Genomic DNA, 461,373 nt, shown 5'->3' on the forward strand with positions numbered 1-461,373 from the left:
ATACGTGCTGCACTGCAGATCCAGTGAGGCGCCCTTGAGCAGGATCACATTGCCCAGCGTCATCGCCCCGCCCGGTCCCCATGGCCAGGCATGGAACACCACGGCCACTTCCTGCCCGGACCAGCGCGGACGCGCGCCGAAACAGCTGCCGGCGGCACCGATGGCAAGGCCAAGCAAGGTATTGGGCAGCGTCCACAACGCGCCCAGCACCTGCACGGACGACCACCGGCGCCGGGCGGGCGTCAGTCGGCCTGATTGGGGATCAGCAGCCACAGGATCAGATAGACCAGGATGCCGGGGAACGCGGCCGAGGCGATCGACACGATTACGAACAGCACCCGCAACAGCGTGGAGCTCCAGCCGAAGCGGCGGGCGATGCCGCCGACCACGCCGGCGATCATGCGGTCGTTGAGGGAACGGGACAATGCGGTGGTCGTGACCATGGAAGGCTCCTTCGAACGTGTCGCCCAGTCTAAAAAGCGCAGCGACTGCGCCTTGTGACGGCTGCGGCTGCTCGCTGCAGGCACAGCGCAACCCGAAGCCGGATCACGCGTTGCCGCCACGCTCCTGCAACCAGCGATGGATCGCCACCGGCACCTCGCGCTGCGCACGTCCGGAGACGTAGATGCCGATATGCCCGCCGCGGAAACTCAGCTCGGTGTAGTCGTCGCTGCCGACCAGGCCGCGCAATGCACGCGAGGCGTCGGGCGGCACCAGATGATCGTGTTCGGCGTAGATGTTGAGCACCGGCATGTCCACCGCCTGCAGGTCGACCGCCTCCCCGCCGATGCGCACCTGCCCGGTCACCAGCCCATTGCGCTGATAGAACTGGGTGACGAACTCGCGGAACGCCTCGCCGGCCAGATCGGGCGAATCGAAGATCCACTTTTCCATGCGCAGGAAATCTTCCAGCGCCTGCTTGTCGTCGAGGATGTCGAGCAAGCCGACGTATTTCTGCAGATTCAGCCGGAACGGTTTGAGCATCAGGTAACTGGCGTTCATCAGATCCGCCGGCACGTTGCCCATGGTGTCCACGAACAGATCCACATCGACCATGCGCGCCCAGTTGGAGAGCATGTTGTCGGGGGTGTGGAAATCCACCGGCGTGACCATGGTGATCAGGTTGCGCACCTTCGGCCGCTGCAGCGCCGCATAGCACAGCGCAAACGTGCCGCCCTGGCAGATGCCGAGCACATCGACTGCCTCCAGCCCCGACTGCGCGCGCAGGTGATCCACCGCGCCATCGATATAGCGCAGCAGATAGTCCTCCAGCGTCAGGTAACGCTCGGAGCGGTCCGGGTAGCCCCAATCCAGCACGTAGACGTCCTGGCCGTGGCCCAGTAGGCCCTTGACCAGCGAGCGGTCGGCCTGCAGATCGACCATGTAGGGGCGGTTGACCAGCGCGTAGACGATCAGCAGCGGCGTCCTGGCCACCGGCGCCTGCTCGCCGACAAAGCGGTACAGCACCACCTTGCCATCGCGCCAGATTTCCTCGCGCTCGGTCACGCCGTAATCCACGTCTTCCACGCCGGGCAACAGCTTGAGCCCCTCGCGCAGCTTGCGCTGCATCGACAGGGTTTCCTGCATCAGGTCTTCGGCGCTGAATCCCAACGGGCCTTTCATGTCTACGCTCCACGTGGCTTGCGTGCGGCCGGCTTACCGGAAGCTGTGCCGGCCGATGGCCTGGCGGCGCTTTTGGCCGCCTTCGTATTCTTGGCTGGGGCGGTTTTCGCTGGTGATTTCTTGGCCGGGCTGGTCGCCGCTGCCGGCTTGGGCGCAGTGTCCGCCCTGGATGCCGGCGCGCGCCTGGCCGTGGCCGGCGCAACCGGGTCAGCCGCCGCTGCAGCCGGCTTGCCGGCCGGGCTGGCCGCGGTGCGCAGCATGCGCCGCACCGCACGTTCCAGCTCGGCGATGCGGCGGTGCGCGGCGTCCATCTCCGAACGCGTCGGCATCCCGAAACGCTCGCTCAACTGCTCCACTTCTTCCTGCAACGCGGCGCGCAGGCGCATATGAGCATTGGCAAAGCCGCCATACACCTCGCGAAACTGGTCGGACAAGGCGACGTCGGCATACGACTCTTCGGCGGCCTCGATCCACAGATCGAACAAGGCACGCGCACTGGTCAGCTGACTGCCGCTGCTTTCGTGCTCCCCCAGCTTGGAGGCGAACCGGCCGAACGCCTGCTCGATGGCCGACTTGAGTTGTTCGCCATAGGCCTGCGATTGCGCCTGGTACTCCTGCTGCGCACGGGCCAGCGTCTGCAGGCGTGCCTGGTGATTGCGGCTCACGCCGAATGCCGGCATGTCCAGCCAGGGCGCGTTTTCCTCCCGCCACTTCGCCAGCGCCTGCGCGGCGTCCTGCAGCCACGGGTCGAAGCCGCCCGGGCTGCCGCCACGCAGCGAGCCCAGCGTCCACTGCATCAGCTGCTCGCCCTGCCCCTGCACGGCGCGCCGCCAGGCTTCGGAGACCTCATTGGCCGAGGTGTCGCGCCCGGCAAACTGCGCGGCCACCTGCTGCATGGTGCCGAACCAGTCGCCGGCCTGATGACGGAAGCGGTCGATGGCCTCCTGCGCCTGCGGTGCGGCCTGGGTGGGCAGCAGTTGCGACCACCAGTCCATCGCCTTGCGCCAATCCTGCGGTGCGTCACTGCCCGGCCCCGCCCCAGGAACGGCACCGGGCTGTGCAGCGGCGCCGGACTGGCCGTGGCGCATGGCATCTCCCCAGGCGCTCCAGTACTGGCGCGCCTTGTCTTCGAAGTTGCCGTTGTCCGAACCGCTGGTTGCCATGATCCCTTCCCGTGACTGTCCACCAGCCATCCTACCGCGTGTGCCCGGCCGTACCGGTCAGGGTTTGGGGATGCGCAGCGTCTTGCTGATCATCAACGAGCCGGACACCGCAAACAGCAGCACCAGCGGGTGGAATTGCCACGGCCCGAGCTGCCACTGGCCCCACCACAAGGTCTGGCCGATATGGCCGCTGCTGGCAGCCACCGCCAGCAGGATCACCAGCAGCAGGCTGGTGGGGATCGGGGTGCCTTCGAAGTACGGCACCTTGTCGGCCTCGCCGGCGATCTCTTCGGCAGTCACGTTGTAGCGCGCCAGCCGGCTCACGCCGCAGCAGACGAAATAGCTCAGCACCAGCCAATCCCAGCCGCCGCGCATGCCGCAGGCATAGCCCAGCGCCGCCGGCGCCACCCCGAACGAGATCACGTCGGCCAGCGAATCCAGCTCGCGGCCCAGGGTCGAGGACGCCTTGCGCCAGCGCGCCACATGCCCGTCCAGCGCATCGAACACGAACGCCAGCGGGATCAGCGCCATGCCCAGCAGCAGGTCGCCGCGATGTCCTTCCTGCAGGAAGCGCATCGACGCGAACACCGCGCCGGTGCCGCAGAAGGCGTTGGCCAGGGTGAACCAGTCCGCGAGTTGGAAATCGCGCAGCATCGAGAAATGGCGTTTCATGCGCAGCCTGAGGTGATCGAGGCGCAAAGGGTAACGCGCGCACGCCATGCAGGCGACCGTTTCGCGCTATCGGCTAGGCTGGCGATCAGCGTGGCCGCTCCGGCCGGGCACGATCGACACCGAGGACAGCATGAAGCGCAGCATCCTGATCACCGGCGCAGGCAGCGGCATCGGCGCCGGCATCGCCACCGAGCTGGCCTCCGGCGGCCACCATCTGATCGTCAGCGATATGGACCTGGCGGCAGCCGAACGCACCGCGCAGCGCCTGCGCGACACCGGCGGCTCGGCCGAAGCACTGGCGCTGGACGTGACCGATGACCACGGCATCGCGCAGGCCTTGGCGCGCGTGACGCGCGCGCCGCAGGTGCTGGTCAACAATGCCGGCCTGCAGCAGGTTGCCACGCTGGAAGACTTTCCGATGCAGCGCTGGGCCTTGCTGGTGGATGTGATGCTGACCGGCGCCGCACGGCTCAGCCGCGCGCTCCTGCCCGGCATGCGCGCGGCCGGCTACGGGCGCATCGTCAACATCGGCAGCATCCACTCGCTGGTCGCCAGCCCGTACAAGAGCGCGTATGTCGCCGCCAAGCACGGCCTGGTCGGCCTGGCCAAGGTCATCGCCCTGGAAACCGCCGACTGCGACATCACCGTCAACACGCTGTGCCCTAGCTATGTGCGCACCCCGCTGGTGGAGCGCCAGATCGCCGACCAGGCGCGCACGCGCGGCATCGCCGAAGACGCAGTGATTCGCGATGTGATGCTCAAGCCGATGCCCAAGGGCGCCTTCATCGACTACGACGAACTCGCCGGCACGGTCGCGTTCCTGATGTCGCATGCCGCACGCAACATCACCGGGCAGGCGATCGCCATCGATGGCGGCTGGACCGCGCAGTAAGCGCGGCTGGCGAAATTTTCACCAGCTTCCGTGGCCGCCTTGCGCCGCAAGGCGCGCGCGCAGTTGTCCACAGACTTGCGCAGACTTCATCCACAACCGGTGTGGAGAAGTGCGTGGAGGCGAATGCGGGCGGCAGGTCGCCACAGCAAGCAGCGCCGGCTTGCGGTTGCGCTCGCCAGGTCAATCGCGTGCGCATTGGCGCCAGCAGATCGAAGTCCATTAAGGACGGCGGACGCTTAACTTCGGCACTGCGTTGACCGCGCCAGCCAGCAGTAACAGCCGCGCTCGCCTGGGCGGCTGCGCACTTCCTCAATCCCGCTCAGATGCGCGAATACGTCCACGACTGCATGCGCCCGTCGCGATACGGCATCACGCCGTGAAACGGACGCGGGTCGCCATCGAAGACCAGTGGCAGGAAATTGCGGTCGCCTTCCCACATGGGCACCTGGTCCATGCGGTCGATCGCCACCCATTCCAGCGTGCCTTCCGGGTTGGAGGCCTGCGGCTCGCCTTCGAAGCTGCGGATCAGGAACACGAAGCCCAGCCAGTCCTCGCCCTGCTTGCCAAAGCCCGGCCAGCTGATGGTGCCGCGCAGCTGCATGTCGCCGCACTCCACGCCGGCCTCTTCGCGGATCTCGCGGCGCATGCCGGCCAGTACGTCCTCGTCCGGCTCCACCTTGCCACCGAGCCCGTTGTATTTGCCCAGGTGCTGATCGCCGGGGCGGGCATTGCGATGGATCATCAACACCTGTGTGCCGTCGGGCGACAACAGGTAGCCGAGCGTGGCGACGATGGGGGTATAGGGCATGGCGGGCGAGCTGGAATCGAGCGCATCAGTATGACCGATGCTGTGCAAGCGGCGTGGCGCAGCCTCAGCCGACCGCAGCCTGCGAGCCCGGGCGCGGTGGCGCAACGTAGTCGGTATCCAGACGCAAGGTAGCCACGCCATGGCCGCGCTCGGCCAGATAGTCCAGCCACTTGCCCAGGAACGTATTCATCCGCATGCGGTGGCTGATCAGCTCGGCCGGCGGCGGGAACATGCCCATCACGTCCTGCCAGCGACGGCCGACGTAGCAATGGGTGGTCTCGGCCTGGCGCGCATCGCGGTACAGGCGCACGTAGGCCGACGGGTCAGGCTCGCCGGTGACGGGATCGCACAGGTCGTAGGTCAGCCGCAGCTCGACCGTGTAGCGGTGGCACTCGATCACGTCCAGACGCAGGTCCAGCCCATCGCCGATCGACGAGACATAGGAGCCGGGAGCGAGGTCGGCCGGTGCGAACAGCCGGGTCAGATGCTGGAAGTTTTCTGCGTACAAGCCCATCAGCCAGCCGAACCGGCTCAACTTGGGGATGCGTTCGAGTTTACTCAGTGCTTGCGCCATGAACCGATCCTACACGCTGCGCTGCCGCACGGGCAGCATTGACGACCGGCCACCGGCAGGCCTACCTTGGCGGAGCCCTGCCCCGCCCGCTTGATTTGCTTGACGCTCGCCGACCGACCGTGACACGTCACGGCAGCTCCGGATCGTGAATACGCTACGCGCGGCCCAATCCCCAATCCCGCCAACCAATTCCCGCCTCAAAACATCTCGCGCTGCAGCCCCAGCGTGGACAACACCTTGCTGGAAATTTCCTCGATCGAGGTATTGGTGGTGCTCAAGGTCGGAATGCGCTCCATCTGGAACATGCGCTCGGCGGTGGCCACCTCGCGCCGGCAGGTCTCTGCCGCGCTGTAGCGTGAATTGGCGCGCCGCTCCTGGCGGATCTGCTGCAACCGCTCCGGGTCGATGGTCAGGCCGAACAACTTGCTGCGGTAATTGCGCAGGCGCGGAGGCAGGCGCTCGTTTTCCAGATCTTCCTCGGTCAACGGGTAGTTGGCGGCACGGATGCCGTAATGCAATGCCAGGTAGATGCAGGTCGGCGTCTTGCCCGCGCGCGACACCGCCACCAGGATCACGTCGGCCTCGTCGTAATTGAGTGCGATACCGTCATCGTGGCTCAGCGCGAAGTTCATCGCGTTGATGCGGCGGTGATAGGTCTCGAAGTCCACCATGCCGTGCGCACGGCCCACGCGCGAATGCCGCGGCGCATTGAGTTCGCGTTCCAGCGGCTCGATGAAGGGCGCGAACACGTCCAGCATCAAGGCGCCGCTTTCGGCCAGGATCATGCTCAGCTGGGGATCGACGCAGGAATTGACCACCACCGGGCGCACCTGGTACCGCTCACCTGCCGCGCGCACCCGCAGCGCCGCATCGCGCGCTTTTTCTGCATCATCAATGAACGACATGCGGTCGGTGACGAAGTTGAATCCACTGAACTGCGTGAGCAGGCTATGCCCAATCGTTTCAGCGGTGATACCGGTTCCATCGGAGACGTAGAACACCGGTCGAATTGTTGACATCAAGACCACCTCTTTGAACTGGTGTCCAAAACTTACGGGTTCATGCTTGTGCAGATTCCGCTGTGCACTGCATCATAGCGGCTTCTTCCTACGGACGCGGCCATCCAGCCCGCTCGGGCGATGGCCATACGGAGCATCGCGCTTGAACGAGAATATCCTGTGGTTGCATGAGCTACGCCTGGCCGATCTGGCCCGCGTAGGTGGTAAGAATTCCTCGCTCGGCGAGATGATCGGCAACCTGGCCGGGCTTGGCGTTTCGGTTCCCGGTGGATATGCGACCACTGCCGAGGCTTTCAAGGACTTCATCGCGCATAACGATCTGTCCAAGCGCATCTTCGACAAGCTGGCGACGCTGGATGTCGAAGACGTGGCTGCCCTCACCGTTGCCGGCAAGGAAATCCGCGGCTGGGTGATCGATGCTCCGCTGCAGCCGGAACTGGACCGCGATATCCGCACCGCGTACGCACAGCTGTGTGCGGAAAACGGCGGTGGCGAAGTGGCCGTGGCGGTGCGTTCGTCGGCCACTGCCGAAGATCTGCCCGATGCCTCGTTCGCCGGCCAGCAAGAGACCTTCCTCAACGTGACCGGTGCCGACGATGTCGTGCACAAGGTCAAGGAAGTGTTCGCCAGCCTCTACAACGATCGCGCAATCGCCTACCGCGTGCATCATGGCTTCAAGCACGAAGACGTGTTCCTGTCGGCCGGCGTGCAGTTGATGGTGCGCTCGGGCGTCGGTGCGGCCGGCGTGCTGTTCACGCTGGACACCGAATCGGGCTTCCGCGACGTGGTGTTCGTCACCTCCAGCTTCGGTCTGGGCGAGATGGTCGTGCAAGGCGCGGTCAACCCGGACGAGTTCTACGTCTACAAGCCCACGCTGACCGCAGGCAAGCCGGCGATCCTGCGCCGCTCGCTCGGCAGCAAGGCGATCCGCATGGTCTACTCGGATGTGCCCGGCGAACGCGTGCGCACCGAAGACACGCCGGTGGAACTGCGCAGCACCTTCTCGATCAGCGATGAAGACGTGCAGGAGCTTTCCAAGCAGGCGCTGGTGATCGAAAAGCATTACGGCCGCCCGATGGACATCGAGTGGGCCAAGGACGGTGTCAGCGGCAAGCTGTTCATCGTGCAGGCGCGTCCGGAAACCGTGAAGTCGCGAAGCCACGCTACCCAGATCGAGCGTTTCTCGCTGGAAGCCAAGGACGCCAAGATCCTGGTAGAAGGCCGTGCGGTGGGCGCCAAGATCGGCAGCGGCGTGGCACGCGTGGTGCGCTCGCTGGACGACATGAATCGCGTGCAGGCCGGCGACGTCTTGATCGCCGACATGACCGATCCCGATTGGGAGCCGGTGATGAAGCGTGCATCGGCCATCGTCACCAACCGCGGCGGCCGCACCTGCCATGCGGCGATCATCGCGCGCGAACTCGGCGTGCCGGCCGTGGTCGGCTCAGGCAACGCTACCGATGTGATCAGCGACGGTCAGGAAGTGACGGTGAGCTGTGCAGAAGGCGACACCGGCTTCATCTACGACGGCCTGCTGCCGTTCGAGCGCACCACCACCGACCTGGGCAACATGCCGCCTGCCCCGCTCAAGATCATGATGAACGTGGCCAACCCGGAGCGCGCGTTCGACTTCGGCCAGTTGCCCAACGCCGGCATCGGCCTGGCGCGTCTGGAAATGATCATTGCCGCGCACATCGGCATCCATCCCAACGCGCTGCTGGAATACGACAAGCAGGACGCTGACGTCCGCAAGAAGATCGACGCCAAGACCGCCGGTTACGGCGATCCGGTGAGCTTCTACGTCAATCGCCTGGCCGAGGGCATCGCAACGCTGACCGCCTCGGTGGCACCGAACACGGTGATCGTGCGCCTGTCGGACTTCAAGTCCAACGAGTATGCCAACCTGATCGGCGGCTCGCGTTACGAACCGCATGAAGAGAACCCGATGATCGGCTTCCGTGGCGCCAGCCGCTACGTCGATCCGTCCTTCACCAAGGCCTTCTCGCTGGAGTGCAAGGCGGTGCTGAAGGTGCGCAACGAGATGGGCCTGGACAACCTCTGGGTAATGATCCCGTTCGTGCGCACGCTGGAAGAAGGCCGCAAGGTGATCGAGGTGCTGGAGCAGAACGGGCTCAAGCAGGGCGAGAACGGCCTGAAGATCATCATGATGTGCGAGCTGCCGTCCAACGCGTTGCTGGCCGACGAGTTCCTGGAGATCTTCGACGGTTTCTCGATCGGCTCCAACGACCTGACCCAGCTGACCCTGGGCCTGGACCGCGACTCGTCGATCGTGGCGCACCTGTTCGACGAGCGGAACCCGGCGGTCAAGAAGCTGCTGTCGATGGCGATCAAGTCGGCGCGCGCCAAGGGCAAGTACGTGGGCATCTGCGGCCAGGGGCCGTCCGATCACCCGGAACTGGCCGAGTGGCTGATGCAGGAAGGGATCGAGTCGGTATCGCTGAATCCTGACACCGTGGTCGACACCTGGCTGCGTCTGGCCAAGTTGAAGAGCGAGAGCTGATGGGTATGTTGGGTGCGGTGTTGGCGGCGGCTGCGGGAGCAGTCGCCGCAAGGCCGGTGGCGGCCAAGACGGCGGAGCCGGCGTTCAACTGGGCCAATATCCCGTGGGCGCAATATGCGCTCAACTGGGGGCTGGCCCTGCTGATCGTGGTGGTCGGCATGTGGCTGGCCAAGCAGCTCAGCCAGTGGCTGCACCGTGCGCTGACCCGCGCGCGCATCGAGATCACGCTGACCAACTTCCTGCGCAACGTGTTGTATGCGTTGCTGCTGGTGCTGGTGTTCGTGAGCGCGCTGAGCAAGATCGGCGTGCCGCCGACCTCGCTGATCGCGGTGCTGGGTGCGGCCGGCCTGGCGGTCGGTCTGGCGTTGAAGGACTCGCTGTCCAATATCGCTGCAGGCGTGATGCTGATCGTGCTGCGGCCGATGCGCGATGGCGACCATGTGGTGATTGCCGGCCAGGAAGGCATCGTCGACGAGATCCGGATCTTCCAGACCCGGATCCGCTCGTTCGACGAGCGCATGATCACCCTGCCCAACAGCACCATCACCACCTCGCCGATCGTCAACTACAGCACCCTGCCCAACCGGCGCCTGGAAGTGACCGTGGGCGTGGGCTACGGCGACGATCTGAAGAAAGCCCAGCAGCTGTTGCTGCAGATCGCCAAGGACAATCCGAACCTCCTGGAGTCGCCGGCACCGTTCGTGCAGGTCACCAATCTGGGCGAAAGCACGGTGGATCTGATGTTGTTCGCGTATGCGACCAACGGCAATTTCGGCGCGGCCAAGAGCACCACGCTGGAACAGATCCGCAACCAGTTGCTGGAAAACGGGCTCAACATCCCGTATCCGCAGCGCGACCTGCACGTGTATCACCACGATGCCGACGGCAAGCCGATCTCCGACCTGCTGCTAAAAGGCATCGCCGACGACGGCGACCTGAGCAAGGGTCCGCCGCTGGCGCGCTGATGCATTGAATCGCTTGATGGAAAAGCAAAAGGCCGCATCGAACGATGCGGCCTTTTTATTGGATGCGTTGCAACTATGTGGCTTTTTGCCTGCCTGACCGGCAGCAAACGTTACCGGACATACACCTGCGCGTGATCCGCAACTGGGCGCCGTCAATCAACACGCCAACAGCACGCAACGCCGCCGTCGCCAGCGCTCAGGCCGGCACGTCGGCCTGGGAATCGCCGCCCAGCGCGCCCATGAACTGGCGGTAGTGGCGTAGCTCGTCGATCGAATCGCGCACATCGCTCAACGCGGTGTGGGCCGAGCTCTTGGCAAAGCCATTGGCCACCGTCGGCGCCCAACGCCGTGCCAGCTCCTTGATGGTGGACACGTCCAGGTTGCGGTAGTGGAAGTAGCGCTCCAGGCGCGACATCTGGCGGTGCAGGAAGCGCCGGTCCTGGCAGATCGAATTGCCGCACATCGGCGAGGCGCCGGCGCGGATCCATTCACTCAGGAAGGCCACCGTCTGCGCCTCGGCCTGGGCATGGGTGACCTGGCTGTCGAGCACGCGCTGCCACAGCCCCGAACGGCGGTGCTGATTGCGGTTCCACTCGTCCATGGCTTCCAGCGTCGCCAGCGGGTGGGCGATGGCCAGCTCCGGCCCTTCGGCAAGCACGTTCAACTGCGCATCGGTCACGATGGTGGCGATCTCGATGATGGAATCGCGATCGGTATCCAGGCCGGTCATTTCCAGATCGATCCAGATCAGTCGGTCGTTGCCTGCAAGGGTGTCTGCCATATCGCCGTCCTGTGGAGGGCCGTCGCCGGCCGGATGCTGAAGGGCGCGCATCATACCGCGGCCGCGCCGCTCAGGGCGCGAGGGGCGGCTTGCCGCGCTTGGCCCTGAAGTAATTGGTCAGGCGCAGGCCGGCCTCGGCGGCCAGCACGCCACCGCTGACCTGCACGCGGTGGTTATGGCGCGGGTCGGCGGGCAGATCGAACACGCTGCCGCAGGCGCCGGTCTTGGGGTCGCTGGCGGCGAATACCACCCGCGCGATGCGCGCGTGGATCATCGCCATCGCGCACATCGCGCACGGCTCCAACGTGACATACAGCGTGCAGCCGATCAGCCGGTGGTTGGCCAGGCGGCGGCCGCCTTCGCGCAGGGCCATGATCTCGGCATGCGCGCTGGGATCGTGGCTGGCGATATTGAAGTTCCAGCCCTCGCCCAGCACGGTGCCCCCGGCATCGATCAGCAGCGCGCCGACCGGGATCTCGTCAAAGTCGCGTTCGGCACGCTCGGCCAGTTGCAGGGCGCGTTGCATCCACTGTTGGTCGATCAGCGTCTGCGCCGCGTCTACCGACGTTTCCACCGGCATGCTCACGCGGCGCTGCCGCCCTGGCGATCCAGGAAGGCGGCGAACGCGGCCACGGTGGCTTCGCTGACATGGTGCTCGATGCCTTCGGCGTCGCGGCGCGCGGTGGCCTCGTCGATGCCCAGGGCGAGCAGGAAACGTTCGACGATCTGATGGCGCTGCCGGCTGGACGCCGCCAGCGCCTCGCCGGCCGGGGTCAGGAACACCCCGCGGTACGGGCGCTGCACCACCCAGCCGTCGCGCACCAGGCGCTTGAGCATCTTGGCCACGGTCGGCTGCGCCACGCCCAGGCGCGCGGCGATATCGACCTGACGCGCTTCGCCACCGTCGACCAGCAGATCGGAGATCAGCTCCACATAGTCCTCGACCAGCTCGGCGCGGCGCGCTTCGCGCACCTGACGGAAGCTTTCCATATGCACCTGCGCGTCGATCAGCGCCGGCGCGGCTGCTTCCAGCTTTTCGCTCTTGCCCACCCTCATCCCCGTCATCACGTCCGGCGCCAGTGCCGGGATGCGTAGTTTGAAGCACGTAGCCGATCATTACGATTTAAATTGCCAATGCTCAATAGCATAGCCCTTGCTATATCATCGGTGTGACTCCCAGCCTGCCTGCTCCGCATGTCCGTCGATCTCCGTCCTCAGCCAGCCTCGCCCCTCCCCCTGCCTGCCGCGGCCAATGGCGGGCTGGGCGATCACCACGCCAGCATCGCCGTACCCAAGGGCGGCCACTGGTGGTTCCGGCTGCTGGCGTTCCTGGGCCCGGGCTACATGGTGTCGGTCGGGTACATGGACCCGGGCAACTGGGCCACCGACCTGGCCGGCGGCTCGCAGTTCGGCTATCTGCTGCTGTCGGTGATCCTGCTGTCCAACCTGATGGCGATCGTGCTGCAGAGCCTGTCGGCGCGGCTGGGCATCGCGACCGGGCTGGACCTGGCGCAGGCCTGCCGGGCGCGTTACCCGCGCGGAGTGAACCTGGCGCTGTGGGGCATCTGCGAACTGGCGATCATCGCCTGCGATCTGGCCGAGGTAATCGGCACCGCCATCGCGTTGAAGCTGTTGTTCGGCATTCCGCTGACCGTGGGCGCCATCATCACTGCGGTGGACGTGGTGCTGGTGCTGTTGCTGATGAACCGCGGTTTCCGTGCGCTGGAAGCGTTCGTGATCGCGCTGCTGTTGATCATCTTCGTCTGCTTCGGCGTCCAGATCGCGCTGGCGGCACCACCGATCGCCGCCGTGCTGGGCGGCTTCATTCCGCGTGCGCAGGTGGTCACCGACCCGCGCGCGCTGTATCTGGCGATCGGCATCATCGGTGCGACGGTGATGCCGCATAACCTGTACCTGCATTCGTCGATCGTGCAGACACGTGCGTATCCGCGCACCGATGCGGGCCGCAAGTCGGCGCTGCGCTGGGCGGTGACCGACAGCACCGTGGCGTTGATGTTCGCGCTGTTCATCAACGCCTCGATCCTGATCCTGGCGGCGGCGGTGTTCCATGCGCAGGGCCGCACCGATGTGCAGGAAATCGAACAGGCTCACGCCCTGCTCGCGCCGATGCTGGGCGTGGGCCTGGCCTCGACGCTATTCGCAGTGGCGCTGCTGGCCTCCGGCGTCAATTCCACCGTCACCGCCACGCTGGCCGGGCAGATCGTGATGGAAGGCTTCCTGCAACTGCGCTTGCCGCCGTGGCTGCGGCGCCTGCTGACGCGTGGCATCGCCATCGTGCCGGTGGTGATCGTGACCTGGTTGTATGGCGAGGCCGGTACCGCGCGGCTATTGGTGCTCAGCCAGGTGGTGCTGTCGATGCAGCTGCCGTTTGCGGTGATCCCGCTGGTGCGCTTCGTGTCGGATCATGAGTTGATGGGCGCGCTGGCGGCACCGCCGTGGCTGGTGCGCATTGCCTGGGTCATTGCGGCGGTGATCGTCGGCTTGAACCTGAAGCTGCTGTGGGATACCGCACTGCAGTGATCCGCCTCGGCGATCTGTCGCAGCCGTCAGCTTGCGGTCGAGGCTGATGCGTTGGCGGCGCCTTGCGCGTCCCGTGTGCAACGACCAGTTCAACGCATGCGCTACCGACCGCATCACGCCAGGCCCGTGATCACGACGTCCGCATTGCATGCCCTCGCCCGCGGCAGCGCCCATATCTCCGTTCGAGACGCGCTCGGTCGACGCAGCTTTCTCATCTCTGCAACGGCCGCTCTGGCAGCGTTAGCGCTGCCGAGCTTGGCCAGTGCTGTCCCGGCGCTACGCGCTCATCCCACCACACCGCCCCACCGACCAATAACGGAGTCAACCCGATGTCCAATTTCGTCACCCGCCCCGACGGCGCCAACATTTTTTACAAGGACTGGGGCAACGGCCAGCCGGTGGTGTTCTCGCACGGCTGGCCGCTCAGCGCTGATGCCTGGGACGCGCAGATGCTGTTCATGGGCCAACACGGCTTCCGCGTGATCGCGCATGACCGTCGCAGTCATGGCCGCTCGTCGCAGACCTGGGACGGCAACGACATGGACACCTACGCCGACGATCTGGCGGCAGTGATCGAGCAGCTGGATCTGCAGGACGCGATCCTGGTCGGCCATTCCACCGGCGGTGGCGAAGTGGCGCATTACATCGGCCGCCATGGCAGCAAGCGCGTGGCCAAGGTGGTGCTGGTTGGCGCAGTGCCGCCGCAGATGGTCAAGAGCCCGACCAATCCCGGTGGACTGCCGATCAGCGTGTTCGACGGCATCCGCGAAGGTGTGGCCAAGGACCGTTCGCAGTTCTATCAGGAGTTGACCACGGCGTTCTTCGGCGCCAACCGCGACGGCCACAAGGTCACCCAGGGCATGCGCGATGCGTTCTGGCTGCAGGGCATGCTGGGCGGCCACAAGGGCCAGTACGACTGCATCAAGCAGTTCTCCGAAGTGGACTACACCCCGGATCTGGAGAAGATCGATGTGCCGGCATTGGTGGTGCATGGCGACGACGACCAGATCGTGCCAATCGATGCATCGGGCAAGCTGTCGGCCAAGATCATCCAGAACGCCGAACTGAAGATCTACCCAGGCGCCCCGCATGGCCTGCCCGTCACCCACGCCGATCAGTTCAACCAGGACCTGTTGGCCTTCGCCAAAGCCTGATCCGGTTCGATCCGGGATACCAAGCCGGCTCGCGAGAGTCGGCTTTTCTATGCGCTTCTCCTTCGCGCCGCCGGCTTCCAGGCGCGCAAAGGCCATCGCGCCGTTCGTCGGCCACGCCCGTCCCGCCGCAAGCCTGTGACGTTCTCGACCGTTCTTGAACGCCACGCCACTTGGCGTAACCGCCGCGCTTCCAAAACGATCGGCTTGAGCTATCGTATGCACCGCCAGCGGCGTGGGGGCCGCTTCAGCATCATGCGCAACAGCCGATAACGGCTAGGTCCGACCGCTGCCGGGGGGCTGCGACGGCGTTCGATCCAATCACTAAACGCGTTCAGGGGAATTGCGATGCTTCGTCACTCTTTGCGGGTGCGCCTGCTGTTGCCGGTGCTGGCCTTGGTGCTGGTCGTGGTGGTGGCACTGACGGTCATCCTGGCCATTACCGAAGCGAACCGGGTCAAGTTCGAGACCGGCGACGCGATCGAGCGCCAGTCGGTGTCCTTGCAGACCCTGTTCTCGGTCACCCGCGCGATGATGCTCGATCGCGTCAATTCCTCCATGCGCCAGCTGCGCAAGGAAGCCAACGCACACGGCGCCGCCAGCGTCGGCAACGAAGTGCGCGTGGGCGAGCGCAGCGCCAACGACCTGCTGCTGGGCCAGAAGGCGCAGGCCAACGTCTTCGACATGCTCGACGAGGTCACCGCCATCCACGAAGGCACCGCCACGCTGTTCTCGCGCACCGGCGATGATTTCGTGCGCATCTCCACCAACGTCAAGAAGGACGACGGCAGCCGCGCCATCGGCACCGTGCTCGATCCCAACGGCCAGGCCGCCGCCAAGCTGCGCAACGGCGAAAGCTTCTACGGCGTGGTCGACATCCTCGGCAATCCGTACGTCACCGGCTACGAGCCGATCTTCGCCAGCAACGACAAGCGCGTGATCGGTGCCTGGTACGTCGGCTACAAGGCCGACACCCAGGCGCTGGAAAACGTGGTCAGCAGCCGTCGCGTGCTCGACTCCGGCTTCATCGCCGTGTTCGACAGCAAGAACAAGCTGCGCTTCCAGTCCACCACCGGTGCCACCACCGACACCGCCACCATCGAGCGGATCGTCAAGGAAACGCCCAACGACTGGGTCGTCACCAAGCAGGAAGTGCCCGATTGGGGCTTCACCCTGGTTTCGGCTTATCCCAAGAGCGACGTCAATGGCGTGATCGTGCGCCAGTCGCTGTGGATCGCCGGCATCGGCCTGCTGGTGTGTGCGCTGTTGCTCGGGCTGCAGTGGGCGTTGATCTGGAGCCGCGTGTTGCGCCCGATCCAGCACCTGACCACCGTGGCCGAAGAGCTGAGCCTGGGCAAGTGGAACCACACCATCGACGAGGTCAACCTCAAGGATGAAATTGGTACCCTGGCGCGCGCCATCTCCCGCCTGTCCAACAGCGTCCGGCTGGCCATGGAGCGGCTCAGCAAACGCTGAGCTGCGCGCACCCATTCCGTACCAGATGATGCAAGGAAGACGCCATGTCCACTGAATTCCGTCCGCTGATCGAGGTCCTGCGCGAGCTCAAGGCGCTGGCACTGAAGAAGGCGTCCGGCTTTCTGTTCATCGTCACCGAGGAGAATCACTCCTGCATCATCCGCCTCAATGCCGGGCAGATCGAGGAAGTGGTGTTCCGCATGCTGCGCAACGACGAGGCGGTGCAACGCCTCACCATGGTCAATGCGGCCAAGGCCCGTTTCCAGGCCGACCCCGGCGCCGGCATGGGCAAGCCCTCGCTGCTGAGCGACGACTCGCGCCAGTGGTTGATGGGCGGCTTCGAACAGGATCTGGGTGGTGCGCCGGCACCACCGCGTGCGGCGGTTGGAGCGGCCCAGGCACAGGCCGCAGCAACGCCGCTCGCCGCACCGAACGCAGCACCTGCAGGCGCTGGCTCCGCACCTGACGAGCGCATCCGTGATGCACTGGAAAAAGTCGCGCTGAATTATCTCGGCCCGATCGCCGGCATGCTCTGCGACGAAGCCTGGGACGCATCGAGCGACATCGAGCAGGTGCTCAATCAGCTGGGCGCCAACCTCTCCACGCCGCAGGAAACGCAGAAGTTCATGGCAGATGCGCGCGTAGCGCTGGCCAAGCTGCGCTGACGCCAGCGTTCAACGCAGCGCCTGCAATAAGCCGCGCAATGCGCAACTTGTTTATTAGATCCATTTGGGCGTGTGCGACGCCTCCGGGCCTGTCTTAGTCTAGCTCAAACACACATCACTCAGAATGTGATTAGCTAGATAAATGCTACCGCTTACACACCCGATTCACCGAAATGTAAAGAAGCAGTCTATTCAATCGAATGATTTCGCTTTACGTTCGAGAGGCCTCATTGCACTCACATCCAAAGCATTAGGCACTTAAAAAATCACCCACCTTCAGGGGACTTTGGATTATCAGAATATCTATGACGCCGAAGACGATCCGCCACTGAATTTATTGCGTCTAGCATCGGCAAAGGATCACTAATATTTGCAAGCGAGATGGTCGTACTCATTGCGAACTGCACTGGAACTTCACCAGACTTAACTCCTTCGTACGCCTTTTTCCTTGTAAAATTTCGAGCCTCCTGCATCGAATCATGAAAATCTACTCTTAGCTCCTTGACTCCATTCAACAATAGCTCATATACCGACGAGCCAAACTCAAAAGCTTCGTTAGGCGAGGGAAAATGACCGTTGTGAATTACACTATTACGGAAGAACGCCTGATCGTTAGAAAGTATCTTGGGCGGGAAGCCTCGCACCGCTGAGTACAACCCAATAAACATTCCCAGCTGCCGCTCAGATTGCTTAGCGACAGATTTCCATATGACATCAACTGCATCCCGACTTACCGACCTCTCGATAAGAAGAGTGCGAATCGCAAATTCGTAGTAGCGCTCTAGCGCTGCCGCAAAGGAGCTTACCGACTCTCTAAAATAAGTGTCTGAAAATGCCTCTAAAGCACTTTCAAATAAAAGTTCGAATTGCTGAAAATCCGCAACCATCACAATGTTATGGCCACGGCGACAAGCAGCACGGTAAAGACCAACCGTTTGCACAGGCACCACTACTGTTTCAATTGGAATCCCGCCATCCGGGATTAATTTAGCTCTAGAAAGCATCTCATCAGCGCATTGGGCGCACACCACCGGCATTAGCATGCAGTCACACCTTAATTGTGATGTTAGGCGGGCCACTTATTCTTAACTTCCTACAGCAGTACGATGCCTCCTAATAATGACCCTTACACGATTACAACCAATTCCATGATGCGACGATAACCGAGCCACACTAAAACAGTCTTTAGTCAATACAAATCTATAAATTACCAACTAAAGACCGGTGAATTTTTTCACTAATTCACTACTGCAGACTCACTCCCACTCGATTGTAAACAAGAACATAAAATCCTTTAGCGACAATAGCTTGCAAGCACGGATGGGCTCAGTGCCACGAAAAATACCATGTGCAGATCATGAGGTTGAACACGGCTTGCACCGTCGGCGTTCACGCTCTTGGTCGGCGATCTCGCCCGGCTCCAATGCTAGCTCGGCATCGGTCATGCGCTCCAGCACGTCGCGTAGGCGGATGGTGCAAGGAATGGGCGGCGGCTCGAACTCGTAGCCGCCGGCGATCATTTCGGCCGCAATTTCCTCGGTGATGAAAAACGGCTCGTCGTCTTGGTGCGGCTTCGTCATGCCCTTTCCTCCTGGCGTTCATCCTGGCCGACAGCGGCCAGCGCATCGGCTTCCGTCAATGCGTCCTCCACGAACGCGCCGTGCTGCTTCGCTTCGGCCTGGCTGACCTCGGCCCATATCCGTTTCACCTGGGCCGCACTGCACCCGGCCAGCTCGGCGGTTTTGTTGATGCTGTGGCCGGACTTGCGCAGCGCGACAACCTGGGCGCGGCGCTTCGGATCAGCACGGCGGCCCTTGTAGCGCCCGGCCTGGCGGGCCAACTCAATGCCTTGGCGCTGGCGTTCGCGCCTGTCCTCGTAGTCGTCGCGGGCCATCTGCAAGGCCAGGCGCAAAAGCATGGTCTGCACGGCTTCCAGCACGATCTTGGCGACGCCCTGGGCCTCGGCCGCCAGGTCGGATAGATCGACCACGCCAGGGACGGCCAGGCGTGCGCCTTTGGCCTGTATCGAGGCCACCAGGCGCTCGGCCTCGGGCAAGGGTAGGCGGCTGATGCGGTCGATCTTCTCGGCAATGACCACCTCACCGGGCTGTAGGTCGCCGATCATGCGCAGCAGCTCGGGCCGGTCGGCGCGTGCGCCGGATGCCTTCTCACGGTAGATGCCGGCGACGTAGTAGCCGGCGGCCTTCGCGGCCGTGATGATCGCCTCTTGGCGTTCCAAGTCCTGCGCGTCGGTGCTGACGCGCAGATAGACCCGCGCCATCATCGGCGCGGCTACTGGCTTCGTCCTGCTCATACTGGCCGGCTCCTTTGGGCATACCTAAATGTGCCTATGTTATCCCGATAGGCTCATTTATGAAACGACGATCTAAACGCGCTGTCGTTTTCAGAAGACGGCTGCACTGAACGTCAGAAGCCGACTGCACTATAGCAGCGGAGGGGTTGGATCCATCAGGCAACGACGGGCTGCTGCCGGCCAATAGCCGACAATGACGACACTGGAAATCCCCGCCTGTGAGCGTCGGCTCAGGGCGGGACAGCGTCATCCAGCTACCTGCGCCACTGACTCAGCCTTGTCCAGCCGGCCGCGCCGCACGAACAGACTGACCAGCCGTTGACGGATCGCCACCTGGAGTTCCGCCAGTTGTTCCGGCGTGATGCGAATTTCACCCGCTCGACGAGCGCAACACCGGCGCCGCCTACGCCAAGAACCGGCGAATCGAACTCAAACTCACGAACCGCTGAGCGCCGCGTCACCGCGCTGCTGCGCCAGCCAGTCGCGCGGGGCGCAGCCCATGCGCACGCGGAAGGCGCGCGCCAGAGCGTTCGGGCTGCCGTAGCCGACGCGGTCGGCCACCACCGCCACCGGCCGCCCCTGCTTGAGCAGGGTGCAACTGACGTTCATCCGCCAGTCGGCCAGATAGTCGCCCGGCGTGACGCCCACCGCGTCCTTGAACGCGGCGGCGAAGCGCGCGCGTGACATGCCCGCCTTCGCCGCCAGCGCCTCGAGCGACCACGCGGTCTGCGGCGCATCGTGCATGGCGGTTATGGCGCGCGCGAGTTTCGGGTCGGCCAGGCCCGCCAGCAGTCCGGTGGCGCCAAGCCGCCCATCCATCAGATAACGCAGCAACTGGATCAGTAGCAACTCGCACAAGCGGTCGATGGCGGCCTGCCGACCGCACTGGTCGCGCTCGGCTTCGGCAAACAGCAACTCTAGCGTCGGCCCGAGGCCGGGCAAGTCCGCCAACGGAATCAGCAGCATCGACGGCAAGGCCATGGCCAACGGATTGCCCGTCGAAGCGCCCAGGTCGACCTCCGCACACAACTGCTCAGCGGTATCGCCGGGGGCGGCGACAAAACGATGCGACGCCACGCGCGGATAAAACAGCAGGCTCGGCTCGGTAACCAGCAGATCTTCATGCACGGGCGAACGCGCCGTAATCGGGCCGCGCCGCACCAGATGGATATAGCCATGCGGCGCCGCGTAATGATGCTGCCCACAGAAGGCGCCGCTGTGAAAAACGCGCGCCGAAAGCGAGTAGTGCCGGAGCAAGCCGGCCAGTCGATCCGCCATTCCACTCTCCATATAAGACGATAGGTTACGTATTTGATACTTTACGTGCCATATCGTACCAAACAAAGGGCGATCATGCCCACGTGCTCTTGCACCTCACCCACTACGGAGATAGACATGACCCAAATCGCCCCCCTGACCATCGACACCGCTGACGCCGCTACCGCTGCCACACTCAAGGCCGTCAAAGCCAAGCTTGGCATGGTGCCGAACCTGTTCGCCACGCTGGCCCACGCGCCGGCGGCGCTCAATGGCTACCTCGGCTTGTCCGAAACGCTGGGCACCGGCCGCCTGAATGCCTCCCAGCGCGAGATCGTTGCGCTCGCTGCCGGTCAAGCCAATCGCTGCCAGTATTGCCTGAGCGCACACACCCTGATCGGCAAAGGTGCCGGACTGTCGGCAGAGGCCATCGCCGCGGCCCGCACCGGCCAGGCGGCCAACGCACTTGACGATGCAATCGCCGGCTTTGCCCGCGCGCTGGTCGAGCAACGCGGCGTGGTGTCGGCCGACGCCATGGCCAACTACCGCCGCGCGGGGCTCGACGACGGCCTGATACTGGAAGTGATCGCCAACGTCGCGCTGAACACGCTCACCAACTACACCAACCACATCGCCGACCCCACGGTGGATTTCCCCGTGGTCGCCGTCTGATCTCCATAGGCATATAAGGAGAACACGATGAAAATCGCACTCACCGGCGCTCTGCTCGCCAGCGCCCTCGTCCTGCCACTGGCCGTCACGGCCGGCGACTAAAGGCCTCGGCCGAGCACTACCGCAAGACCGGCAAGTTCTTGGACGGCGCCACGCTGGTGAAAGAGATCCGCAAGCTCGAAACCAGCGCCATGACCACTGGCAACCCTGTGGTCTGGGGTTCCGATGCGGCCGTGTGGTTCGTGATGGTCAAGGACGCCAAAGGCCGTTTCGCCAGCAACCCCTTGTGGGGCGACGGCTGGGGCTGGGCGCTGTTCAAGGCCGACGCCCCCGCCAAGAATGTCGCCGTCAGCTACGAAGCCGACTGCATGGGCTGCCATGTGCCGGCGGCCAAGACCGACCGCGTATTCATCCAGGGCTATCCGACACTGACCCAGCACTGACTTGCTGCCGGGTTACGCTTCGCGCAGGATGGCACCTCCGTCCTGCGCGAGCCACCCTTTCCGGAAGCGCGCCATGCCGACACTCGACGCCTTTCTGACCGACGTCCGCGCCTGCACGCGCTGCGCACCGCATCTGCCACACGGCGTGCAGCCGGTCTTCCAGTTTCACCCGAGTGCGCCCATCCTCATCGCCGGCCAAGCACCGGGGGCCCGGGTCCATGCCTCAGGCGTGCCCTTCGACGACGCCAGCGGCGCGCGTCTGCGCGCCTGGCTGGGCGTGGACCGCGACACCTTCTACGACCCTACCCGCATCGCCATTCTGCCCATGGGCTTCTGTTATCCGGGCACCGGCAAAAGCGGTGACCTGCCGCTACGCCCGGAGTGCGCCCCCCGCCTGGCGCGAAGCCTTCATGCAGCGTTTCGAGCGCCTGTCGCTGGTCATCGTGCTGGGCAGCTACGCCATGGACTACCACCTCGGTACTGGCAAGACGCCGCTCACCCGGGTGGTCGAAGCCTGGCGCGAGCACTGGCCGCAAGCGTTCCCCCTGCCTCACCCTAGCCCGCGCAACAATCGCTGGCTGGTGCGCAACCCCTGGTTCCAACAAGACGTGCTGCCCGCGCTGCAAGCACGCGTCCAGGCAGTCCTCACCGCCAACCCCAAGGAAACCCCATGACCGACGACACCGCCGCCATTACCGAGCTGCTGCACAAGTACTACGACACCCTGGCCTGGGCGAACGGAGACAGGCACCGGCTTTGGAGCGATGAACGACGGCTTCAGGTGCGGTAGCTGACGCCTGGGACCTCAATCACCGTATGACCGGGTCGAAAGCGGTCCTTTCTCTGACAACATCGCCCTAGCCCGCACTCAACCCCCACAACACATCCAGCACATGTTGCGTAGGCCGCTCGACGTCCCCACCACGGTGGGCAATACCAAGTTGACGCCACAATAAGGGCTGTAATGGCCGCATGACGATCCTGGTATCGGGCAATGGCGTGGAGGCTTCATGCGGCAACAACGTCGCACCATAACCGGCCGCCACTAGGCTTTTGATCGCATCGTTGTAGTTCAGTTGAATACGCGGCGTGGGCTGCCGTCCATCACTGGCGAACCACTCCGAGGTCAAGCGCGAAAGCCGAGTAGTTTTGTCATTCAGAATTAATGGCTGGGCGGCCAGCCAACCGGGGGTCACAACATCCGGGCATTCCCAGCGAGCCGGCAAGAAGGCCATGACCGGGTCCCGCCGCCATGGCTCGATCCGCAATTCCTTCACCGGGGTCTGTGGCAGCGCGACCAGACCGATCTCCAAAGAGCCCTCGGCAAGCTTCTTCAAAGTTTCCTGCGACGTGAGCACCGCGACCTGCACATCGATAGCGGGATGGCGTTGGCCCAACGTCTCCAAAGCTTGCGGCATCAACTGTGCGATGGCCCCTGTGGAGGCACCCAGCCGCACACGCCCGGCCAAGCCCTGCACCTGACGCTCCACGTCCTCAAGCGCCTGCTCCGCATCCGCCAACAGGCGCCGCGCGCGCTCCACCAGCGTTTCTCCAATCGCCGAAGGCTGAATGCGCCCACGTGTGCGCGACAACAGCTTTCCGCCAACCCGCGACTCCAGGTCGGCAATATGCAAACTGACCGTGGGTGGCGCGAGGTGCAGCACACGGGCCGCCTCGGCAAACGAACCCAGGTCGGCAATGGCCACCAACGTGCGCAGACGGTCCAGGCTGATTTCGCGCATGAGTCACTCCTTGTTCAGAAAAGCTGAATTTCATCGTTTAGAAATTCAACTTTTCCTATCTTAGCCCCTCACTGAAGATTGGAACTCCTGATTTCCTATGTCCGAGAGCATTCCATGGCAAGTCCTCTTATATTCATCGACGGCGACCACTCCTCGATCTGATCGAACGGTTTGGCCGGCGGCAGGTTGTCTGCCTGCGGGTCAGCCATGTCCACATCCGGCGGTATGGGCTTGGCCGGTGGCTCCGACGTCTTGAGGTGCTGGCGGCGATCAGCGTCGCGCCGCGCCTTGCGCGTGGCCTTCTGGGCGGTGGTCACGATCTCGCGCATCTGCCCGATCATGCGGAACAGCGCCGACTCGTCCACCTGCTCGCGCCCGAGCTGACGCAATTTGGCCAGCGCCTGGCGTTGTTCCCAGAGGGTGACGGCCGGATGGGACAAGGTGCGGTAGTGGATCTCCAGATAGTGCTGACCTTCCGGTTCCAGTACCCAGATGCGGCTGATGTCGCGCGGATCGCGCCGGATCAGGAAGGCGGGCAAGCGCTCGCGCCGGGCAATCCACGGCTTGAGGGCGTCGGCGTAGTAGTGGATGTGGTCGATGACAAAGCCGGTGCGGGTCAGGGTGCGGCGGATCACCGGCAGGAAATCGGCTCTGTTGCAAAGATTGGCGGCAGTCAGAGGTAGGCTGTCGCTCTGCGCCGATCAGGCGGCTGCTGCGAAATGGTGGTTGAGCATGCCCATGGCCTCCGTCAGCGCCGAGGGCCCAATGCCAAAAGCTCTCTCCACAAGGCGCACCTCGCCCCTGATGCCGGGCTGCAGGCACCAGGGGCGAGCCTGTCCTTTGCGCAGGGCTCGCATGACTTCGAATCCCTTGATCGTGGCATAGGCCGTGGGGATCGATTTGAAACCGCGCACCGGCTTGATCAGTATCTTGAGCTTTCCGTGATCGGCCTCGATCACGTTATTGAGATACTTCACCTGCCGGTGGGCCGTCTCCCGGTCCAGCTTTCCTTCGCGCTTCAATTCGGTGATCGCTGCACCATAGCTCGGCGCTTTGTCGGTATTGAGCGTGGCAGGCTTTTCCCAGTGCTTCAGGCCTCGCAGGGCCTTGCCCAGGAACCGCTTCGCTGCCTTGGCGCTGCGGGTCGGCGACAGGTAGAAATCGATCGTGTCGCCCCGCTTGTCGACTGCCCGGTACAGGTAGGTCCACTTGCCCCGCACCTTGACGTAGGTTTCATCCAGGCGCCAGCTCGGATCAAAGCCACGCCGCCAGAACCAGCGCAGCCGCTTCTCCATCTCCGGGGCGTAGCACTGGACCCAGCGATAGATCGTCGTATGGTCGACCGAAATGCCGCGTTCCGCCAGCATTTCCTCAAGGTCGCGATAGCTGATCGGATAGCGACAATACCAGCGCACCGCCCACAGGATCACATCACCCTGGAAATGGCGCCACTTGAAATCCGTCATCGTTCCGTCCGTCCAATCTCCGCCAAGCATGCTCAAGCTTCACGATTTTTGCAACAGAGCCTGTCGCTGCGAGTTGAGGGACCGGCGCTGCGGGGGGGAATCGCTAACCCGTCTTATTCATCGGACAATGGCGGACGGTGGGTTCTGGGCTGACGGCGAGCGGGATCGCGCGTCTGCCTGACGCGTGTGGATCGGGGTCGTTTTGTTGGCGCTGGAGGGACGGGCGTGGGTTCGTCGGGGCGTCTCTGCCCCATGGGTCAGGCCGGTGCCGGGGCGAGCGCGATCGCCAAGTGGCGCAGCAGGTCGGCCTCGGGGCTGGCTGCGGCAAAGGCGAGACGGACGCGGGCCGCGGTCTCGCGGACGCGGGCCCCGAGTTTGAGCAGGCGCAACCGGATCGTGGCGAACTCGGCCTTGGCCAAGCGATGGGTGATCGGGATGGCCTCGCGCACGGTCAGCATCAGCCAATAGGCAGCGGTGTGCAGCACGAGGCGCATCTGGTTGGCGGCGGGGTTCCGGCACGAGGTACGGTCGGAGGCGAGCTGGCCCTTGTGGAGCTTGATCAGGTTCTCGGCCTGGCCGCGGGCGCAGTAGAGCTCGGCATAGAGCCATTCGGGCGTGCCGGTTTCGATGTTGGTGACCACGTAGCGGATGTCGAGGCCGAGCCGCGTGGCTTCGATGCGAGCCGCGACGCGACGTTCCTGCCGCCAGGACTTGGCTGCGTGCGTGGTCTCGGCAAAGCCGCGCACCGCATCCTTGTCGCCGATGGCCCGCACCACCCGGATGGTATCGGCGATATCCTCGACCTTGGCGGCCAGCGCCTTGGTGCCGGTCAGGCCGAAGACGTAGGCGACGCCGTTGTCTTCGCACCAGTCCATGACCTCGGGCCGGCCGTAATGGCCGTCGCCCCGGATCGTGATCGCGGTCGTCGGCCAATGGCGGCGGATGGCCCTGAGGAGGCGGCGCAGATGGCCCCGCACCTCGCGGCCGGACGGCGTCTTGCCCGGCCGCAGGATCATCGCCACCGGGCGCGCGGTGGCGGTGTCGTAGACGTGGATGGGCAGAAAGCAGCGCGCATCGTGGTGGGCGTTGAACAACGACAACTGCTGCTGGCCGTGGACCACGTCGCAGGTGTCGTCGATGTCCAGGGTGACGGCGGCTGGAGGCACGGCGTAGCTGGCGCAGTACAGGTCGACCAGCACGCGCCCGAGCCGGATCAGGTCGCGCAGGTCCGGCGTGTTCTCCAGCCGCGAGACGGTGGGCTGGCTCATCAGGTCCGCGCCGCTCTCGGGCAGGCGCCCGCAGGCGAGCTTGAAGGCGGGGTCGGCGCGCAGGTGGTCGAGGTCGTCCGCGTCCTCATACCCGCAGGCGATGGCCAGGATGCGCGCCAGGAGGATCTCGGGCAGCGGGTGCACGATCCGGCTCGGATCGCGCCGGTCCGGGATCACCGCGGCGAGCTTGTCGGCAATCCGCATCCGCCGGGCCGCCTGAGCCAGCAGCAGGACGCCGCCGTCCGAGGTCAGGCGCCCGCCGTCGAAGGCGGCTGTGAGCTTCTTGGCTCTCACGGATGGAAACGCGAACGGAAGTGCGTCAAGATCGGACATGGCGGGCGTGGCGGGCTCGATGGGGTGAAGAAGGTTGGTGTGAGCACCCAATCCCTAAGCCAGATCAATGCTTTACGCTACGCTCGCCAGCTTCGATCCACCGCCCTCATGAATAAGACGGGCTAATTTCGTTCACGATGATCATCACCTTCCTTGACTGCACTGCACTGTGCAATGTATGTTTTGGAGACTGCACGGTGCAGTGCAAACGAGGAGATAGGGTATGTCAGTCGTAAATTCCAGCGTCGCTTTGCCTGCTGAGGTCTCAAAGGACCGTTTCGCCAGGGGATCTGCTACATTCGCCGCAGTCACCGGCATTCCCACGGAGGCATACCTTGATGGATTCAAGGATAGCTCGCCTGATTTTGGTCGCTATGTGATTGAGTGGGTCTTCGGCGATGTATACAGCCGCACCGATTTGGATTTGAAAACCCGGGAACTCGTTATCATCGCAGCCGGCGCGGCGTTGGGCGCAACGGGAATTGATGTCATCAAATTTCATGTCCCCACTGCGGTACGCGCGGGTGCAACCCGAGACCAGATTTTCGGCGTTCTTACCCAGGTAGCGATTGTTGCAGGTGTTCCCACAGCACTCGCCGCAATTTCGGCGGCGGCACAAGTCTTGGGGCCACACTCTCAGGTCGCTGATGGTGCCAAGGCATGAATATCAGGTCCGAGGATCAGCTCAGCGGATTAGCGATAAGCCTAATGGCTGTCGCGTCCGCATTGACTGTGGCAAACGTGTACTTCAACCAGTCCATGTTGCCCGCCATAGCGGCAGAATTTGGAACCAGTCCTGGCTCTGTTGCAAAGATTGGCGGCAGTCAGAGGTAGGCTGTCGCTCTGCGCCGATCAGGCGGCTGCTGCGAAATGGTGGTTGAGCATGCCCATGGCCTCCGTCAGCGCCGAGGGCCCAATGCCAAAAGCTCTCTCCACAAGGCGCACCTCGCCCCTGATGCCGGGCTGCAGGCACCAGGGGCGAGCCTGTCCTTTGCGCAGGGCTCGCATGACTTCGAATCCCTTGATCGTGGCATAGGCCGTGGGGATCGATTTGAAACCGCGCACCGGCTTGATCAGTATCTTGAGCTTTCCGTGATCGGCCTCGATCACGTTATTGAGATACTTCACCTGCCGGTGGGCCGTCTCCCGGTCCAGCTTTCCTTCGCGCTTCAATTCGGTGATCGCTGCACCATAGCTCGGCGCTTTGTCGGTATTGAGCGTGGCAGGCTTTTCCCAGTGCTTCAGGCCTCGCAGGGCCTTGCCCAGGAACCGCTTCGCTGCCTTGGCGCTGCGGGTCGGCGACAGGTAGAAATCGATCGTGTCGCCCCGCTTGTCGACTGCCCGGTACAGGTAGGTCCACTTGCCCCGCACCTTGACGTAGGTTTCATCCAGGCGCCAGCTCGGATCAAAGCCACGCCGCCAGAACCAGCGCAGCCGCTTCTCCATCTCCGGGGCGTAGCACTGGACCCAGCGATAGATCGTCGTATGGTCGACCGAAATGCCGCGTTCCGCCAGCATTTCCTCAAGGTCGCGATAGCTGATCGGATAGCGACAATACCAGCGCACCGCCCACAGGATCACATCACCCTGGAAATGGCGCCACTTGAAATCCGTCATCGTTCCGTCCGTCCAATCTCCGCCAAGCATGCTCAAGCTTCACGATTTTTGCAACAGAGCCGGAAATCGACCAAAAACGCGGTGGGGCGGGTAACGACGGCCGGGACGCCAACGCGCTCCACGGCCTCGGCCCAGCGCGCGGCCGGCGGCTGGAGCAGGCCGTTGTGCACGGAGCCGTGATAGGTGCCTACCGCCAACGCGAGCCAGCGCTCCAGCTCGCGCAGCGTCAGGGTGGCCATCTTCTCGGAATCGTACTCGCCGCGCTGGCCGGGATTGGAGAAGGTCGTCCCCGGTAATTCGTCGTGGATCATCTGCATCGCCGTGCCGATGATCCGTTCCACGATGCCGCCGTAGTGCGGCTGGCCTGGTGGGCGATAGTCCAGCCGGATGCCATGCTGTTCGCAGCCACGGCGCAGCGCTTCGCTTTTGAACTCGGCCGCGTTGTCCAGATAGAGCAGCCTGGGCTTGCCGCTCATCGGCCAGTCCATTTCCACATTCAGCCCTTCCAGCCAGGGCCGCTTGTCGCAGGCGGCATGCGCGAGGCATAGGCCGACCGAGACGGCGGACGGCGCTTCCAGCGTGACCACCATGCCGAGTACGCAGCGCGTGAACACGTCGATGGCGAGGGTCAAATATGGGCGGCCAATCGGTTGCCGGTCGCGCTCGTCGACCACGATCAGGTCGATGACGGTGTGGTCGATCTGCACCTGTTCCAGCGGCATGGTGACTTCTGGCGGAATGCCACCCGCGCCTTGCAAGGGACGGGCAGCGTCCTGCCCGCCCCGGCTGCGGGCTATTTTCGCCGGGTGTAGTCCGGCAATCCGCTGGGCCACGGTGTTGCGCGCCGGCACCGGCAGCTTCTGGGTTTTGCACGCCTGCGCGACTTCGCGGTGGAACGCCGCCAGGCTGCGTTTCTGCTTGGTCAGGAAGCGCTTTTGCAGCAGCTCGCGGATGATGCGCTCGACCGGTTCCGGCAAGCGCCCCTTGCCTTTGCCGCCGCCGGATCGGCCGGGCGTCAGGTCTGTTACCAGGCCAGTACCCTGCCGGGCGCGACGGATCAGGACATATACCTGTCGCCGGGACAGGCCCAGCGCTTGGGCTGCCTCATCGGCGGCTTCATGCCCGACCACCTCAAGCGCTGCCAGTGGCCCGATGATTTCCGTCCGGTGCCGGGCTTGCGCCCATGCCTCGTCGGGCAGGGTGGCCACGCCTTGCGCGGCAATCGGTGGAGTGTCTGATGTCATGCCCAAACCTCGCTTTGGTGCACACGAGTATTGAGCATAGTCGAGATTGGTGCAGACGACTCCTGATATTGGGCTGTCAGGAGCCGTATGCACACCAGGCGTTACATCCAGTCAGATGGTGCGGTCGTCTTCTGAAAACGACATAAACGCGCCTAGCTCAATTCGACGACTCAAGTGCGCCGTTGACCTCTCTCAATATTTCGATTATTATTGAAATATGGAAACGTTAAACGCTGTAGCCGCCCTGGCGGCCCTCGCCCAAGAATCGCGCCTCGCGGTGTTCCGGCTGCTCATCCAGGCCGGCCCCGCCGGCATGGCCGCCGGGAAGATCAGCGAAGCGGCCGGCATCCCGCCGTCCTCGCTGTCCTTCCACCTGAAAGAGCTGGCCCACGCCGGCATGGTCACGTCGCGGCAGGAAGGCCGCTTTGTGATCTACGAGGCGAATTTCTCGACGGCCGCCGATCTGGTGGCCTTCCTCACCGAGAACTGCTGCGGGGGCAACCCTTGCATGCCTATCTGCAACCCGGCCTGTGCCACTACCGAAGAGAGGTCATCATGAAACGCCTGCACGTGCATGTGTCAGTCGAAAACCTGGCGGACAGCATCCGCTTCTACTCGGCCCTGTTCGCAGCCGAGCCGAGCATCACCAAGAACGATTACGCCAAATGGATGCTGGACGATCCGCGCGTGAACTTCGCCATCTCGGAGCGCGGCCAAGCCAAGGGCCTCGACCACCTGGGCATCCAGGCCGAGAACGCCGACGAGCTGGCCGAGCTGGGCCAGCGCCTGAAAGCGGCCGACCTGCCGCACCTGGCGCAGCCAGATAGCAACTGCTGCTACGCCAAGTCGGACAAGCATTGGAGCCTCGATCCCAGCGGCATCGCCTGGGAGGCGTTCCACACCCTCGACAGCATCCCGACCTACGGCGAGCACGGCCGTACCGCGACCGAAGCGGCGGCCTCGGGCTGCTGTAGCCCTGTTCAACAACTCACTTCCACCGTGGCCCCGAAAGCCTCGACGTGCTGCTGATTGGAGCCACACATGACCGAAAGAACCTACAACGTCCTCATCCTCTGCACCGGCAATTCGGCCCGCAGCATCATGGCCGAAGCCCTCATCAACACGATGGGGCAAGGCCGCTTCCGCGCCTACAGCGCCGGCAGTCACCCGACCGGCAAGGTCAATCCCTTCGCCATCGAAAAGGTGGAGTCGGTGAAGTACCCGACCGAGAACCTGCGCAGCAAGAGCTGGGACGAGTACGCCACGCCCGACGCGCCGAAGATGGACTTCATCATCACCGTCTGCGACAACGCCGCCGGCGAAGTCTGCCCGGTGTGGCCAGGTCAGCCGATCTCGGCGCATTGGGGATTTGAAGACCCGGCCGCCGTCGAAGGCACTGACGACGAGAAGCGCCGGGCCTTCGATCAAACCTTCCGGCACATGATGAACCGCGTCCGCCTGTTCGTGAATCTGCCGCTGACGATGCTCGACCACACGGCCATCAAGCGCGAGCTGTCGAACATCGGCAAGACCGAGCAAGAAGCATGAGCGCCGGCGCGCAGGCCGTCGCCGTGAAGCCGCGCCAAGCACCGATGAGCGGCTTCGAGCGTTACCTGACGCTGTGGGTGGCCCTGTGCATCGTCGCCGGCGTTGCGCTCGGCCAGGGCCTGCCTGGCGTGTTCCAGGCCATCGGCCGCATGGAGGTGGCCCAGGTCAATTTGCCGGTCGGCCTGCTGATTTGGGTGATGATCGTCCCGATGCTGGTCAAGATCGACTTCGGGGCGCTGCACCAGGTCAAAGAGCATTGGCGCGGCATCGGCGTCACGCTGTTCGTGAATTGGGCCGTCAAGCCGTTTTCGATGGCTCTGCTCGGGTGGCTGTTCATCCGGCAAGTCTTCGCCCCGTTTCTGCCGGCCGATCAACTGGACAGCTACATCGCGGGCTTGATCTTGCTGGCCGCCGCACCCTGCACGGCTATGGTGTTCGTGTGGAGCCGGCTAACCAATGGCGACCCACTTTTCACGCTCTCGCAAGTGGCCTTGAACGACGCCATCATGATCGTGGCCTTCGCGCCCATCGTCGGCTTGCTCCTGGGCATGTCCTCGATCACGGTGCCCTGGGACACGCTGCTGATTTCGGTCGTGCTCTACATCGTCGTGCCGGTGATCTTGGCGCAGCTCTGGCGGCGTCATCTGCTCAAGCGAGGGCAGGCCGCCTTTGACCGGGCTATGCAGAAGATCGGGCCGTGGTCGATGGCCGCGTTGCTGCTAACGCTGGTTCTGCTGTTCGCCTTCCAAGGCGAGGCCATCATCCGGCAGCCGCTGGTGATCGCCATGCTGGCCGTGCCGATCTTGATTCAAGTGTTCTTCAATTCCGGGTTAGCCTATTGGCTGAACAAGCGGGCCGGGGAAAAGCACTCCATCGCCTGCCCTTCGGCCCTGATCGGTGCCAGCAACTTCTTCGAGCTGGCCGTGGCGGCCGCCATCAGTTTGTTCGGCCTGCACTCCGGCGCGGCCCTGGCAACCGTGGTCGGCGTCCTGGTCGAAGTGCCGGTAATGCTCTTGGTTGTGCGTGTAGTGAATCGCTCGAAGGGCTGGTACGAACGAGGTTGAACATGGGCAAGAAAGAAACTGAGGAAGCGATTGCAGACAGCCGCGCCGGCCGCGTTGCCGGGCGGTTCGGCTCGGTCGATGAGCTGCTGGCTGATCTGAAAGCCGACGACACGCCGGAGAACCTGGAAAACTGGTTGCACGAGAAAGCCGGCCCGACCCATGACGCATTGAAGGCCGACCCGGCCCGCGCCGTCTCGGCTGACCTGGTGCGCCACACGCTCGATGAGCTGCCGGCCCAATGCGACTCTTCGGCCGAGCTAGCCGCACAGGAACGGGAATGGCTGGATGCGCCGGCTGTGGGCCGCGAGCTGCTGACGCCCTACGGCCCCGCCGAGGCGCTGACCACGGCCGAAGCCGTGGCCGCGTTCCTGGCCGACGCCGAAGCTACTGCCGACCCGGCCTACATCGAGCACGCCCGCGAAGTTGCGGCACGTGCGCGGGCCATGCACGGCATCAAATAGCGAAGCTGGCCAGCATCGCCATTTCTGGCGGTGCTGCAGGTGGATCTCATCGCCGGAAATGACGATGCGAGATCCACGCCAAGGGAGAAGTACAGGGCGGCCGTCATCGCCCGATCTGGCGATGCTCGAGCACGCAGTCGCGCATCGTCGCTTCTGACGATGCAGGCCCGGAAACGACAAGGGCGGCCAGTGGCCGCCCTTGCTGTTCTTGGTGCGCGTCTATGCGGCGAGAGACAGCCGCACGGCATCCAGGGCCTCGCGGAAATCGTCCCGCGTCGCCTGGCCCGTCTCGGCCTGGTAGTACAGCACCATGAACATATTGGCGACGGCCTCAGCCATCGGTGAGAGCTGCCGCGCCGCGTCCTGGTCGAGCCAGTCAAGGGACGCGAGCTGCATAGCTGCGTGCTGCACTGCCTGCGTTGCATGGGTAGGATTCAAGGTTGCCATGATTCACCTCTGTGGTAGGTGGGTTGTGGAAGTGTCGGCCGGCCCCACGCCGGCCGGCGCGCTTTATCGCTGTCCGCTGCTGTAGATGCCGGCGGCCTCGGCCAGCGGCGTGTTCCTGTTGCTGCCGCTGTAGCTGTTGCTCGATGGCCTGGCGGCCGGCCTGGTGATCTCGAAGGCAGACGGGGCAGGACGATCAACGAAGGCCGTCACTTCCGCCGCTGCATCAAGCTCGGTTGATTGATCGCCAGGCTGTTCAAATTCCACCGCGGGCTGCTGCGCCTGGTCGAGCGTCAGGCAGTCGAAAAAGCCACTACGTTTCATAGTCACGCCTCCGATTTACCGTGATCGCGGTTGGCGAACGCGGTCACTTCATCATCAGGATCGGCAGCGGCCGAATCGGCCCCTGCAAGGTTGTTTCCGCCGAATGTCGGCACCGACTCGACAGCGGCGGCCTGGTCGCTCTCCGCGCTCGCCCTGATAGCCGCCGCGATCTTCCCGCCGGTGGTGTCTGCGATGCGTTCGACAGCGGCATCGCGGATGCTGGCGGCCTTGGCCTTGGCAACCTCGCCAACGCCTTGCACCAGGTTCGCGCCAGCGTCGGCCGTGACCCGGCCAGCCGTACCGAGCGCCGCAGCGGCCGATGCCAACAAGCCGGGGCCGGTGCTGCCTGGTGCGGCCTGCTGGCCGCCTTGCTGGGCTTTCGTGCTACCGGCTTCGTTACCACCCTTCGAGCTGGAACCTCCATCCGATTTACCGGATTGCTGCCCATTGCGACCACCCGAGCCGCTGGCACCGCTGCCCGAGCTACTGCCGAAACCGGCGGCCTGTGCAAGTGGTGTAGTGGTGCCGGCACCTGAGCTTGAACCACCATCAAAGCCGGCAGCCTGCGCAAACGAGCCGGCATCACTGCCGGAGTCGGAGCCGCCGCCGAGCATGGGCATTCCGCCCGACTCGCCGCCGGCGCTCGACCCCGCATTCTCGAACGCTGCCTTGATCGCCGACATGCCGCCAGCGGCCGAAGCCGCGCCACCCATCACGGCCGCACCGGCCACGCTTGCCGCACCGGCGGCCATGCTCGCCGCACCCATAGCTGCACCGATGGCAGCGCCTGCGCCGAAGTTGCCGATGCCACCCGCGCCACCAATACCCGAGCCGGTAATGATGCCGGCGACCAGAGGGGGAACACGATTGACCAGCATGAGCAGCGCCACGCAGAAAACCAGCATCACGCCCAGCTCTTCAAAGTTCAGCGTACCGGTGTTCATCCTCGCGTAGAAACTGGAAAGCAGGTCGTTCCCGATGCCGACCAGGAGCACCATCGTCATGATCTGCACGGCCACGCCCAGCACGGTCTTGTAGTAGTTGATCGCCATGTCGGACGTCCAACGCGAGCCACCGAAGCCGAGGAAGAAGATGCCGGCGTACATCAACAGCCAGCCCGAGACGAGCAGCAGCAGCATATTCACGGCGACAACTGCCAGCAGGATCAGGATGCCGACGCTCAAGGCCACACCGATGAAGCTATCCACGGGCGACCAGATCGACGAGTTTGTGAATGCCTGCTTCAAGATCATGAAGCCGATATCCACGATGCCCGAGGGTGTCACCGACGCCACCCCGGACGCCTGCTCACCGATCCGGGCCAGTGACTGAATGATCGAGTTGGCGAAGGCCGGGCCGTTGCGCAGCAACCAGAGGAAGAAGCCGAAGAACAGAATGAAGCGGATGAACTCGGCGAAGAACTCGCCAATGTCCGCCTTGCGCAGCGCCATGAAGCCGAACGTGAAAACCAGCGAGATCGTGCCCAACGTCCAGAACAGGAACATGGCGGCATTCATCACCACCGTCTGCCAGGATGTGGCCCGCGTGGCGAACTCCGTCACCACCTGGTCAAGCATCCCCTGGTTGGTGAGCTGGGCCGATGCGGCGGTGGAGTAAAGCGCTAGGGCGACGCCGATCAGCGCCGCCTTGTGCAGTGCTTTCATGGCTTCGCCTCCTTCTGGTCTTTCGGGTCGGCCAGTTCGAGCCAGTTCATGGGCTTCTCGGTCGGCGCGATGCCGCCGGCGGCCGGCGACCGGCGCGAGCACAGCCCGGCGAATTTCTCGCGCGTGCCCCTGTCCTCGATCTTTTTGATCGCCTCGATCTGGCAATTGGTGTCATTGACCTCGGGCATGGGCGGGATGGCCGGCTTGTTATCGCAGCCAGCCACCAGCACCACCACGAGGCCGGCAAGCAGCATCGTTTTCTTCATGGTGCAGAGCCTCCGTCAGCGGGTCAGTTCGAGCCAGTTTCTCGGGCTGGCCGTGCGCTCGATCCTGGATTCCCTGGAAGTCGCGCCGGCGGCCTGCTGTTGCGCCTCAAGGTCGGCCTGGGCCTGCATCCTGGCCGTCGCGGCGTTCTGCTGCGCGATCAGCAAGCCACGGATTTGCAGAAGCTGGTTTGCCTGGTTGGCTGCGAGCTGGTTGGCGAAACCGATGGCCTGCATCTGGCCGGTCGCGCCCTGCGCGGCCGACTGGAGCCGTTCGAGCTGGCGAGCGTCGGCGGTAAGGTTGCGCTGCTGGTGCTCCAGGCCCTTGAAAAGCGCGTCGTTCGCCTTCTTCTGGCTCTCGCTCGCCAGGCGGCGATTTTGCTCCATCGCGGCGCGCTCGGCATCCGAGCACCCGGCGGCCGAGAAGCACGGCGAGCTGCGGTAGTAGCTCACGTCCTGGAACTTGCCCAGGTAGGCGTCGAGGCTGCCGAGCTGGTTCCTGTAGTAGTCCAGCGTGTTGACGGCATTCATCAGGCCGTTGATCGTGGACTGCGCCTGATCCCAGATATAGGCCGCCGGGGCCATCGTGTTTTGCAGCATGTTCTCGTACTGCTGCAATTGGGTCTGGTACTGCTCAATCTGCTTGAGCGTCTGCGCCACCGACTCGATGGCCGTCATGACGTTCTGCACCAGGTTCCCGCCGTCGATGACGGGAATGCCGGCCTGCGCGGGCGTGATGATGATGCTGCCGGCCAGGACGGCGGCGAGTGCGGTTTTAGCCGCTAAAAAGCGATGCTTCTTCATGTCGATAACCCTTTCTGAAAGTGGCTTTCAGGGTCATCGAATAGCTGCGCCACGTAGCTAATCGGTACTTGACCAGGGCGACACCGATGCCCGGCCTTTTGGGTTCATGTCACGGTGTCATTGCATGTCGATGCTTCTATACCCCCTATCGTTGATGATGGCACTGCCCATCAAATTTTTAGCCGCTAAAACGCTCAAGGCTTAGCCCTCGGCTGCACCACCGACTTCATAAGCTGGCTCATTTCGTCCTGGGTGGCCTCAATCCGCCCCAGCAGGGCAAGGATCGTGGCATCGCCGAATCGGGCCGTGCGCGGGTCATCGGTGAGCCATAGCTTGAGCAAGCCGCCCAGCCGGCCAAGGTCGCCGTTCACGCGCACCAGCTCGCGCACGTAGTGGTAGTCCATGACTCCCTTGACCTGGTAGCCCTGCCCTACGTCGCGCAGGTAGCGCGCCACGCTGATTCCCGCCATCTTGGCGTTCGCCTCGATCAGTTCGCGCTCTTCTGGAAGGCAATACACCTTGATCGGCGGGCTGCCCTTCCTGGTAATTTGTTTCTCGTCGCCCATGTGTCCTCCAACCGGCGGCAGCCGGTAGCCTCGCAGAGCAGGATGCCCCGTTGAGCGCCCCCGGCGCGAATAAGGGGAAGTGAAGAAGGACAACCCGCTTGCGGGTGGGCCTACTTCACACATCCTGCCCGCCTTACGGCGTTGTTTTTGCCTCGCATGACTCATCGAATTTCGCGCTGTAAGCGCACCGTCGGTTCGCAACAGCGCGCCAGCAGCGCGAGAATCGACGGAAATGCCCCGTTTCCGCGCGCTTGCAGCGATCCAACAACCAACAACCGTGTTTCAGCCACGCGCTTGCAGCGATTGAGCACGGGTCTTTCCTCACTTCGTGCTGCTCTGATTCATGGAGCCAGGTGGCGCATTGGTGATGTGCTGGCGAACGTATTTCAGGAACGTCTCATATCGAAAAGGGATACGGCCGGTTTCGCGCATGTACTCCCAGATGATCTTGAGCGCGTAGCCGGCCTCCATCGCTTCCTTCACGTCCGCGCGTGCCGCCATGAAAGCGGCCAGGTAGTCCCTGCGCTTGATCTGCGAGGTCTGCTGCTGAAGAGCGAGCCGTGCGGCCAACTCGGCGGGGTAACTGCTTTCTGTCGTCGCCATGTCCGTAAACCTCCGTTATCAACTGAACTACTCCGAAGGTTACGGAGTGCCGGCCTGCACAACATTCCAATAATTGTCCGAAATGGTTGACATGGAGCCGTTGACACGGGCACGCCTATAGAAACAGGGATGGCAACCCATTCAGCACGGAAGGTTGGACGCCAAGAGGGAGAGGCCGAGAGAATCTACCGCCGCTCGGCCCCTCAAGTGTCAATGAGTGGATCGCGTCGTCAGAGCTGGCGATGGGGCCCTCGGCGCATGGTCGGATGTGGCGATGGTCGACCGTGAGCCGATCTTGGCCAGCCTCGCCGGAAATGGCGATGCTGCAGCTCGATGTGTGCGCGAAAGCAGGTTTGGCCTCATGTCGCTGTCGCGGCCGGGCACCGAATGGCACTGTTGTATGTTGTAGCGCGCTACAACATACAACATACAACGCCAGTCATTGACACTTGAGGGGCACAGCGTTTTAGCCGCTAAAAAGACCAACCGGAGCTGACCACCCTTCTGGCGTAAAACTCAACGGCCGAAGGCCGATGATCGGCAAGGGCTTGGCGTCGCCCAAGGGCGGCGGCAAGTGCCGCGCCTAGTGGATGATCTTGGAAGATCATGGATGGAATTCACGGACTAGCCGCAAGACCGCACCGTTGCTGTGTTTTTCAGCTTTGGCCGGGGAACGTTGCTACGGGTGAAGGGGAGCGTTGCTACGGAGGTTGGGGAACGTTACTACGGGCTTTGGCCTGCCGATTTCCCACTTCCCTGCCGCATACTCGCTCACCTTCCAGCCCACGGCGGCCAGCTCGGCCAGAGCCTTGCGAGCCTTCTGGCGGCGCTTCTTCATGGCCTCGGCGTTCGCCTCGTCCGGCCAGACGTAACCAGAAAGAGTATCCAGCTCCACGCGCCCAGCTTTCCCCGGGTCGATCCAGCCGCATAGACGCTGGTGAATCAAGCGGGCCGGGTCGGTTTGTAACGACCGCACCTCGGCCATGTCGATGCGGGTATGCGGGCGCCTTCCAAGAATCGCCTCCGTAATCTGAGGGTTCAGCGCGACGAATAGCCGCCCATCTTCCTCATCGAAGTCATGGCTCATCAGGTGAAAAGACTTGTGCTTGAGCCCCTTGGTAACCATCACGGTCACGTTTGTCATGCGCAGCAAGCACGCCTTGATCGCCCTGATGTTGTCGCCGCCATCGGTCAAACCGATCTCGCCTAGCAGACTGGTCATGCTCTCGCGCACGACAAGCGCATCCTGCCTTACCGCATCGAACTTCGGTTCAAGAAGTAGACGGAGCTGCTTAGGCAAGTCCCCTGATGGCTCTGGCGTCAAGATGATGCCCTTCGGCCCTCCAAGAGCCACAAGACCTTGCAGCAGGCGCATGTCATCAGCACCAAGGGGCTCGAAGCCGACGAACCGCGCTTGTGCATTCTCGGCGTAGTGATACGTCACATCCAGCTTGAGCTTCTTCCGTTCACCGCGCTTGAGACTGCGAAACAAGCCGGGAACCAAGCAGTGCATTGGATCGTGCCTGGCATGGGTGAGGTCAAAAGCCATCGCCTCGCCTCCGGCCATCACGTCCCTTTTCTTCATTCCTGCTGGCCTCATTCAGCTCCACCGGCACCAGAACGCCGCCCGCGTGCCGCATGTACCAGCGATCAAGCGGCGTAGCGTCGTAGTTCTGCTTGCTAACGCCGAAACGCACGAAGTAGCCGCGCCGCTCATTGCCGATGGGCTGCCGATCATGAGCGCGGTCGCTGAGGCGCTTGGCCTCGTCCTCAGTCATGCGGGCGACGTAGCCGCACCATCTGGCGTTGTCGATCAGCGCGGACGCGCCGCGCGCGGCCTGCTGCTGGTCGGTCTGCCCTTCGCGGGCGCTTCCCTTGCTGACGTGGTGCAAGTAGAGCACGGATGCGCCTGTGGTAGCCGCTACCTGCTCCAGCACGGCCACGAGGTGGGCCATGTTGCCGTTGCTGTTCTCATCGAGGGCGTGAATGCGGCTCAGGGTGTCCAGCACGATCAGCCGCGCCCCGGCGCTGTACTCGATGACGCGGCGCAAGTGGGCATCGTCCATGATGTTCAGACGCTTGCCCATGATCGGCTCAACCGCAAGGTTCTCTGCGATGGCTTGGCGTGCTGCGGGTCCGAGGTGCTGACCGATAGCGTGAATGCGCCGTACGAGCGCGGGCGGCGGGTCTTCCCCGGCCAGATAGACTACGCGCCCGGCGTGCGCGGGGGCGAGGCCAACGAGATCGCCACCGGCAACGCTGCATGCGATGCTCATGGCCGCTTCCAGCGCCCAGAAGCTCTTGCCCGTGGCTCCCGGAGCGACGAGCGCACCGACTGTTCCCGCGAGGAAGCCCGGCCATATGAAGTCCAGCACCGGCGGTTCGCACTCGAACGCCGCCAGTACGTCAATCGCCACGACTCAGTTCCCCGTTCCGTATAGGGACTCGTCGCTCAACACCTCGGCGATCTGCGAGGTTCGGAAGTAGACGCGCCGGCCGATTTTCAAGCGAGCCTTGTTGATTCGCCCCGCCCATTCGCTCGCCGTGCGCAAGCTGACCCGCAGGCCATCCGGTGATCGATCCAGGACAGAGGCGAGCTGCGCCATGCTCAGTAGTGGGCCGAAGCGTTGCAGCAGCGTGTCTTCTATCGTCATTGCGTAAACCTCCGTTATCAACTGAATTGCTACGAAGGTTAGGCGTCATTAGAGTTGCCAACATCCCTTTTGTTGTCCAAAATGGTTGACATGAAAAATGTGTCAACCACCATCATTTCCAAGGGCTGCGATCCCACTGTCGCGGAAGCTATCAAGCAGTTCCATGATCGGTGGCAGCCCTACTCCGCATCGTCGCGGCAACACCCCATCGTTCGGCTGATAGAAGAACTGATCGACCCCGCCGTGGTCACGTATACGGAAAAGCTTCCACTGCGCTACGTGGGCCACATCCCCGGAGCAGGGACAGGGGTGGGCCTGAGCGGGATCATTCGATTGATCGGGTTTGATGCGATGGTTCGCTTGCAACGGGAGCTGCTACGGAAGTTCATCCGCCAGGAGGACTGCGCAAGCACAAGGGACAAACGATTTACAGCAACTCTCGAATCGCTGTTTGAGCTGATATGGGCCTGCGCCTGCAAGCAACCGGTGGAATCTCCAATACGAGGCTCGGATGGCAAACCACGCGGCTTGAATGGAAGACGCCGGCAAGGATTTTGTCGGTTTTGCGGAGAGCTTACCGCCCTAGCTTCGTTTGCAGGCGATGAATCTCAATTGCGCGGAGCCGCTGACACACTTCGCTTGAGCAGCCTGTACTGTGCGGCGCATCAGCCCAAGTTGCTGAACGGCGCGGGAAACCCTACCTATAGACAAGCAAAACGATCTATCGCTCAGTTTGATCTCGAATTGGCCCGACTTAGTCAGCAATGCGCGAAGCGATCCAACCCCCATGCGGCGGCATCCGGCGACAAACTGGTTGATAACTACTTCTTTCACTACATGCTAGGTCAAACCTTGCAGCCTGCCGACATGGCTGAGCTACGCAACCTGGCACGATTGATGGTGGACTCGAAGCTGTCAGACACCAAGAAGAAGATTTTGATGCTCCAGTATTCCGGGCTAAATCAGTCAGAGATTGCAGAGCAGCTTTCGAGCAACGATCAACGGCCGCTGACGCGCCAAGCAGTATCTAAAACCCTTAAGGCACTGGCATCCATCCCTGCAACGTTTCACCTGAAGAAGCAATAGAGACGCCCATTTCCTGCCCCGCCACATGTCAACCAAAGTGGGCAATCATTAGGCCGACCTGATCCGAATTACCGGGCACCATCAGGCACGTGTTCGCAAGTGACTGAAAGAGGCTAGGGGATGCAGGCAACGACAAGTAAGACGCTCATCAATCGCAAGAAGCTGCTGGCGATGATCCCACTATCTGAGCGCACGATTTTCAACATGGAGCAGCGCGGGGAGTTCCCGCGCCGGATCGCACTCACTAGCCGAAACGTCGCCTGGGACTTGGCAGAGGTCGAGGAATGGATCGAGGCGCGCAAGTCATCGGGCACTCAGGCCGTGCGTCCCGGCTTCACCCAGTCGGTCGCAGCCGCCGCTTTTTAGCCGCTAAAACGCCGCGCCCCTCAAAGGTCAAAACACCCGAGGCCATGCCTCAATGCTCGGGCGGCGCTATCTAATCTGCCCTCGCCTGACTTACGCCTTCGGCCGTTTCAGTGTCCATTCGTCGATCATGTCCGCCCAGTCCTGCAACATCGCCGTGCGCTGCTCGCGGTACTCGGCTTTGTTGTAGACGGCCCTGACGCCCTTCTGCTCGTGTGCTAGGCACTTCTCGATCCAGTCCGTGTTGTAGCCGGCCTCATGCAGCAACGTGCTGGCCGTTCGCCGCAAGTCATGTGGGCCGAACTTGGCGAGCGACTTCCCTTCCTTCTGCGCCAGTCGATACGTCAAAGTCAGCACCTGGTTAAGCGTGGCGCTGCTCATGGGCAAGTCCGAGTCATACCGTGACGGCAGCACATAGTCCGATCCGCCGGCAAAGGTTTTCAAGGCAATGAAGATGTCCAACGCCTGGCGGGACAGAAACACCAGGTGGGGATTGCGCCGCTTCATCCGCTCTTTCGGGATCGTCCAAAGCGCGTCGCTAAAATTGATCTCGCTCCAGGTAGCGTTGGTCAGCTCACTCTTGCGCACCATCGTCAGCAGCAACAGCTTGGCCGCCGCCCGGATGGATGGCGTCGTGCCGATGCGCTCCATGTACTGATACATCAGGCCGATCTCGTCGGGCGTCAGCGCACGGTCGCGCGGCTCGAACCTGGCGATGCTCGTCGGGCGCACCAGCTCTGCCGGGTTCTCGACCTTCTGGCCGCGCTCGATGGCCCAGCGAAAAACCTGTAACACCACCTCGCGGACATGCACTGCGGTTGCCGGTGCGCCGCGCTCCACGATGGCATCGGTCAGCGCGCGCAAGTCCTCGTGGGTGATCTCCGCCAGCTTCTGATTGCCGAATTTCGGCTTCAGCTCGCGCTCGTAAACGGAGCGGCGCATGTCACGGGTGGAATCGGCCATCTGGTAGCCACGCAGCCACTTTTCCGCCCAGGCCCCGAACGTCTCCGCGTCCTTGACGCGGGCCTTGTCACGCGCCTTTTCCTTGGCCGGCGACTTTCCGGCCGCGATCATCTTCTTGGCCTCGCCCAGCCGCTCACGGGCTTCCGCAAGGGTGATGCCGCCGACACCGTAGCGGCCGAAGGTGATGGTCTCCTGTCGGCCGTGGATCGAGTAGTTGTAGCGGAACGAGATCGCCCCGGCAGGCGTGACGGCCACATAGAGGCCGTCGCGGTCGTTTTCCTTGTAGAGCTTGTCCCTCGGCTTGAGGTTACGCAGCTTGGTATCGGTCAGCATGGTTCTCGCCCTGGTTCGGCTCAAATACCATGACCTAGAGTCAGCCCATCCTGTCGTAAAAACTCAATGAAATCATTGAATTACGTCAGATCAATACCATGACAACTAGAAAGACGGCTGCATGGTATTGATGGAACATCATGGCATCGAAGCATTCAATGCCATCCATCATGCCATGAAAAAGTAGTGCTTGGCGATGCCAAAGATTGCCAGTCGGTGCCGGACGAAATCACAAAAAAATCCGCATTTACGCGGGCTTAGGTGTGTTCTGGTGCTACTCGGTGCCAGTCGATGCCAGACGCCCAATCACTCCCACTCGATCGTCGCCGGCGGCTTGCCGGAGATGTCGTAGACCACGCGCGAGACGCCGCGCAGTTCGTTGATGATGCGGTTGCTCACCGTGCCGAGGAAATCGTACGGCAGGTGCGCCCAGTGCGCGGTCATGAAGTCGATGGTTTCCACTGCGCGCAGTGCGATCACCCATTCGTAGGCGCGTGCATCGCCGACCACACCGACCGACTTGACCGGCAGGAACACCGCAAACGCCTGGCTGGTCTTGTCGTACAGATCGGCCTTGCGCAGTTCGTCGATGAAGATCGCATCGGCCTTGGCCAGCAGTTCGGCGTATTCGCGCTTCACTTCGCCCAGGATGCGCACGCCCAGGCCCGGGCCCGGGAACGGATGGCGGTACACCATCGTGCGCGGCAGGCCGAGTTCGACACCGAGGCGGCGCACTTCGTCCTTGAACAATTCGCGCAACGGCTCGACCAGGCCCAGCTTCATGTGCTCGGGCAGGCCGCCGACGTTGTGGTGGCTCTTGATCACGTGCGCCTTGCCGGTCTTGCTGCCGGCCGACTCGATCACGTCCGGATAGATCGTGCCCTGCGCCAGCCACTTGGCATTGGCCAGCTTGTTGGATTCCTCGTCGAAGATATCCACGAATAGGTTGCCGATGATCTTGCGCTTGGCTTCCGGGTCGCTGACGCCTTCGAGCTTGGCAAAGTAACGATCGGCCGCGTTGACGCGGATCACCTTCACGCCCATGTGCTCGGCGAACATCGCCATCACCTGGTCGCCTTCCTGCCAGCGCAGCAGGCCGGTATCGACGAACACGCAGGTCAGCTTGTCGCCGATCGCCTTGTGCAGCAGCGCGGCGACCACCGACGAATCGACGCCACCGGACAGGCCCAGGATCACTTCGTCATCGCCCACCTGCTCGCGCACGCGCGCGATCTGGTCGTCGATGATGTTGGCCGCCGTCCACAGCGTCTGGCAGCCGCAGACATCGACCACGAAGCGGCGCAGCAAGGTCTGGCCCTGCAGCGTGTGGGTGACCTCGGGATGGAACTGCACGCCGTACCAGCGCTTGTCCTCGTTGGACATCGCCGCCACCGGGATGCGGTCGGTCACCGCGGTGACGGTAAAGCCCGGCGGCACCTGCGACACGTGGTCGCCGTGGCTCATCCACACATTGAGACGCGACGCGCCGGCATGATCGGTCAGCCCTGCGAACAAGGCATCGGCGGCCACCACATCGACTTCGGCATGACCGAATTCGCGCTGGTCCGCCGCCTCGGTCGCGCCACCCAGCTGCGCTGCCAGCGTCTGCATGCCGTAGCAGATACCGAACACCGGCAAGCCGCTGTCGAACACTTCCTGCGGCGCGACCGGCGCACCCGGCAAGGTGGTCGACTCCGGACCACCGGACAGGATGATGCCCTTGGCGCCGAAACCGGCGATCTCCGCCGGGTCATGATCCCAGGCCCAGATCTCGCAATACACCCCGATCTCGCGGATGCGCCGCGCAATCAGCTGGGTGTACTGCGCGCCGAAATCGAGGATGAGGATCTTGTCGCTGTGGATGTTGGTCATTGGCGCCGGGAATCGGGAACGGGGAATCGGGAATGGGCAAAGCGGCGCAGACGCTGGTTCATCGATTCCCGACTCCCGATTCCCCATTCACGCACGGGCATTAGCCCATGCGGTAATTCGGCGGTTCCTTGGTGATCTGCACGTCGTGGACATGGCTTTCGCGCTGGCCGGCACCGGTGATGGTGACGAACTTCGGCTTGGTGCGCATTTCCTCGATGGTCGCGCAGCCCACGTAGCCCATCGTGGCGCGCAGACCGCCGATCAGCTGATGGACGATGCCACCGACCGGGCCGCGATACGGCACGCGCCCTTCGATGCCTTCCGGCACCAGCTTGTCGGCATCACTGGAATCCTGGAAATAGCGGTCCTTGGACCCCTTTTCCATCGCGCCCAGGCTGCCCATGCCGCGGTAGCTCTTGTAGCTGCGGCCCTGGAACAGCTCGACCTCGCCCGGGGCTTCCTCGGTGCCGGCGAACAGGCCGCCGACCATCACCGTGGAGGCGCCGGCGACCAGCGCCTTGCCGATGTCGCCCGAGTAGCGGATGCCGCCATCGGCGATCAGCGGAATACGGTCCTGCAGCGCCTCGGCGACCATGTCCACCGCGGTGATCTGCGGCACGCCGACACCGGCGACCACGCGCGTGGTGCAGATCGACCCGGGGCCCACGCCGACCTTGACCGCATCGGCGCCGGCGTCCATCAATGCCAGCGCGGCATCGCCGGTGACGATGTTGCCGCCGATCACCTGCAGCTGCGGATACGCCTTCTTGACCCAGGCCACGCGATCGATCACGCCTTGCGAGTGGCCGTGCGCGGTATCGACGATGACCACGTCCACGCCGGCCGCAGCCAGCAGTTCGATGCGCTGTTCGGTGTCGCCGCCCACGCCGACCGCCGCGCCGACCAGCAGGCGCGTAGACCCGTCCTTGGCCGCGTTGGGGTTGTCGGTCTTTTTCTGGATGTCCTTGACCGTGATCAGGCCGCGCAGCTCGAAGCTGTCGTTGACCACCAGGATCTTTTCGATGCGGTTGCGGTGCAGCAGCTCCAGCACTTCCTCGTCACTGGCGCCTTCGCGCACGGTGATCAGGCGATCCTTCTTGGTCATGATGTGGCGGACCGGATCGTCGAGCTTCTTCTCGAAGCGCATGTCGCGGCTGGTGACGATGCCGACCAGTTCGCTGCCATCCACCACCGGCACGCCGGAGATGTTGCGCGCGCGGGTCAGCTTGAGCACCTCGCCGATGGTCGTGTCCGGGCTCACCGTAAACGGCTCGGTGATCACGCCGGATTCGAATTTCTTGACCCGAGCAACTTCGCCGGCCTGCTGCGCAGGGGTCAGATTCTTGTGGATGATGCCGATGCCGCCCAGCTGGGCCATGGCCACCGCCAGGCGGTGCTCGGTCACTGTGTCCATCGCGGCCGAGAGAATCGGCAGTTTCAGGCGCAGATCGCGGGTCAGCCGGGTTTCCAGGCTGACGTCCTTGGGCAGGACGATCGAATGAGCGGGGACGAGGGAAACGTCGTCGTAGGTGAGAGCTTCAGCCTGGATGCGGAGCATCGGCGGACCCGAGTTTGGGGAAGCGCGGCATTTTACCCTGAAAGCCTTCACGAAGACACAACGCGACTGCAATGCAGCGTTACGCGCGCCTCAGCCAGCCGCGTCGGCCGCTTCCAGCGTGTTCTGCATCAGCGTGGCGACCGTCATCGGGCCGACTCCACCCGGCACCGGCGTGATCCAGGCCGCACGTTGCACCGCTGCGTCGAAACCGACATCGCCGACCAGGCGACCGTCGTCCAGCCGATTGATGCCGACATCGATCACCACTGCGCCTGGCTTGACCCATTCGCCCGGAATCAGGCCCGGACGACCGACTGCCACCACCAGGATGTCGGCATTGCGCACGCTGGCTTCCAGCACCTCGGGCGGGGTGAACTTGTGGCAGCTGGTGACCGTGCAACCGGCGATCAGCAGCTCCAGACCCATCGGCCGGCCGACGTGATTGCTCACGCCCACGATGGTCGCGTTGCGGCCGCGCACCGGCTGATCGGTGTGCCCCAGCAAGGTCACGATGCCGCGCGGCGTGCACGGACGCAGGCCGAACTCGCGCAGCGCCAGGTGCCCGACATTCTGCGGATGGAAGCCGTCGACGTCCTTGCGCGGATCGATGCGCTGGATCAGGCGATTGGCATCGGGGATGCCCGGCAGCGGCAGCTGGATCAGGATGCCGTGGATCTTGGAATCGGCATTGAGCTGGTCGATCAGCCGCGCCAACTCCGCCTCGCTGGTGCCCTGCGGCAAGTCGTAATCGAAGGCCTCGATGCCGACCTTCTCCGCCGCACGCCGCTTGTTGCGCACATACACCGACGAGGCCGGGTCGCCGCCGACCAGCACCACCGCCAGCCCTGGGCGCGTCTTGCCGGCGGCCAGGCGCGCATCCACGCGCAGCTTCAGCCCGTCGAGCAGTTCCTCGGCGATGCGGCGACCATCGAGAAGGCGGGCCGGAGCAGAGGCAGCTGGCGCGGAAACGGTCATGGGGCGTCAGGTGTAGAGTCGAAGGCCGTCTATTGTCCCCGATTCCGTCATGACCGACACCACCTCGACACCCGATTCCATCACCACGTCCATCGAAGCGGCCGCATTTCGCCGTCTGTTGCAGCATCTCAACCAGCAGCGCCCGGATGTGCAGAACATCGATCTGATGATCCTGGCCGGCTTCTGCCGCAACTGCCTGGGCGACTGGTACCGCGAAGCCGCCGAAGCGCACGGCCAGCCGATGAGCAAGGAGCAGGCACGCGAAGCGGTCTACGGCATGCCGTTTGCCGACTGGAAACGGCAGCACCAGAAAGACGCCACGCCCGAGCAACTGGAAGCCTTCGCGGCCGCTCAACGCCGGCACGGCTGAGTCGGTCGACTTGTCAGCTCAGGCCGGCAGCTTGGTGCCGGCCGCTCTATCACCCCAGGTTTTTTCTCGACCAGCCGAGGCAACCGCAGCACCGACCCTGCTTCGGCTCACGCCGCACACGACTCAGTCGCGGGTCACGGCTTCGGGCTGATTGGCCTGCGGTACCGCATCGGGATTGAGCGTGCGGCTCTCCCGCCGCGGCGGGGTGAACGGCGTGGGCTTGGGCACGGTCGGCGTGAGATTGCCGTACATCAGCCCTGCCACGGCGCCGGCACGCGTGTTGCCGGCCGCAATCTCCAGTTCGAACCGCTCGGCATCGCGACGCCGGATCTCGCGCGCGATGGTGACCGCCTCGTCCTCGTCCACGCCCAGCTCGACCAGGGCCGCCTGCCCGAACGCCACTGCCGACTCGAAGGTCTCGCGAATCTGGTAGTCCACCCCGGCAGCGACCAACTGCAATGAATGCTCACGGTCGAACGAGCGCACCAGCAACCTGGCGTGCGGGAACTCGCGCGTTGCCAGCTCGACGATGCGATTGGCCGCCTCGCGGTTGTCGATGCACACCGCGATCGCGCGTGCGCTGTGCGCACCGGAGGCATGCAGCACATCGAGCCGGGTGCCGTCGCCATAGTAGATCTTGAAACCGAACTGTTCTGCGCTCTGGATCATCTCGATGTCGTTATCGATGATGGTCACATCCACATCGCGCGCCAGCAGCGACTGGCTGGCAACCTGACCGAAGCGCCCGAACCCGATGATCAGCACGCTGCCGGTCTGGCCACTGACGGCTTCCACGCCTTCCAGCGACGGCTGGGCGGCCGGCGTCAGCCGTCGCTGCAACAGCACGAACAGCGGCGTCAGCGCCATCGACAACACCACGATCGCCGTCAGGCTGGCGTTGACCTGTGCGTCGATGACGCCAGAGGCCGATGCCGCCGCGAACAGCACGAAGGCAAACTCGCCGCCCTGCGCCATCAGCACGCCACGATCCAGCGCCTGGCGATGGTCGCTGCGCATCAGTCGCGCCACGGCGTAGATGCACGCGCCCTTGCCGAGCATCAGGGCCAGCACACCGGCCACGATCAGCCGCCAGTCGGCCGCAACCACATGCAGGTCCAGGCTCATGCCGACGCCCAGGAAGAACAGCCCCAGCAGGATGCCGCGGAACGGCTCGATATCCGCCTCGATCTGATGCCGGAAGGTGGATTCGGACAGCAGCACACCGGCCAGAAACGCGCCCATCGCCATCGACAGCCCACCGACCTGCATCAACAGCGCCGCGCCCAGCACCACCAGCAAGGCCGCCGCCGTCATCACCTCGCGCGCCTTGGACGCGGCCAGGATGCGGAACAAGGGATTGAGCAGCCAGCGCCCCGCCACCACCAGGCCGACGATGCAGGCCAGACCGATGCCGATGTCCTGCCAGCGTTGCGTCGCCGCCTGCGGGTCGCCGTTGGCGCCCATCCAGGCCACGATCGCCAGCAGCGGCACGATCAACAGGTCCTCGAACAACAGGATCGCCACGATCTTCTGGCCCGGCGGCAAGGCGACATCGCCCCGCTCTGCCAGCAACTGCATCACCACCGCCGTGGAGGTCAGCACGAAGCCGGATGCAGCCACGAATGCCACCGGCGGCGCGAAGCCGAGCAACAGGCCGATGCCGGTCAGCACCAGCGCGCACACTGCGATCTGCAGCGTCCCCAGGCCGAAGATCTCCTTGCGCAGGCTCCACAGGTGGGACGGCCGCATTTCCAGCCCGATCACGAACAGGAACATCACCACGCCCAACTCGGCCACGTGCAGGATCGCCTGCGGGTCATCGAATAGGCCCAGGCCGAACGGACCGATCGCCAGACCCGCGGCCAGATAACCCAGTACCGAACCCAGGCCCAGACGTCGGAACACCGGGATGGCGACCACGGCAGCGCCCAGCAAGGCCACCACGTTGATCAGTTCGCTGGATTCGGCAGGCTGGCTCATGCCGAGGATTCTAGCCGCAGGCGCGTACCACGGACTTGCACCAGCGTGCCACGCTAGCAAAGCCGCCTGACGTGTCGATCAGCCAGCGGTACGGCGTTCTCGCCCAGCGAGGCCCCAAACGACGAACGACGCCGGATGGCGTCGTTCGTGGATGCAGGCGATGGCCAGGCAATCAGCCGCGCGCGTCGGCCTCGGCCAATGCGGTGCGCAGGATTTCCTTGGCCGGCCCGCCATGCTTCTCGTGCTCAAGCGCGAAATGCACGGTGGCCTCGATCAGGCCGATATGCGCGCCGCAATCGAAACGACGGCCCTCGAAGCGGTAGGCGTCGACGGTTTCCTGCTGCAGCAGTCCGGCAATCGCATCGGTCAGCTGGATTTCGCCACCGGCACCGGCGCCGGTCTCTTCGAGCAGTTCGAAGATCTTCGGGTTGAGCACATACCGGCCGACCACGGCCAGATTGCTCGGTGCCACTTCCGGCTTGGGCTTTTCGACGATGGCGTTGATGCGCCCCTTGCGACCATCGAACGCATCGGTGGCCACGATGCCGTAGCTGGCGGTCTTGTCGTGCGGCACATCCTCCACGGCGATGACGCTGCCGCCCGAGGCTTCGGCCACATCGGCCATCTGGGTCAGCGCACCGGCACCCCGGTTCCAGATCAGATCGTCCGGCAGCAACACCGCAAACGGCTCGTCACCGACCACGGCCTTGGCGCACAGCACGGCGTGCCCCAGGCCGAGCGCTTCGGCCTGCGTCACGAAAATGGCGCGCACGCCTTCCGGCAAGGCATGCCGCACCAGCTCCAGCTGTTCGAGCTTGCCGGCGCGCTCGAGCTTTTGCTCCAGCTCGTAGGCCTTGTCGAAGTAGTCGGCGATCGAGTGCTTGTAGCGATTGGTCACGAAGATCAGCGTGTCGCAACCGGCCTGGATGGCCTCGTCGACGGCGTACTGGATCAAAGGTTTGTCGATGATTGGCAGCATTTCCTTCGGCACCGTCTTGGTTGCCGGAAGAAAGCGGGTCCCAAGACCTGCGACGGGGAATACGGCCTTGCGAATACGCTTGCTCATTAAAGTCTTCTGACCTCACGTGCGGGGAATGGAACGACCGTATCAGATCGCGCGTCGACTTTCCGTCGAGCAGCCGCAAAATCCGGCATCAGACTGCCCAGCACAGTCTCCATCGCCTTGATGTCGTAACGGTTAACCGCCTCACGCAAGCGCGTCACCAGCTGCAACACCTGCTCGTGCGAGAACTCGCGCACACCGGCTTCCAGAATCTTGGGATGCGCGGTTGGGCGATAGTCTTCGTCGGAATAGAACAGGGTTTCGTGCAGCTTCTCGCCCGGACGCAGGCCGGTGTAGAGGATCGCCACATCCTTGCCAGGTTGCTTGCCGGCAAGACGGATCATCTGCTCGGCGAGCAGGCGGATCGGCACCGGCTCACCCATGTCCAGCGTATAGATCGCGCCATGCGAGGCAGAGGCCGCGGCCTGCACCACCAGCTGGCAGGCTTCCGGAATGGTCATGAAGTAACGCGTCACATCCGGATGGGTCACCGTGACCGGGCCGCCCTGGCGGATCTGCTCACGGAACAACGGCACCACGCTGCCGGCCGAATCCAGCACGTTGCCGAAACGCACGGTGATGAAGCGCGTTGGCGCATCGCGCGCGTCCAGGCTCTGGCAGATCATCTCCGCGTAACGCTTGCTCGCGCCCAGCACGTTGACCGGCTCGACCGCCTTGTCGGTGGAGATGAAGACGAAGGTCTCGATGCGTGCGCGCTGGCAGGCGCGCGCCACGTTTTCGGTGGCCAGCACGTTGTTGCGTACCGCCTCGCGCAACTGCTCTTCCAGCAGCGGTACCTGCTTGTAGGCGGCGGCATGAAAGACGGCATCCGGCAACGCGGTGTTCAAGGCATGCGCGACCACCGCCGGGTCGCCGCAATCGCCAAGCACGCGCACCACCTCGATATCGGGGAACAACCGACGCAGGTCCGAATCGACGGTCAGCAACGCCAGTTCATCGATCTCCAGCAGCACGATGCGGCGCGCACCGTGCCGGGCGCACTGGCGGCAGACTTCTGACCCGATCGAACCACCCGCGCCGGTCACCATCACCGTCTTGTTGGTCAACCAGTCGCGAATCAGGCGCCAATCCGGGGTAACCGGCTTGCGGTTGAGCAGGTCCTCGATCGCGACCTCCTTTAACTCGCCGGGCAGCGAGCGCCCTTCCAGCACGTTGATCAGCTTGGGCACCATGCGGAACGGCAGCCCGGTACTTTCGCAGATGGCCACCACACGCTGCATGCCCGAGGCATCCAGCGACGGGATCGCGATGACCAGCAGTTTGGCCGCCGTCTCCTTGGCGATGGCTGCAGCCTGGTCCAGGTTGCCCAGCACATTCAGGCCCTGGATCTTGGCGCCATGCAGATTGTTGGCATCGTCCAGATAGCCGACCGGCACAAATGCGCCGGTGCGGCGCAGATCACGGACAAGACCCTCGGCGGCGCGACCTGCGCCAAGGATCAAGACGCGTTGCGCAGCATCGCCGGAGTGCGCGATCTGGTAATCCTTCCAGGCGCGATACAGCAGCCGCGGCGTGCCCAGCAGCGCCGACAGGGCAAAGGGATAGACGACCAGCACCGACAGCGGCACTCCGTCCAGGCGGTCATAGGACAGCGCCAGCACGATCGCGACCAAGCCGAGAAAACTCGACTTGAAGATGTTCCACAGGTCCGGCACCGAGGCGAATCGCCACAGCCCGCGATACAGGCCCATCTTCCAGAACACCAGGCCTTGCGCGACCAGGACCACCGCGGTGCGCCAATCCCATAACGGCAGATCGGGAGCCTCGCGCAGCATGGAGTAGCGGCCTGCATGCAGCAACTGCCAGCACACCCACACCATCAACAGGTCATGCAGCACCACCGCTGCTTGCGGCAGGGCCTTGGTCAAACGGTCACGCCAGGAAATCATAAAAGTCCGTTACTCAGGAATTGCGCAATCCATCGCGCAGGAAGTGCCAGATTGCGGTGGCACCCAGTCCCCATACCAGGGCTCCGGATACCTGCAGCCAAGTTGCATCATGACGAAGTAACACATACAAGCAGACGACGGCGACGCTGAAAGCGAAATAAATACCGGTTACCGGAACGTGCGTCTCAAGCCTGCGTGCCAGACGCTGATAGAGATGTTGGGCGTGTGGCTCCCACCACCGTTGCCCGGCGAGCATGCGAGACAGCAGCGTGAAGCCGGCGTCTACAAGCAATGCTGTCAATGGCAACCAACTGATCCACCAGCTCACCTGGCCGCTGGCCACCGTCAGCGCCAGCAGCGCAGCCAGCACATATCCCAACGCACCACTGCCGCCGTCACCTAGAAAGATGCGCGCACGCGGAAAGTTGAACGGCAAAAATCCCAGGCAGGACGCGGCGACCGCAAGACCGGCCCAGGCCCAGGCGCCAGGCACGACGGCAGCAAACGCCAGCGCGGCCAGGGCCGCTTGGCTGCTGGCCAGGCCGTTGATGCCGTCCATGAAGTTCCAAACATTGATCAACACCACCGACGCCATGGCGGTGAGCACACCATCCCAGAGATTGCCGGTGTAATGGCTGACCAGCCAGCCCAGCATGACCGACGCCAACAGGTGGATCGCAAAACGCAGCCCGGCCGAGAGCGGACGATGGTCGTCCCACCAACCCACCCCGGCCACCAGCACCAGCCCGGCCGCGAACCAACCGAGAATCTGGCCTGCAGCCGGCCAGATCACGCCAGCTGCCACGCACCCGGATAGCAGCGCCGCCACGATTGCCATGCCACCGCCACGTGGGGTCGCGACCACATGGCTGCGGCGTTCACCCGGATGATCGAGCAGCCGCCGATGCAGCGCGTAACGTCGCAACAACCAGGTTCCCAGTGCCGCGACCGTCAGGTGCAACAGACACCACCACAGCCAGGCCTGCGGCATCAGACCACCGCGTAGTTCAACAGCGGCTTGACCGTGCCCCATTCCTTGCAACTCGGGCATTGCCAGTGATGGGTCTTGGCGCCGAAGCCGCAGCGGGTGCAGCGGTAACTCGGGTTGCGCACCAGCAACTGGTCGGTAATGTGCTTGAGGTCCTGCAAGGTGCCGACCGGGTCGCTGCCTTCGGCCAGGGTCAGGTCGATCAACGCCGATTCGCCGCGGACCGAGGGCCGGTCCTTGAGCTGGCGGCCCAGGTAGGCCAACGCAGGTGCCACACCGTCCTGGGCTTCCATCAACTGCGTCAATGCCAGCACCGGGGCGATGCCGCGATAGTGCTCGGTCATCTCGGACAGGAAATTACGTGCGCCGGCGATATCGCCGACCCGGCGATAGGCCGCCATCAATGCGGGAATGATCTCCGGCAGGTATTCCGGATCGTGCCGCGCAGCGCGCTCGAATGCGCGCACTGCCGCTTCGTCGTGTCCGCGCTCGGCTTCGATGCGTCCTTCCAGAATGCCGGCGCGCACCGAGGTGCCATCGGCCTGGTAGGCACGCGCGATCGCCTGCAATGCTTCGTCGGGCTTGCTCAGGCCACGATAGCGGTCGGCCAGCTCGCACTCGAATTGCGAAATCAGCTTGCCCATCGGCTCGCCGGTGACTTCTTCGTAACGGGTGGCGTTGTCGATCGCCTTTTCCCAGTCGCGCTCGGCCTGATAGATGCCGATCAGGTGACGCAGCGCCTGCGGCGCACGCTGATCCAGTTGCGCCAGTTCGGTGAACACGGTCTCGGCACGATCCAGCAGGCCGGACTTCATGTAGTCCTCGCCCAGCGCCAGCAAGGCCTGCACGCGCTGCTGATCGGTCAGGTCGGCGCGTTGCACCAGGCCCTGATGCAGCCGGATCGCGCGGTCGACCTCACCGCGGCGACGGAACAAATGCCCCAACGCGACCTGGGTCTCGAAGGTTTCCTTGTCCAGTTCGGCGATATGCAGAAACAGCTCGATCGCCTTGTCCGGCTGCTCGTTGAGCAGATAGTTCAGGCCACGAAAGTAGGTGCTGGACAGGCGACTGACCTGGGTATCGCCGTGGCGTTGACCACCGCGGCGGCCAACCACCCAGCCCCCCAGCGCTGCCAACGGCACGAACAGGAAGAACCAGATCCACTCGGTCAGAAAGTCCATACGCGCTTACAGTCCATCAAAGGGGCGCGGCTCGACTGCGGCAGGCGCAATGGGCCTGGCGTCGGCGCGACTGACTGCAACCGCCTTGTTGGCCTGGCGCAGTTTGGAATAGAGGGGAATGACCACACTGACCAGCACCATGCCGGCGCCGATCAACACACCGACCAGCAGCGCGACGATGATCGCGATTCCGGAGGTCGTGTGCACACTAGAGAAAAGGAAGTCGAGAGTGACGTCCTGGGAATTGACCGCACCGATGATCAGACCGACCAGCAGGAAGGCCAACATCACCAGCAAGCGAAACACCTTCATGGCCAGACTCCGTCGAAAGAGGCTTAGCTTAACCGAGCCGACATAAACGCAGCGGCAGAATGACCTCAGTCAGCCGCATCCAGCAGATCGACCGGGACCACGGAGCTGACACGCTCGCGCAATTCCTTGCCAGGCTTGAAATGCGGAACATGCTTGCCCGGCAACGCGACCGACTCGCCGGTCTTCGGATTACGGCCAAGACGTGGCGGGCGGTAATGCAGCGAGAAGCTGCCGAACCCGCGGATTTCGATCCGATCACCATCGGAGAGCGCCTGCCCCATCATTTCCAGCAGCGATTTGACTGCCAGATCCACGTCGTCCGCCTTCAGATGCGCTTGACGTCGCGCCAGGATTTCAATCAATTCGGACTTGGTCATGGGAAGACTTGCTTTTTTCGACTGACACATCGGAATCGGCCCGGGCAAGCCCGGGCCGATCCATCACGCTCTTGCGAGCGCTACGCGCTTACTCGGACTTGTTGCTGTTCAACTGTGCACGCAGCAGCGCGCCCAGCTGGGTCATGCCACCGGATGCGGCCGAAGACTGGTATTCCTCCAGCGTTTCGCGCATTTCGGCGTCGTCCTTGGCCTTGATCGACAGCTGCAGGGTGCGGCCCTTGCGGTCCATGCCCACGAACTTGGCTTCGATCTTGTCGCCGACCTTCAGGTGCTGGGTCGCGTCGTCCACACGCTCGTTGGCGATGTCGCGTGCAGCGACGTAGCCTTCGATGCCGTCGGCCAGGTCGATCGTGGCGCCCTTGGCATCCACTTCACGCACCACGCCTTCGACCTTCGAACCCTTCGGGTTGGACGCCATGTACTGGCCGAACGGATCCTGCTCCAGCTGCTTGACGCCCAGGCTGATGCGCTCACGTTCCGGATCGACTGCCAGCACAACGGCTTCCAGCGTGTCGCCCTTCTTGTAGTTGCGCACGACATCTTCGCCGGTGGTGTTCCAGCTGATGTCGGACAGGTGGACCAGGCCGTCGATGCCGCCGTCCAGACCGATGAAGATACCGAAGTCGGTGATCGACTTGATCTGGCCGGACACCTTGTCGTTCTTCTTGTGGGTGGCAGCGAAGGTTTCCCACGGATTGGCGGCAACCTGCTTCATGCCCAGCGAGATGCGGCGACGCTCCTCGTCGACATCCAGCACCATCACTTCGACTTCGTCACCCACCTGCACAACCTTGGACGGGTTGACGTTCTTGTTGGTCCAATCCATCTCGGAGACGTGCACCAGACCTTCGACGCCCGGCTCGATCTCGACGAATGCGCCGTAATCGGTGACGTTGGAGACCTTGCCGAACACGCGGCTGTTGGCCGGGTAACGACGTGCGATGTTGTCCCACGGATCTTCGCCCAGCTGCTTCAGGCCGAGGCTGACGCGGTTACGCTCGCGATCGAACTTCAGCACGCGCACGTCCAGCTCGTCGCCGACGTTGACGACTTCGGACGGATGGCGCACGCGCTTCCAGGCCATGTCGGTGATGTGCAGCAGGCCGTCGATACCGCCCAGGTCCACGAACGCGCCGTAATCGGTCAGGTTCTTGACGACACCCTTCAGGATCGCGCCTTCCTGCAGCTTGTCCATCAGCTGCTCGCGCTCTTCCGAGTGCTCGCTCTCGACCACGGCACGACGCGAGACCACCACGTTGTTGCGCTTGCGGTCCAGCTTGATCAGCTTGAACTCGAGTTCCTTGCCTTCCAGGTAGGCCGGGTCGCGCACCGGGCGCACATCCACCAGCGAACCAGGCAGGAACGCGCGGACATCCTTGATGTCCACGGTGAAACCACCCTTGACCTTGCCACTGATGCGGCCGGTGATGGTTTCGTTCTTTTCCAACGCCTCTTCCAGCTCGTCCCACACCATTGCGCGCTTGGCCTTCTCGCGCGACAGCACGGTCTCACCGAAGCCGTTCTCGATGGAATCGAGGGCAACCTTGACCTGGTCGCCTACGCCGACATCGATCTCGCCAGCGTCATTACGGAACTGCTCGATCGGCACGATGCCTTCGGACTTCAGGCCAGCGTTGATCACCACCACGTCGCCGCGCACTTCCACGACGGTACCGGTGACAATGGAGCCCGGCTTCAGCTTCGCCAGATTGGCTTGACTGGCTTCGAACAGTTCAGCAAAAGATTCTGTCATTTGAATTTTACTCAGTTGAACACACGGGCGTTGATCGTCGAATGCGACAGATGCCAAGCGCCCAGCCTGTTGGTCGACTCCGGACAGCGAGTCGGTTAAGTAGTAGTAGAACCGCCACACGGGATGTGCGACGGAGCCTTGGAACGCCTTACGGTCGGCGGGACATGCCCGCTTGCGGAACGCTTACGACGACGTGCGAACGGTCAACAACCCGACCACACGTTGGACGACATCCTCGATCCCCATTCCGCTGGTATCGATCAGCACGGCGTCTTCGGCCGGCCGCAATGGCGCCACCACCCGCTGCGCATCACGGGCATCTCGAGCCATGATCTCGCGCAGCAGGTCGTCAAAGATAACCGAAACACCCTTTTCCATCAACTGTTTATGGCGACGGCCCGCACGTTCTTCGGCACTGGCGGTCAGAAACACCTTGAAGGCGGCATCGGGGAAGATCACCGTGCCCATGTCGCGCCCGTCCGCGACCAGGCCGGGGGCCTGCCTGAATGCGCGTTGGCGTTCCTTCAACGCGCTGCGCACCTCGGGAATGGCCGCAATCGCCGAGGCCAGCGCGCCGGTGGTCTCCAGGCGCAGTTCGCCGGTGGCGTCCACGCCATTGACCAGCACCCGCAGCCCTGCCTCGCCGGCATCGTCGAACTCCACCCTGGTGTCGAAGGTGCAGCGCACCAGCGCAGCCGGATCGGAGACATCCAGATCGGCCCAGCTCGCTGCCACGCCCACCGCGCGATACAGTGCGCCCGAATCGAGGTAATGCCAGCCCAGCCGGGCGGCCACGATCCGGCTCACGGTGCCCTTGCCGGCGCCGGAGGGACCATCGATGGTAAGGACGGGCGAAAGGTCGGTCATTCAGGTTTCCGGAAGGTCATCAGGCGGTAGTGTAGCGCCGCTCGCGGGGATTGCGATGCAACCACTTGAAAGCACGACGAAAAGCCGGTTAGAATTGCCGGCTTAATTCCGGGTGCACCCTCGATAGCGGGCACTCTCCCATCGAATCCAACCGTTTACGCCGAGGTGTGCCATGAAAGTCCTGTCCTCCCTGAAGTCTGCGAAGACCCGTCACCGCGACTGCAAGGTGGTCCGCCGCCGCGGCAAGGTCTTCGTGATCTGCAAGTCGAACCCGCGTTTCAAGGCGCGTCAGCGCTAAGCTTTCGCCGCGCGTGCAAGACCCGAGAAAGCCGCCTCCGGGCGGCTTTTTCTTGGCCGATCCTTCACGCCGACGATTGCCTGATGCAGGCTGGACTACACGGATGCCCGCCCAGCTCCGCGTAACGGTTGCGCTGGCAGGCAATACGCCGCGGCGTTGTGTACCACCGATCGGCAAGCACGCTGGCCCTGGTTTTGCTGTAATCACCATCCGAATCTTGTCCACTGGGGAGTAGATGACATGCGCAACCGTTTGTTTGTCCTGCCGCTGATCGCGCTGATGGGGATCAGTGCCGCTGCGTCGGCCGATACGCTGCTGATCGACCGCGCACAGCAGAAGCCTGCCGCTGCCCTGCCCTTGCGCGGCGACAGCATGAGCCAGGTCGAAGGCCGTTATGGCGCGCCGCAGGAAAAGCTGGCGCCGCGCGGTGGCCAGAAGCGCCAGTGGCCGACGATCCATCGCTGGGTATATCCGGCCTTCACCGTGTACTTCGAAAAGAGCCGGGTGATCGACGTGGTGGCCAACCAGGCCGATGCCAACGAGATCGGGCCCAAGCCGCCGATCAAGTGATCGCGGGTTGTTCGGGTTCCATCGGAGGGTGACTGCAACAGTGATTTGATCCAATGGTGTGCGGGAAGCGATCGCTGCGAGTCGGTAAGGCGAGTCCTTCGCAAGGGGCGATTCGACGCGAATTCCTCGCAAGAGCCGACTTAAGGCGAGTCCCTCGCAAGAGCCAACTTAAGGCGAGTCCCTCGCAAGAGCCCGCACATCCATGTGCGGGGATTGAATTAACAGCCTGGCTTCGGTTGGGCATTGATAGGTGTTTGTTAGGTTATGACCGATAGCGTTCGCTTTCCTGCCGAGTGGGAATCTCAGTCCGCCGTGTTGATTGCGTGGCCGCATGCGGGTACCGATTGGGCCGAGCGTCTTGCCGAGGTGGAAGAGACCTATATCGCGCTGGTCACGGCGATTTCCCGCTTCGAGCCGGTGATCGTGTGCGTGGCCGATGACGACCTGCAGATTTATGCGGAAGCGCGGCTGCGCTCGGCGCGGGTGGACATGGCGCAGGTGCGCTTCGTGGTTGCGGCCTACAACGACACCTGGCTGCGCGATTCGGGCCCGATCACACTGCGCCAGGACGGCGGTTTCCGCCTGATGGATTTCCGCTTCACCGGCTGGGGCGGCAAATTCGAGGCCAGCCTGGACGATCAGCTGGTCACCTCGCTGGATGCGGCGCAGGTATTCGTGCCCTCGCAGGTGCAGACGGTGGACTTCGCGCTGGAAGGCGGCGCGATCGAGACCGATGGTGCGGGCACCTTGCTGACCACCTGGAAGTGCCTGCACGAGCGGCATCCGCAGCGCACACGCGATTCGCTGAGTGCCGATCTTGCCGCGTGGCTGGCGCAGGACCGCGTGCTGTGGCTGGATCACGGCTATCTGGAAGGCGACGACACCGACGCGCATATCGATACGCTGGCACGCTTCGCCGGCCCGGATGCGATCGTCTACCAGGGCTGCGATGTGGCCAGCGATTCGCATTACACCGAACTGCAGGCGATGGGCGCCGAACTGGCTGCGTTGCGCAAGGCCGATGGGCAGCCGTATCGGCTGTTCGTGTTGCCGTGGGCCGAGCCTATCCTGGACCAGGGCCGGCGTCTGGCCGCCTCGTACGCCAACTTCCTGATCGTCAACGGGGCGGTGCTGATGCCGGCTTACGGCGACAAGGCCGATGCGCGCGCGCAGGCAGTGCTGGCCGAGGCGTTTCCGCAGCACGTCATCGTGCCGGTGCCGTGCCGCCCATTGATCTGGCAGAACGGCAGCCTGCATTGTCTGACCATGCAGCTGCCCGCCGGTCTGCTGGCTGCCTGAGTCACTCCTGTTCCGGCCGGCAGGCCGGTGTTACACCATCGCGCGCTACCTTAGTGCGCCACTTCGCTGGACGAATCGCCATGACCCGTCATCTCCTTCCCGTCGCGCTGATCCAGGAGCGCAACCACGGCGACGCCGCGGCCAATCTGGCCATCATCGAATCGCGCGTGGCCGAAGCCGCCGCACAGGGCGCCAAGCTGGTGCTGCTGCAGGAACTGCACAACGGTGCGTATTTCTGCCAGCACGAGTCGGTGGACGAATTCGACCTGGCCGAGCCGATCCCCGGCCCCAGTACCGAGCGGCTGGGCGCGCTAGCCAAGCAGCACGGCGTGGTGCTGGTGGCCTCGTTGTTCGAGCGCCGCGCGGCCGGGCTGTATCACAACACCGCGGTCGTGTTCGAAAAGGACGGCCGCCTGCTCGGCAAGTACCGCAAGATGCATATCCCGGACGATCCGGGCTTCTATGAAAAATTCTATTTCACCCCGGGCGATCTGGGCTTTGCGCCGATCGATACCTCGGTCGGCCGGCTCGGCGTGCTGGTGTGCTGGGACCAGTGGTACCCCGAAGCGGCGCGCCTGATGGCGCTGGCCGGCGCGGAACTGCTGCTCTACCCCACCGCGATCGGCTGGGATCCGGATGACCAGCAACCGGAGCAGGAGCGCCAGCGCGATGCCTGGGTGCTCAGCCATCGCGGCCATGCGGTCGCCAACGGGGTGCCGGTGCTGTCGTGCAACCGCGTCGGCCATGAGCCCTCGCCGTTGGGCGCCTCGGGCATCCAGTTTTGGGGCAACAGCCATGTGCTGGGGCCGCAGGGCGAATTCATCGCCGAAGCTGGACAGGACCCGACGGTGCTGGTCTGCGACGTCGACCTGCAGCGCAGCGAACACGTGCGCCGCATCTGGCCGTTCCTGCGCGATCGCCGTATCGATGCGTATGGCGACCTGCTCAAGCGCTACATCGACTGACCGCATGCCAGTGGAGTTGCGCGAAGTCCGCGACGCGGACATCCCGGCCATCACCGCGATCTATGCGGAGCAGATTGCCGGGATCAACAGCTACGAATACAGCGCACCATCGCGCGATGAGATGGCTGCACGGGTGCGCGCGAGCGTGGATGCCGGCTACCCCTATCTTGTTGCCGAGCGCGATGGCGTGGTGGTGGGCTATGCCTACGTCGGCGCCTATCGCGCACGCGCCGGCTACCGCTGGACCGTTGAGAATTCGATCTATCTCGCCAGCGCCGCACAGGGCCACGGCATCGGCAAGGCCTTGCTCGGCGAGCTGATCGCACGCTGCCAACAGCGCGGCTATCGACAGATGATTGCGGTGATCGGCGATGCCGACAACCTGGCATCGCGACGGCTGCATGAACGTTTTGGTTTTCGCACGGTCGGAGTGTTCACCGGTATCGGCCGCAAGCATGGTCGCTGGCTGGACGGCGTGCAGATGCAACGCGCGCTCGGCTCCGGTGACACCGCCCCTCCTTCTGATGAATGACCCCATGACTGAGCAAACCACCCACGTTCTGGACGATGCGCTGTCCGGCCAGCCGCATCGCATCGTCGAACGCGATGGCGTGCGCTATACCCTGCTCGGCACCGCGCATGTCTCGCTGGCCAGCGTGGCTGCGGTGCAGCGGGCGATCGGCAGCGGCCGCTACGATGCGGTGGCGGTGGAACTGGACGCGCAGCGCCTGCAGGCGCTCAGCGACCCGGATGCCCTCGCCCGCCTGGACCTGGTGCAGGTGATTCGCAAGGGCCGGGTGGCCTTGTTTGCGGCCAACCTCGCCCTGGCCGCCTACCAGCGCCGCCTGGCCAAGCAGCTCGGTATCGAGCCGGGCGCGGAATTGAAGGAAGCGGTGAACCTGGCGCGCGCGCAAGGCCTGCCGGTGCACCTGATCGATCGCGAGGTCGGCCTGACCTTCAAGCGCGCGTCCGGGCGGCTGGGATTCTTCGGCAAGATGAAACTGGCCGGCGGCCTGCTCGGCGGTCTGTTCGCGGCTGACGAGGTGGGCGAAGAGGAAATCGAAAAGCTCAAGCAGGGCGACATGCTGGAGGCGAGCTTCGGCGACTTTGCCAGCGAAAGCCCGGAGCTGTACGAGACCGTGATTGCCGAGCGCGACCAGTACATGGCCACGCGCCTGCGCGAGGAAGCCACCACCGATCAGCGCGAGATCCTGGCGGTGGTCGGTGCAGGACATCTGGCCGGTCTTGCACGCCACCTGGAGCATGACACCGCCGCACCCGGCCCGTTGCGCGAGTCGCTGGAATACGTGCAGCAGCGCAAGCGCATTCCGTGGATCACGCTGGGCATCCTGGCGGTCATCATCACCGGCATCGGCATCGGCTTCTGGCGCGGCGGCCTGAGCATGGGCGCGGACCTGTTGTTGCAGTGGGCGATGTATACCGGCGGACTGGCCGCGCTGGGCTGCCTGCTGGCGGGCAGCCACCCGTTGAGCATCCTCACCGCGGCGGTGGTGGCGCCGTTCAAGCCGTTCCGCCTGAGCGTGCCGACCGGTGCGTTCGCCGCCCTGGTCGAAGTGCATATGCGCAAGCCGGCCTATGGCGACTTCCTGTCGCTGCGCGACGATGCGCAGACCTTGCGCGGCTGGTACCGCAATCGCGTCTCGCGCGTGGTGCTGACCTTCCTGCTGACCAACGTCGGCAGCATGGCCGGCGTGTGGCTGGCCGGTGTGCAGATCTTCAATCGCCTGCATGGGTGAGCGTGGCGGCGCTGCAATCTGCTGCTGCTCGTAGGAGCGCACCTGGGCGCGATGGGGCGTTATCGGTAAAGCCCATCGCGCCCGGGTGCGCTCCTACGTGGTTGATGTAGGGGTCGAGTTACGGCTGATCGGGCGCGAGCTGCAGGCGCACCCAGACGCCGTAGTGATCCGAGGCCCAGCGCCCTTCGGCGTACGGGGTGTCGAACAGGATGCGCGCTTCGCGGGCCAGCAGGCGGTTCTGCTGGAAGAACACGTGGTCGATCCGCGCCGGCGTGTCGAACACATGCAGGTTCAAGGTGCTGACGGTGGCGTCGCTGTTGCGGTGCACGCTGCCGTAGCTGTCGCCGTAGCCCTTGCGTAGCGCTTCCAGATCCAGGGCGTCGGCGGCGGTGTTGAAATCGCCGGCGATCACGACCGGGGCCTGCTCGCTGTTTGAAGCAATGAAATCCAGCAGGTCGGCGACCTGACGCGTGCGTGTGGCCGTGCCACGCGCATCGGCACGTTCGTTGAGATGGGTGACGTAGACGTTGATCGGCTGGCCGTCGACATCGACCTGCAGATGCGCAGCAACACGGTAATCGTCCAGCGGCTGCAGCAGGCGCTGATGCCGGGCCAGCACCGTGCGCCGACTCAACAAGGCATTGCCGTAGCGCTTGGGCGCACCGACCGGATCGGCCGAGGCGAAGGTGTAGTCGTAATCCAGCTTGCGCGCCAGCCAGGCGGCCTGGTTATCCACGCTGCCGCGGCGCTCGATCACTTCCTGCAGTGCGATCACATCCGGCGCCAGTTGCTTGAGCTGTCTGGCGATATAGGCGCGACGCGCCGGCCAGTCTTCGCGGTCGTGATGCAGGTTGAGCGTGACCAGGGTCATCTCGCGCTGCGCCGCGCCCGGCGACTGCACTGCCGGGGATGCGTGTGCTACCTGATCGGTCTGGTTGAGCTGTGCGGGTTGCGCGGCCTGCACGGCCTGCGTGGCGTATGCAGCGACAGCGCACAGCAGCAGCGCCACCCACGCGACCGGCCACCCGCCGCCGCGCCGCGCCGGGGCTGCCCGGGTCGGTCGAGCTGCGTGGGTCATTGCGAGGCGCGCTCGGCCCGCCGCACCGCGCTGGGCACATCGATCTGCACATTGGCCGGCAGCTGTTGAATCCGCAATTCGCCGTTCTGCCATTCGGCAGATTCACCGTTGATGCTGGCCTTGCCCGGCGTGCCCTGGTACGGCCACGGCAACACCACCCCGCCCGGCGGCAGGATCAGGCCCGGCTGCAGTTGCAGCACCAGCTGCTTGTCGGTGCGCTGCAAGGTGTAATTGAGGCGCCCGTAGGGCGTGCGCAGTTCGGCAATGCCGATGCCCTTGCCCTCGAACCAGCGCGTTGGCGTGCCGGCAGCGATGACCAGACTGGCGTCGGATTCGCGTCCGTAGGCGAACATGTCCAGCACCGAGCGCACGAAATCCGAGGCGACCCAGGCATGCGGCAGGTCGCCGACGAAGAACGGCGTGCGCGGCGTGCGCGAGACCACTTCGGCCCATTGGTTCCAGGGTTGCGGCGCACGGTCCTTGAAGAAGAACGCGGTGGCGTCCCAGGCGCGGTCGCGCCAGCCCAGACGCACGAACGCGGCCACGTTGCGCCATTCGTAGGGCGTGTAGTCCTTCCATGCGCGCTTGCCGTCGCGGCGATCGGAAAACTCCTTCCAGTAGCGCTCGAAGGTATTGGTCAACAGGTCCTGCGGCAGGCGTTGCTGCTCGCCGCCCGGGGCCAGCGCGATGGTGGTCGAGGTCGCATCGAAGTCGCCCAGCTCGGCCGAGCCGGGCAGGAAATCGAGACTGTGCTGGCGCACCGCCGCCCCCAGCGAGGCGACCAGGTCGCCACTGAATTCGTCGCGTGCGGCGCTGAAGCGGGCGACCTCGTCGGGCTTGTCGAGTGCGCCGGCCAGCATCGCCGCATCCTTGTAGCCGCGCAGCGCCCAGAAGTTGTCCCAGTACGAATGCACCGGCTTGGCCGAATAGCCTTCGTGGCTGATCGACACCGGCATCATTCCGTAGAAGGCCGGATTGCGCATGAAGTTGTCTTCGGTGCGTTCGCTGGCGCGCAGCTTTTCCATGTAGTCGTAGGCGCCGGTCACGTGCGGCCACATTTTTTCCAGGAACGCCTTGTCGCCGGTGTAACGGTAGTACTCGGCGATGTTGAAGATCAGCTCGCCATGGCTGTCGTTCTCGGGAACCGGGTCGCTGCCGCGGTCGTCCACGCAGCACGGCACCATGCCGTCGGCGAACTGATACGGGGCGAACCAGTCGACGTACTCGCGCACCACGTCTTCGCGGCCGAGCCGCAGCAGGCCTTCGGAAATCATCGCGCCGTCGCGGATCCAGCTGCGCGAATACGAGCGCGTGCCCGGCTGCAGGCGCGGGCCGATGCGCGAGATCAACATATGCGCCAACGCGGTGCGCAGGGTGTCGACCACCGGCTTGCCTTCGGCCGGCACGCTGATGCGCACGCGATCGAGCTTGCTGCGCCACTGCTGGGCCACCTGCTGCTGCGCCTTGTCGGCATCGAAGCCGGCCGGCAGTTGCGCGGTGCCGGTCTGCGGAATCACCAGCGCCACCTCGCGCTGTTGGCCGGGCTCCAGCTTCCAGCGGTACAGCAGCACGCCCGAAGCCAGGCCGGTGTCGTCCTTGACCTGGGTGATCGTCGGCGGCGTGGCGGCGGTGAGATGGCTGACATCCATGCCGCTGTCGAAGGCGCTGGCAAAGCCGGCATCCGGACGTTGTGCGGCGAATACCCGCGGCTTGCCGTTGACGCTGACCTGCGCGCCCTCCACCGCCAGTTGTTCGATCCGGCTGACGCCGCCCAGGGTGTTGAGGAACTGCGCCGGCGGGTTGACCTGGAACGGCCGCACCGCCAACGCCAGCGTGAAGTCGCGCGCCTCCTTGCCGGTGTTGTGCAGCTGATAGCGTGCGACCAGTTGCGCCTGATCCGGGGTGCCCTGCACGAACGCGGTCACGCGCAGGTTCATCAGGTCGTGGTGCCAGTCGACGCTGGGAATCGGCAGGTAATCGTCCTGCAGGCTCTGTTCGCTGCTGACATCGGACCAGTGCAGCAGCTTGCCGCCGGTGACCACGAACGGCTCGATGCTGAAGCCGCCCTTGCCCACTTCCACCGCGCCGTCCTCGCCGATCAGGCCCTGCTCGGTGCCGCCGTCCAACCCCAGGATGGTCCAGTACGGCTGCTCGCCGGAGAAACCGCGCGGATAGCTGCCACGCGGCATCTGCGCGGCCAGCGACTTGATGAAGTCGTTCGGGGTCGCCGCAAACGCCAGCGGCTGCAGCTGCACTTCCTTGATGCCGTAGCGCCAGTTGGGGCCGTCCTTGAGATCGAAGCGCAGGTAACGCGCCTCGGTGTCCGGCAGTGCCAGCCAATCGGTGCCGCCGGCACCGGCCGTAACGGTGCGCAGGTCGCGCCAGCCGCGCCCATCGCTGGACGCGCGCACCACGTATTGCGAGGCCTGCAGGCCGGGGACCCACTGCACCACCGCGCCGCCGAATTCGCGCACCTTGCCCAGGTCCAGCGTGACGGTCTGTTGCTTGACCGCGCCGCTGAGCCAGAAGGTCTCCGGCTTGCCGTCGGCCAGGCGTTGTTCCAGTGCGGGCGCGGTATCGGTGATGGCCTCGGCCTTCAGCGGCGAGGTGTCTTCCGGCGGCAGCGGCGTGAGCGTCAGGCGGTCGAAGCACACCGTGCCCTTGCCGCCAACCTTGTTGTAGATGGTGAACTCGACATCCGCGCTGCTGCGCAGCTGCTTGTCCTGGCCCGGGCCCCAGGCCTTTTCGATGTTGCGCTTGCGATAGCCGACGGTGGTCCAGTTCTTCGGGAAGTTGAAGCCGGGCCGGTTGACCCACCACACGTTGTCGCCGCTGGCATCGATCAGCTTGACCTGCAGATCGTTGGACGGCGAGTCGCCGCGCAGCGCAAAACCGATGCGGTAATTGTCCGGATAGTCGATCGGCAGGTTGCGACGGATGCCGACATAGCCGGACACGCCGTTGAAGTTGTAGTCCAGGCACAGCGCATGCCCGCCGGCACTGGTGGCGACCGGCCGCAGCGAGCCGCTGACCTGGTTGGACACCACCAGGCGCCAGGCGCCGATGTCGTTGAAGCCGTCGAGCACGCGTTCCTGCGCCTGCGCCGTGACCGCAGAGGTGGCAACAGCGGTCATGGCAAACAATCGCAGGAACATTGGCTTCACCCCTTCACACTCCCCAGCAGAAGACCTTGGATGTAGTAGCGCTGCAGCGCGACGAACAATAGCAGCACCGGAATCACCGTCACCACTGCGCCGGCCATCATCAGCTCCACGTCCATGATGTGCTCGCGCGACAGTGCGGCCAGCGCCACCGGCAAGGTGTACTGCTCCTGGTCGGTCAGCACGATTAGCGGCCACATGAAATCGTTCCACGAGCCCATGAAGGTGAAGATGGTCAGGGTGACCAGCACCGGCTTGAGCATCGGCAGCACGATCTGGAAGAAGATCCGCATTTCGCTGGCGCCGTCGATGCGCGCGGCCTCGATCAGTTCATCGGGAATGCTGCGCGCGTACTGGCGCACCAGGAAGATGCCGAACACCGTCGCCAGCGCCGGCACCACTACCCCGCCGATGTTGTTGACCAGATGCAGCTGCTTCATCAACAGGAACAGCGGCAGCATCGCCACCTGCGCCGGGATCACCAGCGCCGCCATCAGGATCTTGAAGATGCGCTCGCGGCCGACGAACTGCAGCTTGGCGAACGCATAGCCGGCCATGGTGTTGATCAGCAGCGAGCCGAGCGTGATCAGCCCGGACACCATCAGGCTGTTGGCGAAGTTGCGCGCCATGCCGGTGCGCGCGAACAGCTCGTGGTAGTTGGCGGTGGTGAACGCCGAGGGCAGCATCGGCGGCGGGAAGCGGCTGGCCTCGCCGGTGGGCATGAACGACACCGACAGCATCCACAACAGCGGCGCCAGGCTGACCAGCGCCAGCACCAGCAGGCCACCGTTGATCAGCACGCCATTCCAGCGCGATTGGCCGACATCACGACTCATATCAAATCCCTCTTGCGGCCGAAGCGCAGCATCACGGTGGTCACCGCCAGGATGATCAGGAACAGCAGGAACGCCACCGCCGACGCGCGGCCGAGGTTCCACCACTTGAAGCCTTCCTCGAACATGAAATACAGCACGCTCACGGTGCTTTGCAGTGGGTCGCCGCGGGTCATCACGTAAGGCTCGGCGAACAGCTGGAAATAGCCGGAGATGGTGATCACCCCGACCACCATCAGCACCGGGCCGAGCATCGGCAGGGTGATATGCAGGAACTGCTTCCAGCGCGAGGCGCCATCGATGCGCGCGGCCTCATACAGGTCCTGCGGGATCGCCTGCAGCCCGGCCAGGAAGATCACCATGTTGTAGCCGAAGTTCTTCCACACCGCGAACAGCATGATGGTCGGCATCGCCCAGCGCGGGTCGCCCAGCCAGTCGATCGGGGCGATGCCCAGATGGCTCAGGCCGAAGTTCACCAGGCCGTACTTGATGTGGAACAGATAGCGCCAGATCACCGCCACCGCCACCAGCGTGGTCACCACCGGGGCGAACAAGGCGGTACGGAACAACGCCTTGAAGCGCGAGGCCTTGGCATTGAGCAGCAATGCGGCGCCCAGCGACACCCCGATCGACATCGGCACGCCCAGCAGCACGAAATACGTGGTGTTCCACAACGACTTCCAGAACAGCGGCGTCTGCAGCAGGTCGATGTAGTTGCCCAGGCCGACGAAGCGCAGATGGCCGCTGTCGGCCAGTGCGTACAGATCGAAGTCGGTGACGCTGAGCACCAGCGCGGCAAACACCGGCACGCCGAAGAACATGCCCAGCACCAGGATCGACGGCGCGGCGAACACCCAGCCGGCGACGGAATTACGCTTCATCATCGTGCCGCCCCCTCGCCCGCTGCAGGCGCTGCGGCAGGTGTCGCCGCAGGCGTTGCCGGTTCACCGGCCGGACCGACATGCCCGCCCTCCTGTTCGAAGATCCAGCGGCGCTTGGCCAGGATCTCGTCCACGCGTTTATCCAGTTCCTGCACGGCGGCCTCATGTGATTGGCCGCCACGCACCACGCGCTCGGTCACCAGGCGCATTTCCTGCACGATGCGCTCCCACTCCAGCACCTTGGGCGTGGCCTTGACCCGCTCCAGCTGGTCGCCGAAGGCATGCGCCAGTTCGTCGTTGGCCAGCGAGGGCAACTTCCAGGTGCTGCGACGCGGCGGCAGGTCGCCGATGATGGCGTGGAAGCGCGCCTGCACCTGCGGCTGCGACAGGTATTCGATCAGCTTCCAGCTGGCGTCCTTGTGCTGCGACGACTTGAAGATCACCAGGCTGGAACCGCCGGCAATGCCCGCGCCCAGGCCGTTGGGCCCCGGCAGCGGCGCAGTGCCCCACTTGCCTTCCATGCCCGGCGGCTGGCGCAGCTTGAACTCGCGCACGTTCCACGGGCCGGACAGATAGAACGCGTAATAGCCGTTGAAGAACTCGTACCAGACGTTGGAGACCTGGGTCTCGGAGACCTTCGGCGCCCAGCCTTTCTGATACATGGTGTCGTAGAAGCCCAGCGCCTTGCGGAAGCCTTCGCCGCGGAAGTTGCCGTAGTTGTCGTGGTCGCGCAGCAGGCGGTCGTCCTGCTGCAGCGCGAACGACAGTTGCTGCTCGAATTCGTTGAGCGGCATCAGGATGGCGTAGCGGTCCGGGCCGACCTTGCGCTTGATCGCCGCCATCACCTGTTCCATCTCGGCCCAGGTCTTGGGCATCTCGCTATAGCCGGCCTCGCGCAGCAGGTCCTTGCGATAGAACAGCAGCCGGGTGTCCACATACCACGGCACGCCATACAGGGTGCCGTCGACCAGGTTGGTGTCCCACACGCCGGGAAAATAATCCTGCGGGTCGACGATCCTGGAACGCGCCACATACGGCTGCATCGGTTCCAGCGTGTCCAGCAGGGCGAACTCCGGCAGCCAGGTGTTGCCGAGCTGGCACACGTCCGGCAAGCCATCGGCGGCAAAGGCGGTCAGCAGTTTTTCGTGCGCCGCCGTCATCGGGATGTTCTGCACATCCACGTGGATATCGGGGTTCTGCTTCTCGAAGTCGGTCACCAGCTCGGCGACCACTTCGGCCTCCTTGCCCATGGCCCAGAAGCGCACGGTGGTCTTGCCGGGGTCGGAGCGTTCGCATCCCGCCACACCCAGACACAGTGCGGCGGAGATCATCAACAGTTTCAAAAGGCGCACGGATTACTCGGGTTTTTGGCGTTGCGAGGGGTCTTGCTGGGCCTGGGCGGCGGCGGCACGCGACTCGGCCATGCCCAGCGCACGGGCGGCGGCCTTCTGCTCGTCCTTCTGCGGCGCCGGCTGCGGCTCGCCTTCGGGGGTGAGCCAGCCGCCGGTGAAGCCGGCGCGTTCCAGACCGGCCCGGATGTACGGGTTCTTCTTCATCACGGTCCAGACGAATTCGTTCTGGTAGTTGGCGATCATCGCCAGGATCGGGCCCTGGTCGATGGCGATGTAGTCGCTGGCCACCCAGCCACGGTCCGGCACCATGCGCCCGGTCTTGAGCGGGATGTCGTAGTTGAAGCTGGGATTGAACGAGTCCAGAAAGCCGTAGCTGGAATACAGGAAGTCGCCGTAGCGCTTGTGCATTTCCTCGGTGGCCGGGATCACCACTTCCGGGGCGAACACGATCGAGGAGATCGCCGCCGACGGCACGATGGTGCCGTCGTCGAAGTTCTCGCGCAGGCCGGCGCCGCGCGAGGAGTAGTGGCGGAACTGGCGCTGCTCGCCACGGTATTCCTGGCTGGTGTTCTGCGGGCCGTCGCCCGCGGTCAGGCCCCAGACGTTCTCGCCGTAGTCCTTCCACTTCATCGGGTTGTCGATGGCGTAGTCGCGCTGGGCCAGGGTGGCGCGGCGGCTGTTGAGGAAATAGTCGATGCCGCGTTCGCGCATGTACTGGTCCTGGATATCGCGGAAGTCGATCCAGACATGGCTGTACTGGTGACCGAACAGCGGACCGAAGGACAGGTATTCCTGGCCCTGGTAGACGCCCCAGTCGTTGTTGTAGGTGCGGGTCCAGCTGGTCCAGGCATCCACGTCCACGCCGTGGGTCGGCGAGCCGAGCGCGAGGATGTACAGCATCATCGCCTCGTTGTAGCCCATCCAGTCGTGGTCGATGAAGCCGCTCTCGGGGAACCAGCCCATCGAGATCAGCGGCGCGCGCTGCTGCAGCCAGCGCCAGTCCACGCGCTTGTACAGCGCATCGGCGATCTGCCGGATCTCCTTTTCGCGCGGGTCGTCGCCGTCGTAATACGACTGGGTGAACAACACGCCCATCATCAGCAGCGCGGTATCCACGCTCGACAGCTCGACCCAGCTGTCGTAACGGTTGCCCTGCTGCATGTCCAGAAAGTGATAGTAGAAGCCCTTATACCCGGCCCTACCGGTCCGCTGCGGCCCCATTGGCGCATCGCGGAAGAATTTGAGTGTGGTCAGGGTGCGGTCGATCGCCTGATTGCGACTGACCCAGCCGTTCTCGATGCCGATCGGGTACGCGGTCAGCGCGAACCCCACCGAGGCGATGCTGGCGAACGGACGTGACGGAAACCGGTCCGGCGACAGCCCATTGAGTTCGTTGGTGGTGTCCCAAAAAAACTGGAAAGTGCGGCGCTCGATGTCCGAGAACAGCGGTGGCAGCGCGGGTTTGACCGGCTTGGGTGGCAGCTGCGCTTCCACCAGGATGACTTTCACCGGCGCCTTCTTTTCAGCCACTTTTGGCTCCTCGGCCTGCTTGCAGGACGCCAGCACCAGCGCGCCCAGCAATAGTGGAATCGTCAACCAATACGAAGTCCTGCCCCTGTTCATCCGCCCCCCACTTGTGTAATCGATTACATCTCGCACGCCAACCTACCCTATCCAAGCGCCGAGTTCGACCGCCCCGGAAACTGCCGGGGCGGTCGAGTACCTCACCAGTTCAGGCCGAAGGCCAGACGGAAGGTACGCATCGGCGACGCCAGCACACCGGTCGGGGTGCCGTAAGCCGTGTTCAAGTCTCCGAGTGTCCCGGTCTCGCCGTTAAAGTTGGCGTAGTTCACCCAATTGAACACGTTGAGGATATCCGCACGCACGTTGAATTTGACACCTGCGCCGGTATCCCACTCTTTATTGGCGGCGATGCTGAACTCCTTGTAGCCCAGCGTGCCGTCCGGCTTGAACTGCACGATGTAGCACTGGTCGTTGCCGGCCAGGCAGTTCTGCCCGTAACGCGCGGTCTGGCTGGCCAGCGACAGCTTGCCGGACAGCTTGATCTCGTACGGCAGCTCGTAGATGCCGGTGACCACCAGGCGATTCTTCGGAATGCCGCCGGCCTCGCGCCAGCCGTAGTCCTCGATGCGTTCGCGATCCAGGGCGTAATGCTCGCCAAACTGGCGGTTCTCCTTGGCATCGGAATAGGTGTAGGCCACCGTCAGGCCCCAGCCGGACTCCTCGTCGAACGGCTTTTCGACCTGCAGGGCGAGCTGGTTGTTGCGGGTTTCCACGCCGTTGGTCCCCAGCACGATGGCGCTGTAGCCATCAGGGCCGTCGGTCGGCGAGCCGGAAGTGGTGCCCGGCTGGAAGAACGACCCGTCCGGCAGGCGGTTGCCGCGCACGAACGCGAAACCGTCATGGCTTTCGATGCGGCTCAGGGTCACGTCGGTGAACCAGTCCTGGCCCCACAGCGGCACCATGTTGCGCATGCCGATGCTGAATTGATCGGAGTACGGGGTCTTGATGTTGTTGTCGATCAGGTAGACCTCGCGACCGCCGCCGCCACCGCTGCTGGCTGTCAGCGTGTTCAGGCCCTCCTGGGTGTTGTAGGCCGGATTCCATGCGGTACACGGGTCGCCCAGGCAGGCCGGGTTATTGGCGCTGGTGAAGTAGTAGCTATAGGAGTTGAACGAGTTGTTGAGCTGCTCGAGCGCCAGGTAGTCGAAGATGTTGCGGTCGTAGGCACGGCCGGCACCGCCATAGATCACATGCGCCTGATCGCCGAACAGGTCATAGGAGGCGCCCAGGCGCGGCTGCCAGGCATTCTTGAATGCCTTGCGATTGTTGCCGGTGCTGATGAAGTTGTTGATGTCGTAGTTGGCGTTGCGCAGGTTGGTCCAGTTCTGCAGCGCACCAGCGACGTCGGACGGGGTCACGAAGTCCAGGAACGCCGGGGTTTCTTCGTAGTCGTAGCGCACGCCCAGGTTCAGGGTCCAGTGCTCGTTGACCTCCCAGTCGTCCTGCAGGTAGATGCCGTACTGCTTGTTCTCGGACACCACCGAACCGCCACCGTCGACCAGCGGCGCACCGAAGCGCACCCGGTACGGCGTTTCGACATCGCTGAGGATGTTGTAGTAGTACTGCGGGTTGGCCGGATTGAACTGGGTGGAATCCAGATCGATGCTCTTGAACTTCACGCCCATCTTGACGGTGTGCGCGCCGTGCCATTCCAGGCTGTTCAGGGTCAAATCGTCCTGGAAGGTCCAGCCCTTCTGGCCCTTGCGCTGGAAGCTGCTGCCGGCGCCGGCGGCAAGCACGTCGGTCTCGTTACCGCGGTTGGGCGTATAGCTGAGGATGTAGCCGTTGCCGTTGTTGATCGGCGCCTGGTTCCAGAACGCGCTCTCGTAGCTGAGGTTGGCTTCGTTGAGGAAGTTGGCACCGCTGTACTGCCAACGCAGGTTGGCGCGCTTTTCTTCCTGGCCGTTGATGCTGCCGTGCTCGAGGGTCGAGGTGCCGCCGACGTCGTTGAGCTCGTCTTCCTTGCGGTACTTTCCGCTCAGCTCGAACAGGCTGTTGTCGCCGATGGTCCAGTCGATCTTGGCGAAGTACAGGTCTTCCTTGAACGGCGTGCTGTAGGTGGCGACCAGCGGCTGCAACTGCGTGGGCAGCTGATCGACGCGGTCCGAATAGATCGAACCGGGGATCACCACGTTCGGGGTGGTGTATTCCTTGGCTTCATAGGCGACGAAGAAATGCGCCTTGTCCTTGAGGATCGGGCCGCTGAAGGTGGCGCCGTACTGGGTTTCCTCGAAGTCGTCACGCACGCCGGCGCGCTTTTCCAGCGGGCTTTCTTCGCGCCAGCTGTCGTTGCTGGTATCCCAGAAAAAGCTGCCGTGGAAATCGTTGGTACCGGACTTGGACGAGGCCACGATGGCCGCGCCGCTGACCTGGTCGAACTCGGCCTTGTAGTTGGAGGTGATGACCTTGTACTCGCCGATTGCCGACTGCGGGAACGGATTGCCGCGGCTGGAATCCTGGCCGCTGACGCCGCCGGTCAGCACGTAGTTCTTCTGGCTCACGCCGTCGATGTAGACGTTGGTGCCTTCGGCCGAGGTGGCACCCGAGCGCACCTTGGTGGTGCCGTTGGCCTCGCGGGTGAACTGCACGTTCGGCACGGTGTCGGCCAGTTCCAGGAAGTTGCGCGTGGCACGCGGCAGGTTCTGGATCTGCACGTTGGAGATATAGGTGGCGTTTTCGGAGGTACGGGTTTCCACCAGTACCGGCGGGGCCTTGACCTGCACCGCGTCCAGCGTGGTGGCGTTACCACCGTCAGCCGTGGCCGGTTCGCCGCCGACGCCCAGGTTCAGGGTCGCGGTCTGGCCGACCTGCACGGTGACGTTCTGCGAGGTGGTCTGGCCGTTGGCGGTGACGTCCAGGCGGTACGAACCCGGCGGCAGGCCGCCGAGCGAGTAGCCGCCGTTGCTGACCTGCACGGTGCGGGTCAGGCCGGTGGCGAGATTGGTCGCGGTGACCTGGGCCTGGCTGGCAGGCGCCGAGTCGACGGTGACCTGGCCGCGGATGGTCGCCGCAGCACTCTGCGCAAAGGCCGGTGCGGCACCAAGCAGCAGGCAACTGGCCAGGGCGCAGCTGAGCAGCTTGCGCGCCGGACTGGCGGAATGGGGGTAGTGGTGGCGCATTGGTCCCTCCAGGGATCGGTACAGATTGTTGTTGTGGCGTTGCGACTTGCAGGAACGACCGCTGCGGGGGGCAGCGGGAGCGGACAGAACGTCCGCGAAAAGGGTCAGCGGGCAGGAAACCTCAGGGGCCGGGCTCGCCGGCGCCGCAGGAGGCGCGGATCACCAGCTCGGGTGTGAGCAATTGGCGGATGCCGTCGTCGCGGCCGGGCTGGTCCACCAGCCGCATCAGCCGGGACATCGCCTGCTCGCCCAGGCGCGCGATGCTGACCCGCATCGTGGTCAGCGCCGGATGGACGAAACGGGCCAGCGGAATATCGTCGAAACCGGCCAGTGCCACATCGCCGGGCACCGAGACATCGGCCTGGACAAACGCGTACAGGCAGCCCAGCGCGGTCATGTCGTTGGCGGCGAAGACCGCGTCGGGCAGCGTGCCGCCGGCCAGCATCGCCTGGCCGGCGCGGTGGCCGGAGGCCTCGTCGAAGTCGCCGGGGAATTCGATGCCCTGCGCGGTATCGCCGTAGGCGGCGATCGCATCGCGGAAGCCACGCAGGCGTTCGCGCGCATCGAAATTCAGCGCTGGCCCGCCGATGAAGGCGATGCGCCGATGTCCGGCCGACAACAGATGTTCGGTCATCGCCATCGCGCCGGCATGGTCGTCGATGCTCAGCACCGGATAGGCGTCGCCGGGGAGATGCGCGTTGATCAATACCGTGGGCAGCGCCTGCGGCAGGTTGTCGGTGAGGAACCCGGGCTGCTCGGCATACGGCGACAGCACCAGCAGACCATCCACGCGCCCGCGCATGGACTGCAGTGCCCTGCCCTGCGCTTCCGGGTCGCCGTGGTAACTGGACACCAGCAGATGCTGGCCGGCGGCACGCGCCGCACCATCGATCCCGCGGATCAGCTCGGAAAAGAATTCGCCATACAGGTCCGGCAGCACCACGCCCAGGGTCTGGGTGCGTCGACTGCTGAGGCTGCGGGCTGCCGCATGCGGGCTGTAGCGCAGGCGCGCGGCCACGTCCTGCACCAGCTGGCGCACCGGCCCGGCGACGTTGTCATGCCCATTGAGCGCACGCGACACCGTTGCAACGGAGACCTGTGCTTCCCTGGCGACATCTTTGATTGTGACCGCACCCTTGGCCATTCGTGTCGCCCTCCGCGACCGAGTTCCCAAAACTGGCGCGGACTGTAAGCGTTTTCATACAAGGGCGTAAACCCCTGTCTTCACGCCCGTGAAAACGCTTACAGATCAAGCATCTGCAAGTGATGAATACGTGAAGCGATGTGTTGCGACGCAACAAATATCGCCCATATGTCCACGGATGAAGGTCGACGGCGATCACGGTTGGGGCGGTTTGGCTCTCTGCAGGGAACGGTCCCTCGCGTAGGAGCGCACCCGGGCGCGACAGGCCTTACCGATAAATCCGTCGCGCCCGGGTGCGCTCCTACGACGGCGGCTTGATTGGCCTGTTAGCCCGCCTCGCCGGGCGCGATCGCCTCGATCGACAGCGCGTGGATATCGGTCTGCATCATCTCCCCGACCGCGGCATAGACCGCGCGGTGCCGCGCCAGCGGCGGCTTGCCGGCGAAGGCGGCGCTGACCACGCGCACATTGAAATGCCCACGGCCGTCGCGCGCGCCGGCATGCCCAGCATGGCGATGGCTGTCGTCCACCACGTCCAGTTCGGTCGGCGCCAGCGCCGCCTGCAGCGCGGTGCGGATCCGCTCGACCCGGCTCATGGCAGCACCCGGCGGAACGGACGCACCTCGGTGCGCACGTACACGCCCACCTCGACATACGGATCGGCATCGGCCCAGGCGCGGGCGTCATCCAGCGCGTCGAATTCGGCGATGACCACGCTGCCACTGAAACCGGCCGGGCCCGGATCCTCCGCATCGATCGCCGGACATGGCCCGGCCACCAGCAGGCGCCCTGCCGCCGCCAGCGCCTGCAAACGGGCCAGATGCGCCGGTCGCGCCTGCTGCCGGGCCGCCAGTGCGTCGGCCCGGTCATACCCTTCGATTACGTACCACATAGGCCACCTCGCCCAAGACGTGAAGAACAGCCCCGGGATTCTAGCCGCCTCGGCGCTGGACACCGCCCCCGCGCACGCATTACCCTTGCCACCACTGCACACGCAATCGGACGCAGCGGCCCGTCGGCCCAGGCCCCACGCCTCCTCGACGACCGATTCGCTGCCCACCGCCGACCCGCGTAGACGACCTCCTCGCTGTTCCGTCGCCGCATGCCACGCGGCGCACGTTGTATGTGGATTTGTAGGATCGTGCCGGCACGGGCACGACATTGATCGCAATAACTCAAGGCAAAGCCCTGCAGGCGCGGCTCCGACCGTGGCCGGCGACCGTAAGACCCGATGTCGACCTGATGAATTCCGAACTCGCGCACGACGCGAATCCGCCAGCCACGAGCGCGCCGCCACAGCAGCAGGAAATGCGGCTGGCGGTGGTGCATGGGCAAGCGGTGCTGCAGATCCCGCAGGATCTGTATATTCCGCCGGACGCGCTGGAAGTCATCCTGGATGCCTTCGAAGGTCCGCTGGACCTGCTGCTGTATCTGATCCGCCGGCAGAATCTGGACATCCTGGATATCCCCGTCGCCGAGATCACCCGGCAGTACGTGGATTACATCAACGTAATGCAGGAGCTGCGCTTCGAACTGGCGGCCGAATATCTGGTGATGGCCGCGATCCTGGCCGAGATCAAGTCGCGCATGCTGTTGCCGCGCCCGCCCAGCGAGGAAGGCGAAGAAAACGATCCGCGCGCCGAGCTGGTGCGCCGGCTGCAGGAATACGAACGCTTCAAGCAGGCTGCCGAGGATCTGGACACCCTGCCGCGCATGGGCCGCGACAGCGCGCCGGTGCAGGCGCATCTACCCGAGCGCGCCGCGGTCAAGCTGCCGCCGCCGGTGGAACTGAAAGAAATGCTGATGGCGCTGTACGACGTGCTCAAACGCGCCGAACTGTTTACCGGCCATGCGATCAAGCGCGAGGCGTTGAGCGTGCGCCAGCGCATGGGCGATGTGCTGAGCCGCCTGGACGATGGCAGGTTCTACCGTTTCGAATCGCTGTTCACGGCCGAAGAAGGCAAGCTCGGCGTGCTGGTCACCTTCCTGGCGCTGCTCGAACTGGCCAAGGAGCAGTTGCTGGACATCGTGCAGGAGGCGCCGCTGGCGCCGATCTACGTGAAGTCGCTGGCCTTGGGCAATACCAATGCGCCGCTGCAATTCTCCAGCGAATTCGACGACAGCGATGCCGCCAACGAACCCCTCTGAAGCCGATCACCGAATGGATCAAGCGTTGATCACCCGCATCATCGAAGCCGCCCTGCTGGCGAGCAGCCAGCCGCTGACGCTGGCGCAGCTGCAGGGCGTGTTTCCGGAAGAAGAACCGGCGCCGCCCGGCAGCGTCGAGCGCGCGCTGGAACTGCTGCGCGACGGCTGCGCCGAGCGCGGCGTGGAGCTGGTCGAGGTGGCCTCCGGGTTCCGCTTCCAGGTCAAGGCGGACGTGCATGGCTGGGTCGCCCGGCTGTGGACCGAGCGCCGCACCAAGTACACCCGCGCCACGCTGGAAACCCTGGCGCTGATCGCCTACCGCCAGCCGATCACCCGCGGCGAGATCGAGCAGGTGCGCGGCGTGGCGGTCAGCAGCAACATCATCCAGGCGCTGGAAGAACGCGAGTGGATCCGCGTGGTCGGCCACCGCGACGTGCCCGGCAAGCCGGCCCTGTTCGGCACTACCAAGGGCTTCCTGGATTACTTCGGGCTCAAGCGATTGGACGAGCTGCCGCCATTGTCTGAGTTGAAGGACATTGCCGAGCTGGAACCGCAGCTGCCGCTGGACCGCGACGGCCAACTGGACGGCGCGGTGCCGGCGTCGGCGGCGATGGGTGCGGAGCATGCTGAAGCGGGTCCGGATACGGATCCACACCCGGATAGGGCGGATGCAGATGGCGCCGGCGCCGATGCGGCGATTGCCGCCCGGACTGACGCGGCGTCGGATGCAGGTGCTGACGTGGATGCCGACCCGGGCGACGCCGCGCCAGAGCACCGCGATGCCGAGGAGGTGCTGCCGGCATCGGACAGCGCCACCGACGCAACCAGCGACAGCGACTACGCAACGCACGCCGATGTCGATGCCGATACCGAGATGGCCGTTGATGCCGATGGCGATGCCGATAGTGATGTAGACGACAGCGACCAGACTGCCAGCCCAGGCACTGCAGTCGACGACGAACACGAACACCACGCCGACGCGGTCGATGACCACGCCAGCGCCAATGAATCGAGTAACGACACACCGCAACACCCCGAGCATGCCTCGGCGCAGGACCCAAAACCGTTGAACCCAGATGACGCCCGTGAGGGCGACCCCGACACCGCGCCGGGAACGCGCGCGGACGCAGTGAACGAAGACGAAGACAACGCCGTCGCGACGACGACCGTGGCTGTTGACGAAGCCGATTCCGAACCAGAGGCCGACCCAGAACGCGTCGGCCGGAGCCAGACACATGAGTGACACCCCCCGCAAGCTGTCGTTGAACAAGCTTTCCCTCAAGCGCGACAGCGCGCCCGAAGCGCCCAAGCTGGAAGAGCGCCTGCACAAGGTGCTGGCCCAAGCCGGACTGGGGTCGCGCCGCGCGCTGGAACAGCGCATTGCCGATGGCCTGATCAAGGTCAATGGCGCCGTCGCGCAGACCGGCATGTCGGTGCGCAGCGGCGACAAGATCGAGCTGGATGGCCGCAGTTTCGTGGCCAGCGCGCTGACCGAGCCCTCGCGCGTGCTGATCTACAACAAGCCCGAAGGCGAAGTGACCACCCGCGAAGACCCCGAAGGCCGCCCGACCGTGTTCGAGTCGCTGCCGGCATTGAAGGGCTCGCGCTGGATCGCCATCGGCCGCCTGGACATCAACACCACCGGCCTGCTGCTGCTGACCACCGACGGTGAGCTGGCCAACGCGATGATGCATCCCTCCTACGAGGTCGAGCGCGAATACGTGGTGCGCGTACGCGCCCCGGAAGGCGAGGACAAGGTCTCCGACGCCATCATCGAGCGCCTGTCGCGCGGCGTGCTGCTGGAAGACGGCGGCGCCAAGTTCGACGAGATCGAACGCATCGGCGGCACCGACTCGCACGACTGGTTCCGCGTGGTGGTCAAGGAAGGCCGCAACCGCGAAGTGCGTCGCCTGTGGGAGTCGCAGGGCTGCCAGGTCAGTCGCCTCAAGCGCAGCCGCTACGGCAAGATCTCGCTGCCGCGCGAACTGCTGCGTGGGCAGTCCATCGAAGTGGCGCAGGACAAGGTCGACAGCCTGCGTGCCGAACTCAAGCTGGAAGAAGGCGCGCCGTCGGCGCTGACGCTGCAGCCGGTGATCGGCCAGCGCCGCGCCGCCAAGTCCACCGTGCACGTCTCGCGCGATGGCCGCAGCAATGCCTACGTCAACGGCCAGACCTCAGGCGCCGACGAAGGACGCGAACTGCGCCGCTTCGACAACCCGCGCGAGGATCGCGGCGGCCGTGGCCGTGGCAAGCCGGGCGGTTTCCGCGGCGGCCTCACCGTCAGCGGCGAAGCGGCAGCCAAGCAGTCGCAGCAGCGCCCATTCAAGCAACGCGCCCCCGCCAAGGGCGACCGCGGCCTTCCGGACGGCAACCCGGCCGCGTTCCGCAGCTGGTACGTGCCCGATGGCGTGAGCACCGGCCCGAGCGGCCACCGCAATGCCGGCCCCGGTGGCCCTGGCACCGGCCAGGCGCGCCCGTACGCGAAGAAGGGTCCGGGCGGTGCACGCCCAGGTGGCGGCGCGGGCAATGCACGCCCTGGCGCAGGCGGCGCGGGACGTGGCGGCGCCGGTAGCGGACAGGGCCAGTCGCAGGGCCAGGGTCAGCGCAAGCACCCGTACGGTCATCCGGGCAATGCGCCGAGCTTTCCGTCCGATCACGCCAACCCGGGTTTCAGCCCGTATGGCGCGGCACGTCCGGCGGCCGGTCGCCCGACCGGCGCACGCGCGGGTGGCCCCGGTGGCAACCGTGGTCCGGGCGGCAATCGCGGTCCGGGTGGTCCGGGCGGCGCGCCGCGTGGACCGGGTGGTCGCCCGCCGGGTGGCGGCAATCGTCGTCCGCCAGGCGGTGGTAATCGCGGTCGCTAAGCTGCGGCACGCGCAATAAAAAACGGCCCTGCAAAGGGCCGTTTTTTATTGGTGTTTCTGTTCGCGCCCGGCATCGCAGTTGCTGGAAACAGCAGCGACACCGAGTTCGTACAGCAACAGCGCAGAGCCCACTGTTTGGGGGCGCTGCGCGTTCACGCAGGCGTCGACCATTGGCGACGCTTGCGCTGCATGCACAGCGTCTTACTTGCGACGCTCGATGACGAAGTTGCCCACCGCCACGCCCAGATCGACGCCCTCGCCCGTGCCGGCCAGGGCCAGCGAAATGTCGCCCTTGGTGACCACCTGTGCCGTGCTGGACTTGACCACGCCGGCATGCGCTTCGGCCGCCGCGTAGGTGCCGAACAGATCATTGAGGCTGTAGGCGCCGGAGAAGGTGCCGCGGCCGCCGACAATCTTGGACTTGCCGACGGTCAGGCCGCCGCCCTTGCTGGAGATCTTGACCGGGATCACCGCGCCGTTGTCGCACTTGATGGTGCCGGTGCCGCTGGCGGTCTTGTAGAACACCGACCAGCCCGACAGGTTGAACGACAGCTGGCAGTCGATGTTGCCGGCGGCCTGCGCCTGCGGTGCAAGCGTTGCGGCGCCCAGCAGCGCGAAGAGGGAAAGGGACTTGATCATGCGGGCATTCCGGTTGGTGAACGTGGCGCCGAGCCTAGCAGCGCCGATGTGGCAACCGCGACAACATGCCGGCACCGCGCATGCGACCGTTCAGCGAATCATTATTTCGCCGGCCGGCGGCCTGCGCAGCCATAGTCTGCGATGGCGGCATGGGATGATTGCGGCATGCCACGCACCGCCTACAGCCTGCTCTTCGCCGCCCTGCTGCTGCCCACCCTCGCCCACTGCGGCGAGACCATCCCGACCCAGGGCTATACCGTCGTGCGCACCTATCCGCACGACACCGCCGCCTTTACCGAAGGCCTGTTCTATCTCGACGGCTACCTGTACGAGAGCACCGGCGAACTGGGCCAGTCCAGCGTGCGCAAGGTCGAGCTGGAGACCGGCCGCGTCCTGCAGCAGGCCTCGACACCGGCGCCGTTTTTCGGCGAAGGCATCGTGGCCTGGCACGACTGCCTGATCCAGCTGACATGGCGCAACCAGCGCGGGTTTGTCTACGACCTGGCCACGCTGACGCCGCGCACGCAGTTCAGTTATTCCGGCGAGGGCTGGGCGCTGACCCGCGACGACAGCAGCCTGTACATGAGTGATGGCACCGCCCACATTCGACGGCTGGATCCGCAGACGCTGCAGCAGGTCGGCAGCATCAAGGTCACTGCCCGCGGCAAGGCGCTGGACAATCTCAACGAGCTGGAATGGCTCAACGGCGAGCTGTTGGCGAACGTCTGGCTGACCACCCGCATCGCACGCATCGACCCGGCCAGCGGCAAGGTCATCGCCTGGATCGACTTGAAGGCGCTGGTGCCGGACGCCGACACCCTGAGCGACCCAAGCAACGATGTACTCAACGGCATCGCCTACGACGCCGAGCACGATCGTCTGTTCGTCACCGGCAAGCGGTGGCCGAAGATCTACGAGATCAAGTTGGGTGAGTAGCCGGGATTGGGGATTCGGGATTGGGGATTCGCAACGGCGGGCAAGCAAAGAGCTGTGCCTTGCCTGCTTGCACCAATCCCTAATCCCTAATCACAAATTCATCCGCATCCAGCATCGCCGGGAAGCGTGCGCGGTGTTCGGCCAGGGCGGCAGCGCTGAGGGTGGTGGTGACCACCTGTGGCTGCTCGCGGATTTCCACCTGCGGCTGGCCGAGGAAATCGATCACGGCGCTGTCGCCGGCGTAGTGCAGCTGATTGCCGTCGACGCCGACGCGGTTGACCGCTGCCACAAAGCACAGGTTCTCGATCGCGCGTGCGCGCAGCAACGTCTTCCAGGCATAGGCGCGCGCGGACGGCCAGTTGGCGACGAACAGTTGCAGATCGAAATCCAGCGCGCCCGGCCGCTCGACATCGAAGCGATTGCGGCAAAACACCGGAAAGCGCAGGTCGTAGCAGACCTGCGGATTGATCCGCCAGCCCTTCCACTCCACCGTCAGGCGATCGCGCCCGGCCGCGTAGCGCAGGTGCTCGTTGCCGAAGCGGAACAGATGGCGCTTGTCGTAATACTGCAGCGCTCCGTCCGGCGTGGCCCACAGCAGCCGGTTGAACACGCCTTCGGGCGTGCGCAATTGCACGCTACCGGTGACGGCCGCACCCAACCGCGCCGCCTGCGCACGCACCCAGGCCACGGTCGGCCCGTGCATGTCCTCGGCCTTGTCGATGGCGTCGTTGGAGAACCCGCTGGTGAAGGTCTCCGGCAGGATCACCAGATCGGTCTGCCCGGCCAACGGCTCCAGCAACGCACCGTAATAGTCGCGATTGCCGGCCGGGTCATGCCAGCGGGTGTCGCCTTGGATCAGGGAGATGCGCAGGTCGTGCATTGGAGGCTCGGGAATGGGGAATGGGGAATCGGGAATGGGTAGAGCGGGTGTGGTGGTGTCTGTGCGCTATGTGGGTGACAAAGTCGGAGGGCAGGAAGAACACCAGCGACGCGCTCACGATTGCCTGTCCCGGGCCGGCAGAAATCGAGAAGGAGTCCAGTAACGCTCTTACGATTCCCGAATCCCGATTCCCCATTCCCAGCTCTTCAGAGCTGCTGCAACCGCGCGATCGCCGCATCCAGGGTTCCATCGTTCTTGGCGAAACACAGCCGCGCCAGTCGTTGCCCTTGTGGCGCGGTCTCGTAGAACGGCGACAGCGGAATCGCGGCCACGCCCTTTTCCACCGTCAGCCACTTCACGAACTCGGTGTCGGGCAGGTCGCTGATCGCCGAATAGTCGACCAGCTGGAAATAGCCGCCGGGCACCGGCAACGGCTTCAGGCGCGTGGTCAGCAACTGTTCGCGGAAACGGTCGCGCTTGGCCTGGTAGAACGCGCCGAGGTGTTCGTCGTGTTCGGGTTCGTCGCGAATCATCGCGGCGAACGCGTGCTGGGCCGGGCCGAAGCTGGTGAAGGTGTTGTACTGGTGCACCTTGCGGAACTCGGCGCTCAGTGCCGGCGGCGCGATGGCGTAGCCGATCTTCCATCCGGTGCAGTGATAGGTCTTGCCGAAGCTGGAAATCACGAACGCGCGCTCGCGCAGTTCCGGCCAGCGCAACACCGATTCGTGGCGGCGGCCGTCGAACACGATGTGTTCGTACACCTCGTCCGAGAGCAGGAAGATGTCGCTGCCGCGCAGCAGCTCGGTCAAGCGCTGCATGTCATCGGCAGACAGCATCGCGCCGGACGGATTGTGCGGCGAGTTGATCATCAGCAGGCGCGTCTTCGGCGTGATCGCCGCGCGCAGCGCCGGCCAATCGATGGCGAAGGTCTGCGGGTCCAGCGCCACGTGCACGGCGCGCGCGCCGGCCAGGTCGATCGCCGGCTCGTAGCAGTCGTAGGCCGGGTCCAGCACGATGACCTCCTCGCCTGCGCGCACCACCGCGTGGATGGCGTTGAAGATCGCCTCGGTGGCACCGCTGGTGACGGTGATCTCGCTGTCGGCATCGACCTGCGCGCCGTAACAGCGCTGCGCCTTGCCGGCGATGGCCTGGCGCAAGGCCGCAACGCCGGTCATCGGCGGGTACTGGTTGTGGCCGGCCGCCATGGCCTTGGCCAGTTCATCGACCAGCCGCTGCGGCACCGCGAAATCGGGAAAACCCTGGCCCAGATTCACCGCGCCGTGTTCGGCCGCCAGCTGCGACATGACAGTGAAGATGGTGGTGCCCACCTTGGGCAGCTTGGTCGTGAGGGGCATCGGGCCTGTCCGGGCAACAAACGGGGGGACCGCGAGTGTACGCAAAGCCGCCAGGCGGTTGCGCCCGGGCGATGCAAAACAGCGTTCCCGGACACATCACGCCGCCGAACGCGCCCCCGGCAGCGCGCCATCGTCGCTACAATGCGCGCCCTGCCTCGCCCACCCCATGCCGTCCTGCGACGGGAGCCCGCTGCGCCGATGATCGAACCGCTGCACACTGCGCCACCGCTGCTGGCGGCGCGCGCGCTGGCTTTCAGCCGCAACGAGGAGCCGGTGTTCGGCCCGCTGGATTTCCATGTCGATGCCGGCGAGGCGCTGCTGGTGCAAGGCGACAACGGCGCCGGCAAGACCACGCTGCTGCGGGTGCTGGCCGGGCTGCTGCATGTGGAGCGCGGGCAGATCGAGATCGACGGCAAGACCGCGCGGCGCGGCGACCGCAGCCGCTTCATGGCCTATCTGGGCCATTTGCCGGGGCTGAAGGCCGATCTCAGCACGCTGGAGAACCTGCACTTCCTGTGCGGCCTGCATGGCCGCCGCGCCAAACAGATGCCCGGCAGCGCGCTGGCCATCGTCGGCCTGGCCGGCTACGAGGATGCGCTGGTGCGGCAGCTGTCGGCCGGCCAGCGCAAGCGCCTGGCGCTGGCGCGGCTGTGGTTGTCGCCGGCCCCGCTGTGGCTGCTGGACGAGCCCTATGCCAACCTGGACCTGGACGGCATCACCCTGGTCAACCGGATGATCTCCGCGCACCTGCGCGGCGGTGGCGCGGCGCTGGTCACCACCCACGGCGCCTATGCGGCGCCGCCGGTGCGCACGCGCATGCTCACGCTGGAGGCGGCAGCATGAGCCTGCATTCGCCACAACCCTCGCTGTGGCAGGCCGCGCGCGCGCTGCTCAGCCGCGACCTGCAACTGCTGTGGCGCCGCCGCAGCGATGCCTTGCAGCCGGCGCTGTTCGCGCTGCTGATCGTGGTGTTGTTCGCGCTGGGCCTGGGCGGTCGCCCGGACCTGCTGGCGCAGGCCGCACCGGCGGTGCTGTGGCTGTCGGTGCTGCTGGCCGGCCTGCTGTCGCTGGATGCGCTGTTCCGCAGCGATGTGGAAGACGGCTCGATGGAGCAATGGTTGCTGGCGCCGGTGCCGTTGGCGTGGCTGATCGCGGTGCGCGTGCTGCTGCACTGGGCGACCAGCGCACTGCCGTTGATCGCGGTGACGCCGCTGCTGGGCGAATTGCTGCACCTGCCACATGACCAACTACCGGTGCTGCTGGCATCGTTGGCGCTGGGCACACCGCTTCTGAGTCTGCTTGGTGCCGTCGTTGCGGCGCTGACGGTGACGATGAAACGCTCTGGTATTCTCGTGGCGTTGCTGGCGTTGCCGTTGTACGTGCCGGTGCTGGTGTTCGGTGCCGGCAGTGTCGCGGCCAGCGGACAAGGGCAGGATGCGGTGGGTGCGTTGTTGTTGCTGGGCGCCGGATTGGTGATCGGCGTGGTGCTGGCACCGCTGGCTGCGGCTGCCGCGATCCGGATTTCCTTGAGTTGAGCCCTGCGGTCGATGCGCTGTCGACAAGACGCTCCACTCATTGCGTTGTTGCTGTTTCGAGAGCCAATGCCATTCCAAAGGCTGCTGCCATCGCATGAACGTCGTCGCCCGCTGGTTCCACCAACTCGCCTCGCCTCCGATCTTCGACCGTTTCACTGCGCGCTGGGCGCCGTGGTGCTACGCGCTGGCCGCGGTGTTGCTGGGCGTGGGCATCTGGCAGGCCTTGTTTGCGGTCCCGGCCGACTACCAGCAGGGCGATAGCTTCCGCATTCTGTATATCCATGTGCCGAGCGCGTGGATGAGCCTGTTCGTGTTCGGGCTGATGGCGGTGTACGCGGCGATCGCGCTGATCTGGCGCATCAAGATCTGCGAAATCCTGGCCATGGCCTGCGCGCCGATCGGCGCGGCGTTCACCGTGATCACCCTGCTGACCGGCAGCATCTGGGGCAAGCCGATGTGGGGCGCCTGGTGGGATTGGGACCCGCGCCTGACCACCGAGCTGATCCTGCTGTTCCTGTATCTGGGCGTGATCGGTCTGTACCAGGCCATCGACGATCGCCGTCAGGCCGCGCGCGCGGCCGCCTTGCTGGCGATCGTCGGCGTGGCGCTGCTGCCGGTGATCCGCTATTCGGTGGTGTGGTGGAATTCGCTGCATCAGGGCCAGAGCATCCGCCTGCTCGGCCCCTCCAGCATCGATGCCAGCATGCTGCTGCCGCTGTGGCTGATGGTGATCGGCACCAAGTTCTGGTTCGCCGGTTCGCTGCTGACGCGTGCGCGCGCCGACAACCTGCGCCGCGAGGCTGGCAAGGCCTGGATCGTGCACGATGCGCCGGAGGGCGCGGCATGAGCTACCTGCCCTACGTCATCGCCGCCTACGCGGTATTCGTGCTGGTGCTGCTGTGGGACCTGATCGCCGGCCGCTGGCAGCTGCGCCGCGCGTTGAAGATCGCGCAGGCGCGGCGTTTGCGCGAGCGCAAGCGCGCGGTGCCCAGCGATGCGGAGCTGATCCGGTGAACCCGCAACGGCGCCGCCGGATCTGGCTGGTGATCGCGCTGGTGCTGGCCGGTGGCCTGGCGACCGCGCTGGTGGCGATGGCACTGCAGCGCAATGTGGCTTATCTGTACACACCGTCGGAAGTGCTGCGCGGCGACGCCGGCGAGCATGCGCGCTTCCGGCTCGGCGGCATGGTGGAGAAAGGCTCGTTCCAACGTGCGTCCGGTTCGCTGGAAGCGCAGTTCCGCGTCACCGATGGCGATGCACAGTTGCCGGTGCGCTACGACCGCATCCTGCCGGACCTGTTTCGCGAAGGCCAGGCCGTGGTGGCGACCGGGCGCATGCAGAACGGCGTCTTCGTTGCCGAAGATGTGCTGGCCAAGCACGACGAGACCTACATGCCGAAGGAAGTCGCCGACAAGATGGGCAGCGCGCACCGCAAGCACGATGTGCCGGCGGCCGCAGACCAGGCCGGAGCGCTGCGTTGATGGCAGGGGTCAAAACGTTCGCCTTGCTGCGCTGTGATCGCTTGCAGCTTGCCTGCGTGGCCGACGATGTCGCGATGCCTGGGCAGGCGCCTGCAGACGCTGCCCGGATGACGCCCCTGCATTGCGCCGGCAAGCGTCGCACCACTGCATGCCCGCCAACGCGCCAACCCGATGCTGCCTGAGCTCGGTACCTTCCTGCTGATTCTGGCCTTGCTGGTGGCCCTGGTGCAGGCCGCGCTACCGCTGGCCGGTGCGCAGCGTGGGCGCAGCAGCTGGATGGCGGTCGCGCGGCCGGCCGCGTTGCTGCAGCTGGGCCTGATCGCAGCGGCCTTCGCGCTGCTGACGCATGCCTTCCTGGTGCAGGATTTTTCGGTGCGCTATGTCGCCGAGAATTCCAACAGCCTGCTGCCGGTGATGTATCGCTACTCGGCGGTATGGGGTGCGCACGAAGGCTCATTATTGCTGTGGACGCTGGTGCTGGCGCTGTGGACCGGTGCGGTGGCGCTGTGGTCGCGGCAGTTGCCCGCGCAGGTGGTGGCGCGCGTGCTGGGGGTGATGGCGCTGGTCAGCATCGGCTTCCTGGCGTTCCTGCTGTTCACCTCCAATCCGTTCGCGCGCTTGTTGCCGGTGCCGCTGGAAGGCGCCGACCTGAATCCGCTATTGCAGGACCCGGGGCTGATCATCCATCCGCCGATGCTGTATTGCGGCTATGTCGGCTTTGCGGTGCCGTTCGCCTTCGCCATCGCTGCGTTGCTGGAAGGTCGCATGGATGCGCGCTGGCTGCGCTGGACGCGGCCGTGGACCAATGTGGCCTGGGCCATGCTCACCGTCGGCATCGCACTCGGCAGCTGGTGGGCGTATTACGAGCTGGGCTGGGGCGGCTGGTGGTTCTGGGACCCGGTGGAAAACGCCAGTTTCATGCCGTGGCTGGTGGGCACCGCCTTGCTGCATTCGCAGGCGGTCACCGAAAAGCGCGGCAGCTTCGCCAGCTGGACCTTGCTGCTGGCGATCGCCGCCTTTTCGCTGTCGTTGCTGGGCACCTTCCTGGTGCGCTCGGGCGTGCTGACCAGCGTGCATGCGTTTGCGGCCGACCCGTCGCGCGGCCTGTTCATCCTGGTGTTCCTGCTGGCGGTGGTCGGTGGTTCGCTGCTGCTGTACGCACTGCGTGCGCCGCGCCTGTCGCTGGTCGATGACCCGCGCCGCGCGTTCGCCGGCAGCTCGCGCGAAACCTTGCTGCTGTTGAATAACCTGCTGCTCGCCTGCGCCTGCGCGATGGTGTTGCTGGGCACGCTGTATCCGCTGCTGGCCGACGCCTTGGGCCTGGGCAAGCTGTCGGTGGGGCCGCCCTACTTCGGCACCTTGTTCCTGGTGCTGATGGCGCCGCTGGTGGCGCTGTTGCCGTTCGGCCCGCTGACCCGCTGGCAGCGCGAGCAGGCCTCGCGTCCGCTGGCGATGCTCGCACCGTGGGCAGGTCTGGCGGTTGCCGCAGGCGTGCTGGCCTGGTTCGCCGCGCCGCAGGGCCAGTGGAAGGCGGCACTCGGCGTGGCCGGCGCGGCCTGGGTGCTACTGGGCACGCTGCGCTTCCTGTGGACGCGGCGCGCAGCCAAGGGCCGAAAGCTCACCGCCGAAATGCTGGGCATGCTGCTGGCGCACCTGGGCGTGGCGGTGTTCCTGGCCGGTGCGTTGCTGGTGGAATCACTGAGCCTGCAGCGCGAGGTCGCACTGGCGCCCGGGCAGCAGATGCAGATCGGCCGCTACGCGCTGCACTTCGATAATGTCGAAGAGCTGCGCGGGCCCAATTACGTCTCCGACCGTGCCAATCTGCAGGTGCTCAAGGACGATGCGCCGGTCGGCCTGCTGCATGCGGAAAAACGCCGCTACGCCAGCGGCGGGCAGACCTTGACCGAGGCGGCGATCCGTCCCGGCCCGTTCGGCGACCTGTATGTCGCGCTTGGCGAACCCCTGGGCAATCAGGCCTGGGCGGTCCGCGTCCACCTCAAACCGTTCGTCCGCTGGATCTGGCTGGGAGCGCTGCTGATGGCGCTTGGCGGCCTGGTCACCGCGGCCGACCGGCGTTTTCGTCGTTCTCCGGAGATCCAAGATGGTTGAGTCACGTTCACCCCGCCTGCCTACTGCGGTTCTGGTGGGTGCCATCGTGCTGCTGCTCGCGCTGGCAGCGCTGCTGGTCTATGCGGTGGTGCGCTCCGGTCAGGACGATCGCGATGCCCTGCCCTCTGCGCTGATCGGCAAGCCGGCGCCGGAGTTCGCGCTGCCGCTGCTGCACGACCCCAGCATCGTGGTGCATGCGCGCGAACTGCGCGGCGCGCCGTACATCATCAACGTGTGGGGTAGCTGGTGCCCGGCCTGCCGCGAGGAGCACCCGGTGCTGAGCCGCTTTGCGCTGACCAAGCGCGTGCGCGTGATCGGCTACAACTGGAAGGACGAGCGCAACGATGCGCTGCGCTGGCTCGAACAGCTGGGCAACCCCTACCTGCTGGTGGTCGCCGACAAAGACGGCCGTACCGCGATCGACTTCGGCATCGCTGCGGCACCGGAGACCTTTCTGGTCGACGGGCGCGGCGTGGTGCGCTGGAAGTACAGCGGCATGCTCACCCAATCCATCATCGACACGCAGCTGATTCCGATACTGAGCAAGATCGAGCGCTCGCCCAGTGCCGCTCCGGACCTGCACGCCAAGCAATGATGCGCGCCTGGCTGCTGACGCTGCTGCTGTTGCCCTGGCTGGCGCTGGCCCAGCCGGTCGGCGACCCGGCGCCGCTGCGCTACGCCTCGGCCGAAGAAGAAGCGCGCTTCCATGCGCTCACCGCCGAGCTGCGCTGCGTGCAGTGCCAGAACCAGTCGCTGGCCGATTCCAATGCGCAGATCGCCCAGGACCTGCGCCGCGAAGTACTGGCGCTGATGCACGCAGGCCGCAGCGATGCGCAGATCCGCCAGTTCCTGGTCGCGCGCTATGGCGAGTTCGTGCTGTACCGCCCGCGCGTGGAATCGCGCACCTGGCTGCTGTGGTTCGGCCCGCTGCTGGTGTTGTTGCTGGGCGCTGGCGCCATTGTGCTGCTGGTGCGCCGACGCAGCGTGGCTGCGCCTGCCCTGCCCGCCGATGAGCAGGAGTGGTGATGGTCGGCTTCGTCAGTGCGGTGGTGGTGCTGACCCTGCTCGTCTTCGGCGTGGCGCTGCGGCCGCTGTGGCGCGAGGCGCGCGGGCTGACCGCCAGCATCGCGGTGTTGCTGCTGACGGCGAGCGCAGCGCTGTACTGGCTGGTCGGCACGCCGAGCGCGATTCAGGCGCCGGCCGAGCGGCCGGCCACGCCACGCTCGCTGGATGAGGCCATCGTGCAACTGCGCGCCGCACTGGCGCGCAATCCCGATCAGGCCGAAGGCTGGGTATTGCTGGGGCGCTCGCTGTCCAGCCAACAGAAATTCGCCGAAGCGCGCGATGCGTTTGCGCGCGCGGTTGCGCTGCGTCCGGACGAGCCGGATGTGCTGGTGGCTGCCGCGCAGTCGCGCATGCTCGCCGACGACAGCGGGCGCCCGGATCCGCAGGCCATGCGCCTGCTGGAACATGCGCTGGCGGTGCAACCGGACCATCAACGCGCACGCTGGTTCCTGGGCGTGGTGCAGCGCCAGGCCGGTGAACCGGCCAAGGCCAGCGAGACCTGGGAGCCGTTGTTGCGCGTGGTCGATGCCTCTACCCGCCCCGGCCTGCTGGAACAGATCAACGCCGCGCGCCAGGAAGCCAGGCTGGCGCCGATCCAGGCACCGGCTACGCCTGCCGCCGATGCAGCCAGCGGCAAACGCATCCAGGTACGCGTGACGCTGGATGCCGAGTTCGCCAAACGCGCCGGGTTGCCGGGCGACACCAGCGTCTTCGTGATTGCGCGCGCCGCCGACACGCCGATGCCGGTGGCGGTGGAAAAACACGCGCTGCGCGAGCTGCCGTTGACCATCACCCTGGACGACGGCGACAGCCCGATGCCGACGCGCCGGCTGTCGTCGCTGGACACCGTGCAGGTGCTGGCACGGCTGTCGCGCAGCGGCAATGCGATGCGCCAAGCCGATGACGTCGAGAGCGTGCCGGTGATGGTGGAACTGCCCACTGCCGCGCCGGTGGAGCTGGTAATCGGTCGCTGATTGCCCGCCACGTTTGGTGACTACGCTTGAGGCCAATGGACCAAAAGCGGTTAACAAAAAACGCAGGCGCGCCATCACGTTGTCAGCTGCCGTCAGCGTCATCTGGATAATCCAAGCCGCGTTGGTCGAACGCGCGATGCCCTCGCCGCGCCAGAGAGTGAATCGGTTGCGTTGTTGAAACCATGCACCCCGACAATCTCCACTGGTCCTTGCCCGCCCACCGTCGCGGGACCTTACGCGGCATGGATGCCGCGTAAGAGCCTACAAAGACGTACTTGCGGCGTGTCCTGCGACGGTGGGCGGGCAAGGGCCCTGCAACCAAACAGCAGATCCGCCGCTCTGCAGAGTGGCATCACACAGAGCAACGACTCAAACCGATTCCCCATTCCCGATTCCCCATTCCCATCCTGCCCCCCGGCACCTGCCATGGCAGATAGAATTGCCGCATGACCGAATTCATTCCCCCCGGCACGCTGTTCCACGCGCTGCCCTCGCCGTTTCCGATGAAGCGCGGTGGTGTGCTGCTGCAGGCGCGTGTCGCCTACGAAACCTGGGGCACGCTGGCAGCCGATCGCAGCAATGCGGTGTTGATCGTCACCGGTCTGTCGCCGAATGCGCATGCCGCGGCAAATCCGGCCAATCCAGAGCCGGGCTGGTGGGAAGCAATGCTCGGGCCTGGCAAGCCGATCGATACCGAACGCTGGTTCGTTGTCTGCGTCAATTCGTTGGGCAGCTGCAAGGGCTCGACCGGCCCGGCGTCGATCGACCCTGCCACCGGCACGCGGTATCGCCTGGGTTTCCCGGAACTGTCGATCGAAGATGTGGCCGATGCCGCAGCCGACGTGGTGCGCGCGTTGGGCATCGAACAACTGGCCTGCCTGATCGGCAACTCGATGGGCGGCATGACCGCACTGGCGTTGTTGCTGCGCCACCCCGGCATCGCGCGCAGCCATATCAATATCTCCGGCAGTGCGCAGGCGCTGCCGTTCTCGATCGCGATCCGCTCGCTGCAGCGCGAAGCCATCCGCCTGGACCCGCACTGGAACGGCGGCCATTACGACGACACGCATTACCCGGAATCGGGCATGCGCATGGCGCGCAAACTCGGCGTGATCACCTACCGCTCGGCACTGGAATGGGATGGCCGTTTCGGCCGCGTGCGGCTGGATTCCGAACAGGCCGCCGACGATCCGTTCGGCCTGGAATTCCAGGTCGAAAGTTATCTGGAAGGCCATGCGCGCCGCTTCGTGCGCTTCTTCGATCCCAACTGCTACCTGTATCTGAGCCGCTCGATGGATTGGTTCGATCTGGCCGAGTATGTCGACAACAGCCCGGCCATCGACGCGCATGTCGATGGCACGCAAGCCGACAACGCCGCTGTCGCCGCCAGGCCGGATACAGGCATCTCGACCGACGCCACGGTGCTGGCCGGACTGGCGCAGATCCGTATCGCGCGGGCGCTGGCGATCGGTGCCAACACCGACATCCTGTTCCCGGTGCAGCAACAGGAACAGATCGCCGAAGGCCTGCGCGCCGGCGGTGCCGAGGCACACTTCATCGGGCTGGATTCGCCACAAGGCCACGATGCCTTCCTGGTCGATTTTGCGCGCTTCGGGCCAGCGGTACGCAACTTCCTGGATGCTTGCTGATTTCCAGACCTGCGCAACGGCGTCGCGGCACGTCCCAGCAGCAGAGCCTGCCGCGCAAGACGCTCGCCCTGCTGTTCCTGATCGGCATGACTGCCATGGTGGTTGCAGGCCACCTGCCGGCGCTGCTGGCGCTGTGGTACGCGGCTACAAGCTTGCTGGCGATGCTGATCTACCGGCTCGACAAGAGCGCAGCCCAACGCGGCCGGCAACGCACACCGGAAGCCACCCTGCACCTCATCGCACTGCTCGGCGGCTGGCCGGGCGCGTTGCTGGCGCAGGCGCTGTTCCGGCATAAATCCAGCAAGGCAGCCTTCCAGCTGCGGTTCTGGATCACTGTCGTAGCGAACGTCGCCGCCTTGTATTGGGCATGCCGCCAACCTGCGCTGATGGCTGCGTTGGACGCACTGCCTGATTAAAAGCAACACACGCGACAAACCATAACCGAGCGTTGCCCGCATTCATCAGCATTGCCTCGCTCGGTTGGCCACGACTAGCCCCTGGGCAGAAGCTTTACCGGCGAGTCCACTACCACGGTCTGGTCTGCGGTGTCTCCAAGCGCCTGGAGGCATTCCGGCGACAACGCCTGCCGCGTCAGCTCCAACGAGCGCTGGTTGTTGAGATCGCGCGGAGTGGTCGGGCCGCCAGACAAGGTGATATTCGTCTGCATGCGGGTGGACACCGGCACATTGTTCAACTGCTCGGGTTTGAAACGCTGCGCCCTGACCCATTGCGCCGCCATTCCCTCCAACCAGCGCGCCCCGCGTGCGTCGGTCGGACTGCTGATGTGAACCTGCTCGAACGTTGCGCGCCCGTTCGCCAGCACGTTGTAGTCAATTGTCAGCTGCAACGCCGTGGCGGACAGCAGGCCCGGTGGTGGAGCTGATCTGGGCTGGAACTGCACAAGTGTCGGCCGGTAAGGACCATTGCCTGCATTGGCGATCGCCAGATTGACTGCATCTTGTTTCGGCACCAGACATGCTGCGACCTGCACATAAGTGACCGCTGAGACTGGCTTGCCTTGCTCGGTTGGCGGTGCGAATGTCCACGCGCCGACTCGACGCTCAATGGAGTCCCGCAATTTTTCGTGCAGGCCCTTATCGGCCTGCGCCGAAACGATGGAACCATCGGGGCCGACCTCGACCCTGACCTGTGTCATGAACGCCGAAGGCTTGCCGACCTCGGCCACTGCGGCCTGCGACAGGCAAGCAGCCACACAGAGCACTCCCTTCATCCATCCTTGCATGTGCTGCATCATCGATTCCTGTCGAAGTGGTTACACGATCCTCGCTGATGGCAGCCGCCCAGGCAAGGCCATCTAGGCCAACGGCTCCAGCGCACCGGCCCGCAGGCGATAACGTCGCTGCACCACGCCATCGGGCACGCTGTCGTGGGTGATCATCACAAGGCTGCGCTCGCCCAGCGCGGCAGCTAGATCCAGCAGCAAGGCGTGTGCGGTATCCACATCCAGGCCGTCGGTGGGTTCGTCCAGCAGCAGGATCGGCGCCTCGCGCAGCAAGGCGCGCGCCAGCGCCAGCCGGCGCGCCTGGCCGGCCGAGAGCGTGGCGCCGTTTTCGCCGACCCAGGTGTCCAGACCGTTTTGCGCGGTGGCCCAGGCGCGCAGACGCACCTGGTCCAGCGCGTTCCACATGGCCGCATCGCCTGCGCCGGCATCGCCGATGCGCAGGTTGTCGCGCACCGTGCCGGCAAACACCGGGGCATTCTGCGGCAGCCAGGCGATGCGTTGATGCCATTGCGCCTGCGCGAAATGGCGCAGGTTGATATCGGCGTAGCTCACCTGCCCGGCCTGCGGGTCCCACAGCCGCAACAGCACTGCGGACAAGCTGCTCTTGCCGCTGCCGCTGTCGCCGCTGATGGCGATGCGCTCGCCAGGCGCCAGGCTCAGATCGAGCGCCTGCAGCAGCGGGCGTCCACTGCCCGGCCACGCAAAACTGACCTGTTGCAGGCGCAGCGTGCCGCTGCGTGGCGCATCCACTGGCTGCGACGGATCGACGACCGACGGCGCCTGATCGACGATGGACTGCAGGCGCCTGGCCGCAACGCGCGCGCTCTGCAGCGCCTGCAAGGCGAGCCCGGCGCCGGCCCAGACCTCCAGCAATGCCATGGTCAGGAACACCAGCCCAGCCGCCATTTCCGCAGCAATCAATCCACGTTCTGCCGCGCTCAACCCAAGCCACAACATGCCGGCCAGACCGATACCGCCGCAGACCGCATGCAGCAGATTGCCGCCGATCAGGCGACGGCGCTGCAGGCGATCGCCATCGACCACCGCCGCCGCCGTTGCATCGACCTGATGCAGCCAGGCACCTTGCGCATCCACCGCAGCGAGATCGGCCGCACCTTCCAGGCCCTCGAACGCCTGCGTGCGCAAGGCGGTGCGTTGCCGGGCGCGCAGCTGTTCGCGCTGCGCACCGCCGCGCGCCACCTGCCACGGCACCATGCCGCCGATGACCACGCCCAGCACCACCAGCAACACGCCAGCCGGCGGATAGATCAGCGCCGCTGCCACCACGCCGGCCACCCAGATGCCGAGCAATGCGCTCAACGGCGCCAACGCGCGCACGCTCACGCCATCGACCTCGCCGATGTCGGACATCAGCCGCGCCAGCAGATCGCCGGTGCGCGTGGCCGACAGGCGGCCCGGCGCCAGCGGCAACGCGCGGCGGAAGAACCACACGCGCAGGTCGCGGGCGATGCGCAGCGTGGCGTCGTGGCCGATCAATTTTTCGCCATAACGCGAGACGATACGCGCGAAGGTCAGCGCGCGAATGCCTGCCGAGGGCGAAAAGAAATTGAAGCCGCTGCCCATGCCGGCGACACCGGCCAAAGCAGCGGCGGTCAGGAAACTGCCGGACAGGCCGAGCAAGCCCACGCCGGCCAGCATGGTGACAAGCACCAACAGCGCCGACAGCAGCAGGCGCCAGGCATGCCGGCGAAACACATCGCGCAGACGGTCGGGCTGTGTGCCGTTCATGGCAGCTCCGCTGTGACGGTGGCGCCGCGCAGGTCGATCACCGTGTCGGCCCAGCGCATCACCGCGGCGCTGTGCGTGGCCAGCACCACCGCGCGGCCGCGTGCGAACACACCCAAGGTGCGAAGCAACTCCGCTTCGGTGTCCGGATCGAGGAAGGCAGTGGGTTCGTCCAGCAGCAACAGGTCCGGCTCGCGCAGCAACAGCCGCGCCAGGGCCACGCGCCGCGCTTCGCCACCAGACAGCCCGAAGCCGCGTTCGCCGATCTGCGTGTCCAGGCCTGCAGGCAGCTGCGCGGCAAAGCGCAGCACCTGTGCGGCGTCGGCCACTGCATGCAGGCGCGCAGCGCCGGCCTGCGGATCGGCCAGGCGCAGGTTGTCGGCAATGCTGCCGTGAAACAGATACGGCCGCTGCGTGGCATAGCCGATGCGGGTTCCCGGCCGCAGCACCACGCTGCCGGCCTCCGGCGCCAGCCAGCCGGCCAGGCCCTCCAGCAAGGTGCTCTTGCCGCTGCCGCTGGCACCGATCACCGCCACGCGCTGCCCGGGCTGCAAGGTCAGCGAAAAATGCGCGACCACCGTGTGCGGCGCGCCCGGCGGCCGTAGCGCAAGATCGCGCGCCTGCAGCAGCGGGGCGTGTGCCTGGGCCGGTTCCAGTGCGCGCAAGGGCGGCACCGTCACCGCTGGCGTTGCCGATGCCGGCGCGAATCCTTCCAGCAGGCGCTCGGCTTCGGCCACCGCCGCCAGCGCATTGGCACGGTCGTGGTAATGCGCCGCCAGCCGCCGCAACGGCGCAAAGAATTCCGGCGCCAGCAGCAGGCAGAACATGCCCGCGCCCAGCGTCGGCAAGCCGTGCAGATCCAGCATGCCCAGATAGGTCAGGCCGAAGTACAGCGCCACGATCGCCACGCTCACCGAGGCGAAGAATTCCAGCACCGTGGACGACAGGAAGGCGATGCGCAGCACCTTGAGTGAGCGCTCGCGCACGCCTTCGGCCGCGGCGGCAATGCCGCTCAACTCGGCCTCGCCGCGGCCATACACGCGCAGCAGGCCCAGGCCCTTGAGGCGATCGGCAAAGTGCCCGCCCATGCGTGCCAGTTCGCTCAGCTGGTCGCGCCCGGCGGCTTCGGCGCCCCAACCCACCAGCATCATGAAGAACGGAATCAGCGGTGCGGTCAGCAGCAGCACCAGGCCCACCACCCAGTCGACCGAAAACACCGCGACCAGGATCAGCGGCGGCACCAGCAGCATCTCGGTGCGTGCGAGCTGGTAGCCGACGAAGTAGCCCTCCAGCGCATCGGTGTGCGCCAGGCTCAATTCGCCCAGTTCGCCGCTGCGCTGCCGGCGCAGCCACACCGGCCCGTGCTGCACCAGGCGGCGCGCAATGCGGGCACGCAGTTCGCGCCTGGCCATATCGGCCACCTCGCCGGTCAGCGACTGCGCCCAGGCATTGAGCAGCGCGCGCCCTACCAGCGCACAGACCAGCCCCGCCCCCACGTCGCGCAATTGCGCCAGCGCCAGATGCTGCACCAGCACCGCCTGCAGCAACCACGCGATCGCCGCCGCCTGCGCCAGCAGCAGTACCCCAGACACCGCCACCGCCACGCCGGCCAGGCGCCGCGCACGCGTGGCCGGGGCCGCCAGTGCATCCAGCCATTGGCCGCGTTGACGGCGCTGGGCTGGCGTTTCGCTGGCTCGCACGCTGGGCTGGCTCACATCGCTCTCAAGGAAGACATCGTGTTGCAAGCGATTGTAAGTCGCCACTTCCCGCTACGGGCTGCGCATTGTGCCGCACCCGCCCACCTCGGCATTGATCTGGATCAACGCGCGTGTCGCGGCAAGCGCAGATGATCGGCTGCATTCCTTCATCGACACCCAACCAGGCCCACCCGCCATGATCGACTCGACAGTTGTTGAACTGTCGCGGCTGCAGTTCGCAGTCACCGCGATGTACCACTTCATCTTTCCGCCGCTGACCATGGGCCTGTCGTTCCTGCTCGGCATCATCGAAAGCGTCTATGTGATGACCGGCAAGGACATCTGGCGGCGCATGACCATGTTCTGGGGCGTGCTGTTCGGCATCAACTTCGCCATGGGCGTGGGCACCGGCATCGTGATGGAATTCGAGTTCGGCATGAACTGGTCGTACTACAGCCATTACGTCGGCGACATCTTCGGTGCGCCGCTGGCGATCGAAGGCCTGATGGCGTTCTTTCTGGAGGCGACCTTCCTGGGCCTGTTCTTTCTCGGCTGGAACCGGCTGAGCAAGGTGCAGCACCTGGCCACCACCTGGCTGGTGGCGCTGGGCAGCAACTTCTCGGCACTGTGGATCCTGATCGCCAACGGCTGGATGCAGAACCCGACCGGCGCGGTGTTCAACCCGGACACCATGCGCATGGAAGTGGTCGATTTCATGGCGGTGCTGTTCAACCCGGTGGCACAGGCCAAGTTCGTGCACACCGTCAGCGCCGGCTACGTGCTCGGCGCGGTGTTCGTGATGGCGATCAGCGCGTTCTATCTGCTACGCGGCACCCATGTGGAGATGGCGCGGCGCTCGTTCGCAGTGGCTGCCGCGTTCGGCCTGTTGTCCTCGCTGTCGGTGGTGGTGCTCGGCGACGAGAGCGGCTACGCCGCCAACGAACACCAGAAGATGAAGCTGGCGGCGATCGAGGCGATGTGGGAAACCGAAGCCGCCCCGGCCGACTTCACCGCATTCGGCATTCCCAACCAGCAGACCCATCGCAACGACTACGCGGTCAAGATCCCGTACCTGATGGGCTTGATCGCCACACGTTCGCTGGACCAGCCGATCCCCGGCATCCTGGAACTGGTCGGCCGTGCCGAGCATCGCATCCGCGGCGGCCAGATCGCCTACGGCGCGCTGCAACGCATCCGCGCCAACAAGGACGATGCCGAAGCACGCAAGGTCTTCGAGGCGCATTGGCAGGATCTGGGCCATGGCCTGCTGCTCAAGCGTTATCGCGACAATATCGGCAATGCCACGCCGCAGCAGATCGCCCAGGCCGCGATGGACACCGTGCCGCGGGTGCTGCCGCTGTTCTGGACCTTCCGCATCATGGCCGCCATCGGCATCTACCTGATCGCCTTCTTCGCCATCGCGTTCTGGTTCGCCTGCAAGCACAACTTCCAGGAAAAACGCTGGTTCCTGACCCTGGCGCTGTGGAGCCTGCCGCTGCCGTGGATCGCGATCGAGTGCGGTTGGTTCGTGGCCGAGTACGGCCGCCAGCCATGGGCGGTGGAAGGCGTACTGCCCACCTTCTACGCCGCCTCGGGACTGGATCTGTACGAAATCGTGTTGACCCTGGTCGGCTTCACCGCGCTGTACACCACGCTGTTGGTGATCGCGATCAAGCTGTCGCTGAAGACCATCCGCAAGGGCCCGGATGCGCTATTTCCACCGAGCCAACGCACCCCGTCGCCGCACGGCAGCTCTCCCCACGCGTCCTCACCCGACGCCCCATTGAGCACCGGCGCGCTGGCCGGCGGCGCACCGTAAGCCAGGAGAGACAACCATGGATTTCATCTTGCTCGACTACACCACATTGCGCGTGATCTGGTGGCTGTTGCTCGGCGTATTGCTGTCCGGCTACGCGGTGATGGGCGGCTTCGATCTGGGCGTCAGCACCCTGCTGCCGCTGGTGGCCCGCAACGATGCCGAACGCCGGCTGGTGATCAACACCATCGGCCCGGTCTGGGAAGGCAGCCAGGTCTGGTTGATCCTGGGCGGCGGCGCGATCTTCGCCGCATTCCCGCCGTTGTATGCGGTGAGTTTTTCCGGGTTCTATCTGGCGATGTTCCTGATCCTGTTCGCACTGATCCTGCGCCCGGTCGGGTTCAAGTTCCGCGGCAAGCTGGCCGACCAGCGCTGGCGCAGCAACTGGGACTGGGCGTTGTTCGTCGGCGGCTGCATTCCGGCGCTGATCATGGGCGTGGCGGTCGGCAATGTGCTGCTCGGCGTGCCGTTCCACTTCGACGACAGCATGCGCACGTTCTACACCGGCAATCTGTTCGGGCTGCTGACGCCGTTCGCGCTGCTCGCCGGCCTGCTCAGCGTGGCGATGTTGATGGCGCACGGCGCGGCGATGCTGGTACTGAAGACCGACGGACCGGTGGCCGAGCGTGCGGCGCGTTTCGGCAGCATCGCCGCGCTCTGCGCGGTGGCGTTGTTTGCCGCCGCCGGTGCATGGGTGGCGCTGGGTCTGCCGGGCTATGCAGTGACTTCGCTCCTGGCCACCGATGCGCCGACCAATCCGCTCGGCAAGACCGCCGCACTCACCGCAGCCGGCGGCTGGCTGCACAACTACAGCAGCATGCCGGCCACATTGATGGCACCGCTGATCGGCCTGGTCGGGCTGGCCATGAATGCGCTGCTGTTGCGTGTGCGTCGCGGCGGCCTGGCGTTCATCGCCTCGGGTTGCGCCATCGTCGGCATCGTCTTTACCGTCGGCTTTGCGTTGTTCCCGTTCCTGTTGCCCTCGTCCACCGCACCGAGCGCAAGCCTGACGCTGTGGGATGCTTCCAGCAGCCGCCTGACGCTGTGGATCATGCTGCTGGCGACCACGCTGTTCATGCCGATCGTGCTGGCCTACACAAGCTGGGTCTATCGCGTGCTCAAGGGCAAGGTCACCGCCGACGAACTCTCGGCCAATCCAAACGCCTATTGAGCATGCCCGCTGCGCGTTGCGATGCACAGCTGCATCGCGCTCGCAGCAGGCCTCAACCTCGCACCTGCTTCAACGACTCAAGGAGAACGACAATGTGGTACTTCGCCTGGATCCTCGGCACCGGTCTGGCCGCACTGGCTGCCGTGCTCAACGGCATGTGGTTCGAAGCACGCGAGCCGGAGCGTGGCCAACCGCATCAGTAAAATTATTTTCGCTAGATGCTTGCCGATTCCGCATTCCCTATGTAATATACGCGGCTCCTTCGGGGTGTAGCTCAGTCTGGTAGAGCGCTACGTTCGGGACGTAGAGGTCGCAGGTTCGAATCCTGTCTCCCCGACCAGTTTCAAAACACAAAACCGGCCTCGTGCCGGTTTTGTGTTTTCAGGCGCTGGCGCATGCATGCGCGCAGTGCGGATGGTCTGTCATGTCTGTTGTCATTGCCGCTGCCTCCCCTTCCGCCCGGTTGCGTGGTCGCGGCTTGGTGCTGGCTGCCATTTTGTTGTCCGCCTTCAACTTGCGTACCGCGGTGACGTCGCTGACGCCGCTGCTGGAACGCATTGCCGACGAGTACGCATTCGGCGCGCCCACCATGGGTGCGCTCGGCATGTTGCCGACGGCTGCATTCGCACTGACCGGTGTGGCCACGCCGGCCTTGCTGCGCCGCTTCGGCCTGCTGCGCACCGCGCTGCTGTCGATGGCATTGGCCACTGTCGGCCTGGTGTTGCGCCCGCTGCTGCCGGGCACTGCCGGACTGCTGATCGGTTCGCTGGTGGCACTCGCCGGCATGGGCATGGGCAACGTGGTGTTGCCGCCGCTGGTGAAGCGCTATTTCGGCGATCGCGTCGGCGGCGTCAGCACGCTCTACATCACCGTGCTGCAGGTCGGCACCCTGCTGCCGGCACTGCTGGCGGTACCGGTGGCCGATGCGCTGGGCTGGCGCAGCTCGATGGTGGTGTGGGTGTTGCCGGCACTGCTGGCATTGGCGGCCTGGGCCATGGTGCACACCAGCCACCGCCGCATTCACGCGACCGGGCCGGCACCGGTCACACCCACGCCCGAGGCCGAGGGCCGCGTGGCACGCACCGCCCTGGGCTGGAGCATGGCGGTGACCTTCGGCATGACCTCGCTGGTCACCTATTCGATGTTCACCTGGTTGCCGACGCTGCTGCGCGAAGCCGGCGCCTCGCCCGCGTTCGGCGGCACCATGGTGGCGCTGTTCGCGGCACTGGGCATGGTCGGCGCCTTGACCATGCCGGCGCTGGCGGTGCGCATGCGCAACCCGTTTCCGATCGTGCTGCTGTGCGCGGCCTGCCACCTGGTCGCGTTTGCCGGGCTGTGGTGGGCGCCGCTGGCTGCGCCGATCCTGTGGGTGACCCTGCTCGGCCTGGGGCCGAGCACGTTCCCGCTGGCATTGGTGCTGGTCAATCAACGCAGCCGCACCGCAGCCGGTTCGGCGGCCCTGTCCGGGTTCTCGCAGGGCATGGGCTATGCGGTGAGCTGCCTCGGGCCATTCCTGTTCGGCTGGCTGCATGCGCACCACGGCGGCTGGACCTCGCCGTTCGTCTTCCTGGTGATCTGCATCCTGGTGCAGCTGGCCGCCGCCTGGGTGGCCTGCCGTCCGCAGTTGCTGGAAGACGTCTGGGCGCCGCCGCCACGCGGCGCCCGCGCGGTCAACGTACCGGCAGACTGATGTAGCTGGGTTGCTCGGGGCTCACATAGACGCGCTGGGTGGCCTTTCGATAATCGCCGGGCTTGGCGAAGAAGATGTTGTCCACGTAGGTCTGCGGATTGCGGTCGTACAGCGGAAACAGGCTGGACTGCACCTGCACCATCACCCGGTGGCCCGGCTGGAAGGTGTGGTTGGCGGTCGGCAGGCCGAACTGGAACGCCAGCGGCTGATTGGATGCCAGCGGCTTGGGCGTGCTGAAACTCTCGCGATAGCGGCCGCGGAAGATCGCCAGCGACACCGGCAACTCGTAGCCGCCCATCTTGGGACTGGACGCCATCTCGTCCGGATACACGTCGATCAGTTTCACCACCCAGTCGCTGTCGCTGCCGCTGGTGGAGGCCTGCAGATGCACTTCCGGTGCGCCGGCGATCTGCAGGGGTTCGGTCAGCGGCTCGGTGACGAAGGTCAGCACGTCCGGGCGGCCGTCGACGAAGCGCTGGTCCTGCACCAGCCAGGTGGTCCACATGCTGCGATCGCCGAAGTCCACCGGGCGCGGCACGAACGGTACCGGCTTGGCCGGGTCGGCCACGTACTCCTCGAAACCCGGCTGCCCCGCCGCCGGCCGCTGGAACGACAGCTTGCCGCCGGCCTGCAGGTACAGCGGCTTGCTGCTCGACGCACAGCCCTTGGCGCAGCTGCGCGGCCAGGCCTGCAGACGGTCCCAATGATTCTCTCCGGTGTTGTAGATGAACACCGGTGGCGTGCTCGCCTTGGGCGCGCCATCGACCAGGTATTGATCGAAGAACGGGCGCAGCACGTCGTGGCGGAACTGGCGCGCGGTATCACCGTCGAAATTCAATGCGCCCAACGCGCTGCCGTCGTAGTTGACCTGGCTGTGCCGCCACGGCCCCATCACCAGGTAGTTGAGCGTATTGCTGCGGTCACGTGGCTCCATCGCCGCGTAGCTATGGATGGCACCCCACATGTCCTCCTGGTCCCACAGCCCCTGCAACCACATGGTCGGCACCTTGAGCGGGGTGCGCGCCATCACCTTGTCCAGCGCCTGCTCCTGCCAGAACGTATCGTAGGCGGCGTGTTCGGTGAGCTTGTGCCACCACGGCAGCTGCTCCAGGCCGGCGGCCCTGGCGAAATCGCCGGCCGAGCCGGCGCGCAGCAGGTTGCTGTAGTCGTCATGGCCCTGGCGCGCGATGCCGCTGCCCTTGCCGCGCTGGGTGAGCTGGCCGGTGAAATAGTCGAAGTTGACCTGGCGGAACGCGCCGTAGTTGAACCAGTCGTCGCCCATCCAGCCGTCGATCATCGGGCTTTCCGGTACCGCGACCTTGAGCGCCGGGTGCGGGTTGGTCAACGCCATCACCACGGTGAAGCCTTCGTAGGACGAGCCGATCATGCCGACCTTGCCGTTGGATTCCTTGACGTTTTTCACCAGCCAGTCGATGGTGTCCCAGGCATCGGTGGCATGGTCGACCTCGCTGGGATTGAGCGCACCGCGCAACGGCCGGGTCATCACGTAATCGCCTTCGGAGCCGTACTTGCCGCGCACGTCCTGGATCACGCGGATATAGCCGCCTTCGACGAACACGTCGTCGCCCTGTGCGAGCAGGTCCTTCATATGCGGCGAGGCCATGCGCTCGGTGCGGCCGCTGGCGTTGTACGGCGTGCGCGTCAGCACCATCGGCGCATTGCGCGCGCCCTTGGGCAGCACGATCACCGTATGCAGCTTGACCCCGTCGCGCATCGGGATCATCACCTCGCGCTTGATGTAGTCGTTGGCGGCATCACCTGCCACGAACGGCTTGCCGGTGATGTCCGGCGTCATCGGCGAGGTTTGCGCCAGCGCGCTGCCGGTGGCGGCGGCAATGGCGGTGGCGAGCAGGCAGGCGGCAAAACGGCGCATCGACGACTCCGGAACGTGCGGGGGCAGTCGTCGACTGTAGGCAGAGCGCGGCCTGCCGGGGGAGTGTCAAAGGTCGTGGTTGCCGGGTAGGTCGTGGTGGCCGGGTGGCTGGCCTGCGTATCGCCGATCAGTGCCGTATCTGGCCCTGGCCCCGCACCACGAAGCGCTCCACGGTCAGCGCCTCCAGGCCCATCGGGCCGTAGGAATGCAGGCGCGTGGTGGAGATGCCGATCTCCGCACCCAGGCCAAGCTCGCCGCCATCGGAGAAACGCGAGGAGGCGTTGACCATCACCACCGCCGAGCGCAGCGACTGCACGAAGTTCTCCGCATTGGCGGCATCCTGCGTGGCGATCACCTCGGTGTGGTCCGAGCCGTACTGGCGGATATGCGCCAGCGCGGTGTCCAGATCCGGCACTACGCGGATGGCCAGGATCAGGTCGAGGAATTCGGCGGCGTAGTCGTCGTCGCTGGCAGCTGCGACGTCGGGCAACAGTGCGCGCGTGGCCGCATCGCCACGCAGCTCCACCTCGCGCTCACGCAGGGCCTGCGCGGCCAGCGGCAGAAAGCGCGCCGCGATGTCGGCATGCACCAGCAAGGTCTCCAGCGCATTGCAGGCCGAGGGCCGGCTGGCCTTGCCATCGACCAATAGACGCACGGCCAGATTCACGTCCGCCGACGCATCCACGAACAGATGGCACACGCCCTTGTAATGCTTGATCACCGGCACACGCGCATGCTCGGCGACGAAGCGGATCAGCCCTTCGCCACCACGCGGAATCGCCAGATCGACGATATCGCTAAGTTGCAGCAGCTCCAGCATGGTCTCGCGGCGCAGATCCTCGACGAGGGTCAACGCCGCCTCCGGCACGCCGGCCTCGCGCAGGGCGCGCTGCAGGGCGCGCGCGATCGCGGTGTTGGAATGTATCGCTTCCGAGCCGCCACGCAGGATCACGCCATTGCCGGCCTTGATGCACAGTGCTGCGGCATCGGCGGTCACATTCGGGCGCGCCTCGTAGATCATCGCGATCACCCCCAGCGGCACCCGCACCTTCTGCACGACGATGCCGTTGGGGCGAACATCCTCGCGCGTGACCTGCCCGACCGGATCGGGCAGTTGCGCCACCTCGCGCAGCGCGGCTGCGATGCCGTCCAGGCGCTTTGTGTCCAGCGCCAGACGATCGAGCATCGCAGCACCAACCCCCTTCTCACGCGCCGCCTCCAGATCGCGCGCATTCGCCGCCAGGATCACCGCCGCATCCTGTTCCAGCGCGGCCGCCATCGCCTCCAGCAAGGCCTGCTTGGCAGACGCGGACAGTTGCGACAGCACTTGCGCGGCATCACGGCATTGCAGGGCTAGGGTTTTGATGGTCATTGTGGAATCGGGAGTGGGGAATCGGGAATGGTAAAAGCGCGCGCCATCACTTTACTGCGATGGAATCGGCAGCGGGAAAGTTGGCTGGAAGCGCTCTTGCGATTCCCCATTCCCGATTCTCGATTCCCCGCTACAAAAGCACCAAATCATCGCGATGCACCACATTCTCGCCGTAGCTGTAACCGAGCACGGGCTCGATCTCACGCGAGTGGCGGCGGGCGATGCGGCGGATATCCACCGCCGAATACTGGCTGACGCCGCGTGCCAGGCAGCGCTCGCCGGCGTCGTCACGCAGGTGGATCTCCACCATGTCGCCACGCCGGAAGTCGCCCTGCGCACCGGCCACGCCGCCCGGCAGCAGCGAGGCGCCCTTGTCGGTCAGTGCGGCGGCGGCGCCGGCATCGATCAGGATCGCGCCCGCTTCCACCGGCGCGTGCCGCAGCCAGTACTTGCGGGCGGCGATGCGCGTGCGTGCGGCATGGATACGCGTGCCGTGCAGGCGATCCTGCGCCAGGGCACGCACCACATCGCCATTGCGGCCGTTGAACAGATAGGTTTCGATGCCGGCCGCGCCGGCCTTTGCGGCGGCTTCCAGCTTGGTGCGCATGCCGCCGGTGCCCACGCTGCTGCCGCTGCCGCCGGCCATCGCCAGCACCTCGGCGGTGAGTTCGGTCACCTCGTCGAGCGGCCGCGCCAGCGGATTGCTGCGCGGGTCGGCGCTGTACAGCCCGTCGATATCGGTGGCGATGAACAAGGCATCGGCATCGACCAAGGCGGCGACGATCGCGGCCAGGTTGTCGTTGTCGCCCAGCTTGAGCTCGTCCACCGACACGGTGTCGTTTTCGTTGATCACCGGCAACGCGCCCAGCCGCAACAACTCGCCCAGGGTGGCGCGTGCGTTGAGATAGCGGCGGCGGTTACGCAGGTCGTCGTGGGTGAGCAACACCTGCGCCACCGGGCGCTCGAAAAAGCGCTGCCAGAGCGCGATCAACTGTGCCTGCCCCAGCGCAGCCAGCGCCTGGCGCGCGGCGATCGGCGCACCGGCCTCGGCAGCCTTCGGCAGGATCGCGCGGCCGGCGGCCACCGCGCCCGACGACACGATCACCAGCTCGCGCCCGGCCATCAGGTTGGCCGAGACGAACTGCGCCAGCCCCAGCGCAAAGCGGGGCGACAGGCCACCGCCATCGGCGGCGAGCAGGCTGCTGCCGACCTTGAGCACTGCGCGTCGCCACGGCGGCAGCGCCTGCTCGGTAAATGACGCAGCAGTGGCGATGGGCGTGCTCATGGCGACAACCTGCTCAGTGCGTGTTCCACTCATGGACGGTCAGCGTGGAGGCATCGCGCAGCGCCAATGGGTCGCGCGCGACGATCTGCTGTGCGTCTTCCAGGCTGGGGACGTTGATCAATACGTATGCGCCACCGCGGCCATCGCTGAAGCTGCCGGTCAGTTCCAGCTGCCCGGCCGCCCGCAGCGTGTCGAGAAATGCACGGTGCGGCTGCACCACATCGGCCGGAAAATCCGGCTTGCGCATCGCCAGCACCAGATAGCGTGTCGCCATCAGCCTGCCTCCTTGTCGGGTGTTGCCTCGCTACGGCCGAACGGCGCGGAAATCACCAGAAAGCGCGCTTCCATCTCGGACAGGTTGTGCATCTGATGGGTGGAACCGGGCGGCACATGCAGGCCCTGCCCGACCCCGAGCACATGCTGCTCGCCATCCAGCTGCAGCATCACCTCGCCGGCCAGCACATAGAAAAAATGCCGCGCGCGGCTGTGCCGGTGACGCAGCTCGGCCGCGCCGGGCGGCATGTGCTCTTCGAGCACGCTCAGGTTGGGGTCGCGCAACAGGTGCCAGCCGTCGCTGGCTTCGCCCCAGGGGTAATGCTCGGCGGTGTCGGTGCTGATCGCGGCCATCAGACCAGCGCCTGCCAGCGGGCACGCAGGACGTCCAGCTGCAGATCTGCGGCGGCGCCTGGCGAGACGCGGGCGGCCAGGCTGCCTTCCGGCGTGCGCCCCTGCCCTGCGGTGTCGGCCGATTCCGCGGCCGCCTTGTAGGCCTCGCGGAACGGCACGCCGGCAACCGCCGCTTCCACCGCCACGTCGGTGGCGTACATGCCCGAATCGATCGCCGCACGCAGCTTGTCCGGACGCCATTCCAGATTGGCCAGCAGGGCCGGCAGCAGTTCCAGTGCCGCCAGGCCACGCCCGAAGCCGTGCACGATGGCGCCCTTGCTGCTCTGCAGGTCGCGGTGATAGCCCGATGGCAGCGACAGCAGCTGTTCGATCTCGGTCCGCGCGGCGGCCACGCTGGCGTGGGTGGCACGCATCAGTTCGATCACGTCGGGGTTGCGCTTGTTCGGCATGATCGAGCTGCCGGTGGTGTATTGCGCCGGCAACGCGACGAAGGCGAACTCGCCGCTGGTGAACAACGACAGATCCCAGGCGATCCGGCGCAGGTCCAGCGTTGCGCTGCCAAGCGCCTCGAGCGCGGCCAGTTCGTACTTGCCACGCGAGAGCTGCGCATAGATCGGCGACACCTGCAGGCGTGCAAAGCCCAGCTCGGCAGTGGTATGCGTACGGTCCAGCGGCAGGTTGACGCCATAACCGGCGGCGGTGCCGAGCGGATTGCTGTCCACCAGGCGCAAGGTATCGGCCGCACGCACCGCGTCGTCGATAAAGGCCTCGGCCCAGCCCGCCCACCACATGCCGGCCGAGGACACCACCGCACGCTGGATATGCGTATAGCCCGGCACCGGCAACGCGGCTTCTGCCTGCGCGCGGTCCAGCGCCACCTTGGCGATCTCCGCGCCAAGCTCGGCCACGCGTTGCAGCTTGTCCTTCAACCACAGGCGGGTGGCGACCAGGATCTGGTCGTTACGGCTGCGCCCGGTGTGGATCTTGCGGCCGGCATCGCCCAGCCGTTCGGTCAGGCGCGCCTCGATCGCCGAGTGGCAATCCTCGTAGCGCTCGTCCAGCACGAACGCGCCACTGCGGAAATCGGCCGCCAGCAGGTCGAGCTGCTCGCTCAGTCCGCCCAGCTCCTGCAGCGACAGGATGCCGATGTGCTGCAGTCCCTGCGCATGCGCCTTGCTGGCAGCGATGTCGTACAGGAAGAACTCGCGGTCCAGGATGACGTCGTCGCCGGCCAGGAAGCTCTGGATCTTGGCGTCCACCGCCACGCCGGGTTTTTGCCACAACAGATTGGTCATCGGAAAGCGTCTCGAAATAAATTGTCAGCTTAAATCCCCGCACACGGAGGTGCGGGCTGTCGCGAGGGACTCGCACCTTTGAATCCCCGCACAAGGATGTGCGGGCTCCTGCGAGGGACTCGCATCTTTGAATCCCCGCACAAGGATGTGTGGGCTCTTGCGAGGGACTCGCATCATCAGCCAATCGCAGTCAATTCGTCCCAGCCCAACGCCAGGTTGAGATTCTGCATCGCCTGCGTCGCCGCGCCCTTGAGCAGGTTGTCCAGCGTTGCCACCACCACCACGCGCTTGTTGCCCGGCGCCAGCGTCACGCCGCCGATCTGTACGCCATGCCTGCCGGCGATGCGGCTGACCCACGGCGCTTCATCGACGATCTCGATCAACGGCTCGTCGGCGTAACGCTGCGTGTAGCGCGCCTGGACCTGCTCGCGCGTCAGCGCTTGCTGCAGCCACAGGTTGACGGTCATGGTGATGCCACGGAAATGCGGCGCGACATGCGGCATGAACTCTACCGGCACCCCGAGCTGCGCCGACACTTCGCGCTCGTGCATGTGGTTGGTCAGCGCATACGGCATCAGGTTATCGGCCAGCAGCTCGGGGTTGTTCTTGTCCGACGGCGTCGTCCCCGCGCCGGAATAGCCGGACACGCCGAAACACTGCGGCGGGCCGGCCAGTTGGTCGAGCAAGGGCGCGATCGTCAGCTGCATCGCGGTGGCATAGCAGCCTGGGTTGCTGATGCGCTTCTGCCCGGCGTAGCTGCCGCGCGTCAGCTCCGGCAGCCCGTAATACCAAGCCGGGTCGAAGCGGTAATCGGCCGACAGATCGATCAGCAGCGTCTGCGGCCTGGCCGAATCGATCGCCGCGACGAAGGGCTCGGCCTTGCCGTTGGGCAATGCCAGAATCACCACGTCGGCGGCCTTGGCGGCCACCGCATCGGCGTCCAGGCTTTCGAACCGCAGATCGCCGCGATAGCCCTCGTTGTGGTCGGCCACGGCCTGCCCGTCCAGTTCGCGCGATGACACGAACACCAACTGCAGGTGCGGATGCGCCGCCACCAGCTTGATCAATTCCGAACCGGTATGCCCGCGGGCGCCAACGATACCGATGGTTGTAGCTTGAGCACTCATGCGTTTGCTTCCAGGCGGAACTGCAGGTGGCGTTTGACCCCGGCCCATTCCGTATCGATGATGGAGAACACCACGGTATCGCGCGGCGTACCGTCGGCGTGGCGGGTGTGATTGCGCAGCACGCCGTCCTGCTTTGCGCCCAGCCGCGCAATCGCCGCGCGCGAGGTGTGATTGAACCAGCTGGTTTCGAACACCACGCTCAGGCAGCCCAGCGTCTCGAAGGCGTGCTGCAGCAGCATCCGCTTGGTGTCGGTATTGATGCCGCTGCGCTGCACGCGCGGCGCGTACCAGGTGTAGCCGATCGACAGCTTGGGCACTGTCGCATCCAGCCCGTAATAGCGTGTGCAGCCGACGACCTCGCCGGCCGCATCGCATACCACGTAAGGCAGCACCCGCCCGTCGGCTTGCGCATCCAAGGCCGCGCCCACGTAGTCGTCCACCTGCGCCGGTGCCGGCACGCCGGTGTACCACAGCCGCGACAAGGCCCCATCGCCCAGCGCAGCGCGCAGACCATCGGCATGCGCAGTCCGTAATGGTTCCAGTGTTGCGTGTTGCCCGCGTAGCGTGGGCAGCTCGCGCCAAAGCGCTGGCAATGCGACGGGCGCCATCGTACTCAGCCCAGCAGCGTCGGCTGACGCGTCGCGCAATGCGCCACGCAGTGCTGGATCTGCTCGAAGTTCTCCAGCCCGTACCAGAACACCTTCCACTTCTCCTGCTTGATGCAGCCGTCGGACTCGGCGTAGTAGAAAATGTTGACCTGGTTGTTGTGACGCGAGCGCCAGAACAGTTGCGGGGTTTCCTCGCGCATCACGTTCCACACCGCACGGCCCAGGCCTTCGCCCTGGGCGTCGTCGAGCACGGCGAACTTGTCCAGGTAGATCAGCGCGCTTGCACCCAGCATGCCTTCGTCGGTAAGGATCACCGCGGCGCGGTAGTTCTCGCTGACATAGGCGCGCAGCAACCTGGTGTTGCTGAAGTAATCGGGCACCAGCGTACGGCCGAAACTGGATTCGATCAGCGTCCTGAGCCGCGGCAGGTCCAGTTCGTCCCAGGAGGTCGCGCGCAGCACGCGCTCGCCGCGCCGCACCAGCGTGCCCGAGCCCTTGTGGGTGAACAGTTCCTTGGCCAGATCGGCCGGCCGGGTGATCGACACCGACGACTCCAGCGGCAGGCGATCGAGCAGATCCTTGATCTGTTCGATCTTCACCCGCATGCCACCGTTGATCCACGGCTGCTGCATCAGATGGTCGAACTCGGTGGACAGGTTGATCGAGTCGATCACCTTGCCATCGGCATCCAGCAGACCGCCGGTGCCGGTGAGGAAGATGATCTTGTACGGCTGCAGCTCCTGCACCAGTTCGTTGGCGGCAAAATCCGCGTTGACGTTGAGGATCTGCCCGCTCGGCGTCTCGCCCAGGCTGGTGATCACCGGAATCGAGCCGGCCTGCAGGCTGGCTTCGATCGGCGCCAGGTTGACCGCCTTGACTTCACCGACCAGGCCGTAGGTGTCGCGGTCCAGATACTGCGCTTCGAACACGCCGCCGGTGATCGAGGTCGCACGCGCGCCGTTCTGCTGCAGCGCCTCGACCAGCTTGAGGTTGGAGGCCTGGAACACCTTGCGCACGATCGCCAGCGCTTCCGGCGAGGTCACCCGCAGGCCGTTGACGGTGCGCTTCTCGATACCGGCCGCCGACAGTTCGGCATCCAGCTGCGGGCCGGCGCCATGCAGCACGATCGGGGTCAGCCCCACTTCCTGCAGGAACGACAGCGACGAGGTCAGCGCGTCCAGGTCGTCGCGCAGCACCGCGCCGCCCACCTTGACCACCGCAAAGCGTTTGGCATCCAGCTGCGAGAAACGCTTGAGGTACTGGCTGATTTCCTTGGCGCTGGCCATGCTCGAAAGCAGGCGCACGATGGTCTGGCGGGTCTGTTTGTGGGGCTGTGCGGAGAGGGACATTGCCGTGATCGAAGAGAGGAATGGCCGCGCCAGGGCGCGGAACGCGGCTTCAGTTTGAGCCGTTGATGATGCGATGTACCGACTCGGCGTAACGCTGCAGCTGCGCAAGCGTTACGAACTCGTCGGCGGTGTGCGCCTGGGCGATGTCGCCGGGGCCATAGACCAGGGCGGTGTAACCGCCGGCCGAAAACAGCGAGGCCTCGGTCCAGAAATCCACTGCATTGCCGATCGGCAGGTCCAGCGCATCGGCCACATCGCGGGCGGCCAGGCGGCGTTCCTCGGCCCGCGCGATATCGCCGGACGGCAGGCTGGGGCCGCGGAAGGTTTCTTCGAAATGCGCCGCGTGTGGATCGGCAAATCCGGCAAACGTCGCCAGCAAACCGTCCACGTCCATCGACGGCAGCGGACGAAAGCCGAAACGCAGCTCGGCCGCCGGCGCGATCATGTTGGCCTTGATGCCGCCCTCGACCCGACCGATGTTGAAGCGCAGGCCGGTCAGGCCGCCGAAACGCGCATGCGCCAGCGACTCGACATGGTCCAGCGCCCTGCCGCCCCAACGCATCGCCTGATGCAATGCACTTGCGGAAGGATCCTGCTTGCCCGAGGCATGCCCGGCACGCCCAGCAAACCGCATCAGCACCGAGCTGATGCCGCGATGCGCCAGCACCGCCTCGCTCATGGTCGGCTCGGCAACCAGCACCGCCTCATACGGCACACCGCGCGCCAGGAACGCGGCGATGCAGCGCGGGTCGTTGGCTTCCTCGTCGGAGGAAAACAGGAAGGCCGCATCGCCCTGCCCGGCATTGGCCGCCGCCACCAGCGCCGCTGCCGCACCCTTGATGTCGCAGACGCCCAGGCCGATCACGCGATCGTCGGTACGCCGCATCACGTGCGGATCGGCGCTCCAGTGCGGCGAATCCGGCACCGTGTCCAGATGCACGTTGAACAGGTAGCTGGGCGTGCCGCGCACCGCATACAGGCTGACCGCACCGGCACCGTGGTCGATCACCTCGACCTGGAAACCGGGCAGCTGCGCGCGCAGATAATCGAAGATGCCGCCCTCGGCAGCGATCGCCCGCGGCGGATTGCGGGTGTCGAAGGACACCAGCTGTTCCAGGTGTTCGAGGGTGGAGGCAAGTAGATCGGTCATGTCGGTTTGATCAATGGTCCGAAGTGGCGGCTAACAAAAGTCACAACTGCACCGTGGTGCGAGGCTGCGCGAACAACGTCTACAGCGCATCCAGGCCACCCTTCTCCCACCGGGAGAAGGTGCCCCGAAGGGGCGGATGAGGGGACGGGCGAAGCCGAGTGCACCGCACCCTGCGGGAGCTTCGCTCGCACCCTCACATCAACCCCCGCTCCGCGCCCCGGCCCGCGCTTGCGGCGCGGGCGCTCCAAGGCACGCGCGCCAGTGGCGCGTCAGCCGTGCCTTCTCGCCCCGGGGGAGAGGGGCTTCGCATACGTGCCCTGAAACTTCAGCGATTCACCTGGGCATACAGCGTCGAGCTCATCCCGAACAGCTTGATGAAGCCTTCCGCTTCCTCCACGCCCCAGTCGGCCGACTGCGCATAGGTCGCGCCCTTGGTGTTGAGCAGGTGCGGCGAACGCACCGCCACCGCATCGACGCGGCCGCCGCGGGTTTCCAGCGTGACCTCGCCATTGACCTTGGCCTGCGACGACTTCAGGAATGCCTCGATGTCGGTCTTGAGCGGGTCGTGATAGAAGCCTTCGTACACCAGCTCCACCCACTTGCGCGCCACATCCGGCTTGAAGCGGTTCTGCTGCTTGGTCAGCACCGCATCTTCCAGCGCGCGGTGCGCGGTCAGCAGCGAGATCAGGCCCGGCGCCTCGAACACGATGCGGCCCTTCAACCCGATCACGGTGTCGCCGGTGTAGACGCCACGGCCCACGCCGTAGGGCGCGAACAACTTGTTGAGCTGGGCCAGGATCTGCTCGCCCGGCAGCGCCTTGCCATTGAGTTCAACGGCCTCGCCTTCGACGAACTTCAGGGTGACGGTCAGCGGCTCGACCGGCCACTCGCTGCGCGGCGCGCACCAGCCACGCGCACCTTCGCCCGGCGCTTCCCAACGGTCGATCTCGCCGCCGGACATGGTCAGCCCGAGCAGGTTCTCGTTGATGGTGTAGGCCTGCTGCTTGGCGCGCACGCCAAAGCCGCGCTCTTCCAGATACTTCTGCTCGTAGGCGCGGGTCTGGGTGTGTTCTTTCTGGATCTCGCGGATCGGCGCCACGATCTGGTAATCGCCCAGTGCCTTCACTGCCAGGTCGAAACGCACCTGGTCGTTGCCCATGCCGGTGCAACCATGCGCGATGCTGCGCGTGCCCAGTTCCTCGGCGCGCTTGAGCGCGGCGTCGACGATCAGGTAACGGTCGGACACCAGCAACGGGTACTGGCCCTGATAGCCCTCGCCCGCCCACACGAACGGCTTGACGAAGCCCTGCCAGATGGCCGGACCGCCATCGACGGTGACATGGCTGGCGGCACCGAGTTCGGCCGCGCGCTTTTCGATGAAATCACGCTCCTCGGCATCCACCCCGCCGGTATCGGCAAACACGGTGTGCACCGCATAGCCCTGCGCCTGCAGATACGGAATGCAGAAGCTGGTATCCAGGCCACCGGAAAACGCCAGGACGATGTCCTTCTTGCTGCCGGGAATCGGGAGTTGGGAATCGGGAATGGTGGACGCAGTGCTCATCATTGTTTCCTTGGTACGTAAAAGTGGGGATCAACGTTCTTGCTGTTGCGATTCTCTATTCCCGATTACCGATTCCCGCTTACGAGGGCAGCCATGATCGCCTTCTGCACATGCAGGCGATTCTCGGCTTCATCGATGGCAATGCAGTTGGGCGAATCCATCACCGCGTCGGTGGCCTTGACGTTGCGACGCAGCGGCAGGCAGTGCGAGAACACGCCGTTGTTGGTCAGCGCCATCTTGCGTTCGTCGACGATGAAGTGCTGGTACTGGTCGCGGATCGGCTTTTCCGGCTCCCAGTTGCCGAAGAACGGCAACGCGCCCCAGCTCTTGGCATACACCACGTCGGCACCGGCGTAGGCACTGTCGATGTCGTGGCTGACCTGCAGCGAGCCGCCGCTTTCGGCCACGTTCTGGGCTGCCCAGTCCATGTAGCGCGGGTCCAGGATGTAGTCCGGCGTCGGGCACAGCAGGGTCACGTCCATGCCCATGCGGGTGGCGATCGTCAGCGCGGAATTGGCCACCGCGGTGTTCAACGGCTTGGGGTGATAGGTCCAGGTCAGCACGTACTTCTTGCCGCGCAGATCCTGGGTGCCGAAGTGTTCCTGCAACGCCATCGCGTGCGCCAGCTCCTGGCACGGGTGGGTGATGGTCTCCATGTTGATCACCGGCACCGGCGAATACTTGGCAAAGCTCCTGAGCACCTGGTCCTCGCGGTCCTTGGACCAGTCGACGAACTTCGGGAACGCGCGCACGCCGATCAGGTCGACATAACGGCCCAGCACCCGCGCCACTTCGGCAATGTGCTCCTCGGTGTCGCCATCCATCACCGTGCCCAGATTGAACTCGATCGGCCAGGCGTCCTTGCCCGGCTGCAGCACCACCGCGTGCCCGCCCAGCTGGAACGCGCCCAGCTCGAAGCTGGTGCGGGTACGCATGGACGGGTTGAAGAACACCAGCGCGATCGACTTGCCCTTCAGCTCGCTTCCCAGCTTGTTGCGTTTGAACAACGCGGCCTGGGTCAACAGCGCGTCCAGTTCGGCCCGGCTCCAGTCCTGGGTGTTCAAGAAGTGCTTCAGTGACATCGATCGATCCTTGTGCTGCGTGCTTCTGCTGCGTGGTCCGCCAGGAGCGGCGGGGTGCGCGACATGCGCGTTTCTTGCGGTTGAAACTTTTGTGACGTCAAAACGAAAAAACCCAGCCTGCGGGCTGGGTTTTCAACGGCGGAACAGCAAAACGCTCCGGTTACCCAGCGAAAATGTGGGATTCCGGTCGGCGGGCACGCGAGGTCATGCCGGAGGCCATCCGGGCGGCGCTGGTGTCGTGCTGAAAGGCGTTTGCGTACATAGGGCGCGAATCCTCGCATGCATGCGGGCACGGCGCAACCGCCACGCGGCTCAGCGCGGCGGCGCGACGATGGCGTCGGGGATGTAGGGAGTGACCGAGACGCGGATGCGCAGCCGGTTGCCTGGGTCTTCAGGCAGTCGCGAACGGTACTTGGTGCCCTTGTAGACGTAATCCACATCGAAGGCGATCGGCCGCCGGAACTCGCGCGGCACTTCCACCACCCGGCAGTTGCGCCGTGTGCTGGTCGGCGGCACCGCCATCGGCACGGACGCCGGCTCGGGGCGACGGGAGAACATCTCCTTGACCGAATCCACCATCCGGTTGATACGGCCTTCGTCCTCGACCGGTGCCGCTGCCACCGGCGCGACCTGCTCGGCCTCGCACTGTTCCTCCATGCGGGTGGCACGCAGGGTCTGATAGACCGGCTCGACATTGAGCACCTGCGCGTAATCCAGCTTCACGTTCTCGATCACCACCACCCGGTTCTTGGGATCGGTTTCCGCCGCGTGCGCTGACGATGCCTGCCAGGCGAACACACAGAGCAGCAGGAAGAACGGGGAAGGTCGCATCAGTACCAGGAGGGCGCAGCCAGGCAATACGTAAGTGTATGGAGCTTGCGATCCCTTGGGCTGAACGCAGCCCATCCGGTCACCGGCGCTGCTGCGCGCGTGCGGTTGGTTCGCCACATCGCCGCGACCGGCTAGAATCGCCCGGTTATCCTTTTTCAGATGCCGATGAGCCTGCGCCTGCACAACAACCTGACGCGGCGGGTCGAGCCGTTCGCACCGCTCGATCCGTCCAGCCCCACTCTGTATGTGTGCGGCCCCACCGTCTACAACTACGCGCATATCGGCAACGCCCGCGGCCCGGTCGTGTTCGATGTGCTGGCCGCCCTGCTGCGCCGGCGCTATGGCGCGCTGCGCTACGCGCGCAACATCACCGACGTGGACGACAAGATCAACGCCGCCGCGCAGGCGCAGGGCGTGCCGATCTCGACCATCACCGACCGCTTCGCCGCGATCTACCGCCAGGACATGGCCGCGCTCGGCGTGCAGCCGCCGGACATCGAACCGGAAGCGACCGCGCATATCCCGCAGATCGTGGCGATGATCGAGCAGCTGATTGCCAACGGACATGCCTATGCCGCCGAAGGCCATGTGCTGTTCGCGGTGGCCAGCTTTGCGCACTACGGCAAGCTCTCGCGCCGCGACCCGGACGAGATGCTGGCCGGCGCACGCGTGGACGTGGCGCCGTACAAGCGCGACCCGGGCGACTTCGTGCTGTGGAAGCCCTCCAGCGACGAGCTGCCCGGCTGGGACTCGCCCTGGGGCCGCGGCCGCCCGGGCTGGCATATCGAATGCTCGGCGATGGCTGCCGCGCACCTGGGCCCGACCATCGACATCCATGCCGGCGGCGTGGACCTGCAGTTCCCGCATCACGAGAACGAGATCGCGCAGAGCGAATGCGCGCATGGCGGGGCGACCTTTGCGCGGTTCTGGCTGCACAACGGCATGCTCAATTTCAGCGGCGCCAAGATGAGCAAGTCGCTGGGCAACATCGAGACCGTGCACGACCTGATCGCCCGCCACCCGCCCGAGGCGCTGCGCTACGCACTGCTGAGCGCGCATTACCGGCAGCCGCTGGACTGGTCCGATGGCCTGATCGACCAGGCCAAGAACACGCTGGACCGGCTGTACGGCACCTTGCGCGACCTGGCCGCGGCCGAACACGCTGCCGGGATCGCCCCCGTGCAGCCGGCCACGATTCCCGACGAGGTGGAAGCCGCGCTCGACGACGACCTCAACACCCCGCTTGCGCTGTCGGTCATCGCCAGCATTGCCTCCGAGGCCCGCGCGCTGCGCACCCAACTCGCACAGGGCAGCGACGCATCGGCAGGTGTTGCCGCGCTGTCCGCCCTGAAGTCGCGGCTGCTCGGCGCAGGCCTGGCGCTGGGATTGCTGCAGCAGGATCCGGCCGCCTGGTTCTCGCGCGGCACCGACGCCGGCGACGATGCACGCATCACGGCGCTGGTCGAAGAACGCAATGCCGCCAAGAAAGCGAGGGACTTCGCCCGCGCCGACGCCATCCGCACGCAGCTGGCCGACGAAGGCATCGTGCTGGAAGACACTCCGCAAGGCGTGCGCTGGAAGCGCGCATGACGCTCCTCCCTTCTCCCTTCGGGGGAAGGTGCCCCGCAGGGGCGGATCAGGGTGCGAGCGCAGCCACATGCACCTTCCTTGCGGTAAGGGCGAAGCCACCCGCATCGAATTCCAGCGAGGCTTCGCCCGTACCCTCCCCGCTCCGCGCCCCGGCCCGCGCTGGCGGCGCGGGCGCTCCAAGGCACGCGCGCCAATGGCGCGCAAACCGCGCCTTCTCGCCCCGGCGGGTGAGGGGCGCCATTGCGGTGTCGCCGGGCAGCGCTACCACCGACCGAATCTGGATTTTTTGATGACCACCACCCCCTTCCCGCTTGAACCCACCGCCGTCGACGCACAGGCCGCCATTGCCGAGGAGTTTTCCTTCTTCGGCGACTGGTCCGAGCGTTACCAATACCTGATCGACCTGGGCCGCAAGCTGCCCAGCTTCCCCGAACAGTGGAAGACCGAAGAACACCGCCTGCATGGCTGCCAGTCGATGGTGTGGATCGTGCCGGAGGGCAATGCCGAGCGGCTGGACTTCCACGCCGTCAGCGACTCGGCGATCGTCTCCGGGCTGATCTATCTGGCCTTGCGCGTGTACTCTGGGCGTAGCGCGCAGGAGATCCTGGCCACCGAGCCGGACTACATCGCCGGCATCGGGCTGGCCAAGCATCTGTCGCCGACCCGCAGCAACGGCGTGGCGGCAATGCTGGCTTTCATCCGCGACACCGCCCGCGCCCAGCAGTGAGCACGCCGACGCCCTCGCCCGCCGCCTCGCTGCATACGCTGCTGGCCCACCCCGGCTTCGGCCTGGTGCTGCTGTATCGCGTGGCGGCGATGCTGTCGTACCAGATCGTCGCGGTCACGGTCGGCTGGCATATCTACGAGATCACCCGCAATCCGCTCTCGCTCGGGCTGATCGGCCTGGCGGAGATCCTGCCGTTCTTCTGCATCGCGCCGTTTGCCGGCTATCTGGTCGATCATCTGCCGCGCCGACGCCTCGGCATGGTCGCGGTGCTGGGCCTGGTCGCCACCGCGTTGCTGCTGTTGGCCATCACCCATGGCTGGCTGCCGGTGCAAGGCGTGTGGCCGATCTACGCGGCCATCGCGCTGACCGGTGCGGCGCGCTCGTTCCTGTCGCCGGTCTACAACGCGCTGTTCGCACGTGCGCTGCCGCGCGAGGCGTTCGCGCGCGGCGCCAGCATCGGCAGCGTCACCTTCCAGGCCGGCATGGTGATCGGCCCGGCGCTGGGCGGCGTGCTGGTCGGCTGGGGCGGCAAGGGCCTGGCCTATGGCGTGGCCGCCGGCGTGGCGCTGGTAGCGATCCTGGCGCTGGCGCTGCTGCGTGTCAGCGAGCCGGTCAATACAGGCCCGCGTGCGCCGATCTTCCGCAGCATCGCCGAAGGCGCGCAGTTCGTACTGTCCAACCAGATCATGCTGGGCGCGATGGCGCTGGACATGTTCTCGGTGCTGCTGGGCGGCGCGGTGTCGATGCTGCCGGCCTTCATCCACGACATCCTGCATTACGGCCCGGAAGGCCTGGGCATCCTGCGCGGCGCCCCGGCACTGGGCTCGATCGTGGTCGGGGTGTGGCTGGCGCGGCACCCGCTGCAGCGCAATGCCGGGCGCATCCTGATGCTGTCGGTGGCCGGCTTCGGGCTGTGCACCATCGCGTTCGGCCTGTCGCGGCATTTCTGGCTGTCGGCGGCGATCCTGCTGGTCTACGGCATGTGCGACGGGGTGTCGGTGGTGGTGCGCCAGACGATCCTGCAGCTGGCCACGCCCGATGCGATGCGCGGCCGGGTGTCGTCGATCAACGGCATCTTCATCGGCTCGTCCAACGAGCTGGGTGCGTTCTACGACGGGGTGATGGCACGCCTGGTCGGCCTGGTGCCGGCGGTGGTGATCGGCGGCTGCGTGACCCTGGGCGTGGTCGCCACCACCGCGTGGAAGGCGCCCAAGCTGCGCAAGCTGGATCTGCGCGACCTGCAGTGAGGTCTGCGGCAGTGAGGTTTGCGACGGTGCCCGCAGGTCTGATCGATATCACCTGATCGATGCCTGCCTGGCCGCATGACACGCGCCAGGCGTGTCGACCACTGCAACGTCCGTTGCGCTGGCACGATGCGCATAAAAAAACCCCGCACATGGCGGGGTCTTTCAGTCGACGGACGAGGCCTGGACCTGGTCGAACGATCAGTCGCCCTGCTGCTTCTGCAGGTGCTCCCAACGCTCCTGGGCGTCGATGGTGCGTTCGGCGGTCAGGCGCGCTTCCAGCCGGTCCAGGCCGATCTCTTCGCCGGTGTCCACGCAGTAACCGTAGTCGCCGTCTTCCAGACGCTTGAGCGTGCTGTCGATCTTGCCGATCAGCTTGCGATGACGGTCGCGGGTGCGCAGCTCCAGCGAGTTCTCGGTCTCGCGCGTTGCACGCTCGGCTTCGTCGCCGATGTCGCGCACTTCTTCGCGCAGGTTTTCGATGGTCTGCTTCGACTCTTCGATCAGGTCGTTGCGCCAGCTCTGCAGACGCTGACGGAAGTACTCCTGCTGCAGCTTGCTCATGTACTCCTCATCGGCTGCAGGCTTGTAGCCCTGCGGCAGGATCGGACGACCGGTTGCCTCATCGGTCTTGTACTCGACCACCTTGTACTTGGTCTTGGGGGTCGGGCTGGACGGCTTGGAGGTCACGGCCACGGCCACCTTGCCGACCGGACGGGTCGCGGCGGGCTTGGCGGGGGCTTCGGTTTTGGTTGGCGTTTTTGCTGAAGATTTCGAAACGGGCACGGGATTCTTGAGTGACGGGGTCGCAGGCTTTGCCGGCTTCGCAGGGGCGGCCTTGGAGGCCGGTGCGGGCGCGGGCTTTTCAGCCTTGACCGGGACTGACTTGGCCGGAGTCGACTTGGTAGCCGGCTTCGGTACGGACTTGGGCGCCACCGGCTTGGCGGCCGGTTTGGCGGCAGCCGGAGCTGCCTTGTTCGCCGCCGGCTTGGCAGCACGCTTGGCGACAGAAGATTTTACAGGTTTGGCGGCCGCGGGTTTGGACGCTGCGGTCTTGGCGACCGGCGCCGGCTTGGCCGCGGTCTTGCTCGCAGCTGCCTTCTTGGCAACCGCTTGCTTGGCAGCCGGCTTGACCTGCTTGGCGGCCGGTTTTGCAGCGGCAGGCGCCGCTGCCTTCTTCGCAACGGGTTTGGCGGACTTCTTGGCGGCCTCTACGGCCTTTTTTGCAGGTTTTTTAGCAGCCACGAAACGCTCATCCTTGGTTCCCCCGGGGCCCGGGAAAGCGGGCCTTTATAGCTTACCCCACGGACCCCCGGCAACCACGTATTAATCCAAGTGGCATATCATTGGCAAGTGATCTCACGCCTGCTCATCGCGCTGCTGCGCTTCTACAAGCGGTTCATCAGCCCCCTGCTGGGGCCGCGCTGCCGTTTCGCGCCCAGTTGCTCGGAATATGCGATGACCGCGATCGGCCGCTTCGGCCCGCTGCGCGGTTGCTGGCTGGCCGCACGCCGGCTTGGCCGCTGCCATCCCTTTCATCCGGGCGGGTTCGATCCCGTCCCCGACGCGCCCGCGTCCTCGCCCGCTTCCCCTTCCTGTAGTTGCAAAGGACCTCATCCATGAGCCGAACCCTCATCGTCAACGCCCGCCTGGTCAATGAAGGCAAGGAATTCGACGCCGATCTGCTGATCGAAGCCGGCCGCATCGCCAAGATCGCCAGCAAGATCGCCCCAGCCGCAGGCGACACCGTGGTGGACGCGGCCGGACGCTGGGTGCTGCCGGGCATGATCGACGACCAGGTGCACTTCCGCGAGCCCGGCCTGACCCACAAGGGCGATATCGCGACCGAATCCGGCGCCGCGGTGGCCGGTGGCCTGACCAGCTTCATGGACATGCCCAACACCAATCCGCCGACCCTGGACGCGGCCGCACTACAGGCCAAGTACGACGCGGCGGCCGGGCGCGCCTGGGCTAACTACGGCTTCTACATGGGCGCCAGCAACGACAATCTGGCCGCGATCCAGACGCTGGACCCGAAGACCGCCCCGGGCATCAAGGTGTTCATGGGCGCCTCCACCGGCAACATGCTGGTCGACAACCCCGAGACGCTGGACGCGATCTTCCGCGACGCGCCGACGCCGATCATCACCCACTGCGAAGACACCCCAACCATCGACGCGACGCTGGCGCAGTACAAGGAAAAGTACGGCGACGCGTTGACCCCGGAGATGCATCCGGACATCCGCTCACGCGAGGCTTGCCTGAAGTCCTCGCGGCTGGCGGTGTCGCTGGCGCGCAAGCACAACACCCGCCTGCACGTACTGCATATCTCCACCGCCGACGAGCTGGCGCTGTTCGAGGCCGGCCCGCTGGTCGATGCCGAGGGCAAGCTGCGCAAGCGCATCACCGCAGAGACCTGCATCCACTTCCTGCGCTTCGACCGCAGCGATTACGCGCGGCTGGGCAACCTGATCAAGTGCAACCCCGCGATCAAGGACGCAGACGACCGCTTGGCACTGATCCAGGCGCTGGCCGAGGACGTCATCGACGTGCTCGCCACCGACCACGCCCCGCATACCTGGGAAGAAAAGCAGAAGCCCTACGCACAGGCGCCCTCCGGCCTGCCGCTGGTGCAGTACGCGCTGGTCGCTGCGCTGGAGCTGGTGCACGAGGGCAAGCTGCCGATCACCCGTATCGTGCAGAAGTTCGCGCATGCGCCGGCACAGTTGTTCGATGTGGAAGAACGCGGCTTCCTGCGCGAAGGCTATTTCGCCGACCTGGTGATGATCGACAACACTCCGTTCACCGTGAAGCGCGAGCAGGTGCTGTCCAAGTGCGGCTGGTCGCCGTTCGAAGGCACCACGTTCCGTTCGCGCATCGCCGCGACCTGGGTCAACGGCCAGCAGGTGTGGGATGGCGAACAATTGATTGGCGCTGCCGCCGGTCAGCGCCTGACCTTCGACCGCTGATGCGCGCAGCCATGGTTGGCGCCTGGCTTGCGCTGGCGCCGCTCTCGCTCGCTGCCGGCAGCGTCGCTGCGCAGTCCGCCGACGCCGCGGAGGTGGTATTTCCGCAAAGCGCTTCGCAGGGTGCGCTGGTGATCGGCAAGGTGCCGGCGGGCAGCCAGGTGCAGTACGCCGGCCGCAGCTTGCGGGTCAGTGGCTATGGCAGCGTGGTGTTCGGCATCGGCCGCGACGCCACCGGACCGTTGCAGGTGCAGATCACCCGCCCCGATGGCAGCAAACAGACCGCCAGCATTGCGGTGACGCCGCGCGACTGGCCGGTGGAGCGCGTCAACGGCGTGCCGCCCAAAACGGTCAATCCGCCTGCGGCGATCGCCGAGCGGATCAAGCGCGAGCAGGCGCAGGTCACCGCCGCGCGCGACCGCGACGATGCCCGCACCGATTTCGCCCAGGCCTTCATCTGGCCGGTGCAGGGCCGCATTAGCGGGCGCTTCGGCAATGCGCGGGTCTACAACGGCCAGCCCGGTGCCGGCCACTCGGGCATGGACATCGCCGTGCCCACCGGCACGCCGGTCAAGGCACCGGCTGCCGGCGTGGTGACCTTTGCCGCGCCGGACCTGTATCTGACCGGCGGCACCGTGTTGCTGGACCATGGCTTCGGGGTAAGTTCGAATTTTCTGCACCTGTCGCGCATCGACGTGAAGGTGGGCGACCGGGTGGAGCAAGGTCAGGTGATTGCCGCAGTCGGTGCCACCGGGCGCGCGACCGGGCCGCATCTGCATTGGGGGATGAACTGGTTCGATGTACGCATCGATCCGCTGCTGGTGCTTGAGCGCAGCAAATAGCTAGCGCGCGCCGTGTGCCGCCACGGCGGCATGGTGTCTGCGACCCACCCGTTGCGCTTGTGTTCGCCGCAGGGCTTTGGGGTATAACCGGGACGACCGTCGATCGTCACCGGGCATCGGTGGACGATCGGTCACTGGCCGTCGGTCCGGTGCCTAGCCGCCGGACCTGCGTCATCTCCCCTCCCCCGACCGCAGGAGATGTGCGACATGCGCAACGAGCAACTCAAACCCACCCTGGGCACCTGGCAACTGTGGGGGATCGCCGTGGGTCTGGTGATTTCCGGCGAGTATTTCGGCTGGAGCTACGGCTGGGGCACCGCCGGCACGCTGGGTTTTCTGGTGACCACGCTGCTGGTCGCGGTGATGTACACCTGCTTCATCTTCAGCTTTACCGAGCTGACCACCGCCATCCCCAATGCGGGCGGGCCGTTCGCCTACAGCCTGCGCGCATTCGGGACCTACGGCGGCATGCTGGCGGGCCTGGCCACGCTGATCGAATTCGTGTTCGCGCCGCCGGCCATTGCCATGGCGATCGGCGCCTATCTCAATGTGCAGTTCCCGACCCTGGACCCGCGCATCGCCGCGATCGGCGCGTATGCGATCTTCATGGGCTTGAACATCGTCGGCGTGGCGATCGCCGCCACCTTCGAGCTGATCGTGACCTTGCTGGCGGTGATCGAGCTGCTGGTGTTCATGGGCGTGGTGGCGCCGGGCTTCAGCGTTGCGCGCTTTGCCGCCAATGGCTGGGCCGGTAACGATGTGTTCGGCCCGGCCGCCATTTCCGGCATCTTTGCCGCGATTCCGTTTGCGATCTGGTTCTTTCTGGCGATCGAGGGCGCGGCGATGGCGGCCGAAGAGGCCAAGGATCCCAAGCGCACGATTCCGCGCGCCTACATCGCCGGCATCCTCACCCTGGTGGTGCTGGCGCTGGGCGTGATGGTGTTTGCGGGCGGGGTCGGCGACTGGCGCCAGCTCTCCAACATCAACGACCCGTTGCCGCAGGCGATGAAGGCGGTGGTCGGCAACAGCTCGACCTGGCTGCATATGCTGGTGTGGATCGGCCTGTTCGGCCTGGTGGCCAGCTTCCACGGCATCATCCTGGGCTATTCGCGGCAGTTCTTCGCGTTGGCGCGTGCCGGGTTCCTGCCGCACGGGCTGGCCAGGCTGTCGCGCTTTCGCACGCCGCATCGCGCGATTCTTGCCGGCGGCGCGATCGGCATCGCAGCGATCTGCAGCGACAGCGTGGTCAAGATCCAGGGCATGTCGCTGACCGCGGCGATGATCACCATGTCGGTGTTCGGCGCGATCGTGATGTATGTGATGAGCATGCTCAGCCTGTTCAAGCTGCGCCGCGCCGAACCCGGGCTGGAGCGCAGCTTTCGCGCGCCGGGCTATCCGGTGGTACCGGCAATCGCGCTGCTGCTGGCGCTGGTGTGTCTGGTGGCGATGGTCTGGTTCAACCCGATCGTGGCGCTGATCTTCGTGGGCCTGCTGCTGTTCGGTGCGCTGTGTTGCGTGCTGAGCTTGCGCAGCCAGGCCACGCCTGCGGCCAGTGCCAGATGAGCGGGTTCGCGTTTACCGCTGGCGGCGAGCGCTTCCAGTTTGCCGATCTCAAGACCTTGCTGGCCAAGGCCACGCCGCCGCGCTCGGGCGACCAACTGGCCGGGCTCGCCGCCGACTCCGGGCTGCAGCGGGTGGCCGCGCAGATGGCGCTGGCGGATCTGCCGCTGCGTCACTTCCTCGATGAAGCGGTGGTGCCGTACGAATCGGACGAGGTCACCCGCCTGATCGTCGACCAGCACGATGCGGCCGCATTTGCCGCGGTGGCGCATCTCACCGTCGGCGGCTTTCGTGATTGGCTGTTGAGTGCGCAGGCCGACGAAGCGGCACTGGCCGCACTGGCGCCCGGACTGACACCGGAGATGGTGGCGGCAGTCTCGAAGTTGATGCGCGTGCAGGACCTGATCCTGGTCGCGCAGAAGACGCGCGTGGTCACGCGCTTTCGCAATACGCTGGGCTTGCGTGGCCGCCTGTCCACGCGCCTGCAGCCCAACCACCCTACCGACGATGCCACCGGCATCGCCGCCAGCGTGCTCGATGGCCTGCTATACGGCAATGGCGATGCGGTGATCGGCATCAATCCTGCCAGCGACAGCCTGGCCGCCACCACCGCGTTGCTGCGCATGCTCGATGCGGTGATCACCGGCTACCAGATCCCCACGCAGTCCTGCGTGCTGGCGCACATCACCACCACCATCGACGCGATCAACCGCGGTGTGCCGGTGGACCTGGTGTTCCAGTCGATCGCCGGCACCGAAGCGGCCAATGCCAGCTTCGGCATCAATCTGGCGCTGCTGCAGGAAGGCCATGACGCCGGGGTGTCGCTGCGGCGCGGCAGCGTCGGCGACAACGTGATGTATTTCGAGACCGGCCAGGGCAGCGCGTTGTCGGCCAATGCGCATCATGGCGTCGATCAGCAGACCTGCGAGGTACGTGCCTATGCCGTGGCGCGGCAGTTCAAGCCGCTGCTGGTCAACACCGTGGTGGGCTTCATCGGCCCGGAATATCTCTACGACGGCAAGCAGATCATCCGTGCCGGGCTGGAGGATCACTTCTGCGGCAAGCTGCTGGGCGTGCCGATGGGCTGCGACATCTGCTACACCAATCATGCCGAAGCCGACCAGGACGACATGGACGTGCTGCTAACCCTGCTCGGCACCGCCGGCATCAACTTCATCATGGGCATTCCCGGCTCCGACGATGTGATGCTCAACTACCAGACCACCTCGTTCCACGATGCGCTGTATGCGCGCCAGGCGCTCGGGCTGCGCGCTGCGCCCGAGTTCGAGCACTGGCTGGAACAGCAGGGCATCCTGCGCCTGCGCGATGGCCGCTTCGAACTCGGTAGCGAGCTTCCCGCACCGTTCCGGCGTGCGCTGGAGCAATTGAACGCCGGCAGCGTGCAATGAGCAGCCCGACCACTCCTCCGCGCGATGCCTGGGCGCAGCTGCGTCAACTCACACCGGCGCGCATTGCGCTGGGGCGCGTCGGCACCAGCCTGCCCACCGCGGCGCACCTGGATTTCCAGCTTGCGCATGCGCAGGCGCGCGATGCGGTGCATCTGGCATTCGACCCACAGCCGCTGCAGGCAGCGCTGCAACAGCGCGGGCGGGACAGCATTCTGCTGCACAGCGCGGCGGTGGACCGGCACACCTATCTGCAACGTCCGGATCTGGGCCGGCGCCTGGGCGAGGATGCGGCCGCGCATCTGCGCGGCCTGACTGCAGTCCACGGCGGCGGGCACGATATCGCGGTGGTGGTCGCCGACGGACTCTCTGCATTGGCGGTGCATCGACACGCAGCGCAGATGCTGGAGCATATCGACGCGCTGGCCGCACACGAAGGCTGGTCGTTGGCGCCGGTGGCGTTGATCGCGCAGGGCCGCGTCGCCATCGGCGACGAAGTCGGCGAACTGCTCAAGGCGCGTCTGGTGATCGTGTTGATCGGCGAGCGGCCAGGGCTGAGCTCGCCCGACAGCCTGGGCCTGTATCTGACCTATACCCCGCGTGTCGGCCTGACCGACGCCGCGCGCAATTGCATCTCCAATATCCGCGCCGAAGGACTGAGTTACGCCGAAGCCACGCACAAGCTTGCGTACCTGCTGCGCGAATCGTTCCGGCGCAAGCTGTCCGGCGTGCAGCTCAAGGACGAGGCAGAGCAACCGGCGCTGCCGTCGGCGGGCGCGTCCGACGCCGCGCCGCGGACGTTTCTGCTTCCTGATGGCGCGCCACCAGACTCTGAAGCTGGGTGCGGCTAGCCGACCTAATTAGGTAAGCGCGCCATCGTGCGGATCGCTGGCCGCATAGGTGCTGGTTGGCAACTCGTTGTCGTGCGGATGGCGCAGGGCATTGCGTACCTCCTCCGGAAGTTGCGCGACATCCAGCATCACCTTGCCGGAATGCACATCACGCACCACCGAAGCAGGCAGCACGAAGTCGCCTCCATTTTCGATATTGATGACCAGCTCGGCGCCATCCTTGCGCACCTCGCGGACGGCACCGACGCCGACTTCGCCATCGCGCAGAAACACCATCTGGCCGATTTCGATCTGTTGCATCTTTTTCTCCTCTGTCAGGCAGCGCGTGAACGCGCAGTGCCATGACCGTCTTGTCTGCAATCCAGGCTGACAGCACCGATCCAACCCCACGACTGGATCGGCGCTTGCGCAAGCGACATGACTGAATTTAGGACCGTGCACCATCGCGACGATTGTGCAGGCGTGCAGCAGGCCTCAGCGCAGCGGAACGTCCGCCACCTTGTCCTGGTAATCCTTTTTCGGATCGACGCCGAACAACACCTTGATACCGGCCAGCAGACTGGAACCGTTGAGCCAGATCTGCGCGTGATCGGTGTCCAGACGCAGCAGCGCCAGCTTGGGATCGTCCTTGCCGCCTTCGTACCAGGCAGCCACATGCGGGTTCCACAGGCGCTCGACCACGGCCGGATCGGTGTCTTCGCGCAACGAGCCGCTGATGCTGGCGAACAGGTCGTGCCCCTTGCTGCTGAAGGCGCCGATGACGCGGCGGCCCTGCCCCAGCATGGCAATCAGCGCATTGTCCTTGGAGGTGAAGAACCAGATCGGACCACCGCTATCGCCTTCGATCTGTGCGGTCATCGGGCGGGCATGCCCGTCTTCCACGCCATCCAGGCCCAGCATCACGGTGCGATCGGATTTCAGGGCTTTCCAGAATTTTTCCTGCAGCTCTTTGGGGTCTGCCATCTCGATGTCTCACATGCGCGTGTCTACGCGGGTGACTCAGTCTGGAAGTCTCCCCGCCCACGGCATGTGACGATGCGCACTCCTGCCTGCACATGGCGGCAACGCGATCGCCTCCGGTGAAATGGTGCACCTGCATAAATCACGCAAGCCAATGGCGCCTGTTTGCGACGCAGTCACGTTGCAGAGCGTGATGCCACCGAAGCTCTTGAACATTGCATCTGAACGCCAGACCGCTGTAGCGACCACGTCAGTAAGATCGCCCCGCCGATTGCTCCGCCATCCAGGAACACCCGGACGCGGTGACCGGCATCCGCTGATCGCATGCTGCGCCATGGTTGCGGCACATGCACGCGACGTGCGGCGGCTGAAGCGTATCCATCAATCGCCTGCGTCCCTTCCGAGAGAGCGCCACTCATGTCTGCATCGCCCTTGCGCACGACCTGTATCGCCGCCGTCCTGCTGAGCCTTGTCAGTGCCGATGCCACCGCCTTGACCGGCACGGCCAGCCGCCCACAACTCACCAGTAGCGAGGCGAGCACGTACACCATCTCCAAGGCCCTGGCCAAGGCCGGCCCGATCACCGCCCTGGTCACCGACAACTGGAATCCCACTGCGGGGGTGGCGCTGCTCAGTGCAGACTTCGCCGTGGCCGCCGATGGCTCCACGCGCTATCGCACCGTGCAGTCGGCAATCGATGCCGCTGTCGCTGCCGGCGGCAGCACCCGTCGCTACATCAGCATCAAGGCCGGCACTTACACCGAACTGGTCTGCGTGCCGACCAACGCGCCACCGCTGACCGTGTTCGGCCTGGGCACCAACACCGCAGACACCGTCATCCGCTTCAACAACGCCAACCCCACGCCCAAGCCGGCCGGCACCGCAAGTCACCCCTGTGCCAGCAATGCAGCGGCAACCACGGTGGGCACCTCCAACAGCGCGACACTGACCGTGCGCGCCGCCGGCTTCCAGGCGCGTCACCTGCGCGTGGACAACAACTATGTCGAAGGCACTTACCAGGACAACAACCAGTCGGCAGTCGCGCTGGCGGTGCGTGGCGACCAGGCCAGCTTCGAAGACGTGCTGGTGACCGGCAATCAGGACACCTTGCTGATCAGTGCGACCAATGCCGCCAATGTGATCCGCGCCTATTTCAAGAACAGCACGATCGAAGGCGATGTCGACTTCATCTTCGGCTCGGGTGTGGGCGTGTTCGACAACGCCACCATCCGCTCGGCCGGCGCGCGCCTGGGCAGCAGCCGTGGCGGCTACATCTTTGCGCCAAGCACACGTCCGGGCAGTGCCTATGGGTTCCTGGCGATCAATAGCCGCTTCGTCGCCGGCTCCGGATCACCGGACAACCAGACCTACCTGGGGCGCGCCTGGGACGAAGGCATCAGCAGCCTGTCCGCCTACGTCAACGGCACCTCACCCAATGGCCAGGTCACGGTGCGCAATTCCAGCCTGGGCAGCCACATCCGCAAGACCGCACCGTGGAATGCCTCCACCGTCAGCCGCCCGTACTGCAGCAGCAACTGCACCAATTCGGCCAACCGGTTCTACGAATACGGCAATAGCGGTGCCGGCAGCGCGGACTGAGGGTTCGCCACGCCAAGTCGTCCTGGAGCACCACGTCGCAACGCGTTAACGTTGCCACCCCCGCCTGTCGGCAAGCCGTGTGATGCGGTACGCCGACAGGCGTTGTCGTTTCCTACGATTGCGGCACCTTCGCCACGTCGTTGGTCGTGCACTGACGGAACCAGATCCGCGCGCTCAGTCCGCGCCGCTGGCAGCACGCCAGCTATGCCACAACTGCTGCACGGGCGGTGGATAGGCGGCCTTGCCGGCAAGCTCGCGCTGCAGGCGCAGGCGTGCCAGCCGCGACCATACCCGGTGCGGGCGCGCCAACGCCGGTTTGCGCGGCCAAGCGCGCAGCAATTGCGTGCACCATGCGGCCAGCGTCATGTCGCCGGGTGCGGCGCTGTCGCCGGCCACACGCTGGCGTGCATCCAGCCATTGCAGCGCCACCGCGGTGGCATCGCCAGGCTGGGTGCGCGCAAACAGCGCGGCTTCCACGCCGACCACGGCCTCGGCGAAGGCACGCAATCTCGCCAACGCCTGCTGCAACGATTGCGGCTGCGCACGGGCGTCCTGCATGGCCGGCAAGGTGTCGGCCAGCTGCGCCCATGGCGCAGGCACCGGCTCCAGCACGCGCCCCAGCGGATGGCGCGAACGCTGCTGCGACCAGTCGCGCAGCTCCTGCTGCCACCATGCCAGCTTGGCGTCGGCCGGCAACGGGTCGCCGGCGATGTTCATGATGTCTTCCCATTCCTGCAGCAGCGCAAACCAGGCCGCCGTGAGGCGTCGCTGCGGCTCGGGAATGAAGGGCTCGGCAACCGACCATTCCGGCCAGCGCGTGCGCCACTTGTCGAGAAAACTGTCGAGAGCACTGGATTGGCTCATGGCGGGTCCAGAAAAAAGCGAAAGAAGATCAGGTCTGCGGCCACGCCACGGCATCCCACAGCGTCTGCGGCTGCGCGACGAGGACGTCGGCCTGCCAGCGCGACGGCTCGTCGTCGTGCAGGCGATAGCCCCACAACACCGCCACCGATGGCATCGCCGCCGCGCGCGCGGCCAGGATGTCGCGCTCGTCGTCGCCGACGTAGACGCAGTGCGCCGGCGCAACCCCGATGCGCTCGGCCGCGGTCAGCAAGGGCAGCGGATGCGGCTTGCGCTCGGCCAGCGTATCGCCGCCGATCAGCACCGCGCAGCGCTGCTCCCAACCCAGTTGCGGCAGGATCAGGCGGGCCAGATATTCAGGCTTGTTGGTGACCACGCCCCAGATGCAACCGGCGCGCTCCAGCCGCAGCAGCAGTTCTTCGACACCGTCGAACAGCTGCGACTGCGTACCGATCAAGGCCTCGTAACGACGCAGGAATTCCGGCACCAAGGCATCGCGCTCGGCCGCATCGAGTTCGGCAAACGCCACCGCCAGCATCGCGCGCGCGCCCTTGGATACTACCGGACGCAACTGCGCCAAGGCGATTGGCGCACGCCCGCGCGCATCCAGCATCGCGTTGACAGTCGCCAGCATGTCCGGCGCGCTATCGAGCAAGGTGCCATCCAGATCGAACAACACCGCACGCGGAAACTTCGACGATGCAACGGCGTCCTTCCGCTGAGCGGCGTCATCTTGAACTCGGAATGGCTCGGACATCACCAGCGCCGGTCTCTGTTGTTGCGATTCCCGAATCCCGATTCCCGATTCGTCACGGCTTCACCGCATAAGCCAGGTAATTGACCTTGGTCCGCGACGACAGGCGCGCACGATTGCGCCACGGCTCGTACACCATGCCGCTGACATCTTCCAGCTGCAGTTCGGCACTGCGCAACCACGCCGCAAGCTCCGCCGGCTTGATGAAATCCTTGTAGTGATGCGTGCCCCTGGGCAGTAGCCGCGCGATGTATTCGGCGCCGACCACCGCCAGCGCGAACGCGGCCGGGGTGCGGTTGAGCGTGGACAAAAACAGCTTGCCGCCCGGCTTGAGCAGGCTGGCGCAGGCGCGGATGATCGCGGTCGGGTCCGGCACGTGTTCCAGCATTTCCATGCAGGTCACCGCATCGAAGCTGCCCGGCTGTTCGGCGGCCAAGTCTTCCACCGACTGCACGCGGTAATCCACCTGCACGCCCGATTCCAGGCTGTGCAGGCGCGCTACCTTGACCAGCTCCGGCGCCAGATCGATAGCGGTGACCTGCGCGCCCAGACGCGCCATCGACTCGCTGAGCAGACCGCCGCCGCAGCCGACATCGAGCACGCGCGCGCCGGCCAGGCCCAGCCGCGCGGACACATAGTCCAGGCGCACCGGATTGAGCGCATGCAGCGGCTTCTGCGGGCCGTCGGCATCCCACCAGCGGTTGGCCAGCGCCGCGAACTTGTCCAGCTCGCTCTGATGGAAGTTGCTGGAATTGGATTGGGGATTCGGATTCATGCGGAGCTCCGTGATGGGGTGACGCGCGCTCAGGCGCGGACGGTGCGGATGCGCTCGCGCCACTGCCGCGCGTTGGCGACCAGGGCAGCGGTGTCCATGTCGATGAGCTCACGCTGCACCAGTTTGGGCTTGCCGGCGATCCACACATCGGTGACCTGGTGACGGCCGGCGGCGTAGATCAGTTGCGACAGCACATGATGCAGCGGCTGGGTCTCCAGTGCGGACAGATCCACGCAGACCAGATCGGCCTGCTTGCCGATTTCGATCGAGCCGATCCTGTCGCCGAAGCCCAACGCGCGCGCGCCGCCCAGTGTGGCCGCACGCAGCGTGGTGGCCGCGTCCAGTGCGGTGGCATCGTTGGCCACTGCCTTGGCCAGGATCGCCGCCGTGCGGTTCTCGCTGAACATGTCCAGGTCGTTGTTGCTGGCGCAGCCGTCGGTGCCGATCGCCAGGTTCACGCCGGCACGTTGCAGCGCGCAGGCCGGGCAAAAGCCCGAAGCGAGCTTGAGGTTGGACTCCGGGCAATGCACCACGCTGACGCCGCGCTCGGCGCACAGGTGGATTTCCGCGTCGGTGAGCTGGGTCATGTGCACGGCGATCAGGCGGTCGTTGACCAGCCCCAGGCGATCCAGCCGCGCCAGCGGGCGCTGCCCGTACTGGGCAACCGAATCGGCCACTTCCTGCGCGGTTTCGTGCGTGTGCAGATGCACCGGCAGATCCAGCTGGTCGGCCAGCATGCGCACACGTTCGAAGTTGGCGTCGTTGACCGTGTACGGCGCGTGCGGCGCAAAGGCGGTGCTGATCAGCGGATCGTCGCGCCACTGGTCGTGCAGCTCGCCGGCCCGTGCGAAATATTCGTCGTCCGACGATGCCCAGGCGGTGGGGAAATCGATGATCACCGCGCCGACCAGCGCACGGAACCCGTGCTGCTTGTACACGGCCGCCTGCACATCGGCGAAGAAGTAGTTCTCGTTGACGCAGGTGGTACCGCCACGCAGCATTTCGGCGATCGCCAGCGTGGTGCCGTCGGCGACGAACTCTGGCCCGATCACCGCCGCTTCCACCGGCCAGATGTGCTGCTGCAGCCACACCATCAGCGGCAAATCGTCGGCAACGCCACGCAGCAACGTCATCGGGTTATGCGTATGCGCATTGACCAGGCCAGGGATCAGGGCCGCCTCCGGGCGCGAGACGGTCTGCGTCGGCGCAAACCGCAGGCGCGCCTCGGCGGTCGGCAGGATCGCCACGATGACGCCGTTGTGCACCGCCACCGCGTGATCGTCGAGCACCACCGCGTGCGGCTCGATCGGCACGACGTAGCCGGCTTCGATCAACAGGTCGCAGACTTCGGGAGGGGCATTGTTCATGAGCGGATCCATAAAAGGTTAGTTGTCGAACGGCCAGCTGTGATCGCCACCGGCCACAGGCACATAGCGCTGGCCGTTGTAGCGCAGTACCTGGCGCACGCGACGGGTGCGTTCGGTATCGGTGTCGCTGCCAGCGGCGCTCTCCACGGTAGACACGTTGGCTGTCAGCACGATGTCCGCATAGCCGGCGTGTACCTGCGGCGCCATGCTCACGCTCAGGTTGGCCACTTCGGTGATCACATCGCCCTTGCCCAGACTGCACGGCTCGCCTTTCACACGTTGCCACGCATAGAGATCGCGTTGCAGCACCGGGCGCAGGCTGCGCCCCTCGCGCACCAGCAGGGTCAATGCCTGATTGCTGTAAAAATCCGGGCAGCTGGGCCCGCGCGCGGCGCTGTGCACCACCACGCCGATCGCACGCACGCCCGTGGCCAGGTCGTAGCGCGCGGTGTCCAGGCGCAGGCTGTCGGCAGCCAGTTCAACGGCGGCGTCCTCGCCCATTGCCTGCGCGTAGAACGCCAGCACCTTGCCGCTGGCGGCATCAAGCATGGCCACGCGCAACTCGAGGTCGCGCTCGCCAGGCACGCTCTCCGCGTCGCCAGCAAATGCGATTGCCGCCAGCCGGATCGCCGCATCGTTCGGCCACGGCTTGCAGCTCTGGGCCACCAGACGGTCGACCGGCACCGCGGCAGCAGCGCCGCCCACGACGCCGGACGTTGCAATGGCCGCAACGGCGGCCACGTCATTGGCATCGCAGGTTGCGGCAGCCGATTGCGCAAACGCCGGGCACGCGAGCAGCGCACCCCACAGCCCCAACACGACACTGGCACTGCGTCCCGCTCGATCAGGCCAGTGTCCCGGACGCATCGTCTTACTTGACGCGCGCGGAGTATTCGCCCGAGCGGGTGTCGACCTTGATGATTTCGTCCTGGTTGACGAACAGCGGCACACGCACCACCGCGCCGGTTTCCAGCGTCGCCGGCTTGCCGCCGCCGCCGGAGGTATCGCCACGCACGCCCGGGTCGGTCTCGGTGATCTTCAGCTCGACGAAGTTCGGCGGCTGCACCCAGATCGGCGTGCCATTCCACAGCGTCACGATGCAGTCTTCCTCGCCCTTGAGCCACTTGTCGGCGCCACCCATGCCGGCCTTGTCGGTCTGCACCTGCTCGAAGGTTTCCGGGTCCATGAAGTGCCAGTACTCGCCATCGCTGTACAGGTAGCGCATGTCGGTATCGACCACGTCGGCCACTTCCACGTCGTCGGTCGCCTTCATGGTCATTTCGACCACGCGGCCGGACTTGATGAAGCGGTACTTCATGCGGGTGAAGGCCTGGCCCTTGCCCGGCTTGACGTATTCGGTCTCGGTGATGACCGCCGGCTCGTTGTTGACCAGGATCTTCATGCCGTTCTTGACGTCGTTCATGCCAACAGTGGCCATGGTGCAGCTCCTCGATAAGACCACGACCTGCCACAGGCCGTGGCAGGTCGGATTAGAATGGGGCGCCCGCCGCAACCGGCGGGCATTGGTTTTGTGACCGCACATGATACCCGCAGCCCCCCTCGCCTTGCAGCCATCTCCGCCGCCCACCCTGCAACCGCCGCGCTGGCAGCAGCAATGGCGCGACGCCGTGCGCGACCCGCGCGCGCTGCTGGCGCTGCTGGGCCTGGAGGCGCAGGCGGCCGGGATCAGCGATGCCGCCGCCGCCCAGTTCCCGCTGCGGGTGCCGCAGGCATTCGTTGCGCGCATGCGCCGTGGCGACCTGCACGACCCGCTGCTGCGCCAGGTGCTGCCGCTGGACGATGAAATGCGGCCGGTACCCGGCTTCGGCCTGGATGCGGTCGGCGATGGCGCCGCCAAGACCGCCGACGGGGTGATCCAGAAATACCGCGGCCGCGCGCTGCTGATCGCCACCGGCAGCTGCGCGGTGCACTGCCGCTACTGCTTCCGCCGCCACTTCCCGTATGCCGAGGAAACCGCCGCGCGCGACGGCTGGCGCGACGCGGTCGCCGCGATCGCGGCCGACCCCGGCATCGACGAAGTGCTGCTGTCCGGCGGCGACCCACTGTCGCTGGCCACCGGCAAGCTGGCCGAACTCACTGACGCGCTGGCTGCCATCGGCCACATCAAGCGCCTACGCATCCACAGCCGGCTGCCGATCGTGCTGCCCGAGCGTGTCGACACGCCGCTGCTGGCCTGGCTGCGCAGCCTGCCGTGGCCGGTGGCCTTCGTGGTGCATGCCAACCATGCCAACGAATTCGATACCGCCGTGGACGATGCCATGCGCGCCCTGCGCGAGGCCGGCGCGCAGTTGCTCAACCAGGCCGTGCTGCTACGCGGCGTCAACGACAGCGTGGACGCGCTGGCGGCCCTGAGCGAACGCAGCTTCGCCGCCGGCGTGCTGCCGTATTACCTGCACCAGCTCGACCGGGTGGCCGGCGTGGCGCATTTCGAAGTGGACGATGCGCGCGCGCGCGCCCTGCACACCGAGCTGGCCGCGCGCCTGTCCGGCTACCTGGTGCCGCGCCTGGTGCGCGAAATTCCCGGCGACACCGGCAAACGGCCGCTGTAACCACCAGCTCGAACACACCGGATCGTAGGAGCGCACCCGGGCGCGACGAAGCATGACCGGTAACACCCGTCGCGCCCGCGTGCGCTCCTACGCTGATCAGCCCGCGGCGATCAGCTTGACCATGTCGGCCGGGCTCAGCGGGCGGCTGAACCAGTAGCCCTGGCCCAGGTCGCAGCCACGCTCGCGCAGCAGGTTGAACTGCGCTTCCTGCTCGATCCCCTCGGCCACCACCGTGATGCCCAGCGAATGCGCCATGCCGATGATGGCTGTGGTCAGCGCCAGATCGTCCGGGTCGCGCTGCAGGTCGGCGATGAAACTCTTGTCGATCTTGACCCCGTCCACCGGCACCTGGCGCAGATGGCTCAAGCCGGAGAAACCGGTGCCGAAGTCGTCCAGCCACACCTTCACGCCGGTGCGGTGCAATTGATCGAGCAGGCTAGCGGCCATCATTTCGTCCCCGATCACCGCCGTTTCGGTCAGCTCCAGGTGCAAGCGCGCGGCCGGCAGGCCGGACTCGGCCAGGCACTCGGCCACGGTGTCGATCAGGTCGCCACTGCGCAGCTGACGCGGCGAGACGTTGACCGAGATGAACAAGCCCTCGCCCACCACCGGCCATTGCGCCGCTTCCAGGCAGGCCGCGCGCAGCACCTTGGGGCCGATCACCTCGATCAGGCCGCTCTGCTCGGCGATGTCGATAAAGGTGGACGGCGCAATCGTGCCCAGCGCCGGGTGCTGCCAGCGCAGCAGCACTTCCACCCCCACCAGCACCCGGTCGCTGGTGCGGTAGATCGGCTGATAGACCAGCCGCAGCTCGTCGCGATCCCAGGCCCCGCGCAGCTCGTGCTCCATGTGCACGCGCCGCTCCACCGCATGATCGGCGGCGCGGCTGTAGAAGCGATGGCAGTTCTTGCCGGCGACCTTGGCCTGGTACATCGCGATGTCGCCGTTCTTCAGCAACGCGGTGGCATTGCTGGCATCGTCCGGGAACAGCGTGATGCCGATCGAGGTGCCCAGGAACACCTCCCGGCCCTGCACATTCAAGGGGCGGCTCAATTCGTGCACCAGCCGGTCCGCCAGCTGGGCGGCAAGCAGGCTGACATCGCCGTTCTGCATCAGGATCACGAACTCGTCGCCGCCAAAGCGCGCCAGGATCGCGTCGTCGCCGCCCAACGCACCGACCGCGCGGCTGATGCGGCTGGCAAACTGCAGCAGCGCCTCGTCGCCGGCTTCGTGCCCCAGCGTGTCGTTGACCCGCTTGAAGTCGTCGATATCGGCGAACAGCAGCGCCAGCTTGCTGTCGGTGCTGCGGGCGGTGTTGAGCAGATGGTCCAGGCCCTCGCGGAACCCCAGCCGGTTGGTCAGCCCGGTCAGCGCGTCGGTGTAGGCCATGTGGCGCACCTCGCGATTGTGCCGGGCGATGCTCTCGCTCATGCGGCCGAAGGCGGAAATCAACTCGCCGATCTCGTCGTTGCGCGGATGCGGTGGCAGCTGCACCGCATAGTCGCCACGCTCGATCTGGCGCGCGGCAGCCGCCAGCAGCCGCACCGGTGCCACCAGGGTGCGCTGCACGTAGATGGCCAACAGCACCCCCAGCGCCACCAGCGCGGCCAGCAGCACCAGCAGCCAGCCCAGATCGCGCTTGCCGATCGCGTTGAGGTTCTGCACCAGGGTCAGGTTGGCGCCGGATTCGACCCTGCGCACCCGCTCGCGCGACATGCCCACCCGCACCCCGCCGATGCGCTGGTCGCCGATCTTGATCGGCATCGTCACGTCCAGCACTTCCGGCGAGGACTGCGACAGCATGGTGCGCGCAGTCACCGCCCTGGCCGCGAGCGGGTCGGTCATGGGCTGGCCGTAATGCTGCAGATCGGGCGAGCCATCGTGCACCAGCCGGCCGCGTCGATCGAACACCAGCACGTAGCTCACCACCTGCTGCCGCGAGGCGTTGCGCACCAGCGCACCCACCGTGCCCAGGTCGGAGTAGTACAGCGGATTGGCCAGGCCGTTCGCCAGTTCGGTGGCCAGGGTCTCGCCACGCGTGCGCAGGCTGCGATCGAACAGCTCGTGCAGGATCTGCGCGCTGAGCCCGCGCACCTCGCGTTGCATCGCGCTCTGGCGCTGCAGCAGCGACGCCAGGATCGCACCGACCAGCAGCAGCGTCAGCGCCATCACCAACAGGAAGCGTGCCTGCAACCCGAAGCGCACCTGAGTCATTCCACTTGGTCCCTGACACGGTGCAAGCCGGCGCTCAGCGCATCCAGGCGCCGACGGCTGGCAGCATCCAGCGGGTGGAAGGCGGTGGTGCCGAAGAAGCGCTTCAGGGCCGGCCCGGCCTTGGGGTCGGAGGCCGCCTGCAGCAACACCACGCGCAGCCGCCGTTCCACCGCCGGATCCATGCCGGTGCGCACCATCTCCACCGCGCGCGGCACCGGCGCACTGCGATGGACGATACGGAAATCACGCTTGAACACCTGCGGCAGGTGGCGTTCGTCATCCCAGTCGGCGTTGCTGAAGGCGCCCGCATCGATCAGGTGCTGATGCACGAAGGCGGAGATATTCAGTTTCGACCCGACCATCAGGTAACCCACCGAGCCCGGTACCTGGCTGTCGTCCGGCGACAGCAGCACATCGCAGGCGATGCCGTTGCGCACCAGCTCCAGCATCGGCAGCAGGTAGCCGCTGGTGGAGGAGGCGTTCTGCAACGCCAGGGTGTGCCCGCGCAACTGCTTGAGCGACTGGATCGGGCTGTCGCGGCGGACGAAGAACACCGTGTGGAACTCGCGCAGGCCGCCGCGCTCGGTCATCACCAGCGGGTGCGCACTGCCGCGCTGTTCCAGCAGCATTGCCGCACCGGTGGTTTCGCTGACCCAGTCGACGCGGCCACGCCGCAGGTAACTGGACATCTGCCGCGCATCCGGCGCCATCAGGATTTCGCCACGGCGGATCCCGACCTCGCGCATGCGCGGCACCACGTAATCCAGCAGGGGCTTGAGTTGCGCGTAATGGGTGGCGGGATCGTCGCTGATCCGTCCAAGCACCAATACCGGGGAAGGCGCCGCTGTCGCCGTCGCGGCCAAGCCTGCCCCGGCCAACAGCCCGCAGGCAATCAGACACCATCGTAGACCGCGCAAAACGGACACTCCCCTAGAGCCGCCGACAGCCTAGCCGAATCTTTCCAGATGTGACAGACGTCAGCTTCCGTTGCGCTTTGCCAGCATGGCCATGCGCTGCGCATCGGACAGAATGCCGCGCAGCAGACGCACTTCCTGCTCGCTCATGTCCGCGCGCAACAGCAGCCGCCGCAGCTTGCGCATCGCCGACTCCGGCGCCCGCCCCTTGTGGAAGTCGATCTCGTCCAGGGTCTGGCCCAACTGGCCGAACATGCCTTCCAGCTGGGCATGGCTGGCCGGGCCCTCGCGCAGCGCGCCGGCCGCCGCGGCGGGCGCAACCTCCGCTTCGCCAGCCGCCAGCTGCGCCAGCCGCACCTCGTACGCCACGACCTGTACCGCCGCCGCTAGGTTGAGCGAGCTGAACGCCGGGTCGGAGGGGATATGCAGCGCCGCATGGCAGAGCTGCAGCTCGTCGTTGGTCAGGCCGGTACGCTCGCGACCGAACACGATCGCCACCTCGGCCGGTTCGCCTGCCTTGGCCCAGGCACGGCGTGCGCCCTCGTCCGGCGGCAGCTCTTCCAGCGCGACCCGGCGCGCACGCGCGGTGCAGCCGATCACCAGGGTGCAATCGGCCACCGCCTCGGCCAGGGTGGCGAAGATCGGCGCCTCGCCGAGCACGTCCTCGGCACCGGCCGAACGCCGATAGGCGTCTTCGTCGAGCGCACGCTCCGGCGCCACCAGCACCAGGCGCGACACGCCCATCGTCTTCATCGCGCGCGCGGCGGCGCCGATGTTGCCTGGATGCTGGGTGCCGACAAGAACGAAACGGATGCGCTGGCTGACGGACATGAACGGAGATTGGGGAGCGATTCGGTCGTAGATGGTAAACTGCGCGGCCGGCTTTGGTGCCGGACCGCTCTTTTACCTTCGCCATTTTCGATTCTGCCTTCACGGGAGCTTTAACCATGCAGAAACCCGCCGTCACCGTCATGGTCAAAGCCGCCCGCCTCGCCGGCAATGTGCTGTTGCGCGGTATCAACAAGCTCGATGCGCTCAACGTGGTGCAGAAAGGCCGCATGGACTACGCCAGCGAAGTCGATGCCGATGCCGAGAAGGTCATCATCAAGGAACTGAAGCGCGGCTACCCCGAGTACGCCGTGTTCGGCGAAGAAGGCGGCGTGCAAGGTGGCAAGAGTGGCCGCTACACCTGGGTCATCGACCCGCTGGACGGCACCAGCAACTATCTGCGCGGCTTCCCGCATTACTGCGTGTCGATCGCGCTGGTGGAAAACGGCGAGCCCACCGACGCGGTGATCTTCGACCCGCTGCGCAACGAGCTGTTCACCGCCAGCCGCGGCGCCGGCGCGGTGCTCAACGACCGCCGCATCCGCATCGCCGAACGCAAGGACCTGGAAGGCGCGATGGTCCACACCGGCTTCCCGCCGCGCGAGCGCGCACGCACCAGTGCGCAGCTGAAGTGCGTCGATGCGTTGCTGGTGCAGGCAGAGGATGTGCGTCGTACCGGTTCTGCCGCGCTGGACCTGGCCTACGTGGCCTGCGGCCGCGCCGATGCGTATTTCGAGGCCGGCGTCAAAGCCTGGGACATCGCGGCCGGCGTGCTGCTGGTGCGCGAAGCCGGTGGCCGCGTCTGCGACTACAAGGGTGCCACCCCGCCGCGCATGGACAACATGGGCCCGGAAACGCAGCAGATCGTGGCCGGCAACATCAAGATCAGCGACGCGCTGCAGAAGGTCATCGTCAACACCGGCTACGCCCGCGAGTTCGACGCCAAGTTCTGATCGCTCCCCGAGCGCAAGTTCTGACCGACGCCCGCACACCGTAGGAGCGCGCCCGAGCGCGACGGGGCTTTCCCGACAAAGCCCTCGCGACCAGGGTCGCTCCTACGACAGCGCGCAACAAAACACACAAGGCCGGGATCACTCCCGGCCTTGTGTGTTTCAGCTCGACGCCAAGCCCATCGGCGCCACACACCGTAGGAGCGCGCCCGAGCGCGACGGGCCTTCCCGGCAAAGCCCTCGCGACCAGGGTCGCTCCTACAACAGCCCGCAAAAAACGCACAAGGCCGGGATCGCTCCCGGCCTTGTGCGTTGGGTGCCGCTGTCACAGCGCTACGTGGAACCTAGCGCTGATGCACGACTTCAGGCGATCGCAGCGTGGTAACGGCGCTCGACTTCTTCCCAGTTCACCGCGTTGTAGAACGCGCCGATGTATTCCGGACGACGGTTCTGGTACTTCAGGTAGTACGCGTGTTCCCACACGTCCAGACCCAGGATCGGGGTGTTGCCTTCGAACAGCGGGCTGTCCTGGTTGGCGGTGCTTTCCACCACCAGCTTCTTGTCCGGGGTCACGCTCAACCAGGCCCAGCCCGAGCCGAAACGGCTAACGGCGGCCTTGGTGAAGGCTTCCTTGAACTTCTCGAAACCACCGATGTCCTTGTCGATCGCCTTGGCGACCTCGCCCTTGGGCTCACCGCCGCCATTGGGCGACAGCACGGTCCAGAACAGCGAATGGTTGGCGTGGCCACCACCGTTGTTGCGCACCGGGCCCTGCAGGTTTTCCGGCAGGCTCTTCAGCTTGGACACCAGCTCTTCCACCGGCAGGTCGGCGTACTCGGTCCCTTCCAGCGCCGCGTTGACGTTGTTGATATAGGTCTGGTGATGCTTGGTGTGATGGATTTCCATCGTCTGCGCATCGATGTTGGGTTCCAGCGCGTCGTAGGCGTAGGGCAACTGCGGGAGGGTGTAAGCCATGCGTGTCTCCTGGACTTGCCGCCCGGCGAAGACCGGGCGTTGCGGGGTAGATGGTAAGGACGGCGGCGGCGCTTACCAAGGGTATTGGCGGGGAAACTTCATCCCATCGCATGCCGCGTCGTGTTCGCTGCATACCTTGCACCATGCCCCGGTTACTCGGGCGTGAACCGTCCCGCCGCCCGGCGCGTTCAAAGTCGACACAGTCGCGCAACGGCATACTTGCTCTGCCGTCCCAACACCCTGTTTCCGGAACCGTCATGCGCAAGCCCGCTTTGCTGATCGTCGCCATCGTGCTGCTCGTCGCCGGGTTATGGGGCATGCGCGCGATGCAGACACCCAAGCCGCACTTCGCGCCGCAGCTCAGCGCGCCGATCGCCGCAGCAGCACCGGTCGAACGCTCACCGCAGCAGCAAGCGTTGCCGGGATTTCTGCCGACCGAGGCCATGGCCATGATCGTGCTGATCCAGCGCGGCGGACCATTCCCGCATCCGCAGGACGGCAGCGTGTTCGGCAATCGTGAGCAGCGCCTGCCCGAGCGTCCGCGCGGCTACTACCACGAATACACCGTGGAAACCCCAGGCAGTCCCGATCGCGGTGCGCGCCGCATCGTCACCGGCGGTACGCCACCGCAGGCGTGGTACTACAGCGACGATCATTACCAGAGTTTCAGATCGTTCCAGGGCCCGGCTCCGGAGCAGGCGCCATGAGCGCAGGCGACTTCGCACTGGACCTGTCCGACCCGCAGCAATCGGGCGTCTACCAAGCCGAGACCGACGATCTGGACACCATGGCCGCACTTGCCCGCGATGCCGGCCTGCACATCCTGCGCGTGGACCTGGCCAGCTGCAGCGACAAGCACAGGCTGCTGATGCGCCTGGCCACCCAACTGGACTTCCCGGCCGGCTTCGGCCGCAACTGGGATGCGCTCTCCGATGCCTTGCGCGATCTGGCATGGCTGCCGGCGTCGCATGGCTATGCGCTGCTGATCGACGGCGCCGATGCGCTGGCCCGCACTGCGCCGAATGACCGCGACACCTTGCTGGACATCCTCGACGAAGCGGCTACCGCCTGGGCCGCGCGCGGGCTCACGTTTGCGGCATTCGTGGCGCCTGCGAGCGCCTGCGACTAGGCGCTGCCTGCAAGACGCATCGCGCACTCGCCGGACACAGCACGATCAACACGGCGTGGTGGTGATCGGTGATCACCGGTGCGTGTCCAGCGCGTGTTTCACGCAACGCGCTGCCCCACGGCTCCCCCCCCCCCTGGAGTGGGAGGTGTGGTGCCAGTTATCGCTCCACACATCCACAAGGCCGGCACGCAGTCGCGCACCGGCCCGACCATCAGCTATCCAGTTCGCTCCAGCGCGCGAACGCCGCATCCAGCCGAGCCTGCGCATCGCCCAATGCGGCCGTATGCGCGGCCATCGCCGCACTGTCGCGCTGGTAGAAGGCCGGGTCGTTCATCGCCTCGGTCAATGCCGCGACCTGCTGCTCCAGGGTTTCGATCAAGGCCGGCAATTGCTCCAGCTCACGCGCGTCCTTGTAGCTGAGCTTGCGCTTGGGCGTGGCATCGGCCGGCAGCGCAGCCGCCACCGGCGTGGTCGCCGCCGCCGTCGCCGATGCCTTGGCGACCGCCATCGCGTTGGGCGCCGGGGTGCGACGCTGACGCAACGAATCGCTGTACCCGCCGACGTAATCGCCGATCAGGCCCTCGCCCTCCATCACCAACGTGGAGGTCACCACGTTGTCGAGGAAGTCGCGGTCATGGCTGACCAGCAACAAGGTGCCGGTGTACTCGCCCAGCAGCTCTTCCAGCAGCTCCAGCGTTTCCACGTCCAGATCGTTGGTCGGTTCGTCCATCACCAGCAGGTTGGACGGCTGCGCGAACAGGCGGGCCAGCAGCAGCCGATTGCGCTCGCCACCGGACAGCCGGGTGATCGGCGCACGTGCGCGCTCGGGGGTGAACAAAAAGTCCTGCAGATACGCATGCACATGCTTGCGCTTGCCGTTGATCTCGATGAAGTCGCGGCCTTCGGCCACGTTCTCGATCGCACTCCAGTCCTCGCGCAGCGTGGAACGGTACTGATCGAAGTAGGCGATCTGCAGATTGGTGCCGATGCGGATCTCGCCCTGCTGCGCCTGCAGATCGCCCAGCAGCAACTTCAGCAAGGTGGTCTTGCCGCTGCCGTTGGGGCCGATCAGACCGATGCGGTCGCCGCGCTGGATGATGGTCGAGAAGTCCTTGACCATCGTGCGCGCGCCGAATGCGAAACCGACTTCCTTGGCCTCGATCACCTTCTTGCCGGAGGACTCGCCCTGCGAGACTTCCATGCGCACGTTGCCGGTCAGGTCGCGGCGCTGCACGCGCTCGTTGCGCATCGATTCCAGACGCCGCACACGGCCTTCGTCGCGGGTACGCCGCGCCTTGATGCCCTGACGGATCCAGATTTCTTCCTGCGCCAGCATCTTGTCGAAGCGCGCGTTTTCCTGCGCCTGCGCATTGAGCCGCTCTTCGCGGCGCCGCTCGTAATTGGCCCAGTCGCCCGGCCAGCTGGTGACCTGGCCACGATCGATCTCGACGATGCGGGTGGCCAACGCACGCAGGAAGCGCCGGTCATGGGTGACGAACAACACGCTGCCGTTCCAGTTCTTCAGGAACGACTCCAGCCAGTCGATGGCTTCGATGTCCAGATGGTTGGTCGGCTCGTCCAGCAGCAGCACATCCGGCGAGGACACCAGCGAGCGCGCCAGCAGCACGCGCCGCTTCATGCCGCCGGACAACCGCGCAAACTCCGCATCGCCGTCCAGTTCCAGCTTGGTCAGCGTCTCGCTGACGCGCTGATCCAGCGCCCAGCCGTCGGCCGCGTCGATCTTGGCCTGCACCTTGCCGAACGCGTCGGCATCGAACACCTCGGCATGACTGAGCTGGTGGAACTCGGCCAGCCAATGACCCAGCTCGCCCAGGCCGTCGGCCACCACATCGAACACGCTGCCGCCGGTGCCCTGCGGCACTTCCTGCTCCAGCCGCGCGATGCGCACGCCCTGTTGCACGCGCACTTCGCCGTCGTCGGGCTTGAGCTCGCCGGCAATCAGTTTCATCAAGGTCGATTTGCCGGCGCCGTTGCGGCCGATCAGGGCGATACGCTCGCCCGGCTCGATCGTGAGGTCGGTTTTTTCCAGCAACAAGGGGCCGCCGACGCTGTAGTCGACGCTTTGCAGAGTGATTAAAGGCATGGCGTGATTGTACGGGATTGGTGATTGGGGATTCGGGATTGGCACAAGCGCACGCTGTCGCGGTGACGAATCCCGAATCCCTACTCCCCAATCCCGGCTAAAATGCGCCATGAACGAATTCTCCGCGCTGCCGCTGTCGCCGGCCCTGGCCCCCGGCATCGACGCCCTTGGCTACACCGTCCTTACACCCATCCAGGCGCAGAGCCTGCCGCCGATCCTGCAGGGGCTGGACGTCATCGCCCAGGCACCGACCGGCAGCGGCAAGACCGCCGCCTTCGGGCTGGGCCTGCTGCAGAAGCTCGACCCGGCCCTGACCCGCGCGCAGGCGCTGGTGCTGTGCCCCACCCGCGAACTGGCCGATCAGGTCGGCAAGCAGTTGCGCAAGCTGGCCACCGGCATCCCCAACATGAAGCTGGTGGTGCTCACCGGCGGCATGCCGCTCGGCCCGCAGCTGGCCTCGCTGGAAGCGCACGACCCGCAAGTGGTGGTCGGCACGCCCGGCCGCATCCAGGAACTGGCCCGCAAGCGCGCCCTGCATCTGGGCGGGGTGCGCACGCTGGTGCTGGACGAGGCCGACCGCATGCTCGACATGGGCTTCGAAGAACCCATCCGCGAGATCGCCAGCCGCTGTGACAAGCACCGCCAGAGCCTGCTGTTCTCGGCCACCTTCCCGGACATCATCCGCACACTGGCGCGCGAGATCCTCAAGGACCCGGTCGAAATCACCGTCGAAGGCGCCGACAACGCGCCGGAAATCGACCAGCAGTTCTTCGAGGTCGACCCGACTTACCGGCAGAAGGCCGTCGCCGGCCTGCTGCTGCGCTTCAATCCCGAATCCAGCGTGGTGTTCTGCAATACCCGCAAGGAAGTGGACGAGGTGGCCGGCTCGCTGCAGGAGTTCGGCTTCTCCGCGCTCGCCCTGCACGGCGACATGGAACAGCGCGACCGCGACGAAGTGCTGGTGCGCTTCGTCAACCGCAGCTGCAACGTGCTGGTGGCCAGCGATGTGGCTGCACGCGGGCTGGACGTGGAAGACCTGTCGGCAGTGGTCAATTACGAGCTGCCCACCGATACCGAAACCTACCGCCACCGCATCGGCCGCACCGCGCGCGCCGGCAAACGCGGATTGGCGCTCAGCCTGGTGGCCCCGCGCGAGACCGGCCGCGCGCAGGCGCTGGAAGCCGAACAGGGCCAGCCGCTGAAGTGGTCGCGCGCGCCCCTGGCCACCGCCCGCCCGGCGCAGCTGCCGCAGGCGGCCATGACCACGCTGCGCATCGACGGCGGCAAGACCGACAAGCTGCGTGCCGGCGACATCCTCGGCGCGCTGACCGGCGAAGCCGGACTGTCGGGCGCGGCGATCGGCAAGATCGCGATCTACCCCACCCGCTCCTATGTCGCCATCGCCCGCGCACAGGTCGCCAAGGCGCTGGCGCATCTGCATGCGGGCAAGATCAAGGGACGCCGGTTCCGGGTCAGCAAGCTGTAATCAACGCGCGGCAGCGACCCTGCCGACCAACCGCTCGGGCGGCGGCGATAGCGCCTGCCGCACGATCCAACGGGATGCGCATGCTTGCGCATTCCCGTTTTCAGAAAGCCTCATCGGCGAGCTGCTCGATCGGCAAGACGCCTGGATCAATAGCTCAAGGTAGCCAGCAGCGGCACGTCATTGGCCCACTTCTCACGGCCCTGCAGCGCCAGCAACTCGACCAGCACCGCCGCGCCGACCACTTCCAGCTCCAGCTGTGCGGCCAGACTCAGGGCCGCGCGCAGCGTACCGCCGGTGGCAAGCACGTCGTCGACGATCAACACGCGCGCGCCGCGTGGCAACGCGTCCTCGTGCATTTCGATGCGGTCGGTACCGTATTCCAGCGCATATTCCTGGACCAGCGTACGCCCGGGCAGTTTGCCGGGCTTGCGCACCGGCACAAAGCCGGTGCGTAGCTCGCGCGCCAGCGCCGACCCCAGGATGAAACCGCGCGCCTCGATGCCCAGTACCGCATCCAGCGGTGTGGTGCGCCAGGGCTGCGCCATTTCATCCAGCGCCGAGGCGAAGTCCGGGCCATCGGACAGCAGCGGTGTGATGTCCTTGAAGACGATGCCCGGCTTGGGAAAATCGGCGATGTCGCGGATTCGCTCGGACCATTGGTTGGGTCCGGAAGAATTGGTGCCGGCGCAGCGGGTGCAGTCAGTCATGGTGGTGGTGGCGTCTAGGCCGGTGGGGACCACCCTATTCTAGGCTGCGCGCGCTCACGACGCCGCGTTTACGACATACCTGCATCTGAGCGCGTCAGGAACTGCAGGACAGCATCGAGCAACCGGCGCGGTCGCGCGCCCAGTCCGGCCGCCGCGCGGCAAACGCCTCGCGGCCCGGCTGCTCGTCGTACGGGTGACGCATGACCTCCAGCAACTCCTGCACGCCGGATGGATCGCCCTGCTCGGCCAGATCGATCGCCTGCTGCGCCAGATAGTTGCGCAGCACATAGCGCGGGTTGGCCAGGCGCATGCGTTCGCGCCGCGCCTCCGGCGACAGCGTGTCCTGCTGCAGCCGCTCAGCGTAGCGCTGCAGCCATTCCTGCAGCTGCGCGGCATGCGCGAGGCGCTTGTCCTGGTCGTAGAACGCCTCACGCAACAGTTCAGGATCCGGATGCTCCGGCGCAAATGCGATCAGGCTGCGGAAGGTCAGCGTCATGTCCATTTCCGCGTTGTGCATTAGCGCGCGCAGCGCATCGATCAGTTGTAGATCCTCGTCGCGGCAGTCAGCCAGACCCAACTTGGCGGCGGTGTCGTGGCGGTCGCAGGCCAGGTAGGTATCGCGGAAGCGGTCCAGTCCCTGCTGCAGCTGCGCCTGGTCGGCGAACAGCGGCGCCAGCGCCTGTGCCAGGCGCCCGAGGTTCCAATACGCGACCTGGGGCTGGGTGCCGAAGCGGTAGCGACGGCCCTGCGCATCGGTGGTGTTCGGCGTCCAATCCGGGTCGTAGTCGTCGACCCAGCCGTACGGGCCGTAGTCGATGGTCAGGCCCAGGATCGACATGTTGTCGGTGTTCATCACCCCATGCACGAAGCCCACCCGCATCCAGTGCGCCACCATCACCGCGGTACGCTCGCAGACCTGTGCGAACCAGGCTGCGTACAGCGCCTCGCCAGCACCTTCCAGCTGCGGGAAGTCGCGCGCGATGGTGAAGTCCACCCATTGCCGCAGCAGCGCCAGATCGCCGCGCGCACCGGGCAGCTCGAAATTGCCGAAGCGGATGAACGAAGGCGCCACCCGGCACACGATCGCGCCCGGCTCGCGCTGCGGCCGGCCGTCGTAGAACATGTCGCGCACCACCGCATCGCCGGTGGTGACCAGGCTCAGCGCACGCGTGGTCGGCACGCCCAGGTGATGCATCGCTTCGCTGCACAGGAATTCGCGGATCGACGAGCGCAGTACTGCCCGGCCATCGGCACCGCGCGAATAAGGTGTCGGGCCGGCACCCTTGAGCTGCAACTCGTAGCGACCGCCATCGACCCCGATTGCCTCGCCCAGCGAAATCGCCCGGCCATCGCCCAACTGGCCGGCCCAATGTCCGAACTGGTGCCCGCCATAGTTGACCGCCCACGGCTGCATGCCCGGGTACAGCGCATTGCCGGCGAATACCTCGGCAAAGTGCGCGCTGCCGATCTCGGCCTCATCCAGCCCCAGCCGTTGGGCGACATCGGTCGAATACGCCAGCAGGCGCGGCGCGGCTACCGGCGTCGGCATCACCGTCGACCATGCGGCGCGTACCTCGCGGCGGCGTGGACCTTGTTCGGAATCACCGGGCAGCTGCTGGCGCAGGCGGTTGTCAAACTGCAGAGTCGTCATGCGTGCCAGCGTAGGCCAACGACAGTGAACTTCGCATGGGCAACCACGCATCCGGCGTTGCGCACGTACCGTATCTTCGAGCAGCTGGCCGCCGGCGAACGGACTCGTCCTGCACACGCAGGCGACAGCCACCGCGTTATTCCTCCCCGCCCCTCACATGACATCGCCCATGCCCTCGCGCACTTCCCGCTGGTTTCGCCCCGCCCTGCTGCTGCTCGGCTCACTGACACTGACCGCCTGCAGCAGCGTGTTCTTTGGTGGCATCAATGCCGCCTCCAGCCGCGACGGCATTGTCGAGCACCGCGACCAGGTGTTCGATCCGGCACATGGTCTGGCCCTGGACGTCTACCAGCCGCGCGGCGCGGTGGATGCACCGGTGGTGGTGTTCTTCTATGGCGGCACCTGGAAGCACGGAACGCGCGCCAATTATCGTTGGGTCGGACGCGCGCTCGCGCGCCAGGGCGTGGTGGCAATGGTGGCCGACTACCGCAAGTATCCGCAGGTCGGCCTGCAGGGCTTCATGTCCGACGCTGCCGGCGCCACCGCCTGGAGCTATCGGCATGCGCACGACTATGGTGGCGACCCGACGCGCCTGGCGGTGATGGGCCACTCTGCAGGCGCGCATATGGCCGCGCTGCTGGGTACCGACGCACGCTGGCTGCAGGTGCAAGGCCTGCAACCCCGGCAACTGTGCGGGGTGGTGGGTCTGGCCGGGCCCTACGACTTCCTGCCGCTGACCGATCCGGAGCTGATCGAGATCTTCGGCAAGGCACCGGCCGCACAGCAACAATCGCAGCCGGTGCACTACGTCGGCGGCGACGAACCGCCAATGCTGCTGCTGCACGGCGATGCCGATCGCGTGGTCGAGCTGCAGAACAGCACCTCGTTGCAGCACGCCCTGCAACGCAAGGGCGGCACGGCCGAGTTGAAGGTCTACCCGGGCATGGGCCATCTCGGCATCGTGCTGGCGCTGCGCAAACCGCCCGAGCGCTCGCCCGTGCTGCGCGACACGCTGCAGTTCCTGCGGCAATGTCGGGCGCCTTGATTGGGCGAAACGGGATTGGGGAGTCGGGATTGGGGATTCGCCAAACCCTGGCAGAACACCGTCAAGGCACGGTGACCTGTAGCTTCCCTGGGCGCATACCGCAACGTCACTCGGCGGGCTTGCGTCCCATCAGCTCGAACGGGCCGCCCTTCTTCAGCGCGGCCTGGTACGCCGGGCGCGCTTCGATGCGCGCAAGAAACGCGCGCAGACGCGGATAGCTGTCCAGCCCGCCGCCACGTGCAGCAGCCGCCTGTACCGGGAAGCTCATCTGGATGTCGGCTGCAGTGAAGCGCTCACCGGCGAACCATTCGCTTGCCTGCAGCGACTGCTCCATCCAGTCCAGATGCAGCTTGAGCTGCGGACCGACGAAGCCGGACATGGCCTTGTCCACGATCGCACGTGCGATCGGCTTGGCGAAGAACGGCATCGGCGCACTGCGAATCCGCCCGAAGATCAGTGTCATCAGCAGCGGCGGCATTGCCGAGCCTTCGGCGTAATGCATCCAGTACCGGAACTTCAGGCGCTCCGGCGACTCCAGCGGACGCGGCGGCGGCGACAGCGCGCATTCGGTGTCGTAGCGTTCGGTCAGGAACTCCAGGATCGCGCCGGACTCGGCCACGGTCAGCTCGCCGTCGACAACCACCGGCGACTTGCCGAGCGGATGGATGGCACGCAATGCCGCCGGCGCCAGCATGGTCTTGGGATCGCGCTCATGCCGCACGATCTGGTACGGCAGCGCCAGTTCCTCCAGCAGCCACAGCACGCGCTGGGAACGGGAATTGTTGAGATGGTGGACAGTGATCATGGAAGAGGCTGCACGCGGAAAACGCACATGCTACCGATTGGCGTGTCGTCGCTGCGCTCACCTGGGCGGTTCGAACCGCCCGCACTCTCTATTGCACTGATCAAACCGCGCCCAATAAAAAACGCCGGTCGCTTGCGCAACCGACGTTTTTGGCAACCTTACGGTTGCAGACGGATTAGACCGCCTGCACCTGGTCAGCCTGCATGCCCTTCTGGCCCTGCACGGCGACGAAGGTCACCTTCTGGCCTTCCTGCAGCGACTTGAAGCCGGTGCCCTGGATGGCACGGAAGTGCACGAACAGGTCCGGGCCGCTTTCCGGGGTGATGAAGCCGAAGCCCTTGGCATCGTTGAACCACTTCACGGTACCGCTCTGACGATCTGACATTTACAAACTCCTGAACTATAGATGGATAAATCGCAGCGTCCGAAAAGCCGGAGCTGAGACTGAGTTGCAGGCGTTGGTAAAGCGGAACGATGAAGCGAGATCTGTAACGATCCGGCTGCATCAGGCCACGATTCACGGTGACCCTTGCAAACACAGTGCGTGCACAGTACTCGCGTTCCCAGCAAAAAGCGACACCTTGCGTCAAATTTTTTACTGTCAAGCCGAATCCGACCACCTGTCAGGCCCCTTCCCTCTCGATTTCAGCACATGAATACGCCTCCCCTGCCGTCCCGCCCGCATATCTGGGTCGATGCCGATGCCTGCTCCGCAGTCATCCGCGACATCCTTTTCCGCGCCGCCGCACGTACCGGCACGGCGGTGACGCTGGTCGCCAATCATTTCCTGCCCACCCCTCGCCTGGCCCACGTGCGAGCGCTGCAGGTGCCTGGAGGCGCGGACGCGGCCGACGATGCCATTGCCGCACGGGTGGCCGCAGGCGACCTGGTCGTCACCCAGGACATTCCGCTGGCCGCTCGCGTACTGGAGGCGGGAGCGGCCGCCGTCAGCCCGCGTGGCGAACCGTTTACCCGCGACAGCATCAACGAGCGCCTGTCGGTCCGCAGCTTTCTGGAGCAACTGCGCGGTGCCGGCGTGGTCACCGGTGGACCGGCGGCCCTGCACCCGCGCGACCGCCAGGCATTTGCCGCCCAGCTGGACCGTTGGCTGGCCGAGATGGCGCGGCGCTGACCGCAACACGCCGGCATTGCAACGGGGGCGTATCATAAGTGCCCTTTGCAACCGGCATCCTGATGGCCCTTACCGCCACCGTCCGCAGGGCGGAACTCCAGATCAGCGACATGGACCGTGGCTACTACGCCAACCATTCGTTGACCCTGGCCCAGCACCCCTCCGAAACCGACGAGCGCCTGATGGTGCGGCTGCTGGCGTTCGCGCTGTTCGCCGACGACCGCCTGGAATTCGGTCGCGGCCTCAGCAACGAGGACGAACCCGACCTGTGGCGGCGCGACTACACCGGCGACCCGGACCTGTGGATCGACCTTGGCCAGCCGGACGAAAGCCGGGTGCGCAAGGCCTGCAATCGGTCGCGCGAGGCGGTGGTGATCGGCTATGGCGGCCAGGCCACCGAAACCTGGTGGAAGAAGCAGGCCAACGCGCTTAGCCGCCAGCGCAACCTGCGCGTGATCGAGCTGGACTCGCAGGCCACCGAGGCGCTGGGCGCGCTGATCCAGCGCGGCATGCGCTTCGACGTGATCATCCAGGACGGCGAGGTGCAGATGCTGGCCGACCACGGCAGCGTCACACTGACCCCGATGGTGCGGCAAGCCCCGGCCGAATGAACATGCGTTGCGACGTGCTGGTCATCGGTGCCGGCGCGGCCGGACTGATGAGTGCCTTCACTGCGGGCCGGCGCGGCCGCCAGGTGCTGGTGATCGACCATGCCAACAAGGTCGGCAAGAAGATCCTGATGTCCGGTGGCGGCCGCTGCAACTTCACCAATACCGGCACCACGCCGGGCAACTTCCTCTCGGCCAACCGCCACTTCTGCAAGTCCGCCCTCGCCCGCTACAGCCCGCTGGATTTCGTGGAGATGGTCGAGCGCCACGGCATCGCTTATCACGAGAAAGAGCTGGGCCAGCTGTTCTGCGACATCTCGTCCAAGCAGATCGTGCGCATGCTGCTGGACGAGTGCGAGGCGGCGGGCGTGCAGGTGCGTACCGACTGCAAGGTGCAATCGGTGCAGCGCGGCAGCGACGGCTTCAGTGTGGAGACCAGCCAGGGACGCGTGCAGGCGCAGTCGCTGATCGTGGCAACCGGCGGGCTGTCGATTCCGAGCATGGGCGCCAGCGGCTTCGGCTACACGCTGGCCCAGCAGTTCGGCCACACGCTGTTGCCGACGCGTGCCGGGCTGGTGCCGCTGACCCTGAGCGGCAAGCACCAGGAACGGCTGCAGGACCTGTCCGGGCTGGCGCTACCGGTCCAGGCGCAGTGCAACGGGGTCAGCTTCCGCAACTTCATGCTGGTCACCCACCGCGGCGTCAGCGGCCCGGCCATCCTGCAGATCTCCTCGTACTGGCAGCCCGGCGACGACCTGCGCCTGGACCTGCTGCCAGGCCAGGATGCCGCGGCCTGGCTGCGCGACCAGAAAAATCAGCGTGGCGCCACCGAACTGCGCAACGTGCTGGCCGACGTGCTGCCGCGGCGGTTTGCCCAGCGCCTGTGCGAAGTGTGGTTGCCGGACAAGCCGGTCCGCCAGCTCGACCCACCGCAGTTGCAGGCCACAGCGGACCTGCTGGCCGCCTTCCCGCTGATCGCCAGTGGAACCGAAGGCTATCGCACCGCTGAAGTAACGCTGGGAGGTGTCGATACCAACCAGGTCTCCAGTGCGAGCATGGAGTCGCGCCTGGTGGCCGGCCTGTACTTCGTCGGCGAGGTGCTGGACGTGACCGGCTGGCTAGGTGGCTACAACTTTCAATGGGCGTGGGCGTCCGGCCATGCCGCCGGAAGCGTCGCCTGAGGTCGGCTTCGACATATGGAAACGTGGCCTGAGTCTCACCCCGGATGCGGCCGTGTCCACAGACATGGACGCAGCCGAGTTCCTTCGTGTATTAAAGCCCGTCGCTAGGGAAACGCGCATGCAAAAAGGCAAAGATCTCACCCTCCGCCTGATGATCGTCGACGACAGTGTCGAAAGCGCGGAGGCGATCGTGACCGCGCTGCGCAACGGCGGCATCGCAGTGCGTCCGTCGCGGCCGCAGACACCGGAAGAGCTCGCCAGCATGCTGTCGGGACAGATCGATCTGGCCCTGCACGGGCAGGCGCTGCAGATCCCGATGAGCGCGTTGCGGCAGCAGATCGCCGGCAGCGGCAAGGATATTCCGATCATCCTGCTGGCCGAGCGGATCGAGGAGAACGCGCTGGTCGAGGCCGCAGCGCATGGCATTCGCGCCATCGCGCTGCGTCATCGCCCCGAACACCTGTTGTCGCTGGTGCGCTCGGAATGGGCCGACTTGCAGGCACGCCGTGGCCTGCGCCGCATCGAGGCACAGATGCGCGAGACCGAGCGGCGCTGCGACGCCCTGATCGCCTCCTCGCGCGACCCGATCGCCTACGTGCACGAAGGCATGCACATCCGCGCCAACGAGGCGTATCTGGACATGTTCGGCTTCGAGTCGTTCGACGATGTCGAGGGCGTGTCGCTGTTGGACATGATTGCCGCCCAGTACGTCGACGATTTCAAGCAGCTGCTCAAAGCCATGTCCAAGGGCGAGCCGCCGCCGGCGCAGTACAAGGTCGACGCGCGCCGGCTCGAAGGCGACACCTTCCCGGCGACGATGGAGTTCGCCACCGCGACCTACGAAGGCGAGCCGTGCATCCAGGTGGTGTTCCGCCGTCGCGAGGAATTCGACCCGGAGCTGGCGCGCGAGGTCGAGGACCTGCGCCAGCGCGACCAGGTCACCGGCCTGCTCAACCGCCCCACCTTCATGGTGGCGCTGGAACAGGCGGTGGCGCGCGCCGGCCGCAGCGAAGGCCAGTCCGGCTTCCTGTTGATCGAGCCCGACCACTATGCGCGCCTGCTGCCCGAGATCGGCCTGGATTCGGCCGATGCGCTGATCGCCGCGCTGGCCGCGCACGTGGCCAGCGTGAGCGATGACAGCGTGGTCGCCGCACGTTTCGGCGAGCACAGCTTTGCGTTGTTGATGGACGGCAATTACGCGCGCACGCATGCACTGGCGGAGCTGGTACGCGACGCCTTTGCGCAGCACGTCTTCAGCATCGGCGCGCGTTCGGCCACGGTGACGGTGAGCATCGGCGGCGTGCAGATCGGCGAGAAGATCGCCAGTATCGGCCAGGTGCTCAACCGTGGCACCGAGGCAGTGCGCACCACCGCCGAGCTCGGCGGCAATGCGGTCAGCATCTACGACCCGGCAGCAGCCGACCGGGCTGAAGAGGAACGCATCGAGCGCTGGGTGCAGCAACTGCGCGAGGCGCTGGTCGGCGACGGCTTCCTGCTGCATTACCAGCCGGTGCTCAACCTGCAGGGCGAGCCGCTGGAGCTGTACCAGGCCTTCCTGCGGCTGGAGCGCAACGGCGAGATGATGTCGCCGAACGCCTTCATGGCGATCGCCGAAGAACACGATCTGATCACCGAGATCGACCGCTGGGTGGTGGCACGCGCGATCCGCCAGCTTGGCGAGCGGCAACGTGCAGGACACAGCACGCACCTGCTGGTACGCATCGGGCCCAACTCGTTCTCCGATCCGCAGATGATCGACATCATCCGCGAGCAGCTGGCCGTGTACGGCGTGCCGGGCGAACGGCTGTGGCTGCAGACGCCGGAATCGAAGGTGTTCACCCATCTGCGCAATGCCCAGCAGTTCCTGGCGGCGGTGTCGGCGATGGGCTGCAAGGTCGGGTTGGAACAGTTCGGCTCGGGCCTGGATTCGTTCCAGCTGCTGGCACACTTCCAGCCGGCCTTCCTCAAGCTCGATCGCGGCATCACCGGCGAAGTGGCCTCGGCGCGCGAAAGCCAGGAAAAGATCCGCGAGATCACCTCGCGCGCGCAGCCGGCCGGCATCCTCACCGTGGCCGAGTTCGTGGCCGATGCGCAGTCGATGAGCACCTTTTTCAGCGCCGGGGTGGACTATGTGCAAGGCGATTTCGTCGCCCCGACCGGGCCGTTGATGAACTACGAGTTCGGCTGAGACCTGCAGCCGTAGCGCATCACTGCCGCCGCGCTCCAGCCAACAAAAAACCCGCAGGACGCGGGTTTTTTGTTGGGCGGCACGCATCGGTTGGCGCTACCGTCTTACATCGCCGCACCGTTGGCGGCGCGCAGCGCGGCGATACGCTCGGCCAGCGGCGGGTGGCTCAGGAACAGCCGGCGCAACCCATCGCCACCGCCGCCAGAAATGCCGAACGCCTGCACCTGCGAAGGCAGGCTGTTCTGGCCATGGTTGAGCGACAGGCGTTCCAATGCGGCGATCATCTTGCCGCGGCCCGCCAGTTGCGCGCCACCGGCATCGGCGCGGAATTCGCGGCGCCGCGAGAACCACATCGCGATCATCGTCGCGAACAGGCCAAACACCATCTCCAGCACGAACACGATGATGTAGTAGGCAAAGCCGCGGCCACCGTCGCGGTTGCCCGACATGGCGCTGTCGATGACGCCGCCGACCACGCGCGCCAGCACGATCACGAAGGTATTGAGCACGCCCTGCAGCAAGGCCATGGTGACCATGTCGCCATTGGCGACATGCGCGATTTCATGGCCCAGCACCGCCTCGGCCTCGTCCTGGCTCATGTTCTGCAGCAGCCCGGTGGACACCGCCACCAGCGCGTTGTTGCGGTTGGCGCCGGTGGCGAAGGCATTGATCTCCGGGCCGTCGTAGACCGCCACTTCCGGCATGCCGATGCCGGCCGCCTCGGCCTGGCGCCGCACCGTCGCCAGCAGCCAGCGCTCGGTTGGCGTGCGCGGCTCGCTGATCACCTGCGCGCCGGTGCTGCGCTTGGCCATGAACTTGGACAGCAGCAACGAGATGAACGAGCCGCCGAACCCGAACACGGCCGCCATCACCAGCAGGCCGCTCATCTGCGCGGGATTGACGCCCAGCACCGACATCACGATGCCGGCCAGCATCAGCACCGCAAAATTGGTCAGCAGGAACAGGAAAATGCGGTTGAACATGGTGCGACGACTCCACGCGAGCAGATGGACTGCAGCGGATCTGCGGTCGTCAGCGCTTGAAATCAAGCGATCACCTGACCGACGATTCAGCCGATCATGCCAGCTCTCCCCTACCGCGGCCGCTTCGCACCCTCCCCGACCGGCCCGCTGCACTTCGGCTCCCTGCTGGCGGCATTCGGCAGCTGGCTGCTGGCGCGGCATGCCGGCGGTCAGTGGTGTGTGCGCATCGAAGACATCGATCCACCGCGTGCCGAACCCGGCGCCTCCGCACGCCAACTGCGCACGCTGGCCGCCTTCGGCCTGCACTCGGACTTGCCGGTGCTGTATCAATCCGGGCGCCACGCACAGTACGACGCCGCCGTCACCACCTTGCTGGAGGCGGGACTGGCGTTCGAATGCAGCTGCAGCCGGGCCGACCTTGCCGGCATGGGCGGCATCCACCACGCCTGCGTGGCGCCGCTGGGCGCCCGCCGCGCGGTGCGCCTGCGCGTGCCGCCACAGCCGCCGGTCGGCTTCGACGACTCGCTGCAGGGCCATGTGGTGCAGGACGTGCATGCCGAGGTCGGCGACGTGGTGCTGCGCCGCGCCGATGGCTACTGGGCTTACCAGCTGGCGGTGGTGGTCGACGATGCCGCGCAGGCCATCACCGATGTCGTGCGCGGCGCCGACCTGCTGGACTCCACCCCGCGCCAGTTGTTGCTGCAGCGCGCGCTGGGCCTGCCGCAACCGCGCTACCTGCACCTGCCGCTGATCCTGGATCACACCGGCCGCAAGCTGTCCAAGTCGCATGCTGCGCCCGCGCTGGACGATGCCGATCCGCAACCGGCCCTGCACGCCGCCTGGGCCGTGCTGGGACAGCAGCCGGCAGCCTTGCCGCGCCGGGCGGCGCTGGACACCTTGCTGCAGCATGCGGTGCAGCATTTTTCGCCACAGCGGTTGCTCCGGCACCTGCATCTGGACGCGGACGGACGCGCATCGCAGCCCCGGCGTGACTAGAATTGCGCCCCGGCACCGGCGTCGGGCCAGGCAGCGCGCCTGTGCCCCGCCCGCCCCAGTCTTACCTGTCCATTGGAGTCGTCATGACATCTCGCGTCGTATTGGTCACCGGCGGCACCGGCGGTATCGGCACCGCCATCTGCAAGCGCCTGGCCGACCAGGGCCACCGGGTGGCCAGCAACTTCCGCAATGCCGAAAAAGCCCAGGCGTGGCAGCAACGCATGCAGACCCAGGGCTACGACATCGCCCTGTTCCGCGGCGATGTGGCGTCCTCCGAACATGCGCGCAGCCTGGTCGAAGACGTCCAGGCAGCGCTGGGGCCGATCGAAATACTGGTCAACAACGCCGGCATCACCCGCGACACCACCTTCCATCGCATGACTGCCGAGCAATGGCACGACGTCATCAACACCAATCTCAACTCGGTGTTCAACGTCACCCGCCCGGTGATCGAAGGCATGCGCCAGCGCGGCTGGGGACGGGTGATCCAGATCAGTTCGATCAATGGCCTGAAGGGCCAGTACGGGCAGGCCAATTACGCGGCCGCCAAGGCTGGCATGCATGGCTTCACCATTTCGCTGGCACGCGAAAATGCCGCGTTCGGAGTGACCGTCAATACCGTGTCGCCGGGGTATGTGGCCACCGACATGGTGATGGCGGTCCCGGAAGAGGTGCGCGCCAAGATCGTTGCCGACATCCCCACCGGCCGCCTGGGCCGGCCGGAAGAAATTGCCTATGCGGTGGCATTCCTGGTTGCGGAAGAGGCCGCCTGGATCACCGGCTCCAACCTGGATATCAACGGCGGCCACCACATGGGCTGGTGAGCTTTGCTGCAACTTTGCGATGCAGCATAAAAACCCTTGAAAATCATGCTGCGCAACATTTTTTATGTGTCTACTTAAGAAAATAAGGCCTTGTGGCGGTTGCAAGGGCTGCTGCGGTGCGCCATCCTGCGCGCACTATCGTTGTGAGTGAACGTTCCATGGCCGGACTTCGCATCATCAAGAAGTATCCCAATCGCCGTCTCTACGACACGGAAATTTCCAGCTACATCACCATCGAGGATGTGCGTCAGCTCATCATCGACGGCGAAGAATTCGAGGTACGCGACGCCAAGAGCGGCGAAGACCTCAGCCGCGCGGTCTTGCTGCAGATCATTGCCGACCGCGAGCAGGACGGCGAGCCGATGCTGTCGACCCAGTTGCTGAGTCAGATCATCCGTTTCTACGGCGACTCGCTGCAGGGCTTCATGGGCAACTACCTGGAGCGCAGCATGCAGGTGTTCCTGGATCAGCAGCAGCAGTTCCGCCAACAGATGGGCAACCTGCTCGGGCAGACCCCGTGGGCGATGATGAACCAGCTGACCGAGCGCAACCTGGAGTTGTGGCAGGAGTTCCAGCGCAACTTTGGCGCCGGCTTCGGCCGTCCTGGCGGCCCCGGCACGCCGCCGACCCCGCCGGGTGCCAGCGGCATGGGCAGCGGCCCGATGGGCACCGGCACGCACGGCACTGCCGGCAGCGCCGGCAAGGCCCGCAACCGCGGGTAACCCACGCGCGGCGCCGGGAGCCGTGACACGCTCCGCGGCGCCACCGATCAGCGGCTTGCCTGCCCCGCGCAGGCCGAGCAGATCCGCTCCACGTGATAGCCCCGTGCGCGCAGACGCTCCACCACGCCATCGCTTCCCAGCAGGTGCAGCGCACCGACCACCACCAGCGTGGTCCCGCTGCCCTTGCCCAGCCGCTGCTCCAGCCGCGGCACCCAGCGCGCATTGCGCTCGACATTGATGTCCTGATACAGCGCCGGGTAGTGCTGCCGCATTTCTTCTGCCATCTGCGTGGACAGGGTGCGCACATCGCCACTGCGCCAGGCCGCGTGCAGCTGACGCAGCTGATCGTTGGCGCCGGCATCGTCCAGCGATTCCCACAGCAGCTGATGCTGTTCGGTGGGCGACATGCCATCGAGCAAGGCAATCTGCTCTTCGGCACGCTCCAGCCCATCGGCTGGTTTGCCGCTCGCCTGTGCCTGCGCCATCAGGTAATGGTCCAGACCGGCGTTCGGGTCCATGCCTTGCCGGCTCATCTCCGCCAGACTGATCGTCAGCGCCACGAACCAGGGTTCCAGGGTCTGCAAGCTGTCCACCGGCATCCCGTGTTTGCGGGCATAGGTGGTCAGCGCCTGCCAGGTCTTCGGATCCAGTGCGTCCTGCAGGCGACGCCCGTCGCTGCGCCGCGCCGCCTGCAGCATGCGGCCGGCCAGTTCGGGCGATTGCGCATCGGAGGGCGGCAGTTCGAACACCAGCCGGTCGGCCTTGGCGAAGGCCTGCATCACATCCGGCGACAACGGGTAATCGCTGGGCTTGAGCACATGGAACGAACCCAGCAGATACAGCGTGCCGCCCTTGCCATCCACCTTCCACAACAGCGGCACCGGCGGACCGGCCGGCGCATCGCTGCCGGCGCGCGCCCAGGTCGGCGCGACCGCTCCGCTCCATAACGCCAGAGCGATCACCGCGCTGCTGCTCCAGGCTGCAAGCCGGGTGCGCATGCTTGCCTTCACCACGTTGGTCTCCACGTCAGTGCGGCACCTTGTAGGTCTTCTCGCCGGCCGACACCGCCAGGTCGATGCGATTTTCCGGCGGCGGCAGCGGACAGGTCGCAAACGGAGTGAACGCGCACGGCGGGTTGTAGGCACGGTTGAAATCGACGACCACATGCCCGGAGGCGTCGGGCACGTCCAGGTCCAGAAAGCGCCCGGCCGGATAGCTGCCGTGCCCACTGGTGCGGTCGGCGAACACCACGAACATCGGCCGCCCGGGCTCGCCGATGGTCTCCAGCCGATACGCCTTGCCATCGCGCTCAAAGGTGATTGCCCCGGCGTTGGGCTGTTCGCTGCTGATGCCGACGATGTCCACGATCGGAATGGTCTTGCCGACATCGTTGGGCACATAGCGCGCGCTGATGCGCCAGGACGGATCGACCGGCCAGTAATCCAGCCCGGCGAAGTGGCTGCGCGATGGCGCGTCGGCATGCTTGACCCGCAGCGCGTTGCGGTCGCCGCGATGGATCAGGCTCAACACGCCCTTGCCGTCATCGAAATGGATGAAGGTCGGCTGCGGGTCGCGATCGGACTGGAAGCGGATCCTGCCGGTCAGCGGCTTGCCGTCGACGGTCAATGCTGCGCCGCGCTCGGGCACGAACCAGACCGTATCGGCCTCGGTCGCGACCATGCCCATCTTGGGTGGCCCGACCGCCAGCCTGATGCCGCTGTCGGCACTGCTGCCGATGTAATGCGCCTTCAGCGACAGCCAGTGCAGGCCGACCAGGCTGGTCCAGCCATCGGGCGCGCGCAACTCGGTCAGGCGCGCTTCGCGCCAGGCCGCGTTGTCGGCCAGGAAGGCCTTGTCGAGTGCGGCCGGCGCTGCCGGTGGCGATGCATCCTTGCCACAGCCGGCCAGCGCCGCACACACCAGCATGCCGAGCAGCCAGCGGTTCCCCATGTGCAATACAGCCATCAGCGCCCCCTCAGGAACCAGCGATCGATTTCGCCCAGCGTAAACCGTGCCCAGGTCGGTCGGCCATGGTTGCATTGGCCCGAGCGCTCGGTGATTTCCATATCGCGCAGCAGTGCGTTCATTTCCGGCACGGTCAGGCGCCGGTTCGCGCGCACCGCGCCATGGCACGCCATCGTGGAGAGTAGTTCGTCGCGCGCACTGGCAATGCGCCGGCTCTGGCCATGCTCGCGCAGATCGCCGAGCACATCGCGCAACAACGCCTCCGGTTCGGCATTGGCAAGCAGCGCGGGAATGCTGCGCACATGCAGCGACTGCGGGCCGGCGCGGGTGATCTCGAAGCCCAGGCTGGCCAGCGTGTCGGCCTCGCGCTCGGCGGTGTCGGCCTCGCGCTCGCCCACCGCCAGCGTCATCGGCACCAGCAGCGGTTGTGCGTGCAGGCCGATGCTGTCGTGCGCGTTCTTGAGCCGCTCGTAGCCGATGCGTTCGTGCGCGGCATGCATGTCCACCACGATCAGGCCTTCGGCGTTCTCGGCCAGGATGTAGATGCCGTGCAACTGCGCGACGGCATACCCCAGCGGCGGCACGCCACTGTCCGCGGCAGTCGCCGGCAAGCCCATCCCGGCACCCTCCGGCAAGGCGGCAGACTGTTGCTGCGCGCCACTGGACGGCGGCGCATACAGCGCGCTGTAGGCCGCACGCGCCTCGTCCACGCGCAGGCCCAGCGGAGTCTGCGATGGCGTCCACTGACCGTAGCCGGCACCGCCACCACTGCCGTTTCCGCCACCGTAGCTTGGTCGGTCGAGCATGCCGCCCGGCGCCGCAACCGCGTCGCTGGCGCCCTCTGTGCCGAGGCTGTTGGGCATCGCACCGGCGCGCGTATGCGCCAGCGCGTCCTGCAAGGTGCGGTAGACGAAGTCGTGGATCAGCCGCGCCTCACGGAAACGCACCTCGTGCTTGGCCGGATGCACGTTGACGTCCACGCGCGCCGGATCCAGTTCCAGGAACAGCACGTAGGCCGGCTGGCGCCCATGGAACAGCACATCGCCATAGGCCATCTTGACCGCGTGCGCGACGCTGCGATCGCGCACCGAGCGGCCATTGACGTAGAGATACTGCTGGTCGGTACTGGCGCGCGAGTAATGCGGCTGTGCAACCCAGCCATGCAGCCGCAGACCGGCGCCACTGTGATCGACACGCAAGGCCTGCCGCGCGAAATCCTCGCCCAGGGTTTCGCCCAGCCGCGCATCCGAATACAGATCGCCCGGCTTGTAGCGACGCGACGGTTTGCCGTTGTGCGAAACCCGCAATTCCACATCCGGGCGCGCCAACGCCAACGAGCGCAGCCATTCTTCGATATGCCCAAGCTCGGTGCGCTCGGCACGCAGGAACTTGCGCCGCGCCGGTACGTTGAAGAACAGCTCGCGTACTTCGACCGTGGTGCCGGGCGCGTGGGCGCGTGGCACCACCTCGCTCAGGCGCCCGCCATCGATCTCCAGTGCGGAGCCATGTTCGGCATCGTGGCGACGCGAGATCAGCATGAAACGGCTGACCGAGGCGATCGACGGCAGGGCTTCGCCGCGGAATCCGAGCGTGGCCACGGTTTCCAGATCATCCAGCGATGCGATCTTGCTGGTGGCATGCCGCGACACCGCCAGCGGCAGTTCGTCGGGAGTGATGCCGCCGCCATTGTCGCGGATACGGATCAGCCGCACACCGCCCTCTTCCAGCTCGATATCCACGCGGGTGGCGCCGGCATCGAGTGCGTTTTCGACCAGTTCCTTGACCACGGACGCAGGCCGCTCGACGACCTCGCCGGCGGCAATCTGGTTGATCAGGATCTCGGGGAGCTGACGGATCGCCATCAGCACAGGCGCTCGCGCTGGACGCAGACTGCGGAGCGCATCGGGGGTGTAACAGACAAGACAGACGTCGGCACGGCAATCCGGCGGCGCGCAGGCGCCGTCATCAAGGAATCAGTGCGGAATGATAGCCGAGCGGCTCAGCGGCTGCCGCCGGCCACTGTGCCAGCGCTGGCATCGGCTTCGGCCTGTGCGCGCGCGGCAAACAGGGTGCCCGGCGGCGGCTGGCGGGTGAAGAAGGTATCGATGCCATCCAGCACGGCCGAGGCGATCTTGCGCTGGTAGGCCGGGTCGATCAGCCGGCGCTCTTCGTCCGGATTGGAAATGAAGGCGGTTTCCACCAGCATCGCCGGCATGTCGGAGGTGCGCAGCACCGCAAAGTTGGCGCGTTCCAGCTGCGGCTTGTGATTGTTGCCGATCCGCTTGAGGCCACCGAGCACGTGCCCTGCCGCATCTTCGGAGGCCTTCATGTGGCCGCTCTGCGCCAGGTCCAGCAGCACATTGGCCAGCGTGCTTTCGGTCTGCTGCAGACGCACGCCGCCGACCAGGTCGGCGGCATTTTCCTTGTCGGCCAGCCAGCGCGCGCGTTGCGAGGAGGCGCCCTTGGTCGACAGCACATAGACCGACGAGCCGGTCGCACTGCGGTTCTCGGCAGCGTCGGCGTGGATGGAGATGAAGATGTCGGCCTTGGCGGCACGGGCCTTCTGCGCGCGCATCGGCAGCGGAATGAACACGTCGGTATCGCGCGTCAGGTAGGCCTTCATGCCGGGCGTGGCATTGATCTGGCGCGCCAGTTCGCGGCCGACCGCCAGGGTGACGTCCTTTTCGCGCTTGCCGGTCGGGCCCATGGCGCCGGGATCCTGGCCGCCGTGTCCCGGATCGATGGCCACGATCAGCGGCCGCATGCCTGGTGCCATCTTGATCCGCGAGGCCTCACTGGGCAGCACCGGACGCGGCGGCAGGTCATCGCTGTCTGCCGAGGCCATACTGCCGGCAGCCGCATTCGGCATGGCAGCCATGGCATTGGCGGATGCAGCACCCAGCGGCGCGTTACCGCCATTAAGGATCGCAGCCGGCGATGCGGCGTTGCCTGGCAGCGCCGAGCCGGGCGCGGCACCGGCGGTGGGGACGGTGACGCGGTTCGGGGTGCCGGCGGTGCTTGCTGGCGTGGCCGTGCTGGTCGTCACTGCGGTCGTGGCGGTGCCTGGACGCGGTGTCGGCACGCCGGTGGCGACCGTGGTTGGTACCGGTGCCGGAGTCACGCTGGGCATGGCCGACGCAGGCACATACGGTGCGGGCGCCGGAGCAGGCGGCACCACCGAGGCACGCTGCGCAGATGCCGCCAACGCAGCGGTTGCACGGGCGGCTTCGGATTGCGCATTGGCCGGGCGCGGCGGCGGCAGCGCGGCAGGTGCTGTGGTGGTGGCCACCGTGCCGGCAGCCGGCGGATCGCCCGGCCACTCGATCACCAGGGTCGATGCGCTGCCCAGCGTCTGCATCTGCGGCTTCAACGGCGTCACCGGCGTTGCCAGCTCGAATACCACCCGGAAGGTGCCAGGCACCGGTTGACCGGTACGCACCGACGTCACCAGGCCGGCAGCCGGCGGCAGCTTCAGGCCACGCACACCCGAGGAATCGGGAAAGTCCACCACCAGCCGATTGGGGTTGGCCAGCGACAACGTCTTGAATCCGCCACTACCGGCGAGCTGGATCTCCGCACGCGTGCCGGTGGCGCCGGTGCTGACGCCAACGCCCTTGATTTCGCCGGCCCACGCAGCAAAAACCGCCAGGCTGAGGCTGGCGGTCAGGGCGGAAACACAGAACTGGCGGAACCCCGGTGTCATGGCGCTGGATTCAATCACCCAAACGTGTGAATTGCAAGGTGATTTCCCTTAATAATCCACAACCTGGCGTTCATTCTTCCTGTGAGCTGACAAAAAGGGACTGCAACTCGGGTAGCTCCGACAGCCGCGCCAGCCAGTCGCGCCCGGTTTCGCTGCGGCCCAGCAACGTCACGCTGCGCCCCTCGCCGTCGACTGCCAGTTCCACGTCCAGATCCACCGGCGGCAATGCACCAGCGCCGCGTTCCGGCCATTCGACCAGCCACAGGCTGGCGCTGCCCTCGTCGAGCCCGAGGAAATCCAGTTCCCCGGCCTGCCCGATGCGGTACAGATCCAGGTGCCAGGCCTCGTCGCCAGTGCCGAGCGGATAGCGCTCCACCAGCGTGTAGGTGGGGCTGCGAATCGGCCCGGTGACGCCGAGCGCGCGCAGCAAGGCGCGCGCCAATGTGGATTTGCCTGCGCCGAGATCGCCATGCAATTGCACCATCGCGCGGGTGGGCCGCACCGCGGCCAGGGCCTGTCCCAGGGTTTCGGTGGCCTGCGCATCGACCAGCTGTGCGCTGAGTTGGCTCATGCAATGGCCCCGGCATTGGCGAGGCGGCGCAGTTCGGGCAGCAGATCGGTCGGCAGCAGGCCGCGCTCGCCCGCGCGCGCCGCGGCATCGCCGGCACAGGCATGCAACAAGGCGCCCAGGCTGGCCGCATCGAACGGCGACCAGCCCTGGGCCAGCAAGGCCGCGATCACGCCGGTCAGCAGGTCGCCCATGCCGCCGACCGCCATGCCCGGATTGCCGGCATCGATGATGCGCGGCACTGCGTGCGGCGCGGCGATCACGCTGCCGGCGCCCTTGAGCACCACCACTGCATCGAAACGTTTGGCCAATGCGTCTGCGGCAGCCAGTCGATCCTGCTGAACCTGCCTGGTCGACATCCCCAGCAGCCGGCCGGCCTCGCCGGGATGCGGGGTCAACACGCGCGGGCCGCGCGCCGGCACCGGGTTGGCGGCCAGCAGATTCAGGCCATCTGCATCGATGACGAGAGCGCTGTCCGAGGCCAGCACCGCGCGCCACAACCGCTGCGCCCAGGCGTCCTGCCCCAGGCCCGGACCCAGCGCGACCACGTCGGCTGCGTCAGCCAACGCGGCGATGTCCTCGTCAGCCTGCACCGCACGCACCATCACTTCCGGGCAACGCGCCAGCAACGGCGCGACATGCTCGGCGCGGGTGGCGACCTGCACCAGCCCTGCCCCGCTGCGCAGGGCCGCTTCGGCGCTCAGCATGATCGCGCCGCCGCTGCCGAGGTTGCCGCCGACACACAGCACGCGGCCGGACTCGCCCTTGTGCGTATTGCGTCGCCGCGGGCGCAACTGCGCGGCCAGGGCGTCGATGTCCCAGCTGTGCGCGGCCGGTGCCAGGCCGTCGAATGCGGCATCCGGCACGTCCAGCGACGCAGTTGCGCGCGTGCCGGCATGCTCCAGCGCATCACCGGTATAGAGCCCCAGGTGCGGCACGATGAACTGCAAAGTAGCCTCTGCGCGCACTGCGGCACCGAAGGCCACGCCATGATCGGCATCGATGCCACTGGGCACATCCAGCGCAAGCACCGGCACACCGGCGGCGTTGATGGCGTCGATCAAGGCGGTAGTCTCGGCGTCGGGCGCGCGGTTGAGGCCGATGCCGAACAGCGCATCGACGATCACATCGGCCTGCGCCAGCGGCGAGAGAAACAGCTCGATCGAACCGCCCACGCCCAGATAGTCGGTACAGGCGCGTTGCGCCAGCGGCGATGCCGGGCCGTGCTCGGGAAGATGCACCACCTGCACCTGGCGCCCGGCCCGCTGCGCCAGGCGTGCCAGCACATAGCCATCGCCGCCGTTGTTGCCGGTGCCGCAGACCACCACGATGCGGCGCGCCTGCGGCCAGCGTTCCAGCAGATGCTGCCAGGCGGCCTGCCCGGCGCGCTGCATCAAGATGTAGCCGTCGCCGCCGAGCAGCGTGGTGGCCTGCGTGTCCAGCCTGCGCGCGGCGGCGGTGTCGTAAAGATCGAGCGGTGCGTACATGCCGAGAATTCTATACTTGTCGCCATGTCTGCCGTCCTTACCCGCCCCGACCCCACCGACGCTGCCGCGCGCATCCGTGCGCTCGCGCGCGAGGCCGGCTTTCAACGCTGCGGCATCACCGGCATCGAGCTCGGCGAAGACGAGGCGCATCTGCGCAGCTGGCTGGAAGAAGGCCTGTACGGGACCATGCACTGGATGGCCCAGCACGGCGACAAGCGTTCGCGCCCGCAGGAGCTGGTGCCGGGCACCTTGCGCGTGCTGTCGGTGGGCATGGACTACGGCCGCAAGGACGACACTGAGGCCTGGAACACCTTGCACGACGGCCGCCGCGCCTACGTGGCGCGCTATGCGCTGGGGCGCGATTACCACAAGCTGATGCGCAACCGGCTGCAGAAACTGGCCGAGCGTATCCAGGGCGAAGTCGGCGCGTTCGGCTATCGGGTCTTCGTGGATTCGGCACCGGTGCTGGAGCGCGCACTGGCGCGCAATGCCGGGCTGGGCTGGATCGGCAAACACACCTGCCTGATCGATCGCAATGGCGGCTCGTGGTTCTTCCTGGGCGAGATCTACCTCGACCTGCCCTTGCCCATCGATACCCCGGCCACCGCGCATTGCGGCACCTGCACGCGCTGCATCGACGTCTGCCCGACCCAGGCCATCATTGCCCCGTACCGGCTGGATGCGCGCCGCTGCATCGCCTATCTCACCATCGAACACGAGGGCGCGATTCCCGAGCAGATGCGCAAGCCGATCGGCAACCGCATCTTCGGTTGCGACGACTGCCAGCTGGTCTGCCCCTGGAACAAGTTCGCCCAGCGCACCGACGAAGCCGATTTCCGCGCCCGCAACGAGCTGGATGTGGCGACGCTGCCGCAGCTGTTCGCCTGGGACGAAGACGAGTTCCTGCGCCGCACCGAAGGTAGCCCGATCCGTCGCAGCACCCATCAACGCTGGCTGCGCAACATCGCGGTCGGCCTGGGCAATGCGCCCGGTACGCCGGAGGTGTTGGCAGCGCTGGAAGCGCGCCGCCACGACGCCTCGGAGCTGGTGCGCGAACACGTGGGCTGGGCGTTGGCACAACACGGCTTGTGAGGTCTCGCCCGATGCGCTCACGCATGCGCATCGCCGCTGCGGGATAATGCGGCGATGGCCGACCGCAACGAACAGATCCTCACCCCCAGCCAGCTCAATACGCTGGCGCGCGACCTGCTGGAAGGCAGCTTTCCGCTGGTCTGGGTGGAGGCAGAGCTGAGCAGCGTCACGCGCCCGTCCTCGGGCCATCTGTACTTCACGCTCAAGGACGCGCGCGCGCAGATCCGTTGCGCGATGTTCAAGCCCAAGAGCACCTGGCTGAAGTTCCAGCCGCGCGAAGGGCTGCGCGTGCTCGCGCGCGGACGTCTCACGCTGTACGAAGCGCGCGGCGACTACCAGCTGGTACTCGACCACATGGAAGAGGCTGGCGAAGGCGCCCTGCGCCGGGCCTTCGACGAACTGCGTGCGCGCCTGGCCGCCGAGGGCCTGTTCGACGCCGAGCGCAAGCAGCCGTTGCCGGCGCATGTGCGGCGGCTGGCAGTGATCACCTCGCCCAGCGGTGCGGCGGTGCGCGACGTGCTCAGCGTCCTGGCGCGCCGCTTTCCGTTGCTGGAAGTGGACCTGCTGCCCTCGCTGGTGCAGGGCGACAGCGCCGCGGCGCAGATCACCTCGTTGCTGCAGCGCGCCGATGCCTCCGGGCGCTACGACGTCATTCTGATCACCCGCGGCGGCGGCTCGCTGGAAGACCTGTGGGCCTTCAACGACGAACGCCTGGCCCGCGCGATTGCCGCCGCGCACACGCCGGTGGTGTCGGCGGTCGGGCACGAGACCGACTTCAGCCTCAGCGATTTCGTGGCCGATGTACGCGCGCCCACGCCCTCGGTGGCGGCGGAGCTGCTGGTGCCCGATCAGCGCGAGCTGGTCGCGCGCGTGCGGCGTGCGCGCGCCCGCATGGCCCAGCTGCAGCAGCACGCGCTGGGCAATGCGATGCAGCGCGCCGACCGGCTCGCCCTGCGCCTGCGTGCGCACAGCCCGCAGGCGCGGCTGCAGTTGCTGCAACGCCGGCAGCAGGACGCCGGCCGCCAGCTGCGCGCGCGCATGACCCAGGTGCTGGAGCGTCTGCAGGCACGCCTGCAACGGACGCAGGCGCGCCTGCACGCGCACAACCCGCAACGCGATCTGGCCACGCTGCAGCAACGACTGCGCGCACTGCATCCGCAGGCAGCGATGCAGCGGCGCCTGCAGCATGACCAACTGCGGCTGCGCAGCCTGGCACGCTCGCTGGAAGCGGTCAGCCCGCTCGCCACGGTGGCGCGTGGCTATGCCATCGTGACCCGCACCGCCGATGGCAGCGTGGTGCGCAGCGCCGCCGAGGTCAGCGCCGGCGAGCGCCTGCGTGCGCAGCTGGCCGATGGCAGCATCGAAGTGCGGGTCGAGCCAGGCAACGAGGACTGAGGGCGGCAACCACGCGTGCTGCCTGGTTGCCGCGGGCAATCGCCAAGGACACACGCATCGCAGTGCCGCGACGACGATGCGCCTACCGAGGTCGCCCGCGCATCGTCGTGGATTGGGACAGAGGGAGCGCCGATACGGCGTCACCCGCTTTACCCGGGCGGGCCATAACTGGGGCGGGCCCTTCGACGCGCCACCGACCGCTCCGCATGCCCGCCGGCAGGCCTCGCACGCTTTTTATCCGTGACTGGGCGTCTGCGCCGCCTGCTGCCAGCCCTGCAGCAGCAGCCCGGCCAGCACCACCGGATCATGGTCGAAGTGATGCCCGCCCGGACGCGCCACCACCTGCACGCCACGCGCGCGCAACTCCGGGCACAGCGTGTCCTTTTCCTGATCGCCGTAGATGCATTGCAGGCGATGCGCGTCCAGCGACTGGATCGCCGGCTCCACATCGCGTTCGGCATCGTTGTGCCAGCCCAGCCAGCCACCGACACGCACCTTGAAATCGGCTTGATGGGCAAGGCCGAGCAGGCTGACAAACTGCACCGATGCGCGCTGCTGCGGCGACAGCTCGGGATAGGCAAAGGGCAGCACATCGGCGCCGAACGAGTAGCCCACCAGCGCGACATGGTGGATATGCCAACGCTGTTGATAGGTCGCAATCACCCGATCCAGGTCCGCCCCGACCTGCTGCGGCGTGCGGCTGGCCCAGAAGTAGCGCAGGCTGTTCCAGCCCACCACCGACACGCCCTGCTGCTGCAGTCGCGCGGCAATGCCCTTATCGAGTTCGCGCCAGCCGCCGTCGCCGGACAGCATGACCACCATACGGTCGCTGCCCGGCGCATGCAGCTCGACCAGCGGCAGATCGCCCACGCCCTGCGCCTGGGCCGTCAGGAAATGGCCCCGGGTGGCCGCAGCGATCTGCATGGGGCTGGCAGCGTCGACCAGGTCGTCAAGGAAGCCTTGATTGGCATCGGGCACGTCGCGCGAGCAGGCCAGGCCGCCATCGCTGGCGTCGCCATCGGCGACAACCGCGCCACCCAGCACGTCGGGCGCGGCCGAGGCCAGCGCCTGCCGCGCCAGCACCGCGCCATCGCCCTGCCCCACCAGCACCGGCGGCAGGAACGCGTCGACATGCTCGGCGCGCAGCAACTTCTTGCCCAATCGCTCGGCATCGTCGGCCAGGGAGCTGCAGGCTGCGTGATGCGCGCGCACCCGTTCGCGATAGCTGGCGGTATCGACCACCGCGACCAGCGCGCCGTCGTTGCTCAGCATCTCGGCAAGCCGCTGGCCGTCCTGCGCATGGCCACTGTCGGGCAACAGCACCACCATGGCCTTCGGCGTGCCTTCCGGACGTAGCACCTCCACCGAGCGGTAATGCCCGGCAGTATTTCCGTCCTGCAGATGACGCGCTACGGCGTAGCCACTGCCGCCGATCAGCAGTGCCGCGATGACCCAACGAAACACCTTGATTCCCCAGTCCATCACCGCAATCCTCGCAAGCGCTGGCGCTTGGACCGCGGCCGAGGCGGCCGGTTCCATGGCGATTGCGGGCAGCGTTCGCTGCGGTTAAGCCTGCGCGTCCTGGTCCTGCGGCGGTAAAGGCTAGGCCCTGCCTAGTGCGTTGCGGCCGACGGGCACTGCGGGGGGCGCAAGCCACCCGGACGGCACGGCGATCGATCTGCGTGCCGGCGCAAAACGCGCATGCGCACTTAATTACTGACTACACCTGCTAGATCCCGCGCGCCACCCGGAAGCCGATCCGTGCGCTGGTGCTGTCCGAGTCCTGCGACTGCCGCCAGGCCGCACGCGTCTGCTGCGGCGAGTTGGCCCAGCTGCCGCCGCGGATCATGCGCTGCCGGCAGCCGGGATTGAACCAGGCGGCACCATCGGCCGGCGCGCGACGGTAACTGGCATGCCAGCAGTCGGCCACCCATTCGCTCAGGTTGCCGCCCATGTCGTGCAGCCCCCAGGCATTGGCGCGAAAGCTGCCGACCGGCGCCGGGCCCCAGAAACCGTCGCCATAGCCGACAAAGCCGTTGTTCCAGTGCCGGCCGCTGCGCGAGACATCGTTGCCGCCGGTAAAGTTGCCCGCATCCAGCGGCGGCGAGCCGGCATTGCCCCAGGGATAGCGCCCGCTGGTGCCGGCGCGCACCGCGTATTCGAACTCGGCCTCGCTGGGCACGTGGTAATGACGGCCGGTCTGTTCCGACAGCCAGCTCGCATAGGCTTCGGCGTCGCGGATGCTGACGTGCATCACCGGGCTGTTGGGCGCGGCCTGCGCACCGTTGTAGTCGGACTGCCAATCCACCCCACTGCGGCGGATGAAGTTGCCGCTGCGCTCGTCGTACACCACCGAGTGCCCGCGCCGGGTGGCACGCGGGCGCGCGCCGGTCGCCTCGACGAACTGGCGGAACTCGGCAACCGTCACTTCGGTGATCGACAACGCAAAGCCGCGCGCGAAACGCACGTAATGCGCCGGGCGCTCGTTGTCGGAGGCGCCGGGCTCGGCATCGCCGGCGCCCATCTGGAACGCGCCATGCGGCACCACGATCATCTGCGGACCGCGCCCGCCGACCTTGAGCCCGTCGGTGAACACCTGCCCGGGGCGGAAGCTGCCGTAATGGGTGGCCAGTTCCAGCCGTCGCCGCAGATCGCCGGCCACCGCATCGCCCGGGTCGGCGATGCGCAGCACCTCGGCCAGTGTTTCGCCAGCCGCCTTGAGGCCGCGGGGCGAGGTGAGATCGTGCAGGCCGGCGTCGTGCAGGGCGGCGATCTGGGTACGACGCATGCGCTCGATGCGCGCACGTGCATCGGCAATGGTCGGTGCGCGCTCACGCACCTGCCCGGCCATCTGCAACCAGTAGCGTGCGCCGATGAAGTCGCTCGCCTCGGCCGCCTGCTCGGCGCGTGCCAGCAGGCCGCTTTCAACTGCAGCCAGCCCCTGGCGCGTGCGCGGGTTGTCCGGATCCAGCTGCGCCGCATCGCGAAAGTTCACCAGCGCCCCATTGCCGTCCTCGCCCAGGCGGCCGCCACGCAGATCCTCCTCGCCGGCACGGTTGAAGCTCAGCACCCGCTGTGCGGTTTCCACTGCGCGCTGCAGTGCACGCACCGTCGGGTCCTGCGGAGCGAGCGCCAGCGCCACGATGGCCAGCTCACGCGCCTGTTCCAGCGCGCTGTCCTGATGGTCGGTCTGCGCGATCAGCGCCTGGCCGCGCTCGATCAACCGGCGCCGCGCCTGCTCCAGTCCGCGCCGGCTGGCCGCGTCCTTGCCGTCGGCGCGTTGCTGGATTGCCAGATACAGCGGAATCGCATCGTCGGCGTCGCGATAGAGCCGATCGTCCTTCAATGCCTGGTCGGCGCGCTTGCGCACCTGCGCCAGCGGCTCATCGCCCAGGTCCACTGGCGGCGGCTGCCATTGCGTCACGGTTTCGGCGGATTCTTCGCCACCGATGGACACATTCGGCTGGCTCGGCACCGCGGCGACGGCGGCAGGTTGCGGCGCAGCGGCAGGCGCCGGCGTCGGTGTCCGCGAACAGGCGCACACGCTTAGCGCAACCAATGCCCACGCTGCGATCCGGTTACCGCACTCACCCACCACCTGCTCCTTCCAGTGCTCTGCCGCACGACAGGCGATCGCGACGTTAGGCTATTCTGCGCGTTCTGCGCAAACCCTTGCTGTCGACGGAAATCACGTGCCCCATTGGATCACCCACCCCTCCGAGCTGAGCGAACGCCTGCAGGCATCGCGTCCGTCCCGCATTGGCCTGGATACCGAATTCATTCGCGAACGCACCTACTGGCCGCAACTGGCGCTGGTGCAGATGGCCATCGGCGAGGAGATCCTGCTGATCGACCCGCTGATCCCGGGCATGAACGAGGCGCTCAGGGAATGGTTGACCGCCACCGACATCGTCAAGGTGATGCATAGCGCCAGCGAGGATCTGGTCACCTTCAAATGTGCGTGCGGGGTATTGCCGCGGCCGTTGTTCGATACCCAGATCGCCGCCGCGCTGGCCGGTGTGGGCGGTGGCATGGGCTATCAGAAACTGGTGCAGGAAGTGACCGGCACCTTGCTGACCAAGGGCGAGACGCGCTCGGACTGGATGCGTCGCCCGCTGTCGCCGGCGCAGCTGGAATACGCTGCCGACGATGTGCGTTACCTGTTCGCCATCCACGACGAACTCACCCGCCGCCTGACCGAGCAGGGTCGCCTGGACTGGCTGGCCGAAGACGCCGAGCGCCTGCTCGCCACGGTGGAGCATGACGATGGCGAGCGCTGGCCGCATGTGAGCCTGCGCACCGCGCAGTTCCTGGAGCCTGCAGCGCAGCGCCGCCTGTTGCGCCTGTTACGCTGGCGCGACCTGCAGGCGCGCCAGAGCGATCGCCCGCGCAGCTGGATCCTGGACAACGAACTGGCCAGCCAGCTGGCGCGCTTTCCGCCCGCCGATCTGGATGCCTTGCTGCGCCAGTTCGACAAGTTTCCCAAGGCGCCGCGCAAGCTCGCCGCCGCAGTGTGGGAAGCGCTCAGCACGCCGTTGCCCGACGAGGACCATGCACCGCTGGCGCAGGCTGCCACCGACGGCAACAAGGCCGTGCTCAAGCGCCTGCAGGACGCGGTGGCCCAGCGCAGCCGCGAGCTGGGATTGCCCGACGGCATCCTGGCCTCGCGCCGGCATCTGGAAACCCTGATCGAACAGCGCAGCTGGCCCGCACCGCTGGGGCAATGGCGCCGCGACGCGCTGGAAGCGCAGCTGACGCCGCTGCTGGAAGACACCACGGCGCAGTGACCTGATGCAGTAGTCGCCAGGCCAGACATCCACGCGGTCGTGGCGACGCGGGCAGACCACTCAGGGCCATTCGCCCGCTGCCTCGCACATCGCCGGCCGTGACAGGACGCCACGATCGGGCAGCATCCTCGTCGATCGCTGCATCCGCCCTTGCATGGCGCGCCTTCGAAACTGGCGCAGTTCATCGGGACACGGTTGGCCATGCTGCAGTCACTATCTGGCCAGCGCTGCACGCAGGTGTCATCCCGTCTGGGCTGCTGCTGTATCGTTATGGTCGGGGTCGCAGCCGGCGCAAGCAGGCTCGCCGGCCTCGCCAGGACCCTGCAAGCGCGTGACCAGACGCTGTGAAAGGCCTGGCCATGCCGCGTGCAGGCACGCGCACGCGCAACGGCCACCCCCGGGCCACATGCCATAATGACGCGCGCCCATTGGGCAACGTCTCCACCCCCTTATTCCGAGGCCATACCTCTGTGAGCAATACCACCTCCAAACTGGATTCCATCGCGCAAGCCAAAGCCAAGCTGCTGGACGAGCTGCAGAAGCTGGAAGAACAGGAAAAGACCGAGCGCGCGAGCGAGGCATCCTCTGCGCATGCCACCATCGTCTCGCTGCTCGAGCAGTTTGCCGGCCATTTCAACACCAAGCAGCGCAACGATATTGCCGCTTACCTGGGCACCACCGCTGCACGCAAGGAAGTGGTCAAGAGCGGCCGTAGCGAAGTCAAGCCGAAGTACGAACTGCCGCACACCGGCGAGACCTGGTCCGGCCGCGGCCGCACGCCCAAGGCCTTCGCCGCCTGGGAAGGCTCGGTGTCGTACAAGGAATGGAAGGCCAAGAACCCGGACCTCAAGTTCCCGCTGGTCCGCGAGTGATTGCCGCAGGATCGCGCCTGCGGGCGGCGATCCAGGTCGCCGGACTGCTTGGCGAATTGCGCGACATGTGGTTAGAATCCAGGCACGTGGGGCGGTAGCTCAGCTGGGAGAGCGTCGCGTTCGCATCGCGAAGGTCGAGGGTTCGATCCCCTTCCGCTCCACCATTGCTTCAATCGTAGAGGCCTCGGAAACGTCGTGTTTCCGGGGCTTTTCCGTTTTGGGCCCCTGCACCGGCAGCGCGTCGGCCTGGTGCATGCCAGGCCCCGGTACGGCCATGTCGCCAGGATCACATCGCGCGCGCTAACGTCCGTTTCATCACCATCCCGGACGTAAGCCATGAGCAACAAGCAGAGCCAGCCCGACAAGGCCGCCGACAATCAGCACGGTGTTTCGGAGAGCCAGCAGGATCGCAAACAGGATGAGGCCGCCAAGCAGCGTCCTGGGCAGAAGGACATGCAGATCCATGACGAACAAACCCGCCGCCCCAAGGGCAACGACGGCCAGGGCGAATGAGGCGCCCGGCAAGGCGGCCCTGCAGCGCGCCAGCGTAACGTCGCTGCCCCGCCCTGCCCGATGTGGCAAGATCGGTGACGGGCGTCATCCGCTGGGGTGGATGAGGTCTGCGCCAACCAACGCGTGCGACGGTCCAAGACACGGTATCGCCATGCGCACATCCATCGCCTGACGGCGCCTTGTTCCGGTGGTCTATCCATGCAGATTCCTGACGCGTCCGCGTTGCACCTCTTCCACGCGACGCTGCTGCCGCGCAACGCCGCCGTTGCGGCGCGACTGCCGGCGAACGAAGACGAACGTCTGGTTGCATTGCAGGACTACCAGCTGCTGGACACTGCACCGGAGCCGGTCTACGACGCCTTCACCTCGAGCGCGGCCGAGCTCTGCGGGACGCCGATGGCCCTGATTTCGCTGATCGACACGCAGCGCCAGTGGTTCAAATCGAAACTGGGCATGGCGCCACGCGAAACCCCGCGCGAACTGTCGTTCTGCGCGCACGCGATCCTCGAACCCGACCAGGTGATGGAGGTGGGCGACACCCACCAGGATGCGCGCTTCGTGGGCAATGCGCTGGTCACCGGCGAGCCACAGATCCGCTTCTATGCCGGCGCCCCGCTGCTGACCTCCGATGGGATCGCGCTGGGCACGCTATGCGTGCTGGATCGCACACCCCGGCGCCTGTCGGCAGCCGAGCGCGACGCACTGCAGGCGCTGGCACGGCAGGTCGTCGACACCATCGAGCTGCGCCGTGCGGCCAAGCTGGTCGAGCTGGACGCGCTGCGCGACGAACTCACCGGCATGTGGAACCGCGCCGGTCTGGAACATGCGCTGCAGACACACGCACAGAGCTCGCCCACTGCCGCCACGCCATCGCTCGCCCTGGCGCTGATCGAGCTGGATGGCTTCAAACGGCTGAGATTGCAGGCGGGCGCCGCGGCGGCGGATGCAACGCTGATCCAGGCTGCCAGGGTGATCGAAGCGCAGTTGCCGGATGCCGCCACGGTGGCACGATTGAGCCGGGATCAACTTTGTATTGCCTTGCCGGAAACAGCGGCAACCACGGCAATGGAGCTGATCGAGGCTGTGCGCAAGGCGATCGAAGCGGCCAGCTGGCCAGCCGGCGCACTGACGATCAGCGCAGGGCTGGTCGAGGTGGCAGCCGGTGCCTCGCTCGACAGCAATGCCTTGCTGGCGCGCGCGCGGCACGCCCTGCAGGGCGCGATCGGCAATGGACGCAACTGCGTGCAGCGCTTCAATGGCTGGCATCGGCAGGACTGAGCGGCAGACCGCGCATGGGCTCGGCGAGGTAGGCCAGCAGGGCGCTGATCGACACGACTGCGCAACCTTGAATCGCTAGATCGATGCCTGTGTACGGCTGCAGGCTTTCCACTTACGACCGCAGTGCACACACACCCGCCAGCGCGCCTGTCTTGCGTGGCTAACGCGTGTAGCGATCAGCTGCCAGGCGGCAGCCGTATCGCCAGCTGCGCTTGGCCAGGCTCAGGCTGCCAGGGCATCGGTGTTGCCGGCGATTTCGTCCACCTGCAGCACCTGCTCCATCTCCAGCAGCACCACGAAGCGCTCGCCCACCTTGCCCATGCCGCGCAGCAAGTCGCGGCGGATATGCGTGCCGAACGATGGCGCCGCTTCGATGTCCTGATCGGCCAGTTCGATCACCGCGTTGACCGCATCGACCAGCACCCCGATCACCTGCGTTCCCTGCGCCTGCTCGGTGGCCAGGATCACGATGCAGCTGCGCTTGCCGATCGCGCTGTCGGCACGCCCCAGCCGCGACTGCAGATCCACCACCGGCACCACCGCACCGCGCAGGTTGATCACCCCGCGCACGCAGGCCGGCATCGACGGCACCGGCGTGGGTGCGCGGTACTGGATGATTTCGCGAATGCCAAGAATGCTGATGGCGAAGGTTTCGCCATCCAGCTGGAAGGTCAGGTACTGGGCCGCCGCATCGGCGTCGCCAGGCATCACATCGGGGGTCTGTGCAGTCATCGATCGGTCTCTCAGAAGCGGGCGAACTGGCCTTCGTCCGGGCCCTCGGACATCGCATAGGCCGGTGCTGCGTCACTGCGCCAGCCGCGCGCACCGGGCGCACGTGCCGGGCGTGCGGCCGCCACCTTGCCGCGCTTGGGCGGCGTGCTCGCCGGCCCCTGCCCGCCCAGGCGGAAGAACGCCATGCTCTGCTGCAACTGCTCGGCCTGCGCGCTCATTTCCTCGGCAGTGGCGGCCAGTTCTTCCGACGCACTGGCGTTCTGCTGGGTGGTCTGGCTCAGCTGCACCACCGCCGAATTGATCTGGCTGACACCGGAGGATTGCTCTTCGGAAGCCGCGGAAATCTCCTGCACCAGGTCCGAGGTGCGCTTGATGCTGGGCACGATGGTGTCGAGCAGACGGCCGGCGCGATCGGCCAGTTCGACGCTGGAACTGGCCACCTCGCCGATCTCCTGCGCGGCCACCTGGCTGCGTTCGGCCAGCTTGCGCACCTCGGCGGCCACCACGGCAAAGCCCTTGCCGTGTTCGCCGGCGCGCGCCGCTTCGATCGCTGCATTGAGCGCGAGCAGATTGGTCTGATACGCGATGTCGTCGATGATGCCGATCTTCTGCGCGATCTGCTTCATCGCCTGGGTGGTGGCGACCACCGCTTCGCCGCCTTCGATGGTCTCCTTCGCGGCCTGCGTGGCCATGCCATCGGTGATGCGGGCGTTTTCGGTGTTCTGGCTGATCGATGCGGTCATCTGCTCCAGCGAAGCGCTGGTTTCCTCCACACCGGCGGCCTGTTCGCTGGCGGCCTGCGACAACGACTGCGCGGTGGCGCTGACTTCCTCCGACGCGCTGGCCAGGGTTTCGGCACTGGTGTTGACCTCGCCGACCACCTGCGACAGCTTCTGCACCATCGTGCGCATCGCTTCGAGCAGCTGCGCGGTTTCGTCGCGGCCATGCACGTCGATGCGCATGGTCAGATCGCCTTCGGACAGCCCGTTGGCCACCGTCACCGCGCGGCGGATCGGGCCGGTGACGCTGCGGCTGATCACCACGCCGAGAACCGCGCCGAGCAGTACGCCGCCGCAGATGATGGCCATCAGCAGCTTGGAGCTGCGCGCATGGATGCTGCCGGCTTCGGCATTGGCCGAGGCAGCGCTGCGCTCGCGCAGGCCGCTCAGATCGGTCATCAAGGTATCGACTTCATCCGAGCTGGCACGCACCGCACGCGAGAGTTCGGCCAGTTCCGGGTTGGCGTCGCGCAAGGCTTCGCGGTTGGCGGCGTCGATGAAGCGGCCGCGCTCTTCCAGGTATTTCTGCCAGGCGCGGTCGAACTGCGCCAGCTTGTTCCTGCCTTCCTCGGTCTGGAAGCTGGAACGCGCGCGCGTCATGTAATCGACCACCTTGGCGGTGTACTTGTCGATGTTCTGCACATGCGACTGGCGCTCTTCGGCGCTGCTGGCCAGCAACAGGTTGGCGCGTGCGCGGCCGGCGTAAATCAGGTTGATATTGGCCTCCTTGACGTTCGACAAGCCGAGCAGCTCGCGCTCGTAAAGCGAGGTCGACAGGTCGCTGATCCGACCGGAGTTGGAATAACCCACCCACCCGATGCATGCGCCGATCGCCGAGACGATCAGGAACGCCACGATCAGCCTGGTTCCGATTCTGAAGTTGCCTAACATTGGGGAGTTCTCTTGAAGGTAGTGCATGCGCGACCTGCGTCGCAGGGTCGCCCGATGGCCTGGTGCGGGTGCCGCTCACTGTGTGCGGCTTGTCTAACCAATCGCTAATGGCTATCGGCGAGGGCAAAACGCGCTTGAGACGCAAACGGCACTTAACCGCGTATTCACACCATCGGATATGCGCTTTTGTGACCGGTCACGCGCTCGTACGGTCCGCGTTCGGAAAATTCCTACCCCTGGTTTCTGCTGTGTCCGGAACAGTCCGCTGGGACATCACGACTGCGCGGTTAGGCTGGGCGCATGTCGTCACAAGCACTTCCACGCAGCTTCTATGCGCACGATGCCCGCCAGGTCGCGCCGCGCTTGCTCAATAAGGTATTGGTCAGCGCAGACGGACGCCGCGGCCGCATCACCGAGGTCGAGGCGTATTGCGGCAGCGAAGATCCGGCCGCGCATTCGTTTCGCGGCATGACCCCGCGCACGCAGGTGATGTTCGGCGCACCGGGGCATCTGTATGTGTATTTCATCTACGGCATGCACTGGGCGATCAACGCGGTGTGCGGTGGTGCGCCCGGGCACGCGGTGCTGATCCGCGCACTCGAACCGCTGGCCGGGATCGCCACCATGCAGGCCGCGCGCAACGCTGCTCCACTCAAGAGCTTGACCACCGGTCCCGGTCGCCTGGCCCAGGCATTCGCGGTGAGCGCGACGGACAACGGGCTGGATCTGACCGACGCAGCCGCACGTCTGTGGATCGAGGACGATGGCCTGCCGCCGCCCTCCGCAGCGCTGGCGACACCGCGCATCGGCATCCGCAAGGCGGTGGATGCGCCGTGGCGCTGGGTGGTCCCGGACAACCCCTATCTGTCGCGTCCGCTGCCGCGCGCGAGCGGCGCACGCGCGGTGCTGCCGGGCGACTGAGCCAGCCATTGCTCCATCGGCGTCTGCTCGGCGGAGCCCGGTCCACGCTGCAGCATGCGCAGGGCCTGCTCGGCCTGTTCGTCGCTCAAGTCCTGCAGCGGCTGGAAGCGATCTGCCACCCACACCGCCATCGGCAGGCCATCGAGATACGCCACACGGTTGCCCGGCACGCGCGCCACGCGCTCGCCCGGCAGGACGCTGCCCAACAGATTGCTCGGGTCGCTCGCACTGACGCATACCCACTGCTGCGGCAAGGCCTGCGCACGCACGCGGCGCAGCGCCGCGATCGCATCCGGCAACGCGAACTGCTCGCCGGACAGCCCGGCGATGAAACGCCCGCCCCGGATCTCGCCACGCGCTTCCAGCCGCTGATACATGCGCAGCAGCTCGCGCCACGGCGGCAGCCACGCCGCCTCGCGCTCCAGCAGCCGCCAGCAGACCACGCCGTAGCGCCGCAACAAGGTATGCGCCACATGTTCGAGCATGTCCTGGTGGCGCTCGTCCGCTTCGGCCAGCGGCAGCTCCGGCAGCGCGCGTACCGGCGCCCAGCGGCCGGCATCGCGAATGCCCAGCGCGCTGGCGCGGCGTCGGTGGCGCGACAGCGCCGAGGGCCGCTTGGAGGCCGGCACCAGCAGCGCGCGCAGCCCGGCATAGCTGTCGCAATGCGCACGCCCGCGCATCACCAGTTCGCTCAGGGCATCTTCCAGCTCGGTGCTCATCAGGCGGGCCGCATCGGCAATCTCGTCGAAGAACAAGGCGCCTTGCTGCTGCAGCACCTCCGCCACCCGCTGCGCGCGCGAGCCCAGCGGCGCGTCGTCGGCATCGCGTGCCAGGCCGCTCCAGCGCTGCGCCTCGCGACGCGGCAGCAACACGATCGGCGTGCTGCGCAGCGCGGCACCGCTGCGGCCACCACCGGGCCGCAGTCGCGCCCACACGGTGCGCCCGGCGGTGCACAGCTCGTCCAGCCAGGCCGGTTGATAGTCGCGCACGCGTGCCGGCAGCAGCTCGCTCTCCCACAGCACTGCAGGTGCCTCGAAACCTTCCAGCTGGCCGACCACGCCGGCCAATGCGTCCGGCCCCGCCACCCGGCTGGCGCTATCGAGGTGCTGCCACTCGAACAGGAACCGCGCGTAATCGCGTTGTGCCACCGGCTCGATCTCGCGGCGCAACCGTCCCAGGGTATAGCGATGGATGCGCGCCAGCAGATGGCGTTCGCACCACTCTTCCGCCTGCGCCTGCGCGTTGAAATGGCCGGCCATGACATAGCCCTCGCGCTGCAGGGCGGCCAGGGCAAGCACGATCTCGGACTCGGGCAAACGCAAGGCGCCGGCCAGGGCCGACACCTGCGCCGGGCCGACCGCAGACAGGCGGCCGCGCAGCAGCTCGCGCACGGCCCAGTCGCGCTGCCAGTCGGCAACGCGGCAATCTGCCGGCGCCTGTAGCGGCGGTAGCGCAACGGCATGCGCATACAGTGGCGCAAACCAGTCGATGCGCTCGGCACTGATCCACAGCGCGGGCACACCGTCGAACGCAAGGCAGCTGGCACGCCCATCGCCTGCAAGTGCAGCCAACCAGGCCTGCCAGTGCGCATCGCCCGCTTCATCGACCGGAAGCACGCCCAGCCCGACCAACGCTTCGTGCATTTCTTCACCATCGCGCGGCTGCGGCCAGGCCTGTTCGCGCACCGAGGCGATCGCCTCGGGATCGAGCTGCCCCAGGTCGTCGCTGCTCTGCGGGGTGTAGCGACGGCTTTGTACGGCCTGGGTGCGGCGTTCTTCCAGCGGTGCATCGTCCAGGAATGCGTACGGACGCGCATTTAAGGCTTCTGCCGCCAGCGGCGACGGTGCCGCCAGATCGCGCGCCACCAACGTGATCGCCCCCGACTCCAGCCCGCGCAGCACCTGCAACCAGCCCTCGCTGTCCATGGACTGATGCAGGCAGTCTTCCAGTGTCTGCGCCACCAACGGATGATCCGGCACCTCGCGCTCGCCGACCAGATTCTCCGCGCAGGCGACCTGATCGGGGAACACCGTCGCCAGCAGATCTTCCGACTTCATCCGTTGCAGTTGCGGCGCGACCTTGTTGCCACCGGCAAAGCGCGGCAGCGCCATCGCATTGGTCGCATTCCAGCGCCAGCGCACGCCGAACAGCGGCGCATCCAGCAAGGCCTGGATCAACACATGCTCTGCCGATGACGAATGCAGGTAGCGCGCCACCTCCTCCAGGACAAAACTATGACTGGTGGACAGCGACAACACGATCGCATCCTCGGTCGCGGCGGCCTGCAGTTCGAAGTTGAAGGTGCGGCAGAAGCGCTTGCGCAACGCCAGCCCCCAGGCACGATTGATGCGGCTGCCGTACGGCGAGTGGATCACCAGCTGGGTGCCGCCGCTGGCATCGAAGAAGCGCTCCATCACCAGGCACTGCTGGGTGGGCATCGCGCCCAGCGCGGTGCAGGCATGGGCGAGATAGTCGACCAGCTGGCGTGCCGCTTCCACCGAGAGATCCAGCACGGTGTGCAGCCAGTCGCAGGCGGCCTGATGTGGCGGGCTATCCAGCCGCAGCGCAATCTCGCCACGCAGACGTGACACCGCCGCCGACAATTCGTCGCTGCGGCCGGGCGCCTCGCCCAGCCAGAACGGGATGTTCGGTGGCGCGCCCTTGGCGTCCTCCACACGTACGCGCCCGGCATCCACGCGCAGGATGCGGTAGCTGGCATTGCCGAGCTGGAACACGTCGCCGGTAAGACTTTCGACCGCAAAATCCTCGTTCACCGTGCCGATCTTTTCGGCCTGCGGTTCCAGCACCACGCTGTAGTCGCCGGTTTCTGGGATGGTGCCGCCGGAGGTCAGCGCAGTCATGCGTGCGCCGCGGCGCGCATGCAGGCGCCGATGCACCGCATCGCGATGCAGGTAGCCTGCATGCGGCCCGAGCCGTGTGCTGAAGCCGTCGCACAGCATCCGCACCACGTCATCGAAGCGCGCGCGGCTCAACTGCGCGAACGGCCAGGCGCGGCGCACCAAGGCGAACAGCGCATCTTCGTCCCAATCCTCGCACGCGGCCTCGGCCACGATCTGTTGTGCAAGCACATCGATCGGCGCCAGCGGAATGCGCAAGGCGTCCAGCTCACCGCGGCGCACGCTGTCCAGCAATGCAGCACATTCGACCAGTTCGTCGCGGGTCTGCGGAAACAGGCGCGCCTTCGGCGTGCCGCCAACCGCATGCCCGGAGCGTCCGGCACGCTGCAGGAAGGTGGCGATCGAGCGCGGCGAACCGAGCTGGCAGACCAGGTCCACATCGCCGATATCCAGGCCGAGTTCCAGCGATGCGGTGGCCACCAGCACGGTAAGGTCGCCGGCCTTGAGTCGCTGCTCCGCCAGCAGACGCGTTTCGCGCGACAGGCTGCCGTGGTGCGCGGCGACGCGCTGCTTGCCGAGCAGATCGCCAAGATGGCGCGCAGCGCGCTCGGCCATGCGCCGCGTGTTGACGAACACCAGCGTGGTGCGATGCTGCTGCGCGAGCGTGGCGACATCGGCATACACCTGCAGCCACTGATGGTTGGACATCACCACACTCAGCGGCGTCGGCGGCAGGGCCAGGGCCAGATCGCGCCTGCGGGTGTAGCCGATATCGACGATCTCGCACTGCGGCGGCCGGCCGGCATCGCCCGCCCCGACCAGGAACTGCGCCACCGTCTCGATCGGCTTCTGCGTGGCCGACAGCCCGACGCGGGTGATCGGGCGCTCGGCCAGCCGCTGCAATCGCTCCAGGGTCAGCGCCAAGTGACTACCGCGCTTGTCCGCCGCCACCGCATGGATCTCATCGACGATGACGGTGCGCACATGCCGCAACGCAGTGCGCCCGGAGGCCGAGCCCAACAGCACATACAGCGACTCCGGCGTGGTCACCAGGATATGCGGCGGCGTGCGGCGCGCCTGTGCGCGCTCGCGTTGCGGGGTGTCGCCGGTACGCACCGCCGTGCGCACCGCGACATCCGGCAGACCGCTCGCGACCAGCGCCGTGCGGATGCCCTGTAACGGCGCATCCAGATTGAGGTGGATGTCGTTGGACAACGCCTTCAGCGGTGAGACGTAGACCACGCGGGTTTCGTCCGGCAGCGCGCCGCCGTTGGCCAGGCCATCGCGGATCAACGCGTCGATGGCCGCGAAGAACGCGGTCAGCGTCTTGCCCGAGCCGGTCGGCGCGGCCACCAGCGTGTGGCGTCCGGCCTGGATCGCCGGCCACGCGGCAATCTGCGCCGGCGTGGGCGCAGCGAAGGTCTGCGCGAACCACGCAGCCACGACAGGATGGAATTGCTGCAGGACAGGATGCATAGGCAATGCCGCAGGCCGCGATGCCAGGCCAGACGCGGCGTGTGGATTCAACGGGGCGAAGTCCAATGGATGGGGTTGCGCTGCGCCCGACACAAGCCGACCACGGGAATGGCGGTGAATGGTTAAAGCGGCTGTCGACCTGACTGCGCAGCGGCCAAGCCCGGTGCGTCCGCTGCACCGATTCGACCTGCTGCAGCCTTCCCGTCAACTCCAGTTCGACCGGGCGCGATGCCGAGCACTCGCGCGACGTGACGACAGCCGTTGCTGGTGCAGCGAAGGGATGCCTGCACAAGCGGCGGATGCCGGCCGGCACATCGGGTCGCTAGCCACCAGCCATCAACGCAACGCTGCGGCCCGGCGCGACGATTGTCGATCGGGCGCAGGCCATGGCACATTGACGCCATGCCCAGCCTTATCCTCTTCATGATTGCCGGCGCCGCGCTGTACGCGTTCTGGAACTCCTCGCGTGCGGCGGCCGAACGTGCCGATATCCTCGGCCGCAATGCCTGCCGCGCCGCCGATGTGCAATGGCTGGACCAGAGCGTGCATTCCACCAACATCCGCATCTGCCGCAAGCCCAATGGCTGGCTGGGCTTCGAGCGGACGTTCCGGTTCGAGTATTCCTACGACGGCATCGACCGTCATAGCGGCCGCCTGGTGCTGCGCGGCGATCAATTGATCGCCTTCACCGGACCGCAGGTGGCCACGGTGACGCCGTTGAGCCCGGACCATCAGCGCCTGAACTGACCGCAATTCGATTACTGGGTGCATTTGCAGGCACCTGGCCTGCATGCAGCGCCGTACGACCGAAGATCCGCGTTGCTGCCGCCGATCCGCAACGCCGATGCACACATGCAACGGCGTGTCCTGGGTTCTGTTGGAAAAATGCGCGTGCGATGCAAACCGCACGCGTACATGGCGCAACAACGCACGAACGCGCGATGCGCGTCCGTGCGTGCAGTTACTTGACCACGCGCAGATGCGGACGCTTGCCCGCGCTCGGCGGCTCGTCCGGCGTGGGCGCGCTTGGCGGCGGTGCACCCGGATCCGGCGGCTCGGTACTGGTGCCTGGGATATCGTCCGGCAAGGCCATGCCCTGCCCGGTCTCGCGTGCATACACCGCCAGGACCGCGGCCATCGGCACCATCACCGGATAACTGACGCCGCCAAAGCGCGCGGTGAACTGCACGCTTTCGTTGTCGACCTGCAGCCCGACCACGGCGCGCTCGGCGATGTTCAGCACCACGCGGCCGTCCTTGACGGCACTGGCAGGCACCTGCACGCCGGGCAGCCCGGCGTCCACCAGGACGTGCGGGGTCATGCCGTTGTCGTTGATCCATTCGACCAAGGCCCGCAGCAGGTACGGGCGATGGCTGGTCATGCGGGGGAAATCTTCGCTCATGGCGTCATTTTACCCGCACACGGCCCGCAGCGGCGGCTGCGCGTTGGGGCGTCGGTCTGTTGGCATACAGCCGTCGCATCAGCCCGGCAGGTCGCGCAGTTTCTTTTCCTGATCGGTCAGGCTGCGGATGAAGCCGGGATTGCGGAAGATCCGGTTGCCGTAGTCTTCGATCGCCTTGCCGTCCTTGGGCAGACCGATCTCCAACGCGTCCAGTCGCCAGATGATCGGCGCCATCGCGCAATCGGCCAGACTCATTTCCGGATTGAGGAAGAACTTGCTGGCCTTGAACAGCGGCACCGAGGCGGTGAGCAGTTCCTTCAGGCGCTTGCGGCCGGCCTCGGCCTGGGTCTTGTTGCCGAGCTGGATGGCCTGTACCTGCGGCACCCAGTCGTGCTCGATCCGCAGCATCGCCAGACGCAAACGTGCGCGCGAGAGCGGATCGACCGGCATCAACGGCGGATGCGGGTAGCGCTCGTCCAGGTATTCGCTGACCACCGATGCCGCGTACAGCACCAGATCGCGTTCGACCAGGGTCGGGACCGAATGGTAGGGATTGAGATCGATCAGATCTTCCGGGGGATTTTGCGGGTCGACCGGCACCAGGTCGTAGGTCACCCCTTTCGCCGCCAGGACCAGACGGACCCGGTGGCACAACACGTCGTCGTTTGACGAAAACAAAGTCAAGGTATTCCGCATACGCACACTCGTCGCCATTCAAGGCTCTCCGACGACCGGAATCCGCCGGCCGCATCGGCGCGGCCGGCCCAACGCCGACCGTCACCACGGTCCTTCGAGTGTGCAATCACGTCACGCAAAAGCCAAGAGTGATAGGGCCGATTAATGCCCGGACAGGCCGCTTGTTGCGCCGAGATGCAGCTTCCGGTCACGTGCGCGTGCGGTGACGGCGCGACTGCTAGTGCACGACATTGGATGCGGCAGAGGCGATTTGTCGTCCACCGAAGCAGTGATTGCTTGCCGACCCTCACCGCACCCCTCTCCCGCGGGGAGAGGGGCTCAGCGGTCGGTTTGCTGCAGCCGTTGCATGGTTTGCGCATGCATGGCCGATGCGCTCTGCATCCGATGACCGGCCTGCAGACCGGTCAGTGCACGTCCTTCCAGTATTCCTTCTTCAGCAGGTAGGCCATGAAGGTGAGCAAGGCCAGGAACAGGATCACCCACACGCCCATGCTCTGCCGCTTCAAGGCCGCCGGTTCGCCGGCGTATTCGAGGAAGTTGGCGATATCGCGCACGGTCTGATCAAACTCGACCGGCGTCTGTCGCCCTGGCTGACCGAGTTTGAGCGCCTGCACCGGCTTGTCGCCGGTCGCCTTGTCGGGCGGGCCGAACTGCGCCTGCTGCAGACCCTGCAGCTCCCACAGCGGGTTGGGCATGGAGGCATTCGGAAACAGCTGGTTGTTCCAGCCCAGGGGGCGGGTCTGATCCAGGTAGAACGACTTGAGATAGGTATAGACCCAGTCGGTGCCACGCACGCGGGCGATCAAGGTCAGATCCGGCGGCGCCTTGCCGAACCACTTGGTGGCCGCATCGTGCGGCATGGTGCCTTCGATGTGTTCGCCGATCTTGGCGCCGGTGAAGTTGAGGTTGGTCATGACCTCTTCTTCGCTCAGTCCCAGATCGCTGGCCATGCGCGAATAGCGCAGGTACTTCAGCGAGTGGCAGCCGGAGCAGTAGTTCATGAACAACTGCGCGCCACGCTGCAGCGAGGCTCGGTCGCTCAGGTCGTTGCCGGCCTGCTGCACCTTTCCGCCTTCGGCTGCCAGCGCCCCTGCGGCCAGGGTCAGCCCGCACAACAGGGCGACCACGCGCGACATCCATGACCTCACGTTGGAATTAGTCATGGGTGGTCACCCGCTCCGGCACCGGCTTGGTCTTGTCCAGCCGCGTCCACACCGGCATGGTGATGAAGAAGGCAAAGTATAGGAAGGTCAGCACGCGCCCGACGTAGGTTTCGTGTGCGTCGGTGCCAGGACCGGAGCCGATCACGCCCAGCCACACGAAGCACACCACCAGCACGCCGAGCGCGACCTTGGAGATCCAGCCGCGGTAGCGGATCGAGCGCACCTTGGCCCTATCCAGCCATGGCACCAGGAACAGGATCGCGATCGCCGAGAACATCACCAGCACGCCGCCGAGCTTGTTGGGGACCACCCGCAACATCGCGTAGTACGGCGTGTAGTACCAGACCGGCTTGATGTGCTCCGGGGTCACCAGGCGATTGGCCTCGGTGAAGTTGTCGTGCTCCAGGAACAAACCGCCGAACGCCGGCGCGAAGAAGATGATGAAGGCCGCGATCAGCAGCAAAAAGCCGACCCCGACCAGATCCTTGACCGTGTAATACGGATGGAACGGGATGCCGTCGGCCGGCTTGTGCGCGTCCCAGCGGTTGCCCTTGGGTCCCTTCTTGATCTCCACACCATCGGGATTGTTGGAGCCCACTTCGTGCAGCGCGCCGATGTGCAGCACGATCAGCAGCAACAGCACCAGCGGCAGTGCGATCACGTGCAGCGCAAAGAAGCGGTTGAGCGTGGCATCGCCGGGCAGATAGTCGCCCATGATCCATTCGGTCAGCCCGTTGCCGATCACCGGGATGGCGCCGAATAGCGAGATGATCACCTTCGCGCCCCAGAACGACATCTGCCCCCACGGCAGCACGTAGCCCATGAAGGCTTCGGCCATCAGCACCAGGTAGATCAGCATGCCGAGAATCCACACCAGCTCGCGCGGCTTCTGGTAACTGCCGTACATCAGCCCACGGAACATGTGCAGATACACCACGATGAAGAACAGCGAGGCGCCGGTGCTGTGCATGTAGCGGATCAGCCAGCCCCACTCCACGTCGCGCATGATGTATTCGATCGAGGCGAACGCATCGGCCGCGCTGGTCTTGTAGTGCATCGTCAGGAAGATGCCGGTGACGATCTGGTTGACCAGTACCACGATGGCCAGCGAGCCGAAGTAGTACCAGAGGTTGAAGTTCTTCGGCGCGTAGTATTCGCTGACGTGCTTGCGGTACATGGGCATCAGCCCGGGCGCGCGTTCGTTGACCCAATCGAACACACCGTTGGCGGTACGGACCAGGATATTGCTCATCAGGCAGCCCCCGTGCTGTTGGCCGACGTCCCGGCAGCGTCGGGATCGACGCCGATCACCAGGGTGTTGTCGTCCACGTAGTGGTGTGGGGGCACCAGCAGATTGATCGGTGCCGGCACGCCGTCGAAGACGCGGCCGGACATGTCGAAGCGCGACTTGTGGCAGGGGCAGAAGTAGCCGCCCTTCCATTGCGGGTCGTAGGGCTCGGGGCGGATCTCGGCGACCATTTCCGGCGAGCAGCCCAGATGCGTGCACAGCCCGACCAGCACCGAGATGTCGGACTTGATCGAGCGGTATTCGGGGTTCTTCAGCACGTAGTCGGGCTGCTGGTCCTTGTTCTCGGACTTGGGATCCTTGAGCCGGTCATCCAGCGATGGCAGTGCGTCGAGCATCGCCTTGGAGCGCTTGACGATCCAGATGGGCTGACCGCGCCATTCCAGAACCAGCCGTTGCCCTTCCTGCAAGGCGCTGATGTCGGCGGTCACCGGGGCACCGGCCAACTTGGCGCGTGCGCTGGGATTCCACGACTTCACGAACGGAACTGCGACAAATCCTGCTCCGACCGCACCGACCACGGCCGTTGTCGCGGTCAAGAACCGACGACGCCCGATATCAGCAGGTGCGTTAACCCCATCGTTGGCCATCCGGCTCTCCGATCTTGATTAGGTAGCGTGAGGCTGCCAACGGCTGGCGGGGGGTCCAGCCGCGATGAATCGACCGCAGTGTAGCGGAACGCTTAATGCACAGACAACGCAATGTACGCAGTCGAACCGGCGCAGTGCAAACACTGGATGCAGGCACGCGTCGACCGCATCACGCGCCAGCCCTGCGCAAGGCGGACAGCTGTGACGCAGTACTGACAAAAAGATCGCGCCAGTTGCAGACATGCTGCGCGTTGGCTGCACTATCGCGCCGGTGCGATGGTGACCTGCGCGGCCTGGTGACCGCATGACGTCCGTCTCGGCGCGCGACTGTCAAAGCAGGCCGCAGCGCGCGCAGATGCGTGCAAAGCACACGGCTCAGTTGGCCGCCGTGGTCTGCCCACGATAGCGCCCGGCCAGCACGCCGACGCGTTGGACGTAGCGCTGGGTCTCGCTGTAAGGCGGCACGCCGCCGTAGCGATCCACCGCGCCCTCGCCGGCGTTGTAGCCGGCAGCGGCGAGCGTGAGATCGCCATTGAAGCGCTTCAGCAACCACGAAAGATATTGCACGCCACCGCGAATATTTTGCGTTGCATCATAGGCATCGCTGACACCGAAGCGGCGCGCGGTGCCGGGCATCAACTGCATCAGCCCCTGCGCGCCGGCCCGGCTCAGTGCCAGCGGGTTGTAGGCCGACTCGGCATGGATGATCGCGCGCACGATCGCTTCCTCGACCCCGAACTCGCGCGCGGCTGCGGTGATTTCCTGCTGATAGGCATTGGTGTTGAGCCGGATCGCGCCGAAATTGACGCCGGGCTTGGCCGCGCAGGCGTAACAGGTCTCGATGAAGCTGTAATGGATGGTGCGCAGGCCTTCGATGCTGGCGACCTGACGCGGGCGCGCACTGGTGTAATGACGCACGCCGTCCTTCATATACGAGTAGACCTGCCCGCTGACCACCCGGCGCGGATTGACCGCGGCGGCGGGTGCCTGCACGACCGAGGTCTCCGCCACCGGCAGCGCGCGCGGCGTCACCGCCGAGGCGACCTCGGCAGCGCGGCGTGGCGCCTGGCCAACCGGCTGACTGATGATGGTGGCCGGCGCGCCGCTGTCGATCGAGGTACTGGCGCGCGCAGGGCCAGCGACCATACCCTGCGCCGGGCGAGCCATGGCCGGCGGCGCGCGGCGCGCGGATCGCTCGAGGGTATAGCTGCTGATGACACTGCAGGTCGCGCCACTCTGGCGCTTGCTCAGGTAGCTGGTGATTCCGTCGCCGCTGACACACTTGTACAAGGTGCCCGCGCAGACCGGCGCTGCCGGCAACGTGACGAGTAACAGCCCCAGCAATCTTGACATCCCCTTCATGCGGCGGAGTGTCCCAGCTTGGCCCGGGCTTGCCAAGTGGCCCAAACGGTTATCCGGGGAGTGGCTCCAGCCGCGCCCGCAACGCGTTCAGCGCCTCGGCCAGCGGCACGCGCACGGCGTCCGGGCAGATCGTATCGAACGGCAGGTCGAGCAGCAGCAGGTTGGCCGCCAGCGCCGGCATGCTCGGCGCGCCCAGGCCCAGCCAGCAATGCGCCGGCCCGTCGGCTTCCAGCGCGCCCAGCCAGGGCGGGATGCGCGCTGCCAGTGCCTCCAGCGTGCCGTGCAGGCGTACCCGGGCCCGGCACGGAAACGGCGACTCGCCGATCGCCTTGCGCAGGAGTTGCAGTGGTTCTTCCGGCAGTGCGCGAGCGGCGAATTGCGCGCCGGTCGTCTCGGCCCGGTCGATGCGGTCGGCGCGCAAGGTGCGCCAGTCCTGGCGCTCGCAGTCCCAGGCCAGCAGATACCAGCGCCGCCCGTAATTCACCAGCAGGGCCGGCTCGATGCAACGCGTGATCGGGGCACCGGAGTGGCGGCGATAGTCCAGCCGCAGCGTGACCCGGTCGCGGCAGGCGCTGGCCAGTTGCGCCAGCAGCGCCGCATCCACCAGGGCACCCACCTCCCCGGTGACCGGCAGACTGGCGGTGACCGCGTGCGCGGCACTGGCACGCTGGCCGCTGCGCCGCGGCAACAGCGGATCGAGCTTGCGCAGCACCCGCGCCGCTGCGGCATCCATGCCGCGTATCGCCGGGGCCGCTGCGCGCAGCGCGATCGCCACCGTCAACGCCTCGTCTTCTTCGAACAACAGCGGCAGGGCGGCCGCACCCTGCCCCAGCCGGTAGCCGCCACCGGCGCCGGGCACGGCATGCACCGGGTAACCCAACTCGCGCAGGCGCTCGATCGCGCGCCGCACGCTGCGCGGATGCAGTTCCAGCCGCTCGGCCAGCGCCACGCCGGACCAGCTGCGGCCGCCCTGCAGCAGCGCAAGCAGACGCAACAAGCGGGCAGTGGTCGAGGCCATCGCGTTACCGTATTGCGGACAGAAACTGTCCGCAATAGCTGCGTAGGATTGCCTGGCACCTCGTCTCTATGCCTTCCGCATCCACCAAGGAAACCGCAATGTCCGACCAGCGCCACATCACCCTGTTCCACAATCCCCGTTCGCGTTCGCGCGGCGTGCTGGTGCTGCTGGAAGAGCTCGGCGCCAGTTACGACCTGCAGATCGTCAATCTGGAAAAGGGCGAGCAACTCGCGCCCGCGTACCTGGCGATCAACCCCATGGGCAAGATTCCGGCGATCCGGCATGGCGACAGCGTGGTCACCGAACAGGGCGCGATCTACCAGTATCTTGCCGAGCTGTATCCGGAAGCCGGGCTGTCGCCGGCGCCGGGCGATGCCGATCGCGGCGCCTACCTGCGCTGGCTGGCCTTCTACGGCTCGGCGTTCGAGCCGGCGATCATCGACCGCGCGATGAAGCGCGATGCGCCGCCGCGCTCGATCTCGCCCTACGCCGACTGCGCCACGGTGCTGCAAGTGATCGATGCGCAGCTGGCCAAGGGCGACTATCTCCTGGGCCAGCGCTGCAGCGCGGCCGATGTGCTGTGGGGCGGCGCGCTGGGCTGGATGGTCGATTTCGGCCTGATCGACCCGCCTGCCAGCACCCGCGCCTACATCGCCCGCATGGCCGACCGGCCGGCGTTCGCGCGCGCCGAGGCCACCAACGCCAAGGCCTGACCAAGCGGACGGGCCCGGCGCAAGCGGGTAAACTGTGCGGCTATCTTCTACCCGCCTGGAATAAGCGCCATGCCCGGGACATCCGTTTCCGACCTGTCCGCGGCCACCGCCGTGGACGCACCTGCCCTGTTGCCGCTGCCGGTGGCCCGCCCGTCGGCGCCTGCCGTGGTGCGCGGCAAGCTCTACATCAAGACCCACGGGTGCCAGATGAACGAGTACGACTCGGCCAAGATGGCCGACGTGCTCGCCGCCTCCGAAGGCCTGGAGCTGACCGACAACCCCGAAGACGCCGACGTGGTGCTGGTCAACACCTGCTCCATCCGCGAGAAGGCGCAGGAAAAGGTGTTCAGCCAGCTGGGCCGCTGGAAGGCGCTGAAGGCCGGCGGCAAGCCGGTGATCATCGGCGTGGGCGGCTGCGTGGCCTCGCAGGAAGGCGAGGCCATCGTCAAGCGCGCGCCCTACGTGGATCTGGTGTTCGGCCCGCAGACCCTGCATCGCCTGCCGGAGCTGATCCGCGCGCGGCGCGAGTCGGGCAAGTCGCAGGTGGACATCAGCTTTCCGGAAATCGAGAAGTTCGATCGCCTGCCTGAGCCGCGCGCCGAGGGTCCGTCGGCGTTCGTGTCGATCATGGAAGGCTGCTCCAAGTACTGCTCGTTCTGCGTGGTGCCCTACACCCGTGGCGAAGAAGTCAGCCGGCCGTTCGAGGACGTGCTGGTGGAGGTGGCGCAGCTGGCCGCGCAAGGCGTGCGCGAGATCAATCTGCTCGGCCAGAACGTCAACGCGTATCGCGGTGCGTACGGCGCCGATGCCGGCGACGCGGCGCAATACGCGGATCTGGGCCTGTTGATCCGCACCATCGCGCAGATCGAGGGCATCGGCCGTATCCGTTTCACCACTTCGCACCCGCTGGAATTTTCCGACTCGCTGGTGGATGCGTACCGCGATGTGCCGCAGCTGGCCAATTATCTGCATCTGCCGGTGCAGGCCGGCAGCGACCGCATCCTGTCGGCGATGAAGCGTGGCTACACCGCGCTGGAATTCAAGTCCAAGATCCGCAAGCTGCGCGCGGTGCGTCCGGATATCTCGATCAGCTCGGACTTCATCGTCGGTTTCCCCGGCGAGACCGAAGCGGATTTCGAAAAGACCATGAAGCTGATCGAGGACGTGGGCTTCGACCAGAGTTTCTCGTTCGTGTATTCGCGGCGTCCCGGCACGCCGGCTTCGGACCTGCAGGACGACACGCCGGAAGCCGTCAAACAGGCACGGCTTGCGCGTTTGCAGGCGCAGATCAACGCGCACGCCACGCGCATTTCGCAGTCCATGGTCGGCAGCGTGCAACGGGTACTGGTGGAAGGCCCGTCGCGGCGCGATCCGAACGAATTGACCGGCAAGAGCGAGAATATGCGCCCGGTGAATTTCCCCGGCAATCCGCGCCTGATCGGGCAGTTCGTCGATGTCCTGATCACCGAGGCGATGAGCAATTCGCTGCGCGGTCTTATCCAGGTGGACGACAGCGAAAGCTGATACCGCATAGGTGCCGGGGCGCGTGGCGCCACGGCATGCATCGCGTCTTGCTGACTGGAAGGTACGCGCTAGTTGGTCACTGGTCTCGTATCCAGCGGCCGGACACGCGATGCTGCGTCTGCCTGCCATCGTTGTTGCGTTGCTTTGCGTAGCTGCGTGCGTGTAACACGCTGGCAATTGCGTTGAGGTCACGCGCGTCGTGCCTCGCACCTCGATCTTCGGCAAGCACGCAGCTGCGTGCTTGCCGCACTGCATTCGCCGATCGGCGCTCCAGCATCTGCGCGCTACGAAGCCGTGGTCGGTCTAGGTCAACAACGGCGCGCATTGCTCGCATACGCCAGGCATGGTCGTGATCGCGCACAGCAACGACGCCGACGTCCCTGGTCACACGGCACGCAAGGCAAGTGATCAAAATTTCACCACTTGTCTGCAACACCTTGCGGCATAAGGCGTGCGAGCACTTACCCACAGGCTTTGCCGAATTCGATCCACACCGCTTGTGGACAACCGCCATCGCAGTGGTGATTTTTTCACCATGTCCCTGCCGGACCTTGTGCGAGTAGGCACCACGATTTTTATCCACAGGTTAGTGATGCGTGACTCCACAGCGATTGTGGAAAACCCGCGCGCACCGCCGGGGATCGGCCAGACCGTGCGCTTGCAGTGGCCTGGCGTGTTGGTGGGATCACACGCTGCGCGCTACCCTCGTCTGCCGCCCAACCGACCAGCGCATGCGTGCGCGGTCCGATCCGACCATGAACTCACCTGCACATCGCGACTTCACCCTGGACCCCGACGACACCGAGCGCCTGGCCAACCTGGCCGGCCCGTTCGACGCGCACCTGCGCCAGATCGAACTCAAGCTCGGCGTGGAGATCGCAAACCGCGGCAACGTCTTCCGCGTCACTGGCCCGGAGCCGGCGATCACCGCCGCGCAGACGCTGCTGACCGCCCTGTACGAGGAAGCCGCCTCCACCACCTTCGACAACCACGCCATCCACCTGCGCCTGAACGATGCCAACGTCGAGCAGGTGGTCGATCGTTCCTACGTGGCCCAGGACGTGGCGATCAAGGTCAAACGCGGCACCGTGCGTGGCCGCGGCGCCAACCAGGCCAAGTACCTGCATGCGATCGCCACGCACGACATCAACTTCGGCATCGGCCCGGCCGGCACCGGCAAGACCTTCCTGGCCGTGGCCAGCGCGGTGGAAGCCTTGAACGAATCGCGCGTACAGCGGCTGATCCTGGTGCGCCCGGCGGTGGAAGCCGGCGAGAAGCTGGGCTTCCTGCCCGGCGATCTCAGCCAGAAGGTGGACCCGTACCTGCGCCCGCTCTACGACGCGCTCTACGAAATGCTGGGCGTGGAAAAAGTGGTCAAGCTGCTGGAAAAGAACGTCATCGAGATCGCGCCGCTGGCCTATATGCGCGGCCGCACGCTCAACGATGCCTACGTGATCCTGGACGAGGCACAGAACACCACCATCGAGCAGATGAAGATGTTCCTGACCCGGCTGGGCTTCGGCTCCACCGCGGTGGTCACCGGCGACCTGACCCAGATCGACCTGCCCAAGCACGTCAAGTCCGGCCTGCGCGACGCAATCGAGGTGCTGCGCGAGGTGGACGGCGCCAGCTTCACCTTCTTCGAAGCACGCGACGTGGTGCGCCACCCGCTGGTGCAGCGCATCGTCACGGCCTATGAAAAGCGCGATCAGCAGGACGCTGCCGCCAAGCAACAGCCCGAGTGAGTTCGCGCCCTGTCAGCCTGGTGCTGACAGACGCAGTCGTCGCCGTCGCCGGGCATCCCGATCGCGTGCGGTCTGGCTGCATGACCAGCCAGGATTCGTTTCAAGCTTGCGGGTGCGGGATTACAATCGCGGCTGCGGGCGGGGCCCGATCGGCAGTTCGAGCTACCGCGTGGCCAACGGGCCTGCGGTGATTCTGCTGATCACCTGCACGCGCTGACCCTCTGCCCAGGAAACTCTCGCCATGACCCGTGGACCTGTCCGCCTCGACGTCGCTGTCAGTTATGCGCTGCCGCGCGCCGGTCTGCCGTCGGCGGTGAGTTTTCGCAAGTGGGTGGCCGCTGCGCTGAAGGGACGCATCCGCGAGGCCGACCTGGCGGTGCGGATTGTCGACGAGAAGGAAGGCTGCTCGCTCAACCATCATTACCGGGGCAAGGATTACGCCACCAATGTGCTGAGCTTCCCGGCCGATTTACCCGAAGGCCTGCCCAAGGGCGTCAAGATGCCGCTGCTCGGCGATCTGGTGATCTGCGCGCCGGTGGTGGCGCGCGAGGCGGCCGAACAAGGCAAGTCGCTGGCCGCGCATTACGCCCATCTGACCGTGCACGGCACGCTGCATCTGCTCGGCTGGGACCACGAAGACGACAAGGAAGCCGATGCGATGGAGCAACTCGAACGCGAGATCCTGGCCGATCTCGGCATCGACGACCCGTATGCGGGAGAGCGCTGATGCGAGCCTGCCTCGCCACCGCGTCGCTGTTGCTGGCCTGCTCCAGCGCCTGGGCGCAGGCCGCGCCGGCACGCCCCGACCTGCCGGCCCTGATCGAATGCCGCCAGCGCATTGGCGACTTCAACGCGCTGGCACCGGTGCTGGCCGACCCGCTCAAGGCGGTGGCGCTGGGCTGGACGCCGCTGGACCAGGCCAACCTGTTCATGACCGAGTACACGCTCAACACGCCGATCAGCGTGTTCGGCCACAGCACCACCCACATCGCGTTCTCCGGGGCCAGCGTCATGGCGCTGCTGGACCTGCCCGACCCGCGCCCGCTGGCCAGACAGCTGAACCTGGAACTGGGCGTGGATAACGCCGACAAGGTCATGTACGGCCGTGAGCTGGTCAGCGAAGACACCACCAACCCCAAGACCGGCGAGGCGATGATTGAATCGATCGTGCTCAGCGTCTCCAACGTGAAGTCGCATCCGGGCAAGACCGTGGTCGGCTGCGGCTACAGCCTGGACCTGCCCTGACGCGCAGCGCCCACCCCGGCCCCGTCCACAGCGCCTTAGCGGCTTCCTGTTAGACTGACGGCTATCGCCTGGTTTGCCGGGTGCCGTCCCACGTCACGATGTCCGAAGACGACAGTAGCCAATCCCAAGAAACACCCGAAAAACGCCGTAGCTGGCTTGAGCGCCTGAGCGCTGCCTTCTCTGGCGAACCCCATACCCGCGACGAACTGGTCGCGCTGCTGCGGACCGCCGAACAGGACGGTCTCATCGCTGCAGACACCTTGCGCATGATGGAAGGCGCAATCTCCGTGTCAGAGCTCACCGTGGGCGACGTGATGATCTCGCGCTCGCAGATGGTCTCGCTGCCGGTAGAGGCGCGCTTCATCGACCTGATGAAGCAGGTGGTGGAATCCGGCCATTCGCGCTTCCCGGTGCACGGCGAGAACAAGGACGAAGTGCTCGGCATCCTGCTGGCCAAGGACTTGTTGCGCGGCGTGGTCGCCGACAACGGCCCCGGCAACGTGCGCGAACTGCTGCGCCCGGCGGTGCTGATCCCCGAGTCCAAGAAGCTCAACGTGCTGCTCAAGGAATTCCGGCTGTCGCGCAACCACATGGCGATCGTGGTTGACGAGTACGGCGGCGTCGCCGGGTTGGTCACCATCGAAGACGTGTTGGAGCAGATCGTCGGCCAGATTGACGATGAGCACGACGATGCCGAAGACGAGAATTCGCTGATCGCGATCCAGGCCGACGGCCGCTATGTGGTCGATGCGCTGACGCCGATCGAAGACTTCAACGAGCGCTTTGGTGCCGACTTCCCGGACGACGAGTACGACACCGTCGGCGGCCTGGTCACCGATGCGATCGGCCACCTGCCGGAAACCGGCGAAGAGCTGACGCTGGGGCGCTTTGCCTTCCGTGTGGCCAAGGCTGATGCGCGGCGCGTGCACGCCTTCCACGTGACCATTCTGCCGCCAGACCCGCAGGACGACGCTTGAACCGTTGGTACCGCGTGAGTGCTGCAGCGCCAGGCCGCGGCAGCATCCGGCGCTGCGCGGCAGCGTGTCTGCTGCTGTTGCTGGCGTGGTTGGCGGTACCTGCCGCCATGGCCCAGGCCACCGGGCAGGCGCTCGCCCAGCCCAATGTTCCGGCACCGCGGGTCGGCGTGGTCACCATGCAGCCGGGCGAGGTGTTCTTCGAGCGCTTCGGCCACGATGCCATCGTGGTGGTCGATCCCGTCACCGGGCAGGCCACCTCGTACAACTTTGGCTTCTTCGACCCCGGCGAGCCGGATTTCGTCCCCCGCTTTGCGCGCGGCGAGATGATGTATTACCTGGTCGCGTTGCCGCTGGAAGAAGACCTGCAGCAATACCGTGCGGTCGGCCGCGGCGTCAGCATCCAGTGGCTGGACCTGCCACCGGACCAGGCGCGCGCGTTGGCTGACGGGCTGGCCATCCGCAGCCAGCCCGAGAACGCGCGCTACCACTACGATTACTTCGTGGCCAACTGCGCCACCATGGTCCGCGACACGCTGGACCGCGCCATGGGTGGCGCGTTGAAATCGCAACTGGCCGGGCGCTCGCGTGGCAACACCTTCCGCAGCGAAGCGGTGCGCCTGGCCTCGCCTGCCCCGTGGATGTGGCTGGGCTTCGACCTGGGCCTGGGGCCGTATGCGGACCGCCCGCTGTCGCGCTGGGAAGAAGCCTTCGTGCCGATGCGCCTGGCCGACAGCCTGACCCAGGTGCACAACAGCGCCGGCCGCCCGTTGGTGCAGTCCACCCAGGTCCTGCTGCCGCATCGCATCGCACCGGAGCCGGCCGAACAGCAGCGCCACTGGTGGCCATGGCTGCTGACCGGGCTGATCGTCGCTGCCGGCGTGCTGGCATTCGGTCGCCGGCAACGCGTGCTGGCCGCCCTGGCCCTGCCGTACTGGTTGCTGTGCGCGATCGGCGGCGGCTTGCTGGTGTATCTGTGGGGTTTCACCGCGCATCAGTCGGCCTGGGCCAATCGCAACCTGTTGCTGGTCAACCCGCTGTGCGTGCTGCTGTTGATCGGCGGTATCGCCATGCTGCGCGGGCGCCGGCCCGGGCGCTGGTTCGATGTGCTGCGCTGGGTGGTGGCCGCCGCGGCACTGCTTGCGCTGCTGATCCACTGGCTGTCGTTCCAGGCGCAGGACAACCTGCAGTGGGTGCTGCTGCTGTTGCCGATCCATGCCGCGCTCGCCATCGCGTTGCGGCGGCGTGACTTGTCCGTCCGCACGCGCTGATCCAGGATGCGCCCATGAACCACCACGGCCGCCATCCGGACAACCCCTCCTGCGTCATCACCTGCGCCTATTACGACGGCCAGGGCGAGCGCCACGACATCAGCCTGGAGCAGATCAGCGACGTGCTGCAGCGCCCGGATGGCTTTGTCTGGGTCGGCCTGTACGAGCCGCAGGAGTCGGTGCTGCACAAGCTGCAGGATGAGTTCGGCCTGCACGATCTGGCCATCGAGGATGCGCTCAAGGCGCACCAACGTCCCAAGGCCGAGAGCTACGGCAATTCCTTGTTCGTGGTGGTCAACACCGCACAACTGGTCAACGAGCGCATCCGCTACGGCGAGACGCACGCGTTTCTGGGCGCGCGCTTTCTGTTGACGGTGCGCCATGGCGCATCGCTGTCGTACACGCCGGTGCGGCACCGGGTCGAACGCGAACCGGCGATGCTGCGCATGGGCGCCTCGTTCTGCCTGTATGGCGTGCTCGACTTCGTGGTCGACAACTACCTGCCGATCATGGACGAGTTCCGCGACACGCTGGAAGGCCTGGAAAAGGACATCTTCGCCGACAACTACAAGCGCGAAACCGTGGTGCACCTGTACGAGCTCAAGCGCGAACTCAACAAGATGCGGTTGGTCGTGGCGCCATTGCAGGACGTGCTCTCGCACCTCAAGCGCAACCCCGGCTCGCTGATCCACGACGAGGTCGGCATCTACCTGCGCGACGTACTCGACCATGCCGTGCGCATCAACGACGCCATCGACACCTTGCGCGAAATGCTGGGCACCGCGCTGAGCGTCAACTTGTCGATGGTGACCCTGGCCCAGGGCGAAACCGTCAAACGCCTGGGCGCCTGGGCCGCGCTGCTGGCCGCGCCCACCCTGATCACCAGCTGGTACGGCATGAATTTCACCCACATGCCAGAACTCGACAAACCTTATGCCTACCCGCTGCTGGTAGCCGGCGTGGTCGCCTCGTGCCTGGTGTTGTATCGCCTGTTCAAGCGAGCGCGGTGGCTTTAGGCCGCTTTGCGGCCGGGGAATGGGGAATCGGGATTGGAGAATCGGTAGTGCGAGCTAATGAGATGTTAGCGGTGCCCGCTTGAGCACAGGCGCGAATGCGCGTAGTCCGCTTTCTTCCAACGAAAGAATGAATGTCACCACTCTTCCGATTCCCGATTCCCGATTCCCGATTCCTGATTCCCGATTCCCGATTCCCGATTCCCGATTCTCAGCACTCAAGCCACATAGATCGTCTTGATGTTCATGAACTCGTGGATGCCGTGCTCGGCCAGCTCGCGGCCGAAGCCAGAGCGCTTGATGCCGCCGAACGGTAGACGCACGTCGCTCTTGACCACCGAATTGACGAACGCCGCGCCGCACTGCAATTGCTGCGCGACGCGTTCGCCGCGCTTGGCATCGGAGGTCCACACGCTGCCGCCCAGGCCGAAGCTGGTGTCGTTGGCCACGCGTACTGCTTCTGCTTCATCCCGCACGCGAATGACCGATGCGACCGGGCCGAAAAACTCCTCCTCGTAAGCCGGCATGCCCGGGGCGACATGATCGAGGATGGTGGCCGGATAGCCTGCATGCGAACCGGGTACCGGTTCGCCGCCCAGCAGCACCTTGGCACCCTTTTCCACACTGTGTTGCACCTGCTTGTGCAGCTCGTCGCGCAGATCCTCGCGGGCCATGGGTGCCAGCGTGGTGCCCTCCTGTTGCGGGTCGCCGAGCACGCGCTGGGAGGCAGCGGCAACGAAGCGTTCGATGAATTGATCGACGATGGCGTCCACCACGATGAAGCGCTTGGCGGCGATGCAGGTCTGCCCGCTGTTGTCGAACCGCGACTGCACGGCGGAGGCGACGGTGTGCTCCAGGTCGGCGTCTTCCAGCACCACGAACGCATCGCTGCCGCCGAGTTCCATCACGCACTTCTTCAGCTGATCGCCCGCATTTGCAGCCAGCGAACGTCCGGCGCGCTCGCTGCCGGTCAGCGTCACTGCGGCAATGCGATCATCACGCAACACGTCTGCAGCCTGGTCGTTGTCGATATGCAGCACATCGAACACGCCGGGCGGAATACCGGCGGCATCCAGCACCTCCTTCATCGCATCGGCGCAGCGCGGCACATTGCTGGCGTGCTTGAGCAGCGCCACATTGCCGGCCATCAGACCCGGGGCGAGGAAACGGAACGCCTGCCACAGCGGAAAGTTCCATGGCATCACCGCAAACACGCAGCCCAGTGGCTCGTAGCGCACATAGCTGGACTGCGCCTCGGTCGGGATATCGCGCGGTGCCAGGTAGTCGGCTGCATGTTCGGCGTAATAGGCGCAGCCCTGCGCGCACTTGTCCACCTCGGCCAGCGCCTCGTGGCGCAGCTTGCCCATCTCGGCGGTCATGATGCGCTGCAGGTCGTCGCGCCGCCGGGTCAGCTCTTCGCCGACCCGGCGCAGCAGCGCGCCGCGCTCGGCCAGCGGCAGCGCCGCCCACTGCGGAAATGCCTTGGCGGAAGCAGCCAGACGCGCCTCGATGGCGGCGGCGTCCAGGGTGTGCTGGGTATGTTCGACCTGGCCAGTGGCCGGGTTGACGGTGTCGTAGGACATGACGGTCTCCTGTTACAGGCCCGCCATGCTAGTCGCCGGCAAGTTGCAGCCGCGTCACAACCGCAGCAAATCGCTGCAACGCTGTGTTTACCCACGCCGCGACGCAATGCCGCACCTCCATCGCACCGCTCGCGGATCACTGGCAGCTGGGATAACGCTCCCAGCCACGCTAAGGAAAGCGGCCCTGCCCTGTCCCGACCGTCCCACCGCACAAAAATGCTCTAGCATTCGGCACTTGGCAGCTTCATCCATTCACGGAAGACCACCACGATGCGCCGGGATCTGATTGTTCTAGTTGTACTTGGCATCGGCGCCTGCCTGCCGGGATGCGCCGTCCTGCAGGACATGCTGCACGGCCCGCGCCCCGGCCCAAACGGATTTGTCACCGTGAGCTGCACCAACACGCTGCCCAATCCCAGCCAACCCTGCGAAGAAGAGGCACTGCGTGCCTGCTCGGATACTGCCATCCGCCAATTCGTCACCGCGCACTCGTCGCCGAACATGGTCACGATCTATCCGAGCAAGCAGAAATCCAAGGACGACGGCGACAAGAACGGCAAGAACAGGGACAAGGATCGCGCCGACGAACAACCCAAGGTCGAGCAACAGGGCTACGACATCAGCGCCGAGTATCAGTGCTACCTGACCAAGCCGCAGCCCTGGGATAGCGGGTACACGCCTCCGGCCAGGTAACAGCGGCCCAACCAACTGCCGTGCCCGGCGTCCGGTGGCCGCATCAGGCGTCCGCAATCGGCGCGCAGCCATCGTGGATGTCGGTGGCGTCGGCGTTCGCAGCCGTCTGGCCGCCGCTGGTGGCGATGCATTCGCCACACCCATGTTGGTGCCTGCTCAGGAAGCAGCTTGCAGCGCCAGTTGCGCATCGCGCTGGCGGCGTCTTTCGCCGCGCGCCAGCAGCCACCAGCCGATCACTGCGGCGATCGACACCGCCAGCACCATCAGCGTGGCCAACGCGTTGATCTTGGGGCTGATGCCCAGCCGCACCGACGCAAACACCTTGATCGGCAAGGTGGTCGAACTGGGCCCGGCCAGAAAGCTGGCGATCACCACGTCGTCCAGCGACAGCGTGAATGCGAGCAGCCAGCCCGATACCAATGCTGGAGCGATGATCGGCAAGGTGATCAGGAAGAACACCTTCAGCGGTGTCGCGCCCAGATCCATCGCCGCCTCTTCCAGCGAGCGATCCAGTTCCTGCAGGCGCGAGGAAATCACCACCGTGACGAACGAGACGGTGAAGGTGACATGCGCCGCCCAGATTGCCACCGCGCCACGCGGTGCGATCCCGAGTACACCGCCCATCGAGACCAGCAACAACAGGATCGACAGGCCGATGATCACTTCCGGCATCACCAGCGGTGCGGTGATCAATGCACCGAACAGGGTCTTGCCGGGAAAACGCCGCATGCGCACCATCGCCAGCGCCGCCATCGTCCCCAGCACCGTCGATGCACAGGCGGTCCAGAACGCGACTTGCAGGCTGACCCAGGCCGCCTCCAGCAACTGGCGATCGCGCAGCAATTCGCCGTACCAACGCGTGGAAAAGCCGCCCCACACCATCGCCAGCCGCGAGGCGTTGAACGAGTAGACCATCAGCAACAGGATCGGCAGATACAGAAAGCCGAAGCCCAGCGCGAGCACGCCAGCGCCCAGCAGGCGCGTGCCGGGAGAGGCGCGCATCATGTCAGCCGCCCTTCCAGCTCGCGCTGCTGATAACGGTGGAACAGCACGATCGGCACCAGCAACAACAGCAACATCACCGTAGCCACCGCCGCGGCCACCGGCCAGTCGCGATTATTGAAGAACTCGCCCCACAGCACACGGCCGATCATCAAGGTGTCCGGCCCGCCCAGCATTTCCGGAATCACGAATTCGCCCACCGCCGGGATCATCACCAGCATGCAGCCGGCAACGATCCCGTTGCGCGACAGCGGCAAGGTGATGCGCACGAAGGCCTGCCACGGCCGCGCGCCCAGGTCGTAGGCGGCTTCGAGCAATCGCTGGTCGTGCTTGACCAGATTGGCGTACAACGGCAACACCATGAACGGCAGATAGCAGTACACGATGCCGATGTAGGCGGCGAGCGGCGTGTACAGCAACTGCAAGGGCTGGCGGATCACTCCCAGCGCCAGCAGCGCCTGATTGAGCAGGCCGTTGCCGTCGAGGATGCCGATCCAGGCGTAGACGCGGATCAGGAACGAGGTCCATGACGGCAGCACCACCAGCATCATCGCCACATTGCGCGTGGCCAGCGGCAGACGCGCAATGACATAGGCCATCGGGTAGCCGATCAACAGCGCAAACACGGTCGACAGCGCGGCGATCCTGATCGAACTCGCATACGCCGCCACGTACTGGCTGTCGCGCAGCATGACCAGATAATTGCCCAGATGCAGCTTGAGGCTCACCGCCCCATCGGCCGCAACGGCGAACAGCGGCGTGTACGGCGGCATCGCGGTGGCACGCTCGGCGAAGGAGATCTTCAGCACGATCAGGAACGGGATCGCAAAGAACACCAGCAGCCACAGATACGGTGCGGCGATCACACCCCAGCGCGCGCCCGGCAATGCGCGGATCAGGCGACTCATGCGGTGAGTACCACGCCGTCGTCCTCGCCCCAGCTCAGCCAGACGGTGTCGCCCCAGGTCAGCGCTTCGCTGGCCCAACGCTGACGGTTGGCGAAGTTGGCCATCAGCTTGAAACCGCCAGGCAGGCGCACGTGATAGACCGAATGGCTGCCGAAATAGGCGATGTCCTCGATCACGCCCTGCGCCTTGTTGCAGGCCTGGGCCGGTTCGTCCTTGCCGATGAGGAGTTTTTCCGGGCGCAGCGCGAACGCCACCGCCTGCCCTTCGGAACCGGTGATGCCGTGGCCGATCCGGATATTGGCGTCGAAGGCCGGCGCCTTCAGGCCGACGTAGTCGGGTTTGTCCTCGACGATCACCGCGTCGATCAGATTGACCGAGCCGATGAAGTCGGCAGCGAACCGGTTGGCCGGTTGTTCGTAGATTTCGTCCGGGGTGCCGACCTGCTGGATCCAGCCCTGGTCCATCAACGCGATACGGGTGGCCATGCTCATGGCCTCTTCCTGATCATGGGTGACCATGACGCAGGTGACGCCAGAGGTCTCGATGATGTTGACCAGTTCCAGCTGCATCTGCGCGCGCAGCTTCTTGTCCAGCGCGCCCATCGGTTCGTCCAGCAGCAGCAGCTTGGGCCGCTTGGCCAGCGAGCGCGCCAACGCCACGCGTTGCTGCTGCCCGCCGGACAATTGATGCGGCTTGCGCCTGGCCAGGTTGCCAAGCTGCACCAGCTCCAGCATTTCGCCCACGCGCGCCGCGATCGCCGGCTTGGAAAGCGCCTCCTGCTTCAGCCCAAAGGCGATGTTCTGCTCCACGCTCATGTGCGGAAACAGCGCATACGACTGGAACATCATGTTGATCGGGCGCTCGTACGGCGGCAACCCGTCGATCGGCTGGCCATCGAGCACGATGCGGCCTTTGGTCGGCCGCTCGAAGCCGGCCAGGCAGCGCAGCAGGGTGGACTTGCCGCTGCCCGAGCCGCCCAGCAGCGCGAAGATCTCGCCCTTGCGGATCTGCAGGCTGACATCATCGACCGCGACGACGCCATCGAATTCCTTGCGGACCTCGTTGATGCTCAGATAAGCGTTGTCGCCAGGGGAAAGCGGCGCCACTGCGGCCTCGGTAACTGCCATGGATCCTCTCGATTGCGAAGCGTGGCCCGGCGACGACTGTGCACCTCAGAACGCCGGCGCCGCCAGTGCTTGGTGCGACATCAGCGCTCGTCCATTTGCGTCCAGGCGTCTCGCCTGCAGCGAGCCGACGACGACCTGCTACATCGGGTGACCGCCTGCCGGCGCGGGCGCTGCAGCAACACAGTGTCTGCGATGGCGGAGCGACACCCTAGCGCGACCGGAGCGCCGACGCCCGCCGCGACGGCTATCGATCAGCGTGGCTCCGGCACCGGCGCGCTCCAGCCCAGACCCAGGCTCTTCTGCAGCGCGACATAGTTCACCAGCAACTGCACCTGTGCCTGTGCGGCGGCGTCCTGCGCGGACAGCTGCTGGCGCTGCACGTCGAGCAGATCGATCGACGAGGTGGCACCGGCATCGCGCCGTTGCTGCATCAAGCCGGCCGAACGCGTGGCCGAGGCTTCGGCCTGCCGCGCCACCACCAGCTGCTTGCGCGCCGAGCCGAAGCGCGCCAATGCCGAGTTGGCATCCTGCAACGCAGCAAGCACCGCGCCCTCGTACGCCGCCTCGCGGCCGGCGTTGCCGGCACGCGCCTGCTCCACCTGTGCCTTGGTGCGGCCGAAGTCGAAGATCGACCAGCGCAGCATCGGCACCGCCAGCGTGGTCAAGGCGTCGGAATTGAAATCGCTGGGCGAGCCGGCGACCCAGCTCAGGCCGCCCAGCAGGCTCACCTGCGGAAAATACCCATTCAACGCCTCGCCGATCTGCGCGCTGGAGGCAGCCAGTTCGCGCTCGGCCTTGCGCACATCGGGGCGGCGACGGATCAGGGCGCCGGCATCGTCCACGCGCACCTGGGTGGGCAGCATCGGCAATGGCTGCGGCGCGCTCAACTGCGCGTCCAGCGCGCCGGGCTCGCGCCCCACCATCAGCGCCAGCTGGTCCAGCGCTTCCTGCGATTGCATTTCCAGCGGCAGGCGCTGCGCCTGTTGCTGCTGCACTTGCGTGGCGATCTGTTCGACCTGCAGGTCCGAGGCCGCGCCGCGCTCGCGGCGCTGCTGGGTCAGGCGCAGGGTCTGCCCGATCTTGTCCAGGTTCGCATCGGCGATCGCCAGCCGCGCCTGCAAGCCGCGGTAGTTGAGGTACACCTGCCCCACTTCGGCTGCCAGCTGCACCTGCGCATCGGCCAGCTCGGCCTCCGAGGCCTGCGCCTGTGCCAGCGCGCCTTCGGCGGCGCGACGGCGGCGGCCGAAGAAATCCAGTTCCCAGCTGGCGTCGAAACCGGCGCTGTAGATCTGGGTCTTTTCCAGATCCAGCGCCTCGCTGCCCTGTGCCGGTGGCTGGCCGTTCTGGCCGTTCTGCAAGCCGCCCAGCGTATCGACGATGGTCTGCGGCGGCTCGGCATACGCATACACCGCGCTGGCGTTGAGCTTGGGCAGACGTTCGGCACGGCGCTGGCTGGCCAGTGCACGGTTGGCACGCAGCCGCGCCTGCGCCGCACGCAGGTTGGGACTGTCGGCCAGGGCCTGGGTGACCAGTTGGGTGAGGGTCGGGTCCTGCAGCTGCTCCCACCAATGATTCAACGGCGCGGCAGCGACCACGTCGGCGCCAGCGGCGCGATGCAGGGCCGGCGCCTGCACCGCCGTGTCGGCCACTGCCGGGGGCTTGGTGTAGTTGGGGCCAAGCATGCAGCCGCCGAGCAAAACCACGCTCAACGCCGCAGCCAGGGGCATGCGGATCAGGCGCATGGAATCAGTGCATTGCAAGGTGCGCCCCCTTGGGTAACGGCTTGAGCAAAAAGGCCAGCGGAATCGTGCAGACCACGATCACGCCGAAGATCCAGAACAGATCGCTATAGGTCATCACCAGGGCCTGCTGCTGCACCAGGCGCGCCAGCTGCGCGACCGAGCGAATGGCCGCCTCGCCGCCGGCACTGCCCTGCATCTGCGCAGTCAGCCCGGAAAGAAAGTCCTGCGCGCGCGAGGAATTGGCGGTGATCGCGCTGCCGATGGTTTCGGTATGGAAGGTCATGCGGCGCTCCTGGAAGGTGGAGATCAGCGCAAGCCCCACCGAGCCGCCCAGGTTGCGGCCGGCGTTGAACAGGCCCGACGCATCGCCGGCCAGTTCGGGCGGCACAGACGAAATGGCCGCCTGGTTCAACGACATCATCGCCAGCGCCAGGCCGCAGCCCTGCAGCAACTGGCCGGCGACAAAATGCATGCCCACGGTGTCGGCGGTCAGCGACAGATTGGCGAAGCAGGCCGCGGCAAAGCAGATCAGCCCGGCGATCACCAGGATGCGCACGTCCACCACCTCCAGCAGCTTGGGCATCATCGGCATCAACAGCACGGTCGGCAGGCCTGACAGCAGCAGCACGTAGCCAGCCTGCTCGGTGTTGTAGCCGGAAATCACCGCCAGGAACTGCGGAATCATGTACATGACGCCGAACAGGATCATGCCCACCGCCATGATCATGACGAACACCGCGCCGAAACTGCGGTGCAGCAGCAGCGACAGGTGGATCACCGGCGGCCGCTTGCGGAACTGGCCCACGACCAGTGCAGCGAATCCGCTGAGCGCGATCACGCTCAGCGCGTTGATCTCGCTGGATTCGAACCAGCGCTCGCGCTGGCCCTCTTCCAGCACCACGGTGAGCCCGCCAAGGCCGGCGGTCAGGCCGTAGATGCCCAGCCAGTCGGCATTGAGCAGGCCGGCCCAGTCGCCTTTCTCATGCTTGAGGCCAAGCAGCAGCAAGGCCACCAGGCCGACGCAGATCGGCACGTTGATGAAGAAGGCGTAGTGCCAGCTGACGTTCTCGGTGAGCCAGCCGCCCAGCAGCGGGCCGATCACCGGGCCCATGATCACGGTCATGCCGAACAGCGCGGTGCCCATCGTTTGTTGGCTCGGCGGCAGCCGCGTCGCAACGATGGTCAGCGCGGTCGGAATCAGCGCACCACCGGCCAGGCCCTGCCCCACGCGGCCGATGATCATCATCGTCAACGAGGTCGACAGCCCGCACACCACCGAAAACGCGGTGAACATCAGCGCGCAGATCAGCAGGAAGTTGCGCAGGCCCAGCGTGCGCACGAACCAGCCGGTCAGCGGGATCATGATGATCTCGGCAACCAGGTACGCGGTGGAGATCCAGGTGCCTTCGGTGCCGCTGGCGCCGACCTCGCCCTGGATGGTGGGCAGCGCCGCGTTGACGATGGAGATGTCCAGCGTCGCCATGAACGAGCCGATGGTGCCGGCCAGCACCGCCAGCCAGGCGCCCGGCTCGGCCTTCTCGCGTTGCGCGCTGCCGCCGGCACGCGGGCCGGTGGCTGCCGTTGCATTCATCGCGCGCGCTCCTGCGCCTGCACGCGATCGGATTCCTCCTCGGCCCGTTGCTTGGCGTCCTTGGCCGAGCGCGTGTCCACGGTGACCTCGACCGACATGCCCGGCACCAGCACCTTGCGCGCCTCGTCGCCGGCCAGCACGCGGATGCGCACCGGCACGCGCTGCACCACCTTGGTGAAGTTGCCGGTGGCATTTTCCGGCGGCAGCAGTGCGAACTGCGAGCCGGTGCCCGGCGACAGGCTCTCGACCTTGCCGTGCAGCTTGACGCCCGACAAGGCATCGACCTCGATCTCGGCCGGCTGGCCGGGACGCATCAGTCCGACCTGGGTTTCCTTGAAATTGGCGATCAGGTACAGCGATTCCTGCGGCACGATGGTCATGGTGCGGGTGCCGGCCCCGAGGAACTGGCCGACCTGCACGGTCTTGTCGCCGACGCGGCCGTGGATGGGGCTGGTCAGCAAGGTGTCTTCCACCGCCACGCGGGCCTGGTCGGCATCGGCGCTGGCCTGCTTGAGGCCGGCCTGGGCCTGCTCCAGCTGCGCGTTGCTGGCCAGGATCTGGCTCTGCGCGCCCTTGGCCTGCGCCTGCGCGGCCTGGTACTGGGCGCGTGCACGTTGCAGCTCGTGCTGCAGGCTTTCCTGGTGCTCGTGGGTGTCGGCGCCGGAGGCGGCCAACGGGGCGAAGCGCTTCACTTCGGCCTGGGCGAAGGTCAGGCTTGCCGCTGCCGAGGTGACCTGGCTACGCGCCTGTACCAGCGCTGACTCCTGCCCGGACACGTTGGCGGTGGCTGCGGCGATATCGGCCTGGCGCGCGGCGATCGCGGCTTCGGCCTGCTGCAGGGTCGCCTGGTAGGTGCGGTCGTCGATCTGCAGCAGCGGCTGGCCGGCTTCCACGATCTGGTTGTCGCCCACCATCACCTTGGTCACGTAGCCGCTGACCCGCGGCGCCACGGCCACCGAGTCGGCCTGCAGGTAGGCATTGTTGGTGTCCTGCATGTAGCGGCCCTTGATCAGGTAATAGGCCAGCCAGATCACCAGCAGCACCACCACCAGCACCCCGACCACGATCAGCGTCCATTTGACCTTGGGATTCTTCAACGGCGAGGGCTTGGGCGGCTCCTGCTCGTTGTGCGCGCCGGTGCCTTGCGCTTCCGTGCCCGAAGGCTGGCCGTCGTTGGACTGCTGGTCGTGGTTGCTCAAGGTGAGGCGTCCTGTGTCGTGGGCGAGGCGCGCGCGACGACGTACCGCATCAGCGGCCCGGCGAAGGCGGCGCAACCATACAATTATTTGAACCGCCCGGTACAGATTGCGTGACGACCGCAGTCAGCGCGCGCTCGGACTTGCAGGCGCACGCCTGGCAAGCGCTCTTACAAAACTGGAGGAGCGACTGCGGCGGTCAGCGACCGGTCTTGATCTCGGTCCACAGCCGCGTATACAGCCGGTCCACCTCGGGCGGATTGATCGCATAGGTGAACATCTTGGCGGTCACCTCCGGCGGCGGGTAGATGGTGGGGTCGTTGCGGATCGCCGCGTCCACCAGCGGCGTGGCGGTGCGCACCGGGTTGGCGTAGTGGATGAAGTTGCTGTTGGCCGCGGCCACGTCGGGCTTCAACAGATAATTGATGAAGGCGTGGGCGTTGTCGGGGTGCTTGGCGTCCTTTGGAATGGCCAGCATGTCGAACCACTGCGGCGCGCCTTCCTTAGGGATCGCATAGGCCACCTTGATGCCGTTGCCGGCTTCCACCGCGCGGTCGCGCGCCTGGATGATGTCGCCCGACCAGCCCACCGCCAGGCAGGTGTTGCCGTTGGCCAGCGAGCTCACGTACTGGCTGGAATGAAAGTTCTGCACGTACGGGCGGATCGTCTTGATCAGCGCGGCAGCCTGCTCGATCTCGGCCGGCACGCTGCTGTGCGGATCCAGGCCCAGATAATTGAGCGCGATCGGAATCAGGTCCGAGGGCGTGTCCAGCAGGGTCACGCCGCAGTCCTTCAACCTGGACAGGTTTTCCGGCTTGAACACCAGGTCCCAGCTGTTGGCGACCTCGGTGTTGCCGAAGATCGCCTTGAGCTTGTCCACGTTGTAGCCGATGCCGGTGGTGCCGATCATGTACGGCACGCCATAGGCATTGCCCGGGTCCTGCGCGGCAATGCGCCGCATGATGTCCGGGTCCAGATTGGCCAGATTGGGGATCTTGGCCTTGTCCAGCGGCAGGAACACGCCGGCCTGGATCTGCCGGCCGAAGAAGTTCAGCGTGGGCACCACCACGTCGTAATCGCTGCCACCGGCGAGCAGCTTGGTTTCCACCATCTCGTCGCTGTCGAACACGTCGTAAGTGACCTTGATGCCGGTGCTCTTCTCGAACGCGGGAATGGTGTCTTCGGCGATGTAGTCCGAGTAGTTGTAGACGTTGAGCACCTTGGCCCGCGCCTCGGCACCGCCGGGTGCATTGCTGCCACCGCAGGCGGCCAGCAAGGTGGTGGACAGCGTCAGGGCGAGCAGTCGCAGCGTCATGCGGGTCTCCAGGGCAGCGCGATCAGGGCGGGCCGGGATGCGGCCGGTCGAAGGGCCAGCCTACCCATGGTGGTTGTGTTTGCACAGCGCGGCGTGGCGGAAACCAACCGTGCGCACCCGCTGGCCGGCGCGGCAGGTGCCGCAAGCGCGTCTGCCGGCCGCCCTGGCGGGTGTGCGCGACCGGCAAAGCTTGACGCGCGCAGGCTTACGCCGCACCGATGCCCAGCGCCTGCGCAGTATCGTCCAGCGCCGCCCAGGCCTTGTCGAACAGCTCATCGACCTGTTCGCAGGTGATGATCAACGGCGGCGACAACAGCATTGCGTCGTAGGTGGCACGCAGGATCAGCCCGCGCCGCAGCGCGAAATCGCGGCACAGCGCACCGACCCGACCGCGTTCGGGGAAATAGACCCCGCACCGGCGTTTGTCCGGCACCAGTTCCAGTGCCCCGACCAGGCCGGCAATACGCGCCTCGCCGACCAGCCGGTGCTCGCCCAGCTCGGCCCAGCGTTGCGCCAGGTACGGCGCGATCCGGGTACGCGCAGTGTCCACGATGCCTTCGTCCTGCAGCAGGCGCAGATTCTCCAGCGCCACCGCCGCGCAGACCGGATGCCCCGCATAGGTGCCGCCGTGCGCGAGCTCACCGCCCTGCGCCTTGAGCACGCCGGCCACGCGATCGTTGAACATCGCCGCCGCCAACGGGATATAGCCGGAGGTGATGCCCTTGGCCAGCGTCATCACGTCGGGCTGGAAGCCGAAATAATCCGCACCGAACCAGGCGCCGGTACGCCCGAACCCGCAGATCACCTCGTCGGCCACCAGCAGCACGTCGTAGTGCTTGCAGATGCGCTCGATTTCCGGCCAGTAGCTGCGCGGCGGGATGTACACCCCGATCGCACCCATGATCGGCTCGCCGATGAAGGCCGCCACGTTCTCTGGGCCGAGTTGCAGAATCTTGTCTTCCAGGCGCTTGGCCGCCAGCAAGCCATACTCCTCTGGATCCATCTCCCCGCCATCGCCGAAGTGATACGGCGGCGCGATGTGGTGGATATCCGGAATCGGCAGGCCACCCTGCCTGTGCATGCCGCGCATGCCGCCCAGGCTGGCGCCGGCCATGGTGGTGCCGTGATAGCCGTCATGACGGCCGATGAAGATGCGTTTTTCCGGCTGCCCCTGCACCGCCCAGAAATGCCGCACCAGCCGCAGGATGGTGTCGTTGGCCTCCGACCCGGAGTTGGCGAAGAACGCATGGTTCAGATCGCCCGGTGTCAGCTCCGCCAGCTTGGCAGCCAGATGGATGGTGGGCTCGGTGGTGCACTGGAAGAAGCTGTTGTAGTACGCCAGCTGTTCCATCTGCCGCGCCGCCGCCTGTGCCAGCTCCTTGCGCCCGTAGCCGACATTCACGCACCACAAGCCGCCGAACGCATCCAGCAACTTGTTGCCCTGCGCGTCCCAGACGTACACGCCCTCGCCACGGGTCAGGATGCGCGTGCCCTTTTCGGCCAATGCCGCGTTGTCGTTGAACGGATGCAGGTGATGGGCGGCATCGAGTTGCTGCAAGGTTTCCAACACAGTGGGGTGCACGGCTTGCTCCGGAAGGTGGCTCACGCCAGTGGCGCGAACGCAGTGGCGTTATAAAAAGCAGCTGGCGCAAAACGCATTGGACGCCTGCAGTAAACGTGGGCCTGGACCATGGCCAGACGACCTGCCCTCATCCGCCCTTCGGGCACCCTCTCCCGAGGGGAGACGGGAGCGGCGCGGCACGCTGCGCCGAGCGCAGACGCCTCACACATTCAACAACAGGAACTCTCGCTCCCACGAACTGATCACGCGGAAGAACGTCTCGTACTCCTTGCGCTTGACCGAGATATAGGCGCGCACGAAGCGCCGCCCCAGCATCTCCTGCAAGGCCTCGCAGCCCTCCAGTCCGTCCAGCGCCTCGCCCAGCGAGCGCGGCAGATCGTAGCCCTGCTCCTTGCCGTTGCTGCTGATCGGCGCGGTCGGTTCGAGCTTCTCGCGGATGCCGAGCAACCCGCAGGCCAGGGTCGCGGCCATCGCCAGGTACGGATTGGCGTCGGAGCCGGCAAAGCGGCTTTCCACCCGCATGTTCTGCGGCACATCGATCGGCACCCGCAGCCCGCAGGTGCGATTGTCGAAACCCCACAGCACATTGCTCGGCGACACCTCGCCGAACATCAGCCGCCGGTAGGAATTGACGTTGGGCGCCAGCAGCCCCATCGCCATCGGAATGTATTTCTGCAGGCCACCAAGATAGTGCGCAAAGGTGTCGCTGAAGCCGCCGTCGCGTTTGCCGCTGAACACGTTCTTGCCGGTGCCGGCATGCAGCAGGCTCTGATGGATATGCATCGCACTGCCCGGCTCGGTCTCCATCGGCTTGGCCAGAAACGTCGCATACACGCCATGCCGCAGCGCCGCTTCGCGCATGGTGCGCTTGAACAGGAACACCTGATCGGCGCGCGAGAGCGCATCGGCGTGGGTGAAGTTGACCTCCAGCTGCGCGGCGCCGGATTCGTGGATCAGCGTATCCACATCCAGTTCCATCGCATCGCAGTAGTCGTACATCAGGTCCAGGATGGGGTCGAACTCGTTGACTGCATCGATCGAATACGACTGCCGCGCGGTCTCCGGCCGACCCGAGCGCCCGGCCGGCGGCAACAGCGGAAAGTCCGGGTCGGTGTTCTTCTGCACCAGGAAGAATTCCAGCTCCGGCGCCACCACCGGTTGCAGCTTGGCTTCGGCATAGGCGTCCAGCACGCGCCGCAGCACATTGCGCGGGGCAAGCTCATGCGGCTGGCCGTCCTTGGTATAGCAATCGTGGATGACCTGCGCGGTGGGATCGGCCGCCCACGGCACCATGCGCACGGTGGATGCATCCGGGCGCAGATGCATGTCCGAATCCGATGGCGAGGTCAGCTCGTAGTAATCGTCCGGGAAATCGCCGGTGACGGTGGTGGCGAAGATGCCTTCCGGCAGCCGGGTGCCGTAGTCGTGCGAAAACTTGTCCGCCGGAATGATCTTGCCGCGTGCGTTGCCGGTGATGTCCGGCACCAGGCACTCGACCTCGGTGATGTGGCGGTCCTTGAGCCAGCGGCGCAGCGCGCTCTCGGGCTGCTTGGGCGTGGATGTGCGCGAACGGGTGCGGATCGACATGCAACCTCACTGACCGCGTCGAGCGGCGTATTGGCGACAGGCCTCGCCGAAGGCCCGGAAGATGGCACGGTAGAACGGATGCTGTGTGACACGCCACTCCGGATGCCACTGCACCGCGAGCAGAAAGCCCGGCCCGGTGCCGCGAAAGGCTTCGATCAGGCCATCCGGCGCGGTCGCCTCGATCAGCAGGCCGTCGGCCAGGCGTGCAATGCCCTGCCCGTGCAGCGAGTTCACCGCGACCTGCGCGCTGCCGCTCATGCCGGCCAGCAGGCCGCCGGGATGCAGCTGCACCGGATGCGCCGGGCCGTACTGCGTGTCCAGCGGCATGGCGCGATCTTCGCGGTGATCAAGCAGGCCGGGCACGTCATGCACGCGTTGATGCAGGCGCCCGCCCAGCGCCACGTTGACCTCCTGCAGCCCGCGGCAGATCGCCAGCACCGGCAGGCCACGCGCCAGTGCCTGCGGGATCAGTCCCAGGCTGGTGGCATCGCGCGCCGGGTCGTGCGGATTGCCCTCCCAGCTCGGCTCGTCGCTGTAGTGATGCGGCTCGACATTGCTCACCGCACCGGTCAGCAACAGGCCATCCAGGCGATCCAGCCACGCGCGCGCATCCAGCGTGGGCTGCAGGCTCGGCAACAGCACCGGCATGGCTCCGGCTGCGTCCACCACCGCGCGGATGTACTTCTCGCCGGTGGCCAGAAACGGATGCGGCCCTTGCTGGATGCGATCGGTCGGCAACCCGACCAGTGGAACGACAGCCATGCGGATCTCCCGGTTGAACGCGGCTGCATCACGCGTGCGCTTGCCATCGGGCAGGCGCTGGCACTGTACAGGGCACAGGTGGCGCGCAGCTGGCGGCTTGCGCATCACCTGCATCGCTCAGACTGCGACGACTTGTCAGCGCGTGGTCGCCACGGGTTGATCGGGTGCGTTGCCGATGCCTGCGAACTTACCGTGCGGCCACCTGCATTGCCAGGGTTCCACACGCGCACAGTTGCGAACGATCACATGCGCTTTGCTAGTCTGAGCGGCGACCTTGCAGGTGGTGCCCATGGTTTCCGAGAACTCCGTCGCGTACTTGCCCGCCACCGATGCCGCCACGCTGGCGCGGATCGATGGCTACGAAGCGGTCGACCTGCTGCTGCCCGACACCAACGGCGTGCTGCGTGGCAAACGTGTGACAGCCGAGGTCATTAGCAAGGTCTATCGCGATGGCGTGTGCCTGCCGATGTCGCTGATCGCCACCGACATCACCGGCAATACCGTCGAGGAAACCGGGCTGGGCTATGCCATCGGCGATGCCGATCGCATCTGCCGGCCGATTGCCGGCTCGCTGCGTCCGGTGCCGTGGGCACCGCGGCCGATGGCGCAGCTGCTGCTGGCAATGCATCAGCCGGACGGCAGCGTGTTCGAGGTCGCGCCGCGCGCGGTCTTGCAGCGCGTGCTGCACGGTTTTGCTGCGCTCGGCCTGACCCCGGTCATTGCGGTGGAACTGGAGTTCTACCTGTTCGATGCGGTGCCCGATGCGCAGGGACGCCCGCAGACGCCACGCGACCCGCAGACCGGTGCACGCAGCGACAGCACCCAGGTGTATTCCTTGCAGGACCTGGACGACCAGCGCAGCTTCACCGACGCGGTGACTGACGCCTGTCGCCAGCAAGGCATCCCGGCCGACACCGCCGTGGCCGAGTACGCACCCGGCCAGTTCGAAATCAACCTGCAGCATCGCGCCGATGCGGTGGCCGCCTGCGACGAGGCGATCCTGCTCAAGCGCACCATCAAGGCGATTGCGCAACAGCAGGGCAAGCTCGCCAGCTTTATGGCCAAGCCGTTTCCCGGCCAGGCCGGCAGCGGCCTGCACCTGCATGTGAGCCTGCTCGATGCCGACGGGCACAACGTGTTTGCCGGCAGCGTCGATGTACCCGCCGACCGCCTGCGCCATGCCATCGCCGGCCTGCAGCGGCACGCCGATGCCTCGCTGCTGATGTTCGCGCCGCACGCCAACAGTTACCGCAGGTTCGTCAGCAATGCCTTCGTGCCGCTGGATGCGAGCTGGGGCTTCAACAACCGCACCGTGGCGCTGCGCATCCCGCATAGCGATGCACGCAACACCCGCATCGAGCATCGCATCGCCGGCGCCGATGCCAACCCGTACCTGGCTGCCGCCGCCGTGCTGGCCGCCATGCTGGACGGCCTGCAACATCCCGGCGAGCCCAGCGCGGCAGTCACCGGCAATGCCTATGCGCAAGCGGTCTTTCGGCCGCGCACCTGGCAAGCCGCGGTGGATGCATTCGGCGCCAGCGACTTTGTCGGCGCGCAGTTCGGCAGCCAGTTCCAGCACGTGTTCGGCCAGCAGAAACAGCGCGAGCTGCTCGACTACCAGGCGCAGGTGCCGGATCTGGATTACGCCCGGTACCTGCGGATCGTCTGATGGACGGCCCGGCCACAACGCTGCCGCCTGCCGATCCGCCGGGTAACGGCTATCCCGACAGCTGGTACGCCCGCAGCGCGCCGGTCTTGCCGGAGCAGCCATGCCTGCAGGGCGTGCAACGTGCCGATGTCTGCATCCTCGGCGCCGGCTACACCGGCCTCACCGCCGCGCTCGCCCTGGCCGAAGCCGGCTACAAGGTCATCGTGCTGGAAGCCAGGCGCATCGGCTGGGGCGCCTCCGGGCGCAACGGCGGCCAGGCCATCGTCGGCTACGGCTGCGAGCAGGAAACCCTGGAAGCGCTGGTCGGCGATGCCGACGCGCGGCTGCTGTTCGATTTCTCGCGCGACGGCATGCGCCTGCTGCGCGCGCGCATCGACCGCCACGCCATCGCCTGCGACTGGCGCGACGGCCACGCCCATGTGCCGCTGAAGCCGCGCCAAGTGCAGGCCTTGCAGCACGGCATCGTGCGCATGGCCGAACGCTACGACTACCCGCTGGAATGGTGGGACCGCGCGCGTACGCGGCAGGTGCTGGACAGCCCGCTCTACCTGGGCGCGATGTTCGACCCGGCCAGCGGTCATCTGCATCCGCTGGCCTATGCGCTGGGCCTGGCGCGCGCAGCGCTGGCGGCCGGCGTGCGCATCCACGAGGCCTCGCCGGTCTCCCGGCTGGAGCACGGCACGCGCGTGACCATGCAGACCGACCAGGGCAGCGTCAGCGCCGAGTTCGGCGTAATCGCCGGCAATGCCCTGCTGCAGGGCATTTCCACGGCGCTGGAGCGCCGCATCATGCCGGTGGGCACCTATGTCGGTGCGACGCCGCCGCTGGGCCAGGCCCGTGCACGCGCCCTGATCGCCAACGACATGGCGGTCGCCGACACCAACTGGGCGCTGGACTACTACCGGCTCAGTGCCGACCACCGGCTGCTGTTCGGCGGACGCGCCAGCTACTCCTCGCGCCCGCCGCACGGCCTGGATCGGTTGATGACCCGGCGCATGCACACGGTCTTCCCGCAACTGCGCGACGTGCCGCTGCAGACGCTGTGGGGCGGCTACGTGGACATCTCGCGCAATCGCGCCCCGCACTGGGGCCGGCTGGGGCCCAACGTGTATTTCGCCCAGGGATTCTCCGGGCATGGCGTCGCCGCCACCGGCCTGGCCGGCCAGGTCATCGCCGAGGCCATCGCCGGCCAGAGCCGACGGCTGGACGTGTTCGCACGCATTCCGCATCGGCCCTTCCCCGGTGGGCGCCTGCTGCGCACGCCGCTGCTGGTGGCGGCGATGAGTTGGTACCGGCTACGCGATGCGTTGTGGTGAACAGGGCGCCGTCTTGGGCACTTTGAGACGCGGCGCTCAAGTTTTGGCGAGCAGGGCCGTTAGCTGGTATGACGGTTCGATCCGCACGGCCAGCCGATGTCCCCAGGTACCCTACATCGCAATAGTGAAAGCGCAGTCCTGCCGCAACGCGTGTTGCTGGTGGAGAACTCGCGCACTTTCACCAGCATGCTGCGCGAGGCCATCGAGCAACGTGTGGAGCTGCCGGTCACGGTCGTATCGACGCTGGCGGAAGCCGCCCGTGTATTGGACGAAGAAGACGGCTGGTTTCTGGTCCTGACCGGCCTGGTGTTGGTGGATGGCGACCGCGACAAGGTCGTGGAATTCTTCCTCTCGCGCAAGCTGCCCACCGTGGTGGTCAGCGGCGTCTACGACGAGGATCTGCGCCAGCGCGTGCTGCAGCAGCAGATCATCGACTACGTGCTCAAGAACGCGCCCGGCAGCATCGAATATCTGGCCTGGCTGGTGCAACGCCTGGAGCGCAATCGCCGCATCGCCGCGCTGGTGGTGGACGATTCCCTGTCCGCACGGACCTATGCGGCCGCGTTGCTGTCGATGTACGGCTACCGCGTGGTGCTGGCGGCCGACGGTGCGGCCGGCCTGCAGGCGATCGAGCGCGACCCTGGCATCCGCCTGACCATCGTCGACCAGGAAATGCCCGGCATGGAAGGGGTGGAATTCACCCGCCGGCTGCGTGCGATCCGTTCGCGCGACAAGGTCGCGGTGATCGGCATCTCCGGCAATAACGACTCGTCGCTGATCCCGCGTTTCCTCAAGAACGGTGCCAACGATTTCCTGCGCAAGCCGTTCTCGCGCGAAGAGTTCTTCTGCCGCGTGTCGCAGAACGTGGACCAGCTGGAACTGATCGGCACGCTGCAGGACCTGGCCACCCGTGACTTCCTCACCGGCCTGCCCAACCGGCGCTATTTCCTGGAACAAAGCCAGCGGGTAATCCCCACCCTGCTGTCGCAGGAGCAGACGGTCACCGCGGCGATGCTGGACATCGACCACTTCAAGCACATCAACGACACCTGGGGCCACGAAGCCGGTGACCAGGCGCTACGCGCGGTGGCCGCGTCGGTCTCCAGTCATGCGCGGCCGCAGGATCTGGTGGCGCGTTTCGGCGGCGAAGAATTCTGCCTGCTGGTACCGGGGCTGGATGCCGCCAACGCCACCAGCTACTTCGAAACCCTGCGCGAACGCATCAGCGCACTGCGCGTGCGGATCGGCGACGAAACCCTCAGCATGACGGTGAGCATCGGTGTCTGCATCGCCACCGAAGACGGCCAGTCGCTGCACCATCTGCTGGGCGAGGCGGACAAGTATCTGTACCTGGCCAAGGCCGGCGGCCGCAACCAGGTGCGTCTGGCCAGCTGAGCGGGGGCAGCCTCGTGCGCCGCACGGCCGGCGGCGCGCCCGATCCGGCGGTATCGCCGGCAACACGGAATCGCCCCGCAGCACGCACGCCGCCCGCGCGCCGTAGCCGGATTTGATCCAGATCAACGCGTTGGCGATCAAGCACGCCTATCGTGCCCTCATCGTATGGAACAAGGGCGAACGATGGCTTTGCTGGTCTGGCAGGACGACCTCAACACCGGGATCGAGGTCATCGATCACCAACACCGGCGCATCGTGGAAATGATCAATCAGTTGCATGCCGCGCACGCCAGCCTGCAACGCCTGGCAGTGGCCGAGGTGATCGACGAATTGATCGACTACACGCTGTCGCACTTTGCCTTCGAGGAAGAACTGATGGAGGAAGCGGGCTACCCCTTCAGCCTGGCGCACAAGCGCGTGCACGAGGTCTTCGGCAAACGTGTCGGCGAGTACCGGCTGCGTTTCCAGGCCGGCGAAGACGTCTGCGACGAACTCCGCAGCATGCTCTCGCGCTGGTTGTTCAACCATATCCGCGGCGACGATCAGGCCTATGCGCCGCAGGTGATCGCACATCTGGACCAGTTCGCGCGCAGCCACCAGCACGGCAACTGGCTGGGACGCACGCTCAAGCGCCTGTTCCGCTAGCGACCACTCTGCACCTGGGCGCAATCCACCTCAACGATGACGCCGACTCGCGTACGCCTTCAAACGCCAACCGGGCGACGCGATCTGCGGGCCACGACCAACGCCAGCAGGCTCAACACCGCCGCGGCGCCCAGATACTGCCCGACCGCCTGCACGCCATAGCGTGCGGCCAGTTGCGTGGCCACGTACGGCGCCGGTGCCGCCCCCAGGATGCTGGCCAGATTGAACGACAGCGAGGCTCCGGTGTAGCGCACCTCGGTGGGATACAGCTCGGCCAGCAGCGTGCCGCAGGGGCCGTAGGTCAGGCCCATGAAGAAGAAGCCCAGTGCAAGGAACGCGAGTACCTGCAACGGGTGATTGGCCTGGAACAGTGGCGCGAACGCCAACCCGAACGCGATGATCGCCACACTGGCCAGCATCATCGCCAGCGGCGCGCCATGCCGGTCGCCGAACCTGGCCGACAGCGGGATGCCGATCGCGAAAAACACGATACCGGCCATCTGCAACAGCAGGAATTGCTCCTTGTCGTAGCCCAGGGTCTTGGTCCCGTAGCCCAGCGCGAACACCGTCATCAGATAGAACAGCACGAAGGTGGCGAATGCGCCCAGCGTGCCGATGATCAGCGCCGGCCAGTGCTGCGAGATCACCGTCCCCAAGGGCAGGCGCACGCGGGTCTTGCGGTCCAGGGCCTTCTGGAAGTCCGGCGTCTCGGTGATGCTCAGGCGCACCCACAGGCCGGTCAGCACCAGCAATGCGCTGGCCAGAAACGGCACCCGCCAGCCCCATTGCATGAACTGCGCATCGTCGAGCAACGCGCCCATGCCGAGAAAGGTGCCGGTGGACAGCAGAAAGCCCAGCGGCGCACCCAGCTGCGGAAACATGCCGTACCACACGCGCTTGCCGGGCGGCGCATTTTCGGTGGCAAGCAGCACGGCCCCGCCCCACTCGCCGCCCAGACCCAGACCCTGGCCAAAGCGGCACAGCGCCAGCAACGCAGGTGCGAACACGCCGATCTGCGCGTAGCTGGGCAGCAAGCCGATCGCCACGGTGGACAGGCCCATCGTCAGCAGCGCCGCCACCAACGTGGCCTTGCGCCCGATCCGGTCGCCGAAATGGCCGAACACTGCCGAGCCCACCGGCCGTGCGATAAAGGCCACCGCAAACGTCGCCAGCGACTGCAGCATCGCCGCACTGCCATCGCCCGCCGGAAAGAACAGCGTCGGAAACACCAGCACCGCAGCGGTGGCGTAGATATAGAAATCGAAAAACTCGATGGTGGTGCCGATCAGACTGGCGAACAGCACGCGCGCAGGCGAATTGATGGGAGCGGCAAGCGGCGCAGCAGCAGTCATCGTTGATCGGCATCCAGACAAGACAAGTCAGCCGATTCTGGCAGATTGCAGCAACGGTTTGCGCAGACCAACCTGCTTGCAAAAAGTTACAGCCGTGACTGCTTGCATTTGCGGGCAGTGGCAGCCTGATGTCTTTCGGAATCTCGGTTGCGTTGGAGTCGCCGGGCAGCGTTGATAGATTATTTGTAGAGCAGATGATCTGCAGCTTGGTTGCAGGGCCCTTGCCCGCCCACCATCGCAGGACACGCCGCAAGTACATCCGTGTAGGCTCTTACGCGGCATCCATGCCGCGTAAGGTCCCGCGACGGTGAGCGGACAAGGACCTGTCGAGGTGGTCGGTGTGCGCGGTAAGAGCAGTGTTTGATGCGCGTTGTTCGGATCGCGTTGCACCCGATCAGCTCCCGATGCAGCCCGAGCAACAGGCTTTCAACACGCGACTTACAAACGTCTCATCTTCCCACCGCAAGCCGAGAAATAAGCTTTGAGGAAAGCAGCCGACCAACTCTCTGGTGCGGTGTCCTTGCCGGTTGCGGGACCCTCGGCGGCATGGATGCCGCCGAGGAGCCTCCACGGACGGATTCACGGCGTGTCCCGCAAGCGGTGAGGACACCGCGCGCTCGATCAACCAGGCTTTTGACCCAAGCCTTTGACTGCCTGCATAACGGCGCCACCATTGAAGAGCTCGGTGGGTCTTGGAGTGGTCGGATAGTGCTGATAGATCGCTTGCAGAGCATCGGGTCTGCAACTTTGCTGCAGGGCCCTTGCCCGCCCACCATCGCGGGACACGCCGCAAGTACGTCCCTGTAGGCTCGTACGCGGCATCCATGCCGCGTAAGGTCCCGCAACGGTGAGCGGACAAGGACCTGTCGAGGTGGTCGGTGTGTTTGGTTGCAAGCAAAGCATGGCCTGCGTTTTTTGGATCACGGTGCGTCAGACCAGCTTCCGGTGCGAGTGAAGCAGCCGGGAAGAACCAGCAAGTTGCTCAGTCGCCCTGCTGCGTTTGCGTCATTGCACGTTGCGCATGCGCTGCCAGCCCGAGATCCGTCAGCACTGCGAACTGGCGCTCGCCGCGGTCTTCCAGCTGGATCCAGCCCGGACCGGGCTGACCATCCAGACTGGCGTTACCCAACCACGCCAGAGTGCGCAGCAGCACGCTCATGCGCACGCCCAGTTGCTTGCACAGGCGCGCCAGCGACACGCCCTCGGGCGTGTCGGCCAATACGGCAAGCAGCAGCGCGGTGAGCTGCGGATCAGCGGACAAGCACCGCTCCGATGTCGCGCGGCGCCGCATCGGCGGTTTCGGCGCGGTGCGGCAGCACGATCACCGGAATCGACTTGGAAGTGGGCGTGCGCGCTTCGTCGGCGAAGCTGGACAGCGGCACCAGCGCGTTGGTTTCCGGGTAATACGCCGCCAGGCAGCCGCGCGGAATGTTGTAGTCCACCAACAGGAAGCGACGCGCCTCGCGGTGCACGCCGTCCTCGCACAGGCTCTCCAGGTCCACCCAGTCACCGGCCTTCATGTTCAACGCGGCGATGTCCGCGCCATTGATGAAGAGCACGCGACGCTCGCCGAACACGCCGCGGTAGCGATCGTCCAGCCCGTAGATGGTGGTGTTGTATTGATCGTGCGAGCGCGTGGTGGCCAGCGTAAACACCATCTGCTCGGTGTGGCTGCGGCGTGCGCGATGAATCGGGTTGTCGGTCGGCACCGCGTGCGGCTTGAACACCGCGCGCTTCTCGGGCGTCACCCACTGGCGATCGCGCGCGGTGTTGGACAGGCGGAAGCCGCCCGGCACCCGCACGCGCTGGTTGAAGTCGGCAAAATCGGGGAACACCTGGGCAATCAGGTCGCGAATGCGGTCGTAGTCGCCCACCAGCCACCGCCAGCGGATCGCGCTGCGCGTACCCAGCGTCGCCTCGGCCAGCCGCGCCACGATCGCCGGCTCGGACAACAGCTCCGGCGAGGCCGGCGGATTGATGCCGGCCGACAGGTGCACCATGCTCATCGAATCTTCCACCGTCACGCCTTGCGAGCCAGCGTCCTGGATGTCGATTTCAGTACGGCCCAGGCATGGCAGGATCAGCGCATCGCGCCCATGCACCAAGTGGCTGCGATTGAGCTTGGTGGTGACATGCACGGTCAATTCGCAATTGCGCAGCGCGCGATGCGTGGCGTCGGTATCCGGCGTGGCGGCGGCAAAATTGCCGCCCATCGCGAAGAACACCTTGCCGCGCCCGTCCAGCATCGCCTCGATCGCACCGACGGTGTCGAAACCGTCTTCGCGCGGCGGCGCGAACCCGAACAGCGTCTGCAACTTGTCCAGAAACGCGGCCGGCGGTTTTTCGTAGATCATCATCGTGCGGTCGCCCTGCACGTTGCTGTGTCCGCGCACCGGGCACACGCCCGCGCCCGGCCGGCCCAGATGGCCGCGCAGCAACAGCAGGTTGGTGATCATGTGGATGGTGGCCACCGAATGCTTGTGCTGGGTGATGCCCATGCCCCAGCAGGCGATCACGCGCTCGGCATTGAGATAGAGTTCGCCGGCCTTGCGCAGCGCCGCTTCGTCCAGCCCGGACTCTTCGACAATGGTGTCCCAAGATTCGCCGTGCACCTCGGCAGCGAAAGCGTCGAAGTTGGCGGTGTGGGCGTCGATGAATTCCAGATCCAGCAGCCGTGGCGTGCCCTCGCGCTGGGCCTGTGCGTCGCGCTCGAGCACGTGCTTGATGATGCCCTTGACCGCGGCCAGATCGCCGCCGATCTTGAGCTGGAAATAATCCGAGGCGATGCGGGTGGAGCCGTTGTGCAGCATCTCCAGCTTGTCCTGCGGGTCGGCGAACTTCTCCAGCCCGCGCTCGCGCAGCGGATTGAATGCCGCAATCGCCGCGCCGCGCTTGGAGGCCTGACGCAACTCGCCAAGCATGCGCGGGTGATTGGTGCCCGGGTTCTGGCCGAAGATGAAGATCGCATCGGCCAGTTCGAAATCGTGCAGCGACACCGTGCCCTTGCCCACGCCGATCTGCGAACGCAGCGCGGTGCCGGACGGCTCGTGGCACATGTTGGAGCAGTCGGGGAAATTGTTGGTGCCGAATTCGCGCACGAACAACTGATACAGGAAGGCCGCTTCGTTGCTGGTGCGCCCGGAGGTGTAGAAGATCGCCTCGTCCGGCGATGCCAGCCCGTTGAGGTGCCCGGCGATCTGCGCGAAGGCCTCGTCCCAGCTCACCGGCACGTAGTGGTCGGTGGCCGCGTCGTAACGCATCGGCTGGGTCAGCCGGCCCTGCCCTTCCAGCCAGTAGTCGCTGTACTGCGACAGCAGGCTGACGCTGTGCGAGGCGAACAGCTCCGGCCCGGCGCGGCGCGCCGTGGACTCGGCCGCAACGGCCTTGGCGCCGTTCTCGCAGAACTCGAAGGTGGAGGTGTGATCGCGGTCGGGCCAGGCGCAGCCGGGGCAGTCGAAACCGTCCGGCTGGTTGGCGTGCAGCAGCGTCTTGGCGCCCTGCACCGCGATGTCCTGTTCCATTAGGTGCTTGGCAACCGAGCGCAATGCGCCCCAGCCGCCGGCGGGATTGTCGTATTGCTGGATGGTCTTCTTGCTCATGCGGGCTCTCCCACGCCAACGCCCAGATTCAGGCGCTGCGGATGGCTGTAAACGACACAATCGTGATCGCGGGCAAACCCGATCAGGGTCAGTCCCGCACTGTCGGCCAGGCTGATCGCCAGCGCGGTCGGCGCCGAAATCGCTGCGAGCAGCGGGATCCGGGCCTGCGCGGCTTTCATGGCCATTTCGTAACTGGCGCGGCTGGTGACCACCGCAAATCCTTGCGATGCATCGACGCGCTCCCGCGCCAGCGCACCGACCAACTTGTCGAGCGCGTTATGCCGGCCGACGTCTTCGCGCACGTAGCGCACCACACCGTGCACATCGGCCCAACCGGCGGCATGCACCGCGCCGGTCTGTGCGGCGATCGGCTGCTGCGCGTGCAGCGCTTCCAGCGCACGCGCCAAGGCCTGCGCATCGATCTGCAACGCCGATTGCAGCAGCGGCGGCACACGCAGCACCGCCTCGATCGATTCGTTGCCGCACACCCCGCAACCGCTGCGGCCATCCAGATTGCGCCGTCGCCGGTCCAGCGCAGCGGCACGTTCGGGCGGGATCTCGATCTGCAGCGAGGCGCCTTCCAGAAACGTCTCCACCGCCACCACCCGCAGATCCTGCGGCTGGTCGACGATGCCTTCGCTCAGCGAGAACCCGAATGCAAAATCCTCCAGGTCTTCCGGCGTGGCCATCATCACCGCGAACGGCACGCCGTTGTAGTGGAAGGCGACCGGCATTTCGGCCGCCACCATGTCCTGCACCGTGGCGTTGCGGCCGCCACGGTGGCGGACAACCGTGCGCACCACACTGCCGGCGCGCACGGAACGGGAAGACGAAAGTGTCATCTCATCTCAATGAAACAGCACGAAGGCTTTCTGCAGCGTGACCCAAATGCCCCAGGACATCGGCACGCCCACCGCCAGCCAGGCCAGCGCGACCAGGGCGGGGTTGCCGCCATGCCCGATGCGCGCCATCTGCTCCGGCGGCAGCACCGCCTTGCCGCTGCGGTCCACCTTCTCATGCGCCAGCTGCTTCTCGCGCGCCAGTTCTTCGGGCGTCATGAAATGACGCGCGGCCACCGGGCGCACCAACAGGTTGCAGATCAGACCGAGCACCAACATGCCGGCGAGGATGTACATGGTGGTGTTGTAGACCTGTGACGGCGGGCTGCCGTGGGCCAGCTGGTACTCGCGCATGTAGCCGACCACCACCGGACCGAGGATGCCGGCGGTGGCCCAGGCGGTCAGCAGGCGGCCGTGGATGGCGCCCACCATCTGGGTGCCGAACAGGTCGGCCAAATATGCCGGGATGGTGGCAAAGCCGCCGCCGTACATCGACAGGATGATGCAGAAGATGCCCGCGAACAGCGCGATGCCGCCCACGCCGCCGGCCGACGGCGCAGCCGCGTACAGGCAGATGCCCAGCACGAAGAACAGCGTATAGGTGTTCTTGCGGCCGAGCTTGTCGGACATGCTGGCCCAGAAGAAGCGGCCGCCGATGTTGAACAGGCTGAGCAGGCCGGTGAAGCCGGCTGCGATGGCCGCGATGCTGGCCAGCTGCGCCGTATCCAGGCTGCCGAAGCCGACATCCACCCCGATCAACCGGCCGCCGAACACTTCCTGCAGCATCGGCGAGGACATGCCAATCACGCCGATGCCGGCCGACACGTTCAGGCACAGCACGCCCCACAGCAGCCAGAACTGCGGGATGCCCCAGACCTTGCTCACGTGCACGTGGTTGGCGGTGATCATGGCGTTGTTGCTGGCCACCGGCGCGGTCCAGCCGGCGGGGGTCCAGCCGCTCGGCGGCACGCGGTAGCCGAACGCGCCGGCCATCATGAAGACGAAGTACAGCGCCGCCATCACCAGGAAGGTTTCCAGTACGCCCACCGAGGTCGGCGTGGCGAAGTGACGCATCAGCGCATCGGCCAGCGGGCTGCCGATCATCGCGCCTCCACCGAAGCCCATGATCGCCATGCCGGTCGCCATGCCGCGGCGGTCCGGGAACCACTTGATCAGCGTCGACACCGGCGAGATATAACCCAGGCCCAGACCAATGCCGCCGATCACGCCCGAGCCCAGCCACAGCATCCAGATCTGATGGAAGTGGATGCCGGCCGCCGAAATCACCAGGCCACCGCACCAGCACAGCGCCGAGACCACACCGGCCTTGCGCGGGCCGGCACGTTCCAGCCAGCCGCCCCAGATCGCCGCCGAGCAGCCCAGCAGCACGAAGAACAGCGTGTACATCCACTGCAGCTCGCTGATCTTCCAGTCGCAGGTGGTGGCGACCATGCGCGCGAACAGGCCCATGTCGACCGGGCACGCGATCGCCTCGGTGATGCCCAGCGCCTTGGACAGCGGCAACCAGAACACGCTGAAGCCATAGGCCATGCCGATACACAGGTGGATCGCCAATGCCGCCGGTGGTACCAACCAACGATTGAAGCCCGGACGCGCAACAATGCGCTCCTTGGACAGCAGGCCGGCGTCTGCGCCGTTGGCGCTCGCCACGGTGGACCCTTGTGTCATTCCCGTTCCCCTAAAAAAGTGCGATGAAAGTGTGTCCGGAGCGCCCGACAGGATGGCTGCATGCAGGCGGTGTCAGTGGTTCCGAAAACGATTGATGGCTGCGATCGATTGACGTGTTGCGATAAGGGCAGCGGCGACTACCAGGCCCAACTGGCACTCGTCTGGCGCATCATCGGCGATCGTTGAATCTTTGCAATGCTTCGGCACGCCCCGCAGCCAGTCAAAAACCCGTCATGGCCTGCGCCACAAGGCGTTCCCACAGCTTAGCGGCCGACGCTGCGACTAATTGACTAGTCCATGCGGATCGGCGCATGCGGGTCCGCAAATCGTGCTCGCCGTCGCGCTCGGCCGGGGTGACGGCCGACGCGCGGTGGCCGTACAGTCGGACGCTTCCCAGCGACGGAGTCCGCCATGCACGACCACCCTCTGCGCGATGGCGCGCACGCGCTGCAGGCACCGGCGCACCTGGACGCGTTCTGGATGCCGTTCACCGCCAACCGCCAGTTCAAGGCGCGCCCGCGCCTGCTGGCCTCCGCTGCCGGCATGTACTACCGCGATATCGACGGCCGCCAGATCCTGGACGGCACCGCCGGGCTGTGGTGCTGCAATGCCGGCCACGCCCGCGAGCGCATCGTGGCGGCGATCCGTGAGCAGGCCGGCACGCTGGATTTCGCGCCGACCTTCCAGATGGGTTCACCGCTGCCGTTCGTGCTGGCGCAGCGGCTGGCCGCGATCGCACCGCCCGGCCTGGGCCATGTGTTCTTCACCAACTCCGGCTCGGAGGCGGTCGATAGCGCGATGAAGATCGTGCTGGCCTACCACCGCCTGCGCGGCGAGGGCCAGCGCACCCGCTTCATCGGGCGCGAGAAGGCCTATCACGGGGTCGGCTTCGGCGGCATGTCGATCGGCGGGCTGCCCAACAACCGCAAATGGTTCGGCCCCCTGCTGGCCGGCACCGACCATCTGCGGCATACGCTGGATCTGCAACGCAATGCCTACGCGCGCGGGCTGCCGGCGCACGGCGCCGAACTGGCCGACGATCTGGAACGCCTGATCACCCTGCACGATGCCTCCACCATTGCGGCGGTCTTCGTCGAGCCGGTGTCCGGCTCGGCCGGGGTGATCCTGCCGCCGGAAGGCTATCTGCAGCGGCTGCGCGCCATCTGCGACCGCCACGGCATCGTGCTGGTGTTCGACGAGGTCATCACCGGCTTCGGCCGGGTCGGCGAGGCGTTCGCGGCGCAACGCTTCGGCGTCACGCCGGACCTGATCACCGCCGCCAAGGGGCTGACCAGCGGCAGCGTGCCGATGGGCGCGGTCCTGGTGGCCGATGCGATCCACGCGGCCTTCATGCAGGGGCCGCAGAACGCGATCGAGCTCTTCCACGGCTACACCTATTCCGGCCATCCGCTGGCCTGCGCCGCGGCCATCGCCGCGCTGGACACCTACGCCGAAGAACACCTGTTCGACCGCGCGATCACGCTGGGCCCGCAATGGGAAGACGCACTGCACAGCCTGCGCGGGCTGCCGCACGTCATCGACATCCGCAACATCGGCCTGATTGGCGCGATCGAGCTGGCGCCACGCGACGGCGCGCCCGGCGCACGCGGCTACGAGGTGTTCGAACGCTGCTTCCACGACGGCGGCCTGCTGGTGCGCGTCACCGGCGATGTCATCGCGCTGTCACCACCGCTGATCGTCACCCCCGAGCAGATCGGGCAGATGGTCGAAACGCTGGGGAATATCCTGCTCAGCACTGCCTGACGACCAGGGCACAGGCGCCCGCGCGTAACGCCGGCACGCGGCGCGGTCAAGCGCGCAAAGCCGGGGCAGGCTCACTACAATGCCGGCCCCGCACTTCCCCGCAGTTGCCGCATGAACATCGTTGTCAAAGAAGAACTCAAGGCCTACATCGACCCGCTGACGCCCGACGAGCACGAGGCGCTGGAACGCAGCCTGCTGGCCGAGGGCTGCCGCGATGCGCTGGTGCTGTGGGGCGACGTGCTGGTGGATGGCCACAACCGCTACGGCATCTGCCAGAAGCACGACCTGCCGTTCCAGACCGTGCAGAACCCGCGCTTCCAGTCGATGCAGGACGTGCAGCTGTGGATGATCGAGCAGCACCTGGGCCGGCGCAGCGTATCGGACTTCCAGCGCGGCGTGCTGGCACTGCGCAAGCGCGAGATCCTGGCCGCGCGCCAGCGCAGCCAACGCAACGCCGACGCCGCTGCCGAAGCGCCGGCGGTTGCCGACATTGAGCAGTCGGCCACCGGCATCGACCACGACGCCACGCCGGCGGCCACGGACAACGACAGCCCGCCGTGGGAAGAGACCTCCACCCCGGTCAGCCGCGCCGAGCTGGCGCGCGAGGCCCGCCTGAGCAACAACCAGGTGGTGATGATCGAGCGCATCCACAAGCAGGCCGCCCCGGAAGTGGTGCAGGCGGTCAAGGCCGGCGAGATTTCGATCAGCGCCGCCGCTGCCGTGGCCACCTTGTCCGAGGACGAACAGCGCGCCGCCGCGCAGGCCGGCAAGGCCGAACTCAAACAGGCCGCCAAGCGCGTACGCGACGCCAAGCGCAAACCCAAGCCCGACGAGGCCGAAGGCGGCGAAGCCGAACGCCGCGACATGAAAGCCCTGCAACGCCGTGTCACCGAACTGGAAAACGAAAACGCCGCGCTGCAGGCCAAGGTGACCGCGCTGCAATCACAGCTGGAGCGCCTGCGCGGCTAAGTGCCGGACGGTGCATCGCCGTAGGAGCGCACCCGGGCGCGACATGGCGTTCCCAGTAACCCCATCGCGCTCAGGCGCGCTCCTACAAACCGATCGGCTACTACCGCGATCGCCGCAAACACCCTTAGGAGCGCACCCGGGCGCGACATGGCCTTCCCGGTAATCCCATCGCGCTCAGGCGCGCTCCTACAAACCGATCGGCTACTACCGCGATCGCCGCAAACACCCGTAGGAGCGCACCCGGGCGCGACATGGCATTCCCGGTAACCCCATCGCGCTCAGGCGCGCTCCTACAGGACCGATCGGCTACTACCGCGATCGCTGCAATTACCCGTAGGAGCGCACCCGGGCGCGACATGGCGTTCCCGGTAACGCCGTCGCGCTCAGGCGCGCTCCTACCGCACCGTCACGCCCGGCTGTGGACATGCCGTGCTCCGGCGACTGGGTACACTGCGCAGATGGAACCAAGCGTTAGCACTCCCCGCCCCGTCGATCCCCGTCGTGCCCAGCTGCAGCGCATGAAGCTGTTGGCGGTGGCCCTGCTGCTGGCCATGTTCGCCGGCTTCGTCGTCAGCCACCTGATGGGCGAACAAGGCGTCTGGGCCTGGGTCTCGGCCTTCTGCGAAGCGGCCACGGTCGGCGCACTGGCCGACTGGTTCGCGGTAGTGGCCTTGTTCCGCCGCCCGATGGGCCTGCCGATTCCGCACACCGCCATCCTGCCGCGCGGCAAGGACCGTCTGGCCGACGGCCTGGCGGTGTTCGTGCGCGACCAGTTCCTCGCCCCCGAGGCGTTGATGGACAAACTGCGCGTGTTCGACCCGGCCAGCCGCCTCGGCGAATGGCTGGCCAAACCCGAACAGGCGCGCATGCTCGCGCAGATGGCGCGCAGCTGGATGCTGCAGGCGCTGGAACTGCTGGACGAGGCCGCGGTGCGCCGCGCGATCCAGCGCTTCGTGGTCGACCGTCTGCGCAAATGGAATGCCGCCGCCACCGTCGGCGATGTGATGGCACTGCTCACCACCGACGGCCGGCATCAGAAATTGCTGGACGAGGTGCTGCTGCGCCTGGGCGAGTGGCTGGATCAGGAGCAGGTCAAGACGCGCGCCTCGGCCTTGATCGTGCGCTACGCGCGGCGCGAGTGGCCCAAGCTGGTCGGCACGGTGAACTGGGTCAAGCCGATCGAGGAGATCGGCGACAGCTTGGCCGACCGCATGGCGCGGGCGGCGATCGAGGAGTTGCAGGACATCCTGAAGACCCCCGAGCACCCGATCAGGCTCGACTACGAAGCGTGGCTGCAACGCTACATCGCGCGCCTGCGCGACGAGCCGGCAATGGCCGAGCGCGTGGAGGAGCTCAAGCAACGCGTGATCGAACATCCGGCCTTGCAGGACTACGTGCAAGGCCTGTGGGGCGAGATCCGCGATGCACTGCGCAACGACCTGGCGCGTGAAGAATCGTCGATGGCCGCGCACATGGAGCGCTCCATGCAATCGCTCGGCCAGGCCCTGTCGCAGGATCCCTCGCTGCGCGAAGCGCTCAACCAGCACATGTTGCAGGCCGCCGACAAACTCACCACGCGTCTGCGCGCATCGGTGACCGACCATATCGCGTCGACGATGAAAAGTTGGGACGAACGTCACCTCGTCGAACAATTGGAATTGGGTGTCGGACGCGATCTGCAATACATTCGGTTCAATGGAACGTTGGTGGGCGGACTGATCGGGCTTGCCCTTCACGCATTATCGATCTGGCTGGCGTTCTGATGCATTGGCAATGACGTTGGTCGCCCACCGGAAGCACGTGCGGACGCCGGGGAGTTTGCACGGGTTCTGATGATCGTCAGGCGCCACCACGAGACCGACCTCGCCGTCGGCCAGCACACCGGGCACGCAACAGGCAAGGCAAAGGAACAGAAATGCCGAATGGCCGCTGGGATCTGCGCAGAAAATACGGGCGCCGCGCATCGATCGGTGCCCTGCTGATTCTCGCCACAGGTCTGATTGCCGCCATTCTCGCCGGCCTGTCGCTACAGCGACATAACGAGCTCGAGCGCGAGCAGCGTTTCAACTACGTCGTGCGCACGCTGACACGCAACATCAGCGAGCGCATGTATACCTTCGAACACGGGTTGCGCGGCGCACGCGGTGCCTTGATCGGCGCCGGCAAGGATGTCATCAGTCGCGACCGCTTCACCTTGTACAGCCGCTCGCGCGATTACACGCGCGAGTTCCCCGGCGTACTGGGTTACGGCTACATCCATCGCGTTGCGCCCGCCGACGAAGAGGCCTTCCTGCAGGCCGCGCGCGCGGACGGTGCACCGGACATCAAGCGCCGGCCGTTGGCGCCCTGGGACGGCGAGCGTTACATCGTGCTGTATTTCGAACCGGAGTCCTCGGGCAACCGTCCGATCGGTCTGGACATCGCCTCCGATCCGCGTCGACGCGCGGCGGCACTGCAGGCCGCACGCAGCGGCGTGCCGATCATGACCTCGCCGATCTCGCTATCCGGTTATCGCATTCCCAGCGAGAGCGGATTCCTGGTGCTGCTGGCGGTCTATCGCGAGGGCATGCCGCTGCAGACGCCGCAACAGCGCATGGCCGCGACCAGCGGCTGGGTCTACGCGCCCTTCAGCGTCGAACAGATGGTGGAAAGCACCCTGGGCGAGCGTGACGACGTGGCGCTGGATCTGTCCGACCGCAACGAGCCGACCCACAACTTCTTCCGCAGCGGCACGCCGTCCAGCGACAGCGCGCGTCGCCCGCCGGTGATCCAGCAGCTGCAGATCTATGGCCGCACCTGGATCATCACCGCCCACCCCACCGCCAGCTTCCTGGCCTCGCTCAACCAGACCTCGCCATGGCTGACCGGCGGCCTGGTGCTGGGCGTGTCGGTGCTGCTGGCGGCATTGCTGGTGCTGTATTTCAGCAACGGCCTGCGGCGCGAGGAAGTGCTGCGCAAACAGATGGAGCTGGCGGCACTGGTCAGCCATTCCAGCGAGGCCATCGTTGCCGAAACTCCGGACGGACACATCACCCACTGGAATCCCGCTGCCGAAGCGATGTTCGGCTACAGCGCGGACGAGGCGATCGGCCAGAACCTGACGATGCTGCTGTCGCCGCAGCCATATGCGATCCCCGACATCGAGCACGCCGACGAGCACCATTCGGTCGATACCTCGGCGGCGCTGAGCATGCGCCATCGCGATGGGCATCTGGTCCATGTGCTGGCCAGCAAGGCCCCGATCATCGAACGCGATGCCACCCTGAGCGGGCACTCGCATTTCTTCCGCGACATCTCCGAGCGGGTGCGTTCGCATCAGCGCATCGTCGACCTGAATGCATCGCTCGAACACCAGGTCGCCGAACGCACCAGCGAATTGATGAAGTTCTCCGCGCTGCACCGGGCGATCCTGGCACACGCCGGCTTTGCCATCATCGCCACCGACTCCGGCGGCTTTGTCACGCTGTTCAATCGCGCCGCGGAAAAACTGCTGGGCTACAACGCCGACGAGGTGATCGGCCGCCGCAAGGCCGGCCAGTTCATCGAGCAGGAAGAACTGCAGCAGCGCGCGCACCTGCTCTCCGAGCAGACCGGCGCGCCGGTGGCGCATACGCTGGAGGCAATCGCCGCGCTGACCAGCCTGGGCCGCAGCGACACCAGCGAATGGACCTACGTCAGCCACGAAGGCCGCCGCCTGCCGGTGCTGCTGACCCTGAGCACCCTGCGCGACGATAACGACCAGGTGATCGGTTACCTGGGCATGGCGGTGGACCTGACCGAGCAGAAACTGCACGAGAAACAACTGCGCCTGGCGATGGATGCGGCCAAGAGCGCCAACCAGTCCAAGTCCGATTTCCTGGCCAACATGAGCCACGAGATCCGAACCCCGATGAACGCGATCCTGGGCATGCTGTACCTGCTCCAGCGCAGCGAACTGCCCGGTGCGGCGCAGGACATGGTGACCAAGATCGACCGCTCCGCGCGCTCGCTGCTGGAGATCATCAACGACATCCTGGACTTCTCCAAGATCGAGGCCGGGCGCATCGATCTGGAACGCGCACCGTTCGACCTCAATCAACTGTTCGACAACATCGCCGACCTGATGCGTTCCTCGCTCAGCACCAAACCGGTGGAGATGATCGTCGAGCCACTGCCGCGCGACTGCCGCTGGTTGCTCGGCGATGCGCTGCGCATCAACCAGGTGCTGGTCAACCTGGTCGGCAACGCGATCAAGTTCACCGAGCAGGGCGAAGTGGTGCTGTCGGTGCGGCGCTTCCCCAGCGGCGATCCGAACAAGCTCAAGCTGCTGTTCTCGGTGCGCGACACCGGCATCGGCATTTCCAAGGAAAAGCAGAGCCTGATCTTCTCGCCGTTCCTGCAGGCCGACACCTCCACCAGCCGGCGCTACGGCGGCAGCGGCCTGGGCCTGACCATCAGCCGGCGCCTGATCGAATTGATGGGCGGCGAGCTGGAAGTGGAAAGCGTGCCCGGCCGCGGCAGCGAGTTCTACTTCGTGGTGACGCTGGAAAAATCCGCCCCGCCGCTGGCGCAGCGCGACCTGCCGGCGCTGCCGCCGGAAGCGATGCCGCGGGTGTTGATCGCCGACGACCACGATGCGGCGCTCAACAACCTGGTGCGCATCGCCAGCGAACTCGGCTGGCGCGTGGATGCGGTCGCCAGCGGCCAGGCCGCCCTACAGGCGATCGAGCAGGCCAGCGAGCCCTACGACATCTTCCTGCTCGACTGGCGCATGCCCGATATCGACGGCGTGGCGATCGCGCGGCAGATCCGCGCACGCGCCGTGCCCGGCCCGCATCCGGTGATCGTCATGGTCACCGCCTACGAGCGCCGGCTGCTGGAGCAGCATCCCGAGCAACAGGACCTGGATGCGGTGATGACCAAGCCGGTGACCAGCGCGGCGCTGCACCGGCTGGTGGAGCAACTGGTCCACGAACGCCCCGGCGCGCGGCCGGTGGCGCCCACCTTCGTGGCGCGTCGGCTGGAAGGCGCGCATCTGCTGCTGGTGGACGACAGCGAAATCAACTGCGAAGTGGCGCAGCGCATTCTCGAAGGCGAAGGCGCCATGGTCACGGTCGCCCACGACGGCGAACAGGCCATCAACACGCTGCGGCGTGCGCCGGAGCTGTTCCAGCTGGTGTTGATGGACGTGCAGATGCCGGTGGTCGATGGCTATGAAGCCACGCGGCGGCTGCGGCAGATCCCCGCGCTGGCCAGCCTGCCGGTGATCGCACTGACTGCCGGCGCCTTTCGCCCGCAACAGGAGAAAGCGCTGGAAGCGGGCATGAACGGTTTCATCGCCAAGCCGTTCAATGTGGAGGAACTGGTCACCGCCATCCGCCACTTCCTGCAGCCGGGTGTACGGCGCATCCCGTCGCTGCCGCACGAGGCCGCTGTGCAGCGCGGCCCCGAGTGGGAACACGCCGACCCGGAGGTGCTGGATGCGGCGCGTGCACGCAGCCTGTGGCGCGAGCGCGAACCGTACGAGCGCTATCTGCTCAAACTGCTGCGCGACAACCCCGACCCGGCCGAGGCCGCAGCCGAGCATCTGCGCTGCAACGAGCTGCCGGCGATCGGTGCGCTGGCGCACAAGCTGCGCGGCGCGGCCGGGTCGCTGGCATTGCCGGCCCTGGCCGGTGCCGCCAGCGACCTGGAAACCCGCATCGAGCAGGGCCACGACATCACCTCGGCACTGCTCGCACTCAAGGACACCATGCAGCGTACCGCCGCGGCGATCCATGCGTTCCTGCAACACGGCGACAGCGACGCGGAAGCAGGCGATGACCATGCCGCGCTGGACGCGGACAGCGTGCAGATCCTGGAAGCGGCCCTGGGCAGCGACGATGCCGACAGGATCGACCACGCGCTGCTGATCTGCGCGCCGCATCTGCCGCGCAACCTGCAGGAAGCACTGCAGCGTGCGGTGGAAGATTTCGACTTCCGTCGCGCCGAGGCCACCTTGCGCGACTGGCAAGCCACTCACCTGCGCTGACCGCTCACCACGCCGGTGGCAAGGAGCCTCCATGCCGCATCGTCCCCTGCTGTGTGTCGACGATGAATCCAGCAACCTGGCCACCCTGCGCCAGCTGCTGCGCAACGATTTTCCGCTGGTGTTCGCCAAGTCCGGCGGCGAAGCGCTGGAGGCGGTGCTCCGCCACACGCCGGCGTTGATCCTGCTGGATGTCGAGCTGCCCGACATGGACGGCTATGCGGTGGCGCGCACGCTCAAGCAGCAGCCCGCCAGCACGGCCATCCCGATCCTGTTCGTGACCTCGCGCAGCAGCGAGCACGACGAACGTACCGGACTGGAAGCGGGCGCGGCCGATTACGTCAGCAAGCCCTACTCGCCCGCCCTGCTCAAGGCACGCATCGCCACCCAGTTGCAGCTGGCCGAAAGCGCGCGCCTGGCGCAGCACTATCGCGATGCGATCCATCTGCTCGGTACCGCCGGGCAAGGTCAGGATGCCGACACCGGCGCGCATATCTGGCGCATGGCCGCCTATGCGCAGGTGCTGGCCGAGCAGGTCGGCTGGCCGGCGCAACGGGCGCAGCTGCTGCAGGATGCCGCGCCCCTGCACGACGCCGGCAAGATCGCGGTGCCCGGCAACATCCTGCACAAGCCCGGTGCATTGGACGAACACGAACGCACCGTGGTGCGCCAGCACCCGCAGGTCGGCCACGACCTGCTGCGGCACGGGCGCGGGCCGGTGTTTCAGCTGGCTGCGGAAATCGCGCTGCATCACCACGAATGCTGGGACGGCAGCGGCTATCCCAACGGCCTGGCCGGCGAGGCCATTCCCGAATCGGCGCGCATCGTGGCGGTGGCCGACGTATTCGACGCGCTGTGCGGGCGGCGCGCCTACAAGGCGCCGTGGACGGTGGACGATGCGATGCGCAAGCTCGACAGCATGGCAGGCAAGCAGCTGGAACCGCGCCTGGTGCAGCAATTTCGCGAGGCGTTGCCGCAGGTCCTGCAGATCATGGATGCCTGGGATAGCGCGGCGCCGGGGACCTGAAGAGCGGGGATTGGGGAATCGGGATTGGGGAATCGGGGAGCGGGGAGCGCGAGGGCTGGACGGGCTGAGCAGTTTGTGGGCCGATCGGGCGAGGTTGGCACAAGGCATTCGCGCCCGTCTTTCGGGGCGTACGGCTCTCTCAGGTGGGCTGGTGGTGTTATCGGCCCTGTGATGCGTACGCAGTGTTGCCTGGCGCGTGCTTGAACACGGCTTCGCACGGGCGGACAATAGCCATGTTGCGCCGCACAACACCGTGCGACGCGGGCCGGTCCGATCGCCATCTGCGCGCCACCGATGCGGCCCCGCAACCGAGAGTCCGATGTCCTCCAGCGTGTCCGAGGCCGGCGTCACGCCGCCGCGTTATCCCGATTACCGCATCATCTCGCTGATCCTGGCCTGCGCCATCTTCATGGAGCAGATGGACGCCACCGTGCTGGCGACCGCGCTGCCGACCCTGGCGCGCGATTTCGGCGTTGCCGCGCCGGCGATGAGCATCGCCATGACCAGCTACCTGCTGGCGCTGGCGGTGCTGATCCCGGCCAGCGGCGCGATTGCCGACCGATTCGGCCTGCGCCGCGTGTTCGGCGCATCGATCTGGGTGTTCGTCGGCGGCTCGATCCTGTGTTCGCTGGCTGACAGCCTGCCCACCATGGTCGCCGCGCGCGTACTGCAAGGCGCCGGCGGCGCGATGATGGCCCCGCTCGGCCGGCTGATCCTGCTGCGCACGGTGGAGCGCCGTCACCTGGTGTCGGCCATGGCCTGGACGCTGGTGCCGGCCTTCATCGGCCCGATGCTGGGCCCGCCGCTGGGCGGATTTTTCGTCTCGTATCTGGACTGGCGCTGGATCTTCTACATCAACGTGCCGATCGGCATTGCCGGCTTTTTGCTGGTGCGCCGTTTCATCCCGGAAATTCCCACCGAATCGGCGCCGGCACGTTTCGACCTGCGCGGTTTTGTGCTGTGCGGCACCGCGTTGGGCTGCCTGTTGTTCGGCCTGGAAATGGTCAGCCAGCAGGACGGCATCGGTACCGCGAGCTGGCTGCTGGCCATCGGCGGCAGCGCTGCGCTGGGGTATCTGTGGCATGCACGCCACCACCCCGCTCCGCTGCTGGAGCTGAGCCTGCTGCGGATCGATTCGTTCCGCTTGTCGGTGATCGGCGGTGCGCTGATGCGCATCACCCAGGGCGCGCATCCATTCCTGCTGCCGCTGCTGTTCCAGATCGGCTTCGGCATGAGTGCTGCACACAGCGGGCGCCTGATCCTGGCCACCGCGCTCGGTGCACTGCTGATGCGCAGCATCACCCCGCAGTTGCTGCGCCGCTTCGGCTATCGCAACAGCCTGATCGGCAACGGTGTGCTCGCCAGCCTGGGCTACATGGTCTGCGCGTTGTTCCGGCCCGACTGGCCGCCGGCGCTGATGTTCGGCCTGCTGCTGTGCTGCGGCGCCTTCATGTCGTTCCAGTTCGCCGCCTACAACACCATCGCCTATGAAAACGTGCCCGCATCGCGCATGAGCCGCGCCAGCAGCCTGTACACCACCTTGCAGCAACTGATGCTTTCGGTCGGCGTATGCGCCGGCGCAATGATCCTCAAGCTGGCGATGCTGGCCGGCGATCACACCCAGCCTGCGCAACGCGATTTTTCGCTGGCGTTCTGCGTGGTCAGCCTGATTTCGCTCAGCGCCACCTGGTGGCATGTGCGTTTCGACAAGGATGCCGGGCAGGAAATGAGCGGGCACCGGGCTTCGAGCGGCTGACAGCACGGCTGCGTAGCCGGCGCAGCTACATAGCCGTGACTGGAATCGGCGTGCACCGCCCCGGCAACTGCGGTTTCCATGCGACACCCACATCAATTGCCAACTGCTCGCACCGCTTGGTTGGCCAGTCTTGCAGCGTGTCATGTCCGCCAACTCGCATGACAGCACCCCACAGGTGCCGTCATGCCTGCCATCATCGCGCCTTGTCGTTTTGCAGCGACGCGGCCTCGGCACGCGTCACCAGCAGGAACGCCAGCGGAAAGCCGATCTCGATCGCGACTGCCGCGAAGATGCCGGCGTTGACATGCCCGGCCACCCACTCCGCCACGCCCAGCACTGCCAACAACAGGCACGCGGTGACAAAGCCCGCAACCACCGCACGGCGCCCTGGCGACGGTGGCGCCGTTCGCACCAGCAGCAGCATGACGCCGATGGCCGCATACAGCGGTGCGGCGCGTCGGCCGAGCACGCCCAGCGCGTCGCTGTCGAAGGCCACGCCCCAATTGGCCAGCATGGCCGCAGGCGCCAGCAGCCAGGCAGCGCCCAACGCGAAGAACGACAACGCCGACAGCGTGGCCAGGTAGCGAAATGCGCGCGATGCAGTCAGCGCGCTCATGCGTTCACCTCCACGACCGTGCGCCCCTGCACCTTCCGCGCGTTGCCGCTAAAGTGGGGCTGATGCAATCCCCGGCCGCTGGTCAGCACCCGGTCTGCAACCGCACTGCCGGCATCGCGGGACGCTTCGACCACACCGGCAAGATCGACGCCAGCAATCAGCGGAAGATGGCGAATGGTCGGGCCACCTCCGCTCACCATCATCGCGTGGTGGTCGTTGCCGGTCGAATACTCGACAGCAACCCTCACCTCGCCCGGCATCAACGCGTCTTCGTTGAACCGGACCAGCCTGGTAACCACCGGCTCGCTGGTCTGAGCGGCAAGCACTGCATCGAAGGTCATTGCCTTCTCCTGTTGGGGTCAAGACCGCGAGCGACCGCGTCACCACCGAAGCATCGGTAACGGCATGCACACTGCAGTCGCTGCGGCTCGTTTGTGCAGCGGTGCAACCCGGCGTGGCGCAGCTGAAACCTGTTGCGCTCACCGCCAGGGCCGGCACTTGCAGTGGTTTGTCGGCCGGGCTTATCCGGCGTGGGATGGCGTCGTCGTCTCGGACGGCGTCTTCGCATCGAGCTGCAGGTTCTTGCGAATCAACGCCTGGAACACACCCGCCGGCGCAAACCGCCGCAGGAACTGCAGCTGTCCGGCGATCTTGCCCGCGGTGTAGCGCACCTTGGGCTGCTGCGCGCGCGCCGCCTTCACCACCACGTCGGCCACGACAGAGGGCTCGTCTGCGCTTGCCATTGCCTGCGCCACCACTTGGCCGACCTGGGTACGCACCTGACGGTAGTTTTCCAGCGGCGCATCCGGGGTGAGAGTGTTCGCCTCGAACTGGGTCCTGGTATAGGCCGGCTCGATGACCGTGACCCGGATTCCGTAGCTGCGCAGCTCGTGGTCCACCGCTTCGGAGTAACCCTCCACCGCGTGCTTGCTGGCCGCGTACAGCGCCGCATACGGCGTGGGCACCAGCCCGATGATCGAGCCGATGTTGATGATGCGGCCACTGCTCTGGCGGCGCATGTGCGGCACCACTGCGCGCGTCATGCGCACGACACCGAGGAAGTTGGTGTCGAGGATGGCCTTGGCCTGCTCGATCGAGCTTTCCTCCGCAGCGGCGGGAGACACACCGAAACCGGCGTTATTGACCAGCAGGTCGATGCGCCCTTCCCGTCGCAGCAGCTCCTGGATCGCGGCGCCCACCGATCCGTCGCTGGTCACATCCAGCGCCAGCAGCGTGAAGGCGCGCTGCCCGGACTGCGCGCCGCGACGGCTGGTGCCGTACACCGTATAGCCGGCGGCAGCCAGCGCGTTGGCAGTTGCTTCGCCGATGCCGGAGGAGGCGCCGGTCACCAGCGCAACAGGGGGTTTGCTTGTCATTGGAATTCCTTGAGTGCAGTGAGTGACAGGGCGGCAGTCGATTGACGATCACGCCGCGACTGGGAAGCGATGGCTTGGCTAAAAACGCAGTCCTACCGGTGAAAGCTCGACCACGTGTGTGGCGGATGCACGCCTGTCGGTTAGTTGGATGCCTGCAACGACGACAGGATCTGGTCGCGACACACCGCGATGATTTCGTCGGCCAGCGGCGAATCGTTCGGGCACGACCGCGACAGCACGATGGCGCCGATGGCGTGCGCCATCATGTCCAGGTTGCTGGCGCGCTCCGCTGCTGCCTCGGCGGTGCCGGGCGCAGCGCCGCTGCGGTCGAGCGAGGCCAACAGGTTTTCGACCCCGGTGGCGAACGCCTCGCGCACTTCCTCCGGCTGGCGCGCGGCATCGGCGCCCAGCGCAGCCATCGTGCAGCCGGTGGCAAGGCTGTCGCGATGTCCGCGCGACAGATAGAAGTTCACGAAATCCGCCTTGTCCACGTGCTCGGTCTGCGCGGCGATGTTGGCCAGGCCGCAGGCCGCCGATTCGGCCATCAGATCCGCCTTGGAGCGGAACTGCTTGTAGAAGCCGCCGTGGGTAAACCCTGCAGCGGCCATCAGATCGGCGATGCCGATCCCTTCGTAACCACGCTCGCGAAACAGCACCGAGGCGGTCTCGACGACGCGCGCCCGGTTTGCCTGCGCCTGTGCCTTGGTCACTTTCATCGTTGGGACACTCCGTGCTGGTGCGGGACTGGGGAGAGCGACAGCTTACTTTGATGTCATTCGTCATCAAAGTGTTGACACTTTAGATTTTGATCGTAATCTTTGTCAACCACTGATTCCGAGCACCGCCAATGACCCACCCTTCGCTGTTCGAACCCTATGCACTGGGCGCGCTGACGCTGGCCAACCGCATCGTGATGGCCCCGCTGACCCGCAACCGTGCGGGCGCCGGCCTGGTGCCGAGCGCACTGGCGGCCACCTACTACGCCCAGCGCGCCTCGGCCGGCCTGCTGATCACCGAGGCCACCCAGGTCTCGCCGCAGGCCCAGGGCTATCAGGACACCCCCGGCCTGTACACGCCCGAGCAGATCGCCGGCTGGCGTGCGGTCACCGACGCCGTGCATGCCAAGGGTGGGCGCATCTTCGTGCAGCTGTGGCATGTGGGCCGGGTGTCGCATGTCGACCTGCAGCCGGGCGGCGCCGCACCGGTTGCGCCGTCAGCGATCCGCGCGGCGACCAAGGTGTTCGTCAACAACGGTTTTGCCGATGTCTCCGAACCACGCGCCCTTGCGCTGCACGAACTGCCGGGCATCGTCGACGACTTCCGCCAGGCAGCGGCCAATGCGATTGCCGCCGGCTTCGATGGCGTCGAAATCCATGGCGCCAACGGCTACCTGCTGGAGCAGTTCATCAAGGACGGCGCCAACCAGCGCACCGATGCCTACGGCGGCTCGATCGAAAACCGCGCGCGCCTGTTGCTGGAGGTGGTCGCTGCAGTGAGCAAGCAGATCGGCGCCGATCGCACCGGCGTGCGCATCTCGCCGGTGTCGCCGGCAAGCGGCATTTCCGGCAGCGATCCGCAGCCGCACTACGACTACATCGCCGAGCAGCTCGATGCGCTGGGCATCGTCTACCTGCACGTGGTCGAAGGTGCGACCGGCGGCCCGCGTGACGCGGCCCCGTTCGACTATGCCGCGCTGCGCAGCAAGTTCACCCGTACCTATCTGGCCAACAACGGCTACGACCTGGAACTGGCCAACGCCCAGTTGCGCGCAGGCAACGTCGACCTGGTGGCCTTCGGCCGCCCGTTCATCAGCAACCCCGATCTTGTCGAACGTCTGCACACCGGCGCAGCGCTGGCGCCGTTGAATCCGGCCACGCTCTACGGCGGTGGCGCCGAAGGTTATATCGACTACCCGTCCCTCGCCGGCTGAGGCTGTCTCGCCTGGCGTCTTTCATCCACTGTCATCAAGGAATCCTGCATGTCCACACTTCCCGCTGTCCTCATCACTGGCGCCTCCACCGGTATCGGCGCCGTCTACGCCGAGCGCTTTGCGCAACGTGGCCACCATCTGGTGCTGGTCGCACGCGACAAGGCCCGCCTGGATGCGCTGGCGGCGCGTCTGCACGCTGCGCATGGCGTCAGCGTCGACGTGCTGCAGGCCGACCTGACCCAGCCCGCCGACCTGACCGCAGTGGAAGCCCGCCTGCGCGACGACGCGCAGATCGGCATCCTGATCAACAACGCAGGCATGGCGCAGTCCGGCGGCATCCTGCAGCAGAACGCCGAGGCAATCGACCGCCTGCTGGCGCTCAATGTCACCGCGTTGACGCGCCTATCTGCCGCGGTTGCGCCGCGCTTTGCGCAGTCCGGCAGCGGCGCGATCGTCAACCTCGGCTCGGTGGTGGGCTTCGCTCCCGAATTCGGCATGAGCGTCTACGGCGCCACCAAGGCCTTCGTGCTGTTCCTGTCGCAGGGGCTGCACCTGGAGCTGGGCCCCAAGGGCGTCTATGTGCAAGCCGTGCTGCCGGCCGGTACGCGCACCGAGATCTGGGGGCGTGCCGGTATCGACGTCAACACGCTCAGCGATCTGATGGACGTGGGCGAACTGGTCGATGCCGCGCTGGTTGGTTTTGATCGCCGCGAACTGGTCACCATCCCGCCGCTGCACGTGGCCGCACGTTGGGACGCACTGGATGGCGCGCGCCAGGGGCTGCTGTCTGACATCCGCCAGGCCACCGCAGCCGAGCGCTATCAGCCGGCGGCCTGACCGGCCCGGCGGCGCAACCGCCCGCAGCGCTTGCCACGGTGAGCGCTGCGGGCCTGGGGTGATGCGTCGCGCATTCGCGCTGCTGCATGAATGCGTCGATGCAAACCGCCCACATGGCGATCAGGCGGCAGGCACGCAGTTGCCAGCGCAAAGGTGAAGGCGGCCGGGGATCGCATCGCGCCCGGCCACGCATCCAGACAACGACAGCAGTGGACCCGAACCAGATGAAAGCACTCACCTTCAAACGCTATGGCAAATCTCCCGATATTGGCTTCAGCGAGCGCGCCCGCCCGACGCTGCAGCCCGACGAACTGCTGGTCGAGGTGCATGCCGCTGGCGTGAATCCGATCGACAACATGATTCCCACCGGCATCTTCAAACCCGTGGTGAAGTTCGAGCTGCCCGCCACGCTGGGCAGCGACGTGGCCGGGATCGTCATCGATGTCGGCAGCCGCGTCACCCGCTTCAAGCGGGGCGATGCGATTTTTGCCAGCGTGTTCGATCTTGGCCGTGGCACCATCGCCGAGTATGTCGCGGTACCGGAAAGCGCCGCAGCGCTGAAGCCTGCCAATCTGGATTTTGTGCAGGCGGCATCGCTGCCGATGGTCGCGCTCACGTCCTGGCAGGCCCTGAAGGAACGTGCCGACCTGCAGCCTGACGAGAAGGTGTTCATTCCTGCCGGTTCCGGCGGTATCGGCACCATCGCGATCCAGCTGGCAAAACACCTCGGCGCCACCGTCGGCACCACCACCAGCACCGGCAATGTCGCGCTGGTGAACAGCCTTGGCGCAGACGAGGTGGTCGACTACAGGCAACAGGACTTCGAGACCGTGCTGCGCGGCTACGACATCGCGCTTGGAACGATGCGGGGCGATACGATCGAAAAATCGCTCGCCATCCTCAAGCCCGGCGGCAGGATCGTGTCGCTGGTCGGGCCGCTGGATGCCGCCTTTGCCCGCGCACGCCGGTTGAATGTCGTGCTGCAATTCGTCTTCGCCATGATGAGCCGCAAGATCATCCGTCTGGCGAACAAGCACAACGTCGCCTACTCGTTCCTGTTCGTACGCCCCAATGGCACGCAACTGGCCAAAATCGGCGAACTGCTCGAAGCCGAACGCATTCGCCCAGTCATCGACAAGGTGTTTGCGTTCGAGCAAGCCAAGGAAGCGCTCGAGTATCTTGCGCAGGGCCGTGCCAAGGGCAAGGTAGTGGTGAAGATCAATAAATAATAAAGCGTACACCCGAGAAAAATGCGACAGAAAATCGAAACGGCGACAGAAAATCTGAAAAACAGAAATCAACTTCTTTGCATCGCTTTAAGCCAAAAATAATCCACCTTCGGTGGATTATTTTTAAACGTCACCAGTCAACCGTCGACCTCAAGCTCCACCTACGCCACAACTTCTTGTTCGATTGTACGTGTAGGAGGTCAGTACCCAGCCGCCACCGCTGCCATTAGGACCCGACTGCCACGTATATGTCCATGTTCTAGCAATACCGCCCCCGCAGCTCGACACTCCGAATGTTTGACCACTAGAACCGCCTGCCGGAAGTGGGACAGGTGGAGCCTCTTGAAGTGGGCGAATTGCGCCGCTATCGATGCTTGAAAGGCGTACTGTGATGTTTCCGGAAAACGTAACATTCGAATCAAACAACGTCCCCGCCCCCGGTGCTGCTGATAGCCACTGCGCAATCTGTTTTGCTTCACGCGAACCTGCTGCATAAGTAGTTTCGCTGGTTATCGATGTTCGGGCACGATTTTCCTGACCGAAACCTACTAGTGGGAAAGCAATAGACGTGAGAAATAACAACTTAGCAGCGAATGCGGATATACATTGCATAAATTCTCCATGAATGTCTTTTGCCGCTACTCAAGTATTGCCCGGATAAATTAACAGGACATGAACAATGCTTTTCTACATTACCATATATTAAAATATTGTTTTTTACATTTTAAATGTATTTACAGGCGATGCATATCACTTATAAAACAATCTTACGCCAACGCTTTTCTAATGGTGGATTGGTGAACGTTGAAACACGATAAAAAGGCCGCCCACGGGCATAATTCTGTTCACTTAAGCGCTTGATCGAGCGTTTTGCGGCTGAATAACGTCGCCAAATCCAATAAGAACAGCGATTCCCTGAGAGACGAAAGCGCCGTTTTTCTTAAAGTGAACAGCATTACGCCCACGGGCAGACTATTTGCTGGAAGCAATTGCAATTAGTAGAGAAGCACGATGACGGTTCTCAGCTCCGCCATCGCGCTTCGGCACGTCCTTACAAGCCGTGTGCCGCCAGCTGCCCGAGACGCTGCACTGCGACCGACACGGTCGGGTAGTCCAGGGTCTTCTGCTCGGCCACATCGGCGAGCATGGCCAGGGTGAAGCGCAGGCTGGAATCGTCGCGTGCCAGCCAGTTGGCCACCTTGTCCTCGGCCGTGCTGCCTGACATCGTCAGCACCTGACCGACCAATGCGCGTTGATGCGCGGCCAGCTCGTCGCGCAGTACACCACGTGCCACCGCGTGCCAGCGGCCGTTGACCTCCAGCGCGTCGATCTGCTCGAACAACCACGGCAAACGCAGCGCTTCGCCCAGGCGGAAATGCACCTTGGACACGTCCACCGGCTTGAGCTTGCGGGTGCGTGCGGTTTCGATGATGTCGAAGGCCGGTTCCAGATAGCGTAGCTCGGACAACTGCTGCGCCAGCTGCGGCGGTAGGCCCTTGTCCTGCCATTCCTGCACGCTGGCTTCATACTGCGGGCGCTGCGTATCGGAGAGCACACCGGAGGCGACACGGATGTCGTTGAACGGGCCGTGGTAACGCTCCACCGCCGCGGTGATGCCCGGCATCTGGCCCGGACGCAACAGCAGCCAACGCACGAACGAGCGCTGCAGGCGCCAGATCACTTCCAGCGCATCGATCTGCACCGACTCGGGTACCTTGCCGTCCAATGCGTCGATCTGCGTCCACAGCGCGCGTGCATCCAGCGTCTCGCGGCTGATGGTGTAGGCCTTGGCGACCTCGGCGATGCTGCGGCCGGTGTCTTCCTGCATGCGCATCAGGAAGGTGGCGCCCATGCGGTTGATGGTGGTGTTGGTCACCGCGGTGGCGATGATCTCGCGCTTGAGGCGGTGACGCTCCATCGCATCGGCGTACTTTTTCTGCAGCGGCTGCGGGAAGTAGCGCTGCAATTCCTTAGACAGATACGGGTCTTCGGGAATATCCGATTCCAGCAGCTGCTGGAACGCCACCAGCTTGGAATACGACAACAGCACCGACAGCTCCGGGCGCGACAAGCCCTGCCCGCGTGCCTTGCGTGCGGACAGTTCGGCATCGGAGGGCAGGAACTCGATCTGGCGATCGAGCAGGCCCTGCAATTCCAGCGTGCGGATGAAGTGCTGCTTGGAGCCGAGACGCTTGACGCTCATCCGCTCCATCAGGCTGATCGCCTGGTTCTGGCGGTAGTTGTCCCACAACACCAGGTCGGCCACTTCGTCGGTCATCGAGGCGAGCAATGTGTTGCGCGCGTCGTAGGTAAGCTTCTTGGCCTGCACCATGTCGTTGAGCAGGATCTTGATATTCACCTCGTGATCGGAGGTGTCCACGCCAGCCGAGTTGTCGATGAAGTCAGTGTTGAGCAACACCCCGGCCTGCGCGGCCTCGATGCGGCCGAGCTGGGTCAGGCCCAGGTTGCCGCCCTCGCCCACCACCTTGCAGCGCAACTCGCCGCCGTTGACGCGCAGGCCGTTGTTGGCGCGGTCGCCCACATCGGCATGCGACTCGCTGGACGCCTTGACGTAGGTGCCGATACCGCCATTCCAGAACAGGTCCACCGGGGCCTTGAGGATGGCGTTCATCAGTTCGTTGGGCGAGAGCTGCTTGACGCTGGATTCCAAGCCCAGGACCTCACGCACCGGCGCGCTGATGTCGATGGATTTGAGCGTGCGCGGATAGATGCCGCCACCGGCGCTGATCAGCTTGGCCTCGTAGTCGGCCCAGCTGGAACGCGGCAGCTTGAACAGGCGCTCGCGCTCGGCGAACGAGGCAGCGGCATCCGGATTGGGATCCAAGAAGATATGCCGGTGATCGAACGCGGCCAACAGGCGGATATGCCGCGACAACAGCATGCCGTTGCCGAACACGTCGCCGGACATGTCACCGATGCCGACCACGCTGAAATCCTGGCTCTGGCAGTCGCGCCCCATCGCACGGAAGTGGCGCTTGACGGACTCCCACGCACCGCGCGCGGTGATGCCCATGCCCTTGTGGTCGTAACCGACCGAACCGCCGGAAGCGAACGCATCGCCCAGCCAGAAGCCGTGGTCCAGCGCCAGCCCGTTGGCGATGTCGGAGAACGTGGCGGTGCCCTTGTCGGCCGCGACCACCAGGTACGGATCATCCTGGTCGTGACGCACCACCTGCGGCGGCGGCACGATCTTGCCGCCGACGATGTTGTCGGTGATGTCGAGCAGGCTCTGGATGAACAGCTTGTAGCAGGCGATGCCTTCGGCCTGGATCGCATCGCGGTCGCCGCCGACCGGCGAGCGCTTGACGTAGAAACCGCCCTTGGCCCCGACCGGCACGATGACGGTGTTCTTGACCATCTGCGCCTTGACCAGGCCCAGCACCTCGGTGCGGAAATCCTCGCGCCGGTCCGACCAGCGCAGGCCGCCACGCGCCACCGCGCCAAAGCGCAGGTGCACGCCTTCCACTCGCGGGCTGTAGACGAAGATCTCGCGGTACGGGCGCGGCTTGGGCAGGTCCGGCACGATCGAAGAATCCAGCTTGAAGCTGATGCAGTGGCCGTGCTTGCCGCTCTTGTCGGTCTGGTAATAGTTGGTGCGCAGCGTGGCGTCGATCACACCGATGAAGCTGCGCAGGATGCGGTCCTCGTCCAGGCTGGAGACGCGATCCATCAACTTCAGCAGCGTGGCGCGGGTGGCTTCCTGCTGTGCATCGCGGTCGCTTCCGCGCGCCTGCAACACCGGCTCCAGTGCCTTGAGCGTGGCCTCGTCGTCACCGGCCAGCACCGACAGTTCCTCGCGCAGGCGTTCCTGCCCGGCGAAGATCTGCGCCTTGGTCTCGCTGCCGGTGGCCGGATCGAAGCGCGCTTCGAACAGTTCCACCAGCAGGCGCGCCAGCAGCGGGTAACGGGTGAACGTCGCCTCGACATAGGCCTGCGAGAACGGCACCGCAGTCTGCAGCAGATACTTGCAATAGCCGCGCAGCAGCGCGACCTGGCGCCAGTGCAGGCCGGCGGCCAGGATCAGGCGGTTGAAGCCGTCGTTTTCGGCATCGCCGCTCCAGATCCGCTCGAAGGCTTCGCCGAAACCGGCGTCGGCATTGGCTGCGTTGATCTTGCCGGAGGTCGATTCGACCTCGAAATCCTGAATGTAGACCGGCGTCTCGCCGACCTGCAGCCGGTACGGCCGCTCGGAGATCACCCGCAGGCCCATGTTCTCCATCATCGGCATCGCGTCGGACAACGGGATGTCGTCGAGCTGGCGATACAGCTTCAGGCGCAGGCCCTCGCCGGCGTCCAGCCGCACGCCGTCGTCGCGACGGATCTCCTGCAGGCTCAGGTGCAGATCGTCCGGGCCGTCCAGTGCGGCCAGATGCTCGACGTCGGACACCGCCGATTCGATCGACGAGTCCTCGATGTAGCCGGCCGGCAGCGCACGCCCGAAGTTGGCGGCCATGCGCAGGCCATTGACCTCGCCATGCCGCGCCACCAGCGCCTCGCGCAGGGCATCGCGCCAGTTGCGCAGCAGATGCGCAAGCCGGGCCTCGAGTTCGGTGGTGTTGAATTCCAGCGCCTCGCCACTCTTGGGCCGCACGATCAGGTGCAGCTGCGCCAGCGGCGACTCGCCCAGCACCACGCTGGAATCGATGTATTCGCCGTGCAGCGCGTCCTTGAGCAAGGCCTCGATGCGCAGCCGCACATCGGTGTTGAAGCGTTCGCGCGGGATGTACACCAGCGCGGAGATGAAGCGGCTGTACTTGTCGCGGCGCAGGAACATGCGGCTGCGCACGCGCTCCTGCAGGCCGAGGATGCCGATCGCGGTGCGATACAGCTCTTCCTCGTTGGACTGGAACAGCTCCTCGCGCGGCAGCGTCTCGAGGATGTGCCGCAGCGCCTTGCCGCTGTGGCTGCTCGGGGTCAGCCCCGACTTGCTCATCACGTATTCGTGGCGCTGGCGCACCAGCGGGATTTCCCACGGGCGGCGGTTGTAGGCGCTGGAGGTGAACAGGCCCAGGAAGCGCTGCTCGCCGACGATGCGGCCCTTGGCGTCGAATTCCAGAATCCCGATGTAATCCATGTAGCCGACCCGATGCACGCGCGAGCGCGCATTGGTCTTGGTCAGGATCAGCGCATCCTTGAGCTTGGCCGAGGTGTTCAGGCCGTGCGCCGCCAGCGTGGTCACCGGGCGCGCCGGTGAGGTGTCGCGGCCGCGCATCAGGCCCAGGCCGGTTTCTTCCACCGGCGCCAGCACGTCCTGGCCGTCCTGCTTCTCCACGCGGTACTCGCGATAGCCGAAGAAGGTGAAATGGTCGGCCGCCGCCCAGCGCAGGAACTCCTGCGCCTCGTGGCGGCTGATGTCGTCCATCGGCAGGCGGCGGGTGGCCAGGTCGTCGGCCAGCATCACCATCTTTTCGCGCATCGACGCCCAGTCGTGCACGATCGCGCGCACCTCGCCCAGCACCTTGCGCACCGCCGCTTCCACCTTGGGCATGTCCTCGGCGGGCTGGCGGTCGATCTCCAGCACCATCAGCGATTCGCTCTTGCCCTCGCCCACCGCAGTCAGCTTGCCGGCCTTGTCGCGCGCAATGCGCAAGACCGGGTGGCCGAGCACGTGCACGCCGATGCCCAGGTCCGACAGCGTCATGCTCACCGAGTCCACCAGGAACGGCATGTCGTCGTTGACGATCTGCAGCAGCGTGTGCGGCGATTCGTAACCGTGGCTCTTCAGGGTCGGGTTGAACACCCGCACGTTGACCGTGCCGGCCTTGCGCGTGCGCGCAAATTCCAGCATGTCCGCCGCCAGGGCCGCCCACTGTTCGGCCGGGTGGTTGGGGAACTCGTCCTCTTCCATGCGCCGGTAGAAGTCGGCTGCGAACAGCTGCACCTCGGACTGGCGGGCGGCCGGGTAGCGCTTGCGCAACGCGGCAAACACCGGCTCCAGGGTGACCGCCTGCGGCGCGGTGGCAAGCACGGGGACGGCATGGTCGGCGACCGGTTTGACCGACGTCGTGGACGATTTCGAAGCAGCTTTCTTGGCTGTCATGAGAGCGCTGGGATGCTCGGTGGAAAACCTGAATTGTACCGGCGCCGGATGAAGACGCCTTGCTGCATAGCGCAAAATCCTGGTCGGGCGCTCTCCCTCGGTTCGGCGCAAAAGCACTACCCGACTGTCATTCCTGCAGCGGCGCCGGATTGGCGCCTGCATGGCCAGCCGCCAGACCGCCACAACCGGCAAAGTCCGGCCGGGCGCTTGGGCCACAAGGCGTTGCGCAGACGGAACTGCGACCGTCAAGCCTGTTTAAAAACTAAACTGGACGGTATAGTCTACCGCCATGACCCCCCATTCCCACCGTGCTGCCCGGCGCTCGGACTGCGATCGCCGTATCCATGCGGCTGTGCATGCGCTGCTTGCCGAGCGCGGCATGCGGCTGAGCATGGACGCGGTGGCCGAGCGCGCCGGCTGCTCCAAGCAGACGCTCTATAGTTATTACGGTTGTAAAGAAAACCTGCTGCGCGATGTCCTCCAGGACCATGTGCACCTGGCCACGGTGCCGCTAGGCACCGCCTCGGGCGAGTTGCGCGAGGATCTGCTGGCCTTCGCACTGGCCCACCTTGACCGCCTGAACCGCCCGGATGTGTTACAGACCTGCCGGTTGGTGGAAGCCGAATCGCACCGGTTCCCCGATCAGTCGCAGCAGATCTTCCAGGACGGGGTCGTCGGCATGCAGCAGCGCCTGGCGCAGCGCTTCGAGCAGGCGATGCAGGCCGGCCAGCTGCGCCATGACGATCCGCACTGTATGGCCGAACTGCTGTTGAGCATGATCGTCGGTCTGGATTTCGACCGGCAACGCTTTCAGGTTCCCCACCGCGCCGGCCTTCCCGCCAGGCAGCAGTGGGCGCAATTCGCTGTCGACACCTTCCTGCGCGCATTTGCCGCGGTCGCTGCCACGCCTTCGCTGTCCCCGCTTTCCTTTCTCACTTCAAGACCCTAACGGAGTTCCTCCTGATGATCGCCCCGCTCCGCACATTCGGCCTGGCCTGTGCCATCACCCTGGCGCTGGCTGCCTGCAGCAAGCCCGAACAACAGCAGGCGCCGCCGCCGCCGGAAGTGTCGGTGCTGGAAATGAAGCCGCAGACCCTGCCGCTGGAACGCGACCTGGTCGGCCGGCTGTCGGCATTCCGCTCGGCCGACGTGCGCGCGCGCGTGGACGGCGTGCTGCTCAAGCGCCTGTACACCGAAGGTACCGACGTCAAGGAAGGCCAGCCGCTGTTCGAGATCGACCCGGCGCCGCTGAAGGCCACGCTGCTGCAGGCGCAAGGCCAGCTGGCCGCCGCCGAGGCGACCTACGCCAATGCCCAGGTCGCCGCCAAGCGCGCGCGCAGCCTGGCCCCGCAGCAATATGTGTCGCGTGCCGACATCGACAACGCCGAAGCCACCGAGCGCTCCTCCGGCGCCAACGTGCAGCAGGCACGCGGCCAGGTCCAGTCCGCCCGCATCCAGCTCGGCTTTGCCAGCGTCACCTCGCCGATCACCGGCCGCGCCGGCATCCAGCGCGTGACCGAAGGTGCGCTGGTGGGCGCCGGTGAGGCGACCCTGCTGACCACGGTCGACCAGATCGACCCGCTGTACGTGAACTTCGCGATGAGCAGCGAAGAACTGGCCGCCCTGCGCCAGGCCCAGAGCAGCGGCAACGTGCAGCTCAGCGGCGATGGCAAGTCCACCATCAATGTGGAACTGGGCAACGGCACGCAGTACCCGCACCCGGGTACGCTGGATGTGTCGGCGGTGACGGTGGACCCGAGCACCGGTGCGGTGTCGCTGCGCGCGACCCTGCCCAATCCGGAGCAGGCGCTGCTGCCGGGCGCGTTCGTGACCTTCAAGGCCAGCCTTGGCCAGCGCAACAACGCCTACCTGGTGCCGCAGCAGGCCGTGCAGCGCGATGCCACCGGCGCCTACGCGCTGGTGCTGGGCAAGGACGGCAAGGTGGTGCGCAAGAATCTCACCGTCGATGGCCAGCAGAAGGGCCAGTGGATCGTGACCGCGGGCGTGACCCCGGGCGACCAGGTGATCGTCGACGGCGTGCAGAAGGCGAAGGAAGGCCAGCCGGCCAAGGGCGTGCCGTGGGATCCGAACAAGCCGGCGCAGGGTGGCCAGCCCGGCGCGCCGGGCGCGGCTCCCGCCGCTGCCCAGGGCGGCGGCGCGCAGGCCGCACCGGCGGCCGACAAGGCCGATGCAGCGGCACCGGCCGCGCAGGAACAGTCCAAGCCGGACGCTGCGGCGCAGCCGGCCGACTCCCAGTCCAAGCAGCAGTAACGGAACCCGGACATGCCTAAGTTTTTCATCGAACACCCTGTCTTTGCCTGGGTGGTGGCGATCCTGATCTCGCTTGCGGGCGTGATCTCGATCCTGAATCTGGGTATCGAGTCGTACCCCACGATCGCCCCGCCGCAGGTCACCGTTACCGCCAACTTCCCCGGCGCCAGCGCCGATACCGCCGAAAAAGCGGTGACCCAGGTCATCGAGCAGCAGCTCACCGGTATCGACCACCTGCTGTACTTCAACTCGTCCTCGGCCGCCAACGGCCGCGTGACCATCACGCTGACCTTCGAAACCGGCACCGACGCGGATATCGCGCAGGTGCAGGTGCAGAACAAGGTGTCGCTGGCCACGCCGCGCCTGCCCTCGGAAGTCACCCAGCAGGGTGTGGTGGTGGCCAAGGCCAACGCCGGCTTCCTGATGGTGGCCGCGTTGCGCTCGGACAACCCGTCGATCAACCGCGACGCGCTCAACGACATCGTCGGCTCGCGCGTGCTCGAACAGATCTCGCGCGTGCCCGGCGTGGGCAGCACCAACCAGTTCGGCGCCGAGTACGCGATGAACATCTGGTTGAACCCGGAGAAGCTGCAGGGCTACAACCTGTCGGCCACCCAGGTGCTGACCGCGGTGCGCAACCAGAACGTGCAGTTCGCGGCCGGTTCGGTGGGCGCCGACCCGACCCCGGAAGGCATCAGCTTCACCGCCACGGTCTCGGCCGAGGGCCGCTTCAGCTCGCCCGAGCAGTTCGAGAACATCATCCTGCGCACCGACAACAACGGCGCCACGGTGCGGTTGAAGGACGTCGCACGGGTCACCGTGGGGCCGAGCAACTACGGCTTCGACACCCAGTACAACGGCAAGCCCACCGGCGCCTTCGGTATCCAGCTGTTGCCGGGTGCCAACGCCCTGAACGTGTCCGAGGCGGTCGGCGCCAAGCTCGACGAGCTGCAGCCGACCTTCCCGCAGGGGGTGACCTGGTTTGCGCCGTACGAATCGACCACCTTCGTGCGCATCTCCATCGAGGAAGTGATCCACACGCTGGTGGAAGCCATCGTGCTGGTGTTTCTGGTGATGCTGCTGTTCCTGCAGAACTTCCGCGCCACCGTGATCCCCACGCTGGTGATTCCGGTCGCGCTGCTGGGCACGTTCTTCGGCATGTACATGATCGGCTTCACCATCAACCAGCTGACGCTGTTTGCGATGGTGCTGGCGATCGGCATCGTGGTCGACGACGCGATCGTGGTGATCGAGAACGTCGAACGCATCATGAGCGAGGAACACCTGGAGCCGAAGGCGGCCACGCAGAAGGCGATGACCCAGATCACCGGCGCGGTGGTGGCCATCACCGTGGTGCTGGCGGCGGTGTTCATCCCCTCCTCGCTGCAACCCGGCGCTTCGGGCGCGATCTACAAGCAGTTCGCACTGACCATCGCCATGTCGATGGGGTTCTCCGCGTTCCTGGCGTTGAGCTTCACCCCGGCGCTGTGCGGCGCGTTCCTCAAGTCGACCCATTCGACCAAGAAGAACTGGATCTACCGCACCTTCGACAAGTACTACGACAAGCTGGCGCATCGCTATGTCGGCGTGGTCGGCCACACCCTCAAGCGCTCGCCGCCGTGGATGATCGTGTTCGTGGTGCTGGTGGTGCTGTGCGGCTTCCTGTTCACCCGCATGCCGGGCAGCTTCCTGCCGGAAGAAGACCAGGGCTTTGCGGTGGCCATCGTGCAGCTGCCGCCGGGCGCGACCAAGATCCGCACCAACGAGGCCTTCGCGCAGATGCGTGCGGTGCTGGAGAAGCAGCCGGCCGTGGAAGGCATGCTGCAGATCGCCGGCTTCAGCTTCCTGGGTTCGGGCGAAAACGTCGGCATGGGCTTCATCCGGCTCAAGCCGTGGGAAGAGCGTGACGTTACTGCCGAGCAGTTGATCCAGCAGCTCAACGGCGCCTTCTACGGCATCAAGGGCGCGCAGATCTTCGTGGTCAACCTGCCCACCGTGCAGGGCCTGGGCCAGTTCGGCGGCTTCGACATGTGGCTGCAGGACCGCTCCGGCGCAGGCCAGCAAGCCCTAACCCAGGCGCGCAACATTGTGCTGGGCAAGGCGGCGGAAAAGCAGGACACCATGGTGGGCGTACGCCCGAACGGCCTGGAAGACGCGCCGCAGCTGCAACTGCACGTGGACCGCGTGCAGGCGCAGTCGATGGGCCTGGACGTCAGCGACGTCTACAGCTCGATCCAGCTGATGCTGGCGCCTGTCTACATCAACGACTACTTTTCCGAAGGCCGCATCAAGCGCGTCAACATCCGTGCCGACGACCAGTTCCGTACCGGCCCGGAGTCGCTGCGCAGCTTCTTCAGCCCCAGCGCCACGGCCACCGGTGCCGATGGTCAGCCGGGGATGATTCCGCTGAGCAATGTGGTCAAGGCCGACTGGACCTACGCCTCGCCGGCACTGAACCGCTATAACGGCTATTCGGCGGTGAATATCGTCGGCAACCCGGCGCCGGGCGGCAGCTCCGGCCAGGCGATGACCGCGATGGAGGAGATCGTCAACAACGACCTGCCGCCGGGCTTCGGTTTCGACTGGAGCGGCATGTCGTACCAGGAAATCATTGCCGGTAATGCGGCCACGCTGTTGCTGGCGTTGTCGGTGGTGGTGGTGTTCCTGTGCCTGGCCGCGCTCTACGAGAGCTGGTCGATTCCGGTGGCGGTGCTGATGGTGGTGCCGATCGGCGTGCTGGGTGCGATCACCTTCTCGATGCTGCGCGGCCTGCCGAACGATCTGTACTTCAAGATCGGCATGATCACCGTGATCGGCCTGGCGGCCAAGAACGCGATCCTGATCGTGGAGTTCGCAGTGGAGCAGCGTGCGGCAGGCAAGACGCTGCGCGAGGCGACGCTGGAAGCGGCGCATCTGCGCTTCCGCCCGATTCTGATGACTTCGTTCGCCTTCATCCTGGGCGTGCTGCCGCTGGCCATCTCCACCGGTGCCGGCGCAAACTCGCGTCACTCCATCGGTACTGGCGTGATCGGCGGCATGGTGTTCGCCACCGTGCTCGGCGTGATCTTCATTCCGCTGTTCTTCGTGGTGGTGCGCCGCATGCTGGGCGACAAGCTGGACGAGCAGTCCAAGGAATACCTGCTCGCGCAGAACGACTCGGGCCCGCATCGTCCGGATCGCTGATCCCGGACATGGCGTAGAACGAAAAGCCCCGGCAGTGCCGGGGCTTTTTTTTGGCTGCGCTGCAGTCATGTCTCGTAGGAGCGCACCTGGGCGCGATGGGCTGTACCGGTAACGCCCCTCGCGCCCGGGTGCGCTCCTACGGAGTTGCGGGGATTGGTGACATGGCGTGCTTCGACAGGACCCGCACAGCGCGATCCGCGACAACCGCCATGCCGTCGTAGGAGCGCACCTGGGCGTGATAGGCCTCACCGGTAACGCCCGTCGCGCCCGGGTGCGCTCCTACGGGGTGGCGGGGATTGGTGACATGGCGTGCTTCGACAGGACCCGCACAGCGCGATCCGCGACAACCGCCACGCCGTCGTAGGAGCGCACCTGGGCGCGATGGGCCTCACCGGTAACGCCCGTCGCGCCCGGGTGCGCTCCTACGGAGTGGCGGGGATTGGTGACATGGCGTGCTTCGACAGGACCCACACAGCGCGATCCGCGACAACCGCCATGCCGTCGTAGGAGCGCACCCGGGCGCGATGAGCCTCACCGGTAACGCCCGTCGCGCCCGGGTGCGCTCCTACGACGCCGGCGGCTAGGTGCGCGGGCGTGTGCCGGTAGAGCCGCGGACCACGCAGCGGCCGGTCATCACCATGCGGCGGATCGGCAGCTGCGGATTGCTCAAACGCTCGAGCAGCAGCGACATCGCCGCGCGGCCCATGTCCTCGACCGGTTGCTCGACCACGGTGATGCCCGGCTCGACCAGGTCGGTCCAGCGCTCGTTGTCGAAGCCGGCCAGGGCCAGGTCGTCGGGGATGCGCAGCCGGGCGGTGCGGGCGGCCTTGAGCGCGCCCATCAACAGCAGGCTGTTACTGGTCACGATGGCGTCGGGGCAGTCAGCGCCGGCCAGCCATTGGCCGACTTCGGCGATCGCCGCTTCGGCGGTGGGCGCCACTTCGCGGTAAGCCGGCGTCAACCCCGGCACCGCCATCGCGGCCAGATAGCCGTTGCGGCGCTCGGTCGCGGTGGTACTGGTGCCAAACAGCCCGCCGATGCGCCGATACCCCTGTGTCTGCAGATGCGCGACCAGCTCGCCCATGGCCGCGGCGTTGTCCAGCACCACGCTGTCGTAGCGGCTGCCGGGGCCGGCGCGGTCCACCAGCACGGTCGGGTAGTCCAGCACCAGCTCGTGCATGCGCCCGACCGTGCTGCGGGTCGGCGCGAAGATCAGCCCGGTGATGCGTTCTTCCTGCATCAATTGCAGGTACAGCGCCTCGCGCTCGGGGTCTTCGTCGGTATTGCACAGGGTCACGCGCATGCCGGCGCGGTAGGCCACTTCCTCCACCGCACGGATCAGCGCGGTGAAGTACGGGTTGCGGATGTCGGCGACGATCACCCCGAGGATGCCGGACTGCTGGGACCGCAGGCGCCGCGCCATCAGGTTGGGCCGGTAGCCGGTCTGGCGCACCGCCGCCTCGACCTTGGCCCGCACCTCCTCGCTGACCGGGCCGGTGCCCAGCGCGCGCGAGACCGTCGATTTGGAAACCCCGGCCACCCGGGCCACGTCATTGATGCTGATACTCACTGGGACCGTTCCCGCTCCATTTGCGCACCTAGGGCCAGGCGCCGTCTCTGATTCGATGCTAACCCGAAAGCACTACAACGTTTTTGTGCAGCGCACATTGACCTGGAACATGGGAACGTTCCCACTATACTGCCCAGCCCGTCCCCACCCCCGGAGTCCGTCTTGTCCTCTCCGTCGCCAGCCGCCCCCGTCACCCCCGAACTCGTGCGCCTGCGTGCGCATGCCCGCGACAAGGACGACGCCATCGCGCAGGCCGCCCAGTTGCTGGTCGCCGCCGGCTGCGTGGCGCCGGGCTACGACGCCAGCATGCGGCGCCGCGAAGGCCTGGCGAACACCTTCCTCGGCCACGGCCTGGCGATCCCGCACGGCGTCGGCGAAGACCGCCACCTGGTCCGCCGCGACGGCATCGCGGTGCTGCAGTTGCCCGAGGGCGTGGAGTGGAACCCGGGCCAGACCACCCGGCTGGTGGTCGGCATCGCCGCCCAGTCCGACACCCACATCACCCTGCTGCGCCGGCTGACCCGCCTGATCCAGGACCCGGCCCAGCTGGAAGCGCTGTTCACCACCGATGACCCCGGCGTGATCGTGGCGGCCTTGACCGGCGACCGCGCACCCGACAGCAGCGCCGCGCCGGCCACCGATCTGGCCGAATCCTTCGAATGGACCATCGCCTACCCCAGCGGCCTGCACGCCCGCCCGGCCACGCGTTGGGCCGAGACCGCGCGTGGTTTTTCGGCGCGCGCCCAGGTGCGCGCCGGCGACCAGGCCGCCGATGCCAAGAGCCTGGTCGGCCTGCTGCAGCTGGGCCTGCGTGCCGGCGACAGCATCACCGTTTCGGCCGAAGGCACTGATGCGGGTGCGCTGCTCAAGCGCCTGCGCGCAGTGATGGACAGCCTGACCGCGCAGGAAAAGGCCGATGCCGAGCGTGCCGCGCAACGCCGCGCCGCCCCGGTGGCCGGCTGGACGCCGCCGCAGGCGCAGCCGGCCATCGTCGGCATCGGCGCCAGCCCGGGCGTGGCGATCGGCATCGTGCACCGGCTGCGCGCGGCACAGACCGAGGTGGCCGATCAACCGGTCGGCCTGGGCGATGGCGGCGCGCTGCTGCACGACGCGCTGACCCGCACCCGCCAGCAGCTGGCGGCGATCCAGGACGATACCCAGCGCCGGCTCGGCGCCTCGGACGCGGCGATCTTCAAGGCCCAGGCCGAACTGCTCAACGACACCGACCTGATCACCCGCACCTGCCAGCTGATGGTCGAAGGCCACGGCGTGGCGTGGTCGTGGCATCAGGCGGTGGAACAGATCGCCTCGGGCCTGGCCGCACTCGGCAACCCGGTGCTGGCCGGCCGCGCGGCCGACCTGCGCGACGTCGGCCGCCGCGTGCTGGCCCAGCTCGACCCGGCCGCCGCCGGCGCCGGCCTGACCGACCTGCCGGAGCAGCCCTGCATCCTGCTGGCCGGTGATCTGTCACCGTCGGACACCGCCAACCTGGACACCGCACGCGTGCTCGGCCTGGCCACCGCGCAAGGCGGGCCGACCTCGCATACCGCGATCCTGTCACGCACGCTCGGCCTGCCGGCGCTGGTCGCGGCCGGCGGCCAACTCATGGATATCGAAGACGGCGTCACCGCCATCATCGACGGCAGCAGTGGGCGGCTGTACATCACCCCGTCCGAGCTGGACCTGGATGCGGCGCGCACGCATATCGCCGAGCAGCAGGCGATCCGCGAGCGCGAGGCCGCGCAGCGCGCATTGCCAGCCGAAACCAGCGACGGCCACCACATCGACATCGGCGCCAACGTCAACCTGCCCGACCAGGTTGCGATGGCGCTGACCCAGGGCGCCGAAGGCGTCGGCCTGATGCGGACCGAATTCCTGTTCCTGGAAAGCGGCAGCACGCCCAGCGAGGACGAGCAGCACGCGACCTACCTGGCGATGGCGCAGGCGCTGGATGGCCGCCCGCTGATCGTGCGCGCGCTGGACATCGGCGGCGACAAGCAGGTGGCGCATCTGGAGCTGCCGCACGAGGAAAACCCGTTCCTGGGCGTCCGCGGCGCACGCCTGCTGCTGCGTCGCCCGGACCTGCTCGAACCGCAGCTGCGTGCGCTGTACCGCGCCGCCAAGGACGGGGCGCGGCTGTCGATCATGTTCCCGATGATCACCTCGGTGCCGGAGCTGATCACCCTGCGCGCCATCTGCGCGCGCATCCGCGCCGAACTCGACGCGCCGGAAGTGCCGATCGGCATCATGATCGAGGTACCCGCCGCCGCCGCGCAGGCCGACGTGCTGGCGCGCCATGCGGACTTCTTCTCGATCGGCACCAACGACCTGACCCAATACGTGCTGGCGATCGACCGCCAGAACCCGGAGCTGGCCGCCGAAGCCGACAGCCTGCACCCGGCGGTGCTGCGCATGATCCGCAGCACGATCGAAGGTGCGCGCAAACACGACCGCTGGGTCGGCGTGTGCGGTGGCCTGGCCGGCGATCCGTTCGGCGCCAGCCTGCTGGCCGGCCTGGGCGTGCAGGAACTGTCGATGACGCCCAACGACATTCCGGCGGTGAAGGCACGCCTGCGCGGCACCGCGCTGAGCACGCTGCAACAGCTCGCCGAGCAGGCGCTGAACTGCGAAACCGCAGAGCAGGTGCGCGCCCTGGAAGCGCAGCGCGAGGGCCAGGCATGAACCTGCACGCCATCACGGTGACGCTGAACCCGGCGATCGACCAGACCATCCAGCTTGACAGCCTGCAGCCGGGCGCGGTGCATCGCGCCAGCAGCGTGCGCAACGATGCCGGCGGCAAGGGCATCAACGTGGCCGCCTGTCTGGCCGACTGGGGCAGCCAGGTCGCCGCGCTCGGCGTGCTCGGGGTCGGCAATGCCGGCGTGTTCGAGGCGCTGTTCCGCGAGCGCGGCATTGCCGATCACTGCCAGCGCGTGGCCGGCGAGACACGCACCAACCTCAAGCTGGTCGAAGCGCGCAGCAACGACACCACCGACATCAACCTGCCCGGCCTGCGCCTGGGCCAGCCGCACCTGCAGGGCGTGGCCGATCACCTTGCCCCGCTGCTGCGCCCCGGCCTGCCGGTGGTGCTGTCGGGCAGCCTGCCGGCCGGCCTGCCGGACGACAGCTGGGCGCAGCTGCAGGCCCAGGCCAGCGCCGCCGGTGCGCGCGTGCTGCTGGACACCAGTGGCGCGCCACTGGTGGCCGCACTCGGTGCCGCGCGCCAGGCGCTGCCGTACGCGGTCAAGCCGAACCGGCACGAGCTGGAAGCCTGGACCGGTCGCCCGCTGAGCGACCGTGCCGCCCTCAGCGCCGCCGCGCACGAACTGATCGCGCGCGGCATCCAGCTGGTGGTCATTTCGATGGGGACCGAAGGCGCGCTGTTCGTGCAGCGCGACCAGCGTCTGATCGCGCGTCCGCCGCGCCTGGCGCAGGGCAGCAGCGTGGGCGCCGGTGACGCGATGGTGGCCGGCCTGGCCGCCGCGCTGCTCGGCGAGTCCACCGATCTGGAAAGTTGCGCACGGCTGGCGACCGCGTTCTCGGTCAGCCGGCTGGAAAGCGGCGATGCGCGCCGGCTGAACCCGCAGCAGGTGCGCAAGCTCGCCGGCGAGATCGTCATCGACCCGCTCTCGTAGCAAACGCCCGCGCGAACGCTGGCCGCACCAGCGCAGCGCGCCGGTGTTTTGCGCAAGACACCACGTATCCCGCCGGCGCTTGCCGGCGACCGAACAACGCAGGAGATTTGCATGTCCTCTTCCATCGTGGTCATCGCCGCTGGCGACCGCAGCACCGAAGCCGTCCTGGCGGCCGAAGCGCTGCGCCGGGCGGCCACCGCCGCCGGGCGCAGCGTGACGATCGAAATCCGCAGCGACCAGGGCGTGCTCGGCGCATTGCCGGACGAACTGGCCAGCGCCGCCAGCCAGGTGCTGGTGATCGGCGACGCCGATGCCGACACCGCCCGCTTCGGCGACGCGCAGCTGCTGCGCCTGAGCCTGGGCGCAGTACTGGACGACCCGGCCGCCGCAGTGAACCAGCTCGCCGCACCGGCTGCCACCAATGCATCGGCTGCCGCAGGCAGCGCGGGCGCCGGCAGCAAGCGCATCGTTGCGATCACCTCCTGCCCCACCGGCATCGCGCACACCTTCATGGCCGCCGAAGGCCTGCAGCAGGCCGCGAAGAAACTCGGCTACCAGATCCGCGTGGAAACGCAGGGTTCGGTCGGCGCGCAGGACGCCCTGACCGACGCGGAAATCCGCGATGCCGATCTGGTGCTGATCGCCGCCGATCGCGAGGTCGACCTGGCCCGCTTCGGCGGCAAGCGCCTGTTCAAGAGCGGCACCAAGCCGGCGATCAACGATGGCCCGGCCTTGATCCAGAAAGCGCTGGCCGAAGCCGGCGTGCACGGCGGCGCGGCGCCGGTCGCAGGCGCCGCCAAGGCCGAAAACACCGGCAACGGCCGCACCGGCGCCTACAAGCACCTGATGACCGGCGTGTCGTTCATGCTGCCCTTCGTCACCGCCGGCGGCCTGTTGATCGCGCTGGCATTCGCGCTCGGCGGCATCTATGCCGGCGACGATGCGCACCAGGGCACGCTGGCCTGGTCGCTGTTCCAGATCGGCGCCAAGGCCGGCTTCACCCTGATGGTGCCCGCGCTGGCCGGCTATATCGCCTACTCCATCGCCGACCGCCCCGGTATCGCGCCCGGCATGATCGGCGGGCTGGTCGCAGCCAACCTCAATGCCGGCTTCCTCGGCGGCATCATCGCCGGCTTCATCGCCGGCTACGGCGTGGCCGCGCTCAACCGCTACATCCGCCTGCCGCGCAACCTGGAAGGGCTCAAGCCGGTGCTGATCCTGCCGGTGCTGGGCACCCTGCTGGTCGGCCTGGCGATGATGTACGTGTTCGGTCAGCCGGTGGCGGACCTGCTGGCCTGGCTCACCGCCTGGCTGCGCGGCATGCAGGGCAGCAGCGCGTTGCTGCTGGGCCTGTTGCTCGGCGGCATGATGGCCTTCGACATGGGCGGGCCGGTCAACAAGGCCGCCTATGCGTTCTCCACCGGCCTGATCGCCAGCCAGGTCTACACCCCGATGGCCGCCGCCATGGTCGCCGGCATGACCCCGCCGCTGGGCATCGCACTGGCCACCTGGGTGTTCCGCAACCGCTTCACCGTGGAAGAGCGCGGCTCGGCCACGGCCGCCGGCGTGCTCGGGCTGGCCTTCGTCACCGAAGGCGCCATCCCGTATGCCGCGCGCGACCCGCTGCGCACCATCCCGGCACTGGTGATCGGCTCGGCCGTGGCCGGCGCGATCTCGATGACCGCCGGCGCCGAGTTGAAGGCACCGCATGGCGGCATCTTCGTGCTGCTGATCCCCAACGCGGTGACCCACCTGCTCAATTACGTGCTGGCCCTGGTGGTCGGCGTGGTGGTCACCGCGGTGGCACTGCGCCTGCTCAAGAAGCCGGTGGCCGACGTGGTCGCCTGACCTTCGGCCACCCCGCCACTGGCGCTCGCAGCCCGCGCATGCGCCACGCCTGATCGCCGCCCCGCTCCACCCCTGACTGGTTTCACCGCTGCGCTGCGCACCCTCGTGCGCGGCCAGCGGCTTGCCCATCCCCTAGCTGTCGCGTTCGCCACCCGGCCACGCCTTCCTTCGTTCGGAGTCCTGCCATGACCGTCCTCGCCCCCCGCCATGCCCGTCCCCGCCTGCTGTGCCTGTCGCTGGCACTGGCGCTGACCCCGCTCGCCCAAGCGCAGGATGCCGCCGATGCCTTCAAGCTCAAGCTGGGTTACACCGGCGAAGCCGCCTCGATGATCGATGGCGGCCGCAAGAACGGCGACGCCTATGCCGGCCAGCTGATGGTCGGTACCGACGTCGACATGGACCGCCTGTTCGGCTGGGGCGGCGCCACCGTCAAGCTGTACGTCACCAACCGCCACGGCACCAACCTGGCCAACAGCAGCATCGGCAACAGCACCTCGGTGCAGGAGATCTACGGCGGCCAGGGCACGCGGCTGGCCAACTTCACCCTGCTGCAGAAACTGTTCGACGACCGCCTGGAACTGGAAGCCGGCCGCAGCGTGGCCAACATCCACTTCCTCGGCTCGGACCTGTGCCAGTACTTCCAGGGCAACTCGGCCTGCGGCAACCCCACCTTCGTGTTCCGCACCAGCAATTTCACCTACTGGCCGGTGTCCAGCTGGGCCGCGCATGCCACCGCCTGGGTCACGCCCAAGGTCTACGTGCATGTGGGCGCCTACGAGGTGAACCCGGTGCAGGCCCAGGACGGCCAGCACGGGCTGAAGTGGAGCACCGACGACACCACCGGCGTGGTGGTGCCTTACGCGGTCGGCTACAAGAACAAGGGCGGCGACGGCAGCATGGCCGCGATGTACGAACTGGGCGGCTGGCAGGACAACTCCGACTACACCGACCCGCTGCGCGACCGCAACGGCAACCCGGCCGTGCTCAGCGGCCTGGGCTACGAGAACAAGCAGGGCCGCTCGGGCATGTTCGCCCGCTTCGAACAACAGGTCACCAATCCGGATCCGTCCGGCAGCCGCGGCCTGACCGTGTTCGGCGCCATCCTCAAGAGCACCGGCGGCCAGGCGATCGAGGACCACTTCGTGCAACTGGGCCTGGTGCAGAAAGGCACCTTCGCCAGCCGCCCGCAGGACAACATCGCCTTTGTGATCACCCAGCAGAAGTACAGCGACGAGGCGATCGAAAACCTGCGCCTGGCGCGCGCCTCAGCCGGCGGCACCGGCACCCCGGCCGACAACCAGATCATGATGGAGCTGAGCTACGGCATCCAGGTCACCAAGCGCCTGCGCATCGCACCGAACCTGCATTACGTGATCAACCCCGACCAGTTCAACGAACCGACGCGCACCAACGATCTGAAGAACGCGTTGATTGCGGGCATGCGGATCGACTGGAATCTGTAAGTCCGCGAGGATCGGTGCGTGCGTTGCAGGACGTTGCAGCGCACTCACCTAGCTCGGTAGGAGCGCGCCTGAGCGCGATGAGGCATTCCCGATAAAGCCCGGTCGCGCTCTGGCGCGCTCCTACGACGCATTACACTGCATGGGGCGACCTGGGTCCGGCGGATTTAGCCAGCGCGCTCGCTTGGCCCGGTAGGAGCGCACCCGGGCGCGATGAGGCATTCCCAATAAAACCCGATCGCGCGCAAGCGCGCTCCTACGACGCATTGCACTGCATGGCTGACCTGGTTTCGGCGGGTTTAGCCAGCCCGCTCGCCCGGCCCGGTAGGAGCGCACCTGGGCGCGATGAGGCGTTACCGATAAAGCCTCGTCGCGCTCAGGCGCGCTCCTACGATACGTCGCGTTGCCCTGCTCGATGCGCCAAAACGAAAAAACCGCGCAGCGCGCGGTTTTTTCGTGATCGAAGATCGATGACCAATCAGGGACGACGCGCCAGCGCCTCCACGTCCTTTGCCTTGGGCAGCAGATCCTGCTTGGTGACGGCGAACGGCCCGATGCTCAGCATTGGCACTGCCACGATCACCGAGGAGATCACCACGATCACCGCGCCGATCATGTGCGTTTCGGCCAGGCCTTCCATCGACTCACCGCCGTAGATGTACAGCGCCAGCGCCGACAGGAAGAACATCACCGCGGTGATCACCGTGCGCGACAGCGTCTGGTTGATCGATCGGTTCAGTACTTCCAGCGGCTCCACCCGCAGCGCGCGGAAATTTTCGCGCACGCGGTCGAACACCACGATGATGTCGTTGATCGCAAAGCCCATCACCGACAACAGGCCGGCCAGCACGGTCAGGTCGAACTCGCGGCCGGTCAGCGACACGAAGGCCACGGTGACCAGCAGGTCGAACAGAGCGGTCAGGCTGGCGACCACGGCGAACTTCCACTCGAAGCGGAAGGCGATGTAGATCAGAAAACCCACCAGCATGAACACGGTGGCGTACACGCCGTTCAAGGCCAGGTCCTTGCCGACCTGCGGGCCGACGAACTCGCCCGGCTGTACGGTGGCGGGATTCTGCGCGGTGCTGACCGCCTTGCGCACTTCTTCGGCGACGGTGGTTGCGGCATCGTCGCGGTTGTTGTGCTGCTCGCGCGCCTGCAGGCGGATCATCACTTCGTTGCCGCCGCGCGCGTTCTGCACCTGGGCGTTCTCGAAGCCGGCCTTGGCCAGTTGCTCGCGCACCTGGTCCACGTCCACGGTCTTCTGGAACGAGGTCTGCACCAGCGTGCCGCCGGTGAATTCCAGTGCGTAGTTGAAGCCCTTGCCGACGATGACGCCGACCGAGGCCACCGCGATCACCAGCATCAGGATCAGCACCGGCTTGCGCAGGCGCATGAAGTCGATCTTGGTGTCGTTGGGAATGAGATGGAGCGGGAACAATTTCATGGAAAAGATCTTCCGTTTAGACGTTACGCACCGTCACGATGCGCAACGCTTGCGAAGGGATTCATCCCCCGCCCCCAGCAGCGCACTGCAGGGACAAGGCCGGACTCGCATCTCAGATGGCGACGGTCTTCAGCTTCTTGCGGCGGCCGTAGATCAGCACCGCCAGCGCACGCGACACGGTGATCGCGGTAAACATCGAGGCGAAGATACCGATCATCATGGTCAGCGCGAAGCCCTTCAGCGGGCCGGTGCCGAACGCGTACAAGGCGACCGCCACGATCAGACCGGTGAGGTTGGCGTCCAGGATGGTGCCGCCGGCCTTTTCATAACCGGCGGCAATCGCCGATTTGGCCGGCACGCCCAGTCGCAGCTCCTCGCGGATACGCTCGTTGATCAGCACGTTGGCGTCCACCGACAGGCCCACCGACAACGCCAGGCCGGCAAACCCGGGCAGCGTCATGGTCGCGCCGAACAGCGACATCACCGCCACCACGATCAGCAGGTTGAACAGCAGCGCCACCGAGGTGATCGCGCCGAACACGCGGTAATAGACGGTAAAGAACACCAGTGTGAACAGGAACGAGTAGACCACCGCAGTGACGCCGCGCTCCACGTTCTCTGCGCCCAGGCTCGGGCCGATCACGTATTCCTCAACGAAATCCATCGGTGCGGCCAGCGAGCCGGATTTCAACAACTTGGCCAGGTTCTCCGCTTCGGTCTTTTCCAGACCGGTGGTCTGGAAGTTCTTGCCGAACACGCCGGCGATACGGGTCGGCGACAGCGCCTCTTCCTTGACCCGCACGCTGCGCACTTCCTTGCCGTCGACCATGCTGACGGTGGGAATGCGCTCGATGTAGACCACCGACATCAGCTTGCCGACGTTGGCGCTGGTGTAGTCGAGCATGCGCTGGCCGGCGACGTTGTTGAGCGTCACTGCCACCGCCGGCATGCCGTTCTGGTCGGTGCTGACGCTGGCGCTGACCATCTGGTCGCCGGTCACCAGCGCGCGCTTGTTGAGCAGCACCGGCGCGCCGGTATCGCGCACGCGGTAGACCTTGGCTTCGGGCGGGATGCTGCCGCTGCGCACTGCGTCTTCGGCATTGCCTTCGACCACCGCGCGGAATTCCAGCGAGGCGGTGGCGCCGATCAGGCGCTTGGCCTCGGCGGTGTCCTGCAGGCCGGGCAGTTCGACCACGATGCGGTCCTCGCCCTGGCGCTGGATGGTCGGTTCGGACACGCCCAGCGCGTTGACGCGGTTACGCAAGGTGGTGAGGTTCTGCTCGATCGCGCCGCTGGCGATCTGCTTGAGTTCGGCCTCCGGCACCTTGACCGAGATGTTCTGGCCGCTGACGTCGTAGGTCAGGGTCGGCTGCGACTTGGCCAGCGCGGTACGCGCTGCGTCGACGCTGGCGCCCTCGCTCAGGCTGACCTGGATGCTGTTGTCGCCGCGGCGCTCGACCGAGCGATAGGCGATACGGCCGTCACGCAGCGTGGTGCGGATGTCTTCGGCAAAGCCGTCCAGGCGCTTTTCCAGCGCGGCCTTCTGGTCCACCTGCATGGCGAAGTGCACGCCGCCGACCAGGTCCAGGCCCAGCACCATCGGCCGGCCGCCCAGCTTGGCCAGCCAGTCGGGCACGGTCGAGGCCAGATTCAGCGCCACCGTGTAGTTCTCGCCCAGTTGCTGGCGCAGCACGTCGTTGGCGCGGGTCTGTGCCTGCAGGTTTGGCAGGCGCACCATCAGGCTGTCGCCTTCCCGGGTGACGGCCTTCGGCGTGATGCCGGCGGCCTTGAGGTCGGCGTCGATGCGGCTGCGCAAGGCGTCGTCGAGCTGGGCACCGCGGCTGGCGGTGATCTGCACGGACGGGTCCTTCTGGTAGATGTTGGGCAGCGCGTACAACGCGCTGACCGCCAGCACCAGCAGGATCAGGAAATACTTCCAGCGAGGAAATTCAAGCATTGCGACAGTCCCGCGCGACACCATCCCGGCGACGCGCCTAGCAGTGAGAACGACTTCAGGCGGCCAATACAACGTCGCCAGCGGTCGTCAGGTGGATGCGGCGGTGCCGCGGAGCAGCGCGCTCAGCGCCGGTTCGCGGCACCGACTGCGCCCACCTGACAGTGGGCGCAGCGGGTTGGTTGCCGCTTAGTTGGCAGACTTCAGCGTGCCCTTGGGCAGCACGTGGCCCACGGCACTCTTCTGCACGCGGATGCGCACGTTGTCGGCCACTTCCACGGTGATGAAGTTGTCGCCGATATCGGTGATCACGCCCGCCACGCCGCCGGAGGTGATGACCTCGTCGCCGCGCGCCAGCTTGTCCAGCAGCGACTTGTGCTCCTTCTGGCGCTTCATCTGCGGGCGGATCATCAGGAAGTACATGACCGCGATCAGGATGATCGGCAGCGCGAAGGTGGACAGGCCGCCCATCGGGCCGGGCGCCGGCGCGCCGCCAGTGGCCTGCGCCTGGGCGACGGGGATCAGGAAATCGAGCAGATTCATTCAGTGCATCCTAGTTTGGGTGCCAGCGCGCCAACCGGCCGCTCGCTATTCAGGTACCGCCGGAGCGGAACAGCCGGGAATTATGCCATGCAGGTTCCAAACCGTCCGCGCAAGGGCGCGGACGGCCGGTCTCAGCTGGTTTCCCCCGGCAACGGCGGCGTGATGGCGCCGCGTGCCGCATAGAAGGACCGCCGGAACTCGGCAAAGGTTCCCGAGGCGATCGCCGCACGCAGGTCGGCCATCAACTTCTCGTAGTACCAGAGGTTGTGCAGGGTGCCCAGCATCGGCGCCAGCATCTCGTTGCAGCGGTCCAGATGGCGCAGGTAGGAGCGCGTGTAGCCGCTGCTGCAGGCATGGCAGCCGCAGCCCGGCTCGATGGTGTCCAGGTCGCGCTCGTACTTGGCGTTGCGGATGCGCACGGTGCCGAAGGAGGTGAAGTAATGCCCGTTGCGCGCATTGCGTGTGGGCATCACGCAGTCGAACATATCCACGCCCCGTGCCACGCCTTCGACCAGGTCCTCCGGCCGGCCCACCCCCATCAGGTAACGCGGGCGGTCGGCTGGCAGGCGCGGATGCAGGTGTTCCAGCATCGCGTTGCGCTCATGCTCCGGCTCGCCCACCGCCAGCCCGCCGATGGCGTAGCCGTCGAACCCGATGCCCTGCAGCCCGTCCAGCGAGCGGCTGCGCAGGTCCGGATGCACCCCGCCCTGCACGATGCCGAACAGCGCCGCGTCGTTGCCCAGCCCGTCATGCGCCTGCCGCGAGCGCTGCGCCCAGCGCAGGCTCAGCTCCATCGAGCGCCGCGCCACCTCTTCGGTGGCCGGGTACGGCGTGCATTCGTCGAAGATCATCACGATGTCCGAATCGAGCACCTTCTGGATCTGCATGCTCTCTTCCGGGCCCAGGAACACCCGCGCACCATCGGTGGGCGAGGCGAAGGTCACGCCCTGCTCGGTGATCTTGCGGCGATGCGCCAGCGAAAACACCTGGAACCCGCCCGAATCGGTGAGGATCGGCCCGTCCCAGCGCGCAAACCCGTGCAACCCGCCGTGATCGCCGATCACATCCAGGCCCGGGCGCAGATACAGGTGGAAGGTATTGCCCAGGATGATCTCCGCACCCAGCGCGCGGATCTGCTCGGGCAGGATGCCCTTGACCGAGCCATAGGTACCCACCGGCATGAACGCCGGCGTCTCGACGGTGCCACGCGGAAAGGTCAGACGCCCACGCCGGGCATGGCCGTCGGTGGCTTGAAGCTGGAACTGGAGTCGGGACATTGAAAGGCCGGGAATGGGGAATCGGGATTTGGGAATCGGAAGAGCGGTTGGCAGGTGGCTGATCGTTCGGCGGATGCCGCTCTACGATTCCCCATTCCCGATTCCCGATTCCCTGCTCCACAGCAACATCGCATCGCCGTAGGAAAAGAAGCGATAGCGCTGTTCGATGGCGTGTTGATAGGCGGCGAAGATGCGCTCGCGGCCGGCGAAGGCCGAGACCATCATCAGCAGCGTGCTTTCGGGCAGATGGAAGTTGGTGACCATCGCGTCGACGCTGCGGATGCGGTAGCCGGGCAGGATGAAGATCTGGGTTTCGCCGGCAAATGGCAGCAGTTCGCCCTCGGGCGCGGCATCGCTGGTGCGCCAGGCACTTTCCAGCGAGCGCACCACCGTGGTTCCCACCGCGATGACGCGGCCGCCGCGGGCCCGGGTACGGCGCACCTGCTCGACCAGCGCGGCGCCGACGTTGAGCCACTCGGTGTGCATCACGTGCTGGTCGAGCGCATCCACGCGTACCGGCTGGAAGGTGCCGGCGCCCACATGCAAGGTGACATGGCCGAACTCCACCCCGCGCTCGCGCAACCGCGCCAGCAACGCCTCGTCGAAATGCAGGCCGGCGGTGGGGGCAGCCACCGCACCGACCTCGCGCGCGAACACGGTCTGGTAGCGCTCGCGGTCTTCCACCCCCGGCTCGCGGCGGATGTACGGCGGCAGCGGCAGGCGCCCGGCTTCCAGCAGCCAGTGCTCCAGCGGCGTGGGGATCTCGAAGCGCAGCAGATAAAACTCGCCGTCGCGGCCCAGCACCTCGGCCTGGCCGCCGGCGTCCAGCGCGATCCAGCTGCCGGCCTTGGGCGACTTGCTGGCGCCGATCTGCACCCGCGCCTCGCGCTCGCCGAGCAGGCGCTCGATCAGGATTTCCACCCGCCCGCCACTGGCCTTTTGCCCGAACAACCGCGCCGGGATCACCCGGGTATCGTTGAAGATCAGCAGATCGCCCGGCTGCAGCAGCTCGGGCAGATCCCGCACCTGCCGGTCGACCAGCGCCTGCGGCGACGGCGGCACCACCAGCAAGCGGCTGGCCGCCCGCTCGGCCAACGGCGCCTGGGCAATCAGCTCGTCGGGCAGCGAATAGTTGAAATCGGACTTCTTCAAGGCCGCAGGATTGGATGGCTGAGGAGCCGGATATTGTAACTGCGGCCGGGAATGGAGAATCGGGAATCGGGAATCGTAAAAGCGGGCCGCTTTGCGCAGTAAGGGCTCCGGTCACCGGATCATGCTCTCCCGATTCCCGATTCCCGATTCCCCACTCCCGATTCCCCGCCCCTCACCGCTCAAACTTCGTTGACAAAATGATCGACGTCGTCGTGCGCTCGACGCCGTCGATCGCGCCGATGGCGTCGGTGAGTACGTCCATCTCGTTGACGCCGCCGACCACGCCCAGGGCGATCAGGTCGTAGGCGCCGCTGACCGAGTGCAGCAGGCGCACCTGCGGGATGTCGCGCAGCGCCTTGACCACGGCCGGCATCTTCTTGGGCAGTACGGTGATCAGGATATGCGCGCGGATGCGGCCCTGTTCGTAGGCGTCGTGGGTGCGCACGGTATAGCCGCTGATCACGCCGTCGCGTTCGAGTTTTTCGATCCGGCTCTGCACGGTGGTACGCGACAGCCCGAGCCGGCGCGCAATCTGCGCGGTGGAGGCGCGCGCGTCCTCGCGCAGCAGCGACAGCAGGCGTTCGTCGGAGGGAGTGATTTTCACTTTTGCCCAATTGGTTCGTCGATCCGACGAAAATACCCGACTTCCTGCCCGGATTCACGCTGCCAAACGCCGATCTTCTGCCGATAATAGGAAGGGAACGCCACCTTGCAGGAGATGCGCCATGTCCGTCCTCGCCCCGCTCGCCCCGCTGCGTGCCCACGCCGGCCGCCGCCTGACCGATGGCCTGGACGATGCCAGCATCGTGCGTCTGGCCGCCAACCACCCGGATCTTGCACGTGCCATCGACGCCGCGGCCGCCGAGTACGCGCAGGTGCGCGCGGAGGCCGCCGACCTGCTGGACCTGGACGAAGACGCCCAGATCGGTGCGGTGCAGGACGGCTTCATCAATTTCTATGCCGACGATGCGGTAACCCCCTACGTGGCGCTGGCCGCGCGCGGGCCCTGGGTGATCACGCTCAAGGGCGCGGTGCTGTACGACGCCGGCGGCTACGGCATGCTCGGCTTCGGCCACACCCCCGCGCCGGTGCTCGAGGCGATGGCGCGTCCGCAGGTGATGGCCAACGTGATGACCCCCAGCCTGGCGCAGCGCCGGCTCGACCGCGCCCTGCGCGCCGAGATCGGCCATACCCGCGGCGGCTGTCCGTTCGCACGCTTCATGTGTCTCAACTCCGGCTCCGAAGCGGTCGGTCTGGCCGCGCGCATCGTCGATACCAACGCCAAGCTGCACACCGACCCGGGCGCGCGCCACGCTGGTGCCAGCATCAAGCGCGTGGTGGTCAAGGGCAGCTTCCATGGCCGTACCGACCGCCCCGGCCTGTATTCCGATTCCAGCCGCAAGACCTACACCAAGTACCTGGCCAGCTACCGCGACGAAGACTCGGTGATCGCGATCGCGCCGTACGACGTGGCGGCGCTGCAGCGCACCTTCGACGAGGCCGCGCGCAATCACTGGTTCATCGAGGCAGTGTTCCTGGAGCCGGTGATGGGCGAAGGCGACCCTGGCCGCGCATTGCCGGCCGCGTTCTATGCCGCAGCGCGCGAACTGACCCGCCTGCATGGCAGCCTGCTGCTGGTGGATTCGATCCAGGCCGGTCTGCGCGCGCACGGCGTGCTGTCGGTGGTGGATTACCCCGGCTTCGAGCAGCTCGACCCGCCGGACCTGGAGACCTATTCCAAGGCGCTCAACGCTGCGCAATACCCGCTGTCGGTACTGGCAGTGACCGAACACGCCGCGCAGGTGTACCGCAAGGGCACCTACGGCAACACCATGACCACCAATCCGCGTGCGCTGGATGTCGCCTGCGCCACGCTGGCGTTGTTCACCCCGCAGGTGCGCGAGAACATCCGCACCCGCGGCGCGCAGGCGATCGCCAAGCTGGAAGCACTGCAGTCCGAGCTGGGCGGTTTGATCACCAAGGTGCAGGGAACCGGCTTGCTGTTCTCCTGCGAGCTGGCGCCGCAATTCAAGTGCTATGGCGCCGGTTCCACCGAAGAGTGGTTGCGCCATCATGGCGTCAACGTCATCCATGGCGGCGAGAATTCGCTGCGCTTCACCCCGCACTTTGCGATGGACGAAGACGAACTCGATCTGCTGGTCGGCTTGATCGCGCGTGCGCTGAAGGAAGGTCCGCGCCAGACCCAGGCCGAGGCCGCCTGAGAGCCAGCGACAGGACGTGGCGAGCCGTCCTCATGTGGTAGCGGACGGTGCGCAGTAACTTCGGTATCCGAGCGGTAAACGCTGAATCCCAGCACCGGCCGCGCCCACCTGTAGGTGAGCGCCATGGTTTTGCGAGCCGCTTTAAGCCAAGGCGACGCAGGCGGTACTTGCGCGCCTCGGACAGGTGCGCGGCCGCCCCGAAGCTCACCGCGCGCCCTTGCTGTCGCGGCGATGTGCTGCCCGGCCGGTCAGATCGGCACGGCGCTCAGCTTGCGGCGCAGGTAATTGGTCACGGCCCGGCGTGGCGACTTGCCGCGCCAGGACGCCCAGCACAGGTGCGAGCCCACCGCGACGGTGCCGCCACGGTGACCGAGCCCGAACCAGGTGCGATCCGGATGGAACGCATCGCGCGCCGGGAACACGATGCCGGCAAACTCGCCGGCGTGCGCGTTGTAGAAACGCGTCAGCCCGCGCGGGCCGGAGATCATCGGAATCTGCCGGTGGTCTTCCAGCGTCTCAGGCGCATGCGTGGTGAAGATGTGCTCGATGAAGGCGCGCCAGAACGGATGCCCTGCCTCCGAGCCGAACACGGCGTTGCCGATCTTGAACTGCTCGTTGCCGGGCGCGCCCTCTTCGATCGGCAGCACGCATTGCTGTGCCAGTACGTCAGCGCCAAGCGTGCGCAGCAGCTTGTAGTCGGTGTCGAAATAGAACCCACCGTAGCTGTGCATATAGGCGCAGCGCGCGATGTCGGCCTTCATCACGCCGAAGCGTATCGCCTCGTAGCGGTCGGCGAATTCCGGGAACGCGCGCCGCATCAGTGCGGAGTTGTCGGCGTCGTCCCAGACATGGCAGGTCCAGCCCGGCAACAGCCGCTGCAGGCGGGCCTGGATCTTGCGCTCTTCCCAAAGCAGGTGCTTGGTCGGCGCAGTGAGATGGAACACGTGGGGGATCATGGGGGCTTCTCGGGGCTGGGGGAACCAGACCTCCATCGAAGCACCGCACCAAAAAGCGGCTACCCGGATGGAGCTCCGGCTAGCCACAACAGTAGTCCCATTATTAGTGTGACGTAATTCACAATTTTAAATGGTTACGCCTACCGCCGATTTGCACGATCAATCCACAACCGAAGTTCGCTCACAGCCTCCTTATCCCGCACGGCTGGCCTCGCCACGCTGCTGTCATCTCAGCTCACTCCCAGCACCGGTCCGCGCGTCCCTTCAGGGTTGCGCTGCGCGGGCAATCGCGCGGTGCGATGCGCTCGGCTTCCTGCTCTACCAGCCGCTTGCCGCCATCGCTGCCGCGCTCCAGCTCGAATGCATCGTAGAGACGTCCGGTGGCGGTGCGCGACTCGTAACGCAACTTCTGGTTGTCGATGCGAAGCACCTGATAGAGCTGGGTGTCTTCGCCGACCGGACGCATGGTCTTGCGCGCCATGTCCGAGAGACGGTACTGCTTGGGCCCGGCCACCGAGACCACGAACACCGGCGTCGCCTGCCCTGCGTCATCGCCGCGCCGGCCGTAGGTGTGGTCGTGGCCCTGCAGCACCAGATCGACCTTGTGGCGGCGGATCACCGGCAGCACCTGCTCGACCAGCTTCTGGTTCTCGCGATCGGCGCGCGGGGAAAAGAACGGCTGGTGGATCAGCACGATCGACCACGGATGCGGGTTGTCGGCCAGCACCGTGTCCAGCCACTGCGCCTGTGCCGGGCCGGTGCCCAGATCCAGCACCGAGGTGCCGTCCAGCACGGCGATGCGCACGCCCTGATAGTCGAACCAGTAGCTGGTGCGCGCCGTGGCCGACGGCCCGTTGCGCGGCAGGGCGAAGGCCACCGGCCAGTGGTTGCCGAGCGTGCGCGTGGCCTGCGGGGTGTCCTCGCCCTCTTCGTGATATTCGTGATTGCCCGGCGCCGGTGCCACTGCGGTGCCTTCCAGCAACCAGCGCCCGGCTTCGAACCACTCGGCCCACTCGTTGTCGTCCTGGCCGTCCTTGCCGCTGACCAGGTCGCCGGCGAACAGGGCCAGCCGCGCGTCCGGTGCGCTGCGCCAGGCCTGGCGGATCACCCGCGAGACCAGGCTGAGGTTCTTGTTCTGGGTGTCGCCGAAGTACAGCAGCGTCAGCGGTGTGTCGGCGCTGGCGGCGGTGCGGAAATGATTCCACGCGCCCCAGGTGCGGTTGCCCTGCACGCGGTAGGCGTACAGCGTGTCCGGCTTCAGCCCGTCGATGTCGGCGCGGTGGTGGTGCGAGCTGCCGTTTTCGCTGGCCAGCGTGGCGGTGCTGGCACGGATGCGGCGCGGCGTACCCACGTCGGGCGAGTCGCCGGCAACCACCAGTTCCAGCCACGGCTGGTCGACGCTGGCATCGGTACGCCAGGCCACTGCGAAACCGGTCGCCGCCGCCTGCGCGGGCGTGGCGACGATGCGGTCCGGGAAGCCATCGGCAACATAGTGGGTGGAACCCGCCGGCACCTGGGTATTCGGTTCGGCGGCGCGCTCGGCGGCAAACGCCCGCGTGCCTGCCATCGCCCCCAGCAACAGCGCTGCAGACAGCGCCGCACGTGCCGCGCTCATGGCGCGCACTCTTTCAGGCGCAGCGTGCGCGCGATATCGCGCCAGTCGAATGCCGCCACCGCCTGGTCGTCATGCAAGGCGTAGAACACCCCGCCCGGAAAGCGCGCATCGCCGCGTTGATCCAGCCACACGCCGTCGGTATTGGCAGTCACCCGGCCAGCGAAGGCACCGACATGCGCCAGGCTCTGGCGATCGAATACCTGGAACACGCTGCGGTCCTTGAACTGATCGGTGGCGATCCAGTAGCCGCTGCCGTCCTTGCACGCAAACAGCGTCATGCCTTCGGCCTGCGCCTTGAACAGGCCGCTGCCAACATTGCGGCCGCGGTAGCGTCCGTCCATGCCGTATTCGCGCAACTGCGTGCCCACGGCGACGTCTTCTTCGGCAATCATCAGGCGCGCATGCGCTTCATCGCCGAACACCGACTCGGCAATGCGCACTGCGCCCGCGTCGCTGGTATCGCCGAAGCTCTGCGTCAGCCGCGATTGCCAGCCCTGCCCTGCGTTGTTCAATTGATAGCGACGAAAGCGTTGACCGAGTTCGGCCAGCGGCGGTGGCACATCCTTGTTGGCCGGCGACATGTAGTTGTCGCTGACCACCACCTCGTAGCCGCCATCGTGCTTGCGCACCCACAGGCCGTAGGGTTCGCGCAATTCGTCCTGGCCGAAGCTGGTCAGCGGCTTGAAGTCGGGCAGCGAGAACACCTGCACACGGCGGTTGTCGCGCTCGACCACGAACACCAGATCGTCGACCACCGAAATCCCGTTCGGGCGATCCAGCTTGCCCAGCGCCTTGCCCTTGCCGCCGACCACGCGCAGGCGCTTGCCGCTATCGCCATCGAACACCACCAGCGCATGCGTGGCCTTGGCGGTGGCGATCAACCAGCGGCTGCCATCGGGCGCACTCCAGCTGGCCGGCGAATCCAGATTGTCGGCCGGGGTCAGCGCGGTGATAAAGGCCTCCGGCACCACCTGGTGCGCCACCTTGGCCTCGCTGAGCAAGGGGTCTTTCAGCAATGCCTCGTCGGCCTCGCGGTCGACCGGTGCGCTGGCGCAGGCGGTCAGCGCCAGCGCGCTGGCGAGCAGCGTGGTGTGGAGTAACGTTGTGTGGAGCCGCGTGCGCGTTGCGATCACAGTGCCACCTTCAGGCCGAGCGCATAGGTGCGGCCGTATTCTTCGTTCTGCAGCGTGCGCGAGGGCACGCCCTGGTACAGCTCCAGCGGTTCGTCCAGCAGGTTCTGCGCTTCCAGATACAGGCTGACATGGCTGTTGAATTGATAGTTCATGCTGAAATCCAGCTGGGTATGCGGGGCGACATAGATATCGTACGCGCGGCTTTCGCCGATGGTGTCCAGGTACTCGCTGCGGTACACCGCCGCAACCCGCGCACTGAAGCCGTATTTTTCGTAGCCCAGGTGGCCGCTGTAGATGCGCTTGGACGAGCGCGGCAAGGTGAAGTCCTCGCCGGCGCGATCGCTCAGGCCGGGATCGAAGTCGCTGTCCAGCACGGTGGCGCTGGCGCCGACCAGCAGTCCGTTCCAGCCTTCGGGCAGGAAGTCCAGCGCCTGCTGCCAGTTGAATTCGGCGCCGCGCACCTTGGCGGTGTCGCCGTTGATCGAGCGCGTGACCTGCAGGTCGGGGAACTCGGCATCGTTGGTGCTGATGGTCTGCACGATGTAGTCGTCGATCGACTTGTTGAACACGCCCAGCGAGATCAGGCCGGTGCTGCCGATGTATTTTTCGAACGACAGGTCCAGGTTGGTGGAGCGATACGGATCGAGATCGGGGTTGCCGACGTTCACCTCGTTGTCGCCACGATTGATGCTCACGCGCGGGGAGACATCGCCGAACGCAGGCCGCGACAAGGTCTTGTTGGCGGCAAACCGCAGCACCCAGTCGTTGCCGGTGTCGTAGCGCAGATGCAGGCCAGGCAGCACGTTGGTGTAGCTGCTGGAGGCTTCGCGCGGCGTCACCGTGGCAGTGCGGCCGTTCTCGGCCACGTCGACCTGATTGCCGGTGGCGTCGAACTGGGTGTTTTCCACACGTACACCGGCAATCGCGCGCAGCGCGCCGATGTCCCAGGTGCCCATCACATAGGTGGCGAACACGTCTTCGGTGGCCTTGTAGTCGTCCTGCAGCGAGGTCTGCAGATTGCCGCCGACATCCTGCGGGCGTGCGCTGTACAGATTGCCGGAGGTGTTCCAGTAACGGCGCATGCCGTCCGAGCCGATGCTTTCGCCCAGGGTGCCGCCGCGGTGTTCCGGCGCGGCGGTGGTCCAGTCGCTCAGATCGATCGCCGGCCCGCGACGCAGCTCGCTTTCGTCCACATTGACATCGCGCTCGCGCCAGCGGCCGAGCACACCCATCTTCAGGCTGGAATGCTCGCCGTCGAAGCGCACGTTGATCTGCGCGCTGCGCTCGCTGTCGTCCACCCGCTTGGGCGCAAGCACGAAGCGGTCGAACACGAAATCGTCGTTGCTCTGCCAGCCGTTGTCGGAAAAGCCAAGGCGCGGAATGCCGCTGTTCTGGTCGACCGTGGCCGACAGGTCGTCGCCGTCATAGTTGAAGCGCGCTTCCATCTCGTCGTTCACGCGCTCGGTGGTCTTGGTGTAGCCCAGCTTGTAATCCACCGTGGCCGCGCTCAGACGGTTTTCACCGCCCACGCTCAAGGCCATGGTGTCCTCCTTCTTGGTGCGATAGCGCACGCGCTTGGAGATGGAATCGGCCGGCAGGTCGGCCACCTCGTAGGTGCCATCGCCATTGGCGCTGACCTGCCCATCGGCCAGGCCGAAGATGGTGCGCTGGCGCGTTTCGGCATCGTCGAAGCGGCTGTACAGCGTGCGCAGGTAATAGCGGTTGTCCGCGTCCGGGCGCCAGTCCAGATTGAGGTTGGCGCCCATGCGGGTGCGCTCGATGAAGTACTTGCGGCGCTGCACCTCGCCGGCGAACAGATCGTCGGCCGCACCGCCGTCGAAGCTGTCGTAGGCCACCTCGGTATTGTCGGATTCGAATTCGCGGTCCTGGTAGTTCACGCCCACTGCGACGCCGAAGGTGCCGTCGAAGATATCGCTGTAGTTGAACGCGCCCTTCGGGCTGGTCTTGCCCGACAGCGACTGGTGGCTGCCTTCGACCGAGCCGCGCAGCGTGCGGCCATCGCGATCGAACGCGGAGGTGGACTCGACCTGGATCGCACCGCCGATGGAATCGCCCGGCATGTCCGGGGTCGGCGACTTGACCACCTTCAGGCGTTCGGTGGAGTCGGACGGAATCACGTCCAGCGGTGCCGAGCGCGTGCCGTCTTCCGGCGTGCCCATGGTCATGCCGTCGATGGTGACGCTGTTGAGCGCCGAATCCAGGCCGCGGATCACCACGAAGCGGCCCTCACCCTGATCGCGGGTGACGCTGACGCCGGGCAGGCGCTGCAAGGATTCTGCAACATTCTTGTCGGGGTAACGGCCCATCGCATCGGAGGCCACGGCATCCTGGATCGCATCGGAGCCACGCTTGAGATCGACTGCGCGCACCTGCGATTCCACCTGCGGGCGTACTTCCAGACGCTCCAGATCGATGGCCGCCGCGCCGGACGCACCGGTGGCAGCTGCCGCACCCTCGGCCGCCTGTGCAAGCGGGCTCCACGCGGCCGCCGCCAACGTCAGCGTGATCGCCAGGCACAGCGGAGTCTTGTTCAACACGGGTGCTTCCCCAATCGGTTAAGAATGGGTGGGCACACTATGTCTACGACGTTTCACTGACATGACATATGCAAGCGCGATCACGCGCAATGTGTGGCGACGCTGCCGCCGGCTGCGGCACACTGTGGGTCTCTCCCGCCTGTCGCTGCCCATGAAAATCGTCGAAGTGCGTCACCCCCTCGTCCAGCACAAGATCGGTCTGCTGCGCGATGCCGCCTTGAGCACCAAGGGCTTCCGCGAACTGGTCACCGAGCTGGGCACCCTGCTGGCCTACGAGGCCACCGCCAATCTGGACACCGAATCGCACGTGCAACCCGGCTGGGCCGGCCCGGTGACCGTGCAGCGGATTGCCGGCGCAAAAATCACCCTGGTACCGATCCTGCGCGCAGGGTTGGGCATGCTGCCCGGCGTGCTGGCGCTGATCCCGGCCGCGCGCGTGAGCGTGGTCGGCCTGCAGCGCGACGAAGAAACCCTGCAGCCGGTGCCCTACTTCGAACGCCTCACCGGCCGCCTGGAAGAGCGCGATGCACTGATCCTGGACCCGATGCTGGCCACCGGCGGCACGCTGATCGCCACCATCGACATGCTCAAGCGCGCCGGTGCGCGGCGGATCAAGGGCATCTTCCTGGTCGCCGCACCGGAAGGCCTCAAGGCACTGGAAGCCGTGCATCCGGACGTGGAGGTCTACACCGCCGCGATCGACGACCACCTCAACGACAAGGGCTACATCCTGCCCGGCCTGGGCGATGCAGGCGACCGCATCTTCGGGACGCGGGTGGAGTGAGCTGCAGTGGCTTCAAGCCCCTCTGCCTGCGGGGCGAGAAGACACCGCTTGCGCGCCGTTGGCGCGCGTGCCTTGAAGCGCCCGCGCCGCAAGCGCGGGCCGGGGGCGCGCAGTGGGGGTTGGGGTGAAGGTCCGTCGAGCGAAGCAGTCGGGGAGTCACTTCTGACGGCGCGTGGCGACGCGTTTGTCATTGCCGGCATTGGTCGCTCCCCTGAGGCGCACCCTCATCCGGCACTGCGCGCCACCTTCTCCCGGTGGGAGGAGGAACAGCCGCGGCATCGGGCATTGCGTTGAAAAACGCACGCCCTACCGCGTCGACGCCTCGATCGCCGCACTCACATACACCAGCGGCGCATTCCAGTTGATCGCCACCTCGTTGCTGGCGTAACTGCAGGTGTTGTCCAGGTACGACAGTGCCGGCAGCCTGGAGGGATACGCCACCTTGCAGTCCTTGGCGTCCTGCTGGCCCGGTTGCGGACCACCGGCCAGCCAGCCCGGCACCGGGGCGTCGATGCCGTCGGCCTCGGAGGGGCGGTGGTGGATATGCATCGGGCTGCGTAGCCCCACACCCGTGACGAACGACAGGCCCAACGGATTGCGCCCCAGGATGTAATCCAGCTGCGACTGCGCGGCATCCAGATACGGCCGCTGCCGGGTCAGCCGATAGCCCTGCATCAGCATCATCGCGCGGTTGAGCACCACCGCATTGCTGCCCCACACGAAGTCGGTGTCGGTCATCGCCAGACGCCAGGGCGAGGCCTGCCACTCATCGGCAAGACGCTGCGCCAGGCCGGTGATCTCACGGGTGATGCGTGCGCGATCGGCATGCGGGGTGAGCGTGTCGCGATGTTCGGCCAGCGACATCCAGGCCAGGCCGCCGACGTTGCTCCAGCCCGGCACGCTCGCCGGTACGTTGCGCGCAATCATTGCGTCGTAGAAGCCGTCCTCGCGCGTGCTCACGTACAGCTCGGCCGCAGCCCAGGCGAATTCGTCGTCTACCTGCGCATCGTCATAGCCGCCGGTGCGTACGTCGTCGGGCTGGCGATAGATCACATCCGGGTGTTGCTGCGCCCACGCCCAGGCACTGCGCGCGGCGTTCAACATGCGCGCCGATGCGCCCGGATACTGCTTGTCGAACGGCGCATAGACGCGGCTGGCTGCCGCCATCACTGCGGCGAAATCCAGCGTGGCGGCGGTGGCCTTCATCACCACATAGCGTTGTTGCGTGGCCTGCGCGGGCATCACCAGTCCGTCGAACTGCTTGTCGGTGAGCTTGTGGTACACGCCACCGTCGGCCGGTTCCTGCATGGCCAGCATCCATTCCAGATTCCACCAGGTCTCCTGCAGGATGCCGGGCACGCCGGGCGCGTCGTCGGGGATGGTCAGGGCCTGCGCCTTGAACAGCGCCGGGTACTGCTCATAGGCGGCCAGCAAGGTGTAGGTGCTGATGCCAGAATTGACGATGTACTTGTTGTAGTCGCCGGCGTCGTACCAGCCCTTGGGCGCACTGATCACGCTGTCGGCCGGGCGCGTGGCCGATGCCGCCGAAGGATGGATGCGCACCTGCGTATCCGGATGCCCGGCCGCGCGCGCATACGGCCCGGCGAACTGCGCCGGCAGCGCGGTGCTGGCGCGATTGAAATAGAACGCCTTCAGCGATGCGTCGAGCACGGGCCGATACGCGCTGGCCGCGATCGGGAACGGATCCGATGCCTGCAGCCCATCGACCTTCAACCGATACGTGCCGGCTGTACGCACGCTGGAAAAATCCGCCACCCGCGCCTGCTGCCCGGCCGGCGCCCACAGCGCGGCGGCCTGCAGCCTGCCCTCCAGCACCTGGCGGCCCTGCGCATCCTCGACCGTGAAACGGTCCGCAGTGGGCGCCGCGCCTTGCGGCAATCCGAGCACCGCAAGCTTGGCGGAACCCGGCAGATAGCCGAGCTGATTGACGTGGATGGCAGCGCCCGTTGCCGCTGCGGTCTTGTCGCCGGTGGTGTCGGCCGCGCAGGCGGCGATGGGCGATGCGATCACCATGCCGGTGAGCAGAGTCTGGAAAATGTTCATGTCGCGATGGTCGCTGCATTGGCGCAGGGCGACAAGTCCAATCCAGGCATAGGCAACCGCGTGGAAATGCATCGCTGCAGCCGCGTGCCTGCATCGATGGAGGCGAGCACCTGCGGCCAACCGCGGCATCGCGCAGGCCATGCCATGGCACGGCGCGGCAGATGCGACAGGCAACACCCGCTGCCTTCCGACCATGCCTGCCCTCGCCGACGAGGACAGGCACATCTCGATCAGTTAGCCGTCAGCGCGCCGCCGCATCCAGTTGCACCTGCGCCTTGCCCACCGGGTTGCGCGGGTCGCTCCCGCCGGTGAGCACGTTGCTGCGCTTGTCCCATTCCACCGTCTGCAGGTTGCCCCAGACGTGGCTGGAACCGCGGCCGCCCTCGGCGGTGTCGCCCGGCAGCTTGAGCGCGTGACCCATCGCCTGCAGCGCCTTGGCGGTCTGTGGCGAGAACGCGTTGCTCTCGGCCTCGATCACGTCCGGCAGCCACTGGTGGTGATAGCGCGGCAAGGCGCTGACCTGCTGCGCATCCAGGCCGGCGTCGTAGCCCAGGATGCCGAGCAGCACCATGGTGATGATGCGGCTGCCACCCGGTGTGCCGATCACCGCGACCTTGTCGGCCGATTCCATGAAGGTCGGCGTCATCGAGCTGAGCATGCGCTTGCCCGGCTTGGGGGCGTTGGCCGCGTAGCCCATTACGCCGAAGGCATTGGGCGTGCCCGGCTTGAGCGCGAAGTCGTCCATCTCGTCGTTGAGCAGCACGCCGGTGCCCTTGGGGATCAGGCCCGAGCCGTACAGCAGGTTGACGGTCTGGGTGGCGCCGACGCGGTTGCCCTCGCCGTCGATGATGGAAAAGTGCGTGGTCTCGTCGTCTTCCAGCGGGGTCGGGTTGCCCGACAGCAGGTCGCTGGGCGTGGCCTTGTCCGGGTTGATCGTGGCGCGCAGGCCTTGTGCGTAATCCTTGCTGGTCAGCACGCGCTGCGGCACGGCGACAAAGTCCGGGTCGCCCAGGAAGAAGGTGCGGTCGCGGTAGGCGCGGCGCATCGCTTCCACCACCAGATGGGTACGGTGCGCATCGTCGAGCGTGTCCAGTTCCCAGCCTTCCAGGATCTGCAGCATGGCGGCGAGTGCGATACCGCCGGAGGATGGTGGCGGCGCGGTGGTGATCTTCCAGCCGCGGTAATCGAACTGGATCGGCGTGCGCTGCTTGACCCGGTACCCGGACAGCTCGGCGGCCTTCCACTGCCCGCCGGCCTGCTTGACGCCGGCCAGCAGTTTCTTGGCAGTTTCGCCCTTGTAGAAACCATCGAAGCCCTTCTCACCGAGCAGCTGCAGGGTATGCGCCAGCTCGGGCTGCTTGAAGAGGTCGCCTTCGGCAATCGGCTTGCCGCCGCGCAGATACACCTCACGCGTGCCGGGGTAACGCTCCATCACCTCGCGCCGCGAGGCATAGCCCTTGGCCATGCGCGCATACACCGGGAAGCCTTCGCTGGCGATGCGGATCGACGGCGCCAGCGACTGCTTCAGCGGCAGCCGGCCGTGCTTGGTGGCCAGCTCCACCAATGCTGCCGGCAGCCCGGGAATACCGGCCGACCAGGGGCCGTTGACCGAGCGGTCGCGGTCCAGCGCGCCCTGTTTGTCCAGGAATTGCGCCTCGCTGGCCGACTCGGGCGCGGTCTCGCGCGCGTCCAGCATCACGTCCTTGCCGGTCTTGGCATCGTGCAGCAGGAAGAAGCCGCCGCCACCCAGCCCCGAGCTGATCGGCTCGACCACCGCCAGTGTGGACGACACCGCGATCGCCGCATCGAACGCATTGCCGCCCTCGCGCAGGATCTGCAGGCCGGCGTCGGTGGCCAGCGCATGACCGCTGGCAATCGCCGCACCGGGCGGGTGCCCCGCCACCGGCGAGGTCGTGGCTGCTGCAGGCTTGGCGCCATCGGCAGCCCAGGCCGGCGGTGCCAGCACCAGGGCCAGCAGCAACAAGCCGCGCGAAGAGAAACGTCGGGAAAAGATGCTCACGGGGCGGGAGGCTCCTGTTCGTACAGTTCGGGGTGGTCGCGCTGCAGCTGCATGAGCTTGGCGAGCAGTTGATCGTGGGTTTCCGGTATCGCCGGATCCGGGTCGATGCATTCGACCGGGCACACCACCACGCATTGCGCTTCGTCGAAATGGCCCACGCACTCGGTGCAACGTGCCGGGTCGATCACGTAGATGGTTTCGCCCATCGAGATGGCCTGGTTCGGGCACGCCGGCTCGCAGACATCGCAGTTGACGCAGAGCTCGTTGATTTTCAGCGACATATCGGCACCACCATGCGATGCGGCGCGGCGCGATGCAACGCCAGGCGCTGGAACGCAACGTACTGCCGGAAGCGGACGCACGGGGCGTAGCGCGATGCACGGACAACGCCATGCGTGTGGCCGGCAACCGGTCCGAGCGGACCGGCCCCGACGGCGCGCGGGATCAGCAGCATGCTGCGATCCCGCACGGCGGCCGGACGCGCCCTCCCGCGCCTCCGGCCTGGTACGGCATTACTTGGCTTCAACGAAGGTGTATTCCACGCCCTTGGGCTGGACGATGCTCTGCACCCGCGCATTCTCGGCCGCATTGCCGATGAACAGCACGCGCACGCCCTTCATCGAATCGGCCGGCACGTCCTTGAACGCGGCGTCGATCAGGTCGGCCATCTTGGTCGAGGCGGACGAACCGAAGGCCAGCATGTTGCCCGGCTGCACGCCACGCGCGAGTGCGGTCTTGACGCTTTCCAGCTGACGCTCGTAGCTGCCGGCGAACTCGGCATCGGACTCCGGCGGCAAGTAATACAGGAACGGGCTGTTGGTGGTGGTGCCCAGGTTCTGGCCGACCACTTCCTGCAGGTACTTCTTCCAGCCGGCGTTGTCGTCCTTGGCCGGCGCGGTCAGCGCAGCCGGAGCGGCGGCGGCGGTCGGTGCCGGCTCTTCCTTCTTGCAGGCGGTGACGGCCAGAGCAGCGACCGAAGCGAGCACCAGCGCGCGCATTGTGTGTTTCATGAAACTCCTCCCTTTGAAAAGCATGTGGTGATGTGACTGCTAGAGAATCAGGCCTGCGCGCGGGACTCGCGCACCTGCCGCAAGGCTTCGACGACCGAAGCCGGAACGAAACCGGACACGTCCCCGCCCAGCCGCGCGATTTCGCGCACCAGCGAGGACGAGATGAAGCTGTACTGCTCGGCCGGGGTGAGGAACAGCGTCTCCACCTCCGGGATCAGATGGCGGTTCATGCTGGCCATCTGGAACTCGTATTCGAAGTCGGACACCGCGCGCAGGCCGCGCAACAGCACCCCGGCGCCCATGTCGCGCACGAAGTGGGCCAGCAGCGTGTCGAAGCCGCGCACTTCCACATTGGCGTGCGCGGCCAGTGCTTCCTGGGCCAGCTCCACGCGGCGCTCGAGCGGCAGGGCCGGGCCCTTGGAGGGGCTGTAGGCCACGCCGACCACCACGCGCTCGAACAACGGCGCGGCGCGGTTCACCAGATCGATATGCCCGTTGGTGATCGGGTCGAAGGTACCGGGATAGACGGCGGTGCGGCTATTGGCCACGCTCATACGGAAACTACCGGGGTCGGATCGCCGTTCAGTGTAGCAGCGGCCCGGCGGTACAGCGCATAGCGCACCTGCTGGGTGGCGCCTTCGCGGTGCAGATGCCAGCCGGCCGGCACCTGCGGCGGGACCTCGGCCGGGCCTTCCAGGTACAGCCAGGCGTCGGTGCTCAGGTGCGCGGGCAGGCGTTCCAGCACGCTGGGCCACAGCCCGGCGGCAAACGGCGGGTCGACGAACGCGATGCTGGCCTGCGCCACCGGCGCACGCTCCAGCCAGCGCAAGGCATCCTCCTGCAGCACCTGCACCTGATCGGCCGCATCCAGCCTGGTCACGTGCTGGCGCAAGCGCTGCACCAGGCCAGGGTCGCGTTCGATCAGGGTCGCGTGCGCGGCGCCGCGCGACACCGCCTCCAGGCCCAGCGCGCCCGACCCGGCAAACAGGTCCAGCACACGCGCGCCGGGCAGGCGCGGCATCAGCCAGTTGAATACCGTCTCGCGGACGCGGTCGCTGCTCGGGCGCAGGCCGGGCAGGTCCGGCACCGCCAGCTTGGTATTGCGCCAGCGCCCGCCGACGATGCGCACCTGCCCTTCCGCGGCGCGTGGCGCCGGCCGTGCGGGGCGCCTCATCGCCACGCGCCGGGTGCGGGCGAACGGATGCAGGACGGCGGCAGCGCAAATGGCGACATGGCTCAAGGCAGGACGGTTGGCCGGCCATGATACCGCCGCGATCGCCGCAACCACCCTCCCCGACCGGCACGGACGCAGACGATCTGGTGCACCCCCGCCTTGAAAAATCCCCACACGGCCTCATCCCCCAGGCCATCGGCCGCGTTGCGGCCTGGGCCACCATGGAGCACGACCCCAATGACCGTTGATACCGACAAGCAGACGCTTGGCTTCCAGACCGAGGTCAAGCAGCTGCTGCAGCTGATGATCCACTCGTTGTACTCGAACAAGGAAATCTTCCTGCGCGAGCTGGTCTCCAATGCCGCCGACGCCGCCGACAAGCTGCGTTTCGAGGCACTGGTGAAGCCGGAGCTGCTGGAAGGCGGCGGCGAGCTGCGCATCCGCGTGGACTACGACAAGGACGCGCGCACCGTTACCATCGACGACAACGGCATCGGCATGAGCCGCGAGGATGCGGTCTCGCATCTGGGCACCATCGCCAAGTCCGGCACCGCCGACTTCCTCAAGCACCTCAGCGGCGACCAGAAGAAGGACGCCAACCTGATCGGCCAGTTCGGTGTGGGCTTCTACAGCGCCTTCATCGTCGCCGACCAGGTCGACGTGTACTCGCGTCGCGCCGGCCTGCCCGCCAACGAGGGCGTGCACTGGTCTTCGCGTGGCGAAGGCGAGTTCGAGGTCGCCAGCGTCGACAAGCCCGAGCGCGGCACCCGCATCGTGCTGCACCTGAAGGACGGCGAAGACAGCTTTGCCGACGGCTGGACGCTGCGCGGCATCCTCAAGAAATACTCCGACCACATCGGCCTGCCGATCGAGATGCGCAAGGAGCACCACGGCGAACAGGCCGACGCGCCCGCCGAGCCGGAGTGGGAAGCGGTCAACCGCGCCAGCGCGCTGTGGACGCGGCCCAAGTCCGAGATCAAGGACGAGGAATACCAGGAGTTCTACAAGCACGTCGCGCATGATGCCGGCAACCCGCTGGCGTGGAGCCACAACAAGGTCGAAGGCAAGCTGGAATACACCTCGCTGCTGTTCGTGCCCGGCCGCGCCCCGTTCGACCTGTATCACCGGGATTCGGCCAAGGGCCTGAAGCTGTACGTGCAGCGCGTTTTCATCATGGACCAGGCCGAGCAGTTCCTGCCGCTGTACCTGCGTTTCATCAAGGGCGTGGTGGATTCGTCCGACCTGTCGCTCAATGTGTCGCGCGAGATCCTGCAGTCCGGCCCGGTGGTCGACTCGATGAAGTCGGCGCTGACCAAGCGCTCGCTGGACATGCTGGAGAAGCTGGCCAAGGACAAGCCGGACGACTATGCAACGTTCTGGCGCAACTTCGGCCAGGCGCTGAAGGAAGGCCCGGCCGAGGATTATGCCAACCGCGAAAAGATCGCCGGCCTGCTGCGCTTCTCCTCCACGCATGACACCACCGGCGCGCAGAGCGTGGGCCTGGCCGATTACGTGGGTCGTCTGGCCGAGGGCCAGGACAAGCTGTACTACCTCACCGGCGAGAGCTACGCGCAGATCAAGGACAGCCCGCACCTGGAAGTCTTCCGCAAGAAGGGCATCGAAGTGCTGCTGCTCACCGACCGCATCGACGAGTGGCTGATGAGCTATCTCACCGAGTTCGACGGCAAGTCGTTCGTGGATGTGGCACGCGGCGACCTGGACCTGGGCAAGCTGGATTCGGAAGAAGACAAGAAGGCGCAGGAAGAAGTCGCCAAATCCAAGGAAGGCCTGGCCTCGCGCATCAAGGCCGCCCTGGGCGACGACGTGGCCGAAGTGCGCGTCTCGCACCGCCTGACCGATTCCCCGGCAATCCTGGCCATCGGCCAGGGCGACCTGGGCCTGCAGATGCGTCAGCTGCTGGAAGCCAGCGGCCAGGCCGTGCCGGAGTCCAAGCCTGTGTTCGAATTCAACCCGGCCCACCCGCTGATCGAAAAGCTGGATGCGGAAGCCGACATGGACCGCTTCGGCGATCTGAGCCGGGTGCTGTTCGACCAGGCCGCGCTGGCCGCGGGCGACAGCCTCAAGGACCCGGCCGGGTATGTGAAGCGGTTGAATAAGTTGTTGTTGGAGTTGTCGGCGTAAGGCTTGCGACACCTTTGGTGACACACCAAGACCGGCGCATGCGCCGGTCTTTTTTTGCGTCTCTCTTCTGTCGAGCACGCCCGGTGCCTGCGCGCATCGTGCGCGCTGCGATCAGGGCGCGGGCAACGTCATCGACGATCTATTGCGACAGCACTCACGCCGACTCCAGCACCCAGCACCCGAACGCCGGCCCTGCCGAATAGCCGGTTTCCGGCTCGATGCGGATCTGCAAGGTGGCGCGGCCTGCCACTGCTGCAGGCAAGGCGTAATCCACATCGACGAAGTCCAGGCCGCGGTTGCCGTCCAGGCGTTCGTTGGCGATGAGCTCGCCGTCGGCGAGGATGCGGAAGCGGCGGCGGGTTTCGTCGCCCCAGTAGCGTAGGCGCAGGATGCGGGCCTTCGCGGTGTTGCGCAGGGTGAAGGCGATGAAGCCGCCGGTGCGGGCGTCGCGGCCGGCACGGCGGCGGTAGCTCAGTGCGTAGGAGCTTTCGCTGTGCAGGCCGTGGGCTTTTTCAGAGGCTTCATCGCCCAGGGCAATGCGGTCCAGTGCGCGCGTGTCCAATGCCTGTTGTTTCGCGTCTGCTGCGGCCTGCTCGGCTTGATGCTGCTGCCATGCAGCGGCGTCGCGATGCTCCAGGTAGGGCGCGCTGCGGCGATCGAACTGCGCGTAGAACGGCGAGAAGCGCCAGTGCTGGCTGCCGTCGCTGTAGTCGAACGCGGTCTGGCCCACCACCGGCTGCAGGCGCTGCAAGACCTCATCGCCGCCGATCAACGCCGGGGTCTTGCCCGACCAGGGTTTTGCCGCAGCGCCCAGGTCGGCCGCCAGCACCAGCGGCCCGCGCAGCACCGAGACCCAGGCCGGGTCGTCCGGCGTGGCTTCCAGGCGCAGCGGCATCTCGAACAACAGCGTGAGCGTGTCGCCGGCGCGCCAGACGCGGGCGATGCGCAGGTAGCCCTCGTTGACTATGGCATCGACCGGCTGGCCGTTAAGCTGCAGCCTCGGCGACTGCGCCCAACCAGGCACGCGCAGTGCGAGCGTGCGTTGCTCGGCCGGCGCGGCGTCGATGCGTAGCGAGGCGCTGCCCTGCTCCGGCATCGTGCTGTGCAGGGTCATGTCCAGCCCGGCAGCATCGCGCACGCTGGAGGGCACATACAGATTGACGTAAACGCCCTGCCCGTCGTGCCAGTAGATGGAATCGCCGAACTGGGCATGCGCCTCCATGCCGCTGCCGACGCAGCACCAGAAATCGTCGAACGGCGACGACCAGGCGCGCGCTTCGCCGGCCAGCATCGGTGTCATGTAGGTGAACATGCCGGTGCGCGGATGCTGCTGCGCCAACACGTGGTTGAGCAGCGTGCGCTCGTAATAATCGAAGAACTCGGCCTGCGGGCCCCACTGGTACAGATGCCGGGTGAGCTTGAGCATGTTGTAGCTGGCGCAGTGCTCGCAGGTCTGCTCGGTGACAAACTTCGAAATGCTGTCCGGCTGCTGGAAATACTCGCGGTCGCCATTGCCGCCGATCACGTAGGTATGGTGGTCGGTGACGGTGTGCCAGAAGAAACGCGCTGCCGCGCCCGAGGCGGCATCGCCAGTGACCTCGTACTCGCGTGCCAGGCCGATCAGCTTGGGGATATTGGTATTGGAATGCTGGTGCACCAGTTCGTCGCGCTGGGCGACCAAGGGATCGAGCACGGCGTGATGGTGCAGGCGCTGCGCCAGTGCCAGCCATTGCGCATCGCCGGTCCGCACATGCAGCTCGACGAAGGATTCGTTGAGACCACCGAATTCGCACGACAGCACCTTCTGCAGCTGCGCGTCGTCGAGTGCGGCGAAGATGCCTTGCAGATAGCCGGCCAGACTTACCGCCACCTGCAGCGCCTGCGCATTGTCGCAATGCGCGTGCACGTCGAGCAGGCCGGCAAACAACTTGTGCCAGGTGTACAGCGGTGCCCAGCTGCCGTTGAGGTAGAACGGCGCCGGGTCGATCTTGCCGCGCCTGAGTTCATCGAACACCGCGCGGCCGCTTTCGATCTTCCCTGCTGCATTCTTTCGGGTGAAGCCAGCCACATAGCCATCGCCTGCATGCGCCTGGCAGCGTGCCAGCTCTGCGACCAGATACCCGGCGCGCGTGCGGCATTGCGCATCGCCGGTCTGCGCATGCATCAGTGCCAATGCGCTGAGATAGTGACCGAGCGTATGCCCGGCGATGGTGTCCGCCTCCCAGCCACCGTATGCAGGCGCCTTGGGATCGAGGCCGGCGTACAGCACGAAGTTGTGCAACAGCCGGTCGGGCTCCAGCCGCATCAGATAACGTCGATTGGTGTGCAGCGCGTCCAGGAACAACGACGGCGTGAGCCGCACCTGCGCCAGCGGCACTGCACGGACGCTGCCGGGTTGTGCGGCGCTGGCCTGGGCCGGGAAGCGCAGGAAACCCGCCGCAACCGCCAGGCTGCTCCAGGCCAGAAAACGGCGCCGCGACAGGCTCGGCGCATGGTCGTTGGGCAACTCGCTCGGGTACGTCTCGGTCATGGGCTCAGCTTAGCTCCTGTCGGCGCGTGCAGACCGCGCGCGCCGTTGCAACAACCGCCTATGCAATCGCGACAACACGCGCGTGCATACGCATGACGCCCACGACCGATGGCATCTGGCCGCACGCCACCGCGACACACCGGCCCGATCAGAACTTCACCGTGGCACGCGCCCAATAGAACCGACCGAGCAGATCGTAGGTGGCCACATCGGTATTGGCGTTGCCGACATTGTTGGAGTAATACAGCGGCGGCTGCTTGTTGGCGATATTGTCCACGCCCACTTCGAAGCGCGTGTGCCACGGTTCGACGTTGTAGCCGAGCTGCAGGTTGTTGTAGACGTAGGCGCCGATCTTGCGCACCACCATCGGCTCGCTGGAATCGGCCGACAGGCTCTGGTCCGGATCCGAATTGCCGATGGCGGTATGGCCCACATACCGGATGCGCCAGGTGGCGCTCCAGTCGTCCAACGCCCAGTTCACCGTGCCCAGCGCACGCCAGCGCGGGAAATTGCCGTAGGCCTGGGTGTAGCGGCCGACGTTGTGGATGGTGACCGAGCTGGGGTCGGTGGTATCGGGCAGCACGTCGTAACGGGTGAGATAGGTGCCGTTGAGCCCGGCGCTGAGATTGCCCCATGCGGTGGGCGGCGCGCGGTAGGTCAGGTTGAAGTCCATGCCCTTGGCCCACAGCTTGCCCAGGTTGACGGTGGGTTCGGCAATGTAATTGATGGTGCCGTTGCCGTTGCGATGGATCAACGCGCAGAAGGAGCTGGCCGGGTTGGCGAAGCATTGATTAAGCACGGTCTGCGCCGACACCGTGGTGATGGTGTCTTCCAGATCGATGCGCCACCAGTCCGCGCTCAGCGACAGCCCATCGATCCACTGCGGGTCGTACACCAGTCCCACGTCGTAGGACTTGCCGGTTTCCGGCTTGAGCTGGTACCCGGCCACTGCTGCGCCTGACACCTTGCCCGACACCTGGCCATCGGATTGCTGGTAGCTGCCATCGGTGGGCACATTGGCGCAGGCCACGCTATTGCCACCGGTGTAGCCATTGCATGGGTCGTTGACGGTGGCCGCATCGCCGGCCACGCCGGCGTACAGCTCGTTGATGTTGGGCGCGCGAAACACCTCCGACACCGTGCCACGGATCAGCAGGTTCTCGATCGGGCGATATTCCAGCGACATCTTGCTGTTGGTCTTGCTGCCGACCGAGCTGAAGTCGGAAAAGCGCGTGCCCAGCGTGACGTTCAAGGCGTTGATGCCGGGCAGGTCCTTCAGCAGCGGAAACAGCGCTTCGGCATAGGCCTCCTTGACGTCGAAACTGCCGGCCAACGTGGACGAACAGAATTCGATCACCCCGCACAGGCCGTCTTCATCGCCGGTCCATAGCGGGTCGGAGGCGGTGGTCGAACGCTCCTTGCGATAGGAGACGCCGGTCGCCAGGCTGACCGTGCCGGCCGGCAGTTCGAACAGCGAACCGTTGGCATTGGCCTCGAATTGCTTGACCGTGTAGACGCTGGTCACGATCGGGTTGACCACCATGCCCTGCAGCGCGGACAGGTTGGCGCTGTCATTGAGGTTGAAGAAGTTCAGCGGTGTGCAGCCGGCGATCGCCGCGCCCGCGCTGCCGCACTTGACCACGCCATCGCTGTCCAGGAACGAGGGGCCAATGGCCTGATTGAACGCGGCATAGTCCAGAAAGCCGTTGTTGATCGACTTCTGTTTGACCTTGCCGTAGTTGAAGGTGGCATCCCACTGCCAGGAACTGTCGCCGAAGCGGCCGCGCAAACCGGGGCTGATCTGGAAGTTGTAGGTGTTGTATTGATAGCTGCGATTGCCCAGCACGGTGGCGCGCGTGTTGAGGTCGTTGTAGGAGGTGCCGGTGCTGCGATCGGTGCCGAAGTTCACCCCGAACGGGTTGTAGTAACTCTGCGACGACACCAGGATGTTGTCGCCGTTGGCGAAGATCGGAATCGGCGCAATGATCGAGGCGGATTCGGTTTTACTGAACCAGGTATTGACGTAGCCCTCGACGTTGTCGGTGAAGCGATAGGTGCCCAGCAAAAACGCATTGGTGCGCTTCTGCGGGGTCTGCAACAGATTGAACGGCTGGTAGTTGTAGGAGTCGGCGCTGGCGTTGTAACAGTGGAAATCGCCCGCGCCGGCGCGACCGCTCACGCCGCTATTGAGGGTGACGCGCCCGCAGCCGTTGGCTTGCGCAAGCTGCGTGGACTGACCCGAGCCATCGTTGAAATTCACGGTGCCGGTGGGCGTTGCGGACGAACCCTGCTTCACCGGTTGCCCGTTGGTCAACGCAAGCGCGTCCTTGGAATAGTCGCGCGCCGCTGCCGAGACCGGATCGATGTTGTGGTACGACAGGCCGCCGATCAGGCTGCCACGCTCCCAGGTCTTGCCGGTGGTCAGGGTGAAGTTGCGCCGGTTGCCGTCGCCTTCGCTGCTGGTGCCGAAGTCGCTGCTGAACTGCACACCGTCGAACTGGCTGCGCAGGATGAAATTGACCACACCGCCGATGGCATCGGAGCCATACACCGCGGAGGCACCGTCGCTGAGCACTTCGATGCGCTCGATCATGCTGGACGGAATGGCGTTGACGTCGTTGTAGGCCAGTCGAATACCGTTGACCAGCACCAAGGTGCGCTTGTCGCCCAGACCGCGCAGCGAAATGGCCGACGCACCGGTGCCGCCGCCGTTGTTGGTATACGGATTGGTGGCGTTGCCAGCGATCGACGGCAACTCCTGCAGCAGATCGCCCACCGTGGCCTTGCCGGTCGCGGCGATCTGTTCCTGGCTGACCGTGACCACCGGGTTGGCGGTTTCGGTATCCACGCGACGCAGGCGCGAGCCGGTGACGACCACGCTGTCCAGCGTTTGCGGCGCATCACCGCTGCTGCCGGTCTGCTGCGCAGACACCGGTGCGCTGACGCCTGCAGACAGCGCCAGCAGCAACGCGGCGCTGAGCATGCTCGGCACCGGGCGCGTGGGCGTGCCGGAGGTCCGGGAGAAAGGCAACAGCGGCATCGGCATGCAAGGCTCCTAATTCGTATGGCAGACAAACGATGGGCAACACACACCCGTGCCGGCAGACGCCAGCGCAGGGCAAGATGGATGGCAGACGCGCACGCAGCGAAACTTCTCGCCAGCGCTGTGCTGCAGACATGCAGACAACCTGCGACGCGCACGACCACACAGGGTCACGCAGCAGCGCGTGTTGTCAAAAAGGGTGTTGGTTCCGCACCGGAGGCGCCCATGCGCTCCAGTTTCATCAGCTGGTCACAATGTGCCTGTGCGCACGCGCCACGTCTTGTCGCATTTGACGACAGCGCATGCGGAAAACTGCATGGTTCGCAAATGAACCAGCCTGCCTTGACGTTGCACTCTGCAGCAACCTCTGCAGCTGGACACCACGCCTAAAGCGATGGACGGGACACCCGAGGCGATGTATCGCCTGCAGCCATGTGCGATGACAGTCGATCTAAAAGATGACAGTCGATCTAGAAATCGAGCACTGCGCATGCATGCAGCAGCGCGATGACGGCAATCAGCATGCACTGCACTGCCCGCCCTGCTTCAGTGGCCGTGGTCTAGGCACTGCAGTCAAGCGGTCGGCCGGCAGACCTGGCCTCACGGATCACGGCGCCTGCGTCGTCGCAGGCTGGTCGTGGTTCCAGTCCGGCGTTGGCGCCTGCTGCATCCAGCGCAGGAAGAAATCCAGCAGGCGGCGCTTGCCGTAGTCGCCACCGGCGCCATGATCGCCGCCGGGCACCACCAGCAGATCGAAATCCTTGCCCGCCTTGATCAGCCGATCGGCCACCTGGAAGGTGCTGGCCGGATCGACATTCATGTCCATGTCGCCAGTGACCAGCAGCAGATGTCCTTGCAGGCGCGCGGCGTTTTCCACGTTCGACGATTCGGCGTACCACGGCCCGACCGGCCAGCCCATCCATTGCTCGTTCCACCAGATCTTGTCCATGCGGTTGTCGTGACAACCGGAATTGGCCACGCCTGCCACATAGAATTCCGGATGGAACAGCAGCGCACCCAATGCGTTCTGGCCACCGGCCGAGGTGCCGTACACGCCGACGCCGCCTTCGATGGCGTACCACGGGTACTGTGCGGCAGCGGCCTTGTGCCAGGCGATGCGATCCGGCAGGCCCGCATCCTTGAGGTTGCGCCAGGCCACATCGTGGAAGGCGCGCGAGCGATTGTTGGTGCCCATGCCATCGATCTGCGCGACCGCAAATCCCAGTGCGGTCAGCGCTGACATGCGGGTGGTGAACGTCTTGGGCACGAAGGACCCCTGCGGGCCGGCGTAGATGTATTCGATCACGCGGTAACGCTGCTGTGGCTGCATCTGCGTGGGGCGCTGGATCACGCCCCAGATCTCGGTCTTGCCGTCGCGGCCGGTGGTGTGGAACGGCAACGGTGGCTGCCAGCCGGCAGCCTGCAGACGGCTCAGGTCGGTGCGCTCCACCGTGCGTGCCAGGCTGCCGTCGGCGCTGCGCCGCAGCTCCAGCACCGGGCCCAGGTCCACGCGCGAGTACAGGTCCAGATACCATTTGCCGTCCGGCGAATAACTCACTTGGTGATCGGCGGCTGCCGGCGTCAATGCAGTGAGCCCGGTGCCGTCCAGACCGATGCGATAGGCATGGCGGTAATACGGGTCCTCGCCGGGCTGCATGCCGGAGGCGGTGAAATACAGCTGGCCTGCGCCCTCGTCGAGGTAGTCGAGCTTGCGCACCACCCAGTCGCCCTGCGTGACCTGGCGGATCACCGCACCGCTGTGGCCGTCGTACAGATACACGTGCTCCCAGCCATCGCGCTCGGAGGCCCACAGGATCTGCGCGCCGTCGGCCAGATCGCGCCGCGCATGCTTGCCGCCGTCCTCGTGCGTTCCGCTGAGTTCGGAGTATTCGATGAAAGTGGGCGAGGTCTCTTCGATCAGGGTGCGCGCGTCAGCCGTGCGTGCGTCCACTTCGATGACCCGATACAGCTGGTGCCCGCGCGCGTTGTATTCGAAGGTGAGCCCGCGGCTGTCCTTCCACCAGACCATCTCGCTCAAGCTGAAGGCATTGGGCAGCAGCGTCATCGCCACCGGATGCGCGGCGCGCGTGGCGATGTCGAACAGCACCGGCTGCATCACCGGCAAGGCATCGCCGGGCTTTGGATAGACCTGCTGGTGCAACTTCGGCTGCAGCTGATCGGCCGGCGCCGATTCGATGTAATAGACCATGCGTGGCGGCGGTGCCTTGACCCGATACGCAGCCAGATGCTGCGAGTCCGGCGACCACTCCACGCTGTCGAGTGCGTAGTAATCATCGGCACTGCCATCGCGGCTGAGCACGCTGCGCTCGCCACCATCGACCGGCGCGATCACCAGGTTGGCCTGCTCCACCCAGGCGCGCCAGCGGCCATCCGGCGATAGCTTGGCCTGCCGCTCGCCCTGCTTGAGCGGCAGGCGCATGTCCATCGACTCGGCCTGCACGTCGCGTTCGGGCACATGCGCGCAGCGATAGCGGGCCAGATCGCACTGCCAGCCCAGCTTCGCCAGCTGGAAGCCCAGGCGCTGCCGGTCCAGGGTGAGTTCCTCCAGCTGCAGTTGCGTGGCGTCGATGGCTTGCGCACCGGCCTGGGTCAGGGCCGCCGCCAGCCGCGCATGATCGAAGGCCAGCGTGTTGCGGCCGCTGGCCGCATCCACCAGGCGGTACTCGATGGCCGGCGCCTGATCGGCACGTGCCACGCCACGCCGATACAGGAAATGCCCTGCATCTATCCATACCGGCGCCGTCGGCTGCCTGTCGACCAGCGACGCATAGTGATCGGCCAGACCGATCGCCTGCGCGTACTGCGCCGGTGTGGGCGTGGGCACGGGCGTGGTTGCTACGGGTGCAACGGATGCAGCCGCTGCGCTTGCCGAGAGCGTCCAGAGTGCGATGCTCAGGCAGCATGCTGCGACGCTATGCCGCCTGGAGGTCTGGGTGTGATGCAGCAGTGGCTTCATGCGTTTATCCGCGGAGATGGTGTGGTCGTGGTCGGCACGGTCATCGCGCCAATGGGCCATCACCCGTACCAGGCCTGCACCTTCACCGCCGCTGTGCTGCCGGGCAATGCCACACGATCGGCATGCGGGCCCTGCGCACGTGCCGGTTTGCCGTCGACGAGCACGCGGGTGAGCGTTGTGCCCTTGGGCACCCGCAAGCTCAGCCAGGTGTGCCTGGGTGACCGTTCCGGCAGTTGCACCTCGGCATCGATGCGGCGTGCCTCCACATCGGTGCGCAGTGTCAGCGTGAGCTTGCCCCAGCGTGTGGGCGCTGCGGTGATGCCGATCGCAGCGCCACTGCCCAGCCATGCGCGCGGCAGCGCACGCGCAAGGAACAACTGCTCGCCTGCGCTGTCGTCGCTGACCAGCATCCAGCGCAGCAGCAACGGGATGGTCATCTGCGCGGGGATGCAGAACAGCGGCATGCCACCGGTGATGCCGCTGACCTCGCCGGCGGTCCAGCTGCCGCGGGTATGCACCTGGTAGCGGTGCGCATAGACGAACAACAGATACTCTTCGATACGATCCAGCCGCAGCAGCTGTTGCGCATAGCCGTAGGAAATGAAGCCGAGCAGATCGCGGCTGCCCGGCTCCGGCGGCGCGATGTTGGCCACCACGCCGATGCTGGTGCCGCCATGGCCGCGCAGGCAATCGATCACCAGGTTGGCCAGGTCGTCGGGCAGCACATCGGCCTGCAGCAATTCCGCATACGCGCGGTGCGGCCATTGCTGCTCGCTGGGCTTTTCCTGCAGCAGCGATTGGCGAAACGTGAGTTTAGTGCCCGGCAACGGGCCGATATACGGCGGCGACAGATCGCGGCGCACGTTGGCACGCAGGCTGGCCTCCAGCCGTGCGCGCAACTGCGTGGCGCGATGCTGCCATTGCGTGGCCAGACCGGCATCGCCACCGAGCGTGCTCCAGACCTGGGCGATGTCTTCCCAGCCGCGTATCGTCAGCGCGCTATTGGCGTAATACGGTTTCCACCACAGCGACGGATCCGGAAACAGGCAGGCATCGGATTCGTTCCAGCCGTGCAGCAGGCCATGGCCATGCGCATTGCGCGGCAATGCCAGCGCCTGGTCGTGCAGCTCGCACAGCAGCTGCGCGGTGGCGGCGATCTTGGGCAGCAGGCGGCGCAGCCGCGCCGCATCGCCGGTGTAGCGTAGATAGCGCGCCAGCAGCGACAGGGTCAGCCCGAACTGCCCGACCTCCGGCCCGCGCATGTTCGGCAGGCCATCGTCCTGCACGAAGTCGTCGAAGTAGTTGTCCAGTACCGCAGCGGCCTGCGCGAAGCGGCCCCATTCCAGGTTGGCGTAGAACGAGCTGGTAAAGGTGTCCTGGAAACCGTCGTACTCGTTGCCGTAGTAGTCGCGCTCCACCGCACCGTACTTCGGATAATCGCCACCGGGCCGCACCACCAGCTCGCGCGCGAACGCGAACTGCGCCATGTCGTTCCAGCTGGCATCGGGCAGCTGCGCCTGCACCGTGCCATCCAGGGCCTGCTGCCAATACGCGGCGAAATCGATCAACGCCGCGTAGAACTGCTCAGCGGTGGCCGGCTTGCGCGACGGCGCAAACGCGGGATAGCTGTGGGTGTAATGCACGCCGACGATCTCGCCGCCGCGCACCTGCATCGTGCGATGCCAGGTCTGCACCACGAAGCGATCGCTGGCACGCACATCGGCGAACACCAGCACGTCGTACCAGCTATCGGCCTCGCCTTCGCGCCGCATCACCTTGCGCACCGCCGGCATCCAGCCACCCAGCAGGCCTTCCTCGCGCCGTTTGATCAACGCCTCTTCGCCCAATTCGGCGAAGGCGTGTTCCGGCCGCGAGGTGCGGCTACGGCCGTTGGGCAGGATCGGCATGGTGTCCAGGCTTTCGCGCGTGCCGACGAAGGTGGTCCACGGCCAGCGCCCGCCATTGTCCTTGGGGTCGAGCAGCGAGGCCGGCGGCGGCGCGACATCGCGCACCTGCGCCTCGTCCGGGTCGCCATCACGCAGCAGGCGGTCGGCGAGCAGATCTGCCTCGGCCATCGCCACCTCGGCCAGCGACATCCCGAAATACGGCTTGCCCTCGGCCGGGTAGGCCGGCTCGGTGCGTTTGTCCAGGCGCAGCATGCCGCTGTCGGTCCACAGCGTCAGCTGGCCCTGCGGGTTGTCGAGATGCTCGTAGACGGTCCACTGCTGCTGCAGGTGTTCAAAACTGCACAGCTTGCTGCCCACATGCGCGGCCGATGGCAGCGCCTCAAGACGAGGCAGCGCCGGTGGTGCCAACGTCGCCGGGGTGTGCGGCATGCCCGGCAGCGCGAGCGCGGCACCCGCGCCCACCGCCGCGGTTGCCGCCATGCCCTGACGCAAAAAGCTTCTGCGGTCCATCGTCGCGCCCTCGGTTGATCTCATCCACATCCTGCGCGACAGCGCGGCTTGCGTCTTGTGGCAGCTGTCTGGCACGTATGCGGAAATCCGCACACAAGCAGCTGTTGCTGCGCTGCCATCGCAGCAACGGCGCAGCGCCCAGTCACCGCCCCCCTGCCATTTAGCCACGTGACTTTCTGGCCACGCCGGCATCTGCGGTGACAGCCACACTGGCTGCACAGACGCAGGCAGCACTGTCGCCAGACCGCCACGCAACCCAAGCCCACCCACAAGGACCGTCATGCAGCCATCCCTACCGCGCGTCGCGCACAGTGCCCGCGCCGCAGCGCGATTTTTCGATGTCGGCAGCGCGTCTGCCAGGCGGTTGCAACGTCCGGCGCATCGCTGGCTGTGGCTGGCCTTGATCGCGCCCTGCATCGCGCAGGCGCAGGTGGACCTGTCGCAGCTGGATGCCGAGATGGCCGCGCCACGCACCCAGGTGCTGGTGCTCGGCAGCGTGCATCTGTCGCAGTTGCCCAAGGGCAGCGATATCGGTGCAGCACGGCTGCAACCGTTGATGGACCGGCTGGCCGCGTACGCGCCGACCATCATCACCACAGAGGACCTGTCGGGCGAAACCTGCGACTTGATGCGGCGCCATCCGGCGGTGTATCTGCCTGAGGACACCACGACCTATTGCCCCGACACCGGCGAGGCAGCGCGTGCGACCGGGCTGGATGTTCCCACCGCTCTCGGCCAGGTCCGTGCAGCGCTCCGCAGCTTGCCCAGTGCGCCCACACCGGCACAGCGTCGGCACCTGGCTGCGCTGTTTCTGGCCTCGGGCGAATCACCATCTGCGCTGGTGCAATGGCTGCAGCTTGCGCCAGCCGAACAGCGCAGCGGCGATGGCCTGGATGCGGCGCTGGTGGCGCGACTGCGCAGCATGGAACAGCGCCCCAACGAGAGTTACCAGATCGCCGCACAGTTGGCGGCACGCCTTGGCCTGCAACGCGTCCACCCGACCGACGATCACACCGGCGACAACGTGGACCTGGCCGACCCGGCGGCGTACGGCAAGGCGATCCAGGCCGCCTGGGACAAGGCCGCGCCGCGGGCGCGCGCCATGCGTGAGCGTGAGGACCAGCTGGCAAGTCAAGGCAAGCTGCTGGAGCTCTATCGCGCGATCAACCTGCCGGCCAGCCAGCAGCTGGCCATCGCGGTGGATTTTCGCGCCGCACTGAGCGAGGGTTCGCCGCAGCGCTACGGCTATCGCTACGTGTCCGGCTGGGAGATCCGCAACCTGCGCATGGTGTCCAGTGTGCGCGCCAGCTTTGCCGACCAACCCGGTGCGAAGGTGCTGGCAGTGGTCGGTGCCATGCACAAGCCCTGGTTCGACAACTGGTTGGGACAGCTGCAGGGTGTGGATATCGTGGATGCGGCGCAGGTGCTGGGTGCCGACGGAAAGTGAGCGACAGTGAGTACAACGGCTTCAGCGTGACGCTCTCAGTCAAAAGCCTGATTGGTCGAGCGCGCGGTGCACTCGCCGCTCGTGGGACACGCCGCAAGCCCTTCCCTGGGGGATCGGTCTCGGCATCCATGCCGCCATACGGTCCCGCAACCGGATAGGACACCGCATTAGAGAGTTGGTCGGTGATTCGGCAAAAAATCTGCTTGTTGCTCGGGCTGCATTGGAAGGCTGATCGGAGGCGACGCTATCCAAGCAACACACGTCATGGTTTGCTCGCGACCTTGCACACCGACCATCTCGACTGGTCCTTGCCCGCCGACCGTCGCGGGACCTTACGCGGCATGGATGCCGCGTAAGAGCCTCCATGGAAGGATTCACGGCGTGTCCCGCGACGGTGGGCAGGCAAGGGCCCTGCAGCCAGGTAACAGATCAGCCGCTCTACGCTTGCGGGCTGCCCGCACGGTCCCAACACCCGCAGACAAAACAACTGCAGTTATCGATACCAGCATAAGCAGCAGCCATCAATTCGCTGACTCAGACACGCAGAACGTGCATCTGCCCGTCGTGTCAACAGGTGGGACTAGCGCGCCGGCCATGCATCTAGTGCACTAGGTCGACAACCGGCCTCCGTCCAATCCAGGCTCTCAGCTCAACACGTCCAACAAGCTACCCAGCATCTCGTCGGAGCGCCGCAGCGCAGTGGCGTTGGCCTGGAAGTCGTTGCGTGCCGAGAGCCCTTCGACCAGATCGGTGGCCGGTGCCGATGGATCGGCGTTGGCGTCGACCACGCTGGCTGCCACTCCACCATTGAGCTGCGTGCTGGCTGCAACGGCCTGACGCGGACTGCCGTCCACCGGCTGACGCGCCACATTGCTGGCGGCCACCTGCTGGCGCAGTGCGGCGACCTGCATTCCGGAACTGGCGATGCTACTGATGCTCATGATGGCTCCGGTGCAGAACAGAGAAATAACCAATGACGTTTGTTTACCAACCAATCAACACAATCGTTGCCGGCGATCGCGCCGCACTGCTGTTGTTCCTACGCCCACCGAGGCGCGTGGCGAGCGTGTCTCACGGGTTGGAATCAGCTCACAGGAACCGCAATGACGTGTCCCACCCACCGATTCCGATCACGCCCACCTCACGGCTGCCCAGCCGCCTCACGCAGGCTCAATAGGTGCCTACCCGCACACGCAAGACCACTGGAACCTCTCCCGCCGCATCCACACGACCGAAGTTGAGCCCGTAGTCGGTCTGGTCGCCGTTGAGCTGTCTTTCGACCTGCCAGCGCCCGTCCACGTACCGCCCCTGCTCCACCCGCAACAGTTGTCCATGACGGGTATCGGCCGCCTCGCGGAAAAATTCAATCCGCGCGGCCATTCCGGTGACCAGGAACTCCTCCGGCCCCAGCTGCGCCACCAGCAGCCGGCCGGCGTGGTCGTCGTTGCCGGGCAGGATCGCCGGCGCGTCGCCCCACATCGGCGCACCGAACGACACCTTGGCCTGCCAATCGCCGAAGCGCAGCGTGCGTTGCGGCGCGCCGGGCTGTTCGGCCACCGCCTGCAGCCGGCCGTCGAAGGCGGCCTGGGCGATCACGCGCTGCAGCGGCGCCAGCAGCTTGAAGTTGGCGGCGTGTGCAGCGATCGCGTCGCGGTTGGCCTGGCTGTCCTGGTTGCCATCCATGCCGAACACCGAAAAGCCGATCCCGCCCTGCCCCAGCACATGGAACAGATACGGCGCGGTGGCCGCCTCGAAGCCGGTCTCCGAAACCCAGGCCGGGTTGTCCGGTCGCGCGTACTGGCCGATGACCTTGGTGTACTCGTTGTAGTCGCTGGTGTAGATATCGGTGCCGATGAAGTCGACCGACGGCGTGGCCGCGCGCCAAAGCGCGAACACATTCACCGTCGCACCGCCGGACGGATAATCCATGCCCGGGTAACGCTTGCCCTTGTAGCGCAGCCAGGTGTTGACGTAGAGCGGCAGCGGATAGGCGCGCTTGCCGGCCGCGGCCACCTGTTCGATGTACGCCGCCGTCGCATGCGCATTGAAGGCTTCGGCCGCTTCGGCACCGAACAGCTGCTGCCAGCTGCCCTGCGGTTTGCCCAGTTTTTGCGCGATCGCGGCGGGCACCGGTTGCGCGAACGCCGCCTCGCCTGCCGGGCCATGGTCGCGCACCGTGCCGATCGCGCCGGGCTCGTTTTCCACCTGTACCAGGATCACCGTGTGGCGGTCGCCATCGACCTTGCGCAGGTGCTGCATCAATGCGGTGAACGCACGCACATCTGCCTGCACGTTGGTGGCCACATGCGGCGACAGCACATCCACCGGCTCGCCATTGGCATCGCGCATGCGCGGGTAGGTGGCGTCGTCGCGCTTGATCCACTCCGGCACGTAATGCATCTGGCCGTTCTTCCAGCTGCCGAACCACAGCAGGGCCACGCGCAGGCCACGCTTGCGCGCGCCGGCAATCAAGGCATCCACGTTGGTGGTATCAAAGCGCCCGGGCGCCGGCTCGAACTGCTCCCAGTACACCGGCGCTTCCACCGTGTTGGCGTGCAGCGCGACCACCTCGTCCAGCGCCTTGGGCAGCACCGCCGGCCAGGCGCTGGAATTGTGCAACTGCGCGGCCAGCACGGTGTATGGCGCGCCATCGACGAACAGCGCATGGCGGCCATTCTGGGTAACGAAGCGCGGCAGTTCTTCCGCGCTGGCCAGCGATGGCACGCAACCGGCCAACATCGCCAGCGACCACAGCAGGGCTGCGATGCGGCCGCGCGGCCGCGGCATCTTCAGGGCAAGCAAACGCATCATCGCGCCTCCGACGGTAGTGAATTCCAATGCGGCGTGGGTTCGTCGCGCAGATGGCGCACGAAGAAGTCGTACTGGCGACGCTGCACATAGTCGATCGGCCCACTGGAACGGCCTACCGAATGCTCGCCACCAGGCACGTTGAGCAGCTCGAAGTCCTTGCCGGCCTTGATCAGCGCATCGACCACCTGCGCGGTGGAGGCCGGGTCCACATTGCTGTCCTGCTCGCCGACGATCAGCAGCAGGTCGCCCTGCAACTTGGCCGCATTGACCACGCCCGAGGCCTGCGCATAACCGGCATCCACCGGCCAGCCCATCCACTGCTCGTTCCAGCTGATCTTGTCCATGCGGTTGTCGTAGCAACCGGCGAACGCCACGCCCACCTTGTAGAAGTCCGGATGGCGTTCGAGCGCGCCCAGCGTGCTCTGCCCGCCGGCCGAGGCGCCATAGATGCCGACCCGGCCGATGTCGTAGGAAGGGTCCCTGGCGGCCAACGCACGGTGCCAGGCGATGCGATCGGCAAAGCCGGAATCGCCCAGGTTCTTCCACGCCACATCATGGAAGGCCTTGGAGCGGTTGGCGGTACCCATGCCGTCGATCATCACCACGATAAAGCCCAGATCCGCCTGCGCCTGCATGCCGATCTGCTTGTCGCCACCGGAGTGATAGCCAAACGGCCAGAACGTCTTCGGCACGAAGGAATCGTGCGGGCCGGCGTAGATGTTCTCGATCACCGGATACTTCTTGTGCGGGTCGTAATCGCGTGGGCGCACCACCATGCCCCAGATGTCGGTGCGGCCATCGCGGCCCTTGGCCACGAAGGTCTCCGGCGCGCGCCAGCCGGCGGCCAGCAATTTGTCGATCTTGCCCTGTTCCACCTGCTGCAGCAGCCGGCCATCGATGGCGTGCAGCTCCATCACCGGCGGCAGATCCGGGCGCGAGTAGACATCGACGTAATGCCGGCCGTCGTCTGCGATCGCCACATCGTGATCGGCATCGCTGTGGGTCAGCCGGGTCAACTGGCGGCCGTCGAAATCCACGCTGTACAGCTGCCGGTAGTACGGGTCCTTGCCCGCATCCATGCCGCTGGCGGTGAACCAGATGCGCCGCTGCGCGTCGTCCACGCGCAGCACATCGCGCACGATCCACGGCCCGCGCGTGAGCTGCCGCTTGAACCTGCCGCTGCGGCCATCGACCAGGTACAGGTGCCGCCAGCCGTCGCGCTCGGAGATCCACAGCAAATCATCGCCGCGCCCATCCACGTCATGGCGGAAACTGCGGTCGGCGTAGACGAAGGTGCGCGCATCTTCACCGACCGCCACGTGCGCGCGACCGCTCTGCGCATCCACCGCGATCACCCGCATGCGCTGAAAGCCGCGCTGCACGTAGTCGAAACTCACGCTGCGGCCATCGCTGCGCCACTGCAGCGGCGACAGCGCATACGGATTGGCGAACAAGGCGGTGTCCACCTCGCGGCGCCTGCCATCCACGGCGAAGAGCACCGGCCGCTCCACATCCACCGCATCGCCAGGCTTGGGATATAACTGGGCATGCACGCGCGGCTGGCCGCCGCCTGCAGGCGCTGCTTCCACGCGGGTGACGCGGCGGGGCAACCCGGGACGCACGCGATACACCGCCAGCCGCTGCGAGTCCGGCGACCAGGCGATGCTCTCCGGGTCGAAATAATCGTCTGCGCGGCCATCGTCGCTGAGCCGGGTCAGCTGCCCATCGGCGACGCGACGCAGCAGCAGGTTCCAGCCATCGGCGAGCGCTTCCCAGCGGCCATCGGGAGAACGGCGCGGCGTGGTGTCGGCTGGCACCGCAGGGTCGCGTACCACACCGAAGCCGCGTGGACGCTGCTGTGCAGCGGCGTCATCGCGGGCGCAGCGGTCGTCCGTCAGGCTGCAACGCCAGGGCGCTTCGCCAAGCGCGAAGCGAATCGCCCCGTCGCTGCGCTCGCCGTCCGGCGCATAGGCAAAGCGCTCGAATGGCAACTGCAACGCGGTGTAGGGTGTGCCGGTCGCGGCACTCAATGCCTGCGCCACGCGCAGCTGGTCGAACGCCGGCGTTTTCTGCAGCGTGGCGACATCCATACGGACGAAGGCGAATCCGCCCGGCACCGTCTTGCGGTAATGGAAGCTGCCGGCGGTTTGCCATTGCGCCGGCCAGGCCACGTTCTCGGTCAGCGTGCTCCAGTGCGCGCGCAAGCCCAGCGCGCGTTGGTAGTCGGCCACACTGGGCGCGGCCTGTGCCGCCGTCGACAGCAACACGATGCACGCAGCCACCCCGTTCAAGCAGCCACGCAACCAACGCGATGCACCCGCGCTGCGGCGCAGCTCACTCGCCATCGTCCTCCTCCAACGCCAGCTCATCGCTGCGCAAGCCGCTACGCGCGCCCCAGTGATAGATGAAGAATGCAATCACCGCCACGCCCAAGGTGTCGAACGGATGCGCGATCCAGCCGTGACCGCCGAACGTGCCGGCCCAGGACACCGCCATCACCAGCACGAAGAACACGATCAACCACAGCGACGCGCGCACCTGGCGCAGCAGGCGTGCCCTGCCCTGGCGCGATGGCAGGCGATACAGCACATACAGCACGAACGCGACCACCTGCAGGCCGAGCAACCACGACAAGGTGGGCCAGGTCGACCAGTAGACGATCAAGGCGGCGACGATGAACGACAGCGGCCCCAGCACGGCAAGGCCACGGACGCGGAACGGCCGCGGCAAGTCCGGCGCACTGCGGCGTAATGCGGCTACGGTGACCGGTGCCACTGCGTAACTCAGCACCAGGGCGGCCGACACCACGCCGATCAGGGTCTCCCACGAGGGGAACGGCAGCGTCCAGAAGATCGACAAGCCCAGGCTCAACCACAATGCCGGACGCGGAATGCCCGATTGCGGATCCACCCGCGTCAGCACCACCAAGAACCCGCCGCTGCGCGCCCAGCCGTACACCACACGCGGGGTGGCATTCATGTAGATGTTGCCGGTGCCGCTGGGCGAGACCATCGCATCGCAGATCACCAGCGCAGCCAGCCACGCCATCCCCAACGCCAGCGCGATGTCGTGGTACGGCAGCGCAAACACCTTGTCGATGCCACTCCAGCCCGGCGCCAGTTGCGCGGCCGGAATGCTGCCCAGGAATGCAAGCTGCAGCAGCACGTAGATCACCGTGGACAAGGCCACCGACAGGATCAGGGCGATCGGGATATTGCGCTGCGGGTCGCGCACCTCGCTGGCCACCGACACGATCGGGGTCAGGCCCAGATAGGCAAAGATGATGCCGCCGGCAGAAATCGCCGCTTCCACCCCGGCCATGCCCGAGGGCGCAAACCCGTGCACGCTCAGGTTGCCCGGATTGAAGTGCTTCATCAGCAACACGATCACCAGGATCGGCACCAGGAACTTGAAAATGCTGACGATGTTGTTGGCCAGCGCGAAGGTCTTGACGCTGAAATAGTTGAGCAGGAAGAACAGCACCAGCAGGGCCAGTTGTACCAACCAACCCCACACGCTGGGATGGCTGCCGCCGGGTTGGTTGAGCAGCGGAAACCACGCCGCCGCATACTGGCGCGCAGCCTCCACCTCGATCGCGATCAGGCTGGAAAATGCGATCAGGGTGATGAAGCCGGTCAACGAGCCCAGCAAGGCGCCATGCGAATACTCCGGGTAGCGCACCACGCCACCGGCACGCGGCAGCGCGGCGCCGAGTTCGCAATACACCAGGCCGAGCAGCAACACCGCGATGCCGCCAAGGATCCACGACAGGATGCCGGCCGGCCCGGCAATGGCAGAGACATGGCTGGCCGAGAACAACCAGCCCGAGCCGAAGATCGAACCCAGCCCGATAAAGGTCAGGTCGGTCAGGCTGAGTCGCTTGTGGAACTTGCCTTGCGTGGTCGCACCGTGTGTGGTCATTGGTCGCCCCGAAGCGTGAATAGCGCGGTTGGTGTTGCGAGGAACGTCGGCTGGTGATGTTCCGGATCAGTCGCTGGCAGCGGCCTTGGCCGCTGCTGCCGCCGAACCGGCAGCATCTTCGGCGGCATACGGCGAGACACCACCGTCGGCGATGAAGCGGTCGATGCGCGCCTCCAGTACTGGCAGTGGCACCGAGCCGGTCTGCAGCACCGCATCATGGAAATGGCGCAGGTCGAATTTTTCGCCCAGGGCGGCTTCGGCCTTGCGCCGCAGCTCCAGGATCTTCAGTTCGCCCAGGTAATACGACAACGCCTGCCCCGGCCAGGCGATGTAGCGGTCCACCTCGGTGGTGACTTCGTGCTCGCTCAAGGCGGTGTTGTCGCGCAGATAGGCCTGCGCCTGCGCGCGCGTCCAGCCCTTGTGGTGGATGCCGGTATCGATCACCAGGCGGCAGGCGCGCCACATCTGGTAGGTGAGATAGCCGAAGCGGTCATAGGGCGTGTCGTACATGCCCATTTCCTGGCCCAGGTACTCCGAATACAGCGCCCAGCCTTCGCCATAGGCAGAAATGTAGGCGTAGCGGCGAAACTCCGGCAGCCCCTGCGCCTCTGCCGCCAGCGGCATCTGCAGCGCGTGGCCGGGCGAGGACTCGTGCAGCGTCAGTGCGGTCAGGTTGTACAGCGGCCGCGACGGCAGGTTGTAGGTGTTGACCAGATAGATGCCCGGGCCACCGCGCCCGCCGGTGTAGAACGGCGCCAGCTCCGGCGGCACCGGTTCGATCGCGAAGCGTCGGCGCGGCAGCCGGCCGATGTAATCGCCCACCTTGGCGTCCACGCGCTTGGCGATCCAGGCGGCCTGCTTGAGCAACTGTTCCGGCGTCTTGGCATAGAACTGCGGGTCGCTGCGCAGGAACTGCAGGAAGGCCGGAAACACCGCCTGCCCGGCCGGTGCCTTGAAGCCGCTGTCGGCGATGGTCTGATCCATCTGCGTGCGCAGCTTGGCCACTTCCTGCAGCCCGATCTGGTGGATCTGCTCCGGGCTCAACTCCAGCGTGGTGAATTCGCGGATCTGCGCGCGGTAATACGCCTGCCCGTCCGGCAAGGCTTCGCCGGCCAGCGTGGTGCGCGCGCGCGGCTGGTACTCGTTGCGGATGAAGTCCAGCAGCTTCGCGTAGGCCGGCAGCACCTGCGTATCGATGGTCTGCACTGCCTGCTGGCGCAATTGCGCCTGCACATCGGCAGGCAGCGTCGCCGGCATCTGCTTGAACGGTGCATAGAACGGATTGGCCTCGCCCTTGGCCTGCACCACGTCGGCGATGGACTGGTCGCGCCCGGTCAGGGTCACCCGGGGCTGGCTGAAACCGCGCGCCAGGCCGGCACGCATATTGTCGGTGTGCTCGGCGAAATAGCGCGGGATATCGGCCAGCATCTTGAGATAGCGCTGGTAGTCCTCGCGCGTGCGCAGCTTGGCCTCGGCGCTGAAGCCCAGGTCGCTCCAGAACGCCGAGTCGCTGTTGAACGGCATTTCCCAGGCGCGAAAATGCTGCTGGTCCAGCAGCACCAGCAGCTGCTGCCGGTACACCTGGTAGCTCACCTGATCTTCGGCCGGCAACTGCGCTGCCGGAATCGCATCCAGCTCCTTCAACGTCTGTTGCCAGTAGGCGGTGCGCAGGTTTTGCGTGGCCACATCGACCTTGGGCAGATGGTCGGACTGCCTGTCCTGCGTGGCCTGGTTGTCTTCATCCACCGCACCGGACAGCTGCGCCTGGCGCCAGCGCCATTCGCGCGTGTACAGCGCCTTGAAGCGTGCCGCTGCACTGTCTTGCGTGCTTGCTGCGGGTGCAGGTGCTGCGGCCTGTGCTTGCGACACCGTGCCGCCCAGGCTGGCAACAATCAGCACGCTCAATGCGCTCGCGCGCCAGACACTGCTGGTCTTCATCCGCGTGCCTCCGGCGCCGCCTTGGCCTGTGCAATCCACTGGCGCACGCGCTGCTGCAGCATCGCCAGCGGCATTGCGCCGCCGCCGAGCACCGCATCGTGGAAGGCGCGCACATCGAAGCGATCGCCGAGTTCTTTTTCCGCCTCCGCACGCAGCGCAAGAATCTGCAGCTGCCCCAACTTGTAGCCCAACGCCTGGCCCGGCCAGACGATGTAGCGATCGGTTTCGGACTGGATGCTGGGCTCGTCATCGGACGGATGCGCATGGAAGAAATCCACCATCTGCTGGCGGTTCCAGCGCTTGTAATGCACGCCGGTGTCGAGCACCAGGCGATTGGCGCGCAACAGCTCGCCGGACAGCCGGCCGTAGTCGTTGTACGGGTCCTTGAAGAAACCGATCTCCTTGCCCAGGCGCTCGGCGTACAGCGCCCAGCCTTCGATATAGGCGTTGTAGCCGGCCTGCTGGCGGAACGGCGGCAATGGCAACGTCTGCGCAAGCGAGATCTGCAGGTGATGGCCCGGCACGCCCTCGTGATAGGCGGTGGTTTCGATATTGACCAGCGTGCGGCTGGCGAAGTCACTGGTGTTGACCTTGACGATGGCCGGCTTGGTGCCTTCCGGATTGCTCTGCCAGTATTCGGCGCCGGGCGCGCTGCGCCGGAATGCGGGCATCGCCTGCACTTCCAGCGGCGTCTTCGGCAAATGACCGAACAGCTTGGGCAACTCGGGTTCCATCGCGGCGATGTAATCGCGGTACTGCTGCAGGATCTGCTCGCCGGAGCTGGCGAAGTGGCGCTTGTCGGTATCCACCGCCTTGCGGAAGCTGGCCAGGTCGGCAAAGCCCTGCGCCTTGGCGATCACCGTCATCTCGCCTTCGATGCGCGCCACTTCCTTCAGGCCGATCTGATGGATCTCCTCCGGCGCCATGTCGGTGGTGGTCTGGGTGTGGATGGCGTAGCGATAGCGGCGTTCGCCATCGGGCAGCGACCACAGGCCTTCCTGCGCACGCCCTTGCGCGGCGTACTCGTCACGCACGAACGCCGCCAGCTTGGTGTAGGCCGGGCGCACCTGTTGCTCGATCGCGGCCAGCAACTGCGTGCGCAGCGCAGCGCGCTGCTCGGCCGGCACCGCGGCATCGAGTTTTTTCAGCGGCGAGGCGAACGGGCTCTGCTCGCCGCTCAGCGCGGCGATCTTGTCGATCTGCTCGGGCAGGCGCTCCAGCAGATAACGCGGCTGCACCAGCCCCTCCTTGGCGCCCTGCCGCGACACCGCGATCACCTGGTCGATCACCGTCGGAATGGTCTGCAGGCGCTTGATGTAGTCCTGATAATCCTTGGCGTTCTCGAACGGAAACGCATCGCCGTAACCGGCCAGCCCCAGCTGGATGCCGCCGATCGGCTCCAGCGGCATCGCATAGGTTTTCAGGTCGATGCCTTCCAGCTTGTCGCGCAACTGGCCAAGCATCATCTGCAGGCTGAGCTGGCGCTGTTCGTCCAGCGTCTTGCTGTCGATCGCTTCGAATTGCGTGAGCAGCTCGGCAGTGGCGGTGCGCTCGGCCTGCACGGCCTGAAGCGAATAGTCGCTCCAACGATCGTTGTACCGCTTGTCGCCGATGATGCTGGCGAACTCCGGGTTGTGCTGCAACTGGTACTGCCATTGCTTGTCCAGCAGCGCATCGAAGGCCTTGGCGGCTTGCTCGCCGGTTGGCGCAGCGGTGGCTGCAGCCGACGTTTCCGCTGCCGGCGGCGCCGGCTTGCAGGCAGTGAACAAGGCGGCGGCCAGCAGGCCGATGGCGACGGGACGCAGGTGGTTCATGCAGTTACTCCAAGAGGCAATGGCGGCTGTAGGAGCGCGCCCGAGCGCGACGGCTTTATCGGGACTGCCCGTTGCGCCCGGGCGCGCTCCTACGCGTGCGTGAGCCTGTAACGGCTCATGCAAACGGTTGGTCGATCGCCGGCGACGGCGGGGTAAACCACTGCGCGCCGGTATCGGTGACGTAAAAGTGGTCTTCCAGGCGCACCCCGAACGCACCGGGCACCACGATCATCGGCTCGTTGCTGGCGCACATGCCCGGCTGCAGCGGCTGCGCATTGCCGCGCACCAGATACGGCGCTTCGTGGATCGCCAGGCCGCAGCCATGGCCGGTGCGGTGCGGCAATCCTGGCAAGCGGTAGTCCGGGCCCAGCCCAGCGGCCTCCAGCACGCTGCGCGCGGCCTGGTCCACCGCTTCGCAGGCGAGCCCGGGGCGGATCGCCGCAAACGCCGCTGCCTGCGCCGCCTGCTCCAGGTCCCAGATGCGCCGTTGCGCGTCGTCGGGCGTGCCGTAGATCCAGGTGCGGGTGATATCGGAGTGGTAGCCCTGCACGGTGCAGCCGGTGTCGATCAGCACCAGCTCGCCTGCACGCAGGTGCTGCACGCCGGGAATGCCGTGCGGAAAGGCGGTGGCATGGCCGAACTGCACGATGCAGAAGGTCGAGCCGTTGTCCGCGCCCAGCGCGCGATGCGCCTCGTCGATGAAGCGCACCAGCTGGTCGGTGCCGATGCCCTCCTGCGCGATGCCGGCGGCCAGCCGCTGCACCAGCAAGGTCATGTCGCAGGCCTGCTGCATCAGCGCCAGCTCGGCCGGCGACTTGCACATGCGGCAGCCGTCGATGATGGCCGCGGCATCGCGGATCGCCGTGCCCAGGTGCGCGCGCAGGCCGGTGTGTACGGCAAAGGCGATGCCCGGATCCAGCGCCAGTGCATGCGCGTGGCGGTCGTCCATCACCTGCACCACCAGTGCGTACGGGTCCTCGTGTTCTTCCCACAGATGTTTGGCGACCGCGATCTTCAGCACCGCATCCAGCGAGCCTTCTTCGAACGCGGGGCAGATCAGCACCGGGTCGCCGTCCAGCGTGAGCAGCAGCGCGACCAGCCGCTCGCTCGCGCCCCAGGGCACGCCGGTGAAATAACGCAGCGACGTGCCAGCGCCGATCAACAGCGCATCCACGCCGTGCGCGCGCATCAGGCGGCGTGCGCGTTCGATACGCTGTGTGTATTCCTGCGCGGCGATCGGCGCGGCGCGCTGCGTCCACGGCGTCAATTGCGCGCGCGCCTGTTCCAGCGACAGCCCGCCGATCTGGCTGCTCATGCGCCGGCTCCAAGGTCGGCGGTGCTCCATTGCCCATCGACCAGGCGCGCCACGCCACCCGGATTGCGCTGGCGCAAGTCGGCCGGCAGCAAGGCGTCCGGCACCGCGTCGTAGCTGTGCAGGGCGGCGAAGCGGCGGATCGAACCGGGCATGCCCACCGCGGTGAAGCCCGGGTGCCCGGTGCTGGGAAACGGCCCGCCATGGTTCTGCGCCGCGCTCACCGCCACGCCGGTCGGCATCTTGCTGTTGATCAAGCGCCCCACCCGCGCCCGCAGCACCGGGGCGATGGCCTGCCAGGCCGCATCGTCGCTGCCATCGGCTGCGCGATACAAGGTGCCGGTGAGGTTGCCTTCGAATGCAGCGGCGATTTGCGCCATCTGCGCCACGTCGCGTGCGCGCACCAGCAGGCTCACCGGGCCGAAGGCCTCGGTCTGCAACGCATACGGGCTGGTGAGGAACGCCTGCGCATCCACGCTCAACAAGGTCGGCGCATGGCGATAGCCGTCTTCGCCGGTATGCCCGCCGGCAAGCAGCGCGGCGCCGGCAGCGCGCAGGGCTGCCACACCGTGTTGCACGCCTTCCACGCCTGCACTGGAAAACAACACCATCGGCATGGCGGCTTCGAAGTGCGCCGTGGTCGCGGCCACGAACGCATCGCCGGCCTCGCCCTGTGGCACCACCACCACCCCGGGATTGGTGCAGAACTGGCCGCTGCCCAGCGTGCACGAGGAGAAGAATTCCTGCGCCAGCGCGGCGCCGCGTTCGGCCAGTGCGCCCGGCAGCAGGAACACCGGGTTGACGCTGGACAGCTCGGCATAGAACGGCACGCCAGCCGCATCGGCGGCGGCCTTCAGCGCCAGCCCGCCCGCACGGCTGCCGGTGAAGCCGATCGCCCCCAGCCGCGCATCGCCGGCCAGCCGCAGGCCGGTGGCGTTGTCGAAGTGATACAGCAACTGCACCGCCGCAGCCGGCAGGCCCGCCGCAAGCAAGGCTGTGTGCGCAAGCTGCGCCATGCGCTGGCTGGTGGCCGGATGCAGCGGATGCGCCTTGGCGATCACCGGGTTGCGCGCGGCAATGGCCGAGGCGAAATCGCTGCCGGCAATCGCATTGAAGGCGAACGGGAAATTGTTCGGGCCAAACACCACCACCGGCTTGCCGAGCGGCGCCAGATGCGAACGCAGATCGGCAGCGGTGTCGATGATGGGCTGGGTCCAGCTATAGCTGCGCACCGCCTGGGCGGCCTGACGCAACTGCCCGCTGGTGCGCGGCAGCTCGTTGCCGCGCAAGCGTGTGGGTGCCGGCAATGCGGTCTCTGCGTGGGCAAGCGCCACCAGGGTGTCGGCATCGGCATCCAGCGCGTCGGCGTAGGCGTCCAGGAATGCGGCAATCCGTTCGACCGGTGCCGCGGCAAGTTCCGCTGCAACCGCTTGCGCTGCCGCAACCGCGGTTTCGACATCCTCCGCACCGCTGACCGGAAACTGCGGCCCGATCGCCTCGCCCGTGCTCGGGTCGGCGGCACGGAAGCTGGCGCTCGCCGCGCTGCTGGGTTGCCACCGGCCGGCCAGCAATACCTCGGCCTGCTGTGCGGGAGGGGATTGGAGCGTCTCGTTCATTGCGGCACCTTCGGTTGCATGAGGACAGACCCTGCGCACTGTGCGGCAGCGGCCGACCAAAAAACGACGAGGATGCCGCGCTGATGCGACATCCTCATCGACCCACCTCGCGCTACGCCGGCCACCGCGTCCGCGCGTGCATCCGTGCGCGGCGCTCATCCGGTGGCGTGCAGCGCGAGCTCATCGTCAGGACAGTGTGGGCGCAGTGGCGATGGCGTGGTCGATGACCTTGAGCGCGGCCTCGCGCTCGGCACCATCGACCACCAGGCGCGGCGCACGCACGCGCTCGCTGCCCAGGCCGACCTTTTCCTGCACCAGTTTGATCAACTGCACGAACTTGGGCACGGTATCCAGGCGCAGCAGCGGCAGGAACCAGTCGTAGAGTTCCTTCGCCGCCGGGTAGCCGCCGTCGCGCGCGAGTTCGAACAGGCGCACCGATTCCTTCGGGTAGGCGTTGACCAGGCCGGCGATCCAGCCCTTGGCGCCCATGCTCAGGCCTTCGACGATGGCATCGTCCATGCCCACCAGCAGCGCCAGACGATCCCCCAGCAGCTCCTGCAGCGCGGCGAAGCGGCGCACGTCGCCCGAGGACTCCTTCACTGCCTGCAGGTTGGGGAATTCGGCGGCCAGCTCGGCGATCTGCGCCGGGCCGAAATCGGTCTTGTAGGCCACCGGGTTGTTGTACAGGATCACCGGCAGGTCGGTGGCGGCAATCACCGCACGCACATGCGCGCCCATCTCGCGCCAGTCGGTGGAGTAGACGTAGGGCGGCAACACCATCAGCCCGCCGCAACCGAGGTCCTTGGCCGCCTTGGCCAGCGCCACTGCCTCACCGGTCGCCAGGCTGGCGATGCCCGGCACCACCGGCACGCGGCCATTCAATGCGCTAACCAGCGTCTTGAGCACGGCGATCTTGTCGTCCACGCTCAAGGTGGCCGCTTCGCCCAGCGAGCCCAGCGGCACGATCGCGGTGCAGCCGGCATCCACCAGTTGATTGGCGTGCTTGGCGAGGAAGTCGTGATCGATCTCGCCGGAGGCGGTGAACGGGGTGGTGATGGCCGGCAGCACGCCATGCCAGAACGCAGCAATACTCATGGATGATTCCCTTGCGAGTCGGAAGTGAACGGGTCGGCCAGCGCCGCGAGGCGGACCGGGAACAACGGCGGCCGGCGGCCGGCGTCGGTGGAAAGCGCGGGCGGGCAGCGCCCAAGCTCGGCGAGCGCGGTGCCGCAGATGCGGCCCTGGCAGGCGCCCATGCCGCAGCGCGAAGCGAGCTTGGCATCGCGTGCATCGTTGAAGTTGTCCAGCGCGCCCAGCGGCACGTCTTCGCAGCGGCACACCAACGTGTCGGGCTGCGCCAGCGCGCGGATGCGTGGATCAAGCGCGAACTGCTGTTGCAGCACCTCGGCGAACGCACGCGCGGCACGTCGCCGCGGCTGCAGGCGCAGCGCAGCGTCCGGCGCGTCGGCAGCCATATGCCCGGCCATCGCGCCTTCGATCAGCGCGCAATCGCGTCCGCCGATGCCGCAGGCCTCGCCCGCAGCAAAGACCTGCCGCACGCTGGTGCGCAGCAGTGCGTCCACATGCACCTGTTGATGCGCGCCGTACGCGTCCAGCCGGCAACCGAGCAACTGTGCGAGCTCGGTGTTCGGCACCAGGCCATAGCCCACCGCCAGTTGATCGCAGGCAACACGGGTGCGACCGGCCGGCCCTTCGATCTCGATTTCACGCAGTTGCGTGTCGCCGTGTGCGGCAACGACAAAGCTGCCGGCGCGATAGGCCACCGCGCGCAATTGCAGGCGCAGCGCCACCGCCTGCGCCGCCTTGCCCGGCCAGCGCCACAGCTGCAATGCGAACTGCCGCAACGCAGTTTGAGAGGTCTGTTCGTGGATGCCAAGCACCTGCGCGCCATGCCGTTGCAAGGTCGCCGCACTGGCCAGCAGCAGCGGGCCGCTGCCGGCGACCACCACACGCTTGCCGGCCAGCGGCCAGCCCTGTTTGGCCAGCGCCTGCGCCGCGCCGGCGCCGGTGACGCCGGGCAAGGTCCAGCCCGGAAACGGCAGCAGCAATTCGCGCGCGCCGGTGGCCAGCACCAGGGCGGCGTAATGCAGTTGCAGGGAACCGTGCGGGCCATCGGCCAGCAGCCAGCCCGGCTGCGCCAGCAGAATCTGCGTTTGCGTCAGCAGCGTGATCGACGCCGCGCCCTGCACCTGCCGCAACAGCGCCCGCGCATCGGCCGGCGCGCCGTGCCGCACATCGTTGCGCCACACCTGCCCGCCGGCACGCGGCTGCAGGTCGACCACGCCCACCCGCACGCCATGACTGGCCGCTGCCTGCGCCGCCGCCAGACCGGCCGGACCGGCGCCGATCACCAGCACATCGAAATGCTGCACGCGCTCAGCCATCGGTGCGTACCTGCATGCCGTCGCGCGCATCCACCAGGCAGGCGCGTTGCTGACCGATGCCGTCGATGCGCACCCGGCATTCGAAACACACGCCCATGCCGCACAACGGGGCGCGCGGCTGGCCGCTGCACGACTGCCGGAACTGCAGCGTCGCCAGCGCCACCGCAGCGGCCACGCTGGCGCCGGCCGGCACCTCGACCGCTTGCGCATCCACGTGCAGGCGCACCGTCGCGCTCATGCGGCTGCACCATGCACGGCGCGCGCCGGAGCGTACGGGCTGGGGTCGATGGCCGGGGTGCGCCCGAGCAGGCTGTCCACGATCACCCGGGCGCTCCCCAGCGCCGTGGTGACGCCCAGCCCCTCATGACCGGCGGCCACCCACACATCGCGCCGGCCGGGCACCGCCCCGAGATACGGGCGCCCGTCCGGCGTGGCCGGGCGCAGCCCGGTCCACACCCGGATCGCCTGCAACTCGCGCAGCACCGGCAGATACGCAAATGCGCGCTGCAGCATCTGCTGCAACACCGGCAGCGACAGCGCGCGGTCGTGCTCACCGAACTGGCGCGAGGAGCCGATCAATATCTGCCCGGTCGGCCGCGGCTGCACATTGAAGGCCACGCTGGTGGCGTCGGCGCCATGCGCCGAATCGGCATAGCCCAGTTCCAGTAGCTGATGCCGGATCAAACCAGGATGGCGGTCGGTGATGACCAGATGGCCCTTGCGCGGGCGTAGCGCCAGCTCAGGCAACAACTGCGGCAAGGCCACCCCGCTGGCCACCAGCACCGGGCCGGCCAACAGCTGGCCATCGTCCAGACGCACCCCATGCGCCTGCAACTGCTCCACCTTGCGGCCGGCAAACAGCTGCGCGCCCGCCTTGCAGGCCAGGCTCACCAGATGCCGCGCCACCCGCGGCGGATACACCACGGCCTCATCTGGCACGCGCATGCCGCCGGCCAGGCCCGCCACCAGTTGCGGCTCCAGTGCATACAACTGGCTGGCATCGATGGCGTCGGCATGCAGGCCGGCCGCCGCCAGCCGCGCGATCTTGGCCGGCACCGCCGCCAGTTCGCGCGCATCGCGGGCCACCCACAGCGTGCCGCAGCGGCTGAATTCGGCCTCGCTCAGTTGTGCGAAGCGCTCCCACAGCCGCAGCGAATACGCCGACAACGCCAGCTCGGCCGGGTCGTCGTCCATCGCCACCAGGTGCCCCATCGCCGCCGCGGTGGAACCGCCGCCGATCGGCCCCGGCTCGACGATCGCCACGCGCAGCCCTTCGCACGCGGCCGCCTCGGCACAGGCCGCGCCGACGATGCCCGCGCCCACCACGATCAGGTCGTAGCTGCGTCGCGTGGACGCTGCCGACGGCGCCGCATCGGCGGCCGGCGCGCTGCCAACTCCCTCCGATGCGGGCCGCACTTCGTCCATCAGGCCACGATGCCCCAGGCGAACGGGTCGGCCGGGTCGATCAGCAGCTGCGCGCGCGCGGTGATGTAGGCGCGCCCGCTGATGCGTGGCGCAATGCCGCGCCCGCTGAGGCGATAGCTGCCTTCGAAGGCGCTGCCCAGAATGCCCTGCTGTACCCAGCGCTCGCCTTCGGCCAGCTTGCCGTCGGCGGCCAGGCAGGCCAGCTTGGCGCTGGTGCCGGTGCCGCACGGCGAACGGTCGTAGGCCAGCCCCGGGCACAGCACGAAGTTGCGCGCCACGCCACTGCCGTCCGGTGCGCTGCCGTTGATTTCGATATGGTCGATCTCGCCACCGGCCTCGCCGGTGATGCCGGCCGCTTCCAGCGCCAGCCGGATCGCCTCGGTATAGGCGGTCAGCTCGCGCTGATGTGCCAGGTCCAGCGCACACGGCGCCTGCCCGGTGATGAAGAACCAGTTGCCGCCCCAGGCCACGTCGCCACGCACCGGCCCGTAACCGGGCACATCCACGTCCACCTCGGTCGCGACGCGATAGCTGTCGACATTGTCGACCGATACCGTGCCGTCTTCGGCCAGTTCCACGCCGACCGTGCCGACCGGCGTCTCGATGCGGTGCTGGCCCGGCGCGATGCGCCCCAGCTCGGCCAACGTGCGCACCACCCCGATGGTGCCGTGCCCGCACATGCCCAGGTAGCCGACGTTGTTGAAGAAGATCACCCCGGTGCAGGCGCTGGGGTCGCGGGCCGGCAGCAGCAAGGCGCCGACCATGGTGTCCGAGCCGCGCGGTTCGCAGGCGATCGCGCTGCGCCACTGGTCGAAATCGCGGCCAAACCGCTCGCGGCATTGCGCCAGATCGCCATCGCCCAGATCGGGGAAGCCGGAGAGGACCACGCGGGTAGGTTCGCCGGCCGTATGGGAGTCGATGACGTCGATGGTGTGCATGGCTCATGCTCCCACTGCCGGCTGGCGGACGACTAGCGTCCAATGCGAGTTGCAAATGCGGAAATCCGCACAATCGACAACCCGCTTCACAGCCCCGCGTTTGCGCTAGGATCAATACAGGGCCGCGCCTTTCGTGCAGCCGTCAATCGTGACCGCCACCATGACGCCGATGGACCTCAATCTTCCCGCGCTGGAAATGCAGACGCTGTTCGATGCGCTGCCGGACGTGGTGTTCTTCATCAAGGACAGCGAGGGCCGCTACACCCATTGCAACCTGACGCTGGTGCGCCGGCTCGGACGCAAATTGCGCAGCGAAATCATCGGCCGCTCGCCACTGGAAGTGTTCCCGCTGCCGCTGGGCGGAAGTTACATGATGCAGGACCGCCGCGTGCTGTGTGGCGAGCTCATCGACAACCAGCTGGAGGTGCATCTGTATCCCAACCGCCTGCCTGGCTGGTGTCTGACATTCAAACGCCCGCTGTGCGAGGCCAATGAGGTGATTGGCGTGGTCGGCATTTCGCGCGATCTGGGCCAGCCCGACAGCCGGCACTCGGCGTACGAGCGCCTGAGCCAGGTGATGGATCACATGCAGGCCAACTTCGGCGACAACCTGCGGGTGCAGAGCCTGGCCGACCTGGCCGGCCTGTCGGTGGCGCAGCTGGAACGGCACTTCCGCCGCGTGTTCCAGGTGACCCCGCAGCAACTGCTGACCAAGCTGCGGATCGAATCGGCGATGCGGCTGCTGTACGGCGACGACAGCATCGCCAGCATCGGGCAACGCTGCGGCTTTGCCGACCAGAGCGCATTCGCGCGTCAGTTCAAGGCAACCGTCGGCATGACCCCGCGCGATTACCGAGCGCTCAAGGGGCAGTTGTAGGCGCGCAAACACACGCTGACACACCGCCGGCACAAATGCCGAATTCGGCAGCATTGGCGATACCGCAGCGATGCGGTTTGCGCGGGTCGTTGCACCGCTGTCGCGACGCGCAGGAGGTGGCACAGACAGGGCCGCGCTGAAGGTCGCGTCAAGGCGACCCCGGGCCCGGATGGTAGACTTTCTGGTTTCCCCTACCGCGTTGCCAATGGCCAGCTTTTTCCGCCGTAACAAGCCCACCACGCCCGACAGCGCGCGTACCTCGCGCTATAGCCTGGAAGAACTGGCAGCCGCATTCCCCACCGCGCCGTCAGCCGCCACCCCGGCATCGCCGGTCGAGGCAATGCCGACTGCCGAACCCGGCACATCGGCCACACCAGCGCCTGCCACACCAGCGCCTGCTGCACCGGCACGCAGCGATGCGGTAACGCCGACGCCAGCCGTAACGCCGCCGGCCGCGGCACCGGCCGACCAGCTTGCCCAGGACATCGCCGCGCGCACTGGCCAGGCGCAGAGCATTGCCGCAGTCCCCAATGCACCCACGCCGCCGGCCACGCCGGCACCTGCGGCCCTGCAGGCGCTGCCCGATCCGCTTCCGTCTGCCGCGCCGCACGCACCCACGGTAGTGGTGGTGCCGCCACCGGTGGTCGTGCCGCCGCACAGCGCACCCGCGCAGCCGGCAGGCACGCCGGCACCGACGCCTGCGCAAGGCGCCGCGCCCGCAGTCGTACCGTCGACTGCCACGCCTGCTGCCACGCCTGCTGTGGTTACACCCGCTGTCGTGACACCTGCCGCCGCAACAGCTGCGCCCGCAGTGACACCGGCCGTCGCCCCGTTGCCTGCCGCCGCGCCCGGCGTCGTCGCCCCGGCCGTGATCAGCGCCCCAGTGCCGGCCAGTTCCGACAACGACAGCATCGTCGGCCAGCACGATGCGCTACCTGCCGCCCCGGCCGGCAAGCCTGGCTGGCGCGACCGCCTGCGCAACAGCAGCTTCGCGCGCAGCTTCGGCGGTCTGTTCTCGCGCAACCCCAAGCTCGACGACGACCTGCTCGACGAGATCGAGACCGCGCTGATCACCGCCGACGTCGGCATCGGCGCGACCACCGCCCTGGTCGAAGGGCTGCGCAAGCGCATGAAGTCGCGCGAGTTCGCCGATGCGCAGGCGATGTTCAAGGCCTTGCGCGCCGATCTGATCGCGCTGCTGCAGCCGGTCTCCAAACCGCTGGTCATCGACCGCTCGGCCAAGCCCTTCGTGGTGCTCACCGTCGGCGTCAACGGCGTCGGCAAGACCACCACCATCGGCAAGCTGGCCAAGCGCTTCAAGGACGACGGCAACAGCCTGATGCTGGCCGCCGGCGACACCTTCCGCGCCGCCGCCGTGGCGCAATTGCAGGCCTGGGGCGATCGCAACGGCGTGGCCGTGATCGCGCAGGGGCAGAATGCCGATGCCGCCTCGGTGGCGTTCGACGCGCTGCAGGCCGCCAAGGCGCGCGGCACCGAGGTGTTGATCGCCGACACCGCCGGCCGCCTGCACACCCAGACCGGGCTGATGAACGAGCTGGGCAAGATCCGTCGCGTGCTCGGCAAGATCGATGCCGCCGCACCGCACGAGGTGCTGATGGTCATCGACGGCACCACCGGCCAGAACGCCATCTCGCAGCTGCGCCAGTTCCATGCCGCGGTCGGCGTCACCGGCCTGGTCGTGACCAAGCTCGATGGCACCGCCAAGGGCGGCGTGGTGTTCGCACTGGCGCGCGAGTTCAATATCCCGATCCGCTTCGCCGGCATCGGCGAACGCCCGGAAGACCTGCGCGTGTTCGACCCGGTCGCCTTCGTCGATGCCCTGCTGCCGGAAGCCCTGGGCAGCTGAGTGGCAGAGGCCTGCCCGCATCTGCAAGCGCTGTGCGCGCAGGCGCTGCAGTTAGGCTGCACGGTGCGGGACGTTTCCGGCGACTGGTCGCGCGCCAGGCGTGTCCTGGAGTTCGCCCAGCCATTGCCGGCGGCGTTGCGCAAGCAGGCGCGGCGCAACGCAGAGCTGGTTCATTACCACGCACCAGCCGCACCGCACTGGCCTGGCGATGAAGGCTTCTTCTGCGACCAATGCCGGGTTGGACTTGCGTTTCCGCTGCACTGACCGGTCCACCGCCATACGCGCACAGCCGGGCGTCATCCGCCCGCCGTCATCGCCTTCCTTCGCCAGCAGACCCCATGCCAGCCGATCACGCCACTGCCACCGCTGACGCCTTCGTCGACCGCCTGCTGCACTGGTTCGACGGCCACGGTCGCCACGACCTGCCCTGGCAACATCCGCGCGCGCCTTACCGGGTGTGGTTGTCGGAAATCATGCTGCAGCAGACCCAGGTTGCGGTGGTCATTCCGTATTTCCACAAGTTCGTCGCCCGCTTTCCGACCCTGGCCGACCTGGCCGCAGCCGACAACGACACCGTGATGGCGCACTGGGCCGGGTTGGGCTACTACGCACGCGCACGCAACCTGCATGCCGCAGCCCGGCAATGCGTCGCCCTGCACGATGGCGAGCTGCCACGCGACTTCGATGCGTTGCTGGCGTTGCCCGGCATCGGCCGCAGCACCGCCGGCGCGATCCTCAGCCAGGCCTGGAACGACCGCTTCGCGATCATGGACGGCAACGTCAAACGCGTGCTGACGCGCTTCCACGGCATTGCCGGCTACCCCGGCCTGCCGGCGATCGAAAAGCAGTTATGGCAACTGGCGACGACGCATGTGGCGCAGGTGCCGGCCGGCCGCCTGGCCGACTACACCCAGGCGCAGATGGATTTCGGCGCCACGCTATGCACACGCGCCAAACCGGCCTGCGTGCTGTGCCCGCTGCAGGACGATTGCGTGGCGCGCCGCGATGGCCTGGTGGAGGCACTGCCCACGCCCAAGCCCGGCAAGGCGTTGCCCGAGCGCGAGGCCACCGCCTTGCTGCTGGAAAACGCAGACAGGCAGATCCTGCTGCAGCGCCGCCCGCCGACCGGCATCTGGGCCTCGCTGTGGACGCTGCCGCAGGCCGAGACCGACAGCGGCATGCGCGCATGGTTCGACAAACACATCGATGGCAACTACGACCGCGCCGGCGAACTGCCGCTGATCGTGCACACCTTCAGCCATTACCGCCTGCATCTGCAGCCGTTGCGCCTCGGCAAGGTCGCACTGCGCCCGGCGGTACGCGACAATGACGACCTGCGCTGGGTCGCCCGCGCCGATCTCGCATCGCTGGGCTTGCCGGCGCCGATCCGCAAACTGCTCGACGCCCTCTAGGCGCGCACTCAAAGGAATCCGCATGTCCCGCACCGTGTTCTGCCAGTACCAGCAATGCGACACCGAAGGCCTGGATTTTGTGCCGTATCCCGGCGAGCTCGGCCAGCGCGTGTTCGCGCAGATCGGCAAGAGCGCATGGCAGGCCTGGCTGGCGCATCAGACCATGCTGATCAACGAAAACCGGTTGTCGCCACGCGACCCCAAGCACCGCGCGTTTCTCGAAGCCGAGTTGCAGAAGTTCCTGTTCGAACGCAATGCCGACAAGCCGGATGGATATGTCGCGCCGATGAGCGAAGAGTAAGCACGTCGGGATTCAGCGCGGCCAACAGACCACTGCGCTCACTGCCGGACAGGCGCGGCCGGTGACCGGGATCGGCGTGCATCACGCATGCCCTCCAGATCCTGCGCAACATCTCCTTCGGGCTGGGCACTGCTGGCCAAGGTTTCAGTCGTTCTCGGACAGGACAGAACGAGCGCAGCGAAGGATAGGCCTGCAACGCAGCAGCCGCTACACGACCGCAGCGACCATCTGCAGGCGACTTCAGGGCATCGCACCGCCCTGAATCGCACCGCCCGAATGCGTGCGCCTCAACCGACGCCGGTCGGCCCGTCCAGCAGCATGCGGATCCGCTTGAGCAGCTCCTTCTGCGTATACGGTTTGTTGACCACGTCGAACTCCGCGCCGCCCACGTCGGTGCGCTGAATGCTGGCATCGGCATAGCCGGTGGTCAGCAGGACCTTGATCCTGGGCAGCATGCGCCGCGCCTCGCGGGCCAGCACCACGCCATTCATGCCGCCGGGCATGATCAGATCGGTGAACAGCGCATCCACTTCCGGATGCTGCTCGAGTAACTCGATCGCCTCGCGCCCGCTGGCTGCAGAGAGAATGCGGTAACCGGCGTTTTCCAGGAACATCCTGGCCACCACCGCCACGTCCTGCTTGTCTTCCACCACCAGGATGGTTTCGCTGCCGCCCTTGTCGATGGCACGGCTCTTGACGGCCTGCAGGTCGTTCTCGAACTCGTTGGATGCGGGGAAATACAACCGCACCGTGGTGCCTTCGCCCACTTCGCTGTAGATGCGCACGGTGCCGCCGGACTGCTTGACGAAGCCGTACACCATCGACAGACCCAGGCCTGTGCCCTGCCCCTCGTCCTTGGTGGTAAAGAACGGCTCCATGACGCGGCTGGCCACCTCCGGCGGCATGCCCAAGCCCGTGTCGCTGACGGCAATGCTCACATAACGACCCGGCGCCAACTGGTGGTGCATGGCCAGATCGTGGCTGGTGATTTCCACGTTCTGGGTCTGCACGGTCACTTCCTTGCGCTCGGACTGCGCCATCGCATCGCGCGCATTGATCAGCACGTTCAACAGCGCCACTTCGGCCTGGGTGGTGTCGATCTGGCAGTTCCACAGCCCCTCTTCCAGCGACTGCCGCAGGCTGATGCCGCCCCCCAGCGTGCGCTCGGCCATGTTGTTCATGCCCGACACCAGGCCATTGAGATTGACCACCCGCCCCCGCAATTTTTGCTTGCGCGAAAACGCCAGCAATTGCTGGGTCAGGGTGGCCGCCTTGGCCGCGGCCGTTGCGGCATGTTCGGCGCTGAAGGCGATGCGTTCGGCATTCCTGGCGGCATCGCCGGAGACCATCATCTGGATCACTTCCAGATGCCCGGACATCACCTGCAGCAGATTGTTGAAATCGTGCGCGATGCCGCCGGTCAACTGCCCCAGCGCTTCCATCTTCTGCGCCTGGCGCAAGGCGTCCTCGGCATCGCGACGACGACTGACGTCCAGCTGCGAACCGAAGAAGTAGACCAGGTTGCCTTGCTCGTCGAACACCGGCGAGACGAACAGCGCGTTCCAGAACGAGGAGCCATCCTTGCGGTAATTCAGTACCTCGGTGGCGAATTCGCGGCGTTGCTCGATGGACTCGCGCACGTCCTGCACGCTGGCCGGATCGGTTTCCGGGCCCTGCAGGAAACGGCAGTTGTTGCCGATGATCTCCTCGGACGAATACCCGGTCATTTCCAGGAACGCCCGGTTGGCGAACACGATCGGATTGTCGGGCAGGTGCGGGTCGGTGACCGTCATCGGCATCCGCGTGGTTTCCACCGCGGCAAAAAAGATATCCGAGCGATGCTTCTCCACAGGCAGGCTGCGAGATTCGCTGATATGAGGCGCCCGCAGCTTTCCGTTACCAGGATCGTTCAAGTGCATGTTCTCCGCGGGGCCATTCCCGTGGCGATAGTCTAGTTGGGGCCGGTGAGTTGATTCCTCACATCCATGAGCCTATCCCGTACGGCCGCGCCCGCCGATGCAACCCGGCGTGCGGCAGGCAGCACGCGCTAATGTGGCGCCACCTTGGAAAACACGTTGATGACCACCGCACCGGCCACGATCAGGCCCATGCCCAGCAGCGCCGGCGCATCCAGCCGTTGTCCGTGCACGGCCCAGGCCACCAGCGAAATCAACACGATGCCCGCGCCCGACCACATGGCGTAGGCGATGCCGACCGGGATCACGCGCAACGTCAGCGCCAGGAAATAGAACGAAATGCCGTAGCCCAGCACGGTGAGCAGCGATGGCCACATGCGCGTGAAGCCTTCGCTCGATTTGAGCGCCGCCGTGGCGGTGACTTCTGCGCAGATCGCGATTGCCAGGAATATCCAGTTCTTCATCGCCGCACCTTGCCCGTGGAATGCGGCGACCATAGCCGCAGGCACCGGCTTGCTTGCAAGCGCGTCGCTGTGCGCCATTGCCTGCGCCGTCGCTTGCTGAAAGCAGGCTAATGAAGGCACGGCGGGCGAGCATTGGCAGGCAGGTGCATCGGTCGTTTTGCCGTAGCATGCGCAGGCAGCAAGCAGCTCTTGCGCTTCATTCGGCCGTTCTGGCGCCGTTGCGCGCGTCTTTCCAGCCAGCGCAGGCTCTGGCAATCATGCGATGCCACCATGCCGGGCTACCAGACCCAGATTCACGAGTTGACCTTCGGGCAACTGACCTACGTCATCCGCGCACTTGCCGACAAACAGCAATACGCCGATCCGGACGAGAGTGCGGCCGATGCCGGCATCTCCTCGGCGCAGTGGAGCCTGTTCGGGCAGGTCTGGCCTGCCGGCCAGCTACTGGCAGAAGCAATGGCCACGCGCCCGATCGAAGGCCGGCGCATTCTCGAACTCGGCTGCGGCCTGGGGCTGGCCAGCCTGGTGTTGCGCCGGCGCGGCGCCGACGTGGTCGCCAGCGATCATCACCCGCTGGCAGAGGTGTTCCTGGCGTACAACGCCGCACTCAACTCCCTGGACTCGGTGCCGTATCGCCGGCTCGACTGGGACGCCGGCGCGCTGAACATGGGCCAGTTCGACATGATCATCGCCAGCGACGTGCTGTATGAAACCCGCCACGCCACCATGTTGGCCAGCCTCATTCCCGCGCTGGCCAGGCCTTCGTGCGAGATCGTCATCAGCGATCCGGGCCGCGGCAACGCCAACGCGCTCTCGCGCATGCTGGCGGACATCGGGTTTTCGTTGGTCGCCGGCGAACGCCAGGCCGCAGCGCAGGTGGCCAAGGCGCCGCGCCTGTTCGTCTACCGGCGCAACATGGACAACTGGTGGCCCGCAGAGGGTTGAGTGTCCCTGCCGCGTGACTCGGGTGCAGACGTATCGGCAGACAGCGCGATCGGCCTGCACGGATCGGCCTTGCGCTTCTGGCGCCCGCTCATGCGCATCGGCGAGCCTGGCGCTGCAGAGCGGGCGCCAAGTCGTCAGAGCCGGTATTCCTTCGGGTCCAGAAACTCGGCAAGACAGGAACCCACGCGCAGTGCCTGCTCGCGCGCATCGCCGCGGTATTCGCCCTGCCCTGCGCCTTCGATCGTGGCGATCGGCGAAGGATGGTCGCGGTGATACACAAACGCCGTCGACGACCACTGGGTCTGTCCAGGGGCCTGACTTTCCATCGTTTCCACGCGGAACTCACCGCAGTAGCCGTGAATCAACGTGCGTCGAAGTGTTCTGTGCGTCATGCCCGGAAGTATCGCCACGCGCAGTTGAAGACCACGTGGAAAACCACCGCTGCAGGCGCCAGGTCTGCCGGCAAACGCAACAAGTCCATCCGCAGCAATCGCCGCAACGTGGCACCGACAAAACGAAGGAAGAGAGTTTGCACATCCGGCGATTGCCGGGAAGCCTTGCGAACGAAGGCTTGGAAATGGTGGCCGAGGACGGAATCGAACCGCCGACACGGGGATTTTCAATCCCCTGCTCTACCAACTGAGCTACTCGGCCACTATCGCAACATGCTGCCTGCGTTGCGAGGACGCGCATCATAGCGAGCAGGCGCAGTTTGAGCAAGCGTTGCGATGAACTTTGTTGCGGGCCGGCGCGGCGACCGCGCTTTCCTGCATCGGTTCACACCGCGCGGAAGGCGGCATGGCCTAGCCTGCGCAGGTCCCGAGGAGAATGTCATGCGCCTGCCCTGCCTGCTGTTGTCGTTCGCCTTGCTGCTGCCGTTGATGGCCGCGGCCCAACAGCCGGTACGCGCAGTGCCGCAACTGGACATCTCCCGCTACGCCGGGCAGTGGCACGAGATCGCGCATCTTCCGGTGTCGTTCCAGAAGAAGTGCCGCAGCGACATCACCGCCAGCTACACCTTGCGCGACGATGGCTTGATCGGCGTGCGCAACGGCTGCCGCAGCGCCGATGGCGAGCTGACCCAGGCCGAGGGAGTGGCACGGCCGGTCGAGGGCCGGCCCGGGCAGCTGCAGGTGCGCTTTGCGCCGGAGTGGCTGAGCTGGTTGCCGCTGGTGTGGGCCGACTATTGGGTGATCGCGCTCGACCCGGACTACCAATGGGCGGTGGTCGGCGAGCCGGATCGCAAATACCTGTGGATCCTGTCGCGCTCGCCACAGATGCCGCGCGCGCAGCTCGAGCAACTCAAGCGTCAGGCCACGCAGATGGGCTATGACCTGTCGCCGCTGATCGTGGCTGCGCCCTTGCGTTGACGCCAGCAGCCTGAACGCAGGCCGTGCCGCGTGGTGTGCCGCAACGCCTGCGCACGGACACGCCGCAAGGCAGCAAGGCAGCGTCCGTACTGCGTAGTATTCTTGGCGCCGCCTTACACCCGCCAAGGACCTCAGTACATGCGTCGTGCCTACCGTCTCCTGATCGTGTCGCTGGCCTGCGGCCTGCTGCTGAGCGCCTGCGGCGGTGCGATCCGCCGCGTGTCCGAGCCAGCCGCCAGCATCCAGCAACTGACCGTGCGTGCCGATGGCTCCTGGTCGGTCGATCTGCGGCTGCAGAACTACAGCAGCATCCCGATGCAGTTCGAGCGCGTGGCGCTGGAGATTTCCACCGGCGATCAGCTGGCCGGCAAGCTCGACCAGAGCGTCGGCATCTCGATCGGCCCTGAAACCGCCGACGTGGTGACCGTCAGCGTGCAGCCGACCTCGCTGGGCCGACTCACCGTGGCCGATGTGCTCGCCGGCGGCCGCTCGCTGCCTTACTCGCTCAAGGGCACGGTGTGGGCGACGCCGCAGGACAAGAAGCAGCGCGACTTCAGCGTCGAGTCGCGCAACACGCTCAGCCCAGCCCCCGGCCTCAACGGCGTGCTGCGCTAATGCGCACGCCTTCCCGCACTCGTTTGAAGGATCCCGCATGAGCAGCTACACCGCCCCGCTGACCGATTTCCGCTTTGCCCTGCACGACGTGCTCGGCGCGCAGGCCCTGTTCGCCCGGCTCGGCTATGCCGACGCCAGCACCGACATCATCGACGCCGTGCTCGAAGAAGCCGGCCGCTTCACCGCGCAGGTGCTGGCGCCGCTCAACAGCATCGGCGACGAAATCGGCTGTGCCTTCGACAAGAGCACCCATGCGGTGACCACCCCACCCGGCTTCCGTGCGGCCTACGACCAGTTCGTGGCAGGCGGCTGGAACGGCCTGACCGCTGAGCCGGAGTTCGGCGGCCAGGGCATGCCGCACACCCTGGGCGTGCCGCTGAGCGAAATGATCAACTCGGCCAACCTGGCGTGGGGCAATTTCCCGCTGCTCTCGCACGGCGCCAGCGAAGCGCTGCGCCAGCACGGCGAGGCGTGGCAGCAGGAAGCGTTCCTCAAGCCGCTGACCGACGGCCGCTGGACCGGCACCATGTGCCTGACCGAGCCGCATTGCGGCACCGACCTGGGCCTGCTCAAGACCCGCGCCGAGCCCAACGCCGACGGCAGCTATGCCATCACCGGCACCAAGATCTTCATCACCGCCGGCGAGCACGACCTCACCGACAACATCGTGCATCTGGTGCTGGCCAAGTTGCCGGACGCACCGGCCGGCGCCAAGGGCATCTCGCTGTTCGTCACCCCCAAGTTCAAGGTGGACCGCGACGGCAACGTGGGCGAACGCAATGCGCTGCACTGCGGCTCGATCGAGCACAAGATGGGCATCAAGGGCTCGGTGACCTGCGTGATGAACTTCGAAGGCGCGCAAGGCTATCTGGTCGGCCAGCCGCACAAGGGCCTGCAGGCCATGTTTACGATGATGAATACCGCGCGCCTGAGTGTGGGCCTGCAGGGCATCGGCCTGTCCGAGCGTGCGTATCAGAACGCGCTGCGCTACACCCGCGAGCGCCTGCAATCGCGCGCGCTCAGCGGTGCCAAATTCCCCGACAAGCCGGCCGACCCGATCATCGTGCACCCGGACGTGCGCCGCATGCTGCTGACCATCAAGTCGCTGACCGAAGGCAGCCGCCTGCTGGCGCTGCACGCGGCCAGCCTGGTCGATGTGGCCCACCGCGGCACCACCGAGCAGGAACGCGCCGACGCCGAGACCCTGGTGAGCTTCCTCACCCCGATCTCCAAGGCCTGCCAGACCGAGTGGTCGATCGAGAACGCCTACCACGCGCTGCAGTGCTTCGGCGGACACGGCTATATCCGCGAATACGGCATGGAGCAGCTGGCCCGCGACGCACGCATCACCACCATCTACGAAGGCACCACCGGCATCCAGGCGCTGGACCTGATCGGCCGCAAGACCGCTGCCAGCCAGGCGGCAGGACTCAAGCTGTTCCTGGCCGATGTCGAACACTTCGCCAATGCGCAGGAAGGCAATGCCGCGCTGGCCGAGTTCATCAAGCCGCTGCGCGACAAGTGCAGCGAGTGGGCGATGCTGACCCGCGACGTGCTCGATCGCGCCGCCCGCAACCCGGACGAACTCGGTGCCGCCAGCTACGACTACCTGTTCTATTCCGGCTATGTGTTGCTGGCGTACTGGTGGGCGCGTAGCGTGGCCGCTGCCGATGCTTCCGCGCACAGCGAGGAGTTCAAGCGCGCCAAGCGCGAAACCGCCCGCTTCTACTTCGCACGCATGTTGCCGCGCACGCTGACCCATGCCGCCACCATCCGCAGCGGCGCAGCGCCGTTGATGACGCTGGAAGCGGAATTGTTCGGCGAAGCCTAAGCAAGCGTCATCATCGCGGTGGGCTGCCGCGGTCGTAGCAGCGGACATGGCCGCGATGAGGCGGTACCGATCGGCAAGACCTCGCGCCCGGGTGCGCTCCTACGGCAACACCGCAGGATTTCCGCCGCCGTCGTAGGAGCGGACCTGGCCGCGACGAGGCAGTACCGCTCGGCAAGACGTCGCGCCCGGGTGCGCTCCTACGGCAACATTCCAGGATTTCCGCCGCGGTCGTAGCAGCGGACCTGGCCGCGACGAGGCAGTGCCGATCGACGAGACGTCGCGCCCGGGTGCGCTCCTACACGGCTAAGCAAGGCCTGCAAGGCGTCAGAAGATGGTTGCGCAGCGTGGCGGCCGGGGCGTCTGCGCGGAGACGTGCCGACCGATGATTGCAAGACGCGCACCAAAGCCGTTCGCTGCGATACACAAACTGTCAACGATCGGGTATAAGCTGTTTTCCCGATGGAGACAGACACGCACGCAGGTGATGTGATCTTCCCCGGAGGCTCTTCTGCTCCGGTCGCGGGCAGCGCTGTCGCTGCGATCCAGCAACTTCCCACCTTGCGCCTGCTGTCGCTCGATGCGCATGGCCGCGTGCTGGACTGGATCAATTGGCAGGACGCCGCCTGTCTGTACGCACGCGATGCGGTGTCCTGGACGCTGGGCGAGCCCTGCATGCAGATCCATGGCGGCGTCTCGCGCCTGACCGGCGAGCGCAGCGTGCTGGAACTGCATCCCATCATCGCCGCACGCGGGCATGCCCGTTCACGTGCGCTGGACCCGACGCCGACCCTCAGCAACACCGCCCTGTTCGCGCGCGACGCGCAGCTGTGCATGTATTGCGGCCAGCACTTCAGTCGCCCGCAGCTGACCCGCGATCACGTCATGCCGGTCTCCAAGGGCGGCCGCGACAGCTGGGAAAACGTGGTCACCGCCTGCTTCCAGTGCAACTCGCGCAAGGCCAACCGGACGCCACAGCAGGCGCATATGCCGTTGCTGGCCGTGCCGTACCGGCCGAGCTGGATCGAACATCTGATCCTGTCCAACCGCAACATCCTCTCCGACCAGATGGCGTTCCTGCGCGCGCAATTGCCCAAGCGCTCGAAACTGTCGCTGTAGTCCGCCATACCGGCGCGGCGTGATGTTGCAAGCGCCAAATACGACCGTTGGCAATGGCCGATCGAGAGAAAGGCATCGTCGACAGTATCGAGCGATCGGCCCACGACGGCGCATTGCCTCGCATGGCCTCGTACCCGTTATCCCCTGTGCACCGGCTTCATCCGCGAGCCATACGACGGCCAGGCAACCCTGACCTATCCCCAGGCCGCTGACCCAGGTGCGGCAGATTGCCGCAGCCCTGGAAACCCGGCGCGCCCGCCTGCGCTGCCAGCGCGCTCGGCCATCACTTCCCGCTGACAGCTGAACCGGTTTGCTTGCCGGGCCTTCGCATGGGGAGGACAATACGGCTTCAGAACATTGACACGATGATGATCGACTCCACCCGCTATCCGCGCCTGTCCCGCATCCAGACCCCCGACGATCTGCGCACTTTCGACGAGGCCGATCTGACCGCGATCGCCGAAGAGCTGCGCGCCTACCTCATCGAATCGGTGGGCAAGAGCGGCGGGCATTTCGCGGCCGGACTGGGCGTGATCGAGCTCACCGTCGCCCTGCACTACCTGTATCAGACCCCGGTCGATCAGCTGGTGTGGGATGTGGGCCATCAGACCTATCCGCACAAGATCCTCACCGGCCGTCGCGACCAGATCCACACGGTCAAGCAAAAGGACGGCGTGGCGCCGTTCCCCAAGCGCGAAGAGAGCGTCTACGACACCTTCGGCGTCGGGCATTCCTCGACTTCGATCTCGGCCGCGCTGGGCATGGCGATCGCCGCGCAGCGCAGCGGCGACGAGCGCAAGGTGGTGGCGGTGATCGGCGACGGCGCGATGACCGCCGGCATGGTCTACGAGGCGCTCAACCACGCCGGCGGCATGGACCCGGAGCCGAACCTGCTGGTGATCCTCAACGACAACCGCATGTCGATCTCCGAAGCGGTCGGCGGGTTGACCAAGATGCTGGGGCGTGCCAGCGGCAGCCGCACCCTCAACGCCATCCGCGAGGGCGGCAAGAAGATCCTCGGCGACAAGAAGAACAACCCCACCGCGCGCTTCGTGCGGCGCTGGGAAGAACACTGGAAGGGCATGTTCGTGCCGTCCACGCTGTTCGAGGAAATGGGCTTCCACTACACCGGCCCGATCGACGGCCACGACCTGCCCGGCCTGGTCGGCGCGCTGAAGACCCTGAAGACGCTCAAGGGCCCGCAGCTGCTGCACGTGATCACCACCAAGGGCAAGGGCTACGAACTGGCCGAAGGCGACCAGATCGGTTACCACGCCGTGGGCCCGTTCGATCCGAGCAAGGGCCTGGTCGCCAAGGCCGGCGCCAAGAAGCCGACCTATACCGATGTCTTCAGCGACTGGGTCTGCGACATGGCCGCGGCCGAACCCAGGCTGCTGGTGATCACCCCGGCAATGCGCGAGGGCTCGGGCCTGGTGCGTTTCAGCAAGGAATATCCGCAGCGCTATTTCGACGTGGCGATCGCCGAGCAACACGCGGTGACGCTGGCCGCCGGCATGGCGACCCAGGGCGCCAAACCGGTGGTGGCGATCTACTCCACCTTCCTGCAGCGCGGCTACGACCAGCTGGTGCACGACGTCGCGGTGCAGAAGCTCGACGTGCTGTTCGCGATCGACCGCGGCGGCGTGGTCGGCCCGGATGGCGCCACCCACGCCGGCAACCTGGACCTGAGCTTCCTGCGCTGCGTCCCGCACATGGTGGTGATGGCGCCGGCCGACGAGGCCGAGTGCCGGCAGATGCTCACCACCGGCGTGCATTACGAAGGCCCGGCGGCAGTGCGTTACCCGCGCGGCACCGGCCCGGGCAGCGCACTCGACGCATCGCTCACCAGCCTGCCGATCGGCAAGGCGCAGCTGCGTCACAGCGGCACACGCATCGCCCTGCTGGGTTTCGGCGCCAGCGTCGATGCCGCAGAAGCGGTCGGCCGCGAACTCGGCCTGACCGTGGTCAACATGCGCTTTGTCAAACCGCTCGATAAAGCCATGCTGCTGGAGCTGGCCAAGAGCCACGAAGGCTTCGTCACCATCGAAGACAACGTCGTTGCCGGCGGCGCCGGCTCGGGCGTGGCCGAGTTGCTCAACGCAGAAGCGGTCACCATGCCGATGCTGCACCTGGGCCTGCCGGACAGCTTCCAGCACCACGCCAGCCGCGAAGACCTGCTGGCCGAGGCCGGCATCGACCAGGCCGGCATCCGCGCCGCCGTGCTCAAGCGCTGGCCGCAGCTGATGGCAGGCAAGCCGCCCGCGTTGAATGCCGCTGCAGGCTGAGGCCTGCGCGGGTCACACACGGCGGCAGTTGCGGCAGGCGGTTGCAGAATCGCCTGCCCGTGCCGGCAATGACGGATGCCGCATGCTGACGCCGATGTAGTGACCCGCAACACGACCGATCCCGCGCGATAACGCATCACACCTGCGGCACCGCCCCGGTGCGTGCAAACGCCTCCACCAGCCGCAGGATGCGCGCCTGCGCATCGATGCCGTGCAGCTCCGTCTGCAATCTACGCACGCCTACTGGCAGCTCGGTGGCAGCGAGTGCCTCGCGCAACAGCGCAGGCAGGCCGTCCAGCTCGCGCAGCCACCACGACGCACCTGCGCTGTGCAGACGCGCGGCATGGTCGAACTGATCGTAATCCAGCGGGTAGACGATCGACGGCAAGCCCGCGGCCAGGCAGGCATACAGGATGCCGGCACCGCCATGGTGGACCACCAGCTCGTAGCGATGCAGCTGCTGCGCGTAGTCCACGTACGGCAGGCGCTGGTAGTTGCCGTGCGTCTGCGCTGGCGGCGCGGCGGTATCGCCATCGCTGAAGTGGAAGATCACCTGCGGAAACTGCACTGCGACGGCACGCAGCACCTGGTCCATCCGCTGCTTGACCCATTGCAGATGCGTGCCCAGCGTCACCAGCACATGCCGACGACCGGGGACGAACTGCGGCGGCGCAACCGCCGCGGGCGGCGTGCACAGCTGCGGACCGACGAAGCGCACCGCCGCCGGCCAGCGCCGCGCCAACTCGAACGACGGCAGCCCCAGGGCCAGGATGCAGTGCGGCGAATACACCGCCTCGCTGCGATCGCTGCGATAGATCGCCGGCAATCCGGATGCGCGCATCTGACGGCGGTAGCACAGGTGCAGGCTCCGTTTGAAGCCGCGCGTCAGCCGCCGCGCCATCGCCTGCCAGATCCGCTGCGCTGCCGTGGATGGCGGAAGCAGGCCGCCGAAATACGCCGGAGGCCCGTCGCCGGTTTCGATCACGCATGGCGACGGCATGCTGGTCCACCAGGCGATGCCCATCGCCTGCGCTGCCAGCCCCGCGCTGGGCAGGGTGAAATCGGCGATCACCAGGTCCGGCCTCCGCTCGCGCCAGTGCTGCCGTACCGCATCGCCCACCCGCGCCATCAGGCCAAGCGCGCTGTGCAACTGTCGGCGCAGCCGCAAGGGATTGTGGCCTACCGCATGCGGTGGATTGGCGATATCGAGCAACTGCCGGTCGGCTTGTGCATCCAGCACGCTGACCGCGCTCAGTCCGCATGCACGGATGCGCGCCAGTGCCGCCGGCGTGCTGATGACCTGGACATCGTGATGTGGCGCCAGCTGCCGGGCGATCGCCAGGATCGGATGCAGATGCCCGCTATACGGCGGCGCGATCAGATCAATGCGCATGTTCCCTCCCCTGCACTGCCTGCTCGACCTGCGCGATGAAGGCCTGGCACTCGGCCAGCACTGCCGCATCGCGCAGATAGTGCAGATGCCCGCAGGCAGGCATCAGATCGGGCGCACCGGCGAACAGCGCGCGCGAGATCCAGTCGCCGCTGCCCTGGATGACGCACAGCTGCCCGAACGTGGCAGGCGCATTGCATACCGGGCCATAGGCGAACACCGCAAGACGCGTGCGCAGCGCCAGCGGCAGCTGCAACGCTGTCAGCAACTGCAGGCCACAACTGCCGGCCAGCAGCACCGTCGTCGGTGCCTGCTCCAGCAGCGCCACCACGCGCATGCGATCCGCATCGGCAACGCGTGCGGCGCGTGCGGCCAGATACTGGTGCGCGTTGGACACGCTGGCGCGCCACAGCGGCATGTGCCGGTAAGTTGGACTAGCGGAGCGATACGGATAATTGCAGTCGATCAGCCGCCGGCCCGGGCCTTGCAGCTGCTGCAGAAAATGCTGTTGCTGCATGCTCAATGCGCAACTCTCCGGATCGCTTTGCCCGGTGAGGAAGGCGATCTGCAGGCTGGCGCCGTCAGTCCGCACGGAAACGCCCATCCGGCAACACGCGATAACGCCGGGTGCGCCAGCGGATCGTGCGCACCAGCGCCGCATGCAGCAGATGCAGCGGCTGCAGGCACTCCGCGACAACCGACAGCAGCGGACGGTGGCGAACCGCACCGCTCACCCGCCATTGCACCAGGCACAGCAGCAGCGCGCGCAGCAGCACGGTGCCCAGCACCCAGGCCAGCGCCGGCCAGCTCGCCTGCACGCAGGCACAGGCCAGCAAGGCCAGCAGCAGCAACGGCGGCAGCCCCTGCAGCACGCCGATCGCCGAACGCACGCCCACGCTCTGCCGACGCAGCAGGATCAACGCGAACAGCATCCATCGATGCATCTGGCGTGCGTAGCTGGCCAGATCCGGCATCGCGGTGCGCATCGCCACCGGTGCGACGGATTGGCGGAGTCGCCCGCCGCGCTCACGCACCAAGGTGGCAACGGCCAGATCGTCGGTGAGCTGTTGCAGTAACGCGGCAAACCCGCCCCAGGCACGCAGTTGCTCGGTACGCGCGGCATAGCACATGCCGTTGATGGTCAGCGGCGCGGCGAACGGCAGCCAGCCCAGGTAGGTCAGTGCCGCATTGTTGTTGACGAACTGCGACAACAGCCGGCCTGGCAGCGTGGCGCTGTCCTGGTAGTACGGCAACGCGGTGACCATATCGGCGTCGGCCAGATCCTGCAGCAGGCGTGTGAGCGCGCTGGCGCTCAGCTGCGCATCGTCGTCGAGGACCAGGCTGATCGGCGCGCGCACATGCGCCAGCGCGTGCTCGAGCTTCCAGGCCTTGGGGTTGATCCCGGCTGGCGCGGCCGGCACTCGCATGCGCTGGATGCGTGCATGCGGATGCAGCGCGACCAGGGCGTCGGCAACGTTATTTCCCGGGATGTCGTCTGCATCCAGCAACCAGACAAACTGCGCGTCCGGCAGCGCTTGCAGGTTGGCCGCAAGCACCTGCTGCAAATGCGCATCGCCCCCCAGCACCGGCTGCAGGATCGCCACCTCGGCCTGGGTTGCGCTGGCGCCACCCGCTGGCAGTGCGCGTGCACCACGCAGCACCCACAGCACTGCAGCCGTCTTGACCATCAGCACCGCCAGATAGGCAGCTGCCACTATCGGAACGACTACGCCCACTGCGCCGCCTGCCAACGCACGAATGCCTCGATGCCTTGTTCCAGACTGACGCTGGGCGGCCCGAGATCGGCAAGCGTGCGGCGTGGGTCGAAGGTCTTGGAATAGGCGAACGCACCCACGCCGAAGCGCGTGATCGGCGGCTCGCCGCGCAGGCGCAGCACGCGATACGCCGCCTCCACCACGCTGGCCATGCGCAGTGCGGTGGCGATGCGCACCTCGCGTCGCGGCAGCGGCAGCTGCAGGCGCGTGAGCAGGTCCAACAGCAACTGCTGCAGATCCACCGGCTGCGCATTGGTGAGGTTGTAGGACGGCTGCAACTGCGGCGCGGTCGCCGCGCGATAGAGGTAATCGCACAGCGTATCGATGTAGATCAGGTCGCCGATCACCGGCTGCGTCTGGCCGACGAAGCGTGGCAGCGCACCCTTGCGCGCAGCGGCGATCACCCGCGGGAACAGCACCGTGTCTCCCGGCCCGAACACCGCACGCGGGCGCAGCACGGATTTGTCGCCCGGATACTGCTGGAGCAGCGTTTCGCCAAGGTATTTGGTCTGCGCGTAGGTGTTGACGAACGTCGGCCCGATCGGGCTGTCCTCGCTGAGGTCGTATTGATGCTCCTCGCGATAGAACACCGAACTGGACGACACATACAGCAGACGCGGGCAGCCATGGCGCTTGCAGAAGTCGATGACGTTGGCGGTGGCCTGGACGTTGTGCAACTGGAACTGCGCACGCGTGCCCCACGGCGAGGCCAATGCCGCAGCGTGGATCACCACATCCGGCTGCCACTGCAACGAGAACGGCCGGCTCAGATCGATGCGATGGTAGTTGGGCAGATCGCTGGCGCGGCGCCCGATGCCGTGGATCTCCACACCCGGCTGGCCCTGGAAACGTCGCAGGAAGGACCCACCGACAAAGCCGGATGCACCGGTCACGAGAATACGCAGGCTCATCGCCACTCCGGTTGATAACGGTCAAGACTGGGTTGGCAATGCGACGGCAGGATGGCCAACTCCGGGTGTGCATGCGACAGCGCGTGCAGCTGCTGCACGGTGCGCCGGAACGCGCGCCAGTCGTGCATCAACAAACGTGTGGGCCAGGCAGGCCACTGCAGCGCAGACCAGGTCGCCGACGACCACACCGCGTCGGCGCACAGCAATACCTCGCGGTCGTGCTGATCGCGCAACCACAGGCCCATCTGCCCGGGCACGTGCCCGGGCAACGGCACGGCCAGCACGCTGCCGTCTGCGAACAGATCGTAGGCCGCGCCCAGACCTTGCCAGGCGCCGGTCAGCGCACGCAACGGCGCCTGCTCGGCAAACTGCAGGCGTCGATCGAAATCCTCGGGGAGCAGCTGCGGCAACAAGGCACGCCGCAGGCCGCCGAGGCGCGAACAACTGCGCAGCTGTTGATAGTCGGCGCGCAGGCACAGGAAGCGCGCGTTGGGCAGATCGCGCAGACCGCCGACATGATCGGCATGGAAGTGCGAAATCAGGCACCAGGCGATCTCCTCCAGCTGCACGCCACGGCGTGCCAGCTGTGCGCCCAGCGTTTCGTGCGCGGGCAGGTGCACTGGCGTGGTCCAGCGATACAGGCGCTCGGGCCAGGGATCGGTCGCGCGGAAAAAATGCTCGGCATACCCGGTGTCGTACAACAGCGCGCCGCGCTGCGGATGCCGGATCAGCACGCTCAACGCGGGAAATTCCACGGCATGCCAGTGGCCGTCCGCACGCACCATGCGCTCGCAATGGCGGCAGTGGCCGATGCGCAGCAACTCGAGCGACACGCGCGGCGGCATCAGGGCGCGACCTGGTCGGAACATGCGCACACGCCCTAGTACCGCAACACCATGCCGCCGATCGCCAGCCCGGCACCGGTGCCGAGCAGCGCAACCAGATCGCCACGCTGCATGCGCTGTTCGATCCGGGCGTGATGCAAGGCATGCGGCAGCGAGGCGGCGACCTGGTTGCCGGTGGCCTGCAGGATGCGAATCACCTGATCGGGGCGCAGCCCCAGCGCCTGCACCACATGATCCAGGCCGCCCCCGGAGGCCTGGTGCGGGACCAGGCAGCGCAACGCTGCCGTGGTGGTGCCGGCCTCGCCCAGCAACCATTCCCAGAATGCAGGCAGATGGCGCGCCGCGAACCGGTAGGCGCCGCGCCCATCCATGCTGAAGCTGCGCAAGGCTTCGGGCGACTGTTCTTCGCCGCGCGGATAGCGGGTGCCGCCGCCGCGAATGCGGCACAGCTCCGCGCCATCGCCGTAGCTGGACAGGCGGCTGGACAGCAGTGCCGAGCCGTCATCGGCGGCGCTGCGCCCCACGACCACCGCGGCCGCCCCATCGCCAAACAAGCCGGCGGTGGCCGGCGTCGATGCATCCAGCCCGCCCGACGCCACCTCGCTGGAAACGATCAACACGCACCGGTAGCGCCCGAGCGCCAACGCATTCGCGGCCATGTCCAGCGCCACCAGAAAGCTCAGGCAGGTCGCATTGACGTCGAAGGCCGGAATGCCCGAATCGCCCAGCCCGAGCGCGCGCTGGATCAGCACCGCCTGGCAGGGAATCGGCTGCTCCATGACGCTGCAGGCCGAGATCAGGCAATCGATCTGACCGGGGTCGATGCCCGCGCTTGCCAGCGCCTGGGTCGCCGCCGCCGCACCCATCGACGAAGCCGTCTCGCCCTCGCCCACGTAATGGCGCGTGGCCACTCCCGAGCGCGCGAAGGTGGTGCCTGCCGGCAGCTGCCAGCGTTGATCCAGCTGTTGCGAGGTCACCTCCGTGGCGGGGACATGGCGCCCGGTGCCCAGAATGCGCAGCGGCAATGCGTTCAACACGGAGGTCTCGTTGGACAAGGCGCGCAGCATACCGTGGCTGGCGTGGGCCGAGCCGATCGATCGCCGGAGTGCGCCATGCGCATCGCCTGCCTGCGAGGACGGCGATCGGTCAGTCGATCGCCACCGCGTTCCAGACCACAACCGCCGGGCAGTCGTGCCGATGTTTCAAGGCGCTTCCACTGCGTATCCCAGCGCCTGCAAGCGCGCCAGATAGCCATCGGCGGCGGTCAGCCGACTGATCGGCAGCACTGCAAAAGTGCTGCGATTGCGTTGCAGCGCGGTGGTGGCGATGCTCAGCCAGTGCTCGCGCATGCGCCGTTCCAGATCGTCGATGCCGCGCTTCCTGGCGGCGCCGGAACTGGCCATGGCGCTCATGCAGGCGGCCTGGGGATCCTCGCGTGGCAACTGGCGCAGTGCCTCGATATCGCCCACCGACCAGGCGTTGGCGCGCTCGACCATCGTGGGCAGGTCGCGCTCGACGGTGACCAGGATGCTGCGGAAGCACGCGGTGTCGTCCATGCCGCCGGCGCGGAACTCCTTGATGGCCTGGCGCGGGTCAGCGATCTTGTAATCCAGCGCGGTGGGGGTCGGCTTGATCCCGGCGCGCTTGGCGGCACGCTCCACCACCGACCAGATCACCGGCGAGCGCGCCAGGCCGGAGCGCTTGATCGCCGCCTGATACAACTCGCCGGCGGCAAGCATCGGGCGCTTGCGCTCCACCCCACGGTCGCTGCCGAGATAGCGTGCCTTGGCAACCGACCAGCGCGCATACAGATCGGCCGGCAGCAGCTCGCGCAGTTCGCGGCCGTCCTCGTTCTTCATCGCCTTCATCGCCGAGGGCAACAGGGTCAGTTTGCCGAAGAACCCCATGTCCGCATCGATCTGGACGGTCGGGGCCATCAGCACCTGCTGCGACTGACCGATGATCGTCTCCACCTCGGCCGACTGCCACTGCAGCCGCTTCGGCAGCGGCGACACGGTGCCCAGGATCCACAGCACATGATCGCCCTTGCTGACCTTCCACAGGCCCGGGCCGGGCTGCACGCCGCGCACCACCATCGCTTCCAGATCGACCACGGCCGGCGGCGATGGCGCGGCTGGCTGCGGCTTCGTTCCATCGCTGGCCGACGCCAGCAATGACACCAGCATCATTCCCACGCCCCACCCCGCCCGCTGGCCTCGCATCACGTCTCGCCCCCTGTGTGAGAACGCGGACACTACGCCAAGCCGGCCATGGCCGCGTTAGGGAAATGTTCGCCGCCGCAGCCGCAGATGGCTCAGCGTGGATCCAGGCTGGCCAGGTGCGCAGCCAGCGGCGAGGCGCCGTCGAGCAGCGCGAATCCTTCCCAGACGAATCCCGGCGAGACCGTGCAGCCCACCAGGGTGAAATCGCCAAGCGACCGCGCCGCCTGCCAGCACCCTGCCGGCACCACGTGCATCGGCTCACCGCGCTCGGCAGCATCCAGGATCAGGCGTTGCAGCTGTCCGCTGGCCTCGTCGTAGATCGACAGCTCCAGCGCATCGCCCTGCTGCCAATGCCAGCTTTCTTCCGCATCGACGCGATGCCAGGCGCTGCATTCGCCGGCAGCAAGCAGGAAGCGGATGGCGGTCAGCGCCGGGCGCGACTGGCCGCCCTCTGTGACCTGGCGCGCAGACGCATACACGCGACGGAAATGCCCGCCCTCCGGATGCGGGGCGAGTACGAGCGAACGGATCAGGTTGGCGGCGGTTGGATGCATGCCTACATGCTAAGCCAGCCAACGCCGCGCATGCATCACGGCAGGTGCTTTCCCGCACGCAGGCAGGTGCGGAAGAACACCAGCAGATCCCAGCTATAGCGCTTGAGCAGACGACGCGGCTCGTTGAGCAGCCGGTACATCCATTCCATATGCACGCGCCGTACCCAATCCGGCGCACGCTTGGCGGTGCCGGACAGGAAATCCAGCAACGCGCCGACCCCGAACACCAGCGGCACGTTCAAGGCGTGGCTGTGATCCAGGATCCAGCGCTCCTGCAGCGGGTTGCCGAAGGCCACCAGCAGCACATCGGCGCCCGAGCGATTGATGCGCTCGGCCAGGCCCTCGCCGGCGGCGGCAAATTCGCCGTAGCCGTCGCACATGCCGACCACCTGCTGGCCCAGGGTTCCAGTCAAGGTCGCGGCAGCGGTCTTGCCCACGCCCGGACGACCGCCGAGCAGGAAGAACTTGAGCGGCTGCGCGGCCTCGCGACACAGATACGGAATCAGGTCGGTGCCATTGAGGTTGCCGGCAAAGCGGCGGCCATGGATCAGGCGTGCTGCCAGATCCATGCCGATGCCGTCGTTGACGATGCGCACGCTGGGCTCGCGCATCCGCAGACGCAGTGCCTGGCATTGCACGATGAAATTGGTGTTGGCGAAAAACACCCGGCGTGGTTGCCGGGCGGCCAATGCGTGAAACAACTCCAGTGCAAACGCTTCCTGCGTGGTGGAGAGCACCGGAAATCCGCCGAGCGGAATCACCACGCCCTGCGGCATCGCCGTGTTGGCGGTTGCTGTCGTCTCCGTATCCACCTGCCGGCCGTGCATCATCGAATCACCAAAGGTCGTAAGGAAACGCGGCCAGCAGCCCGGCCTGCAGTTTCTCCAGGTCGAAATCGCCGTTACCGCCAAGCTTCAGGCACTCTTCCACGCTGTTGCCCGAGTGCCACTGCATGCGTCCGGTGCCGTTGTAGTAGTCGTCGTACTTGAAGCGATCCTCGCCGTTGCCCCAATCCAGGTACACCGCCGGAATCCCGTACGCCTCGGCAAGAATCAGCCCGTGCAGCGAACTGCTGATCACCAACTCGGCGCCCAGCAACGCACTCATGAAGGTTGCAGGCTTGACGTTGGGAAACACCAGATGGTCCGCGTACGCGCTGTACTTCTCGACCGGCTCGTTGAAATGCGGAACGATGGCGAAGGGACGCTTGTTCGCCGTTCCCAGTGCATCGGCCGGGAAAAACATCGGTGTCAGCAGACCGGGGTCGCCATAGACTTCCGGCACCGCGATCCCGCGATCGAGCAGGAATTGACGCGTCTTCGGACCACGCACTGCACGCACATCGAGCGTGCTGAAGGTATTCCGCTCGGCGGGAATCTTGCCGTTGATGCCGCTGCCCCAGACGGTGTCGCCGTCCTTGGCAAAATGCAGCACCGATCCGATGGCGATCAGCTTCTTGCTGAGATCACGCTTCTCGATCAGCGTCTTGTCCTGCAAGGAGAGCACACAGGACACAATCACCTTGGACAGATGATCGCCCATGTTGACGCCAGCGTTCTTCGGCTGCCACCAGAACAAGGCACGGCGTTCCGCATGTTCGATCCATTTCTGCAGCAAAGCATTGGCCATAACGAGCAGTCTCCTTCTAAAGTTGGGTGCGCCGCATCAGTGCGAGAGCGCGGCCTCCGAAGAAGCACGCACAGCTGCGCCACCTTGCTGCGGGTACAAACGGGTTTCCGGATACGCACCGGGATTCAGTACGCGGTCGGTGGTGTCGGACCAATTCAGGCATTGGCGGTAACGCACGCGCGGTGCTTCCAGCGCGCGACTGATGGCCGCAATGACCGACTCACCGTTGCCGGGAGTGTAGCCGAAACGCGATTGATACGGCCCCACGACGGCATTCGGACACACCGCAGGCAGGCCGAAGAAATCGTATTGCAGCAACTTCATCGAACTATCGGCCAGATACACAGGCACCTGCTCGGATGCATAAGGTGCGATCCCGAAACGGGCGTGCTTGATGTAGCCGATGGTCTCGGCGTGCTTCATCTCGCCATAGACGACCACGTTGTCGCCATAGCCGGGATGCCGGCCCATGCCCGAGCCGATCACATGGAACGTGACCTGCGGGAACGCCTTGCTGGCAACCACGAAGAAGTCCGGATCGAACAACATCGAGCCCACCGCAACCGCATGGATGCCCTCGCCATACGGCGACGGGTCGCCCAGCTGATCCAGGTTGTGATCCACACCGTGACCGACGTGATACACGTTGTCGCGGCTTGCCACTTCCTCCGCCATTGCCGGCGACACCAGTGCGATCACATCCAGCGTCGGTGCAACCCGATCGAACTCACGCTCGATATAGGACGCGACATTGATCGTGCTCAGGCCATCAGAAGCGCGATAGACCAGCTTCGCTGCCGGATTGATGCGCTTGGCCAGCTCGATGAAGGCCACCGCGATACCGCTTTCAAACACGATCACGTCCGCCTCGCGCATCCAGTCCAGCAACTGGCGTGGCGGATGCGCGGCATACCAACGGAACATCGCATCTTCGACAGAACGCAGCCAGGCACGACGCGTGTTGAACGGATGCACCGTCGTGCGCCACAGATAGCACTCCACGCCCTTGTGCAACACCACGGTGTTTGCGGTGTCGTCCAGCGGCAGCCGCATGTCGCCCTTCATGCGCGACAGCCGGCTATAGCGCAGCGAGAAAAACCGCGTGGTGCCGCGCAGCGCGAGTTGATCGGTGATGAAGTGGATATTGGCGCGCCGTGGCGTGCGGTAGTCGTGGGCGGACAAGACCAGATAGCAAGGCCGGCGAATGCCGGAAGCGGCGGCGGGTGTATCGCTCATGGGCCGTGTCCTATGAATGAGTGGGAGAAAGCATGCAGGAACGCAGGCGAAGACGATGTCGATCTCATTGGCGTGCCTTGGCCTGCTTCAGCAACTTGCGGATGTTGAGAATGGCAATGACGTCGCGACGGAACGCCGGCCAGATCGCCAACGCCAGCAGACAGACCGCCGCCATCGTGGCCGCACCAACGGCCAGCTGCTGCCACAGCGGGCCACCGACGGTGATGGATGCGTAATACGCGCACACGCCCGCCACGCCGTACGCGGTCATCGCGCGCACCGCATTGGTGAACAGTGCAGCCACCGGTGCGTCGGAGATCTTGCCAACCCAGACCAGCGACAACGGCCAGGTCACCAGCAGCCCGAATGAATAACCGATCGCCACGCCCATCGCGCCCCAGCGCGAGCCGACGAAGATGCAGCCGATCAGCACGATGCGGCTGACCAGCGAGAACAGCAACTGCGCGCGCATCAGCCCCCTGGCAAGGAACACCCAGTAGGTTGCATAGGACGCAGTCTGGAAAATACCGCCCAGCGTCAGCACCTGGAACAGGGGCACCGCCTCGCGCCACTGCTCGCCGAGCACCAGCACGATCAGCGGCATGGCCAGCGCGCAGGCGAAGGCGAACAGCGCGACGATCAGATGCACCATCACCGTTTGCCCGCGCAGCAGGAAGGCGCTGAAGCGTTCGCGGTCGTCCTGCAGCTGCGACAACACCGGCAACGCCACGCTGGTGGCCGGCGCGTTGATCTGATTCAACGGCATCATCAACAGCTGAAACGCACGGTTGTACAGGCCCAGTGCGTCCGGGCCGGTGCGCCAACCGATGATGACCTGGCCAACGTTGCGGCTGGCATAGCCCAGCAACTGCGCGGCCATCAGGTTCCAGCCGAAGCTCATGAAGTCGCGCATCGGCGCCGAGCGTTGGTACCCGCCCGGCAACCAGCGTGCACAGCTCGCCGCGATGATGAAATTGACCACCGCCTGCACCACCTGCTGCACCACCAGCGCCCAATAGCCCCAGCCCAGCAAGGCGGCAGCGACGGCCGCGCCCAGGCCCAGCACCTGCGATCCCACATCGCTGAGCGCGACCTGGCCAAACCGCAGCCCGCGGCTCAGATGCGCGCGGTACTGCGTGGTCATGCCGTTGATCAGGAAGGTCACCGCCAGCGCCTGGGAGATCGTCACCAGCGCCGGCTCCTTGTAGAAGTTGGCGATCACATGGGCAGAGGCGTACACCATCACCGACAGCGACAAGCCGATGCCGCTGTTGATCCAGAACAGGTTGTCGCGCTGCTCGCGGCTGACATGCTTGGCCTGCACGGCAGCGGCAGACAGGCCGAAATCGCGCAGGATCTCGGCCGCACCGACAATCGCGGTGACCATCGCCATCAGGCCGTAGTCGTAAGGCGTCAGCAGGCGCGCCAGCAGGATGATGCCGCCGAACTGCACGACCATCTTGGCCGACTGGCCGATCATGGTCACCGCTGCCCCACCGGCGGCGCGCGAACCGAGGCTGCGCTGTGGCGGCGGCGTGGGGGAATTCATCGTCGGGATCTCTGCGGTCACAGCGCGGCGTCTCCATCCTTGCCGAGCGCTTCCAGGTAGGTGCGGTAGTGCAGCTGTCCGATCCGTGGCCAGTCGCGTTGCGAGAGATCCGGTGCCGGGCCGCGCGGCGCGGCACGCACCTGGTCCAGCATGCCGGTCAGCAGCGCCGCATCGAATTCGCCGTCATAGAGAAACACCCAGCCCGGCCCCACTTCTTCGGCAATCGCCGCATTGGATTCGCTCCACGGTGCCAGCACCGGGCGCGCCAGCGACAATGCCAGCAACAAGGTGCCGGAGTTGTGCATCTGCCGGTACGGCAGCACCACCAGCTCGGCCTCGCTGACTTCGCGTGCGAGCACCGGTTCTTCAACATAAGCCAGCAAGGCACTCACACGTGGATCCTGCGCGCAGGCCTCCTCCACCAGGCTGCGCATCTGCGGCGTGGCCGGGTTGCCGACGATACGCAGCTTCAGGCGCGGGTCGTCGACCTGACGCATCACCTCCAGCAGCGTTTCCACGCCCTTGTACGGGCGGATCAGACCGAAATGCAGCAGCCGCCCCGGAACCGGCGTGCCTTGCGGCATCTTTGCAAACCACTCGCGATAATGGCCGTGCAGGATGGTGTCGGTGAATGGCGGTCGCGGCGGCGTGGTCGCGTTGATGCGGATCCAGCGACGCGTCAGCCGATCGATCCAGCGCAACAGGCCGCGCTCGCGCCAGCCGCGATCCTCGTGCGGTGCCAGGTTGTGCAAGGTGCGCACCACCGGCGTGCCGGTCAGCTGCAGCTTGAGCAGCAACAGCGCCGCACACATCTGCTTGGCCAGGGTGCCAACCGCACTGGGATGGCGCAGCAGATATTCCGGCCAATGCAGATGCAGCACGTCGTAGCGCGACAACAGCGCATCGCGCATCGAAAAGAAGCGCGGCTGCACTGCAGCGGGCAGCGATGCGTAAAGCTGGGTCAGGTACGGATTGGTGCTGGCATTGGGCTTCTCGGTGGAGAACAGCACGGTGACCTGCGGCTGCGCGGACGCACGCACAGTCGCTGCCGATGCAGGCGCGCTCATCGCACTGCCTCCTGGGTACGGCGGGTGCCCAACGCGGTGTGGTATTCGTCGACGTAGCGCCCGACCACATGTTTCCAGTCATAGCGGCTCACGTACGCCATGGACGCTGCACGACGCGTATCGAAATCGGCATCCGCCTGTAGCGCAAGCGTCTGTACCTGCTCTGCGGCCGCATCGATCCGGTCGCGGTTAACGATCACGCCCTGCCTCGATTCGCTGGCAAGACGCACGAACGGCGGGATGTCGCTGAGGATCGGAATCAGGCCTGCACTCATCGCTTCGACCGCAGCGATGCCGAAGCCTTCATGGCGCGACAGGCAGACGAAGAACTGCGCCTGCTGCATCAGGCTGCGCAATTGCTCCTGCGACGGCGACATGCTGAGCTGCACCTTGTCCTGCAAGCCCCGCTCGGCGATCGCCTTGCGCAGGTCGGCCTCGTTCAAATCGTATTCGCGCCCGGCAATGATCAGGCGCCACTGCGGGTCGCGCTGCAGTACCGCCTGCAGCAGCTCCAGGGTTTCGATCAGGCCCTTGTTCACCGACCAGCGGCCGAAATACATCATGGTCCGTCCCGGCGTCGCTGCGCCCTGCGCTGCGTATTTCTCCACGTCCACGCCGTTTTCGATCACCCGCAAGCGCGCCGGCGACACCACCTTGGCGAACAGCTCGCCGTCGTTCTCGCTGGTGGCGATCACCCGCGCATACGCCAATGCCGAAGTGCGGGTGAGCGTTTGAAACCATAGCTGCTTCATCCGCGAGGCATACGCAGTGTGGAAGAAGCCGCCGTGCGTGGACACCACCATCGGCTTGCCATGCAGCGGCCTGGTCAGCGCCAGATAGTCGTAGAAAAAATCGATGCCGTGCAGGTGCACCAGATCGGCCGAGCGGATCGCGCTCAGCACGGACGGCGCCAACGGGTAACGCGACGAGCCGCGATAACCGATGCGTCGGATCGGCAAGCCCTGATACGTCTCCTGCTGCGCAAGCTGCGCGCCCGGATCGGTAAACACCCGATCCAGCGTCACGACCCCCACCGTATCGGCACTGGTGGCCTGGTGTTGACGGGCCACATTGAGAACGACTTCCTCCATGCCTCCGATCGAAGGATGGAATTGGCGGACGACATGCACCACTTTCATTACGCCAATCTCCTGTGCCAGCGACGCAGACACATCTGCATGCTCGGCTGATCATTCTGGAAGCTCGTCATTTGCGTTTCAATCCCAACATCCATGGTGCAACGCGCACCAGCACCGCGCGCATCGGCACACTGACCGCGACAGCGAACGCGCTCAGGCCCATCGCCCAGGCCGGTGTGCCGATCAGGCTGCGAGCGATCACACCCGTTCGTGCCACCACACTGGTGAGCACCAGAAACACCAATGTGTGCGTGCACAGGATCAGCAAGGTATTGCCACCGATCCACTGCAGCAAACGCCACTGCCGGACGAAATACGCCACGCACAAAGTCATTGCGGTGCCCAGCAGGCTGACCAGCAGGAATACCGCAGCGGAATGCCCGAACTGCAGATTGTTCACATCCACTTGCCCGTTCCATCCGGCCAGCCACCACCACGCTGCTGCCAGCACCGGCAGTGCCAATGCCCATGCCGAGGCGCCAAGCGCGCGCAGTGCATCGGCGTAGCGCGACAGCCATCCGCCCACGGCGATGAAGAACAGCGCGACAGGCAATACATCCAGCGCCAATGGAAGCCGCAGGTGCAACGACGGAAACCAGCCCGCCCATGCCAAGGCGAGCAACAAACTGACTGCCGCCAGGGCCGCCGTCGTCAGGCGCGTGCGCAAGGCGATGTAGGCCAGCGTGGTGACGAACAACGCAGGCAGGAACCACAACGCCGGAAGCACGTACAGACGCGTGCCATTGGCCCAGAACAGGCCCACAAATGGATCCCACCACGGCAGCACATGCGATGGATGCGCCGCGCGGCTGGTCACTCCCATCAGCAGCCAGCAGGCGTAGGCCACCAGGAAAAACGCGACATAGGGAACCAGCAACGTGCGCGCCAACTTCGCAATCGTCGCCACCGTCATTGCGCGGTGGCCGAAGCGCTCGCCGACCCAGCCGGACAGCACGAAAAACAGCGGCACATGAAAACTGTAGGCGAACAACTTGTAGGCGGCCGGCATGCCGTTGGCATGCCCCAGCACCACCAGGACGATCGCCAGCGCCTTTGCTGCATCGATCTGGCAATCGCGGGTCAATGCAGGCGCCGGCGCAGCCTTGGCACCCAGGCCGCCGTGCCGGGCCGCGTTGGAATACGGTGCGGTGGTCATGGCGCAGCGCCGTTCATGCCGCCACCGGGCGGGCACCCAGGGTCCACGGCGCAAAACGCATCAGCAACCAGCGCAGCGGCACGCACGCGAGCAGCGCAAACACCGTCACGAACACTGCCCAGCCCAGGCCCGGGCGCGAGGCAGCGAATCCGCCGGCCAGCGCTGCAACACCGGAGAGCACGAAGAACACCAGCATATGGGTGCATAGGATGAGCAAGGTATTGCGGCCGATCCACTGTATCCAGGCCCAGCCCTGCACCAACCGTGCGGCACAGATCACCATCAGTGAGCCGAGTACTGCGCTGACCACAAACCCGACGTGGTTGCGGCCGAACTCCAGCATGTTGACGTCGATGCGGCCGTTACGATCGGCCAGCCAGGCCACCGGCAACGCCAGCAGCACGGTCGCCAGCGCGCTTACCGGCAAGGAGCTCGGCAGACGTGCGGAGACGTGGATCAGCAAGGCGCCCAGCGCGTAGAAGCACAGCGACACCGGTAGAACGTCCAGGCCAAAAAAAAGCCGGACCTGTTGGCCCGGAAACCAGCGCATCCAGCACCAGGCCAGGATCAACGACGCCACCGCGATCACCACAGGCGACAGCCAGCGGCGCAGCACCACATAGCTCAGCACCGTCACCAGCATCACCGGCAGGAACCATAGCGGGGGCTGCACATACAGATCGGGGCCGATCCCGGTGAACATCGCCACGATCGGCTCCCACCACGGATGGCTGCCCCAGCGCGCCGCCTTCTCGCCGATATTGCGCGTCAGCAACCAGTACGCGTAGCCGAGCAGATAAAACGTCACATACGGCAGCAACAGGCTGCGTGCCTGCTTGCTGATGGTCTGCGGCAAGCCGGTGGTCCGCGACGCATAGCCCGCCGCCAGCCAGCCGGACACCATGAAAAACAGCGGCACGTGGAAGCTGTAGGCAAACAACGTCATCGCATGCGGCACGCCCTTGGCGTGGCAGAACACCACCAACAGGATCGCCAGGGCCTTGGTGGCATCGATACGCGGGTCGCGGCTGCGCCCGCCGGTGGCAACGGACGCACCGACGACCGGTGCCACCGGTTGTGGTGCTTGCGTTGCCGCCACACTCATCGCGTACCTCCCGCGGGCAGTGGCAATCGCGCATCCTCGTCGGCCGGATCCTGTCTGGGCAGCTGCGTAGCACTGGTAGCAGACCAGGTCGGCCGCATGTGCCACAGGCAGCCGCACACAAACCACCACAATGCCGACGTCTTGATCGAGAAGTAGCCGTTGGACACCAGCAGGCTCAGCGCGAACGCAAAGATCGCCAGGTTCTTGAACAACTGCCCTTCCTTGCTCGGCATCAACAACAGGAACGAATACGACAGCAGGAAGGCGAGCACGCCGACGATCGACTGCGATGCGATGAAGTAGGCAATGCCGCTGTCGAAGTAACGGTACGCCTGCGCAAAATCCAGGCCCATCCACGAGTTGAAGGACAGGTTGTTCATCGAATTGACGGTGAAGAAGATCCGGCCCATCGTGTTGTCCTGATAGGCCGTGATCCCGGTGATCCACACCAGCAACCACGCCGTCATGATCACAAGCAGGAAGACCAGGAACGCCAGCCGTTGATCCAGGCGTTTCAACAGCGGCGACAGCAGCACCATCAGCACGCAGGTGCCCGCCGCAAGTCGGCCGTCGGAGGCCACGACCATGAAACCGATCAAACCGACCGACAGGATCAGCATCGCCGGACGCATCCAGCGCCAGAACACCAGCACGATCGCGGTAAAGAAGCAGATGTAATTACCCATCGTCACCGGCTCGATGAACATCGAGGAGGCGCGGGGAAGATTGGAGCCCGGCAGGAAGTTGCGCTCGCCCGGTCGCGTGGCGCTGACGAACAGGTTGCTGTCTTCGTTCCAGAACCCTTCCGCGCTCATGCCGCGCGCGTTGACGAAGAAGCTCTTCGGGTTGACCAGATCGCCATAGGCGCTGGGCATCGCCAGTTCGAAGGCCGCAACCAACGACACGATGATGGTCATGCGCACGAACAGCTTGGGCACCGACCCGGTGTAAGCCGAACCAAGCACCACGAACGCAAACACCACCAGCGCGTCGCGGAAGAACTTCGGATCGATCTGCCAGTTCACCAGGAAGCGCACGAACATCAAGGTGACGATCAGCCCCAGGCCGCTGATGATCAATGCAATGCGCTTGCGGCTCATCGAACCCAGGCCGAGCAGGAAACACGCGGCGTAGACCATGAACTCGACTGCGTAAGTGATCACCGGACGTACGGTGAAAACGTTCGCGTTGATCAGCGCCAGCAGCAGGTTGTAACCAACGCCGACCAGCAGCGTCAGCTCGATCAGCAGGTTGTGCCAGCGAACGCGGGCCTCGTCGCTCATTCGGATCAGCATGCAGACGCCTGCTTGAAAGGGGCGGCTGCGATGCAGCCGCCCGCGGCGCTCGGCGCGCCAGGTCGCACACTCCCCGCCATCATCAGTACGCGGTCTTCTGTCCGAGCACACGCACTGCGGTCAGCACGATGATGCGGATATCCAGCCATAGCGACCAGCGACGGATGTAGTCCAGGTCGTACTGGATGCGCTTCTTCATCGTGCGCAGCTCCGGGGTTTCACCACGGAATCCATTGACCTGCGCCCAACCGGTGATACCCGGCTTGACGTAATGGCGCTGCATGTAGTGATTGATCAGCTTTTCGTAATGGGTGTTGTGCTGCGCGGCATGCGGGCGCGGCCCCACGATCGACATGCTGCCACCAAGCACGTTGAAGATCTGCGGCAACTCGTCCAGGCTGCTGCGGCGCAGGAACGCACCGAAACGGGTGATACGGGTGTCGTTCCTGGTCGCCTGCTGGATGGTGGTGCCATGGTCGTCATGCACACGCATCGAGCGGAACTTGAACATGTAGAACTCGCGCCCACCCAGGCCATGACGACGCTGGCGGAAGAACACCGGGCCCGGCGAACTCATCTTCACACCGACCGCAATCGCAGCCATCAACGGCCACAGGCCCATCAGCGCAACCACGGCCAGGATCTTGTCCTGCAGCGCCTTGGCGACCACGAAGTAGTTGTCGCGGTCCACACCGCCCTGGCGCAGGTTGATCACCGGCACGTTGCCGATCTGCTCGCCGGACTGATTCAACAGACCGAAGTCGAACAGGTCCGGCACCAGCTTCACGTTGATCGGATAGCGATCCAGGCGCTGCAGCAACTGCTTGATGTGATCACGTTCGCCCAGCGGCAGCGAGATCCACACCTGCTCGACCTGGTTGTCCTTCAGGTACTCGATCAGCGCGTCCGGATCGCCCAGGCACGGCAGCGACTGACGCTGCTCGGTCACGGCGATGTCGTACGGTGTGCGGAAATAACCGACCAGGTTCATGCCGACCCAGGGGTTGCGACTGAGGTAGTGATTGATCTTCATCACCGGGTGACGCAGACCGACCACCACCACCCGCTGCACATCCACACCCTGGGTGCGCAGGTGATTCAGGAAGCCGCGCAGCACCGTGCGGGCCGCCACCAGCGAGGCCAGCCCACCGACGAACCACAGGCCGATCCAGCCGCGCGAGACCTGCTCGCCGACCTGCACGATCAGCGCATGCACCGCGAACAGCGCAAACACGCCGCCGAATGCACCGCCCAGCACCATCAGCTCGCTCAACAGCCCGCGACCGCGCCAGCTGCGATACAGCGGGAACAGCGCAAAGCAGATCACCGAGTACAACAGCGTGGTGGCGATGGCGACCCGGTACGGTGCCGCAGGCACCCAGGAACCGAAGACGATGCGATAGGCGATCAGCCCGGAAACCACGACCATGGTGAGGTCGAAGACGCGCAGGACCAGATCGGCCGCAGCCGAATACTTGGACAACAATCGCGGCGAGGATGTGGTGTAAGTCGCGCTACTCAAGTCTGCCAAAAGCATGGGGATGTCCTCCAAACTCGATACGGCGCATGCGGGGGAACATACGAAACGCACGCGAGCTTTCAATCATCTCCGTCGGGCGATCACCGCGGTAATACCTACCGACCCCAGATCGCACGACAGCCCTTTGTTTCAACAGAGACAAACTTTCAAACGAAGGAGCCCGAAACATACGGGATCCAACCTTTTCCACGCTGAATCAGTTGTCACTTCAATTAACCATCGTTGTGCAACACGACGATGTCAGTCCAACCGCGTCTGCGCTGCCGTGCCACGCAGGAAGTAGCGCACCAGTGCCACAGCCACACCCAGGAATACGCCAAAGATGAAGCCCAAAGCGAGGTTCAATTTGAGTTTCGGCGAAGTCTTAGACGTAGGCACGTCTGCGGTATCGATGATGGTCACGTTGTTGGCGCCGACGTTGCTCGCCACACCGATCTCCTTGTAGCGCTGCAGGAGCGCATCGTAGAGCTGGCGGTTGGTATCGACGTCGCGCTTAAGCATGTTGTAGCGGATGCTGCGGCTCTGCAGATCGAGCTCATCGTTACGCAATCCGGCGATGCGCTGGTTGAGCAGCTGCTCCTGATGCACCGACGCGTCGTAGGTCGCCTTCAGCGACTGGCGGATATTGAGGACCTCGCCATTGATCTGGCGACGCGACTCTTCGATCTGCGCCTTCAGACGCTGCATTTCCGGATAGTCCGGCTTGAAGGTCGACAGCTTCTGCTGATATTCGGTGTTCAAGCGGATCTGCTCGCCGCGCAGGCTCTGGATCAGCGGATTGCTCAGCACTTGCGGCAGCGACATCGCGTCACCGCTGCTGACCTGACGCCAGGCTGCCTCGGCCTTGATGCGGGCGTCCTGCGCCGATGCCAGCATCGCATTGAGGTCGCTGAGGTTCTGCGCCGGAAGCGATGGCTTGTCGTCGCCCACCGACACGATCTGCTCGTCGGTGGAATAGGAGACCAGATTCTTCTCCGAGTCCTCCACCTTGTCGCGCAACTGCTCCAGGCGCTCGGCCAGGAACTTGGTCGCGAACGAGGATGCCTTGATGCGGCGTTCCTGCGTGCTGACGATGAAGACCTTGGTATAGGTGTTGGCGATCTTGGCAGCCAGCACCGGGTCCGGCGAATCGTAGTTGACGTAGACCAGGCGCGAATTGAGGATCGGCTCGACCACCAGCCCGGCCAGCAGCGTATCGGTCAGGCTGCGCTCGATGATGGCCTGGCGCGAGTCGACCGACTTGCCGGCTTCCGGATTCTTGGCAGCAGCCTTTTCCAGCGCTTCGTCGACCTGCTGCTTGAACGCCGGCTCCTGATCGAGCTTGGCTTCGCGGATCACCGCACGGGCCAGCGAGCGGCTCTGCAGCAGCTGGTACTGGGTCTGGTAGAAATCGCGATCCTGCGGCGATTCCACCGGCATCAGGTTGTCGACATTCACCACGTTGAGCGAGTCGCGCTCGATCTGCAGCGTGCTGGTGGCGCGGTATTTTTCCGGCATCAGCAGGGTGACGCCAAACGCCAGTGCCACTGCCCCGACGGTGATCAGAATGATCAACCAGCGCTGTGAGACCAGCGCGCGCCAGTAGTCGAGCAAGCCAACGTCGGCCAGCTCGAGATGCCCGTGACGATGAGACGGGGAAGAACGATTGTCTGAATTCATACTCATCGGTAAGCGCGCCACACCATCACAAGGGGGGTCAGTTCCAGCATGGTGCGCAGCCAGACGCGTGCGTCGGAGCGGTACACCACAACGATGTCGCCGCCGTAGATCTCAGGATCCGGGTTGGCCCCCTTCTCGATCTGGGTCAGATCGAATCTGGCGATCATCTTTTGACCGTTGACGGTGCGAAACACGATGACGTTGCCGCGGCTGGCCACGGTGCTGACGCCCTTGGCCTGCGCGATGGCCTGCTGCAGGGTCAGGTTGGCGCCGATCACCGGATAGATGCCCGGCTCGTCGACCGCACCGGTCACCGTGACCCGGCGACCATTGGATTCCTGCACGAACACCGACACCTGCGGCTGCTGCAGATAACCGGCGGCGTAGCGTTCTGCCACCAGCTTTTCCAGCTCGCCGACACCCAGGCCGGCTGCCTTGACGTCGCCGATCAACGGCAGCGAGATGTGGCCGTTCTGATCGATGCGGACCTGCCGCTCCAGATCGTCGACCTGGAACACCTTGAACAACAGCAAGTCGCCTGGGGCAAGTCGATACTCCGGTTGCACGGCGGACATCGCGAGCGGATCCGGAAGCGGCAGCGAATCGGCCATCTTCGGACCGGTGCTGCATGCGCCCAGTGCCATCGAGCAGATCAACGCCAGGCTGAGGCCTTGGCAAAATCGTCCGATCAGTTTTTTCATGCGTGTGGCTGGCTGCCTCGGTTGGGTGGGACAGGACCTCGCGCAGCATTCAACCGGCCAACACGCCAGCAAGAACGTACGACAGAGAAATTCATCCCAAGACGCTTGGGATCACGACAGGTGTGACGTGTTGCAGTGCACTATGGCATAGAACCAACGCATCGCAAGACGCTGCTCGCCATTTTTTTGACGGCGTTGGCCTATTGATTCAAGTTCGTCGTTGCGGCGTTAACAAAACGTGATCCAAGTACGAATCCGCCGCCAATGATTTGGAGCATTTTCGGGGACTTAGCGACATTGCGTGACCCAGGTCCATAGCGAACAGAACCGCAACCAAACGGGCTCGGCCAGGCATTTCATGCTGCTGTGCAGTATGCCGATGGACATATCGTGTCAGGCGTATGACAGACCGCCGATCGCATTGTGCGGCGCAACAAAAAAGCCCATGTCAGTGAAGACATGGGCTCCGTGTTTGGTCGGGGTAGCCGGATTCGAACCGACGACCACTAGTCCCCCAGACTAGTGCGCTACCAGGCTGCGCTATACCCCGAAGATGTTGCGTCCGCCGCGAGGGCGGCCTGCGATTATAGCGGCTTTGTGAAACGTTTTCCTAGCGGCGCAGCAGTTGCAGAACCTCTTCCAGCTCCATGCGCACCTGTTTGATGATCTGGTTGCTCAGCGCCGACTCGCTCTTGGCGCCATCGCCTTCAAGACGCAGGCGTGCGCCGCCGATGGTGTAACCCTGCTCGTACAGCAGGCCACGGATCTGGCGCACCATCAGCACGTCGTGGCGCTGGTAATAGCGCCGGTTGCCGCGCCGCTTGACCGGTTCCAGGCTCGGAAACTCGGTTTCCCAATAGCGCAGCACATGCGGCTTGACGTCGCACAGCTCGCTGACTTCGCCGATGGTGAAGTAGCGCTTGGCCGGGATTGGCGGTAGTTCGCGATTACTGCCCGGATCCAGCATAAGCCTCCACCCGCTCCTTGAGCTTCTGGCCCGGACGGAAGGTCACCACCGTGCGGGCCGAGATCGGAATTTCCTCGCCAGTCTTGGGATTGCGACCGGGCCGTTGATTCTTGCGCCGCAGATCGAAGTTGCCGAAACCGGACAGCTTCACCTGACGGCCCTGCTCCAGCGCATCGCGCAGCACATCGAAGAACGCGTCGACAAATTCCTTTGCCTCGCGCTTGTTCAGACCGACCTCGTCGAACAGACGTTCGGCCATCTCCGCTTTCGTCAATGCCATGCCAATCCCCTGGTTACCGCCTCAACTCCGGATCCGGGCGCGGTGTTCGCGCTCGATCACGGCCACCACATCGGCAACGACTGCGTCGACGTCCCGGTCGGTGAGAGTGCGCGAGTTATCCTGCAAAATCAAGCCCATAGCCAGACTCTTGAAACCTGGCTCGACCCCCTGCCCGACGTAGCGGTCGAACAGCTGCACCTCGCGCAACAACGGTCCGACGGTGGTACGCACGCTGCTCGACAGCGCCGCCCAGCTCACCTCTTCCGGGACCAGGAAGGCCAGATCGCGACGCACCGAGGGGAACCGCGACAGCTCGCCGGCACGCGGCAGCTCACGCTTGACCAACGCCGTCAGCTGCAGTTCGAACGCGATCACATCCACGTCGATGTCCAATGCCTTGGCCAGGCGCGGATGCACCTGCCCGATCCAGCCGATGCACACGCCATCGCGATGGATGTCGGCCGAGCGCCCCGGATGCCCGAAGGGCTGGGCAGAGGGCTGGAACTCCAGCACCGCGCCACTGGCCGCGGCCAGCGCCATCAGGTCGCCTTTCAGATCGTGGAAGTCCACCTTGCGCGCGGGCTCGCCCCACTGCAGCGCCAGGGCATCGCCGCACACGGCCGCGGCGACATGCTGCGACTCCTGCGGGGCGGCGCCGGCATCGGACGCGGCCTCGAACACCTTGCCCAGCTCGAACAGGCGCACCCGCCCGGCCTGGCGGGCGGCATTGCGGCCCAGCGTCGCCACCAGGCCCGGCAACAGGCGCGGACGCATGATCGCCAGCTCGGCGCTGAGCGGATTGGCCAACGGCACCAGGCCGTCGGTCAGCTGCCAGCGCTCCAGCAAAGTGGCGTCGACGAAGGCGTAATTGATGGTTTCCTGCAGCTCGCGCGCCACCAGCTGGCGCCGCACGCTGAGCTCATCGAGCTGGGTTTCGCTCGGCATCGCAATCCGGCTTGCGCCGCCCGGCAGCGTGGTCGGCACGCGATCGTACCCGTGGATACGCGCCAGTTCTTCGATCAGATCCTCTTCGATGGCGATATCGAAGCGACGGCTCGGCGCCATCACCTGCCAGCCTTCGGCAACCGCCTCCAGCTGCATGCCAAGCGCACACAGAATGCGCACGATCTCGGCATCGTCAATCTGGATACCGAGCACGCGCACGATCCGCGCACGCCGCAGCAGGATGCGCGCCGGCTGTGGCAGATGCTCCGGCAATTGCGCATGCACCACCGGGCCCGGCGCACCACCGGCCAGTTCCAGGACCAGCCGCGTCGCCACTTCGATCGCTTGCGGCGGCAATGCCGGATCCACACCACGCTCGAAGCGATGACCGGCATCGGTATGCAGACCGAACTTGCGGCCACGCCCCATGATCGCCGCAGGATCGAAGTACGCCGACTCCAGGAACACGTTGCGCGTGGTGTCGGTGACGCGGGTATCCAGGCCGCCCATCAGGCCGGCCAATGCGACCGGGCGGTCGGCATCGGTGATGGTCAGGAAGCTGTCGTCCAGCGTGACCTGCCGCCCGTCCAGCAATGCCAGCTGCTCGCCGCTGCGCGAATGGCGCACGCCGATCGGGCCTTGCAGGGTGTCCAGATCGAACGCATGCATCGGCTGGCCAAGTTCCAGCATCACGTACTGGGTGATGTCCACCAGCAGCGAGACCGGACGCACGCCGCTGCGACGCAGCCGCTCGGCCAGCCACACCGGCGTTGTTGCGGCCGGGTCGATACCTTCGATCACCCGTCCGCAATAGCGCGGCGCAGCGTTGCCGGCATGCAATTCCACCGCCAGCGTGCGCGTGGACACCGGCGCCACTGCATCGGCTTCAAAGGCCACCACTGTGCTGGCGCAGGCGGCCGCCACATCGAAGGCGATGCCGCGCACGCTGAAGCAGTCGGCGCGATTGGGCGTCAGCTTGATCTCGATGCTGGCATCGGGCAGCCCCAGGTACTCGTCCAGCGCCTGACCCACCGGCGCATCGTCGGGCAGCTCGAACAGGCCGGACGCATCGCTGTCCAGCCCCAGTTCCTTGGCCGAGCACAGCATGCCGTTGGACGCCACCCCGCGCAGCTTGGCCGCAGTGATGGTGAGCGCGCCGATCTGCGCACCGACCAGCGCCAGTGGTGCCACCAGACCGGCACGCGCATTGGGCGCGCCACACACGATCTGCAGCAACTCGCCCTGCCCTGCGTCGACACTGCAGACCTGCAGACGATCGGCTTCCGGATGACGCACCGCCTCGACGATACGCCCCACCACCACCTGCCCCAGCGCCTCGCCCAGTGGCGTGACCTCTTCGACCTCCAGACCGATCGCCGTCAGCGTCGCGGCAAGCTCGTCGCGGCTCGCCTGGATGGGAACGTGGCTGCGCAGCCAATTTTCAGAGAATTTCATGAGGAGCCGGGAATCGGAAATGGAGAGTGGGGAATCGCAAAAGCGGGGACGTCGGGCCTGGGGAACGGAATCCAAAGAGCACGTGGCTCCAGCGATTCCCCATTCCCAATTCCCGATTCCCCGCCGTCAGGCGAACTGCCTGAGAAAACGCACGTCGTTTTCGAAGAATGCGCGCAGGTCGTTGACGCCGTAGCGCAGCATCGCAAAGCGCTCCACGCCCAGGCCGAACGCGAAGCCGGTGTAGCGCTCCGGGTCGATGCCGACGCTGCGCAGCACGTTGGGGTGCACCATGCCGCAGCCGAGCACTTCCAGCCAGCGGGTGCTGCCGTCCGGCTGCTGCCAGGCGATGTCCACTTCCGCGCCCGGTTCCACGAACGGGAAATAGCTGGGGCGGAAGCGCATCTCGAAATCGCGCTCGAAGAACGCCCGCACGAACTCGGACAAGGTGCCCTTGAGATCGGCGAAGTTAGAGTGTTCGTCGACCAGCAGGCCTTCGACCTGATGGAACATCGGCGAATGAGTCTGGTCCGAATCGGAGCGGTACACCTTGCCGGCCGCGATCATGCGCAGCGGCGGTCTGTGCGCATCCATGTAACGCACCTGCACGCCGGAGGTGTGGGTGCGCAACAGGCGGCCATCACCGAAATAGAACGTGTCGTGCATTGCGCGCGCCGGATGGTGCGGCGGAAAGTTCAGGGCTTCGAAGTTGTGCCAGTCGTCCTCGATCTCCGGACCATCGGACAACTCATAGCCCAGGCGCGCAAAGATCTCGACGATGCGCTCGAGCGTGCGCGTAACCGGGTGCAATCCACCGCGTTCGCTGCGACGCCCCGGCAAGGTGACATCGATCCGCTCCCCGGCCAGACGTGCGTCCAGCGCGGCGTTTTCCAGCGTGTGCTTGCGCTCGGACAACGCCGCGGTCAGCGCATCGCGCGACAGATTGATCGCTTCGCCAGCGGCCTTTCGCTGATCGGCCGGCAGCGTGCCGAGCTGCTTGAGCTGGGCGGTGATGCTGCCGCTCTTGCCGAGCAATGCGACGCGCAAGGCTTCCAGTTGGTCCGGCGTCTGCGCGGCGGCGACATCGGCCAGCGCACGCTCGGTCAGGGATTGAATCTCACTCATTGCACTCGCGCCTCAACTGCGTCTACCGAACGGTGTTTCCGGATGCACCGGAACGCATTGCCACTCAAATCTGGTCTAGCCCGGCATCCAGTCAGCGATGCCGGCCATCTAAAAACGCAAAAGGGGAAGGACTCGCGCCCTTCCCCCTGCATATCTGCTTGCCCTCGCCGGAGGCCTGTACACGAATGCGCAAGCTCCCTCGAGAAACTACCCCTCCAAAAGTCCGCACATGGATGTGCGGGCTCTTGCGAGGGACTCGCACCTATGCCGCCAGCGCGCCCTTGGCCTTCTCCGCCAGCGCGGCAAAGCCGGCGGCGTCGTGCACGGCGATATCAGCCAGCACCTTGCGGTCCAGGGTGATGCCAGCCTTGAGCAGGCCATTCATGAAACGGCTGTAGCTCAAGCCGTTGATGCGGGCAGCCGCATTGATGCGGGTGATCCACAACGAACGGAAGTTACGCTTCTTCTGCTTGCGGCCAATGTAGGCGTACTGCTGCGCCTTGATGACTGCCTGCTTGGCAACGCGGAAGACCTTGCGGCGAGCGTTGTAGTAACCCTTCGCCAGGGTCAGAATTTTCTTGTGGCGGCGACGCGCCTGTACGCCACGCTTTACTCGTGCCATGGGTCAGTCCTCAGAGGTAGGGAAGCATACGATCGAGACGGCCAGCGTCCTCGGCACGGACGTGGTTCGTCTGCCGCAGGTTGCGCTTCCGCTTGGTCGCTTTCTTCGTGAGGATATGGCTACGGTTTGCGTGGCCGCACTTGTACTTGCCGGAGGCGGTCTTGCGGAAACGCTTGGCCGCCGCCCGGTTGGTCTTGATCTTGGGCATTGCAATGTCCTTGATGGTGTTTTGTCACTGACCCGGGCGGCAGTCTTGCGACCACGCTTTCCATCCTTGCCCTTGCCTGCTTGTAAGTCCTTGATCGAACACGATCCGGACAGGTCCTGTACCGCTTGCGCGGCGCCCCGGCAAAACCGGGCCGCGCAGTATGCCCGTTGCCGGGAATTCTTGCAAATGGATGCTGTCGCCGGCCAGAGCGGGCCCGTCGGGCCCGCCCTGGCGCGGGATCAGATCTTCTTCTTCGGCGCGATCATCATGACCATCTGGCGCCCTTCCAGGCGCGGACGCGACTCGATGACGATGTCGTCGCCCAGGTCGGCCTCGATCCGGGACGCCATCTCGCGCCCCAGCTCCTGGTGGCTCATTTCACGGCCACGGAAGCGGATATTGACCTTGACCTTGTCGCCCTCTTCCAGGAAGCGGCGCATGTTGCGCAGCTTGATCTGGTAGTCGCCCTCGTCGGTGACCGGACGGAACTTGAGTTCCTTGATCTCGACCTGCTTGGTCTTCTTCTTGGCCTCGTTGGCCTTTTTCTGCTGCTCGAACTTGAACTTGCCGAAATCCATGATCTTGCAGACCGGCGGATCGGCCTGCGGCTGGATTTCGACCAGATCCAGGCCTTCTTCCTCGGCCTTGGCGAGCGCTTCGTCGCGCGACAACACGCCGACCATCTCACCGTCACTGCCGATCACGCGGACGCGCGGCACACGGATTTCTTGGTTCTTGCGGTTCTGTTTGTTGTCAGGGGTACTGATATTGCAATCTCCCAGGGGAATCGAACCGGCGCATCCGGATCATCCAGACCGGCCGGGGTTGGCTCACGCTGCCTGCTCTGCCTGCAGACGTTCGATGAAGGCCGAGACCGTCATGGTCCCGAGGTCCTCTCCCGAGCGTGTCCGCACGGCGACGGCGCCGTTTTCCTTCTCGCGGTCACCGACGACGAGCAGATAAGGCACGCGTTGCAGCGTATGCTCGCGAATCTTATATCCGATCTTCTCGTTACGCAAATCCGCGCTCACACGGAAGCCTTGATTTGCAAGGGTTTTCCGAACCGAGTCGACATAGTCTGCCTGGGCGTCGGTGATATTTGCGACAACGACCTGGACCGGGGCGAGCCAGGCGGGGAAGGCGCCGGCGTGGTGTTCGATCAGGATGCCGATGAAACGCTCCATCGAGCCGACGATCGCCCGGTGCAGCATGACCGGATGCTTCTTCTGGCTGTGCTCGTCCACGTACTCGGCGCCGAGGCGGCCCGGCATCATGAAATCGACCTGCATGGTGCCCAGCTGCCAGGTACGGCCGATCGCGTCCTTGAGGTGGTACTCGATCTTGGGGCCGTAGAAGGCGCCCTCGCCCGGCAGCTCCTGCCACTCCACCCCGCAGACGCCCAGCGCGCTGCGCAGCGCGGCTTCGGCCTTGTCCCAGGTGACGTCGTCGCCCAGGCGCTTTTCCGGACGCAGCGCGATCTTGATCTCGATGTCCTCAAAGCCGAACGCGGTATAGACCGCCAGTGCCTGCTGATGGAACGCGGTGACTTCGGCTTCGATCTGCGATTCCAGGCAGAACACGTGGCCGTCGTCCTGGGTGAAGCCGCGCACGCGCAGGATGCCGTGCAGCGCGCCGGAGGGCTCGTTGCGGTGGCAGGCGCCGAACTCGCCGTAGCGGATCGGCAGGTCGCGGTAGCTGTGCAGGCCCTGATTGAACACCTGCACGTGGCCCGGGCAGTTCATCGGCTTGACCGCATAGGTGCGCTTCTCCGACTCGGTGAAGAACATCGCGTCCTGGTAGTTGTCCCAGTGGCCGGATTTCTGCCACAGCGACACGTCCAGGATCTGCGGGCAGCGCACTTCGCCGTAGCCGCTGTCGCGATAGACCTTGCGCATGTACTGCTCGACCACCTGCCACAGCGACCAGCCCTTGGGATGCCAGAACACCAGGCCCGGCGCCTCCTCCTGCAGATGGAACAGGTCCTGCTGCTTGCCGATACGGCGATGGTCGCGCTTGTCGGCTTCTTCCATGCGCAGGATGTAGGCGTCCAGCTGCTTCTTGTCGGCCCAGGCGGTGCCGTAGATGCGCTGCAGCTGCTCGTTCTTGGCATCGCCGCGCCAGTAGGCGCCGGAAATGCGGGTCAGCTTGAAGGCCTTGAGGAAGCGCGTGTTGGGTACGTGCGGGCCGCGGCACATGTCCACGTATTCCTGGTGGTAGTACAGGCCCATCGCGGTGATGTCGTCGGACATGTCCTCGATCAGGCGCAGCTTGTACTCCTCGCCGCGCTGGGCGAATACCTCGATCACCTCGGCGCGCGGGGTGACCTTCTTGATCACGTCGTAGTCCTGCGCGATCAATTCCTGCATGCGCTGCTCGATCGCGGCCATGTCGTCCGGCGTGAACGGGCGTTCGCTGTAGATGTCGTAGTAGAAGCCTTCGGCGATGACCGGGCCGATCACCATCTTGACCTCCGGGTACAGCTGCTTGACCGCATGCCCGACCAGATGCGCGCAGGAGTGGCGGATGATCTCCACGCCTTCGGCGTCCTTGGCGGTGATGATGCGCAGGCTGGCATCGTGATCGATGACGTCGCTGGCATCGACCAGCTGGCCGTCGACCTGGCCGGCGATGGTGGCCTTGGCCAGGCCGGCGCCGATCGACTGGGCGACCTGCATCACCGAGACGGGGGATTCGAATTCGCGGCGGCTGCCGTCGGGGAGCGTGATGTTGATCATGGGCAAGGATGAGGTCTGTGCTGGCTGCAGCGCGGCGGCTGCAAGGGAGATCTGCCCGTTGCGGGACAGGCTCGGATAAGGGTATGGCGAGAGGTGGGGCGGAACGAACGCCGTGCGGGCGCCCTGCGGACTGGCGCGGCCGGAATCAGCGGTGGGCGGTGGTAGTGCTCATGTCGCACGCTGGGCCGGCGCGGGGCGCGGGCCACCTTCTCGCAAGGGGTCTTGGAAGCGAATGGTAAACCAATCAGCCCGCTGTTGCGCATGCCGGCACGGGGCCGGCGGGCGCGTGGCATGATGCCGGCCACCTGTGCTGCCAGTGCCGACCATGACCATCAAGGGTAAAGCCACCTCGCTGGATATCGCCTACCTGGCCGGCGTGTCGCAGCCGACCGTGTCGCGCGCGCTGCGCGGCAGCCCGATGGTCAACGAAGAGACCCGCAAGCGCATCCTGCGCATCGCCAAGGAATTGAACTACAAGGTCGACAAGAACGCCTCGTCGCTGCGGCTGCGCAATGCCGGCACGCTGGCACTGCTGTTCTTCGAAGACCCCACCGCCGACGATTCGCTGATCAACCCGTTCTTCCATTCGATGCTGGGCTCGATCACCCGCGCCTGCGCGCTGCAGGGTTACGACCTGCTGGTGTCGTTCCAGCAGCTGTCCAAGGACTGGCAGGCAGATTACGAAGACAGCAACAAGGCCGATGGCATCATCCTGCTCGGCTACGGCGATTATCAGCAGTCGCGCCAGCGGCTGCAGTTGCTGGTCGAACAAGGTACCCACTTCGTGCGCTGGGGCGCGGCGCTGCCGGGGCAGCCGGGCATCTCGATCGGCAGCGACAATTACCAGGGCGGGCTGGATATCACCGAGCATCTGCTGGCGCAGGGCTGCCGCCGCATCGCCTTTCTCGGCCACGCGTCCAACCACTATCCCGAGTTCGAAGAGCGCTACCGCGGCTACGTGGCTGCGCTGAAGCAGCAGGGCTTGGTGGCCGATCGCGCGCTGCAGTTCGACGCAATCACCACCGAGTCGTCCGGCCATGCCGCGTGCCTGGCGCTGCTCGACAGCGGCAAGGCATTCGATGCGGTGTGCGCGGCCAGCGACCTGATTGCGATCGGCGCAATGCGCGCCTTGCGCGAGCGCGGCCTGCGGGTGCCGCAGGATGTGGCGGTGAGCGGGTTCGACGATATCGCATTGGCGGCGTCGGTGGCGCCGGCGCTGTCGACGGTGCAGCAGGACACCAAGCAAGCCGGCACGCTCCTGGTGGAAAGCCTGGTGGCGCTGATCCGCGGCGAAGCGGCGCAGAGCCGCACGATTCCGGTGAAGCTGGCGCTGCGTGATTCCTCGCGCAGCAGTGGGCTGCAGCCACCGTTGGGCTGGAGACCGTCCGGCGCGGAGACCGGCGAGGCGGTGCTTGGCCGGGCGGCTGATGGGGCTGTCAGGCGTTGAGTCGGGAATCGGGAATCGGGAATCGTTAGAGCATACGTGGCGGGCTGTGCGGGGTCGGCCGCAGCCATTGACGCCTCGTAGGAGCGCACCCGGGCGCGACGGGGCGTTCCCGGCAACGCCCATCGCGCCCGGATGCGCTCCTACCTGTTACGCGCGGCCCCGTGCTGTCGCGGCCCGCAGCGTGACCAGGATCGAAGTAAGCGTCGGCCGGATTCGGAATTTGGGATTCGTTGGAGCGTGCGCGACAGCCCGCGATGTGATGCCTAGTAGGAGCGCACCCGGGCGCGACGTGGCATTCCCGGCAACGCCCCGTCGCGCCCGGGGGCGCTCCTACCGGTTGCGGGCATCGCGCGCGGCTTGCCCGGCCATCTGCGCGTCGAGCTGTCTGCGCAAGTCCGGGTCGGTGATCGGCGCGTCCAACAGCAGCACCCGCACCCCATGCGCGGGCACCGCCGCCAGCAGCCGACGCTGCACCGGCACCTGCTCGCCACTCATCGCGTCGCGCCAGGTGCCGGGCTGCAGAAAACGCGTCACCTCGATATTCGCCGCCGCATCGCCCTTGTTGAGCAGCACCAACGCCGTCTGGCTGGCGCCCGCATGCTGATAGACCCGCAAAAATGCCGCGTGATCCCCGCGTAGCAGCACATCCACCTGCACGCCGCGCTGCAATGCCGGGGTATCGCGACGCAGCCGCGCGATCTGCTGCAACGGGCCGAAAATCGGGCTATGCGGTGCAGTGCGGATGCGCTCGGCACCGAAGTAATTGCGGTTGCCTGCATGTTCGGCGCGCCCGCGCATGAAGCCGGTTTCCGAGCCGTAATAGATCACCGGGATGCCGCGCGCGGTAAACAGCCAGTTGTGCGCGTCGATGAAGCCGGTGTCGCTGGCATCCAGGCGCGCCATGTCGTGATTGTCGTAGAAACTCATCAGCTCGTACGGGTTGGCATACGGCCCCCGACGCAAAAACAGCGGCGCGGCGAGCTTCTCGAACCCGGCCTGCTCATGGCCGAAGACAGCGGACAGTTGCTGCTTCAACGGGAAATCCAGCACGCTGACGCCGGCATTGCGCGCCCAGGTATGCCCGGCAATCTTGTTGGCGTCGTAATCGAAGGCTTCGCCGAACATGAAGAACCCCGGACGTTTTTCGCGGATGCGTGCAACGAAGGCATGCCAGAAACGGTCGGGCATCCAGCCGATGGTGTCGATGCGGAACGCGTCGGCGCCCTGCTCCATCCACTGCAGATACGCGCCGGCCAGATAATCGAGCACGGCGGGATTGTTTTCGTTGAGATCGGACAGCTCGGCCAGGCCGCCCCCGGTGTTGTAGAACGCGTGCAGCGGAACGTGCTGCGGATCCAGCTGCGCCGGTGGCAGATTCTGGTGATCGGCGACCAGGCGGCCATCGGCGTCGTACAGCTTGCCGAAGCCCGGCTGCGCCACCGGCATGCTGTAGGCCGGCGAGCCGTGATTGCCCACGATATCCAGCACTACCTTCAAGCGGTCGGCATGCATGGCGCGGGTGAAGCCGGCAAAGTCCAGGCCCGGACTGGGCAGATGCTCGTCGAGCTTGTAGAAATTCACGCCCCAGTAGCCGTGATAGCCGGTCTTGCCGTGGTCGCTGAGCGTACTGCCGCAGCTGATCGGCTTGCCGCCGGTGAAGGCCTCATCCGGATTGTCGACAATCGGCGTGATCCATACCGCGCCAAAGCCCATGTCGCGGATGTAGTCGGCATGTTCGACGATGCCCTTGAAGTCGCCCCCCAGGTAACCGATGTTGTCGCCGACTCCATCTGCGCAAGGCGTCGGCACATCGAACGTGCGATGAGCACCGCCCTGGTCGCGCTGGTCGTTGCCGGGGTCGCCATTGACGAAACGGTCGGTCACCACGAAATACACCGCGTCGGCAGCGAACGGTTCCAGCGTGCCGTAGTAATCGCCGGGTGCAGCCGCCGCGCTCGCCGCCCCTGCAGATACGATCAATCCAGCCATCATCACATGCCGCATCACTGCCCTCCCGAGGCCATTGGAACCCTCACCACGCACACACCGGCAATGAGCAAACTGGCGCCACCGATGGCCAGCGCATGGATTGGCTGACCGCCCAGCCAGACGCGCAGCACGAAGCCCAGTGCGCTGGCCGCGACCAGCTGCGGAATCACGATGAAGAAATTGAAGATGCCCATGTACACGCCCATCTTGGCGGCGGGCACGCTGTCGGACAGCAAGGCATAGGGCAGCGACAGGATCGAGGCCCAGGCAAAGCCGACACCCAGCATCGACAGCAGCAGCCACTGCGGGTCGCGGATCACCAGCATCGACAACAGCCCGGCCGCACCCAGCCACAGGTTGCACAGATGACTCCAGCGCAGGCCGATCGCACGCACCAGCAGTGGAATGACCAATGCCGCCAACGCCGCAAATCCGTTGTAGGCGCCAAACAACACGCCCACCCAGTTCGCGCCTTCGTTGTAGGCTGCCGATGCGGTGTCCCTGGCACCGAAGTGCACCTGGGTAACCGCCGCGGTGGTGTAGATCCACATCGCAAACAGCGCGAACCAGGAGAAGAACTGCACCCAGGCCAGGCGTCGCATCGTCAGCGGCATGCTGCGCACGTCCTGCACGATCGCCACCAGCATGCCGGTCGATGGCAGCACGCGCGCCAACGCAAGCAGCGCACCGTAGGCGATGCACAGGCCGGCCAGCACGTAGAGCATGCGGTCGCCGTGCTGCCAGGCGATCGCAGCGGCGAGCAGCACACCGATGCCGCACCAGAGCACGCTCGCACGCTGCGGTGGCAAGGTGCCGGCGACCGCTGCAGCCGCTACAGGCGGATGCGCATCGTCGAAACCGGCCAGCTGCTGCGGGCTGTATTCGCGCGTGCGCAGCACCGTCCAGCTGATCGACAGGAACAGCACCGCGGCACCGAGGTAGAAGGCGTAGCGCACGCTGTCGGGCAACTGCCCCGGCGGCGCGGTATTGGCCACGCCCCAATGCGTGAGCAACCACGGCAGGAAACTCGCCACAATCGCGCCGACCCCGATGAAGAAGCTCTGCATCGCATAGCCGGTGGGCCGCTGCGCCGGTGGCAGTTGATCGCCGACCAGGGCGCGGAATGGCTCCATCGAGATGTTGATCGATGCATCGAGCACCCACAACGTGCCGGCGGCAATCCACAGCATCGGCGCGTTGGGCATCACCAGCAAGGCCAGTGTGGTGAATACCGCGCCGACCATGAAATACGGACGCCGGCGCCCCCATGGCGTCCAGGTGCGGTCGGACAGGTAGCCGATGATGGGCTGCACGATCAGACCGGTGAGCGGTGCGGCGATCCACAGACCGGGCACATCGTCGACCTGCGCCCCCAGGGTCTGAAAGATGCGGCTGGCGTTGGCGTTCTGCAGCGCGAAGCCGAACTGGATACCGAGAAAGCCGAAACACATGTTCCAGATCTGCCAGAAACTCAGGCGTGGCTTGGCGGTCATTGCGCAGCCTCCGTGCTCGCTGCGAGGCCGACCAGCAGCGCACTCACCTGCGCGGTGTTGACCACGCCATCGCGACCACCGCGGCCGCCGTTGTACTGCGCAAAATGCGCGAGTGCGCTCATGTTGAAGCCATCTTCCAGCCGGAACCTGCACTGCTGCCCGGCCACCACAGTGAAGCTGACCTGCGTGGACAGCTGCTCGCCCACGCTATGCGGCATCACCACGACCTGCGACTGCGTCGCCTGCCCCGGGCATTCCAGCAGCAGCCGCTTGACCGCCGCAGTGACGCCGGTATTGATCGGCCCGTTGGGGTTGCGATAACGCAGCGATACGCGATGCTGGCCCGCGCGCGTGGCAGTCCAAACCCAGGCCTCGCTGCCCGGGACTTCCTGCAACGGGCCGAGCGTCAATGCGGGACTGTGCAGCGACTCCAGGCCATCGGCGCGACGGGTCAGGCTGAGCACGTGCAGCCGGCCGTCCTCGCGCAGGTCCCAGTGCTGCGTGGCGTCCAACGCATGCCCATCCATGTACAGCGTCGTCCCAGCCGGAATCACGATGCGATGGCCGTCGCCCTGCCGTTGCGCGACGGGCGCCTCCGGCGTGCTGGGTGCGAACACCTGGCCTGGCTGCGGCGGGGCGGTGGTATCGGCCTTGCGACCGATCAGATGCACCAACGTGGTCTGGCCTTGTTGCTCGACCTTCCCCGCCACCAGCAACTCACCCGCACTCGCCGTCGGCCGCTGCAGCACATAGCGTCGGGCGCCCTGTTCAAGCACGATCTGCTGGCGATCGCCAAACAACAACGGCACCAACGTACGCGGCAGTTTCGGCGTCACACTGCCATCGGCGCCAATGCCGAACACGCCTTCCAGCACCGCGGAGAGATAGCCGGCAACCGACCACAACTGGCGCGGCGAATTCACCACCGGGCCACTGCGGGGCCCCTCCTCCACATGCACTGCCAGGCTCTGCATCTCGTAGTTTTCCATGTTGGAGCCAGCCAGCGCGCTGCCGCGCATCAACGACTGCAGCTCCAGCGCAATGCGCGGCGCGTCGTCCAGCTGGCGTGCGGCGCGTAGCGCGTACGCACTGACGAAGGGCCAGACGGCGCGATTGTGATAAATCGGCTGTTCGGCGTCCTGCGGCCACACCACCGGGCTGCCGCCGGCAACCAGCGGATACCCGCGCAGCGCGGCACGCGCACGCTGCTTCGGAAACACCTCGGCCAGCACGCCAAGCGACACGCCGAGCAGATCGACCTTGGCATAGCGCACCGGATGCGCCGCATTGCCCAGATAGCTCACATACTGATTGCTGGGCGCATCCCAGAAGCGCGTGGCGATGGCCTGACGCAGCGCATCGGCCCACTGGGCGTACCTGGACGCACGCGCATCGCCATGCTGGCGCGCCAGCTGCTCGGCCAGGCGCAGGGCCTGGTAGTGCAGCACGTTGGTGGACAGGGCGAAGGACTCGGCAATGAAGCGCACATCCTGGCGCGTCCACTCCGGATAGGTCTGCTCGCGCCAATCCAGAAACGAGGTTTCGCCGCGGTAGAGGCCGATCTGCGCATCGAAGACCGCGTCACGATCCTGCGCGAGGGTGGCCTGCAACGCCTCCCACACCTCTTCAGCGAATGCCTTGTCATCCAGCAGGCCGCGCGCGGCTAGGAACCACACCACGCGGTCGCTGCTGATCGGCCAGCTGCCACCGGAGCCGGTGTCCTGCGCAACAAATACCCCCGGCGTCTGCCCGTCGCGCGCCGCCGACAGCTTGAAACGCAGCGCATTGCGCGTGCGCTCCGGCTCCAGCCGCGCCAACGCCAGATCGGCGGCGAAGCTGACATCGCGCGTCCATACGTAAGGCCAGCGCTCACCGGTTTCGAAACACGCGCACGGCACCGGCTTGCCGTCGTTGAAGGCCGGATCGCGAATCGCCTCGACACGGTCGTCGGCCATTTCCTGCTGCGCCATGGCGAACAGGGCGTCGAACAACGGACTGGCGGTATGGGTGCGCATCGGCTGCGGCCCGATGCGGCGCTCGCCCTGCGGCCAGCGCAACACGAAACCGCCGTCTTCGAGCGCCTGCGCTTGCGCATGGCGGCCCTGGAATTCCAGCTCATCGGCCAACACCGGCGAGCTTGCCGCAACGCCGAGCGTTGCAGCCATGCAGATCATCTTCAGCATCGAAGCGGCCAGACGGCTTGCACCATCGGCCTCCCTCCCTCGTTGCACGCGTTGTAGTGCGCGGCACTGGCGTGCCACGGGCGCGGACCCTCCCAGGTGCCGTGACGCCATGGTAGACGCGCGTTCAGCGGTTCCGCATCAATGCATACGTATTCATGGCAATGGCCGCAGTGCAGCATGGCCCATCCACGCCACAGCGCTGCATAGTCGCCGCTGACGCAACGGCCGCCTTGGGAGGGGATATGCCGCTGGTTTCACATCGCGTGCGTTCGATAGCGCGCGCCGCACGCAGTGCGCCACTGCTTGTCCTGTTGCTTGGCAGTCTTGCGGGCATCGCGCAGGCCGAGCGCATCGCCATCAGTGCCGATTCGCCCGGCAACGTCCTGCAGGTCACGCTGGAAGTGGACGGCGGCACGCCCTACTACCGCGTGCAACGCCTGGGCCAGCCGGTACTGGAACGCTCGCGCCTGGGTTTCCAGTTGCGCGATGGCCGGCTGGACCGCGGCCTGGTCGTCCTCTCGCAAGCACGCCAAGCCCATGACGATACCTGGGAACAACCCTGGGGCGAGACGCGCCTGGTGCGCAACCACTACAACGAACTAAGCGTCAGCCTGGGCGAGCGCAGCGGCGCGCAACGCCGCTTCGATGTGATCTTGCGCGTGTACGACGATGGCATCGGCCTGCGCTATCACTTCCCCGAGCAAGCGGGATTGCGCGAAGCCATCATCGACGAGGAAGTCACCGAATTCGCCATCGCGCAACCGTCCGAGGCATGGTGGATTCCGGCAGGCGAGCCGATCCACTACGAATACCTGTATCAGCGCACGCCGTTGAACCAGGTCGCGCTGGCACATACGCCGCTCACCTTGCGTACCGAGAGCGGGCTGCATGTCGCGCTGCATGAGGCGGCGCTGGTCGACTACGCCGGCATGTGGCTGCGCCGTACCGAAGGCCAGCGCCTGCGCGCGCAGCTGTCGCCCGCTGCCGAAGGCTGGAAGGTGCGGCGCAAGCTGCCGTTCGATACGCCGTGGCGCACGCTGCAGATCGCCGACCAGGCCACCGGGCTGGTGGAGTCCAACCTGATCCTCAACCTCAACGCGCCCAACGCCTTGGGCGATGTGAGCTGGGTCAAGCCGTCCAAATACGTCGGGGTGTGGTGGTCCATGCATCTCAACCAGCAAACCTGGGCGACCGGGCCGACACACGGCGCCACCACTGCCAACACCAAGCGCTATATCGACTTCGCTGCGGCACACGGCTTTCGTGGCGTGTTGGTGGAAGGCTGGAATCCGGGCTGGGACGGCGAATGGTTCGGCAACGGCGGCAGTTTCGATTTCACCCGGCCGACACCGGATTTCGACCTGCCCGCGCTGAGCAAATACGCCGCCGGCAAGGGCGTGCATCTGATCGGCCATCATGAAACGGGGTGCGCAGTGGATCATTACGAAGACCAGATTGCCGAAGCGATGGACCTGTATGCCCGGTTCGGCGTGGACTCGGTCAAGACCGGCTATGTCTGCGACGACGGCCAGGTGGAACGTCGTAACCCGGCAGGCGGCACACCGCTGCGCGAATGGCACGACGGCCAATGGATGGCACGCCATCATCTGCGCGTGGTGCAGGAAGCTGCCGCGCGCCACCTTGCAGTCAATGCGCACGAACCGATCAAGGACACTGGCCTGCGCCGCACCTATCCCAACTGGATCTCGCGCGAGGGCGCGCGTGGCATGGAATACAACGCCTGGGGCCAGCCACCGAATCCGCCCGAGCACGAGGTCAACCTGGTGTTCACCCGCCTGCTCGCCGGGCCGATGGATTACACGCCCGGCATCCTCAGCCTGAAAGGCCGCAACGGCCAGGCGATTCCCAGCACGCTTGCGCGCCAGCTGGCGCTGTACGTGACGCTTTACAGCCCGATCCAGATGGCTGCCGATCTTCCCGAGCATTATCTGCAGCACCGCGATGCCTTCCGCTTCATCGAGGACGTGGCGGTGGATTGGGATCAGACCCGCGCCTTGAATGGCGAAGTCGGCGACTACGTCACCATCGCGCGCAAGGATCGGCATAGCCGCGACTGGTTCCTGGGCAGCATCACCGACGAGCATGGCCGGTTGCTGCAGGTGCCGCTCGGATTCCTTGAGCCGGGCGTGCGCTACACCGCGCAGATCTATCGCGACGGCGACGGTGCGGACTATGTCAGCAACCCATTCGCCTTTGTCAGCGAACAACGCCAGGTCAGCAGTGCCGATACGCTGGAACTGCGTCTTGCGCCAGGTGGTGGGCAGGCGATTCGCTTCGTGCCGGTGGATGGCAGGCGCTGATTTGGTCGCAGCGGGCTGAAGAGCCCTTCAACGCGACCGAGTGCATCACGCAACGGCACCGCAACCGCTGCAGATTGCGCATTGGCGTTTCCTCACGACAGGCCAGGAGCGTACCGCGCCGCAGCAAAGCCGGCGTGGAATCGATTCCAGCGCAATCAGCCGGAGTGAATACGTATGCAGTGCCCGTTTGCACCCAGGTGCCGTGTCTACCATACGTCGCAGTCGTAACGTCCGTCGTGGCGCGCGATGCAATGCATCCAGGCGTCTGCCGGATCGAAAAATCAAAGAACAACATGTACCTGGGAGGGGAAAATGTTGAAGCACAAGCGCTCTGCGCTGAGTATCGCCCTGGCCGTCGCCATGGCACCGACGTTGGCCGCCGCGCAATCGGCGACACCGGCGCAAGCAACCGACACCGAACAAACCGCTGGCGCGGTGACCGACTTGGACAAGGTCCAGGTCACCGGCCTGCGCCGCGCGATCGAAGGTGCCATCTCGGTCAAGCGGGATTCGACCTCGATCGTGGAAGCCATTTCGGCCGAAGATATCGGCCGGCTGCCCGACGTCAGCATCGCCGAGTCGCTCGCGCGCCTGCCTGGCCTGGCGGCGCAACGTGTGGCCGGTCGCGCACAGGTCATCAGCGTGCGCGGGCTGTCGCCGGACTTCTCCACCACCCTGCTCAACGGCCGCGAAGTGGTCAGCACAGGCGATAACCGCAGCGTGGAATTCGACCAGTACCCGTCCGAACTGGTCAGCGGTGTCACCGTCTACAAGACGCCCGACGCCGGCCTGGTCGGCCAGGGCCTGTCCGGCACCGTCGACATGCAGACTGCACGCCCGCTCAGCTACAACGAGCGCGTGATCGCCATCGGTGGCCGTTACCAACGCAATTCGCTGGGCAAGGCCGCCAACGTCGACCCATACGGCAACCGCTTCAATGTCAGCTACATCGACCAGTTCGCCGACCGCACCATCGGCCTGACCATCGGCTACGCACACACCGACATGCCGATCCAGGAAAATCAGGTCGGCTTGTACGAGCCGTGGCAACCGGTCAACGCACAGCGCCCGCGCCCCGGCGTGGCCGACGGCGTGTATTTTTCCGACGGCATCAAGGCATTGCGCCGCACCGGCAACCAGAAGCGCGACGGCGTCATGGCCACCTTGCAATACCGCCCGTCCAACGCCTGGACCAGCACGCTCGACGCCTTCCACACCAAGGCCGAGCAGATCGACACCGCCAACCAGTTCGAGCTCAACCTGAGCAACTACAACGGTGGCTACACGCCGGGCCTGAACATCAGCAACGTGCGCGTCAACGACAGCAACAGCTTCACCGGCGGCGACGCCAGTGGCGTCTATCCGCTGGTCCGCGGCATGTACAACAAGCGCGAAGACACCATCGATGCGTTCGGCTGGAACAACGAGATCACTGCCGGTGCGGTCAAGATCACTGCTGATCTCAATTACTCCAAGGCCACGCGCGACGAACTGAACCTGGAAAACAATCTCCAGCGTGCGCCCATGCCGCAGCTGGATACCGTCGGCGTAACGGTTGTCGGCAACGGCTTCTCCCAGCTTGCGCCGGGAATGGATTACTCCAATCCCGATCAGCTGTTTCTGACCAACACCATCTACGGCTCCGGCTACGGCAAGGTGCCGAGCGTGGAAGATGTGCTCAAGGGCGCACGCCTGCAGGCCAGCTTCCCGATGCCCGAAGCGCTGAGCTGGTTCTCGGATCTGGATGTCGGCGTCAACTACGCCAATCGTGAAAAACAGAAAACCCAGCCGGAAGGCAACATCACTCTTGGCGCGCAGGGCGAATCCACCATCGCATCGGACCTGCAATATGCGCCGGTCAACCTGGGCTTTGCCGGCATCGGTGCCCTGCCCGCCTGGAACGTCCCGGCGGTGGTCTCGCGTTACATGCTGTTCAATCCCAGCGACGATGCCTCGTTCCTGGTGTCCAAGGCCTGGACCGTCGAAGAGAAGATCACCACCGCCTGGCTGCGCGCCAATCTCGATACCGAATGGGGCGATGTGGGCGTGCGCGGCAATATCGGCGTGCAGCTGCAGAGCGCCGACCAATCCTCGCGCGCAAATTATTGGGACGCATCGCAGCCGGCAGGCAGCGAAGTGCGCCCGATCGACGACGGCAAGACCTATCGCGACTGGCTGCCCAGCCTGAATCTGGCCTTCCAGTTCCCGTACGAACAGACACTGCGCTTCGCGATGGCAAAGCAGGTCGCACGCCCACGCGTGGATCAGCTGCGCGCCTCGCTGGAATTCGGCGTCGACACCTCCACCGGCCGCCCCGGCGCCAGCGGCGGTAACCCGATGCTGGACCCCTGGCGCGCGAACGCCATCGACCTTTCCTACGAAAAGTATTTCGCCGAGCGCGCCTACGTGGCCGCCGCGTTCTTCTACAAGGACCTGAAGAGCTACATCTACACCCAGAGCCGCGACAACTACGACTTCTCCGCGCTGGTGGCCGGCTATGTGCCGCCGCCGGGCTCGGCGCCAGTACTGACCACCGGCACCTTCAGCGCCCCGTTCAACGGCAAGGGCGGCACCCTGCGCGGCGTCGAACTCACCGCTTCGCTGCCGCTGGATCTGGTCTTCGCTCCGTTGGAAGGTTTCGGCATCCAGGCCAGCGCCACCTTCAACGACAGCGACGTCAAGATCCGCGACCCGGAAAGCGCCTCCAGTGTCGGTGACGGCGAAATCAGCCTGCCCGGCCTGTCCGAACGCGTCTACAACCTCACCGCCTACTACGAGCACAAGGGCTTCGAAGCACGCGTCAGCCAGCGCCGCCGCTCGGACTTCATCGGCGAGATCGGCAACTTCAACGGCAACCGCACGCTGCGCTACGTGGTCGGCGAAAACATCACCGATGCGCAGATCAGCTACAGCTTCAACGACAGCAGCGATCTTGCCGGCCTGACCGTGCTGCTGCAGGCCAGCAACCTCAGCAACTCACCCTACCGCATCTATGCCGAAACCAAGGACCGTCCGCTGGAATACATCGAATGGGGCCGCACCTTCGTGCTGGGCGTCAACTACAAGTTCTGATGAGCTGTGAACTGCAAACGATGCGCTGATTGGCGACATCTTTGTCTGTGGCCACATTGCTAACTGTGGCTACGCTACCTACGTGACAACCGGCGCATCATCTGGCTAGCCGGCCCCGGTGCCAGCCCTCTCCACCGGGACACCAAAGCCCCTCTCCCACCGGGAGAGGGGTTGGGGTGAGGGTTCGGCACAAGCGCAACGCGCGCCAATCAAGCAGGGCCAGTTCTGCTCTGTCGGGCTCCATGGGCCGTCATTCAAGATGCGGCCTCTAACTAGAAGAACCGAATGCTCTCCTGATCAAAACGACGACATCGACCAAAGAAAACCCGCCGATGTGACACCGGCGGGTTTTCTTTTGATCCAAGATTTTCAAAATCCAAGCTCGCATTGCCCTTCGCAAAGCGCGCAGGATCGTCCGCCAGTCATGCCCCCCCTGCGCATCAGCACCTCCCTGCGCATAGCATTCGCCTGTCGCACCGGAACGGGGCCAATCTCCCGACACCATCAGCGCCTGCCTGCACCAACACGAATCCAAGCCGTTGCAAGGCCGCCGGCAACGCTGACGTCCTCGCAGTCCATCGCCATCCACGCGCAGCCTTCTGGTCAAACCACCCCGACTGGCATGGAGAACAGCCCCCCCTGTCTCATCCAGAGAGCAAGGACCTGATCGATTGGGAATAGCGGCACAGCTGGCGTAACGCTATAAATGCTTGGCAAACCAAGCAATCGTCACTACAAAAAAAGCGAGGCATTGCCCTAAGGAATGCCTCGCCGCGTTCCAGACAATCACGCACAGACAGCTAGCTGGCGCGACACACCGTCAGCGAACTTCGATCGCACAAACCACTGCATGCCCGGCCAAGCGCAGGCGGTCATGTTCGATGGCTCCGCGCTCCACGCCGGGCACATCGACCTGCTTCCACGCGCCAGCCGGCAGCCCAAGCTCGGCTGCATCGGCCGACAGATTGAATGCCAGCAACATCACCTGGCCGGCGTGCTCGCGCCGGAACATCAGCACAGGTTCGGCGGTGTCGTAGAACGTGATCGCGCCCTCGCGCAACGCAGGCTCGCCTTTGCGCCAAGCCAGGAACTGTCGCACCGCACTGAGCACGGACAACGGATCGTCCTGCTGCACGCTCACCGCAGCCGCACGATGCTCCTCAGCGAGCGGCAACCACGGCTTGCCGCTGCTGAACCCTGCCGACGGCGCATCCGTCCATGGCATCGGCGTGCGGCAGCCATCGCGACCCTTGAAGGTTGGCCAGAAGGTGATGCCATACGGATCGCGCAGATCCTCGAACGCCACATCTGCCTCGCCCAGGCCCAGCTCCTCGCCCTGGTACAGGCAGATCGAGCCACGCAGCGAACACAGCATTGCAACCACCATCCGCGCAAACGTCGGCGATGCATCGGCCCCACCCCAGCGTGTCACCGCGCGCACCACGTCGTGGTTGGAAATTGCCCAGCATGGCCAACCTTCCAACATCGTGGCTTCGAGCCGGCTCACCGTCTCGCGGATATAAGCAGCACTGTAGTCCTGCACCAGCAGCTCGAAGCTGTAGCCCATATGGAGGCGGCCATGAGCGGTGTACTCGGCAGTGGTCGCCAGCGAGTCCTCCGACGAGATCTCGCCAAGGCTCACTGCATTCGGATAAAGATCCAACAGCCCGCGCAAGCGCTCGAGGAACGCTAGATTTTCCGGCTGCGTGTTGTTGAAGTAGTGGTACTGATACGCGTAAGGGTTGTCGGCACTGAACCCACGCCCCACCCGCTTGTCGGCCGGCTTGGCCGGATTGTCACGCAGCTGCGCATCGTGGAAGCAGAAGTTGATCGCATCCAGGCGGAAACCATCCACCCCGCGATCCAGCCAGAAGCGTACGTTATCCAGCGTCGCCTGCTGCACCTCGGCGTTGTGAAAGTTGAGGTCCGGCTGATCCACCAGGAAGTTGTGCAGGTAATACTGCTCACGCCGCGGCTCCCATTGCCACGCCACCCCACCAAACAGCGACAACCAATTGTTCGGCGGGGTCCCGTCCTCACGCGGATCGGCCCATACGTACCAATCCGCCTTTGCGTTGGTCCGGTCCTGCCGGCTCTCCTGGAACCACGCATGCGCGATCGAGGTATGGCTCAGCACCTGGTCGATCATCACCTTCAAACCGAGGCTATGCGCTTTGTCGAGCAGCCGATCGAAGTCATCCAGCGTCCCGAACAGCGGATCCACTGCACGGTAGTCCGCGATGTCGTAGCCGAAATCGGCCATCGGCGACTTGAAGAACGGCGAAATCCAGATCGCATCCACGCCCAACTTGGCGATGTAGTCGAGTTTGGCGATGATGCCGGGCAGATCGCCCACCCCATCGCCATTGGAATCCAGAAAACTACGCGGATAAATCTGATAGATGACGGCCCCGCGCCACCATGGTGTCTGCGACATGTACGCCCCTCCCGGGCCAATGCGGGCGCCAGATAGGCGCTCAGCCAAGGTCGTTAGCGTAGCGGCGTAACAGCCCCAGAGCGTGCCCGTGCATACGTATTCATGGGCAGCCACATGTGTAACGACTCAGCGGCTTTTGCCCAGGTCACGCAGTTAATGAAGCGGCGTATGCGGCATGGAGCATCGTCTGCGCGCCTGAAAATAGACATATTCTGTGCGCTGAACGATATACACGGGCAACCAAGTAATGGTTCACCAACCACAATAAACGGATCGCCTCATAAGGACTCTCAGAGTCACCGTCACCATCACCGTCTGCGTGATCACCGAGCTGATCCCCTCGGTCAGCGTCCAGTACAACTGCGGAGAGCCTTTGGCCATGCTAGTGGCCAATCCGATGATCAGCGCCGCCCGCAGTGCCGTCACCACCAACCCCATCGCCGCTTCGCGCGACTGGCCGGTGACGATGCGGTAGCCCTGGATGAAGATCCACAGCGTCAACACTGTTAGGGACACCATCCCCACCCAAGCCGTCGTTCGCTGCAACAATTCCCACTGGAAGATCGCGATCTCTTCGCGCAGGTCGCAGGAGATAGAGCCAAGGCGGACACTCCTAACCGCCTTGGCGATTTACCAGCTCGCTGAAGTGCAACGACCAATACGCCCGACTTACATGGACATCGAGCGCGAAGCAGTTTCCTGGGTCTGCACCTGGGTGGCCTGACGCTGGCTTTCCTCGGCCGCTTGCCGGCTGCTGTTTTCCAACGGCTGATTCTGCGCTTGGCTGCGATCCACAAAAACCCGCTGCATTGCTGGGTCGGTCATCTCGCCCTGCACTGCGAAGAAGCCGTCGCCGCTCTTATTGGGCACCACATGGTCGATGCGTTGGAGACCGCTGACCTTGGACTCGAACACGATCTGCCCGGCTGCCTGCTCGAGTTCCTTGCGGTTGGCAAAGCCGCCACGTTCACCCAGCGCCTCGAGCTTGCTCACCGCGCCGTTGTACATCGCGTTGTCGGAATGGCGCGGGTCAGACAACAAGAGGCTGGAGGCTGCCTGTGTCGGCGCAGCAGGCGCGGCCGTGTGCTCTGGTTGCTTGGGTGTCGCCGGGGTCAACGCCTTGGATAAAGCGGCCTGAGTCTGCTGACCTGCGACGCCATCTATCTGCAAGCCGTACTCGCGCTGGAATTGCTCGACCGCATATTTTGTGTTGCCGCCGAAATCACCATCCGCGTGCAGCCGTTTGCCATCGCGACCAACGGCGCCAAGCTGAGCAAGCTGGCCTTGGAGATGCTTCACCTGCTCGCCTTGTTCTAGTTTGCCGTCATTGGCTGAAGGCGCACTAAGATGCTTACTTGACGAATGCTGCGTGGGTAGCCGGCCTTCCGCCAATTCAATGAGGTCTTTTTTCTCAGTAAGCGCACGGTTACGCAAAGAGTCCCATTGGGTTGGAGAACTTTTGAAAAGCCTCTCGGTATGTGAGTATTTATAATCCTGCACAGCTTCTACGATTTGCTTATCTGACAACTCGGACAACTTGTAGTCGTCACCAAACTTCTCGGCAAGACCTTTTCTGAATATCGCCGGCGTCAATGCTCTATACTGTACAGACGTACTCCACAGAGCATCTTGAACTGCGGGACCACGACCAGTTAAATCGATACCGCTAGACTTCAAAGAAGAAACCTGCGCACCATAGTGACTTACTTCAATAAAATCGTGCTGATCTCTGGCAAAAGCCGGATCCGAGTTTGCGAGTTTCGTCCATTTTTCATTGAACGCTGGGGTTGCTGGTGTCAGCCCAGAGAATTCAGCCCCATAACGTGATTGACCCAAATACTCACGCAACGTCCCAGAATTCAAAGATAGCTGGTAGACGCCATATGAAACGCCGCCGTGGTTTCCTCTGCCAGTAGAAATGGTTGCAGCCCCGCGCCCGCCGCTTTCATGTTGCGCGGAAGTCATTCCCAAGTGCCATCCATCCATCCATAGTTGCCATTATTGAACCCTCGTAGTTGGCCAATTAATTTCCAACAGCGCCTTGAATCACAGCTTATCGGCTTCAGCGATTCTCCAACTCATCTGCGCGCTTCGCTGTTGCGTTCAACATGCATGAACTATCCTCAAGCTCTTCAGCCTGCCCCCCACCAAGAACTTCATTCGACTGGCAAAGTATGTCTCGCTCTTTAATCCAGTCACGCTCTGCTTGCTTTAGTGCAGCCTTGTCCTGCACAGTCAGTTTAGCCATCAGACGCTGATAAGCCTTATTGAGACGAGCATCCTGATACTGATACTCTTCGCTATTACAGCTCATCATCGAAGGATGGACAGCTTCTGATTTTTCTATGCACTGACCGTAGGACGGTCGAAGCTGGACAGATTTTGCAAGCTCCCCCCGCTTATTTTGAGTATCACTATCGAGCGCATTTTCAAGCAACTTATCTTGTTCGTCAGCGAGTGCTTTCTGTTTACGCTTTACTACGCTTACATCTTCACGACTAGTTCCGTTCGAGGAAATTTGCTGCTGCACGACAGGATTGACACCAGTTTCTAATGCCGACTCCTGTCCACATGAACAGAGAAGAAAAAGTGAAGTATAAAACAAATTTAAAATTCTGCGGGTCCAAAATGTGAAAGCCGGCGCGTTTTGAATAGATTCAAAAATCATATCCCACTCTCGTTTCCCACCAGGGCGATCGCTCGAAAAATTAAAACCTTCAGCATCACTCAAAGTGAAGTCATATCATTATATTTATGATATATACCATAGCCTGATCAGGGACAATGTCAAATAAAGATAATAGGTTAAATAAAAATCTAACCCACACCTGGCCATTTAGTTAATATTTCTTGAAAAACGGATCTGAACATTCTGAAAAAATTACTTTACATGCCCCCCCTCCGCTACGCTCGCATATCCCAACTACTTGAGCAATTGCGGCCTCCTTGCTAGCGGACGCCTGAAAAAAAGTGCTGACTTGCGAGGCAGCTAGAGCGGCGCATTGATTTCGATAGACCAAGGTCACTTTGCAGTCCTTGGCACCATTGTTAGAACATTGTTGAACAGCTGAACTCTTCGCGTCACCTTGAGATAATTTTCCTTTAGTAGTACCTACGTCCCCGGTGGATTTCGACATAGCAATCGCTCCCCAGGTTTTGACCCATTCACCTGTGGGCGCAGGAGTGCCCTCTCCTCCCCGCATCTCAGGCGTGTCGGGAATGCACTGCATACTTCCCATCTGAGTACCAATGGGGCATCGAGTTTGCCCCAAAGCAACATGAGAAAAAGCTAAACCGAGCAGAGCGAGTGAATATATCCAGAAACGAATTATAGCAACCACCTAAAGTGTTAATTACTTCTGTGCAATCCCACGAGCTCCTGCGGCTGTTTCTTGAGGCTGCGAATTTTCGGATTGTATCGACCTAGGGGTTGCATTTACTGTTTGACCCGTGGTGTTAACGGAATCTCTAGCCGGCGGAGGCATCTGGGCATTCGGCCCCTGCCTATTGGCATTAGACGCCGCATCGGACGAACCCAGCGAGCCAATCGCCGAATACGGGGCAAACTGGCCCAGCGTGCCTTGGAAGAACGCCGCCGCCATCGGTGGTGCGGTAAGTATCAAGGTAGTCAACACCAAGCCCACTCCTCCCTGCTGCAACGCTATGCTGCTAATGCCTTCACCATTACCGCCGCTGACCGCCCACTTCGCAAGAAACGCCACACCCACCGCTCCAACCACCTTGGTCGCCAAGCTCACGGTAAAGGTCAGCGCAGACAATGAAAACATGGTGCCTAATCCGTATAGCAGCCATTTGCTGAACAACGACTTCGTGGCCTGGAACAGCAGGCACAGGATGAACAGAGGTCCAAAGCCTACCACCAGCGCCATCGCCAGCTTGTTCAGCAGCAGCATCGAGCCTGCAACCACTCCAGGGCCTGCCATGCCGATGCCGTAACCCAACGTGCGCGATTCTTGGAATCCTGGCTTTCTTCGTCGCCGCCCGTCTTGATCTGATCCAGACCTGCCAACGTCATCTGCATCAACATCAGGTTCTTGTCGATCGCCTCATAGGGACTCTCAGAGTCTCCCGTCACCGTCTGCGTGATCGCCGAACTGATCCCGTCGGTCAGCGTCCAGTACAACTGCGGAGAGCCTTTGGCCATGCTCGTGGCCAATCCTATAATCAATGCTGCCCGCAGTGCCGTCACTACCAGGCCCATCGCCGCCTCGCGCGATTGACCAGTCACGATGCGGTAGCCCTGGATAAAAATCCAAAGCGTCAGCATCACCATACCGAGCCAAGTAGCGGTCCGCTGCAACAACTCCCAATGAAAAATCGCGATCTCGTAGCGCAGGTCGCAGGAAATAGAGCCAAGGCGGACTTCCTGACCGCCTTGGCGATTTACCAGATTACTGAAGCGCAGCGACCAACACGCACGACTTACATGGACATCGAGCGCGAAGCAGTTTCCTGGGTCTGCACTTGGGTGGCCTGACGCTGGCTTTCCTCGGCCGCTTGCCGGCTGCTGTTTTCCAACGGCTGATTCTGCGCTTGGTTGCGATCCACAAAAACCCGCTGCATTGCCGGGTCTGTCATTTCGCCTTGCACTGCGAAGAAGCCGTCGCCGCTCTTATTGGGCACCACATGGTCGATGCGCTGGAGACCGCTGACCTTGGACTCGAACACGATTTGCCCGGCTGCCTGCTCGAGTTCTTTACGGTTGGCAAAACCGCCACGTTCACCCAGCGCTTCAAGCTTGCTCACTGCGCCGTTGTACATCGCGTTGTCGGGATGGCGCGGGTCAGACAACAAGGGGCTGGATGCTGCCTGTGCCGGCGCAGCAGGAGCGGGAGTGTGCTCAGCTTGCTTGGGTGTCGCCTGGGTCAACACCTTGGCCAAAGCGGCCTGAGTCTGTTGACCTGCGACGCCGTCTATCTGCAACCCGTGCTCGCGCTGGAATTGCTCGACCGCGTGCTTGGTGTTGCCGCCGAAGTCGCCGTCAGGCTTCAAGTGTTTGCCATCGCGACCAACGGCACCGAGTTGCGCAAGTTGGCCTTGCAACTGCTTCACTTGCTCGCCGCGCTCGCCTTCTTCGAGCTTGCCATCATTGGACTTCGAAACTTGATGGGATGTCGAACCAGACGTCACGATGTGCTTAAGGTCGACACCATCGCGCTTGACGCTTTCTATCAAATCGGGAACGCGACGTTCCCAATTGCCCGCATACTCCTCGCATTCCTTGGCTGCCTTCACGCTCCAGGGTTTGCTAGGAGTAACTCCGTTGACAACGCGTCGCGCGTTGTAGACGTCGTGGCTATCATTATCGATGTAGCGATCAAGAGGCTTGCCTGTAAACAAGCCGTCACGCATACCTACAACTAGAACCTTTGCAGCGATTTCCGGTTGCTTGGCCATGTCCGGGTTGCGGACCATTTCACCGTTAAGGCCTAGCAACTTATCGAACTTCGCATAGTTGTAGTCGTGGGTAAGATGTACGTAACCACGGCCATAGAACTCCTCGCCGCCGCTATATCCAAGCTTGCGCGCTTGGCTGCGTCCGAAATCTTCTTCAGGCGCCTGAAAATTACGCGTCTCATGTTGAGCCGTCGCCAACATGTACGATATTTGCTTTGGATCTGTCACACCGTTCTCAAGAGCGGTTTTGACGATCAACCTAACAGAAGACTCCCGATCCACACCAAAGCCTTCGGTGCTCCGACCACGTCCATCGCTCATAGTATTCTCCGTACGTGCATATCATTAGAATTTGTTGTTGCATCTATCGGCATTGCCGACCCGAAGATGCGTTGCATGTACTCACTACCAATTACCAATCACTTCCTAATTGGACACCTCCTTCATTTCACCGCCTTGAAGCCGCTCAATCTTTTTCTTCGGATTGGCCGGATCATTCGTGTCTTCGGTTAACCGCTCTATCAGCACTACCTCGTTATTCTTAAGCTCGTAGGTATCGAAGACGTGGATGCAACATCCATCACCAGAAGTAGACGTCAGCATATTTCCTTTCACAGAGAATAAGCCGTTGGCCATTACCGTAATATCGGATAGCGACTGATTGAAAACAAGGCTTTTCTGCGCAGCATCGAAAAGATAGACACTGTAAGAGGGACCACCATAATTACCCTCTTTTCCAGACCACACCACTACATCTTCGTACCCATCGCCATTGATATCGGCCAGAATGATTGAGTGGCGGTTTTTTTTGTAGGTGTCGTCTAGCGGACCATGATAGAACGTGGAATTACTATCCACGTACAATGCCTCAGGCTCCAGTGCAATCGGCTTGGCTCCGAGGAATGTCACCTCCACGACCGGCGAACGGTTACATAGCATGATCCCTGGACTATCTTCGCTACAGCCCTGCGCCTTGATTGAAACAGCAATGCCACTGATATCTGCGTTTATCTCGCCCTGATCGTTGAGCTTGGCATTGACAGTAGATGGCATTTTCAAGTCCTTTTGCGGCGAGGATTCAGGCTTTTTGCCAGTTTGATCTTGGGCGGATAATTTCGCTCCATCAGCCTCTGCAGACGGAGCATTGCCCGCACTGCACGCTGTGATAGAGGCGACGCAAGCTAAATATAGCGCCCTCACCACGACTCTTGCTAGCGCACGCCCCATCATAGAAAACCCCTTCGATGTAAATAAATATTTATTAATTATCGGATCCGAAAAACGAAATGCATTAATTTACAGGAGTTAAACCCACCACCACCTCACCCCACAATAAATTCCATCAGCACAGACCACCAAATAAACAAATAAACAAATAAACAAATAAACAAATAAACAAATAAACAAATAAACAAATAAACAAATAAACTATAAAAATTGAATTTCTAATTTCTTCAGGGATTAATTATTAATAAATATCGGCTTCGTGCACTCGGAATAAACAACTTTACATGAACCGCTATTGCTTGCTTTGCAGCTTTTTTTCGCCAGACTGGTTGCACGAATCTCAGTCGGAGAAGCTTGAAAAAAACTTTCGGAATCTGAAGACACTAGAGCAGAACACTGATTTTTATAAGTCAATTGAACTTTACAATCGCGGGCTCCACCGACAGCACATTGGCGGAGAGCGGCTCTCTCCGCCTCTTCTTCAGACAGTTTACCAACGGCACTCCCAGCCTCTCCAGTACTACTTGAGTTGGCGATCGCCCCCCATGTCTTAATCCATTCGCCTGTTGGTGCCGAACTAGGTGTTTGCGTTCCATTCATTTCAGGGGTGTCCGGAATGCACTGCATGCTGCCCATCTGAGTGCCAATGGGGCATCTAGTCTGTCCAGATGCGACCAGAGGAGCTGCAAGACAGGCTGAAATAGCAATTATCGAAATTAAACGATTCATTGGCATCACCTAAATAGTTAAATCTATTTCTGTGCCAGGCCACGGCTACCAGAGCTTGGTTCTGAAGGTGAAGACGACTCTCTATGCATGGTGGGGGTAGCTCCTTCCTTATTACGAACAGCGGTATCTCCAGAATCTCTAGCCGGCGGAGGCATCTGGGCATTCGGCCCCTGCCTATTGGCATTAGACGCCGCATCAGACGAACCCAGCGAGCCAATCGCCGAATACGGGGCAAACTGGCCCAGCGTGCCTTGGAAGAACGCCGCCGCCATCGGTGGTGCGGTAAGTATCAAGGTAGTCAACACCAAGCCCACTCCTCCCTGCTGCAACGCCATGCTGCTAATGCCTTCACCATTGCCGCCGCTGACAGCCCACTTCGCAAGAAACGCCACACCCACCGCTCCAACCACCTTGGTCGCCAAGCTCACGGTAAAGGTCAGCACAGACAATGAAAACATGGTACCTAATCCATATAGCAGCCATTTGCTGAACAGCGACTTGGTCGCCTGGAACAACAGACACAGAATGAACAGCGGGCCAAACCCCACCACCATCGCCATCGCAAGCTTGTTCAACAGCAGCATTGAGCCTGCCACTACGCCGGGGCCGGCCATGCCGATGCCCGTGAACCAGCGCGCCCGGTTCTTGGCGTCTTCGCTTTCTTTATCGCCGCCGGTCTTGATCTGATCCAACCCGGCCAACGCCATCTGCATCAGCATCAGGTTTTGGTCGATCGACTTGTAGGGGCTATCGGAGTCACCTGTGACTGTCTTAGTAATCGCTGAACTGATGCCGTCGGTCAGGGTCCAATACAGCTGGGGCGAGCCCTTGGCCATGCTCGTTGCCAACCCAATGATCAGCGCGGCGCGCAATGCCGTCACCACCAACCCCATCGCCGCTTCGCGCGACTGGCCGGTGACGATGCGGTAGCCCTGGATGAAGATCCACAGCGTCAACACTGTTAGGGACACCATCCCCACCCAAGCCGTCGTTCGCTGCAACAATTCCCACTGGAAGATGGAAATTTCGTCACGAAGGTAGTCGTTGATGAGACGAAAAAATTCGTAGTTAGCGATGTTCGTTAGGAAATCACTGATATTCATAAGTCACCACATCCACTGAGACGGCTGCGCCGTGGGGCAACTGCTGCCCGATACTGAGTCCATTGCAATACACGCTTCCACCACAGTGTTTGCGTATCAATCCTCATCGATCATCAGGGGCTTGTAGCCATCAGGCTCCTTACTCCTGATGGTCTCAAACGCACCTTTCATCGCCAAACCCGCAACGGCCGTCTTACCAAGGCTCATCAAATCGCCGGTAATCTGAGACCACCAGGAGGACTCGCCCTCGGGATCGGGCGGCTTGGTGCCGCTCATCGCCGCCAATGCCGCTCCCGTCTGTTTGTCCGTCAGATACGCGATGCGCTGGTCGTAGGCGAACATCGCCGACTCCATCTGCTGACGGTCAATATCCATCATCGCCTTCAGGGCGAGCAGCTTGTTGGTGTTGCTCTCTAGCTCGCCGATCTTCTGATCGCCGATCTTCTTGCGTTCTTCCTCGATCGTGCGTAGGCGCTCCAGACGCTTGGCGGTGATCTCATTCATCGCCAGCATGTAGTTGTACTGCGCATTGCGTGTGCGTTGGGTCATCTCGCAGACCTGCTTTTGCACACTTGAGACGGGCGTCCCGGAGGTGGACGAAGAGCACGCGCTCACACCGAAGTCGTCGGCAAGCTTCGGCAGAGTCACCTTTGGCTTCTCGACCTCTTTGCCACTGGATTCCTTACCATCGCCATTTTTGATGGTCTGGTTCTTGCGAATCTGCTCCACCTTCTCATTCAACTTCTTGTCTTCCACTTCCCACTGCGCACTGGCGGCTCCGGCCATGCAGAGCAGCACCAGTCCCGTGAACACGCGAGAAAAATGTCTGAACTTGGTTGCCATGATGTTTTTGCCTCCTGACACAGATGAAGTTGATGCGTGGAAAGTGTGCTGCCGATGATGGTGACTACGCATCTTCGGCCTCCTTGTCTTTGACGGCTTTGCGCTTCCCCGAGCCCTTGCGGTTGGCATAGAAATCGCTTAGCCACTGCTCCGGCGTCAGCTGATCGACGGTGACGCCCAACTTGCTGGCCTTGCCGGCCAGGATTTCATGCATGATCTCGATGTTATCGGTCGAGGACGAAATGACCGACAGTGCATCGTCCATCCCACGCAGGTTGAGCTGGCACACCGCAGAGGCGTGGCCTTGCTTGACCAGGAAGCAGCGCGAGCGCTCGTCGAGCGAGACCACCACCTGATACTCGGCATCGGTCAGCTTGAGGCCTTCGATGTAATCGTCGCGGCTGGCGTTGGGGTTGGGCAGCAGCACCATCGTGGCGGTCTGCTCGATCAGTGCCGCAGCGATGTCGCTGGCCAGGGCGTCTTCTGGGCTTTGCGTGGCGAATATGCCCAGGCCGTTTTGTTTACGGATGGTCTTCTGCTTGTTCTTGGCGAACTCCTTCAGGCCGCCCTTGCCGTCCAGGATCTTCCAGAATTCGTCCATCACGTAGATCAGCGGACGCCCGTCGATCAGCGCCTCCAGGCGGTGCAGCAGATAGTTGATCACCGGCACACGCACTTCAGCGTTGTCGATCACGTCGGTGTAGTCGAAGCCGATGATCGATGCGCGCGTCAGGTCGATGGTGTCCACCGGGTTATCGAACACCCAGCCCAGCGAATTGCCGGCGGTCCAACGACGCAGGCGCGCATACAGCCCGTCGTCGCCCATGTTGGGCAGGCTCTTGCGGAAGTTGCTCATGCTGCGCAGATGCATCGGCGTGTCCAGCATGCCTTCCACCGCGCGGTAGATGTCTTCCTCCTCGCGGGCGCTGTACTCGGCCTTGCCACCGAGCACCTTGATCAGCTCAGCAAGGAATTGAGTATTGGCCTCATTGCGCTCGCACTGGAACGGGTTAAAGCCGGTCGGGGAGCCATTCTCCAGCGCCAAGTAGTTCCCGCCACAGGCACGTACGAAGATCTCCGCTCCGCGATCCTTGTCGAAGAAGAAGATCGTCGGGATCGGATCGAATTTCTGCACCTGACTCAACAGGAAGTTGATCAGCGCCGTCTTGCCGGTACCGGACTTGCCGATGACCATCGTATTGCCGATCGCCTTCTCACCCAGGGAGTTCTCGGCCGGGTGCGTCGCATGGAAATTGAAATAATACGGCTGGCCGTTAGTAGTCTGCAGGGTGGTCACACAATCGCCCCAAGGGTTGTTGTGCTGTTTGCCCTGGGCAAAATTATGCAACGGCGACAGACCGAGGAAGTTGAGCGAACTCAAGTTGGCGATACGCGTGCGGAAGCGCCAGTTACCCGGCAGCTGCGCATAGAACGACGAGGCGATCGCAAGATCTTCCTTAGCCGAGACGAAACCGGCATTGGAGAGCTCTGCGCGCGTCGTCGCGATCTGCCTTGCCAACTTCTCCTGGCTGTCGGCATACACGGCCAGGGTGAAGTGGTACTCGCCCAATACAAAATTGCCGGAGGCCACGTCATCCATCGCCAGGTCCAGGTCGCGAATCTGACTGGAGGATTTGTCGCCCGACGAAATCATCATGCCCTTGGTGCGTTCCAGCACCTTCAGTGCATCGTGGCGACCGACCGGGCTGAAGGAATGCGTCATCACATACTCGAAATCGAGATACTTCAGGCCATTGAGAATGCCGGGATAGGTTCCGTCGGCATACTCCTTGACATTGAGAATCGCACCGAAATGATTGATGCCGTCCGGCGTGCGAATAACGAAATCGCCGGTCTTGTTGGCAAACATGTGCTTGCTGACGGGTAGATACGCTGGCACTGGGGCTTGCAGCACCGGAACAGGCTCGTCGATCCGGTTGAGCAGGTAGCCGAGAAACTCAAGCGTCTCGGAAAACACCACACCATTCTTGGCCTCATACATGCCAAGCCGGTAAGGTGAATAATCCTTCAGTACCGCCTCGACGTTAGTGGCCAACTCGACGATCTTGGAGATGGCCTGCTCTTCCTCCGCACGAATCCTGTCAGGATTTGCAGATTTCTCGACCATGCGCCGCCCCGTCACCACCGGGCGATAGATCATGCTGAAGTACAACTCGTTCTGCATGATTTTTTGCGAGGATAGCGATGCGTAATACTCGTCGGACATGGTCTGATTAAACGGTTGCTTGAAGCGCCCACCGGCGCCGATCTTGCGACGACGGCGAACGTCATGAACCCAGAACGCGATATTGGCGAAGTCCGGTGCACGCAAGGTTTGCAACAACCGATTGAACGTATTGTGCCGCTGCTCAAGTTCAAATTCGTCCCGCCCAACGAAGGGCAAGCCGGCCAGATGCCAGATCAACAGATAGTCGCCACCAGTCGTCTTGACAACGGACGGTGCGACATGTGTCGAGATGGAAACAAATTCGCCGATCGGACTGTCTGGACTGAACATGGGTATTACCAGGTAAGAGGAAAAGCATCACACCAAGAACTAGCTAAAACACCAACCCCATGCGGATTGAGCGCATGGGGTTGGCTGACCTTTTCACGTGCTCATCGCGGCTTGCCCGGGGGCCCCTTGCGGTACTCGTTGGGAGTGAATACCCACATCCCGGAATAGCGCTGAAGGTTTCGGACGCGCATTCGGAAAAGCCAGCGCAATCCAAGCAACCTGAAGATCATTTCGTCCCTCTTTGCCATTTGCTGCATGCCAAAGATGATGACGGGGATGGTGAACAGGTACCAAAGATTGATATACATCCCCAGCAGCAAGCCACCGCCCGCACCGATGAAGAAAGGGATATACGGCACCCCCAGAAACATCGCCGGACGGGTACAGCCGCGGAAGAGAACGTCTTTATGCATAGTGCTGAACGATCTGAATCAACGCGCCAACTCCCTCGCAACTGTTGCCATCACCACCCTCCTTGTTCTGAAGAATCATGTTGGCGATCTGGCCAGCTGCGCCAATCAGAACACCACCGATAAGGATCGGGGAAACCTCGGAGATGCGCTTGTGCGCGAAAGCAATCTGATAGCCCGCCACGATGACGGCGATCGTGACGACAGCAATCGAGCCCATGTTCAACAGCTTCGTCACATTATTGAGAAAGCCGCAAACCCGGGTATCGGTGCCGCCGAGTTCATCTACTGCCCCGGCGCCACCTGCCACCATCAGCAGCGAAATGAACACCAGTGCCTTCAGCGCCTGAGTGCCAACCATCTTGGCATCTGCCATTGTCTTCTTGTCGATTTCAAACTTCATGTCTAACTCCTTGGGAACAGAGGGGGTCCAGCAGCCATATCCTTGGCGATCTTCCATCCTAAAAAACAAATGCGCTATCTACTTGCGAAGCCGTCTGTGGTGCACGCGGCACGGAGACGGGAGTTACGGGTTGGTCGGTCTGCGTCAAGGCTTGCGGTGCGACAGCGGGCAACGCTACCCCACGCCCTTGGCCCGTCGGCTTTATCACATACAACTCGTTCTCCGCTGCTGGAGCCACGGGGGTGGCCCGATTCGGCAGAGAGTAAGGTGCTGAAGGTGCGGATAGCATAGGCCCCGACGGTGAAGCCGCCGTGTGGCCCGTACCGGAAAAATCCTGAATACGCCTTGACACGATCGCATCTGCCAGTTCGGCGGCCGCTTGCCGCAACGGGTTGGCAGGCCGCAACTGCACCTGGCGCGTCGGCACGACCGCAATGGGCTCGGCTCCAGAGGAGGATGCTACCGACTGACGAATGGATGCATAGATCTTTTGGACATAACCGTGCTTGAAGCCGGTCTCGAAGTTGCCGGAGTAGTAACAGCTGAACGACTTGCCCCAATTGGCGCCGGAGCGCGAATGGCACTCCGCCAGAATTCTCGAAGCAGCGACCAGATTGGGGCATTTATCGAATGCCATCTCATAACTGGTGAGTCCGTACTTCTGCAGATTGTAGCGATTGACCTGGCCTAGTCCGAGGGAGAAGTTGTAGCCCTTCTGCTCCAGCATCTTGGCAGTGGCCACTGCCTCGGCCAACCCCCGTGGTTCACGCACCAACCGCCCGCCAACCACGCCGATGGCATACGGATTGCGCGACGACTCGACACGGACAACGTGCTGCATCACCTCGCCAGGAACAGCAAGTCCAGTGCACCCCATCAGTTCCATGCCAGGCAACATGTCATTACTCCTTGCAAAACCGAACCAGCCCCAACCAAAGGATTGACCTTTCAACCACCGCGCAGGGTTCTCAAAGGATCGAAGTCGATGCCCGTGATGAACCGGCGCCCCGCGTGTGCCTTGATATGAACCACGATATCGATGGTCATTCTCAGCAAACGCTTGATCACCTCGAATTCCAAACCGGAGCCTTCGCTCGATGCCTTCACCATCAACGCCAGCTGGTCCCACGTTTGCTCGACACTTCCGGCATGGCAACTGGTAATGGAACCCGGATGCCCGGATGCGCAGTTACGAATGAAGTAGAACGACTCATCACCACGCAACTCGGCCAGGATGATGCGATCCGGCTTCATGCGCAGACAGGCTTCCATGCAGCTTTTAGCCGTTACGTTGCTGGTACTCTGCCCGCCCTTCGAGTACAGCAGATGCACGGAATTGGGCTGACTGATGAACAACTCACGTGCGTCCTCGATCGTCACCAGGCGCTCTTCGCTCGGAATATGATTGACGAGCGCCTTCATGAATGTAGTCTTGCCGCTACCGGTCGCTCCGGCAACGACGACGTTCTTCTTGTAAAGCACGCACTTTTTGAAGAATTCTGCGTAATCGCGCTTTCGGCGCAGTTCCAGCAGTTCCTGATCGTGATCGCTGACATCGGCCGATTGCTCCAGCACCTCATCGAAGAACCCGTCGTGCTTGTATTGCTCGAGCGATTTGGTGTGTTTGGAAGGGAGCCGGATGGTGATGGACACCTTGCCTGCATCGCACGCGGGCGGCATGACAAACTGCGCACGCTGCCCTGTAGGAAACGTCAGCGAGACCACGGGATCTGCATCGGTAATACGCTGCCCGGTGTTGCTTTCGTTCACCACCGCCGTGCAGAACTGGCGGGCGCGGTCATATGTCAAGGATGGCACGTCGACCCGCTGCCACCCATGGATCGTTTCAAGATACAGCTCGCCAGGCCGATTGATGCAGATTTCAGTCACGTCAGGCGAATTCAGGTAGTCCAGGATGCCCAGCACAGAGTACTGGTAATCCAGGAAATCATTCGAAATGCGCGCCGTCGGGGAATCATCGATCGTCATGGCAGGCTTTTCATTCACTTCGGCAGGACCGCCGAGAAATCGACGTCCTTGGCAACATAAACGTTCAACACGGTGCCCTGATTGATCGTCAAGGTTGCCGGACGACGCCCAGACTTTTCCACAGCCTGCTCGGCGAGCTGCTGCATGCTGCGAGCAGTATTACTCTCGAAGGGCTGCTGAGTGACGATTCCGCTGCCAACACCGATTGTGGTCGTTTCTGGACCATATTCAGCAGCCGCATACTTGAATGCATCGCTCAACAAGCTGATGAACAGCGCCGATGCAATCTTGTTGCCCCAATGCGCGTTGTAGTCACCCGGATGGCCGGCGCTACCGAGCGTGTCGATACCAGGGCCGACCAGTGTGACATCCAGTCCGGTCGGCGTGGTGACGCGATCCCACACCACCTGCAAGCGCCTGGTCGTCGGCTCTCCGGCGCCATACTGGCCAAGCATCTTGGAACCCTTCGGCAAGAGCAGGTTGTGGCCATTGATCGAGTACACCGGCTCGGTCACGATGCACGACGTGTAGCCACCGAAGTCGGAAATGATCCGGGTCTCCAGGATGCAACGGATGTAGGTGCCACGTACCAACAGGCCATCCGGGTTGCTGATCGGCTTAGCCAGCGTAACAGGACTTTCTTCTTGGCCAGGTGCGGGCTGAGCGGCCGTTTGCCCGGGCATGCCGGCGCCGTTTGCGGCAGATTCGGCAAGGATACGGCGCTCCAGCAATGTCGGGCCGCGCTGACGCTCCGGCGCTGAGCTGCCCTCTTCGCTGTCATCAGTCGGCATTGGCGGCAGGGGCGGCAAGCTGGGTTGCTGGGCGAGTGGAACTGGCGCCTCATCCACCGGCGCAGTCATGTTCTGCGGCAACGCTGGCGCAACCACCGTCTCCGTACGCTGTTTCGGCGGGGGAGAATCCTCTCCGCTTTGTGTCGCCAGCCAGAAGATGACGAGAATCAACAACGCGGCAATGGCAGCCAGAAACACCAGCGCCTTGCGATTCAGACGCTTGATGTCGCTGGAACGCAACACCGGTTCATTGGCGTCAAGGTCCGGTTCGGCACCTGCCTGCTGACGCGCAAAGTAAGGATTGTTGCGCTCGTTGTACTCACCGTTGCGCAGCTCTTCCCCGCCATTGTTCGGGGAGCGCTCATCAGGGCTGTTTGGAATATTCGAGTTCACTTTTGCTTGTTCCTTCGCAGACCGACGACGTTATCGCCATGGCGAACCACCAGGAAAGGGTAAGTCCCGTGCACGATCAGGGTGTTGCCCTCCACCGTGGTATTGACGAGAAAGTCCTCCGCGTGTTCCTTTTCGCGGGCAAAAACTGCCGGGAAATTCCCAGTCGGAAACCGCGTCAAATCCATATTGATATAGGTGAACTTGCCATCGTCATAGACGCGGCTTGGAATAAGCCAGGACTTCTTGGCACGTGTCGCATAGTCGTAGTCGTAGTAATAACGCCGATCTTTCAAAATCTTGGCATTTAACAACGGGCCTTTCTTCGACGTATCCGCGTCTTCGACATTGTTGAAGCTTGTGTCCTTCGGATAGGTGAACACGACCTTGTATTGAACGCCAGCCTGCTTCGCCTGCTCGAGGCGCTGCCAGTCCGTTGCAACCACCTTGAGCTCAAGAATGTAGGAATGCGTTGCCGTACGAATCATCATGTTCGTATCGACGTCGACATTTTTGGGCTTGAGATAAAAAACATTCGCGCGCCGCGTCAGTTCCCAACCACCAGTGAAGCCTGTGCTGTAATCCAGGATCTTTTCGTTCGGGCTTAGCTCGACCTGAGTGGTAATGCCAAGACCGGTGCGTACCTGGTAAATGCGGTCCGGAGCATACTCATACTCCTGAACCACTTGAGCGGCAGCCGAGAAAGCGCATATTGCAAGTGGCAGTGCTGAAAATAACGCAGCGCTGTACCGATTAAAAAGTTTCATCGACCACTCGCTCCATTGACATTGTTCTGCATCCCCTGGGGTTGAATCGCGGGCTGCGCCGCAGGCTGAGCTGCTGGCTGCATTTGATCGGGAAAGGCGGGCTGCACCTGCTGTTGAGGCACGCCACCCTGCGGAAGTGCTCCCTGCTGCAACGGGACGCCCCCCTGCTGAACTGCACCAGAGGCGTTTGCCGCGCCAGGATCGATCATGCCAGCACCAACCTGCTGTGCCGCTGACTGAGGCTGGGGGTTGATCACGGCCCCACCGGCAGGGGCAGCTGGCAACGAGGAGTAGTCGTTGTCTACCCGGTAATCAGTTACTCGGAAGCCCAGAGGATTTTCGACTCGCAGGCTGTCACTCATCTCCAGATTATCTTGGTAGGCAAAGCCCATTGTCGCGATCTTGTTGTCAAGCAGCGTAGAGACCGTCGAATTCTTGTCGTACACAGTCCGTTGAAAACGTACGGTCGCCCCTTTGTAGGGCTGTCCTTTTCCGCCAATCAACGTAATACTCAGAATATTGATACGGATGGCACGCAGCTTTCCGTACGTATTCAAGGGCCGTAACGGATTACTCGCGGAGTGCAGCGCTCGATATTCATTCACAACATTCGTGGCACCCATTGCCGATACAGTATTCCAGTCGCGCTGACCGATGATGGAAAGATCGAATGATTCACGGGCAATAATGAACCGGGCGATATTGCTGCGCGCTAATGCCTCACTGGTACTGATCGTCCGACCACCAAAATTCGCCTCGAGTTTTGCGATCGTGCTGGTTCCCGAGTAGGCGTCCGCCATTACCAAGTACGGCACCTTCTCTTTCAGCGGCAGCATGTAGTAGTAGCCGCCGGCCGTCATGACGGTAATGATCATGGAAACGGTCGCCACCATCCATGCACGCTTTTCGCTGCGGCGTGCGAGATCGGCGATGCTGACCTCGTAGTTCACCGCTTTCTGGACGGCCGCACCCACTTGGGCAGATCCGTCCTTTTCACTGACCTTCTTACGCAACATGTCTAGATCCGTCACCGTAGGGCCTTGTCAGGCCTGAAACTATCGCCGCGACGTGCGCGGACACATGGGAGGCTTGAGCTGGCTCACCGACCCGAATGCGGGGAGCATCGGATCAGCAGTTCAGCTCTTAGAGCTTGGCTCCAGACGACACCGGCACCGGCTGTACCAGCAGCTTGTTGGCAGAGACCGAGACCGAGACACCTTGCGCTGCGTAAACCGCGCTCAGCTCGGTGGCGGCTTGCTGTACGCTGGTGGTGCTGATATTGGAGACCGGGGCGATCAGGGTGTAGTCCGAAGGCAGGTTGTAGGACAGCTGCATGTTGGAATCCGTGGCCCACCGTTCCAGCATCGTCTTCAACGTGCCGTCCATCGGCGTAGCCTGATACGTGTAGGAGGTGTAGAGCGGAATTTCGGTAGGTGCTTCGTCAAAGTGATTGACGTGCTTCCAACGTCCACCAAAATCGGGAGCGGGCTTGGTCGCGCAGGCCCCGACCAACGCAGCGACCACCAAGACCAGCGACAGCTTGGACACAGACATCGGATTCACTCTGACTTCTCCAACTCATGAGATTTCGGGCTTAAGACGGACAGCACAACAGCTCCGCTCACCTTCGGGTGACGGAGGGGATCTGCCGTTGATGACTCGATCGAGTGTGCGCGGCCGCCCGAACCAGCCCGAACAGGCCAGTCAGCGCCATGCATGCGCACACCCGGTAAAAATGAATACGCCGAAGAACCATCCATAGCCTTACTCCTGTACGACCCCGTCCGGCGCCGCCCCTCTTAACAAAAAATCAACACCGCGCAAATTCTGGGTAACTTTGCCCTTAACGAACACATGAGTCAAGAATTACCGGCGCCCCTTCGCAGCCGTTGTGCGACGACCATCACAACCTGATGGAAAGCGTTTTCACGTCTGTCTTGGGCAGCAGGCGTGCAGTGAAATAGCGGTCTTCGTAGTAGCGGATCTTGTCGCATTTCACCGGATGCGGGATGCCTTCGTACAGGAAGACCTCCTTCTCGTTGCCCATCGCCTTCAGCTCCTGCGGCAACATGAGCGCACGCCGCTCCTCGGAAATACTCCGGGTGGTTTCCCTGCCGCGGGTGACGTTCTTCTTCTTGATGGTGGTGTAGCCCAACATCTCGGAGTAGTCGTTCGCATCCTGCTGCTCGCGCGGCGCGTAGAGGATCTGCAGCGCATGGTTGGTGATGATGGTGCGCGACAGATCCTTGCCATAGGTGGCGTCCAGCTGCGCCATGCTCTGAATGATCGGCAGCAGGCGAATGTTGTAACCCGCCATATAGGCTACCGCGGTGGCAATGATGTCCACTTTGCCGATCGAGGTGAATTCGTCCATCAACAGCAAGCATTGATACTTGAGTTCCGGGTTGGATTTCGGGAGCTCGCGGGTATTGAGGTTGATGATCTGACTGAAGAGCAAGTTGATGATGAGCCGGCTTTCTGCCAGCTTGTTCGGCTGGATGCCGATGTAGATCGTCATCTTCTTCTTGCGCAGGTCGGTGAGCAGGAAGTCGTCCGCGCTTGTTGCCGCATCCAGGACCGGGTTGATCCACGCGTTGAGCGGCTCCTTCAGGGTTCCCATGATGGACGCAAAGGTCTCATCGGCCTGTGACAGCATGTTGGCAAACGCTGAGCGCGCATTGCTGCTGAGGAATCTGCGCTCGGACAGTGACTTGAGGTATTTCTTGAGGTCTGTGCCATCCCCGGACGAGAGGCGATAGATGCCGCCAAGCGTGGGAGCCCCTGCCCCGCCCGGGAAGCCGAGCGACAACTCTTCGTCCTGGTTTTCGAACAGATACAGGGCGAACGCCATGAACGCGTTACGTGCCTGACTGACCCAGAACTTCTGGTCATCCGAGCCGTCGGGATACAGCATCGCGGCGATGCTCATCAGATCCGACACACGGAAGGCGGGGTCGCTGGACACGTAAGTCAGCGGATTCCAGCGATGGGTGCGCCGGTCTTCGGCGAAGGGATTGAAGAGGAAAACCTCATGCCCCTGACTGGCGCGCCAGCCGCTGGTGAGGTCGAAGTTCTCCTGCTTGATGTCCAGGACCACTACCGATTCCTGGTACTCCAGCAGGTTGGGAATGACCACGCCGACGCCCTTGCCGGAGCGCGTTGGCGCGGCGAGGATCACGAACTGTTGCCCGCTCAGCCGTACAAGCTTGCCGTTGAACTTGCCCACCACAATGCCGTTGCCGCTCGGCTTGAACAAACCGTGCTTGGAAAGGTCTGCCGCTCCGGCAAAGCGCGCGTCGCCATGCAGCGCCCGCGCCTTCGGTTTGAGCAGGAGCACGACCGTGATGGCCCAGATGATCCCGGGCAGACCAAAGCCGAGAATGCCGGACATCTTGATCTTGGTTGCGTAAGGCGCCACTTCCGGCAAGCCCAACGCCTTGACGTAGCGGTAGTAGGTATCCCACGCGTACAGCGCGGTATCGAGCCGCAACAACAGAAGCGTCAGATATCCGGACAGGAAATATCCAACAAGCAATGTCACCACGGTGGCGATTGCAATTAGTTTGGCTTTGGACACGCGGCCCTACTCCTTGGCTTACTTCTCGACGGCACTCAGCGACGAACGACGGGTCTGTGATCGAGCAGATCCGACTTGCGTCCGCCACTCTCGCTCTCGACGAGCGAGTCAATCCAGACTCTGGCTTGATCCAGGGAAAGATCCGGCGTGATCCGGGTTCCGGCATCCGTCACCACGGCATAGGCCACCACAGCGTCGGGCGCATAGGTGTCTTCCCGGGTGATTGCCACGACACGGTACCCGCCCCTGGTCAGCACGGTGTGCTGATACTCGTCCATCGCCAGCCTTCCTTTTCGTCAGCGCGGAGGCGATGCTAAAGCAAGACGTGTGATGGAGAAAGCGGTTTCGGTGAAGCCGACACAACCGCGCGAGCATTCGACGCCAGGCGCGGATCGAGATGGGTCAGCGCCGGCGGAATTCCGTCAGCACTTGATGTGCTTTCTTGGCAACACACGCGCCTGGCACTAAAAAACCTGCTCGCCGCTTCGGGGAAAGGGTGACCAGCGCTGCGACGAATGGCACGCTGAGCGGAAGCTTGGCCTGACACCAGGGCCTCGTCCGCAGGGGCGAAAGGGTGCCCTGCTTGCTAGCCAACCGCTCCGCCGCCAGCAATGCCCGACTGCTGCAAGAAATTCGTCCAACACGCCTGGTCAATGCACAGAAGGAAGTGAAAGCGATCGTCGAAGACCAAATACAGGACACGCGGAAGCTGTAAGAACTGCTGCGTAAGTCACTTTCGGATCCGCGGCAGCAGTCGCTGCCGATGTTGAAGCCACTCAAGTGCCGTGCCGTCCGGACTTGGAGTGGTGGGCGGTACAGGGTTCGAACCTGTGACCCCTACCATGTCAAGGTAGTGCTCTACCGCTGAGCTAACCGCCCGTTTCCTGCGTCAGCATTGCGCTGTGCAGGGCGCGCATTCTAGCGCAGGGTTTGGATCACCACAAGCCCTCCCTGCGCTCTAACTTTCGTGCTGTCGCCCTGCCCTACGCCAGGCTGGCAGCTTTGAGTTTCTGGATCTGGTCGCGAATCTGCGCGGCCGCCTCGAACTCCAGGTCCTTGGCGTGCTGGTACATCTGCTGCTCCAGGCTCTTGAGCTTGCCGGCGATCTGGGCAGGCCCCATCGCGCGGTAATCGGGCATTTCCTCCGCCACCTGACGCGACTTCGAGCGCCCCTTGCCGGCCTTCTTCTCGGCGGCATCCTCGCGCGCACCTTCCATGATGTCGGAGATCGGACGCGCCACCGACTTGGGCGTGATGCCATGCTCCAGGTTGTACTCGACCTGCTTCTCGCGGCGACGGTCGGTCTCGTCGATCGCCGCCTGCATCGAACGCGTGATCTTGTCGGCGTACAGAATGGCCTTGCCGCGCAGGTTGCGCGCCGCGCGGCCGATGGTCTGAATCAGCGAGCCGGTCGAACGCAGGAAGCCCTCCTTGTCCGCATCTAGGATCGCCACCAGCGACACTTCCGGCATGTCCAGGCCTTCACGGAGCAGGTTGATGCCGACCAGCACGTCGAACTTGCCCAGGCGCAGGTCGCGGATGATCTCCACGCGCTCCACCGTGTCGATATCCGAATGCAGATAGCGCACCCGGATACCGTGCTCGCCGAGGTACTCGGTGAGGTTCTCGGACATGCGCTTGGTCAGCGTCGTCACCAACACGCGGTCGCCAAGCTTGATGCGCTCCTGGATTTCGGACATCAGGTCGTCCACCTGCGTTCCGACAGGACGAATCTCGACCACCGGATCGATCAGGCCAGTTGGCCGCACCACCAACTCAGTGATTTCGCCCGCAGACTCGCGCAACTCGTAGGGACCCGGTGTGGCCGACACGTAGATGCTACGCGGCGAACGTGCCTCCCATTCCTCGAAACGCAATGGCCGGTTGTCCAGTGCCGATGGCAGCCGAAAACCGAACTCCACCAGCGTTTCCTTACGCGAGCGGTCGCCCTTGTACATCGCGCCGATCTGCGGAATGGTCACATGCGACTCGTCGATGACCAGCAGCGCGTCCGGTGGCAAGTAGTCGAACAGCGTCGGCGGCGGCTCGCCGGGCGCCTTGCCGGTGAGATGCCGCGAGTAGTTTTCGATACCGTTGCAGAAGCCGACCTCGGCCATCATTTCCAGATCGAACTGGGTGCGCTGCGCCAGGCGCTGCGCTTCGACCAGCTTGTTCTGCGAATACAGTTGCTCCAACCGTTCCTTCAATTCTTCCTTGATCGTGTCCACCGCACTCAACGTGCGCTCGCGCGTGGTCGCGTAATGCGTCTTGGGGTACACGGTGTAGCGCTGCAGCTTGCGCAGCGTTTCGCCGGTCAACGGATCGAACAGCGTCAGCCGCTCGATGTCGCCATCGAACAACTCGATCCGCAACGCCTCGGTGTCGGATTCGGCCGGGAACACGTCCAGCACTTCGCCGCGCACGCGGAACGCGCCGCGGGTCAGCTCGAATTCGTTGCGGGTGTACTGCAGATCGGTGAGATGGCGGATCAACTGACGTTGATCGATGTGCTCGCCCACCGACAGGATCAAGCGCAGCGACAGATAGTCTTCCGGCGCGCCCAGGCCGTAGATCGCCGACACTGTGGCCACCACCAGCGAATCACGACGCGATAGCAGGGTCTTGGTCGCCGACAGACGCATCTGCTCGATGTGCTCGTTGATCGAACTGTCCTTCTCGATGAAGGTGTCCGACGAGGGCACGTAGGCCTCGGGCTGGTAGTAGTCGTAGTAGCTGACGAAGTACTCAACCGCGTTGTGCGGAAAGAACGACTTGAACTCACCGTACAGCTGCGCCGCCAGCGTCTTGTTCGGCGCCATCACCAGGGTCGGCTTCTGCACCTGCTGGATCACGTTGGCGATGGTGTAGGTCTTGCCGGAGCCGGTCACGCCCAACAAGGTCTGCTTGGCCAGACCGGCCTCGAAGCTGGCCACCAGCTTCTCGATGGCGGCAGGCTGATCGCCGGCTGGGGAGTACGTGGATACGAGCTGGAAACGGTCGGTCATGAAGCGGATCTCGGGGGAGGACTGCACAAATGGCGGAGGCCACTTTCGGTGAAAGTCTGACACCTCATCACGTGGGAGCCGACCTTACCTGAGCCTTGGACGCCGTAGAGACTGCTTGCTTCGAGCCGAGGAGCAGGACGGTGAAAGCAGTGACTCGTTCGTATTCAAAAGGGTACACGGCGCTACAGCTAGTGATCGTGATGGCGATCGTCGGGATCATGGCGGCCATCGGCCTGCCCAGCTTCAAAGGTCTGGTCGAGTGGCAGCGCACACAGGCACGGGTTCACTTGCTCACCGCACACTTGGCGATGGCGAGGAGCCTGGCCATCACCCATCGCCTGCCAGTTAGCGTCTGTCCATCCGTCGACGGTGCCAGTTGCCGACCTGACAGCGACTGGGGCCAGGGGTGGATTCTTTTCAAAGATCCAGCGCGCAGTGGGCAGCCTGCGGACGCGGGCTCGATCCTGCGCGTCGAGCAGTATGCTGCGAGCGAGGGCATCAGCATCACTGGAACGATTGGCCGATCGCTTGTCCGATTTCTTCCGAACGGCCGCAACAGCGGCACCAACATCACGATCAGCCTCTGCACGCGTGCGCAGCGCCTGGCAGATGTCATCGTCAACAACTCAGGGCGAACGCGGTCTGTCCGCTACAGGCAACCAACCGCCTGCCCTGCACGATGAGCTACAGCAAAAACAAAGAGGCCGCGACTAGTCGCGGCCTCTTCAACATCTTGGCGCCCGAAGTTGGACTCGAACCAACGACCCCCTGATTAACAGTCAAGTGCTCTAACCGGCTGAGCTATTCGGGCGGGGAGGCGAATTGTAGAAGACTACTCGGCCAGACGCAAGCCTCTTGCATGGCAGTTGTCACCAACAATTGTCGCTGCCGCTAGAGGCGGTCCGAGCCCCCTTCTCATCAATCGCCAAAGTACCGCAACTGGTGTCACTTGCCTGCGCGCCCTTAGGCACTGCCTTAATACGAAACGTGCTGGCTGTGGGTGCCGGGTCGTTCGATACGTCGTAGAAAGCCGCAAGGCTAGCGTCACAAATCGAAGGAGCAGGCGCTCCAACGTAGGTCATCTTCGTCGTGTAAAAACGCTCCATCAACTGTGCACGCTCCTGTAGACAAACCGCGGCCGCAGATCTCCTTGACTTGATCACCGAGTTCTTATAGCTAGCCATTGCGATAGCAGCGAGAACGCCCACTATCAAGACGACGATCATGATCTCAATCAGCGTAAATCCACGTTGACGCTGCTGGTTACCCATGCCTCTCATCATTCGCCCCTCACTAGTTCACGCCAGGACACACGCCGCATACTCAAAGCGCTGCTATTTGTCCCTACACTGATCGTACTCGCATTGTCAAGTCCAACCTGCATCACGTTACCAATGAAGATGGGATTATTTGGACTGCTATTGAGCCCGAGTCCGGAGACGGGCTTGCCATCGAGCGTATCACCGGTACTGGAACCTCCACTTCCATCCAAATCGAAGAACGATTGCGGGAGGCGCCCACCACTGAAAGGATTGATAGCCATCACGAATCCCTTGCCGCTGGGACTGCAGACATCCCCTGCATCAGGTATACGTGTTGTACCTATCAAAGCGGTTCCCTGGAAGAAATTGGAGACAACCATCCGTTCTCCCTGCCGACCGGACACAGGCGAAATCAAATCCATGTACCAGCCATTGATCCCTGAGTTCGCTTGATCCTCAATCACTCGTGCAGTGAAGCCACCGACCGTACCTTCGCTAAGAATGTCCACTGCGTTGAGGCCATTGCGCCCTGTGATTGCCGTATTCCGATCAACCAATCCGTACCATGTCTGCACATCTTTATTCGAAAGATCTCCATCTGACAAGTACTTCCCAGTACCAAAAAACACCCACGTTGATCCAGTTGATGGATCTTTAGCAGCTGCAGGCGCCGCAGTGATCGGTTGCACCTGATTGCCAAAAGATGCGGTGAATAGCCTAGTAACAGTAGCGACGGTACCTGCCATAGAAAACCGCCACATATTTCCTTTCAGATCCCCAGCATAAATGCGATCCACAATCGAATTATTCGCTGAGGACCAAGCTAGCAACCCAGACAGGCCGTTTGATCCAGTCGAGCCAGTATTTATCTCTGTCACAGCGCCGCTCAGCAGGCCGATCAGTACCAGCCCAGCTCCATCGCCCGGACTGTTGGGACCATTCCCGATCATTGCGAACCATGCGCCCGACGCAAGTTGACCAACGATTGGCTTGCCCAAATTATTTCCCATAGACGTGATTTCGCCCGACGTCTTGTCCCAAAGTAATGTCACATTACCTGGATCTGTTACGTCCAAAGCAAACGCACCGCGCCCCCCCCCGCCCAAGTGTGCCTACAAGAATCGACCGCCAACGCCCATTGACGGTGTCGTAGATATCGGAAACCGTTAATTCCCCATCAACATAATATCTGTGCTCATAATTTTGGTTCGTATAGGCCAACAAATTATTCATCGCACCCTTGGGTACAAACGCAAACGTTTCCGCTCCCGACCCTGCGTTGAATCCATGCAGCATGCCGTCATTGGCGCCAACATAAATAGTTGGCGTACGACTGGCTTGGACTGCCGCAAAGGCGGGATACGAAGACGCACCTACGAATGTAGCGGCGGCATAAAGCCTGGAATTTGGCGCACCGACGTAGACCGGCTGGGAGTTGACGATGTCCCCCATAATTCCAGTACGCGTTCTTAGAGTTCCAGAATTGGCTCTCTCAGCAACACGACTCCCGCGAAGATAATCAACTTGTACCTGGGTTGCAGAAGAAAGCGGGGTGGTACCAAGATTGCCAAATGCAAAATTTGCCATACCAGATGCGCCTGCAAACTTGATCACACGCTGGTCCCAGGCAGGGAAAGCACCGTTTGCGCTCCATGCTTGCGTCAGCGCACCGGTCGATTGGTTAACGTTGTAGCCCACCACGTCCCCACGCCAGGTACCGCTGTAGAAAAGCGACTGGTACGTCATCGCACCCGCCTCCAACTTTGTGGTATTACTCGCGAGAGAAGACGCCGACCCCTTCATCTCATCAATGATTCGCTCAAACGCACGCTTGAGGCTTGCAACCATCTTACCGGCGTCGGCAGCTATATAATAGTTATCAGGGCGCTGATAGCCTGCAACGTTATTGACGAGCTCGGTCGTCGTCCACCAATCCGAGTTAGAGATCGGAGTAGTCCGCGTAGCAGAGTCATAGCCGGCGGGCACGGTAAATCCGCCGTACTTGGCAGCCAACCAATATTGATTTGTCAGTTTACTCTTGTAATCACCGTTCTCGACGACGTCGACCCAGTGCGTGGAAATACTTTGTTGCCCCTGAAGATCGGGGCGGATATCCGTCGTATGGGCGTGATAGGCCAATGATGCGATATACCCGGAGTTACCATTTCCATTGAAATTTGGAGTAGTTGACCTTGAAAATGCAGTGGCGGCAGCCTGCCCCTCCATTCTCAAGATATTAGTCAGCAATCGAACTACATCAACAGTGTCATCAGAACTTACTTCCGCTGGCAGAGCAGGCGTACCGTCCAGCGCACCGCCATTTGCCGCGACACCGGGAAGATTTTTATCATTATGCGTATTGGTATCACCAATACCTAAAATTACGTTCGTTTGGCACCAATAGGCAACTGGATCCAAGCCCTTTTGGTTCCAACCATTTATTACCGGAAATGCGTCTGCTTGTTGGTATCTACCAGTTGCATTCGTTGCAGTAAAGGCGGAGTAAGCAGGAACGTCCCCCTGCTTTTTAAAATAACGCAACGCAGAATAATAGAGCTCACTGACATCATCGTTACTCTTGGTGTTCTTGCCAGTGTTCATCTGACCAAACTTATTCAAATAATTAATTACCCCGCTATTGGAAATAGTCGTCCCAACAACCAAGGTCGTCGCAGCCGCATCCGCCGAATCGGGGTTTTGGTAAAGTACGCCAGTGACTGGGTCCCACTCCTTAGCCAAATTGTCAGCGGCGCCCTGCTCAGGGTTATAAGTTTTAGGTCCCACGAATTTCTGACGTGCACGCAGCACGCCAGTATCCACACTATTCCCATCGATATTCAGATAACCGAAAATGCTATACTTAATTCTCTGCGAATATTCCTGAATTAGGCCTTCAGGCTTATAGCCTTGTGAATAGCGGACGCAGTTATCCTCCAGACCCGCCATGCTGTCGCAAACCTTCACGCGAACACTCAACTCAAAAATCACGTCCGTGTCGTCGGTGTTACACTGGCCAAATACGTTACGGGCAAGACACTTTCCGTCCAGGCTATGGACAGAAGGGTCATAAACAACTAGAGGCGTAGATGCCGATGACAAATTGACGTCCTGCGTGATCCACATCTTATTTCCAAGACCATCCACCCTGATCATGGCTTTACTCCACTTGGACGCCATGACGCTCTGCACCACATTACTTCCCGAAATTGTGCGGCGCGGAAAATTACCGGCATTGACGCGCTCACCGATTGCTTTTTCCAATATCGTGGTGGTTGGGGTGTCCACGACGCGGTAGCCGCCTGTCATTGCGGAACGAAATGGATCGATGGTCTGTGTCACCGCCCAGTTCAAAAAGTTGCCCGACCACGTAGTCGCATCATTACAACTAAAGTTCGCGTCCGGCGCTGGCGAAGCTACCGGATAGAAATAACGATTCGCCTCGTTAGCGTCATAATTATACTTATAGCACTTTAAAGAATTAAAATATCCAACATATTTTGAGCCGCCGACAAAACCACCAAGGTTAGCCACACTGATGACCGTAGGAAATTCAACGGATGGCACCAATGCCAAGTTCCCTGGCACGTTACTCCCCACATATAATGGAGACTGAGATACATCGACCTCGGCACCCGCACCTCCAGCGAACGCGATGAACATCCCGGCAACGACCAAGAGCAGCCGATCTTTGAGCGTAGATTTTTTCGTTAGATTGCTCATGACGATGCCTTATTTCACAGTAACATTGGTTTGCAGGACGACTATTGCACGCTGCCCAGAGCCGGAGGGGTCAGCACTTCGGGCGGTTACTCGATAGTAATGCTCCAAGGATGTGCCGCCCGATCCACCATATTGATTTTGATTCACGCTAGAGCCCAGACCCAGCTGGTCTTCGCTCGTCCGCTGACCTAAATATTGAATGTAATATTGCGCCTGACCTATTTGAAGATCTTGGACGACCGCTGCATTGATCCAGCACTCTGCGCTTCCCGGGCTACAGCCTGAGGAATTTCCAGTGTAAGTGTTTGCAGGCAATGCATTACAGACAGCTCCCGCAGGACAGGTAAACCCGGCAATCTGACCCGCCGCAGCTGCGGTCTGGATTACTTTCTCGGCATCTCGAAGCGCGCCTTCAGCGACCTGGAACGCCAGGCTACGGTCGTACATATTGGCGGACATACGCTCTTCCAATAGCGTGCTGCGAAGTACCGCAAGGCCAAGCAAGGTCATGACTAAAAGCAAAAGCAGAACAACTACTAATGAAATTCCCGATTGCTGAGGCAAACCAGACGAGTCTCTCATGAATTTCTATTCCTAATACTAATAACCGACGTGACCGTACGAGACAGCGGCTGCCCGTCAGAGCCCACTGAATCCGGAGATTGGACCGTGATGCTCAGCTTTACCGCAAGGACATTCGTCCAATTGGTTATCGCTCCGGCATTCATATATGTCGCGTCTGCCAACGACCCACCCGCTGCTGTCAGATACTCTAGCTCCATATCCGATACACCTTCAGCTATTTCGTTGGTAACGGACGTTCCACCGGAGCCAATGACGTCCTGATACAAAGATCTAGTGCCACGAGAATTGGCTTTCACATACCATCTGACTGCGCGCAAGTTGGTGAGAATGGCATTTCTCTCATATACGTATGCATTAGAACCACTAACGCATACTCCCGGCAGCCGTCCCAGGCGATTACACGCGTTCAAGGAGCCAGATGCGTAGGAGATACTGGTACCTGACACCGTCTGGAGCTGCAAGATTGCCAACTGCTGCCGGTCACACAACAAGGCCAGATTTCCGCTTTGAATTTCTGGTACCGCCGTGGAAATATTTAATTGCTGCGATGCTGCGGAATGGGCACTTAGCGTCGCGCCTCCAGTTGCTGCTGCCAGTATCTGTATTGCATCAGTCCCAGAAGCCGAACCGCTCAATGCCCCATTTTCAAAGCCCTGCAACGGCTGGGCCCAGTTTTTCCACCAAGTTGCTGTGGGGCTGGTCAGAACGTTAGCAACTGGCAATGCTTTGTCGCACGGATTTGCACCCGACTCCCGGATGTCTCGCGCCAGCATTTCAAAGCCGATACGCGCAGTCTCCTGAACTCGACCCAAGCCTTCTGTTGCTGCATAGGTCTTTCGATTCGATAGAAAAATTCCTATCGCGGCGCCAACGACTAGCAGCCCGAGGAGCATGGAAATCATCAGTTCAATTAAGTTGAACCCTCGCTGCCGTGAGGCCGGGGATCGAAGGCGTCCGGTATTCACAACTGGGTCACCGTGGTAAGTTCTTGTGCGGACGCGCCGTTTGCATCCAGATTTTTTGAGCGACTGTCATCCCAACGTACGGTGATCCGACAGTTTCCGTCAGTACAGGCAATTGAGCCACAGGTGGATTCAGCGTCGCCAAGTGCACTCTTCAAACTTGCAATCCATAGTGCTTTATCCCTATCGGGCAGACCTGATCCAGTTGGTGCTGTGCATAACATATTCGCAGTGTTATAGCCGCCAATTAGAGCAACGTCGCGATTGGCTCGCATGGCATCAAGTATCGTGTACGTTTGCATGACCACCTCTGTCCGACGCAACGCGCCCTGATTATTCTTCAGGGCAGTGGTCTGCATGGCGGCGATGCCGAGCATACCGATCCCCATGATCAAGACGGAGATCATCACCTCAATCAAAGTTACACCATGAACATTTTTCGGAGAATTATTTCTCATGCATTTATCTCACGAATCCGTTGGCGCTGAACAAGAGGCCTGAGCCCCCTTCTCCACAGCAATGCGACTGCCGCTAGTAATCACGATATTTCTGTTATTTTCTGCCGGAGATGAAGTCACCAGACAAACTGATAACCTCCCGTTTAACGGGCTGCCGCTGCTGCCGCGAGCCAAACCATCTGGCGAAAAGGCAATACGGTCATTGAGAGAGTTCAAAGCGGGACTTCCCTCTACGATTAGCCCGGCACGCACTTGAGTGACCCGAAGCACCTGGCCGCTTCTGACAACTACTGTGATAACCTGACCCCAGGCGCCACCTGCAGCACACGTGCTGCCATTGTCGCTGCGGCAAACCGCTACCGAGGAGTTCTGACGAACTGCCTCCGAACGGGCAAGCTGAAGCGCTGCCACGAGTTCGTTTGCGTTTGAAGTCAACCTGTTGCTTCGGATCAAGGTGCCGAACGCTGGAACGGCTATCGCCAAGACAATTGCCAGTACTGCAACCGTCACCATTATTTCTATCAAAGTAAAACCCGCACGGCGCCTGACAGACAACACGTGGGTAGCAAGCCTGGTCATTTCCACCCCCAATATCCCCGACGTTGACACTATCGAAAGCGCTTGACGTCGACCACCAGTGGCCGACGGGCGGCAAGGAATGACAGGGCGAACGGCTAGAATCGCCAGATATTTGGTCGCATCATGCCGCATGACCAACCCATTGCTCCCATCAGCCGCCAAACCGGATCGCCTCGACATCCTGGCTCACCCGTCAAGTCTGGTTTGGTTACTGATGGCGGGGGAATGCGTCGCTGCGCTCCTGGCGCTGGCACCTGGTTATGCAGGTAGCCGCTGGGTTTATTTCGGCCTTGCTTCCCTTGGAGTCCAATGGATCCTTCTGCTGACCCTCGCCAGCCTGTTGCTACTTCGTAAATTATTCGTTGGACGCAGTGCAATTTTGGTCGCATGCGTAGCATTGGCGCTTATGCAGCTCGTTACGATCGCGGTCAGCGCGATTATACTTGAATTATTTGGTGAATATTGGCATTTAGGACAAAGCAGCTGCAGAGATTTTATCCTGCAATTCTCAGTCATTGCGCTATTGATCGCAATACTGGGGATGGGAGCGCTTCACAACCATTTGCGCATCCAACAAATTGCAGTAAGAGCAAAGCAAGCTGAAATCGACGCGCTTACGGCAAGGGTTCAACCCCACTTTCTTTTCAACACGCTCAATATGGCCGTTACGCTCCTTCACGCTCAGCCGCGACAAGCCGAGCGGCTTCTACTGGACCTCTCGGAACTATTCAGAGCGGCACTTACAGCCCAGAAAACGGTTCCGTTAGCGGACGAAGTTGAACTAACCAAACGTTACCTCGACATTGAGGCGCTTCGGTTTGGCGACAGGCTAAGGGTGCAGTGGAATTTGCCGCAAAAGCTTCCTGAGATATCTGTCCCCAACCTGACGCTTCAACCACTTGTCGAAAATGCCGTACACCACGGCATCGAAGGTATACGCGGGGGAGGAAAAATCACTATTGCGATCACAAACAGCGACGGCCTTGTCAGAATCCATGTATACAACAGCGTGCCCCAAGTTGCGCGCGCGCATCCGCGTCTCGGGCATGGGATAGGCCTTTCAGCGTTGCGTGGCCGCCTGGAAGGCGGCCACGCAACCTTGTCAATCGAGCGATCAGATGCAGTTTTTCGAGCAACGATAACATTGGCCGATCAGGTCACCACCCGATAACAAGGCCGGTAATCCCCGGAAATCTTCATGCGCCGCTGCTCTACGAAGCCGCGCAGCAGTTCGTCCAGGGCCTGCATGATGTCCGGGTCGCCGTGGATTTCGAAGGGGCCGAATTCCTCGATGCGGCGCATGCCGTCTTCCTTGACGTTGCCGGCGACGATGCCGGAGAAGGCACGCCGCAGGTCGGCGGCCAGCGCGGGCGCTGGGCGGCCGTGGTGCAGGTCGAGGGCGGCCATGGCTTCGTGGCTGGGCTCGAACGGCTGCTGGTACTCGAGCGGGATGTGCACCGACCAGTTGAAGTAGTAAGAATCCTTCTGGTCCTTGCGGTGCGCGCGCACCTTATGGATGCCTTCGGCCATGCGGCGCGCCACCGCGACCGGGTCGCCGACGATGATCTCGTAACGGGACGCGACAGCCTCGCCCAGGGTGAGCCGGATGAAGCGGTCGATCTGCTCGAAATACGGCGCGGCAATGGTCGGGCCGGTCAGGATCAGCGGGAACGGCAGGTCGGCGTTTTCTTCGCGCAGCAGGATGCCGAGCAGGTAGAGGATTTCCTCTGCCGTGCCGACGCCGCCCGGAAACACCAGGATGCCGTGGCCGATGCGGACGAAGGCTTCCAGGCGCTTCTCGATGTCCGGCATGATCACCAGGTGGTTGACGATCGGATTCGGCGACTCGGCGGCGATGATGCCCGGCTCGGTCACACCGATGTAGCGCGTGTGATGCTTGCGCTGCTTGGCGTGCGCGATGGTGGCGCCCTTCATCGGGCCCTTCATGGCGCCCGGTCCGCAGCCGGTGCAGATGTCCAGACCACGCAGGCCCAGCTCGTAGCCCACCTGTTTGGTGTAGAGATATTCGTCGCGCGAGATGGAATGCCCACCCCAGCACACGACTAGGTTCGGGTCCGACGGCTGCAGGATGCGCGCGTTGCGCAACTGGCCGAATACCGCGTTGGTGATGCCTTCGCTGGTGTCCAGATCCCCGCGCTGGGCTTCCAACTCGATTGCCATGTAGGCCAGGTCGCGCACCACGGCGAACAGCAGTTCGGCCACACCCCGGATGATCTCGCCATCCACAAAGGCCATCGCCGGTGCGTTGCTCAGATCGATGCGGATGCCGCGGTCCTGCTGGTTCACCTGGATATCGAAATCCGGATACAGATCGCGCGCGGCGCGCGGGTCGTCCGACGCGCTGCCGCTGGTGAGCACGGCCAGCGCGCAGCGGCGCAACAGCTCGTGCATGCCACCGCTGGAGGCATCACGCAGACGCGCAACTTCCGCCTTGGACAACACGTCCAGGCCACCGCGCGGGTAGATCCGCGCATCCACCACCGGCAGCGCCCGTGCTGCCGTACTGCTGAGTTCCATAGCTTGCTCCTGTCGTATCTCAGAACTTTAGCGTACTCACCCGCACAAAAGAAAACGGCCGGGAGAACCCGGCCGTTTCTGCAAGCTTCGAACCACTAGCCAGCTTTAGAACTGGTAGCGGAAGCCCAGCTGCAGTGCCCAGCGGGAGATGCCCTTGTCGTCGTAGACAGTGGACAAGTCCGGCTCATTGAAGCGGTACACGTATTTGCCGGTTGCAGCATCGATACCGCCGTACTCCACAACACCCTTGAAGCCAGGGAACCCGTACTCATCCACGCGGCCCCACTTCTTATTAAGCAGGTTACCGACATTCATGATGTCGACCCATATCTGCGCCTTATTGCCGTCGAAGAAGCCCGGCAGTTCCTGCTCGATATGCAGATCGAACTGATTTACCCAGGAATTGCGAACGGCGTTGCGGCCAGCCAACTGCCCTTGGTGCGAAGACAGATACTGATTGTTGCTTACGTAGTTCCAGAAAGCATTCTCTTCAGCTGCACTTCCGAACAACACATCGCCACGGCCGTTCGGAATGTAAAGCAGGTCATTGGCACGACCGTCACCATTGGCATCGTTATCGAACGTATAGCTATACGGACGACCGCTGCGGCCCTGATAAATCAGGCCAAGTTTGGTTGCGTAGTCGCCGAAGAAGTTGTGCTTCCACTGCAGAGTGCCGAGGATGCTGTCCTTGATCTCATAAGCGGACGTGGCGTTGACTTCTTCATTAGCCTGGAAGGTCGCTACATTCAACAGCTGAGAGCCCGAGGTAGAGCTGGTCAGACCGCTGACCTCCTTCGCGTTTGAGTAGGTGTAAGCGAGGCTCCACGACCAGTCGCTGTCGTTGAAAGGTTTATTCAAACCGACGGTGAAGCTCTGCGTACCGCCCTGGTCGGTTGGACGCGCAATAATTGCGTCGTTGAAGCCCTGATTACTGTTGGCGCGTGTCAGTGCGTTGCCGGTGAAGCGACCAAGGTTATCCCAGCTCGCCCGGTTACGACCAACCGCGTTCCAGTAGATCTGACGACCATCCTGTCCAACCGCAGTTGGCGTGCCAAGATTGAGTTGCTGGTAGTAGATTGCCTCGTTGACCTTGGTGACCACACCTTCCAACGATCCGATGATGCCGTACCACGGCAACTCGGTGTCGAATGCCAAGTTAGCTTTCCAGACCGATGGCTGCCCGAGATCCTTGTCGACAAAGTCGACCGATTGAGTCGCTCCGCCGGTACCAGTTGGCTGGTTGTTGATATCGGGAGTGAAACGAATACCGCCAGCGGCGATCTCGTTCGCGTTGCGGAAATTGTAATCCGTGTAAGCCAGGCCGGTATTGGAGAACGGATTGGAGAGCCACACCGACGCCGCCGCACCCTGAAACAGGCCCACGCCACCGCGCAACTGGGTCGGCCGCTCGGCATCAAACGTGTAATTGAAGCCAAAGCGCGGCTGCCAGAGGTCGTTACCGTCGAGCGTCGCGTCGTTACGCACGCCGAAGGCATTGAATGCAGCCTGATTGAACTGCGGGCTGTCCGGAACCATCTGCTTGTCGTAGCGCAAGCCAAAGGTCAACGTCAGGTTGTTGTTGACAGCCCAGCTGTCCTGAACGAACAGGCCTAGGTTGCGCAGGCCCCACTTCGCTGCGATGTCATCGATACTGCCGGTGTTCGAGGACGAATAGCGATAAGACACTGGCCGATTGGCGCGGTAAGCAGCAATCGAATCAAAGTTGTAAGAACCGAAAACGCGTGGACCAAACAAGTTGAAAATATCGTTGTCTTCGTAGTCGAAGCCGAATTTGACTGTGTGGTCGTTAAGGAACAGGTTACCAGCAAAGAAGGCGTTCCATGTTTCGGTACGCAACTCGTTCGCCTGCGTATTTGCCTCGGTTCCCAGATTGACTGAGTTTGCGCCCACTCGGACATTGATGGCCGGCAGCTGAGACGCTGCGGTACGTACTGCCGCGTAATCGCGATAAGACACCTTGGCCTCAGTGGAGAAGGTATCGGTCCAGTCGCTGAAAAGCTGTGCCGTGTAGGTTTCCAGCTCGAAGTCACGCACGTAGTGGTACGAATTCAGCGCCAACGAACTCGTGCTGAAACCATTGAGATTGGCAGTGCTCTGCTCGGACTTACCGTAACGGAATGAACCGCGATGCTTATCGCTGATATTCCAATCCAGCTTGAAGCCCTTTTCTTCAGAGTCGGAATCCAATGCCGGCAACGTCAACGTGCCCGGATCAAAACCGTACACATTGCGCGAGATGTCGGCGATCTCGTCGACCTGCGCCTGCGTGATGTTGACCGTGTTGCTCGCACCCGAGCCTGTCGGACCAAAACCGCTGTTACCGGTGAAAACGCCTTTGCCTTTGTACTTTTCGTAGTTCGCAAAAAAGAACAACTTGTCTTTGACCACTGGACCACCCAGCGTCAGGCCGTAAGTCGATTCGCGATCGAACAACTGGGGACGAATATCGTTCTCGTTCTTGCCCGACCAGTCGTTCTCGCGATAGGTTCCGTAGACCGAGCCATGGAACTCGTTGGTGCCCGACTTGGTTACAGCGTTGATCACGCCACCGGTGCCGCCACTGATCGTGACGTCGTAATTGGCCACGTCCACCGAGATTTCGTCGATGACGTCCATCGAGAACGGCTGGCGCGGAGTCGGCAGGCTGTTGGATTCCAGTCCGAAAGCATCGTTGGTGCTGATGCCGTCGACGCGGATCGCGTTGTAGCGCGGGTTCTGGCCGGCGATGGAGATTTCGTTGCGCGCCTTGTCGGTCTGCGCGACGCGCGGATCCAGACGCACGTAGTCCTGCAGGTTGCGGTTGATCGACGGCAGCGACTCGATTTCTTCGCGGGTCACGTTGGTGCCGGTGCCCATCTTGTTGGCGCTAAAGATCGCTGAGCCGTAGTTGCCTGCGATCGCCTGCACGGTACCGAGCGTGGCCAGATCGCCGCCCAGGGCTGCATCAACCTGATTGACCTTATCCAGGTTCAAGTACACGCCTTCACGCGTGGTGTTGCCCGCACCGGAAGCGGTAATGGTGATCGTGTACGGCCCACCCACACGCAGGCCGCGCGCGTTGTAGCGTCCGCTGGCATCGGTGGTGGCGCGGCTGACCGTGCCCGATTCGACGTGGGTGATCGTCACTTCGGCATTCGGCACCGGTTGACCGGCGCTGCTGGTCACCAGGCCAGCGACGCCGGCAGAGGTGCTCTGGGCGAACACGGGGGCGGCGGCGAGTGCGGCAACAAGGCCAAGCGTCAGCTTGGACATGCGGAGACAGCGGGGGTGGGTCATTTCGGTAGCCTCGATACAGGTTGGGCAGTGACAAAAAGGCGCAGTCAGCCCAACCGTTCCCGGGGGTGGGCTGCCGATGATCTGGGGTCCCTTGCCGCGCGGCTGGTTGCTGCCGCAACGGTTAACAACAGATTAACACGCTAAGGCCTGATTGTGACGGCGGCGTGACAAAGTTCGCGCGGTGCAACATGAACTTCGCATGTGAAGGCCTAAACGCCAGCTTGCGCAAAGTCGCGCCGCATTTGCGACTGGCGTCGCGCTATCGAGCTGGCTTGTCGCAAACCGGCAACGTTTGGCCTGAAAACGCAGCGCTGGCTATCGGCCGCCATCCCCGCTGTGGTCGCCAGACACCGCCAGCCGCTCATGCCACGGGTCGGCGACGCGGCTTCAAATGCCCGCCGGGCATTCAACAAGCCGTCCCCATGCACCCTGCCCGCCCATCGCCGACTGGACTCAGATCGACACCGGCAGCTTGAAATAAGTGCCAAGGCCGTCCAGAAACATCTGCACCGAAATGGCCACCAGCAACATGCCCATCAGCCGCTCGATCGCGGTCAATGCGCGATGACCGAGCAGTTTGTACAACAGCGGGGCCGAGGCCAGGATGGTGGATGCACCGATCCAGGCGATCATCAGCGCCAGGCTCCAATCCCATAACCGGGTGGGTTCGTTGCTGCCCATCAGCATCACTGCGGCCATGCCGGACGGGCCGGCCACCAGCGGGATCGCCAGCGGCACGATGAAGGGCTCGCCGTCGGGGATCTCGCCCATCAGGCCTTCCGGGCGCGGGAAGATCATGCGGATGCCGATCAGGAACAGCACGATGCCGCCGGCGATCGCCACCGATTCCTGGCGCAGATGCATCAGCTCCAGCGCGTACTTGCCGCCCCACAGGAACGCCATCAGCACGAACAGGGCGATCAGCAACTCGCGCGCGAGCACGAAGCGCTGGCGCTTGGGCGGCAGCGGCTTGAGCACACTGAGAAACACCGGAATGTTGCCCAGCGGGTCGAGGATCAGGAACAGCAGCAGTGCCGCCGACAGAATGGTCATGCGGAAGGACTCCAGATCGCGCCGCGGTGCGCGCCACCGGCCGTGGACAACAGGGTGACGCAGGCGGCGGCATAGCGCGTGGGGTCCAGCGCTTCGCTGTCTTCCTGATGGGTGAAGGCGCGCGCGCGCAAGGCGGTGCGCATCGGGCCGGGCTGCAATCCGCTGATGCGGACCGGGCCGGCGGCGGTTTCGTGATGCAGGCTGGCGAGCAGGCCACGCTGTGCATGCTGGGCAGCGCCATAGGCACCCCAGTACGCCCGGCCAACACGTGCCGGGTCATCGACGACGAAGACCACCGCCGCATCGCCTTGCTGCCGCAACAGCGGCAGGCAGGCCTGGGTCAACCAGGCGCGCGCGGTGAGGTTGATATGGAGGTTGCGTGCGAAGTCGGCAGGCGCCGCGAGTTCGGCCGGGGTCAAGCCGGCGAAATCGGCGGCGCAGTGCAGCAGGCCGTGCAGGCCACCGAGCTCGGACTGCAGCCGCTGCGCGAGCGTGGCGTAGTCGTCCGGCGTGGCGCCGGCCAGATCCAGCGGATACAGCAACGGCTCCGGACCCAGCTTGGCGACCGCGTCGTAGATGCGTTCCAGCGGGCGCAGCTTGCGGCCGAGCAACACCACGGTCGCACCGGCGGATGCACACGCCTGCGCCGCCGCGCTCCCCAGCCCGCCGGCTGCACCGGTGATCAGCACCACGCGGCCGGCAAGTGCCGCCGCGTCGGGCCGGGCCTGCGCCAGACTCACGGCTGGTAGGCCTCGCTGACGATGCGCTTGAGCTCGCCGGCTTCGAACAGTTCCAGCGTGATGTCGCAACCGCCGATCAGCTCGCCGTGGATGAACAGCTGCGGGAAGGTCGGCCAGTTGGAATAGCGCGGCAGATTGGCGCGCACTTCGGGCTCTTCCAGCACATTGACCGTGCGCAACTGATCGGCGCCGGCAGCCACCAGGGCCTGCACGGCGCGGCTGGAAAAACCGCACATCGGAAATTGCGGGGTGCCTTTCATGAACAGCACGATCGGGTGTTGTTCGACTTCGGCCTGGATCCGTTCCATCACCGGCATTGGACTCTCCTGACTGGGAGCGGCAGGCCCGACCGCCGGGTCGGATAGACTTCCGCAAAGGCGCGCATTGTAAGCCTTCAGCGCGACCTGTCGCCGCACTCCCTTCGCTGCCATTGCCATCATGCCGATCGAACACCTTGCACTGCCCTACTCCCGCGTCGCCCTGGAGCCGCATCTGTCCGCCGCCACACTGGAGGCGCACCACGGCGTCTGTCACCGCAGCGAGGTAGCTCGGCTCAATGCGCGCATCGAAGGCAGCGAGTTCGCCGAGCTGACCCTGGAAGACATCATCGCGCAGGCGCAGGGCACGCTGTTCCATCTGGCTGCGCAGGTGTGGAACCACAATTTCTATTGGCAGTGCCTGCGCCCGCGCGGCGGCGGTGAGCCGCTGGGCCGGTTGGCCGACCGCATCGCCAAATCGTTCGGCGACTTCGTGCATTTCAAGCAGGAATTCAACCGCGTCGCCCTGGGCAGCTTCGGCTCGGGCTGGGTGTGGCTGGTGCAGCGCCCGGATGGCGCACTGGCGATCGTCGCCACGCCGAATGCGTCCACGCCGCTCACCGGGCCGGACACCCCGCTGCTCGCTTGCGACCTCTGGGAGCATGCCTATTACCTGGATTACCGGCAGGACCGCGCGCAGTACCTGGACGCATTCTGGAAGCTGATCAACTGGGAGTTCGTGGCCAGCCGGTTGGGTTAGCCGCTTGCGCCGTTGCAACAGGTCAACGATCAGGTGACCTGTTGCAACAGCGTCCGGCGGCGTCGCGCACTGCGTGCATCTTCGCCACGGACCTGCGCATCGGCGAGGCCAGCAGTGCCACCGATGGCTCTGCGAATCACCCTTCGCTCAAACGCGCGAGCACCGGTCCGACCTGGGCATCACGCTGCAGCACGGCGCCTGCGTCGCTCAGGGCCCGAGCGAGCAGCTGCGGCGTCTCTGCGCGCAGTGTGGCATGGCCGACCTTGCGGCCCTCGCGCGATTGCTTGCCGTAGTCGTGCCAATGCCCACCGGGCACCGCCAAAAATGCAGTCGCGTCCGGCATCGCGCCCAGCCAGTTGAGCATGCAGGCATGCCCGCGCATCGCGGTACTGCCGAGCGGCAGACCGAGCACGGCGCGCACATGATTTTCGAACTGTGAGGTCTCGGCACCTTCGATGGTCCAATGCCCGGAGTTGTGCACGCGCGGCGCCATCTCGTTGGCGAGCAACTGGCCATCGCGTACGAATAGTTCCAGCGCGAACACGCCGACGTAGTCCAGACGCTCGGCGACCGCACGCGCATGCGTCTCTGCCGCAGCCTGCAAGCCGGCATCCACACGCGCCGGCGCAAGACTGGCCGAGAGTACGCCGTCCACATGCCAGTTCTCGGTCAGCGGCCAGGCGCGGAATTCGCCATCACGCCCACGCACTGCCACCACGCTGACCTCGCGCTCGAACGGCACGAAGGCCTCCACGATCAGTCCGACCTTCGCCGCCTGCGCGCCGAGCGCGTCCCACGCGGCATCGGCATCGGCCAGCGTCTTGATGCGGAACTGGCCCTTGCCGTCGTAGCCGAAGCGACGTGTCTTGAGCACACACGGCGTGCCGATACGGGCCAATGCAGCGTCGAGCCCTGCACGGTCGTCGATGGCGGCGAACTCGGGCACCGGAATGCCGAGCTCGCGGAACAGGGTTTTTTCGCTGAGCCGGTCCTGCGCCACCGCCAACGCGGCAGCGCTGGGAAACACCGGCACCTGCGCAGCCAACTGCTGCGCGCCGGCGGCCGGCACGTTTTCGAAATCGAAGGTGATCACATCCACCTGTGCGGCGAATGCGGCAAGCGCGGCGGTGTCGTCAAAGGCGCCCGCCTGCAGCGGCGCCACCTGCCCTGCGCAGGCATCGGTAGCCGGGTCGAACACCGCAAACCGCAAGCCCAACGGCGCACCGGCCAACACCAGCATGCGGGCCAACTGGCCGCCACCCAGAATGCCGACTGTGGTCATTGGCGCGGGTCGTCGCTGGCAATGACATCGTCGGTCTGCCTGGCGCGGAACTGCGCCAGTGCCTGACCGATCTGCGCCTGCTCCGGCGCCAGCATCGCGGCGGCGAACAAGGCCGCATTGGCCGCGCCGGCGTTGCCGATCGCAAACGTCGCCACCGGAATCCCGGCCGGCATCTGCACGATCGACAGCAACGAATCCATGCCGTTGAGCGCCTTGGACTGTACCGGCACACCGAGCACCGGCACCGCCGTCTTGGCCGCCAGCATGCCCGGCAGATGCGCCGCGCCACCGGCGCCGGCAATGATCACGCGCAGACCGCGTTCGCCAGCCTGCTCGGCATAGCTGAACAATACGTCCGGTGTGCGGTGCGCCGAGACCACCTTGACTTCGTAAGGCACGCCCAGCGCATCGAGCTTCTGAGCTGCGTGTTGCATGGTTTCCCAATCGGAACGGGAACCCATCACGATGCCGACCAGCGGCGCGGAGTGGTTGGAGGTCATGGCCCTGCCCTGCGGTAAAGACGTATTCTAGCCATCTTCCACGCAAGACAAGACTTCGATGGATCGCAAACTGCTCGACCTGCTGTGCTCGCCCGACACCCGCCAGCCGCTCTCGCTGCTCGACGGCAAGGGCCTGGAGGCACTCAACACCGCCATCGCCGGCGGAACCCTGCAGCGTGCCGACGGCACCGCGCAGACACAGCCACTGCGCGAGGCGCTGATCACGCGCGACCGCAAGCAGATTTTCCGCGTCGACGACGGCATTCCGGTGCTGCTGGCCGAAGAAGCCATCGGCACTGCGCAGATCGCCGACTTCCCCGAAAAGTGAATCCTTCCATTCGCACCACCGTGCCGGAGGCACCACCGGCCGCGCTGGTGGACGCCGATGTGGCGCGCGCGCTGGCCGAGGACATCGGCAGCGGCGATGTGACCGCGGCGCTGTTGCCCGATCAGCCAGACAGCGCGTACCTGCTGTGCAAGCAGGACGCCGTGATCGCCGGGCGGCCGTGGTTCGACGCCACGCACCGCGCGCTCGATCCGCAGGTGCGGATCGACTGGCAGGTGCACGAAGGCCAGCACGTCGCCGCCGGCACGGTGCTGGCGCTGCTGCATGGCCGCAACCGCAGCCTGGTCAGCGCCGAGCGCACCTCGCTCAACTTCATGCAGACGCTGTCGGCCACCGCGACTGCCACCGCTGCATACGTGGCTGCCGTGGCCGGCACCGGCACGCGCATCCTGGACACGCGCAAGACGCTGCCGGGCCTGCGCGCCGCGCAGAAATATGCCGTGCGCTGTGGCGGTGGCGACAATCACCGCATCGGCCTGTTCGACACGGTGATGCTCAAGGAAAACCATATCCGCGCCGCCGGCTCGCTGAGCGCCGCCGTGCATGCCGCACGTGCGCAGCAACCGCAGTTGCCGCTGGTGGTGGAAGTGGAAACACTGGAGCAGTTGCGCGAGGCCTTGCAGGTCGGTTGCACGCGCATCCTGATTGACGATTTCGACCCGGCGATGCGTCGCGACGCGGTGCGCATCGTTGCCGCCCTGCCGCGCGAACAACGCATCCCTCTGGAAGTCTCCGGCAGCGTGGATCTGGCCGGCATCGCCGCCATTGCAGCCGATGGGGTGGATTGCATCTCCATCGGCGGGCTCACCAAGCACGTGCAGGCGGTCGATCTGTCGCTCAAACTCGGCCCGCCGCCGCGCTGATTTCACGCGTGCCCGCAGCCGGCTCTGTCAGCCTGCTGCGATTGTTCTGTGCAGGATCTGCGATGACTGTAAAACCTTGGCCGTGGCTCTGTCTGGTGTTGGCCGCATGGGGCGGCACCGCGGCCGCCGCGGAAGTCTGCGATGTGCCCCCGCGCTTCGGCACCAGCCCTGCAGCAATCGCCATCGTGCGCAGTGCCTGCAACGAGCACCGCCTGTGGCAGCACCCGTTTATCGATGCCAAGGGCCGTCTGGCAAGCCTGGGCGTGACCGAGGCCGAATCGGGCTATCTGGCCGACCACGGCGTGGTCGCCTGGCAACGCGTGGCCGGCTACTGGCGCGACAGCGGCACGCTGGCATCGATGGGCGGCCGCCCCGGCGCATCGAGTTGCGCGGCACTGGATGGCACGCGCTACACCGCCAGCGATTGCCGCGCGTTCCTGGTCGACAACCCGTGGTCGGCCGCCTTCATCTCCTGGGTGATGACGCAGGCCGGACTGAGCGGTTTCCACCGCTCTGCACGCCATCTGGATTACATCCGCAGCGCCTACAACGATGGCGCAAGCGGCCCGTACCAGTTCACCGACCCGGCGGTGGAAAAACCCGCCCCCGGCGATCTGCTGTGCCTGCTGCGCGGGCGCAGCGCTGCGCTCGGCTACGCCGGCCTCAAGGCCGGGCTTGGCGGCAGCGCGCCGATGCCGTGGCAATCGCATTGCGACGTGGTGATCGCCGCCAACGTCGGTGGCGATCGCACCCTGTACCTGATCGGCGGCAATGTGTTCAACACGGTGATGATGCGCAAGATGCCGCTGGACCGCGCCGGCCGCGTGGTGTTGCCGACGCCCCAATCTGACGGCAGCCAGGACCAGAGCGAGGACGGCATGGGCATCGCCAGCGAGTGCACGCCGGCACACGAAGAACTCTGCGATTTCAATCGACGCGACTGGGCGGCTCTGTTGAAGCTGCGCCCGGATGCGGTGATGACGGCGCCACCACCGGTCGAACCGCTGCCTTCGCCAACCACCTTACCGACCACGATGCCACCGGGTTTCCCGCGCGTGGTGCCGCCGCGTCCGGAAACACAGCCCGCGCCGACACAGCAGCCGGGGTAAGCAAGGCTCAAAACCCCGCTCCCATCCGGAGAGGGGTTGGGGTGAGGGCACGAAGGCGAAGCCCTGGCCAAGGTTCAACCGCGCGAGGCTTCGTCCGTACCCTCATCTGTCCCTGCGGGGCACCTTCTCCCGCAGGAGAAGGATCAAGTCAGGCGCCCTTGCCGAACACCCAACAAAAAAGCGGGCCGAAGCCCGCTTTTTCGTGACGCATCAACCAGCGGCGATTACTCGGCCGACGGCGGAACGCCCTCGCCTTCTTCCACTGCCTTGATCGACAGACGGATACGGCCCTGCTTGTCCACTTCTAGCACCTTGACGCGGACCAGATCGCCTTCCTTCAGCTTGTCGCCGACCTTTTCCACGCGCTCGCTGGAGATCTGCGAGACGTGCACCAGGCCGTCCTTGCCCGGCAGGATGGTGACGAACGCACCGAAGTCCATGATCTTGGCGACCTTGCCTTCGTAGATGCGGCCCGGCTCCACGTCCGAGGTGATCTGCTCGATGCGCGACTTCGCAGCTTGCGCGGCAATCGCATTGACCGAGGCGATGATGATCGTGCCGTCGTCCTGGATGTCGATCTGCGTACCGGTTTCCTTGGTGATGGCCTGGATGGTCGAGCCGCCCTTGCCGATCACTTCGCGGATCTTGTCCGGGTGGATCTTGATGGTCAGCAAGCGCGGCGCGTAGTCGCTCAGTTCCTGACGCGGAGTGGTCAGCGCATGCGCCATTTCGCCGAGGATGTGCAGACGGCCGGCCTTGGCCTGCTGCAATGCCTGCTTCATGATTTCTTCGGTGATGCCTTCGATCTTGATGTCCATCTGCAACGCGGACACGCCTTCGGAAGTGCCGGCCACCTTGAAGTCCATGTCGCCGAGGTGATCTTCGTCACCCAGGATGTCCGATAGCACCACGAAGTCGTTGCCTTCTTTGACCAGGCCCATCGCGATACCGGCGACCGGCGCCTTGATCGGCACGCCGGCGTCCATCAGCGCCAGCGAGCTGCCGCAGACCGATGCCATCGAGGACGAACCGTTGGACTCGGTGATTTCCGAGACCACGCGGATGGTGTACGGGAATTCTTCCAGGCTCGGCATCACCGCCAGCACGCCGCGCTTGGCCAGGCGACCGTGGCCGATCTCGCGACGCTTCGGCGCGCCGAAACGACCGCACTCGCCCACCGAGTACGGAGGGAAGTTGTAATGGAACAGGAAGTTCTCTTTGTACTCGCCCGAGACGGCGTCGATGACCTGACCGTCGCGTGCGGTGCCGAGTGTGGTGATCACGATCGCCTGGGTCTCGCCGCGGGTGAACAGCGCCGAACCGTGGGTACGCGGCAGCACGCCGGCCTTGGCGCTGATCGGACGTACGGTATCCAGTGCACGGCCGTCGATGCGCACCTTGGTGCTCAGCACCGAGCCGCGCATGGTCTGGTATTCCAGCTCGCCGAATTCCTTGGACAGGTCACCGGCAGCCCAGCCTTCGACCGTGGCGCGCGGTGCCAGCGCACCCAGCACGTCCTTCTTGATCGCCGAAATCGCGTCGCGGCGCTGCAGCTTGTCGCGCACCTGGAACGCCGACGCGAGCTGGTCGCCCACCGCTTCCTTCAGCGCAGCGATCATGCTGTCGTTCTTGGCCGGAGCCACCCAGTCGGACGGCTTGGTGCCGGCTTCGACGGTCAGCTCGTTGATGATGTTGATGACCTTCTGCATCTCGCGATGGCCGAACGTCACCGCGCCCAGCATCACTTCTTCCGACAGCAGCTCGGCTTCGGACTCGACCATCAGCACCGCATTGGCGGTACCGGCCACGACCAGCTCCAGCTGCGAATCCTTCAGCTCGGTCACGGTCGGGTTGAGGATGTATTCGCCATTCTTGTAACCGACCTTCGCCGCAGCGATCGGGCCGTTGAACGGGGTGCCGGCCAGCGACAGCGCGGCCGATGCGCCGATCAGCGCGGCGATATCGCCGTCGATGTCCGGGTTCATCGACATCACGGTGGCGATGATCTGCACTTCGTTCTTGTAGTCCTCCGGGAACAGCGGACGGATCGGGCGATCGATCAGGCGCGAGATCAACGTTTCCTTCTCGGTCGCACGTCCTTCGCGCTTGAAGAAGCCGCCCGGGATGCGGCCGCCGGCGTAGAACTTCTCCTGATAATCAACCGTCAGAGGAAAGAAGTCCTGCCCTTCGCGCGCGCTCTTGGCGGCGACGGCGGTGACCAGCAGTACGGTGTCGTCGAACTTGACGATGACGGCGCCGCCTGCCTGGCGAGCGATTTCGCCCGTCTCCAGGGTGACGGTGTGCTTGCCGTACTGGAAGGTTTTGGTGATTTTTGCCACGGAGGTTTTTTCCCTTAGGTGTTGCTGTCTTCGTTGGACCGTCGTCGACCCATGCCGAGAACGGGCGGCCGGGAGGCTCCGGCCCATGAACTGCATGCTGCAGATAACGTGATGCGAATGACCAAAACAAAGCCGCGGCGCATCGCTGCGCCGCGGCGGTGTGACTCGATTAGCGGCGCAGGCCGAGCTTCTCGATCAAGGACTTGTAACGCTCGTTGTCCTTCTTCTTCAGGTAGTCGAGCAGGCTGCGGCGACGGTTGACCATCTGCAGCAGGCCACGACGGCTGTGGTGATCCTTCTTGTGGGTCTTGAAGTGACCGGTCAGCAACTCGATGCGCGCGGTCAGCAGGGCGACCTGCACTTCCGGCGAACCGGTGTCCTGGGCGCTGCGCTTGTTGTCTTCAATAACTTTCTGGGTGTCGACGGACATGGTGTTTACTCGATAGATGCGTGGTCGGCAGGAACGTGCATGACGCACCGCCGGACTCGCCGTTTGCTAGGGATGAGCGCGCTTGGCGCTGGAGGTGCCCCGATCGGGGCCGCAAAATTGTAACGTCGTGCGGGCCCGGGGACAAGTTGACTAAACCTTAACAAGCCCCTGCTTCGTTCAGTCCATTGAACAATCGCTGCGGCGACAAACGCCCCTCCGCGTCCACCAGGCCTAGCCCTGAGGGGATCCCGTCGGGTCCGAACACGGCCACCTGGCCGGTCGGGAAAGCAGGATCGCGCAGACGCTGGCCCATGCGAAAACGCGCCGCATGCGACGCATCGAGCACGATCCGCGCAAAATCGGCCAGTCCGGCCTCGATCGGCAGCAATAGCTCCTGCGCGTCGGTGCCCGCTTCCAGGGCTGCCGACAGCGCTTCCAGTGTGATCATCTGCGGCGCGCGAAACGGCTCCACCCAGAGCCGGCGCAGCGAGGCGATATGCGCACCGCAGCCAAGCACCTCGCCCAGATCGCGCGCCAGGCTGCGGATATAGGTGCCCGAGCCGCAGGTCACACGCAACTGCAGCCGCGGCGCGGCGTAACCGAGCACATCGATCGCATGCACATCGACCTCGCGCACCGGCGCCTCGATCACCTCGCCACGGCGTGCCTTGGCGTACAGCGGCTCGCCACCCTGCTTGAGCGCAGAATAGATCGGCGCCTGTTGGCGGATGCGCCCGATGAAGGGCGTCAGCGCTGCACGCAGCGCGTCTTCGCCCAGTGCCGGCACCGCACGCTCGCGCAACACCTGACCATCGGCATCGTCGGTATCGGTGGTGACACCCAGCACGATCTCGGCGTCGTAGGCCTTGGCCGAACCGAGCAGCAGGCCGGCAATCTTGGTGGCCTCGCCCAGACACAGCGGCAGCAAGCCGGTGGCCAGCGGATCCAGGCTGCCGGTGTGGCCGCCCTTTTCGGCACGCAACAAACGGCGCGCGGACTGCAGGGCCGTGTTGGAGCTGACTCCAGCCGGCTTGTCGAGCAACAGGATGCCGTGCAACGGGCGATAGACGATACGGGGTTTCAACAGATCGGTGCTCGAATCGGCACTGTGCGTGCCCGTTGAAATCGGGGCCGCTGATCGACAGGCGGCGGGCCGGCAGCGCTCAGCGCTGCTCGGCGTCCTCGTCGCTGGATGCGGCCTCGGGGCCGACATCGTCCAGGTCACGCAGCAGGTTGTCGATACGCTCGCCGCGGTCGACCGAATCGTCGTAATGGAAATGCAGCTCGGGCACGTGGCGCAGCTTCATCGCGCGCGCCAGCTGCGTACGCAACTGACCGGCGATTTCCTTGAGCCCCTTGACCGCTTCGGCCGAGCGTTCCTGCTGCAGCGCGGTGACGAACACCTTGGCATGCGCCAGGTCGCGGCTGATTTCGACGTCGGAAACGCTGACCGACGGCAGGCCGTGGTCGCGCACGGCCGCGTGCACGATCGTGCCGAGGTCGCGACGCACCTGCGCCGAAACGCGGTCGGTGCGATGGAATGATTTGGTTGGCATGGTCATGGACCTGGTTGATTCGGAGGGCCAATTGGCACCGAAGCCAAAAACGGACGCGGGCGGCCATGCCGCCCTCGCCTTGCAGAACTTGCCTTGCAACTCCGCCTGGCGGAGTCCGGGGCCCGCAGGCCCCGGCAGCCGTTACAGCGTACGGGCGACTTCGATACGCTCGAAGCACTCGATCTGGTCGCCGGCCTTGACGTCGTTGTAAGCCTTCACGCCGATACCGCACTCGGTACCGTTGCGCACTTCCTCGACGTTTTCCTTGAAGCGACGCAGCGATTCCAGCTCGCCCTCGAACACCACGACGCTGTCGCGGAGCACGCGGATCGGCTTGCTGCGCTTCACCACGCCTTCGATGATCATGCAGCCTGCAACCGCGCCGAACTTGGAGCTGCGGAACACGTCGCGGACCTGCGCGATACCGATGATCTCTTCGCGGATTTCCACGCCGAGCAGACCGGAGGCCACCTGCTTCACCTGGTCGATCACGTCATAGATGATCGAGAAGTAACGCAGATCGATGCCGTTGGACTCGACGATCTTGCGGGCCGAGGCATCGGCACGCACGTTGAAGCCGATCACGGTGGCTTTGGAGGCCGCTGCCGAATTCGCATCGGATTCGGTGATGCCGCCCACGCCGGAGTGGATCACGTTGATGCGGATGTCGTCGTTGGACAACGCCACCAGCGATTGCTTGAGCGCTTCCACCGAGCCCTGCACGTCGGCCTTGATCACCAGGTTCAGCACCTGCTGGCCTTCGCCCTTGCCCATCTGGGCCAGGATGTCTTCCATGCGATTGCTGGCCGAGGCCACCAGACGCGACTCGCGACGCTTGGTTTCGCGCTGCTGCGCCACGTCCTTGGCCAGACGCTCGTCGTCGACGACCACGAAGTCGTCGCCGGCTTCCGGCACGCCGGACAGGCCGAGCACCTGCACCGGGATCGACGGGCCGGCCGAGGCCGGCTGGTGGCCGGTCTCGTCGAACAGCGCACGCACGCGGCCGTACTGGATGCCGCACACCAGGTAATCGCCACGCTTCAGCGCGCCCTGCTGCACCAGCACCGTGGCCACCGGGCCGCGGCCCTTGTCCAGCGAGGATTCGATCACGGTGCCGCTGGCGCGGCCCTCGGCCACTGCCTTGAGCTCGAGTACTTCGGCCTGCAGCGAGATCGCGTCCAGCAGCGTGTCCACACCGGTACCGACCTTGGCCGACACTTCGATGAACTGGGTATCGCCACCGAACTCTTCGGCCACCACGTTTTCAGCCAGCAATTCGTTCTTGACCCGCAGCGGATCGGCGCCGGCCTTGTCGATCTTGTTCACCGCCACGATCAACGGAACGCCTGCCGCCTTGGCATGCGCCACCGCTTCCTTGGTCTGCGGCATCACGCCGTCATCGGCTGCAACCACAAGCACCACGATGTCGGTGATCTTGGCGCCACGGGCACGCATCGAGGTAAACGCGGCATGGCCGGGCGTATCCAGGAAGCTGATGACGCCACGGGCGGTTTCGACGTGGTACGCGCCGATGTGCTGGGTGATGCCGCCGGCTTCGCCGGAGGCGATCTTGGTGCGACGGATGTAATCCAGCAGCGAGGTCTTGCCGTGATCGACGTGACCCATGATGGTCACCACCGGCGGACGCGGCGTGGCATCGCCCTGCGCATCCTCGGCATGTGCCAGCAGCGCATCCTCGAAGTCGGCATTGTCGGCACGCACGGCCTTGTGGCCGAGTTCTTCAGTCACCAGCGCGGCGGTGTCATGGTCGATGCTCTGGGTGATGGTCGCCATGACGCCCATCTTGAACAGCGCCTTGACCACGTCGCCGCCCTTGAGCGCGAGCTTCTGCGCCAGATCGGCCACGGTGATGGTCTCGCCGATCGCCACTTCGCGCACCACCGGTGCGGTCGGACGCTCGAATCCGTGCGGGCCGCTGTTGCCCTGGTTGCCACCACGGCCATTGTCGTTGCCACGACGCGAGGACGACGAGCCCGGACGACCGGTCGGCTTGCCGCGCACGTTGGAACGGCGCGCACGATCTGCCGCGGACAGGTGCAACTGCCCGGCAAAACGCTTGGTCGCATCGTCGTCCTCGACACCGGCCACCATGACGTGCGAACCGCGCGTCTTGTGCTTGGCGGCATTGGAACGGTCGTCCGGGCGCGCCGGCGTGGCCGGGCGCGATGCCGGCGATGCGCCAGCCGGACGGGCCGGACGCGGCGCAGACGACGGCGACGGTGCGCGTGCGGCAGGTGCTGCAGACGGTGCGGGTGCGGCAACCACCGGCGCCGGCGCACTGGCAGCCGCAGCGGCTTCCTCGGCAGCCTTGCGCTCGGCTTCGGCGCGGTCGCGCGCAGCCTGTTCCTCTTCGCGCTTGCGCTGGATCGCTTCATCACGCAGGCGGTCGCTTTCGGCCAGTGCCTGCTGCTCGTCGAGATTGCGCTGACGCGAAGCGGCGAGCTTGGCCAGGATGTCGGCGCGCTCTTCGTCCGGCGTCATCGGCGCAGGACGGCCGCCGCCTTCGTTTTCGGACTTCACATAGGTGCGCTTCTGCCGCACTTCCACGTTGACCGTGGTCTTGGTGCGGCCGGCGCTGACCGTGACTTCCTGCAGCTTGCGCCGGTTGAGCGTGATCTTCTTGGCTGCTTCGCTCGCCGCTTCGGCGGGCGTCTCGGCCTTGCCATGCGTGCGACGCAGGAAGCCAAGCAGTTTCATCTTCTCGGTGCTGGTCACGACCTGGTCGGGACCGCTGAACTTCATTCCGGCCTCGGCCAGTTGAACCAGCAGTTTATCGACCGGCGTATTGACCAGTTCGGCAAGCTTGCGGATGGTGGTTTGCTGCGACATTCGGATCCTATGATCTGGTTGGCGCCCCCTCGCCCAGAGCAAGGGAAACGCTGATTCTAAGCCCTGATGGGGTCAGGGCGCGGTTCATTGCCGGCTCATTCGCCGCGCTCCAAACGGGCGATCTCCTCGGCGCGGGCCGCCAGGATCAGCGCCGCGGCGCGCTCCTGGGTCAGACCCTCGATGCCGAAGTCGACGATCTCGTCCGCTGCCAGGTCGGACAGGTCCTCGCTGGTGCGCACGCCGTGCTCGGCCAGAGCAAAGGCCGTTTCCTCGTCCATCCCCTCCAGCGCCAGCAGGTCCTCGGTGGGCTGAGTTCCTTCCAGGCCTTCTTCCTCTGCCAGCGCAGCGTTGAGCAACGCATCGCGGGCGCGGGCGCGCAACTCTTCGACGATGTCTTCGTCGAAGCCTTCCACCGCCAGCAACTCGCCGACCGGCACGTAGGCGATTTCTTCGACCGTATTGAAGCCTTCGGTCACCAGGATCGCTGCGATTTCCTCGTCCACTTCCAGGCGATCCATGAACAACTGGCGCGCGGAGGTCTGCTCGGCTTCGGACTTGGCGGCCACCTGGTCGGCGGTCATCACGTTGAGCTGCCAACCGGTCAGGCGGCTGGCCAGACGCACGTTCTGGCCGCCCTTGCCGATCGCCTGGGCCAGGCGGTCTTCCGCCACTGCCAGATCCATCGAGTGCTTGTCTTCATCGACGATGATCGACTGCACTTCGGCCGGCGCCATCGCATTGATGACGAAGTTGGCCGGGTTCTCGTTCCACAGCACGATGTCCACGCGCTCGCCATTGAGCTCATTGGATACCGCCTGCACGCGCGAACCACGCATGCCGATGCACGCGCCGATCGGATCGGTGCGGGTGTCGTGCGCGATCACCGCGATCTTGGCGCGGTCGCCCGGATCGCGTGCGCATGCCTTGATCTCGACCAGGCCCTGGCCCACTTCCGGCACTTCGAGCTTGAACAGCTCGATCATGAATTCCGGCGCGGCGCGGCTGATGAACAGCTGCGGGCCACGTGGCTCCGAACGCACTTCGGCCAGATAGCCGCGCACGCGGTCGCCGGGGCGCAGCACGTCACGCGGAATGCCCTTGTCCTTGGGAATGAAGGCTTCGGCATTGCCGCCCAGATCGACAAAGATGTTGCCGCGCTCGGCGCGCTTGACCACACCGGTGATCAACTCGCCGACGCGATCCTTCCAGGCATCGACCACCTGCTGACGCTCGGCCTCGCGCACACGCTGCACGATCACCTGCTTGGCAGCCTGCGCCGCGATACGGCCGAAGTCCGGGTTTTCGATCTGTTCTTCGATGTAGTCGCCCACATCCACGCCGTCGGCTTCGTCGACGGCATCCATCAGACGCACCTGGCGATCCGGGGATTCCATCACGACATCGTCGGCAACCACTTCCCAACGACGATAGGTTTCGTAGTTACCGTCCTTGTGGTCGATGGTCACGCGCGTCAGCACGTCCTGGTCGGGATAGCGCTTCTTCGCTGCGGAAGCCAACGCGGCCTCGATCGCATCGAAGATCACTTCGCGCGGCACGCCCTTTTCGTTGGCCACCGCATCCACTACCAGCAAAAGTTCCTTGCTCATTTCGTCACTCCGCGCGCGGCTTGCCAGCCGCCGACTCGTTGGATGGTTTCTTCTTGTCGTGCCCGGGTTTTTTCGGGCCGGGCTTGTTCGGTTTTTGCGGGGCCAGGCCCAGGGCGACCCAATCCGGCAGGATGCGCGCCTTGTCGATGTTGTCGAAGCCGATCTGCACATCCTTGCCGTCGACGGCGAACACCACCGCGTCCGCCTCGGAGTCGATCCGCACGATCTGGCCCTGGAAGCGGCGCCGGCCATCCTGCGCCAGCTTCAGCACGATCTTGGCGGACTCGCCAACGTGACGGCCGAACTGCTCCAGCGTGAACAACGGACGGTCCACACCCGGCGAGGACACCTCGAGCGTGTAGTTGCCGGTAATGGGGTCCTCGACGTCGAGCTGGGCCGAGACTTCGCGGCTCACGCGCTCGCAGTCGTCGACGTTGATGACACGCTCGGGCTGTTCGGCCAGCGGCACATCGATGTACAGGCGCAATGTGGCGCCACCTGGAGCGGGAAGATATTCCACACCCAGCAGTTCCAAGCCCAAGGACTCAACCGTTGGACTCAGCAGATTCGCGATTTCGGTCGCTTTTTCGCTCACAGACTGCCCTGATCAGATGATTGCCAGTAGAACCCCGGCAACCGGCAGCAAACTTTCCGGTTCCGGAAAAAACAAGGGGCCCGATGGGCCCCTTGCGTGAAAAAAGCCCGACCTCTCAGGGTCGGCGCAAAGACGGGAACATGCGTCTTTGCGATCCAAGAAGCTGAAGTACTGCCCTAAGGCGTCGCATTAAAGCAGTACTTCAAAACTTGGTAGCGGGGGCAGGATTTGAACCTGCGACCTTCGGGTTATGAGCCCGACGAGCTGCCAGACTGCTCCACCCCGCAGCAGAAGCGGAATTATGAAGAACTTGAGCGGCAATTGCAAGCCCTAGTTTTTCATCGATTGAAAACCCTGGGGGTCTTCAACGTCGCGGCAAATGATAACCGCATTGCAACAAAAACGAAACAGCAATCACGACTTTATTTCAGTCCTCCCTCGACGGCGCGCGTAACACACGCGCCGCGAGGTCGTGCAAGGACGCGTGACTCAGGCTAGGCCTGCAAATGCACGCTGGCACCACACCATGATCGGGCTCCAGGCCAGGCCCAGCGCGAGCAACGCAAGCGCGTTGACGCCAAGCACGGTACCCAGCACACGATCGTTGTTGGCCGGCAACGGCTCGCCCACCGGCTCATCGAAGTACATGACCTTGATGACGCGCAGATAGTAGAACGCGCCGATCACTGCGCAGAGCACACCGACCAGGGCCAGCCACAGCATGTCGCCCTTCACCGCTGCACCGAGCACTGCCAGCTTGGTCCAGAAACCCAGGAACGGCGGGATACCTGCAAGCGAGGCCATGATGCACAGCACCAGGCCGGCCATCCACGGATTGCGTGCGTTGAGTCCCTTGAAGTCGTCGATGTTCTCGGCTTCGAAGCCGTTGCGCGACAACGCGATGATCGCGCCGAACGCGGCGGTCGACATGATGGTGTAGCTCACAGCGTAAAACATCGCCGCGGCATAGCCTTCCTCGCCACCGCCGGCCACGCCCATCAGCAGAAAGCCGATGTGCGAGACGGTCGAGTACGCCAGCATGCGCTTGAGGTTGCTCTGCGCAATTGCCATCAGGTTGCCGATCACCAGCGACACCGCAGACAGGCCGCCGATCAACAGATGCCACTGCGGCGAGAGCGGGCCCATGCCAACCTCGAGCAGGCGATACGCCATACCGAAGGCAGCGAGCTTGGGCGCAGAGCTGATGAACAAGGCGATCGGCGCCGGCGCACCCTGGTACACGTCAGGCAACCACATGTGGAACGGGGCAGCACCCAGCTTGAAGGCCACGCCGGCGATCATGAAGATGGTGCCGGTCAGCAGCAGCGTGCGCTCGTTGGAGCCTTCGATCGCGTCGTGGATGCCGCTCAGGCTCAACGTACCGGTGGCGCCGTAGACCAGCGACATGCCATACAGAAGCAGGCCCGAAGCCAGTGAACCGAGCACGAAGTACTTCATCGCCGCTTCGGTGGCCAGGCCGTTGTCGCGATTGGAGGCGACCAATGCGTACGAGCACAGCGCGAGCAGTTCCAGGCCCAGGTACACCATCAGCAGGCTGCCGGCCGAGGTCAGCAGCATCATGCCGGCGGTGGCGAACAACACCAGCACCGGGATCTCGCCCTGGTAGAGATTGCGTTCGCGCAGGTAGGTCCAGCCGTAGACCAGGCTCAGGCCGCTGACCAGCACGATCACCGTCTTCATCACGTCGGCTGCGGTGTCGCGCACGAACATGCCGTGGAAGATCTCGCCCTGCCCGCCCGTACCGGTCGCCAATAGCGCGAACACCACCGCGAGCACGGCGACGGAGAACAGGTGGGTCCAGACCTTGTTCCGCTGGCTCACGAACAGGTCGAGCATCAGCAGTGCAAAGGCGCCGCCGATCAGCACCAGCTCCGGAACAAGCGGAGCCAGGTCAGCGGTGGTCAACGGCGCGAGCGTTGGCGTGGTCATCATCAAATCCTGGAAATCAAAACGTACGGCAAGCTGTTACAGCTTGGACGCGGCAATCTGGGTAGCCAGCTTGGCGATCGATGGTTCCATCAGATCGGTCAGCGGCTTCGGATACAGGCCCAGGGCCAGCACGCCAACGGCGAACACCCCCAGCACGAACGCCTCACGGCCATTGATGTCCTTCAGCTCGGCCACATGGGCATTGGCCACTTCGCCGAAGAACACGCGCTTGTACAGCCACAGCGTATAAGCGGCGGTGATCACCAGCGTGGTGGCGGCGGCGAAAGCGACCAGCGGGTGCTTCTGGAAGCTGGCCAGAATCACCATGAACTCGCCGACGAAACCACTGGTGCCCGGCAGGCCGGCATTGGCCATGAAGAACAGCATGGAGAACGTCGCAAACCACGGCATCACGTTGACCACGCCGCCGTAATCGGCGATGCGGCGGGTATGCATGCGGTCGTACAGCACGCCGATGCAGGAGAACATCGCACCGGACACGAAGCCGTGCGAAATCATCTGCACCATCGCACCCTGCAGGCCCAGACGGGCGGCATCGGTGCTGCCGTACTCACGCACCAGGGTGAAGGCGATGAAGGTGCCGAGGGTGACAAAGCCCATGTGCGCGATGGACGAATATGCCACCAGCTTCTTCATGTCGTCCTGCACCAGGGCGACCAGACCGACGTAGATCACCGCGATCAGCGACAGCGTGATGACCAGCCAGGCGAACTCGTGGCTTGCATCCGGCACGATCGGAAGGTTGAAGCGCAGGAAGCCGTAGCCACCGATCTTCAACGCGATCGCAGCCAGGATCACCGAACCGGCGGTCGGCGCTTCGACGTGCGCGTCCGGCAGCCAGGTGTGCACCGGGAACATCGGCACCTTGACCGCAAACGCGATCAGGAAAGCGAAGAAAATCCAGGTCTGCTCCTTGGCGGTCAGCTGCAGCGCGTAGAGATCGGCCAGCTGGAAGCTGCCGCCCTTCAGGTACAGGTAGACCAGGCCCACCAGCATCAGCACCGAGCCGAGGAAGGTGTACAGGAAGAACTTCATCGCCGCGTAGATGCGCCGCGGGCCGCCCCAGACGCCGATGATCAGGAACATCGGGATCAGCATGGCTTCGAAGAAGACATAGAACAGCATCGCGTCGGTCGCGGCAAAGATGCCCACCGTGACGCCTTCCAGAATCAGGAAAGCGGCGACGTACTGATTGACGCGCTTGTCGATCGAGCGCCAGGCACCGATCAGCGCCAGCACCGTCACCAGCGTGGTCAGCACGATCAACGCGACCGCGATGCCGTCCACGCCCAGGTTGTAGCCGATGTTGTAGGCCGGGATCCAGGCATGCAGTTCGATGAACTGCATGGCGTCATTGGCGGTGTCGTAGCCCAGCAGCGGCAGACTCAGCACAAAGGTCGCCACCGCCACCGCCAACGATGCCCAGCGGGCAGTCTCGGCGTTGCGCAACGCAAGGATCAAGGCGCCACCGATAATCGGCAGCCAGATCAAGATAGACAGTAAAGGCCAGTTCGACACGTTTTCTTATTCCGTACAGGTCAACGCCAGAAATGCATCAGTACCGCCAACAAGGCGATCAAACCGATGATCATTGCGAAGGCGTAGTGATAGAGGAAACCGGATTGCGTGCGACGCAGCAGATTTGCAGCCAGGTCGATCAGTCGGGCAGAACCATTGACGACGACACCGTCGACCACATGGGTATCGATGGCACGTGACGCCTTGCCAAGGACCACGCCGCCACCGGCGAAGCCATTGATCCAGAGCTTGTCGAAGCCGTACTTGTTTTCCAGCAGCCACACCACCGGCGCGAACGCCTTGCGCGACTTGGTGGCCAGTTCCGGCTTCCACAGATAGAACAGCGCAGCCAGCAGCAGACCGGCGACCGTCAGGAAGAACGGTGCCGCCATCATGCCATGCAGTGCGAAGGCGACCGGGCCATGGAACTCTTCGGCCAGTGCGCCGACGGTGTCACGCGCCGGATCGTAGAAATCGACGATGCCGGTGAAGAACGACACTGCCTGCCCCTTGAGCGCATGCGCGGCGTGGTGGCCCTGCCAGTCGGTGCCGAACAGCATCGGACCGATGGTGAAGAAACCGATCGCCACCGACGGGATCGCCAGCAGGATCAACGGCAGCGTCACCACCCACTTGGATTCGTGCGGCTCGTGGGCACCATGGTGGCCATGACCGTGGTCGTCGTGGCCGTGCGTATCGTGTGCATGTACGTCGTGCGCATGACTGTCGTGCGCGTGGACCTGCGCCTCGGCATCGGTATGCGCGCTGTCGTGGTGTGCATGCGCATCGTGCGCATGGGCATCGCGGAAGCGCTCCTTGCCGTGGAAGGTCAGGAACAGCAGGCGGAAGCTGTAGAAGCTGGTCACCAGCACGCCGCCGAGCACTGCCCAGTAGCCATAGGTCGCGATCCAGCTATGCGACTCATGGGCATGGTGTGCGGCTGCCTCGATGATGGTGTCCTTGGAGTAGAAGCCGGAGAAGAACGGCGTACCGACCAGCGCCAAGGTACCGATCACGCTGGTCCAGTAGGTCACCTTCATGTACTTGCGCAGCCCGCCCATCTTGCGCATGTCCTGCTCGTGGTGCATGCCGATGATGACCGAACCGGCCGCCAGGAACAGCAGCGCCTTGAAGAAGGCATGCGTCATCAGGTGGAACACGGCGGCCGAATACGCCGACACGCCCAGCGCCACGGTCATGTAGCCCAGCTGCGACAGCGTGGAATACGCAACCACGCGCTTGATGTCGTTCTGCACGATGCCGATCAGGCCGGTGAAGAAGGCCGTGGTCGCACCGATGAACAGGATGAAGTTCAACGCGGTTTCCGACAGCTCGAACAGCGGCGACATGCGCGCGACCATGAAGATGCCGGCGGTGACCATCGTGGCGGCATGGATCAGGGCCGAAATCGGCGTCGGGCCTTCCATCGAGTCCGGCAGCCATACGTGCAGCGGCACCTGCGCCGACTTGCCCATCGCGCCGATGAACAGACAGATGCAGATCAGCGTCATCACGCTCCACTCATGGCCAGCGAACAGCTGCACCTTGGCACCGGCCATGGTGGTCGCGTTGGCGAACACGGTGGAGTAGTCCAGCGAGCCGAACCACAGCAGCACACCGGCGATGCCGAGAATGAAGCCGAAGTCGCCGACGCGATTGACCAGGAACGCCTTCATGTTGGCGAACACGGCGGTCGGGCGCTTGAACCAGAAACCGATCAACAGGTAGGACACCAGACCCACCGCTTCCCAGCCGAAGAACAGCTGCAGGAAGTTATTGCTCATCACCAGCGTGAGCATGGAGAAGGTGAACAACGAGATGTAGCTGAAGAAGCGCTGGTAACCCGGGTCTTCTTCCATGTAGCCGATGGTGTAGATGTGCACCAGCAGCGACACGAAGGTCACCACCACCATCATCATCGCGGTCAGGCGATCGACCATGAAGCCGACATGCGCCGAGTAGTTACCGACATCGAAGAAGGTGTACAGGTTCTGGTTGAACGGGCTGGCGCCCTGCTCCACCAGTTGATACAGCGTCAGGCACGACAGCACGCAGCTGACCGCCACGCCCAGGATGGTGACGTATTGCGCGCCCTTGCGCCCTACCTGGCGACCGAACAGGCCGGCGATGATGCTGCCGACCAGCGGTGCAAGCACCACCGCGATCAACAGACTCTTGGAGAGAGTGATTTCCATCTACAGGTCAGCCCTTCAACGTATCGACTTCGGCCACATTGATCGTGCGGCGCGTGCGGAACAGAGTCACCAGGATCGCAAGGCCGATTGCAGCCTCCGCGGCGGCAACGGTCAGGATGAAGAACACGAACAGCTGACCGGCGGGGTCGCCAAGCTCGCGCGAGAACGCAATGAAGTTGACGTTGACCGACAGCAGCATCAGCTCGATCGACATCAGCAGCACGATGACGTTCTTGCGGTTGAGGAAGATGCCGGCCAGGGAGATGCAGAACAGCACCGCGCCCAGTCCCAGCAGGTGGCCCAAGGTAATCAAGACTTCGCCTCCTGTCCGTCGGCCGCATCCAGTTTCGGCGCGACCTGTACCGGCTTTTCAACAGCCATTTTGACCATGCGCAGACGATCACCCGCCTTCACCCGCGACTGCTCGCCCGCATTCTGGTGCTTGATGCCGGTGCGCTTGCGCAGGGTCAGCATCACCGCGGCCACCACGGCCACGGTCAGGATCACCGCGGCGAACTCGAACGGCAGCAGGAACTGGGTGTAGAGGGTCTTGGCCAGCCAGGTCAGGTTCGACACGTCGGCGGCCTGCGCAGCGGCGTTATCGGCCGGGAACGGTGCGGCACTGCGCGCCTTGACCCCGATCAGGGTGACCATCTGCGCCAGCATGGCAACCGCCACGATGACACCGACCGGCATGTACTTGACCCACCCTTCGCGCAGCCGGCTGGTGTCGATGTCCAGCATCATCACCACGAACAGGAACAGCACCATCACCGCGCCGACGTAGACCAGCACCAGCGTCACGCCGAGGAACTCGGCGCCGACCAGCAACCAGATACATGCCATCGAGAAGAAGGTGAGGATCAGGCACAACACGGCGTACACCGGGTTGCGCACGCTGATCACCGCACCGGCGGACACGACCGCGACGGCGGAGAAGGCGTAAAAAGCAATAGTGACCCAGTCCATCATGACCTCAACGGAAGGCGGCATCGGCAGCGCGACGCTCGGCGATCTCGGTTTCGAACCGGTCTCCGATCGCCAGCAGCTGCGGCTTGTTGACAATGTTCTCGCCACGCTTCTCGAAGTGGTACTCGAGGATGTGCGTCTCGACGATCGAGTCCACCGGGCAGCTTTCTTCGCAGAAGCCGCAGAAGATGCACTTGAACAGATCGATGTCGTAGCGCGTGGTGCGGCGCGAGCCGTCCTCGCGCTTGGCCGAGTCGATGGTGATTGCCAGCGCCGGGCACACCGCCTCGCACAGCTTGCAGGCGATGCAGCGCTCTTCGCCGTTGGGATAGCGACGCAATGCGTGCAGGCCACGGAAACGCGGCGACTGCGGGAACTTCTCCATCGGATACAGCACGGTGTACTTGGGCTTGAACGTGTATTTCAACGTCAGCCACAGGCCGCCTAGCAGTTCGAGCAGGAGCAGGCTCTTGAAGTAATGGGTGATCTTGTTCATCAATTACACGCCCTTCTGGATCACGCCGTAAAACACCATCAACGCCGTCACTGCGATCCACACGATCGTGAGCGGAATGAACACCTTCCAGCCCAGACGCATGATCTGGTCATAGCGGTAGCGCGGGAAGCTGGCACGGAACCAGATGTAGGCGCTGGCGAAGAAGAACACCTTCATCAGCAGCCACGGCCAACCGCCCTTCCACACCCAGTCGATCCACGGCGAGATATCCGCATTGACCCAACCCTGGATGGGACTCAACCAGCCGCCGAGGAAGAAGATCGAGATCAGGAAGCTGACCAGGATCATGTTGGCGTACTCGGCCAGGAAGAACAGCGCGAACGCACCGCCCGAGTACTCCACCATGTGGCCGGCGACGATTTCCGATTCGCCTTCCACCACGTCGAACGGCGCGCGGTTGGTTTCGGCGACGCCGGACACCCAGTACACGATGAACAACGGGAACAGCGGAATCAGGAACCAGTCGAAGAAGCCGGAGCTGCCCGCCTGCGCGAACACGATCTGGCTCAGGTTGACGCTGCCGGAAGCAATCATCACGCCGACCAGCGCAAAGCCCATCGCGATTTCGTAGCTGACCACCTGCGCGGCCGAGCGCATCGCACCCAGGAACGCGTACTTGGAGTTGGACGCCCAGCCGGCCAGGATGATGCCGTACACGCCCAGCGAGGTCATCGCCAGCAGATACAGCAAACCGACGTTGGCGTTGGACAGCACCAGCTGCGCGTCGAACGGCACCACCGACCAGGCCGCGAAGGCCGGCGCCAGCGTCAGCAGCGGCGCGATGATGAACATCGCCTTGTGCGAGCTGCTCGGTTGCACGATCTCCTTGAACAGGAGTTTGAACACGTCGGCGAAGGCCTGGAAGATGCCCATGCCCACGTACATCGGCCCGTGACGCACGTGCATCCAGCCGATCAGCTTGCGCTCCCAGACCACGTAGAAGGCCACCGACACGATCACCGGCACGGTGATCAGCAGGATCTTCAGCACGGTCCACAGCACCACGCCGCCATCGCCCAGACCGACAAACCACTGGTGCAGGGGATCGACCAGGTTCAACAGCAATTCGTTCATGCAGCCACCACCGTTACACGACCGGCACCGAGCGGCGCGGTTGCGCCATGGCCGGATTCGATCCACACCGTGCCCGGTGCGACGCGCTTGTCCAGCACCACCGGCAACGTCGCCTTACCGGCGTCGGTACCGACCTTGACCATCTGACCAGCGCCGACCTGCAACTGCGCAGCCTGCTCCGGATGCATCGCCACACACGGCGCGATGTTGAGCGGATGCGATTGCAGCGCGGCGGCGCGACGCACCACCGCATCGGTGCGATAGATCGCAGCGGTGGCGGCAACTTCCAGCCCGTCGCTGCTCGCAGCCGGCTGCGCCGAGGCGACAGGGCTGACGGAACGGTTCTGCATGCCGGCACGCAGGCCGACCAGATCGATGAATTCGAAACCGGCCAGACCCAGCTCGCCACCGAGTGCACGCAGTACGCGCCAGCCTTCGCGCGCTTCGACTGGCAGACGACCGGCGGCACGTGCGGTCTGCACGCGGCCATCCAGATTGGTCAGCGATGCGTCGATTTCCGGCAGCGCACCGATCGGCAGGATCACATCGGCCACGTCGCGCGTCGAGGCGCAGGCGAACTGGCTGAACGCGACCACCTTGGCACCCGCCAAGGCGCTGCGTGCAGCGGCGGCATCGGCGAAATCCAGCCCCGGCTCGATGCCATACAGCACGTAGGCCTGGCGCGGCTGCGTCAGCATGCCGGCGACATCGCGTGCGGTCGGCAGCACACCCTGCGACACCAGACCGACCGCGTTCGCACCCTGCGGGATGCGGCACAGCGAGGCGCCGGTTGCAGCGGCGAAGTCGCGTGCAGCGGCACGCAATGCGGCAGCCTGCGGGTGGTTTTCGGCCAGTGCGCCGACCACGATCACGGCGCGCGTGGCGCCCTTGACCGCATCGCGCAACGCCGCATCGTCCAGAGCACCGGCCAGCTGCGACGGCGCAACGACCGTGCGGCTTGCCTGGGTGAAGGCAAAATCGAAATCGACCGGGTTGACCGAATGGATCTGCGTTCCGTTCTGGATGCTGGCCTTGCGCAGGCGTGCATGCAGCAACGGCAGCTCGTGGCGTACGTTGGTGCCGAACAGCACCACCACATCGGCGCGCTCGATCTCGGCCAGCGGCGTGGCGAACACTTCGGCCACCGCGGCATCGGAGAAATCACGGTTGAGCAGGCGGTGATCCAGATTGCCGCTGTTCAGGCCTTCGGCCAGACGTGCGAGCAAGGCGCCCTCTTCGTTGGAGGTGGACGGATGCACCAGCACACCGAGCTGATCGCCGGCGTTGTCACGCAGGATCTGCGTCGCGGCGGCCAGACCTTCGGCCCAGCTCACCTCGGTCCACTGTCCGTTGACCTTCTTCAGCGGCTTGACCGCACGGTCTTCCGCATACAGGCCCTGATGCGAATAACGATCGCGATCGGACAGCCAGCACTCGTTGACCGCCTCGTTCTCGCGCGGCACGGTGCGCAGCACTTCGCCGCGACGCACGTGCAGGAACAGATTCGAGCCCATCGCATCGTGGTAGCCGAGCGACTCGCGTGCCATCAGCTCCCACGGACGCGCACGGAACTGGAACACCTTGTTGGTCAGCGCGCCGACCGGGCAGACGTCGATGACGTTGCCGGAGATTTCGGTGGTCAGCGGCTTGCCGTCGTAGGTACCGATCTGCAGGTTCTCGCCGCGATACATGCCACCCAGCTCGTAGGTGCCGGCAATGTCTGCGGTGAAACGCACGCAACGGGTGCACTGGATGCAGCGGGTCATTTCGGTGGCAACTAGCGGACCGATGTCCTCGTCCGGCACCACGCGCTTGCGCTCGTTGAAGCGGCTGACCGAACGGCCGTAACCAAGCGACACGTCCTGCAGTTCGCACTCGCCGCCCTGATCGCAGATCGGGCAGTCCAGCGGATGGTTGATCAGCAGGAACTCCATAACGCTGCGCTGGTATTTCAGCGCCTTTTCGCTCCGCGTGGTGACCTTCATGCCGTCCATCACCGGCGTGGCGCAGGCGGGCGACGGCTTCGGGGATTTCTCGACATCCACCAGGCACATGCGGCAGTTGGCCGCGATCGGCAGCTTCTCGTGGTAGCAGAAGCGCGGGATCGGGATGCCGGCCTTGTCGGCCGCCTGGATGATCATCGAACCCTTCGGCACCACCAGGGACTGCCCGTCGATCTCGACGGTGACATGGTCCGGTGGCACGTTGGGGTTCACTGGTTGGGCGCTCATGCGGCCACTCCGACGTGCGTGTCGACGATCGAACGACCGTTGACGATGTAGTACTCGAACTCGTCCCAGAACTGGCGCAGGAAACCTTGGATCGGCCACGCCGCCGCCTCGCCGAAGGCACAGATGGTGTGTCCTTCGATCTGGCCGGCAACGGTGCGCAGCTGATGCAGGTCTTCCATCGTGGCCTTGCCGGCAACGATGCGCTCCAGCACGCGGTGCATCCAGCCGGTGCCCTCGCGGCACGGGGTGCACTGGCCGCAGGATTCCTTGTGGAAGAACTGCGAGATGCGGCAGGCGAAGCGCACGCAGCACACGCTGTCATCCAGCACCACGATCGCACCCGACCCCAGGCCGGTGCCGAGCGCACGCAAGGTGTCGTAGTCCATCTGCAGCCCGGCGACCTGGTCGGCCTTCAGCACCGGCATCGACACGCCGCCAGGCACCACGCCCTTGAGCTTGCGGCCCGGACGCAGGCCCCCGGCCATTTCCAGCAATTCGTCGAAGGTGGTGCCGAGCGGCACTTCGAAATTGCCGCCCTTCTGCACGCAGCCGGACACCGAGAAGATCTTCGGGCCGCCGTTCTTGGTCTTGCTCAGCCCCAGGAACCACTCTGGGCCGTTGCGAATGATCGCCGGCACCGACGCATAGGTCTCGGTGTTGTTGATGGTGGTCGGCTTGCCGTACAGGCCGAAGTTGGCCGGGAACGGCGGCTTGTAGCGCGGCTGACCCTTCTTGCCTTCCAGCGATTCCATCAGCGCGGTTTCTTCGCCGCAGATGTAGGCGCCGGCACCCAGCGCACCGTAGATATCGATATCCACGCCGCTGCCGAGGATGTTCTTGCCCAGCCAGCCGTTGGCATAGGCATCGGCCAGCGCCAGCTCGAAGTTCTCGAACGGCTCGTGGTGGAACTCGCCACGCAGATAGTTGTAGCCCACGGTCGAGCCGGTGGCGTAGCAGGCGATCGCCATGCCCTCCACCACCGAGTGCGGGTTGTAACGCAGGATGTCGCGGTCCTTGCAGGTGCCCGGCTCGGATTCGTCCGAATTGCACAGGATGTACTTCTGCATCGTGCCCTTGGGCATGAACGACCACTTCAGGCCAGTCGGGAAGCCTGCGCCGCCACGGCCGCGCAGGTTGGACGCCTTGACCATCTCGATGACGTCGGCCGGCGCGATCTTCTCTTCGAGGATCTTGCGCAGCGCGGCGTAGCCACCGGTTTTCAGATAGCTCTCGTACGACCACGGGGTGTCGTAGTGCAGCGTCGTGTAGACGACCTGATGCGGCAACGGCGCCGGACCGACCGGGCCTGAGGGTGCGTGATGATGTGCCATGTCTTACTCCAGCCCGTCCAGCAGCGCGTCGACCTTCTCTTTCGTCAGGTGCTCGTGGTAATGGCCGTTGATGACCATCATCGGCGCTGCAGAGCAGGCCGCCAGGCACTCTTCTTCGCGCTTGAGGTAGACGCGGCCATCGGCCGTCGACTGCCCCAGCTTGCAACCCAGTTTCTTTTCCGCGTGCGCCAGCAGATCTTCGGCGCCGTTGAGCCAGCAGCTGATGTTGGTGCAGAACGCCACGTTGTGGCGGCCGACCTTCTCGGTCTCGAACATCGAGTAGAAGCTGGCGACCTCGTAGGCCCACACCGGCGGCAGGTCAAGATACTTGGCCACGCCGACAATCAGCTCGTCGGTCAGCCAACCCTGGTTCTGCTCCTGCGCAGCGTGCAGGCCCTGCAGCACGGCCGAACGCTTGCGATCGGGCGGGAACTTGCTCAACCAGTGATCGATGTGCGCGCGCGTCTTGTCGCTCAGCACCACCTGCGGATCGACGTCGCGCGCCGCTTCGAAATTACCCGTCGCCTTCATCGGTCAACCTCACCGAAAACCAAATCGTAAGTACCGATCATCGCCACGACGTCGGCCAGCAGATAGCCACGCACCACTGCGTCCATCGACGACAGATGCGCAAAGCCCGGCGCGCGCAGATGCACGCGGAACGGCTTGTTGGCGCCATCGGACATCAGATAGCAGCCGAATTCGCCCTTGGGCGCTTCAACCGCGCAATAGGTTTCGCCGGCCGGCACGCAGTAGCCTTCACTGAACAGCTTGAAGTGATGGATCAGCGCTTCCATGTCGTCCTTCATGCCTTCGCGGCTTGGCGGAGCGACCTTGAAATTGGTGACCATGACCGGGCCGGGGTTGCCCTTCAGCCACTTCACGCATTGCTTGATGATGCGGTTGGACTCGCGCATCTCGGCCACGCGCACCAGATAGCGGTCGTAGCAGTCGCCATTGGTGCCGACCGGTACATCGAACTCCACCGCGTCGTACTTGGCGTACGGCTGCTTCTTGCGCAGGTCCCATTCGATGCCCGAGCCACGCAGCATCGGGCCGGTCATGCCCCAGGCACGCGCCAGATCCGGGCTGATGATGCCGACGTCGACGGTACGCTGCTTCCAGATACGGTTATCGGTCAGCAGCGTCTCGTACTCGTCCACACGCGACGGGAACGTATTGGTGAAATCCTCGAGGAAGTCCAGCATCGAGCCTTCGCGCGCTGCATTGAGCTTCTTCAGTGCCCCGCCCTTGTGCCAGCGGGATTCCTTGTACTTGGGCATGCGATCGGGCAGATCGCGATACACGCCGCCGGGACGGTAGTAGGCAGCGTGCATGCGCGCACCACTGACCGCCTCGTAGACGTCCATCAATTCTTCGCGCTCGCGGAACGCGTACAGCATCACCGCCATCGCGCCCAGGTCGAGCGCGTTGGAACCGACCCACATCAGGTGGTTCTTGATGCGGGTGATCTCGTCGAACATGGTGCGGATGTAGTGCGCACGCTCGGGCACTTCGATGCCCATCAGGGACTCGATCGCGCGCACGTAGGCGTGCTCGTTGCACATCATCGACACGTAATCCAGGCGGTCCATGTACGGAACCGACTGGTTGAACGGCTTGGATTCGGCCAGCTTCTCGGTGCCACGGTGCAGCAGGCCGATATGCGGATCGGCACGCACCACGGTCTCGCCGTCCATTTCCAGGATCAGGCGCAGCACGCCGTGCGCCGCAGGATGCTGCGGGCCGAAGTTCATCGTGTAATTGCGGATTTCCTGCTTGCTTTCGGCAGGATTGCTCGCGAAGGCATCGGTTGCCTGGCGGAACTCACTCACTTGGCGGTCTCCGACTTGCCCACTTCACCAGCGGCAGTCTCATAACGGGCGTCGTCGCGGATCACGCGCGGCACACCGACGCGCGGCTCGACCGAGGTCACCGGCTCGTACACGACACGCTTGCGCTCATCGTCGTAACGCACTTCGACGTTGCCGATCAGCGGGAAATCCTTGCGGAACGGATGGCCGACAAATCCGTAGTCGGTCAGGATGCGGCGCAGGTCCGGATGGCCATCGAAGACGATGCCGAACAGGTCGAAGGCTTCGCGTTCGAACCAGTTCACGCCGGGCCAGATATCGGTCAACGAGGCCACCATCGGTACCTGCTCGTCCGGTGCGTAGCAACGCACGCGCAGACGCTGGTTGTGCTGGTAGGAGATCAGCTGCGCGACCACCGCAAAACGCTGCTTGGGCATGTGCTGCGGATGGGCGCCGTCGGAGCTTTCCTGGCTGGGAAATTCGCCCCAGGCGAAACGACCGACGGCCTTGCCCTCGACGCCGCGGCTGAAGCCCTGCGACGACACGTCGGCGGTATCCCACTCGTCGCTGCCGTAGCCCAGGTAATCGACGCCGCACAGGTCGCTGAGCTGTTCGAAACCGAGCTCGTCGCGCAGGGCCAGACAGGTGGCGTGCCAATCGGCCGCAGCGACTTCCAGCGTCACTTCGCCGCGCGGCAATGCCACGGCGATCTGCGCACCGGCGAAACGTGCCGCAAGTCGGTCAGTGAAGGAAGATGCTTGCTCTGCCATGGGGGCTTGGCTGCTCTCAGTAGAAGAAGACGGGTGTCAGCGCGCGATGGTCTGGGTACGCCAGATCTTCTTCTGCAGCTGCAGGATGCCGTATACCAGCGCCTCGGCGGTCGGCGGGCAACCCGGGACGTAGATGTCCACCGGCACGATGCGATCGCAACCGCGCACCACCGAATACGAATAGTGATAGTAGCCGCCGCCATTGGCGCAGCTGCCCATCGAGATGACCCACTTCGGGTCCGGCATCTGGTCGTAGACCTTGCGCAGCGCCGGGGCCATCTTGTTGACCAGCGTGCCGGCCACGATCATCACGTCGGACTGGCGCGGCGACGGGCGGAACACCACGCCGTAGCGGTCCAGATCCAGACGCGCGGCGCCGGCATGCATCATCTCGACCGCGCAGCAGGCCAGGCCGAAGGTCATCGGCCACATCGAGCCGGTGCGCGCCCAGTTCAGCAGCGCATCGACGCTGGTGGTCACGTAGCCCTTCTCGAGCAGCGGGTTTTCGCCTTCCGGGCGCAGGATGTCTTCCACCCGGCCTTCCGGCATCGGGTTGGTCATCAGACGATCCAGGGTCTGAATCACTCCCATTCCAGCGCTCCCTTCTTCCACACGTAGATAAAGCCGAGGAACAACATGCCGACGAACAGGCCCATGGTGACCAGCGAACGTGCGCCGATCTCCATGAACACCTGTGTCCACGGCACGATGAAGATGATTTCCAGATCGAACACGATGAACTGGATCGCGATCAGGTAGTAGCGCACGTCGAACTTCATGCGCGCGTCTTCGAAGGCTTCGAAGCCACACTCGTAAGGCGAGAGCTTGTGCGGGTCCGGACTACGCGGACCGAGGAATCGACCGACCAGCATCAGCACGATGCCGATACCGGTGGCGACGATCAGAAACAGCAGACTCGGCAAATATTCGGCCAGCACAGCGATTCTCTCTTGCCTCTGCCCGCACGCGCCGCGTGCCGGCATGGGGTATAGGCAGACCCCGCGCGCGACCAGCGATGCGCAGGAACTGCAGCCAAACAATGGTGCCCAAGAGGGGACTCGAACCCCTACGACCTAAGTCGCTACCACCTCAAGGTAGTGCGTCTACCAATTCCGCCACCTGGGCATACGTTGCGCCGCTGGGCATCCCAGTGCGCAGCGTATTGTAACCGGCTTCAGCGTTTTTGTGCTGGTTCTGAAGCGTTTTCTTCGCGTGCCGCGGGCACCTGCTGTGCCGGTGCGGACTGCGCCGGCGTTGCAGCCGGAGTTGCGGCGGGCACTGGCTGCGAAGGAGCGGTCGGGACTGCGCCAGCAGCCGGTGCCTGCGGCAACGGCTGAGTCAGCTCGCCCGCGGCGGCGGGCGCCGGGGTGGCCGACTGTGACATCACGCCCAGGTTCTGGTCGGTCGGACGTGCGCCGTGGGTGGCGTACCACGCCATGAACAGGCTGATGCTGAAGAACACCACCGCCAGCCACTTGGTCGATTTGGACAGGAAGTTCGACGCACCCTGCGAGCCGAACACGGTGCCCGATGCGCCGGCGCCGAAGCCGGAACCGGCTGCCGCACCCGCACCACGCTGCATCAGGATCAGCGCAATCATCGCCAGCGCGACCAGCACGTAGACCACATTGAGGATCAACATCAGCATTTCGAAATCCGTCCCCGGACAAAACTTAATGGGTTAACAAGCGGCCGCCGCACACGCGATGGCCAGGAAATCCTCGGCGACCAGCGAGGCGCCTCCGACCAGCCCGCCATCGACGTCGGGCTGGGCAAACAGCTCGCTGGCGTTATCGGGCTTGACACTGCCCCCGTACAGGATGGGCAGAGAATCGGCGATTCTAGCATCCGCCCTCGCGACTTCGCCACGCAGGAACGCGTGCACCGCCTGCGCCTGCTCCGGGCTGGCGGTGCGGCCGGTGCCAATGGCCCAGATCGGCTCGTAGGCGAGCACGGCGCGGGCAAAGCCCGCGCTGCCCACCAGCGCCAGCACCGGCTCGAGCTGGGCGCGCAGCACCGCCTCGGTCTGGTCGGCCTCGCGCTGCTCCAGCGACTCGCCCACGCACAGCACAGGAATCAGCCCGGCATGCATGGCGGCGGCGAATTTATGCGCCACCAGCTCACTGCTCTCTCGATGGTACTGGCGCCGTTCGGAGTGGCCGACCAGCCCGTACTCGGCGCCGACATCGACCAGCATCGTGGCCGAGACTTCCCCGGTGTAGGCGCCCTTCTCGTTACTGCTGACGTCCTGGGCACCGAAACACAGATGGTGTTCCTCGAAATCCTCGATCAGGTCGCCCAGGTAAGGCAGTGGCGGCAGGATGACGACATCGACACCCTCCAGGGGCATGTGCGCAGCGATCTGGGCCACCAGTTCGGTGGCGAAGGCGCGGCTGCCATGCAGCTTCCAATTTCCGGCAACGATCTTTCGACGCATCAGGCGCAGGTTCCTGAGTGGAAGACAGGCGACAGAATAGCCCATGCCCTGTCGGCAGCCGGCACACTTCTGTCCATTGCCTGTCCTTCCCCCTCCTCCACCAGGAACCTGCCATGTCCGTTTCGCCTGTCTTCGCGCTGGTCACCGGCGCCTCGAGCGGCATCGGCCGCGAGATTGCGCGTGCCTATGCAAGGCGTGGCGTGCCGCTGATCCTGACCGCGCGCCGGGTCGACCGGCTGCAGGCGCTGGCCGAGGAGTTGCGGCCCTTGGTGCAGGTGGAAGTGGTGCCGGCCGATCTGGGCGATCCCGCCGCGGTCGAAGCATTGGTTGCGCAGATCCAGCGCAATGGCTGGACGGTGGGCACCCTGGTCAACAACGCCGGCTACGGCGTGCCGGGCCGCTATCTGCACAACGACTGGGCCATGCACGCACGCTTTCTGCAGGTGATGGTGGGCGCGGTGTGCGAACTGACCTGGCGGCTCTTGCCGATGATCCGCGCCAGCGGCCAGGGCCGCATCCTCAATGTGGCCTCGTTCGCCGCACTGACGCCGAGTGCCGACGGGCAGACGCTGTACGCAGCCAGCAAGAGCTTCCTGCTGCGCTTCAGCGAATCGCTGGCACTGGAGAACGCCGACTGCGCGGTCAAGGTCTGCGCGCTGTGTCCCGGCTTTGCCTGGTCGGAGTTTCACGATGTCACCGGCACCCGCGCGGCGATGTCCAGCCTGCCCCGCTGGGCGTGGCTGCAGGCCGACGACGTGGCCGAGTACGGCATTGCCGCACTGGAACGCGGCCAGGTGCTGGCCGTACCGGGCTGGCGCTATCGCCTGGTCAATGCGGCCTTGCGCGTGATGCCGCATGCGCTCGCACTGCGCCTGATGGCGCGCGGATCGCAGCGGGTGCGTCCGTTGCGGTGAGGCGGCTGCGCATCGGCTACCTGCGGCATCACGGGTGCGCAGCCACGCACCCGCGACTGCGCGGCGTTTGCAGCAGCCAGTTGGCCCGTTGCCATGGCCACGACCGATACCGGCCGCGGCCTCGCTCCTGTCTGCGGCGCAGGGCGACTGGCAACACGTCGCGAGCGGACGTCAGATGCCATGGACGCCTTCGCCAGAGCCGCAGTCCGTGGCTGTAAACATGTTGTTACGAGGAGCAACCATGCGCGCCCATCGCTGCGCGCAGCAGCGGTGCGACACCCTCAGTGATTGACGATTTCGCCATGCATGGCCGCCAACCGCGCCAGCAGACGGTTCTGCGTGCGGCGCGGAATCTTGCGCTGATCCATCGCCCAGTTCAGATCCTCCACCAGCGCATTGAAGTCGCCTTCGCGAATGGCCAGGTGCGCGTGCGCCTGCTGCATCGACTTGGCGGTATCCGGGCACGGGCCGTCGGCGACATGGCAGAACTTCTGTACCAGGCGCTCGTTGAGCATCACGATGTTGACGCGCGCGAACTTGTCGACGATGCGTTGGTCGTCGGCGATGCGCGACAACATGGTTTCCACCAGCGCTTCGATCCCGGCCTGCCCGCCGAGTTCATCGTAGAGCGTGGGGCGCGGTTGCGTGGTGGCGCAGGCACTCATCAGCGCCAGCATGCACAGCAAGGGCCAGCGCAGCCGTCGATTCATCAGAACGCCACCTGCAGGGAAAGATAGGGACCGCGCTGGTCGGTGAGCGTGGCGATGTCGCCAAGCTCGGCCCAGGCCGCGGTCAGGGACACATGCTTGCTGGGAAACCAGGCCACGAATGCATCCGCCCAGGCCTGCTCGCGGGCGAAGCCGAGGTTGTCGGGCTTGTCGCGATATTCCACGCCGACCACCCACGCCGGCGACAGCACGACGGCGGCGCTGGCTTCGCCGACCAGCCGATAGGCGTTGCGGCGATCGCCACCGAAACCGAGCAAGCCGGTCTGATTGGCGCGGGTCGCGCGCAGCGTGCCGTTGAGCAGCAGTTGATAGCCGCCCGCGGCCTGCAGGAACAAGCGGCTGGCACTGACATACACATCGGTACCGTGATCGTCGCGCGCGCCGATCGCCAGCGGCAGCGTGCCATTGCGCAGGCGTTTGTACTGCACGCCCACGCTGACCTGCGGCGCATGTCCGTAAACCAGATCGCCGTAGACCCGCAGCTTGGCGCCGAACACGTCCTGACCAAGCGCATTCCATGGCAGGCCCAGCCGATCCTGCAGGGTGCCCAGATCCAGCCGTTGCCGCGCCAGCGAAAGTTCCAGCCGGTTGCCGACCGTCAGCGCGGCACCTTGCGCGTCGAGCCGATAATCGCCGCTGTCCACATGCGTGGCGAACAGCACGCTGCCCAGTTCGTCGCGGGTGCCGTAGCCCGACAGCGTGGCCCACGGCACGATGCCGCCACCGCTGCTGCCTTCGATCATCGACACGCCACCGGTGGCGAGCAGGCGTCCGTCGCCGGCGATCGCCGACGCGGGCGCGCTGGCCAGCCCGGCCAGTGCCACAGACAGCAGCGCGCCCCGCCATTTGCTCATCGATGCACTCCTGCCTGCGCCGCCGGCGCCAGATCGAGTTGCCGCATGCACCAGGCGACCAGCGGCACTTCTTCCAGTGGCGGCGAATACAGATAGCCCTGCACCATGTCGCAGCCATAACCGCGCAGCAGCCCCAGCGCGGTGGCGTTCTCCACGCCTTCGGCGATCACGCTCAAGCCCAGGTTGTGCCCCAGATCGATCGTGCTGCGCACGATGAACGCATCGTCGGTGCCCTCGGCCAGTTGCATGACGAAGCTCTTGTCGATCTTCAATTCGTTCACCGGCATGCGCTTGAGTTGCGCCAACGAGGAATAGCCGGTGCCGAAGTCGTCGATGGACAGACGCACGCCGACGCTGCGCAGCTGGTGCAGCATGTGCAGCGCCGATTCGACATCGCGCATCAGCGCGCTTTCGGTCAGTTCCAGCGTCACCGACTGCGCCGGCACCGCGTGATGCTCCAGACGGCCACGCACGTAATCCGGCAGGCCGGGATCGGACAGATCCAGTGCGGAGAGATTGATCGCCATGCCCAGTTCCAGCCCCTGCCTGCGCCATTGCGCCTGGCAGCGCAGCGCCTCTTCTAGCACGAAGCGGGTCAAGGGATGGATCACGCCGGAGTGCTCGGCCAGCGGGATGAATTCGTCCGGGCCGATCGCCCCGAGCACCGGGTGCTGCCAGCGCACCAGCACCTCGACCTGTTCGACGCGATCGTTGCGCAGGCAGATCTTGGGCTGGAAGCGCAAGGTCAGTTCGTTGCCGCCGATGGCCTGACGCAGATCGCCGGTCAGGCGCAGCCGGCGCAGATGCTGCTCGTCCTGGCCCAGGCGATACACGCTGGCGCCGACGGTGGTGACGTTGCCGCCCTGGCGCCGTGCGATGTCCGCGCGCCGCAACAAGGTATCCGGATCGGCGCCGTGTTCGGGAATCAGGGCGATGCCGATACTGGCTTCCAGCTGGATGCGCGCCTGCGGCAGCGCCAGCGGGCGGCGCAACTGCAGCAGCAAGCGCTGCGCATCCTGCTGCACGGTGGTGACATCGGTCTGCGCCACCACCACCATGAATTCGTCGCTGCCCAGCCGCCCGACGAGATTGGGTTCCTGCACCACGTCGGCAAGGCGGCGGCCTGCTTCGACCAGGACCTGGTCGGCAAAATCGTGGCCCAGGCTGTCGTTGAGTTCCTTGAAGCGTTCCAGATCCAGGATCAGCACTGCGGCCGTGCCGCCGGAGGCCACGGTCTGCTCCACCACGTCCTTCAGCCGCTCCAGCAACCAGATGCGATTGGGCAGACCGGTCAGGGCATCGTGGCGCGCCTGATGCAGGATGTGCTGCTCGCGACTGGCGATCTGCTGCTGCATGCGCCCGAAGCTGTCGGCCAACTCGGCCAGTTCGCGCCCGGAGGGCACCTCGACCGCGGTGTGGTAGTCGCCGCGCTGGATGCGCCGCGCTGCCTGCACCAGCTGCGCGACCGGCCTGCTGACGCTGCGCGCCAGGAAGATCGCCACACCCAGCGCCGCAGCCGTGGCCAGGCCCGCCAGCAGCAGGATGCGCAACTTGAGCACGCGGTACGGCGCCACCGCGCGATCCAGCGAGGCCTGCAGCGCGACCCGCACATGGCTGTCGCCCTGGATCGACTGCAGTTTGACCAGGTAACGCGACTCGGCCAGCGTCAACGCGACCGCCGCGCCCTGTGCGCGTTCGGCGGTCGGCAACTGCTGCGCGAACTCGGCGCGCGCAGCCGGCTCCAGCGTGGACGCCAGCACCCGCACCGGCGGACCATCGGTGAAGAAGGTCGCATCCAGCCCGGTGGTGGAACGGAAATCCTGTGCGAGACCGTCGCCGGATTCGTTGCCGATCGCGATCCAGCCCACCCGGCTCGGTGCCAGTACCTGCACCACCGCCAGCCGCACGATGCGTCGGTCCAGTGCGACCACGCCCACCGCACGCCCATCGCGCTGCGCCTGCTGCAGCAGGGTCTGCACTGCGCGCAGCTGTTCGGTTTGCGGCAGATCGGCAAGCCCGGTCAAAAATTCGCCATCCGGGGCCAGCAGCAGCGCGGTCTGCGCCGACATGCGCGCGGCGTGGTTGCGCAATGCCGATTGCATGGTCGGCACATCGCCACTGGCCACGGCCGCACGGAAACCGAAATCGTCGGCCAGCACCGAGGCCGACTGCAGCAGTTGTTCGTCGCGGCGCAGATTGATGCGTTGCCAGACGCGTTCGCCGATCTGCAGCTCTTCGCCGAGCTGCGCCTTGACGCTGCGCTCGGTGGCGACCTGCACCGCGATGAAGGTCAACGCCTGCGTGGCGAGCACGACCAGCACCAGAAACGCCGCGATGCGGGTATGCAGGCGCATGGCCTTCATGGCTTGGGCTTCTGCGGGTCGGCGCGGCGGAACTTGTCCTGCAGCGCGCGCACGCGCGCATCCGGAGGTGCCACCGCCGGTGCGGCGCCGGTGGTCTGCAAGGTCACGCGCCGTTGCACGGCCTCGCGCGCAAGCGCCACCGTCTCGGCGAGTGCGGCGCCCTTGATGCGCGGATGCCAGACCCGCAAGGTGTAGTTGCCTGCCGGCGCGTCCAGCTGCACGCGACCGTCGCTGCCGGTCTTGCCGAAATACGGCGTGTCCAGCACCACGATATAGCCCAGCATCCAGTCGTGGATATTGCAGCCCACCGTCACCAGACCAGCCTGGTCAAAGCGCACCGGCGCGGCAGTGCTGCCCTGGAACAGCGGCAACTCAAAACGCTTTGCGGCAGAGAACGAATAGACCTGATGGCGAATCTGGTCGTTGTTGGGAAACCGCACCAGGGTACCGGTGCGCACCGCCAGCACCGCAGGCACGAACTGCGAGTTGACCTGGTCCATCTCGACGGTCCTGGGCGCCCCACCGGCGGCCACCGGACGTGCCGGCTCCAGACTCACTACCGCATCGACCAACATGCCGTTGGCATCGACGACGGTCACGCTGAGCGGCGTCGCCCACGCACAGCTTGCGGCGCAGTACGCCAGCAACCCCAAAACCGGGCCGATCCGTTTGAACCACTGCGTCTGCATGCGCCCCCCAAGCCTAGTGCAATCGGCAGCGGGCGCCAGGCGAATCCGACGTCGCGCTAGCGATCAGACTGGGTTATCGGCTGAGGTGAATGCAAGCTTTAACCGGCCGCCAGCAGAATTTTATGAATCAAACTGTGGCGGAGGTCATCGCCGATGCTGCGAGCGCAGCCGCTGGCTGCGCTGTCGCGGCTGCAAACGGATTACTTCAGCTTGATCTCACGCAGACGTTCTTCCAGAAAACCGTGCGCGGTAATCGGCTCGGGGTAGCGGCTCGGATTGTCGGCGGTGATGCACGAAGGCAGCACGTCGATGAGGAAATCCGGATTGGGGTGCAGGAAGAACGGCACCGAATAGCGCGGCTTGCGCGCCTGTTCGCCCGGCGGATTGACCACGCGATGGATGGTGGACGGATACACGTGGTTGGTCAGGCGCTGCAGCATGTCGCCGATGTTGACCACGATGGTGTCGGCGTCGGCAGTAAACGGCACCCACTCGCCATCGTTGGAGCGCACTTCCAGACCGGCCGCGCTGGCACCCACCAGCAAGGTGATGAAATTGATGTCGCCGTGCGCACCGGCACGCACGTTGGGGATGTCGTCGCTGGTGATCGGCGGATAGTGGATCGGCCGCAGGATCGAGTTGCCGTTGTTGGTCTTGTCGACAAAGTAGTCCTGCGGCAGGCCGATATGCAGCGCCAGTGCCGACAGCACGCGCGAGCCCAGCTGGTCCAGCTGCTGGTACAGGCGATAGCCGCGCTCACGGAAGCCGGGGACTTCTTCGGGCCACAGGTTCGGCGCCATCACCGCGCGGTACGGCGAATCGTCCGCGATCTCGCGACCGATATGCCAGAACTCCTTCAGATCGAAATGCTTGGAGTCCTTGGCGGTCTCCACGCCGAACGCGGTGTAACCGCGCGCACCGCCGCTGCCTTCCACGTGATAGCGACGCTTGACCTCTTCGGGCAGGGCGAAGAACGCCTTGAACACGTCATACGCCGCGTCGATGTCCGCCTGCGCGATGCCGTGGTTGCGGATGCCGGCAAAGCCCCACTGCCGATAGGCCGCGCCGAGCTCGGCGACGAAGGCGTCGCGGTCGCTGTCGAAACGGGTGATGTCCAGGGTCGGGATGCGGGCGCTCATACGGATATCTGCAGTTGAAGTCGGAAGTCGAAAGGAAGGCCTGCCGCTCAGGACAGCAGGCGATACAACAGGTAGAACGTCGCGGCCTTGGCAAAGACCACGCACACACCAATGATCAGCGACTCACGCCGCGTCACGCACGGCTCCGGAAAGACGGTCGAGCGTGTCCTGCATCAGGCCGGCGTCGTCGGCTTCCACGGTCACGCGCACCACCGGCTCGGTGCCGGACGGACGCAAGAACGCGCGCCCACGCCCCTGCACGGCGGCCTGCGCCTGCTGCAGCGCCTGCTGCACGCCGGCGGCCTCCACGATCGCCTTGGCCGCCCCGCCCCCCAGCCGCACATTGACGGTCTTCTGCGGCACCTTGCTCAGGCTGCCCAGGGCCTCGCGCAGGCTCTGCCCATCGCGCCCCAGTGCCTCGAGCACCTGTAGCGCACTGACGATGCCATCGCCGGTGGTGGCGCGATCCAGGCACAGCAGGTGGCCGGAGGTTTCGCCGCCCAGCGTGCCGCCGCCCTCGACCAGGGCCTGGTGCACGTAGCGGTCGCCGACCTTGGCGCGCTGGAACGGGATGTGCAATGCGGCCAGCGCCTGTTCCAGACCGTAGTTGGTCATCAAGGTGCCGACCACGGTGCCGGTGAGCCGGCCGCTGGCCTGCCAGGAGCGCGCGAGCACGTAGAGCAGATCGTCGCCATCGACCGGGTTGCCCTGGTCGTCGGCCATCAGCACGCGGTCGCCATCGCCATCGAAGGCGATGCCGAGCTGCGCACCGCTCTCGCGCACCTTGGCGGCGAGGTTGTCGATATGGGTGGAGCCGACACCGGCGTTGATATTGAGCCCGTCCGGTGCGGCACCGATGACGACCACGTCCGCACCCAGCTCGCGGAACAGCATCGGCGCGATGTGGTAGGTCGCGCCATGCGCGCAGTCCAGCACCATCTTCAGGCCGTGCAGGGTGAATCCGCGCGCCACGCTGGCCTTGCAGAATTCGATGTAACGGCCGATCGCATCGCGGGTGCGGATCGCCTTGCCCAAGCGCTCCGATTCCACGGTGTGGAACGGCTCGTCCAGCGCGGCCTCGATCGCCGCTTCGGTGGCGTCGTCGAGCTTCTCGCCTTCGGCAGAAAAGAACTTGATGCCGTTGTCGTAATGCGGGTTGTGCGAAGCGCTGATCACCACGCCGGCGTCGGCACGCAGGGTGTTGGTCAGGAAGGCGATGGCCGGGGTCGGCATCGGGCCGATCAGCTGCACGTCGGCGCCGGCGGCGACCAGGCCGGCTTCCAACGCGGCTTCGAACATGTAGCCGGAAATCCGGGTGTCCTTGCCGATCAGCACCAGCGGGCGCTTGCTGCGGCCCTGGGTGAGCACCCGACCGAGCGCATTGCCCAGCCGCAGCACGAAATCGGCCGAGATCACGCCCTGCCCGACCCGACCGCGGATGCCGTCGGTTCCAAAATACTTGCGACTGCTCATGCGTTACGGTGTTCCTGCCTACGGGTGGACGCACGCGCAACGGCGCGTGCGACGGTGTCGCGCATGCGCGCAACCACTGGCCTCATGCGGCCGCGTCCTGCGGATGCGGCTGGCGCATCATCATCGCGGTCAGATCGGCGATGCGGTCGCGCATGTCGCGGCGGTCGCAGATCTGGTCGATGGCACCGTGGTCGAGCAGGAACTCCGAACGCTGGAAGCCTTCCGGCAGGGTCTCGCGCACGGTCTGCTCGATCACGCGCGGGCCGGCGAAGCCGATCAGGGCATGCGGCTCGGCGATATTGATATCGCCCAGCATCGCGAACGAGGCCGACACGCCACCGGTGGTGGGATGGGTCAGCACCGAGATGTACGGCAGACCGGCTTCGCGCAGGCGACCGAGCGCGGCGGAGGTCTTGGCCATCTGCATCAGCGAGAACAGGCCCTCCTGCATGCGCGCCCCGCCGCTGGCGGAAAAGCACACGAACGGGCAGCCGACTTCCAGCGCCACTTCGGCCGCGCGTGCGAAGCGCTCGCCGACCACCGAGCCCATCGAGCCGCCCATGAAGGCGAAGTCGAAGGCGGCGGCGACCAGCGGATTGCCCTTGAGCGTGCCGCGCATGGCGATCAGTGCGTCGTACTCGCCGCTGCTCTTCTGGCTGGCCTTGATGCGCTCGCCGTAGCGCTTCTGGTCCTTGAACTTGAGCACGTCGACCGGGCCCAGCTGGGCGGCGATCTCGGTGGTCGCGGTGTCGGGATCGAACAGCGAGTTCAGGCGCGCGCGCGCGCGGATCGCCATATGGTGGTCGCACTTGGGACACACCTCGAGGTTCTCCTCGAGCTCGGGGCCGTACAGCGCGCTGCCGCAGTTGCTGCACTTCTCCCACAGGCCCTCGGGGACGCTGCGCTTCTTGGCCGGGGTGTTCTCGGTGCGGATGCCGGAGGGCATCAATTTGCTGAGCCAGCTCATGCGTGTATGACAATCCATGCAGGGCGGCCATGTGGGCCGCAGAGGGGCGACAGTCTAACGCGCCGGGAGAAAGCCGAGGTAGCGCGGAGGCTAAATGCGGGGCCGGCGTGGCCCGGCCAGCGTCTGCCGCGCCGGCGCTTGAAGGCAGGCGCGCCAGATGGCGCGCAGGCCGCGCCGTCTCCCCCGGAGCAGAGAGCGGCGTTGGCTTCAGGCCTGGTCGAGCGCCTGGCGCAGTGGGGCCAGGAAGGCTTCGGCGCGTTCGCGGGCGCTGCGGACGTCGGTGGCTTCGGCCAGCGCGGCGACCAGGGCGCTGCCGACCACCACCCCTTCGGCGTCGACGGCCATCGCGGCGGCGCTGGCGGCATCCTTGATGCCGAAGCCGGCCACCACCGGGGCGCCGGCACGCCGGCGTAGCTGGCGCAGGCGGTCGCTGGCGGCGTGGGTGTCGAGCAGATTCGAAGCGCCCGTAACGCCGGCGAAGCTGACGTAGTACAGATAGCCCTGGGCGCTGCTGCACAGCATGTCCAGGCGCTGCTCGCTGGTGGTCGGCGAGGCCAGTGCGATCAGGGCCAGGCCGACCTCGGTGAAGATGGCGCGGGTCTCGGCCGCTTCTTCGGGCGGCAGATCGACCAGGAGCAGGCCATCCACACCCGCAGCGACGGCGGCTTCGGCGAAGCGTCGGGTGCCGTGGATCTCGATCGGGTTGAGGTAGCCCATCAACACCACCGGCGTGGCGGCGTCTTCGCGACGGAATTCGTGCACCGCCTCCAGCACGTAGGCCAAGCCGGCACCACGGCCCAGCGCGCGCTCGGAGCTGCGCTGGATGGTGGGGCCGTCGGCCATCGGGTCGGAGAACGGCACGCCCAGCTCGATGACGTCGGCACCGGCACGTACCAGCGCGTGCATGACCGGTACGGTGGCTTCCAGCGACGGGTCGCCGGCGGTGATGAAGGGGATGAGCGCCTTGCGGCCATCGGCGCGCAGGCGCTGGAAGGTTTCGTCGATACGACACATTGAAAGACCTTGCAAGAAAGTTAGAGGCGGTGCGACCGCTTCAATGGATGTCCTGGTACATGGCAGGCGG

Annotated in this window: 393 protein-coding genes, 8 tRNA genes and 5 pseudogenes (2 of these 406 only partly in view); 132 read left to right on the top strand and 274 right to left on the bottom strand. The window is 65.1% G+C overall.

What is annotated here, in order from left to right; genetic code table 11:
- The 5 genes from AC06DU_RS11235 to AC06DU_RS11255 all read right to left on the bottom strand — a co-directional run.
- Nucleotides 1-273, bottom strand: the 5' portion of a protein-coding gene (locus AC06DU_RS11235) for a hypothetical protein (protein WP_349777776.1). 243 nt of this gene lie to the left of the window's left edge; 273 of the gene's 516 nt are visible here — the first part of the coding sequence; its start codon is at nt 271-273; the stop codon falls past the left edge of the window.
- Complete coding sequence (locus AC06DU_RS11240) at nt 243-443, bottom strand: PspC domain-containing protein (protein ID WP_102256626.1); 201 nt, start codon at nt 441-443, stop codon at nt 243-245. Before AC06DU_RS11240 ends, AC06DU_RS11235 begins: the two co-directional genes overlap by 31 nt.
- 103 nt (nt 444-546) lie before the next feature.
- A complete protein-coding gene (locus AC06DU_RS11245; RefSeq protein WP_024938704.1) occupies nt 547-1,623 on the bottom strand; it encodes a class III poly(R)-hydroxyalkanoic acid synthase subunit PhaC in 1,077 nt (358 codons plus the stop codon).
- 2 nt (nt 1,624-1,625) lie between these two features.
- Nucleotides 1,626-2,789 (bottom strand): class III poly(R)-hydroxyalkanoic acid synthase subunit PhaE, encoded by a 1,164-nt coding sequence (phaE, locus tag AC06DU_RS11250; RefSeq protein WP_349777918.1) that lies wholly within the window; start codon nt 2,787-2,789, stop codon nt 1,626-1,628.
- Nucleotides 2,790-2,843: 54 nt separating this feature from the next.
- Nucleotides 2,844-3,506 (bottom strand): CDP-alcohol phosphatidyltransferase family protein, encoded by a 663-nt coding sequence (locus AC06DU_RS11255; protein WP_179465750.1) that lies wholly within the window; start codon nt 3,504-3,506, stop codon nt 2,844-2,846.
- 82 nt (nt 3,507-3,588) lie between these two features.
- On the opposite strand from AC06DU_RS11255, the gene AC06DU_RS11260 reads away from it, so the two are divergent.
- On the top strand, nt 3,589-4,350 hold the full coding sequence (locus tag AC06DU_RS11260) for a 3-hydroxybutyrate dehydrogenase (RefSeq protein ID WP_184609450.1): 762 nt from the start codon (nt 3,589-3,591) through the stop codon (nt 4,348-4,350).
- A gap of 319 nt (nt 4,351-4,669) precedes the next feature.
- Here the strand turns inward: AC06DU_RS11260 and AC06DU_RS11265 are convergent, their stop codons facing one another.
- The 3 genes from AC06DU_RS11265 to ppsR all read right to left on the bottom strand — a co-directional run bounded on the left by AC06DU_RS11265 (nt 4,670) and on the right by ppsR (nt 6,751).
- Complete coding sequence (locus AC06DU_RS11265; RefSeq protein ID WP_065031556.1) at nt 4,670-5,158, bottom strand: NUDIX hydrolase; 489 nt, start codon at nt 5,156-5,158, stop codon at nt 4,670-4,672.
- A gap of 64 nt (nt 5,159-5,222) precedes the next feature.
- Nucleotides 5,223-5,732: a DUF1249 domain-containing protein gene (locus tag AC06DU_RS11270; RefSeq protein WP_016904415.1), complete on the bottom strand. Its 510-nt coding sequence runs from the start codon at nt 5,730-5,732 to the stop codon at nt 5,223-5,225.
- A 197-nt stretch (nt 5,733-5,929) separates the two neighbouring features.
- Nucleotides 5,930-6,751 carry a posphoenolpyruvate synthetase regulatory kinase/phosphorylase PpsR gene (gene ppsR / locus AC06DU_RS11275; RefSeq protein ID WP_024939184.1) on the bottom strand — a complete coding sequence of 274 codons (822 nt, stop codon included), beginning with the start codon at nt 6,749-6,751 and terminating at the stop codon, nt 5,930-5,932.
- A gap of 142 nt (nt 6,752-6,893) precedes the next feature.
- Between ppsR and ppsA the strand changes: the two genes are divergently transcribed.
- Together ppsA and AC06DU_RS11285 are read left to right on the top strand one after the other, a co-directional pair.
- Nucleotides 6,894-9,272 (top strand): phosphoenolpyruvate synthase, encoded by a 2,379-nt coding sequence (gene ppsA / locus AC06DU_RS11280; protein WP_039511911.1) that lies wholly within the window; start codon nt 6,894-6,896, stop codon nt 9,270-9,272.
- Entirely contained in the window at nt 9,272-10,237 is a 966-nt protein-coding gene (locus AC06DU_RS11285; RefSeq protein WP_016905101.1) for a mechanosensitive ion channel family protein, read from the top strand. Before ppsA ends, AC06DU_RS11285 begins: the two co-directional genes overlap by 1 nt.
- A 196-nt stretch (nt 10,238-10,433) precedes the next feature.
- On the opposite strand, the gene orn is transcribed toward AC06DU_RS11285, so the two are convergent.
- From orn to mntR, 3 genes are all read right to left on the bottom strand, one after another.
- Complete coding sequence (gene orn / locus AC06DU_RS11290) at nt 10,434-11,018, bottom strand: oligoribonuclease (protein ID WP_024939185.1); 585 nt, start codon at nt 11,016-11,018, stop codon at nt 10,434-10,436.
- 70 nt (nt 11,019-11,088) lie between these two features.
- The gene (gene tadA / locus AC06DU_RS11295) at nt 11,089-11,598 is read right to left on the bottom strand and encodes a tRNA adenosine(34) deaminase TadA (protein ID WP_102256631.1); all 510 of its coding nucleotides are present in this window, start codon (nt 11,596-11,598) and stop codon (nt 11,089-11,091) included.
- Nucleotides 11,599-11,600: 2 nt separating this feature from the next.
- The gene (gene mntR / locus AC06DU_RS11300; RefSeq protein WP_024939187.1) at nt 11,601-12,068 is read right to left on the bottom strand and encodes a manganese-binding transcriptional regulator MntR; all 468 of its coding nucleotides are present in this window, start codon (nt 12,066-12,068) and stop codon (nt 11,601-11,603) included.
- A 144-nt stretch (nt 12,069-12,212) separates the two neighbouring features.
- Between mntR and AC06DU_RS11305 the strand changes: the two genes are divergently transcribed.
- The 4 genes from AC06DU_RS11305 (at nt 12,213) to AC06DU_RS11320 (ending at nt 16,851) form a co-directional block, all read left to right on the top strand.
- Entirely contained in the window at nt 12,213-13,559 is a 1,347-nt protein-coding gene (locus AC06DU_RS11305) for an Nramp family divalent metal transporter (RefSeq protein WP_478202449.1), read from the top strand.
- Between the two features lie 329 nt (nt 13,560-13,888).
- Complete coding sequence (locus AC06DU_RS11310) at nt 13,889-14,713, top strand: alpha/beta fold hydrolase (RefSeq protein ID WP_435012084.1); 825 nt, start codon at nt 13,889-13,891, stop codon at nt 14,711-14,713.
- A 345-nt stretch (nt 14,714-15,058) separates the two neighbouring features.
- The gene (locus tag AC06DU_RS11315; protein WP_478202450.1) at nt 15,059-16,186 is read left to right on the top strand and encodes a Cache 3/Cache 2 fusion domain-containing protein; all 1,128 of its coding nucleotides are present in this window, start codon (nt 15,059-15,061) and stop codon (nt 16,184-16,186) included.
- Nucleotides 16,187-16,230: 44 nt separating this feature from the next.
- Nucleotides 16,231-16,851 carry a DUF8082 domain-containing protein gene (locus tag AC06DU_RS11320; protein WP_478202451.1) on the top strand — a complete coding sequence of 207 codons (621 nt, stop codon included), beginning with the start codon at nt 16,231-16,233 and terminating at the stop codon, nt 16,849-16,851.
- A gap of 266 nt (nt 16,852-17,117) precedes the next feature.
- Here the strand turns inward: AC06DU_RS11320 and AC06DU_RS11325 are convergent, their stop codons facing one another.
- The 4 genes from AC06DU_RS11325 to AC06DU_RS11340 all read right to left on the bottom strand — a co-directional run bounded on the left by AC06DU_RS11325 (nt 17,118) and on the right by AC06DU_RS11340 (nt 20,443).
- Complete coding sequence (locus tag AC06DU_RS11325; protein WP_478202452.1) at nt 17,118-17,894, bottom strand: hypothetical protein; 777 nt, start codon at nt 17,892-17,894, stop codon at nt 17,118-17,120.
- 312 nt (nt 17,895-18,206) lie between these two features.
- Nucleotides 18,207-18,431, bottom strand: a complete 225-nt coding sequence (locus tag AC06DU_RS11330; protein ID WP_023596201.1) for a hypothetical protein — start codon at nt 18,429-18,431, stop codon at nt 18,207-18,209.
- On the bottom strand, nt 18,428-19,165 hold the full coding sequence (locus AC06DU_RS11335) for a recombinase family protein (RefSeq protein ID WP_023596202.1): 738 nt from the start codon (nt 19,163-19,165) through the stop codon (nt 18,428-18,430). The genes AC06DU_RS11330 and AC06DU_RS11335 overlap by 4 nt, the downstream gene beginning before the upstream one ends.
- Before the next feature lie 435 nt (nt 19,166-19,600).
- Nucleotides 19,601-20,443, bottom strand: a complete 843-nt coding sequence (locus tag AC06DU_RS11340; protein WP_003830784.1) for a helix-turn-helix transcriptional regulator — start codon at nt 20,441-20,443, stop codon at nt 19,601-19,603.
- Between the two features lie 117 nt (nt 20,444-20,560).
- Between AC06DU_RS11340 and AC06DU_RS11345 the strand changes: the two genes are divergently transcribed.
- The 4 genes and pseudogenes from AC06DU_RS11345 (at nt 20,561) to AC06DU_RS11360 (ending at nt 22,211) form a co-directional block, all read left to right on the top strand.
- Nucleotides 20,561-21,094, top strand: coding sequence for a carboxymuconolactone decarboxylase family protein (locus AC06DU_RS11345; protein WP_032437899.1), 534 nt, complete (start codon nt 20,561-20,563; stop codon nt 21,092-21,094).
- Nucleotides 21,095-21,252: 158 nt separating this feature from the next.
- The gene (locus AC06DU_RS11350; RefSeq protein ID WP_229006821.1) at nt 21,253-21,537 is read left to right on the top strand and encodes a cytochrome P460 family protein; all 285 of its coding nucleotides are present in this window, start codon (nt 21,253-21,255) and stop codon (nt 21,535-21,537) included.
- A gap of 73 nt (nt 21,538-21,610) precedes the next feature.
- Nucleotides 21,611-21,886, top strand: a pseudogene (locus AC06DU_RS11355) (uracil-DNA glycosylase family protein); the annotation flags it as partial.
- A 61-nt stretch (nt 21,887-21,947) separates the two neighbouring features.
- On the top strand, nt 21,948-22,211 hold the full coding sequence (locus AC06DU_RS11360; RefSeq protein ID WP_003830781.1) for a uracil-DNA glycosylase family protein: 264 nt from the start codon (nt 21,948-21,950) through the stop codon (nt 22,209-22,211).
- A 183-nt stretch (nt 22,212-22,394) separates the two neighbouring features.
- Here AC06DU_RS11360 and AC06DU_RS11365 read toward each other — a convergent pair whose 3' ends face one another.
- From AC06DU_RS11365 to AC06DU_RS11380, 4 genes are all read right to left on the bottom strand, one after another.
- Nucleotides 22,395-23,279, bottom strand: a complete 885-nt coding sequence (locus AC06DU_RS11365; protein WP_003465017.1) for a LysR family transcriptional regulator — start codon at nt 23,277-23,279, stop codon at nt 22,395-22,397.
- 95 nt (nt 23,280-23,374) lie between these two features.
- The gene (locus tag AC06DU_RS11370; RefSeq protein WP_008786558.1) at nt 23,375-23,914 is read right to left on the bottom strand and encodes a Mu transposase C-terminal domain-containing protein; all 540 of its coding nucleotides are present in this window, start codon (nt 23,912-23,914) and stop codon (nt 23,375-23,377) included.
- A 66-nt stretch (nt 23,915-23,980) separates the two neighbouring features.
- Nucleotides 23,981-24,745, bottom strand: a complete 765-nt coding sequence (locus AC06DU_RS11375; protein WP_001389365.1) for an IS6-like element IS6100 family transposase — start codon at nt 24,743-24,745, stop codon at nt 23,981-23,983.
- A gap of 257 nt (nt 24,746-25,002) precedes the next feature.
- Nucleotides 25,003-26,346 carry an IS1380 family transposase gene (locus tag AC06DU_RS11380; protein ID WP_023082273.1) on the bottom strand — a complete coding sequence of 448 codons (1,344 nt, stop codon included), beginning with the start codon at nt 26,344-26,346 and terminating at the stop codon, nt 25,003-25,005.
- Nucleotides 26,347-26,569: 223 nt separating this feature from the next.
- Between AC06DU_RS11380 and AC06DU_RS11385 the strand changes: the two genes are divergently transcribed.
- The gene (locus AC06DU_RS11385) at nt 26,570-27,010 is read left to right on the top strand and encodes a carboxymuconolactone decarboxylase family protein (RefSeq protein ID WP_071117966.1); all 441 of its coding nucleotides are present in this window, start codon (nt 26,570-26,572) and stop codon (nt 27,008-27,010) included.
- 188 nt (nt 27,011-27,198) lie between these two features.
- On the opposite strand, the gene AC06DU_RS11390 is transcribed toward AC06DU_RS11385, so the two are convergent.
- Nucleotides 27,199-27,963, bottom strand: a complete 765-nt coding sequence (locus AC06DU_RS11390; RefSeq protein WP_001389365.1) for an IS6-like element IS6100 family transposase — start codon at nt 27,961-27,963, stop codon at nt 27,199-27,201.
- Nucleotides 27,964-27,995: 32 nt separating this feature from the next.
- Nucleotides 27,996-29,207, bottom strand: coding sequence for a DDE-type integrase/transposase/recombinase (locus tag AC06DU_RS11395; RefSeq protein WP_023082272.1), 1,212 nt, complete (start codon nt 29,205-29,207; stop codon nt 27,996-27,998).
- A 217-nt stretch (nt 29,208-29,424) separates the two neighbouring features.
- Between AC06DU_RS11395 and AC06DU_RS11400 the strand changes: the two genes are divergently transcribed.
- Genes AC06DU_RS11400 through AC06DU_RS11420 form a run of 5 tightly spaced genes read left to right on the top strand, consistent with a single transcriptional unit; the run spans nt 29,425 to nt 32,280 of the window.
- The gene (locus AC06DU_RS11400) at nt 29,425-29,766 is read left to right on the top strand and encodes an ArsR/SmtB family transcription factor (protein WP_023596205.1); all 342 of its coding nucleotides are present in this window, start codon (nt 29,425-29,427) and stop codon (nt 29,764-29,766) included.
- Nucleotides 29,763-30,236 (top strand): ArsI/CadI family heavy metal resistance metalloenzyme, encoded by a 474-nt coding sequence (locus AC06DU_RS11405; protein WP_023596206.1) that lies wholly within the window; start codon nt 29,763-29,765, stop codon nt 30,234-30,236. Before AC06DU_RS11400 ends, AC06DU_RS11405 begins: the two co-directional genes overlap by 4 nt.
- 12 nt (nt 30,237-30,248) lie before the next feature.
- On the top strand, nt 30,249-30,755 hold the full coding sequence (locus AC06DU_RS11410) for an arsenate reductase ArsC (protein ID WP_023596207.1): 507 nt from the start codon (nt 30,249-30,251) through the stop codon (nt 30,753-30,755).
- 44 nt (nt 30,756-30,799) lie between these two features.
- Nucleotides 30,800-31,819 (top strand): ACR3 family arsenite efflux transporter, encoded by a 1,020-nt coding sequence (arsB, locus tag AC06DU_RS11415; protein ID WP_425477261.1) that lies wholly within the window; start codon nt 30,800-30,802, stop codon nt 31,817-31,819.
- A 2-nt stretch (nt 31,820-31,821) separates the two neighbouring features.
- On the top strand, nt 31,822-32,280 hold the full coding sequence (locus AC06DU_RS11420) for a helix-turn-helix domain-containing protein (protein ID WP_023596209.1): 459 nt from the start codon (nt 31,822-31,824) through the stop codon (nt 32,278-32,280).
- Nucleotides 32,281-32,499: 219 nt separating this feature from the next.
- Here AC06DU_RS11420 and AC06DU_RS11425 read toward each other — a convergent pair whose 3' ends face one another.
- From AC06DU_RS11425 to AC06DU_RS11470, 10 genes are all read right to left on the bottom strand, one after another.
- Entirely contained in the window at nt 32,500-32,676 is a 177-nt protein-coding gene (locus AC06DU_RS11425) for a type I toxin-antitoxin system ptaRNA1 family toxin (protein WP_478202453.1), read from the bottom strand.
- 114 nt (nt 32,677-32,790) lie between these two features.
- Complete coding sequence (locus AC06DU_RS11430) at nt 32,791-33,048, bottom strand: hypothetical protein (RefSeq protein WP_023596211.1); 258 nt, start codon at nt 33,046-33,048, stop codon at nt 32,791-32,793.
- A gap of 2 nt (nt 33,049-33,050) precedes the next feature.
- The gene (gene trbL / locus AC06DU_RS11435; RefSeq protein ID WP_023596212.1) at nt 33,051-34,712 is read right to left on the bottom strand and encodes a P-type conjugative transfer protein TrbL; all 1,662 of its coding nucleotides are present in this window, start codon (nt 34,710-34,712) and stop codon (nt 33,051-33,053) included.
- Nucleotides 34,709-34,978, bottom strand: a complete 270-nt coding sequence (trbK, locus tag AC06DU_RS11440; protein WP_023596213.1) for an entry exclusion lipoprotein TrbK — start codon at nt 34,976-34,978, stop codon at nt 34,709-34,711. Before trbK ends, trbL begins: the two co-directional genes overlap by 4 nt.
- A 15-nt stretch (nt 34,979-34,993) precedes the next feature.
- Nucleotides 34,994-35,779 (bottom strand): P-type conjugative transfer protein TrbJ, encoded by a 786-nt coding sequence (gene trbJ, locus AC06DU_RS11445; RefSeq protein ID WP_023596214.1) that lies wholly within the window; start codon nt 35,777-35,779, stop codon nt 34,994-34,996.
- Nucleotides 35,780-35,973: 194 nt separating this feature from the next.
- On the bottom strand, nt 35,974-36,345 hold the full coding sequence (gene traJ, locus AC06DU_RS11450) for a conjugal transfer transcriptional regulator TraJ (protein ID WP_023596215.1): 372 nt from the start codon (nt 36,343-36,345) through the stop codon (nt 35,974-35,976).
- Nucleotides 36,346-36,666: 321 nt separating this feature from the next.
- A complete protein-coding gene (locus AC06DU_RS11455; protein WP_023596217.1) occupies nt 36,667-36,948 on the bottom strand; it encodes a TraK family protein in 282 nt (93 codons plus the stop codon).
- 679 nt (nt 36,949-37,627) lie between these two features.
- A complete protein-coding gene (gene repC, locus AC06DU_RS11460; RefSeq protein ID WP_425477258.1) occupies nt 37,628-38,533 on the bottom strand; it encodes a replication protein C, IncQ-type in 906 nt (301 codons plus the stop codon).
- A complete protein-coding gene (locus tag AC06DU_RS11465) occupies nt 38,487-39,365 on the bottom strand; it encodes a helicase RepA family protein (protein ID WP_023596219.1) in 879 nt (292 codons plus the stop codon). Before AC06DU_RS11465 ends, repC begins: the two co-directional genes overlap by 47 nt.
- 3 nt (nt 39,366-39,368) lie before the next feature.
- On the bottom strand, nt 39,369-39,602 hold the full coding sequence (locus tag AC06DU_RS11470; protein WP_031627275.1) for an SPRY domain-containing protein: 234 nt from the start codon (nt 39,600-39,602) through the stop codon (nt 39,369-39,371).
- A gap of 81 nt (nt 39,603-39,683) precedes the next feature.
- Here AC06DU_RS11470 and AC06DU_RS11475 point away from each other — a divergent pair, with 81 nt between their 5' ends.
- Entirely contained in the window at nt 39,684-40,688 is a 1,005-nt protein-coding gene (locus AC06DU_RS11475) for a hypothetical protein (RefSeq protein WP_031627276.1), read from the top strand.
- 120 nt (nt 40,689-40,808) lie between these two features.
- Entirely contained in the window at nt 40,809-41,054 is a 246-nt protein-coding gene (locus AC06DU_RS11480; protein WP_023596221.1) for a helix-turn-helix transcriptional regulator, read from the top strand.
- 90 nt (nt 41,055-41,144) lie between these two features.
- On the opposite strand, the gene AC06DU_RS11485 is transcribed toward AC06DU_RS11480, so the two are convergent.
- From AC06DU_RS11485 to folD, 4 genes are all read right to left on the bottom strand, one after another.
- Complete coding sequence (locus AC06DU_RS11485) at nt 41,145-42,347, bottom strand: tyrosine-type recombinase/integrase (protein ID WP_031627277.1); 1,203 nt, start codon at nt 42,345-42,347, stop codon at nt 41,145-41,147.
- A gap of 306 nt (nt 42,348-42,653) precedes the next feature.
- On the bottom strand, nt 42,654-44,219 hold the full coding sequence (guaA, locus tag AC06DU_RS11490) for a glutamine-hydrolyzing GMP synthase (protein ID WP_039521782.1): 1,566 nt from the start codon (nt 44,217-44,219) through the stop codon (nt 42,654-42,656).
- Between the two features lie 100 nt (nt 44,220-44,319).
- Nucleotides 44,320-45,777, bottom strand: coding sequence for an IMP dehydrogenase (gene guaB, locus AC06DU_RS11495; RefSeq protein ID WP_016903541.1), 1,458 nt, complete (start codon nt 45,775-45,777; stop codon nt 44,320-44,322).
- Nucleotides 45,778-45,867: 90 nt separating this feature from the next.
- Nucleotides 45,868-46,752, bottom strand: coding sequence for a bifunctional methylenetetrahydrofolate dehydrogenase/methenyltetrahydrofolate cyclohydrolase FolD (gene folD, locus AC06DU_RS11500; protein ID WP_054591959.1), 885 nt, complete (start codon nt 46,750-46,752; stop codon nt 45,868-45,870).
- A 49-nt stretch (nt 46,753-46,801) separates the two neighbouring features.
- On the opposite strand from folD, the gene AC06DU_RS11505 reads away from it, so the two are divergent.
- Entirely contained in the window at nt 46,802-47,122 is a 321-nt protein-coding gene (locus AC06DU_RS11505; protein ID WP_046342931.1) for a DUF1244 domain-containing protein, read from the top strand.
- Nucleotides 47,123-47,245: 123 nt separating this feature from the next.
- On the opposite strand, the gene AC06DU_RS11510 is transcribed toward AC06DU_RS11505, so the two are convergent.
- The 9 genes from AC06DU_RS11510 to cmk form a co-directional block, all read right to left on the bottom strand.
- Complete coding sequence (locus AC06DU_RS11510) at nt 47,246-49,102, bottom strand: monovalent cation:proton antiporter-2 (CPA2) family protein (RefSeq protein WP_478202454.1); 1,857 nt, start codon at nt 49,100-49,102, stop codon at nt 47,246-47,248.
- A gap of 172 nt (nt 49,103-49,274) precedes the next feature.
- Nucleotides 49,275-50,168: a UTP--glucose-1-phosphate uridylyltransferase GalU gene (galU, locus tag AC06DU_RS11515; protein WP_016903544.1), complete on the bottom strand. Its 894-nt coding sequence runs from the start codon at nt 50,166-50,168 to the stop codon at nt 49,275-49,277.
- Nucleotides 50,168-52,075, bottom strand: a complete 1,908-nt coding sequence (locus AC06DU_RS11520; RefSeq protein ID WP_024939212.1) for a polysaccharide biosynthesis protein — start codon at nt 52,073-52,075, stop codon at nt 50,168-50,170. Before AC06DU_RS11520 ends, galU begins: the two co-directional genes overlap by 1 nt.
- 13 nt (nt 52,076-52,088) lie before the next feature.
- On the bottom strand, nt 52,089-53,066 hold the full coding sequence (locus AC06DU_RS11525) for an MraY family glycosyltransferase (RefSeq protein ID WP_478202455.1): 978 nt from the start codon (nt 53,064-53,066) through the stop codon (nt 52,089-52,091).
- Complete coding sequence (lapB, locus tag AC06DU_RS11530; RefSeq protein ID WP_016903547.1) at nt 53,066-54,244, bottom strand: lipopolysaccharide assembly protein LapB; 1,179 nt, start codon at nt 54,242-54,244, stop codon at nt 53,066-53,068. Before lapB ends, AC06DU_RS11525 begins: the two co-directional genes overlap by 1 nt.
- A gap of 6 nt (nt 54,245-54,250) precedes the next feature.
- A complete protein-coding gene (locus tag AC06DU_RS11535) occupies nt 54,251-54,556 on the bottom strand; it encodes a lipopolysaccharide assembly protein LapA domain-containing protein (RefSeq protein WP_024939214.1) in 306 nt (101 codons plus the stop codon).
- Between the two features lie 65 nt (nt 54,557-54,621).
- Nucleotides 54,622-54,933, bottom strand: a complete 312-nt coding sequence (locus AC06DU_RS11540; RefSeq protein WP_016903549.1) for an integration host factor subunit beta — start codon at nt 54,931-54,933, stop codon at nt 54,622-54,624.
- Nucleotides 54,934-55,021: 88 nt separating this feature from the next.
- Nucleotides 55,022-56,707 carry a 30S ribosomal protein S1 gene (rpsA, locus tag AC06DU_RS11545; RefSeq protein ID WP_016903550.1) on the bottom strand — a complete coding sequence of 562 codons (1,686 nt, stop codon included), beginning with the start codon at nt 56,705-56,707 and terminating at the stop codon, nt 55,022-55,024.
- A 183-nt stretch (nt 56,708-56,890) separates the two neighbouring features.
- Complete coding sequence (gene cmk / locus AC06DU_RS11550) at nt 56,891-57,574, bottom strand: (d)CMP kinase (protein WP_024939216.1); 684 nt, start codon at nt 57,572-57,574, stop codon at nt 56,891-56,893.
- A gap of 172 nt (nt 57,575-57,746) precedes the next feature.
- On the opposite strand from cmk, the gene ykgO reads away from it, so the two are divergent.
- The 6 genes from ykgO to AC06DU_RS11580 all read left to right on the top strand — a co-directional run bounded on the left by ykgO (nt 57,747) and on the right by AC06DU_RS11580 (nt 62,463).
- The gene (gene ykgO, locus AC06DU_RS11555) at nt 57,747-57,872 is read left to right on the top strand and encodes a type B 50S ribosomal protein L36 (protein WP_005913193.1); all 126 of its coding nucleotides are present in this window, start codon (nt 57,747-57,749) and stop codon (nt 57,870-57,872) included.
- A 240-nt stretch (nt 57,873-58,112) separates the two neighbouring features.
- Nucleotides 58,113-58,442, top strand: coding sequence for a hypothetical protein (locus tag AC06DU_RS11560; RefSeq protein WP_039515118.1), 330 nt, complete (start codon nt 58,113-58,115; stop codon nt 58,440-58,442).
- A gap of 264 nt (nt 58,443-58,706) precedes the next feature.
- A complete protein-coding gene (locus AC06DU_RS11565; RefSeq protein WP_102251924.1) occupies nt 58,707-59,741 on the top strand; it encodes an agmatine deiminase family protein in 1,035 nt (344 codons plus the stop codon).
- Between the two features lie 80 nt (nt 59,742-59,821).
- The gene (locus tag AC06DU_RS11570) at nt 59,822-60,706 is read left to right on the top strand and encodes a carbon-nitrogen hydrolase (RefSeq protein ID WP_016904714.1); all 885 of its coding nucleotides are present in this window, start codon (nt 59,822-59,824) and stop codon (nt 60,704-60,706) included.
- A gap of 4 nt (nt 60,707-60,710) precedes the next feature.
- Nucleotides 60,711-61,238, top strand: a complete 528-nt coding sequence (locus AC06DU_RS11575; RefSeq protein ID WP_104574728.1) for a GNAT family N-acetyltransferase — start codon at nt 60,711-60,713, stop codon at nt 61,236-61,238.
- Nucleotides 61,231-62,463, top strand: a complete 1,233-nt coding sequence (locus AC06DU_RS11580; RefSeq protein ID WP_478202456.1) for a TraB/GumN family protein — start codon at nt 61,231-61,233, stop codon at nt 62,461-62,463. Before AC06DU_RS11575 ends, AC06DU_RS11580 begins: the two co-directional genes overlap by 8 nt.
- Before the next feature lie 118 nt (nt 62,464-62,581).
- Here AC06DU_RS11580 and AC06DU_RS11585 read toward each other — a convergent pair whose 3' ends face one another.
- The 10 genes from AC06DU_RS11585 to AC06DU_RS11630 form a co-directional block, all read right to left on the bottom strand.
- Nucleotides 62,582-63,541 (bottom strand): endonuclease/exonuclease/phosphatase family protein, encoded by a 960-nt coding sequence (locus AC06DU_RS11585; protein WP_478202458.1) that lies wholly within the window; start codon nt 63,539-63,541, stop codon nt 62,582-62,584.
- Nucleotides 63,538-66,675 (bottom strand): discoidin domain-containing protein, encoded by a 3,138-nt coding sequence (locus AC06DU_RS11590; protein WP_024940600.1) that lies wholly within the window; start codon nt 66,673-66,675, stop codon nt 63,538-63,540. The genes AC06DU_RS11585 and AC06DU_RS11590 overlap by 4 nt, the downstream gene beginning before the upstream one ends.
- A gap of 26 nt (nt 66,676-66,701) precedes the next feature.
- Complete coding sequence (locus AC06DU_RS11595) at nt 66,702-67,538, bottom strand: carbohydrate ABC transporter permease (protein WP_046342961.1); 837 nt, start codon at nt 67,536-67,538, stop codon at nt 66,702-66,704.
- Nucleotides 67,535-68,419, bottom strand: a complete 885-nt coding sequence (locus tag AC06DU_RS11600; RefSeq protein WP_024940601.1) for a carbohydrate ABC transporter permease — start codon at nt 68,417-68,419, stop codon at nt 67,535-67,537. The genes AC06DU_RS11595 and AC06DU_RS11600 overlap by 4 nt, the downstream gene beginning before the upstream one ends.
- Entirely contained in the window at nt 68,416-69,768 is a 1,353-nt protein-coding gene (locus tag AC06DU_RS11605; RefSeq protein ID WP_065031550.1) for a sugar ABC transporter substrate-binding protein, read from the bottom strand. The genes AC06DU_RS11600 and AC06DU_RS11605 overlap by 4 nt, the downstream gene beginning before the upstream one ends.
- A gap of 3 nt (nt 69,769-69,771) precedes the next feature.
- The gene (locus AC06DU_RS11610; RefSeq protein WP_039527041.1) at nt 69,772-71,391 is read right to left on the bottom strand and encodes a glucoamylase family protein; all 1,620 of its coding nucleotides are present in this window, start codon (nt 71,389-71,391) and stop codon (nt 69,772-69,774) included.
- A gap of 101 nt (nt 71,392-71,492) precedes the next feature.
- On the bottom strand, nt 71,493-74,471 hold the full coding sequence (locus AC06DU_RS11615; protein WP_478202459.1) for a TonB-dependent receptor: 2,979 nt from the start codon (nt 74,469-74,471) through the stop codon (nt 71,493-71,495).
- 121 nt (nt 74,472-74,592) lie between these two features.
- Nucleotides 74,593-75,615, bottom strand: coding sequence for a LacI family DNA-binding transcriptional regulator (locus AC06DU_RS11620; RefSeq protein ID WP_349783234.1), 1,023 nt, complete (start codon nt 75,613-75,615; stop codon nt 74,593-74,595).
- Between the two features lie 326 nt (nt 75,616-75,941).
- Nucleotides 75,942-76,211 (bottom strand): BolA family protein, encoded by a 270-nt coding sequence (locus AC06DU_RS11625; protein ID WP_039521812.1) that lies wholly within the window; start codon nt 76,209-76,211, stop codon nt 75,942-75,944.
- Nucleotides 76,208-76,507: a YciI family protein gene (locus AC06DU_RS11630; RefSeq protein ID WP_478202461.1), complete on the bottom strand. Its 300-nt coding sequence runs from the start codon at nt 76,505-76,507 to the stop codon at nt 76,208-76,210. Before AC06DU_RS11630 ends, AC06DU_RS11625 begins: the two co-directional genes overlap by 4 nt.
- 350 nt (nt 76,508-76,857) lie before the next feature.
- Between AC06DU_RS11630 and AC06DU_RS11635 the strand changes: the two genes are divergently transcribed.
- The 3 genes from AC06DU_RS11635 to AC06DU_RS11645 are packed head-to-tail and all read left to right on the top strand — an operon-like array spanning nt 76,858 to nt 80,627.
- Nucleotides 76,858-77,763 (top strand): segregation and condensation protein A, encoded by a 906-nt coding sequence (locus tag AC06DU_RS11635; protein WP_024940608.1) that lies wholly within the window; start codon nt 76,858-76,860, stop codon nt 77,761-77,763.
- A complete protein-coding gene (gene scpB / locus AC06DU_RS11640) occupies nt 77,741-79,006 on the top strand; it encodes an SMC-Scp complex subunit ScpB (RefSeq protein WP_478202463.1) in 1,266 nt (421 codons plus the stop codon). Before AC06DU_RS11635 ends, scpB begins: the two co-directional genes overlap by 23 nt.
- Entirely contained in the window at nt 78,999-80,627 is a 1,629-nt protein-coding gene (locus AC06DU_RS11645) for a pseudouridine synthase (RefSeq protein WP_102251915.1), read from the top strand. Before scpB ends, AC06DU_RS11645 begins: the two co-directional genes overlap by 8 nt.
- Before the next feature lie 201 nt (nt 80,628-80,828).
- Here the strand turns inward: AC06DU_RS11645 and AC06DU_RS11650 are convergent, their stop codons facing one another.
- Nucleotides 80,829-81,266 (bottom strand): hypothetical protein, encoded by a 438-nt coding sequence (locus AC06DU_RS11650; protein ID WP_016904973.1) that lies wholly within the window; start codon nt 81,264-81,266, stop codon nt 80,829-80,831.
- 165 nt (nt 81,267-81,431) lie between these two features.
- Here AC06DU_RS11650 and AC06DU_RS11655 point away from each other — a divergent pair, with 165 nt between their 5' ends.
- On the top strand, nt 81,432-82,202 hold the full coding sequence (locus AC06DU_RS11655; RefSeq protein ID WP_478202464.1) for a glutaminyl-peptide cyclotransferase: 771 nt from the start codon (nt 81,432-81,434) through the stop codon (nt 82,200-82,202).
- Between the two features lie 79 nt (nt 82,203-82,281).
- On the opposite strand, the gene AC06DU_RS11660 is transcribed toward AC06DU_RS11655, so the two are convergent.
- Nucleotides 82,282-83,082 (bottom strand): amidohydrolase, encoded by an 801-nt coding sequence (locus AC06DU_RS11660; protein WP_184378252.1) that lies wholly within the window; start codon nt 83,080-83,082, stop codon nt 82,282-82,284.
- 206 nt (nt 83,083-83,288) lie between these two features.
- Nucleotides 83,289-84,437 carry a pyridoxal phosphate-dependent aminotransferase gene (locus AC06DU_RS11665; protein ID WP_478202466.1) on the bottom strand — a complete coding sequence of 383 codons (1,149 nt, stop codon included), beginning with the start codon at nt 84,435-84,437 and terminating at the stop codon, nt 83,289-83,291.
- Nucleotides 84,438-84,635: 198 nt separating this feature from the next.
- On the opposite strand from AC06DU_RS11665, the gene ccmA reads away from it, so the two are divergent.
- The 11 genes from ccmA (at nt 84,636) to AC06DU_RS11720 (ending at nt 93,666) form a co-directional block, all read left to right on the top strand.
- Nucleotides 84,636-85,280 carry a heme ABC exporter ATP-binding protein CcmA gene (ccmA, locus tag AC06DU_RS11670; RefSeq protein ID WP_039527017.1) on the top strand — a complete coding sequence of 215 codons (645 nt, stop codon included), beginning with the start codon at nt 84,636-84,638 and terminating at the stop codon, nt 85,278-85,280.
- On the top strand, nt 85,277-85,972 hold the full coding sequence (gene ccmB, locus AC06DU_RS11675; protein ID WP_006452115.1) for a heme exporter protein CcmB: 696 nt from the start codon (nt 85,277-85,279) through the stop codon (nt 85,970-85,972). Before ccmA ends, ccmB begins: the two co-directional genes overlap by 4 nt.
- A 94-nt stretch (nt 85,973-86,066) precedes the next feature.
- Nucleotides 86,067-86,819: a heme ABC transporter permease CcmC gene (gene ccmC, locus AC06DU_RS11680; protein WP_024939980.1), complete on the top strand. Its 753-nt coding sequence runs from the start codon at nt 86,067-86,069 to the stop codon at nt 86,817-86,819.
- On the top strand, nt 86,816-86,986 hold the full coding sequence (locus AC06DU_RS11685) for a heme exporter protein CcmD (protein WP_024939981.1): 171 nt from the start codon (nt 86,816-86,818) through the stop codon (nt 86,984-86,986). Before ccmC ends, AC06DU_RS11685 begins: the two co-directional genes overlap by 4 nt.
- On the top strand, nt 86,983-87,453 hold the full coding sequence (ccmE, locus tag AC06DU_RS11690; protein WP_039515161.1) for a cytochrome c maturation protein CcmE: 471 nt from the start codon (nt 86,983-86,985) through the stop codon (nt 87,451-87,453). Before AC06DU_RS11685 ends, ccmE begins: the two co-directional genes overlap by 4 nt.
- Before the next feature lie 171 nt (nt 87,454-87,624).
- Complete coding sequence (locus tag AC06DU_RS11695; protein ID WP_478202467.1) at nt 87,625-89,562, top strand: heme lyase CcmF/NrfE family subunit; 1,938 nt, start codon at nt 87,625-87,627, stop codon at nt 89,560-89,562.
- On the top strand, nt 89,555-90,157 hold the full coding sequence (locus AC06DU_RS11700) for a DsbE family thiol:disulfide interchange protein (protein ID WP_478202469.1): 603 nt from the start codon (nt 89,555-89,557) through the stop codon (nt 90,155-90,157). The genes AC06DU_RS11695 and AC06DU_RS11700 overlap by 8 nt, the downstream gene beginning before the upstream one ends.
- On the top strand, nt 90,154-90,588 hold the full coding sequence (locus AC06DU_RS11705) for a cytochrome c-type biogenesis protein (protein ID WP_024939985.1): 435 nt from the start codon (nt 90,154-90,156) through the stop codon (nt 90,586-90,588). Before AC06DU_RS11700 ends, AC06DU_RS11705 begins: the two co-directional genes overlap by 4 nt.
- The gene (locus tag AC06DU_RS11710; protein WP_478202470.1) at nt 90,588-91,601 is read left to right on the top strand and encodes a tetratricopeptide repeat protein; all 1,014 of its coding nucleotides are present in this window, start codon (nt 90,588-90,590) and stop codon (nt 91,599-91,601) included. The genes AC06DU_RS11705 and AC06DU_RS11710 overlap by 1 nt, the downstream gene beginning before the upstream one ends.
- A 446-nt stretch (nt 91,602-92,047) precedes the next feature.
- Entirely contained in the window at nt 92,048-93,250 is a 1,203-nt protein-coding gene (metX, locus tag AC06DU_RS11715) for a homoserine O-acetyltransferase MetX (RefSeq protein ID WP_024939987.1), read from the top strand.
- Nucleotides 93,244-93,666 carry a DUF1294 domain-containing protein gene (locus AC06DU_RS11720; RefSeq protein WP_478202472.1) on the top strand — a complete coding sequence of 141 codons (423 nt, stop codon included), beginning with the start codon at nt 93,244-93,246 and terminating at the stop codon, nt 93,664-93,666. Before metX ends, AC06DU_RS11720 begins: the two co-directional genes overlap by 7 nt.
- Nucleotides 93,667-93,740: 74 nt before the next feature.
- Here AC06DU_RS11720 and AC06DU_RS11725 read toward each other — a convergent pair whose 3' ends face one another.
- The 3 genes from AC06DU_RS11725 to cydD form a co-directional block, all read right to left on the bottom strand.
- Entirely contained in the window at nt 93,741-94,502 is a 762-nt protein-coding gene (locus AC06DU_RS11725) for an energy transducer TonB (RefSeq protein WP_146091059.1), read from the bottom strand.
- A 63-nt stretch (nt 94,503-94,565) separates the two neighbouring features.
- Nucleotides 94,566-96,242, bottom strand: coding sequence for a thiol reductant ABC exporter subunit CydC (cydC, locus tag AC06DU_RS11730; protein ID WP_478202473.1), 1,677 nt, complete (start codon nt 96,240-96,242; stop codon nt 94,566-94,568).
- Nucleotides 96,239-97,984 (bottom strand): thiol reductant ABC exporter subunit CydD, encoded by a 1,746-nt coding sequence (cydD, locus tag AC06DU_RS11735; protein WP_478202474.1) that lies wholly within the window; start codon nt 97,982-97,984, stop codon nt 96,239-96,241. The genes cydC and cydD overlap by 4 nt, the downstream gene beginning before the upstream one ends.
- Nucleotides 97,985-98,132: 148 nt before the next feature.
- Between cydD and AC06DU_RS11740 the strand changes: the two genes are divergently transcribed.
- The 5 genes from AC06DU_RS11740 (at nt 98,133) to AC06DU_RS11760 (ending at nt 102,613) form a co-directional block, all read left to right on the top strand.
- Entirely contained in the window at nt 98,133-99,755 is a 1,623-nt protein-coding gene (locus AC06DU_RS11740; protein ID WP_478202475.1) for a cytochrome ubiquinol oxidase subunit I, read from the top strand.
- 16 nt (nt 99,756-99,771) lie between these two features.
- Complete coding sequence (gene cydB / locus AC06DU_RS11745) at nt 99,772-100,923, top strand: cytochrome d ubiquinol oxidase subunit II (RefSeq protein WP_478202476.1); 1,152 nt, start codon at nt 99,772-99,774, stop codon at nt 100,921-100,923.
- 92 nt (nt 100,924-101,015) lie between these two features.
- A complete protein-coding gene (cydX, locus tag AC06DU_RS11750; RefSeq protein ID WP_024939993.1) occupies nt 101,016-101,126 on the top strand; it encodes a cytochrome bd-I oxidase subunit CydX in 111 nt (36 codons plus the stop codon).
- Nucleotides 101,127-101,186: 60 nt separating this feature from the next.
- A tRNA-Pro gene (locus AC06DU_RS11755) sits at nt 101,187-101,263 on the top strand.
- A 123-nt stretch (nt 101,264-101,386) separates the two neighbouring features.
- Nucleotides 101,387-102,613 carry a CynX/NimT family MFS transporter gene (locus AC06DU_RS11760; RefSeq protein ID WP_024939994.1) on the top strand — a complete coding sequence of 409 codons (1,227 nt, stop codon included), beginning with the start codon at nt 101,387-101,389 and terminating at the stop codon, nt 102,611-102,613.
- Here AC06DU_RS11760 and AC06DU_RS11765 read toward each other — a convergent pair.
- The 13 genes from AC06DU_RS11765 to AC06DU_RS11825 form a co-directional block, all read right to left on the bottom strand.
- Nucleotides 102,594-104,507 (bottom strand): CocE/NonD family hydrolase, encoded by a 1,914-nt coding sequence (locus AC06DU_RS11765; protein WP_024939995.1) that lies wholly within the window; start codon nt 104,505-104,507, stop codon nt 102,594-102,596. The genes AC06DU_RS11760 and AC06DU_RS11765 overlap by 20 nt on opposite strands.
- 127 nt (nt 104,508-104,634) lie before the next feature.
- On the bottom strand, nt 104,635-105,879 hold the full coding sequence (locus AC06DU_RS11770) for a glutamate-5-semialdehyde dehydrogenase (protein ID WP_184625102.1): 1,245 nt from the start codon (nt 105,877-105,879) through the stop codon (nt 104,635-104,637).
- 130 nt (nt 105,880-106,009) lie between these two features.
- Nucleotides 106,010-107,164, bottom strand: coding sequence for a glutamate 5-kinase (gene proB / locus AC06DU_RS11775; RefSeq protein WP_024939997.1), 1,155 nt, complete (start codon nt 107,162-107,164; stop codon nt 106,010-106,012).
- 13 nt (nt 107,165-107,177) lie between these two features.
- On the bottom strand, nt 107,178-107,438 hold the full coding sequence (locus tag AC06DU_RS11780; RefSeq protein ID WP_478202477.1) for a YciI family protein: 261 nt from the start codon (nt 107,436-107,438) through the stop codon (nt 107,178-107,180).
- Nucleotides 107,438-107,791: a cupin domain-containing protein gene (locus AC06DU_RS11785; protein WP_024939999.1), complete on the bottom strand. Its 354-nt coding sequence runs from the start codon at nt 107,789-107,791 to the stop codon at nt 107,438-107,440. Before AC06DU_RS11785 ends, AC06DU_RS11780 begins: the two co-directional genes overlap by 1 nt.
- The gene (locus AC06DU_RS11790; protein WP_102581581.1) at nt 107,791-109,086 is read right to left on the bottom strand and encodes an argininosuccinate lyase; all 1,296 of its coding nucleotides are present in this window, start codon (nt 109,084-109,086) and stop codon (nt 107,791-107,793) included. The genes AC06DU_RS11785 and AC06DU_RS11790 overlap by 1 nt, the downstream gene beginning before the upstream one ends.
- 176 nt (nt 109,087-109,262) lie before the next feature.
- Complete coding sequence (gene argC, locus AC06DU_RS11795) at nt 109,263-110,213, bottom strand: N-acetyl-gamma-glutamyl-phosphate reductase (protein WP_478202478.1); 951 nt, start codon at nt 110,211-110,213, stop codon at nt 109,263-109,265.
- On the bottom strand, nt 110,210-110,821 hold the full coding sequence (locus tag AC06DU_RS11800) for a GNAT family N-acetyltransferase (protein WP_478202479.1): 612 nt from the start codon (nt 110,819-110,821) through the stop codon (nt 110,210-110,212). The genes argC and AC06DU_RS11800 overlap by 4 nt, the downstream gene beginning before the upstream one ends.
- Before the next feature lie 5 nt (nt 110,822-110,826).
- On the bottom strand, nt 110,827-112,170 hold the full coding sequence (locus tag AC06DU_RS11805; RefSeq protein ID WP_024940003.1) for an acetylglutamate kinase: 1,344 nt from the start codon (nt 112,168-112,170) through the stop codon (nt 110,827-110,829).
- Between the two features lie 49 nt (nt 112,171-112,219).
- Entirely contained in the window at nt 112,220-113,320 is a 1,101-nt protein-coding gene (locus tag AC06DU_RS11810; protein ID WP_024940004.1) for an acetylornithine deacetylase, read from the bottom strand.
- 325 nt (nt 113,321-113,645) lie between these two features.
- On the bottom strand, nt 113,646-114,887 hold the full coding sequence (locus AC06DU_RS11815) for an argininosuccinate synthase (RefSeq protein ID WP_180969734.1): 1,242 nt from the start codon (nt 114,885-114,887) through the stop codon (nt 113,646-113,648).
- A gap of 62 nt (nt 114,888-114,949) precedes the next feature.
- The gene (locus AC06DU_RS11820; protein WP_024940006.1) at nt 114,950-115,966 is read right to left on the bottom strand and encodes an N-acetylornithine carbamoyltransferase; all 1,017 of its coding nucleotides are present in this window, start codon (nt 115,964-115,966) and stop codon (nt 114,950-114,952) included.
- A gap of 312 nt (nt 115,967-116,278) precedes the next feature.
- Nucleotides 116,279-116,776 (bottom strand): hypothetical protein, encoded by a 498-nt coding sequence (locus tag AC06DU_RS11825; RefSeq protein ID WP_478204419.1) that lies wholly within the window; start codon nt 116,774-116,776, stop codon nt 116,279-116,281.
- A gap of 186 nt (nt 116,777-116,962) precedes the next feature.
- On the opposite strand from AC06DU_RS11825, the gene cysS reads away from it, so the two are divergent.
- The 3 genes from cysS to AC06DU_RS11840 all read left to right on the top strand — a co-directional run bounded on the left by cysS (nt 116,963) and on the right by AC06DU_RS11840 (nt 120,361).
- The gene (gene cysS / locus AC06DU_RS11830) at nt 116,963-118,387 is read left to right on the top strand and encodes a cysteine--tRNA ligase (RefSeq protein WP_478202481.1); all 1,425 of its coding nucleotides are present in this window, start codon (nt 116,963-116,965) and stop codon (nt 118,385-118,387) included.
- Nucleotides 118,388-118,676: 289 nt separating this feature from the next.
- Nucleotides 118,677-119,114, top strand: coding sequence for a SufE family protein (locus AC06DU_RS11835; protein WP_016903219.1), 438 nt, complete (start codon nt 118,677-118,679; stop codon nt 119,112-119,114).
- Nucleotides 119,111-120,361 (top strand): MFS transporter, encoded by a 1,251-nt coding sequence (locus AC06DU_RS11840; RefSeq protein ID WP_478202482.1) that lies wholly within the window; start codon nt 119,111-119,113, stop codon nt 120,359-120,361. The genes AC06DU_RS11835 and AC06DU_RS11840 overlap by 4 nt, the downstream gene beginning before the upstream one ends.
- Nucleotides 120,362-120,559: 198 nt before the next feature.
- Here AC06DU_RS11840 and dksA read toward each other — a convergent pair whose 3' ends face one another.
- Nucleotides 120,560-121,603, bottom strand: a complete 1,044-nt coding sequence (dksA, locus tag AC06DU_RS11845; protein WP_080689536.1) for an RNA polymerase-binding protein DksA — start codon at nt 121,601-121,603, stop codon at nt 120,560-120,562.
- A 90-nt stretch (nt 121,604-121,693) separates the two neighbouring features.
- On the opposite strand from dksA, the gene yidD reads away from it, so the two are divergent.
- From yidD to eutC, 6 genes are all read left to right on the top strand, one after another.
- Nucleotides 121,694-121,981 (top strand): membrane protein insertion efficiency factor YidD, encoded by a 288-nt coding sequence (gene yidD / locus AC06DU_RS11850; protein WP_046343020.1) that lies wholly within the window; start codon nt 121,694-121,696, stop codon nt 121,979-121,981.
- Nucleotides 121,978-123,327 carry a dihydroorotase gene (locus AC06DU_RS11855; protein ID WP_160954544.1) on the top strand — a complete coding sequence of 450 codons (1,350 nt, stop codon included), beginning with the start codon at nt 121,978-121,980 and terminating at the stop codon, nt 123,325-123,327. Before yidD ends, AC06DU_RS11855 begins: the two co-directional genes overlap by 4 nt.
- Nucleotides 123,327-124,166 (top strand): M23 family metallopeptidase, encoded by an 840-nt coding sequence (locus AC06DU_RS11860; RefSeq protein WP_024940404.1) that lies wholly within the window; start codon nt 123,327-123,329, stop codon nt 124,164-124,166. Before AC06DU_RS11855 ends, AC06DU_RS11860 begins: the two co-directional genes overlap by 1 nt.
- A gap of 198 nt (nt 124,167-124,364) precedes the next feature.
- Nucleotides 124,365-125,729, top strand: coding sequence for an ethanolamine permease (eat, locus tag AC06DU_RS11865; RefSeq protein ID WP_024940405.1), 1,365 nt, complete (start codon nt 124,365-124,367; stop codon nt 125,727-125,729).
- The gene (locus AC06DU_RS11870; protein WP_039521883.1) at nt 125,726-127,135 is read left to right on the top strand and encodes an ethanolamine ammonia-lyase subunit EutB; all 1,410 of its coding nucleotides are present in this window, start codon (nt 125,726-125,728) and stop codon (nt 127,133-127,135) included. Before eat ends, AC06DU_RS11870 begins: the two co-directional genes overlap by 4 nt.
- A complete protein-coding gene (eutC, locus tag AC06DU_RS11875) occupies nt 127,132-127,983 on the top strand; it encodes an ethanolamine ammonia-lyase subunit EutC (protein WP_166770931.1) in 852 nt (283 codons plus the stop codon). Before AC06DU_RS11870 ends, eutC begins: the two co-directional genes overlap by 4 nt.
- Nucleotides 127,984-127,992: 9 nt before the next feature.
- On the opposite strand, the gene AC06DU_RS11880 is transcribed toward eutC, so the two are convergent.
- A complete protein-coding gene (locus AC06DU_RS11880) occupies nt 127,993-128,283 on the bottom strand; it encodes a hypothetical protein (RefSeq protein ID WP_046343030.1) in 291 nt (96 codons plus the stop codon).
- Between the two features lie 174 nt (nt 128,284-128,457).
- On the bottom strand, nt 128,458-128,946 hold the full coding sequence (locus AC06DU_RS11885) for a pyridoxamine 5'-phosphate oxidase family protein (RefSeq protein ID WP_024940409.1): 489 nt from the start codon (nt 128,944-128,946) through the stop codon (nt 128,458-128,460).
- Nucleotides 128,947-129,402: 456 nt separating this feature from the next.
- On the opposite strand from AC06DU_RS11885, the gene AC06DU_RS11890 reads away from it, so the two are divergent.
- Nucleotides 129,403-130,542: a putative acyl-CoA thioester hydrolase gene (locus tag AC06DU_RS11890; RefSeq protein ID WP_425599305.1), complete on the top strand. Its 1,140-nt coding sequence runs from the start codon at nt 129,403-129,405 to the stop codon at nt 130,540-130,542.
- Nucleotides 130,543-130,716: 174 nt separating this feature from the next.
- On the opposite strand, the gene AC06DU_RS11895 is transcribed toward AC06DU_RS11890, so the two are convergent.
- From AC06DU_RS11895 to efp, 6 genes are read right to left on the bottom strand one after another with little or no spacing between them, the layout of a single operon-like run.
- On the bottom strand, nt 130,717-131,406 hold the full coding sequence (locus AC06DU_RS11895) for a squalene/phytoene synthase family protein (RefSeq protein ID WP_478202484.1): 690 nt from the start codon (nt 131,404-131,406) through the stop codon (nt 130,717-130,719).
- 28 nt (nt 131,407-131,434) lie between these two features.
- Complete coding sequence (locus AC06DU_RS11900; RefSeq protein ID WP_478202485.1) at nt 131,435-132,160, bottom strand: phosphoglycolate phosphatase; 726 nt, start codon at nt 132,158-132,160, stop codon at nt 131,435-131,437.
- Between the two features lie 52 nt (nt 132,161-132,212).
- On the bottom strand, nt 132,213-132,932 hold the full coding sequence (gene ubiG / locus AC06DU_RS11905; protein ID WP_478202486.1) for a bifunctional 2-polyprenyl-6-hydroxyphenol methylase/3-demethylubiquinol 3-O-methyltransferase UbiG: 720 nt from the start codon (nt 132,930-132,932) through the stop codon (nt 132,213-132,215).
- A gap of 29 nt (nt 132,933-132,961) precedes the next feature.
- Complete coding sequence (locus AC06DU_RS11910) at nt 132,962-134,299, bottom strand: TRZ/ATZ family hydrolase (protein ID WP_478202487.1); 1,338 nt, start codon at nt 134,297-134,299, stop codon at nt 132,962-132,964.
- Between the two features lie 18 nt (nt 134,300-134,317).
- On the bottom strand, nt 134,318-135,118 hold the full coding sequence (locus tag AC06DU_RS11915) for a PA3715 family protein (RefSeq protein ID WP_478202488.1): 801 nt from the start codon (nt 135,116-135,118) through the stop codon (nt 134,318-134,320).
- Nucleotides 135,119-135,170: 52 nt separating this feature from the next.
- Nucleotides 135,171-135,737 carry an elongation factor P gene (gene efp, locus AC06DU_RS11920; RefSeq protein WP_007962665.1) on the bottom strand — a complete coding sequence of 189 codons (567 nt, stop codon included), beginning with the start codon at nt 135,735-135,737 and terminating at the stop codon, nt 135,171-135,173.
- Nucleotides 135,738-135,840: 103 nt separating this feature from the next.
- Here efp and epmB point away from each other — a divergent pair, with 103 nt between their 5' ends.
- Nucleotides 135,841-136,869 (top strand): EF-P beta-lysylation protein EpmB, encoded by a 1,029-nt coding sequence (gene epmB / locus AC06DU_RS11925; protein ID WP_054593070.1) that lies wholly within the window; start codon nt 135,841-135,843, stop codon nt 136,867-136,869.
- 96 nt (nt 136,870-136,965) lie between these two features.
- On the opposite strand, the gene AC06DU_RS11930 is transcribed toward epmB, so the two are convergent.
- Genes AC06DU_RS11930 through AC06DU_RS11940 form a run of 3 tightly spaced genes read right to left on the bottom strand, consistent with a single transcriptional unit; the run spans nt 136,966 to nt 140,828 of the window.
- A complete protein-coding gene (locus AC06DU_RS11930) occupies nt 136,966-139,083 on the bottom strand; it encodes a putative bifunctional diguanylate cyclase/phosphodiesterase (protein WP_478202489.1) in 2,118 nt (705 codons plus the stop codon).
- Nucleotides 139,080-140,009, bottom strand: a complete 930-nt coding sequence (locus tag AC06DU_RS11935; protein ID WP_024940419.1) for a phosphate/phosphite/phosphonate ABC transporter substrate-binding protein — start codon at nt 140,007-140,009, stop codon at nt 139,080-139,082. The genes AC06DU_RS11930 and AC06DU_RS11935 overlap by 4 nt, the downstream gene beginning before the upstream one ends.
- 51 nt (nt 140,010-140,060) lie before the next feature.
- Entirely contained in the window at nt 140,061-140,828 is a 768-nt protein-coding gene (locus AC06DU_RS11940) for an RNA methyltransferase (protein ID WP_126966073.1), read from the bottom strand.
- A gap of 116 nt (nt 140,829-140,944) precedes the next feature.
- Here AC06DU_RS11940 and AC06DU_RS11945 point away from each other — a divergent pair, with 116 nt between their 5' ends.
- Entirely contained in the window at nt 140,945-141,778 is an 834-nt protein-coding gene (locus AC06DU_RS11945; RefSeq protein WP_039521909.1) for an inositol monophosphatase family protein, read from the top strand.
- Between the two features lie 360 nt (nt 141,779-142,138).
- Here AC06DU_RS11945 and AC06DU_RS11950 read toward each other — a convergent pair whose 3' ends face one another.
- On the bottom strand, nt 142,139-142,750 hold the full coding sequence (locus AC06DU_RS11950; RefSeq protein ID WP_016904847.1) for a superoxide dismutase: 612 nt from the start codon (nt 142,748-142,750) through the stop codon (nt 142,139-142,141).
- A 257-nt stretch (nt 142,751-143,007) separates the two neighbouring features.
- Between AC06DU_RS11950 and AC06DU_RS11955 the strand changes: the two genes are divergently transcribed.
- Together AC06DU_RS11955 and AC06DU_RS11960 are read left to right on the top strand one after the other, a co-directional pair.
- Nucleotides 143,008-143,457: a guanyl-specific ribonuclease gene (locus AC06DU_RS11955; RefSeq protein WP_478202491.1), complete on the top strand. Its 450-nt coding sequence runs from the start codon at nt 143,008-143,010 to the stop codon at nt 143,455-143,457.
- Nucleotides 143,454-143,879, top strand: coding sequence for a barstar family protein (locus tag AC06DU_RS11960; RefSeq protein WP_024940420.1), 426 nt, complete (start codon nt 143,454-143,456; stop codon nt 143,877-143,879). The genes AC06DU_RS11955 and AC06DU_RS11960 overlap by 4 nt, the downstream gene beginning before the upstream one ends.
- A gap of 211 nt (nt 143,880-144,090) precedes the next feature.
- On the opposite strand, the gene AC06DU_RS11965 is transcribed toward AC06DU_RS11960, so the two are convergent.
- On the bottom strand, nt 144,091-145,983 hold the full coding sequence (locus AC06DU_RS11965; RefSeq protein ID WP_039813680.1) for an ATP-binding cassette domain-containing protein: 1,893 nt from the start codon (nt 145,981-145,983) through the stop codon (nt 144,091-144,093).
- Nucleotides 145,984-146,092: 109 nt separating this feature from the next.
- Here AC06DU_RS11965 and dbpA point away from each other — a divergent pair, with 109 nt between their 5' ends.
- On the top strand, nt 146,093-147,469 hold the full coding sequence (gene dbpA / locus AC06DU_RS11970) for an ATP-dependent RNA helicase DbpA (RefSeq protein WP_053045141.1): 1,377 nt from the start codon (nt 146,093-146,095) through the stop codon (nt 147,467-147,469).
- A gap of 146 nt (nt 147,470-147,615) precedes the next feature.
- Here dbpA and AC06DU_RS11975 read toward each other — a convergent pair whose 3' ends face one another.
- The gene (locus AC06DU_RS11975) at nt 147,616-148,176 is read right to left on the bottom strand and encodes an adenine phosphoribosyltransferase (RefSeq protein ID WP_024939306.1); all 561 of its coding nucleotides are present in this window, start codon (nt 148,174-148,176) and stop codon (nt 147,616-147,618) included.
- A gap of 94 nt (nt 148,177-148,270) precedes the next feature.
- Nucleotides 148,271-149,827 (bottom strand): protein adenylyltransferase SelO, encoded by a 1,557-nt coding sequence (locus tag AC06DU_RS11980; protein WP_478202493.1) that lies wholly within the window; start codon nt 149,825-149,827, stop codon nt 148,271-148,273.
- Nucleotides 149,828-149,996: 169 nt separating this feature from the next.
- Between AC06DU_RS11980 and AC06DU_RS11985 the strand changes: the two genes are divergently transcribed.
- Nucleotides 149,997-150,872: an alpha/beta hydrolase gene (locus AC06DU_RS11985; protein WP_104568351.1), complete on the top strand. Its 876-nt coding sequence runs from the start codon at nt 149,997-149,999 to the stop codon at nt 150,870-150,872.
- Nucleotides 150,873-150,978: 106 nt separating this feature from the next.
- On the opposite strand, the gene AC06DU_RS11990 is transcribed toward AC06DU_RS11985, so the two are convergent.
- Together AC06DU_RS11990 and AC06DU_RS11995 are read right to left on the bottom strand one after the other, a co-directional pair.
- Entirely contained in the window at nt 150,979-151,677 is a 699-nt protein-coding gene (locus tag AC06DU_RS11990; RefSeq protein ID WP_184378309.1) for a glutathione S-transferase, read from the bottom strand.
- A 175-nt stretch (nt 151,678-151,852) separates the two neighbouring features.
- Nucleotides 151,853-152,062, bottom strand: coding sequence for a cold-shock protein (locus tag AC06DU_RS11995; RefSeq protein WP_006451993.1), 210 nt, complete (start codon nt 152,060-152,062; stop codon nt 151,853-151,855).
- A gap of 267 nt (nt 152,063-152,329) precedes the next feature.
- Between AC06DU_RS11995 and AC06DU_RS12000 the strand changes: the two genes are divergently transcribed.
- The 4 genes from AC06DU_RS12000 (at nt 152,330) to AC06DU_RS12015 (ending at nt 156,786) form a co-directional block, all read left to right on the top strand.
- The gene (locus tag AC06DU_RS12000; RefSeq protein WP_478202495.1) at nt 152,330-152,809 is read left to right on the top strand and encodes a YaiI/YqxD family protein; all 480 of its coding nucleotides are present in this window, start codon (nt 152,330-152,332) and stop codon (nt 152,807-152,809) included.
- A gap of 62 nt (nt 152,810-152,871) precedes the next feature.
- A complete protein-coding gene (locus AC06DU_RS12005) occupies nt 152,872-153,420 on the top strand; it encodes a YaeQ family protein (protein ID WP_024939301.1) in 549 nt (182 codons plus the stop codon).
- Nucleotides 153,417-154,598, top strand: a complete 1,182-nt coding sequence (locus AC06DU_RS12010; protein WP_478202496.1) for a BaiN/RdsA family NAD(P)/FAD-dependent oxidoreductase — start codon at nt 153,417-153,419, stop codon at nt 154,596-154,598. The genes AC06DU_RS12005 and AC06DU_RS12010 overlap by 4 nt, the downstream gene beginning before the upstream one ends.
- 118 nt (nt 154,599-154,716) lie before the next feature.
- A complete protein-coding gene (locus tag AC06DU_RS12015; protein ID WP_478202497.1) occupies nt 154,717-156,786 on the top strand; it encodes a GGDEF/EAL domain-containing response regulator in 2,070 nt (689 codons plus the stop codon).
- Nucleotides 156,787-156,890: 104 nt separating this feature from the next.
- Here the strand turns inward: AC06DU_RS12015 and htpX are convergent, their stop codons facing one another.
- Nucleotides 156,891-157,769: a protease HtpX gene (gene htpX / locus AC06DU_RS12020; protein ID WP_065031593.1), complete on the bottom strand. Its 879-nt coding sequence runs from the start codon at nt 157,767-157,769 to the stop codon at nt 156,891-156,893.
- A gap of 96 nt (nt 157,770-157,865) precedes the next feature.
- Between htpX and gluQRS the strand changes: the two genes are divergently transcribed.
- The 3 genes from gluQRS to phaR all read left to right on the top strand — a co-directional run bounded on the left by gluQRS (nt 157,866) and on the right by phaR (nt 160,311).
- Entirely contained in the window at nt 157,866-158,765 is a 900-nt protein-coding gene (gluQRS, locus tag AC06DU_RS12025; RefSeq protein ID WP_478202498.1) for a tRNA glutamyl-Q(34) synthetase GluQRS, read from the top strand.
- Between the two features lie 83 nt (nt 158,766-158,848).
- The gene (phbB, locus tag AC06DU_RS12030) at nt 158,849-159,589 is read left to right on the top strand and encodes a beta-ketoacyl-ACP reductase (protein WP_024939297.1); all 741 of its coding nucleotides are present in this window, start codon (nt 158,849-158,851) and stop codon (nt 159,587-159,589) included.
- 158 nt (nt 159,590-159,747) lie between these two features.
- On the top strand, nt 159,748-160,311 hold the full coding sequence (gene phaR, locus AC06DU_RS12035) for a polyhydroxyalkanoate synthesis repressor PhaR (protein WP_024939296.1): 564 nt from the start codon (nt 159,748-159,750) through the stop codon (nt 160,309-160,311).
- Between the two features lie 47 nt (nt 160,312-160,358).
- Here the strand turns inward: phaR and AC06DU_RS12040 are convergent, their stop codons facing one another.
- From AC06DU_RS12040 to AC06DU_RS12065, 6 genes are all read right to left on the bottom strand, one after another.
- Nucleotides 160,359-161,309, bottom strand: a complete 951-nt coding sequence (locus AC06DU_RS12040; protein WP_478202499.1) for a TraB/GumN family protein — start codon at nt 161,307-161,309, stop codon at nt 160,359-160,361.
- A 28-nt stretch (nt 161,310-161,337) separates the two neighbouring features.
- Complete coding sequence (locus tag AC06DU_RS12045; protein WP_046343062.1) at nt 161,338-162,276, bottom strand: DUF1684 domain-containing protein; 939 nt, start codon at nt 162,274-162,276, stop codon at nt 161,338-161,340.
- Complete coding sequence (mutL, locus tag AC06DU_RS12050) at nt 162,276-164,138, bottom strand: DNA mismatch repair endonuclease MutL (RefSeq protein WP_478202500.1); 1,863 nt, start codon at nt 164,136-164,138, stop codon at nt 162,276-162,278. Before mutL ends, AC06DU_RS12045 begins: the two co-directional genes overlap by 1 nt.
- A 137-nt stretch (nt 164,139-164,275) precedes the next feature.
- Nucleotides 164,276-165,979 (bottom strand): N-acetylmuramoyl-L-alanine amidase, encoded by a 1,704-nt coding sequence (locus AC06DU_RS12055; RefSeq protein WP_478202501.1) that lies wholly within the window; start codon nt 165,977-165,979, stop codon nt 164,276-164,278.
- Between the two features lie 70 nt (nt 165,980-166,049).
- The gene (gene tsaE / locus AC06DU_RS12060; RefSeq protein ID WP_478202503.1) at nt 166,050-166,550 is read right to left on the bottom strand and encodes a tRNA (adenosine(37)-N6)-threonylcarbamoyltransferase complex ATPase subunit type 1 TsaE; all 501 of its coding nucleotides are present in this window, start codon (nt 166,548-166,550) and stop codon (nt 166,050-166,052) included.
- Nucleotides 166,547-168,034, bottom strand: coding sequence for an NAD(P)H-hydrate dehydratase (locus AC06DU_RS12065; RefSeq protein ID WP_478202504.1), 1,488 nt, complete (start codon nt 168,032-168,034; stop codon nt 166,547-166,549). Before AC06DU_RS12065 ends, tsaE begins: the two co-directional genes overlap by 4 nt.
- A 24-nt stretch (nt 168,035-168,058) precedes the next feature.
- Between AC06DU_RS12065 and queG the strand changes: the two genes are divergently transcribed.
- Nucleotides 168,059-169,126, top strand: coding sequence for a tRNA epoxyqueuosine(34) reductase QueG (gene queG / locus AC06DU_RS12070; RefSeq protein WP_478202506.1), 1,068 nt, complete (start codon nt 168,059-168,061; stop codon nt 169,124-169,126).
- 54 nt (nt 169,127-169,180) lie between these two features.
- Nucleotides 169,181-170,521, top strand: a complete 1,341-nt coding sequence (gene xseA / locus AC06DU_RS12075) for an exodeoxyribonuclease VII large subunit (RefSeq protein WP_478202507.1) — start codon at nt 169,181-169,183, stop codon at nt 170,519-170,521.
- Between the two features lie 234 nt (nt 170,522-170,755).
- On the opposite strand, the gene AC06DU_RS12080 is transcribed toward xseA, so the two are convergent.
- Both AC06DU_RS12080 and AC06DU_RS12085 read right to left on the bottom strand, forming a co-directional pair.
- Nucleotides 170,756-172,003 (bottom strand): virulence factor, encoded by a 1,248-nt coding sequence (locus AC06DU_RS12080; protein WP_184431311.1) that lies wholly within the window; start codon nt 172,001-172,003, stop codon nt 170,756-170,758.
- A gap of 247 nt (nt 172,004-172,250) precedes the next feature.
- Nucleotides 172,251-174,116: a formylglycine-generating enzyme family protein gene (locus AC06DU_RS12085; protein WP_478202509.1), complete on the bottom strand. Its 1,866-nt coding sequence runs from the start codon at nt 174,114-174,116 to the stop codon at nt 172,251-172,253.
- Nucleotides 174,117-174,213: 97 nt separating this feature from the next.
- Between AC06DU_RS12085 and rnd the strand changes: the two genes are divergently transcribed.
- The 5 genes from rnd (at nt 174,214) to AC06DU_RS12110 (ending at nt 177,971) form a co-directional block, all read left to right on the top strand.
- On the top strand, nt 174,214-175,308 hold the full coding sequence (gene rnd / locus AC06DU_RS12090; RefSeq protein WP_478202510.1) for a ribonuclease D: 1,095 nt from the start codon (nt 174,214-174,216) through the stop codon (nt 175,306-175,308).
- Between the two features lie 470 nt (nt 175,309-175,778).
- Nucleotides 175,779-176,180 carry an H-NS histone family protein gene (locus AC06DU_RS12095; protein WP_039516171.1) on the top strand — a complete coding sequence of 134 codons (402 nt, stop codon included), beginning with the start codon at nt 175,779-175,781 and terminating at the stop codon, nt 176,178-176,180.
- Nucleotides 176,181-176,268: 88 nt separating this feature from the next.
- A tRNA-Ala gene (locus AC06DU_RS12100) sits at nt 176,269-176,344 on the top strand.
- 172 nt (nt 176,345-176,516) lie between these two features.
- Nucleotides 176,517-176,693 carry a hypothetical protein gene (locus tag AC06DU_RS12105; RefSeq protein ID WP_162839012.1) on the top strand — a complete coding sequence of 59 codons (177 nt, stop codon included), beginning with the start codon at nt 176,517-176,519 and terminating at the stop codon, nt 176,691-176,693.
- 198 nt (nt 176,694-176,891) lie between these two features.
- Complete coding sequence (locus tag AC06DU_RS12110; RefSeq protein ID WP_478202512.1) at nt 176,892-177,971, top strand: sensor domain-containing diguanylate cyclase; 1,080 nt, start codon at nt 176,892-176,894, stop codon at nt 177,969-177,971.
- Between the two features lie 222 nt (nt 177,972-178,193).
- On the opposite strand, the gene AC06DU_RS12115 is transcribed toward AC06DU_RS12110, so the two are convergent.
- A complete protein-coding gene (locus tag AC06DU_RS12115) occupies nt 178,194-178,703 on the bottom strand; it encodes a chemotaxis protein CheW (protein ID WP_024939283.1) in 510 nt (169 codons plus the stop codon).
- 11 nt (nt 178,704-178,714) lie between these two features.
- On the bottom strand, nt 178,715-180,373 hold the full coding sequence (locus AC06DU_RS12120) for a methyl-accepting chemotaxis protein (RefSeq protein WP_054592737.1): 1,659 nt from the start codon (nt 180,371-180,373) through the stop codon (nt 178,715-178,717).
- Between the two features lie 300 nt (nt 180,374-180,673).
- On the opposite strand from AC06DU_RS12120, the gene AC06DU_RS12125 reads away from it, so the two are divergent.
- On the top strand, nt 180,674-181,294 hold the full coding sequence (locus tag AC06DU_RS12125) for a DNA-3-methyladenine glycosylase (protein WP_054592738.1): 621 nt from the start codon (nt 180,674-180,676) through the stop codon (nt 181,292-181,294).
- Here AC06DU_RS12125 and AC06DU_RS12130 read toward each other — a convergent pair.
- A complete protein-coding gene (locus AC06DU_RS12130) occupies nt 181,234-185,628 on the bottom strand; it encodes a DEAD/DEAH box helicase (protein ID WP_478202514.1) in 4,395 nt (1,464 codons plus the stop codon). The genes AC06DU_RS12125 and AC06DU_RS12130 overlap by 61 nt on opposite strands.
- Nucleotides 185,629-185,994: 366 nt before the next feature.
- On the opposite strand from AC06DU_RS12130, the gene AC06DU_RS12135 reads away from it, so the two are divergent.
- Nucleotides 185,995-186,375, top strand: coding sequence for a DUF3301 domain-containing protein (locus tag AC06DU_RS12135; protein ID WP_039516191.1), 381 nt, complete (start codon nt 185,995-185,997; stop codon nt 186,373-186,375).
- A 214-nt stretch (nt 186,376-186,589) separates the two neighbouring features.
- Here AC06DU_RS12135 and AC06DU_RS12140 read toward each other — a convergent pair whose 3' ends face one another.
- From AC06DU_RS12140 to AC06DU_RS12170, 7 genes are all read right to left on the bottom strand, one after another.
- On the bottom strand, nt 186,590-187,030 hold the full coding sequence (locus AC06DU_RS12140) for a ClpXP protease specificity-enhancing factor (RefSeq protein WP_016901612.1): 441 nt from the start codon (nt 187,028-187,030) through the stop codon (nt 186,590-186,592).
- 78 nt (nt 187,031-187,108) lie between these two features.
- Complete coding sequence (locus tag AC06DU_RS12145; protein ID WP_024939278.1) at nt 187,109-187,744, bottom strand: glutathione S-transferase N-terminal domain-containing protein; 636 nt, start codon at nt 187,742-187,744, stop codon at nt 187,109-187,111.
- A 386-nt stretch (nt 187,745-188,130) separates the two neighbouring features.
- Nucleotides 188,131-188,889: a cytochrome c1 gene (locus AC06DU_RS12150; RefSeq protein WP_046343083.1), complete on the bottom strand. Its 759-nt coding sequence runs from the start codon at nt 188,887-188,889 to the stop codon at nt 188,131-188,133.
- On the bottom strand, nt 188,882-190,141 hold the full coding sequence (locus AC06DU_RS12155) for a cytochrome b (protein WP_024939276.1): 1,260 nt from the start codon (nt 190,139-190,141) through the stop codon (nt 188,882-188,884). The genes AC06DU_RS12150 and AC06DU_RS12155 overlap by 8 nt, the downstream gene beginning before the upstream one ends.
- Nucleotides 190,141-190,785, bottom strand: a complete 645-nt coding sequence (gene petA, locus AC06DU_RS12160) for a ubiquinol-cytochrome c reductase iron-sulfur subunit (RefSeq protein ID WP_024939275.1) — start codon at nt 190,783-190,785, stop codon at nt 190,141-190,143. Before petA ends, AC06DU_RS12155 begins: the two co-directional genes overlap by 1 nt.
- Before the next feature lie 375 nt (nt 190,786-191,160).
- The gene (locus tag AC06DU_RS12165) at nt 191,161-192,147 is read right to left on the bottom strand and encodes a lytic transglycosylase domain-containing protein (protein ID WP_478202515.1); all 987 of its coding nucleotides are present in this window, start codon (nt 192,145-192,147) and stop codon (nt 191,161-191,163) included.
- Nucleotides 192,148-192,196: 49 nt separating this feature from the next.
- Nucleotides 192,197-193,165 carry a helix-turn-helix transcriptional regulator gene (locus AC06DU_RS12170; RefSeq protein ID WP_478202517.1) on the bottom strand — a complete coding sequence of 323 codons (969 nt, stop codon included), beginning with the start codon at nt 193,163-193,165 and terminating at the stop codon, nt 192,197-192,199.
- Between the two features lie 155 nt (nt 193,166-193,320).
- Between AC06DU_RS12170 and AC06DU_RS12175 the strand changes: the two are divergent.
- The 8 genes and pseudogenes from AC06DU_RS12175 to AC06DU_RS12210 all read left to right on the top strand — a co-directional run bounded on the left by AC06DU_RS12175 (nt 193,321) and on the right by AC06DU_RS12210 (nt 201,653).
- Nucleotides 193,321-193,909 (top strand): annotated as a pseudogene (locus AC06DU_RS12175) (glutathione S-transferase family protein).
- 38 nt (nt 193,910-193,947) lie between these two features.
- The gene (miaB, locus tag AC06DU_RS12180; protein WP_026064129.1) at nt 193,948-195,402 is read left to right on the top strand and encodes a tRNA (N6-isopentenyl adenosine(37)-C2)-methylthiotransferase MiaB; all 1,455 of its coding nucleotides are present in this window, start codon (nt 193,948-193,950) and stop codon (nt 195,400-195,402) included.
- A gap of 755 nt (nt 195,403-196,157) precedes the next feature.
- Entirely contained in the window at nt 196,158-197,147 is a 990-nt protein-coding gene (locus AC06DU_RS12185; protein WP_478202518.1) for a PhoH family protein, read from the top strand.
- Nucleotides 197,148-197,388: 241 nt separating this feature from the next.
- Nucleotides 197,389-197,874, top strand: coding sequence for an rRNA maturation RNase YbeY (gene ybeY, locus AC06DU_RS12190; protein ID WP_016901623.1), 486 nt, complete (start codon nt 197,389-197,391; stop codon nt 197,872-197,874).
- On the top strand, nt 197,874-198,392 hold the full coding sequence (locus tag AC06DU_RS12195; RefSeq protein ID WP_024939271.1) for a hypothetical protein: 519 nt from the start codon (nt 197,874-197,876) through the stop codon (nt 198,390-198,392). Before ybeY ends, AC06DU_RS12195 begins: the two co-directional genes overlap by 1 nt.
- A 98-nt stretch (nt 198,393-198,490) precedes the next feature.
- Nucleotides 198,491-199,369 (top strand): HlyC/CorC family transporter, encoded by an 879-nt coding sequence (locus AC06DU_RS12200; RefSeq protein WP_024939270.1) that lies wholly within the window; start codon nt 198,491-198,493, stop codon nt 199,367-199,369.
- Complete coding sequence (locus AC06DU_RS12205) at nt 199,366-200,637, top strand: lipoprotein N-acyltransferase Lnb domain-containing protein (protein WP_478202520.1); 1,272 nt, start codon at nt 199,366-199,368, stop codon at nt 200,635-200,637. Before AC06DU_RS12200 ends, AC06DU_RS12205 begins: the two co-directional genes overlap by 4 nt.
- Before the next feature lie 14 nt (nt 200,638-200,651).
- Nucleotides 200,652-201,653, top strand: coding sequence for a magnesium and cobalt transport protein CorA (locus tag AC06DU_RS12210; protein ID WP_478202521.1), 1,002 nt, complete (start codon nt 200,652-200,654; stop codon nt 201,651-201,653).
- A gap of 215 nt (nt 201,654-201,868) precedes the next feature.
- Here the strand turns inward: AC06DU_RS12210 and AC06DU_RS12215 are convergent, their stop codons facing one another.
- Nucleotides 201,869-203,233 carry an NAD-dependent succinate-semialdehyde dehydrogenase gene (locus AC06DU_RS12215; protein ID WP_478202523.1) on the bottom strand — a complete coding sequence of 455 codons (1,365 nt, stop codon included), beginning with the start codon at nt 203,231-203,233 and terminating at the stop codon, nt 201,869-201,871.
- Nucleotides 203,234-203,503: 270 nt separating this feature from the next.
- Between AC06DU_RS12215 and AC06DU_RS12220 the strand changes: the two genes are divergently transcribed.
- The gene (locus tag AC06DU_RS12220) at nt 203,504-203,926 is read left to right on the top strand and encodes a hypothetical protein (protein WP_046343096.1); all 423 of its coding nucleotides are present in this window, start codon (nt 203,504-203,506) and stop codon (nt 203,924-203,926) included.
- Between the two features lie 156 nt (nt 203,927-204,082).
- Here the strand turns inward: AC06DU_RS12220 and AC06DU_RS12225 are convergent, their stop codons facing one another.
- The 10 genes from AC06DU_RS12225 to AC06DU_RS12270 form a co-directional block, all read right to left on the bottom strand.
- Nucleotides 204,083-204,931, bottom strand: a complete 849-nt coding sequence (locus tag AC06DU_RS12225; protein ID WP_126966054.1) for an ABC transporter permease subunit — start codon at nt 204,929-204,931, stop codon at nt 204,083-204,085.
- Complete coding sequence (locus tag AC06DU_RS12230; protein WP_435003950.1) at nt 204,928-205,836, bottom strand: ABC transporter permease subunit; 909 nt, start codon at nt 205,834-205,836, stop codon at nt 204,928-204,930. The genes AC06DU_RS12225 and AC06DU_RS12230 overlap by 4 nt, the downstream gene beginning before the upstream one ends.
- Nucleotides 205,833-206,963 carry an ABC transporter ATP-binding protein gene (locus AC06DU_RS12235; RefSeq protein WP_478202524.1) on the bottom strand — a complete coding sequence of 377 codons (1,131 nt, stop codon included), beginning with the start codon at nt 206,961-206,963 and terminating at the stop codon, nt 205,833-205,835. Before AC06DU_RS12235 ends, AC06DU_RS12230 begins: the two co-directional genes overlap by 4 nt.
- Nucleotides 206,964-207,214: 251 nt before the next feature.
- The gene (locus AC06DU_RS12240; protein ID WP_039526823.1) at nt 207,215-208,705 is read right to left on the bottom strand and encodes an efflux transporter outer membrane subunit; all 1,491 of its coding nucleotides are present in this window, start codon (nt 208,703-208,705) and stop codon (nt 207,215-207,217) included.
- Nucleotides 208,706-208,709: 4 nt separating this feature from the next.
- Nucleotides 208,710-210,296, bottom strand: a complete 1,587-nt coding sequence (locus tag AC06DU_RS12245; protein ID WP_024940507.1) for an MDR family MFS transporter — start codon at nt 210,294-210,296, stop codon at nt 208,710-208,712.
- A complete protein-coding gene (locus AC06DU_RS12250; protein WP_478202526.1) occupies nt 210,293-211,495 on the bottom strand; it encodes an HlyD family secretion protein in 1,203 nt (400 codons plus the stop codon). Before AC06DU_RS12250 ends, AC06DU_RS12245 begins: the two co-directional genes overlap by 4 nt.
- 196 nt (nt 211,496-211,691) lie before the next feature.
- Nucleotides 211,692-212,807, bottom strand: coding sequence for a polyamine ABC transporter substrate-binding protein (locus tag AC06DU_RS12255; protein WP_478202528.1), 1,116 nt, complete (start codon nt 212,805-212,807; stop codon nt 211,692-211,694).
- 205 nt (nt 212,808-213,012) lie between these two features.
- A complete protein-coding gene (locus AC06DU_RS12260; RefSeq protein ID WP_478202530.1) occupies nt 213,013-214,389 on the bottom strand; it encodes an aspartate aminotransferase family protein in 1,377 nt (458 codons plus the stop codon).
- 201 nt (nt 214,390-214,590) lie between these two features.
- Nucleotides 214,591-215,976, bottom strand: coding sequence for a glutamine synthetase family protein (locus AC06DU_RS12265; protein WP_065031616.1), 1,386 nt, complete (start codon nt 215,974-215,976; stop codon nt 214,591-214,593).
- A 6-nt stretch (nt 215,977-215,982) separates the two neighbouring features.
- A complete protein-coding gene (locus tag AC06DU_RS12270) occupies nt 215,983-216,738 on the bottom strand; it encodes a gamma-glutamyl-gamma-aminobutyrate hydrolase family protein (protein ID WP_478202532.1) in 756 nt (251 codons plus the stop codon).
- Nucleotides 216,739-217,027: 289 nt separating this feature from the next.
- Between AC06DU_RS12270 and AC06DU_RS12275 the strand changes: the two genes are divergently transcribed.
- The 4 genes from AC06DU_RS12275 to AC06DU_RS12290 all read left to right on the top strand — a co-directional run bounded on the left by AC06DU_RS12275 (nt 217,028) and on the right by AC06DU_RS12290 (nt 221,763).
- Entirely contained in the window at nt 217,028-218,407 is a 1,380-nt protein-coding gene (locus tag AC06DU_RS12275; RefSeq protein ID WP_065031635.1) for a glutamine synthetase family protein, read from the top strand.
- Nucleotides 218,407-219,723 carry an NAD(P)/FAD-dependent oxidoreductase gene (locus AC06DU_RS12280; protein WP_065031617.1) on the top strand — a complete coding sequence of 439 codons (1,317 nt, stop codon included), beginning with the start codon at nt 218,407-218,409 and terminating at the stop codon, nt 219,721-219,723. The genes AC06DU_RS12275 and AC06DU_RS12280 overlap by 1 nt, the downstream gene beginning before the upstream one ends.
- Nucleotides 219,724-219,819: 96 nt before the next feature.
- A complete protein-coding gene (locus AC06DU_RS12285) occupies nt 219,820-221,118 on the top strand; it encodes a diguanylate cyclase (RefSeq protein WP_024940515.1) in 1,299 nt (432 codons plus the stop codon).
- A gap of 183 nt (nt 221,119-221,301) precedes the next feature.
- A complete protein-coding gene (locus tag AC06DU_RS12290) occupies nt 221,302-221,763 on the top strand; it encodes a bacteriohemerythrin (RefSeq protein ID WP_039526813.1) in 462 nt (153 codons plus the stop codon).
- Nucleotides 221,764-221,822: 59 nt separating this feature from the next.
- Here the strand turns inward: AC06DU_RS12290 and AC06DU_RS12295 are convergent, their stop codons facing one another.
- From AC06DU_RS12295 to AC06DU_RS12315, 5 genes are all read right to left on the bottom strand, one after another.
- Entirely contained in the window at nt 221,823-223,115 is a 1,293-nt protein-coding gene (locus tag AC06DU_RS12295; RefSeq protein WP_478202533.1) for an MFS transporter, read from the bottom strand.
- 982 nt (nt 223,116-224,097) lie between these two features.
- A complete protein-coding gene (locus tag AC06DU_RS12300) occupies nt 224,098-224,376 on the bottom strand; it encodes a hypothetical protein (RefSeq protein WP_228959583.1) in 279 nt (92 codons plus the stop codon).
- Complete coding sequence (locus AC06DU_RS12305; RefSeq protein ID WP_434982339.1) at nt 224,366-226,714, bottom strand: FdhF/YdeP family oxidoreductase; 2,349 nt, start codon at nt 226,712-226,714, stop codon at nt 224,366-224,368. Before AC06DU_RS12305 ends, AC06DU_RS12300 begins: the two co-directional genes overlap by 11 nt.
- The gene (gene fdhD / locus AC06DU_RS12310) at nt 226,711-227,556 is read right to left on the bottom strand and encodes a formate dehydrogenase accessory sulfurtransferase FdhD (RefSeq protein ID WP_065031622.1); all 846 of its coding nucleotides are present in this window, start codon (nt 227,554-227,556) and stop codon (nt 226,711-226,713) included. Before fdhD ends, AC06DU_RS12305 begins: the two co-directional genes overlap by 4 nt.
- Before the next feature lie 6 nt (nt 227,557-227,562).
- Nucleotides 227,563-229,242 (bottom strand): OFA family MFS transporter, encoded by a 1,680-nt coding sequence (locus tag AC06DU_RS12315; RefSeq protein ID WP_478202534.1) that lies wholly within the window; start codon nt 229,240-229,242, stop codon nt 227,563-227,565.
- A 411-nt stretch (nt 229,243-229,653) separates the two neighbouring features.
- On the opposite strand from AC06DU_RS12315, the gene aptA reads away from it, so the two are divergent.
- From aptA to AC06DU_RS12345, 6 genes are all read left to right on the top strand, one after another.
- Nucleotides 229,654-231,006, top strand: a complete 1,353-nt coding sequence (aptA, locus tag AC06DU_RS12320; protein ID WP_478202535.1) for an omega-aminotransferase AptA — start codon at nt 229,654-229,656, stop codon at nt 231,004-231,006.
- Nucleotides 231,007-231,117: 111 nt separating this feature from the next.
- Complete coding sequence (locus tag AC06DU_RS12325; protein ID WP_478202536.1) at nt 231,118-231,975, top strand: plasmid replication/partition related protein; 858 nt, start codon at nt 231,118-231,120, stop codon at nt 231,973-231,975.
- A 458-nt stretch (nt 231,976-232,433) separates the two neighbouring features.
- Nucleotides 232,434-233,738, top strand: a complete 1,305-nt coding sequence (locus AC06DU_RS12330; protein ID WP_024940197.1) for a DUF445 domain-containing protein — start codon at nt 232,434-232,436, stop codon at nt 233,736-233,738.
- 152 nt (nt 233,739-233,890) lie between these two features.
- A complete protein-coding gene (locus AC06DU_RS12335) occupies nt 233,891-237,985 on the top strand; it encodes a CHASE domain-containing hybrid sensor histidine kinase/response regulator (RefSeq protein WP_478202537.1) in 4,095 nt (1,364 codons plus the stop codon).
- Nucleotides 237,986-238,016: 31 nt separating this feature from the next.
- Nucleotides 238,017-239,009, top strand: a complete 993-nt coding sequence (locus AC06DU_RS12340; protein ID WP_478202538.1) for an HD-GYP domain-containing protein — start codon at nt 238,017-238,019, stop codon at nt 239,007-239,009.
- A 319-nt stretch (nt 239,010-239,328) separates the two neighbouring features.
- The gene (locus tag AC06DU_RS12345; RefSeq protein WP_478202539.1) at nt 239,329-240,765 is read left to right on the top strand and encodes a DHA2 family efflux MFS transporter permease subunit; all 1,437 of its coding nucleotides are present in this window, start codon (nt 239,329-239,331) and stop codon (nt 240,763-240,765) included.
- Nucleotides 240,766-240,958: 193 nt separating this feature from the next.
- On the opposite strand, the gene AC06DU_RS12350 is transcribed toward AC06DU_RS12345, so the two are convergent.
- From AC06DU_RS12350 to AC06DU_RS12365, 4 genes are all read right to left on the bottom strand, one after another.
- Nucleotides 240,959-241,381, bottom strand: a complete 423-nt coding sequence (locus AC06DU_RS12350) for a hypothetical protein (protein WP_478202540.1) — start codon at nt 241,379-241,381, stop codon at nt 240,959-240,961.
- A complete protein-coding gene (locus tag AC06DU_RS12355; RefSeq protein ID WP_228910878.1) occupies nt 241,378-241,722 on the bottom strand; it encodes an alcohol dehydrogenase catalytic domain-containing protein in 345 nt (114 codons plus the stop codon). The genes AC06DU_RS12350 and AC06DU_RS12355 overlap by 4 nt, the downstream gene beginning before the upstream one ends.
- Nucleotides 241,723-241,902: 180 nt before the next feature.
- Nucleotides 241,903-242,757 carry an oxidoreductase gene (locus AC06DU_RS12360; protein WP_478202541.1) on the bottom strand — a complete coding sequence of 285 codons (855 nt, stop codon included), beginning with the start codon at nt 242,755-242,757 and terminating at the stop codon, nt 241,903-241,905.
- Between the two features lie 140 nt (nt 242,758-242,897).
- A complete protein-coding gene (locus tag AC06DU_RS12365; RefSeq protein WP_104568316.1) occupies nt 242,898-243,473 on the bottom strand; it encodes a TetR/AcrR family transcriptional regulator in 576 nt (191 codons plus the stop codon).
- A gap of 131 nt (nt 243,474-243,604) precedes the next feature.
- Here AC06DU_RS12365 and AC06DU_RS12370 point away from each other — a divergent pair, with 131 nt between their 5' ends.
- The 3 genes from AC06DU_RS12370 to AC06DU_RS12380 all read left to right on the top strand — a co-directional run bounded on the left by AC06DU_RS12370 (nt 243,605) and on the right by AC06DU_RS12380 (nt 246,753).
- On the top strand, nt 243,605-244,687 hold the full coding sequence (locus AC06DU_RS12370) for an alkene reductase (RefSeq protein WP_104576086.1): 1,083 nt from the start codon (nt 243,605-243,607) through the stop codon (nt 244,685-244,687).
- A 48-nt stretch (nt 244,688-244,735) separates the two neighbouring features.
- Nucleotides 244,736-245,524: an SDR family NAD(P)-dependent oxidoreductase gene (locus AC06DU_RS12375; protein WP_478202542.1), complete on the top strand. Its 789-nt coding sequence runs from the start codon at nt 244,736-244,738 to the stop codon at nt 245,522-245,524.
- Nucleotides 245,525-245,622: 98 nt separating this feature from the next.
- Entirely contained in the window at nt 245,623-246,753 is a 1,131-nt protein-coding gene (locus AC06DU_RS12380) for an NADP-dependent oxidoreductase (protein WP_478202543.1), read from the top strand.
- Between the two features lie 1,051 nt (nt 246,754-247,804).
- Here AC06DU_RS12380 and AC06DU_RS12385 read toward each other — a convergent pair.
- On the bottom strand, nt 247,805-252,814 hold the full coding sequence (locus AC06DU_RS12385) for an NAD-glutamate dehydrogenase (RefSeq protein ID WP_478202544.1): 5,010 nt from the start codon (nt 252,812-252,814) through the stop codon (nt 247,805-247,807).
- A gap of 289 nt (nt 252,815-253,103) precedes the next feature.
- On the opposite strand from AC06DU_RS12385, the gene AC06DU_RS12390 reads away from it, so the two are divergent.
- Genes AC06DU_RS12390 through AC06DU_RS12400 form a run of 3 tightly spaced genes read left to right on the top strand, consistent with a single transcriptional unit; the run spans nt 253,104 to nt 258,268 of the window.
- Nucleotides 253,104-253,763, top strand: coding sequence for a TetR/AcrR family transcriptional regulator (locus tag AC06DU_RS12390; RefSeq protein WP_046343139.1), 660 nt, complete (start codon nt 253,104-253,106; stop codon nt 253,761-253,763).
- 14 nt (nt 253,764-253,777) lie between these two features.
- Nucleotides 253,778-255,085: an efflux RND transporter periplasmic adaptor subunit gene (locus AC06DU_RS12395; RefSeq protein WP_226427653.1), complete on the top strand. Its 1,308-nt coding sequence runs from the start codon at nt 253,778-253,780 to the stop codon at nt 255,083-255,085.
- Between the two features lie 12 nt (nt 255,086-255,097).
- On the top strand, nt 255,098-258,268 hold the full coding sequence (locus AC06DU_RS12400; protein ID WP_054593017.1) for a multidrug efflux RND transporter permease subunit: 3,171 nt from the start codon (nt 255,098-255,100) through the stop codon (nt 258,266-258,268).
- Nucleotides 258,269-258,848: 580 nt separating this feature from the next.
- On the opposite strand, the gene AC06DU_RS12405 is transcribed toward AC06DU_RS12400, so the two are convergent.
- Nucleotides 258,849-259,838, bottom strand: a complete 990-nt coding sequence (locus tag AC06DU_RS12405) for a LacI family DNA-binding transcriptional regulator (protein ID WP_166770884.1) — start codon at nt 259,836-259,838, stop codon at nt 258,849-258,851.
- 162 nt (nt 259,839-260,000) lie between these two features.
- Here AC06DU_RS12405 and ptsP point away from each other — a divergent pair, with 162 nt between their 5' ends.
- The 4 genes from ptsP (at nt 260,001) to AC06DU_RS12425 (ending at nt 266,784) form a co-directional block, all read left to right on the top strand.
- Nucleotides 260,001-262,520 (top strand): phosphoenolpyruvate--protein phosphotransferase, encoded by a 2,520-nt coding sequence (gene ptsP, locus AC06DU_RS12410; RefSeq protein ID WP_478202545.1) that lies wholly within the window; start codon nt 260,001-260,003, stop codon nt 262,518-262,520.
- Nucleotides 262,517-263,473 (top strand): 1-phosphofructokinase, encoded by a 957-nt coding sequence (gene pfkB, locus AC06DU_RS12415; RefSeq protein ID WP_065050193.1) that lies wholly within the window; start codon nt 262,517-262,519, stop codon nt 263,471-263,473. Before ptsP ends, pfkB begins: the two co-directional genes overlap by 4 nt.
- A gap of 111 nt (nt 263,474-263,584) precedes the next feature.
- Entirely contained in the window at nt 263,585-265,321 is a 1,737-nt protein-coding gene (locus AC06DU_RS12420; protein ID WP_024940699.1) for a PTS fructose transporter subunit IIC, read from the top strand.
- Nucleotides 265,322-265,506: 185 nt separating this feature from the next.
- Nucleotides 265,507-266,784 (top strand): carbohydrate porin, encoded by a 1,278-nt coding sequence (locus tag AC06DU_RS12425; protein ID WP_478202546.1) that lies wholly within the window; start codon nt 265,507-265,509, stop codon nt 266,782-266,784.
- A gap of 475 nt (nt 266,785-267,259) precedes the next feature.
- Here the strand turns inward: AC06DU_RS12425 and secF are convergent, their stop codons facing one another.
- From secF to AC06DU_RS12455, 6 genes are all read right to left on the bottom strand, one after another.
- Nucleotides 267,260-268,228 carry a protein translocase subunit SecF gene (gene secF / locus AC06DU_RS12430; RefSeq protein WP_016903296.1) on the bottom strand — a complete coding sequence of 323 codons (969 nt, stop codon included), beginning with the start codon at nt 268,226-268,228 and terminating at the stop codon, nt 267,260-267,262.
- A 112-nt stretch (nt 268,229-268,340) separates the two neighbouring features.
- Nucleotides 268,341-270,185: a protein translocase subunit SecD gene (gene secD / locus AC06DU_RS12435; RefSeq protein WP_179465659.1), complete on the bottom strand. Its 1,845-nt coding sequence runs from the start codon at nt 270,183-270,185 to the stop codon at nt 268,341-268,343.
- Between the two features lie 186 nt (nt 270,186-270,371).
- A complete protein-coding gene (gene yajC / locus AC06DU_RS12440) occupies nt 270,372-270,725 on the bottom strand; it encodes a preprotein translocase subunit YajC (RefSeq protein ID WP_016903294.1) in 354 nt (117 codons plus the stop codon).
- Nucleotides 270,726-270,856: 131 nt separating this feature from the next.
- Nucleotides 270,857-272,002, bottom strand: coding sequence for a tRNA guanosine(34) transglycosylase Tgt (tgt, locus tag AC06DU_RS12445; RefSeq protein ID WP_016903293.1), 1,146 nt, complete (start codon nt 272,000-272,002; stop codon nt 270,857-270,859).
- A gap of 81 nt (nt 272,003-272,083) precedes the next feature.
- Entirely contained in the window at nt 272,084-273,154 is a 1,071-nt protein-coding gene (gene queA, locus AC06DU_RS12450) for a tRNA preQ1(34) S-adenosylmethionine ribosyltransferase-isomerase QueA (protein ID WP_024940835.1), read from the bottom strand.
- 172 nt (nt 273,155-273,326) lie between these two features.
- Complete coding sequence (locus AC06DU_RS12455; RefSeq protein ID WP_016903291.1) at nt 273,327-273,758, bottom strand: Lrp/AsnC family transcriptional regulator; 432 nt, start codon at nt 273,756-273,758, stop codon at nt 273,327-273,329.
- Nucleotides 273,759-273,879: 121 nt separating this feature from the next.
- Between AC06DU_RS12455 and AC06DU_RS12460 the strand changes: the two genes are divergently transcribed.
- Nucleotides 273,880-275,376, top strand: coding sequence for an aminotransferase class III-fold pyridoxal phosphate-dependent enzyme (locus AC06DU_RS12460; RefSeq protein ID WP_478202547.1), 1,497 nt, complete (start codon nt 273,880-273,882; stop codon nt 275,374-275,376).
- Nucleotides 275,377-275,624: 248 nt separating this feature from the next.
- Here the strand turns inward: AC06DU_RS12460 and AC06DU_RS12465 are convergent, their stop codons facing one another.
- The 4 genes from AC06DU_RS12465 to AC06DU_RS12480 form a co-directional block, all read right to left on the bottom strand.
- A complete protein-coding gene (locus tag AC06DU_RS12465) occupies nt 275,625-276,332 on the bottom strand; it encodes a glycosyltransferase family 32 protein (RefSeq protein WP_054593023.1) in 708 nt (235 codons plus the stop codon).
- 235 nt (nt 276,333-276,567) lie between these two features.
- Nucleotides 276,568-277,947 carry a purple acid phosphatase family protein gene (locus AC06DU_RS12470; protein ID WP_478202548.1) on the bottom strand — a complete coding sequence of 460 codons (1,380 nt, stop codon included), beginning with the start codon at nt 277,945-277,947 and terminating at the stop codon, nt 276,568-276,570.
- Nucleotides 277,944-279,080: a phytase gene (locus tag AC06DU_RS12475; RefSeq protein ID WP_478202549.1), complete on the bottom strand. Its 1,137-nt coding sequence runs from the start codon at nt 279,078-279,080 to the stop codon at nt 277,944-277,946. The genes AC06DU_RS12470 and AC06DU_RS12475 overlap by 4 nt, the downstream gene beginning before the upstream one ends.
- Nucleotides 279,077-281,638, bottom strand: coding sequence for a TonB-dependent receptor (locus AC06DU_RS12480; protein ID WP_026064507.1), 2,562 nt, complete (start codon nt 281,636-281,638; stop codon nt 279,077-279,079). The genes AC06DU_RS12475 and AC06DU_RS12480 overlap by 4 nt, the downstream gene beginning before the upstream one ends.
- Nucleotides 281,639-281,789: 151 nt before the next feature.
- Between AC06DU_RS12480 and upp the strand changes: the two genes are divergently transcribed.
- The gene (gene upp / locus AC06DU_RS12485) at nt 281,790-282,422 is read left to right on the top strand and encodes a uracil phosphoribosyltransferase (RefSeq protein ID WP_024940024.1); all 633 of its coding nucleotides are present in this window, start codon (nt 281,790-281,792) and stop codon (nt 282,420-282,422) included.
- Between the two features lie 306 nt (nt 282,423-282,728).
- On the opposite strand, the gene AC06DU_RS12490 is transcribed toward upp, so the two are convergent.
- The 7 genes from AC06DU_RS12490 to rsmD all read right to left on the bottom strand — a co-directional run bounded on the left by AC06DU_RS12490 (nt 282,729) and on the right by rsmD (nt 288,756).
- Nucleotides 282,729-284,486, bottom strand: a complete 1,758-nt coding sequence (locus AC06DU_RS12490) for a glycoside hydrolase family 9 protein (protein WP_478202550.1) — start codon at nt 284,484-284,486, stop codon at nt 282,729-282,731.
- A gap of 241 nt (nt 284,487-284,727) precedes the next feature.
- Entirely contained in the window at nt 284,728-286,506 is a 1,779-nt protein-coding gene (gene ggt / locus AC06DU_RS12495) for a gamma-glutamyltransferase (protein ID WP_478202551.1), read from the bottom strand.
- The gene (locus AC06DU_RS12500; RefSeq protein WP_003489796.1) at nt 286,503-286,787 is read right to left on the bottom strand and encodes a YfhL family 4Fe-4S dicluster ferredoxin; all 285 of its coding nucleotides are present in this window, start codon (nt 286,785-286,787) and stop codon (nt 286,503-286,505) included. The genes ggt and AC06DU_RS12500 overlap by 4 nt, the downstream gene beginning before the upstream one ends.
- Nucleotides 286,778-286,960 (bottom strand): hypothetical protein, encoded by a 183-nt coding sequence (locus tag AC06DU_RS12505; protein ID WP_104569889.1) that lies wholly within the window; start codon nt 286,958-286,960, stop codon nt 286,778-286,780. The genes AC06DU_RS12500 and AC06DU_RS12505 overlap by 10 nt, the downstream gene beginning before the upstream one ends.
- A 58-nt stretch (nt 286,961-287,018) precedes the next feature.
- A complete protein-coding gene (locus AC06DU_RS12510; protein ID WP_065031646.1) occupies nt 287,019-287,516 on the bottom strand; it encodes a hypothetical protein in 498 nt (165 codons plus the stop codon).
- Nucleotides 287,517-287,563: 47 nt separating this feature from the next.
- The gene (coaD, locus tag AC06DU_RS12515; RefSeq protein ID WP_016903280.1) at nt 287,564-288,070 is read right to left on the bottom strand and encodes a pantetheine-phosphate adenylyltransferase; all 507 of its coding nucleotides are present in this window, start codon (nt 288,068-288,070) and stop codon (nt 287,564-287,566) included.
- On the bottom strand, nt 288,067-288,756 hold the full coding sequence (rsmD, locus tag AC06DU_RS12520) for a 16S rRNA (guanine(966)-N(2))-methyltransferase RsmD (RefSeq protein ID WP_179465652.1): 690 nt from the start codon (nt 288,754-288,756) through the stop codon (nt 288,067-288,069). Before rsmD ends, coaD begins: the two co-directional genes overlap by 4 nt.
- A 171-nt stretch (nt 288,757-288,927) precedes the next feature.
- On the opposite strand from rsmD, the gene htpG reads away from it, so the two are divergent.
- Nucleotides 288,928-290,832: a molecular chaperone HtpG gene (gene htpG, locus AC06DU_RS12525; protein ID WP_046343176.1), complete on the top strand. Its 1,905-nt coding sequence runs from the start codon at nt 288,928-288,930 to the stop codon at nt 290,830-290,832.
- A 154-nt stretch (nt 290,833-290,986) separates the two neighbouring features.
- Here htpG and AC06DU_RS12530 read toward each other — a convergent pair whose 3' ends face one another.
- From AC06DU_RS12530 to AC06DU_RS12545, 4 genes are all read right to left on the bottom strand, one after another.
- Nucleotides 290,987-293,362 (bottom strand): beta-L-arabinofuranosidase domain-containing protein, encoded by a 2,376-nt coding sequence (locus AC06DU_RS12530; protein ID WP_478202552.1) that lies wholly within the window; start codon nt 293,360-293,362, stop codon nt 290,987-290,989.
- 148 nt (nt 293,363-293,510) lie between these two features.
- The gene (locus tag AC06DU_RS12535; RefSeq protein WP_478202553.1) at nt 293,511-296,408 is read right to left on the bottom strand and encodes a TonB-dependent receptor; all 2,898 of its coding nucleotides are present in this window, start codon (nt 296,406-296,408) and stop codon (nt 293,511-293,513) included.
- A gap of 604 nt (nt 296,409-297,012) precedes the next feature.
- Nucleotides 297,013-299,382: a S9 family peptidase gene (locus AC06DU_RS12540; RefSeq protein ID WP_478202554.1), complete on the bottom strand. Its 2,370-nt coding sequence runs from the start codon at nt 299,380-299,382 to the stop codon at nt 297,013-297,015.
- Nucleotides 299,383-299,441: 59 nt separating this feature from the next.
- Nucleotides 299,442-301,799 (bottom strand): glucosidase family protein, encoded by a 2,358-nt coding sequence (locus AC06DU_RS12545; protein ID WP_478202555.1) that lies wholly within the window; start codon nt 301,797-301,799, stop codon nt 299,442-299,444.
- Nucleotides 301,800-302,079: 280 nt separating this feature from the next.
- On the opposite strand from AC06DU_RS12545, the gene AC06DU_RS12550 reads away from it, so the two are divergent.
- Nucleotides 302,080-303,246 carry a DUF5694 domain-containing protein gene (locus AC06DU_RS12550; RefSeq protein WP_478202556.1) on the top strand — a complete coding sequence of 389 codons (1,167 nt, stop codon included), beginning with the start codon at nt 302,080-302,082 and terminating at the stop codon, nt 303,244-303,246.
- 644 nt (nt 303,247-303,890) lie between these two features.
- Here the strand turns inward: AC06DU_RS12550 and AC06DU_RS12555 are convergent.
- The 13 genes from AC06DU_RS12555 to AC06DU_RS12615 form a co-directional block, all read right to left on the bottom strand.
- Nucleotides 303,891-304,187, bottom strand: coding sequence for a flagellar basal body rod protein FlgC (locus AC06DU_RS12555; RefSeq protein ID WP_024940013.1), 297 nt, complete (start codon nt 304,185-304,187; stop codon nt 303,891-303,893).
- A gap of 229 nt (nt 304,188-304,416) precedes the next feature.
- Nucleotides 304,417-306,057 (bottom strand): DUF5597 domain-containing protein, encoded by a 1,641-nt coding sequence (locus AC06DU_RS12560; protein WP_478202557.1) that lies wholly within the window; start codon nt 306,055-306,057, stop codon nt 304,417-304,419.
- Entirely contained in the window at nt 306,054-308,402 is a 2,349-nt protein-coding gene (locus AC06DU_RS12565; protein ID WP_478202558.1) for a S9 family peptidase, read from the bottom strand. Before AC06DU_RS12565 ends, AC06DU_RS12560 begins: the two co-directional genes overlap by 4 nt.
- On the bottom strand, nt 308,392-309,978 hold the full coding sequence (locus tag AC06DU_RS12570) for an APC family permease (protein WP_478202559.1): 1,587 nt from the start codon (nt 309,976-309,978) through the stop codon (nt 308,392-308,394). Before AC06DU_RS12570 ends, AC06DU_RS12565 begins: the two co-directional genes overlap by 11 nt.
- Nucleotides 309,979-310,044: 66 nt before the next feature.
- Entirely contained in the window at nt 310,045-311,916 is a 1,872-nt protein-coding gene (locus AC06DU_RS12575) for a DUF885 domain-containing protein (protein ID WP_349778435.1), read from the bottom strand.
- Nucleotides 311,913-313,730: a DUF885 domain-containing protein gene (locus tag AC06DU_RS12580; RefSeq protein ID WP_349778434.1), complete on the bottom strand. Its 1,818-nt coding sequence runs from the start codon at nt 313,728-313,730 to the stop codon at nt 311,913-311,915. The genes AC06DU_RS12575 and AC06DU_RS12580 overlap by 4 nt, the downstream gene beginning before the upstream one ends.
- Before the next feature lie 115 nt (nt 313,731-313,845).
- Nucleotides 313,846-315,045 (bottom strand): M24 family metallopeptidase, encoded by a 1,200-nt coding sequence (locus AC06DU_RS12585; RefSeq protein WP_126966016.1) that lies wholly within the window; start codon nt 315,043-315,045, stop codon nt 313,846-313,848.
- Nucleotides 315,042-316,658, bottom strand: a complete 1,617-nt coding sequence (locus tag AC06DU_RS12590) for an aldehyde dehydrogenase family protein (RefSeq protein ID WP_478202560.1) — start codon at nt 316,656-316,658, stop codon at nt 315,042-315,044. Before AC06DU_RS12590 ends, AC06DU_RS12585 begins: the two co-directional genes overlap by 4 nt.
- A gap of 186 nt (nt 316,659-316,844) precedes the next feature.
- Nucleotides 316,845-317,753, bottom strand: coding sequence for a dihydrodipicolinate synthase family protein (locus AC06DU_RS12595; protein ID WP_167709101.1), 909 nt, complete (start codon nt 317,751-317,753; stop codon nt 316,845-316,847).
- Complete coding sequence (locus tag AC06DU_RS12600; protein ID WP_478202561.1) at nt 317,750-319,063, bottom strand: FAD-dependent oxidoreductase; 1,314 nt, start codon at nt 319,061-319,063, stop codon at nt 317,750-317,752. Before AC06DU_RS12600 ends, AC06DU_RS12595 begins: the two co-directional genes overlap by 4 nt.
- The gene (locus tag AC06DU_RS12605; protein ID WP_006451839.1) at nt 319,056-319,301 is read right to left on the bottom strand and encodes a 2Fe-2S iron-sulfur cluster-binding protein; all 246 of its coding nucleotides are present in this window, start codon (nt 319,299-319,301) and stop codon (nt 319,056-319,058) included. Before AC06DU_RS12605 ends, AC06DU_RS12600 begins: the two co-directional genes overlap by 8 nt.
- Nucleotides 319,298-320,488, bottom strand: coding sequence for an NAD(P)/FAD-dependent oxidoreductase (locus AC06DU_RS12610; protein ID WP_104576040.1), 1,191 nt, complete (start codon nt 320,486-320,488; stop codon nt 319,298-319,300). Before AC06DU_RS12610 ends, AC06DU_RS12605 begins: the two co-directional genes overlap by 4 nt.
- The gene (locus AC06DU_RS12615; RefSeq protein WP_478202562.1) at nt 320,488-321,426 is read right to left on the bottom strand and encodes a proline racemase family protein; all 939 of its coding nucleotides are present in this window, start codon (nt 321,424-321,426) and stop codon (nt 320,488-320,490) included. The genes AC06DU_RS12610 and AC06DU_RS12615 overlap by 1 nt, the downstream gene beginning before the upstream one ends.
- A gap of 160 nt (nt 321,427-321,586) precedes the next feature.
- On the opposite strand from AC06DU_RS12615, the gene AC06DU_RS12620 reads away from it, so the two are divergent.
- From AC06DU_RS12620 to AC06DU_RS12635, 4 genes are all read left to right on the top strand, one after another.
- Nucleotides 321,587-322,303, top strand: coding sequence for an AraC family transcriptional regulator (locus AC06DU_RS12620; protein ID WP_024937898.1), 717 nt, complete (start codon nt 321,587-321,589; stop codon nt 322,301-322,303).
- A gap of 205 nt (nt 322,304-322,508) precedes the next feature.
- Nucleotides 322,509-324,170, top strand: a complete 1,662-nt coding sequence (gene ftsY, locus AC06DU_RS12625) for a signal recognition particle-docking protein FtsY (protein WP_478202563.1) — start codon at nt 322,509-322,511, stop codon at nt 324,168-324,170.
- A 338-nt stretch (nt 324,171-324,508) separates the two neighbouring features.
- Nucleotides 324,509-325,582, top strand: a complete 1,074-nt coding sequence (gene mutY / locus AC06DU_RS12630; protein ID WP_478202564.1) for an A/G-specific adenine glycosylase — start codon at nt 324,509-324,511, stop codon at nt 325,580-325,582.
- A gap of 22 nt (nt 325,583-325,604) precedes the next feature.
- Nucleotides 325,605-325,883 carry an oxidative damage protection protein gene (locus AC06DU_RS12635; protein ID WP_016902008.1) on the top strand — a complete coding sequence of 93 codons (279 nt, stop codon included), beginning with the start codon at nt 325,605-325,607 and terminating at the stop codon, nt 325,881-325,883.
- Nucleotides 325,884-326,170: 287 nt separating this feature from the next.
- On the opposite strand, the gene AC06DU_RS12640 is transcribed toward AC06DU_RS12635, so the two are convergent.
- Both AC06DU_RS12640 and AC06DU_RS12645 read right to left on the bottom strand, forming a co-directional pair.
- Entirely contained in the window at nt 326,171-327,796 is a 1,626-nt protein-coding gene (locus AC06DU_RS12640) for a hybrid sensor histidine kinase/response regulator (RefSeq protein ID WP_478202565.1), read from the bottom strand.
- A gap of 134 nt (nt 327,797-327,930) precedes the next feature.
- Complete coding sequence (locus AC06DU_RS12645; RefSeq protein WP_039523025.1) at nt 327,931-328,263, bottom strand: SMR family transporter; 333 nt, start codon at nt 328,261-328,263, stop codon at nt 327,931-327,933.
- Between the two features lie 270 nt (nt 328,264-328,533).
- Here AC06DU_RS12645 and AC06DU_RS12650 point away from each other — a divergent pair, with 270 nt between their 5' ends.
- Nucleotides 328,534-329,208 (top strand): class I SAM-dependent methyltransferase, encoded by a 675-nt coding sequence (locus AC06DU_RS12650; protein WP_046343203.1) that lies wholly within the window; start codon nt 328,534-328,536, stop codon nt 329,206-329,208.
- Between the two features lie 134 nt (nt 329,209-329,342).
- Here the strand turns inward: AC06DU_RS12650 and AC06DU_RS12655 are convergent, their stop codons facing one another.
- The gene (locus AC06DU_RS12655) at nt 329,343-329,600 is read right to left on the bottom strand and encodes a hypothetical protein (RefSeq protein WP_046343205.1); all 258 of its coding nucleotides are present in this window, start codon (nt 329,598-329,600) and stop codon (nt 329,343-329,345) included.
- 186 nt (nt 329,601-329,786) lie between these two features.
- Nucleotides 329,787-329,862: transfer RNA gene (locus AC06DU_RS12660), tRNA-Phe, on the bottom strand.
- 179 nt (nt 329,863-330,041) lie between these two features.
- On the opposite strand from AC06DU_RS12660, the gene AC06DU_RS12665 reads away from it, so the two are divergent.
- The 5 genes from AC06DU_RS12665 (at nt 330,042) to dxs (ending at nt 336,425) form a co-directional block, all read left to right on the top strand.
- A complete protein-coding gene (locus AC06DU_RS12665; protein ID WP_102251776.1) occupies nt 330,042-330,578 on the top strand; it encodes a lipocalin family protein in 537 nt (178 codons plus the stop codon).
- A 138-nt stretch (nt 330,579-330,716) separates the two neighbouring features.
- On the top strand, nt 330,717-331,193 hold the full coding sequence (locus AC06DU_RS12670; RefSeq protein ID WP_478202566.1) for an LEA/WHy family protein: 477 nt from the start codon (nt 330,717-330,719) through the stop codon (nt 331,191-331,193).
- A gap of 37 nt (nt 331,194-331,230) precedes the next feature.
- The gene (locus AC06DU_RS12675) at nt 331,231-333,024 is read left to right on the top strand and encodes an acyl-CoA dehydrogenase C-terminal domain-containing protein (RefSeq protein ID WP_478202567.1); all 1,794 of its coding nucleotides are present in this window, start codon (nt 331,231-331,233) and stop codon (nt 333,022-333,024) included.
- A gap of 459 nt (nt 333,025-333,483) precedes the next feature.
- Nucleotides 333,484-334,140 (top strand): HNH endonuclease, encoded by a 657-nt coding sequence (locus AC06DU_RS12680; protein WP_024937910.1) that lies wholly within the window; start codon nt 333,484-333,486, stop codon nt 334,138-334,140.
- Between the two features lie 368 nt (nt 334,141-334,508).
- Nucleotides 334,509-336,425 (top strand): 1-deoxy-D-xylulose-5-phosphate synthase, encoded by a 1,917-nt coding sequence (dxs, locus tag AC06DU_RS12685; protein ID WP_160954491.1) that lies wholly within the window; start codon nt 334,509-334,511, stop codon nt 336,423-336,425.
- Nucleotides 336,426-336,561: 136 nt separating this feature from the next.
- Here dxs and AC06DU_RS12690 read toward each other — a convergent pair whose 3' ends face one another.
- The 29 genes from AC06DU_RS12690 to thrS form a co-directional block, all read right to left on the bottom strand.
- Nucleotides 336,562-337,818 (bottom strand): glycosyltransferase, encoded by a 1,257-nt coding sequence (locus AC06DU_RS12690; protein ID WP_478202568.1) that lies wholly within the window; start codon nt 337,816-337,818, stop codon nt 336,562-336,564.
- Nucleotides 337,808-338,419 (bottom strand): hypothetical protein, encoded by a 612-nt coding sequence (locus AC06DU_RS12695; protein WP_478202569.1) that lies wholly within the window; start codon nt 338,417-338,419, stop codon nt 337,808-337,810. The genes AC06DU_RS12690 and AC06DU_RS12695 overlap by 11 nt, the downstream gene beginning before the upstream one ends.
- Nucleotides 338,397-339,551: a glycosyltransferase gene (locus AC06DU_RS12700; RefSeq protein ID WP_478202570.1), complete on the bottom strand. Its 1,155-nt coding sequence runs from the start codon at nt 339,549-339,551 to the stop codon at nt 338,397-338,399. Before AC06DU_RS12700 ends, AC06DU_RS12695 begins: the two co-directional genes overlap by 23 nt.
- Entirely contained in the window at nt 339,542-340,501 is a 960-nt protein-coding gene (locus tag AC06DU_RS12705) for an NAD-dependent epimerase/dehydratase family protein (RefSeq protein WP_478202571.1), read from the bottom strand. The genes AC06DU_RS12700 and AC06DU_RS12705 overlap by 10 nt, the downstream gene beginning before the upstream one ends.
- A complete protein-coding gene (locus tag AC06DU_RS12710) occupies nt 340,498-341,346 on the bottom strand; it encodes an MBL fold metallo-hydrolase (RefSeq protein WP_104622850.1) in 849 nt (282 codons plus the stop codon). Before AC06DU_RS12710 ends, AC06DU_RS12705 begins: the two co-directional genes overlap by 4 nt.
- A 35-nt stretch (nt 341,347-341,381) precedes the next feature.
- Nucleotides 341,382-342,413: a 3-oxoacyl-[acyl-carrier-protein] synthase III C-terminal domain-containing protein gene (locus AC06DU_RS12715; RefSeq protein ID WP_478202572.1), complete on the bottom strand. Its 1,032-nt coding sequence runs from the start codon at nt 342,411-342,413 to the stop codon at nt 341,382-341,384.
- 135 nt (nt 342,414-342,548) lie between these two features.
- Nucleotides 342,549-343,568, bottom strand: coding sequence for a TraB/GumN family protein (locus tag AC06DU_RS12720; protein ID WP_024937918.1), 1,020 nt, complete (start codon nt 343,566-343,568; stop codon nt 342,549-342,551).
- A gap of 92 nt (nt 343,569-343,660) precedes the next feature.
- Nucleotides 343,661-344,122 (bottom strand): cupin domain-containing protein, encoded by a 462-nt coding sequence (locus AC06DU_RS12725; protein ID WP_047128905.1) that lies wholly within the window; start codon nt 344,120-344,122, stop codon nt 343,661-343,663.
- A gap of 35 nt (nt 344,123-344,157) precedes the next feature.
- A complete protein-coding gene (locus AC06DU_RS12730) occupies nt 344,158-344,952 on the bottom strand; it encodes a WecB/TagA/CpsF family glycosyltransferase (protein WP_046343222.1) in 795 nt (264 codons plus the stop codon).
- 4 nt (nt 344,953-344,956) lie between these two features.
- Nucleotides 344,957-345,751 carry a polysaccharide pyruvyl transferase family protein gene (locus AC06DU_RS12735; RefSeq protein WP_039522111.1) on the bottom strand — a complete coding sequence of 265 codons (795 nt, stop codon included), beginning with the start codon at nt 345,749-345,751 and terminating at the stop codon, nt 344,957-344,959.
- A gap of 36 nt (nt 345,752-345,787) precedes the next feature.
- Nucleotides 345,788-346,987 carry a GumK N-terminal domain-containing glycosyltransferase gene (locus AC06DU_RS12740; protein WP_478202573.1) on the bottom strand — a complete coding sequence of 400 codons (1,200 nt, stop codon included), beginning with the start codon at nt 346,985-346,987 and terminating at the stop codon, nt 345,788-345,790.
- Between the two features lie 64 nt (nt 346,988-347,051).
- On the bottom strand, nt 347,052-348,536 hold the full coding sequence (locus AC06DU_RS12745; RefSeq protein ID WP_180969715.1) for a lipopolysaccharide biosynthesis protein: 1,485 nt from the start codon (nt 348,534-348,536) through the stop codon (nt 347,052-347,054).
- A 17-nt stretch (nt 348,537-348,553) separates the two neighbouring features.
- Entirely contained in the window at nt 348,554-349,603 is a 1,050-nt protein-coding gene (locus AC06DU_RS12750; protein WP_115042327.1) for a glycosyltransferase, read from the bottom strand.
- Nucleotides 349,600-350,742 (bottom strand): glycosyltransferase family 4 protein, encoded by a 1,143-nt coding sequence (locus AC06DU_RS12755; RefSeq protein WP_478202574.1) that lies wholly within the window; start codon nt 350,740-350,742, stop codon nt 349,600-349,602. Before AC06DU_RS12755 ends, AC06DU_RS12750 begins: the two co-directional genes overlap by 4 nt.
- Before the next feature lie 67 nt (nt 350,743-350,809).
- Nucleotides 350,810-351,898: an acyltransferase family protein gene (locus AC06DU_RS12760; protein WP_478202575.1), complete on the bottom strand. Its 1,089-nt coding sequence runs from the start codon at nt 351,896-351,898 to the stop codon at nt 350,810-350,812.
- Nucleotides 351,899-351,911: 13 nt separating this feature from the next.
- A complete protein-coding gene (locus AC06DU_RS12765) occupies nt 351,912-353,003 on the bottom strand; it encodes an acyltransferase family protein (RefSeq protein ID WP_184378592.1) in 1,092 nt (363 codons plus the stop codon).
- Nucleotides 353,000-354,286, bottom strand: coding sequence for a polysaccharide biosynthesis protein GumE (locus AC06DU_RS12770; RefSeq protein ID WP_160954469.1), 1,287 nt, complete (start codon nt 354,284-354,286; stop codon nt 353,000-353,002). Before AC06DU_RS12770 ends, AC06DU_RS12765 begins: the two co-directional genes overlap by 4 nt.
- Nucleotides 354,287-354,380: 94 nt before the next feature.
- The gene (locus tag AC06DU_RS12775; protein ID WP_046343239.1) at nt 354,381-355,835 is read right to left on the bottom strand and encodes an undecaprenyl-phosphate glucose phosphotransferase; all 1,455 of its coding nucleotides are present in this window, start codon (nt 355,833-355,835) and stop codon (nt 354,381-354,383) included.
- A gap of 243 nt (nt 355,836-356,078) precedes the next feature.
- Nucleotides 356,079-357,518 carry a GumC family protein gene (locus AC06DU_RS12780; RefSeq protein ID WP_179465573.1) on the bottom strand — a complete coding sequence of 480 codons (1,440 nt, stop codon included), beginning with the start codon at nt 357,516-357,518 and terminating at the stop codon, nt 356,079-356,081.
- The gene (locus AC06DU_RS12785; RefSeq protein ID WP_016903310.1) at nt 357,500-358,198 is read right to left on the bottom strand and encodes a polysaccharide biosynthesis/export family protein; all 699 of its coding nucleotides are present in this window, start codon (nt 358,196-358,198) and stop codon (nt 357,500-357,502) included. Before AC06DU_RS12785 ends, AC06DU_RS12780 begins: the two co-directional genes overlap by 19 nt.
- Nucleotides 358,199-358,671: 473 nt before the next feature.
- Nucleotides 358,672-358,748 (bottom strand) — tRNA-Pro (locus AC06DU_RS12790).
- A gap of 60 nt (nt 358,749-358,808) precedes the next feature.
- Complete coding sequence (locus AC06DU_RS12795) at nt 358,809-359,165, bottom strand: MerR family transcriptional regulator (RefSeq protein WP_005995911.1); 357 nt, start codon at nt 359,163-359,165, stop codon at nt 358,809-358,811.
- Nucleotides 359,146-359,445 carry an integration host factor subunit alpha gene (locus tag AC06DU_RS12800; RefSeq protein ID WP_002811076.1) on the bottom strand — a complete coding sequence of 100 codons (300 nt, stop codon included), beginning with the start codon at nt 359,443-359,445 and terminating at the stop codon, nt 359,146-359,148. The genes AC06DU_RS12795 and AC06DU_RS12800 overlap by 20 nt, the downstream gene beginning before the upstream one ends.
- Before the next feature lie 21 nt (nt 359,446-359,466).
- Nucleotides 359,467-361,845, bottom strand: a complete 2,379-nt coding sequence (gene pheT / locus AC06DU_RS12805; protein ID WP_478202576.1) for a phenylalanine--tRNA ligase subunit beta — start codon at nt 361,843-361,845, stop codon at nt 359,467-359,469.
- Nucleotides 361,846-361,971: 126 nt separating this feature from the next.
- The gene (gene pheS / locus AC06DU_RS12810) at nt 361,972-362,967 is read right to left on the bottom strand and encodes a phenylalanine--tRNA ligase subunit alpha (protein ID WP_102251757.1); all 996 of its coding nucleotides are present in this window, start codon (nt 362,965-362,967) and stop codon (nt 361,972-361,974) included.
- Between the two features lie 262 nt (nt 362,968-363,229).
- Nucleotides 363,230-363,589 carry a 50S ribosomal protein L20 gene (rplT, locus tag AC06DU_RS12815; protein ID WP_003484828.1) on the bottom strand — a complete coding sequence of 120 codons (360 nt, stop codon included), beginning with the start codon at nt 363,587-363,589 and terminating at the stop codon, nt 363,230-363,232.
- A gap of 10 nt (nt 363,590-363,599) precedes the next feature.
- Complete coding sequence (rpmI, locus tag AC06DU_RS12820) at nt 363,600-363,797, bottom strand: 50S ribosomal protein L35 (RefSeq protein ID WP_002811096.1); 198 nt, start codon at nt 363,795-363,797, stop codon at nt 363,600-363,602.
- Nucleotides 363,798-364,036: 239 nt separating this feature from the next.
- Nucleotides 364,037-364,579 (bottom strand): translation initiation factor IF-3, encoded by a 543-nt coding sequence (infC, locus tag AC06DU_RS12825; RefSeq protein ID WP_080591364.1) that lies wholly within the window; start codon nt 364,577-364,579, stop codon nt 364,037-364,039.
- A 48-nt stretch (nt 364,580-364,627) separates the two neighbouring features.
- Entirely contained in the window at nt 364,628-366,532 is a 1,905-nt protein-coding gene (gene thrS, locus AC06DU_RS12830; protein WP_046343264.1) for a threonine--tRNA ligase, read from the bottom strand.
- A gap of 325 nt (nt 366,533-366,857) precedes the next feature.
- On the opposite strand from thrS, the gene AC06DU_RS12835 reads away from it, so the two are divergent.
- Nucleotides 366,858-367,979, top strand: a complete 1,122-nt coding sequence (locus AC06DU_RS12835; protein ID WP_024937933.1) for a LacI family DNA-binding transcriptional regulator — start codon at nt 366,858-366,860, stop codon at nt 367,977-367,979.
- A gap of 330 nt (nt 367,980-368,309) precedes the next feature.
- On the opposite strand, the gene AC06DU_RS12840 is transcribed toward AC06DU_RS12835, so the two are convergent.
- From AC06DU_RS12840 to AC06DU_RS12850, 3 genes are read right to left on the bottom strand one after another with little or no spacing between them, the layout of a single operon-like run.
- Nucleotides 368,310-369,971 carry an alpha-amylase family glycosyl hydrolase gene (locus AC06DU_RS12840; protein WP_478202577.1) on the bottom strand — a complete coding sequence of 554 codons (1,662 nt, stop codon included), beginning with the start codon at nt 369,969-369,971 and terminating at the stop codon, nt 368,310-368,312.
- Nucleotides 369,972-369,982: 11 nt separating this feature from the next.
- Nucleotides 369,983-371,461, bottom strand: a complete 1,479-nt coding sequence (locus AC06DU_RS12845; RefSeq protein ID WP_478202578.1) for an MFS transporter — start codon at nt 371,459-371,461, stop codon at nt 369,983-369,985.
- On the bottom strand, nt 371,458-373,644 hold the full coding sequence (locus AC06DU_RS12850; RefSeq protein ID WP_478202579.1) for an alpha-L-rhamnosidase-related protein: 2,187 nt from the start codon (nt 373,642-373,644) through the stop codon (nt 371,458-371,460). The genes AC06DU_RS12845 and AC06DU_RS12850 overlap by 4 nt, the downstream gene beginning before the upstream one ends.
- Before the next feature lie 242 nt (nt 373,645-373,886).
- Between AC06DU_RS12850 and AC06DU_RS12855 the strand changes: the two genes are divergently transcribed.
- Both AC06DU_RS12855 and AC06DU_RS12860 read left to right on the top strand, forming a co-directional pair.
- On the top strand, nt 373,887-375,965 hold the full coding sequence (locus tag AC06DU_RS12855) for a glycoside hydrolase family 97 protein (protein WP_478202580.1): 2,079 nt from the start codon (nt 373,887-373,889) through the stop codon (nt 375,963-375,965).
- 312 nt (nt 375,966-376,277) lie between these two features.
- Nucleotides 376,278-379,037, top strand: a complete 2,760-nt coding sequence (locus tag AC06DU_RS12860; RefSeq protein ID WP_478202581.1) for a TonB-dependent receptor — start codon at nt 376,278-376,280, stop codon at nt 379,035-379,037.
- A gap of 820 nt (nt 379,038-379,857) precedes the next feature.
- Here AC06DU_RS12860 and AC06DU_RS12865 read toward each other — a convergent pair.
- The 24 genes and pseudogenes from AC06DU_RS12865 to uvrB form a co-directional block, all read right to left on the bottom strand.
- Nucleotides 379,858-381,474 (bottom strand): alpha-glucosidase, encoded by a 1,617-nt coding sequence (locus AC06DU_RS12865; protein WP_478202582.1) that lies wholly within the window; start codon nt 381,472-381,474, stop codon nt 379,858-379,860.
- A gap of 271 nt (nt 381,475-381,745) precedes the next feature.
- Nucleotides 381,746-382,104, bottom strand: a pseudogene (locus AC06DU_RS12870) (type IV secretion system protein); the annotation flags it as partial.
- A gap of 39 nt (nt 382,105-382,143) precedes the next feature.
- Entirely contained in the window at nt 382,144-383,439 is a 1,296-nt protein-coding gene (locus tag AC06DU_RS12875) for a VgrG-related protein (protein ID WP_478202583.1), read from the bottom strand.
- 97 nt (nt 383,440-383,536) lie between these two features.
- Nucleotides 383,537-384,205, bottom strand: coding sequence for a lysozyme inhibitor LprI family protein (locus AC06DU_RS12880; RefSeq protein WP_478202584.1), 669 nt, complete (start codon nt 384,203-384,205; stop codon nt 383,537-383,539).
- Between the two features lie 109 nt (nt 384,206-384,314).
- Complete coding sequence (locus AC06DU_RS12885) at nt 384,315-384,713, bottom strand: DUF4189 domain-containing protein (protein ID WP_478202585.1); 399 nt, start codon at nt 384,711-384,713, stop codon at nt 384,315-384,317.
- 114 nt (nt 384,714-384,827) lie between these two features.
- Nucleotides 384,828-385,885 (bottom strand): annotated as a pseudogene (locus tag AC06DU_RS12890) (TrbL/VirB6 family protein).
- Between the two features lie 32 nt (nt 385,886-385,917).
- On the bottom strand, nt 385,918-387,213 hold the full coding sequence (locus AC06DU_RS12895; RefSeq protein WP_478202586.1) for an XVIPCD domain-containing protein: 1,296 nt from the start codon (nt 387,211-387,213) through the stop codon (nt 385,918-385,920).
- Between the two features lie 105 nt (nt 387,214-387,318).
- The gene (locus AC06DU_RS12900) at nt 387,319-388,122 is read right to left on the bottom strand and encodes an XAC2610-related protein (protein ID WP_478202587.1); all 804 of its coding nucleotides are present in this window, start codon (nt 388,120-388,122) and stop codon (nt 387,319-387,321) included.
- Nucleotides 388,123-388,353: 231 nt separating this feature from the next.
- Nucleotides 388,354-388,848, bottom strand: a complete 495-nt coding sequence (locus tag AC06DU_RS12905; protein ID WP_243850154.1) for a DUF4189 domain-containing protein — start codon at nt 388,846-388,848, stop codon at nt 388,354-388,356.
- A 23-nt stretch (nt 388,849-388,871) separates the two neighbouring features.
- Nucleotides 388,872-389,951, bottom strand: a complete 1,080-nt coding sequence (locus tag AC06DU_RS12910) for a TrbL/VirB6 family protein (RefSeq protein ID WP_102253876.1) — start codon at nt 389,949-389,951, stop codon at nt 388,872-388,874.
- A 96-nt stretch (nt 389,952-390,047) separates the two neighbouring features.
- Entirely contained in the window at nt 390,048-390,794 is a 747-nt protein-coding gene (locus AC06DU_RS12915; RefSeq protein ID WP_167709125.1) for a hypothetical protein, read from the bottom strand.
- A gap of 64 nt (nt 390,795-390,858) precedes the next feature.
- Nucleotides 390,859-393,312: a VirB4 family type IV secretion/conjugal transfer ATPase gene (locus AC06DU_RS12920; RefSeq protein ID WP_478202588.1), complete on the bottom strand. Its 2,454-nt coding sequence runs from the start codon at nt 393,310-393,312 to the stop codon at nt 390,859-390,861.
- Nucleotides 393,313-393,413: 101 nt separating this feature from the next.
- Nucleotides 393,414-393,725 (bottom strand): VirB3 family type IV secretion system protein, encoded by a 312-nt coding sequence (locus AC06DU_RS12925; protein ID WP_047130693.1) that lies wholly within the window; start codon nt 393,723-393,725, stop codon nt 393,414-393,416.
- Nucleotides 393,718-394,125: a TrbC/VirB2 family protein gene (locus AC06DU_RS12930; RefSeq protein WP_102251821.1), complete on the bottom strand. Its 408-nt coding sequence runs from the start codon at nt 394,123-394,125 to the stop codon at nt 393,718-393,720. Before AC06DU_RS12930 ends, AC06DU_RS12925 begins: the two co-directional genes overlap by 8 nt.
- Before the next feature lie 58 nt (nt 394,126-394,183).
- Nucleotides 394,184-395,011, bottom strand: coding sequence for a lytic transglycosylase domain-containing protein (locus tag AC06DU_RS12935; RefSeq protein WP_166764998.1), 828 nt, complete (start codon nt 395,009-395,011; stop codon nt 394,184-394,186).
- 62 nt (nt 395,012-395,073) lie between these two features.
- Nucleotides 395,074-396,114, bottom strand: a complete 1,041-nt coding sequence (gene virB11, locus AC06DU_RS12940; protein WP_016901071.1) for a P-type DNA transfer ATPase VirB11 — start codon at nt 396,112-396,114, stop codon at nt 395,074-395,076.
- Between the two features lie 14 nt (nt 396,115-396,128).
- Nucleotides 396,129-397,298, bottom strand: a complete 1,170-nt coding sequence (locus AC06DU_RS12945) for a TraB/TrbI/VirB10 family type IV secretion system protein (RefSeq protein WP_065046832.1) — start codon at nt 397,296-397,298, stop codon at nt 396,129-396,131.
- Entirely contained in the window at nt 397,295-398,062 is a 768-nt protein-coding gene (locus tag AC06DU_RS12950) for a TrbG/VirB9 family P-type conjugative transfer protein (protein ID WP_478202589.1), read from the bottom strand. The genes AC06DU_RS12945 and AC06DU_RS12950 overlap by 4 nt, the downstream gene beginning before the upstream one ends.
- Nucleotides 398,059-399,078: a VirB8 family type IV secretion system protein gene (locus AC06DU_RS12955; protein WP_478202590.1), complete on the bottom strand. Its 1,020-nt coding sequence runs from the start codon at nt 399,076-399,078 to the stop codon at nt 398,059-398,061. The genes AC06DU_RS12950 and AC06DU_RS12955 overlap by 4 nt, the downstream gene beginning before the upstream one ends.
- Nucleotides 399,079-399,205: 127 nt before the next feature.
- Entirely contained in the window at nt 399,206-399,616 is a 411-nt protein-coding gene (locus AC06DU_RS12960) for a TcpQ domain-containing protein (protein WP_016901077.1), read from the bottom strand.
- Nucleotides 399,617-399,965: 349 nt separating this feature from the next.
- Nucleotides 399,966-401,639 carry a type IV secretory system conjugative DNA transfer family protein gene (locus AC06DU_RS12965; RefSeq protein ID WP_184378608.1) on the bottom strand — a complete coding sequence of 558 codons (1,674 nt, stop codon included), beginning with the start codon at nt 401,637-401,639 and terminating at the stop codon, nt 399,966-399,968.
- Nucleotides 401,640-401,674: 35 nt separating this feature from the next.
- Nucleotides 401,675-401,917, bottom strand: coding sequence for a hypothetical protein (locus AC06DU_RS12970; RefSeq protein WP_024937949.1), 243 nt, complete (start codon nt 401,915-401,917; stop codon nt 401,675-401,677).
- A 526-nt stretch (nt 401,918-402,443) separates the two neighbouring features.
- Nucleotides 402,444-402,518, bottom strand: a tRNA-Val gene (locus tag AC06DU_RS12975).
- A 104-nt stretch (nt 402,519-402,622) separates the two neighbouring features.
- On the bottom strand, nt 402,623-404,644 hold the full coding sequence (uvrB, locus tag AC06DU_RS12980) for an excinuclease ABC subunit UvrB (protein WP_478202591.1): 2,022 nt from the start codon (nt 404,642-404,644) through the stop codon (nt 402,623-402,625).
- Between the two features lie 140 nt (nt 404,645-404,784).
- On the opposite strand from uvrB, the gene AC06DU_RS12985 reads away from it, so the two are divergent.
- Nucleotides 404,785-405,327, top strand: a complete 543-nt coding sequence (locus tag AC06DU_RS12985) for a GspH/FimT family pseudopilin (protein WP_478202592.1) — start codon at nt 404,785-404,787, stop codon at nt 405,325-405,327.
- A 51-nt stretch (nt 405,328-405,378) separates the two neighbouring features.
- Here the strand turns inward: AC06DU_RS12985 and AC06DU_RS12990 are convergent.
- The 7 genes and pseudogenes from AC06DU_RS12990 to AC06DU_RS13020 all read right to left on the bottom strand — a co-directional run bounded on the left by AC06DU_RS12990 (nt 405,379) and on the right by AC06DU_RS13020 (nt 412,144).
- Nucleotides 405,379-405,455: transfer RNA gene (locus AC06DU_RS12990), tRNA-Asn, on the bottom strand.
- Between the two features lie 58 nt (nt 405,456-405,513).
- A complete protein-coding gene (locus tag AC06DU_RS12995) occupies nt 405,514-405,915 on the bottom strand; it encodes a type IV pilin protein (RefSeq protein ID WP_478202593.1) in 402 nt (133 codons plus the stop codon).
- An 8-nt stretch (nt 405,916-405,923) separates the two neighbouring features.
- Nucleotides 405,924-409,626, bottom strand: a pseudogene (locus AC06DU_RS13000) (pilus assembly protein).
- A gap of 9 nt (nt 409,627-409,635) precedes the next feature.
- The gene (locus tag AC06DU_RS13005; RefSeq protein ID WP_478202594.1) at nt 409,636-410,208 is read right to left on the bottom strand and encodes a pilus assembly PilX family protein; all 573 of its coding nucleotides are present in this window, start codon (nt 410,206-410,208) and stop codon (nt 409,636-409,638) included.
- Complete coding sequence (locus AC06DU_RS13010; RefSeq protein ID WP_478202595.1) at nt 410,205-411,113, bottom strand: PilW family protein; 909 nt, start codon at nt 411,111-411,113, stop codon at nt 410,205-410,207. The genes AC06DU_RS13005 and AC06DU_RS13010 overlap by 4 nt, the downstream gene beginning before the upstream one ends.
- Before the next feature lie 59 nt (nt 411,114-411,172).
- Entirely contained in the window at nt 411,173-411,631 is a 459-nt protein-coding gene (pilV, locus tag AC06DU_RS13015) for a type IV pilus modification protein PilV (RefSeq protein ID WP_478202596.1), read from the bottom strand.
- Between the two features lie 9 nt (nt 411,632-411,640).
- Nucleotides 411,641-412,144: a GspH/FimT family pseudopilin gene (locus tag AC06DU_RS13020; protein ID WP_478204421.1), complete on the bottom strand. Its 504-nt coding sequence runs from the start codon at nt 412,142-412,144 to the stop codon at nt 411,641-411,643.
- Here AC06DU_RS13020 and AC06DU_RS13025 point away from each other — a divergent pair.
- Nucleotides 412,071-412,256 carry a hypothetical protein gene (locus AC06DU_RS13025; RefSeq protein ID WP_478204480.1) on the top strand — a complete coding sequence of 62 codons (186 nt, stop codon included), beginning with the start codon at nt 412,071-412,073 and terminating at the stop codon, nt 412,254-412,256. The two genes, AC06DU_RS13020 and AC06DU_RS13025, sit on opposite strands and share 74 nt — an antisense overlap.
- Nucleotides 412,257-412,340: 84 nt before the next feature.
- Complete coding sequence (locus AC06DU_RS13030) at nt 412,341-413,381, top strand: sensor histidine kinase (protein WP_478202597.1); 1,041 nt, start codon at nt 412,341-412,343, stop codon at nt 413,379-413,381.
- Here the strand turns inward: AC06DU_RS13030 and ppnN are convergent.
- From ppnN to grxD, 5 genes are all read right to left on the bottom strand, one after another.
- Complete coding sequence (gene ppnN, locus AC06DU_RS13035; RefSeq protein ID WP_166770825.1) at nt 413,363-414,748, bottom strand: nucleotide 5'-monophosphate nucleosidase PpnN; 1,386 nt, start codon at nt 414,746-414,748, stop codon at nt 413,363-413,365. The genes AC06DU_RS13030 and ppnN overlap by 19 nt on opposite strands.
- A 105-nt stretch (nt 414,749-414,853) precedes the next feature.
- Nucleotides 414,854-418,048 carry a TonB-dependent receptor gene (locus tag AC06DU_RS13040; RefSeq protein WP_065031754.1) on the bottom strand — a complete coding sequence of 1,065 codons (3,195 nt, stop codon included), beginning with the start codon at nt 418,046-418,048 and terminating at the stop codon, nt 414,854-414,856.
- A 453-nt stretch (nt 418,049-418,501) separates the two neighbouring features.
- Nucleotides 418,502-419,101: a YhgN family NAAT transporter gene (locus AC06DU_RS13045; protein WP_006450537.1), complete on the bottom strand. Its 600-nt coding sequence runs from the start codon at nt 419,099-419,101 to the stop codon at nt 418,502-418,504.
- Nucleotides 419,098-419,841, bottom strand: coding sequence for an SDR family NAD(P)-dependent oxidoreductase (locus AC06DU_RS13050; RefSeq protein WP_184613587.1), 744 nt, complete (start codon nt 419,839-419,841; stop codon nt 419,098-419,100). Before AC06DU_RS13050 ends, AC06DU_RS13045 begins: the two co-directional genes overlap by 4 nt.
- On the bottom strand, nt 419,838-420,158 hold the full coding sequence (gene grxD / locus AC06DU_RS13055) for a Grx4 family monothiol glutaredoxin (protein WP_006450539.1): 321 nt from the start codon (nt 420,156-420,158) through the stop codon (nt 419,838-419,840). Before grxD ends, AC06DU_RS13050 begins: the two co-directional genes overlap by 4 nt.
- A 121-nt stretch (nt 420,159-420,279) precedes the next feature.
- On the opposite strand from grxD, the gene AC06DU_RS13060 reads away from it, so the two are divergent.
- Nucleotides 420,280-420,858, top strand: coding sequence for a superoxide dismutase (locus tag AC06DU_RS13060; RefSeq protein ID WP_478202598.1), 579 nt, complete (start codon nt 420,280-420,282; stop codon nt 420,856-420,858).
- Nucleotides 420,859-420,994: 136 nt separating this feature from the next.
- Here AC06DU_RS13060 and AC06DU_RS13065 read toward each other — a convergent pair whose 3' ends face one another.
- Together AC06DU_RS13065 and purE are read right to left on the bottom strand one after the other, a co-directional pair.
- The gene (locus tag AC06DU_RS13065; protein ID WP_478202599.1) at nt 420,995-422,140 is read right to left on the bottom strand and encodes a 5-(carboxyamino)imidazole ribonucleotide synthase; all 1,146 of its coding nucleotides are present in this window, start codon (nt 422,138-422,140) and stop codon (nt 420,995-420,997) included.
- Nucleotides 422,137-422,640: a 5-(carboxyamino)imidazole ribonucleotide mutase gene (gene purE, locus AC06DU_RS13070; RefSeq protein ID WP_478202600.1), complete on the bottom strand. Its 504-nt coding sequence runs from the start codon at nt 422,638-422,640 to the stop codon at nt 422,137-422,139. The genes AC06DU_RS13065 and purE overlap by 4 nt, the downstream gene beginning before the upstream one ends.
- Nucleotides 422,641-422,698: 58 nt before the next feature.
- Between purE and AC06DU_RS13075 the strand changes: the two genes are divergently transcribed.
- The 3 genes from AC06DU_RS13075 to AC06DU_RS13085 all read left to right on the top strand — a co-directional run bounded on the left by AC06DU_RS13075 (nt 422,699) and on the right by AC06DU_RS13085 (nt 424,958).
- Nucleotides 422,699-422,968 carry a Trm112 family protein gene (locus tag AC06DU_RS13075; RefSeq protein ID WP_024937963.1) on the top strand — a complete coding sequence of 90 codons (270 nt, stop codon included), beginning with the start codon at nt 422,699-422,701 and terminating at the stop codon, nt 422,966-422,968.
- Nucleotides 422,965-423,849 carry a carboxylating nicotinate-nucleotide diphosphorylase gene (gene nadC / locus AC06DU_RS13080; protein ID WP_478202601.1) on the top strand — a complete coding sequence of 295 codons (885 nt, stop codon included), beginning with the start codon at nt 422,965-422,967 and terminating at the stop codon, nt 423,847-423,849. Before AC06DU_RS13075 ends, nadC begins: the two co-directional genes overlap by 4 nt.
- Before the next feature lie 62 nt (nt 423,850-423,911).
- Complete coding sequence (locus AC06DU_RS13085) at nt 423,912-424,958, top strand: DUF2272 domain-containing protein (RefSeq protein WP_104575955.1); 1,047 nt, start codon at nt 423,912-423,914, stop codon at nt 424,956-424,958.
- A 224-nt stretch (nt 424,959-425,182) separates the two neighbouring features.
- On the opposite strand, the gene pnp is transcribed toward AC06DU_RS13085, so the two are convergent.
- The 25 genes from pnp to tpiA all read right to left on the bottom strand — a co-directional run bounded on the left by pnp (nt 425,183) and on the right by tpiA (nt 451,162).
- Nucleotides 425,183-427,297: a polyribonucleotide nucleotidyltransferase gene (pnp, locus tag AC06DU_RS13090; RefSeq protein WP_054592535.1), complete on the bottom strand. Its 2,115-nt coding sequence runs from the start codon at nt 427,295-427,297 to the stop codon at nt 425,183-425,185.
- 169 nt (nt 427,298-427,466) lie between these two features.
- Nucleotides 427,467-427,727, bottom strand: a complete 261-nt coding sequence (gene rpsO, locus AC06DU_RS13095) for a 30S ribosomal protein S15 (protein ID WP_003485583.1) — start codon at nt 427,725-427,727, stop codon at nt 427,467-427,469.
- A 157-nt stretch (nt 427,728-427,884) separates the two neighbouring features.
- Nucleotides 427,885-428,811 carry a tRNA pseudouridine(55) synthase TruB gene (gene truB / locus AC06DU_RS13100; protein ID WP_104576118.1) on the bottom strand — a complete coding sequence of 309 codons (927 nt, stop codon included), beginning with the start codon at nt 428,809-428,811 and terminating at the stop codon, nt 427,885-427,887.
- Between the two features lie 79 nt (nt 428,812-428,890).
- Nucleotides 428,891-429,283 carry a 30S ribosome-binding factor RbfA gene (rbfA, locus tag AC06DU_RS13105; protein ID WP_024937968.1) on the bottom strand — a complete coding sequence of 131 codons (393 nt, stop codon included), beginning with the start codon at nt 429,281-429,283 and terminating at the stop codon, nt 428,891-428,893.
- Between the two features lie 141 nt (nt 429,284-429,424).
- Nucleotides 429,425-432,133: a translation initiation factor IF-2 gene (infB, locus tag AC06DU_RS13110; RefSeq protein WP_434982279.1), complete on the bottom strand. Its 2,709-nt coding sequence runs from the start codon at nt 432,131-432,133 to the stop codon at nt 429,425-429,427.
- A 95-nt stretch (nt 432,134-432,228) separates the two neighbouring features.
- The gene (nusA, locus tag AC06DU_RS13115) at nt 432,229-433,740 is read right to left on the bottom strand and encodes a transcription termination factor NusA (RefSeq protein ID WP_016903006.1); all 1,512 of its coding nucleotides are present in this window, start codon (nt 433,738-433,740) and stop codon (nt 432,229-432,231) included.
- A 4-nt stretch (nt 433,741-433,744) separates the two neighbouring features.
- A complete protein-coding gene (gene rimP, locus AC06DU_RS13120) occupies nt 433,745-434,335 on the bottom strand; it encodes a ribosome maturation factor RimP (RefSeq protein WP_024937971.1) in 591 nt (196 codons plus the stop codon).
- Between the two features lie 210 nt (nt 434,336-434,545).
- Nucleotides 434,546-434,622 (bottom strand) — tRNA-Met (locus AC06DU_RS13125).
- A 202-nt stretch (nt 434,623-434,824) separates the two neighbouring features.
- Entirely contained in the window at nt 434,825-436,285 is a 1,461-nt protein-coding gene (nuoN, locus tag AC06DU_RS13130; protein ID WP_039523046.1) for an NADH-quinone oxidoreductase subunit NuoN, read from the bottom strand.
- A 36-nt stretch (nt 436,286-436,321) separates the two neighbouring features.
- The gene (locus AC06DU_RS13135) at nt 436,322-437,824 is read right to left on the bottom strand and encodes an NADH-quinone oxidoreductase subunit M (RefSeq protein ID WP_039522180.1); all 1,503 of its coding nucleotides are present in this window, start codon (nt 437,822-437,824) and stop codon (nt 436,322-436,324) included.
- Nucleotides 437,825-437,844: 20 nt separating this feature from the next.
- Nucleotides 437,845-440,019, bottom strand: a complete 2,175-nt coding sequence (gene nuoL / locus AC06DU_RS13140; protein ID WP_102581424.1) for an NADH-quinone oxidoreductase subunit L — start codon at nt 440,017-440,019, stop codon at nt 437,845-437,847.
- 7 nt (nt 440,020-440,026) lie between these two features.
- Nucleotides 440,027-440,332 carry an NADH-quinone oxidoreductase subunit NuoK gene (gene nuoK, locus AC06DU_RS13145; RefSeq protein ID WP_006450557.1) on the bottom strand — a complete coding sequence of 102 codons (306 nt, stop codon included), beginning with the start codon at nt 440,330-440,332 and terminating at the stop codon, nt 440,027-440,029.
- Entirely contained in the window at nt 440,329-440,991 is a 663-nt protein-coding gene (locus AC06DU_RS13150) for an NADH-quinone oxidoreductase subunit J (RefSeq protein WP_172837831.1), read from the bottom strand. Before AC06DU_RS13150 ends, nuoK begins: the two co-directional genes overlap by 4 nt.
- 4 nt (nt 440,992-440,995) lie before the next feature.
- The gene (nuoI, locus tag AC06DU_RS13155; RefSeq protein WP_002810206.1) at nt 440,996-441,484 is read right to left on the bottom strand and encodes an NADH-quinone oxidoreductase subunit NuoI; all 489 of its coding nucleotides are present in this window, start codon (nt 441,482-441,484) and stop codon (nt 440,996-440,998) included.
- A 3-nt stretch (nt 441,485-441,487) separates the two neighbouring features.
- On the bottom strand, nt 441,488-442,579 hold the full coding sequence (gene nuoH / locus AC06DU_RS13160; RefSeq protein WP_024937976.1) for an NADH-quinone oxidoreductase subunit NuoH: 1,092 nt from the start codon (nt 442,577-442,579) through the stop codon (nt 441,488-441,490).
- Nucleotides 442,576-444,810 carry an NADH-quinone oxidoreductase subunit NuoG gene (nuoG, locus tag AC06DU_RS13165; protein ID WP_478202602.1) on the bottom strand — a complete coding sequence of 745 codons (2,235 nt, stop codon included), beginning with the start codon at nt 444,808-444,810 and terminating at the stop codon, nt 442,576-442,578. The genes nuoH and nuoG overlap by 4 nt, the downstream gene beginning before the upstream one ends.
- Nucleotides 444,807-446,141, bottom strand: coding sequence for an NADH-quinone oxidoreductase subunit NuoF (gene nuoF, locus AC06DU_RS13170; RefSeq protein WP_024937978.1), 1,335 nt, complete (start codon nt 446,139-446,141; stop codon nt 444,807-444,809). Before nuoF ends, nuoG begins: the two co-directional genes overlap by 4 nt.
- Before the next feature lie 3 nt (nt 446,142-446,144).
- Nucleotides 446,145-446,672 carry an NADH-quinone oxidoreductase subunit NuoE gene (nuoE, locus tag AC06DU_RS13175; RefSeq protein ID WP_016902996.1) on the bottom strand — a complete coding sequence of 176 codons (528 nt, stop codon included), beginning with the start codon at nt 446,670-446,672 and terminating at the stop codon, nt 446,145-446,147.
- A complete protein-coding gene (locus AC06DU_RS13180; protein WP_478202603.1) occupies nt 446,669-447,976 on the bottom strand; it encodes an NADH-quinone oxidoreductase subunit D in 1,308 nt (435 codons plus the stop codon). Before AC06DU_RS13180 ends, nuoE begins: the two co-directional genes overlap by 4 nt.
- Nucleotides 447,973-448,725, bottom strand: a complete 753-nt coding sequence (locus tag AC06DU_RS13185) for an NADH-quinone oxidoreductase subunit C (RefSeq protein WP_016902994.1) — start codon at nt 448,723-448,725, stop codon at nt 447,973-447,975. The genes AC06DU_RS13180 and AC06DU_RS13185 overlap by 4 nt, the downstream gene beginning before the upstream one ends.
- Nucleotides 448,726-448,761: 36 nt before the next feature.
- Nucleotides 448,762-449,316 (bottom strand): NuoB/complex I 20 kDa subunit family protein, encoded by a 555-nt coding sequence (locus AC06DU_RS13190; protein WP_016944318.1) that lies wholly within the window; start codon nt 449,314-449,316, stop codon nt 448,762-448,764.
- Nucleotides 449,307-449,663 carry an NADH-quinone oxidoreductase subunit A gene (locus AC06DU_RS13195; RefSeq protein ID WP_478202604.1) on the bottom strand — a complete coding sequence of 119 codons (357 nt, stop codon included), beginning with the start codon at nt 449,661-449,663 and terminating at the stop codon, nt 449,307-449,309. Before AC06DU_RS13195 ends, AC06DU_RS13190 begins: the two co-directional genes overlap by 10 nt.
- Nucleotides 449,664-449,765: 102 nt before the next feature.
- A tRNA-Leu gene (locus AC06DU_RS13200) sits at nt 449,766-449,850 on the bottom strand.
- Nucleotides 449,851-449,899: 49 nt separating this feature from the next.
- Nucleotides 449,900-450,373 carry a preprotein translocase subunit SecG gene (secG, locus tag AC06DU_RS13205; RefSeq protein WP_024937981.1) on the bottom strand — a complete coding sequence of 158 codons (474 nt, stop codon included), beginning with the start codon at nt 450,371-450,373 and terminating at the stop codon, nt 449,900-449,902.
- 33 nt (nt 450,374-450,406) lie between these two features.
- Nucleotides 450,407-451,162, bottom strand: coding sequence for a triose-phosphate isomerase (gene tpiA, locus AC06DU_RS13210; RefSeq protein WP_478202605.1), 756 nt, complete (start codon nt 451,160-451,162; stop codon nt 450,407-450,409).
- Between the two features lie 113 nt (nt 451,163-451,275).
- Here tpiA and AC06DU_RS13215 point away from each other — a divergent pair, with 113 nt between their 5' ends.
- Complete coding sequence (locus tag AC06DU_RS13215) at nt 451,276-452,076, top strand: SDR family NAD(P)-dependent oxidoreductase (protein ID WP_226427595.1); 801 nt, start codon at nt 451,276-451,278, stop codon at nt 452,074-452,076.
- Nucleotides 452,077-452,357: 281 nt separating this feature from the next.
- Here AC06DU_RS13215 and AC06DU_RS13220 read toward each other — a convergent pair whose 3' ends face one another.
- The 9 genes from AC06DU_RS13220 to AC06DU_RS13260 form a co-directional block, all read right to left on the bottom strand.
- The gene (locus AC06DU_RS13220) at nt 452,358-452,786 is read right to left on the bottom strand and encodes a group I truncated hemoglobin (protein WP_016902989.1); all 429 of its coding nucleotides are present in this window, start codon (nt 452,784-452,786) and stop codon (nt 452,358-452,360) included.
- Entirely contained in the window at nt 452,786-453,658 is an 873-nt protein-coding gene (locus tag AC06DU_RS13225) for a DUF3034 family protein (protein ID WP_180969708.1), read from the bottom strand. Before AC06DU_RS13225 ends, AC06DU_RS13220 begins: the two co-directional genes overlap by 1 nt.
- Entirely contained in the window at nt 453,655-456,021 is a 2,367-nt protein-coding gene (locus AC06DU_RS13230; protein WP_478202606.1) for a putative bifunctional diguanylate cyclase/phosphodiesterase, read from the bottom strand. Before AC06DU_RS13230 ends, AC06DU_RS13225 begins: the two co-directional genes overlap by 4 nt.
- On the bottom strand, nt 456,018-456,710 hold the full coding sequence (locus AC06DU_RS13235; RefSeq protein ID WP_478202607.1) for a methylamine utilization protein: 693 nt from the start codon (nt 456,708-456,710) through the stop codon (nt 456,018-456,020). The genes AC06DU_RS13230 and AC06DU_RS13235 overlap by 4 nt, the downstream gene beginning before the upstream one ends.
- A gap of 200 nt (nt 456,711-456,910) precedes the next feature.
- A complete protein-coding gene (locus tag AC06DU_RS13240) occupies nt 456,911-457,849 on the bottom strand; it encodes an isopenicillin N synthase family dioxygenase (protein WP_016902985.1) in 939 nt (312 codons plus the stop codon).
- A 123-nt stretch (nt 457,850-457,972) separates the two neighbouring features.
- Entirely contained in the window at nt 457,973-459,322 is a 1,350-nt protein-coding gene (gene glmM, locus AC06DU_RS13245; protein ID WP_024937989.1) for a phosphoglucosamine mutase, read from the bottom strand.
- A gap of 82 nt (nt 459,323-459,404) precedes the next feature.
- Nucleotides 459,405-460,289 carry an acetyl-CoA carboxylase, carboxyltransferase subunit beta gene (gene accD / locus AC06DU_RS13250; RefSeq protein ID WP_046343350.1) on the bottom strand — a complete coding sequence of 295 codons (885 nt, stop codon included), beginning with the start codon at nt 460,287-460,289 and terminating at the stop codon, nt 459,405-459,407.
- 207 nt (nt 460,290-460,496) lie between these two features.
- A complete protein-coding gene (gene trpA / locus AC06DU_RS13255; RefSeq protein WP_478202608.1) occupies nt 460,497-461,303 on the bottom strand; it encodes a tryptophan synthase subunit alpha in 807 nt (268 codons plus the stop codon).
- 40 nt (nt 461,304-461,343) lie between these two features.
- Nucleotides 461,344-461,373, bottom strand: the final stretch of a protein-coding gene (locus tag AC06DU_RS13260) for a hypothetical protein (protein ID WP_016903690.1). Its footprint extends 180 nt past the window's final position; the window shows 30 of its 210 coding nt (coding positions 181-210); the start codon falls outside the window, past its right edge; the stop codon is at nt 461,344-461,346.

The sequence above is a fragment of the Xanthomonas sp. NCPPB 3200 genome (assembly GCF_056393585.1).

Excerpts from the sequence above, each read along its gene's own strand:
- AC06DU_RS11240 (WP_102256626.1), bottom strand. The coding sequence starts at position 443 with ATGGTCACGACCACCGCATTGTCCCGTTCCCTCAACGACCGCATGATC.
- AC06DU_RS11245 (WP_024938704.1), bottom strand. The coding sequence starts at position 1,623 with ATGAAAGGCCCGTTGGGATTCAGCGCCGAAGACCTGATGCAGGAAACC.
- AC06DU_RS11255 (WP_179465750.1), bottom strand. The coding sequence starts at position 3,506 with ATGGCGTGCGCGCGTTACCCTTTGCGCCTCGATCACCTCAGGCTGCGC.
- AC06DU_RS11260 (WP_184609450.1), top strand. The coding sequence starts at position 3,589 with ATGAAGCGCAGCATCCTGATCACCGGCGCAGGCAGCGGCATCGGCGCC.
- AC06DU_RS11265 (WP_065031556.1), bottom strand. The coding sequence starts at position 5,158 with ATGCCCTATACCCCCATCGTCGCCACGCTCGGCTACCTGTTGTCGCCC.
- AC06DU_RS11270 (WP_016904415.1), bottom strand. The coding sequence starts at position 5,732 with ATGGCGCAAGCACTGAGTAAACTCGAACGCATCCCCAAGTTGAGCCGG.
- ppsR (WP_024939184.1), bottom strand. The coding sequence starts at position 6,751 with ATGTCAACAATTCGACCGGTGTTCTACGTCTCCGATGGAACCGGTATC.
- AC06DU_RS11285 (WP_016905101.1), top strand. The coding sequence starts at position 9,272 with ATGGGTATGTTGGGTGCGGTGTTGGCGGCGGCTGCGGGAGCAGTCGCC.
- orn (WP_024939185.1), bottom strand. The coding sequence starts at position 11,018 with ATGGCAGACACCCTTGCAGGCAACGACCGACTGATCTGGATCGATCTG.
- tadA (WP_102256631.1), bottom strand. The coding sequence starts at position 11,598 with ATGCCGGTGGAAACGTCGGTAGACGCGGCGCAGACGCTGATCGACCAA.
- AC06DU_RS11305 (WP_478202449.1), top strand. The coding sequence starts at position 12,213 with ATGTCCGTCGATCTCCGTCCTCAGCCAGCCTCGCCCCTCCCCCTGCCT.
- AC06DU_RS11310 (WP_435012084.1), top strand. The coding sequence starts at position 13,889 with ATGTCCAATTTCGTCACCCGCCCCGACGGCGCCAACATTTTTTACAAG.
- AC06DU_RS11315 (WP_478202450.1), top strand. The coding sequence starts at position 15,059 with ATGCTTCGTCACTCTTTGCGGGTGCGCCTGCTGTTGCCGGTGCTGGCC.
- AC06DU_RS11320 (WP_478202451.1), top strand. The coding sequence starts at position 16,231 with ATGTCCACTGAATTCCGTCCGCTGATCGAGGTCCTGCGCGAGCTCAAG.
- AC06DU_RS11325 (WP_478202452.1), bottom strand. The coding sequence starts at position 17,894 with ATGCTAATGCCGGTGGTGTGCGCCCAATGCGCTGATGAGATGCTTTCT.
- AC06DU_RS11330 (WP_023596201.1), bottom strand. The coding sequence starts at position 18,431 with ATGACGAAGCCGCACCAAGACGACGAGCCGTTTTTCATCACCGAGGAA.
- AC06DU_RS11335 (WP_023596202.1), bottom strand. The coding sequence starts at position 19,165 with ATGAGCAGGACGAAGCCAGTAGCCGCGCCGATGATGGCGCGGGTCTAT.
- AC06DU_RS11340 (WP_003830784.1), bottom strand. The coding sequence starts at position 20,443 with ATGGCGGATCGACTGGCCGGCTTGCTCCGGCACTACTCGCTTTCGGCG.
- AC06DU_RS11345 (WP_032437899.1), top strand. The coding sequence starts at position 20,561 with ATGACCCAAATCGCCCCCCTGACCATCGACACCGCTGACGCCGCTACC.
- AC06DU_RS11360 (WP_003830781.1), top strand. The coding sequence starts at position 21,948 with ATGCAGCGTTTCGAGCGCCTGTCGCTGGTCATCGTGCTGGGCAGCTAC.
- AC06DU_RS11365 (WP_003465017.1), bottom strand. The coding sequence starts at position 23,279 with ATGCGCGAAATCAGCCTGGACCGTCTGCGCACGTTGGTGGCCATTGCC.
- AC06DU_RS11375 (WP_001389365.1), bottom strand. The coding sequence starts at position 24,745 with ATGACGGATTTCAAGTGGCGCCATTTCCAGGGTGATGTGATCCTGTGG.
- AC06DU_RS11380 (WP_023082273.1), bottom strand. The coding sequence starts at position 26,346 with ATGTCCGATCTTGACGCACTTCCGTTCGCGTTTCCATCCGTGAGAGCC.
- AC06DU_RS11385 (WP_071117966.1), top strand. The coding sequence starts at position 26,570 with ATGTCAGTCGTAAATTCCAGCGTCGCTTTGCCTGCTGAGGTCTCAAAG.
- AC06DU_RS11390 (WP_001389365.1), bottom strand. The coding sequence starts at position 27,963 with ATGACGGATTTCAAGTGGCGCCATTTCCAGGGTGATGTGATCCTGTGG.
- AC06DU_RS11395 (WP_023082272.1), bottom strand. The coding sequence starts at position 29,207 with ATGACATCAGACACTCCACCGATTGCCGCGCAAGGCGTGGCCACCCTG.
- AC06DU_RS11400 (WP_023596205.1), top strand. The coding sequence starts at position 29,425 with ATGGAAACGTTAAACGCTGTAGCCGCCCTGGCGGCCCTCGCCCAAGAA.
- AC06DU_RS11405 (WP_023596206.1), top strand. The coding sequence starts at position 29,763 with ATGAAACGCCTGCACGTGCATGTGTCAGTCGAAAACCTGGCGGACAGC.
- AC06DU_RS11410 (WP_023596207.1), top strand. The coding sequence starts at position 30,249 with ATGACCGAAAGAACCTACAACGTCCTCATCCTCTGCACCGGCAATTCG.
- arsB (WP_425477261.1), top strand. The coding sequence starts at position 30,800 with ATGAGCGGCTTCGAGCGTTACCTGACGCTGTGGGTGGCCCTGTGCATC.
- AC06DU_RS11420 (WP_023596209.1), top strand. The coding sequence starts at position 31,822 with ATGGGCAAGAAAGAAACTGAGGAAGCGATTGCAGACAGCCGCGCCGGC.
- AC06DU_RS11425 (WP_478202453.1), bottom strand. The coding sequence starts at position 32,676 with ATGCAGCTCGCGTCCCTTGACTGGCTCGACCAGGACGCGGCGCGGCAG.
- AC06DU_RS11430 (WP_023596211.1), bottom strand. The coding sequence starts at position 33,048 with ATGAAACGTAGTGGCTTTTTCGACTGCCTGACGCTCGACCAGGCGCAG.
- trbL (WP_023596212.1), bottom strand. The coding sequence starts at position 34,712 with ATGAAAGCACTGCACAAGGCGGCGCTGATCGGCGTCGCCCTAGCGCTT.
- trbK (WP_023596213.1), bottom strand. The coding sequence starts at position 34,978 with ATGAAGAAAACGATGCTGCTTGCCGGCCTCGTGGTGGTGCTGGTGGCT.
- trbJ (WP_023596214.1), bottom strand. The coding sequence starts at position 35,779 with ATGAAGAAGCATCGCTTTTTAGCGGCTAAAACCGCACTCGCCGCCGTC.
- traJ (WP_023596215.1), bottom strand. The coding sequence starts at position 36,345 with ATGGGCGACGAGAAACAAATTACCAGGAAGGGCAGCCCGCCGATCAAG.
- AC06DU_RS11455 (WP_023596217.1), bottom strand. The coding sequence starts at position 36,948 with ATGGCGACGACAGAAAGCAGTTACCCCGCCGAGTTGGCCGCACGGCTC.
- repC (WP_425477258.1), bottom strand. The coding sequence starts at position 38,533 with ATGAAGAAAAGGGACGTGATGGCCGGAGGCGAGGCGATGGCTTTTGAC.
- AC06DU_RS11470 (WP_031627275.1), bottom strand. The coding sequence starts at position 39,602 with ATGACGATAGAAGACACGCTGCTGCAACGCTTCGGCCCACTACTGAGC.
- AC06DU_RS11475 (WP_031627276.1), top strand. The coding sequence starts at position 39,684 with ATGGTTGACATGAAAAATGTGTCAACCACCATCATTTCCAAGGGCTGC.
- AC06DU_RS11480 (WP_023596221.1), top strand. The coding sequence starts at position 40,809 with ATGCAGGCAACGACAAGTAAGACGCTCATCAATCGCAAGAAGCTGCTG.
- AC06DU_RS11485 (WP_031627277.1), bottom strand. The coding sequence starts at position 42,347 with ATGCTGACCGATACCAAGCTGCGTAACCTCAAGCCGAGGGACAAGCTC.
- guaA (WP_039521782.1), bottom strand. The coding sequence starts at position 44,219 with ATGACCAACATCCACAGCGACAAGATCCTCATCCTCGATTTCGGCGCG.
- guaB (WP_016903541.1), bottom strand. The coding sequence starts at position 45,777 with ATGCTCCGCATCCAGGCTGAAGCTCTCACCTACGACGACGTTTCCCTC.
- folD (WP_054591959.1), bottom strand. The coding sequence starts at position 46,752 with ATGACCGTTTCCGCGCCAGCTGCCTCTGCTCCGGCCCGCCTTCTCGAT.
- AC06DU_RS11505 (WP_046342931.1), top strand. The coding sequence starts at position 46,802 with ATGACCGACACCACCTCGACACCCGATTCCATCACCACGTCCATCGAA.
- AC06DU_RS11510 (WP_478202454.1), bottom strand. The coding sequence starts at position 49,102 with ATGAGCCAGCCTGCCGAATCCAGCGAACTGATCAACGTGGTGGCCTTG.
- galU (WP_016903544.1), bottom strand. The coding sequence starts at position 50,168 with ATGAGCAAGCGTATTCGCAAGGCCGTATTCCCCGTCGCAGGTCTTGGG.
- AC06DU_RS11520 (WP_024939212.1), bottom strand. The coding sequence starts at position 52,075 with ATGATTTCCTGGCGTGACCGTTTGACCAAGGCCCTGCCGCAAGCAGCG.
- AC06DU_RS11525 (WP_478202455.1), bottom strand. The coding sequence starts at position 53,066 with ATGCCGCAGGCCTGGCTGTGGTGGTGTCTGTTGCACCTGACGGTCGCG.
- lapB (WP_016903547.1), bottom strand. The coding sequence starts at position 54,244 with ATGGACTTTCTGACCGAGTGGATCTGGTTCTTCCTGTTCGTGCCGTTG.
- AC06DU_RS11535 (WP_024939214.1), bottom strand. The coding sequence starts at position 54,556 with ATGAAGGTGTTTCGCTTGCTGGTGATGTTGGCCTTCCTGCTGGTCGGT.
- AC06DU_RS11540 (WP_016903549.1), bottom strand. The coding sequence starts at position 54,933 with ATGACCAAGTCCGAATTGATTGAAATCCTGGCGCGACGTCAAGCGCAT.
- rpsA (WP_016903550.1), bottom strand. The coding sequence starts at position 56,707 with ATGACAGAATCTTTTGCTGAACTGTTCGAAGCCAGTCAAGCCAATCTG.
- cmk (WP_024939216.1), bottom strand. The coding sequence starts at position 57,574 with ATGACCGACCTTTCGCCCGTCCTTACCATCGATGGTCCCTCCGGCGCC.
- ykgO (WP_005913193.1), top strand. The coding sequence starts at position 57,747 with ATGAAAGTCCTGTCCTCCCTGAAGTCTGCGAAGACCCGTCACCGCGAC.
- AC06DU_RS11560 (WP_039515118.1), top strand. The coding sequence starts at position 58,113 with ATGCGCAACCGTTTGTTTGTCCTGCCGCTGATCGCGCTGATGGGGATC.
- AC06DU_RS11565 (WP_102251924.1), top strand. The coding sequence starts at position 58,707 with ATGACCGATAGCGTTCGCTTTCCTGCCGAGTGGGAATCTCAGTCCGCC.
- AC06DU_RS11570 (WP_016904714.1), top strand. The coding sequence starts at position 59,822 with ATGACCCGTCATCTCCTTCCCGTCGCGCTGATCCAGGAGCGCAACCAC.
- AC06DU_RS11575 (WP_104574728.1), top strand. The coding sequence starts at position 60,711 with ATGCCAGTGGAGTTGCGCGAAGTCCGCGACGCGGACATCCCGGCCATC.
- AC06DU_RS11580 (WP_478202456.1), top strand. The coding sequence starts at position 61,231 with ATGAATGACCCCATGACTGAGCAAACCACCCACGTTCTGGACGATGCG.
- AC06DU_RS11585 (WP_478202458.1), bottom strand. The coding sequence starts at position 63,541 with ATGACCCACGCAGCTCGACCGACCCGGGCAGCCCCGGCGCGGCGCGGC.
- AC06DU_RS11590 (WP_024940600.1), bottom strand. The coding sequence starts at position 66,675 with ATGACCGCTGTTGCCACCTCTGCGGTCACGGCGCAGGCGCAGGAACGC.
- AC06DU_RS11595 (WP_046342961.1), bottom strand. The coding sequence starts at position 67,538 with ATGAGTCGTGATGTCGGCCAATCGCGCTGGAATGGCGTGCTGATCAAC.
- AC06DU_RS11600 (WP_024940601.1), bottom strand. The coding sequence starts at position 68,419 with ATGATGAAGCGTAATTCCGTCGCCGGCTGGGTGTTCGCCGCGCCGTCG.
- AC06DU_RS11610 (WP_039527041.1), bottom strand. The coding sequence starts at position 71,391 with ATGAACAGGGGCAGGACTTCGTATTGGTTGACGATTCCACTATTGCTG.
- AC06DU_RS11615 (WP_478202459.1), bottom strand. The coding sequence starts at position 74,471 with ATGCGCCACCACTACCCCCATTCCGCCAGTCCGGCGCGCAAGCTGCTC.
- AC06DU_RS11620 (WP_349783234.1), bottom strand. The coding sequence starts at position 75,615 with ATGGCCAAGGGTGCGGTCACAATCAAAGATGTCGCCAGGGAAGCACAG.
- AC06DU_RS11625 (WP_039521812.1), bottom strand. The coding sequence starts at position 76,211 with ATGAGCCGGGTCGAGCGGATCCGCACCGCGCTGCAGGCGGCGCTGGCG.
- AC06DU_RS11630 (WP_478202461.1), bottom strand. The coding sequence starts at position 76,507 with ATGTGGTACGTAATCGAAGGGTATGACCGGGCCGACGCACTGGCGGCC.
- AC06DU_RS11635 (WP_024940608.1), top strand. The coding sequence starts at position 76,858 with ATGAATTCCGAACTCGCGCACGACGCGAATCCGCCAGCCACGAGCGCG.
- scpB (WP_478202463.1), top strand. The coding sequence starts at position 77,741 with ATGCCGCCAACGAACCCCTCTGAAGCCGATCACCGAATGGATCAAGCG.
- AC06DU_RS11645 (WP_102251915.1), top strand. The coding sequence starts at position 78,999 with ATGAGTGACACCCCCCGCAAGCTGTCGTTGAACAAGCTTTCCCTCAAG.
- AC06DU_RS11650 (WP_016904973.1), bottom strand. The coding sequence starts at position 81,266 with ATGATCAAGTCCCTTTCCCTCTTCGCGCTGCTGGGCGCCGCAACGCTT.
- AC06DU_RS11655 (WP_478202464.1), top strand. The coding sequence starts at position 81,432 with ATGCCACGCACCGCCTACAGCCTGCTCTTCGCCGCCCTGCTGCTGCCC.
- AC06DU_RS11660 (WP_184378252.1), bottom strand. The coding sequence starts at position 83,082 with ATGCACGACCTGCGCATCTCCCTGATCCAAGGCGACACCCGCTGGCAT.
- AC06DU_RS11665 (WP_478202466.1), bottom strand. The coding sequence starts at position 84,437 with ATGCCCCTCACGACCAAGCTGCCCAAGGTGGGCACCACCATCTTCACT.
- ccmA (WP_039527017.1), top strand. The coding sequence starts at position 84,636 with ATGATCGAACCGCTGCACACTGCGCCACCGCTGCTGGCGGCGCGCGCG.
- ccmB (WP_006452115.1), top strand. The coding sequence starts at position 85,277 with ATGAGCCTGCATTCGCCACAACCCTCGCTGTGGCAGGCCGCGCGCGCG.
- ccmC (WP_024939980.1), top strand. The coding sequence starts at position 86,067 with ATGAACGTCGTCGCCCGCTGGTTCCACCAACTCGCCTCGCCTCCGATC.
- AC06DU_RS11685 (WP_024939981.1), top strand. The coding sequence starts at position 86,816 with ATGAGCTACCTGCCCTACGTCATCGCCGCCTACGCGGTATTCGTGCTG.
- AC06DU_RS11695 (WP_478202467.1), top strand. The coding sequence starts at position 87,625 with ATGCTGCCTGAGCTCGGTACCTTCCTGCTGATTCTGGCCTTGCTGGTG.
- AC06DU_RS11700 (WP_478202469.1), top strand. The coding sequence starts at position 89,555 with ATGGTTGAGTCACGTTCACCCCGCCTGCCTACTGCGGTTCTGGTGGGT.
- AC06DU_RS11705 (WP_024939985.1), top strand. The coding sequence starts at position 90,154 with ATGATGCGCGCCTGGCTGCTGACGCTGCTGCTGTTGCCCTGGCTGGCG.
- AC06DU_RS11710 (WP_478202470.1), top strand. The coding sequence starts at position 90,588 with ATGGTCGGCTTCGTCAGTGCGGTGGTGGTGCTGACCCTGCTCGTCTTC.
- metX (WP_024939987.1), top strand. The coding sequence starts at position 92,048 with ATGACCGAATTCATTCCCCCCGGCACGCTGTTCCACGCGCTGCCCTCG.
- AC06DU_RS11725 (WP_146091059.1), bottom strand. The coding sequence starts at position 94,502 with ATGCAGCACATGCAAGGATGGATGAAGGGAGTGCTCTGTGTGGCTGCT.
- cydC (WP_478202473.1), bottom strand. The coding sequence starts at position 96,242 with ATGAACGGCACACAGCCCGACCGTCTGCGCGATGTGTTTCGCCGGCAT.
- AC06DU_RS11740 (WP_478202475.1), top strand. The coding sequence starts at position 98,133 with ATGATCGACTCGACAGTTGTTGAACTGTCGCGGCTGCAGTTCGCAGTC.
- cydB (WP_478202476.1), top strand. The coding sequence starts at position 99,772 with ATGGATTTCATCTTGCTCGACTACACCACATTGCGCGTGATCTGGTGG.
- cydX (WP_024939993.1), top strand. The coding sequence starts at position 101,016 with ATGTGGTACTTCGCCTGGATCCTCGGCACCGGTCTGGCCGCACTGGCT.
- AC06DU_RS11765 (WP_024939995.1), bottom strand. The coding sequence starts at position 104,507 with ATGCGCCGTTTTGCCGCCTGCCTGCTCGCCACCGCCATTGCCGCCGCC.
- AC06DU_RS11770 (WP_184625102.1), bottom strand. The coding sequence starts at position 105,879 with ATGACCATCAAAACCCTAGCCCTGCAATGCCGTGATGCCGCGCAAGTG.
- proB (WP_024939997.1), bottom strand. The coding sequence starts at position 107,164 with ATGAGCACGCCCATCGCCACTGCTGCGTCATTTACCGAGCAGGCGCTG.
- AC06DU_RS11780 (WP_478202477.1), bottom strand. The coding sequence starts at position 107,438 with ATGGCGACACGCTATCTGGTGCTGGCGATGCGCAAGCCGGATTTTCCG.
- AC06DU_RS11785 (WP_024939999.1), bottom strand. The coding sequence starts at position 107,791 with ATGGCCGCGATCAGCACCGACACCGCCGAGCATTACCCCTGGGGCGAA.
- AC06DU_RS11790 (WP_102581581.1), bottom strand. The coding sequence starts at position 109,086 with ATGACCAATCTGTTGTGGCAAAAACCCGGCGTGGCGGTGGACGCCAAG.
- argC (WP_478202478.1), bottom strand. The coding sequence starts at position 110,213 with ATGAGTGCTCAAGCTACAACCATCGGTATCGTTGGCGCCCGCGGGCAT.
- AC06DU_RS11800 (WP_478202479.1), bottom strand. The coding sequence starts at position 110,821 with ATGGCGCCCGTCGCATTGCCAGCGCTTTGGCGCGAGCTGCCCACGCTA.
- AC06DU_RS11805 (WP_024940003.1), bottom strand. The coding sequence starts at position 112,170 with ATGTCCCTCTCCGCACAGCCCCACAAACAGACCCGCCAGACCATCGTG.
- AC06DU_RS11810 (WP_024940004.1), bottom strand. The coding sequence starts at position 113,320 with ATGACCGATCTACTTGCCTCCACCCTCGAACACCTGGAACAGCTGGTG.
- AC06DU_RS11815 (WP_180969734.1), bottom strand. The coding sequence starts at position 114,887 with ATGATGAGCACTGCGTCCACCATTCCCGATTCCCAACTCCCGATTCCC.
- AC06DU_RS11820 (WP_024940006.1), bottom strand. The coding sequence starts at position 115,966 with ATGTCACTGAAGCACTTCTTGAACACCCAGGACTGGAGCCGGGCCGAA.
- cysS (WP_478202481.1), top strand. The coding sequence starts at position 116,963 with ATGAGCCTGCGCCTGCACAACAACCTGACGCGGCGGGTCGAGCCGTTC.
- AC06DU_RS11835 (WP_016903219.1), top strand. The coding sequence starts at position 118,677 with ATGACCACCACCCCCTTCCCGCTTGAACCCACCGCCGTCGACGCACAG.
- AC06DU_RS11855 (WP_160954544.1), top strand. The coding sequence starts at position 121,978 with ATGAGCCGAACCCTCATCGTCAACGCCCGCCTGGTCAATGAAGGCAAG.
- AC06DU_RS11860 (WP_024940404.1), top strand. The coding sequence starts at position 123,327 with ATGCGCGCAGCCATGGTTGGCGCCTGGCTTGCGCTGGCGCCGCTCTCG.
- eat (WP_024940405.1), top strand. The coding sequence starts at position 124,365 with ATGTGCGACATGCGCAACGAGCAACTCAAACCCACCCTGGGCACCTGG.
- AC06DU_RS11870 (WP_039521883.1), top strand. The coding sequence starts at position 125,726 with ATGAGCGGGTTCGCGTTTACCGCTGGCGGCGAGCGCTTCCAGTTTGCC.
- eutC (WP_166770931.1), top strand. The coding sequence starts at position 127,132 with ATGAGCAGCCCGACCACTCCTCCGCGCGATGCCTGGGCGCAGCTGCGT.
- AC06DU_RS11880 (WP_046343030.1), bottom strand. The coding sequence starts at position 128,283 with ATGCAACAGATCGAAATCGGCCAGATGGTGTTTCTGCGCGATGGCGAA.
- AC06DU_RS11885 (WP_024940409.1), bottom strand. The coding sequence starts at position 128,946 with ATGGCAGACCCCAAAGAGCTGCAGGAAAAATTCTGGAAAGCCCTGAAA.
- AC06DU_RS11895 (WP_478202484.1), bottom strand. The coding sequence starts at position 131,406 with ATGAGCCAATCCAGTGCTCTCGACAGTTTTCTCGACAAGTGGCGCACG.
- AC06DU_RS11900 (WP_478202485.1), bottom strand. The coding sequence starts at position 132,160 with ATGTCCGAGCCATTCCGAGTTCAAGATGACGCCGCTCAGCGGAAGGAC.
- ubiG (WP_478202486.1), bottom strand. The coding sequence starts at position 132,932 with ATGAATCCGAATCCCCAATCCAATTCCAGCAACTTCCATCAGAGCGAG.
- AC06DU_RS11910 (WP_478202487.1), bottom strand. The coding sequence starts at position 134,299 with ATGAACAATGCCCCTCCCGAAGTCTGCGACCTGTTGATCGAAGCCGGC.
- efp (WP_007962665.1), bottom strand. The coding sequence starts at position 135,737 with ATGGCCACTGTTGGCATGAACGACGTCAAGAACGGCATGAAGATCCTG.
- epmB (WP_054593070.1), top strand. The coding sequence starts at position 135,841 with ATGATACCCGCAGCCCCCCTCGCCTTGCAGCCATCTCCGCCGCCCACC.
- AC06DU_RS11930 (WP_478202489.1), bottom strand. The coding sequence starts at position 139,083 with ATGACTCAGGTGCGCTTCGGGTTGCAGGCACGCTTCCTGTTGGTGATG.
- AC06DU_RS11940 (WP_126966073.1), bottom strand. The coding sequence starts at position 140,828 with ATGTCCGTCAGCCAGCGCATCCGTTTCGTTCTTGTCGGCACCCAGCAT.
- AC06DU_RS11945 (WP_039521909.1), top strand. The coding sequence starts at position 140,945 with ATGCAGAAACCCGCCGTCACCGTCATGGTCAAAGCCGCCCGCCTCGCC.
- AC06DU_RS11950 (WP_016904847.1), bottom strand. The coding sequence starts at position 142,750 with ATGGCTTACACCCTCCCGCAGTTGCCCTACGCCTACGACGCGCTGGAA.
- AC06DU_RS11955 (WP_478202491.1), top strand. The coding sequence starts at position 143,008 with ATGCGCAAGCCCGCTTTGCTGATCGTCGCCATCGTGCTGCTCGTCGCC.
- AC06DU_RS11960 (WP_024940420.1), top strand. The coding sequence starts at position 143,454 with ATGAGCGCAGGCGACTTCGCACTGGACCTGTCCGACCCGCAGCAATCG.
- AC06DU_RS11965 (WP_039813680.1), bottom strand. The coding sequence starts at position 145,983 with ATGCCTTTAATCACTCTGCAAAGCGTCGACTACAGCGTCGGCGGCCCC.
- dbpA (WP_053045141.1), top strand. The coding sequence starts at position 146,093 with ATGAACGAATTCTCCGCGCTGCCGCTGTCGCCGGCCCTGGCCCCCGGC.
- AC06DU_RS11975 (WP_024939306.1), bottom strand. The coding sequence starts at position 148,176 with ATGACTGACTGCACCCGCTGCGCCGGCACCAATTCTTCCGGACCCAAC.
- AC06DU_RS11980 (WP_478202493.1), bottom strand. The coding sequence starts at position 149,827 with ATGACGACTCTGCAGTTTGACAACCGCCTGCGCCAGCAGCTGCCCGGT.
- AC06DU_RS11985 (WP_104568351.1), top strand. The coding sequence starts at position 149,997 with ATGCCCTCGCGCACTTCCCGCTGGTTTCGCCCCGCCCTGCTGCTGCTC.
- AC06DU_RS11990 (WP_184378309.1), bottom strand. The coding sequence starts at position 151,677 with ATGATCACTGTCCACCATCTCAACAATTCCCGTTCCCAGCGCGTGCTG.
- AC06DU_RS11995 (WP_006451993.1), bottom strand. The coding sequence starts at position 152,062 with ATGTCAGATCGTCAGAGCGGTACCGTGAAGTGGTTCAACGATGCCAAG.
- AC06DU_RS12000 (WP_478202495.1), top strand. The coding sequence starts at position 152,330 with ATGAATACGCCTCCCCTGCCGTCCCGCCCGCATATCTGGGTCGATGCC.
- AC06DU_RS12005 (WP_024939301.1), top strand. The coding sequence starts at position 152,872 with ATGGCCCTTACCGCCACCGTCCGCAGGGCGGAACTCCAGATCAGCGAC.
- AC06DU_RS12010 (WP_478202496.1), top strand. The coding sequence starts at position 153,417 with ATGAACATGCGTTGCGACGTGCTGGTCATCGGTGCCGGCGCGGCCGGA.
- AC06DU_RS12015 (WP_478202497.1), top strand. The coding sequence starts at position 154,717 with ATGCAAAAAGGCAAAGATCTCACCCTCCGCCTGATGATCGTCGACGAC.
- htpX (WP_065031593.1), bottom strand. The coding sequence starts at position 157,769 with ATGTTCAACCGCATTTTCCTGTTCCTGCTGACCAATTTTGCGGTGCTG.
- gluQRS (WP_478202498.1), top strand. The coding sequence starts at position 157,866 with ATGCCAGCTCTCCCCTACCGCGGCCGCTTCGCACCCTCCCCGACCGGC.
- phbB (WP_024939297.1), top strand. The coding sequence starts at position 158,849 with ATGACATCTCGCGTCGTATTGGTCACCGGCGGCACCGGCGGTATCGGC.
- phaR (WP_024939296.1), top strand. The coding sequence starts at position 159,748 with ATGGCCGGACTTCGCATCATCAAGAAGTATCCCAATCGCCGTCTCTAC.
- AC06DU_RS12040 (WP_478202499.1), bottom strand. The coding sequence starts at position 161,309 with ATGCGCACCCGGCTTGCAGCCTGGAGCAGCAGCGCGGTGATCGCTCTG.
- AC06DU_RS12045 (WP_046343062.1), bottom strand. The coding sequence starts at position 162,276 with ATGGCTGTATTGCACATGGGGAACCGCTGGCTGCTCGGCATGCTGGTG.
- mutL (WP_478202500.1), bottom strand. The coding sequence starts at position 164,138 with ATGGCGATCCGTCAGCTCCCCGAGATCCTGATCAACCAGATTGCCGCC.
- AC06DU_RS12055 (WP_478202501.1), bottom strand. The coding sequence starts at position 165,979 with ATGACACCGGGGTTCCGCCAGTTCTGTGTTTCCGCCCTGACCGCCAGC.
- tsaE (WP_478202503.1), bottom strand. The coding sequence starts at position 166,550 with ATGAGCCAACTCAGCGCACAGCTGGTCGATGCGCAGGCCACCGAAACC.
- AC06DU_RS12065 (WP_478202504.1), bottom strand. The coding sequence starts at position 168,034 with ATGTACGCACCGCTCGATCTTTACGACACCGCCGCCGCGCGCAGGCTG.
- queG (WP_478202506.1), top strand. The coding sequence starts at position 168,059 with ATGTCTGCCGTCCTTACCCGCCCCGACCCCACCGACGCTGCCGCGCGC.
- xseA (WP_478202507.1), top strand. The coding sequence starts at position 169,181 with ATGGCCGACCGCAACGAACAGATCCTCACCCCCAGCCAGCTCAATACG.
- AC06DU_RS12080 (WP_184431311.1), bottom strand. The coding sequence starts at position 172,003 with ATGGACTGGGGAATCAAGGTGTTTCGTTGGGTCATCGCGGCACTGCTG.
- AC06DU_RS12105 (WP_162839012.1), top strand. The coding sequence starts at position 176,517 with ATGAGCAACAAGCAGAGCCAGCCCGACAAGGCCGCCGACAATCAGCAC.
- AC06DU_RS12110 (WP_478202512.1), top strand. The coding sequence starts at position 176,892 with ATGCAGATTCCTGACGCGTCCGCGTTGCACCTCTTCCACGCGACGCTG.
- AC06DU_RS12115 (WP_024939283.1), bottom strand. The coding sequence starts at position 178,703 with ATGACTGCACAGACCCCCGATGTGATGCCTGGCGACGCCGATGCGGCG.
- AC06DU_RS12120 (WP_054592737.1), bottom strand. The coding sequence starts at position 180,373 with ATGTTAGGCAACTTCAGAATCGGAACCAGGCTGATCGTGGCGTTCCTG.
- AC06DU_RS12125 (WP_054592738.1), top strand. The coding sequence starts at position 180,674 with ATGTCGTCACAAGCACTTCCACGCAGCTTCTATGCGCACGATGCCCGC.
- AC06DU_RS12130 (WP_478202514.1), bottom strand. The coding sequence starts at position 185,628 with ATGCATCCTGTCCTGCAGCAATTCCATCCTGTCGTGGCTGCGTGGTTC.
- AC06DU_RS12140 (WP_016901612.1), bottom strand. The coding sequence starts at position 187,030 with ATGAGCGAAGATTTCCCCCGCATGACCAGCCATCGCCCGTACCTGCTG.
- AC06DU_RS12145 (WP_024939278.1), bottom strand. The coding sequence starts at position 187,744 with ATGGCGACGAGTGTGCGTATGCGGAATACCTTGACTTTGTTTTCGTCA.
- AC06DU_RS12150 (WP_046343083.1), bottom strand. The coding sequence starts at position 188,889 with ATGACTAATTCCAACGTGAGGTCATGGATGTCGCGCGTGGTCGCCCTG.
- AC06DU_RS12155 (WP_024939276.1), bottom strand. The coding sequence starts at position 190,141 with ATGAGCAATATCCTGGTCCGTACCGCCAACGGTGTGTTCGATTGGGTC.
- petA (WP_024939275.1), bottom strand. The coding sequence starts at position 190,785 with ATGGCCAACGATGGGGTTAACGCACCTGCTGATATCGGGCGTCGTCGG.
- AC06DU_RS12165 (WP_478202515.1), bottom strand. The coding sequence starts at position 192,147 with ATGAAGGGGATGTCAAGATTGCTGGGGCTGTTACTCGTCACGTTGCCG.
- AC06DU_RS12170 (WP_478202517.1), bottom strand. The coding sequence starts at position 193,165 with ATGGCCTCGACCACTGCCCGCTTGTTGCGTCTGCTTGCGCTGCTGCAG.
- miaB (WP_026064129.1), top strand. The coding sequence starts at position 193,948 with ATGCCCGGGACATCCGTTTCCGACCTGTCCGCGGCCACCGCCGTGGAC.
- AC06DU_RS12185 (WP_478202518.1), top strand. The coding sequence starts at position 196,158 with ATGAACTCACCTGCACATCGCGACTTCACCCTGGACCCCGACGACACC.
- ybeY (WP_016901623.1), top strand. The coding sequence starts at position 197,389 with ATGACCCGTGGACCTGTCCGCCTCGACGTCGCTGTCAGTTATGCGCTG.
- AC06DU_RS12195 (WP_024939271.1), top strand. The coding sequence starts at position 197,874 with ATGCGAGCCTGCCTCGCCACCGCGTCGCTGTTGCTGGCCTGCTCCAGC.
- AC06DU_RS12200 (WP_024939270.1), top strand. The coding sequence starts at position 198,491 with ATGTCCGAAGACGACAGTAGCCAATCCCAAGAAACACCCGAAAAACGC.
- AC06DU_RS12210 (WP_478202521.1), top strand. The coding sequence starts at position 200,652 with ATGAACCACCACGGCCGCCATCCGGACAACCCCTCCTGCGTCATCACC.
- AC06DU_RS12215 (WP_478202523.1), bottom strand. The coding sequence starts at position 203,233 with ATGTCCTACGACACCGTCAACCCGGCCACTGGCCAGGTCGAACATACC.
- AC06DU_RS12220 (WP_046343096.1), top strand. The coding sequence starts at position 203,504 with ATGCGCCGGGATCTGATTGTTCTAGTTGTACTTGGCATCGGCGCCTGC.
- AC06DU_RS12225 (WP_126966054.1), bottom strand. The coding sequence starts at position 204,931 with ATGATGCGCGCCTCTCCCGGCACGCGCCTGCTGGGCGCTGGCGTGCTC.
- AC06DU_RS12230 (WP_435003950.1), bottom strand. The coding sequence starts at position 205,836 with ATGAGTCGCCTGATCCGCGCATTGCCGGGCGCGCGCTGGGGTGTGATC.
- AC06DU_RS12235 (WP_478202524.1), bottom strand. The coding sequence starts at position 206,963 with ATGGCAGTTACCGAGGCCGCAGTGGCGCCGCTTTCCCCTGGCGACAAC.
- AC06DU_RS12240 (WP_039526823.1), bottom strand. The coding sequence starts at position 208,705 with ATGCGCCTGATCCGCATGCCCCTGGCTGCGGCGTTGAGCGTGGTTTTG.
- AC06DU_RS12245 (WP_024940507.1), bottom strand. The coding sequence starts at position 210,296 with ATGAATGCAACGGCAGCCACCGGCCCGCGTGCCGGCGGCAGCGCGCAA.
- AC06DU_RS12255 (WP_478202528.1), bottom strand. The coding sequence starts at position 212,807 with ATGACGCTGCGACTGCTCGCCCTGACGCTGTCCACCACCTTGCTGGCC.
- AC06DU_RS12265 (WP_065031616.1), bottom strand. The coding sequence starts at position 215,976 with ATGTCGATCCGCACCCGTTCGCGCACATCCACGCCCAAGCAGCCCGAG.
- AC06DU_RS12270 (WP_478202532.1), bottom strand. The coding sequence starts at position 216,738 with ATGGCTGTCGTTCCACTGGTCGGGTTGCCGACCGATCGCATCCAGCAA.
- AC06DU_RS12275 (WP_065031635.1), top strand. The coding sequence starts at position 217,028 with ATGGTTTCCGAGAACTCCGTCGCGTACTTGCCCGCCACCGATGCCGCC.
- AC06DU_RS12280 (WP_065031617.1), top strand. The coding sequence starts at position 218,407 with ATGGACGGCCCGGCCACAACGCTGCCGCCTGCCGATCCGCCGGGTAAC.
- AC06DU_RS12285 (WP_024940515.1), top strand. The coding sequence starts at position 219,820 with ATGTCCCCAGGTACCCTACATCGCAATAGTGAAAGCGCAGTCCTGCCG.
- AC06DU_RS12290 (WP_039526813.1), top strand. The coding sequence starts at position 221,302 with ATGGCTTTGCTGGTCTGGCAGGACGACCTCAACACCGGGATCGAGGTC.
- AC06DU_RS12295 (WP_478202533.1), bottom strand. The coding sequence starts at position 223,115 with ATGACTGCTGCTGCGCCGCTTGCCGCTCCCATCAATTCGCCTGCGCGC.
- AC06DU_RS12305 (WP_434982339.1), bottom strand. The coding sequence starts at position 226,714 with ATGAGCAAGAAGACCATCCAGCAATACGACAATCCCGCCGGCGGCTGG.
- fdhD (WP_065031622.1), bottom strand. The coding sequence starts at position 227,556 with ATGACACTTTCGTCTTCCCGTTCCGTGCGCGCCGGCAGTGTGGTGCGC.
- AC06DU_RS12315 (WP_478202534.1), bottom strand. The coding sequence starts at position 229,242 with ATGACACAAGGGTCCACCGTGGCGAGCGCCAACGGCGCAGACGCCGGC.
- aptA (WP_478202535.1), top strand. The coding sequence starts at position 229,654 with ATGCACGACCACCCTCTGCGCGATGGCGCGCACGCGCTGCAGGCACCG.
- AC06DU_RS12325 (WP_478202536.1), top strand. The coding sequence starts at position 231,118 with ATGAACATCGTTGTCAAAGAAGAACTCAAGGCCTACATCGACCCGCTG.
- AC06DU_RS12330 (WP_024940197.1), top strand. The coding sequence starts at position 232,434 with ATGGAACCAAGCGTTAGCACTCCCCGCCCCGTCGATCCCCGTCGTGCC.
- AC06DU_RS12335 (WP_478202537.1), top strand. The coding sequence starts at position 233,891 with ATGCCGAATGGCCGCTGGGATCTGCGCAGAAAATACGGGCGCCGCGCA.
- AC06DU_RS12340 (WP_478202538.1), top strand. The coding sequence starts at position 238,017 with ATGCCGCATCGTCCCCTGCTGTGTGTCGACGATGAATCCAGCAACCTG.
- AC06DU_RS12345 (WP_478202539.1), top strand. The coding sequence starts at position 239,329 with ATGTCCTCCAGCGTGTCCGAGGCCGGCGTCACGCCGCCGCGTTATCCC.
- AC06DU_RS12350 (WP_478202540.1), bottom strand. The coding sequence starts at position 241,381 with ATGAGCGCGCTGACTGCATCGCGCGCATTTCGCTACCTGGCCACGCTG.
- AC06DU_RS12355 (WP_228910878.1), bottom strand. The coding sequence starts at position 241,722 with ATGACCTTCGATGCAGTGCTTGCCGCTCAGACCAGCGAGCCGGTGGTT.
- AC06DU_RS12360 (WP_478202541.1), bottom strand. The coding sequence starts at position 242,757 with ATGACAAGCAAACCCCCTGTTGCGCTGGTGACCGGCGCCTCCTCCGGC.
- AC06DU_RS12365 (WP_104568316.1), bottom strand. The coding sequence starts at position 243,473 with ATGAAAGTGACCAAGGCACAGGCGCAGGCAAACCGGGCGCGCGTCGTC.
- AC06DU_RS12370 (WP_104576086.1), top strand. The coding sequence starts at position 243,605 with ATGACCCACCCTTCGCTGTTCGAACCCTATGCACTGGGCGCGCTGACG.
- AC06DU_RS12375 (WP_478202542.1), top strand. The coding sequence starts at position 244,736 with ATGTCCACACTTCCCGCTGTCCTCATCACTGGCGCCTCCACCGGTATC.
- AC06DU_RS12380 (WP_478202543.1), top strand. The coding sequence starts at position 245,623 with ATGCAAACCGCCCACATGGCGATCAGGCGGCAGGCACGCAGTTGCCAG.
- AC06DU_RS12385 (WP_478202544.1), bottom strand. The coding sequence starts at position 252,814 with ATGACAGCCAAGAAAGCTGCTTCGAAATCGTCCACGACGTCGGTCAAA.
- AC06DU_RS12390 (WP_046343139.1), top strand. The coding sequence starts at position 253,104 with ATGACCCCCCATTCCCACCGTGCTGCCCGGCGCTCGGACTGCGATCGC.
- AC06DU_RS12395 (WP_226427653.1), top strand. The coding sequence starts at position 253,778 with ATGATCGCCCCGCTCCGCACATTCGGCCTGGCCTGTGCCATCACCCTG.
- AC06DU_RS12400 (WP_054593017.1), top strand. The coding sequence starts at position 255,098 with ATGCCTAAGTTTTTCATCGAACACCCTGTCTTTGCCTGGGTGGTGGCG.
- pfkB (WP_065050193.1), top strand. The coding sequence starts at position 262,517 with ATGAACCTGCACGCCATCACGGTGACGCTGAACCCGGCGATCGACCAG.
- AC06DU_RS12420 (WP_024940699.1), top strand. The coding sequence starts at position 263,585 with ATGTCCTCTTCCATCGTGGTCATCGCCGCTGGCGACCGCAGCACCGAA.
- AC06DU_RS12425 (WP_478202546.1), top strand. The coding sequence starts at position 265,507 with ATGACCGTCCTCGCCCCCCGCCATGCCCGTCCCCGCCTGCTGTGCCTG.
- secF (WP_016903296.1), bottom strand. The coding sequence starts at position 268,228 with ATGAAATTGTTCCCGCTCCATCTCATTCCCAACGACACCAAGATCGAC.
- secD (WP_179465659.1), bottom strand. The coding sequence starts at position 270,185 with ATGCTTGAATTTCCTCGCTGGAAGTATTTCCTGATCCTGCTGGTGCTG.
- yajC (WP_016903294.1), bottom strand. The coding sequence starts at position 270,725 with ATGAATCTGCTCGATTTCCTGATCCCCGTCGCCCAGGCGCAGGCCACT.
- tgt (WP_016903293.1), bottom strand. The coding sequence starts at position 272,002 with ATGTCCCGACTCCAGTTCCAGCTTCAAGCCACCGACGGCCATGCCCGG.
- AC06DU_RS12460 (WP_478202547.1), top strand. The coding sequence starts at position 273,880 with ATGTCCGTCCTCGCCCCGCTCGCCCCGCTGCGTGCCCACGCCGGCCGC.
- AC06DU_RS12465 (WP_054593023.1), bottom strand. The coding sequence starts at position 276,332 with ATGATCCCCCACGTGTTCCATCTCACTGCGCCGACCAAGCACCTGCTT.
- AC06DU_RS12470 (WP_478202548.1), bottom strand. The coding sequence starts at position 277,947 with ATGAGCGCGGCACGTGCGGCGCTGTCTGCAGCGCTGTTGCTGGGGGCG.
- upp (WP_024940024.1), top strand. The coding sequence starts at position 281,790 with ATGAAAATCGTCGAAGTGCGTCACCCCCTCGTCCAGCACAAGATCGGT.
- AC06DU_RS12490 (WP_478202550.1), bottom strand. The coding sequence starts at position 284,486 with ATGAACATTTTCCAGACTCTGCTCACCGGCATGGTGATCGCATCGCCC.
- AC06DU_RS12500 (WP_003489796.1), bottom strand. The coding sequence starts at position 286,787 with ATGTCGCTGAAAATCAACGAGCTCTGCGTCAACTGCGATGTCTGCGAG.
- AC06DU_RS12505 (WP_104569889.1), bottom strand. The coding sequence starts at position 286,960 with ATGCTGCTGATCCCGCGCGCCGTCGGGGCCGGTCCGCTCGGACCGGTT.
- AC06DU_RS12510 (WP_065031646.1), bottom strand. The coding sequence starts at position 287,516 with ATGAAACACACAATGCGCGCGCTGGTGCTCGCTTCGGTCGCTGCTCTG.
- coaD (WP_016903280.1), bottom strand. The coding sequence starts at position 288,070 with ATGAGCGTGGCCAATAGCCGCACCGCCGTCTATCCCGGTACCTTCGAC.
- htpG (WP_046343176.1), top strand. The coding sequence starts at position 288,928 with ATGACCGTTGATACCGACAAGCAGACGCTTGGCTTCCAGACCGAGGTC.
- AC06DU_RS12530 (WP_478202552.1), bottom strand. The coding sequence starts at position 293,362 with ATGACCGAGACGTACCCGAGCGAGTTGCCCAACGACCATGCGCCGAGC.
- AC06DU_RS12535 (WP_478202553.1), bottom strand. The coding sequence starts at position 296,408 with ATGCCGATGCCGCTGTTGCCTTTCTCCCGGACCTCCGGCACGCCCACG.
- AC06DU_RS12540 (WP_478202554.1), bottom strand. The coding sequence starts at position 299,382 with ATGAAGCCACTGCTGCATCACACCCAGACCTCCAGGCGGCATAGCGTC.
- AC06DU_RS12545 (WP_478202555.1), bottom strand. The coding sequence starts at position 301,799 with ATGGACCGCAGAAGCTTTTTGCGTCAGGGCATGGCGGCAACCGCGGCG.
- AC06DU_RS12550 (WP_478202556.1), top strand. The coding sequence starts at position 302,080 with ATGCAGCCATCCCTACCGCGCGTCGCGCACAGTGCCCGCGCCGCAGCG.
- AC06DU_RS12555 (WP_024940013.1), bottom strand. The coding sequence starts at position 304,187 with ATGAGCATCAGTAGCATCGCCAGTTCCGGAATGCAGGTCGCCGCACTG.
- AC06DU_RS12560 (WP_478202557.1), bottom strand. The coding sequence starts at position 306,057 with ATGATGCGTTTGCTTGCCCTGAAGATGCCGCGGCCGCGCGGCCGCATC.
- AC06DU_RS12565 (WP_478202558.1), bottom strand. The coding sequence starts at position 308,402 with ATGGCGAGTGAGCTGCGCCGCAGCGCGGGTGCATCGCGTTGGTTGCGT.
- AC06DU_RS12570 (WP_478202559.1), bottom strand. The coding sequence starts at position 309,978 with ATGACCACACACGGTGCGACCACGCAAGGCAAGTTCCACAAGCGACTC.
- AC06DU_RS12575 (WP_349778435.1), bottom strand. The coding sequence starts at position 311,916 with ATGAAGACCAGCAGTGTCTGGCGCGCGAGCGCATTGAGCGTGCTGATT.
- AC06DU_RS12580 (WP_349778434.1), bottom strand. The coding sequence starts at position 313,730 with ATGAACCACCTGCGTCCCGTCGCCATCGGCCTGCTGGCCGCCGCCTTG.
- AC06DU_RS12585 (WP_126966016.1), bottom strand. The coding sequence starts at position 315,045 with ATGAGCAGCCAGATCGGCGGGCTGTCGCTGGAACAGGCGCGCGCGCAA.
- AC06DU_RS12590 (WP_478202560.1), bottom strand. The coding sequence starts at position 316,658 with ATGAACGAGACGCTCCAATCCCCTCCCGCACAGCAGGCCGAGGTATTG.
- AC06DU_RS12595 (WP_167709101.1), bottom strand. The coding sequence starts at position 317,753 with ATGAGTATTGCTGCGTTCTGGCATGGCGTGCTGCCGGCCATCACCACC.
- AC06DU_RS12600 (WP_478202561.1), bottom strand. The coding sequence starts at position 319,063 with ATGGCTGAGCGCGTGCAGCATTTCGATGTGCTGGTGATCGGCGCCGGT.
- AC06DU_RS12605 (WP_006451839.1), bottom strand. The coding sequence starts at position 319,301 with ATGAGCGCGACGGTGCGCCTGCACGTGGATGCGCAAGCGGTCGAGGTG.
- AC06DU_RS12610 (WP_104576040.1), bottom strand. The coding sequence starts at position 320,488 with ATGGACGAAGTGCGGCCCGCATCGGAGGGAGTTGGCAGCGCGCCGGCC.
- AC06DU_RS12615 (WP_478202562.1), bottom strand. The coding sequence starts at position 321,426 with ATGCACACCATCGACGTCATCGACTCCCATACGGCCGGCGAACCTACC.
- AC06DU_RS12620 (WP_024937898.1), top strand. The coding sequence starts at position 321,587 with ATGACGCCGATGGACCTCAATCTTCCCGCGCTGGAAATGCAGACGCTG.
- ftsY (WP_478202563.1), top strand. The coding sequence starts at position 322,509 with ATGGCCAGCTTTTTCCGCCGTAACAAGCCCACCACGCCCGACAGCGCG.
- mutY (WP_478202564.1), top strand. The coding sequence starts at position 324,509 with ATGCCAGCCGATCACGCCACTGCCACCGCTGACGCCTTCGTCGACCGC.
- AC06DU_RS12635 (WP_016902008.1), top strand. The coding sequence starts at position 325,605 with ATGTCCCGCACCGTGTTCTGCCAGTACCAGCAATGCGACACCGAAGGC.
- AC06DU_RS12645 (WP_039523025.1), bottom strand. The coding sequence starts at position 328,263 with ATGAAGAACTGGATATTCCTGGCAATCGCGATCTGCGCAGAAGTCACC.
- AC06DU_RS12650 (WP_046343203.1), top strand. The coding sequence starts at position 328,534 with ATGCCGGGCTACCAGACCCAGATTCACGAGTTGACCTTCGGGCAACTG.
- AC06DU_RS12655 (WP_046343205.1), bottom strand. The coding sequence starts at position 329,600 with ATGACGCACAGAACACTTCGACGCACGTTGATTCACGGCTACTGCGGT.
- AC06DU_RS12665 (WP_102251776.1), top strand. The coding sequence starts at position 330,042 with ATGCGCCTGCCCTGCCTGCTGTTGTCGTTCGCCTTGCTGCTGCCGTTG.
- AC06DU_RS12670 (WP_478202566.1), top strand. The coding sequence starts at position 330,717 with ATGCGTCGTGCCTACCGTCTCCTGATCGTGTCGCTGGCCTGCGGCCTG.
- AC06DU_RS12675 (WP_478202567.1), top strand. The coding sequence starts at position 331,231 with ATGAGCAGCTACACCGCCCCGCTGACCGATTTCCGCTTTGCCCTGCAC.
- AC06DU_RS12680 (WP_024937910.1), top strand. The coding sequence starts at position 333,484 with ATGGAGACAGACACGCACGCAGGTGATGTGATCTTCCCCGGAGGCTCT.
- dxs (WP_160954491.1), top strand. The coding sequence starts at position 334,509 with ATGATCGACTCCACCCGCTATCCGCGCCTGTCCCGCATCCAGACCCCC.
- AC06DU_RS12690 (WP_478202568.1), bottom strand. The coding sequence starts at position 337,818 with ATGCGCATTGATCTGATCGCGCCGCCGTATAGCGGGCATCTGCATCCG.
- AC06DU_RS12695 (WP_478202569.1), bottom strand. The coding sequence starts at position 338,419 with ATGGGCGTTTCCGTGCGGACTGACGGCGCCAGCCTGCAGATCGCCTTC.
- AC06DU_RS12705 (WP_478202571.1), bottom strand. The coding sequence starts at position 340,501 with ATGAGCCTGCGTATTCTCGTGACCGGTGCATCCGGCTTTGTCGGTGGG.
- AC06DU_RS12710 (WP_104622850.1), bottom strand. The coding sequence starts at position 341,346 with ATGCCGCCGCGCGTGTCGCTCGAGTTGCTGCGCATCGGCCACTGCCGC.
- AC06DU_RS12715 (WP_478202572.1), bottom strand. The coding sequence starts at position 342,413 with ATGCTGCGCGCCTTGTCCAACGAGACCTCCGTGTTGAACGCATTGCCG.
- AC06DU_RS12720 (WP_024937918.1), bottom strand. The coding sequence starts at position 343,568 with ATGCGAGGCCAGCGGGCGGGGTGGGGCGTGGGAATGATGCTGGTGTCA.
- AC06DU_RS12725 (WP_047128905.1), bottom strand. The coding sequence starts at position 344,122 with ATGCATCCAACCGCCGCCAACCTGATCCGTTCGCTCGTACTCGCCCCG.
- AC06DU_RS12730 (WP_046343222.1), bottom strand. The coding sequence starts at position 344,952 with ATGATGCACGGCCGGCAGGTGGATACGGAGACGACAGCAACCGCCAAC.
- AC06DU_RS12735 (WP_039522111.1), bottom strand. The coding sequence starts at position 345,751 with ATGGCCAATGCTTTGCTGCAGAAATGGATCGAACATGCGGAACGCCGT.
- AC06DU_RS12740 (WP_478202573.1), bottom strand. The coding sequence starts at position 346,987 with ATGAGCGATACACCCGCCGCCGCTTCCGGCATTCGCCGGCCTTGCTAT.
- AC06DU_RS12745 (WP_180969715.1), bottom strand. The coding sequence starts at position 348,536 with ATGAATTCCCCCACGCCGCCGCCACAGCGCAGCCTCGGTTCGCGCGCC.
- AC06DU_RS12750 (WP_115042327.1), bottom strand. The coding sequence starts at position 349,603 with ATGAGCGCGCCTGCATCGGCAGCGACTGTGCGTGCGTCCGCGCAGCCG.
- AC06DU_RS12755 (WP_478202574.1), bottom strand. The coding sequence starts at position 350,742 with ATGAAAGTGGTGCATGTCGTCCGCCAATTCCATCCTTCGATCGGAGGC.
- AC06DU_RS12760 (WP_478202575.1), bottom strand. The coding sequence starts at position 351,898 with ATGACCACCGCACCGTATTCCAACGCGGCCCGGCACGGCGGCCTGGGT.
- AC06DU_RS12765 (WP_184378592.1), bottom strand. The coding sequence starts at position 353,003 with ATGAGTGTGGCGGCAACGCAAGCACCACAACCGGTGGCACCGGTCGTC.
- AC06DU_RS12770 (WP_160954469.1), bottom strand. The coding sequence starts at position 354,286 with ATGAGCGACGAGGCCCGCGTTCGCTGGCACAACCTGCTGATCGAGCTG.
- AC06DU_RS12775 (WP_046343239.1), bottom strand. The coding sequence starts at position 355,835 with ATGCTTTTGGCAGACTTGAGTAGCGCGACTTACACCACATCCTCGCCG.
- AC06DU_RS12785 (WP_016903310.1), bottom strand. The coding sequence starts at position 358,198 with ATGAAAAAACTGATCGGACGATTTTGCCAAGGCCTCAGCCTGGCGTTG.
- AC06DU_RS12795 (WP_005995911.1), bottom strand. The coding sequence starts at position 359,165 with ATGCTGGATCCGGGCAGTAATCGCGAACTACCGCCAATCCCGGCCAAG.
- AC06DU_RS12800 (WP_002811076.1), bottom strand. The coding sequence starts at position 359,445 with ATGGCATTGACGAAAGCGGAGATGGCCGAACGTCTGTTCGACGAGGTC.
- pheT (WP_478202576.1), bottom strand. The coding sequence starts at position 361,845 with ATGAAATTCTCTGAAAATTGGCTGCGCAGCCACGTTCCCATCCAGGCG.
- pheS (WP_102251757.1), bottom strand. The coding sequence starts at position 362,967 with ATGAGTGAGATTCAATCCCTGACCGAGCGTGCGCTGGCCGATGTCGCC.
- rplT (WP_003484828.1), bottom strand. The coding sequence starts at position 363,589 with ATGGCACGAGTAAAGCGTGGCGTACAGGCGCGTCGCCGCCACAAGAAA.
- rpmI (WP_002811096.1), bottom strand. The coding sequence starts at position 363,797 with ATGCCCAAGATCAAGACCAACCGGGCGGCGGCCAAGCGTTTCCGCAAG.
- thrS (WP_046343264.1), bottom strand. The coding sequence starts at position 366,532 with ATGATCAACATCACGCTCCCCGACGGCAGCCGCCGCGAATTCGAATCC.
- AC06DU_RS12835 (WP_024937933.1), top strand. The coding sequence starts at position 366,858 with ATGACCATCAAGGGTAAAGCCACCTCGCTGGATATCGCCTACCTGGCC.
- AC06DU_RS12840 (WP_478202577.1), bottom strand. The coding sequence starts at position 369,971 with ATGATGGCTGGATTGATCGTATCTGCAGGGGCGGCGAGCGCGGCGGCT.
- AC06DU_RS12845 (WP_478202578.1), bottom strand. The coding sequence starts at position 371,461 with ATGACCGCCAAGCCACGCCTGAGTTTCTGGCAGATCTGGAACATGTGT.
- AC06DU_RS12850 (WP_478202579.1), bottom strand. The coding sequence starts at position 373,644 with ATGCTGAAGATGATCTGCATGGCTGCAACGCTCGGCGTTGCGGCAAGC.
- AC06DU_RS12855 (WP_478202580.1), top strand. The coding sequence starts at position 373,887 with ATGCCGCTGGTTTCACATCGCGTGCGTTCGATAGCGCGCGCCGCACGC.
- AC06DU_RS12860 (WP_478202581.1), top strand. The coding sequence starts at position 376,278 with ATGTTGAAGCACAAGCGCTCTGCGCTGAGTATCGCCCTGGCCGTCGCC.
- AC06DU_RS12865 (WP_478202582.1), bottom strand. The coding sequence starts at position 381,474 with ATGTCGCAGACACCATGGTGGCGCGGGGCCGTCATCTATCAGATTTAT.
- AC06DU_RS12875 (WP_478202583.1), bottom strand. The coding sequence starts at position 383,439 with ATGACTTCCGCGCAACATGAAAGCGGCGGGCGCGGGGCTGCAACCATT.
- AC06DU_RS12885 (WP_478202585.1), bottom strand. The coding sequence starts at position 384,713 with ATGGGAAGTATGCAGTGCATTCCCGACACGCCTGAGATGCGGGGAGGA.
- AC06DU_RS12895 (WP_478202586.1), bottom strand. The coding sequence starts at position 387,213 with ATGAGCGATGGACGTGGTCGGAGCACCGAAGGCTTTGGTGTGGATCGG.
- AC06DU_RS12900 (WP_478202587.1), bottom strand. The coding sequence starts at position 388,122 with ATGATGGGGCGTGCGCTAGCAAGAGTCGTGGTGAGGGCGCTATATTTA.
- AC06DU_RS12905 (WP_243850154.1), bottom strand. The coding sequence starts at position 388,848 with ATGAATCGTTTAATTTCGATAATTGCTATTTCAGCCTGTCTTGCAGCT.
- AC06DU_RS12910 (WP_102253876.1), bottom strand. The coding sequence starts at position 389,951 with ATGAATATCAGTGATTTCCTAACGAACATCGCTAACTACGAATTTTTT.
- AC06DU_RS12915 (WP_167709125.1), bottom strand. The coding sequence starts at position 390,794 with ATGGCAACCAAGTTCAGACATTTTTCTCGCGTGTTCACGGGACTGGTG.
- AC06DU_RS12920 (WP_478202588.1), bottom strand. The coding sequence starts at position 393,312 with ATGTTCAGTCCAGACAGTCCGATCGGCGAATTTGTTTCCATCTCGACA.
- AC06DU_RS12925 (WP_047130693.1), bottom strand. The coding sequence starts at position 393,725 with ATGCATAAAGACGTTCTCTTCCGCGGCTGTACCCGTCCGGCGATGTTT.
- AC06DU_RS12930 (WP_102251821.1), bottom strand. The coding sequence starts at position 394,125 with ATGAAGTTTGAAATCGACAAGAAGACAATGGCAGATGCCAAGATGGTT.
- AC06DU_RS12935 (WP_166764998.1), bottom strand. The coding sequence starts at position 395,011 with ATGGAACTGATGGGGTGCACTGGACTTGCTGTTCCTGGCGAGGTGATG.
- virB11 (WP_016901071.1), bottom strand. The coding sequence starts at position 396,114 with ATGACGATCGATGATTCCCCGACGGCGCGCATTTCGAATGATTTCCTG.
- AC06DU_RS12950 (WP_478202589.1), bottom strand. The coding sequence starts at position 398,062 with ATGAAACTTTTTAATCGGTACAGCGCTGCGTTATTTTCAGCACTGCCA.
- AC06DU_RS12955 (WP_478202590.1), bottom strand. The coding sequence starts at position 399,078 with ATGTTGCGTAAGAAGGTCAGTGAAAAGGACGGATCTGCCCAAGTGGGT.
- AC06DU_RS12960 (WP_016901077.1), bottom strand. The coding sequence starts at position 399,616 with ATGTCTGTGTCCAAGCTGTCGCTGGTCTTGGTGGTCGCTGCGTTGGTC.
- AC06DU_RS12970 (WP_024937949.1), bottom strand. The coding sequence starts at position 401,917 with ATGGACGAGTATCAGCACACCGTGCTGACCAGGGGCGGGTACCGTGTC.
- uvrB (WP_478202591.1), bottom strand. The coding sequence starts at position 404,644 with ATGACCGACCGTTTCCAGCTCGTATCCACGTACTCCCCAGCCGGCGAT.
- AC06DU_RS12995 (WP_478202593.1), bottom strand. The coding sequence starts at position 405,915 with ATGGGTAACCAGCAGCGTCAACGTGGATTTACGCTGATTGAGATCATG.
- AC06DU_RS13005 (WP_478202594.1), bottom strand. The coding sequence starts at position 410,208 with ATGAGAGACTCGTCTGGTTTGCCTCAGCAATCGGGAATTTCATTAGTA.
- AC06DU_RS13010 (WP_478202595.1), bottom strand. The coding sequence starts at position 411,113 with ATGATTTCCATGCTCCTCGGGCTGCTAGTCGTTGGCGCCGCGATAGGA.
- pilV (WP_478202596.1), bottom strand. The coding sequence starts at position 411,631 with ATGAGAAATAATTCTCCGAAAAATGTTCATGGTGTAACTTTGATTGAG.
- AC06DU_RS13020 (WP_478204421.1), bottom strand. The coding sequence starts at position 412,144 with ATGGTGACGGTTGCAGTACTGGCAATTGTCTTGGCGATAGCCGTTCCA.
- AC06DU_RS13030 (WP_478202597.1), top strand. The coding sequence starts at position 412,341 with ATGACCAACCCATTGCTCCCATCAGCCGCCAAACCGGATCGCCTCGAC.
- ppnN (WP_166770825.1), bottom strand. The coding sequence starts at position 414,748 with ATGGAACTCAGCAGTACGGCAGCACGGGCGCTGCCGGTGGTGGATGCG.
- AC06DU_RS13040 (WP_065031754.1), bottom strand. The coding sequence starts at position 418,048 with ATGACCCACCCCCGCTGTCTCCGCATGTCCAAGCTGACGCTTGGCCTT.
- AC06DU_RS13045 (WP_006450537.1), bottom strand. The coding sequence starts at position 419,101 with ATGACCATTCTGTCGGCGGCACTGCTGCTGTTCCTGATCCTCGACCCG.
- grxD (WP_006450539.1), bottom strand. The coding sequence starts at position 420,158 with ATGCCGGTGATGGAACGGATCCAGGCCGAAGTCGAACAACACCCGATC.
- AC06DU_RS13060 (WP_478202598.1), top strand. The coding sequence starts at position 420,280 with ATGCCGATCGAACACCTTGCACTGCCCTACTCCCGCGTCGCCCTGGAG.
- AC06DU_RS13065 (WP_478202599.1), bottom strand. The coding sequence starts at position 422,140 with ATGACCACAGTCGGCATTCTGGGTGGCGGCCAGTTGGCCCGCATGCTG.
- purE (WP_478202600.1), bottom strand. The coding sequence starts at position 422,640 with ATGACCTCCAACCACTCCGCGCCGCTGGTCGGCATCGTGATGGGTTCC.
- AC06DU_RS13075 (WP_024937963.1), top strand. The coding sequence starts at position 422,699 with ATGGATCGCAAACTGCTCGACCTGCTGTGCTCGCCCGACACCCGCCAG.
- AC06DU_RS13085 (WP_104575955.1), top strand. The coding sequence starts at position 423,912 with ATGACTGTAAAACCTTGGCCGTGGCTCTGTCTGGTGTTGGCCGCATGG.
- rpsO (WP_003485583.1), bottom strand. The coding sequence starts at position 427,727 with ATGTCCGTCGACACCCAGAAAGTTATTGAAGACAACAAGCGCAGCGCC.
- rbfA (WP_024937968.1), bottom strand. The coding sequence starts at position 429,283 with ATGCCAACCAAATCATTCCATCGCACCGACCGCGTTTCGGCGCAGGTG.
- infB (WP_434982279.1), bottom strand. The coding sequence starts at position 432,133 with ATGTCGCAGCAAACCACCATCCGCAAGCTTGCCGAACTGGTCAATACG.
- nusA (WP_016903006.1), bottom strand. The coding sequence starts at position 433,740 with ATGAGCAAGGAACTTTTGCTGGTAGTGGATGCGGTGGCCAACGAAAAG.
- nuoN (WP_039523046.1), bottom strand. The coding sequence starts at position 436,285 with ATGACCACGCCAACGCTCGCGCCGTTGACCACCGCTGACCTGGCTCCG.
- nuoL (WP_102581424.1), bottom strand. The coding sequence starts at position 440,019 with ATGGAAATCACTCTCTCCAAGAGTCTGTTGATCGCGGTGGTGCTTGCA.
- AC06DU_RS13150 (WP_172837831.1), bottom strand. The coding sequence starts at position 440,991 with ATGATGGACTGGGTCACTATTGCTTTTTACGCCTTCTCCGCCGTCGCG.
- nuoI (WP_002810206.1), bottom strand. The coding sequence starts at position 441,484 with ATGAACAAGATCACCCATTACTTCAAGAGCCTGCTCCTGCTCGAACTG.
- nuoH (WP_024937976.1), bottom strand. The coding sequence starts at position 442,579 with ATGAACGAATTGCTGTTGAACCTGGTCGATCCCCTGCACCAGTGGTTT.
- nuoG (WP_478202602.1), bottom strand. The coding sequence starts at position 444,810 with ATGAGCGCCCAACCAGTGAACCCCAACGTGCCACCGGACCATGTCACC.
- nuoF (WP_024937978.1), bottom strand. The coding sequence starts at position 446,141 with ATGGCACATCATCACGCACCCTCAGGCCCGGTCGGTCCGGCGCCGTTG.
- nuoE (WP_016902996.1), bottom strand. The coding sequence starts at position 446,672 with ATGAAGGCGACGGGTAATTTCGAAGCGGCGCGCGACGTCGATCCGCAG.
- AC06DU_RS13185 (WP_016902994.1), bottom strand. The coding sequence starts at position 448,725 with ATGGCAGAGCAAGCATCTTCCTTCACTGACCGACTTGCGGCACGTTTC.
- AC06DU_RS13190 (WP_016944318.1), bottom strand. The coding sequence starts at position 449,316 with ATGGGAGTGATTCAGACCCTGGATCGTCTGATGACCAACCCGATGCCG.
- secG (WP_024937981.1), bottom strand. The coding sequence starts at position 450,373 with ATGCTGATGTTGATCCTCAATGTGGTCTACGTGCTGGTCGCGCTGGCG.
- tpiA (WP_478202605.1), bottom strand. The coding sequence starts at position 451,162 with ATGCGTCGAAAGATCGTTGCCGGAAATTGGAAGCTGCATGGCAGCCGC.
- AC06DU_RS13215 (WP_226427595.1), top strand. The coding sequence starts at position 451,276 with ATGTCCGTTTCGCCTGTCTTCGCGCTGGTCACCGGCGCCTCGAGCGGC.
- AC06DU_RS13220 (WP_016902989.1), bottom strand. The coding sequence starts at position 452,786 with ATGAATCGACGGCTGCGCTGGCCCTTGCTGTGCATGCTGGCGCTGATG.
- AC06DU_RS13225 (WP_180969708.1), bottom strand. The coding sequence starts at position 453,658 with ATGAGCAAATGGCGGGGCGCGCTGCTGTCTGTGGCACTGGCCGGGCTG.
- AC06DU_RS13230 (WP_478202606.1), bottom strand. The coding sequence starts at position 456,021 with ATGAAGGCCATGCGCCTGCATACCCGCATCGCGGCGTTTCTGGTGCTG.
- AC06DU_RS13235 (WP_478202607.1), bottom strand. The coding sequence starts at position 456,710 with ATGCAGACGCAGTGGTTCAAACGGATCGGCCCGGTTTTGGGGTTGCTG.
- AC06DU_RS13240 (WP_016902985.1), bottom strand. The coding sequence starts at position 457,849 with ATGAGCGCCCGCATCCCGACCCTGGACATCACCCGTTTCGACAGCGAC.
- glmM (WP_024937989.1), bottom strand. The coding sequence starts at position 459,322 with ATGAGCAGTCGCAAGTATTTTGGAACCGACGGCATCCGCGGTCGGGTC.
- accD (WP_046343350.1), bottom strand. The coding sequence starts at position 460,289 with ATGAGCTGGCTCAGCAAATTGATGCCCTCCGGCATCCGCACCGAGAAC.
- trpA (WP_478202608.1), bottom strand. The coding sequence starts at position 461,303 with ATGTGTCGTATCGACGAAACCTTCCAGCGCCTGCGCGCCGATGGCCGC.